Annotated in this window: 398 protein-coding genes, 13 tRNA genes, 6 rRNA genes, 2 other RNA genes and 1 riboswitch (2 of these 420 running past the window's edge); of the genes, 167 read left to right on the plus strand and 252 right to left on the minus strand. The window is 59.6% G+C overall.

What is annotated here, in order from left to right; translation table 11 throughout:
- Positions 1-100 carry the final stretch of a miniconductance mechanosensitive channel MscM gene (mscM, locus tag ACYF6X_RS18620; protein WP_130017346.1) on the plus strand. 3,248 nt of this gene lie to the left of the window's left edge, so the window shows 100 of its 3,348 coding nt (coding positions 3,249-3,348); the start codon falls outside the window, past its left edge; it ends in the stop codon at positions 98-100.
- Between the two features lie 67 nt (positions 101-167).
- Here the strand turns inward: mscM and epmA are convergent, their stop codons facing one another.
- Entirely contained in the window at positions 168-1,145 is a 978-nt protein-coding gene (gene epmA / locus ACYF6X_RS18625; protein WP_004929681.1) for an elongation factor P--(R)-beta-lysine ligase, read from the minus strand.
- A gap of 385 nt (positions 1,146-1,530) precedes the next feature.
- Here epmA and frdA point away from each other — a divergent pair, with 385 nt between their 5' ends.
- The 5 genes from frdA to blc all read left to right on the plus strand — a co-directional run bounded on the left by frdA (position 1,531) and on the right by blc (position 5,451).
- Positions 1,531-3,327 carry a fumarate reductase (quinol) flavoprotein subunit gene (gene frdA, locus ACYF6X_RS18630; RefSeq protein ID WP_063991637.1) on the plus strand — a complete coding sequence of 599 codons (1,797 nt, stop codon included), beginning with the start codon at positions 1,531-1,533 and terminating at the stop codon, positions 3,325-3,327.
- The gene (locus ACYF6X_RS18635) at positions 3,320-4,054 is read left to right on the plus strand and encodes a succinate dehydrogenase/fumarate reductase iron-sulfur subunit (protein ID WP_033648713.1); all 735 of its coding nucleotides are present in this window, start codon (positions 3,320-3,322) and stop codon (positions 4,052-4,054) included. Before frdA ends, ACYF6X_RS18635 begins: the two co-directional genes overlap by 8 nt.
- Before the next feature lie 14 nt (positions 4,055-4,068).
- On the plus strand, positions 4,069-4,461 hold the full coding sequence (frdC, locus tag ACYF6X_RS18640; protein WP_004929673.1) for a fumarate reductase subunit FrdC: 393 nt from the start codon (positions 4,069-4,071) through the stop codon (positions 4,459-4,461).
- Positions 4,462-4,473: 12 nt separating this feature from the next.
- The gene (gene frdD / locus ACYF6X_RS18645; RefSeq protein ID WP_004929672.1) at positions 4,474-4,833 is read left to right on the plus strand and encodes a fumarate reductase subunit FrdD; all 360 of its coding nucleotides are present in this window, start codon (positions 4,474-4,476) and stop codon (positions 4,831-4,833) included.
- Between the two features lie 84 nt (positions 4,834-4,917).
- A complete protein-coding gene (gene blc, locus ACYF6X_RS18650; protein ID WP_130017345.1) occupies positions 4,918-5,451 on the plus strand; it encodes an outer membrane lipoprotein Blc in 534 nt (177 codons plus the stop codon).
- Here blc and sugE read toward each other — a convergent pair.
- The 4 genes from sugE to efp all read right to left on the minus strand — a co-directional run bounded on the left by sugE (position 5,445) and on the right by efp (position 6,975).
- A complete protein-coding gene (sugE, locus tag ACYF6X_RS18655; protein WP_004929669.1) occupies positions 5,445-5,762 on the minus strand; it encodes a quaternary ammonium compound efflux SMR transporter SugE in 318 nt (105 codons plus the stop codon). The genes blc and sugE overlap by 7 nt on opposite strands.
- Before the next feature lie 191 nt (positions 5,763-5,953).
- Positions 5,954-6,085 carry an entericidin A/B family lipoprotein gene (locus ACYF6X_RS18660; protein ID WP_033636766.1) on the minus strand — a complete coding sequence of 44 codons (132 nt, stop codon included), beginning with the start codon at positions 6,083-6,085 and terminating at the stop codon, positions 5,954-5,956.
- Between the two features lie 121 nt (positions 6,086-6,206).
- Positions 6,207-6,338 carry an entericidin A/B family lipoprotein gene (locus ACYF6X_RS18665; RefSeq protein ID WP_019453400.1) on the minus strand — a complete coding sequence of 44 codons (132 nt, stop codon included), beginning with the start codon at positions 6,336-6,338 and terminating at the stop codon, positions 6,207-6,209.
- 70 nt (positions 6,339-6,408) lie between these two features.
- Positions 6,409-6,975, minus strand: a complete 567-nt coding sequence (gene efp / locus ACYF6X_RS18670) for an elongation factor P (RefSeq protein WP_004929666.1) — start codon at positions 6,973-6,975, stop codon at positions 6,409-6,411.
- A gap of 42 nt (positions 6,976-7,017) precedes the next feature.
- On the opposite strand from efp, the gene epmB reads away from it, so the two are divergent.
- A complete protein-coding gene (epmB, locus tag ACYF6X_RS18675; RefSeq protein ID WP_107226622.1) occupies positions 7,018-8,046 on the plus strand; it encodes an EF-P beta-lysylation protein EpmB in 1,029 nt (342 codons plus the stop codon).
- An 82-nt stretch (positions 8,047-8,128) separates the two neighbouring features.
- Here epmB and ACYF6X_RS18680 read toward each other — a convergent pair whose 3' ends face one another.
- The 4 genes from ACYF6X_RS18680 to ACYF6X_RS18695 form a co-directional block, all read right to left on the minus strand.
- The gene (locus ACYF6X_RS18680; protein WP_130017344.1) at positions 8,129-8,473 is read right to left on the minus strand and encodes a DUF4156 domain-containing protein; all 345 of its coding nucleotides are present in this window, start codon (positions 8,471-8,473) and stop codon (positions 8,129-8,131) included.
- A 243-nt stretch (positions 8,474-8,716) separates the two neighbouring features.
- Complete coding sequence (groL, locus tag ACYF6X_RS18685; protein WP_063991640.1) at positions 8,717-10,363, minus strand: chaperonin GroEL; 1,647 nt, start codon at positions 10,361-10,363, stop codon at positions 8,717-8,719.
- Between the two features lie 44 nt (positions 10,364-10,407).
- Complete coding sequence (locus tag ACYF6X_RS18690; RefSeq protein WP_004952634.1) at positions 10,408-10,701, minus strand: co-chaperone GroES; 294 nt, start codon at positions 10,699-10,701, stop codon at positions 10,408-10,410.
- Between the two features lie 189 nt (positions 10,702-10,890).
- Positions 10,891-11,379, minus strand: coding sequence for an FxsA family protein (locus ACYF6X_RS18695; RefSeq protein ID WP_063991641.1), 489 nt, complete (start codon positions 11,377-11,379; stop codon positions 10,891-10,893).
- A 369-nt stretch (positions 11,380-11,748) separates the two neighbouring features.
- Here ACYF6X_RS18695 and aspA point away from each other — a divergent pair, with 369 nt between their 5' ends.
- The 6 genes from aspA to ACYF6X_RS18725 all read left to right on the plus strand — a co-directional run bounded on the left by aspA (position 11,749) and on the right by ACYF6X_RS18725 (position 17,924).
- Entirely contained in the window at positions 11,749-13,185 is a 1,437-nt protein-coding gene (gene aspA, locus ACYF6X_RS18700) for an aspartate ammonia-lyase (protein WP_004929659.1), read from the plus strand.
- Between the two features lie 248 nt (positions 13,186-13,433).
- Complete coding sequence (locus tag ACYF6X_RS18705; protein ID WP_086580858.1) at positions 13,434-14,735, plus strand: anaerobic C4-dicarboxylate transporter; 1,302 nt, start codon at positions 13,434-13,436, stop codon at positions 14,733-14,735.
- Between the two features lie 109 nt (positions 14,736-14,844).
- Positions 14,845-15,168: a divalent cation tolerance protein CutA gene (gene cutA / locus ACYF6X_RS18710; protein ID WP_004929657.1), complete on the plus strand. Its 324-nt coding sequence runs from the start codon at positions 14,845-14,847 to the stop codon at positions 15,166-15,168.
- Positions 15,144-16,877 carry a protein-disulfide reductase DsbD gene (locus ACYF6X_RS18715; RefSeq protein WP_130017343.1) on the plus strand — a complete coding sequence of 578 codons (1,734 nt, stop codon included), beginning with the start codon at positions 15,144-15,146 and terminating at the stop codon, positions 16,875-16,877. The genes cutA and ACYF6X_RS18715 overlap by 25 nt, the downstream gene beginning before the upstream one ends.
- Before the next feature lie 235 nt (positions 16,878-17,112).
- A complete protein-coding gene (dicD, locus tag ACYF6X_RS18720) occupies positions 17,113-17,688 on the plus strand; it encodes a division control transcriptional repressor DicD (protein WP_063991643.1) in 576 nt (191 codons plus the stop codon).
- Between the two features lie 160 nt (positions 17,689-17,848).
- Positions 17,849-17,924 (plus strand) — tRNA-Phe (locus ACYF6X_RS18725).
- Positions 17,925-18,941: 1,017 nt separating this feature from the next.
- Here the strand turns inward: ACYF6X_RS18725 and ACYF6X_RS18730 are convergent.
- The 14 genes from ACYF6X_RS18730 to ACYF6X_RS18795 form a co-directional block, all read right to left on the minus strand.
- Complete coding sequence (locus ACYF6X_RS18730; RefSeq protein WP_130018848.1) at positions 18,942-19,229, minus strand: hypothetical protein; 288 nt, start codon at positions 19,227-19,229, stop codon at positions 18,942-18,944.
- A 128-nt stretch (positions 19,230-19,357) separates the two neighbouring features.
- Complete coding sequence (locus ACYF6X_RS18735; RefSeq protein ID WP_242512607.1) at positions 19,358-19,894, minus strand: helix-turn-helix transcriptional regulator; 537 nt, start codon at positions 19,892-19,894, stop codon at positions 19,358-19,360.
- A 128-nt stretch (positions 19,895-20,022) separates the two neighbouring features.
- Positions 20,023-20,145, minus strand: a complete 123-nt coding sequence (locus tag ACYF6X_RS18740; RefSeq protein ID WP_460924399.1) for a hypothetical protein — start codon at positions 20,143-20,145, stop codon at positions 20,023-20,025.
- 136 nt (positions 20,146-20,281) lie between these two features.
- Complete coding sequence (locus tag ACYF6X_RS18745) at positions 20,282-20,836, minus strand: hypothetical protein (protein WP_460924401.1); 555 nt, start codon at positions 20,834-20,836, stop codon at positions 20,282-20,284.
- 329 nt (positions 20,837-21,165) lie between these two features.
- The gene (locus tag ACYF6X_RS18750) at positions 21,166-21,510 is read right to left on the minus strand and encodes an MrpH family fimbial adhesin (protein WP_130018634.1); all 345 of its coding nucleotides are present in this window, start codon (positions 21,508-21,510) and stop codon (positions 21,166-21,168) included.
- Between the two features lie 599 nt (positions 21,511-22,109).
- The gene (locus tag ACYF6X_RS18755; RefSeq protein ID WP_130018635.1) at positions 22,110-22,634 is read right to left on the minus strand and encodes a fimbrial protein; all 525 of its coding nucleotides are present in this window, start codon (positions 22,632-22,634) and stop codon (positions 22,110-22,112) included.
- 10 nt (positions 22,635-22,644) lie between these two features.
- Positions 22,645-23,142: a fimbrial protein gene (locus tag ACYF6X_RS18760; RefSeq protein WP_130018636.1), complete on the minus strand. Its 498-nt coding sequence runs from the start codon at positions 23,140-23,142 to the stop codon at positions 22,645-22,647.
- A gap of 14 nt (positions 23,143-23,156) precedes the next feature.
- Complete coding sequence (locus tag ACYF6X_RS18765; RefSeq protein ID WP_242512583.1) at positions 23,157-23,567, minus strand: fimbrial protein; 411 nt, start codon at positions 23,565-23,567, stop codon at positions 23,157-23,159.
- Positions 23,568-23,684: 117 nt separating this feature from the next.
- Positions 23,685-24,341, minus strand: coding sequence for a fimbrial protein (locus tag ACYF6X_RS18770; protein WP_130018638.1), 657 nt, complete (start codon positions 24,339-24,341; stop codon positions 23,685-23,687).
- Positions 24,342-24,374: 33 nt separating this feature from the next.
- Positions 24,375-25,154, minus strand: a complete 780-nt coding sequence (locus ACYF6X_RS18775; protein ID WP_277986711.1) for a fimbria/pilus periplasmic chaperone — start codon at positions 25,152-25,154, stop codon at positions 24,375-24,377.
- 90 nt (positions 25,155-25,244) lie between these two features.
- Positions 25,245-26,123, minus strand: a complete 879-nt coding sequence (locus ACYF6X_RS18780; RefSeq protein ID WP_130018639.1) for a hypothetical protein — start codon at positions 26,121-26,123, stop codon at positions 25,245-25,247.
- Positions 26,124-26,135: 12 nt separating this feature from the next.
- Positions 26,136-28,670 (minus strand): outer membrane usher protein, encoded by a 2,535-nt coding sequence (locus tag ACYF6X_RS18785; RefSeq protein ID WP_130018640.1) that lies wholly within the window; start codon positions 28,668-28,670, stop codon positions 26,136-26,138.
- Between the two features lie 44 nt (positions 28,671-28,714).
- Positions 28,715-29,257 (minus strand): fimbrial protein, encoded by a 543-nt coding sequence (locus ACYF6X_RS18790; RefSeq protein WP_130018641.1) that lies wholly within the window; start codon positions 29,255-29,257, stop codon positions 28,715-28,717.
- A gap of 92 nt (positions 29,258-29,349) precedes the next feature.
- Positions 29,350-29,892 carry a fimbrial protein gene (locus ACYF6X_RS18795; RefSeq protein ID WP_130018642.1) on the minus strand — a complete coding sequence of 181 codons (543 nt, stop codon included), beginning with the start codon at positions 29,890-29,892 and terminating at the stop codon, positions 29,350-29,352.
- Between the two features lie 467 nt (positions 29,893-30,359).
- On the opposite strand from ACYF6X_RS18795, the gene ACYF6X_RS18800 reads away from it, so the two are divergent.
- Positions 30,360-31,064 (plus strand): winged helix-turn-helix domain-containing protein, encoded by a 705-nt coding sequence (locus tag ACYF6X_RS18800; protein ID WP_233221884.1) that lies wholly within the window; start codon positions 30,360-30,362, stop codon positions 31,062-31,064.
- Between the two features lie 70 nt (positions 31,065-31,134).
- Here ACYF6X_RS18800 and ACYF6X_RS18805 read toward each other — a convergent pair whose 3' ends face one another.
- The 11 genes from ACYF6X_RS18805 to fes form a co-directional block, all read right to left on the minus strand.
- Positions 31,135-31,626: a hypothetical protein gene (locus ACYF6X_RS18805; RefSeq protein WP_130018643.1), complete on the minus strand. Its 492-nt coding sequence runs from the start codon at positions 31,624-31,626 to the stop codon at positions 31,135-31,137.
- Positions 31,607-32,398, minus strand: coding sequence for a winged helix-turn-helix domain-containing protein (locus ACYF6X_RS18810; RefSeq protein WP_130018644.1), 792 nt, complete (start codon positions 32,396-32,398; stop codon positions 31,607-31,609). Before ACYF6X_RS18810 ends, ACYF6X_RS18805 begins: the two co-directional genes overlap by 20 nt.
- Positions 32,399-32,660: 262 nt before the next feature.
- Positions 32,661-33,278 carry a DUF2238 domain-containing protein gene (locus tag ACYF6X_RS18815; protein ID WP_130018645.1) on the minus strand — a complete coding sequence of 206 codons (618 nt, stop codon included), beginning with the start codon at positions 33,276-33,278 and terminating at the stop codon, positions 32,661-32,663.
- Between the two features lie 121 nt (positions 33,279-33,399).
- Positions 33,400-34,464: a 7-bladed beta-propeller protein YncE gene (gene yncE, locus ACYF6X_RS18820; protein WP_130018646.1), complete on the minus strand. Its 1,065-nt coding sequence runs from the start codon at positions 34,462-34,464 to the stop codon at positions 33,400-33,402.
- Positions 34,465-34,524: 60 nt separating this feature from the next.
- Positions 34,525-35,385, minus strand: a complete 861-nt coding sequence (locus ACYF6X_RS18825) for an isochorismatase (RefSeq protein ID WP_047569701.1) — start codon at positions 35,383-35,385, stop codon at positions 34,525-34,527.
- Positions 35,386-35,388: 3 nt separating this feature from the next.
- Complete coding sequence (locus ACYF6X_RS18830) at positions 35,389-37,017, minus strand: (2,3-dihydroxybenzoyl)adenylate synthase (RefSeq protein ID WP_063988416.1); 1,629 nt, start codon at positions 37,015-37,017, stop codon at positions 35,389-35,391.
- Positions 37,018-37,024: 7 nt separating this feature from the next.
- Positions 37,025-38,230: an isochorismate synthase gene (locus ACYF6X_RS18835; protein WP_130018647.1), complete on the minus strand. Its 1,206-nt coding sequence runs from the start codon at positions 38,228-38,230 to the stop codon at positions 37,025-37,027.
- A 212-nt stretch (positions 38,231-38,442) separates the two neighbouring features.
- Entirely contained in the window at positions 38,443-39,711 is a 1,269-nt protein-coding gene (entS, locus tag ACYF6X_RS18840; RefSeq protein WP_063988415.1) for an enterobactin transporter EntS, read from the minus strand.
- Between the two features lie 175 nt (positions 39,712-39,886).
- Positions 39,887-43,831, minus strand: a complete 3,945-nt coding sequence (locus tag ACYF6X_RS18845) for an enterobactin synthase subunit F (protein ID WP_130018648.1) — start codon at positions 43,829-43,831, stop codon at positions 39,887-39,889.
- A 32-nt stretch (positions 43,832-43,863) separates the two neighbouring features.
- Positions 43,864-44,070 (minus strand): MbtH family protein, encoded by a 207-nt coding sequence (locus ACYF6X_RS18850; RefSeq protein WP_063988413.1) that lies wholly within the window; start codon positions 44,068-44,070, stop codon positions 43,864-43,866.
- A complete protein-coding gene (fes, locus tag ACYF6X_RS18855; protein WP_072265060.1) occupies positions 44,045-45,418 on the minus strand; it encodes an enterochelin esterase in 1,374 nt (457 codons plus the stop codon). Before fes ends, ACYF6X_RS18850 begins: the two co-directional genes overlap by 26 nt.
- Positions 45,419-45,702: 284 nt before the next feature.
- Here fes and ACYF6X_RS18860 point away from each other — a divergent pair, with 284 nt between their 5' ends.
- On the plus strand, positions 45,703-47,985 hold the full coding sequence (locus ACYF6X_RS18860; protein ID WP_063988411.1) for a TonB-dependent siderophore receptor: 2,283 nt from the start codon (positions 45,703-45,705) through the stop codon (positions 47,983-47,985).
- A gap of 58 nt (positions 47,986-48,043) precedes the next feature.
- On the opposite strand, the gene ACYF6X_RS18865 is transcribed toward ACYF6X_RS18860, so the two are convergent.
- From ACYF6X_RS18865 to ACYF6X_RS18875, 3 genes are all read right to left on the minus strand, one after another.
- Positions 48,044-49,276, minus strand: coding sequence for a YncE family protein (locus ACYF6X_RS18865; RefSeq protein WP_130018649.1), 1,233 nt, complete (start codon positions 49,274-49,276; stop codon positions 48,044-48,046).
- 47 nt (positions 49,277-49,323) lie between these two features.
- A complete protein-coding gene (locus ACYF6X_RS18870; RefSeq protein WP_130018650.1) occupies positions 49,324-52,233 on the minus strand; it encodes a condensation domain-containing protein in 2,910 nt (969 codons plus the stop codon).
- A 78-nt stretch (positions 52,234-52,311) separates the two neighbouring features.
- On the minus strand, positions 52,312-54,405 hold the full coding sequence (locus ACYF6X_RS18875; RefSeq protein WP_063988408.1) for a TonB-dependent receptor: 2,094 nt from the start codon (positions 54,403-54,405) through the stop codon (positions 52,312-52,314).
- A 534-nt stretch (positions 54,406-54,939) separates the two neighbouring features.
- Here ACYF6X_RS18875 and ACYF6X_RS18880 point away from each other — a divergent pair.
- Both ACYF6X_RS18880 and ACYF6X_RS18885 read left to right on the plus strand, forming a co-directional pair.
- Positions 54,940-56,550 carry a condensation domain-containing protein gene (locus ACYF6X_RS18880; RefSeq protein ID WP_130018651.1) on the plus strand — a complete coding sequence of 537 codons (1,611 nt, stop codon included), beginning with the start codon at positions 54,940-54,942 and terminating at the stop codon, positions 56,548-56,550.
- Positions 56,551-56,614: 64 nt separating this feature from the next.
- Positions 56,615-59,710 (plus strand): amino acid adenylation domain-containing protein, encoded by a 3,096-nt coding sequence (locus ACYF6X_RS18885; protein ID WP_130018652.1) that lies wholly within the window; start codon positions 56,615-56,617, stop codon positions 59,708-59,710.
- Between the two features lie 42 nt (positions 59,711-59,752).
- On the opposite strand, the gene ACYF6X_RS18890 is transcribed toward ACYF6X_RS18885, so the two are convergent.
- Together ACYF6X_RS18890 and gltP are read right to left on the minus strand one after the other, a co-directional pair.
- The gene (locus ACYF6X_RS18890; RefSeq protein WP_130018653.1) at positions 59,753-61,096 is read right to left on the minus strand and encodes a condensation domain-containing protein; all 1,344 of its coding nucleotides are present in this window, start codon (positions 61,094-61,096) and stop codon (positions 59,753-59,755) included.
- Positions 61,097-61,369: 273 nt separating this feature from the next.
- The gene (gene gltP, locus ACYF6X_RS18895) at positions 61,370-62,686 is read right to left on the minus strand and encodes a glutamate/aspartate:proton symporter GltP (protein WP_063988404.1); all 1,317 of its coding nucleotides are present in this window, start codon (positions 62,684-62,686) and stop codon (positions 61,370-61,372) included.
- Positions 62,687-63,588: 902 nt separating this feature from the next.
- Between gltP and acs the strand changes: the two genes are divergently transcribed.
- The 3 genes from acs (at position 63,589) to actP (ending at position 67,599) form a co-directional block, all read left to right on the plus strand.
- Positions 63,589-65,547 (plus strand): acetate--CoA ligase, encoded by a 1,959-nt coding sequence (gene acs, locus ACYF6X_RS18900; protein ID WP_107226601.1) that lies wholly within the window; start codon positions 63,589-63,591, stop codon positions 65,545-65,547.
- Positions 65,548-65,638: 91 nt separating this feature from the next.
- On the plus strand, positions 65,639-65,950 hold the full coding sequence (locus ACYF6X_RS18905; RefSeq protein ID WP_004930047.1) for a DUF485 domain-containing protein: 312 nt from the start codon (positions 65,639-65,641) through the stop codon (positions 65,948-65,950).
- Positions 65,947-67,599: a cation/acetate symporter ActP gene (actP, locus tag ACYF6X_RS18910; RefSeq protein ID WP_063988402.1), complete on the plus strand. Its 1,653-nt coding sequence runs from the start codon at positions 65,947-65,949 to the stop codon at positions 67,597-67,599. Before ACYF6X_RS18905 ends, actP begins: the two co-directional genes overlap by 4 nt.
- Before the next feature lie 177 nt (positions 67,600-67,776).
- On the opposite strand, the gene rrf (ACYF6X_RS18915) is transcribed toward actP, so the two are convergent.
- The 5 genes from rrf (ACYF6X_RS18915) to ACYF6X_RS18935 form a co-directional block, all read right to left on the minus strand.
- Positions 67,777-67,892 (minus strand): 5S ribosomal RNA (rrf, locus tag ACYF6X_RS18915).
- Positions 67,893-67,991: 99 nt separating this feature from the next.
- Positions 67,992-70,899: ribosomal RNA gene (locus ACYF6X_RS18920) — 23S ribosomal RNA — on the minus strand.
- Between the two features lie 207 nt (positions 70,900-71,106).
- Positions 71,107-71,182, minus strand: a tRNA-Ala gene (locus ACYF6X_RS18925).
- 38 nt (positions 71,183-71,220) lie between these two features.
- Positions 71,221-71,297, minus strand: a tRNA-Ile gene (locus tag ACYF6X_RS18930).
- Between the two features lie 74 nt (positions 71,298-71,371).
- Positions 71,372-72,913 (minus strand): 16S ribosomal RNA (locus tag ACYF6X_RS18935).
- Together the 16S, 23S and 5S rRNA genes with 2 tRNA genes alongside form the textbook arrangement of a ribosomal RNA operon.
- Positions 72,914-73,548: 635 nt before the next feature.
- Here ACYF6X_RS18935 and purH point away from each other — a divergent pair.
- Together purH and purD are read left to right on the plus strand one after the other, a co-directional pair.
- Positions 73,549-75,138 carry a bifunctional phosphoribosylaminoimidazolecarboxamide formyltransferase/IMP cyclohydrolase gene (gene purH / locus ACYF6X_RS18940; RefSeq protein WP_107228105.1) on the plus strand — a complete coding sequence of 530 codons (1,590 nt, stop codon included), beginning with the start codon at positions 73,549-73,551 and terminating at the stop codon, positions 75,136-75,138.
- A 48-nt stretch (positions 75,139-75,186) separates the two neighbouring features.
- Positions 75,187-76,470, plus strand: a complete 1,284-nt coding sequence (purD, locus tag ACYF6X_RS18945) for a phosphoribosylamine--glycine ligase (RefSeq protein ID WP_130018802.1) — start codon at positions 75,187-75,189, stop codon at positions 76,468-76,470.
- Positions 76,471-76,519: 49 nt separating this feature from the next.
- Here the strand turns inward: purD and ACYF6X_RS18950 are convergent, their stop codons facing one another.
- The 6 genes from ACYF6X_RS18950 to nudC all read right to left on the minus strand — a co-directional run bounded on the left by ACYF6X_RS18950 (position 76,520) and on the right by nudC (position 80,895).
- Positions 76,520-77,191 (minus strand): DUF1481 domain-containing protein, encoded by a 672-nt coding sequence (locus tag ACYF6X_RS18950; RefSeq protein WP_080473446.1) that lies wholly within the window; start codon positions 77,189-77,191, stop codon positions 76,520-76,522.
- 36 nt (positions 77,192-77,227) lie between these two features.
- Positions 77,228-77,500, minus strand: a complete 273-nt coding sequence (hupA, locus tag ACYF6X_RS18955; RefSeq protein WP_004929874.1) for a nucleoid-associated protein HU-alpha — start codon at positions 77,498-77,500, stop codon at positions 77,228-77,230.
- 189 nt (positions 77,501-77,689) lie between these two features.
- A complete protein-coding gene (locus ACYF6X_RS18960) occupies positions 77,690-78,280 on the minus strand; it encodes a YjaG family protein (protein ID WP_025304951.1) in 591 nt (196 codons plus the stop codon).
- A gap of 48 nt (positions 78,281-78,328) precedes the next feature.
- Positions 78,329-79,015 (minus strand): deoxyribonuclease V, encoded by a 687-nt coding sequence (nfi, locus tag ACYF6X_RS18965; protein ID WP_107228108.1) that lies wholly within the window; start codon positions 79,013-79,015, stop codon positions 78,329-78,331.
- A gap of 9 nt (positions 79,016-79,024) precedes the next feature.
- Positions 79,025-80,089 carry a uroporphyrinogen decarboxylase gene (gene hemE / locus ACYF6X_RS18970; RefSeq protein WP_130018801.1) on the minus strand — a complete coding sequence of 355 codons (1,065 nt, stop codon included), beginning with the start codon at positions 80,087-80,089 and terminating at the stop codon, positions 79,025-79,027.
- Positions 80,090-80,127: 38 nt separating this feature from the next.
- Positions 80,128-80,895, minus strand: coding sequence for an NAD(+) diphosphatase (gene nudC / locus ACYF6X_RS18975; RefSeq protein ID WP_063991785.1), 768 nt, complete (start codon positions 80,893-80,895; stop codon positions 80,128-80,130).
- 101 nt (positions 80,896-80,996) lie between these two features.
- Between nudC and ACYF6X_RS18980 the strand changes: the two genes are divergently transcribed.
- The 8 genes from ACYF6X_RS18980 (at position 80,997) to ACYF6X_RS19015 (ending at position 88,738) form a co-directional block, all read left to right on the plus strand.
- Entirely contained in the window at positions 80,997-81,500 is a 504-nt protein-coding gene (locus ACYF6X_RS18980; protein ID WP_016929420.1) for an Rsd/AlgQ family anti-sigma factor, read from the plus strand.
- Between the two features lie 39 nt (positions 81,501-81,539).
- Positions 81,540-81,664, plus strand: a riboswitch (TPP riboswitch).
- A gap of 114 nt (positions 81,665-81,778) precedes the next feature.
- Entirely contained in the window at positions 81,779-83,722 is a 1,944-nt protein-coding gene (gene thiC / locus ACYF6X_RS18985; RefSeq protein ID WP_107228109.1) for a phosphomethylpyrimidine synthase ThiC, read from the plus strand.
- Complete coding sequence (gene thiE, locus ACYF6X_RS18990) at positions 83,715-84,365, plus strand: thiamine phosphate synthase (protein WP_063991777.1); 651 nt, start codon at positions 83,715-83,717, stop codon at positions 84,363-84,365. The genes thiC and thiE overlap by 8 nt, the downstream gene beginning before the upstream one ends.
- A complete protein-coding gene (locus ACYF6X_RS18995; RefSeq protein WP_063991778.1) occupies positions 84,358-85,107 on the plus strand; it encodes a HesA/MoeB/ThiF family protein in 750 nt (249 codons plus the stop codon). The genes thiE and ACYF6X_RS18995 overlap by 8 nt, the downstream gene beginning before the upstream one ends.
- On the plus strand, positions 85,104-85,304 hold the full coding sequence (thiS, locus tag ACYF6X_RS19000; protein ID WP_016929423.1) for a sulfur carrier protein ThiS: 201 nt from the start codon (positions 85,104-85,106) through the stop codon (positions 85,302-85,304). Before ACYF6X_RS18995 ends, thiS begins: the two co-directional genes overlap by 4 nt.
- A gap of 1 nt (position 85,305) precedes the next feature.
- Positions 85,306-86,085, plus strand: coding sequence for a thiazole synthase (locus tag ACYF6X_RS19005; RefSeq protein ID WP_130018800.1), 780 nt, complete (start codon positions 85,306-85,308; stop codon positions 86,083-86,085).
- Positions 86,085-87,218, plus strand: coding sequence for a 2-iminoacetate synthase ThiH (gene thiH, locus ACYF6X_RS19010; protein ID WP_060442886.1), 1,134 nt, complete (start codon positions 86,085-86,087; stop codon positions 87,216-87,218). Before ACYF6X_RS19005 ends, thiH begins: the two co-directional genes overlap by 1 nt.
- Positions 87,219-88,042: 824 nt before the next feature.
- Positions 88,043-88,738 carry a helix-turn-helix domain-containing protein gene (locus ACYF6X_RS19015; protein WP_233221947.1) on the plus strand — a complete coding sequence of 232 codons (696 nt, stop codon included), beginning with the start codon at positions 88,043-88,045 and terminating at the stop codon, positions 88,736-88,738.
- Here ACYF6X_RS19015 and ACYF6X_RS19020 read toward each other — a convergent pair.
- The 17 genes from ACYF6X_RS19020 to ACYF6X_RS19100 all read right to left on the minus strand — a co-directional run bounded on the left by ACYF6X_RS19020 (position 88,724) and on the right by ACYF6X_RS19100 (position 105,373).
- Complete coding sequence (locus ACYF6X_RS19020; protein WP_406880214.1) at positions 88,724-89,998, minus strand: sensor histidine kinase; 1,275 nt, start codon at positions 89,996-89,998, stop codon at positions 88,724-88,726. The genes ACYF6X_RS19015 and ACYF6X_RS19020 overlap by 15 nt on opposite strands.
- Before the next feature lies 1 nt (position 89,999).
- Complete coding sequence (locus ACYF6X_RS19025; protein ID WP_130018780.1) at positions 90,000-90,464, minus strand: putative pterin-binding protein; 465 nt, start codon at positions 90,462-90,464, stop codon at positions 90,000-90,002.
- A complete protein-coding gene (locus ACYF6X_RS19030; RefSeq protein WP_063991786.1) occupies positions 90,464-90,910 on the minus strand; it encodes a GNAT family N-acetyltransferase in 447 nt (148 codons plus the stop codon). The genes ACYF6X_RS19025 and ACYF6X_RS19030 overlap by 1 nt, the downstream gene beginning before the upstream one ends.
- Before the next feature lie 167 nt (positions 90,911-91,077).
- Positions 91,078-95,301: a DNA-directed RNA polymerase subunit beta' gene (gene rpoC, locus ACYF6X_RS19035; RefSeq protein ID WP_025304939.1), complete on the minus strand. Its 4,224-nt coding sequence runs from the start codon at positions 95,299-95,301 to the stop codon at positions 91,078-91,080.
- A gap of 118 nt (positions 95,302-95,419) precedes the next feature.
- Complete coding sequence (gene rpoB, locus ACYF6X_RS19040) at positions 95,420-99,448, minus strand: DNA-directed RNA polymerase subunit beta (protein WP_063991784.1); 4,029 nt, start codon at positions 99,446-99,448, stop codon at positions 95,420-95,422.
- A 332-nt stretch (positions 99,449-99,780) separates the two neighbouring features.
- A complete protein-coding gene (rplL, locus tag ACYF6X_RS19045) occupies positions 99,781-100,146 on the minus strand; it encodes a 50S ribosomal protein L7/L12 (protein ID WP_004929903.1) in 366 nt (121 codons plus the stop codon).
- A gap of 63 nt (positions 100,147-100,209) precedes the next feature.
- Positions 100,210-100,707: a 50S ribosomal protein L10 gene (gene rplJ / locus ACYF6X_RS19050; protein ID WP_047729348.1), complete on the minus strand. Its 498-nt coding sequence runs from the start codon at positions 100,705-100,707 to the stop codon at positions 100,210-100,212.
- 338 nt (positions 100,708-101,045) lie between these two features.
- Positions 101,046-101,750, minus strand: a complete 705-nt coding sequence (rplA, locus tag ACYF6X_RS19055; RefSeq protein ID WP_019456443.1) for a 50S ribosomal protein L1 — start codon at positions 101,748-101,750, stop codon at positions 101,046-101,048.
- A gap of 3 nt (positions 101,751-101,753) precedes the next feature.
- Positions 101,754-102,182, minus strand: a complete 429-nt coding sequence (gene rplK, locus ACYF6X_RS19060) for a 50S ribosomal protein L11 (RefSeq protein WP_015376316.1) — start codon at positions 102,180-102,182, stop codon at positions 101,754-101,756.
- Between the two features lie 165 nt (positions 102,183-102,347).
- On the minus strand, positions 102,348-102,893 hold the full coding sequence (gene nusG, locus ACYF6X_RS19065) for a transcription termination/antitermination protein NusG (RefSeq protein WP_004929914.1): 546 nt from the start codon (positions 102,891-102,893) through the stop codon (positions 102,348-102,350).
- Between the two features lies 1 nt (position 102,894).
- Positions 102,895-103,278: a preprotein translocase subunit SecE gene (secE, locus tag ACYF6X_RS19070; RefSeq protein WP_004929916.1), complete on the minus strand. Its 384-nt coding sequence runs from the start codon at positions 103,276-103,278 to the stop codon at positions 102,895-102,897.
- A 260-nt stretch (positions 103,279-103,538) separates the two neighbouring features.
- Positions 103,539-104,723, minus strand: a complete 1,185-nt coding sequence (gene tuf / locus ACYF6X_RS19075) for an elongation factor Tu (RefSeq protein ID WP_055314187.1) — start codon at positions 104,721-104,723, stop codon at positions 103,539-103,541.
- A 109-nt stretch (positions 104,724-104,832) separates the two neighbouring features.
- Positions 104,833-104,908: transfer RNA gene (locus ACYF6X_RS19080), tRNA-Thr, on the minus strand.
- Between the two features lie 6 nt (positions 104,909-104,914).
- Positions 104,915-104,989: transfer RNA gene (locus ACYF6X_RS19085), tRNA-Gly, on the minus strand.
- A 36-nt stretch (positions 104,990-105,025) separates the two neighbouring features.
- Positions 105,026-105,141, minus strand: a non-coding RNA gene (locus tag ACYF6X_RS19090) — RtT sRNA.
- A gap of 46 nt (positions 105,142-105,187) precedes the next feature.
- A tRNA-Tyr gene (locus ACYF6X_RS19095) sits at positions 105,188-105,272 on the minus strand.
- A 25-nt stretch (positions 105,273-105,297) separates the two neighbouring features.
- Positions 105,298-105,373 (minus strand) — tRNA-Thr (locus ACYF6X_RS19100).
- Positions 105,374-105,769: 396 nt separating this feature from the next.
- On the opposite strand from ACYF6X_RS19100, the gene ACYF6X_RS19105 reads away from it, so the two are divergent.
- Both ACYF6X_RS19105 and coaA read left to right on the plus strand, forming a co-directional pair.
- Positions 105,770-106,318 carry a GNAT family N-acetyltransferase gene (locus ACYF6X_RS19105; RefSeq protein WP_063988436.1) on the plus strand — a complete coding sequence of 183 codons (549 nt, stop codon included), beginning with the start codon at positions 105,770-105,772 and terminating at the stop codon, positions 106,316-106,318.
- A gap of 219 nt (positions 106,319-106,537) precedes the next feature.
- The gene (gene coaA, locus ACYF6X_RS19110; RefSeq protein WP_107228142.1) at positions 106,538-107,488 is read left to right on the plus strand and encodes a type I pantothenate kinase; all 951 of its coding nucleotides are present in this window, start codon (positions 106,538-106,540) and stop codon (positions 107,486-107,488) included.
- A gap of 45 nt (positions 107,489-107,533) precedes the next feature.
- Here the strand turns inward: coaA and birA are convergent, their stop codons facing one another.
- The 7 genes from birA to gmhB all read right to left on the minus strand — a co-directional run bounded on the left by birA (position 107,534) and on the right by gmhB (position 116,044).
- The gene (gene birA / locus ACYF6X_RS19115) at positions 107,534-108,496 is read right to left on the minus strand and encodes a bifunctional biotin--[acetyl-CoA-carboxylase] ligase/biotin operon repressor BirA (RefSeq protein WP_063988434.1); all 963 of its coding nucleotides are present in this window, start codon (positions 108,494-108,496) and stop codon (positions 107,534-107,536) included.
- Positions 108,493-109,530, minus strand: coding sequence for a UDP-N-acetylmuramate dehydrogenase (murB, locus tag ACYF6X_RS19120; protein ID WP_107228143.1), 1,038 nt, complete (start codon positions 109,528-109,530; stop codon positions 108,493-108,495). The genes birA and murB overlap by 4 nt, the downstream gene beginning before the upstream one ends.
- A gap of 377 nt (positions 109,531-109,907) precedes the next feature.
- Positions 109,908-110,023, minus strand: a 5S ribosomal RNA gene (rrf, locus tag ACYF6X_RS19125).
- A gap of 99 nt (positions 110,024-110,122) precedes the next feature.
- Positions 110,123-113,030, minus strand: a 23S ribosomal RNA gene (locus ACYF6X_RS19130).
- A 234-nt stretch (positions 113,031-113,264) separates the two neighbouring features.
- Positions 113,265-113,340 (minus strand) — tRNA-Glu (locus tag ACYF6X_RS19135).
- 206 nt (positions 113,341-113,546) lie between these two features.
- Positions 113,547-115,088: ribosomal RNA gene (locus tag ACYF6X_RS19140) — 16S ribosomal RNA — on the minus strand.
- Between the two features lie 392 nt (positions 115,089-115,480).
- On the minus strand, positions 115,481-116,044 hold the full coding sequence (gene gmhB / locus ACYF6X_RS19145) for a D-glycero-beta-D-manno-heptose 1,7-bisphosphate 7-phosphatase (RefSeq protein WP_015378880.1): 564 nt from the start codon (positions 116,042-116,044) through the stop codon (positions 115,481-115,483).
- A 188-nt stretch (positions 116,045-116,232) separates the two neighbouring features.
- Here gmhB and metN point away from each other — a divergent pair, with 188 nt between their 5' ends.
- The 6 genes from metN (at position 116,233) to proS (ending at position 121,827) form a co-directional block, all read left to right on the plus strand.
- Positions 116,233-117,264 carry a methionine ABC transporter ATP-binding protein MetN gene (gene metN / locus ACYF6X_RS19150; RefSeq protein WP_004932012.1) on the plus strand — a complete coding sequence of 344 codons (1,032 nt, stop codon included), beginning with the start codon at positions 116,233-116,235 and terminating at the stop codon, positions 117,262-117,264.
- Positions 117,257-117,910 carry a methionine ABC transporter permease MetI gene (locus tag ACYF6X_RS19155; protein WP_004932010.1) on the plus strand — a complete coding sequence of 218 codons (654 nt, stop codon included), beginning with the start codon at positions 117,257-117,259 and terminating at the stop codon, positions 117,908-117,910. Before metN ends, ACYF6X_RS19155 begins: the two co-directional genes overlap by 8 nt.
- Positions 117,911-117,949: 39 nt before the next feature.
- Complete coding sequence (locus tag ACYF6X_RS19160) at positions 117,950-118,765, plus strand: MetQ/NlpA family lipoprotein (protein ID WP_063990782.1); 816 nt, start codon at positions 117,950-117,952, stop codon at positions 118,763-118,765.
- A 114-nt stretch (positions 118,766-118,879) separates the two neighbouring features.
- Positions 118,880-119,284, plus strand: coding sequence for an Rcs stress response system protein RcsF (gene rcsF / locus ACYF6X_RS19165; RefSeq protein ID WP_025304011.1), 405 nt, complete (start codon positions 118,880-118,882; stop codon positions 119,282-119,284).
- Positions 119,281-119,988 carry a tRNA (N6-threonylcarbamoyladenosine(37)-N6)-methyltransferase TrmO gene (gene tsaA / locus ACYF6X_RS19170; protein WP_063990780.1) on the plus strand — a complete coding sequence of 236 codons (708 nt, stop codon included), beginning with the start codon at positions 119,281-119,283 and terminating at the stop codon, positions 119,986-119,988. Before rcsF ends, tsaA begins: the two co-directional genes overlap by 4 nt.
- 120 nt (positions 119,989-120,108) lie before the next feature.
- Positions 120,109-121,827, plus strand: a complete 1,719-nt coding sequence (gene proS / locus ACYF6X_RS19175) for a proline--tRNA ligase (protein ID WP_130017424.1) — start codon at positions 120,109-120,111, stop codon at positions 121,825-121,827.
- Positions 121,828-121,887: 60 nt separating this feature from the next.
- Here proS and nlpE read toward each other — a convergent pair whose 3' ends face one another.
- The 3 genes from nlpE to ACYF6X_RS19190 are packed head-to-tail and all read right to left on the minus strand — an operon-like array spanning position 121,888 to position 123,566.
- Positions 121,888-122,571 carry an envelope stress response activation lipoprotein NlpE gene (gene nlpE / locus ACYF6X_RS19180; protein ID WP_063990778.1) on the minus strand — a complete coding sequence of 228 codons (684 nt, stop codon included), beginning with the start codon at positions 122,569-122,571 and terminating at the stop codon, positions 121,888-121,890.
- A gap of 29 nt (positions 122,572-122,600) precedes the next feature.
- Complete coding sequence (gene arfB, locus ACYF6X_RS19185; RefSeq protein WP_063990777.1) at positions 122,601-123,014, minus strand: alternative ribosome rescue aminoacyl-tRNA hydrolase ArfB; 414 nt, start codon at positions 123,012-123,014, stop codon at positions 122,601-122,603.
- A 3-nt stretch (positions 123,015-123,017) separates the two neighbouring features.
- Positions 123,018-123,566, minus strand: a complete 549-nt coding sequence (locus ACYF6X_RS19190) for a YaeQ family protein (RefSeq protein WP_004931995.1) — start codon at positions 123,564-123,566, stop codon at positions 123,018-123,020.
- 213 nt (positions 123,567-123,779) lie between these two features.
- Between ACYF6X_RS19190 and ACYF6X_RS19195 the strand changes: the two genes are divergently transcribed.
- The gene (locus tag ACYF6X_RS19195; protein WP_004931993.1) at positions 123,780-123,980 is read left to right on the plus strand and encodes a YaeP family protein; all 201 of its coding nucleotides are present in this window, start codon (positions 123,780-123,782) and stop codon (positions 123,978-123,980) included.
- Entirely contained in the window at positions 123,967-124,230 is a 264-nt protein-coding gene (gene rof, locus ACYF6X_RS19200) for a Rho-binding antiterminator (protein WP_004931991.1), read from the plus strand. The genes ACYF6X_RS19195 and rof overlap by 14 nt, the downstream gene beginning before the upstream one ends.
- Positions 124,231-124,280: 50 nt before the next feature.
- On the opposite strand, the gene ACYF6X_RS19205 is transcribed toward rof, so the two are convergent.
- From ACYF6X_RS19205 to rpsB, 25 genes are all read right to left on the minus strand, one after another.
- Positions 124,281-124,595: a c-type cytochrome gene (locus ACYF6X_RS19205; RefSeq protein ID WP_063990775.1), complete on the minus strand. Its 315-nt coding sequence runs from the start codon at positions 124,593-124,595 to the stop codon at positions 124,281-124,283.
- Entirely contained in the window at positions 124,595-125,926 is a 1,332-nt protein-coding gene (tilS, locus tag ACYF6X_RS19210; RefSeq protein WP_130017425.1) for a tRNA lysidine(34) synthetase TilS, read from the minus strand. The genes ACYF6X_RS19205 and tilS overlap by 1 nt, the downstream gene beginning before the upstream one ends.
- Positions 125,927-125,982: 56 nt before the next feature.
- On the minus strand, positions 125,983-127,434 hold the full coding sequence (gene dtpD, locus ACYF6X_RS19215; RefSeq protein WP_130017426.1) for a dipeptide permease DtpD: 1,452 nt from the start codon (positions 127,432-127,434) through the stop codon (positions 125,983-125,985).
- A 68-nt stretch (positions 127,435-127,502) separates the two neighbouring features.
- The gene (gene cadA / locus ACYF6X_RS19220; RefSeq protein WP_038878804.1) at positions 127,503-129,641 is read right to left on the minus strand and encodes a lysine decarboxylase CadA; all 2,139 of its coding nucleotides are present in this window, start codon (positions 129,639-129,641) and stop codon (positions 127,503-127,505) included.
- A 95-nt stretch (positions 129,642-129,736) separates the two neighbouring features.
- Complete coding sequence (gene cadB, locus ACYF6X_RS19225; RefSeq protein WP_033635727.1) at positions 129,737-131,080, minus strand: cadaverine/lysine antiporter; 1,344 nt, start codon at positions 131,078-131,080, stop codon at positions 129,737-129,739.
- A 369-nt stretch (positions 131,081-131,449) separates the two neighbouring features.
- On the minus strand, positions 131,450-133,003 hold the full coding sequence (gene cadC, locus ACYF6X_RS19230) for a lysine decarboxylation/transport transcriptional activator CadC (protein WP_130017427.1): 1,554 nt from the start codon (positions 133,001-133,003) through the stop codon (positions 131,450-131,452).
- A gap of 89 nt (positions 133,004-133,092) precedes the next feature.
- Positions 133,093-133,482 (minus strand): VOC family protein, encoded by a 390-nt coding sequence (locus ACYF6X_RS19235; RefSeq protein WP_087763683.1) that lies wholly within the window; start codon positions 133,480-133,482, stop codon positions 133,093-133,095.
- A gap of 105 nt (positions 133,483-133,587) precedes the next feature.
- Positions 133,588-135,732, minus strand: a complete 2,145-nt coding sequence (locus ACYF6X_RS19240) for a lysine decarboxylase LdcC (RefSeq protein ID WP_063990770.1) — start codon at positions 135,730-135,732, stop codon at positions 133,588-133,590.
- Positions 135,733-135,843: 111 nt separating this feature from the next.
- Positions 135,844-136,803 (minus strand): acetyl-CoA carboxylase carboxyl transferase subunit alpha, encoded by a 960-nt coding sequence (gene accA / locus ACYF6X_RS19245; protein WP_019455765.1) that lies wholly within the window; start codon positions 136,801-136,803, stop codon positions 135,844-135,846.
- Between the two features lie 12 nt (positions 136,804-136,815).
- The gene (gene dnaE / locus ACYF6X_RS19250) at positions 136,816-140,304 is read right to left on the minus strand and encodes a DNA polymerase III subunit alpha (protein ID WP_063990769.1); all 3,489 of its coding nucleotides are present in this window, start codon (positions 140,302-140,304) and stop codon (positions 136,816-136,818) included.
- An 82-nt stretch (positions 140,305-140,386) separates the two neighbouring features.
- Complete coding sequence (gene rnhB / locus ACYF6X_RS19255) at positions 140,387-140,980, minus strand: ribonuclease HII (protein WP_033654126.1); 594 nt, start codon at positions 140,978-140,980, stop codon at positions 140,387-140,389.
- Entirely contained in the window at positions 140,977-142,125 is a 1,149-nt protein-coding gene (gene lpxB / locus ACYF6X_RS19260; RefSeq protein WP_130017428.1) for a lipid-A-disaccharide synthase, read from the minus strand. Before lpxB ends, rnhB begins: the two co-directional genes overlap by 4 nt.
- A 3-nt stretch (positions 142,126-142,128) precedes the next feature.
- On the minus strand, positions 142,129-142,917 hold the full coding sequence (lpxA, locus tag ACYF6X_RS19265; RefSeq protein ID WP_004931964.1) for an acyl-ACP--UDP-N-acetylglucosamine O-acyltransferase: 789 nt from the start codon (positions 142,915-142,917) through the stop codon (positions 142,129-142,131).
- A 3-nt stretch (positions 142,918-142,920) separates the two neighbouring features.
- Complete coding sequence (fabZ, locus tag ACYF6X_RS19270; RefSeq protein ID WP_004931962.1) at positions 142,921-143,376, minus strand: 3-hydroxyacyl-ACP dehydratase FabZ; 456 nt, start codon at positions 143,374-143,376, stop codon at positions 142,921-142,923.
- Positions 143,377-143,536: 160 nt separating this feature from the next.
- Positions 143,537-144,559 (minus strand): UDP-3-O-(3-hydroxymyristoyl)glucosamine N-acyltransferase, encoded by a 1,023-nt coding sequence (lpxD, locus tag ACYF6X_RS19275; RefSeq protein ID WP_025304030.1) that lies wholly within the window; start codon positions 144,557-144,559, stop codon positions 143,537-143,539.
- 3 nt (positions 144,560-144,562) lie between these two features.
- On the minus strand, positions 144,563-145,060 hold the full coding sequence (skp, locus tag ACYF6X_RS19280) for a molecular chaperone Skp (RefSeq protein WP_025304031.1): 498 nt from the start codon (positions 145,058-145,060) through the stop codon (positions 144,563-144,565).
- A 156-nt stretch (positions 145,061-145,216) separates the two neighbouring features.
- Positions 145,217-147,643, minus strand: coding sequence for an outer membrane protein assembly factor BamA (bamA, locus tag ACYF6X_RS19285; RefSeq protein WP_063990766.1), 2,427 nt, complete (start codon positions 147,641-147,643; stop codon positions 145,217-145,219).
- A gap of 35 nt (positions 147,644-147,678) precedes the next feature.
- Positions 147,679-149,034: a sigma E protease regulator RseP gene (gene rseP, locus ACYF6X_RS19290; protein ID WP_004931952.1), complete on the minus strand. Its 1,356-nt coding sequence runs from the start codon at positions 149,032-149,034 to the stop codon at positions 147,679-147,681.
- Between the two features lie 27 nt (positions 149,035-149,061).
- Positions 149,062-149,904, minus strand: a complete 843-nt coding sequence (gene cdsA / locus ACYF6X_RS19295) for a phosphatidate cytidylyltransferase (RefSeq protein ID WP_063990765.1) — start codon at positions 149,902-149,904, stop codon at positions 149,062-149,064.
- A gap of 9 nt (positions 149,905-149,913) precedes the next feature.
- Positions 149,914-150,672: a (2E,6E)-farnesyl-diphosphate-specific ditrans,polycis-undecaprenyl-diphosphate synthase gene (gene ispU, locus ACYF6X_RS19300; RefSeq protein WP_063990764.1), complete on the minus strand. Its 759-nt coding sequence runs from the start codon at positions 150,670-150,672 to the stop codon at positions 149,914-149,916.
- A 277-nt stretch (positions 150,673-150,949) separates the two neighbouring features.
- Complete coding sequence (gene ispC, locus ACYF6X_RS19305) at positions 150,950-152,146, minus strand: 1-deoxy-D-xylulose-5-phosphate reductoisomerase (protein ID WP_130017429.1); 1,197 nt, start codon at positions 152,144-152,146, stop codon at positions 150,950-150,952.
- Positions 152,147-152,303: 157 nt separating this feature from the next.
- A complete protein-coding gene (gene frr, locus ACYF6X_RS19310; RefSeq protein WP_004931943.1) occupies positions 152,304-152,861 on the minus strand; it encodes a ribosome recycling factor in 558 nt (185 codons plus the stop codon).
- Positions 152,862-152,980: 119 nt separating this feature from the next.
- Positions 152,981-153,706 carry a UMP kinase gene (gene pyrH / locus ACYF6X_RS19315; protein ID WP_004931940.1) on the minus strand — a complete coding sequence of 242 codons (726 nt, stop codon included), beginning with the start codon at positions 153,704-153,706 and terminating at the stop codon, positions 152,981-152,983.
- 148 nt (positions 153,707-153,854) lie between these two features.
- Positions 153,855-154,706, minus strand: coding sequence for a translation elongation factor Ts (tsf, locus tag ACYF6X_RS19320; protein ID WP_107227893.1), 852 nt, complete (start codon positions 154,704-154,706; stop codon positions 153,855-153,857).
- Between the two features lie 129 nt (positions 154,707-154,835).
- Complete coding sequence (gene rpsB / locus ACYF6X_RS19325; protein ID WP_016929891.1) at positions 154,836-155,561, minus strand: 30S ribosomal protein S2; 726 nt, start codon at positions 155,559-155,561, stop codon at positions 154,836-154,838.
- A 345-nt stretch (positions 155,562-155,906) separates the two neighbouring features.
- On the opposite strand from rpsB, the gene map reads away from it, so the two are divergent.
- The 4 genes from map to ACYF6X_RS19345 all read left to right on the plus strand — a co-directional run bounded on the left by map (position 155,907) and on the right by ACYF6X_RS19345 (position 160,824).
- Positions 155,907-156,701, plus strand: a complete 795-nt coding sequence (map, locus tag ACYF6X_RS19330; RefSeq protein ID WP_004931936.1) for a type I methionyl aminopeptidase — start codon at positions 155,907-155,909, stop codon at positions 156,699-156,701.
- 73 nt (positions 156,702-156,774) lie between these two features.
- Positions 156,775-159,438, plus strand: a complete 2,664-nt coding sequence (gene glnD / locus ACYF6X_RS19335) for a bifunctional uridylyltransferase/uridylyl-removing protein GlnD (protein ID WP_063990788.1) — start codon at positions 156,775-156,777, stop codon at positions 159,436-159,438.
- A gap of 42 nt (positions 159,439-159,480) precedes the next feature.
- Complete coding sequence (dapD, locus tag ACYF6X_RS19340) at positions 159,481-160,305, plus strand: 2,3,4,5-tetrahydropyridine-2,6-dicarboxylate N-succinyltransferase (RefSeq protein ID WP_004931932.1); 825 nt, start codon at positions 159,481-159,483, stop codon at positions 160,303-160,305.
- 129 nt (positions 160,306-160,434) lie between these two features.
- On the plus strand, positions 160,435-160,824 hold the full coding sequence (locus tag ACYF6X_RS19345) for a DUF3461 family protein (protein WP_004931929.1): 390 nt from the start codon (positions 160,435-160,437) through the stop codon (positions 160,822-160,824).
- A 57-nt stretch (positions 160,825-160,881) separates the two neighbouring features.
- Here the strand turns inward: ACYF6X_RS19345 and ACYF6X_RS19350 are convergent, their stop codons facing one another.
- The 5 genes from ACYF6X_RS19350 to ACYF6X_RS19370 form a co-directional block, all read right to left on the minus strand.
- Positions 160,882-161,334: a flavodoxin gene (locus tag ACYF6X_RS19350; RefSeq protein ID WP_033654121.1), complete on the minus strand. Its 453-nt coding sequence runs from the start codon at positions 161,332-161,334 to the stop codon at positions 160,882-160,884.
- Between the two features lie 33 nt (positions 161,335-161,367).
- Positions 161,368-162,138, minus strand: coding sequence for a tRNA pseudouridine(65) synthase TruC (truC, locus tag ACYF6X_RS19355; RefSeq protein WP_130017430.1), 771 nt, complete (start codon positions 162,136-162,138; stop codon positions 161,368-161,370).
- A 60-nt stretch (positions 162,139-162,198) separates the two neighbouring features.
- Positions 162,199-164,547 (minus strand): penicillin-binding protein 1C, encoded by a 2,349-nt coding sequence (pbpC, locus tag ACYF6X_RS19360; RefSeq protein ID WP_130017431.1) that lies wholly within the window; start codon positions 164,545-164,547, stop codon positions 162,199-162,201.
- Positions 164,548-164,596: 49 nt separating this feature from the next.
- Entirely contained in the window at positions 164,597-170,572 is a 5,976-nt protein-coding gene (locus ACYF6X_RS19365) for an alpha-2-macroglobulin family protein (RefSeq protein WP_130017432.1), read from the minus strand.
- Between the two features lie 145 nt (positions 170,573-170,717).
- Complete coding sequence (locus ACYF6X_RS19370) at positions 170,718-171,044, minus strand: YqcC family protein (protein WP_033638567.1); 327 nt, start codon at positions 171,042-171,044, stop codon at positions 170,718-170,720.
- Between the two features lie 178 nt (positions 171,045-171,222).
- Between ACYF6X_RS19370 and ACYF6X_RS19375 the strand changes: the two genes are divergently transcribed.
- Complete coding sequence (locus ACYF6X_RS19375; RefSeq protein ID WP_130017433.1) at positions 171,223-172,461, plus strand: MFS transporter; 1,239 nt, start codon at positions 171,223-171,225, stop codon at positions 172,459-172,461.
- A 611-nt stretch (positions 172,462-173,072) separates the two neighbouring features.
- On the opposite strand, the gene syd is transcribed toward ACYF6X_RS19375, so the two are convergent.
- Positions 173,073-173,621, minus strand: a complete 549-nt coding sequence (gene syd, locus ACYF6X_RS19380) for a SecY-interacting protein (RefSeq protein WP_107227898.1) — start codon at positions 173,619-173,621, stop codon at positions 173,073-173,075.
- Between the two features lie 63 nt (positions 173,622-173,684).
- Between syd and queF (ACYF6X_RS19385) the strand changes: the two genes are divergently transcribed.
- The 3 genes from queF (ACYF6X_RS19385) (at position 173,685) to xni (ending at position 176,900) form a co-directional block, all read left to right on the plus strand.
- Positions 173,685-174,530, plus strand: coding sequence for an NADPH-dependent 7-cyano-7-deazaguanine reductase QueF (gene queF / locus ACYF6X_RS19385; protein ID WP_130017434.1), 846 nt, complete (start codon positions 173,685-173,687; stop codon positions 174,528-174,530).
- A gap of 192 nt (positions 174,531-174,722) precedes the next feature.
- Positions 174,723-176,087 carry a nucleotide 5'-monophosphate nucleosidase PpnN gene (gene ppnN, locus ACYF6X_RS19390; protein ID WP_107227899.1) on the plus strand — a complete coding sequence of 455 codons (1,365 nt, stop codon included), beginning with the start codon at positions 174,723-174,725 and terminating at the stop codon, positions 176,085-176,087.
- Between the two features lie 54 nt (positions 176,088-176,141).
- Positions 176,142-176,900 carry a flap endonuclease Xni gene (gene xni / locus ACYF6X_RS19395; RefSeq protein WP_063990754.1) on the plus strand — a complete coding sequence of 253 codons (759 nt, stop codon included), beginning with the start codon at positions 176,142-176,144 and terminating at the stop codon, positions 176,898-176,900.
- Between the two features lie 39 nt (positions 176,901-176,939).
- On the opposite strand, the gene rlmM is transcribed toward xni, so the two are convergent.
- From rlmM to ACYF6X_RS19415, 4 genes are all read right to left on the minus strand, one after another.
- On the minus strand, positions 176,940-178,043 hold the full coding sequence (gene rlmM / locus ACYF6X_RS19400; protein ID WP_063990753.1) for a 23S rRNA (cytidine(2498)-2'-O)-methyltransferase RlmM: 1,104 nt from the start codon (positions 178,041-178,043) through the stop codon (positions 176,940-176,942).
- Positions 178,036-178,431: a DUF423 domain-containing protein gene (locus ACYF6X_RS19405; RefSeq protein ID WP_004931896.1), complete on the minus strand. Its 396-nt coding sequence runs from the start codon at positions 178,429-178,431 to the stop codon at positions 178,036-178,038. The genes rlmM and ACYF6X_RS19405 overlap by 8 nt, the downstream gene beginning before the upstream one ends.
- Before the next feature lie 51 nt (positions 178,432-178,482).
- Positions 178,483-179,400: a transcriptional regulator GcvA gene (locus ACYF6X_RS19410; protein ID WP_025304049.1), complete on the minus strand. Its 918-nt coding sequence runs from the start codon at positions 179,398-179,400 to the stop codon at positions 178,483-178,485.
- A 385-nt stretch (positions 179,401-179,785) separates the two neighbouring features.
- Positions 179,786-180,010 carry a YgdI/YgdR family lipoprotein gene (locus ACYF6X_RS19415; RefSeq protein WP_025304050.1) on the minus strand — a complete coding sequence of 75 codons (225 nt, stop codon included), beginning with the start codon at positions 180,008-180,010 and terminating at the stop codon, positions 179,786-179,788.
- Between the two features lie 196 nt (positions 180,011-180,206).
- Between ACYF6X_RS19415 and csdA the strand changes: the two genes are divergently transcribed.
- Positions 180,207-181,412 (plus strand): cysteine desulfurase CsdA, encoded by a 1,206-nt coding sequence (gene csdA, locus ACYF6X_RS19420; RefSeq protein ID WP_107227901.1) that lies wholly within the window; start codon positions 180,207-180,209, stop codon positions 181,410-181,412.
- A gap of 19 nt (positions 181,413-181,431) precedes the next feature.
- Complete coding sequence (gene csdE, locus ACYF6X_RS19425) at positions 181,432-181,866, plus strand: cysteine desulfurase sulfur acceptor subunit CsdE (protein WP_063990751.1); 435 nt, start codon at positions 181,432-181,434, stop codon at positions 181,864-181,866.
- On the opposite strand, the gene tcdA is transcribed toward csdE, so the two are convergent.
- Positions 181,857-182,663 carry a tRNA cyclic N6-threonylcarbamoyladenosine(37) synthase TcdA gene (gene tcdA / locus ACYF6X_RS19430; RefSeq protein ID WP_063990750.1) on the minus strand — a complete coding sequence of 269 codons (807 nt, stop codon included), beginning with the start codon at positions 182,661-182,663 and terminating at the stop codon, positions 181,857-181,859. The two genes, csdE and tcdA, sit on opposite strands and share 10 nt — an antisense overlap.
- A gap of 83 nt (positions 182,664-182,746) precedes the next feature.
- Positions 182,747-183,883, minus strand: coding sequence for a murein transglycosylase A (gene mltA, locus ACYF6X_RS19435; protein WP_130017435.1), 1,137 nt, complete (start codon positions 183,881-183,883; stop codon positions 182,747-182,749).
- Positions 183,884-184,099: 216 nt separating this feature from the next.
- Between mltA and ACYF6X_RS19440 the strand changes: the two genes are divergently transcribed.
- The 3 genes from ACYF6X_RS19440 (at position 184,100) to ACYF6X_RS19450 (ending at position 184,453) form a co-directional block, all read left to right on the plus strand.
- Positions 184,100-184,176: transfer RNA gene (locus ACYF6X_RS19440), tRNA-Met, on the plus strand.
- 57 nt (positions 184,177-184,233) lie between these two features.
- Positions 184,234-184,310: transfer RNA gene (locus ACYF6X_RS19445), tRNA-Met, on the plus strand.
- Between the two features lie 66 nt (positions 184,311-184,376).
- A tRNA-Met gene (locus ACYF6X_RS19450) sits at positions 184,377-184,453 on the plus strand.
- 90 nt (positions 184,454-184,543) lie between these two features.
- Here ACYF6X_RS19450 and amiC read toward each other — a convergent pair.
- Positions 184,544-185,797: an N-acetylmuramoyl-L-alanine amidase AmiC gene (amiC, locus tag ACYF6X_RS19455; protein WP_107227903.1), complete on the minus strand. Its 1,254-nt coding sequence runs from the start codon at positions 185,795-185,797 to the stop codon at positions 184,544-184,546.
- 221 nt (positions 185,798-186,018) lie between these two features.
- Between amiC and argA the strand changes: the two genes are divergently transcribed.
- The gene (argA, locus tag ACYF6X_RS19460) at positions 186,019-187,362 is read left to right on the plus strand and encodes an amino-acid N-acetyltransferase (RefSeq protein ID WP_175089959.1); all 1,344 of its coding nucleotides are present in this window, start codon (positions 186,019-186,021) and stop codon (positions 187,360-187,362) included.
- Positions 187,363-187,399: 37 nt separating this feature from the next.
- Here the strand turns inward: argA and recD are convergent, their stop codons facing one another.
- From recD to rppH, 12 genes are all read right to left on the minus strand, one after another.
- Complete coding sequence (gene recD, locus ACYF6X_RS19465; RefSeq protein ID WP_130017436.1) at positions 187,400-189,250, minus strand: exodeoxyribonuclease V subunit alpha; 1,851 nt, start codon at positions 189,248-189,250, stop codon at positions 187,400-187,402.
- Complete coding sequence (gene recB, locus ACYF6X_RS19470) at positions 189,247-192,798, minus strand: exodeoxyribonuclease V subunit beta (RefSeq protein WP_130017437.1); 3,552 nt, start codon at positions 192,796-192,798, stop codon at positions 189,247-189,249. Before recB ends, recD begins: the two co-directional genes overlap by 4 nt.
- On the minus strand, positions 192,795-195,683 hold the full coding sequence (gene ptrA / locus ACYF6X_RS19475) for a pitrilysin (protein WP_130017442.1): 2,889 nt from the start codon (positions 195,681-195,683) through the stop codon (positions 192,795-192,797). The genes recB and ptrA overlap by 4 nt, the downstream gene beginning before the upstream one ends.
- A 232-nt stretch (positions 195,684-195,915) precedes the next feature.
- Positions 195,916-199,287 (minus strand): exodeoxyribonuclease V subunit gamma, encoded by a 3,372-nt coding sequence (gene recC, locus ACYF6X_RS19480; RefSeq protein ID WP_406880166.1) that lies wholly within the window; start codon positions 199,285-199,287, stop codon positions 195,916-195,918.
- Positions 199,288-199,319: 32 nt separating this feature from the next.
- Entirely contained in the window at positions 199,320-199,676 is a 357-nt protein-coding gene (locus tag ACYF6X_RS19485; RefSeq protein WP_063990743.1) for a prepilin-type N-terminal cleavage/methylation domain-containing protein, read from the minus strand.
- Positions 199,666-200,112, minus strand: coding sequence for a YgdB family protein (locus ACYF6X_RS19490; RefSeq protein WP_130017439.1), 447 nt, complete (start codon positions 200,110-200,112; stop codon positions 199,666-199,668). Before ACYF6X_RS19490 ends, ACYF6X_RS19485 begins: the two co-directional genes overlap by 11 nt.
- Positions 200,109-200,687, minus strand: coding sequence for a prepilin peptidase-dependent protein (locus tag ACYF6X_RS19495; RefSeq protein ID WP_130017440.1), 579 nt, complete (start codon positions 200,685-200,687; stop codon positions 200,109-200,111). Before ACYF6X_RS19495 ends, ACYF6X_RS19490 begins: the two co-directional genes overlap by 4 nt.
- Positions 200,681-201,184 (minus strand): prepilin peptidase-dependent protein, encoded by a 504-nt coding sequence (locus tag ACYF6X_RS19500; protein ID WP_063990740.1) that lies wholly within the window; start codon positions 201,182-201,184, stop codon positions 200,681-200,683. Before ACYF6X_RS19500 ends, ACYF6X_RS19495 begins: the two co-directional genes overlap by 7 nt.
- 174 nt (positions 201,185-201,358) lie before the next feature.
- Positions 201,359-202,153: a thymidylate synthase gene (gene thyA / locus ACYF6X_RS19505; protein WP_016929918.1), complete on the minus strand. Its 795-nt coding sequence runs from the start codon at positions 202,151-202,153 to the stop codon at positions 201,359-201,361.
- A gap of 7 nt (positions 202,154-202,160) precedes the next feature.
- Positions 202,161-203,033: a prolipoprotein diacylglyceryl transferase gene (lgt, locus tag ACYF6X_RS19510; RefSeq protein ID WP_063990739.1), complete on the minus strand. Its 873-nt coding sequence runs from the start codon at positions 203,031-203,033 to the stop codon at positions 202,161-202,163.
- A 223-nt stretch (positions 203,034-203,256) separates the two neighbouring features.
- Positions 203,257-205,503 (minus strand): phosphoenolpyruvate--protein phosphotransferase, encoded by a 2,247-nt coding sequence (ptsP, locus tag ACYF6X_RS19515; RefSeq protein ID WP_063990738.1) that lies wholly within the window; start codon positions 205,501-205,503, stop codon positions 203,257-203,259.
- Positions 205,504-205,515: 12 nt separating this feature from the next.
- The gene (gene rppH / locus ACYF6X_RS19520) at positions 205,516-206,043 is read right to left on the minus strand and encodes an RNA pyrophosphohydrolase (protein WP_004931849.1); all 528 of its coding nucleotides are present in this window, start codon (positions 206,041-206,043) and stop codon (positions 205,516-205,518) included.
- Between the two features lie 696 nt (positions 206,044-206,739).
- Here rppH and mutH point away from each other — a divergent pair.
- The 4 genes from mutH to ACYF6X_RS19540 all read left to right on the plus strand — a co-directional run bounded on the left by mutH (position 206,740) and on the right by ACYF6X_RS19540 (position 209,866).
- Positions 206,740-207,426 carry a DNA mismatch repair endonuclease MutH gene (gene mutH / locus ACYF6X_RS19525; protein ID WP_063990737.1) on the plus strand — a complete coding sequence of 229 codons (687 nt, stop codon included), beginning with the start codon at positions 206,740-206,742 and terminating at the stop codon, positions 207,424-207,426.
- 102 nt (positions 207,427-207,528) lie between these two features.
- Positions 207,529-208,245 (plus strand): TerC family protein, encoded by a 717-nt coding sequence (locus ACYF6X_RS19530; RefSeq protein WP_063990736.1) that lies wholly within the window; start codon positions 207,529-207,531, stop codon positions 208,243-208,245.
- A 155-nt stretch (positions 208,246-208,400) separates the two neighbouring features.
- Positions 208,401-208,619: a YgdI/YgdR family lipoprotein gene (locus tag ACYF6X_RS19535; RefSeq protein WP_038878690.1), complete on the plus strand. Its 219-nt coding sequence runs from the start codon at positions 208,401-208,403 to the stop codon at positions 208,617-208,619.
- Positions 208,620-208,825: 206 nt separating this feature from the next.
- Entirely contained in the window at positions 208,826-209,866 is a 1,041-nt protein-coding gene (locus ACYF6X_RS19540; protein ID WP_130018245.1) for an NADP(H)-dependent aldo-keto reductase, read from the plus strand.
- Between the two features lie 36 nt (positions 209,867-209,902).
- Here the strand turns inward: ACYF6X_RS19540 and lplT are convergent, their stop codons facing one another.
- Positions 209,903-211,087, minus strand: a complete 1,185-nt coding sequence (gene lplT / locus ACYF6X_RS19545; protein ID WP_130018246.1) for a lysophospholipid transporter LplT — start codon at positions 211,085-211,087, stop codon at positions 209,903-209,905.
- Entirely contained in the window at positions 211,087-213,240 is a 2,154-nt protein-coding gene (gene aas / locus ACYF6X_RS19550) for a bifunctional acyl-ACP--phospholipid O-acyltransferase/long-chain-fatty-acid--ACP ligase (protein WP_197817107.1), read from the minus strand. The genes lplT and aas overlap by 1 nt, the downstream gene beginning before the upstream one ends.
- Positions 213,241-214,174: 934 nt before the next feature.
- Between aas and ACYF6X_RS19555 the strand changes: the two genes are divergently transcribed.
- The 5 genes from ACYF6X_RS19555 (at position 214,175) to ACYF6X_RS19575 (ending at position 218,683) form a co-directional block, all read left to right on the plus strand.
- Positions 214,175-214,864 carry a fimbrial protein gene (locus tag ACYF6X_RS19555; RefSeq protein ID WP_130018248.1) on the plus strand — a complete coding sequence of 230 codons (690 nt, stop codon included), beginning with the start codon at positions 214,175-214,177 and terminating at the stop codon, positions 214,862-214,864.
- Between the two features lie 112 nt (positions 214,865-214,976).
- Positions 214,977-215,687 carry a fimbria/pilus periplasmic chaperone gene (locus ACYF6X_RS19560; RefSeq protein ID WP_130018249.1) on the plus strand — a complete coding sequence of 237 codons (711 nt, stop codon included), beginning with the start codon at positions 214,977-214,979 and terminating at the stop codon, positions 215,685-215,687.
- 8 nt (positions 215,688-215,695) lie between these two features.
- Entirely contained in the window at positions 215,696-216,772 is a 1,077-nt protein-coding gene (locus tag ACYF6X_RS19565; protein WP_130018250.1) for a fimbria/pilus outer membrane usher protein, read from the plus strand.
- Complete coding sequence (locus tag ACYF6X_RS19570) at positions 216,745-218,112, plus strand: fimbria/pilus outer membrane usher protein (protein WP_130018251.1); 1,368 nt, start codon at positions 216,745-216,747, stop codon at positions 218,110-218,112. Before ACYF6X_RS19565 ends, ACYF6X_RS19570 begins: the two co-directional genes overlap by 28 nt.
- A 25-nt stretch (positions 218,113-218,137) precedes the next feature.
- On the plus strand, positions 218,138-218,683 hold the full coding sequence (locus ACYF6X_RS19575) for a hypothetical protein (protein WP_063990729.1): 546 nt from the start codon (positions 218,138-218,140) through the stop codon (positions 218,681-218,683).
- Here the strand turns inward: ACYF6X_RS19575 and ACYF6X_RS19580 are convergent.
- Positions 218,655-220,937 (minus strand): molybdopterin guanine dinucleotide-containing S/N-oxide reductase, encoded by a 2,283-nt coding sequence (locus ACYF6X_RS19580; RefSeq protein ID WP_130018252.1) that lies wholly within the window; start codon positions 220,935-220,937, stop codon positions 218,655-218,657. The two genes, ACYF6X_RS19575 and ACYF6X_RS19580, sit on opposite strands and share 29 nt — an antisense overlap.
- A 220-nt stretch (positions 220,938-221,157) precedes the next feature.
- Between ACYF6X_RS19580 and galR the strand changes: the two genes are divergently transcribed.
- A complete protein-coding gene (gene galR, locus ACYF6X_RS19585; protein ID WP_107227918.1) occupies positions 221,158-222,177 on the plus strand; it encodes an HTH-type transcriptional regulator GalR in 1,020 nt (339 codons plus the stop codon).
- Positions 222,178-222,229: 52 nt separating this feature from the next.
- On the opposite strand, the gene lysA is transcribed toward galR, so the two are convergent.
- Positions 222,230-223,492 (minus strand): diaminopimelate decarboxylase, encoded by a 1,263-nt coding sequence (lysA, locus tag ACYF6X_RS19590; RefSeq protein ID WP_130018253.1) that lies wholly within the window; start codon positions 223,490-223,492, stop codon positions 222,230-222,232.
- 133 nt (positions 223,493-223,625) lie between these two features.
- Between lysA and ACYF6X_RS19595 the strand changes: the two genes are divergently transcribed.
- Positions 223,626-224,549: a LysR family transcriptional regulator gene (locus ACYF6X_RS19595; RefSeq protein ID WP_107227920.1), complete on the plus strand. Its 924-nt coding sequence runs from the start codon at positions 223,626-223,628 to the stop codon at positions 224,547-224,549.
- A gap of 27 nt (positions 224,550-224,576) precedes the next feature.
- On the opposite strand, the gene ACYF6X_RS19600 is transcribed toward ACYF6X_RS19595, so the two are convergent.
- Positions 224,577-225,485: a LysR family transcriptional regulator gene (locus ACYF6X_RS19600; protein ID WP_063990725.1), complete on the minus strand. Its 909-nt coding sequence runs from the start codon at positions 225,483-225,485 to the stop codon at positions 224,577-224,579.
- A gap of 108 nt (positions 225,486-225,593) precedes the next feature.
- Here ACYF6X_RS19600 and ACYF6X_RS19605 point away from each other — a divergent pair, with 108 nt between their 5' ends.
- Together ACYF6X_RS19605 and ACYF6X_RS19610 are read left to right on the plus strand one after the other, a co-directional pair.
- Positions 225,594-226,478 carry an MBL fold metallo-hydrolase gene (locus ACYF6X_RS19605; protein ID WP_063990724.1) on the plus strand — a complete coding sequence of 295 codons (885 nt, stop codon included), beginning with the start codon at positions 225,594-225,596 and terminating at the stop codon, positions 226,476-226,478.
- A gap of 68 nt (positions 226,479-226,546) precedes the next feature.
- The gene (locus tag ACYF6X_RS19610; RefSeq protein ID WP_063990723.1) at positions 226,547-227,194 is read left to right on the plus strand and encodes a DsbA family protein; all 648 of its coding nucleotides are present in this window, start codon (positions 226,547-226,549) and stop codon (positions 227,192-227,194) included.
- A 32-nt stretch (positions 227,195-227,226) separates the two neighbouring features.
- Here the strand turns inward: ACYF6X_RS19610 and ACYF6X_RS19615 are convergent, their stop codons facing one another.
- A complete protein-coding gene (locus ACYF6X_RS19615) occupies positions 227,227-227,934 on the minus strand; it encodes a tetratricopeptide repeat protein (protein ID WP_130018254.1) in 708 nt (235 codons plus the stop codon).
- A 205-nt stretch (positions 227,935-228,139) separates the two neighbouring features.
- On the opposite strand from ACYF6X_RS19615, the gene ACYF6X_RS19620 reads away from it, so the two are divergent.
- Positions 228,140-229,867, plus strand: coding sequence for an ABC transporter ATP-binding protein/permease (locus tag ACYF6X_RS19620; protein ID WP_130018255.1), 1,728 nt, complete (start codon positions 228,140-228,142; stop codon positions 229,865-229,867).
- 36 nt (positions 229,868-229,903) lie between these two features.
- Here ACYF6X_RS19620 and agaF read toward each other — a convergent pair whose 3' ends face one another.
- Genes agaF through agaR form a run of 6 tightly spaced genes read right to left on the minus strand, consistent with a single transcriptional unit; the run spans position 229,904 to position 234,584 of the window.
- Entirely contained in the window at positions 229,904-230,338 is a 435-nt protein-coding gene (gene agaF, locus ACYF6X_RS19625) for a PTS galactosamine/N-acetylgalactosamine transporter subunit IIA (RefSeq protein ID WP_063990720.1), read from the minus strand.
- A 10-nt stretch (positions 230,339-230,348) separates the two neighbouring features.
- Positions 230,349-231,242, minus strand: coding sequence for a PTS system mannose/fructose/sorbose family transporter subunit IID (locus tag ACYF6X_RS19630; RefSeq protein WP_130018256.1), 894 nt, complete (start codon positions 231,240-231,242; stop codon positions 230,349-230,351).
- The gene (agaW, locus tag ACYF6X_RS19635; protein ID WP_004931810.1) at positions 231,232-232,011 is read right to left on the minus strand and encodes a PTS N-acetylgalactosamine transporter subunit IIC; all 780 of its coding nucleotides are present in this window, start codon (positions 232,009-232,011) and stop codon (positions 231,232-231,234) included. The genes ACYF6X_RS19630 and agaW overlap by 11 nt, the downstream gene beginning before the upstream one ends.
- Positions 232,012-232,025: 14 nt before the next feature.
- Positions 232,026-232,502 (minus strand): PTS N-acetylgalactosamine transporter subunit IIB, encoded by a 477-nt coding sequence (gene agaV / locus ACYF6X_RS19640; protein ID WP_019455696.1) that lies wholly within the window; start codon positions 232,500-232,502, stop codon positions 232,026-232,028.
- A gap of 1 nt (position 232,503) precedes the next feature.
- Positions 232,504-233,787, minus strand: a complete 1,284-nt coding sequence (locus tag ACYF6X_RS19645; protein WP_130018258.1) for a D-tagatose-bisphosphate aldolase, class II, non-catalytic subunit — start codon at positions 233,785-233,787, stop codon at positions 232,504-232,506.
- A 23-nt stretch (positions 233,788-233,810) separates the two neighbouring features.
- Positions 233,811-234,584, minus strand: coding sequence for a transcriptional repressor AgaR (agaR, locus tag ACYF6X_RS19650; RefSeq protein ID WP_004931804.1), 774 nt, complete (start codon positions 234,582-234,584; stop codon positions 233,811-233,813).
- Positions 234,585-235,087: 503 nt separating this feature from the next.
- Here agaR and ACYF6X_RS19655 point away from each other — a divergent pair.
- On the plus strand, positions 235,088-236,308 hold the full coding sequence (locus ACYF6X_RS19655; protein ID WP_063990718.1) for a CynX/NimT family MFS transporter: 1,221 nt from the start codon (positions 235,088-235,090) through the stop codon (positions 236,306-236,308).
- On the opposite strand, the gene ACYF6X_RS19660 is transcribed toward ACYF6X_RS19655, so the two are convergent.
- The 3 genes from ACYF6X_RS19660 to ACYF6X_RS19670 all read right to left on the minus strand — a co-directional run bounded on the left by ACYF6X_RS19660 (position 236,301) and on the right by ACYF6X_RS19670 (position 238,645).
- Positions 236,301-236,468, minus strand: a complete 168-nt coding sequence (locus tag ACYF6X_RS19660) for a hypothetical protein (RefSeq protein ID WP_165384388.1) — start codon at positions 236,466-236,468, stop codon at positions 236,301-236,303. The genes ACYF6X_RS19655 and ACYF6X_RS19660 overlap by 8 nt on opposite strands.
- A 23-nt stretch (positions 236,469-236,491) precedes the next feature.
- Entirely contained in the window at positions 236,492-236,605 is a 114-nt protein-coding gene (locus ACYF6X_RS19665; protein ID WP_048234622.1) for a YmiA family putative membrane protein, read from the minus strand.
- A gap of 387 nt (positions 236,606-236,992) precedes the next feature.
- Complete coding sequence (locus ACYF6X_RS19670; RefSeq protein ID WP_063990717.1) at positions 236,993-238,645, minus strand: multidrug ABC transporter permease/ATP-binding protein; 1,653 nt, start codon at positions 238,643-238,645, stop codon at positions 236,993-236,995.
- Positions 238,646-238,823: 178 nt separating this feature from the next.
- Between ACYF6X_RS19670 and ACYF6X_RS19675 the strand changes: the two genes are divergently transcribed.
- The 3 genes from ACYF6X_RS19675 (at position 238,824) to lldD (ending at position 242,833) form a co-directional block, all read left to right on the plus strand.
- The gene (locus ACYF6X_RS19675) at positions 238,824-239,744 is read left to right on the plus strand and encodes a LysR family transcriptional regulator (RefSeq protein ID WP_063990716.1); all 921 of its coding nucleotides are present in this window, start codon (positions 238,824-238,826) and stop codon (positions 239,742-239,744) included.
- 323 nt (positions 239,745-240,067) lie between these two features.
- A complete protein-coding gene (locus tag ACYF6X_RS19680) occupies positions 240,068-241,651 on the plus strand; it encodes an L-lactate permease (protein ID WP_130018259.1) in 1,584 nt (527 codons plus the stop codon).
- 42 nt (positions 241,652-241,693) lie between these two features.
- Entirely contained in the window at positions 241,694-242,833 is a 1,140-nt protein-coding gene (gene lldD, locus ACYF6X_RS19685) for an FMN-dependent L-lactate dehydrogenase LldD (RefSeq protein ID WP_107227923.1), read from the plus strand.
- Position 242,834: 1 nt separating this feature from the next.
- Here lldD and ACYF6X_RS19690 read toward each other — a convergent pair whose 3' ends face one another.
- Positions 242,835-243,644 (minus strand): MoaF C-terminal domain-containing protein, encoded by an 810-nt coding sequence (locus ACYF6X_RS19690; RefSeq protein WP_107227924.1) that lies wholly within the window; start codon positions 243,642-243,644, stop codon positions 242,835-242,837.
- A gap of 36 nt (positions 243,645-243,680) precedes the next feature.
- Positions 243,681-244,946, minus strand: a complete 1,266-nt coding sequence (locus tag ACYF6X_RS19695; RefSeq protein WP_063990712.1) for an MFS transporter — start codon at positions 244,944-244,946, stop codon at positions 243,681-243,683.
- 654 nt (positions 244,947-245,600) lie between these two features.
- Between ACYF6X_RS19695 and ACYF6X_RS19700 the strand changes: the two genes are divergently transcribed.
- Positions 245,601-246,032: a VOC family protein gene (locus tag ACYF6X_RS19700; RefSeq protein WP_049193888.1), complete on the plus strand. Its 432-nt coding sequence runs from the start codon at positions 245,601-245,603 to the stop codon at positions 246,030-246,032.
- Positions 246,033-246,038: 6 nt separating this feature from the next.
- On the opposite strand, the gene ACYF6X_RS19705 is transcribed toward ACYF6X_RS19700, so the two are convergent.
- Entirely contained in the window at positions 246,039-247,583 is a 1,545-nt protein-coding gene (locus ACYF6X_RS19705; RefSeq protein WP_130018260.1) for a BCCT family transporter, read from the minus strand.
- Positions 247,584-247,741: 158 nt separating this feature from the next.
- On the opposite strand from ACYF6X_RS19705, the gene betI reads away from it, so the two are divergent.
- Positions 247,742-248,338 (plus strand): transcriptional regulator BetI, encoded by a 597-nt coding sequence (betI, locus tag ACYF6X_RS19710; protein WP_130018261.1) that lies wholly within the window; start codon positions 247,742-247,744, stop codon positions 248,336-248,338.
- 9 nt (positions 248,339-248,347) lie between these two features.
- Here betI and ACYF6X_RS19715 read toward each other — a convergent pair whose 3' ends face one another.
- Positions 248,348-250,117, minus strand: coding sequence for an ABCB family ABC transporter ATP-binding protein/permease (locus tag ACYF6X_RS19715; protein ID WP_126178804.1), 1,770 nt, complete (start codon positions 250,115-250,117; stop codon positions 248,348-248,350).
- A gap of 181 nt (positions 250,118-250,298) precedes the next feature.
- Here ACYF6X_RS19715 and ACYF6X_RS19720 point away from each other — a divergent pair, with 181 nt between their 5' ends.
- Positions 250,299-251,156, plus strand: a complete 858-nt coding sequence (locus tag ACYF6X_RS19720) for an AraC family transcriptional regulator (protein ID WP_130018262.1) — start codon at positions 250,299-250,301, stop codon at positions 251,154-251,156.
- Between the two features lie 34 nt (positions 251,157-251,190).
- Here ACYF6X_RS19720 and actS read toward each other — a convergent pair whose 3' ends face one another.
- Positions 251,191-251,940, minus strand: coding sequence for an amidase activator ActS (gene actS, locus ACYF6X_RS19725; RefSeq protein WP_063990709.1), 750 nt, complete (start codon positions 251,938-251,940; stop codon positions 251,191-251,193).
- A 149-nt stretch (positions 251,941-252,089) separates the two neighbouring features.
- Between actS and ACYF6X_RS19730 the strand changes: the two genes are divergently transcribed.
- Both ACYF6X_RS19730 and ACYF6X_RS19735 read left to right on the plus strand, forming a co-directional pair.
- Positions 252,090-252,659 (plus strand): HdeD family acid-resistance protein, encoded by a 570-nt coding sequence (locus ACYF6X_RS19730; RefSeq protein WP_033644791.1) that lies wholly within the window; start codon positions 252,090-252,092, stop codon positions 252,657-252,659.
- Between the two features lie 136 nt (positions 252,660-252,795).
- A complete protein-coding gene (locus ACYF6X_RS19735) occupies positions 252,796-253,134 on the plus strand; it encodes a hypothetical protein (protein WP_063990707.1) in 339 nt (112 codons plus the stop codon).
- A 20-nt stretch (positions 253,135-253,154) separates the two neighbouring features.
- Here the strand turns inward: ACYF6X_RS19735 and ACYF6X_RS19740 are convergent, their stop codons facing one another.
- From ACYF6X_RS19740 to ACYF6X_RS19750, 3 genes are all read right to left on the minus strand, one after another.
- Positions 253,155-253,604, minus strand: a complete 450-nt coding sequence (locus ACYF6X_RS19740) for a GNAT family N-acetyltransferase (protein ID WP_063990706.1) — start codon at positions 253,602-253,604, stop codon at positions 253,155-253,157.
- Between the two features lie 76 nt (positions 253,605-253,680).
- Positions 253,681-254,289 carry an OmpA family protein gene (locus tag ACYF6X_RS19745; RefSeq protein WP_063990705.1) on the minus strand — a complete coding sequence of 203 codons (609 nt, stop codon included), beginning with the start codon at positions 254,287-254,289 and terminating at the stop codon, positions 253,681-253,683.
- A gap of 3 nt (positions 254,290-254,292) precedes the next feature.
- Entirely contained in the window at positions 254,293-254,769 is a 477-nt protein-coding gene (locus tag ACYF6X_RS19750) for a hypothetical protein (protein ID WP_063990704.1), read from the minus strand.
- 388 nt (positions 254,770-255,157) lie between these two features.
- On the opposite strand from ACYF6X_RS19750, the gene ACYF6X_RS19755 reads away from it, so the two are divergent.
- From ACYF6X_RS19755 to ACYF6X_RS19770, 4 genes are all read left to right on the plus strand, one after another.
- A complete protein-coding gene (locus tag ACYF6X_RS19755) occupies positions 255,158-255,772 on the plus strand; it encodes a 2OG-Fe dioxygenase family protein (RefSeq protein WP_233221938.1) in 615 nt (204 codons plus the stop codon).
- On the plus strand, positions 255,769-257,001 hold the full coding sequence (locus tag ACYF6X_RS19760) for a cysteine desulfurase-like protein (protein ID WP_130018263.1): 1,233 nt from the start codon (positions 255,769-255,771) through the stop codon (positions 256,999-257,001). The genes ACYF6X_RS19755 and ACYF6X_RS19760 overlap by 4 nt, the downstream gene beginning before the upstream one ends.
- Before the next feature lie 95 nt (positions 257,002-257,096).
- A complete protein-coding gene (locus ACYF6X_RS19765; protein WP_233221939.1) occupies positions 257,097-257,444 on the plus strand; it encodes a hypothetical protein in 348 nt (115 codons plus the stop codon).
- Between the two features lie 155 nt (positions 257,445-257,599).
- Positions 257,600-259,597, plus strand: coding sequence for a BCCT family transporter (locus ACYF6X_RS19770; protein WP_197817105.1), 1,998 nt, complete (start codon positions 257,600-257,602; stop codon positions 259,595-259,597).
- Positions 259,598-259,764: 167 nt separating this feature from the next.
- On the opposite strand, the gene ACYF6X_RS19775 is transcribed toward ACYF6X_RS19770, so the two are convergent.
- The 6 genes from ACYF6X_RS19775 to xerD all read right to left on the minus strand — a co-directional run bounded on the left by ACYF6X_RS19775 (position 259,765) and on the right by xerD (position 266,160).
- Positions 259,765-259,838: transfer RNA gene (locus ACYF6X_RS19775), tRNA-Gly, on the minus strand.
- 147 nt (positions 259,839-259,985) lie between these two features.
- Positions 259,986-261,503, minus strand: coding sequence for a lysine--tRNA ligase (gene lysS / locus ACYF6X_RS19780; protein WP_033649459.1), 1,518 nt, complete (start codon positions 261,501-261,503; stop codon positions 259,986-259,988).
- Positions 261,504-261,512: 9 nt separating this feature from the next.
- Positions 261,513-262,611 (minus strand): peptide chain release factor 2 gene (prfB, locus tag ACYF6X_RS19785; protein WP_107227931.1). Its coding sequence is split into 2 segments (ribosomal slippage): positions 261,513-262,535 and positions 262,537-262,611, totalling 1,098 coding nucleotides; the frame shifts between segments, so codons are not numbered across the junction.
- A 166-nt stretch (positions 262,612-262,777) separates the two neighbouring features.
- Positions 262,778-264,511 carry a single-stranded-DNA-specific exonuclease RecJ gene (gene recJ, locus ACYF6X_RS19790; RefSeq protein ID WP_063990700.1) on the minus strand — a complete coding sequence of 578 codons (1,734 nt, stop codon included), beginning with the start codon at positions 264,509-264,511 and terminating at the stop codon, positions 262,778-262,780.
- A gap of 6 nt (positions 264,512-264,517) precedes the next feature.
- Positions 264,518-265,234 carry a bifunctional protein-disulfide isomerase/oxidoreductase DsbC gene (dsbC, locus tag ACYF6X_RS19795; RefSeq protein ID WP_130018209.1) on the minus strand — a complete coding sequence of 239 codons (717 nt, stop codon included), beginning with the start codon at positions 265,232-265,234 and terminating at the stop codon, positions 264,518-264,520.
- Between the two features lie 26 nt (positions 265,235-265,260).
- A complete protein-coding gene (gene xerD, locus ACYF6X_RS19800) occupies positions 265,261-266,160 on the minus strand; it encodes a site-specific tyrosine recombinase XerD (protein ID WP_063990783.1) in 900 nt (299 codons plus the stop codon).
- A gap of 106 nt (positions 266,161-266,266) precedes the next feature.
- Between xerD and fldB the strand changes: the two genes are divergently transcribed.
- Entirely contained in the window at positions 266,267-266,785 is a 519-nt protein-coding gene (gene fldB / locus ACYF6X_RS19805) for a flavodoxin FldB (RefSeq protein ID WP_038871234.1), read from the plus strand.
- Between the two features lie 37 nt (positions 266,786-266,822).
- On the opposite strand, the gene creD is transcribed toward fldB, so the two are convergent.
- The 5 genes from creD to sdhE all read right to left on the minus strand — a co-directional run bounded on the left by creD (position 266,823) and on the right by sdhE (position 271,047).
- Positions 266,823-268,187 carry a cell envelope integrity protein CreD gene (gene creD, locus ACYF6X_RS19810; protein WP_130018208.1) on the minus strand — a complete coding sequence of 455 codons (1,365 nt, stop codon included), beginning with the start codon at positions 268,185-268,187 and terminating at the stop codon, positions 266,823-266,825.
- Between the two features lie 80 nt (positions 268,188-268,267).
- Positions 268,268-269,686, minus strand: a complete 1,419-nt coding sequence (gene creC / locus ACYF6X_RS19815; protein ID WP_130018207.1) for a two-component system sensor histidine kinase CreC — start codon at positions 269,684-269,686, stop codon at positions 268,268-268,270.
- A complete protein-coding gene (gene creB, locus ACYF6X_RS19820; RefSeq protein ID WP_130018206.1) occupies positions 269,683-270,378 on the minus strand; it encodes a two-component system response regulator CreB in 696 nt (231 codons plus the stop codon). The genes creC and creB overlap by 4 nt, the downstream gene beginning before the upstream one ends.
- Entirely contained in the window at positions 270,378-270,800 is a 423-nt protein-coding gene (locus tag ACYF6X_RS19825; RefSeq protein WP_063990696.1) for a protein YgfX, read from the minus strand. Before ACYF6X_RS19825 ends, creB begins: the two co-directional genes overlap by 1 nt.
- Complete coding sequence (sdhE, locus tag ACYF6X_RS19830; RefSeq protein ID WP_019455657.1) at positions 270,781-271,047, minus strand: FAD assembly factor SdhE; 267 nt, start codon at positions 271,045-271,047, stop codon at positions 270,781-270,783. Before sdhE ends, ACYF6X_RS19825 begins: the two co-directional genes overlap by 20 nt.
- A gap of 320 nt (positions 271,048-271,367) precedes the next feature.
- Here sdhE and ygfZ point away from each other — a divergent pair, with 320 nt between their 5' ends.
- Positions 271,368-272,360 carry a tRNA-modifying protein YgfZ gene (ygfZ, locus tag ACYF6X_RS19835; protein WP_130018205.1) on the plus strand — a complete coding sequence of 331 codons (993 nt, stop codon included), beginning with the start codon at positions 271,368-271,370 and terminating at the stop codon, positions 272,358-272,360.
- A gap of 38 nt (positions 272,361-272,398) precedes the next feature.
- Here ygfZ and ACYF6X_RS19840 read toward each other — a convergent pair whose 3' ends face one another.
- Both ACYF6X_RS19840 and trhA read right to left on the minus strand, forming a co-directional pair.
- Positions 272,399-272,896 (minus strand): DUF2165 family protein, encoded by a 498-nt coding sequence (locus ACYF6X_RS19840; protein WP_063990694.1) that lies wholly within the window; start codon positions 272,894-272,896, stop codon positions 272,399-272,401.
- 150 nt (positions 272,897-273,046) lie between these two features.
- Positions 273,047-273,721 carry a PAQR family membrane homeostasis protein TrhA gene (trhA, locus tag ACYF6X_RS19845; RefSeq protein ID WP_033639467.1) on the minus strand — a complete coding sequence of 225 codons (675 nt, stop codon included), beginning with the start codon at positions 273,719-273,721 and terminating at the stop codon, positions 273,047-273,049.
- A gap of 183 nt (positions 273,722-273,904) precedes the next feature.
- On the opposite strand from trhA, the gene ACYF6X_RS19850 reads away from it, so the two are divergent.
- Positions 273,905-274,513, plus strand: coding sequence for an HD domain-containing protein (locus ACYF6X_RS19850; protein ID WP_130018204.1), 609 nt, complete (start codon positions 273,905-273,907; stop codon positions 274,511-274,513).
- Positions 274,514-274,545: 32 nt separating this feature from the next.
- Here ACYF6X_RS19850 and rbsK read toward each other — a convergent pair whose 3' ends face one another.
- From rbsK to ACYF6X_RS19910, 12 genes are all read right to left on the minus strand, one after another.
- Positions 274,546-275,472, minus strand: a complete 927-nt coding sequence (gene rbsK, locus ACYF6X_RS19855; RefSeq protein WP_130018203.1) for a ribokinase — start codon at positions 275,470-275,472, stop codon at positions 274,546-274,548.
- Positions 275,469-276,377 (minus strand): allose kinase, encoded by a 909-nt coding sequence (alsK, locus tag ACYF6X_RS19860; protein WP_107227934.1) that lies wholly within the window; start codon positions 276,375-276,377, stop codon positions 275,469-275,471. Before alsK ends, rbsK begins: the two co-directional genes overlap by 4 nt.
- Positions 276,378-276,387: 10 nt before the next feature.
- On the minus strand, positions 276,388-277,059 hold the full coding sequence (gene alsE / locus ACYF6X_RS19865) for a D-allulose 6-phosphate 3-epimerase (RefSeq protein WP_033654065.1): 672 nt from the start codon (positions 277,057-277,059) through the stop codon (positions 276,388-276,390).
- Between the two features lie 31 nt (positions 277,060-277,090).
- Positions 277,091-278,125: an ABC transporter permease gene (locus ACYF6X_RS19870; protein ID WP_063990691.1), complete on the minus strand. Its 1,035-nt coding sequence runs from the start codon at positions 278,123-278,125 to the stop codon at positions 277,091-277,093.
- Positions 278,126-278,135: 10 nt separating this feature from the next.
- Complete coding sequence (locus ACYF6X_RS19875; RefSeq protein ID WP_107227935.1) at positions 278,136-279,122, minus strand: ABC transporter permease; 987 nt, start codon at positions 279,120-279,122, stop codon at positions 278,136-278,138.
- Positions 279,115-280,632, minus strand: coding sequence for a sugar ABC transporter ATP-binding protein (locus tag ACYF6X_RS19880; RefSeq protein ID WP_130018202.1), 1,518 nt, complete (start codon positions 280,630-280,632; stop codon positions 279,115-279,117). The genes ACYF6X_RS19875 and ACYF6X_RS19880 overlap by 8 nt, the downstream gene beginning before the upstream one ends.
- A 2-nt stretch (positions 280,633-280,634) precedes the next feature.
- Positions 280,635-281,618 (minus strand): substrate-binding domain-containing protein, encoded by a 984-nt coding sequence (locus ACYF6X_RS19885; protein WP_063990688.1) that lies wholly within the window; start codon positions 281,616-281,618, stop codon positions 280,635-280,637.
- Positions 281,619-281,665: 47 nt separating this feature from the next.
- Positions 281,666-282,484 carry a DeoR/GlpR family DNA-binding transcription regulator gene (locus tag ACYF6X_RS19890; protein ID WP_107227937.1) on the minus strand — a complete coding sequence of 273 codons (819 nt, stop codon included), beginning with the start codon at positions 282,482-282,484 and terminating at the stop codon, positions 281,666-281,668.
- Positions 282,485-282,862: 378 nt separating this feature from the next.
- Complete coding sequence (locus ACYF6X_RS19895) at positions 282,863-283,180, minus strand: BrnA antitoxin family protein (RefSeq protein WP_063990687.1); 318 nt, start codon at positions 283,178-283,180, stop codon at positions 282,863-282,865.
- On the minus strand, positions 283,177-283,464 hold the full coding sequence (locus ACYF6X_RS19900; protein WP_366556966.1) for a BrnT family toxin: 288 nt from the start codon (positions 283,462-283,464) through the stop codon (positions 283,177-283,179). The genes ACYF6X_RS19895 and ACYF6X_RS19900 overlap by 4 nt, the downstream gene beginning before the upstream one ends.
- 76 nt (positions 283,465-283,540) lie before the next feature.
- The gene (locus tag ACYF6X_RS19905; RefSeq protein WP_130018201.1) at positions 283,541-284,287 is read right to left on the minus strand and encodes an SDR family oxidoreductase; all 747 of its coding nucleotides are present in this window, start codon (positions 284,285-284,287) and stop codon (positions 283,541-283,543) included.
- Between the two features lie 96 nt (positions 284,288-284,383).
- Positions 284,384-284,617 (minus strand): hypothetical protein, encoded by a 234-nt coding sequence (locus tag ACYF6X_RS19910; protein WP_063990685.1) that lies wholly within the window; start codon positions 284,615-284,617, stop codon positions 284,384-284,386.
- Positions 284,618-284,806: 189 nt separating this feature from the next.
- Here ACYF6X_RS19910 and ACYF6X_RS19915 point away from each other — a divergent pair, with 189 nt between their 5' ends.
- From ACYF6X_RS19915 to ACYF6X_RS19925, 3 genes are read left to right on the plus strand one after another with little or no spacing between them, the layout of a single operon-like run.
- Complete coding sequence (locus tag ACYF6X_RS19915) at positions 284,807-285,466, plus strand: response regulator (protein WP_019455640.1); 660 nt, start codon at positions 284,807-284,809, stop codon at positions 285,464-285,466.
- Between the two features lie 4 nt (positions 285,467-285,470).
- A complete protein-coding gene (locus tag ACYF6X_RS19920; RefSeq protein ID WP_130018200.1) occupies positions 285,471-286,889 on the plus strand; it encodes an ATP-binding protein in 1,419 nt (472 codons plus the stop codon).
- Positions 286,886-287,416, plus strand: a complete 531-nt coding sequence (locus tag ACYF6X_RS19925) for a GNAT family N-acetyltransferase (RefSeq protein ID WP_063990683.1) — start codon at positions 286,886-286,888, stop codon at positions 287,414-287,416. Before ACYF6X_RS19920 ends, ACYF6X_RS19925 begins: the two co-directional genes overlap by 4 nt.
- Positions 287,417-287,426: 10 nt before the next feature.
- Here the strand turns inward: ACYF6X_RS19925 and ACYF6X_RS19930 are convergent, their stop codons facing one another.
- From ACYF6X_RS19930 to ACYF6X_RS19965, 8 genes are all read right to left on the minus strand, one after another.
- Entirely contained in the window at positions 287,427-288,392 is a 966-nt protein-coding gene (locus tag ACYF6X_RS19930; protein ID WP_130018199.1) for a quinone oxidoreductase family protein, read from the minus strand.
- 108 nt (positions 288,393-288,500) lie between these two features.
- Complete coding sequence (gene gcvP, locus ACYF6X_RS19935; RefSeq protein WP_063990681.1) at positions 288,501-291,380, minus strand: aminomethyl-transferring glycine dehydrogenase; 2,880 nt, start codon at positions 291,378-291,380, stop codon at positions 288,501-288,503.
- A gap of 92 nt (positions 291,381-291,472) precedes the next feature.
- Complete coding sequence (gcvH, locus tag ACYF6X_RS19940) at positions 291,473-291,859, minus strand: glycine cleavage system protein GcvH (protein WP_063990680.1); 387 nt, start codon at positions 291,857-291,859, stop codon at positions 291,473-291,475.
- 163 nt (positions 291,860-292,022) lie between these two features.
- Positions 292,023-293,120, minus strand: coding sequence for a glycine cleavage system aminomethyltransferase GcvT (gene gcvT / locus ACYF6X_RS19945; protein WP_004931631.1), 1,098 nt, complete (start codon positions 293,118-293,120; stop codon positions 292,023-292,025).
- Positions 293,121-293,626: 506 nt separating this feature from the next.
- Positions 293,627-294,829 carry an FAD-dependent 2-octaprenylphenol hydroxylase gene (gene ubiI / locus ACYF6X_RS19950; RefSeq protein WP_130018198.1) on the minus strand — a complete coding sequence of 401 codons (1,203 nt, stop codon included), beginning with the start codon at positions 294,827-294,829 and terminating at the stop codon, positions 293,627-293,629.
- 80 nt (positions 294,830-294,909) lie between these two features.
- A complete protein-coding gene (gene ubiH / locus ACYF6X_RS19955) occupies positions 294,910-296,088 on the minus strand; it encodes a 2-octaprenyl-6-methoxyphenyl hydroxylase (RefSeq protein ID WP_130018197.1) in 1,179 nt (392 codons plus the stop codon).
- A 1-nt stretch (position 296,089) separates the two neighbouring features.
- Positions 296,090-297,406, minus strand: coding sequence for a Xaa-Pro aminopeptidase (gene pepP / locus ACYF6X_RS19960; protein ID WP_063990676.1), 1,317 nt, complete (start codon positions 297,404-297,406; stop codon positions 296,090-296,092).
- Between the two features lie 55 nt (positions 297,407-297,461).
- The gene (locus ACYF6X_RS19965; RefSeq protein WP_063990675.1) at positions 297,462-298,040 is read right to left on the minus strand and encodes a YecA/YgfB family protein; all 579 of its coding nucleotides are present in this window, start codon (positions 298,038-298,040) and stop codon (positions 297,462-297,464) included.
- 319 nt (positions 298,041-298,359) lie between these two features.
- Between ACYF6X_RS19965 and zapA the strand changes: the two genes are divergently transcribed.
- The 3 genes from zapA (at position 298,360) to ACYF6X_RS19980 (ending at position 299,573) form a co-directional block, all read left to right on the plus strand.
- Entirely contained in the window at positions 298,360-298,689 is a 330-nt protein-coding gene (zapA, locus tag ACYF6X_RS19970) for a cell division protein ZapA (RefSeq protein ID WP_004931621.1), read from the plus strand.
- 40 nt (positions 298,690-298,729) lie between these two features.
- Positions 298,730-298,912, plus strand: a non-coding RNA gene (ssrS, locus tag ACYF6X_RS19975) — 6S RNA.
- A 52-nt stretch (positions 298,913-298,964) separates the two neighbouring features.
- Positions 298,965-299,573: a 5-formyltetrahydrofolate cyclo-ligase gene (locus tag ACYF6X_RS19980; RefSeq protein ID WP_063990674.1), complete on the plus strand. Its 609-nt coding sequence runs from the start codon at positions 298,965-298,967 to the stop codon at positions 299,571-299,573.
- A gap of 48 nt (positions 299,574-299,621) precedes the next feature.
- On the opposite strand, the gene serA is transcribed toward ACYF6X_RS19980, so the two are convergent.
- Positions 299,622-300,860, minus strand: coding sequence for a phosphoglycerate dehydrogenase (gene serA, locus ACYF6X_RS19985; RefSeq protein ID WP_025304156.1), 1,239 nt, complete (start codon positions 300,858-300,860; stop codon positions 299,622-299,624).
- A 292-nt stretch (positions 300,861-301,152) separates the two neighbouring features.
- Complete coding sequence (gene rpiA, locus ACYF6X_RS19990) at positions 301,153-301,809, minus strand: ribose-5-phosphate isomerase RpiA (protein WP_063990673.1); 657 nt, start codon at positions 301,807-301,809, stop codon at positions 301,153-301,155.
- Positions 301,810-302,013: 204 nt separating this feature from the next.
- Here rpiA and ACYF6X_RS19995 point away from each other — a divergent pair, with 204 nt between their 5' ends.
- Positions 302,014-302,907 (plus strand): LysR family transcriptional regulator ArgP, encoded by an 894-nt coding sequence (locus tag ACYF6X_RS19995; RefSeq protein WP_033649429.1) that lies wholly within the window; start codon positions 302,014-302,016, stop codon positions 302,905-302,907.
- A 48-nt stretch (positions 302,908-302,955) separates the two neighbouring features.
- Here the strand turns inward: ACYF6X_RS19995 and ACYF6X_RS20000 are convergent, their stop codons facing one another.
- The 3 genes from ACYF6X_RS20000 to ACYF6X_RS20010 all read right to left on the minus strand — a co-directional run bounded on the left by ACYF6X_RS20000 (position 302,956) and on the right by ACYF6X_RS20010 (position 305,369).
- Complete coding sequence (locus tag ACYF6X_RS20000; protein ID WP_025160209.1) at positions 302,956-303,687, minus strand: oxidative stress defense protein; 732 nt, start codon at positions 303,685-303,687, stop codon at positions 302,956-302,958.
- Positions 303,688-303,808: 121 nt separating this feature from the next.
- Positions 303,809-304,426 (minus strand): arginine exporter ArgO, encoded by a 618-nt coding sequence (gene argO, locus ACYF6X_RS20005; protein ID WP_033635865.1) that lies wholly within the window; start codon positions 304,424-304,426, stop codon positions 303,809-303,811.
- Positions 304,427-304,550: 124 nt separating this feature from the next.
- Positions 304,551-305,369, minus strand: a complete 819-nt coding sequence (locus ACYF6X_RS20010; protein WP_130018196.1) for an IclR family transcriptional regulator — start codon at positions 305,367-305,369, stop codon at positions 304,551-304,553.
- 374 nt (positions 305,370-305,743) lie between these two features.
- Here ACYF6X_RS20010 and ACYF6X_RS20015 point away from each other — a divergent pair, with 374 nt between their 5' ends.
- The 12 genes from ACYF6X_RS20015 to ACYF6X_RS20070 all read left to right on the plus strand — a co-directional run bounded on the left by ACYF6X_RS20015 (position 305,744) and on the right by ACYF6X_RS20070 (position 318,046).
- Positions 305,744-307,297 carry a sugar ABC transporter ATP-binding protein gene (locus tag ACYF6X_RS20015; RefSeq protein ID WP_063990672.1) on the plus strand — a complete coding sequence of 518 codons (1,554 nt, stop codon included), beginning with the start codon at positions 305,744-305,746 and terminating at the stop codon, positions 307,295-307,297.
- Entirely contained in the window at positions 307,290-308,372 is a 1,083-nt protein-coding gene (locus ACYF6X_RS20020) for an ABC transporter permease (RefSeq protein WP_063990671.1), read from the plus strand. The genes ACYF6X_RS20015 and ACYF6X_RS20020 overlap by 8 nt, the downstream gene beginning before the upstream one ends.
- Positions 308,373-308,386: 14 nt before the next feature.
- On the plus strand, positions 308,387-309,487 hold the full coding sequence (locus tag ACYF6X_RS20025) for an ABC transporter substrate-binding protein (protein WP_063990670.1): 1,101 nt from the start codon (positions 308,387-308,389) through the stop codon (positions 309,485-309,487).
- Positions 309,484-310,350, plus strand: a complete 867-nt coding sequence (locus tag ACYF6X_RS20030; RefSeq protein ID WP_130018195.1) for an SMP-30/gluconolactonase/LRE family protein — start codon at positions 309,484-309,486, stop codon at positions 310,348-310,350. Before ACYF6X_RS20025 ends, ACYF6X_RS20030 begins: the two co-directional genes overlap by 4 nt.
- A 256-nt stretch (positions 310,351-310,606) precedes the next feature.
- Positions 310,607-311,605 carry a 3-dehydro-L-gulonate 2-dehydrogenase gene (gene yiaK, locus ACYF6X_RS20035; protein WP_063990668.1) on the plus strand — a complete coding sequence of 333 codons (999 nt, stop codon included), beginning with the start codon at positions 310,607-310,609 and terminating at the stop codon, positions 311,603-311,605.
- Positions 311,606-311,618: 13 nt separating this feature from the next.
- Entirely contained in the window at positions 311,619-312,089 is a 471-nt protein-coding gene (locus ACYF6X_RS20040; RefSeq protein WP_130018194.1) for a NanQ anomerase/TabA/YiaL family protein, read from the plus strand.
- Between the two features lie 125 nt (positions 312,090-312,214).
- Positions 312,215-313,510, plus strand: coding sequence for an MFS transporter (locus ACYF6X_RS20045; RefSeq protein WP_130018193.1), 1,296 nt, complete (start codon positions 312,215-312,217; stop codon positions 313,508-313,510).
- Entirely contained in the window at positions 313,510-315,000 is a 1,491-nt protein-coding gene (locus ACYF6X_RS20050; RefSeq protein ID WP_130018211.1) for an FGGY-family carbohydrate kinase, read from the plus strand. The genes ACYF6X_RS20045 and ACYF6X_RS20050 overlap by 1 nt, the downstream gene beginning before the upstream one ends.
- On the plus strand, positions 314,997-315,653 hold the full coding sequence (gene ulaD / locus ACYF6X_RS20055) for a 3-keto-L-gulonate-6-phosphate decarboxylase UlaD (RefSeq protein WP_063990664.1): 657 nt from the start codon (positions 314,997-314,999) through the stop codon (positions 315,651-315,653). Before ACYF6X_RS20050 ends, ulaD begins: the two co-directional genes overlap by 4 nt.
- A gap of 1 nt (position 315,654) precedes the next feature.
- Positions 315,655-316,515, plus strand: a complete 861-nt coding sequence (locus tag ACYF6X_RS20060; protein WP_130018192.1) for an L-ribulose-5-phosphate 3-epimerase — start codon at positions 315,655-315,657, stop codon at positions 316,513-316,515.
- Positions 316,509-317,204 (plus strand): L-ribulose-5-phosphate 4-epimerase, encoded by a 696-nt coding sequence (gene araD, locus ACYF6X_RS20065; RefSeq protein WP_130018191.1) that lies wholly within the window; start codon positions 316,509-316,511, stop codon positions 317,202-317,204. Before ACYF6X_RS20060 ends, araD begins: the two co-directional genes overlap by 7 nt.
- Positions 317,205-317,347: 143 nt before the next feature.
- Positions 317,348-318,046, plus strand: coding sequence for an RluA family pseudouridine synthase (locus ACYF6X_RS20070; protein WP_406880173.1), 699 nt, complete (start codon positions 317,348-317,350; stop codon positions 318,044-318,046).
- A 7-nt stretch (positions 318,047-318,053) separates the two neighbouring features.
- Here ACYF6X_RS20070 and ACYF6X_RS20075 read toward each other — a convergent pair whose 3' ends face one another.
- Entirely contained in the window at positions 318,054-318,593 is a 540-nt protein-coding gene (locus tag ACYF6X_RS20075; protein WP_033635867.1) for a DUF2058 domain-containing protein, read from the minus strand.
- Between the two features lie 315 nt (positions 318,594-318,908).
- On the opposite strand from ACYF6X_RS20075, the gene ACYF6X_RS20080 reads away from it, so the two are divergent.
- From ACYF6X_RS20080 to ACYF6X_RS20090, 3 genes are all read left to right on the plus strand, one after another.
- Complete coding sequence (locus ACYF6X_RS20080; protein ID WP_130018189.1) at positions 318,909-319,886, plus strand: DUF1852 domain-containing protein; 978 nt, start codon at positions 318,909-318,911, stop codon at positions 319,884-319,886.
- Between the two features lie 25 nt (positions 319,887-319,911).
- Positions 319,912-320,943, plus strand: a complete 1,032-nt coding sequence (locus ACYF6X_RS20085) for a methionine synthase (RefSeq protein ID WP_130018210.1) — start codon at positions 319,912-319,914, stop codon at positions 320,941-320,943.
- Between the two features lie 173 nt (positions 320,944-321,116).
- A complete protein-coding gene (locus tag ACYF6X_RS20090; RefSeq protein ID WP_063990660.1) occupies positions 321,117-322,466 on the plus strand; it encodes an MFS transporter in 1,350 nt (449 codons plus the stop codon).
- A gap of 81 nt (positions 322,467-322,547) precedes the next feature.
- On the opposite strand, the gene mscS is transcribed toward ACYF6X_RS20090, so the two are convergent.
- The gene (gene mscS / locus ACYF6X_RS20095; RefSeq protein WP_025304177.1) at positions 322,548-323,414 is read right to left on the minus strand and encodes a small-conductance mechanosensitive channel MscS; all 867 of its coding nucleotides are present in this window, start codon (positions 323,412-323,414) and stop codon (positions 322,548-322,550) included.
- Between the two features lie 205 nt (positions 323,415-323,619).
- Here mscS and ACYF6X_RS20100 point away from each other — a divergent pair, with 205 nt between their 5' ends.
- Positions 323,620-324,288 carry a DUF1345 domain-containing protein gene (locus tag ACYF6X_RS20100; RefSeq protein WP_063990659.1) on the plus strand — a complete coding sequence of 223 codons (669 nt, stop codon included), beginning with the start codon at positions 323,620-323,622 and terminating at the stop codon, positions 324,286-324,288.
- A 218-nt stretch (positions 324,289-324,506) separates the two neighbouring features.
- Here the strand turns inward: ACYF6X_RS20100 and fbaA are convergent, their stop codons facing one another.
- The 4 genes from fbaA to ACYF6X_RS20120 form a co-directional block, all read right to left on the minus strand.
- Positions 324,507-325,586, minus strand: coding sequence for a class II fructose-bisphosphate aldolase (gene fbaA, locus ACYF6X_RS20105; protein WP_025304179.1), 1,080 nt, complete (start codon positions 325,584-325,586; stop codon positions 324,507-324,509).
- 116 nt (positions 325,587-325,702) lie between these two features.
- Entirely contained in the window at positions 325,703-326,866 is a 1,164-nt protein-coding gene (gene pgk, locus ACYF6X_RS20110; RefSeq protein ID WP_025160206.1) for a phosphoglycerate kinase, read from the minus strand.
- A gap of 70 nt (positions 326,867-326,936) precedes the next feature.
- Positions 326,937-327,953, minus strand: coding sequence for an erythrose-4-phosphate dehydrogenase (epd, locus tag ACYF6X_RS20115; RefSeq protein ID WP_004931582.1), 1,017 nt, complete (start codon positions 327,951-327,953; stop codon positions 326,937-326,939).
- Positions 327,954-328,266: 313 nt separating this feature from the next.
- Entirely contained in the window at positions 328,267-329,226 is a 960-nt protein-coding gene (locus ACYF6X_RS20120; protein ID WP_277986706.1) for a LysR family transcriptional regulator, read from the minus strand.
- A gap of 82 nt (positions 329,227-329,308) precedes the next feature.
- Between ACYF6X_RS20120 and ACYF6X_RS20125 the strand changes: the two genes are divergently transcribed.
- From ACYF6X_RS20125 to ACYF6X_RS20145, 5 genes are all read left to right on the plus strand, one after another.
- On the plus strand, positions 329,309-330,394 hold the full coding sequence (locus ACYF6X_RS20125) for a tartrate dehydrogenase (RefSeq protein WP_130018187.1): 1,086 nt from the start codon (positions 329,309-329,311) through the stop codon (positions 330,392-330,394).
- A 364-nt stretch (positions 330,395-330,758) separates the two neighbouring features.
- Entirely contained in the window at positions 330,759-332,369 is a 1,611-nt protein-coding gene (locus ACYF6X_RS20130) for a BCCT family transporter (protein WP_130018186.1), read from the plus strand.
- 26 nt (positions 332,370-332,395) lie between these two features.
- Positions 332,396-333,520, plus strand: a complete 1,125-nt coding sequence (locus ACYF6X_RS20135) for an aromatic ring-hydroxylating oxygenase subunit alpha (protein ID WP_019455611.1) — start codon at positions 332,396-332,398, stop codon at positions 333,518-333,520.
- A 47-nt stretch (positions 333,521-333,567) separates the two neighbouring features.
- Entirely contained in the window at positions 333,568-335,016 is a 1,449-nt protein-coding gene (locus ACYF6X_RS20140) for an NAD-dependent succinate-semialdehyde dehydrogenase (protein ID WP_130018185.1), read from the plus strand.
- A gap of 41 nt (positions 335,017-335,057) precedes the next feature.
- A complete protein-coding gene (locus ACYF6X_RS20145; protein WP_130018184.1) occupies positions 335,058-336,023 on the plus strand; it encodes a PDR/VanB family oxidoreductase in 966 nt (321 codons plus the stop codon).
- Between the two features lie 30 nt (positions 336,024-336,053).
- Here the strand turns inward: ACYF6X_RS20145 and ACYF6X_RS20150 are convergent, their stop codons facing one another.
- From ACYF6X_RS20150 to ACYF6X_RS20165, 4 genes are all read right to left on the minus strand, one after another.
- Positions 336,054-337,124, minus strand: coding sequence for an ABC transporter ATP-binding protein (locus ACYF6X_RS20150; RefSeq protein WP_063990658.1), 1,071 nt, complete (start codon positions 337,122-337,124; stop codon positions 336,054-336,056).
- A complete protein-coding gene (locus tag ACYF6X_RS20155) occupies positions 337,117-338,886 on the minus strand; it encodes an ABC transporter permease (protein WP_130018183.1) in 1,770 nt (589 codons plus the stop codon). The genes ACYF6X_RS20150 and ACYF6X_RS20155 overlap by 8 nt, the downstream gene beginning before the upstream one ends.
- 78 nt (positions 338,887-338,964) lie before the next feature.
- Positions 338,965-340,053, minus strand: coding sequence for an ABC transporter substrate-binding protein (locus tag ACYF6X_RS20160; RefSeq protein ID WP_060441366.1), 1,089 nt, complete (start codon positions 340,051-340,053; stop codon positions 338,965-338,967).
- 169 nt (positions 340,054-340,222) lie between these two features.
- Entirely contained in the window at positions 340,223-341,140 is a 918-nt protein-coding gene (locus ACYF6X_RS20165; protein WP_130018182.1) for a DMT family transporter, read from the minus strand.
- A gap of 293 nt (positions 341,141-341,433) precedes the next feature.
- Between ACYF6X_RS20165 and ACYF6X_RS20170 the strand changes: the two genes are divergently transcribed.
- From ACYF6X_RS20170 to brnQ, 3 genes are all read left to right on the plus strand, one after another.
- Positions 341,434-341,766 carry a tRNA-binding protein gene (locus tag ACYF6X_RS20170; protein WP_048234649.1) on the plus strand — a complete coding sequence of 111 codons (333 nt, stop codon included), beginning with the start codon at positions 341,434-341,436 and terminating at the stop codon, positions 341,764-341,766.
- A gap of 30 nt (positions 341,767-341,796) precedes the next feature.
- Positions 341,797-342,678 (plus strand): 2OG-Fe dioxygenase family protein, encoded by an 882-nt coding sequence (locus ACYF6X_RS20175; protein ID WP_038871106.1) that lies wholly within the window; start codon positions 341,797-341,799, stop codon positions 342,676-342,678.
- Between the two features lie 212 nt (positions 342,679-342,890).
- Positions 342,891-344,213, plus strand: a complete 1,323-nt coding sequence (brnQ, locus tag ACYF6X_RS20180; protein ID WP_063990657.1) for a branched-chain amino acid transport system II carrier protein — start codon at positions 342,891-342,893, stop codon at positions 344,211-344,213.
- Positions 344,214-344,282: 69 nt separating this feature from the next.
- On the opposite strand, the gene tkt is transcribed toward brnQ, so the two are convergent.
- Positions 344,283-346,277: a transketolase gene (gene tkt, locus ACYF6X_RS20185; protein ID WP_460924501.1), complete on the minus strand. Its 1,995-nt coding sequence runs from the start codon at positions 346,275-346,277 to the stop codon at positions 344,283-344,285.
- A 238-nt stretch (positions 346,278-346,515) separates the two neighbouring features.
- Between tkt and loiP the strand changes: the two genes are divergently transcribed.
- Entirely contained in the window at positions 346,516-347,268 is a 753-nt protein-coding gene (gene loiP / locus ACYF6X_RS20190) for a metalloprotease LoiP (protein WP_130017593.1), read from the plus strand.
- A 41-nt stretch (positions 347,269-347,309) separates the two neighbouring features.
- Here loiP and ACYF6X_RS20195 read toward each other — a convergent pair whose 3' ends face one another.
- The 14 genes from ACYF6X_RS20195 to ACYF6X_RS20260 form a co-directional block, all read right to left on the minus strand.
- Positions 347,310-348,950, minus strand: a complete 1,641-nt coding sequence (locus ACYF6X_RS20195) for a thiamine pyrophosphate-binding protein (protein ID WP_130017594.1) — start codon at positions 348,948-348,950, stop codon at positions 347,310-347,312.
- 52 nt (positions 348,951-349,002) lie between these two features.
- Complete coding sequence (locus tag ACYF6X_RS20200; protein WP_130017595.1) at positions 349,003-350,472, minus strand: aldehyde dehydrogenase; 1,470 nt, start codon at positions 350,470-350,472, stop codon at positions 349,003-349,005.
- A gap of 16 nt (positions 350,473-350,488) precedes the next feature.
- Entirely contained in the window at positions 350,489-351,283 is a 795-nt protein-coding gene (locus tag ACYF6X_RS20205) for an aspartate dehydrogenase (protein ID WP_107227009.1), read from the minus strand.
- Positions 351,284-351,298: 15 nt separating this feature from the next.
- Positions 351,299-352,093, minus strand: a complete 795-nt coding sequence (locus ACYF6X_RS20210) for an SDR family oxidoreductase (RefSeq protein WP_130017596.1) — start codon at positions 352,091-352,093, stop codon at positions 351,299-351,301.
- Positions 352,090-352,908: an alpha/beta fold hydrolase gene (locus ACYF6X_RS20215; protein ID WP_107227010.1), complete on the minus strand. Its 819-nt coding sequence runs from the start codon at positions 352,906-352,908 to the stop codon at positions 352,090-352,092. The genes ACYF6X_RS20210 and ACYF6X_RS20215 overlap by 4 nt, the downstream gene beginning before the upstream one ends.
- Positions 352,908-353,432 (minus strand): cupin domain-containing protein, encoded by a 525-nt coding sequence (locus ACYF6X_RS20220; protein ID WP_004937634.1) that lies wholly within the window; start codon positions 353,430-353,432, stop codon positions 352,908-352,910. Before ACYF6X_RS20220 ends, ACYF6X_RS20215 begins: the two co-directional genes overlap by 1 nt.
- A gap of 168 nt (positions 353,433-353,600) precedes the next feature.
- Positions 353,601-354,857, minus strand: coding sequence for an MFS transporter (locus tag ACYF6X_RS20225; protein ID WP_063988744.1), 1,257 nt, complete (start codon positions 354,855-354,857; stop codon positions 353,601-353,603).
- Positions 354,858-354,880: 23 nt separating this feature from the next.
- The gene (locus ACYF6X_RS20230) at positions 354,881-356,092 is read right to left on the minus strand and encodes an NAD(P)/FAD-dependent oxidoreductase (RefSeq protein ID WP_130017597.1); all 1,212 of its coding nucleotides are present in this window, start codon (positions 356,090-356,092) and stop codon (positions 354,881-354,883) included.
- Positions 356,089-357,030 (minus strand): VOC family protein, encoded by a 942-nt coding sequence (locus tag ACYF6X_RS20235; RefSeq protein WP_107227012.1) that lies wholly within the window; start codon positions 357,028-357,030, stop codon positions 356,089-356,091. Before ACYF6X_RS20235 ends, ACYF6X_RS20230 begins: the two co-directional genes overlap by 4 nt.
- 109 nt (positions 357,031-357,139) lie before the next feature.
- Positions 357,140-357,934 carry an IclR family transcriptional regulator gene (locus ACYF6X_RS20240; RefSeq protein WP_063988742.1) on the minus strand — a complete coding sequence of 265 codons (795 nt, stop codon included), beginning with the start codon at positions 357,932-357,934 and terminating at the stop codon, positions 357,140-357,142.
- Positions 357,935-357,971: 37 nt separating this feature from the next.
- On the minus strand, positions 357,972-358,727 hold the full coding sequence (locus ACYF6X_RS20245) for an SDR family oxidoreductase (RefSeq protein WP_063988741.1): 756 nt from the start codon (positions 358,725-358,727) through the stop codon (positions 357,972-357,974).
- The gene (locus ACYF6X_RS20250; RefSeq protein WP_063988740.1) at positions 358,724-359,770 is read right to left on the minus strand and encodes an aromatic ring-hydroxylating oxygenase subunit alpha; all 1,047 of its coding nucleotides are present in this window, start codon (positions 359,768-359,770) and stop codon (positions 358,724-358,726) included. The genes ACYF6X_RS20245 and ACYF6X_RS20250 overlap by 4 nt, the downstream gene beginning before the upstream one ends.
- Positions 359,771-359,790: 20 nt before the next feature.
- Positions 359,791-360,099 carry a recombinase-like helix-turn-helix domain-containing protein gene (locus ACYF6X_RS20255; RefSeq protein ID WP_063988739.1) on the minus strand — a complete coding sequence of 103 codons (309 nt, stop codon included), beginning with the start codon at positions 360,097-360,099 and terminating at the stop codon, positions 359,791-359,793.
- A 2-nt stretch (positions 360,100-360,101) separates the two neighbouring features.
- Positions 360,102-360,419: a non-heme iron oxygenase ferredoxin subunit gene (locus tag ACYF6X_RS20260; protein ID WP_063988738.1), complete on the minus strand. Its 318-nt coding sequence runs from the start codon at positions 360,417-360,419 to the stop codon at positions 360,102-360,104.
- Positions 360,420-360,817: 398 nt separating this feature from the next.
- Between ACYF6X_RS20260 and ACYF6X_RS20265 the strand changes: the two genes are divergently transcribed.
- Positions 360,818-362,059 carry an MFS transporter gene (locus ACYF6X_RS20265; protein WP_107227013.1) on the plus strand — a complete coding sequence of 414 codons (1,242 nt, stop codon included), beginning with the start codon at positions 360,818-360,820 and terminating at the stop codon, positions 362,057-362,059.
- A gap of 110 nt (positions 362,060-362,169) precedes the next feature.
- Here ACYF6X_RS20265 and ACYF6X_RS20270 read toward each other — a convergent pair whose 3' ends face one another.
- The 3 genes from ACYF6X_RS20270 to speA form a co-directional block, all read right to left on the minus strand.
- On the minus strand, positions 362,170-362,322 hold the full coding sequence (locus ACYF6X_RS20270; protein WP_033638576.1) for a Hok/Gef family protein: 153 nt from the start codon (positions 362,320-362,322) through the stop codon (positions 362,170-362,172).
- A 344-nt stretch (positions 362,323-362,666) separates the two neighbouring features.
- Complete coding sequence (gene speB, locus ACYF6X_RS20275) at positions 362,667-363,587, minus strand: agmatinase (protein WP_130017598.1); 921 nt, start codon at positions 363,585-363,587, stop codon at positions 362,667-362,669.
- Between the two features lie 318 nt (positions 363,588-363,905).
- Positions 363,906-365,882: a biosynthetic arginine decarboxylase gene (speA, locus tag ACYF6X_RS20280; RefSeq protein ID WP_130017599.1), complete on the minus strand. Its 1,977-nt coding sequence runs from the start codon at positions 365,880-365,882 to the stop codon at positions 363,906-363,908.
- Positions 365,883-366,790: 908 nt separating this feature from the next.
- Here speA and metK point away from each other — a divergent pair.
- Positions 366,791-367,945, plus strand: a complete 1,155-nt coding sequence (metK, locus tag ACYF6X_RS20285; protein ID WP_016926681.1) for a methionine adenosyltransferase — start codon at positions 366,791-366,793, stop codon at positions 367,943-367,945.
- A gap of 124 nt (positions 367,946-368,069) precedes the next feature.
- Here metK and ACYF6X_RS20290 read toward each other — a convergent pair whose 3' ends face one another.
- From ACYF6X_RS20290 to hrpB, 7 genes are all read right to left on the minus strand, one after another.
- Positions 368,070-368,222 carry a Hok/Gef family protein gene (locus tag ACYF6X_RS20290; protein ID WP_039567912.1) on the minus strand — a complete coding sequence of 51 codons (153 nt, stop codon included), beginning with the start codon at positions 368,220-368,222 and terminating at the stop codon, positions 368,070-368,072.
- A gap of 312 nt (positions 368,223-368,534) precedes the next feature.
- Complete coding sequence (gene fhuB, locus ACYF6X_RS20295) at positions 368,535-370,523, minus strand: Fe(3+)-hydroxamate ABC transporter permease FhuB (RefSeq protein ID WP_063988736.1); 1,989 nt, start codon at positions 370,521-370,523, stop codon at positions 368,535-368,537.
- Positions 370,520-371,428: a Fe(3+)-hydroxamate ABC transporter substrate-binding protein FhuD gene (fhuD, locus tag ACYF6X_RS20300; protein WP_063988735.1), complete on the minus strand. Its 909-nt coding sequence runs from the start codon at positions 371,426-371,428 to the stop codon at positions 370,520-370,522. The genes fhuB and fhuD overlap by 4 nt, the downstream gene beginning before the upstream one ends.
- Positions 371,428-372,225 (minus strand): Fe3+-hydroxamate ABC transporter ATP-binding protein FhuC, encoded by a 798-nt coding sequence (gene fhuC, locus ACYF6X_RS20305; RefSeq protein ID WP_107227016.1) that lies wholly within the window; start codon positions 372,223-372,225, stop codon positions 371,428-371,430. The genes fhuD and fhuC overlap by 1 nt, the downstream gene beginning before the upstream one ends.
- Before the next feature lie 47 nt (positions 372,226-372,272).
- A complete protein-coding gene (fhuA, locus tag ACYF6X_RS20310; RefSeq protein WP_130017600.1) occupies positions 372,273-374,453 on the minus strand; it encodes a ferrichrome porin FhuA in 2,181 nt (726 codons plus the stop codon).
- A 251-nt stretch (positions 374,454-374,704) separates the two neighbouring features.
- Entirely contained in the window at positions 374,705-377,197 is a 2,493-nt protein-coding gene (gene mrcB / locus ACYF6X_RS20315; RefSeq protein ID WP_063988732.1) for a bifunctional glycosyl transferase/transpeptidase, read from the minus strand.
- A gap of 118 nt (positions 377,198-377,315) precedes the next feature.
- Positions 377,316-379,754: an ATP-dependent helicase HrpB gene (hrpB, locus tag ACYF6X_RS20320; RefSeq protein WP_197816968.1), complete on the minus strand. Its 2,439-nt coding sequence runs from the start codon at positions 379,752-379,754 to the stop codon at positions 377,316-377,318.
- A gap of 182 nt (positions 379,755-379,936) precedes the next feature.
- On the opposite strand from hrpB, the gene thpR reads away from it, so the two are divergent.
- The 6 genes from thpR to folK all read left to right on the plus strand — a co-directional run bounded on the left by thpR (position 379,937) and on the right by folK (position 385,038).
- A complete protein-coding gene (thpR, locus tag ACYF6X_RS20325) occupies positions 379,937-380,479 on the plus strand; it encodes an RNA 2',3'-cyclic phosphodiesterase (RefSeq protein WP_060422688.1) in 543 nt (180 codons plus the stop codon).
- Positions 380,476-381,183, plus strand: coding sequence for a DNA/RNA nuclease SfsA (gene sfsA / locus ACYF6X_RS20330; RefSeq protein ID WP_004937572.1), 708 nt, complete (start codon positions 380,476-380,478; stop codon positions 381,181-381,183). Before thpR ends, sfsA begins: the two co-directional genes overlap by 4 nt.
- A 183-nt stretch (positions 381,184-381,366) precedes the next feature.
- Complete coding sequence (gene dksA, locus ACYF6X_RS20335) at positions 381,367-381,822, plus strand: RNA polymerase-binding protein DksA (RefSeq protein WP_004937569.1); 456 nt, start codon at positions 381,367-381,369, stop codon at positions 381,820-381,822.
- A 195-nt stretch (positions 381,823-382,017) separates the two neighbouring features.
- A complete protein-coding gene (gene gluQRS, locus ACYF6X_RS20340; RefSeq protein ID WP_107227019.1) occupies positions 382,018-382,929 on the plus strand; it encodes a tRNA glutamyl-Q(34) synthetase GluQRS in 912 nt (303 codons plus the stop codon).
- 61 nt (positions 382,930-382,990) lie between these two features.
- A complete protein-coding gene (gene pcnB, locus ACYF6X_RS20345) occupies positions 382,991-384,538 on the plus strand; it encodes a polynucleotide adenylyltransferase PcnB (protein WP_107227020.1) in 1,548 nt (515 codons plus the stop codon).
- The gene (gene folK / locus ACYF6X_RS20350; RefSeq protein WP_130017601.1) at positions 384,538-385,038 is read left to right on the plus strand and encodes a 2-amino-4-hydroxy-6-hydroxymethyldihydropteridine diphosphokinase; all 501 of its coding nucleotides are present in this window, start codon (positions 384,538-384,540) and stop codon (positions 385,036-385,038) included. Before pcnB ends, folK begins: the two co-directional genes overlap by 1 nt.
- A 5-nt stretch (positions 385,039-385,043) precedes the next feature.
- Here folK and qseC read toward each other — a convergent pair whose 3' ends face one another.
- Complete coding sequence (gene qseC, locus ACYF6X_RS20355; RefSeq protein WP_130017602.1) at positions 385,044-386,402, minus strand: quorum sensing histidine kinase QseC; 1,359 nt, start codon at positions 386,400-386,402, stop codon at positions 385,044-385,046.
- On the minus strand, positions 386,399-387,061 hold the full coding sequence (gene qseB / locus ACYF6X_RS20360; RefSeq protein WP_130017603.1) for a quorum sensing response regulator transcription factor QseB: 663 nt from the start codon (positions 387,059-387,061) through the stop codon (positions 386,399-386,401). The genes qseC and qseB overlap by 4 nt, the downstream gene beginning before the upstream one ends.
- Before the next feature lie 166 nt (positions 387,062-387,227).
- Between qseB and panB the strand changes: the two genes are divergently transcribed.
- The 3 genes from panB (at position 387,228) to panD (ending at position 389,426) form a co-directional block, all read left to right on the plus strand.
- The gene (gene panB, locus ACYF6X_RS20365; protein WP_085337143.1) at positions 387,228-388,022 is read left to right on the plus strand and encodes a 3-methyl-2-oxobutanoate hydroxymethyltransferase; all 795 of its coding nucleotides are present in this window, start codon (positions 387,228-387,230) and stop codon (positions 388,020-388,022) included.
- 23 nt (positions 388,023-388,045) lie between these two features.
- A complete protein-coding gene (gene panC, locus ACYF6X_RS20370; protein ID WP_107227023.1) occupies positions 388,046-388,900 on the plus strand; it encodes a pantoate--beta-alanine ligase in 855 nt (284 codons plus the stop codon).
- 145 nt (positions 388,901-389,045) lie between these two features.
- Positions 389,046-389,426, plus strand: coding sequence for an aspartate 1-decarboxylase (gene panD, locus ACYF6X_RS20375; RefSeq protein WP_004937544.1), 381 nt, complete (start codon positions 389,046-389,048; stop codon positions 389,424-389,426).
- Positions 389,427-389,460: 34 nt separating this feature from the next.
- On the opposite strand, the gene ACYF6X_RS20380 is transcribed toward panD, so the two are convergent.
- The 3 genes from ACYF6X_RS20380 to ACYF6X_RS20390 form a co-directional block, all read right to left on the minus strand.
- Entirely contained in the window at positions 389,461-390,741 is a 1,281-nt protein-coding gene (locus ACYF6X_RS20380; RefSeq protein WP_107227024.1) for a polysaccharide deacetylase family protein, read from the minus strand.
- Between the two features lie 177 nt (positions 390,742-390,918).
- Positions 390,919-391,689 carry an ABC transporter permease gene (locus ACYF6X_RS20385; RefSeq protein ID WP_063988726.1) on the minus strand — a complete coding sequence of 257 codons (771 nt, stop codon included), beginning with the start codon at positions 391,687-391,689 and terminating at the stop codon, positions 390,919-390,921.
- Positions 391,686-392,609 carry an ABC transporter ATP-binding protein gene (locus ACYF6X_RS20390; RefSeq protein WP_015379030.1) on the minus strand — a complete coding sequence of 308 codons (924 nt, stop codon included), beginning with the start codon at positions 392,607-392,609 and terminating at the stop codon, positions 391,686-391,688. The genes ACYF6X_RS20385 and ACYF6X_RS20390 overlap by 4 nt, the downstream gene beginning before the upstream one ends.
- A 210-nt stretch (positions 392,610-392,819) precedes the next feature.
- Here ACYF6X_RS20390 and can point away from each other — a divergent pair, with 210 nt between their 5' ends.
- Positions 392,820-393,476 carry a carbonate dehydratase gene (gene can, locus ACYF6X_RS20395; protein ID WP_063988725.1) on the plus strand — a complete coding sequence of 219 codons (657 nt, stop codon included), beginning with the start codon at positions 392,820-392,822 and terminating at the stop codon, positions 393,474-393,476.
- A gap of 37 nt (positions 393,477-393,513) precedes the next feature.
- Here the strand turns inward: can and hpt are convergent, their stop codons facing one another.
- The 4 genes from hpt to cueO all read right to left on the minus strand — a co-directional run bounded on the left by hpt (position 393,514) and on the right by cueO (position 396,409).
- Positions 393,514-394,050: a hypoxanthine phosphoribosyltransferase gene (gene hpt, locus ACYF6X_RS20400; RefSeq protein WP_048234659.1), complete on the minus strand. Its 537-nt coding sequence runs from the start codon at positions 394,048-394,050 to the stop codon at positions 393,514-393,516.
- Positions 394,051-394,140: 90 nt separating this feature from the next.
- The gene (locus ACYF6X_RS20405) at positions 394,141-394,236 is read right to left on the minus strand and encodes a hypothetical protein (RefSeq protein WP_373562141.1); all 96 of its coding nucleotides are present in this window, start codon (positions 394,234-394,236) and stop codon (positions 394,141-394,143) included.
- Positions 394,237-394,421: 185 nt separating this feature from the next.
- Positions 394,422-394,613, minus strand: coding sequence for a type II toxin-antitoxin system RelB family antitoxin (relB, locus tag ACYF6X_RS20410; protein WP_049200097.1), 192 nt, complete (start codon positions 394,611-394,613; stop codon positions 394,422-394,424).
- Positions 394,614-394,717: 104 nt separating this feature from the next.
- Positions 394,718-396,409 carry a multicopper oxidase CueO gene (gene cueO / locus ACYF6X_RS20415; protein WP_130017604.1) on the minus strand — a complete coding sequence of 564 codons (1,692 nt, stop codon included), beginning with the start codon at positions 396,407-396,409 and terminating at the stop codon, positions 394,718-394,720.
- Between the two features lie 218 nt (positions 396,410-396,627).
- On the opposite strand from cueO, the gene ACYF6X_RS20420 reads away from it, so the two are divergent.
- The 3 genes from ACYF6X_RS20420 (at position 396,628) to speD (ending at position 398,786) form a co-directional block, all read left to right on the plus strand.
- Positions 396,628-396,975 carry a YacC family pilotin-like protein gene (locus tag ACYF6X_RS20420; protein WP_063988763.1) on the plus strand — a complete coding sequence of 116 codons (348 nt, stop codon included), beginning with the start codon at positions 396,628-396,630 and terminating at the stop codon, positions 396,973-396,975.
- Between the two features lie 125 nt (positions 396,976-397,100).
- Positions 397,101-397,964, plus strand: coding sequence for a polyamine aminopropyltransferase (speE, locus tag ACYF6X_RS20425; RefSeq protein WP_130017605.1), 864 nt, complete (start codon positions 397,101-397,103; stop codon positions 397,962-397,964).
- Positions 397,965-397,991: 27 nt separating this feature from the next.
- Positions 397,992-398,786 carry an adenosylmethionine decarboxylase gene (gene speD / locus ACYF6X_RS20430; protein ID WP_063988722.1) on the plus strand — a complete coding sequence of 265 codons (795 nt, stop codon included), beginning with the start codon at positions 397,992-397,994 and terminating at the stop codon, positions 398,784-398,786.
- A gap of 32 nt (positions 398,787-398,818) precedes the next feature.
- Here the strand turns inward: speD and yacL are convergent, their stop codons facing one another.
- The 6 genes from yacL to pdhR all read right to left on the minus strand — a co-directional run bounded on the left by yacL (position 398,819) and on the right by pdhR (position 409,578).
- On the minus strand, positions 398,819-399,181 hold the full coding sequence (gene yacL / locus ACYF6X_RS20435; protein ID WP_004937507.1) for a protein YacL: 363 nt from the start codon (positions 399,179-399,181) through the stop codon (positions 398,819-398,821).
- Between the two features lie 139 nt (positions 399,182-399,320).
- Entirely contained in the window at positions 399,321-401,918 is a 2,598-nt protein-coding gene (gene acnB, locus ACYF6X_RS20440; RefSeq protein WP_130017606.1) for a bifunctional aconitate hydratase 2/2-methylisocitrate dehydratase, read from the minus strand.
- 514 nt (positions 401,919-402,432) lie between these two features.
- Positions 402,433-403,857, minus strand: coding sequence for a dihydrolipoyl dehydrogenase (gene lpdA, locus ACYF6X_RS20445; protein WP_004937500.1), 1,425 nt, complete (start codon positions 403,855-403,857; stop codon positions 402,433-402,435).
- A 233-nt stretch (positions 403,858-404,090) separates the two neighbouring features.
- On the minus strand, positions 404,091-405,971 hold the full coding sequence (aceF, locus tag ACYF6X_RS20450; RefSeq protein ID WP_063988720.1) for a pyruvate dehydrogenase complex dihydrolipoyllysine-residue acetyltransferase: 1,881 nt from the start codon (positions 405,969-405,971) through the stop codon (positions 404,091-404,093).
- A 13-nt stretch (positions 405,972-405,984) separates the two neighbouring features.
- Positions 405,985-408,648, minus strand: coding sequence for a pyruvate dehydrogenase (acetyl-transferring), homodimeric type (gene aceE, locus ACYF6X_RS20455; protein ID WP_063988719.1), 2,664 nt, complete (start codon positions 408,646-408,648; stop codon positions 405,985-405,987).
- A gap of 165 nt (positions 408,649-408,813) precedes the next feature.
- Positions 408,814-409,578, minus strand: coding sequence for a pyruvate dehydrogenase complex transcriptional repressor PdhR (pdhR, locus tag ACYF6X_RS20460; RefSeq protein ID WP_004937490.1), 765 nt, complete (start codon positions 409,576-409,578; stop codon positions 408,814-408,816).
- Between the two features lie 631 nt (positions 409,579-410,209).
- Here pdhR and ACYF6X_RS20465 point away from each other — a divergent pair.
- The gene (locus ACYF6X_RS20465; RefSeq protein ID WP_048234660.1) at positions 410,210-411,586 is read left to right on the plus strand and encodes an amino acid permease; all 1,377 of its coding nucleotides are present in this window, start codon (positions 410,210-410,212) and stop codon (positions 411,584-411,586) included.
- 63 nt (positions 411,587-411,649) lie between these two features.
- Here the strand turns inward: ACYF6X_RS20465 and ACYF6X_RS20470 are convergent, their stop codons facing one another.
- Genes ACYF6X_RS20470 through ACYF6X_RS20480 form a run of 3 tightly spaced genes read right to left on the minus strand, consistent with a single transcriptional unit; the run spans position 411,650 to position 416,222 of the window.
- Positions 411,650-412,885, minus strand: coding sequence for a cytochrome c (locus tag ACYF6X_RS20470; protein ID WP_107227028.1), 1,236 nt, complete (start codon positions 412,883-412,885; stop codon positions 411,650-411,652).
- Positions 412,882-413,436 (minus strand): (2Fe-2S)-binding protein, encoded by a 555-nt coding sequence (locus ACYF6X_RS20475; protein ID WP_130017607.1) that lies wholly within the window; start codon positions 413,434-413,436, stop codon positions 412,882-412,884. The genes ACYF6X_RS20470 and ACYF6X_RS20475 overlap by 4 nt, the downstream gene beginning before the upstream one ends.
- Positions 413,433-416,222, minus strand: coding sequence for a xanthine dehydrogenase family protein molybdopterin-binding subunit (locus tag ACYF6X_RS20480; RefSeq protein ID WP_130017608.1), 2,790 nt, complete (start codon positions 416,220-416,222; stop codon positions 413,433-413,435). Before ACYF6X_RS20480 ends, ACYF6X_RS20475 begins: the two co-directional genes overlap by 4 nt.
- A gap of 208 nt (positions 416,223-416,430) precedes the next feature.
- Here ACYF6X_RS20480 and ACYF6X_RS20485 point away from each other — a divergent pair, with 208 nt between their 5' ends.
- Both ACYF6X_RS20485 and ACYF6X_RS20490 read left to right on the plus strand, forming a co-directional pair.
- Positions 416,431-417,015, plus strand: coding sequence for a nucleotidyltransferase family protein (locus ACYF6X_RS20485; protein ID WP_130017609.1), 585 nt, complete (start codon positions 416,431-416,433; stop codon positions 417,013-417,015).
- Between the two features lie 8 nt (positions 417,016-417,023).
- Complete coding sequence (locus tag ACYF6X_RS20490; protein ID WP_063988714.1) at positions 417,024-418,076, plus strand: XdhC family protein; 1,053 nt, start codon at positions 417,024-417,026, stop codon at positions 418,074-418,076.
- Here the strand turns inward: ACYF6X_RS20490 and ACYF6X_RS20495 are convergent.
- Positions 418,000-418,866 carry a helix-turn-helix domain-containing protein gene (locus tag ACYF6X_RS20495; RefSeq protein ID WP_063988713.1) on the minus strand — a complete coding sequence of 289 codons (867 nt, stop codon included), beginning with the start codon at positions 418,864-418,866 and terminating at the stop codon, positions 418,000-418,002. The two genes, ACYF6X_RS20490 and ACYF6X_RS20495, sit on opposite strands and share 77 nt — an antisense overlap.
- Positions 418,867-419,016: 150 nt before the next feature.
- Complete coding sequence (gene fumA, locus ACYF6X_RS20500) at positions 419,017-420,663, minus strand: class I fumarate hydratase FumA (protein WP_033635936.1); 1,647 nt, start codon at positions 420,661-420,663, stop codon at positions 419,017-419,019.
- A gap of 372 nt (positions 420,664-421,035) precedes the next feature.
- On the opposite strand from fumA, the gene ACYF6X_RS20505 reads away from it, so the two are divergent.
- From ACYF6X_RS20505 to ruvX, 6 genes are all read left to right on the plus strand, one after another.
- On the plus strand, positions 421,036-421,548 hold the full coding sequence (locus ACYF6X_RS20505; RefSeq protein WP_107227031.1) for a SprT family zinc-dependent metalloprotease: 513 nt from the start codon (positions 421,036-421,038) through the stop codon (positions 421,546-421,548).
- A gap of 101 nt (positions 421,549-421,649) precedes the next feature.
- A complete protein-coding gene (gene endA / locus ACYF6X_RS20510) occupies positions 421,650-422,345 on the plus strand; it encodes a deoxyribonuclease I (RefSeq protein WP_063988712.1) in 696 nt (231 codons plus the stop codon).
- 69 nt (positions 422,346-422,414) lie between these two features.
- Entirely contained in the window at positions 422,415-423,146 is a 732-nt protein-coding gene (rsmE, locus tag ACYF6X_RS20515; protein WP_049194742.1) for a 16S rRNA (uracil(1498)-N(3))-methyltransferase, read from the plus strand.
- A 10-nt stretch (positions 423,147-423,156) separates the two neighbouring features.
- The gene (gene gshB, locus ACYF6X_RS20520) at positions 423,157-424,107 is read left to right on the plus strand and encodes a glutathione synthase (RefSeq protein ID WP_063988711.1); all 951 of its coding nucleotides are present in this window, start codon (positions 423,157-423,159) and stop codon (positions 424,105-424,107) included.
- Positions 424,108-424,251: 144 nt separating this feature from the next.
- Positions 424,252-424,815 carry a YqgE/AlgH family protein gene (locus ACYF6X_RS20525; protein WP_033635940.1) on the plus strand — a complete coding sequence of 188 codons (564 nt, stop codon included), beginning with the start codon at positions 424,252-424,254 and terminating at the stop codon, positions 424,813-424,815.
- A complete protein-coding gene (gene ruvX, locus ACYF6X_RS20530; protein WP_063988710.1) occupies positions 424,815-425,237 on the plus strand; it encodes a Holliday junction resolvase RuvX in 423 nt (140 codons plus the stop codon). Before ACYF6X_RS20525 ends, ruvX begins: the two co-directional genes overlap by 1 nt.
- Here ruvX and ACYF6X_RS20535 read toward each other — a convergent pair.
- Positions 425,234-426,256, minus strand: coding sequence for a type IV pilus twitching motility protein PilT (locus tag ACYF6X_RS20535; protein WP_197816964.1), 1,023 nt, complete (start codon positions 426,254-426,256; stop codon positions 425,234-425,236). The genes ruvX and ACYF6X_RS20535 overlap by 4 nt on opposite strands.
- A gap of 20 nt (positions 426,257-426,276) precedes the next feature.
- On the opposite strand from ACYF6X_RS20535, the gene ACYF6X_RS20540 reads away from it, so the two are divergent.
- From ACYF6X_RS20540 to hemW, 6 genes are read left to right on the plus strand one after another with little or no spacing between them, the layout of a single operon-like run.
- Positions 426,277-426,984 carry a YggS family pyridoxal phosphate-dependent enzyme gene (locus tag ACYF6X_RS20540; protein WP_149559971.1) on the plus strand — a complete coding sequence of 236 codons (708 nt, stop codon included), beginning with the start codon at positions 426,277-426,279 and terminating at the stop codon, positions 426,982-426,984.
- Between the two features lie 19 nt (positions 426,985-427,003).
- A complete protein-coding gene (gene proC / locus ACYF6X_RS20545; RefSeq protein WP_063988707.1) occupies positions 427,004-427,825 on the plus strand; it encodes a pyrroline-5-carboxylate reductase in 822 nt (273 codons plus the stop codon).
- A gap of 31 nt (positions 427,826-427,856) precedes the next feature.
- Positions 427,857-428,411 carry a YggT family protein gene (locus ACYF6X_RS20550; protein ID WP_063988706.1) on the plus strand — a complete coding sequence of 185 codons (555 nt, stop codon included), beginning with the start codon at positions 427,857-427,859 and terminating at the stop codon, positions 428,409-428,411.
- Entirely contained in the window at positions 428,408-428,698 is a 291-nt protein-coding gene (gene yggU, locus ACYF6X_RS20555; protein WP_033649585.1) for a DUF167 family protein YggU, read from the plus strand. Before ACYF6X_RS20550 ends, yggU begins: the two co-directional genes overlap by 4 nt.
- Positions 428,699-428,715: 17 nt before the next feature.
- Positions 428,716-429,309: an XTP/dITP diphosphatase gene (locus ACYF6X_RS20560; protein ID WP_130018806.1), complete on the plus strand. Its 594-nt coding sequence runs from the start codon at positions 428,716-428,718 to the stop codon at positions 429,307-429,309.
- Complete coding sequence (gene hemW, locus ACYF6X_RS20565) at positions 429,302-430,444, plus strand: radical SAM family heme chaperone HemW (protein WP_060434548.1); 1,143 nt, start codon at positions 429,302-429,304, stop codon at positions 430,442-430,444. The genes ACYF6X_RS20560 and hemW overlap by 8 nt, the downstream gene beginning before the upstream one ends.
- Positions 430,445-430,479: 35 nt before the next feature.
- On the opposite strand, the gene ACYF6X_RS20570 is transcribed toward hemW, so the two are convergent.
- The 6 genes from ACYF6X_RS20570 to trmB form a co-directional block, all read right to left on the minus strand.
- Positions 430,480-430,728 carry a DUF2442 domain-containing protein gene (locus ACYF6X_RS20570; RefSeq protein WP_130018805.1) on the minus strand — a complete coding sequence of 83 codons (249 nt, stop codon included), beginning with the start codon at positions 430,726-430,728 and terminating at the stop codon, positions 430,480-430,482.
- Positions 430,712-430,954: a DUF4160 domain-containing protein gene (locus ACYF6X_RS20575; protein WP_130018804.1), complete on the minus strand. Its 243-nt coding sequence runs from the start codon at positions 430,952-430,954 to the stop codon at positions 430,712-430,714. Before ACYF6X_RS20575 ends, ACYF6X_RS20570 begins: the two co-directional genes overlap by 17 nt.
- A gap of 95 nt (positions 430,955-431,049) precedes the next feature.
- Positions 431,050-431,772 carry a YggN family protein gene (locus ACYF6X_RS20580; RefSeq protein ID WP_063988704.1) on the minus strand — a complete coding sequence of 241 codons (723 nt, stop codon included), beginning with the start codon at positions 431,770-431,772 and terminating at the stop codon, positions 431,050-431,052.
- A gap of 30 nt (positions 431,773-431,802) precedes the next feature.
- Entirely contained in the window at positions 431,803-432,726 is a 924-nt protein-coding gene (glsB, locus tag ACYF6X_RS20585; RefSeq protein WP_047730848.1) for a glutaminase B, read from the minus strand.
- Between the two features lie 95 nt (positions 432,727-432,821).
- Positions 432,822-433,148 carry a YggL family protein gene (locus tag ACYF6X_RS20590; protein ID WP_019456098.1) on the minus strand — a complete coding sequence of 109 codons (327 nt, stop codon included), beginning with the start codon at positions 433,146-433,148 and terminating at the stop codon, positions 432,822-432,824.
- On the minus strand, positions 433,148-433,867 hold the full coding sequence (gene trmB, locus ACYF6X_RS20595) for a tRNA (guanosine(46)-N7)-methyltransferase TrmB (protein ID WP_063988703.1): 720 nt from the start codon (positions 433,865-433,867) through the stop codon (positions 433,148-433,150). The genes ACYF6X_RS20590 and trmB overlap by 1 nt, the downstream gene beginning before the upstream one ends.
- Positions 433,868-434,044: 177 nt before the next feature.
- On the opposite strand from trmB, the gene mutY reads away from it, so the two are divergent.
- From mutY to mltC, 3 genes are all read left to right on the plus strand, one after another.
- The gene (mutY, locus tag ACYF6X_RS20600) at positions 434,045-435,145 is read left to right on the plus strand and encodes an A/G-specific adenine glycosylase (RefSeq protein WP_233221899.1); all 1,101 of its coding nucleotides are present in this window, start codon (positions 434,045-434,047) and stop codon (positions 435,143-435,145) included.
- Positions 435,142-435,414, plus strand: coding sequence for an oxidative damage protection protein (locus ACYF6X_RS20605; RefSeq protein ID WP_004937404.1), 273 nt, complete (start codon positions 435,142-435,144; stop codon positions 435,412-435,414). The genes mutY and ACYF6X_RS20605 overlap by 4 nt, the downstream gene beginning before the upstream one ends.
- Before the next feature lie 63 nt (positions 435,415-435,477).
- Positions 435,478-436,554 carry a membrane-bound lytic murein transglycosylase MltC gene (gene mltC / locus ACYF6X_RS20610; protein WP_063988701.1) on the plus strand — a complete coding sequence of 359 codons (1,077 nt, stop codon included), beginning with the start codon at positions 435,478-435,480 and terminating at the stop codon, positions 436,552-436,554.
- Between the two features lie 50 nt (positions 436,555-436,604).
- Here mltC and speF read toward each other — a convergent pair whose 3' ends face one another.
- Entirely contained in the window at positions 436,605-438,770 is a 2,166-nt protein-coding gene (gene speF / locus ACYF6X_RS20615; protein WP_063988762.1) for an ornithine decarboxylase SpeF, read from the minus strand.
- Between the two features lie 704 nt (positions 438,771-439,474).
- Between speF and ACYF6X_RS20620 the strand changes: the two genes are divergently transcribed.
- The 16 genes from ACYF6X_RS20620 (at position 439,475) to ACYF6X_RS20695 (ending at position 458,285) form a co-directional block, all read left to right on the plus strand.
- A tRNA-Phe gene (locus ACYF6X_RS20620) sits at positions 439,475-439,550 on the plus strand.
- Positions 439,551-440,160: 610 nt separating this feature from the next.
- Complete coding sequence (locus ACYF6X_RS20625) at positions 440,161-440,643, plus strand: Hcp family type VI secretion system effector (RefSeq protein WP_025304260.1); 483 nt, start codon at positions 440,161-440,163, stop codon at positions 440,641-440,643.
- A 47-nt stretch (positions 440,644-440,690) separates the two neighbouring features.
- On the plus strand, positions 440,691-441,173 hold the full coding sequence (locus tag ACYF6X_RS20630; RefSeq protein WP_130017299.1) for an Hcp family type VI secretion system effector: 483 nt from the start codon (positions 440,691-440,693) through the stop codon (positions 441,171-441,173).
- Positions 441,174-441,209: 36 nt separating this feature from the next.
- Positions 441,210-442,070 (plus strand): hypothetical protein, encoded by an 861-nt coding sequence (locus ACYF6X_RS20635; RefSeq protein ID WP_242512512.1) that lies wholly within the window; start codon positions 441,210-441,212, stop codon positions 442,068-442,070.
- 919 nt (positions 442,071-442,989) lie between these two features.
- The gene (locus tag ACYF6X_RS20640) at positions 442,990-444,285 is read left to right on the plus strand and encodes a lysine N(6)-hydroxylase/L-ornithine N(5)-oxygenase family protein (protein WP_130017298.1); all 1,296 of its coding nucleotides are present in this window, start codon (positions 442,990-442,992) and stop codon (positions 444,283-444,285) included.
- 50 nt (positions 444,286-444,335) lie between these two features.
- Positions 444,336-445,220 (plus strand): ATP-grasp fold amidoligase family protein, encoded by an 885-nt coding sequence (locus ACYF6X_RS20645; RefSeq protein WP_063988697.1) that lies wholly within the window; start codon positions 444,336-444,338, stop codon positions 445,218-445,220.
- A gap of 628 nt (positions 445,221-445,848) precedes the next feature.
- Positions 445,849-446,769: an alpha/beta hydrolase gene (locus ACYF6X_RS20650; RefSeq protein WP_063988761.1), complete on the plus strand. Its 921-nt coding sequence runs from the start codon at positions 445,849-445,851 to the stop codon at positions 446,767-446,769.
- Between the two features lie 428 nt (positions 446,770-447,197).
- Positions 447,198-447,608, plus strand: coding sequence for a GNAT family N-acetyltransferase (locus ACYF6X_RS20655; protein WP_063988696.1), 411 nt, complete (start codon positions 447,198-447,200; stop codon positions 447,606-447,608).
- A 27-nt stretch (positions 447,609-447,635) separates the two neighbouring features.
- A complete protein-coding gene (locus ACYF6X_RS20660) occupies positions 447,636-448,325 on the plus strand; it encodes a helix-turn-helix transcriptional regulator (RefSeq protein WP_033636032.1) in 690 nt (229 codons plus the stop codon).
- 20 nt (positions 448,326-448,345) lie between these two features.
- Positions 448,346-449,647: a cytosine permease gene (locus tag ACYF6X_RS20665; RefSeq protein ID WP_130017297.1), complete on the plus strand. Its 1,302-nt coding sequence runs from the start codon at positions 448,346-448,348 to the stop codon at positions 449,645-449,647.
- A gap of 531 nt (positions 449,648-450,178) precedes the next feature.
- Positions 450,179-450,793, plus strand: coding sequence for a helix-turn-helix domain-containing protein (locus ACYF6X_RS20670; RefSeq protein WP_004937341.1), 615 nt, complete (start codon positions 450,179-450,181; stop codon positions 450,791-450,793).
- Positions 450,794-451,690, plus strand: coding sequence for a queuosine precursor transporter (locus ACYF6X_RS20675; RefSeq protein ID WP_130017296.1), 897 nt, complete (start codon positions 450,794-450,796; stop codon positions 451,688-451,690). It abuts the gene before it with no gap.
- The gene (gene queF, locus ACYF6X_RS20680) at positions 451,668-452,507 is read left to right on the plus strand and encodes an NADPH-dependent 7-cyano-7-deazaguanine reductase QueF (RefSeq protein ID WP_063988694.1); all 840 of its coding nucleotides are present in this window, start codon (positions 451,668-451,670) and stop codon (positions 452,505-452,507) included. The genes ACYF6X_RS20675 and queF (ACYF6X_RS20680) overlap by 23 nt, the downstream gene beginning before the upstream one ends.
- A gap of 123 nt (positions 452,508-452,630) precedes the next feature.
- Positions 452,631-454,778 carry a phosphocholine-specific phospholipase C gene (locus tag ACYF6X_RS20685; RefSeq protein ID WP_460924535.1) on the plus strand — a complete coding sequence of 716 codons (2,148 nt, stop codon included), beginning with the start codon at positions 452,631-452,633 and terminating at the stop codon, positions 454,776-454,778.
- 86 nt (positions 454,779-454,864) lie between these two features.
- Positions 454,865-456,001 carry an ABC transporter substrate-binding protein gene (locus ACYF6X_RS20690; RefSeq protein WP_130017294.1) on the plus strand — a complete coding sequence of 379 codons (1,137 nt, stop codon included), beginning with the start codon at positions 454,865-454,867 and terminating at the stop codon, positions 455,999-456,001.
- A 160-nt stretch (positions 456,002-456,161) separates the two neighbouring features.
- On the plus strand, positions 456,162-458,285 hold the full coding sequence (locus tag ACYF6X_RS20695) for a TonB-dependent receptor family protein (RefSeq protein ID WP_063988691.1): 2,124 nt from the start codon (positions 456,162-456,164) through the stop codon (positions 458,283-458,285).
- Positions 458,286-458,312: 27 nt separating this feature from the next.
- Here ACYF6X_RS20695 and ACYF6X_RS20700 read toward each other — a convergent pair whose 3' ends face one another.
- Entirely contained in the window at positions 458,313-459,209 is an 897-nt protein-coding gene (locus tag ACYF6X_RS20700; protein ID WP_063988690.1) for a LysR family transcriptional regulator, read from the minus strand.
- 272 nt (positions 459,210-459,481) lie between these two features.
- Between ACYF6X_RS20700 and ACYF6X_RS20705 the strand changes: the two genes are divergently transcribed.
- Both ACYF6X_RS20705 and ACYF6X_RS20710 read left to right on the plus strand, forming a co-directional pair.
- The gene (locus tag ACYF6X_RS20705; RefSeq protein WP_063988689.1) at positions 459,482-460,798 is read left to right on the plus strand and encodes a M20 family metallo-hydrolase; all 1,317 of its coding nucleotides are present in this window, start codon (positions 459,482-459,484) and stop codon (positions 460,796-460,798) included.
- Positions 460,795-461,373, plus strand: the 5' portion of a protein-coding gene (locus ACYF6X_RS20710; RefSeq protein WP_130017293.1) for a M20 family metallopeptidase. The gene runs 873 nt beyond the window's last position; the window shows 579 of its 1,452 coding nt (coding positions 1-579); it begins with the start codon at positions 460,795-460,797; the stop codon falls past the right edge of the window. Before ACYF6X_RS20705 ends, ACYF6X_RS20710 begins: the two co-directional genes overlap by 4 nt.

Below are 461,373 nucleotides of genomic sequence, written 5' to 3' on the forward strand. Positions count from 1 at the left end.
CCAGGTGCGCACCGAGACGCTGTCGCGGCTGACCAACAACGGCCGTACGCCGCCGTCTACACCGGCACCGAACACCAAGCGCGACGCCGGGGGCCTGTAAGCGCTTCTCGCGATAAAAAAAGGGCCGGCAAATGCCGACCCTTTTACTTTTCTCACCGCCTGAAACGTCAGGCGATCCCGACCGGGAAGGCCAACACGTCGCTCAGGCTCTCGGCGCCCAGCGCCAGCATCACCAGGCGATCCACGCCCAGCGCCACGCCGGAACATTCCGGCATGCCGTGCTGCAACGCCGCCAGCAGGTTGTAGTCGATCGGCTGCTGCGGCAGGCCGCGCTCCGCGCGTTTGCGATTGTCCTGCTCGAAGCGCTGCTGCTGTTCACGACCGTCGGTCAGCTCGCGGAAACCGTTCGCCAGCTCAATGCCCTTGAAGTACACCTCGAAACGCTCCGCCACGCGGTGATCCTCGGTGCTGATCTCCGCCAACGCCGCCTGGCTTGCCGGGAAGTGGTAAACGAACGCCGGCTTTTCACGGCCGATATGCGGCTCCACGCCCACGGTGAACAGCAGCTGCAGCAGCGTATCGCGATCTTCTTCGGTATCGGCGATGTTGCTCAAGTCGAGTTTGGCCGCCGCTTCGCGCAGCTGCGCCTTCTCCGCCGACAGCGGATCGATGTCCAGATGGCGCAGGAACGCCTGCTGATAAGACAGGGTCTCCGCGCTCTCGCAGTCCAGCACCTGTTGCAGCAGATCGTCCACTTCGTTCATCAGGCGGTACATGTCGTAGTGCGGACGGTACCACTCCAGCATGGTGAATTCCGGGTTGTGATGCCGCCCGGCTTCTTCATTGCGGAAGCTGCGCCCCATTTGGTAGATCGGGCCGCTGCCCGCCGCCAGCAGGCGCTTCATGTGATATTCCGGGCTGGTCATCATGTATAGCGTCAGGCCCTCTGCCGCCCCCGGCCCGACGAAACGCGTCTCGAACGGGAACAGGTGAACGTCGGTGACCGTCGCCTGGCTCATGGTGGGCGTCTCAACTTCCAGCACGCCACGATCGGCGAAGAAACGCCGGATCTCAGCCAGAATCGCTGCGCGTTTCAACAAATTGGCGATGGGTGCACTAGGCTGCCAGCTTGCCGTTTCGCTCATGGTAATTAACTCCGAAATCAAACAGGGGATGCAGTCTACTCGCATCCTTGCAGCCAAACAAATTCTTCACGATGTACAACCGGCCATAACGCCAATTTCCGATAAATGGGCGGCAAAAGCGCGTTAAAAAGGGTAAAGCAGGCCGAACGCGCAAAAAAACAGACAAGCCTGTTGGGCTAGCGTTAATCGACAAAACAATCGATCACATCAAATTTCGACTACTTAACTTTAGGTATAGTTAATTCCCCATTATTGGTGGGAGATATCTATCCTTAACCTTTAAGCAACATTAATCGGTTCAATTAGTTAGCACCCGAAGAGTTCGCTAAATTTTAAGCATAGATATTTAACTTGCCGTTCTTAACAAGAACATTGGAGGAATGCAGTGCAAACCTTTAACGCCGATCTTGCCATTATTGGGGCCGGGGGCGCTGGTTTACGTGCAGCAATAGCCGCAGCGGAAGCCAATCCCCAACTAAAAATCGCGCTGATCTCTAAGGTCTACCCGATGCGCAGCCACACGGTCGCCGCCGAGGGGGGCTCCGCCGCCGTCACCCAGGATCACGATACCTTCGACTACCACTTCAACGACACCGTCGCCGGCGGCGACTGGCTGTGCGAGCAGGACGTGGTCGATCACTTCGTGCATCAGTGCCCGCGCGAGATGACCCAGCTTGAGCAATGGGGCTGCCCGTGGAGCCGCAAACCGGATGGTTCAGTCAACGTTCGGCGCTTCGGCGGCATGAAGATCGAACGCACCTGGTTCGCCGCCGACAAGACCGGCTTCCACATGCTGCACACCCTGTTCCAGACCTCGCTGAAATACCCGCAGATCCAACGCTTCGACGAGCACTTCGTGCTGGATATCCTGGTGGATGACGGCCAGGCGCGCGGCCTGGTGGCGCTCAACATGATGGAAGGCACCCGCGTGCAGATCCGCGCCAACGCGGTGGTGATGGCCACCGGCGGCGCCGGGCGCGTCTACCGCTACAACACCAACGGCGGCATCGTTACCGGCGACGGCATGGGTATGGCGTTCCACCACGGCGTGCCGCTGCGCGACATGGAGTTCGTGCAGTATCACCCGACCGGCCTGCCCGGTTCCGGCATCCTGATGACCGAGGGCTGCCGCGGCGAAGGCGGCATCCTGGTAAACAAGGACGGCTACCGCTATCTGCAAGATTACGGCATGGGCCCGGAAACCCCGCTGGGCGAACCGAAGAACAAATACATGGAGCTGGGCCCGCGCGACAAAGTGTCCCAGGCCTTCTGGCACGAATGGCGCGCCGGCCGCACCATCGCCACCCCGCGCGGCGACGTGGTCTACCTCGATCTGCGCCACCTGGGCGAGAAAAAGCTGCTGGAGCGGCTGCCGTTCATCTGCGAATTGGCCAAGGCCTACGTCGGCGTCGATCCGGTGAAAGATCCGATCCCGGTGCGCCCTACCGCGCACTACACCATGGGCGGCATTGAAACCGACCAGAACTGCGAAACCCGCATCAAGGGGCTGTTCGCGGTCGGCGAATGCTCCTCCGTCGGCCTGCACGGCGCCAACCGTCTTGGCTCCAACTCGCTGGCAGAACTGGTGGTGTTCGGCCGCGTCGCCGGTGAGCAAGCGGCCCGCCGCGCGCTGGAAACCGCGCCGGCCAACGGCAGCGCGCTGGATGCGCAAACCCGCGACGTCGAAACCCGTCTGAGCAACCTGATGAAGCAGGAAGGCAATGAAAACTGGGCGAAGATCCGCGACGAAATGGGGCTGTCGATGGAAGAAGGCTGCGGCATCTACCGCACGCCGGAGCTGATGCAAAAAACCATCGATAAGTTGGCGGAGCTGAAAGAGCGCTTCAAGCGCGTCAACATCACCGACAACTCCAGCGTGTTCAACACCGATCTGCTGTACACCATCGAACTGGGCTACGGCCTGGACGTCGCCGAATGCATGGCGCACTCCGCGTTTAACCGCAAAGAGTCGCGCGGCGCTCACCAGCGCCTGGACGAAGGCTGCACCGAGCGTGACGACGTCAACTTCCTCAAACATACGCTGGCGTTCCATAACCCGCAGGGTGCGCCACGCCTCGAATACAGCGACGTGAAAATCACCAAGCTGCCGCCGGCCAAACGCGTCTACGGCGCAGAAGCCGAAGCGCAGGAGAAAAAGAATAAGGAGCAGGCAAATGGCTGAGATGCAAACCCTGAAGATCGAAGTCATGCGCTATAACCCGGAAAGCGACGCCGAGCCGCATTTCGTCACCTACGCCGTGCCTTACGACGAACAGACCTCGCTGCTCGACGCCCTGGGCTACATCAAGGACAACCTGGCGCCGGATCTCTCCTACCGCTGGTCCTGCCGCATGGCGATCTGCGGCTCCTGCGGCATGATGGTCAACCGCGTGCCGAAGCTGGCGTGCAAAACCTTCCTGCGCGATTACGTCGGCGGCATGAAGGTCGAAGCGCTGGGCAACTTCCCGATCGAGCGCGATCTGGTGGTGGACATGACCCACTTCATCGAAAGCCTGGAGGCGATCAAGCCGTACATCATCGGCAACGATCGCAAACCGGAGGACGGCCCGAACGTGCAGACCCCGGCGCAGATGGCCAAGTACCACCAGTTCTCCGGCTGCATCAACTGCGGCCTGTGCTACGCCGCCTGCCCGCAGTTCGGCCTCAACCCTGAGTTTATCGGCCCGGCGGCGATCACGCTGGCGCACCGCTACAACCTGGACAACCGCGACCACGGCAAGAAACAGCGCATGCCGCAGCTTAACGGCCAAAACGGTGTCTGGAGCTGCACCTTCGTCGGCTATTGCTCCGAAGTCTGTCCGAAACACGTCGATCCCGCCGCCGCCATCCAGCAGGGCAAGGTGGAGAGCGCCAAAGACTTCATGATCGCCATGCTGAAGCCGCAATAAGGGAGAAAATTGCCATGACAACTCAACGTAAGCCCTATGTGCGCACCATGACGCCCACCTGGTGGCAAAAACTCGGCTTCTACCGTTTCTACATGCTGCGCGAAGGCACCTCGGTGCTGGCGGTCTGGTTCAGCATCGTGCTGCTCTACGGCGTGTTCGCGCTGAAGGGCGGCGCCGAGAGCTGGGCCGGCTTCGTCGGCTTCTTGCAGAACCCGTTGGTGCTGTTGATCAACGTCGTCGCCCTGCTGGCGGCGGCGCTGCACACCAAAACCTGGTTCGATTTGGCGCCGAAGGCCGCCAATATCGTGGTCAACAGCGAGAAAATGGGACCGGGCCCCATCGTGAAAGGGCTGTGGGCCGTCACGATCGTCGTCAGCGTGGTCATCCTGGCCGTGGCCCTGATCTAATCCGGAGGAAACATGATAAATCAAGCACCTAAACGCTCCGACGAGCCGGTTTTCTGGGGATTGTTCGGCGCCGGCGGCATGTGGGGCGCGATCGTCGCGCCGGCCATCGTGCTGCTGGTCGGCATTCTGCTGCCATTGGGGCTGTTCCCCGGTGAAGCACTGGGTTACGAGCGCGTGCTGGCGTTCTGCCAGAGCCTGATCGGCCGCCTGTTCCTGCTGCTGATGATCATTCTGCCGCTGTGGTGCGGCCTGCACCGCATCCACCATGCGATGCACGATCTGAAGATCCACGTACCGGCCGGCAAATGGGTGTTCTACGGTCTGGCGGCGATCCTCAGCGTGGTCACCGTTATCGGCGTCGTCACCCTGTAAACCGCTCAGGCGGCCAACGCCCGTTGGCCGCCCTTTGCTCATCGGCTACACTGTCTACTCGCCCCCGGTAAACAGGAGTCACCGATGCGTTTATGGTCAAAGCTTAGCGTCATGCTTTCCGCCCTGCTCTCCGTCGCCTGCAGCGTCTCCCCGCCCAAAGACATCAAGGTCGTGAACAATTTCGACAGCCAGCGCTATCTCGGCACCTGGTACGAAATCGCGCGTCTGGATCATCGTTTTGAACGCGGTTTGCAGCAGGTGACCGCCCACTACAGCCCACGCGCCGACGGCGGGCTGAAAGTCATCAATCGCGGCTTCAATCCGCAGAAACAGCAATGGCAAGAAAGCGAAGGCAAAGCCTACTTTATCGGCTCACCGCAGGTCGCGGCGCTGAAAGTGTCGTTCTTCGGCCCCTTCTACGGCGGCTATAATGTGATTGCCCTGGACCCGGACTACCGCTACGCGCTGGTTTGCGGCCCTAACCGCGACTATCTATGGATCCTGTCGCGCACTCCGACGCTTGACGCCGGCGTACGCGACAGCTTATTGCAGACGGCCAAAGGCTACGGTTTCGCCACCGATGCGCTGATCTGGGTGCAGCAACCCGCCGATCAGTGACTGCTGAACTTCAGCCCGAGGATGCCGACCACGATCAGGCACAGGCTGATGATACGCGCGATATTGGTCGATTCCCCCAACAGCACCATGCCCATGATGGCCGCGCCCACCGCGCCGATGCCGGTCCACACCGCATAGGCGGTGCCGGCGGGCAGCGTTTTCATGGCGTTGGCCAACAGCAACATGCTGACCACCATCGCGGCGATGGTGATGATGCTCGGCGTCAGCCGGGTAAAACCGTGGGTGTATTTCAGACCGATAGCCCAAACCACTTCGAGCAAACCGGCGATAAGCAGAATAATCCAGGCCATGAGACGGCCTCCTACCACTGGGGTCGTCCCCGATATAATGACGCGTAAACGGGTCGTCCCGTTCAGCGGGGTGATAAACGGCGGGTAACCTCACCCGCACTGCGGCAGGATAGCAGCAGCGTTAACGCTCAGGCAAGAGGAGGAAATGCGGCGGCCCTCCGCGTGCGGAACGCCGCCGGGTGGAGAACGGATTATTCCGCGCTGCGCTGAATGGCCTTGCCGCCGGCCTGAATGTCCTCACCCACACCGCGGGTGGTGTTACAGGCAGTCAACGAGGTCAAAATCATCAAAGAGAAGATCGCGATAATACTTTTCTTCAGCATAAGAAAGTCCTTATTTGTCGTTGATGAAAAAGTACGGCTTTCTAAGCTTAGTCAAAATTGGCGCGGGGAGTGGGATCGCCACCGGCTTTGTGGCGCAAATACATCGGGTTAAAGGGCGGAATCAGCTGGCCGTGCGAGAGATGGCGCCGCCGAGATGCTGAACGTCTTCGCCGAAACCGCGAAACGTATTGCAACCGCTAAGGGAGAAAAGGAACAACAGGGAGAGCACGGCCAACAACGTTTTCTTGAACATGCGGATTTTCTGCCAACGAACGGGGATGGGATAAAACAGAGGAACCGCGGGGGTTCCTCTGCTTTGAAACTTACTTAACGCGAGAGACGTATTCGCCAGAGCGAGTGTCAACCTTGATCACTTCGCCGATCTGGACGAACAACGGCACTTTTACCACGGCGCCGGTGCTCAGGGTAGCCGGCTTGCCGCCAGTCCCTGCGGTATCGCCTTTCAGGCCAGGATCGGTATCGGTGATTTCCGCTTCGATGAAGTTCGGCGGCTGAACGGCGATTGGACGGCCATCCCACAGGGTGATGATGCACTCTGCGTTATCCTGCAGCCATTTGGCCGCGTCGCCGACGGTTTTACCGTCAACCTGATGCTGTTCGAAAGACTCAGGGTGCATGAAGTGGTAGAACTCACCGTCGCTGTACAGGTAGTTCATGTTGGTGTCCATCACGTCTGCGCCTTCGCAAGAATCGGTAGACTTGAAGGTTTTTTCCACGCGGGTGCCGGTCAGCAGACGACGCATTTTCACGCGTGCAAACGCCTGGCCTTTACCTGGTTTCACGAACTCGCTGGCTTCGACGGCGTAAGGTTCGCCCTCGAACATGATTTTAAGACCCGGACGGAAATCGTTGCTAGAATAAGTCGCCATGATGGCCCTCTGAATATTTGAACTGGTAGCTTAGCCAAAAAAATGGCACACATTATAACCCAAAGTACGGCACATAGAGAAGATTGGTTGCATCAACTCGCCGATGTTATTACCGATCCTGATGAATTACTGCAGCTTTTGTCACTGAATACGCACCCGGAACTGCCGCAGGGGCGCGATGCCCGCCGGCTGTTCGCCCTGCGCGTGCCGCGCGCCTTCGCCGCACGCATGCGCCCCGGGGATGCCAACGACCCGCTGCTGCGCCAGGTGCTGACCGCCAGAGAGGAGTTCATCAACGCCCCAGGGTTCACCACCGATCCGCTCGATGAGCAGCGCAGCGTGGTGCCGGGCTTGCTGCACAAATACCGCAATCGCGCACTGCTGCTGGTCAAGGGCGGCTGTGCGGTCAACTGCCGTTACTGCTTCCGCCGCCACTTCCCCTATCAGGATAATCAGGGCAATAAGAACAACTGGCGGCAGGCACTGGATTATATCCGCCAACACCCGGAACTGGACGAGATCATTTTTTCCGGCGGCGATCCGCTGATGGCCAAAGACAGCGAGCTAGAGTGGCTGGTCGATGAGCTGGAGGCCATCCCGCACCTGAAACGCCTGCGCATTCACACCCGTTTGCCGGTGGTGATCCCGGCGCGCATCACGCCGGCGCTGTGCCGCCTGCTGTCGGCCTCGCGCCTGCAGGTGCTGATGGTCACGCACATCAACCACGCCAACGAAATCGACCGCGATCTGCAGAGCGCCATGGCGCAGCTGCGTCTGGCCGGCGTCACACTGCTCAATCAGAGCGTACTGCTGCGCGACGTCAACGACGATGCCGACACGCTGGCGGCGCTCAGCAACGCGCTGTTCGACGCCGGTATCCTGCCCTACTACATCCACGTGCTGGACAAGGTGCAGGGCGCGGCGCACTTCATGGTCAGCGACGATGAAGCGCGCGCCATCATGCAGGCGCTGCTGAGCAAGGTGTCCGGTTATCTGGTGCCGCGCCTGACGCGCGAAGTGGGCGGCGAACCGAGCAAAACGCCGATCGACCTGCGCCTGATGCAGGAGTGACGCACGCCCAATGCCGTAACGAAAAGAGGAATGCCGGGGCATTCCTCTTTTTTTATCTCTTTGCGGCTGCGGCCTCAGCGCCTTAAGGGCACTTGTAAACCTGGCCGACCATTTTGCTGTCCAGCGGTGCGAAGCTGGAGAGCAGGTTCTGGCTCGGGCTGTTAGCACCGTAGATCACGTTGCCGCCCATGGCCGCCGCCCTATTGCGCAGATCGTTGGCCGCACCGCGCATGGAGCTGCCTTCACCGCCGTTGCCGGACAGCCAGTTGCTCTGGGTGCCGGTCACTTCCCCCAGCAGTTGGCATTCCGCCGCCGGCTTGCTGTCGGTGAACTTGATCTGCTGACCCGCAGCGGTCAGTTCATGAGTGGTGCTGCAACCCGCCAGCAGCATCGCTGCCGAGAGACCCAGTAAGGCTTTAATCCGCATCTTGTTCCCCATTCGATGTTGAGAATTACGCAAAAGCTTATCAGAAAGCGATGCCATCTCTTAAGCATCCGTTGCCACGCGAGCGGGCCAACGTTTTGAGCGACAGCTGATGACTTACCAGTTTACCAGCTAAATCGCCCCCGGCGGCAAAAATATCATCAAATACAGTGCGGCGGCGCGCAGGCATAAAAAAACCCCGGCCATTTGACCGGGGTTCTCAGCACACAAGCGTGTGGGGGATGATTACATCATGCCGCCCATGCCGCCCATGCCACCCATGCCGCCTGCTGCGCCCATATCCGGTGCGTCAGCTTTCGGCAGGTCGGTGACCATGCATTCGGTGGTGATCATCAGGCCAGCCACGGAAGCCGCGTACTGCAGAGCAGAACGGGTCACTTTGGTTGGATCCAGGATGCCCATCGCGATCATGTCGCCGTATTCTTCGGAGTAAGCGTTGTAGCCGTAGCTGCCTTCGCCCGCTTTCACCTGGTTGGCGATAACGGAAGCTTCTTCACCGGCGTTGACCACGATCTGACGCAGAGGGGCTTCCATTGCGCGCAGCGCAACTTTGATACCCACGTTCTGGTCTTCGTTGTCGCCTTTCAGCGCGGCGATTTTGCCTGCAACGCGGATCAGCGCTACGCCACCGCCGGCCACCACGCCTTCTTCCACTGCGGCGCGGGTCGCGTGCAGGGCGTCTTCAACGCGGGCTTTCTTCTCTTTCATTTCAACTTCAGTGGCTGCGCCAACCTTGATAACGGCAACGCCGCCGGCCAGTTTCGCTACGCGCTCCTGCAGTTTTTCACGATCGTAGTCAGAGGTCGCTTCTTCGATCTGCTGACGGATCTGAGCAACGCGGCCCTGGATGGTCGCTTCGTCGCCCACGCCATCGATGATGATGGTGGTGTCTTTGTTGATGACAACGCGTTTCGCCTGGCCCAGGTCTTCCAGGGTGGCTTTTTCCAGCTCCAGACCGATCTCTTCAGAGATAACGGTACCGGCAGTCAGGGTCGCGATGTCCTGCAGCATGGCTTTACGGCGGTCGCCGAAGCCAGGCGCCTTAACGGCAGCCACTTTCACGATGCCGCGCATGGTGTTGACCACCAGGGTCGCCAGCGCTTCGCCTTCTACGTCTTCAGCGATGATCAGCAGCGGTTTGCCTGCTTTGGCAACGGCTTCCAGCACCGGCAGCATTTCGCGGATGTTGGAGATCTTCTTGTCAGCCAGCAGGATGAACGGGCTTTCCAGCTCAACAGAACCGGTTTCCGGCTTGTTGATGAAGTATGGGGACAGGTAACCGCGGTCGAACTGCATACCTTCAACCACGTCCAGCTCGTCTTGCAGGCCGGTGCCTTCTTCAACGGTGATAACGCCTTCTTTGCCCACTTTCTCCATCGCTTCCGCGATCAGTTTACCCACGGTTTCGTCGGAGTTGGCGGAGATGGTGCCTACCTGAGCGATAGCTTTGGAATCGGAGCAAGGTACGGACAGTTTTTTCAGTTCTTCAACCGCAGCGATAACCGCTTTGTCGATGCCGCGCTTCAGATCCATCGGGTTCATGCCTGCAGCAACCGCTTTCAGGCCTTCGGTGATGATGGATTGCGCCAGTACGGTTGCCGTGGTGGTACCGTCGCCCGCCGCGTCATTCGCTTTGGAGGCCACTTCTTTCACCATCTGTGCGCCCATGTTCTCGAACTTGTCTTCCAGTTCGATTTCACGCGCAACGGAAACGCCGTCTTTGGTGATGGTCGGTGCGCCGAAAGATTTATCCAGCACTACGTTGCGGCCTTTCGGGCCCAGGGTCACTTTTACTGCATCAGCGAGAACATTCACGCCGCGGAGCATTTTCACGCGAGCGTCATTGCCGAATTTTACGTCTTTAGCTGCCATTGGTATTTCCCTTCAACTCGTTCAGTTCAGAAGATAAAGCGCAATTACGCTTCAACAATTGCCAGAATGTCGCTTTCGGACATGATCAACACTTCTTCATTGTCGATCTTCTCTGCTTTCACGCCGTAGCCGTCGTTGAAAATCACGATATCGCCAACTTTCACATCCAGCGGTTGGATGTTGCCGCTTTCCAGCACACGCCCTTTACCCACTGCAACCACTTCACCGCGAGTGGATTTACCCGCAGCGGAGCCAGTCAGGACGATGCCGCCAGCAGATTTTGATTCAACTTCTTTGCGCTTGACGATAACGCGGTCATGCAATGGACGAATACTCATTGAACGCTCTCCTGTAAGAAGGTCTCTATCAGATTTAGGGTTGTACACCGGAAGGTTGTTATTACCGGCCTCGTGGGATTTGAGATGGGGGCGTTCCAGCCCCCTTCAAGGGGGCTAGCGAAAAAAATTTCGCATTTTGGGTCGCGCGGGTGCGACAGAGATGAAAAACGCGGCCTGAGCCGCGTTTGCTTAACGATCGTGAGGCTTGCGCTCCTCGTCCGGGCGGTGTTCCAGCACCGGGCGCTCGTCCTCCTTGCGCTGGAATTCGCCGTCGAAGGTGTTGCCATTGGCGGCGTCGCCCCCCGTCCAACCGCCGGGGCGATAAACCGACAGATGCGGCATCAGCTTCAGCGTCAACGATTTTTGCACCGGCGGCAGCAGCAGCAACAGGCCGAGGAAGTCGGTGAAGAAGCCCGGGATCAGCAGCAGGAAGCCCGCCAGCACCAGCGAAACGCTTTTCACCATTTCCGCCGCCGGGCTTTCGCCGGCCGCCAGTTTTTGCTGCATCTGCACGAAGGTTTTCATGCCCTGATTGCGCACCAGCGAAATGCCGACGCAGGAGCTGAACACCACCAGCAGCAGGGTGACAGCCACGCCGAGCACGGCGGCGACTTTGATAAAGATGGATATTTCTATGTAAGCCAGCAGAAATATCAGCAGTAGCGGTAACCAGCGCACCTGGTTCTCCTATCGGTAGGTAAAGCGCGGCCGCCACGGGGCGACGGCGCGAAAAAAGAGGCCGTAAACGGCCGACACCATTACAATGAGGGCATCACCCCACCATTTCAACCGAGAGCCGGTTTTTATTGCTAAAGTTCACAAACGTGAAAGAAGTCACAGAACCGGAAAAGGGCATATCCTTAAACACCATAAGGTGATCTGGATTCAGTCATTTCTTACCAACCAGCATATGATCTGGGCAGCAACGGGCGATTTGGTTAATCGTTTCACGCCCCAAGCCTTCGGCAATATTAATTTAGGCTGTGCCCTTACTAGCCTTGACCTGACAAATTATTAATTCGGCAGCAACACATAGAGAAGGTTCTCATGTCAAACAACATTCGTATCGAAGAAGACCTGTTAGGAACACGTGAAGTCCCCGCAGACGCTTACTACGGAGTTCACACTCTGCGTGCGATTGAAAACTTCTACATCAGCAACAGCAAAATCAGCGATGTCCCCGAGTTCGTTCGCGGCATGGTGATGGTGAAAAAGGCCGCGGCGATGGCCAACAAAGAACTCAAAACCATCCCGCGCAAAATCGCCGATGTGATCATCCAGGCCTGCGACGAGGTGCTGGATAAAGGCAAATGCATGGATCAATTCCCGGTGGACGTGTTCCAGGGCGGCGCAGGCACCTCGCTGAACATGAACACCAACGAAGTGCTGGCGAACATCGGCCTGGAGCTGATGGGCCACCAAAAAGGCGAATACCAGTATCTGAACCCGAACGATCACCTCAATAAATGCCAGTCCACCAACGACGCCTACCCGACCGGGTTCCGCATCGCGGTGTACGCCTCCAACCAGAAACTGATCGACGCCATCAACCAGCTGCGCGAAGGCTTCGACCGCAAGGCGAAAGAGTTCGAAACCATCCTGAAAATGGGCCGCACCCAGCTGCAAGACGCAGTGCCGATGACCCTCGGCCAGGAGTTCCACGCCTTCAGCGTGCTGCTGAACGAAGAGACCCGCAACCTGCACCGCACCGCGGAGCTGCTGCTGGAAGTGAACCTGGGTGCCACCGCCATCGGCACCGCGCTCAACACCCCGGAAGGCTACCAGCCGCTGGCGGTGCAAAAACTGGCGGAAGTCAGCGGCCTGCCGGTGGTGCCGGCGGAAGACCTGATCGAGGCCACCTCCGACTGCGGCGCCTACGTGATGGTGCACAGCGCGCTCAAACGCCTGGCGGTGAAACTGTCCAAAATCTGTAACGACCTGCGGCTGCTCTCCTCCGGCCCGCGCGCCGGCCTGAACGAAATCAACCTGCCTGAGCTGCAGGCGGGCTCGTCCATCATGCCAGCCAAAGTGAACCCGGTAGTGCCGGAAGTGGTCAATCAGGTGTGTTTCAAGGTGATTGGCAACGACACTTGCGTTACCATGGCGGCCGAAGCGGGCCAGCTGCAGCTGAACGTGATGGAGCCGGTGATCGGCCAGGCGATGTTCGAGTCGATCCACATCCTGACCAACGCCTGCTACAACCTGCTGGAAAAATGCATTAACGGCATCACCGCGAATAAAGAAGTCTGCGAACACTACGTCTTCAACTCGATCGGTATCGTCACCTATCTGAACCCGTTCATTGGCCACCATAACGGTGACATCGTCGGGAAGATCTGCGCCGAAACCGGCAAGAGCGTGCGTGAAGTGGTGCTGGAACGCGGCCTGCTGACCGAAGCCGAGCTGGATGACATCTTCTCCGTGGAGAACCTGATGCACCCGGCCTATAAAGCCAAACGCTATACGGATGAAAATGAACAATAACAGACCTACCCGGTAGCCCTGAAAGGCACGCTAAATCCTCTGGATAGCGTGCCTTTTTACTTTCCGGCGCCCACAAAATTTTAACGTTTTATTTTCAATTTACACCCTAAATCATTGGGACTGCATCAAGGCGGCAAGCGCGCAAGCCCCGGGAGCTTACTCAAGTAAGTGACTGGGGTGAGCGCTCGCAGCCAACACCGATGCAGTTTCAAGGATGACGGGAAATCTCATTTTAAGGAGTAAACACTATGCTAGCCGTGGAATTGGTTATCGTTCTGCTGGCCATCTTTTTAGGGGCCAGGTTGGGCGGTATCGGTATCGGGTTCGCGGGGGGATTGGGCGTTCTGGTCCTGGCGCTGATCGGCGTCAAGCCGGGCAGCATTCCCTTCGACGTGATTTCCATCATCATGGCGGTGATCGCGGCGATCTCCGCGATGCAGGTCGCCGGGGGGATGGATTACCTGGTGCAGCAGACCGAAAAGCTGCTGCGCAAGAACCCCAAGCACATCACCATTCTCGCCCCTATCGTCACCTACTTCCTGACCATCTTCGCCGGCACCGGCAACATCTCGCTTTCGGCGCTACCGGTGATCGCCGAAGTGGCGAAAGAACAGGGCATCAAGCCTTGCCGCCCGCTGTCGACCGCCGTGGTGTCCGCCCAGATCGCCATCACCGCCTCGCCGATCTCCGCCGCGGTGGTGTACATGTCTTCGGTGATGGAAGGCCACGGCGTCAGCTACCTGCACCTGCTGATGGTGGTAATCCCGTCCACCTTCTGCGCCGTGCTGGTGATGTCGCTGCTGGTGACCTGGCTGTTCGACTCCAAGCTGTCTAACGATCCTGTGTACCTGAAACGCCTGGAAGAAGGCCTGATCACCCTGCGCGGCAACAACGCGCTGGCGATCAAACCGCGCGCCAAAGCCTCGGTGCTGCTGTTCCTGCTGGGCGTGCTGTGCGTGGTCGCCTACGCCATCATCAACAGCCCGGGCCTGGGTCTGGTGGCCAAGCCGCTGATGAACACCACCAACGCCATCCTGATCATCATGCTGAGCGTCGCCACGCTGACCACTCTGCTGTGCCGCGTCGACACCGACATGGTGCTGAACTCCAGCACCTTCAAGGCCGGCATGAGCGCCTGTATCTGTATCCTCGGCGTCGCCTGGCTGGGCGATACCTTCGTGCAGGCCAACATCGACTGGATCAAAGAAACGGCCGGCAGCGTCATTCAGGCGCACCCGTGGCTGCTGGCAGTGATCTTCTTCTTCTGCTCGGCGCTGCTGTACTCGCAGGCCGCCACCGCCAAGGCGCTGATGCCGATGGCGCTGGCGCTGAACGTATCGCCGCTGACCGCCGTCGCCTCCTTCGCCGCCGTTTCCGGCCTGTTCATCTTGCCGACCTACCCGACGCTGGTCGCCGCGGTGCAGATGGACGATACCGGCACCACGCGCATCGGCCGCTTCGTGTTCAACCATCCGTTCTTCATTCCCGGCACCATGGGCGTGATCTTCGCGGTGGTATTCGGCTTCCTGCTCGGCAGCATCATGCTGTAACGCTTCGACCGGGGCTGCGGCCCCGGTTTTCCTTCTGGCGATAAACTCGCCTTCTAGCCAATCCGCCTTCAGGGTATAGTGCCCATTCGAACCGATGAGAGGGCTGAAGATGTCTGATTGCGAAGCTGTCGTCATACTCTGTACCGCACCCGATGAAGCCAGCGCCCAGGAACTGGCGGCGCGGGTCCTGGGCGATAAGCTGGCGGCCTGCGCCACGCTGCTGCCCGGCGCCACCTCGCTGTATTACTGGGAAGGGAAACTGGAACAGGAATACGAAGTGCAGATGCTGTTCAAAAGCGATCGCCGCCGTCAGCAGGCTCTGCTCGACACCCTGAAACAACATCACCCTTACCAGACGCCCGAGCTGCTGGTGCTGCCGGTGATGGCCGGAGATAAAGACTACCTGTTATGGATCAACGCTTCCTTAAACTGATTTTGCTGCTGTGCTGCCTGTTCTTCCTGCCGCAGGCGGCGCAGGCTTCGCTGTTCGCGCCGAAGGGCGGCAGCCAGTTCGTGCCTGTCGATCAGGCCTTCGCCTTCGATTTCAAACAGCAAGGCAGCCAGGTAACGCTGAACTGGCAGATCCGCCCCGGCTACTACCTGTATCGCCAGCAGATCAAACTGGTGCCGCAGCAGGCGACACTCGGCGCCTTTACCCTACCCGAAGGGTTGAGCCACAAGGACGAGTTCTTCGGCGAAGTGGCGATTTTCAAACAGCAGCTGAATCTGCAGGTGCCGTTGCAACAGGCGGCGGCCAACGCCAGCCTCAGCGTCACCTATCAGGGCTGCGCCGAGGCCGGCTTCTGCTATCCGCCGGAAACCCGGATCATCCCGCTGGACGCTGTCAGCGCCGGCGCGGCCGCCCCGCTCCCGGCAGCTGCCTCTGCGCCAATCGAACAGCCCGCTACACCGGCCAGCCTGCCGTTCTCGCCGCTGTGGGCGCTGCTGATCGGCATCGGCATCGCTTTCACGCCGTGCGTGCTGCCGATGTACCCGCTGATCGCCGGCATCATCCTCGGCCGCGATCGGCCGCAAAGCAGCGGCCGCATTCTGGCGCTGGCGGTGGTTTACGTGCAGGGCATGGCGCTCACCTACACCCTGCTGGGCCTGGTGGTGGCCGCCGCCGGATTGCAGTTCCAGGCGGCGCTGCAGCACCCTTACGTGCTGATCGGCCTGTCGGTGCTGTTCATCGCGCTGGCGCTGTCGATGTTCGGCCTCTATTCCCTGCAGCTGCCCTCGGCGCTGCAAACCCGGCTGGCGAACTGGAGCAACACCCAGCGCGGCGGCTCGCTGACCGGCGTGTTTCTGATGGGCGCCCTGGCCGGGCTGATTTGTTCCCCCTGCACCACCGCGCCGCTCAGCGCCATCCTGCTGTATATCGCCCAGAGCGGTAACCTGTGGGCCGGCGGCGGCACACTGTACCTGTACGCACTGGGAATGGGCATTCCGCTGGTGATCGTCACCCTATTCGGCAACCGCCTGCTGCCGCGCAGCGGCCCGTGGATGCAGTACGTGAAAGAGGCCTTCGGCTTCGTCATTCTGGCGCTGCCGGTGTTCCTGCTGGAACGGGTGATCGGCGATTTGTGGGGCATGCGCCTGTGGAGCCTGCTCGGCCTGGCGTTCTTCGGTTGGGCCTTCGCCCTGAGCCTCAGAAGCGCGCGCGGCTGGGCGCGCGCGCTGCAACTACTGCTGCTGGCGGCGGCGGTGATCGCCGCGCGGCCGCTGCAGGACTGGGTTTTCGGCGCCGACCAGGCGCAGCAGGCGGCTCAACCGCATCTGGCCTTTACCCGTATCAACAACGTCGAGCAGTTAGATCTGGCGCTGCAAAAGGCGCGGGGCAAGCCGGTGATGCTGGACCTGTATGCCGACTGGTGCGTAGCCTGTAAAGAGTTCGAAAAATACACCTTCAGCGATGCGGCGGTGCAGGCGAGCCTGGCCAACGCGGTGCTGCTGCAGGCGGATGTGACCGCCAACGGTGCGGAACAGGCGGCGCTGCTGAAGCACCTGCAGGTGCTGGGGCTGCCGACGATCCTGTTCTTCGATCCGGCGGGCCAGGAGCTGACGGCCCAGCGGGTCACCGGTTTCATGAAGGCAGAAGCCTTCAACGCGCATTTGCAGAAAGTGATGCGACATACCCTATAGCTTCCGAGTTGCAGCTAGGCGGCAAGCACAGGAGTCCCCAGGAGCTTACTAAAGTAAGTGACTGGGGTGACAAATCTGTCGGGAGTAGATTTGAACACTGCCTACAGTGGCCCCGCAAGGGGTGAGGCCCATGGAGGGGCCGAATAACGGTGAGCAGCCAACAACGCTGCGGCTCGAAAGATGACGGGTATAATAAATAACACTGAGGTTCAGAACTGAAGAGGAGGAAGCACAAGTGCAACGTGAACACGTCCTTGATACCGCGCTGGGCCTGTTAGAACAACAGGGCCTGGCGACCGCCACATTAGAGATGCTGGCGGAAAAACTCGACGTTCAGCCCGGCGATCTCAAACGGTTTTGGCCGGATCGCGAAGCGCTGCTGTACGACTGCCTACGCTACCACGGCCAACAGATTGACACCTGGCGCCGCCAGCTGTTGCTGGACGAAAACCTGAGCCCGCAGCAAAAGCTGCTGGCGCGCTATGACGTGCTGGCGGAATATGTGCAGCAAGACCGCTATCCCGGCTGCCTGTTTATCGCCGCCTGCAGCTTTTTCCCGGAAACGGATCACCCGATCCACCAACTGGCGGAGCAGCAAAAGCTAACCTCGCTGGAGCTGACCCGCGAACTGCTGCGTGAAATGGACGCCGACGACGCCGACATGGTGGCGCATCAAATGGAATTGATTCAGGAAGGCTGCCTGAGCAAACTGCTGGTAAAACGCCAGCTCCAGGATGTATCGGTCGCCAAACGGCTGGCGGAAGACATCTTGCAGGTGGCACAGTGCCGCCGCAACGGGGCGCTGAGCTAAGCGAACCGCGCTTGCGGCGCCGCCAGCCCAAGGTGATAGCCGGAACAGGCGCATTTTTTGCGCCCTTTGCCTGAAAAGCCAGCAACCGGTGGCATTTTAACGTCTTTCACGCATAAAGCCGTTGACGGCCATCGGCCAATACGGTTTAATGCTGCGCGTTGCCCGGATAGCTCAGTCGGTAGAGCAGGGGATTGAAAATCCCCGTGTCCTTGGTTCGATTCCGAGTCCGGGCACCATATTTAGAGAACCCAGCCTATGGCTGGGTTTTTGCTTTTCAGGGACAGGACTCTCCATCGAACTGCGTTCGATTATTCGGCCAAAGGCCTCACCCTACGGGCCAGCGCTAAAGCGCTGTTCAATCCGGCGCATGCGCCGGTTGTCCGAGTCCGGTCGCCCTATTTAGAGAACCCAGCCTATGGCTGGGTTTTTGCTTTCTGGAGTACGGACTCTCCATCGAACTGCGTTCGATTATTCGGCCAAAGGCCTCACCCTACGGGCCAGCGCTAAAGCGCTGTTCAATCCGGCGCATGCACCGGTTGTCCGAGTCCGGTCGCCCTATTCAGAAGAACCCAGCCTATGGCTGGGTTTTTGCTTTCTGGGGTACGGACTCTCCATCGAACTGCGTTCGATTATTCGGCCAAAGGCCTCACCCTACGGGCCAGCGCTAAAGCGCTGCTCAACCCGGTGCCAGCGCCGGTTGTCCGAGCCCGGTCGCCCTATTTAGAGAACCCAGCCTATGGCTGGGTTTTTGCTTTCTGGAGTACGGACTCTCCATCGAACTGCGTTCGATTATTCGGCCAAAGGCCTCACCCTACGGGCCAGCGCTAAAGCGCTGTTCAATCCGGCGCATGAGCCGGTTGTCCGAGTCCGGTCGCCCTATTTAGAGAACCCAGCCTATGGCTGGGTTGCTACTTTTTAGCGTGGGGAACTCGTCTTGGTCATTGAAACTCGTCTCCCCACTACCGCAATCCCCCTGAAGCCTCTATTTTCCTGCTGCATTAATCGCCGTCTTTTTATATGTTTCGCATGCTGAAAAAATGAATAAAGGCTCAAAAAAAACAAGAATACCGCCAGAAATAACAAACTCATTTTACCTTCCTTGGGCAGCGTTTACTGGCCCTCTTTATTTCAAAAGAAACCTCACGAGATACCGGAACGATATTACTCCCCCGGCTTATCTGTAATGCCAAGCTGATAGCTTTTTAAGTGGGGTAGAAAAAATCAGGCCTACCCCTGCAGTTCAAGACGGATAATTACTGTCGGCAGATGGCGGCATATTTTTTCATGAAGGGTGAAGAACAAATGGATTTTAACGTCTCACTCTGCTCTTTTTCTTTGGGTTTGGCGATGCCGTTACTTTCCCCTACGCACTGCCCGGCATTTTGGCCATTGCTATTAATGCATACCCCGACATTGTTGTTGCCGGCACCGTTGTTTGCCCCCTCATTTCCAGTCATACCTTGGTTGCCATTGAAGCCGGCGTGCGCGTAAGTCGCCAACATTGTGCAAGCGAAAACCAATGAAATAACGTTTTTTTTCATAAACATCCCCTGGTATATTAATGATAAAAATGGAAATCATTCACACCATGAATCTAATTGTTGAAAATATAAGTGCGTGTGAAAATAAAATATAACAAAAATAGAAAATGAAATATCCCTCCTCTCGGTTAGGAATATTCCCCCTCATGGGAAAGCAGCCAATACATAAACTCATGATGTCGGTTCAACATTAATTTACTCATTACCGAACGTTTATGGCTATGCACCGTTTTGACGCTCACCCCCAATACCCGGGCGGTTTGCGCCTGCCCCAAACCAAGCCGCAGATACCCCATCACCTGGCGCTCACGGCGGGTTAAGGCCTGGCATTCAAACAGCCCTGCGATGCGTGTGTTGTTCAGCGTTTCGGCCAACAGCGTGAATAATTTTTCCGAGGTGTCCGTACGGTATAGCACCCGCGACGCTTCAAGCGCTCTGGACGGTTTTTCCTTAATCGTGACAATCGGCGCACCCTTACCACAATAATCCGTTCGTCGCCAGCGTTGATCGCGCCGCCGAGAGGAAGCAATCACGACATCGGGCCGCACCCCCGTATTCGGGGTCAAAAAAGAAACCTTTTTGTTATTTGCTTTTGCATATTCTGCAATGCTGCATTCTAAACCCGCAGCGAAATACCGGTTTTCGTCATCGATAATAATGTTCATAGATTTCATTCTGGCCTCATGCAGCTCATGAATTTAAACGTTTTCCCAGTTAACAAGCAGGGCAATGCATAGCCATGCCTATCCATCAACACGGATTAACCCTTACACACCAAAATAAAAAATCATTATCAGGCAGGTTCAATGACCATGATGGCAACACCAAAATACTCCCCAGCATTTTTCACACCAAAGAGCCTGCTCGTTAAATTAATCACATTAACACCTGCCACCATATTTAAGACGCTACCCATGGGGTAACCATTAACGCTTATATACGCAAGACCACCTGGAGTAAGATTAATGTATGATTCATCATTAACGAATCTCACTATTACTTTTGTTCCCACGCTACATTGGATCGAAACTCGCCCTTCCGCTATGGAGCTTTCAGTTTCTTTGATAGAAATGGTTCCATGATTTATTTCCACTTTCGGCGTTATCATATTGCACTATTGCTGGGGGGGCGGAACAACCAGGCACAACCCAGCAGGATACATTGCATCGCTCCAGGGGGTTGCGCCCCCCCCCCCCCGTCGCTGCAGCCACGTACCCCAAACATTCCGGAATATCCCCGCCCAAATAGCCAGAGTGATAAATGACATTACTTTTCTTTGCCCTATAGACCTCCATCGCCAGGTCACTGATGGTGCGTACGCCATTCCCCTTCACATGACCACCCAGCCCTTCAATCCTTGCAACAGGAATACTCGCCTTAAATTCATAGTGCTTATGGGCAATACCTACAGGCCATTGGTTAGGTACTACCATATCGCCCGCACTGCCGATATCAATCACCGACTCTGTGTACTCATATTGCATAGCATAAGAGCCACTGCCCGTACTGAAGATCGTGCTGGTCACTGAACTCACGATAGGATAAGGACTGGCGTAGCCATATGAGGCAATTAAGCCAGTAAAAAAAAACAAGATATGTTTTATCATTGACAACATCCCCTTTGCCTATCGCAAAAAAATAAATATTAAAGCAGAGAAAACCCGTCGATATTGATGCGTAGTAAAAAACCACTCAGCAAGAATCAAACAACCATTCCGATTAATTGAAATTAAAACCAATAGAAAACCAAGGTTGAATTCATCAAAAACGCCAAGCCATAACAATATATCCCCACTCTTCACACCACTATAATGGAGTAGAAAGCCTGCTGGTTTAGCCGTAAGCGCCTTAATAACTTAACGTGGATTCACTAACAAAGGGGCGGATAGGGCTAAGTCATAATTAAGGCAAAAATCCCCCCTTGGCCCGATAGGCACTACGGGCTCGCCAGCACGACCACCACGCTGCCGGAAAAGCGGCCGGTTCGGGGGGCCCCCTTCGTTCCCAGCGTCGAGGTCAAGGTTACGTTGGTGCCTCCCGGCCCCACGTTTACCACCACCCCTTCCGACAGGGGCCTCCCCCCGACGGTCAGGGTGGTGAACAGGCTGCCATCCGGCGCCAGCGGCAGCGTTGAATTCGGATTTGGCGAAATCAGTTTGGCCGAACTGTTGCCGTTGCAGCTCACCGTCAGGTTAACGCTGGCCCGATGGCCGTTGACGCGGTCTGCGCTGAGCGTGCCATGCTCGATCGAACGCTGGCTCTCCTCAATCGTGCAGTTCATTTGCATTACCAGCCCCCGGGTTGTGCAGCTGAGAGACTGCTTGGTCTGACCGTAGTTAATATTGAGACATATCTGAAAATAACGTATCTGGCCTGTAATATAGATTACGCCCCCCCATTCATACGACCCGAAGAAATTAACGCCGCGCTCTCTCGCATAGCGTAAATATTCTCCTACCGTGCGTATCCCGCGCTCGCGCAATTCTTCTACCGGTATGCTTCCCCGCGGAAAATAATAGTAGCTCTCACTACTGCCGCCCTGGCCCTCTGGAGTCGCTCTAAGATGAACGATACAAGTCCACTGCGTGTAAGGGATATCGCATTCGAGCGGACGAGGATCATCCCAATCCACCGCTTCCACGGTGGCATTGACGCTATACTTAGAAGGAACCCAGTCATTGAGCCGCTTCATGTAGCCATACATGCTATACCCTGGCATCTGGAGGCCCGCCGCCACGGCCGTAAATGAAACCGCCGCCAGAAAACACAGGCAGAGGATCTGTCGATAGGGTAGTCGATACTTTTTCATCTTATGCTCCCTGCACTTGTACTGTTATTCAATAACGCTCTGAATCCTCACCCTATCGTGTCGGGCTTGCATTATTCGTATTCCAGGCTAAAAGTCGCCACCGCGCTAAAAGCGCCGCGCACGAGGGCTTTCTGAGCGATAGCCTCCGGTTCAGCGCGCACATAGGCTTGCAGACGAATGCCATTGGCACCGCTCGCCAGGCTGAATTTGTCGGCCGGGCGGTTAATCGAGACCTTTTTCCCCTCCCGGGTTTCCAGACCGATAGCGATGCCGGCGGCCTGGCTGCCCGGTGCCGGCGCCAATAGCCCCGGCAACGCCGCGCTTTCATTGCCGCTGAGGGTCACGGTAACCGTTTTCCCCAGACTGAGATCGCAGTCGGCCAAAACGATTTCAAACGGCGCGCCTGGCGTGCGTTGGTTCAGATACAGGTACTTATCCACCACGCTGCCGAAGTTCAACTCGATCTCCTCCTGCCCCGGCGGGATCACACAGGGTTCCGCCACCAGCGCGCCGGTGAAACGCAGATTGTTGTCCTGCGCGCCGGCTAACGGCGACAGGCAGCAGAGCGCCAGCGCCAGCCCCAGACCTCGTTTCATGCTTATCTCCTTACTGGTAGCTCACCTGCAACGTCGCCGTGGCCACAAACGCCCCTTCCTTCAGCACCGCGCCCGGCCTGGCGACCGGTACCGCCTCCAGCTTCGGCCGGTTAGTCGGATCGATGTTGATGCTTTCATTCAGCGTAAAGGGCTGGCCATTCTGATAAAGGCGAATCCCAAGGTCGGGATTGCCGGTGGCCTGCACCGCAGCCCGATCGAAGGCGGTAGCGGCTCCCTTGATCTCCATCGCCATGCCCCAATCCAAATCCCCCGGCGATTCGCAGTTGATGCTATATGCCACCTCTTGCCGGTAGTTAACGCCATCAACCTTGTTGATGCCCACACGCTGGCCGAAGTCCACCTCCACCGTGCTGCCGTTATCGATGGAGCAGGGCGGCGGCGCACGCAACGTCCCGCGAAACTGCATCTTTACATCGTCGACCGCCGAAGCCTGCGAGGCCAGCATCGCCCCTCCGCACAGCAGCAGGGATTGCAACAGGTGCTTCATCCTTCTGTCCCCGTTCATTGATAGTCGACCCGCATGGTGGCACTGGCGGTGAACTCCCCGGTCGGCAGTTGAGCGCCCGGCTGTTTTACCGGTATCGCCCACAGTTCCGGCAACACCGGATAGGTGAAGTTTTGCCAGCTGTTCACCGCAATACGTTCGCTACTGCCACGCCGTAGTGCGATACCCAACCCGGTCACGCTGGTTTTCAGCAGTTGGCCGTCGAAAGCCGCCCTGTCGCCCGCAATCTGCAGCCGCAGGCTGTTTCTCGCCTGCCCCGAGCAGCTCAGCCCATAGTCCACCTGCCTGCTGTAGCGTGCGCCGTCGATGCGCGTGGTCATCACCTCATCGCCAAAATCCACGATTATCGGTTTACTGCCGTTGATGACGCAGGGCAACGGTGCCAACACGGTTACGCTCACGGTCACGGTTGTTGCCGACTGTGCCGACATCGCCAGCATGCTTAGCGCTGCCCCCGCCAAAACCCGCTGTAGTCTGTTTCCTTGTCTCACCCTGTCGCTCTCCTCAATACCGGCCGCACGGCCTCAGTCGTAATTCAGGCTAAAATCCACCACCGCCCGATACGAGCCGGCCCTGAGCGGCGCGGCGGTACGCTCCGGCACCACCGTATAATTCAGCGCATTGCTGCCCGGCGCCAGCCACAGCGGCTCGCCGCGGCTGCCCAGGCGCACATCGCGCCCATGGCCATCAAGCACCCGCAGTCCCAGCCCGGAGACGCCCTGCGCTTTCACCAGCTGCGGGCTGTCTGCATCGGCCGGTGCGCGGAAGCTCACCCGCACCGCCGGCTGATCCGGCGCCCAATACAGCGCGCCGGTGCGTTCGTCCCGGTTCCTCGCCGGGCTGCGCAGGCAGTCGCGCAGCCGCAGCTCAAACGCCACCGGCGTACCGCGAGCACCCGGCTGCGCCAATTGCCCGGTGCCGACATCCGCCAGGCGAATATCCTGGCGCACGCTGTCCATCTCCAACCGGCAGGCGCTCTCGGTCAGGGTGCCATCGACATACAACACGCCGTTGGCACCTTCCACATCCCAATTGTTCGCCGCTTCCGACGCCGGCAACATCCACAGCAACGCCGCCAGGCTGAGCGGCGCCATCAGCGCCAACCCGCTGAGGGTCGCGTAATAACGCAGCTCGCCGAGAACATACCGCCACTCGCCCGCCTTCCCGCTGGTCTTCGCCATTCCTTTGCTCCTTAAACCGCCCTGCGCGGCGCACTACGATGCGTTCTTCTCCGGCACCACGTTGCAACTGCCGCCATTGCAGCTGAAGCTCAGCTGCGGCCGGCCGCCGTAGTCGTTGATGTAGGTCAACACCGGGCTGCCGCCCAGACTGGCGGCGCTCACCGTCAGCGCCGTGTTGCCTTTTGGCGGCACCATAAATGGCTCAAATTCTTTCGCGCCATCAACGCCTTTACGGCTGGCGGCATCGACGATGGTGACGTAATACGGCGTCGGGTTGTTAACGATGTACTTGTCGCCTTGTTTGCTTAAGGTTAACTGCTCTTGCCACGGCGCCGCGTTGCGCTCCGGGGCGATCGCCGCCGGGCGGTAGAACAGCTTGATGCGCGTCTGCAGCGCGATCTGCAGCGAGTTCGGCTTGTTGCTCTTCGGCGGAATTTCGCGCAGGTTAAAGTAGTACAGCGTTTCCCGGTCCTGCGGCAGCAGCTTGGCCGCCGGCAATGCCTGGATTTTCACCTGGCTCGGCTTACCCGGCTCGATGCGCTGCACCGGCGGCAAGACCGCCAACGGGCTCTGGATCTTGTTGCCGTGTTCATCTTCCAGCCAGCCCTGCGCCAGGTACGGCAGCTGTTTGTTCTGATTGCTGACGCTCAGGCTCACCGACGGCACGCCGCCGTCGAAGATCACCCGGGTGCGATCCAGCGCGATAGCGGCATTCGCCTGCGGCGCCCAGGCGCCGATCATGGCGGCCAGTACCGCCGCCGCACGCAGTGCGCCGTTTCTTTTACTTTTACCGTCGGTTATATGCATGGTCATAAATAGCTTCCTCTTTCCGGGCCGATGAATTCACCGGCCAAAAATTTAAATACTTTTATCAATCTTGAATAACGCCTTTCGCCGCAGTGATTACAGCACGTCGAAAATCAATAATGCGCTTCCGGAGAAATAGCCGGGTTTATTCATTGTTTCACCGGCGTCCAAGCTAAAATAGATCGGCGTCTGCGCCTGGTATCCCGCCCGGACGTCAAACCGTTTTTCGTTGCTGCCGTTCTCTTCGCCGACCGATAGGCGCACTTTAATTTCCGCCCCGCTTTGGGCATTACGCAGCGTCGCCGTCGCGGCACCCGAGCGGGCCGTATCGGTAATTAACAAGCGCCCTTTGCCAACCGTATTCTTATCACCGCTGCAGGCCAGCGAGGCGGTGATGCTGCGGCTGGCGGCGTGCCCCTGCGCCAACTCGCCGAAGTCAACGGTATCGCTGCTCAGCCCGCTGACGCTGCAAAACACCGGTACCGAAGGTGGCGGCGGCGGTGGCGGCAGCGTGCCGTCGCAGGTCGAAGCCAACTGGGTCTCCTCCCACCCGGTCGACATATACAGTTTGATGCATCCTACGCTTGTCCCCAGGCCTGGCCCCGGGTCATAAGGAATGGTTCCTCTAAAAGGAAGGACCCTTTTTACTGCCTGGTTAAATTCATCAACGGTATATTTCTGATGATTGTTAGGATCAAGATTTACCGGCTGGCTATAATACGTTTCAACAGACATGCCCCATCTATCCCATACCTTGAGTCGAAAGTCGCATTTCCACTTGTAATTGCAAGTCACCACGCCGCCTTGGAATATCCTTTCCGAACCGTCGAAGTTCACGCCATAAAAATTATAATCCAGCGCCCCTTTTTGGTTGCCGCTTTGCCAATACCACTCGGAGAAAGCACCATCGACGATAGCGGCCTGGCTCGCCAGGCTATAAAGAAAAACCGGCAGCAACAGCCATTTCTTCAGCATAAAGCTCCACACTTATTCATTGATAGGTTCACCAGCAAGCCGATGGCATGGCAGCAATAAACTGTTCATCAGCATCTCCTGCGGCAGCAGCATCGGCATTTGCACTTCGCACTGCGCCACCCCCCCCCAATGCACCGTCATGCGCTCGCCGGCGTTGATGCCGCTCAGGTAGACGCTGCCGCCGTCGTTGACGATGCCGGTCTCCTGTTTGCGCGCGTTCAGCACCGTGGCGCCGAACGGCGGTTCGCTGCCGTCCGCCTGCTTGATCACCGCCATCGCCTTCTCCCCGGCGATCACTTCAAACTTACGGTAGCCGATCGCGCCCTCTGTCAGCGTGGCCTGCACCACCGACCTGGTGGCTTCGGTGCTGTCGCCCAACTTGTCCAGATCGATACTGGCCCGGTTGCGGTAATAGCTGTTGACGTCCACCACCACCGCCTTGCCCCAGCGGTTGGTCGCGATGGCGCTGCCGTAGCCGCGCACCGGCACCCCGGCCACCCCTTCGGTGTCCAGCAGCAGGCGGGTGCCCCCCGGCATATTGCTGCGGTGCAACGCGCCGCCTTCGGCAGTCAGCGTCATGCCCCCCTGCGCCGACAAACCGAACGCGCTGTACCGGTCCTGCTGATAGCTGGCGTTGGCGCTCATGCGCGCCACGTCGCCGTCGCGGTTGTAATAGCCGCTCAGGCTGGCGCCGCTGCGCGAGCCGCCGGCGTTGATTTGGTAATTGCTGCGATCGTCAATGCGATCGTAATATCCCACCCGATGGGTATTGTCGTTGCGATCCAGCGTGGCGTTGTAGCTCAGCGTCGCGCCTTTCCCCCAAGGCACCGACAGCGAGAGATAAGCACCGTCGTCGTTGCGCTCGTTGTAGCGGTTGCGATAGGCCGACAGCGACAAACTCAGGTTCTTGAAGCGGCCGAGGTCGAAATAGCGCGACAGCGTCAGGCTATAGCGATCGTTGGCCGGTTTGTCCCAGTAGGTCTGGTGGTTATAGTTGAGATAGGCGCTCAACCCCAGATCGCGCAGCTGCTGGTTATAGGTAACGGTATACATCTCCTTGCTGTTGCCGAAGCGCCGGCCATACTCGCGCGCATCCAGATACTCGCTCATGCTCATAAAGTTCTGCTCGGAGAAGCGGTAGCCGGCGAAGGTCACCTGGCTGTTTAACTCATCGAACGTTTTCGAGTAGCTGAGGCGATACGAAGCGCCGCTCAGCGTCTCGCCACTGTAGGGCAATTTGGCACGCGACTGGGTGACGTCGAACGACAGTGCCCCCAGCAGCAGCAGATCGCGCCCGATACCCAGAGCCGCCGCGTTGTAATCCCCACCGAATAGCGCACCGCCGTACAACGACCAACCGTTGCTGACCCCCCAGGAAAATTCGCCGGTGCCGAACACCGGCCCTCGGTAGCGGTGATCCATATCCGAGGGTTGGCCCGTCGCCAGCTTGTATCGCAGCGAACCGGGGCGCGTCAGGTACGGAATGTTGGCGGTGCTCATCTTGAACTCTTGCACGCTGCCGTCCTGCTCTTCCACCTTCACGTCCAGCTCGCCGGACACCGCGTCGTTCAGATCCTGAATGCGGAACGGCCCGGCCGCCACCGTGGTTTCGTACAGCACCCGCCCCTGTTGGCTAATTGTCACCTTGGCGTTACTTTTGGCCACCCCCGTCACTTCCGGCGCGTAGCCGCGCAGGTTGGGCGGCAGCATGTTGTCATCGGAGCGCAGGCTCACCCCGCCGAAGCGGAAGCTGTCGAACAGCCCAGAATCGAGGTAATCCTCACCAACGGTCAGTTGCGAACGCAACGCCGGCAGCGCCCGATAGGCATAGTAACGGCTCCAGTCCAGGCGTTGGTCCGTCCCTTGTCCGGAACCGGTTTGGTGATTCAGGTTCGCCTGCCAATCGGAGCGCAGCCGCCAAGCCCCCAGGTTAGCGCCCGCCGTGCCGTTGCCGCTGACGCTGTAACTGCGCGTGCCGTCGCGCAGCTGATGCTGAGTCTGCATATTGAGGCTGTAATCGAACAAGATGCCCGGGATCCCTTCGTCCCAGCGCGCCGGCGGATCCCAGTCGTCCGAGACGTAGTCCAGATAAGCCTGCGGAATGCTCAGATACAGCGCCGAGGTGGACAGATCGCCGCGCACTTCCATACCCGACAGACTGGCTTCGTCCAGACATTCGCCCTGATGCCACCACTTCAGCTTTGCGCGCATCTCGTCTTTAAGACCGAGTTGATCCACCAGACCCGGCACCAGACAGGCGCGACTGCCGTTCGGATCGTCGTCCGGCGCATAAAACGCTACCGGCTGCTCCGACAGATCACTCTTGTTCACGTGCACCGCCATGCTGTAGCTGCCGGGCATGATGTAACCGCCGCGCGAGAACTGGCTCAGGTCAATGTTTTTGCGGTCGTTTACGTCAAGCACATCGGTATTGAACTGGATCTCTTCCACGGCGCCGGCTTTGCTCGCCAGACTCCCCAGCACACAGGCCACGCACGCGCTCAAAATATGTAAACGAAACGGCTTCCCAGCAGGCAAAAACATCATTGTCCACAACCTTCTAATCTATTTCCCTAAAGGCATCGACCGTTTCAGTAATAATCCATTTTAAAACGTACCGATGAAAAGTAATGTCCTGCTCTTAACGGTTGGCGATTGCTGATTAACGCCAGGCTATAGTTGAGTCGATAATTCCCTGGCGTAATATCGCGCGCCGGCAAAGGTATCCCCGGGCTGGCGACATGGCCTTCTGAATCGATTATCTTTAATGCCAGGCCAGATATATCACCGCTCACCCCAAACATATTGCCGTCCGCCTGGCCGTCGAAGGTGATTTGAAACTGCTTCCAATTCGGTGACGATTTATCCGCTCGTTCCAATACGCAATTCACCAACTCGATGCTGAAAGGCACGGCTTTACCCTGCCCATCTCTCGCAATATCGGAAATCGGAAAGTTATCCATATGAATAATTTGCTCGCGACTTTCCGTTGCGATAGCGCAAGCGGTATCGATAATGGCCCCTTGCATATTGACGCGTCCTTGCCCTTGTACCCCGGCAATCACCGGCCCGGCAGAGAAAAATAGCAGCGGCAATAGGCAAAACGTCGTTATTCCTTTTATTCGACACGTCATCGCTATTTCCTTTCGAAATAACAATCCCTGGAGAATGGCATGCGGGTTGCCCCGCATGCCCGATAATCACACGCAGTTCGTCAGGTAACGAATTACTGGTAGGCCAGGGTAAAGTCGGCTACGGACTGGAACTCACCCGGGGTGATAACGGCGGTAGAAGCCGTTGCGCCCTGCAGATAAGCCGCGAAGCTCAGCGTGTTGGCGCCATTTTGCAGCTCGCGCGCTTTGGAAGGTTTGCCCAGTGCGATGTCGTTGCCCGCGCCATCGGTGATGGCGATGCCGGCACCTTTAGCGGTACCGGTAATGCCCAGCAGCTTGTCGTTCGCTGCAGATGCAGAACCGCTGAAAGTCAGTTCAACGGTATTGTTTTTACCAGGATCTGTAGTGATCAGATCACAGTTTTCCAGTTTGATCTGGAAGTTACGTGGCGTAGATTTACCGCCGCTTTTCAGCGCCACGTTGGAGATCGCACCCAGTTCAACGGTCTGATCCAGAGACTCAGGAGCGATAGAGCAAGGTGCATCAATAATAGAACCGGAGAAAGTCACTTTACCGTGACCCTGGTCCGCTGCGTGCGCCAGAGAAGAAACACCAAAAGCCATGACTGCAGCCAGCATAATTTTATTCAGTTTCATAGAGTTCCCTTACATTCCTTAGTAAGTAGAGAGAAAAATTAAATCCATAAGAGTCACATTCGCCACGCCTTGGTTTATTCCCTGCGTTACGTCTGTGGCTAATACGTTGCATCATTATCGCTCCGTATCAGTGGGAACAAATTTACCCTCCAAAAACAAAAAATAAAATGTTATGTCGTAAAAATACAAAAACACAGGATTTTTATAAAAAAAATACAAATAAAATAGGTTTTAACTCCAAAAAATATAAATTAATTATCAATATTTATTTTAAAAAACTTGTCACTTAATAAACTCTTCACACTATATATACCCATATAGAGAAAAATCTGATTTACACCTGTCAGCAAGGATTGAAAAAAGCCTGAATAGGTCTCAGAATCATCTCTCGACAGGAAGGTTGATGGGTAAATAAAATGATTTACTGTATAAATGACAGCATCCTCTATAACGAGGAGGAAGGGACATTGGCGCATATCGATAACGTCAATAATAAAATAGCTTTACTCAAACCTGCCAGTCGCCTGCTTTCCTTATTTATCAGGAATAATAATAAGCTGCTGCTTCGTGATAGATTACTTAATGAGGTTTGGGTTGAGCATGGATTGAAAGCGTCTAATAATAACCTGAACAACTACATTTCAGGATTGCGCAAGTCGCTGGCGCAGTTCGGTGCGGAGGAAATTGTTATCACCTACCCGCGACAAGGGTTTAAATTCAGCGCCAAAAATATTCATGAAATGAATATTCACCAAGAGGAGTCAAACAACCGAGATGAAAGTACAATTGAAAATATGACCCTGCCCGCTTCCCAAAGGAGCGACCCCAGCATGCGGCACGCTATACAGCGATTAATTATGATCGCCGCCGCGTGTTTAGTGCCGTTTGCCGCGGTCGTATTATACCAAAACAGCACGCGCATTAATGTTTATCCGCTGGGTAACTATCAGCACTGTCAAATCTATAGCATGACGCTAGGCAACGGAAATATAGAAAAAGTTAAACGTATGATTCAACAGGCGGGCCTCAGCTGCCAACAACGGGCGGATGTCTATTACTACGATAGTATTCTTAACGAGAGTTCACAACGCCATGAGGAGCAAATAACCTTCTGCCCGCGCGATGCCCGTAGCCCATGTATCAATAACTACAAAGATCATAACGAGCGCTAGTCTTTTTTACTTTATCCAACCAGGTGTGAACGTGTTTATGGGTTCCCTTCATTGCCAAGGGAACCCCCTATTACGAGGCCACGGTACAGACAAATAACGGTTCCGAATTACTGACGAACAGGAAATGTCGGCTGTCTATCTGCTCAATACGTAAATGATACTGCTGGCCCACCATAGGCAAGCGCCGATTCAGCTCCGGTAATGTTAAAGAATCATGGGGCCTTTTGTTGTTCGCTACCATCGTGAAAGTATAGTTGTTGCCCTGCCGCTGATAGTCCGCCACCACGACCCGGTCAATGCTGTATCGAGCATCCCCGACAAAAAAGCTGCCGTTGACGATCAGATTGGCGCGCCGCGCCCCGTTCGGCACTACGCTGATCAATAACGCACGCCGCAGCGTTTCGCCTTCCAGCCGATTCGTTGCCCATATTACCGCCCGACATTCTGGGATCTGAGGTTTGAACCACAACGAGTAACAGGCCACTGCACCACCGAGCAACGCCAAAAGCGCCAACAGCACATAGCGATAACGATGGAAAAATTTATAACCCACTGTTTTCATGAAAATTCTCGCATTGTACCTGGCCGGCCTTCATCTGCGCCTGTGGGCAGTAATAGAAGTAAGACACTCTCACCCGCCCCGTGGTATTTGGTGTTATCGAAAGGCTGTCATAATAAAACAGCGTGCCGGGCTCGCTGCAGTTGATGTGATTCCGCTGTTCAAGCAACGTTTTCAAATGTGCCAAATCGACCTCACCGGGCCCCGGTTTATGGTAGGAAGAGACGAAGCGGACTTCACAGCTGCCGATTTTCCCCACCGGGATTGCGCTGACAGGGGGATAGCCCGCCTCCAGCCACGCCCAAATGCCGCTGCCTAAGGCCAACAGAACCAGCGCCACGGCGGCGAGTTTCCACCACGGGCTTTGCACGGCGCTAGAAGAAAGCGCCGCCTTTTCTGGCGATGTCGGTACCACCTCCACCGTTTGCAAGCTTTCCGCCAGGCTATCGGCCGTATTCAGCTCACCGGCGGTAAACATAAATCCCTGCCGCGGCAGGGTGACGATGATCTCTTCCTCGCCGAGCGAAGAAAACGCTTTGCGCAGAATCGAAATGGTGTTGTTGAGGTTGTTGCCGGAGGCGACCTGGCCGTGCGCCTCCCACACCTGCATCAACAGCGTTTCGCGGGAAAGCACCAGGTTATTGTTGCGCACCAGCGCGGAAAGCAGGCGGTTCAGCGTGGCCGTCAGCACAATCGGCGGGGTATCGTCATGCAGCGAGACCAGCTCCGATCTATCTTCATGATATTTAATATTATTATTAATTATGTATCTCATAATTCCCTGCGCGATAAACTTATTAACGCCAATTATCCCCTACCAAACATGGCGATATTAGCATAGCGCAGAGGATAAGAAAATTCTTAACAAAATACACAAAACATATATAAAACAAATACATAAAAATAAATCATCCGTAGTATTAGAAAGAATATTTTGCCGTATAGCCATAATCCAGTGAGCCCCTAAAGGGGTTAACAACCTGAACATAAATAAAAAAACCCGCCATAAGGCGGGCCTGATCAACGTCGGAAAATACTCAGCGCAGGCGGCGAATTTGCCGGTCTTGCCAACCGGCGAACAGCAGCAAACCGCATAGCGCGCCGAGCAACGCGCAGAACATGTCGGACTGGGTATCCCACGGGTCGCCCTGGGTGCCGAGAAACTCGTCGGCACCCTGGCCCAGCGCCAGCGCCGCCCACCACTCGATCAGCTCATACACGGCGCTGATGGCCAGCGCGATGCAACACACCACAAAGCCCAGCATCTTGCGGCCCTGCACATAACCGCCGCGCTGCAGGATCTCGCGCGCCACCAGCGCCGGCACCAGCCCCTGGAAGAAGTGCCCCAGTTTGTCGTACGGGTTGCGGCCAAGATCCAGCCACTGCTGCACCTCAAACCCCAGCGGCACGCGGGCGTAGCTGTACATGCCACCGAAAATCAGGATCAACGCATGGAAGAAAATCAGCGTATAGAGCAGCGGCGTCAGCGGATAACGGCGATGGGTCAGCCACAGCAGCGGCAAGGCGATCAATACCGGCGCCACCTCCATCAGCCAGGTGGTGCGATCGTAAGGGCGGATGCCGCTGTGGATCAGCGCGGCCAGCAGCAGCAGGGTGATAATGGACAACAACAGCGGGGTGCGCGAGGCGAACATAACCAACGTTCCTTCGGGTTAACGGATCAATGCACTCTTTATACCGCAGATCCTGGGGCGAAAAAAAACAGGCGAAGCGTCGCCGCTTCGCCTGTTCGATGTACGCTTACCCTGCGTGGGATTATTTCAGCGCTACGCGGATCACATCGTCCGGCGCGGTGGCTTCTTTCTCGCGGCTGGAGGCCTGCTTGACGCTGACGTACAGCGTCTGGCCGTCCGGCGACAGCGCCAGGCTGTTCGGGTGGGTCGGCGTTTTAATGGTGTTCAGCACCTTGTAGCTTTTGGCGTCGATTACGCTCACTTCACCCGCCTGGCGATGGGTGACGTAAACTTCATTGCGCGCCGGGTTGAACAGCACCGCCAGCGATTCCGGCACGTCGATCTTGCTCAGGATGTTGCCGTTGCGGGTATCCACCACCAGCACCTGCGGCTGCTTGGAATCGGTGATGAACGCGCGATGGGTAGCGGTATCCAGGCTGATGTTCAGGAAGAAGTGCTCTTTGGACTCATCCAGCTTCTTGCGTGACAGCACCTTATTGGATTGGGTGTCGATGGTCACCAGCTCGCCGTCAGCGTTGGTGACGTACAGGCGTTTGGCGGCGGCGTCCAGCGCCAGGCCGGTGCCGTATTTGCCGGTGTCGGTCACGGTGGCGCGCAGGGTCAGATCCTTGCCGTCCACCACCCACACCACGCTGGATTCACCCAGCCCGGTGATGTACAGGGTATCGCTGTCGGCATCCGCCACCAGTTCGCGCGGTGCCAGCGGCTTGACGGTCTCGGAACGCTTGCGCGCGTCCAGCACCAGGCGGCCTTTCACGTCGCCGGTCTTGGCGTCGATAGCGGTCACCGAGTTATTGACGGTGTTGCCGAAGAACAGCGTGCCGGTCTTGGCGTTAACGGCGGCGCCGAACGGCTTGATGTCGTTATGGATAATTTGGGTCACGTCCAGCGTGGTCGGATCCAGACGGTAAACGATGCCGCCCTTGTCCAGCTTGCGGCTCTGCGACGTTGCCAGGTAGAGCGCATTCTCGCTCGGGCTGTAGGCCATTTCATAGGCGCCCTTGCCAACCGGCTTGCGCAGCACTTCCGGCGCGGTCTGCGCCAGCAGCGAGTTGGAGAACAGCAGCGTGGACAACAGCATCAGCGGAAATGCCGTACGTTTTCCCTTGGTGATCAACGTATTCATTAAAATCTCCTTATAGAGCCAACGGGGCGGCCGCTCGGCCGCCCTCTCTCGTTATTAAAATCAGGCTTTCTCTTCGGAAAGCAGCGCCCACCAGCTGTCGATGGTCGGGTTGCGCGCCAGCGCGATAAAGTCGATGTCGCCGCGGATCTTGCGCCAGCGGGTCGCCAGCTCCATGATGCGCACCGAATCCAGGCCGTAATCGATCAGGTTCTCATCGTTGCCCATGTCTTCGCTGTCTTCGTCCAACAGCGGCAGGATCTGCTGACGCAGCGCATCGATGCTGGCGATACCGGCAGCCGGCAACAGAGACGCGGTGGTCACTACCCGGCCGCAGCGGCCGGCGGTGTAACGCAGCGCCATCAGGTGTTCGTCGCGCGAGAAATCCGCCAGGCCGTCGGCCACCATGAACGGCTGGATGTTGCGCATGAAGGCGTCGATGGCGGTGGTCAGGCAGCCGATGTGCGCATACACGCCGCAGATGATCAGCTGATCGCGGCCGGACTCCTGCAGGATCTCCTGCAGCGGCGAGCGGTGGAAGGCGCTGTAGCGCCATTTCACCAACACCGTGTCGTCTTCGTCCGGCGCCAGCGCGGCGGTCACCGCCTGCTGCTCGGGGTGTTTGTTCAGGCCCGGCCCCCACATGTCGTTCAACAGCGCGCGATCTTCATCGCTCTGCTGGTTCGGCTGCGCGGTATAGAACACCGGAATGCCCTGCTGTTTGCAGTAGCGGCGCAGGCTGGCGATGTTCTCCACCACCTGTTTAATCAGCGCGCTGTCTTCGCCCCAGAAATTGAGGAAATACTGCTGCATGTCGTGGATCAGCAGCGCGGCGCGCTGCGGTTCTACCTGCCAGGTGACTTTATTTTGCGGCAGTTCGTCCGCCGTCGGCAGCGCGTAATCATTAAGTTTTGGAATGGCCATCGATTAATCTCCCTGAGCCTGAGTCTGTAGTTGCGCGTCGAGCTGCTGGCGCAGCCGTTTTTTGTCCACTTTGCCGACCGGGGTCAGCGGCAGGCTGTCCACCTGAATAAAACGATCCGGCAGTTTGAAGTCCGCCACGCCCTGCTCGCGCAGGTGGCGGCGTAGCACCACCGGTTTCAGCGGCGCGTTGGCGATAATATAGGCGCAGCTCTTCTCCCCCATCAGCGCGTCCGGCATCGACACCAGCGCGGCGTTGATCACGTCCGGATGACGCAGCAGCAGGTTCTCGATCTCCTCGGCGGCGATCTTTTCCCCGCCGCGGTTGATCTGGTCTTTCTGCCGCCCCTGCACGGTGATGTAGCCGTCTTCGCTGATGCTGATCAGATCGCCGGAGCAGTAGAAACCGTCGGCGTCGAAGGCATCGGCGTTGTGCGCCGGGCTCTGATAGTAACCGCGGAAGGTATAAGGCCCGCGCGTCATCAACCGGCCGACCTCGCCCGCCGGCAATGGATTGCCGTCGTCATCCGCCACCCACACCTCGTCGTCCGGCGACATCGGCCGCCCTTGCGTCGCCAGGATGTGGCGTTCGTCGTCGTCCAGCCGGGTGTAGTTCACCAGCCCTTCCGCCATGCCGAACACCTGCTGCAGTTGGCAGCCGATTTCGTTCTGAATGCGCGCTGCCAACGTCTCGCCCAATTTGGCGCCGCCCACCTGCAGCAGTTTCAGGCTGGCGAGCTGGGCATTGCCGCCCCACTCTTCGATCGCCTGCAGCCACAGCGTGACCGCCGGCGGCACCAGCGCCGTCACGTTGATTTGGTGCTGTTCGATCAGGCGGAAGCACTGCCCGGCGTCCGGATCGGCGGCGAACACCACCAGCCCGGCGCCATAAAACACGCCCAGCACGCCCGGCGAGCTCATCGGGTAGTTGTGCGCCACCGGCAGCGCGCACAGATAGCGGGTCTGCGCGTCGAAACGGCAGATCTCCACGCTGCGGCGAATGCTGTAGTAGTAGTCGTTGTGGGTGCGCGGGATCAGCTTCGGCGTACCGGTGCTGCCGCCGGAAAGCTGGAAGAACGCTACCTGATCGGCCGCGGAAGGCTGCGCGACGAAACCGTCGCTGGCTTCGTCCAGCCAGGCGGCCAGCGCCAGCTCGCCCTCGGGCTGGCTGCGCAGCGCCACAACCCGCAGCGAAGGATGCGCATCGCGAAAGGCGTTCAGGAATTGATCGTCGGCAAACAGCGCGTGCTGGCGATCGGCGATCAGCAGCGCCGGTTTGATCTGCTCGGCATAGGCGTTCAGCTCGCTGCGCTGGTGGCTGAACAGCGCGTTGACCGGCGCCACGCCAATTTTCAGCAGCGCGAAGAACACGATATAGAACTCCGCCACGTTGCCCAGCTGCACCAGCGCGGTGTCGCCGGATTTCACGCCGCGGCGCTGCAGAGCGGCCGCCAGGCGATCGGCGCGCTGCTGCAGCTCGCGGTAGGTCAGGCTGCCCTGGGCGTCGATAATCGCCGGGGCGTCGTTGTTGGCCTGGCGGTCGAGAATTTCGGTCAGCGGCTTGTCAATCCAGTAGCCGCGCTCGCGATAGCGGCTGGCGAACTCCGCCGGCCAGGGGGTAAAGGCAATGCTCATCTTGTCGTTATCCTTGATTCATACCAAAGGCACGCAGAATGGTGCTGAGTTTGGTGCCTGTTTCATGCCATTCAGATTCGGGTGAAGAGTCTTCCACGATGCCGGCGCCGGCGAACAGCCGCACCCGGTTGCCGTCAACGGTGCCGCAGCGGATAGTCACTACCCACTCGCCGTTGCCTTCGTCGTCGCACCAGCCGACGATGCCGCCGAACAGGCCGCGATCGAACGGCTCCAGCTTGCCGATCAGGGCGTGCGCCTCGGCCGTCGGCATGCCGCACAGCGCCGGCGTCGGGTGCAGCAGGCAGGCCAGCGACAGGGCATTTTCGTCTGGAGACGCCGCCTCGCCGTCGATCGGCGTGGAGAGGTGCCACAGCGTCGTGGTGGTCAACAATTCGGGGGTGTGCGGCACATTCAGGTAGCGGCAGCGGCCGGCCAGCACGTCACGCATGCTTTCGGTGACGATGCGATGCTCGTGGCGATCTTTCGCCGAGGCCATCAGCCGCTCTCCCACTTCGCGATCGCGTTGCGGGTCGGCCTCGCGCCGGGCGGAACCGGCCAGCGGGTTGGAATAGAAACGGCCGCCGTCCTGGCGCAACAGCAGCTCTGGGCTGGCGCCCAACAGCGCGCCCTGCTCCAGCGGCACATGGAAATGGAAACCGTGCGGGTTCTGGGCAATCACGCGCGCCATCAGCGCATGGCGATCCACCGGCTGACGCGTTTCGATCTCCAGCAGGCGCGACAGCACCACTTTATCCAGCTCACCGGCCTTCATCGCGTCAACGGCATCGCTGACCATGTTCATGAACGGCTGCTGCGGCGGCAGCTCCGTCACGCCGGCCAGTTCAGGGCCGTTCGCCGCCGGCCGAACGCCGGCCATAAAGGCGGCGCGATCGAACCAGCGGCTCTGCTGTGGAATAAACAGCGCCGAAGGCTGCCGGGTATCGAACGGGATGGCGCCGCACAGCAGCGGGTTTTTGATGCCGGCCTGACGGGCATCGGCAAACGCCTGCCGCACGCTGCGCTGGAACTCGCCGTTCAGATCGGCGCCGTCCGCGGCCGGCAGGCGAATGCGGCTGAAACAACCGGTGGTGGTCAAGCTGCGGAAAGGGGAGGTAAAGAAGAAGCCCGACGCCGGAGAAAAATCAGCGGCGAACCGGTGTTCTTCGCGCTCCTGCATTTCCTTTCGATTGATGTCGTTCACGGCAGTATCCATCGCTTCGCCCTCAAGGATTTGAAGTGATAACCAATATAATAATGATTATCATTTGAGTTAATTCCGCGCTAAATTACTCGCCGATATTTGCTATGTCAATAAACGTAAGCACTTCTTTCATTTCGAAATCATGACATAAACGCTGTGGGTTTTACGCATGCCGATGATAAGCATTGCTATTTGATCCCACAGCGTCGCATTAGCGCATGACGTTACTTTTCGCTGGCTGGTTGCGCCTCGTTCTGCGGCTCCGGTTTGTGCAGCGTCACCTGGCGCAAACCGGTCATGGCGAACAGCAACAGGATGCCGAGCAGCGCCGCGCCGAAGCCGAAACCGCTGGCGCTCATCGCCGGCAGCATGAAGGCGCCCATCGCCCCCAGCAGCAACGCGCCCAGCGCATCGCCCACCACGTTCTGCGCCGTCCACAGGCCGTTGATGCGGCCGAGGAAGTTGTCCGGCGTCAGGCTCTGGATCAGGCCGTATTGCAGCAGCGAGTTCAGTGCGCTCAGGTAGCCGAACGCCACCAGGCACAGCAACGCCAGGCTGTACCACGGCATCAGGCCGAACAGGCCAATGGCGGCGAACGCCGCGATCGCTGTCAGCAGCATCACCCAGCCGGGGCGCGCCACGTGCGCCACGCGCCCGCTGGTGAACGCACCGATGGCCGCGCCGAGCGGCACGGCGGCGTACATATAGCCGAGGTGGGCAGCGTCGATGTGCCAGCTTTCCGCCATCGCCGGGTACAGCACGCGCACCGCGCTGGCCATGGTCAGCAGCGCGCCGATCAGCGCCACCATGCCGATCACCTTGTTCTGGAACAGGAAGGCGAAACCGCCCGCCAGCGCGCGCAGCGGATGTTCACGCGGCTGCGGCGGCGGCATCAGCTGCGGCAGGCTCAGCAGCGGCAGCAGCGTCAACAGGGTGCCAAACGCCGCCAGGCCGTAGTTCCAGGCAATGCCCATATGGGCGATCACCAGACCGCCAATCGCCGGGGAAAGAATCGAGCCGAAGCGCACCGTCAGCATGCTGATGGCGCCCGCCTGCACGATGTTTTCGCGGCCCACCAGCGCCGGCGTGGCCGCCAGCAGCGCCGTCACCCCCACCGCGCCGAAGAAGCCGTCCCACACCGCCAGCAGATAAATGGCCGCCAGCGAAGGCGACGGCAACAGGGCGTTGAGGCACAGGCCGACGAAGCCGACGCCGCAGGTAGAACGCGCGAACAGGATCAGCCGGCGCCGCTCATAGCGATCGGCCAATACGCCCCCCATCAGCAGCCCGGCGAACATGCCGCCGCCGGCCAGCGTCACCGCCAGCCCCACCTGCAGGGTGGAACCGGTCAGCGCCTGGATCTGCACCGGGATGGCGATCGCCATCAGCCCCAGCGCCACAATGGAGATAAAGCGCGCGCAGAATACCGCGCGGAAAGCCCGGTTGGTTTTCAGCAGGCTAAAATCAAGCAGGATGGAGGGTTTGCTACTCATCGGTTGTTCACCACATCTTTAAACGGGGATTCTGCAGTTGCGGGGCGCTATGCTAGCACAGATGACGAAATCAATAATGATAATAAAACTCATTGATATTCAACTGTGAGCGACCGCAAGAAACGCCGCCACACGCGGGGTCATCCCCGTGCCTGGCGGCGAGATAACGGCGCGATTACAGCGTGCGCAAGATCCGGTTCAGCAGCGGCCCCAACACTTTGAACGACGCCGGCGAAACGATATCGACATGCGCGCAGTCCAGCTCGTGCACCTGCAGCGCATCGACGTACTGCGACCAGGTCTGATGCACGTCCATTCCTTCCTGCAATGTGCGTTTGGCGACGAACAGCGTCGCCTGGCCGTGGAAACGGGCGGTGCGCGTGTGCGACAGCAACCGCACCGAATCGGCGTAGTTGGCCTCGATGTTGTCGAACATCGCGGTGCGCGTCTCGCCCAGCGCCGGATCGAGCGTATCCTGCGACACCGCCAGGAACTGCTCGCGCTCGCGCTGCACTTCCTTCAACACGTTGTCGTCCAGCATCACGTCCCAGTTTTGGGTCTCCGGCGGATAGGTATCCAGCAGGCCGAGGAACGCCACCTGCTCGCCGCGCGCCTGCAGCCGGGCGGCGATGCCCTGCGCCAGCGTGCCGCCCAGCGAGTAGCCGATGAAGTGGTACGGCCCATGCGGCTGTACCTGCAACACCGTCTGCAGGTGGGCATCCACCACCTGATCCATATCTTCGCTCAGCGCCAACGGGCCGTCCGGCCGCGGTGACTGGATACCGACCAGCGACCAGTGCTGATCGAGATAGCGCGGCAATACGCTGAACTGCCAGGAGAAACCGGACGCCGGGTGCAGACAGAACAGCGTCGGCCCCTCGGTGACGCGCAGCGGCAATACGCTGTCGAAGCCGCTGCGATCGGCCTCTTCCTGCGTGCGATCTTCCGCCAGCAAGGCGGCCAGCTGCTCAACGCGCGACGCCACCATCACCTGGCCGACGGACACCGCCTTGCCCAGATCGCGGCGCAGCTCCGCCGCCAGCCGCATCGCCAGCAGCGAATGGCCGCCGAGCGCGAAGAAATCGTCGTCGGCGAACACCTGCTCGCGCTGCAGCAAACGGGCGAATACCGCCGCGATCTCGCTTTCCAGCCCGGCCTGCGGCGGCCGTCCTGCCTTGCGTTCACCGCCCTGCGGCTGCGGCAAGGCCTTGCGATCCAGCTTGCCGTTGGCGCTCAGCGGCAAATCGCTCATTTCCACCAGCGCCACCGGCACCATGTGCGGCGGCAGGCGGTCGGCCAGCGCCGCACGCAGGGCTTCCGCATCCCAGCTCGCGCCGGGCTGCATCACCAGGTAACCCACCAGTTGGCGCGCATCGCCGCCGGCGTCCACCGGCGTGCCCTGCAGCACCAGCGCGTGCGTCACCGCCTGGCGCACGCCCGGCAGCGACAGCAAGGCGTGGTCGATTTCGCTCAGCTCGATACGCTGCCCGCGGATCTTCAGCTGATCGTCGCTGCGGCCCAAATATTCCACCGCACCGTCCGGCAGCCAGCGCGCCACGTCGCCGGTGCGGTACATGCGCCCGCCCTCGCCGAACGGATCGGCGACAAAGCGGCTGGCGGTCAGATCCGGCCGGCCAAGGTAGCCGTGCGCCAGCTGCACGCCGGTCAGATACAGATCGCCCGCCACGCCCGGCGGTACCGGCCGCAGGCGCGCGTCAAGAATGCGCAGCCCGGTGTTCCACACCGGCAGGCCGATCGGCACGTTGGCGCCGGTCACCTTCGCCAGCGCGTCGCCGTAGGCCGGATGCCAGGTCACATCCACCGCCGCTTCGGTCGGGCCGTAGAGGTTGTGCAACGGCACCGCCGTGCGGCTTTGCCACAGGCGGCACAGCTCCGCCGGCAGCGCTTCGCCGCTGCAGAACACCTGGCGCAGCGCGGCGCAGCTCGCCACCGCCGCGTCGTCGTCCAGGGCGGCCACAAAAGCCGCCAGCATCGACGGCACGAAGTGCAGCGTGGTAATGCGGTGTTGCGCGATCAGCTGTTGCAGCTGCTGCGGGTCGCGATGCGCCTCCGGCGGCGCCATCACCAGCCGGGCGCCGACCATCAGCGGCCAGAAGAATTCCCACACCGAGACGTCGAAACTGCACGGCGTTTTCTGCAGCACCGCGTCGTCCGCTCCCAGCGGATACTGGTGCTGCATCCACAGCAGGCGGTTGACGATCGCCTGATGGCCGACCAACACGCCTTTCGGGCGCCCGGTGGAGCCGGAGGTAAAGATGATATAGGCCGCATGGTCCGGCGTCGGGCCCGCGATCGCCACCTCGGCGGCGTGATCGGCCGCCAGCGGCGCGTCATACAGCAAGATCTCGCCCTTGTCGGCGAAACGCGCCTGCTGCGCCGGGTTGGTGATGACCAGCCGCGGCGCGGCGTCTTCCAGCATCATCGCCAGCCGCTCGTCCGGATAACCGGTGTCCAGCGGCAGATAGGCGGCGCCCGCTTCCACGATCGCCATCAACGCCAGCGACAGGAACACCGAACGCGGCAGCGCCACCGCCACGATGTCGCCCGGCCGCACGCCCTGCGCAACCAGCTCGCGCGCCAGCGCCGTAACCTGCTCACGCGTTTCGCGGTAGGTAAAGCTGAAATGCGCATCCGCCAGCGCCGGCGCGTCCGGCGTGGTTTGCGCCTGCTGCGCCAGCAGCTGGCTCAGCGTGGTCGCCGGCACCGGGTGCGCCGTGTCGTTGACCCGCGCCAGCAGCGCGTGATCGTCGGCGGTCAGCATATCGGCTTCGCCGATCGGCAACGTTGCCTGCACGGCGAACTGCGCCAGCAGCAGCGGCAACCGCTGCAAATGCGCCTGCAGTTCCTGGCGGCTGTAACGCTCGGCGTTGGCCAGCAGCTCCACTTTCAGCTGATGGTGTTCGTCGATAAACAGCGCAATCTCCAGATCGCGCACCGGCCCGGAGGCCAGATCGTGGGTGATGCCTTCGATACCGGCGAAGTCCAACTGGTAATCGAACATTTTGAAGTTGAAGACCGTGCCATACAGCGGTTCACCGTCGCCGATGCACCCCAGATCGCGCTGCACCTGCTCGGCGTCGTAGCGCTGATGGCGGCGCACCGTTTTCAGCTCGCGGCTGATGCGAGTGGCTGCCTCATACAGCGTGGCCTGCGGCTCGAGATGCATCTCCATCGGCAGCACGTTGATCACCGGGCCGGCGGCGCACAGGGCGGCCGATCCGGTGCGCCGCATGAAGATAAAACCGGCACTGAAGCTCGGTTGGCCGCTCAGGCGCGATACCCACAGCGCCACCAGCGCCACCGCCATATCGGCGGCGTTCAGCTTCTGCTGCGCACCGCACTGCACCAGTTCGGCGAAGGCCTGCGGATCGCAGCGCTGTTCCAATCGATGGATGCGCGGCGTGGGGGTTTGCCCGGCCAGCGGCTGCGGGCAGAGCGTGGCCGGCGGCGGCAGCTGCCGCGCTTTTTCGAGCCAGAAATCGGCGTCGCGCTGCCAGGCCGGTGCCTCCCGGTAAGCCTGGTATTCCGCCACCACGTCGCTGAACGCCGTGAAAGGCGTCGGTTCCAGCGCGTCGCCGCGGCAAAGATGGGTGTAAATCGCCGCCACGCGGCGAGCGATGGCGGTGAAGCTGAAACCGTCCACCAGCAGATGGTGATAGCGCTGATACCAGAACCAGCGGTCATCCGCCAGACGCATCACCACATGGCGATACAGCGGCGCGCCGCTGCCGGCGCGCAGATCGCTCGCCAGATCGATGTCCATCAGCGCGCGCGCGGCGGCTTCGGGATCCGGCGACGTCGTCAGATCGACGAGTTCCGGCTCATGCACCGACAGCGCGTCGTCCAGCCATTGCACCGGCACGCCGTCGCGTTCCGCAAAACGCAGGCGCAGCATATCCACCTCGCCCAGGCCCTGTATGATGGCCTGCAGCAGAGGCTCTACGGCAATGGGGCCGTTGAGTTCGATGGCATGGGCCACCGCATAGGCATTGCGATGTGGAGAAATTTGATCGGCGACCCAAATGCCGGGTTGCGCCGCGACCAGCGGCCATTCGCCCGCAAGCGCCGGGCCGCTGAGAGAGTTAGGGGTGTGTGACACTGCTTATTGCTCCCGTGATTACCTGGCGCCGGTCACGCCTCGCGTGCTGCGACCGGCAGAATGTCTTGCCAATGCTGTTCCAGCCATTCGGCGCACGCGGTGTGCGCCGCCGGGCCGAAGACGATCGTCCAATCGGACGGAATGGCGCGGAAATCCGGCCACAAACTGTATTGTTGTTGTACGTTGCGCAGCACCAGGCTGCGCTGCTGTGGATCATCGAACGGATTCAGGCTTTCCATCATGTGTTCCTCGTGCCGTCGCCGATGCCGGGTAAGCGGTGGCGAAAGCGGAGGCCCAGACCGCCTGCAGCCCGTCGGTCAGGCCACTGCGCCAGCACAGCGCGTCGTGCCCGCCTTCCACCACCCGGTAGTGCACCCGATGGCCGGCGTCGCTCAGGCGCGCCGCCATTTCGCCGCTGACCCGGTGCACCAGCTTTTCCTGCGAACCGGCTTCCATAAATACCTTCAGCGCGCCGTGGTTGCCCAAGCCGTGCCGTTCTACCTGCTGCATCAGCCAGCAGGCGTCGTCGGGAATGCTCGGCAGCTGCAGCATGTCGCGCCGCGGCCACCAATAGGAACCGGACTGGGTGATCACCGCGCCGAAACGCTGCGGCCAGCGCAGCCCGGCATACAGGGAGGCCAGACCGCCAAAGCTTTGCCCCGCCACCACCGTATCGGCCGGTTTGTCGCTGTGCGGCGCCCAGTCGGCCAGCTGCGGCATCAGTTCTTCCTGCACCGCCAGCCAGAAATCGTCCTTGCAGGTTAATTCTCGCGCCCGGTGCGGCAGATCGATGATGTCGATCAGCACATACACCGCTTCCGGCAACGCCCCCTCGCGGGTCAGCTGCATCAGCGGCTCCCAGACCGGCATCTGCTTCGCCCAGAACTGGCCGTCGAGCAGGATAGCCAACGGACGCTCGGCCGGCTTGCTGTCGCCTGTCGTGTAGATCCAGACATCGCGGCTGTTGCCCAGGCGTTCGCTCTGCCAGGTATGGCGCTGCAAACGCGCCGGCAGCGGCGGCGTGCAGCGCCCGCTGGCGATTTCGTACTCGTCGAACGAGCGCCATACCGGCTGCGGCGGCGCATCCGGCATGTGCAGACCGGAGACGCTGTGGCCGCTGGCGCTTTGCCAGGAGCGATACGGGTTGAGCAAATCGGGGGTGGCGCTGGCGAACACCTGATGCCACCAGTGGCGCAGGTTGTGCATGTTGGCGTGCGCATCGTCGCCGCTGAACGCCGGCGGCCGCTCGTCAAAGCAGGGGATAAAGCAGTAGCTGCCGCGCCAGGCGCCGCTCAGCTCGGTCTGCCAGTACCACACGTCGGTGCCGGCCAAACGCTGCAGGCTTTGCGGCGGATTCGGCTGATGATGGTCGGTCAGGCAGTTAATGTTGATCCACACGCGACGGTAGGCGGAGGTCAATTCGCATCCCTGAGGATCGCGCCAGAAAAAGGTGGTTCGCCAGCGGCCGTTACCCGCCGGTTCTACCCATGGCGTACCGCGCCGTGCCACCGTCAACCACCACCCTGGACTGCCCGCATTGCTGCTGGCCAATAATCTGCTGCTTTCTGACTGTAGTTCTGTATTCACAACGCCTACCCATTTTGTAGTTGGCGGCACCGGGAACGTCGACTTTTCCCTATCGCCGGCCACCGCCCGAACGCACTGTACGCCAAATACTATTGATAATAATTTGCATTTGCAATAGTGTGTAAGGCTTGGAGATCGTGCTGGTATTGCGCGCAACGGACAGGGATCGGGGATATATCAATGGCATCCCTTGCCGCAGCCGATTTTCTATTTCCGACTACACAAAAACTACAACCGCCCTTCCCCCCGTTCGGCGAGGGATGGCAGCAAGGTAGGACACTCAAATGAAAAGCAAGCTATCACGTTATTCTTTAGCCACTCTTATCGGCTTGGGATTGGGCGCGTCCGCGTTCGCCAACGCCGCACAGCAGACCGACACCCCCACCACGGAAGAAAACAGCGGCGCAGTGGATAAAAAACCGCGCGGCGAAGACACCATCGTGGTGACCGCCGCCCGGCAGAACCTGCAGGCACCGGGGGTGTCCACCATCACCGCCGACGAGATCCAAAAACGCCCGCCGGCGCGCGACATCAGCGAACTGATCCGCACCATGCCCGGGGTTAACCTGACCGGCAACTCCACCAGCGGCCAGCGTGGCAACAACCGCCAGATCGATATCCGCGGCATGGGCCCGGAAAACACCCTGATTCTGATCGACGGCAAGCCGGCCTCCAGCCGCAACTCGGTGCGCCAGGGCTGGCGCGGCGAGCGCGACTCGCGCGGCGATACCGCCTGGGTGCCGCCGGAAATGATCGAACGCATCGAAGTGCTGCGCGGCCCTGCCGCAGCGCGCTACGGCAACGGCGCCGCGGGCGGCGTGGTCAACATCATCACCAAGAAGGCCGGCGATGCGCTGCACGGCTCGCTGAACGGCTACTTCAACGTGCCTCAGCACAAGCAGGAGGGTGCCACCAAGCGCACCGACTTCAGCCTGTCCGGCCCGCTGAGCGATTCCCTGAGCTTCCGCCTGTTCGGCGGCTACAGCAAAACGCAGGCCGATGCCTGGGACATTAACGAATCACACAAGTCCGAACGCGTCGGCGCCTACGCCAACAGCGTCCCGGCCGGGCGCGAAGGGGTAGTCGATAAAAACATCGACGCCTTGCTGCACTGGGACTTCGCCCATCTGCAGTCGCTGGAGTTCGAGTACGCTTACGGCCGCCAGGGCAACCTGTACGCCGGCGATACCCAGAACACCAACACCAACGCCCTGGTGCAGAGCAACTACGGCGAAGAGACCAACCGCATCTACCGTGAAACCTTCGGCCTGACCCACCGCGGCGCCTGGGACAACGGCGTGAGCACCAACAACTACGTTCAGTTTGAACGCACCCGCAACACCCGCCTGAACGAAGGGCTGGCCGGCGGCACCGAAGGCATCTTCGACACCAAAAACACCGGGTTCGGCACCACCAAACTGGACGACTTCCTGGCGCACAGCGAAGTCAGCGTGCCGTTTGAACTGGGCGTCGCCCAGACCGCCACGCTGGGTACCGAGTGGACCCAGCAGCGGATGAAAGACGGCACGTCCACCAGCCAAACGCTGATGGGCGGCACCATTCCCGGCATGACTACCGGTACGCGCAGCCCTTACGCTTCCGCGCATATCTTCTCGCTGTTCGCCGAAGACAATATCGAGCTGACCGACACCACCATGCTGACGCCGGGCCTGCGTTACGATCTGCATTCCGAATCCGGCAACAACTGGAGCCCGGCGCTGAACCTGTCGCAGGAACTGGGCGACTACTTCACGCTGAAGATGGGCATCGCGCGTTCCTATAAAGCCCCGACGCTGTTCCAGACCAACGGCAACTACCTGCTGTACAGCAAAGGCCAGGGATGTGCCGGCAGCGATACCAAAAACGGCTGCTACCTGCTGGGCAACGACGATCTGAAAGCGGAAACCAGCGTCAACAAAGAGATCGGGCTGGAATTCCATAACGAAGGCTGGCTGGCCGGCGTGACCTACTTCCGCAACGATTACCACAACAAGATTGAGGCGGGTAACTCTCGCATCGCCACCAGCAGTACCGGCACGGCGGTCTATCAGTGGGAAAACGTACCGAAAGCGGTGGTACAAGGGCTGGAAGGCTCGTTGAACGTGCCGGTCAGCGAGACCGTCACCTGGAGCAACAACGCCACCTACATGATCGAGAACAAGAACAAGACCACCGGCGATTACCTGTCGGTGATCCCGAAGTTCACCGTCAACTCGACCCTCAGCTGGCAGGCCACGCAGGATCTGTCGATGCAGTCCACCCTGACCTGGTACGGCCGTCAGAAACCGAAGAAGTACAACTACCAGGGTAAACCGGCCACCGGCGGCGAAACCCGCGAGGTCAGCCCTTATGCCGTCGTCGGCGCCAGCGCGACCTATGACCTGACCAAAAACGTCAGCCTCACCGCTGGCATCGACAACCTGTTCGACAAACGCCAGTTCCGCGCCGGCAACGCGCAGAACGTGGGCGATCCGAACACCGGCGCGATTAACATCGCCGGCGCGGGCGCGGCCACCTACAACGAACCGGGCCGTACCTACTACATGAGCATCAACACCCACTTCTGATGACATGGTCCAATAACAAAGGGGCGCCGCGGCGCCCCTTTTTATTTTCGCTTTTTCGTTACCTGGTATGCAGCTGAATACGCACCACGCTTTCCGGCTTACCGGCCTTGGTGGAAGCGCCGTCGTTTTTCACCGTCACGAACAGCGCGTCGCCTTTCGGATCCAACGCCAGGCTGTTAGGGTGCGGCGGCAGGTCTACGGTTTGCAGGCGCTTGAGCGTCTTGGCGTCGAACACCGTCAGCGTCCCGGCGCCATGATCCACACGCACGCCTTTGCGGTTGGCGACATACAGCCGCTGGCTGCGCTCGTCGAGCAGCAGGCCGATCGGCACCTCATCCGTCAGCTCGCTGGCCAGCACCTTGCCGCTGTCCGCATCCAGCGCAAACACCCGATGGCCGCTGCTGCGCTTCACGTAGTCGTGCCCCAGATGATGGTTGCGGTAGTCGTCGCGATCGATGCCCTGATCGACGCCCAACAGGCGATTGCTCGCCGGATCATACACCAGGTTCAGCAGCTGATCGGCCTGTACTTCGTGCGTGGCGGTGATCGCCAGCGTGTCGGCGTTCAGGGTGATCACCTGCCCCTGCATGTTGGAGACGAATACCCGACGGCCCTTCTCATCCAGCGTGATGCCCACCGCGTTGTAGCCGAAGCCCGGGATCACTTTCTCCAGCTTGCCGGCCTTGGTATCGACCACGTACAGCACGCTGTCGACGCCGAAGCCCAGGCCCGGCAGGAACAGACGGCCGCTTTGCGCGTCATACTTGAGCTCGCGGAGGCGGTACAGGTAGTCCTCGGTGATTTTGAATTTCTTCAGCTCCGCCAACAGGAAATCCAGGCGCTTGCCGCTGATGCCCGCCTGCTTGTAAGCCTGCTCCAGCACCGCTTTGTCCAGCAGCTTGATGCTGCCCAGCGCGTGGTTGGTGGTGGTGTCCACCACCCCGACTTCGCCGTTGAAGGCCTGCGTCAGGTATAGGCGATTGCCCGCATCGTTCAGCGCCACGCCGAAGCCTTTCACCTGCAGCGGGATCTCCGCTTTGATCGCCAGGGTGTTGGGATCCAGCCGCAGCACGCGGGAGCGCGCCTCTTCCTTCCAGTCTGGTGCGCTGACGAACAGCGCCTGTTGCGAGGTGCTGTAGGCCATCTCCACCACCGTCGACGACAGCGCCTCGCGCTTGATGTCCTGCGGTTTGATGCCGGCATCGTCGGCCTGCGCGGCGCCGGCGACCACCAGAGAGGCCGCCACCAGCAGCGACAGTATCGCGCGCGGGGTTGCTAGGGTTCCAGACATCCTTTTATCTCCTTGAAAATCATGCTTTCGGTTAGAGTGAAACAACGTCATGCCTGCGGCCCGGGCGGCAGCGCCGCCAGAGCGATATCGCCAGCGATGTGCTGCGCAAACTGGGTAAAGACGTGCTGAACGCCGTCGGCGATCAGATTGGCCTGCTCCCGGCTGTAGTGGTCCTGGCGGTAGGTCATCATCACCCGCAGGGATTTCTTCCCGGCCAGATCGTCTTCCATCACCTCAAACTGCAGGCCGAGCAACGATTCGGCTTTCTCCGGCTCCACCTGACGGTAGGCGATCGCGCTGCCGTCCTGCAGCCGGAACTCGCCGTTCAGCTTGATGCGGCTGTGGATTTGGATGAACACTTCGAACATGTGGTTCTTGCGGTCGGCGTCCACGCCGAACAGCCCTTCCTCCACCAGATCGATCGGAATGTCGGTGTACGGCAGCGAGCCGTTGATGGTGTTTTTCACCTGGCTGACCAACCCGGCCACTGTCAGCCCTTCGTCGAAGCGCACGCGGTGCACCACCACGGTGGTGAAGTAGCCGACGGTATCGAAGAACTCGGCGTCGTTACGGCCGGAGGTCGAGGTGCCCACCAGCAGATCCGCCGGGCCGCCGAGCAGGCGCAGCGCCGAGGTAATCCCGGCATACACCACGTTGAACAGCGAAGCGTTGTTGCGGCGGGCAAGCTGATACAGGCCTTCCGCCACGGCAGGATCGACCTCGAACTCCAGCCAGCCGCCGTTGACGTCCGCCGGTGCCGGCACCGCCGGGTGGGTGGATGCTTCTTGCCGGAAGATCGGCTGGCCGACCGGTGCGCCGCGCAGCGCATCGAGCCAGTAGTCCAGATGTTGCTGCTGCACCCCGGAGGCCCGCTGCTGCCGGGCGAAGGTGTGGAACTGCGGTGGTTGCCCACTCCACTGCGGCGCCTGGCCGACGACGCGATGGCGATAGGCGACGCCCAGCTCATCCATCATCAGGTTGAGCGACCATTCATCCAGCACCACATGGTGGAACAACAGCGACAGCAGCTGCTGGCCGTTGTCCGCATCGCGCAGCAGCGTGGCGCGCAGCGGCAGCTCGGCGGCCAGATCGAACCGGTGCTGGCCGGCGTCGGCCAACAGGGCGGCGGCGTTGCCCGCCGGCGTTTCGTGGGAGAAGCGGAACCACGAGTAATCCGAGAGTTCGGCGGCCGGCACCACCACCTGTACCACCTCTCCCTGCTGCTCGACGAAGCGTGAACGCAGCACGGTATGGCGAGTCATGACGTCGATAAACGCCTGACGCAGCGCCGTTTCGTCTACTGCATCGAAGAAGCGCAGAGAGAACGGCAGGTTGAAAATCTCGTCATGGCCGAAGGCTTCATACACCTTCCACAGCGATTCCTGCGCCAGCGACAGCGGCGCCTGCGCGCGATCATGATCGTCGGCGGTGGCCACCGCGGCATTCGGCTGCGCGACGTTCAGGCGTTTGGCGTAGCCCGCCAACCCGCGCGCCGTCGGATGGCTGAACAGATCGTTAATGTTGATTTCGATCTGATGCAGGCTCAGCAAGCGACCGATCACCCGGGTGGCGACCAGCGAATGGCCGCCGCGATCGAAGAAGTCTTCATCCAGGGTCATTTCCGGCGCCACCAGCGCCTCACGGAACTCCTGCAAAATCAGCGGTGCAACGCTTTCGTCCGCGTCGCCGTTCGCCGCCGGCGCGGCCATCGCCGGGGAAGCGGCCTCAGCCGCCGGCAGTGCGACGGCAATCCGCTGCCCGGCCAGGAAGGCGCTGAACTGCTCCAGCAAGAAAGGTGCCACATGGGGAGACAGGCGCGGGTCGGTGACCAGCTCGAGCGTCAGCGCTTCCGCTTCCGGCAAGCCCAGCAGCAGCGCCAGTTCGAACGGCGTATGCAGCGGCGGCAGCAACAGGCGTTCGGCGTGAACGCCTTCCAGCCGCCACTCTGCGGCCAGATCGTCGCGCCAGGCCACCAGCAGTTGCGCCCGTTGCGGGTCCGGCTGTTCAGCCACGGCCTGCGCCAGCAGCCGCTGCCCGACGTCGCTCTCGCCATGCTGCACGGTCAAACGCATCAGCGGCGGCGCCGTCAGGCCCAGCTCCAGGCCGACGCACTCCGCCGTCTCCGCCGCCGGCACGCACAGCTGCACCGCTTGGCCGCCGGCCTGCGCGGCGACGAATTCGGCAAACCGTGCCGCCACCGCCGCCAGCAAGGCCCGCGGCGTGTCGTTGGCGGGCAACAGCGAGCGATCAATGCGCGTGACCACGCGCGAGCCCACCGGCGGCAACGCATCAGCGCGCTGCGCCGGGCTGCGATAATCCTGCAGCGAGACCGCCTGGCGCACCCACGGCAGCTGCGGCTCCGAGGTTTCCGCCAGCTCGACCGGTTCCACCGCGAAAGGCAGAGGCATCACATCCCCGTTATAACGGGCGGACAGCATCGCCGGCAGGTGGCGCCACGGCAGCGTTTCCGCCAGGATGTCATGCAAGACCACGCCCAAAATCACCGCATCGCCCGGCGTGAGCAACAGCAGGCAGCGCAGCGGCGCTTCGTTTTCCAGCTCAAACGGCGTTGCCTGCGCTTGCAGCAGGCAACCCATGGCGTGTGGTTCGTCCACCACCTGACGAAGGCTCACCGGCAACGGCGCCGAGCCGGCGGGGCGTTTCTCAAGACCGTTTTCGTCATCAAAAACGTAATGCACGTCCACGCCCGGCGTTTCCCGCACCAACGCCTGCAGCGCCGCCGTCAGTTGGGCGATATCCACGTCCCCCGTCAGGCGCCAGGCCAGCGCCCGCTGCCCGCGAGCGTCACCCTGTTGCAGATGGGCGAACCACGCCCGCTCTTCGGCTTCGCTTACCGGCCGATCGCCGTTCACCGACGCCGCGCCCAGCGCCTGAAAGGCGCTCTCCAGCCGCTGGGCCTCTTCATCGCTCAGAATGCTGTCAAAATCACCGATCACTGCGTTATCTCCTTTGCCCGGCCGTGCCGGGATGACGCATGAAACGGGGGACATTCGTCCCCCGTCATCGCGATAGCGTTAGAAATTCAGCTCAACTGCTGCGCCGACCAGACGGCCTCGCTGGAGAGTCGCCGTGTAGATGTCGTTGCTTCTGACCATCTCGCGGCGGTCTGAATCAAACAGGTTTTTCGCATACAGCGTGGCGCGACCGTAGTCGAAGGTGTAAGCCAGCTGGGCGTTGGCCGTCCAATAGGAGCCGATGCGCCCGCGCGAATCGTTGTCGTATTGCGAATAGTAGGAGTCGGTAAACGCCACGTTGCTGCTCAGCTCCCACCCTTTCAAGAACTGATATTTAGCACCCATGTTGGCGGTGTAAGCCGGTGCGCGCGCCAGCTCATGCCCTTCCACGCCGCTGCCCGAAAACTTCTTGATGTCGGTTTTCAGCAGGCCGAGGTTGCCGAACAGTTCGAAGTCCCAACGCGGCTGCCAGGTGGCGCCGATTTCCGCGCCGTAGGTTTCCACCTTGTCGGCGTTACGGATCACGCTGGAGTTCTCACCCAACGAGTACGGCAGCTGCATATCTTTGTAATCGTTGTAGAAAACGTTAGCGGTCAGCACCACGTTGGCGTCTTTCAGATGGTGGCGGGTGTACAGCTCGTAGTTCCACACGTACTCGGAACCGTAGGTGTAGCTGACCACCGGCGTGCCGATCGTGATGCCGCCGCCGCCGGCGTTATAGCCGCGCGCGATCTTGGCACCGTAGGTTTGGGTATCCGTCGGTTTCCAGGCCACGTCCAGCTTCGGCAGAAACACGGTATAGGTTTCATCAAAGTCGATGCGCACCGCCTGGCTGCCGCCATCGCGGCGACGGTGTTCGCGTTCCAGACGGCTGGCGGCGGTCACGTCCACCTGCGGCGTCAGCGCATAGGTCAGCTCGGCGAACGCCGAATGGGTATCGGTTTTATCCTTGAAGGTCGATCCGCCGAAGATGTTGACGAACTCATCCTGCGTGCCGTGGAAGTAACGCAGCCCCGCCAGCCCGTGCAGGCGGCTGTCCGCGCCGCCGAAGCGCACCACCGGCTCTACGTGAACTTCCTGGCCGTCGATCTCGGCGTACTGGATATTGTAAGCCGTCGGACGGTTGATGTTGAAGTCGGTGTAGATAACGCGGTTTTCAAACGTCAGCGCATCGGAGGCCTCCCAGGCCAGATCCCAGATGGTGCTGTTCATGTTGCTTTTGAACACGGCGCGGCGCGGATCGTGGCGCGGATTGGTCGGGTGCGGCTGCGGGTTGAGGCTTTCGTTCTGTGGCGCGGTGCTGCCGAAATGGTTAAAGGTCAGCTTGGTGGTCAGGTCGCGCAGGCCGGCCGGGTTGAACAACAGCTTGGCGCGGGCGGTGGTGGCTTCCACTTCACGCGGATCGCCCACCGGCGCATAGGCCGGCAGGTCAGCCTCGCTGCGGCGGCGCTGGCGATCGACGCTGACGCGGAACGCCAGCTGATCTTCCACCAGCGGGCCGGACGCCATGGCCGCCAGCTGTGAAGAGTGCTGGTTGCCGGCCCCACCCTTGAAGGCGCTTTCCCATTCGAAGGTCGGATCTTTACTGGCCATGACGATGGCGCCGGCGATGGCGTTGCGCCCCTGAATATAGCTTTGCGGGCCGAGGAACACTTCGACGCGATCCAGATCCCACAGCGACTGTGGGCCGAACGCCTGTTCGTTATAGGTCAGCGAACGGCCGTCCAACGACAGATTGAGGCGCGGGCGGGTGCCGCTGAGGAAGGCGTTGGCGCCGACGTTCGGGCCGGAACCGTCGATGCCGCGCACGGTCGGGAGTTCGTTGCCGATGCCCAGATCCACCACGTTGGGGGTCATGCGCAGCAGATCGGGGATCTGTACCGCGTCGGGCATCGAGGCGATGCGGTTGCTGTCGAACACCTGCACGCTGGAGCCGGTGTCGAAAATGGAACGTTTGATCTTCTCACCGGTGACCAGCAGCGTTTCCGCGTCCTGGTAGGTTTCGTTGCTCTTGGTTTCCGCCGCGTTGACGTTACCGATCGCCAGTGAACAAACCCCTAAAAATACGGAGGAAAACGCCCCAATGGCTTTCAACCCCGCTTTTTCCCCGTTTCCTACGCTTTCATGCCGTTGAGCCGCAAAATGCTTGCCCATAGATGTCTTCTCCTTTCATCCCAGAGGTGCACAAAATTTGATTTTTTTTACACAACCTACATCGACACTCACACAGACCTTGACGCTCCGGCCTTCCCGACCTTTGTGTTGCTTATCCCTGCGGCAAACCCATGCCTTGCGCGGCCGAACGGGCGCGGCCCCGTCCACGGCCAAGCCGCCGGCGGAGCGGCCGGCGGCTTGTATAAAAACGTAAAATAATGTTAAGAATGATAATATTTTGCATTTTCTAATGCAAATCATTATCAACAAAGATGAGGGGCCGAGCACGCAAACAGCCAGAAGGCCTTATACTTTTGCAGGTAAAACACGCGCTGCAATAACAAGCAATCATTGCAATGCTAAGAATAATATAAATAAATTATTCACACTCAACACCATCTGCGCCATCCACCGCTAAAACCCCTTATAGATAGCACCTCCGCGTCAAATGGATCAAATAATAATAATTTTCATTCCTATTAACATTTGGATATATTCTTGCAGTCTCGTTGGCTGAATCAAAATGGATACCCGATGAAAGCTTTAACCACGATGCAGGCCGCCTATTGGGTAGGCCGACAGTCCGCTCCTCCTCTCGGCGGCATGGCCGCCCACCTGTACGCGGAATTCGACGGCGGCGAGCTGGACATCGCCCGGTTGCGCCAGGCCGTCGATGCGTTGTACCTGCATCATCCGCTGTTACGCCTGCGCATTACCGATGATGGCCGCCAGAGCATCGCGCCTCCCGGCCCCCGGCATACTTTGCATCTCGACGACTGGCGGCACGCCGATACAGCGACGCTGGCGGCCGCGCTCGCCGCCAAACGCCAGGCGAAAAGCACCCAGTTGCTACCGCTGGAACAGGGCGTGCCCTGCGATATCAGCCTGAGCCTGTTGCCGGAAGGGCGCAGCCGCCTGCATGTCGATCTCGATATGATCGCCGGCGATGCCATGAGCTTTCGCCTGTTGATGGAAGATCTGACGGCGTTTTATCACCAGTGCCCACCGTCCCCCTCCCATGACGCGCTACCGGCCTACTTCGACCACCTCGAACGGCGCGACGCCGACGAGGCGCTGCGCCAGCGGCGCGAACGCGGCCAGCGTTGGTGGCGTGAACGCCTGGCGCAGGTGCCCCCGGCGCCGCGCCTGCTGCGCACGCCGGACCGCTGCCGCAGCGATCGCCTGGCCGTACAGCTGAATGCGGAAGAAAGCCGCGCGCTGGAGAACGTCGCCAAACGGCACCACACCTCGCTCTCGACGCTGTTTTTAGCGCTGTTCGCCCTGGCCGTCGGCCAGGGTTGGAACATGACGCGCTTCCGGCTCAACGTGCCGCTGTTCCACCGCGAGAGTGAACGGGAGGACGCGCATCGCCTCATCGGCGATTTCTCCAACCTGGTGCTGCTCGGCGTGGAACTGAATCCGACGGAAAATCTGAGCGCCTTCTGCCGGCGCCTGATGACGCAGCTGGCGGAGTTGATCGAGCATGCGGATTACCCCGGTGTGAGCGTGATGCGCGATCTGTCGCGTCTGCACGGCAGCCTGCAGCCTTCGCCGGTGGTGTTTACCGCCGGTTTTGGCATCCGCGGCAAGACGCTGTTTTCCGAACGGGTCACCGACACCTTCGGCCGTCTCGGCTGGGTCATCTCTCAGGGGCCGCAGGTGGCGCTGGATGCGCAGGTCGCCCACGTCGACGACGGCATTCTGATCAACTGGGACGTGCGGCTGGATGCGTTCCCCGAGCAGGTGCTGCCTCGCCTGCTGGCCTGTTACCGGGCGCTGCTGCACCTGGCCGCGCGGCAAACGGCGGCGTTCGATCGCCCGCTGTCGCAGCTGCTGGCGCAATGCACGCCCGACGCGCTGGCGCAGCAAGCGCCGGTGCGCCTGGTGCTGCACCGGCTGCTGGCGCGAGTGGCCCCCGAGGCTAGCTTGCACGACCACGACGATATCCGCCGCTTGGCCTTGCCGGATGCCGGGGTGAACGCGCTGCTGACGGTGCTCAACAAGTATCTGGCGGCAGCGCTGACGGCGCAGGATCTGGCGGCGCACTCCTCCCCTGCGGCGCTGGCGGCGCTGATCTGCCAACGCTCGCCTGAGGCAGGAAGGCATGCGAAAACGCTGCTCGCCGCGCTGGCGCCGCAGCACTGAGATCGGTTTCCGGGCGCGCGACGCCCGGCTCGTTTTAATCGGTTAGCGACTATAGGGAAGTACCATGGAGACAGCATTAACCGCACTGCAGCAGGCCTATCTTCTGGGCCGCAGCGATCGATGGCCGCTCGGCGGCGTGGCGATGCACGACTTTCGCGAATACCGCGCCCGGCAGCTGGATGTACCGCGCCTTGAAGCGCGCCTGACCGAGCTGGTACAGCACTACCCGGCGTTGCGCACCTGCATCGATGTGCAGCGCGGCACGCAGCACGTACGACCGGAGGTGACGCTGCATTTGGATCGTCACGATCTGCGTGCCCTTGATGGCGAAGCGTCGCAGCGCCAGGTCGAACAGCTGCGCGAGCGATACTCCCACCAGCGCCACGATCCGAGCCAACCGCTGTGGCGCATCGCCGTGATCCAACGGGCCGAACAGCAGGATCCGACGGGATCGCCGTACGATACGCTGATCTTCACCAGCTTCGATGCGTTGATCCTCGACGGCCAGGGGATCTCCACCGTGATCGCTCGCCTGTTTGACGATCGCCCTCTGGCGCCGACCGCCGCTGCGCTGCCGCCCCCCGCCGCACCGGCGGCGCAGCGGCAGGCCGATGCCGCCTACTGGCGCGAAAAGCTTCAGGATGTCACCACCCCGTCGGCATTGCCGTGGCGCGCCCCGCTCGCCAATCTCACCTCGTCACACTATCGCCGCGCCAGCCTGACGCTGCCGCACGATACGATAAAACAACTCGGCCGTCTGGGATCGCCGCATGCGCTGCTGCGTAACAGCCTGCTGTCGGTGCTGATCCTCGATACGCTGGCCCACTGGACCACCGACGGCGAGCTGTGCGTCGGCGTGCCGGTGGCATTCCCCGCCGCCGACGGCGCCCTAGGCAACGCCTCCAGCTTCGTGGCGGTGCGCTATTCCCGTCACGGCGAAGATTTTATCCAGCGCGCGCAAGCCCTGCAGGACGACGTGCTCGGCGCGCTCGACCACCTGACGTTTTCCGGCGTCGATCTGGCGCGGCAGTTGCTCGGCCAAAGCCAGGGCGGCCCGGCGCTGCCGGTGATCCTGACCAATTGTCTGGGCTGGGAAACGCTGCCGGCCGAAGCGCCGGTACGCTTCCACGACGGCCTGACCCAAACGCCGCAGGTCGCCATCGACATTCGCCTGACGCTGGACAGCGAAAAAAACCTGCAGCTGTGCGTGGACTACGCCGAGCAGGCGCTGCATGGCGAGCAGGTAGAAGCCATGCTGGCGGCATTGCAGCGACGCATCCTGCACAGCTGCCAACGGGCCGACCTGGCGATCGCACCGCGGGACTTCATCGATCTGGCGCATTACCGTCACAACGACAGCGAAGCGAATTACGCACCTTATCCTTATCTGGCGCAGCTGGCCGAGCGGCTGTTTGGCGCACAAAACGGCGGCAACGCGCTGATCTGCGGTGAACAGACGCTGGCCTACCGCGAGCTGGGCCAGCGGATCGCCACGGCGATCGCCAACCTGCAGAGCCGCGGCGTGCAGACGGGCAACGTGGTGGCACTGTATCTGCCGCGCAGCCCGGAACAGATCATCCTCAGCCTCGCCTGCGCCCTGCAGGGCGTGATCTGGGTGCCTGTCGATATCAACTCGCCGCCGGAACGCACCGCCTACCTGCTGGAAAACTGCCGGCCGACGCTGGTGGTGCACGGCGGCGATCTGGAGACGCCGATCGGCGTGACGCCGGCGACCCTGCTGGCGCCGACGGATCGCGCGCCTGCGCTGCCGGATGAGCAGACGCTGGTTGAACGCAGCGCCAGCCTGGCCGCGAGCTACTACCTGTATACCTCCGGCACCACCGGTAAGCCCAAATGCGTGGTGCTCAACAACCGCGCCACCGCCAACGTCGTCCACCAGACCCAGCAGCGCTGGGCGGTCACCGCCGACGACGTCTTCATTTCCGTCACGCCGCCGCACCATGACATGTCGATGTTCGATCTGTTTGGTTCGCTGTGCGCCGGCGCCACGCTGGTGCTGCCGGCGCCGCATCAGGAAAAAGACGCCATCAGCTGGAACCAGTTGGTGGAAAAGCACCGGGTTAGCCTGTGGTGTTCGGTGCCCGCCATTCTGGAGATGCTGCTCACCTGCAAAACGGCCGACAGCCTGCGCTCGCTGCGCCTGGTGGCGCAAGGCGGCGACTATATCAAGCCGGCGACGGTGCAAACCCTGCGCACCTTGCGCCCGGATCTCGCGCTGTTCTCACTCGGCGGACCGACCGAAACCACCATCTGGAGCATCTGGCACCCGATCGCCCCGCAGGAGAGCGGCACCGTGCCTTACGGCCGCCCGCTGCCGGCCAACCGCTACTTCATCTGCCATGACGACGGCAGCCACTGCCCGGCCGGCGTGGTCGGCCGCATTCATACCGCCGGGGTGAACCTGGCGTTAGGCTATCTGGAACAGGGGGAGCTGAAGCAGCATGACTTCGTCACCCTCGAAGGGCCGGACGGGCAACCGCTGCGCGCTTTCCGCACCGGCGATCAGGGCTACTACCGAACGGACGGCAACATCATGTTCGCCACCCGGGTGAACGGCTATGTGAAGATCCGCGGCGTGCGCGTCTCGCTGCCGGAAATCGAAGACGTGCTGCGCCGCCATCCGGCGATCCTGGATATGGTGGTGGTGGATTACCCCAGCGGAGAGAACAACGAGGCGGCGCTCGGCGCCCTGTATCTGACCCGCGACGGCAAACCGCTGCCGCTGTCCGAGATCCGCGCCTTCGCCACCGGCTATCTGCCCTGTACCCATATTCCTACGCGCTTTATCCATGCCGAGGCGCTGCCGTTGTCCGCCAACGGTAAAACCGACCGCCATCGTATCCGCGCCGACCTGAGCCACCAGCAAACCGCACCGGCGTTGAACGCCTGCGCGGCCCCGCCGCCGAACGCACCGTTGGCCCGCAGCGCAGAGATCCTGACCATTTACTGGCAGGCGATCGGCGTGACGCCGCGCCCGGAATGGGGGGAAGAGACGGCGTTTATCGCCATGGGGCTGAAGCTACCGCATATCAAACAGGTAGCGGCACGCCTCAATGACGCTTTCGGCACCCGTCTGGTAAGCAGTTCGCTCCTGCCGTGCAAGAACGCGCGCGAAGTGGCGGCGTTGCTGGCCAGCTGAAACCACATCACTCGGGCGGGGTCATCCCCCGCCCGCATTTTATCAGGCGGGCAACGCCGTCAGGGCCGCCAGCGGTTGCTCCCAGGCCTCCCGCTGCAGCGCGCGCATCAGAAACTCTTGCAGCGCCTCGCCATAGTCCAGCGCATCCTCCGTCGGGAACTGCTCCAGATAGATATCGATATCCACCTGCAGATCGCGGGCGTCGGTGCGGCCGCGATAAGTCAGGTTAAAACCGTCGCCCGAGCCGCCGGCCAATACGCTGCGGGTGCCGCTACAGCCGGTAAAGCGGGGCGCATCGAAGGGTTGCACATTGATGAAGGGGGAAATAAAGAAGCGCGAACCTGGCTCCACGCCGCGATCGGCGGCCAGTTGACGCAGGCGGTAGCCGGCATGGCTGCGCAGCTCCCGCAGCAGCTGCGCCATCATCGTCAGAAAATCTCCCAGCGTCGCCGACGGGGGTGGCGACACCAGCAGCGGCAGAGTGTTGACCGCCAATGAAGGCACGTTGGTGGCGGCCTGCCCGCGGCGATTCATCGCCGGCATCCACATCGGCAGCGTATCGCCTTGCCGGGTGTCGCGCGGCATCACCTGAAACAGCCAGGCCGCCGACAGCGCCACCAGTAAGTCGGGCCAATTGATGCCGCTGCGCTCCGCCAGCTGCGCCAGTCGTTGCGATACCGCCGCCGGCAGCCGGTGGTGAGTGCTCAGACGCCGCACGCCATAGGCCTCACCACCCTTGCGCACCGTCGGCAGCGCCTGCGACAGCGGCAGGTAGGTTTGCCAAAAGCGCCGATCGCGCTCGCATCGCTCAGAATCAGCGTAGGCCAGCTCGGCCTGTTGAAAGGCGTCGAAGGTGCCCAGGGGCATACCCGCGCTGCCTTCACCCAGATAGTGCGCATATAACGCGGCGCAGCGGTGTTCAATCAAGGCCATGCCGAAGCCATCAACCAGAATATGGTGCGCACGCACGTACCAGAGGTAGCGCTCCGGCCCCAGCTTGAGCAGCCAGGCGGCGGCTAGCGGCTCGCTGTGCAGCGCCCGGCGCTGCGCGATATCTTCGCGCATCAGGTTTTGCGCCGCCTGCCAGGGATCGCCGTGCGTTTGCAGATCGATGCGTTGTAATGGCGGTATACGCTGTGGATCGTGCCGTAACGGCGGAGGAGCATCGCCACGCCGCTCACCAAAGCGCAGGGCAAACGCCTGCGTCTCGGCGAGGGTGGTGGCGATCGCCCGGCAGAGCGTCTCTTCCTCTACCGCACCGCACAGTTCGGTGCAGTGTGCGACGGTGGACAGGGTCTGCCCGGGGTGCAAGGTGTGTTCTTCCCAGAAATCAAGCTGCGCTGGCGCCAGCGGCAACCATTCAGAGGCCAAAGCGGTGTCCGACATGTTACCTACCTTTGATAAGCCCGAATAAAGACGCCGAACGGGCGTAACCCGCCGTTCAACGGCTTTTGCATGTCTCCATACATCATCAAATGAAAATGATAATAACATCTATTATCATTTCTATTAATTTGGTAACACTTTAGATTCTGTTAAGCGGGGATGCAAGTCACGCAGTAGGGACGGAGGAAAGAAAGTGACGGGTAGAAGGCTCATAAAAGCAAAACGCCCCGGCACAGCTGCCTGGGGCGTTTTAACGTCGGCGATGTTCGATGATTAGGCCTGATTGGCCGGCTTCACCTTCTGCGCCAGAAACTCCGTTTCGTAGGCCAGCGCCTTCTTGCGATCGAACTGGTGTTCCCACTTGGCGATCACCAGCACCGCCAGCGCGTTACCCACGACGTTCAGCGCGGTGCGCGCCATATCCAGGATACGGTCCACGCCGGCGATGAACGCCAGGCCTTCCAGCGGAATGCCGACGCTGCCCAGCGTAGCCAGCAGCACCACGAACGAGACGCCCGGCACGCCGGCAATCCCTTTCGAGGTGACCATCAGCGTCAGCACCAGCACGATCTCTTGCCCCAACGACAGCTCGATGCCGTACAGCTGGGCGATAAAGATAGCGGCGATGCTCTGGTACAGCGTCGAGCCATCCAGGTTAAAGGAGTAGCCGGTCGGCACCACGAAGCTGGTGATCGACTTGGGCGCGCCGTAAGCCTCCATCTTTTCGATGATGCGCGGCAGCACCGTTTCCGAGCTGGCGGTGGAATAAGCCAGGATCAGTTCGTCTTTCAGGATGCGGATCAGCGTCCAGATGCGCAGGTTGCACAGCCGGGCGACCGCCCCCAGCACCACCAGGGCGAAGAACGCGATGGCGAAGTATACCAGCACCACCAGCTTGGCCAGCGGCAGCAGCGAAGCGAAACCGAAGTTGGCTACCGTAACCGAAATCAGGCCAAACACCCCGATAGGCGCATAGCGCATGATCATGTGGGTGACTTTGAACATGCTTTCGGACACCGCCTTGAACACCTTCAGCAACGGCTCTTTGGTCTCTTTCGGCAACGACGACAGCCCCAGACCAAACAGCACCGAGAAGAAGATAATCGGCAGCATGTCGCCCTTGGCCATCGACGAGAAGACGTTCGACGGGATCAGCGACAGAATGGTCGCCACCAGACTGTGCGAACCGCTTTGCACCTGTTCGGTGGTTTTCTCATATTGCGAAATATCCACCGTGGTCAGCGTCGACATATCGATGCCGTGGCCAGGTTGGAATACGTTGGCCAACGTCAACCCCACCACGATGGCGATGGTGGTGATCACTTCGAAGTAAATAATGGTTTTCAATCCGATGCGGCCCAGCTTTTTCGCATCCCCCACGCCGGCAATACCGACGATCAGCGTGGAAATAACGATCGGCACCACAATCATCTTGATCAGGCGAATAAAGATATCACCCGCCGGGCTGAGAATATTGCTCACCAGCCACTCACGAGATTCGGTCTGGTTGTGCAACACTGCGCCAACAATAATACCCAGTACCAACGCGATCAGGATTTGCCAAGCCAGGCTAATTTTTACACTTTTCATACCCAAAAAGTCCTCAAAGACTCTTTTCACCGTACAAAGTCGCAACACGGCGAAAAGAATACTTAATCATTTATTACAGGCTTATGTTAATTCAGTGGAAGCGTTCACCGGCCCTGGGTGCAACGCAGTATAAATCTGTATCATCCGGGCGGCATGCTCTGCAAGCCTTGATTTGTCAGGGTTGAGCGCTGAATCGAATCACAAAAATTTCGCGTAACTATTTCAAACGGCATAATTGGTTGTTATTAAAAACATAATTTTTCATACAATGAAGTACATAACCGCGCCGACGACGTTTTTTTGAACACAATTGAAATGCGTTATTTTTCGCCCATTCTGCATATTTAGTCCGCATCAAATGTTTATATTTTGTTACTTAAAAGTCAAATAAATGAGAATTGGCCGAGTGACATGCTCCTCTATAAATGCAGAGCTACTTTATATTGCGATTAAAAAACGAACGATATTGCAGGCTGAATATCCTCGGGTATCTCCCGACCTTTCATCAGGAATTAAAGGTTAATAAAACGTTATTTCACGATATGCCGTCCATCGTTATATCGCGTTAATACCAACTTCGAATATTAATAGCGAAAAATAATCCAAAAAGATTTATAGCGCGAAATAACGCAGGCCTTTCCACCGACTTATTTGGCACGAGGAAAATAACTTTACCTTTGTTTATTCTTTTTTGTTCTTTAGATAAGGGTTTTTGGCTAAAAACACGGGTTTATGATGATTTAAACGCCAAAGAGATAGATACGTCCTGCAAATGCGACAGAACGATTACAAATCAATATCTTTGTTGCGTGATCTGCCGCGCAAAAAAGAAACAAAGAATCGTAGCAAACTATACTTAACCTTCAGTTGACATATTATTAACAACTTCAAGGAGAAAAGCTATGAGCCAACTGCATAAACACGCTATTCCTTCTGCAATTGCAGAACGCGCCCTGATTAATCCGGCACAATACCAACAGTATTATCAACAGTCGGTTCAAGACCCAGAGGCTTTCTGGGGTGAGCATGGCAAAATCCTGGACTGGATCAAACCCTATACCAAAGTCAAAAATACCTCGTTCGATCCCGGCCACGTCAGCATTCGTTGGTTTGAAGACGGCACGTTGAACCTGTCAGCCAACTGTTTGGACCGCCACCTGGCTGAGCGCGGCGACCAGACCGCCATTATCTGGGAAGGCGATGACCCGACCCAATCCAAGCACGTGACTTACAAACAGCTGCACCATGACGTCTGCCAGTTCGCCAACGTGCTGAAAAAGCTCGGCGTGAAAAAAGGCGACGTGGTGGCTATCTATATGCCGATGGTGCCGGAAGCGGCGGTCGCGATGCTGGCCTGCGCGCGCATCGGCGCCGTACATTCGGTGATCTTCGGCGGTTTCTCGCCGGAAGCGGTCGCCGGGCGCATTATCGACTCCAACGCCAAACTGGTCATCACCGCCGATGAAGGCCTGCGCGCCGGCCGCGCCGTACCGCTGAAAAAGAACGTCGACGATGCGCTGAAAAATCCCGGCGTGGTCAGCGTGGCCAACGTGGTGGTATTCCAGCGCACCGGGAAACCGGGTTACTGGCAGGAAGGGCGCGATCTGTGGTGGCATGAGCTGACTCAGGGCGTTTCCGCCGACTGCCCGCCGGAAGAAGTGAACGCCGAAGATCCGCTGTTTATCCTGTACACCTCCGGCTCGACCGGCAAGCCGAAAGGTGTGCTGCACACCACCGGCGGCTACCTGGTGTACGCCGCGATGACCTTTAAGTATGTGTTCGACTATCACGACGGCGACATTTACTGGTGTACCGCCGACGTGGGCTGGGTCACCGGCCACAGCTATCTGCTGTACGGCCCGCTGGCCTGCGGCGCCACCACGCTGATGTTCGAAGGCGTGCCTAACTATCCGGGCGTCAATCGCCTGTCGCAGGTGATCGACAAGCACCAGGTCAACATTCTGTATACCGCGCCGACCGCCATTCGCGCCCTGATGGCCGAAGGCGACAAGGCGATCGAGGGCACCCGACGCGATTCGCTGCGCATCATGGGCTCGGTCGGTGAACCGATCAACCCGGAAGCCTGGGAGTGGTATTACAACAAGATAGGCAACGCAAAGTGCCCGATCGTCGATACCTGGTGGCAAACCGAAACCGGCGGCTTCATGATTACCCCGCTGCCGGGCGCTACCGAGCTGAAGGCCGGTTCCGCCACGCGGCCTTTCTTCGGCGTGCAGCCGGCGCTGGTCGATAACGTCGGCACACCGCAGGAAGGCGCCTGCGAAGGCAACCTGGTGATCGTCGACTCCTGGCCGGGCCAGGCACGTACCCTGTTCGGCGATCATGACCGCTTCGAGCAAACCTACTTCTCGACCTTCAAAGGCATGTACTTCAGCGGTGACGGCGCTCGCCGCGACGAGGACGGTTACTACTGGATCACCGGACGCGTCGACGACGTGCTGAACGTCTCCGGCCACCGTCTGGGTACCGCCGAGATCGAGTCTGCGCTGGTATCGCACCCGAAAATCGCCGAAGCGGCAGTGGTCGGTATTCCTCACAACATCAAAGGCCAGGCGATCTACGCCTACATCACGCTGAACCACGGCGAAGAACCGACGCCGGAGCTCTATACCGAAGTGCGCAACTGGGTGCGCAAAGAGATAGGGCCGATCGCCACGCCGGACGTGCTGCACTGGACAGATTCGCTGCCCAAAACGCGCTCCGGCAAGATCATGCGGCGTATCCTGCGCAAAATTGCCGCCGGCGACACCAGCAACCTGGGGGACACCTCCACGCTGGCGGATCCGGCCGTAGTCGACAAGCTGTTGGAAGAAAAACAATCAATGAAAGTGCCGTCATAATTTACGCCGCTTCAGGCCGCTCATTCGGATAACGTGCCGTTGAGCGGCCCTGGCGCGGCGTACTCTCTCAATACCGACTGGAGACACTCTGATGAATGACACCATTTATCAAGGGATTGAAGAAAACCCGCGCTTTAAAGAGCTGGTGAGAAAACGCGGCCGGTTCGCCTGGCTGCTTTCACTGATTACGCTGGCGCTGTACGTCGGCTTTATTCTGTTGATCGCCTTCGATCCGCAATGGCTCGGCACGCCGATCGCTGCCGGATCGACCATCACCCGCGGGATCCCGGTCGGTGTCGGGCTGATCGTGATCTCTTTCGTCTTGACAGGGATCTACGTGTTTCGCGCCAACGGCGAGTTCGATCGCCTCACCGCAGAAATCCTGCGTGAGGTGAAACAATGAAGCGCTTATTGTCCACCGCCGCGCTGCTGTTGCTGCCCGGTCTGGCCTGCGCCGACGCCATCGGCGGCGAAGTGCATCGTCAACCGCTGAACATCCAGGCGATCGTGATGTTTATCCTGTTTGTCGGCGCCACCCTGTATATTACCTATTGGGCTTCCAAACGCACCCGTTCCCGCCAGGACTACTACACCGCGGGCGGGCGCATCACCGGCCTGCAAAACGGCCTGGCGATCGCCGGCGACTTCATGTCCGCCGCTTCGTTCCTCGGTATCTCCGCCCTGGTCTACACCTCCGGCTATGACGGCCTGATCTACTCCATCGGCTTCCTCATCGGCTGGCCGATCATTCTGTTCCTGATCGCGGAGCGCCTGCGCAACCTCGGCCGTTATACCTTTGCCGACGTCGCCTCTTACCGTCTGCAGCAGAAACCGATCCGCACCCTGTCGGCCTGCGGCTCGTTGGTGGTGGTGGCGCTGTATCTGATTGCGCAGATGGTCGGTGCCGGCAAGCTGATCCAGCTGCTGTTCGGGCTCAACTACCACGTGGCGGTGATCCTGGTCGGCATTTTGATGGTGCTGTATGTGCTGTTTGGCGGCATGTTGGCCACCACCTGGGTGCAAATCATCAAGGCGGTGCTGCTGCTGGCCGGCGCCAGCTTTATGGCGCTGATGGTGATGAAGTCGGTTAACTTCGACTTCAATACCCTGTTCGCCGAAGCGGTGAAGGTGCACCCGAAAGGCATCGCCATCATGAGCCCCGGCGGCCTGGTGTCCGATCCGATTTCCGCGCTGTCACTCGGCCTGGCGCTGATGTTCGGCACCGCCGGTTTGCCGCATATCCTGATGCGCTTCTTCACCGTGAGCGACGCCAAAGAAGCGCGCAAGAGCGTGTTCTACGCCACCGGTTTTATCGGTTACTTCTATATTCTGACCTTTATCATCGGCTTCGGCGCCATCTTGCTGGTCAGCGCTAATCCGGCGTTCAAAGACGCCACCGGCGCGCTGCTGGGCGGCACCAACATGGCGGCGGTGCACCTGGCCAATGCCGTTGGCGGCAACTTCTTCCTCGGCTTTATCTCGGCAGTGGCCTTTGCCACCATTCTGGCGGTCGTCGCGGGCCTGACGCTGGCCGGCGCCTCGGCCGTTTCCCATGACCTGTACGCCAGCGTGATGAAAAACGGCAAGGCAACCGAGCGCGACGAACTGAGAGTATCCAAGATCACCGTTGTGGTGCTAGGCATTGTCGCCATTGCCCTGGGGATTTTGTTCGAGAAGCAGAACATCGCCTTTATGGTCGGGTTGGCGTTCTCCATCGCCGCCAGCTGTAACTTCCCTATTATCATTCTGTCGATGTACTGGTCACGTTTGACTACCCGCGGCGCGATGATTGGCGGCTGGCTGGGCCTGTTGACGGCGGTGATTCTGATGATCCTCGGCCCGACGATCTGGGTGCAGATCCTAGGCCATGAAAAACCGATTTACCCGTATGAATACCCGGCGCTGTTCTCGATGATCGTGGCCTTTGTCGGTACCTGGCTATTCTCGATCACCGACAGTTCGCTGGCCGGGCAGCAGGAGCGGGAACGCTTCCGGGCTCAGTTTGTCCGTTCGCAGACCGGGCTGGGCATCTCTCAGGGCAGCTCGCATTGACCGAATAATAAGTGAAAAAAGCAAACACACCCTAATCAAAGGCCCTTCGGGGCCTTTTCTCTGGCTGTCTGTCGGAGAGACGCTGGGAAAAGCAGCGCAGCGTAGCTGCGCTTTTTTGCGTTTTACGCATAGCAAAAAGCCCTGAACGTCAGTTCAGGGCTTTCGGCTTGGTTTGATGCCTGGCAGTGTCCTACTCTCGCATGGGGAGACCCCACACTACCATCGGCGCTACGGCGTTTCACTTCTGAGTTCGGCATGGGGTCAGGTGGGACCACCGCGCTATTGCCGCCAGGCAAATTCTGTTTCATTCCAACCGCTTCACTCTCGTGTCGCCATCAGAACCAATCTCGGAACTTCGCTGAAAATCTCTCTAAAAACACCTTCGGTGTTGTAAGGTTAAGCCTCACGGATCATTAGTACTGGTTAGCTCAATGCATCGCTGCACTTACACACCCAGCCTATCAACGTCTTAGTCTTAAACGTTCCTTCAGGGGCCTTAAAGGCCCAGGGAAGACTCATCTTGAGGCAAGTTTCGCGCTTAGATGCTTTCAGCGCTTATCTTTTCCGCACTTAGCTACCGGGCAATGCCATTGGCATGACAACCCGAACACCAGTGGTGCGTTCACTCCGGTCCTCTCGTACTAGGAGCAACCCCTCTCAATCTTCCAACGCCCACGGCAGATAGGGACCGAACTGTCTCACGACGTTCTAAACCCAGCTCGCGTACCACTTTAAATGGCGAACAGCCATACCCTTGGGACCTACTTCAGCCCCAGGATGTGATGAGCCGACATCGAGGTGCCAAACACCGCCGTCGATATGAACTCTTGGGCGGTATCAGCCTGTTATCCCCGGAGTACCTTTTATCCGTTGAGCGATGGCCCTTCCATTCAGAACCACCGGATCACTAAGACCTACTTTCGTACCTGCTCGAGCCGTCACTCTCGCAGTCAAGCTAGCTTATGCCTTTGCACTAACCTCACGATGTCCGACCGTGATTAGCTAACCTTCGTGCTCCTCCGTTACTCTTTGGGAGGAGACCGCCCCAGTCAAACTACCCACCAGACACTGTCCTCACCCCGGATCACGGGGCCGAGTTAGAACATCAAACATTAAAGGGTGGTATTTCAAGGATGGCTCCACGCAGACTGGCGTCCACGCTTCAAAGCCTCCCACCTATCCTACACATCAAGGCTCAATGTTCAGTGTCAAGCTATAGTAAAGGTTCACGGGGTCTTTCCGTCTTGCCGCGGGTACACTGCATCTTCACAGCGAGTTCAATTTCACTGAGTCTCGGGTGGAGACAGCCTGGCCATCATTACGCCATTCGTGCAGGTCGGAACTTACCCGACAAGGAATTTCGCTACCTTAGGACCGTTATAGTTACGGCCGCCGTTTACTGGGGCTTCGATCAAGAGCTTCGCCTTGCGGCTGACCCCATCAATTAACCTTCCAGCACCGGGCAGGCGTCACACCGTATACGTCCACTTTCGTGTTTGCACAGTGCTGTGTTTTTATTAAACAGTTGCAGCCAGCTGGTATCTTCGACTGGCTTCAGCTCCATCCGCAAGGGACTTCACCTACATGCCAGCGTGCCTTCTCCCGAAGTTACGGCACCATTTTGCCTAGTTCCTTCACCCGAGTTCTCTCAAGCGCCTTGGTATTCTCTACCTGACCACCTGTGTCGGTTTGGGGTACGATTTAATGTTACCTGATGCTTAGAGGCTTTTCCTGGAAGCAGGGCATCAACTACTTCTGCACCGTAGTGCATCGTCATCACGCCTCAGGGTTAGTATGCAACCGGATTTACCAGGTCACACCCCCTACACGCTTAAACCGGGACAACCGTCGCCCGGCTAGCCTAGCCTTCTCCGTCCCCCCTTCGCAGTAACACCAAGTACAGGAATATTAACCTGTTTCCCATCGACTACGCTTTTCAGCCTCGCCTTAGGGGTCGACTCACCCTGCCCCGATTAACGTTGGACAGGAACCCTTGGTCTTCCGGCGAGCGGGCTTTTCACCCGCTTTATCGTTACTTATGTCAGCATTCGCACTTCTGATACCTCCAGCAACCCTCACAGGCCACCTTCAACGGCTTACAGAACGCTCCCCTACCCAACAACGCCTAAGCGTCGCTGCCGCAGCTTCGGTGCATGGTTTAGCCCCGTTACATCTTCCGCGCAGGCCGACTCGACCAGTGAGCTATTACGCTTTCTTTAAATGATGGCTGCTTCTAAGCCAACATCCTGGCTGTCTATGCCTTCCCACATCGTTTCCCACTTAACCATGACTTTGGGACCTTAGCTGGCGGTCTGGGTTGTTTCCCTCTTCACGACGGACGTTAGCACCCGCCGTGTGTCTCCCGTGATAACATTCTTCGGTATTCGGAGTTTGCATCGGTTTGGTAAGCCGGGATGGCCCCCTAGCCGAAACAGTGCTCTACCCCCGAAGATGAGTTCACGAGGCGCTACCTAAATAGCTTTCGGGGAGAACCAGCTATCTCCCGGTTTGATTGGCCTTTCACCCCCAGCCACAAGTCATCCGCTAATTTTTCAACATTAGTCGGTTCGGTCCTCCAGTTAGTGTTACCCAACCTTCAACCTGCCCATGGCTAGATCACCGGGTTTCGGGTCTATACCTTGCAACTATTCGCCCAGTTAAGACTCGGTTTCCCTACGGCTCCCCTATACGGTTAACCTTGCTACAAAATATAAGTCGCTGACCCATTATACAAAAGGTACGCAGTCACACCACGAAGGTGCTCCCACTGCTTGTACGTACACGGTTTCAGGTTCTATTTCACTCCCCTCGCCGGGGTTCTTTTCGCCTTTCCCTCACGGTACTGGTTCACTATCGGTCAGTCAGGAGTATTTAGCCTTGGAGGATGGTCCCCCCATATTCAGACAGGATGTCACGTGTCCCGCCCTACTCATCGAACTCACGACCTGTGCATTTTAGTGTACGGGGCTATCACCCTTTGCTGCGCGACTTTCCAGACGCTTCCACTAACACACAAGCCGATTCAGGTTCTGGGCTCCTCCCCGTTCGCTCGCCGCTACTGGGGGAATCTCGGTTGATTTCTTTTCCTCGGGGTACTTAGATGTTTCAGTTCCCCCGGTTCGCCTCATGCCACTATGTATTCATGACATGATAGTGTGTCGAAACACACTGGGTTTCCCCATTCGGGTATCGCCGGTTGTAACGGTTCATATCACCTTACCGACGCTTTTCGCAGATTAGCACGCCCTTCATCGCCTCTGACTGCCTAGGCATCCACCGTGTACGCTTAGTCACTTAACCTCACAACCCGAAGATGTTTCCATCGTTCGCGCTGCAAACATTTGAGAGACTCTATGACAGGTTACTCTTTATCCCAGTACTTCTACGGAGGGATAAATTTCAGCCGTCATGTTTCAATTTTCAGCTTGTTCCAGATTGTTAAAGAGCAAAATACTTCGCAGCATACTGTTTCCAATATACTCTGAAGTATTGAAATACCGGACTATATGGTGGAGCTAAGCGGGATCGAACCGCTGACCTCCTGCGTGCAAGGCAGGCGCTCTCCCAGCTGAGCTATAGCCCCATACAGTCACGTGCAGTACCTTTTCCACTTCGAAGAAGTGGTAGGCCTGAGTGGACTTGAACCACCGACCTCACCCTTATCAGGGGTGCGCTCTAACCACCTGAGCTACAAGCCTATAAAGGTATTTCTGCTCGTTACTTTCTATCAGACAATCTGTGTGAGCACGCCACTCGAACTAATATCTTTAGGTAAGGAGGTGATCCAACCGCAGGTTCCCCTACGGTTACCTTGTTACGACTTCACCCCAGTCATGAATCACAAAGTGGTAAGCGCCCTCCCGAAGGTTAAGCTACCTACTTCTTTTGCAACCCACTCCCATGGTGTGACGGGCGGTGTGTACAAGGCCCGGGAACGTATTCACCGTAGCATTCTGATCTACGATTACTAGCGATTCCGACTTCATGGAGTCGAGTTGCAGACTCCAATCCGGACTACGACATACTTTATGAGGTCCGCTTGCTCTCGCGAGGTCGCTTCTCTTTGTATATGCCATTGTAGCACGTGTGTAGCCCTACTCGTAAGGGCCATGATGACTTGACGTCATCCCCACCTTCCTCCAGTTTATCACTGGCAGTCTCCTTTGAGTTCCCGGCCGAACCGCTGGCAACAAAGGATAAGGGTTGCGCTCGTTGCGGGACTTAACCCAACATTTCACAACACGAGCTGACGACAGCCATGCAGCACCTGTCTCAGAGTTCCCGAAGGCACCAATCCATCTCTGGAAAGTTCTCTGGATGTCAAGAGTAGGTAAGGTTCTTCGCGTTGCATCGAATTAAACCACATGCTCCACCGCTTGTGCGGGCCCCCGTCAATTCATTTGAGTTTTAACCTTGCGGCCGTACTCCCCAGGCGGTCGATTTAACGCGTTAGCTCCGGAAGCCACGCCTCAAGGGCACAACCTCCAAATCGACATCGTTTACAGCGTGGACTACCAGGGTATCTAATCCTGTTTGCTCCCCACGCTTTCGCACCTGAGCGTCAGTCTTCGTCCAGGGGGCCGCCTTCGCCACCGGTATTCCTCCAGATCTCTACGCATTTCACCGCTACACCTGGAATTCTACCCCCCTCTACGAGACTCTAGCTTGCCAGTTTCAAATGCAGTTCCCAGGTTGAGCCCGGGGATTTCACATCTGACTTAACAAACCGCCTGCGTGCGCTTTACGCCCAGTAATTCCGATTAACGCTTGCACCCTCCGTATTACCGCGGCTGCTGGCACGGAGTTAGCCGGTGCTTCTTCTGCGAGTAACGTCAATTGATGAACGTATTAAGTTCACCACCTTCCTCCTCGCTGAAAGTGCTTTACAACCCGAAGGCCTTCTTCACACACGCGGCATGGCTGCATCAGGCTTGCGCCCATTGTGCAATATTCCCCACTGCTGCCTCCCGTAGGAGTCTGGACCGTGTCTCAGTTCCAGTGTGGCTGGTCATCCTCTCAGACCAGCTAGGGATCGTCGCCTAGGTGAGCCATTACCCCACCTACTAGCTAATCCCATCTGGGCACATCTGATGGCAAGAGGCCCGAAGGTCCCCCTCTTTGGTCTTGCGACGTTATGCGGTATTAGCTACCGTTTCCAGTAGTTATCCCCCTCCATCAGGCAGTTTCCCAGACATTACTCACCCGTCCGCCGCTCGTCACCCAGAGAGCAAGCTCTCCTGTGCTACCGCTCGACTTGCATGTGTTAAGCCTGCCGCCAGCGTTCAATCTGAGCCATGATCAAACTCTTCAATTAAAAGCTTGATTTGCTTCCACTCGAGAAGCGATGCTCAAAGATTTACTGCATGAATTTTACTTCAGTTAGTCACTCTTCAAGACTTGATATTTTTTTGCATCCGAAGATGCTGGATATCGTCTTGTGGAGTGCCCACACAGATTGTCTGATAAATTGTTAAAGAGCAGTGAGTTAGGCGCTTTCGCTTGCTAACTCGAGGTGGCGTATATTACGCTTTCCTCTTTCAGAGTCAACCCTAATTTTCAGGATTTTTTCTCTGCGACCCCCGGATACTCTGTGAAGTTGTTCACATGTTCCGTGTCGATGGAGGCGCATTATAGGGAGTTCCTCGCAGGCCGCAACAGGTATTTTCAGCAAAAACGATCGTTCGCTGCATTCCACAGCAAAACCCCGCCTTATACCCACTTGCACACAGTGTTATCCACAGATGCGATTTGTACGGAAAATTTACGAGCGCCACGCAAACGTTTTCGCTACAATTCCCCGCGACGAAACGATCCCCCTTTTATGGGGGCGTTACCTGAATATGTGCCTGACCCTCCCTTTATAAGGCAAAAACCCTTCCTTATAGAGAGAACGAGGTGGACATTCACGTAACGCTCTTTAATTGCGACTCAAAGCCAAGGGATAAAACCATGCAACAACCTCGTCCAATCCGCCGGGCCCTGCTCAGCGTGTCTGACAAAGCCGGTATCGTTGAATTCGCCGAAGCGCTTTCCCAGCGCGGCGTTGAACTGCTCTCCACCGGCGGCACCGCTCGCCTGCTGGCAGACGCCGGTCTGCCCGTTACCGAAGTTTCCGACTACACCGGCTTCCCGGAAATGATGGACGGACGAGTTAAGACCCTGCACCCGAAAGTTCACGGCGGTATCCTTGGCCGCCGCGGCCAGGACGACGCCGTCATGAATCAGCATGACATCAAGCCTATCGACATGGTGGTCGTCAATCTGTATCCGTTCGCCCAAACCGTGGCGCGCGCGGACTGCTCGCTGGAAGACGCGGTCGAGAATATCGATATCGGCGGCCCGACCATGGTGCGCTCCGCCGCCAAGAACCATAAAGACGTCGCCATCGTAGTGAAGAGCAGCGACTACGCCGCCATCATTACCGAGATGGACAACAACGACGGCTCGCTGCGCTATGCCACCCGCTTCGATCTCGCCATCAAGGCCTTCGAGCACACCGCCGCCTACGACAGCATGATCGCCAACTACTTCGGCGCGCTGGTGCCGGCGTACCACGGCGAGACCGAACAGCCGTCCGGCCGCTTCCCGCGTACCCTGAACCTCAACTACATCAAGAAGCAGGATATGCGCTACGGTGAGAACAGCCACCAGCAGGCCGCCTTCTATATAGAAGAAGAGGTAAAGGAAGCGTCCGTCGCGACCGCCGAGCAGCTGCAGGGCAAGGCGCTGTCTTATAACAACATCGCCGATACCGACGCCGCGCTGGAATGCGTGAAAGAGTTCGCCGAGCCGGCCTGCGTGATCGTCAAACACGCCAACCCTTGCGGCGTGGCGATCGGCGACGACATCCTGGCCGCTTACGAGCGCGCTTACCAAACCGACCCAACCTCCGCCTTCGGCGGCATCATCGCCTTTAACCGCGAGCTGGATGCCGCCACCGCGCAGGCGATCATCAGCCGCCAATTCGTGGAAGTGATCATCGCGCCAAACGTCACCCAGGAAGCACGCTCCCTGCTGGCCGCCAAGCAGAACGTGCGCGTGCTGGCCTGCGGTCAGTGGCAGCAACGCGTGGCGGGGCTGGACTTCAAGCGCGTCAACGGCGGCCTGCTGGTGCAGGATCGCGATCTGGGCATGGTGACCGCCGCCGATCTGCGTGTGGTATCCGAGCGCCAGCCGACCGAGCAGGAACTGCGCGACGCGCTGTTTTGCTGGAAAGTGGCCAAGTTCGTGAAATCCAACGCCATCGTTTATGCACGTGACAACATGACCATCGGCATAGGTGCCGGCCAGATGAGCCGCGTTTATTCCGCCAAGATCGCCGGCATCAAAGCAGGCGACGAAGGGCTGGAAGTGAAAGGGTCCGCCATGGCCTCCGACGCCTTCTTCCCGTTCCGCGACGGCATCGATGCCGCGGCGGCGGTCGGCATCACCTGCGTGATCCAGCCGGGCGGCTCGATCCGCGACGACGAAGTGATCGCGGCCGCCAACGAGCACGGCATCGCGATGCTCTTCACCGACATGCGTCACTTCCGCCATTAATTCCTTTTGCCGCGTGCGCTCCGGCGCACGCCATTCGTGGAGCCCCTGATGAACATTTTGATTATCGGCAACGGCGGGCGCGAACACGCGCTGGCCTGGAAAGCCGCCCAGTCTCCGCTGGCGGACAAAGTCTACGTTGCGCCGGGCAATGCCGGCACCGCGCTGGAAGCCAATCTGGAAAACGTGGCGATCGCCGCCACCGACATCCCTGCCCTGGTCGCTTTCGCCCAGAGCCATGACATCGGTCTGACCATCGTCGGGCCGGAAGCGCCGCTGGTGATCGGCGTGGTCGACGCCTTCCAGGCCGCCGGCCTGAAAATCTTCGGCCCGTCGCAGGCCGCCGCGCAGCTCGAAGGCTCCAAAGCCTTCACCAAGGATTTCCTGGCGCGCCACCGCATCCCGACCGCCGAATATGAAAACTTCACCGAGGTAGAGCCGGCACTGGCCTATGTGCGCCGCAAAGGCGCGCCGATCGTCATCAAGGCCGATGGCCTGGCGGCCGGTAAAGGCGTGATCGTCGCAATGACGCTGCAAGAAGCGGAAGAAGCCGTGTGTGACATGCTGGCCGGCAACGCCTTCGGCGACGCCGGTCATCGCATCGTCGTGGAAGAATTCCTCGACGGCGAAGAAGCCAGCTTCATCGTGATGGTCGACGGCGAGAACGTGGTGCCGATGGCCACCAGCCAGGACCACAAACGCGTCGGCGACGGCGATACCGGCCCGAACACCGGCGGCATGGGAGCCTACTCCCCGGCGCCGGTCGTGACCGACGAAATCCACCGGCGCGCCATGGACCAGGTGATCTGGCCGACGGTGCGCGGCATGGCGGCGGAAGGCAACACCTACGTCGGCTTCCTGTACGCCGGCCTGATGATCGCCGCCGATGGCCAACCGAAAGTGATCGAGTTCAACTGTCGTTTTGGCGATCCCGAAACCCAGCCCATCATGCTGCGCCTGCGTTCCGATCTGGTGGAGCTGTGCCTGGCGGGTGCCGAAGGCCGCCTGAACGAGAAGAGCTCTGACTGGGACGAACGCCCTGCGCTCGGCGTGGTGCTGGCGGCCGGCGGTTATCCGGGCGACTATCGCAACGGCGAGGTGATCCAGGGATTGCCGCAGCAGGAAAGCGCCGACGGCAAGGTCTTCCATGCCGGTACACGCCTGCAAGGCAATGACGTCGTCACCAGCGGCGGCCGCGTGCTGTGCGTAACCGCGCTGGGCGACACCGTGGCGCAGGCGCAGCAACGCGCCTACCAGCTGGCCGAAGGCATTGAGTGGCCGGGCAGCTTCTGTCGCAAAGACATCGGTTATCGCGCGATTGCGCGCGGCAAGTGATTTGACCGTATAAGGTCATGACGAGAGGCTCCGCAGCGCGGGGCCTTTTTTATAGCTGGTCTTCTTTCGGTTCCCAACTGCAGAAATCGTCGTTCGCCACCAGCAGCAGTTCGCTGCCTTCCGGCGCTTCCAGCCAGGCGACGCTCACCGGCCGGCTGCTGCTGCGGGCACGCTTCTCGATCCAGACGATGGAGGCGGCGTCCAGCCCCGGTTTCATGCGTTGGCCGTCGCAGGTTTGCACCTCGCCCTGCATCCAACGCCCCTGCAGCAATTTGACCTTGCCGGCGCGCAGTGCATTGCTCACTTCGAGGATCCGCCGCGCCTGATATTGGTACAGGGCGATTTCATCGCTGGTCAGCGGTTCGCGGCGTGTCGCCAGCTGGCGCTGCATAAAGCTCACCGTGCCGTCATCGGCAAAGCGCAGTTGAATAGAGTCCCGATCGCCGTCGGCGTCGTTACGTTTGATTTGGCGCAGCACGTCGCCCTGATAGGTGTACAGCGTGGTGATGGTACCCGGCCCCCGGTAGGGGCTATAGACGCTGACCAGCACCTGCGGGCGATGTTGCTCATCGTCTTTACGCCACAGGCGTATCACGCCCTGATCGGCCACAAAGCCGCTGGCGGTAAAGCTCGGAATATCGGAATGGAAACTGCAGGCGCTCAGACCGAGGGCGATGCCGGCGGCCATGAGCACCCGACGAGTAAACAAAAGGGGCGCCATCGCCCCTCTGTTTAATCTTTTCACCGAGGCGCGGTCTTATTTAACAGCGTCTTTCAGTGCTTTGCCAGAAACGAACGCAGGCACGTTGGCTGCTGCGATTTTGATTTCTTTGCCAGTCTGTGGGTTGCGGCCAGTGCGCTCGCTACGATGGTTTACTTTGAAAGTACCGAAGCCAACCAATTGTACTGCATCACCTTCTTTCAGAGACTCAGTAATAGCAGCCAGGGTGGATTCCAGAGCCAGTTTAGCTTGTGCTTTGGAAAGGTCAGCCTTGTCCGCGATTACATCAATCAGTTGAGTCTTGTTCATAAGTTATCCTTACAGTGTGTTTATCGTTTGCAAAGCATCGAGTGCGACGGATATGCCGATTGACAGCACTCTCCTGCATACACGCACCGATAGCCACTTTTTTTACGCCCCCCAAATGTAGACCAGACAGGGTGCGGATGTGAAGCCTTAAGGCATGACAAATCAGGCGTTAAATCACGTTTTGTTGCCTTATTGCGCTAAATTTATCCCGATGTTGCTGACACCCGCCTCTCGCAGGTCGGATCGCAGCCCCTTGATCAGGTCTATATCGCGCTCTTCACAGGCGTCCAACAGGCGGAAAATTTCCCATTGAATGTCCCATTCTTCCTCTACCGCAGGCAAACTTCCCAACTCTTCGTCGGTCATTTCCTTACCGGCTTGAGTCATTTCCAACATCGCCACGGTGCGAATCGATGTTTCGCTGATGGCGATGGCGTGCTCCAGCGTCTCCCCGCCGAGCCGCGAATGGATCAGTTCCCCTAATGCGATACAGGCATCAATTGCCGGGTAAACGCCGTAAAGATCGTAATCTTCCGCCGACGGAATCGCCTCTTCCAACTTCTCGAGCTGGCTGTCGAAGTTGACCTTGGCGTCCTTCACCACCAGCGTTTCCCACACCAAATCCAGAATGCGGCGATAAACCGCCGGATCGCCGAACTCGGTCTGTTTGCAGAACATCTGGTAATTCGGGTACATACGCTCGCACAAACTGGCCATAAAGGTCAAATGTTGCCAAGCCTCGTGCCGTTCCAGACGTAAATGAATCGGGTTACGTAGCATGCTTTACTCTCTTACGCGTTATCTGCGGCGCAGTGTACCCGAAATCGCTCATGGCGACACCTCCGGATGCTGCTGCAACCAACGCTGAAACGCCGGGCGCCGCGACGCGATGGCGTCGGCCCAGCGGGTCGGCTCCGGTAAACGGTAGCCCGCCATGCAGCGTTGCACCCACGCCAGCGCGCTGTCGGCGCTCACGCGATGGCCGGTAGAGATGAACAGCGGGTTGCAACGCGCCTTGCTGCGCCACACCCAGCCCAGCTGTTCACCCTTGTCTTCCAACGGCGTCAGCGCGCCGACGGCGGCGTCCAGCGGCGCAAATTTGCCGCACAGGCGCTTCTTGGCCACGCCGATGGTCGGCACATCGACCAGCAGGCCGAAATGGCTGGCGACGCCGAGACGCCGCGGATGCGAAATGCCGTGCCCATCGACGAAGATCAGCCCCGGTTTCTGCTGCAGCTGCGCCCAGGCGGCCAACAGCGCCGGGTATTCGCGAAACGACAGGAAGCCCGGGATATAGGGCATGACGGTGGCGATGCGCGCCACCTGATACTCCACCAGCTCCAGCGACGGATAGCGCAGGATGGCGATGGCGGCGCGCGTCACCGCCCCTTCTTGCTCGAAGCCCACGTCGGCGCCGGCGATGAAGGCCGGCGGTTCGGCCGGCAGATCGTCGTAGCGAATGACTTCAGCCGCGCGCCGCAGCTGTTCGGCGCGCAGGGCCGCCATATCGGTCACATCAGATCCTTAACGGTGGTATTTTGCCGAGTGCGCGTGTACCGCCTCGACGAAGGCGCCGGCGTGCTCCGGCGGCACATCCTGATGGATGCCGTGGCCCAGGTTGAACACATGGCCGTTGCCGTGGCCGAAACCGGCCAGAATGGTCTCCACTTCTTCCGCGATGCGCGCCGGGGAGGCATAAAGCATCGACGGATCCATATTGCCCTGCAGCGCCACTTTGTCGCCCACGCGCCGACGTGCGTCGGCGATGTCGGTGGTCCAATCCAGCCCCAGCGCATCGCAGCCGGTGGCGGCCATCGCCTCCAGCCACTGCCCGCCGCCTTTGGTGAACAGCGTCACCGGCACGCGGCGGCCGTCGTTTTCACGCAGCAGCCCGTCGACGATCTTGTGCATGTAGTGCAAAGAGAACTCGCGGTAATCGCGCCCGGTCAGCACGCCGCCCCAGGTGTCGAACACCATCACCGACTGCGCACCGGCTTTGATCTGGGCATTGAGGTACAGGATCACGCTGTCCGCCAGCTTGTCCAGCAACAGGTGCAGCGTGGCCGGTTCGGCATACATCATCTTCTTCAGCTTGGTGAAGGCCTTGCTGCTGCCGCCTTCGACCATATAAGTCGCCAGCGTCCACGGGCTGCCGGAGAAGCCGATCAGCGGCACTTCGCCCTTCAGCTCGCGGCGAATGGTGCGCACTGCGTTCATCACATAGCCCAGCTCCACTTCCGGATCGAACACCGGCAGCCTATCGACGTCGGCGCGGCAGGTAACGGGAGAGCTGAAACGCGGGCCTTCGCCGGCTTCAAAGTACAGGCCGAGCCCCATGGCGTCGGGAATGGTGAGAATGTCGGAGAACAGGATGGCGGCGTCCAGCGCATAGCGGCGCAGCGGCTGCAGCGTGACCTCGCAGGCCAGCTCCGCGTTCTTGCACAGCGACATGAAATCACCGGCCTGGGCGCGGGTCGCCTTGTACTCCGGTAAATAACGACCGGCCTGGCGCATCATCCATACGGGGGTCACATCCACCGGCTGGCGCAACAGCGCGCGCAGGTAGCGATCGTTCTTCAACTCAGTCATTTATGGGGCTCCCTTAATAATCTGCCGGCCATTGTACATTATTCTGCCCGGCACAGCGCCACGGTGTCCTCAATCAACCGGCGCGCCACGGTGCCGGGCGGCGGCAACAGCGGCAATTGGTCGTAGCGATACCAGCCGGCGTTGAGCAGCTCCTTGGGATCGTGACGAATGTCACCCTGATGGTAATCGGCCATAAAGGCCATCATCAGCGAGTGCGGGAACGGCCAGGGTTGTGAAGTGACGTAGCGCAGGTTCTTGATTTCGATATTGCTCTCTTCCATCACTTCACGCGCCACCGCCTGTTCCAGCGTTTCGCCCACTTCGACGAAGCCGGCCAGCACCGTGTGGATGCCACCGCGATGACGCACGTGTTGCGCCAGCAGGATCTGATCCTCGCGCCGAATGGCGACGATTACGCAGGGTGCAATCTGCGGATAGTACCGCTCTTTGCAGTGGCCGCACAGGCAGGCGCTTTCGGAGCGACTGAGGTGCATCTCATGGCCGCAGTAGCCGCAGTAGCGATGGGAACGGTAGAAATCCGCCAGCTGCACGCCGCGCCCGGCAAGCTGGAACAGACCGCGATCCTGATCCAACAGCTGACGCACCGAGCCCATCTCCCGCGGCATCGCCTGGCGCACCAGCCAGACCGGCGCGCCCTCCCATTCACCGATGGTGCGCGCCATGTGGCCCCGCAGCCCAAGAGCGGCGGCAGTCCCCGACGGCAATTCACCGTTCGGTAACCAAAGTTTGCTTTCATGGCTGACAATCCACCAGCCGTTTTCATTGCCCGTTAATGCAAGTTCCATATCGTTGTTGCACAACCTCAGCTTCACTGGCACTCTACGAATCGGCTTTGTTATATTTTAATAACTTACCGGTTACTTTTATTACTTACACGGAGTCAAACATGCTCAACCGTTTGGAAAGGCTGACTCAGCGCGTTGGCGGTAGTAATGAATTAGTTGATCAATGGCTTCAGGCCCGCAAACAGTTGCTGGTCGCCTACTGCACGCTGGTAGGCCTCAAACCGAATAAAGAAAAGCATACGCCGCTGAATGAAAAAGCGCTGGAGAACTTTTGCCACAACCTGGTGGATTACCTCTCCGCAGGGCATTTTCATATCTATGACAGAATTATCAAACAAGTGGAAGGCGCAGCCAGTCCGAAAATGTCGCTGGCGGTGAACATCTACCCCAAGCTGTGGGCCAATACCGAACAGATCATGGCGTTCCACGATCGCTATACCGAAGTGGATATCGATCAGGAGGTTTGTCTGGAATTCCACCAGGCCTTGTCGGATATCGGCGAAACGCTGGCGGCGCGCTTTGCGCTGGAAGATAAGCTGATCCAGTTGGAGGCGGAAGCCGCACAGCAACCGCTGCCGGACCAGACGCTGGATCCGGCGCGTTAAAATTTTATAGTTTTTTTTCTTATCCCTCCTATACTGGGGGGCATCTTGTCGGAGTGCCTAGCGCCTGATTTGTTCATCGAATCAGCCAGGCTGAGACCGTTAATTCGGGATCCGCGGAACCTGATCGGGTTAATACCCGCGAAGGGAACAAGAGTAATCTATCGCCACAGGCACGGCCTTCCCCTTGTGGGCGCCCTGCCTGATCGGCCACCATCATTACTCCCTCCGAGCTCCAGACAAGCAACTTTCCCAACCCAACACACTGGTAGGAACTTGCTATGTCTAACGTTAATCCACCGCGCGCCCGTAAAGCGCAACGCGAAGCCGCCCAGCAGTTTATCGACACCCTGCAAGGCATGGCTTTCCCGAACTCACGCCGCATCTATCTGCAAGGCTCGCGCAGCGATATCCAGGTGCCGATGCGCGAAATTCAGCTCAGCCCGACCCTGCTTGGCGGCAGCAAAGACCACCCGCAGTATGAACCCAACGAGGCGATCCCGGTGTATGACACCGCCGGCCCCTACGGCGATCCGCAGGCCGAGCTCGACGTACACGCCGGCCTGGCCAAGCTGCGCGCCGACTGGATCGACGCGCGCGGCGATACCGCCACCCTCAGCGGCGCCAGCTCCGGCTTCACCCAACAGCGGCTGGCGGACGAGGGGCTGGATCACCTGCGCTTCGAGCATCTGCCGCTGCCGCGCAGGGCGCTGCCGGGCAAGTGCGTGACCCAGCTGCACTATGCCCGCGCCGGTATCGTCACCCCGGAGATGGAGTTCATCGCCATCCGTGAAAACATGGGGCGCGAGCGCATTCGCGGCGAGGTATTGCGCCACCAGCATCCGGGCCAGAGCTGGGGCGCCAACCTGCCGGACAACATCACGCCGGAGTTCGTGCGTCAGGAAGTGGCCGCCGGCCGCGCCATCATTCCCGCCAACATCAACCATCCGGAGGCGGAGCCGATGATCATCGGCCGCAATTTCCTGGTGAAGGTGAACGCCAATATCGGCAACTCGGCGGTCACGTCGTCGATCGAAGAAGAGGTGGAGAAGCTGGTGTGGTCCACCCGCTGGGGCGCGGACACCGTGATGGATCTCTCCACCGGTCGCTATATTCACGAAACCCGCGAGTGGATCCTGCGCAACAGCCCGGTGCCCATCGGCACCGTGCCGATCTACCAGGCACTCGAGAAGGTCAACGGCGTGGCGGAAAACCTCACCTGGGCGATGTTCCGCGATACGCTGCTGGAACAGGCGGAGCAAGGGGTCGACTACTTCACCATCCACGCCGGCGTGCTGCTGCGCTACGTGCCGATGACCGCCAAACGCCTGACCGGCATCGTGTCGCGCGGTGGCTCGATCATGGCCAAATGGTGTCTGTCGCACCATCAGGAAAACTTCCTCTATCAGCATTTCCGTGAAATCTGTGAGATCTGCGCCGCCTACGACGTTTCGCTGTCGCTCGGCGACGGCCTGCGCCCCGGCTCGATTCAGGACGCCAACGACGAAGCCCAGTTCGCCGAGCTGCATACGCTGGGCGAGCTGACCAAAATCGCCTGGGAATACGACGTGCAGGTGATGATCGAAGGCCCGGGCCACGTGCCGATGCAGATGATCCGCCGCAACATGACCGAAGAGCTGGAACACTGCCACGAAGCGCCGTTCTACACCCTCGGCCCGCTGACCACCGATATCGCCCCGGGCTATGACCATTTCACCTCCGGCATCGGCGCGGCAATGATCGGCTGGTTCGGCTGCGCCATGCTGTGTTACGTCACGCCGAAAGAGCACCTCGGCCTGCCGAACAAAGAGGACGTCAAACAGGGCCTGATCACCTACAAGATCGCCGCTCACGCCGCCGATCTGGCCAAAGGCCATCCGGGCGCGCAGATCCGCGATAACGCCATGTCCAAGGCGCGTTTCGAATTCCGCTGGGAAGATCAGTTCAATCTGGCGCTCGATCCGGCCACCGCGCGCGCCTATCACGACGAAACCCTGCCGCAGGAATCCGGCAAGGTCGCCCACTTCTGCTCGATGTGCGGGCCGAAATTCTGCTCGATGAAAATTTCGCAGGAGGTGCGCGACTACGCCGCCGCCCAGGAAGCCGCCAAGCCGATCGAAGTACAGCTGACCGGCATGGAGAAAATGTCCGCCGAGTTCCGCGCCCGCGGCAGCGAGCTGTATCACAGCGCCGGCACCCTGCAAGAGGAGACAAGCAATGACTGATATCACGACCCCCTTCCCGGCTACGCCCCACAAGCTGGGGCTTTACCCGGTCGTCGACAGCGTGGCGTGGATCGCTCGCCTACTGGAGGCCGGCGTCACCACGATCCAGCTGCGCATCAAGGATCTGCCTGACGAGCAGGTCGAAGAGGATATCGCCGCCGCCATCGCGCTGGGCCAGCGTTATCAGGCGCGGCTGTTCATCAACGACTACTGGCGGCTGGCGATCAAACACGGCGCCTACGGCGTACATCTGGGCCAGGAAGATCTCGATACCACCGATCTGGCGGCCATCCACCGCGCCGGGCTGCGGCTGGGCGTATCCACCCATGACGACGCCGAGCTGGCGCGCGCGCTGGCGGTGAAACCGTCCTACATCGCGCTGGGGCACATCTTCCCTACCCAGACCAAAGACATGCCTTCGGCGCCACAGGGGCTGACGGAGTTGAAGCGCCATATCGCCGATTTGGCGGATTACCCGACGGTAGCGATCGGCGGGATCAGCATCGATCGCGTACCGGCGGTGCTGGCGTGCGGCGTCGGCAGCGTGGCGGTGGTCAGCGCCATCACCCAGGCGCCGGACTGGCGCGCGGCGACGGCCGAGCTGCTGCGGCTGATCGAAGGCGAGGATCCGAACGATGCTTAACGATCAGGAATTCCTGCGCTACAGCCGTCAGCTGCTGCTGGAGGACGTCGGCCCGGAAGGCCAGGAGAAACTCAAGCGCGCCACGGTGCTGATCGTCGGTTTAGGCGGGCTCGGTTCCCCGGCTTCGCTGTATCTGGCCGCCGCCGGCGTCGGCACGCTGCTGCTGGCCGACGACGACCAGCTGCACGTCACCAACCTGCAGCGGCAAATTCTCTACCGCAGCGCCGATACCGCCACCGGCAAGGCGGCGCTGGCGCAACGCCACCTGCAGGCATTGAACCCGTTGGTAGAATCCATCCCGCTGGCGCAGCGGCTGCAGGGGCAAGCGCTGCGCGACGCAGTCGCCCGCGCCGACCTGGTGCTGGATTGCTGCGACAATATGGCGACCCGCCATGAGGTCAATGCCGCCTGCATCGCCGCCGCCAAACCGCTGATCAGCGGCAGCGCGGTCGGCTTCAGCGGCCAGCTGCTGGTGCTCGAGCCGCCCTATGCGCATGGCTGCTACGCCTGCCTGTACCCGGAACAGGAAGAGCCGCAACGCAACTGCCGCACCGCCGGGGTGCTCGGCCCGGTGGTGGGCGTGATCGGCACTCTGCAAGCGCTGGAAGCCATCAAAATGCTGGCCGGCATGCCTTCCTCTCTCAGCGGTAAACTGCGGTTGTTCGACGGCAAGCAGCAGAGCTGGAGCACGCTGCAACTGAGCCAGGCCCGCACCTGCCCGGTATGCGGAGGCGCGGCATGAAGATCCGACTGAACGATCAACCGCTGGAGCTGGCGCAGCCGCTCAGCGTCGCCGCCCTGCTGACCCAGCTGGAACGCCACCAGCCGGGCACCGCGCTGGCGATCAACCAAACCATCATCCCACGCGCCGACTGGGCCGACCATCAGGTGCAGGACGGTGACGACATTTTGCTGTTTCAAGCGATCGCCGGAGGCTGACATGCTGAAAATCGCCGATACCACTTTTACCTCGCGCCTGTTCACCGGCACCGGCAAGTTCGCCACCCCGGCGCTGATGTTGGAGGCGCTGGCAGCCTCCGGCTCACAGCTGGTGACCATGGCCATGAAGCGCGTCGATCTGCGCGGCGGCAACGACGCCATTTTGGCGCCGCTGCAGCAGTTGGGCGTCAGGCTGTTGCCCAATACCTCCGGTGCCAAAACCGCCGCCGAAGCGGTGTTCGCCGCCCGACTGGCGCGCGAAGCGCTCGGCACCCACTGGGTGAAGCTGGAGATCCATCCCGATGTGAAATACCTGCTGCCGGATCCGATAGAAACGCTGAAGGCGGCGGAAACGCTGGTGAAAGACGGTTTTGTGGTGCTGCCCTACTGCGGCGCCGATCCGGTGCTGTGCAAACGGCTGGAAGAGGTGGGCTGTGCGGCGGTGATGCCGCTCGGCGCCCCTATCGGCTCCAACCGCGGTCTGCGCACCCGCGACTTCCTCGAGATCATCATCGAACAGGCCAAGGTGCCGGTGGTGGTCGATGCCGGCATCGGCGCGCCGAGCCACGCGCTGGAAGCGATGGAGCTGGGCGCCGACGCGGTGCTGGTGAATACCGCCATCGCCGTGGCACGCGATCCGGTAGGAATGGCACGGGCGTTTCGCCTGGCGCTGGAAGCCGGCGAGCTGGCGCGCAGCGCCGGATTAGGCTCAAGCCAGCGCAGTGCGGCCGCCTCCAGCCCGCTGACCGTCTTCCTCAGCCAGCCAGAGGAGGCACAGTGATGGCCGACGATTTCAGTAGCCGCTGGCAACAGCTGGATTGGGACGATATTACGCTGCGCATCAACGGCAAAACCGCACGCGACGTGGAACGCGCATTGAATGCCGACAAGCTGACGCGCGACGACTTTATGGCACTGATCTCCCCCGCCGCCGCGCCGTATCTGGAACCGCTGGCGCAGCGCGCGCAGCAGCTGACCCGTCAGCGCTTCGGCAACGTCGTCAGCTTCTATGTGCCGCTGTACCTCTCTAACCTGTGCGCCAACGACTGCACCTACTGCGGCTTTTCAATGAGCAACCGCATCAAGCGTAAAACGCTCGATGCGGCGGAGATCGCACGCGAGTGCGAAGCCATCAAGGCGCTGGGGTTCGAACACCTGTTGCTGGTCACCGGCGAGCATCAGACCAAGGTCGGCATGGACTATTTCCGTCAGCACATTCCGGCGATCCGCCGCCACTTCAGCTCGCTGATGATGGAAGTGCAGCCGCTGGCGCAGGACGAGTACGCCGAACTGAAAACGCTGGGCCTGGACGGCGTGCTGGTGTATCAGGAAACCTACCATCCGGCCACCTATCTGCAGCACCACCTGCGCGGCCAGAAGCAGGATTTCCATTGGCGCCTGGCCACGCCGGATCGCCTGGGGCGCGCCGGGATCGACAAGATCGGCCTCGGCGCGTTGATCGGCCTGTCCAACAGCTGGCGCACCGACTGTTACCTGCTGGCGGAACATCTGTTCTACCTGCAGCAAACCTACTGGCAGAGCCGCTACTCGATCTCGTTCCCGCGTCTGCGCCCCTGCGCCGGCGGTATTGAACCGGCGTCGATCATGAGCGAGCCCCAGCTGGTGCAGCTGATCTGCGCCTTCCGGCTGTTCGCGCCGGACGTTGAGCTGTCGCTGTCTACGCGTGAGTCGCCGTACTTCCGCGATCACATGATCCCGGTGGCGATCAACAGCGTCAGCGCCGGATCCAAGACGCAGCCCGGCGGCTATGCCGACGACGTACCGCCGGAATTGGAACAGTTCGAGCCGCACGACGGCCGCACGCCGCAGCAGGTCGCCGAGGCCATCAGCAATGCCGGGCTGCAGCCGGTGTGGAAAGACTGGGACGATTATCTGGGACGCAGCGCGCAATAAACGGCAACGTTTACCGCCGCGTGAAGAAAACGCTGGAACGGCCACGCAATGCCGAACGGTGGCGCTGGCGCCGGCAGGCCCGCCGGCTATAGTGACCTTGCCGGCCGCCAAACCCGGCGCCGGCCGGGGCCGTCTCCCTCTCGATGGCCCCGCCTTATCCCATCCCGGATCGCGCCGGAGATTCTCTTGCGCGACGCCGGGCCCTCGTCCGCGGCAACGCGCATGTCGCGTATCACGGCTTGTAAAAGCGTACGGGCAGGTTGTCTTGTCGGCTAATGGGCAGTCAGAAAGATGGTCTAGTTGCGTTCGGTATTCACGCAGGAGTGATATTCATAGGGCGCTGTTACGGCAGAAAAGTGAGGAACGGGGAAAAAGAAGATACAGCGACGAAGAGAGGTTCGAATGGTCATCCCCGGTACTGCCAATGGCCCTGGTGTTGGCCGCAGAGCTTTTTTGCCGCCTGCTCCCTGCTTACGGACAAGAGCAGGCGGTTTATTTTGTGAGACTGGCACCCCCCCAGGACGCGAATCACACAGTATGTGCGCTAATTAACCATACAAACGATTAAATGTGAATGTCTTTTGAGTGTTTTTTTATTTGTTATCGAGTGTGTTATGAGTTTGCCAAGGAAAATCAAACTGATATCGCCGCAACCGCCGGGGCATCATCTATAATCCAGCACGGGTCCTCGCGCAGGTTTTCAGCGCTCGCGGTCAACATCAAAAAAAGCCAAGGTTGTCATGAAGAAAACGCCAAATTACATCGATGCAATCAGCGCGTTGCTCACTCTGAAAGGAGTTGGCGACAGAAAACATGCCTCCACGATGGCCAACATACTGAACCTTCAGTACAACAGCGCCAAACAGAAACTGGATGGCAAAAGGGGCATCACCCTCGATGAAGTCAAAAAGGTTTTCCAGTACTTCAACGAGCCCTTCGCCGGCCAAAGGACGCATAACGGCGTCTTTATCATGAACAGCATTCACAAGCGCTGCAGCATTGAAGTCGACGAGTGCCCAGTCACGCAAGCGGACAACGACGAAACCTACGCCTACAAAAAAGACGATCTTTTCATCATCAACACCAATCGGGAACATGCCGCCGAGGCTCCGCTGTACAAAGTCAACAAGATAGACTTTCTGCCGGCGCCGCGTATCGCGATCCTGGACAATGACGGCGATATTCTCGAACTGTTAAAGAAGATCGCCAGCCGATACGGCATCGAGACTGAGACCTTTCAGACGGCGGACGCCATGCTGGCCGCGCTGGAACAGCAGTCCTTTGAGGCGTTTATTCTGGACTGGCTGTTGGACTTCGGCGAGACCTCCGAACGCGTCGTGAAGAAAATTAAAGACGCCCTCGATCCGCACGCCCGCATCATTATTCTGACCGGCCAGCTGAATCACTACGAGAAAAACATCGGCGATATGATCCTGCACTATGACGTACACCTGGTGGAAAAACCGACCAAGCCGCTGATTATCTCCTCGCTGCTGCTGTCGAACCTATTCTTTAATTAGTTTGACCGGGATGCGGATCAAAAACGATGAGCCCACCCCTTCGACGGATTTGGCTCTAATGGCACCTTTCATCGTCGTGACGTAATTTTTGATAATGGTCAGCCCCAGCCCCAACCCCTGCCGCGTTTCCCTTTCCACCCCCTGATTGAACGCCTTATATAACCGATCCAGGTTATCGACGTTAAACCCGATGCCGGTGTCTTTTACCCGCAAATACAGATTACCGTGACACACCTTCACATTGAGGGCGATCACGCCGTGGTGGGTAAATTTGTCCGCGTTGCTGAGCAGGTTGGCCAATATTCGGTAGAGCTTGTATTTATCAGAACCAATCAGGCCGGCATAAGACGAACGGTGAATCATGAGGCGATTGCCGCGCCCGGCGCCGATGCCGGTTACGGCATCGTCCACCACCTCATTCAGCCGGAAGGTGGAAATATTGATTTTGACTTCCCCCATCTCAAGCCGTGAATAATCCATCACCTCGCGCGTTTGTTCGGCGATCTTATTACCGTGATAGGAGATCAGGCGGGCTTCTTTTTTCAACTCTTCCTGCGCCAGCTCGTGCTCCATGATATCCGCGGCAATGACGATGGCCTGGGTCGAACCGGCGATCTCGTGGTAAATGGAAGAGATAAAGATGTTCTTGTTCTTGATAATCTCTTTCAACGAGAAGGCATTTCTCAGCACCAGGAACATCATCAGGAATACCAAAATCAGCGAAAAGAGGGCGAACATCTCGGCTTTACTCGAGTTGTCCTGGATGATGCCTTTCACTTCGGTAAAGTTTTTAATCTGTATCCGATAAATAATTTCCTGGATATCGACCAGCGTGCCCTCGATATCATCCATATAAGAGAGAATGTCCGCCTTATTTCTCTGCCCCACCAGCAAACCGGCGGAGAGCTCATCCAACGTGCGGTACTGCTGCTTCAGCAGCGCGACATTCTTGATGAACTCGTCGTCGTAATAAAAAGAGTCGCTGAAGGTCGAACGGCTCTCCAGGATCTGAATCTTCGAGTAGAAGATTTTCTTTTTGATCTGGAAGGCGTCGTAGTCGTTGTTTTTACTGAGCAGCAGCGCGGTTTTGGTCCTTTCAAACGCCAGAAAGAGGATCTCGGCCACCGAGTAGTTGTCCAGATTGGGCTCGATCTGCTTATAGCGTTCTTTTACGCCGCCGAAGTTAATAGCAATCAACAAAATCAATAAGGAAAAGATGGCAACCAACGCGATAAGAGTACCGATCAGTTTTTTGCTCATCTTATTTCAGATCCAACCGTTTAACTTGCCAGACGGTTTTCGCATTCACATCCAGGTTATTCAGCTCGGCGTAGCCATCGCGCGGATAAATAATGGCGAACGGCCCCAGTTCCCCAACGTCGATCGGCTTGCCGCCGCGCTGGTAGGCGACGATCACGCGGTATTTAATCATCTCATCGATCGGCATCGAATAGGAGTAATCATCCCAGGCGAAGGCGCGCACCGACTGGCCTTTCAGGTGATAGGCTTTCACCAGCTCCGCAAACTCAACGCCGGTGAACGTATCTTCCGGGGTGAAATTGGTCGAGGTTTTAATCGTATGCCGCGGCATCGCTTCCAGCATCTGCCGAGTTATCTTGATCTTCTCGCCGTCGAGCGGTTTGAGGTAAAAATAGTCAACGGCCGCATACAGCGGCGCGCTGAACAGCGAAAGCAGCAGGAACGTCATCAATCCTTTGGTTGTCATTATTCACCCTCTTTGCGTTTCACCAGTTCGGCCTGGCCAAACTCATCCTGCCCGACCACGACCCAGCCATGATGTTGATAAAAGCCTTCGGCTTTGGAGCCGGGATCGGTGGTTAAGTGGATCGCTTCGGCGCCGTGCTCAAACATCCAGGTAGTGACCCGTGCCAGCAAGGCGGAGCCGATCCCCTTCGACTGGTATTCCGGCTTCACGAACAGGCCGCCGATCAGCGGTTCAGGGATGAATAACCCGAAACCAACGCCGGCATAGTCGTCGCCATGCTTGCAGATCCAGCCGCCGCCCTGGTCGATATCCTCCAGCGCCTGTTTGCGCTGCAGATACTGGATCTGATGCGGGTGCAGCAGGTTTTCTTCAACGGAAAAGCGGATCTCATACAGGTAAGGCAGGTGTTGCGCCGTCAGTTTCTCGAAGGTAATGAGGCTGTCCATGTTCGCACTGTCCTTGGTTATCAGGTAAAAAGCGCCGGTCAATTTCTGCTGTAACCATAGTAGCAAAGTTTGCTCTTCCCCGGCATGAGGCGAAAAAAAACCGCCCCCGAGGGGGCGGTTTATCTGGCGATGGGCCCGGCATGCCGGGCCCGCGGCGCGGATGACGATTACTCGTCGTCGCTGCCGCCCAGGCCTGCGTTGAGCAGCTCGGCCAGGTTAGCCGTCGCTTCTTCCGCGCTGACTTGCGGAACAACCGGCGCTTCACCCTGAGCACGACGACGCATGCGATCCTGATGATAAGCGTAACCGGTACCGGCTGGGATCAGACGGCCCACGATGACGTTCTCTTTCAGGCCACGCAGTTCATCACGCTTGCCGGCTACGGCAGCTTCGGTCAGAACGCGCGTCGTTTCCTGGAACGATGCAGCGGAGATGAAGGACTCGGTCGCCAAGGAAGCCTTGGTGATACCCAGCAGATCGCGCGAGAAGGTTGCCGCGATTTTACCTTCAGCTTCCAGCTGACGGTTGGCAATCTTGACGCGAGACACTTCAGCCTGCTCGCCTTCCAGGAACTCGGAGCCACCAGCGCTAACGATGGTGCCTTTACGCAGCATCTGACGAACGATAACTTCGATGTGCTTATCGTTAATCTTAACGCCTTGCAGACGGTAAACTTCCTGCACTTCGTTGGTGATGTAGCGGGTAACCGCATGCACGCCACGCAGACGCAGAATGTCGTGCGGAGACTCTGGGCCGTCAGAAACGACGTCGCCACGCTCCACCACTTCGCCTTCGAACACGTTGAGCTGACGCCATTTCGGAATCATCTCTTCGTAAGCGTCGCTGCCGTCCAGCGGAGAGATCACCAGGCGACGTTTACCTTTGGTCTCTTTACCGAACGAGATAATCCCGCTGATTTCAGCCAGGATTGCCGGCTCTTTCGGACGACGTGCTTCGAACAGGTCGGCAACGCGCGGCAGACCACCGGTAATATCCTTGGTACCGCCGGATTCCTGAGGAATACGCGCCAGGGTATCACCCGCACCGATCTGAATGCCGTCTTCCAGCTGAACGATCGCTTTGCCCGGCAGGAAGTATTGAGCAGGCATATCAGTACCTGGGATCAATACGTCTTCGCCCTGAGCGTCAACGATTTTCAGTGCCGGACGCAGGTCTTTACCGCTACCGGTACGCTCTGCGCTGTCCAGTACGACCAGAGAAGACAAACCGGTCAGTTCGTCGGTCTGGCGAGTAATGGTCTGGCCGTCAACCATATCCGCGAAGCGAATGAAGCCGCTGACTTCACTGATGACCGGCATGGTGTGCGGATCCCAGTTAGCGACGGTTTCGCCGCCGTTAACTTCTTCACCGTCGCCTTTGCCCATCACGGCACCGTAAGGCACCTTGTAGCTTTCTTTGGTACGGCCGAATTCGTCGATCAGTTTCAGTTCGGTGTTACGCGAGGTGATCACCAGCTTGCCCGCTGCGTTCATAACGAACTTCACGTTGCTCAGCTTGAGGCTACCCTTGTTTTTCACCTGGATGCTGGATTCAGCAGCCGCACGAGATGCCGCACCACCGATGTGGAACGTACGCATCGTCAGCTGTGTACCCGGCTCACCGATGGACTGGGCCGCGATAACGCCGATGGCTTCACCTTTGTTGATGATGTGGCCACGTGCCAGGTCGCGACCGTAGCAGTTTGCACACACACCAAAGTCGGTTTCACAGCTCACCACGGAACGGACTTTAACGCTGTCGACAGAGTTCTCTTCCAACAGGTCACACGCCTTCTCGTTCAGCAGGGTGTTGCGTGGCACCAGAATGTCCGCCGTACCCGGCTTGAGGACATCTTCTGCCGTCACACGGCCCAGAACGCGTTCACGCAGCGGCTCTTTCACGTCGCCACCTTCGATAACCGGAGTCATCAGGATGCCGTCGTGAGTGCCACAGTCGTCTTCGGTCACCACCAGATCCTGCGCCACGTCAACCAGACGACGAGTCAGATAACCGGAGTTCGCGGTTTTCAGTGCGGTATCCGCCAGACCTTTACGAGCACCGTGGGTGGAGATGAAGTACTGGAGTACGTTCAGACCTTCACGGAAGTTCGCGGTGATTGGCGTTTCGATGATGGAGCCATCCGGCTTCGCCATCAGACCACGCATACCGGCCAGCTGACGAATCTGAGCGGCGGAACCACGCGCACCGGAGTCGGCCATCATAAAGATGCTGTTGAAGGAAACTTGCTGTTCCACTTCGCCGTCACGGTTAACCACGTCTTCTACCGACAGGTTTTCCATCATCGCTTTCGCAACGCGTTCGTTCGCTGCTGCCCAGATATCGATCACTTTGTTGTAGCGTTCGCCGGCGGTAACCAGACCAGACTGGAACTGCTCCTGGATCTCGGCAACTTCGGTTTCCGCTTCTTCGATGATCTCCGCTTTCTTGGCCGGGATAACCATGTCGTCGATACCTACGGAAGCGCCGGAACGGGCTGCGTAAGCAAAACCGGTGTACATGATCTGGTCAGCAAAGATAACGGTCGGCTTCAGGCCCAGGATGCGGTAACAGGTGTTCAGCATCTTGGAGATCGCTTTCTTGCCCAAAGGCTGGTTAACGATCGAGTACGGCAGACCTTTCGGTACGATCATCCACAGGATGGCGCGGCCGATGGTGGTGTCGATGATGCTGGTCTGAGAAGTCCATTCGCCTTCGGCGTTCTTGACGTCTTCGGTGATACGCACTTTAACGCGCGCATGCAGAGACGCCAGGCCGGCGCGGTAAACACGCTCAGCTTCTTTGGAACCGTTCAGCACCATGCCTTCGCCCTTGGCGTTAACACAGTCGCGGGTCATGTAGTACAGACCCAGTACAACGTCCTGAGAAGGAACGATGATTGGCTCGCCGTTCGCTGGGGACAGGATGTTGTTGGTGGACATCATCAGCGCACGCGCTTCCAGCTGGGCTTCCAGCGTCAGCGGTACGTGAACAGCCATCTGGTCACCGTCGAAGTCGGCGTTATAGGCCGCACAAACCAGCGGGTGCAGCTGGATCGCTTTACCTTCGATCAGAACCGGTTCAAACGCCTGGATACCCAAACGGTGCAGGGTTGGTGCACGGTTCAGCAGTACCGGGTGTTCGCGGATCACTTCGTCCAGGATATCCCAAACGACGGCTTCTTCACGCTCAACCATTTTCTTGGCGGCTTTGATGGTGGTGGCCAGGCCACGCAGCTCCAACTTGCCGTAGATGAACGGTTTGAACAGCTCCAGCGCCATCTTTTTAGGCAGACCGCACTGATGCAGACGCAGGTATGGACCTACGGTGATGACGGAACGGCCGGAGTAGTCAACGCGTTTACCGAGCAGGTTCTGACGGAAACGACCCTGCTTACCTTTGATCATGTCGGCCAAAGATTTCAGAGGACGTTTGTTGGAACCGGTGATGGCACGACCGCGACGACCGTTATCCAGCAGGGCGTCTACCGCTTCTTGCAGCATACGCTTTTCGTTGCGCACGATGATGTCAGGCGCAGCCAGATCCAGCAGGCGTTTCAGACGGTTGTTACGGTTGATCACGCGGCGATACAGATCGTTCAGATCCGACGTCGCGAAACGACCGCCATCCAGCGGAACCAGCGGGCGCAGATCCGGCGGCAGTACCGGCAGCACGGTCAGGATCATCCACTCCGGCTTGTTGCCGGACTGTACGAACGCTTCCAGCAGCTTGATACGCTTGGTCAGCTTCTTGCGCTTGGTTTCGGAGTTGGTTTCGTTCAGCTCTTCACGCAGCTGCTCGCACTCGGCTTCCAGATCCATGTTTTTCAACAGGGCCTGAATAGCTTCCGCACCCATCTTGGCGTCGAATTCGTCACCGAACTCTTCCAGCGCGTCCAGATACTGCTCTTCGGTCAGGATCTGACGACGCTCGAGGTTGGTCATACCGCCTTCGACCACCACATAGGATTCGAAGTACAGTACGCGTTCGATATCACGCAGCGGCATATCCAGCAGCAAACCGATGCGGGATGGCAGCGATTTCAGGAACCAGATGTGCGCGGTCGGCGAAGCCAGCTCGATGTGGCCCATGCGCTCACGACGCACTTTGGTCTGGGTCACTTCAACGCCGCACTTCTCACAGATCACGCCGCGGTGTTTCAAGCGCTTGTACTTACCGCACAGGCACTCGTAATCTTTTACCGGCCCGAAGATACGGGCGCAGAAAAGGCCGTCACGCTCAGGTTTGAACGTACGGTAGTTAATGGTTTCCGGCTTCTTAACTTCACCGAACGACCACGAACGGATCATGTCTGGCGAGGCCAGAGCAATCTTGATCGCATCAAACTCTTCGGTCTTAGTTTGCGCTTTCAGAAACTTCAATAAGTCTTTCACGGATTGGCTCCTGTCGGAGTTAAACCTGTTGGGTACCCACAACCGCAGTAGGTACCCGTGTGACCTGAACAACCACCCTCAGGCTCCCTTAGGCGGGGAGCCTGAGCCGGAATGACGATTACTCGTCTTCCAGTTCGATGTTGATGCCGAGCGAGCGGATTTCTTTCAACAGTACGTTGAAGGATTCCGGCATGCCTGGCTCCATCCGGTGGTCGCCATCCACGATGTTTTTGTACATCTTGGTACGGCCGTTAACGTCATCCGACTTAACGGTGAGCATTTCCTGCAGGGTATAAGCCGCGCCGTATGCTTCCAGTGCCCACACTTCCATCTCACCGAAGCGTTGACCACCGAACTGCGCTTTACCACCCAGAGGTTGCTGAGTCACCAAGCTGTAAGAACCGGTTGAACGGGCGTGCATTTTATCGTCAACCAAGTGGTTCAGTTTCAGCATGTACATATAGCCGACAGTAACCTGGCGCTCGAATTGCTCACCGGTACGGCCATCGAACAGCGTGATCTGACCGGAGGTCGGGATACCGCCCATTTCCAGCAGTTGCTTGATTTCAGTCTCTTTCGCACCGTCAAACACCGGCGTTGCGATCGGCATACCTTTTTTCAGGTTCTCTGCCAGACGCAGCACTTCGTCGTCGCTGAAGGTGTTCAGGTCAACTTTCTGGCAAACGTCGTCGCCCAGATCGTAGGCCTTCTGGATGAACTCACGCAGCTTGGCCACTTCCTGCTGCTGCTTCAGCATCTGGTTGATCTTCTCACCGATGCCTTTCGCAGCCATACCCAGGTGGGTTTCCAGGATCTGACCGATGTTCATACGTGATGGTACGCCCAGCGGGTTCAGTACGATGTCTACCGGCGTGCCGTTTTCATCGTAAGGCATATCTTCGATCGGGTTGATCTTGGAGATAACACCCTTGTTACCGTGGCGGCCCGCCATCTTGTCACCCGGTTGGATCTGACGTTTAACGGCCAGATAAACCTTGACGATTTTCAGCACGCCCGGCGCCAGATCGTCGCCCTGAGTGATCTTACGACGCTTGGCTTCCAGCTTCTTCTCGAAGTCGGATTTCAGTTCGTCGTACTGCTCAGCCAGCTGTTCCAGCTGGTTTTGCTTCTCTTCGTCGGTCAGGCCCAGTTCCAGCCAGCGATCGCGCGGCAGCTTGCTCAGCTTGTCGGCTTCGATGCCACCGGCAACCAGCACCGCGTGGATACGCGCAAACAGGCCAGCTTCCAGGATCTGCAGTTCTTCAGTCAGGTCTTTCTTCGCCTGCTTCAGCTGCATCTCTTCGATTTCCAACGCACGCTTGTCTTTTTCCACGCCATCGCGGGTGAAGACCTGCACGTCAATAACCGTACCGGAAACGCCGTTCGGCACACGCAGAGAAGAGTCTTTAACGTCAGACGCTTTCTCACCGAAGATCGCACGCAGCAGTTTCTCTTCCGGCGTCAGCTGGGTTTCGCCTTTAGGCGTTACCTTACCGACCAGGATGTCACCGCCGGTCACTTCCGCACCGATATACACGATACCGGATTCATCCAGCTTGGAGAGCGCAGCTTCACCCACGTTAGGGATGTCGGCGGTGATCTCTTCAGGCCCCAGCTTGGTGTCGCGAGACACGCACGCCAGTTCCTGGATGTGGATGGTGGTGAAGCGATCTTCCTGCACCACGCGCTCGGAGACCAAGATGGAGTCTTCGAAGTTGTAGCCGTTCCAAGGCATGAACGCTACGCGCATGTTCTGGCCCAGTGCCAGTTCGCCCAGGTCTGTCGATGGGCCATCCGCCAGCACGTCGCCGCGCTCGATTGGCTCACCCAGACTCACACACGGCATCTGGTTGATGCAGGTGTTCTGGTTAGAACGGGTGTACTTGGTCAGGTTGTAAATATCGATACCTGCTTCGCCCGGGTACATCTCGTCTTCGTTAACTTTGATAACGATACGGGAAGCATCCACGTACTGGATCACACCGCCGCGTTTGGCAACGGCGGTTACGCCGGAGTCAACCGCTACAGCGCGTTCCATACCGGTACCGACCAGCGGCTTGTCAGCGCGCAGGGTAGGTACGGCCTGACGTTGCATGTTCGCACCCATCAATGCACGGTTGGCGTCATCGTGTTCCAGGAATGGAATCAGTGAAGCACCAACGGAAACAACCTGTTGGGTGGATACGTCCATGTAGTCAACCTGGTCGCGGCTGAACAGGCTTGATTCGCCTTTGCTGCGACAGGTGACCAGGTCTTCTACGAAGCGGCCTTCTTCATCCAGGTTGGAGTTCGCCTGGGCGATAACGAAGTTGCCTTCTTCAATAGCAGACAGGTAGTTGATTTCATCGGTCACCACGCCGTCACGCACGCGGCGGTACGGGGTTTCCAGGAAGCCATACTCGTTAGTCTGTGCGTACACGGACAGGGAGTTGATCAGACCGATGTTTGGACCTTCCGGCGTTTCGATTGGGCACACGCGGCCGTAGTGGGTCGGGTGTACGTCTCGAACTTCAAAGCCGGCGCGCTCACGGGTCAGACCGCCCGGGCCCAGTGCGGAGATACGACGCTTGTGCGTGATCTCGGACAACGGGTTGTTCTGGTCCATGAACTGGGACAGCTGGCTGGAGCCGAAGAACTCTTTCACCGCCGCCGAAATCGGCTTGGCGTTGATCATGTCCTGAGGCATCAGGGTATCCAGATCGCCCAGAGACAGACGCTCTTTCACCGCACGCTCAACACGCACCAGACCTACGCGGAACTGGTTCTCGGCCATTTCGCCGACGGAGCGGATACGACGGTTGCCCAAGTGGTCGATATCGTCCACTTCGCCCTTGCCGTTACGGATATCGATGAGCTTCTTCATCACTTCGATGATGTCGTCTTTGCTCAGGATGCCCGAACCTTCAATCTCGTCGCGCAGCAGAGAACGGTTGAACTTCATACGGCCAACCGCGGACAGGTCGTAGCGGTCTTCGGAGAAGAACAGGTTCTCGAACAGGCTTTCGGCAGCTTCGCGCGTTGGCGGCTCACCAGGACGCATCATGCGGTAGATTTCTACCAGCGAGCTCAGACGATCGCTGGTCGGATCGACACGCAGCGTTTCAGAGATGTACGCGCCGTGGTCCAGATCGTTGGTGAACAGCGTTTCGATGCGCTTGTGGCCGGACTGGCTCAGCTTGGCCAGCAGATCCAGCGACAGCTCCATGTTGGCTGCGCAGATCAGTTCGCCGGTATTGGTATCGATATAGTCTTTCGCGACCACTTTGCCCGCGATGTACTCTACCGGTACTTCAATGCTCTGAATGTCGTCTTTTTCCAGCTGACGGATATGACGAGCGGTGATGCGACGGCCTTTCTCTACGTAGATCTTGCCGTTGGCTTCGATATCGAACGAAGCGGTCTCACCACGCAGGCGCTCTGGCACCAGCTCCATCTGCAGCTTGTTGTCGCGGATTTCGAAGACGATCTTGTCAAAGAACAGGTCGAGGATCTGTTCAGTGGTGTAGTTCAGCGCGCGCAGAATGATGGTCGCAGGCAGTTTGCGGCGACGGTCGATACGCACGAACAGGTTGTCTTTCGGATCGAACTCGAAGTCCAACCATGAACCGCGGTAAGGGATGATGCGTGCGTTGTACAGCACTTTACCCGAGGAGTGGGTTTTACCCTTATCGCTGTCGAAGAATACGCCAGGACTACGGTGCAACTGAGATACGATAACCCTCTCAGTACCGTTGATCACAAAGGTGCCGTTTTCGGTCATGAGCGGAATTTCGCCCATGTAGACTTCTTGTTCCTTGATGTCTTTGACCGTACCTTCAGGCGCTTCGCGCTCATAGATAACCAGGCGCAGTTTTACGCGCAGCGGTGCAGAGAACGTCACACCACGGATCTGGCACTCTTTGACGTCGAAGACCGGCTCACCAAGACGGTAGCTAACGTATTGCAGCTCCGAATTGCCACTGTAGCTCTGGATAGGGAAAACAGAACGGAATGCGGCTTCAAGGCCGTACTGCCCTTCTGGATCTTGCTCGATAAACTTCTGGAACGAGTCAAGCTGGATAGAAAGGAGATATGGTATGTCCAGCACTTGTGGACGTTTACCAAAATCCTTACGAATACGTTTTTTCTCGGTATAGGAGTAAACCATAGGGTTCCTCAGCTCGCTGATCAGTGACCCAATCTGTCCGTCCGATTAGGGACAGTTCATGCAACACCGTTTTGTCGACCGGAAAGCGGGAACACTTTCCGCAATGTCTCTTGCTATCACGCTTAAACCATTTCATCGCGTCTTCCCCCAGAACTCCTGGTAGTGCAAAGACCGCGGTATATTAAGTCGTCAACAGAAACAAACATTGGGAGGCGAAACCAGCAGCCAAACAGTGTGAAACGCTACTGGCGCCCTACAGCGCAAAAAGGCTGGTGACTAAAAAGTCACCAGCCATCAGCCTAAAAGACTAGGCTGCAACCGGAAAGGTTGGCTTATTTAACTTCAACTTCTGCGCCAGCTTCTTCCAGAGATTTTTTCAGAGCTTCTGCGTCATCTTTGCTCACGCCTTCTTTCAGAGCGGCTGGAGCAGATTCAACCAGGTCTTTAGCTTCTTTCAGACCCAGGCCGGTAGCGCCACGTACTGCTTTGATAACAGCAACTTTGTTAGCGCCTGCAGCTTTCAGGATAACGTCGAATTCAGTTTTCTCTTCAGCAGCTTCAGCTGGGCCAGCAGCAACAGCTACAGCAGCAGCAGCAGAAACGCCGAATTTTTCTTCCATAGCGGAAACCAGTTCAACAACGTCCATTACGGACATAGCGGCAACTGCTTCCAGGATTTGGTCTTTAGTGATAGACATAACAATTGTTCCTAAAATTCAGAAATAGTTTAAATACGTTAGCAAAGGCTAAGAAAGAGTGGCTTATGCCGCTTCTTTCTGATCGCGTACTGCAGCCAGAGTGCGAACCAGTTTGCCGGCAGCGGCTTCTTTCATGGTTGCCATCAGGCGTGCGATTGCTTCATCGTAAGTTGGCAGCGTCGCCAGGCGGTCGATTTGCGCCGCAGGGATCAGCTCACCTTCAAAGGCCGCAGCTTTAACCTCGAATTTTGCATTCGCTTTCGCGAACTCTTTGAACAGACGAGCAGCAGCGCCCGGGTGTTCGTGAGAGAATGCAATCAAGGTAGGACCGACAAACGTGTCTTTCAGGCATTCGAATGGAGTGCCTTCAACTACGCGACGCATCAGGGTGTTGCGAACAACACGCATGTAAACGCCAGCTTCACGACCTGCTTTACGCAGTTCAGTCATTTTATCTACGGTAACGCCGCGGGAATCCGCAACAACCGCAGACAGCGCGCCTTTGGCTACTTCGCTGACTTCAGCAACAATCGCTTGTTTGTCTTGAAGATTTAATGCCATTAGCTTTTTGCTCCTGGATTAGCCGGGGAAAATTCCCCGGAACTCACTTCACTCAGCGCTTTGTCACACGCCACGCTGAGCGGCTTAACACGGTGAGCAGAATCCAGCAAAGACATTCTTTTATAAAAAAGAAAAATTTTCTTAGGCTCTGTCACCGTCTACGCAGGAAGGATTAAGTATCTTGCGATACACCTGCGGTCTTGGACGGAGGCCTGGATAGGCCAGGCTCCAACCGAAAAATCTTTGTTTTGCCTACGGCATAGCCAATAGCAAAACCTTGGGGCATAAGATTCTAGACAAATCTTGGCCCCAAGTCAAAGCGATAATCGCAAATGCGATTAGTTCGCTGCGGCAGACAGACCGCTCTGATCGATAGCAACGCCAGCACCCATGGTGGTGGAGAGGCTAACTTTCTTGATGTACATGCCTTTCGCCTGAGAAGGTTTTGCTTTTTTCAGCGCAACCAGCAGGGCTTCCAGGTTTTCTTTCAGTTTGTCTGCGTCGAAATCAACCTTACCGATAGTGGTATGGATGATGCCGTTTTTGTCGTTACGGTAGCGAACCTGACCTGCTTTAGCGTTTTTCACTGCTTCAGCAACGTTCGGAGTAACGGTACCCACTTTCGGGTTTGGCATCAGGCCGCGTGGACCCAGGATCTGGCCCAGTTGACCTACAACGCGCATTGCATCCGGGGAAGCAATAACAACGTCGAAGTTCATTTCGCCTTTCTTGATCTGGTCAGCCAGATCGTCCATACCTACCAGCTCTGCGCCGGCAGCTTTCGCTGCTTCAGCGTTAGCGCCTTGGGCAAATACGGCAACGCGAACGGAACGACCGGTACCATGTGGCAGAACGGTAGCGCCACGAACGTTTTGGTCAGATTTACGAGCGTCGATGCCGAGGTTAACGGCAACGTCAACGCTTTCTACGAATTTAGCGGTGGCCAGCTCTTTCAGCAGAGCAACAGCTTCAGTGATGTCATACTGTTTAGTAGCATCAACTTTGTCACGGATCACGCGCATGCGCTTGGTCAGCTTAGCCATCTCTTAATCCTCCACTACCAGGCCCATGGAACGAGCGGTACCTTCGATGGAGCGAGTCATCGCTTCAACGTCAGAACCAGTCATGTCCGCAGCTTTGGTTTCTGCGATTTCACGTACCTGAGCACGGGTCACTTTACCTACTTTGTCTTTGTTCGGCTTACCGGAACCAGACTTGATACCAGCCGCTTTTTTCAGCAGAACTGCTGCTGGCGGGGTTTTGGTAACGAAAGTGAAGGAGCGATCAGAATAAACGGTGATAACAACCGGAATCGGCAGACCTTTTTCAACGCTGTCAGTCTTAGCGTTGAATGCCTTACAGAATTCCATGATGTTAACGCCCTGCTGACCCAGAGCTGGACCCACTGGTGGGCTCGGGTTCGCCATACCAGCTGCAACTTGCAGCTTGACGTAGGCTTGTACTTTCTTAGCCATTTAAATTTCCTCGGTTTGGGTAGTATCGCCTCGCAAGAGGCTCCCCGTGTTTCACCTCGCCCAACATGCGTCAGGCAAGGCATCTAAAAACAAAAGGCGCGAAATTGTAGTTCAATTTCGCGCCTTTGACAAGCGGCAACGGGCCACTCGTTGCTGATTATTCGGTCAGCCTTTCTCAACCTGGCTGAAGTCCAGTTCCACCGGCGTTGCACGGCCAAAGATGGAAACGGAAACTTTCAGGCGGCTCTTCTCGTAGTCGACTTCTTCGACCACGCCGTTGAAATCGGCAAACGGGCCGTCGTTGACGCGCACCAGTTCGCCCGGTTCGAACAGCGTTTTCGGACGCGGCTTATCACCGACCTGCTGCAGGCGGTTCATGATCGCATCAACTTCTTTATCGCTGATCGGCGCTGGACGGTCAGACGTACCACCGATGAACCCCATGACGCGCGGTACGCTGCGCACCAGGTGCCAGCTGGCGTCATTCATCACCATCTGCACCAGCACATAGCCAGGGAAGAACTTGCGTTCGCTCTTGCGACGCTGGCCGCCACGGATTTCAACCACTTCCTCCGTAGGCACCATCACTTCGCCGAACAGCTCTTCCATATCGTGCAGTTTGATGTGTTCACGCAGCGATTGTGCTACGCGACCTTCAAAACCGGAAAACGCCTGAACGACGTACCAACGTTTTTTTGGAGCTTCAGACATTTTAGAACCTCAGGCCAGTAATAAACGACACCAGACGGACCAGAATACCATCCAGCCCCCACAGAATCAGTGACATCACGGCGGTTACCGCGGCAACGATCAACGTGGTGTGTAGCGTTTCTTGACGAGTTGGCCAAATCACTTTACGTACTTCGGTACGCGCTTCGCGGGCAAACGCAACGGTGGCTTTGCCTTTGGTGGTCATCAGAGCCACTGCACCTGCAACGGCGATGATCAGCACAACTGCCAGCGCGCGCAATGGCAGGCTTAAATCACGGTAGTAATAGTTACCGACAATAGCCACAACCAACAGAACGGCGACGATCAGCCACTTTGCCGCTTCCAGGCCGCGTCCGCTCCCTTGAGCCTCGGTATTCGCACTCATAAACCAACCTGTCACAATGATGATTCAGAACAAACAACTTTGCCTCGCAATGCGAGGCAAACCAAACCGATCGGATACCGCGTTAGCGATATCCCGGTGTTTTACGCTATGACGTATTTCAGTCAATACGGTTTAAGAGCCCATCTCACCAATGATTATGACTGCAAAATCGCTGATGAGATAGGTTCTAGTTCACAGCGTAGAAAAAGGGCATCAAATGATGCCCTTTTACCGCGTGTCGCGTCAAACTTTATCAGCGATTAAGCGATAACTTTAGCAACAACGCCTGCGCCAACGGTACGGCCGCCTTCACGGATTGCGAAACGCAGACCGTCGTCCATCGCGATTGGGTGAATCAGGGTGACAATCATGTTCACGTTGTCGCCTGGCATTACCATCTCTACGCCTTCTGGCAGTTCGATGGTACCGGTCACGTCAGTGGTACGGAAGTAGAACTGTGGACGGTAGCCTTTGAAGAATGGCGTGTGACGACCACCTTCATCTTTGCTCAGGATGTACACTTCAGATTCGAACTGGGTGTGTGGCTTGATAGAGCCTGGCTTAGCCAGTACCTGACCACGTTCGATGTCTTCGCGCTTGATACCACGCAGCAGAACACCTACGTTCTCACCCGCACGGCCTTCGTCCAGCAGTTTGCGGAACATTTCAACGCCAGTACAGGTAGACTTAACGGTGTCTTTGATACCAACGATTTCAACTTCTTCGCCAACTTTGATGATACCGCGCTCAACACGACCGGTAACAACGGTACCACGACCGGAGATGGAGAATACGTCTTCGATTGGCAGCAGGAACGGCTTGTCGATAGCACGCTCTGGCTCTGGGATGTAGCTGTCCAGGGCTTCGGCCAGTTCGATGATTTTCGCTTCCCACTCAGCTTCGCCTTCCAGCGCTTTCAGCGCGGAACCGCGGATTACTGGCAGGTCGTCGCCTGGGAAATCGTAAGCGGACAGCAGTTCGCGAACTTCCATTTCTACCAGTTCCAGCAGCTCTTCATCATCAACCATGTCGCATTTGTTCATGAATACGATGATGAAAGGAACGCCAACCTGACGACCCAGCAGGATGTGCTCACGGGTCTGAGGCATTGGGCCGTCAGTCGCAGCTACTACCAGGATCGCGCCGTCCATCTGAGCAGCACCGGTGATCATGTTTTTCACGTAGTCGGCGTGCCCTGGGCAGTCAACGTGCGCGTAGTGACGAGTCGGGGTGTCATACTCAACGTGAGAGGTGTTGATGGTGATACCACGAGCTTTTTCTTCTGGCGCGTTATCGATCTGGTCGAAAGCACGTGCAGAACCGCCGTAGGTTTTAGCCAGTACGGTAGTGATCGCTGCAGTCAGGGTAGTTTTACCGTGGTCAACGTGGCCGATAGTACCGACGTTAACGTGCGGTTTTGTACGTTCAAACTTTTCTTTAGACATCGATTGTCCCTCTAAGACACGGATAAATCGGTGGTATCACCACATCAACCAAGCATTTGCTCGTTGAATCCAGAACAGAAAGAAAATCAGGGGGCGAGAAATTAAGAAGTGGTGCTGATAGGCAGATTCGAACTGCCGACCTCACCCTTACCAAGGGTGCGCTCTACCAACTGAGCTATATCAGCACATCTTGGAGCGGGCAGTGGGAATCGAACCCACATCATCAGCTTGGAAGGCTGAGGTAATAGCCATTATACGATGCCCGCATCCTGGAACTCGGCTACCTGATTTTTCTGTAGAATTTTGGGATGGAGCAGGATTGTTCATCACTCGGCTCGCATCCTTCGGGCCGCCTGCGCCTTGCGCTGCACAGCTCGAACCTTGCCGAAGGCTTCCGCCCTCTCCTCCCGCCATCAACCGTTGCGGCATTTATCGCATCTCAGTTAATCGCCGAAGGCAAGATTTGGTGGTGGGGGAAGGATTCGAACCTTCGAAGTCTGTGACGGCAGATTTACAGTCTGCTCCCTTTGGCCGCTCGGGAACCCCACCAGATTTTAATTACTTGTGACTTGAATGGTGCCGGCTACCGGAATCGAACTGGTGACCTACTGATTACAAGTCAGTTGCTCTACCTACTGAGCTAAGCCGGCATCAAGTGCAGCGCATTCTAGGTAGAGCGGGCGACCTATGCAACAAAAAAATTGCTTTACGCGCACTTTCGCTCATAAATCAGTCAATTTTGCATACTGTCATGCAATTCGCAGCCTGCGGCGTGCAAACATTCATCACTCGCGGCAATCATTCTCTACAATTTTATCCACTTTTTGCAAGCCTTGAGCGCCGCTTTCTCCGTGTCGGGCTTCTCAAAACACTTAACCCGCGACGGTAAACTGTGAGCGGGATCGATGCACCAAAAAGGGGATACCTGCCCCGGACTGCGGCGCGGGCTACACTGATCCCTTGCCCTTTTGCCGTCGCCATGCCTTTCACCGCTGTGGCTCAGTTATTGCTTCTCTTCATTACCCCGCTCCCAGGAGGAATGACCGATGAAAATAGTGCCTATCAACGCCGCTACGCTGCCGATTTACCGCGATGAATTGGCCCGCCTGTTGACCGATGCCGTCACGCACGGCGCTTCTGTCGGTTACGACACCTTAATTCCTCAGGAAGACGCCGAGAGCTACTTCCACAGTCTGCGACCGGCCTTGGCCAAAGGTGAACTGCTGCTGTGGATTGCCCGTGACGAGCGCGGCGTCGTTGGCACCGTGCAACTCGAGCTCTGCCAGAAGCCGAACGGCCGTAATCGTGCGGAGGTGGTGAAGCTGTTGGTGCATAGCCGCGCTCGTCGCAACGGCGTAGGTCAGGCTCTGATGAAAACACTGGAGCACGCGGCACTGCAACAGCAGCGCGGGCTATTGTACCTGGATACGCAGGCCGGTTCGGCGGCAGAAGCGCTTTATCGCAGCCTGGGTTATCGCTGTTTGGGCGAGCTACCGGATTATGCGGCGGGGCCCGATGGGCATTACCATCCGACCGTCATTTATTACAAACGTCTGTTCAGCGTGAACCAACCCTCGCGCGCCATCGCCAGCTAGCCTTCAGGCGGTATCCGGCCCTGATGATACCGCCTTGCAACCCCGCTTTATCAACTGCGTGCCGCTTCGCACAATTGACATAAACTGCTGCCTATCGACAACTTTTGCGAAAAAAGTCTACGCCAAAAACGAAGCTGTCTATAATATGCAGCTTGTTTATTCTCTGGAGTTGGCGTCCGCCGCCTTTCCCAACCTGCGTTAACAGGCAGAATTTGGCTTATGATAAAAAGAGATCAATCTTTAGCAACGCCTTACCTACAGTTCGATCGTACCCAATGGGCTGCGTTGCGAGATTCGGTGCCGCTGACGTTGTCGGAAGAAGAGATCGTTAAACTGAAAGGGATTAACGAAGATCTCTCGTTGGAAGAAGTTGCGCAGATTTATCTGCCTCTGTCACGTCTGTTGAACTTCTATATCAGTTCCAACCTGCGCCGACAGGCGGTGCTCGAGCAATTCCTCGGCACCGACGGGCAAAAGATTCCCTATGTCATCGGCATCGCCGGCAGCGTAGCCGTAGGCAAGAGCACGACCGCACGTCTGTTGCAAGCGTTGTTGAGCCGTTGGCCGGAACACCGCAGCGTTGAGTTGATCACGACCGACGGCTTCTTGCATCCTAATAAGGTGCTGAATGAACGCGGTCTGATGAAGAAAAAAGGCTTCCCGCAGTCTTATGATATGCATAGCCTGGTGAAATTCGTGTCGGAAGTGAAATCCGGTGCCAAACGCGTCACCGCTCCGGTTTATTCGCATTTGATCTATGACGTTGTGCCCGAAGGTAATAAAGTCATCGAGCAACCGGATATTCTGATCCTGGAAGGGCTTAACGTATTGCAAAGCGGCATGGATTATCCTCACGATCCGCATCGCGTATTCGTTTCCGATTTTGTTGACTTCTCTATATATGTCGATGCTCCGGAGACGCTATTGCAAAGCTGGTATATCAATCGCTTCTTGAAATTCCGTCAAGGCGCATTTTCCAATCCCGATTCTTATTTCCATCACTATTCAAAATTGCCGGAACCGGAAGCAGTTAATATCGCCACCCAATTATGGAATGAAATTAACGGGTTGAATTTGCAGCAGAATATATTACCTACACGCGAACGCGCCAGCCTAATTATGACCAAAAGCGCTAACCACGCCGTTGAAAGCGTGCGTTTAAGAAAGTAAGCCTACCGATCGATTCAGGGGACGTTACCGTCCCCCTTTCTCTAACTATTCCGCACTTCGCAGCGATATCTCTCCACCGATGAAGGGTTTGATCTCCCCGTCTTGTTCCAGCAGCAGTGCGCCCTGCGCATCGATTCCTCGGGCGATACCCACAATCTGCCGCTCGCCAATCAGCAACTTGACCGGCCTGTCGATAAAGTTATCCAGGGTACGCCAGCGACCGATAAAGGGTGCCAGTCCGTCTATCTCAAACTGTTTCAACGACTGACGCAGTTCATTAAGCAGGGTTGCAGCCAGCTCATTGCGATCGATCTGAATTCCCGCTTCCTGTAGATTAATCCATCCCTGGGTAATGGCACTCGCATTGGTATCACGCATCGCCAGGTTGATGCCGGCGCCGATGACCAGTTGAGCCGCATCGCCGGTTTTTCCCGTCAGTTCGACCAAGATCCCAGCCAATTTACGATCGTTCAGATAAAGATCGTTAGGCCACTTCACGCGCACATCAGCCGCACCGAGACGCTGCAGAACTTCCGCCATCACCATCCCGATCACCAGGCTAAGCCCCATGGCCGCAGCCGGACCCTGCTCCAGCCGCCAGAACATCGACAGGTACAAATTAGCGCCGAATGGTGAGATCCACTGCCGCCCGCGGCGTCCTCGCCCTGCCTGTTGGTATTCAGCGACGCAGGCGTCACCAGAGTGCAATTCGGCGATGCGGTCCAGCAAGTATTGGTTGGTGGAATCGACCACCGGCAACACGCTTACGCGCTTGTCTTCCAGCAGGCTGAGGATGCGCTCGGCTTCCAACAGCTGGATGGCGCCAGGCAGGCTGTAGCCTTTTCCGGGCACGGTAAAGACATCCAGTCCCCATTCGCGAATGGTCTGAATATGCTTATTGATCGCCGCACGGCTCATGCCCAGTGACTCACCGAGATGTTCCCCGGAATGGAATTCGCCGTCGGCCAGCAGTGCGATCAGTTTTAACGGAACCTTGGTATCTTTCATGACAGCACCGCTACGGCATTCAGCTCACCGGTCGCGCCAATAAAACGCACCTCAGGTTCCAGCCACACACCGAATTTATCGGCCACCGTCTTGCGTACGTGGCTCGCCAACGCCACCACATCCTGACTGTGAGCGTTGTCGATGTTCACCAGCACCAGCGCCTGCTTGCGGTGTACCGCAGCACCACCGATACGATATCCTTTCAGTTCGCATTGATCGATAAGCCATCCGGCCGCAAGCTTCACCTGGCCATCCTGCTGCGGATAATGCGGCATGCCGGGGCATTTGGCGATGAGTTCTGCGGCTTTCTCTGCGCTCACCAGCGGATTCTTGAAGAAGCTGCCGGCATTGCCTGTTTCACGCGGATCGGGCAGCTTGCTGCGGCGCATGGCGCATACGGATTCAAATACCTGAAGTGGCGTCACCGTGGCAGGATCCAGCTTGGCCAGATCGCCGTAGCTCAATTTGGGTTGCCATTGTTTATTGAGACGAAGACCCAGCCCAACAATGACATGCCCGGTTTGGAAACGGTGTTTAAAAATACTTTCCCGGTAGCCAAAACCACACTCGGCAGCCGGAATGCGATCGATAGCACCGGTAGAGAAGTCCAGCAGATCGACATATTCGCAGACGTCTTTCAATTCGACGCCGTAGGCGCCGATGTTCTGGATAGGGGCGGAGCCCGCTAATCCAGGAATCAACGCCAGGTTTTCCAGGCCACAGATCCCGGCCTGCAACGTATATTGCACCAGGTCATGCCAATTTTCACCGGAGCTGACGTGGAGATGCCAACCATCGCTATCTTCCCGAACGTCGATACCCTTCAACTGATTGACCATTACCGTGCCAGAAAAATCCTCCAGGAACAGCACGTTGCTACCTTCACCGAGAATCAGTAGCGGCTCCTGACGCTTGCGCGTTTGTTGCCACACCTTGAGCATCAGCTCAATTCTATCGGCTATGATCAGGTGCGCTGCGTTGACCGGGAGCGCAAACGTATTGTGGTTTTTTAAAGACGCGCTTTCAGTAGACATAACGTTCAGTACCCATACGGAAATAATCTTTCGCCTAGTCTACTCGATTCGAGGCGTCTGGCTAATATTTGTTTTAATTAACGTGAAATTCATCGACTAATACACTGAAGAATTAAGATTTATCTTTGATATATCCGGATAATTCTCATCAACATGTTCATAGATAGATATTTTTATTATTTAAATAATAATCTGGAGCTATCAATTATATATTGAGCTAGCCACTTTTCTGGCAAAAAACATTATGCTGCCTTATAAGACTAAGCTACATATGCCAAAAAAGCTATTTCCCAAAGTAATAGATACAGTCAGGATATTTATTTTATGCATAGCAAAAAGCCCTGAACGTCAGTTCAGGGCTTTCGGCTTGGTTTGATGCCTGGCAGTGTCCTACTCTCGCATGGGGAGACCCCACACTACCATCGGCGCTACGGCGTTTCACTTCTGAGTTCGGCATGGGGTCAGGTGGGACCACCGCGCTATTGCCGCCAGGCAAATTCTGTTTCATTCCAACCGCTTCACTCTCGTGTCGCCATCAGAACCAATCTCGGAACTTCGCTGAAAATCTCTCTAAAAACACCTTCGGTGTTGTAAGGTTAAGCCTCACGGATCATTAGTACTGGTTAGCTCAATGCATCGCTGCACTTACACACCCAGCCTATCAACGTCTTAGTCTTAAACGTTCCTTCAGGGGCCTTAAAGGCCCAGGGAAGACTCATCTTGAGGCAAGTTTCGCGCTTAGATGCTTTCAGCGCTTATCTTTTCCGCACTTAGCTACCGGGCAATGCCATTGGCATGACAACCCGAACACCAGTGGTGCGTTCACTCCGGTCCTCTCGTACTAGGAGCAACCCCTCTCAATCTTCCAACGCCCACGGCAGATAGGGACCGAACTGTCTCACGACGTTCTAAACCCAGCTCGCGTACCACTTTAAATGGCGAACAGCCATACCCTTGGGACCTACTTCAGCCCCAGGATGTGATGAGCCGACATCGAGGTGCCAAACACCGCCGTCGATATGAACTCTTGGGCGGTATCAGCCTGTTATCCCCGGAGTACCTTTTATCCGTTGAGCGATGGCCCTTCCATTCAGAACCACCGGATCACTAAGACCTACTTTCGTACCTGCTCGAGCCGTCACTCTCGCAGTCAAGCTAGCTTATGCCTTTGCACTAACCTCACGATGTCCGACCGTGATTAGCTAACCTTCGTGCTCCTCCGTTACTCTTTGGGAGGAGACCGCCCCAGTCAAACTACCCACCAGACACTGTCCTCACCCCGGATCACGGGGCCGAGTTAGAACATCAAACATTAAAGGGTGGTATTTCAAGGATGGCTCCACGCAGACTGGCGTCCACGCTTCAAAGCCTCCCACCTATCCTACACATCAAGGCTCAATGTTCAGTGTCAAGCTATAGTAAAGGTTCACGGGGTCTTTCCGTCTTGCCGCGGGTACACTGCATCTTCACAGCGAGTTCAATTTCACTGAGTCTCGGGTGGAGACAGCCTGGCCATCATTACGCCATTCGTGCAGGTCGGAACTTACCCGACAAGGAATTTCGCTACCTTAGGACCGTTATAGTTACGGCCGCCGTTTACTGGGGCTTCGATCAAGAGCTTCGCCTTGCGGCTGACCCCATCAATTAACCTTCCAGCACCGGGCAGGCGTCACACCGTATACGTCCACTTTCGTGTTTGCACAGTGCTGTGTTTTTATTAAACAGTTGCAGCCAGCTGGTATCTTCGACTGGCTTCAGCTCCATCCGCAAGGGACTTCACCTACATGCCAGCGTGCCTTCTCCCGAAGTTACGGCACCATTTTGCCTAGTTCCTTCACCCGAGTTCTCTCAAGCGCCTTGGTATTCTCTACCTGACCACCTGTGTCGGTTTGGGGTACGATTTAATGTTACCTGATGCTTAGAGGCTTTTCCTGGAAGCAGGGCATCAACTACTTCTGCACCGTAGTGCATCGTCATCACGCCTCAGGGTTAGTATGCAACCGGATTTACCAGGTCACACCCCCTACACGCTTAAACCGGGACAACCGTCGCCCGGCTAGCCTAGCCTTCTCCGTCCCCCCTTCGCAGTAACACCAAGTACAGGAATATTAACCTGTTTCCCATCGACTACGCTTTTCAGCCTCGCCTTAGGGGTCGACTCACCCTGCCCCGATTAACGTTGGACAGGAACCCTTGGTCTTCCGGCGAGCGGGCTTTTCACCCGCTTTATCGTTACTTATGTCAGCATTCGCACTTCTGATACCTCCAGCAACCCTCACAGGCCACCTTCAACGGCTTACAGAACGCTCCCCTACCCAACAACGCCTAAGCGTCGCTGCCGCAGCTTCGGTGCATGGTTTAGCCCCGTTACATCTTCCGCGCAGGCCGACTCGACCAGTGAGCTATTACGCTTTCTTTAAATGATGGCTGCTTCTAAGCCAACATCCTGGCTGTCTATGCCTTCCCACATCGTTTCCCACTTAACCATGACTTTGGGACCTTAGCTGGCGGTCTGGGTTGTTTCCCTCTTCACGACGGACGTTAGCACCCGCCGTGTGTCTCCCGTGATAACATTCTTCGGTATTCGGAGTTTGCATCGGTTTGGTAAGCCGGGATGGCCCCCTAGCCGAAACAGTGCTCTACCCCCGAAGATGAGTTCACGAGGCGCTACCTAAATAGCTTTCGGGGAGAACCAGCTATCTCCCGGTTTGATTGGCCTTTCACCCCCAGCCACAAGTCATCCGCTAATTTTTCAACATTAGTCGGTTCGGTCCTCCAGTTAGTGTTACCCAACCTTCAACCTGCCCATGGCTAGATCACCGGGTTTCGGGTCTATACCTTGCAACTATTCGCCCAGTTAAGACTCGGTTTCCCTACGGCTCCCCTATACGGTTAACCTTGCTACAAAATATAAGTCGCTGACCCATTATACAAAAGGTACGCAGTCACACCACGAAGGTGCTCCCACTGCTTGTACGTACACGGTTTCAGGTTCTATTTCACTCCCCTCGCCGGGGTTCTTTTCGCCTTTCCCTCACGGTACTGGTTCACTATCGGTCAGTCAGGAGTATTTAGCCTTGGAGGATGGTCCCCCCATATTCAGACAGGATGTCACGTGTCCCGCCCTACTCATCGAACTCACGACCTGTGCATTTTAGTGTACGGGGCTATCACCCTTTGCTGCGCGACTTTCCAGACGCTTCCACTAACACACAAGCCGATTCAGGTTCTGGGCTCCTCCCCGTTCGCTCGCCGCTACTGGGGGAATCTCGGTTGATTTCTTTTCCTCGGGGTACTTAGATGTTTCAGTTCCCCCGGTTCGCCTCATGCCACTATGTATTCATGACATGATAGTGTGTCGAAACACACTGGGTTTCCCCATTCGGGTATCGCCGGTTGTAACGGTTCATATCACCTTACCGACGCTTTTCGCAGATTAGCACGCCCTTCATCGCCTCTGACTGCCTAGGCATCCACCGTGTACGCTTAGTCACTTAACCTCACAACCCGAAGATGTTTCCATCGTTCGCGCTGCAAACATTTGAGAGACTCTATGACAGGTTACTCTTTATCCCAATACATCTACGGAGGGATAAATTTCAGCCGTCATGTTTCAATTTTCAGCTTGTTCCAGATTGTTAAAGAGCAATATCTTAAACATGACTCGCAAGTCATCTTTAAGATTTTTTCGGTTATCGCTAACCGGTGATAATGTCTTTCACTCATTATCGGAATGGCGTCCCCAAGGGGATTCGAACCCCTGTTACAGCCGTGAAAGGGCAGTGTCCTAGGCCTCTAGACGATGGGGACCCGAAATTGGCTTATCGAATCACCGATTCGATAATTTCGGGTAAAGGTGAGATTTTTCGTGAAAAATCGAGCGCCATTGTCGTTTGTCACTGCACTGGACAGTCACAAATCTCCTGGCACTTACCTATACCACAAGGTTTTGTTTGCTCATTACTTTTTCATCAGACAATCTGTGTGAGCACGCCACTCGAACTAATATCTTTAGGTAAGGAGGTGATCCAACCGCAGGTTCCCCTACGGTTACCTTGTTACGACTTCACCCCAGTCATGAATCACAAAGTGGTAAGCGCCCTCCCGAAGGTTAAGCTACCTACTTCTTTTGCAACCCACTCCCATGGTGTGACGGGCGGTGTGTACAAGGCCCGGGAACGTATTCACCGTAGCATTCTGATCTACGATTACTAGCGATTCCGACTTCATGGAGTCGAGTTGCAGACTCCAATCCGGACTACGACATACTTTATGAGGTCCGCTTGCTCTCGCGAGGTCGCTTCTCTTTGTATATGCCATTGTAGCACGTGTGTAGCCCTACTCGTAAGGGCCATGATGACTTGACGTCATCCCCACCTTCCTCCAGTTTATCACTGGCAGTCTCCTTTGAGTTCCCGGCCGAACCGCTGGCAACAAAGGATAAGGGTTGCGCTCGTTGCGGGACTTAACCCAACATTTCACAACACGAGCTGACGACAGCCATGCAGCACCTGTCTCAGAGTTCCCGAAGGCACCAATCCATCTCTGGAAAGTTCTCTGGATGTCAAGAGTAGGTAAGGTTCTTCGCGTTGCATCGAATTAAACCACATGCTCCACCGCTTGTGCGGGCCCCCGTCAATTCATTTGAGTTTTAACCTTGCGGCCGTACTCCCCAGGCGGTCGATTTAACGCGTTAGCTCCGGAAGCCACGCCTCAAGGGCACAACCTCCAAATCGACATCGTTTACAGCGTGGACTACCAGGGTATCTAATCCTGTTTGCTCCCCACGCTTTCGCACCTGAGCGTCAGTCTTCGTCCAGGGGGCCGCCTTCGCCACCGGTATTCCTCCAGATCTCTACGCATTTCACCGCTACACCTGGAATTCTACCCCCCTCTACGAGACTCTAGCTTGCCAGTTTCAAATGCAGTTCCCAGGTTGAGCCCGGGGATTTCACATCTGACTTAACAAACCGCCTGCGTGCGCTTTACGCCCAGTAATTCCGATTAACGCTTGCACCCTCCGTATTACCGCGGCTGCTGGCACGGAGTTAGCCGGTGCTTCTTCTGCGAGTAACGTCAATTGATGAGCGTATTAAGCTCACCACCTTCCTCCTCGCTGAAAGTGCTTTACAACCCGAAGGCCTTCTTCACACACGCGGCATGGCTGCATCAGGCTTGCGCCCATTGTGCAATATTCCCCACTGCTGCCTCCCGTAGGAGTCTGGACCGTGTCTCAGTTCCAGTGTGGCTGGTCATCCTCTCAGACCAGCTAGGGATCGTCGCCTAGGTGAGCCATTACCCCACCTACTAGCTAATCCCATCTGGGCACATCTGATGGCAAGAGGCCCGAAGGTCCCCCTCTTTGGTCTTGCGACGTTATGCGGTATTAGCTACCGTTTCCAGTAGTTATCCCCCTCCATCAGGCAGTTTCCCAGACATTACTCACCCGTCCGCCGCTCGTCACCCAGAGAGCAAGCTCTCCTGTGCTACCGCTCGACTTGCATGTGTTAAGCCTGCCGCCAGCGTTCAATCTGAGCCATGATCAAACTCTTCAATTAAAAGCTTGATTTGCTTCCACTCGAGAAGCGATGCTCAAAGATTTACTGCATGAATTTTACTTCAGTTAGTCACTCTTCAAGACTTGATATTTTTTTGCATCCGAAGATGCTGGATATCGTCTTGTGGAGTGCCCACACAGATTGTCTGATAAATTGTTAAAGAGCAGTGAGTTAGGCGCTTTCGCTTGCTAACTCGAGGTGGCGTATATTACGCTTTCCTCTTTCAGAGTCAACCCTAATTTTCAGGATTTTTTCTCTTTCTTCCCGGCCGCTGTGTGAAGTGAATCACTTGCGCCGTGTCGATGGAGGCGCATTATAGGGAGTCGGTTCAGAATGACAAGCGATAATATGCATTTTTTATCTGACCGCTCACTATTCATTCGTAACGCCTATTAAACCCGCTTTTTGATGGCTGCCGGCAGGTCCGCCAGGCTATTTAGCACCCAATCGGCCAGCTTTTCGCCCTGCTCGGTCACCGGTTTGCCGGTACGCACCAGCACCTTGGTGCCAACGCCGGCCGCGATCGCCGCCTGCATATCTTCCGGTTTATCGCCCACCATATAAGAAGCGGCCATATCGATGTTCAATTCCTGCTGCGCTTGCAGCAGCATGCCCGGCTGCGGTTTACGGCAGTCACACACCTGACGATACTCTTCTACTACTGCCTCCGGATGGTGCGGGCAGAAATAGATGCCGTCGAAGTCGACGTCGCGATCGGCCAGCGACCAGTCCATCCACTCGGTCAGGTACATAAATTGGTCTTCGCTGAACTTGCCGCGCGCAATGCCGGACTGGTTGGTCACCATCACCAGCGCGAAGCCCATCTTTTTGAGTTCGCGACAGGCGTCAATCACGCCGTCAATAAAGTGGAAATTGTCGATTTCATGGACATAGCCATGGTCAACGTTAATCGTACCGTCACGATCGAGAAAAATTGCTGGAACGCTTTGTGTCACCGCTTTGCTCCTGAGGGCCTGTATACGCTGACAGTATCGCATGTTTTACCCCGCACTGAGAACGCCGGAGAACGTCGTTGGCCGTTGACTTGGACGTCTAGACGCCTTAACATCTGATCCATACCTTGGTTCCACGCCGAGGTTTACTTTTATCTAGCCACGGGCAACCACGCTAAAATAAGAAGAATATGATTAAACTTTCTAACATTACTAAAGTGTTCCAGCAGGGTTCGCGCACCATTACCGCGCTCTCTGACGTGACCCTTCACGTCCCTGCCGGGCAAATCTATGGCGTTATCGGGTCTTCCGGCGCCGGCAAAAGCACGCTGATCCGCTGCGCCAACATGCTGGAGCGCCCAACGTCCGGCCAGGTCCTGGTCGATGGTCAGGATCTGACTTCGCTGTCGGAAAGCGAACTGACGCGCGCCCGTCGCCAAATCGGCATGATCTTCCAGCACTTCAACCTGCTCTCTTCCCGCACGGTATTCGGCAACGTGGCGCTGCCGCTGGAGCTGGACAATACGCCGCGTGCCGAGATCAAAAAGCGCGTGACCGAACTGCTGGAGCTGGTCGGCCTGGCGGACAAACACGACGCCTACCCGGCCAACCTGTCCGGCGGCCAGAAACAGCGCGTGGCGATCGCCCGCGCGCTGGCCAGCAACCCGAAAGTACTGCTGTGCGACGAAGCCACCAGCGCGTTGGATCCGGCCACCACCCGTTCCATCCTGGAACTGCTGAAAGACATCAACCGCCGCCTGGGCCTGACCATTCTGCTCATCACCCACGAAATGGACGTGGTGAAACGCATCTGCGACCAGGTCGCGGTCATTAGCCAGGGGCAGCTGATCGAAAAAGACAGCGTCAGCGAAGTGTTCTCGCACCCGAAAACCCCGCTGGCCCAGCAGTTCATTCAGTCCACGCTGCATCTCGATATCCCGGACGACTACGCCGCGCGCCTGTCGCCGGAACGTCAGGGCGACCGCCAGCCGCTTTTGCGCCTGGAATTCACCGGCCAGTCGGTCGATGCGCCGCTGCTGTCTGAAGCCGCTCGCCGCTTCAACGTGAACAACAACATTATCAGCGCCCAGATGGATTATGCCGGCGGCGTGAAATTCGGCGTGATGCTGGCGGAGCTGCACGGCAGCGACGAAGACGCGCTGGCGACGATTAAGTTCCTGCAAGAAAATCAGGTAAAAGTAGAGGTTCTGGGTTATGTCTGAGGCAATGATGTGGTTGATGGCGCGTGGCGTGTGGGAAACCGTCATGATGACCTTTGTCTCCGGCTTCTTCGGTTTCGTGCTCGGCCTGCCGGTAGGCGTGCTGCTGTATGTCACCCGCCCGGGGCAAATCATCGCCAACAACTCGCTGTATAAAATCCTGTCCGGGCTGGTGAACATCTTCCGTTCGATCCCGTTCATTATCCTGCTGGTTTGGATGATTCCGTTTACCCGCATGATCGTCGGCACCTCTATCGGTCTGCAGGCGGCCATCGTGCCGTTGACCGTGGGCGCCGCGCCGTTCATCGCGCGCATGGTGGAAAACGCCCTGCTGGAGATCCCGTCCGGCCTGGTGGAAGCGGCGCGCGCCATGGGCGCCACGCCGATGCAGATCATCAAGAAAGTGTTGCTGCCGGAAGCCTTGCCGGGTCTGGTCAACGCCGCAACCATCACGCTGATCACCCTGGTGGGCTACTCCGCCATGGGCGGCGCGGTCGGCGCCGGCGGCCTGGGCCAAATCGGTTACCAATACGGTTATATCGGTTATAACGCCACAGTGATGAATACCGTATTAGTATTACTGGTAGTTTTGGTTTATCTGATCCAGTTCTGCGGCGATCGCATCGTCAAAGCCGTTACCCATAAATAGTTTCACAGCATGTTAATGCGAGTCTAATGAGGAAGGGATATGTCGTTAAAATTTAAATCCATCGCGGCAATTGGCGCACTGATCGGCACTCTGGCTCTGGCGGGCTGTGGCCAGGATGAAAAGAATCCAAACCATATCAAGGTCGGCGTGATCGTCGGCGCTGAGCAGCAAGTGGCTGAAGTCGCTCAGAAAGTGGCGAAAGAGAAATACGGTCTGGACGTTGAGCTGGTAACCTTCAACGACTACGTGTTGCCTAACGAAGCGCTGAGCAAAGGCGATATCGATCTGAACGCCTTCCAGCACAAGCCGTACCTGGATCAGCAAATCAAAGATCGCGGCTACAAGCTGGTGCCGGTCGGCAGCACCTTTGTTTACCCGATTGCCGGTTACTCCAAGAAAATCAAATCGCTGGACGAGCTGAAAGAGGGTTCTCAGATCGCACTGCCTAACGATCCGACCAACCTGGGCCGTTCGCTGCTGCTGCTGCAGAAAGTCGGCTTGATCAAACTGAAGGACGGCGTTGGCCTGTTGCCGACCGTGCTGGACGTGACCGAGAACCCGAAAAACCTGAAGCTGGTTGAGCTGGAAGCGCCTCAGTTGCCACGTTCTCTGGACGATCAGCAGATCGCGCTGGCGGTGATCAACACCACCTACGCCAGCCAGATCGGCCTGACGCCGGCGAAAGACGGCCTGTTCGTGGAAGATAAAGACTCGCCTTACGTCAACCTGCTGGTTGCGCGCGAAGATAACAAAGATGCGGAAAACGTGAAGAAATTCGTGCAGGCCTATCAGTCTGACGAAGTGGACGCCGCCGCCAACAAAATCTTCAACGGCGGGGCGGTGAAAGGCTGGTAAGCGCTTATTCGCCAATTTTATTCCTATAATTGCAAGACGGGCCAAGGCCCGTCTTGTTATTTCCGCCATAGATTGCTTCAATAGCGCCACTTTCATTAAGGCAGAGGAATCTCAATGCGTGTTTTACCTCTCTGTTTGTTAGCGCTCGCGCTGGCCGGATGTTCATCGCAACGTATCGCGCCGTCCTCAACAAACAGCACCAGCAAGCCGACCACCACCGCCCCGGCCAAAACTACGCCGGCCGCCCGCCCCGCTCCGGTAAAACTGTACAAAAGTGCAGAAGAGCTCGTGGGCAAGCCGTTCCGCGATCTGGGTGAAGTGTCTGGCGAATCGTGCCAAACCACCGTACAAGACTCCCCACCGAATCTGGCCACCGCCCGTAAACGCATGCAAATCCGCGCGTCTTACATGAAGGCCAATGCCGTGCTGCTGCACGACTGCCAGATCGTCAGCGGCGTCGCCGGTTGTTACCAGCAGGCCGTCTGCCAGGGCTCGGCGCTTAACGTCTCGTCCAAATGACCGAATTCGTTTTCGAGCAGATCGGCGTGATCCGCTCGCCGTATAAAGAAAAATTCGCCGTTCCCCGCCAGCCGGGGCTGGTCGAAGACGGTGGCGGCGAACTGCTGCTGTTGCCGCCCTACAACCAGGCGGAGGCGGTACGCGGCCTCAGCGATTTCAGCCATCTGTGGGTGATGTTCATTTTCCATCAAACCCTGGAAGGCGGCTGGCGGCCGACGGTGCGTCCGCCGCGTTTAGGCGGCAATGCCCGCATGGGCGTGTTCGCCACCCGCTCCACCTTCCGGCCCAACCCGCTCGGCATGTCCCTGATCGAACTGAAAGGCGTGCGGGTAAAAAACGGCGAAGTGACGCTGGAGCTGGGCAGCCTCGATCTGGTCGACGGTACCCCGGTGGTAGACATCAAGCCGTATCTGCCGTTCGCCGAAAGCCAGCCGCAGGCCCGCGCCGGCTTTGCCCAGGCCGCGCCCGCCGGCGATATGCCGGTACGTTTCGCGCCACAGGCCGAGCAGCAGCTGCAGCAACATCAGGCGCGTTACCCGCAATTAAGGCGTTTTATCAGCCAGGTGCTGGCGCAAGACCCCCGTCCCGCCTATCGTAAAGGAGAGGGCGTCGAACGGGATTACGCCGTCTGGCTGCTGGATTTCAACGTGCGCTGGCGCGTCGTGGATGGTCATACCGAAGTGTTGGCGCTCGACCCGCGTTAAAATTCCGCCGCCTCTCTTTTGGCGACCCGCTCGCGCTGGTAAACTAAACCACTTTTGTCACTTTTGGCCGCCACTCTGGCAGCCCGATGCAATTTGCAGTTCTAACGGAACCAAAACACCATGCGTACTAGCCAATATCTGCTCTCCACACTGAAGGAGACACCTGCCGACGCCGAAGTGATCAGCCACCAGCTGATGCTGCGCGCCGGGATGATCCGCAAGCTGGCCTCCGGTCTTTACACCTGGCTGCCGACCGGCCTGCGCGTTCTGAAAAAGGTTGAAAACATCGTTCGCGAAGAAATGAACAATGCTAACGCGATCGAAGTGTCCATGCCGGTGGTTCAGCCTGCCGATTTGTGGCAGGAAAGCGGCCGTTGGGAGCAATACGGCCCCGAGCTGCTGCGCTTCGTCGATCGCGGCGACCGCCCGTTCGTGCTGGGCCCGACGCATGAAGAAGTGATCACCGATCTGATCCGCAACGAGATCAGCTCGTACAAACAGCTGCCGCTGAACTTCTTCCAGATCCAGACCAAGTTCCGTGATGAAGTGCGCCCGCGTTTCGGCGTGATGCGTTCCCGTGAGTTCCTGATGAAGGATGCCTACTCCTTCCATACCTCACAGGAGTCTCTGCAGGAGACTTACGACGCGATGTACGAAGCGTACAGCAAAATCTTCAGCCGCATGGGCCTGGATTTCCGCCCGGTGCAGGCCGATACCGGCTCGATCGGCGGCAGCGCCTCGCACGAATTCCAGGTGCTGGCAGACAGCGGTGAAGACGATATCGTGTTCTCCACCGGTTCCGACTTCGCCGCCAACATCGAGCTGGCGGAAGCGGTCGCGCCGGCGGCTCCACGCGCAGCGGCCGGCGAAGAATTGCGTCTGGTGGATACGCCGAACGCCAAAACCATCGTTGAGCTGGTCGAGCAGTTCCCGCTGCCGGTGGAAAAAACCGTGAAGACGCTGATGGTGCGCGCCACCGAAGAGAGCGGCCACAAGCTGGTTGCCCTGCTGGTGCGCGGCGATCACGAGCTGAACGAAGTCAAGGCCGAGAAGCTGGCGCAGGTTGCCGCGCCGCTGACCTTCGCCACCGAAGAAGAAATTCGCGCCATCGTCGGCGCCGGCCCGGGTTCACTCGGCCCGGTCAACCTGCCGATGCCGGTGGTTGCTGACCGCAGCGTGGCGGCGATGAGCGACTTTGGCGCCGGCGCCAACGTTGACGGCAAACACTACTTCGGCATCAACTGGGAGCGCGATCTGCCGCTGCCGCAGGTGGCCGATATCCGTAACGTGGTGGAAGGTGACGCCAGCCCGGACGGTCAGGGCACGCTGCTGATCAAACGCGGCATCGAAGTGGGCCATATCTTCCAGCTCGGCACCAAGTACTCGGAAGCGATGAAAGCGACCGTGCAGGGTGAAGACGGCCGCAACCAGGTGCTGACCATGGGCTGCTACGGCATCGGGGTCACGCGCGTCGTGGCCGCCGCCATCGAGCAGAATCATGACGAACGCGGCATCATCTGGCCGGACGCCATCGCGCCGTTCCAGGTCGCTATTCTGCCGATGAACATGCACAAGTCGTTCCGCGTGCAGGCGCTGGCCGAAGAGCTGTACAACACCCTGCGCTCCCACGGCATCGACGTGATCCTCGATGACCGCAAAGAACGCCCGGGCGTGATGTTCGCGGATATGGAGCTGATCGGCGTGCCGCACTCTATCGTTATCGGCGACCGTAACCTCGACAACGAAGAGATCGAGTACAAGAACCGCCGCGTCGGCGAGAAGCAAATGATCAAAACCGGCGAAATCGTTGATTTCCTGCTGGGCCAGATCAAACGCTAAACGACGAACGCCAGAAAATAAAAAACCCGCTCACGCGGGTTTTTTTATATCCGAAATCGCTTATTTGCTGCTGCAGTTCTTGCTGCGATCGAACGCGATTTTACCGTCCGGCACCAGCGCCTTCTCGGTCAGACCTTCCTCCATCGACGGCTGCACGCTGAAATGCGCGCTGAACGTCAGGAATACCGGCTCGCCGGCGGTCTTATATGCTTTGGCGTAACCTTGCTCCAGCGCGATGTTGTTATCCACCGGGAAGGTTTTGCCGGTAGCGCAGTCCTTGAAGACCGCCGCGTCCGCCATATAGGTGTAGCTGCCTTTCAACGTCATCGGCGTTTTAGGCAACGGCTTCTCGACCGGATCCAGGCGGTAATTCAGTTTGGACTCGATCGGCACGCCGCTGCGATCCAGCATTTCCAGACTCTTGCCCACCGGACGGAAATAGCGTTTTTCGCCGTTGCTGTCGGTCAGCACCAGTTTATCCGCAGTGCGCGCCCATTTACCGTAATCGGCAAAGGTCTGATCGCCGTCTTTGGTGCCGCGATAGGTTTCCTGCAGCACGAAGGTGCCGTCCTCATCCAGGAACAGCGCCGTATCCAGACCGCCGCAATCGGCGCAAGGCAACAGCCCTTGATAACTCTGCGGCATCGCCTGCAGCGGTTGTTCCTTCGGCTGATAATGATTGTTGCATCCCAACAACGAGAGTGCGCCTGCCGCGAGGAACAGGGCTACCGTAATTTTCTTCACAGTTATTCTCCTACTGTGTTCATGTATTCCTAAGTGCGAACCTTGCCACGCAGCGCCTTGGTGGCGCCTTTACGTGTCTTGCCTTCCAGGCGACGCAGTTTGGCCCCTTTCGTCGGCTTGGTCGCCTTGCGCGTTTTTTCCACCACCATCGCCTGCTGAATCAGCGCGGCCAGCCTGGCCAACGCCGCTTCACGATTCAATTCCTGACTGCGATACTCTTGCGCCTTGATAATCACCACGCCATCAGCGGTAATGAGATGATGATTCAGCGCCAGCAGCCTTTCCTTATAATACTCTGGCAGGCTGGATGCCCGGATGTCAAAGCGCAAATGGATTGCCGTTGAGGTTTTGTTCACGTGCTGGCCGCCCGCGCCCTGCGCGCGGATCGCCGTCAATTCCAGCTCATTATCCGGTATGGCTACGTTTCTTGACAGTTCCAGCACCGGTCACACCTGCGCCCGCTGCCACTCGGCAAACTGGATTTCCAGACTATTCTGAGCATCGGACAGCCAAATAGTTCCCTCCTGCAGCGTTGCCTGCAGCGTCATGGTGCGGCTGGCCAATGCCGTCAGGCGCGCCAACTGCTCGTCGTCGAGGAAACGCACGCTCAGGTTCTTGTAGCCGGCCACCTTGCCCTGCATTCCCTGCCACCACACGTGCGCGGCGCGCTCGCCGTAGGCGTACAACACCACGCGCGGCGACTGGTTGCAGGCCTTGCGGATGCGTTTTTCGTCGGGCAACCCCATCTCGATCCACATTTCCAACCCATTGTGGTCGTTGCGCTGCCAGATCTCCGGCTCGTCGTCGGCGCTCAGCCCTTTGGTGAACACCAGCCGCTCGTCGGCATGGCAGATCCAGGCCAACAGGCGCAGCATCATGCGCTGCTCGTTTTCGGACGGGTGTTGCGCCAGCGTCAGCGTGGCGTCGTGGTAGAAGTGACGATCCATATCAGCAATATTGACCGCGGCTTTATAAATGGTTGCTTTCAGCGCCATGGGTGACCTCGTTATTATCCGGCGACAGTGTACTTGATCAGGGCCGAACGCCGCCAGCGCGGCCAGGCCGCGGCAGTGCGAAAGGCGTGCCGGGGTGCTGATAACTCCATAACAGCTGTGCTATAGTCGTCTAGGATAGGATAAAACTCCGAGAGCCTGCGCCTCATCGCGATAGTAGTCTTGATGATGCAGAGGTTCTTAAGGGAGGAAACTGTGCAACAATACTGTGAGTTAGTACGCCGTACTTACGCCGAGATTGGCAGTGGAGATCTTGGCTACGTGCCTGATGCGCTGGCTTGTGCGTTAAAGGCATTGGACGATGTCGCAGCGAACGATGCGCTACCGTCCTCCGTTAGGGAACAGGCGGCCTTTGCCGCCGCTAACTTATTGGTGAGCGACTATGTTGATGAATGATGAGTACCAACCCATCAATTGCGATGACTACGACAACCTGGAACTCGCCTGTCAGCATAAACTTATTCTGAAGCTGGAGTTACGCGACGGAGAAGTGATCGAGGCCAAGGCGATCGACCTGCTGCAAAAGAAACGCGTTGAGTATCTGACCATCGAACAGAACGGCCAGCAGCGCGACCTGCGCCTGGACCATATCAGCAGTTTCAGTCATCCGGAAATCGGTACCGTGGTCGTCAGTCTGTCGGACTGAGCAGCGGTAACCCCATCCCAACAGGGCAGCCCAATGGCTGCCCTCGTCATTTAAGGCTTCAGGCTGGCGTAATAGGCCGCCAGATCGGCGATATCGTCATCCGACAGCCCCGACACGTAGGCCTTCATCACCTCGGCCTGGCCGCCGTTGCGCTCCCCTTTCTTATACGCCTGCAACGCGTGCTGCAGGTACATGGCATTCTGCCCGGCCAGGTTCGGATACATCGGCACCGTCACCTTGCCCTGCGCGCCGTGGCACGCCGCACAGGCGGCGGCTTTCGCCTGGCCGGCCGCCGCATCCCCCGCCGCCAACGCCGGCAGGCTGAACAGACCGGCGGCCAACAGCGTGATCCCCACAAACTTCATTATTGTTCCTCGCGATTATGATTTTTTTCCCAGCGCAGCCGCCACGGGCGTTCGCCTTCCGGCACCAGCCCCGCTTCACAGACGAATACGCCCAGCGCGGCGATCAGCTGCTCATCATAATAAATCAACGGGATGCGTTCACGCTGCCAGGGCGGAATACCCAGCTCCTGCCACAGTTTTTTTATCGGCCGCGAATGGGCGCGCCCCACGATGCGCACCGTACCCTGCGCGCCACCGAAGCGAATGCTGATCCGCTGCGACGGCTGCGGCGCACGCAGCGCCAGCTCGCCCTCACCGGCAATCAGCCGCCCCAACCCGTCCGGCAGCACCAGCGGCTCGTCAGGCTGCCAAGGCAGATGCACATCGCGCAGCGCCGCCAGCGGCGGCAACAGGTGCAACCGGCCGCGGAAACGGCGAATCTGATAGGCGCCGAGCTGCAGCTGCGGTTCGGCATCCTCTCGGCTGAGCGCCACCTCTTCCCACAGGCGCTGAAGCTGCTCACGCGCCGGCATGGTGACGTTAAACAACGCGATCCAGCGCCGCAGCAAGGCGAAGCGCCGCATCGGCGAACAGTCCGTCAGGCCGTCGATCGCCAATGATCGATCCGCCGCCAACAGACTTTGCAGCGGTTCCGCCAGCAGTTCGTCCAGCAGCTGCTCCTGCTCGGCGCACAGGCCGGCGCTGCGCGCCACCGCCGAGGCGAAGTGCGGCCAGCGTTGATTGAGTTGCGGCAGCACCTGCAACCGCAGGAAATTGCGATCGAAGCGCGTGTCCTGATTGCTGTCGTCATCTATCCAGGTTAAGGCGTGGCGTTGCGCGTAGCTTTCCAGCGTCTGACGCGAACAGCCCAACAGCGGCCGCAACAGCAGGTGCTCACCCAGCGCCGCGCGCGCCGCCATCGCCGACAGCCCCGCCGGCCCGCTGCCGCGCTTGAGCGCCAGCAGGAAGGTTTCGCTTTGATCGTCGAGGTGTTGGGCGGTGAGCAGCGCTTCCCCCTCCATTAGGGCGGCGCTGAAGGCGGCATAGCGCGCCGCACGCGCCGCCGCTTCGATGCCGCCCTGGCGGGCGTCCACCTGCACGTGCGTCACCGTCAGCGGGATCTGCCAGTCGGCGCAGCGGCTGCGGCAATGCTCAACCCAGCGGTCGGCGAAAGCGCTCAGGCCGTGATGCACGTGCAGCGCACGCAGCTGCAGCGCCGGACGCTGGCGGCGCAACGCCGCCAGCACATGCAGCAGTACGCTGGAATCCAGGCCGCCGCTGAACGCCACCAGCAGCCGCTGCTGCGCGCCCAACTGGTCTGCCACCCGCGTCGTTAATTGATCAGTATTCATCGGTAGGCTTTGTCACTTCTACATAGCTGCACGTTAACCCCGCCTACCGTCATCAATCAAGCATTAACCGTCCGGGCCTGGCGCCGCGTCAGCAACCACCAGCCACCCAGCACCGCGATCACCGCCAGCGCGCATCCGGCCGCTCCCCAGCCGATCTGAGCGAAAATGCGGCCATACGCCTGCATCGCCGCCCCCTCGATGTGATCCTCGGCGGTCTGATTGGCGATAATGCCCGCCAGGTAGTTGGCGATCGAGCCGGTCGCCAGCATATAGATACCGGTCAGCACGCCGGTGGCACCGGGAATATTCAGCCGGGTGATCTGCGCCATCGCCACCGGATCGATAAACAGTTCGGCGAAGCCCATCACTGCCAGGCCAGCGATCATCAGCCCCATCGATCCCGGCCCGTGCAACCGCGTATTGAGCGCCATCAGCGTAAAGCCGACGCCGATCAACAGCAGACCGAAGGCGAACTTGCACCAGATGCGCAGTGTCTGGTCGCCCGCGCCATCGCCGCTCGCCAGCCATGCCAGCGCCACGCCGCCCAGCATCACCGCACAGGCGTTAATCGACTGGAACAGCGCGGTCGGCACCGTCCAGCCGAACCAGCGCCGATCGACGAAGTGATCGATAAACAGGCTGATGGAGCTGCCGCCCTGCTGGGCGAAAGCCCAGAACAGCGTGCCCAACAGCATCAGCGCAACGATCTGCCACAGCCCCCGGCGCTGGCCGGCGTCCGCACGCAGCATAATGCGCGCCACCAGCACCACCGCCGCCACGCACACCAGCCCGAGCAAATAGCCGGCCCAGTCGTGCACAAACAGCAGCGTGAAGAACAACGGCGATGCCAGCAGCGCCGCCAGCAGCCAACCCCAGTGCGGCAAGCCCAGGCTTTTGGCGCGCATCAGCGGTGCATTCACGCCGCGGGTATGGCGGAAGTGGCGCCCGCCGAGCAGGAAGATCGCCAGGCCGGCGAACATGCCGATCCCGGCCAACGCAAAGCCGACGTGCCAGCCATAGCGCTCGGCCGCCAACCCGCAGGCGATCGGCGCCAAAATAGACCCGACGTTACCGGCGGCGTACAGCAGCGAGAACCCCCCTTCGCGGCGCGAGTCCTGCGCCGGATACAGCTCGCCCAGCAGGCAGCTGATATTGGATTTGAACAGGCCGTAGCCGCAGATGATGATGGCCAGCGCCAGATAGAGCGACTGGGCGGAGACCGCGCTCAGGCCGAGCACGATATGCCCCAGCGTCATCAGCGCCGCGCCGGCAATCACCGCGACGCGATTGCCCAGCAGGCGATCGGCGAGCCAGCCGCCCAAAATAGGAGTGACGTAAACTAACGAAGCATAAGCGCTGTAGAGATCGATGGCGTGGCTGTCGGTATAGCCGAGTTGGTGGGTCAGATAGAGAATCAGTAACGCACGCATGCCGTAAAAGCTGAAATATTCCCAAATTTGTATGGCTACGACATAGTAAATTGCGCGCGGCTGTGAGGGTGTTTTCATGGAGGTCTCCCATCAGTCGGTGAACGGCAAAGGGGAAGCGCGAGCGCCTCCCCTGTTATTGGCTGCGGTTATTTCGCCTTCAGCACTTTCACCCGATAACGTCCGTCCGCCTGACGATAGGCGCCGTGAATGTCGGTTTCAAAGCCCGGATAATGCGCGCCGATTTCGCACAGCATCTGCAGGAACTCCAGCACCGGCCGGCTCTCCTCGGTCAGCATTTCGCCCGGCATCACCAGCGGCACGCCCGGTGGGTATGGGAGGATCATATTGGCATTGACCTTGCCGACCATCTCTTCCAGATAGACTTCTTCCACTTCGCCGTGCAGCTCTTTCTGGAACGCCTGATACGGGTTCATCACCATGGTTGGCAGCACTTCGAACGCGCGGTACATCAGATCCGGCAGGTTGTGTTGCTCCACCAGGCGGTGAATGTTCTGCGCCAGATCCTGAATGCGCATGTTTTCATAGAAATCAGGCGCTTCCTGATACAGCGAAGGCAGCATGTTTTTCACCCGCAGGTTCAGATCGAACGAGCGTTTGAAGTCGGTCATCGCGCGCAGCAGGCTGAGCGCCTTGGTTTTGTCGATGCCGATGCTGAACAGGAACAGCAGATTGTACGGCCCGGTTTTCTCGACGATGATGCCGCGTTCGTCGAGGTATTTCGCCACGATGCTGGCCGGGATGCCGAACGGTTGCATCTCGCCTTCTTTGCTCATCCCCGGCGTCAGAATGGTGACCTTGATCGGATCGAGGTACATGTGTTCATTGTCGATGTTCTTGAAACCGTGCCAGGCGCTGTCGGAGCGCAGCGGCCAGCATTCCGGCTCATCGATATGCTCCGGCTGCCAGACGTCGAAGAACCAGCCGTCGGACTCGACTTTCAGGCGTTTGATCTCTTTGCGGAACTTGATCGCGCGCTCGATAGAGCCGTTGATCAGCCGCTTGCCGGCGTTGCCTTTCATCATCGCCGCAGCAGTTTCGGTCGATGCCACGATGCCGTAGTGCGGCGAGGTGGTGGTGTGCATCATGTAGGCTTCATTGAAGGTTTCTTCGTTGATGTCGCCCTTCACATGAATCATCGAAGCCTGCGAGAAGGCCGCCAGCAGTTTGTGGGTGGACTGGGTTTCATAGATTACCTTGCCCTCCACGCGGCCGCCGCTCATGCCGCACTTGCCTTTATAGATCGGATGGAAGTTGGTGTAAGGCACCCAGGCGGAATCGAAGTGGATAGACTTCACGTCCAGGGTGTTCTTGATAAAGTCGGTGTTGTACAGCAGGCCGTCATAGGTGGAGTTGGTGATCACCGCGTGCACCGGCCAGGTGGCGTTCGGGGTGTCCTTCACGCGTTTGGCGATGGTGGCACGCTGGAACTCGCTCTGCGGAATGCCGCCGAGGATGCCGTAGGCGTTGCGGGTCGGGCGGAAGTAGATCGGCGTGATGTCGCTCATCATCATCAGGTGAGTCAGCGACTTGTGGCAGTTACGGTCAATCAGCACCGTGCTGCCCGCCGGCGCCGAATACATGCCGACGATCTTGTTGGCGGTAGAGGTGCCGTTGGTGACCATGTAGCTGCGTTCGGCGTTGAACACGCGGGAAATGTACTCTTCCGCCTCTTTGTGCGGGCCGGAGTGATCGAGCAACGATCCCAGTTCGGACACCGAGATCGAGATATCCGACTTCATGGTGTTCGGGCCGAAGAAATCGTAGAACAGGCTGCCCACCGGGCTTTTCTGGAACGCGGTGCCGCCCATGTGGCCCGGCGTACAGAAGGTGTATTTGCCTTCACGCACGTATTTGAACAGCGCCTTGGTCAACGGCGGCAGGATGGTGTCGATATACTCGTCGGTATTCTGTTTGATCTTGGCGGCGATGTCGGTTGCCGCGCCGAGCGCATATTCGAAGAAGCGCACCTGCATGCGCAGATCGTTCAGGCTGACGTCCAGCGTCGAATAGGTGTTGGCGAACGCGTACAGCGGCATGTATTCGTTCAACTGGCTGATCTCTTCGCACAGCTCCAGGTTGTATTTGTCCCAGTCGAAGATCACCCCGCACAGACGGGCGTTGTTCTCGATCAGTTTCAACAGGTCTTCGCGATCGTTAGGGTAAACGATGCGGAAATCCAGACTTTCCAGCGCCTGATGCAGTTCACGGATAGGCTCTTCTTTGAAGTAGACACCCATGTGATTCATGATGGCGATAACGTTCATATGCATTTCTCCTGGCAAAGCAAGCCCCTTCCCGTCGCGGCTGACAGGTCGGAAAGAAAGGGGCTGGGTAAATTCAGTCGGTCAGCGGACGCGAATCAGTGCGCTTTGGCCGTGGTGTTTTCATCGACCGCCGCTGCGTTGGCAGCCTGGCGGGTATTCATTTTCCGGGCGTAGAACATCAGGATAATCAGGCTGATGATAAAGGTGCCGGACAGTTCGAATGAGTTGGCGCCCATCAGCGCGATGAAGCAGAAGCCGCAGCCGCACACCGAAGCGATCAGGCTCAGCAGGTTGCGCACGTTGACCCCTTCGAAGCGGATCAGGTCTACGCAGGAGTAGAAGTAAGGCAGCATGGTCAGCAGTACCGCGATACCGGTCAGTTCGCCGAACAGGTCGGACGCTTTGCCGCCGGCGGAGCTCATCAGGGTGATCAGCACCATCAGCGCGGTCATTTTGCAGCCGGCCAGCAGCAGACCTTTCTTCGGAATGCCGTTTTTATCCAGCTCGCCGTACACTTTCGGGAAGTTGCCGTCGTTGGCGGCGCGTACCCCGGCCTGGCCGACCAGCATCATCCACGAACCCAGCGACGTCAGGCAGGCGAAGGCGGTGAAGGCGGAAACCATCGGTGCAGCCCAGTTGCCCATAATCGCCGAGGCGCTGATAGCGAACGGCGCGCCGCTGGCGGCCATTTCAGACGCCGGGAACATACCACTGATCACCTGGGTGGCGGCGATGTAGATGATGCCCGCCAGGCCGGTGCCGAGCATGGTTGCCAGCGGCACGGTGCGTTTCGGATTTTTCACCATGCCGGTGCTGACCGCCGCGGATTCCACGCCGATGAATGCCCACAGGCACAGCAGGATACTTTTGATCACTGCATGGCTGTCGGTGGTGCCGGAGGTATTCCAGTTAGCCTGATAGGTGGCGGCGTCAAACCAGTGCCAGCCGAGGGTCGCGGTCACGATCACCGGGATCAGCACCAGCACCAGGCCCAGGGTGGTCAAACGGCTGACCCAGGTTCCGCCCAGCATGTTGACGAAGGTGAAGATCCACACGATGGCGATACAGGCGATGCCGGCAGGTACCGGGTTGTTCAGCGCCGGGAAGAAGGTGGAGAGATAAGAAACGGCGGTAATGCCGATGGCCAGGTTACCGATCCAGTTGGCATGGTAATAAAGCACGCCGGTCTGGAAACCGAAGGCCGGGGAAATTTCGCCCGCGTAGGCGATAGGGCCGCCCTGCTGCGGGTTTTTGGTGGCGAGGCGGGCATACACATAGGCCAGCGACATCGCCCCGATAATCGAGATCACCCATCCCCAGATGGCGATAGATCCGAGACTCGCCAGGTTGGCGGGCAATAAGGCAATCCCGCTCCCCATCATATTACCGGCGACGACGCCGGTGCAGGCAATAAGCCCTATTTTCTTGGGTGAAGCCATGGTCAGTTTCTCCTGATTTACGTTTCTTATAAGCCACACCCATAAATAAAAGATTTTAATGAGCCGGCTTGATAGTCAGGATGCTAACCATCGGGGGGAATAAAGTCCTAAAGATAAAGTGAGATTACGCTCATGATCATACAAATGATAACCTGAGGTTTTTCATTAACACGTCAAGATAAAAAGGTAAGCTAAAGAAAAGATAAACATCATTTTAAAACAACGAGATGGAAAAGTTAAAAACGAATAACAAACGGCAAAAAAGAAATAATATCGCGCAGCAAAATAATACATTCATGCAACATACCTTCACCATTAAATAACGCCGCCATGATCCCGGTAGAATAATGGCGGCATGGTCTCGGTTAATTATTGGCGCTGATAGTTATTTAAATAAGGCACCACGTTGGTCAATGACGTCTGGAATACGCCATTGGTGATCCAATGCAATGTGTCTTCGCCGGGGCGAAGATTAAATGCGGTAATATAAGAATCCGCCGCCAAATGGTTCTGCCCCTGCATTTCATACACCTTGCCCAGCAGCACATAATTCAGCCACGACATTTGCAATTCAATCCCCAGATCGATAGCCCGGTGCGCCTCGTCAATGCGCCCCTGCGTCAATGCATCCACCGCCAGAACTTGCTGCATGATTGGTGTGTTTTTCAATTCCGGGATCGTCGCCAGATGGCGGATATCGGCGCGCAATTGCGTCAAGGCCTGGCTGTCGAACGGTTGATAAGAATTACGCAGCAGGTCCACCAACGCTTTTTCCGCCAGTAAGTAGTGGAAGTTCGGCGCGCTTTTAATCAGCTCGCTCAGCTGGGCGCTGGCGCGGGTCAACGAATCGGCGTCGCCGTGGATCAGCAATTGATGCGCCTGGTAGAAACGCTGCAGCAACGGCCCGTTGTCGGGCAGCAGCTGCGCCAGACGCTGCTCCAGCTGTGGCGGCCAGGGCTGCTTCAGCGCAGCGGACAGGCTGGAGAGGAAGTCGGTCTGGATCTTCAGCTGGTTATCGGCGGTAATGAAATAACGCTTGTCGAGCATGACTGAGCTGTCGGCGTTATCCACCAGCCGCACGGACAGGAAACACTGCTGGGCACGGTAGTGGCGCTGATTGACGAACTCGATATACAGCGACTTGCCCGAGTTGCTGGGGCCGGAATAGTTGTAGTTGGTCTGATCGTGCACCAGGAAGGTCGAATAGGTGTTCAACGAATCGGTGATCAGCTCGCTGACGCCTACCACATAAGAGAGCTGCGGCATCCAGTTGCTGCAGCTCTCGCCGCCCTGGATGCGGATATCGATGTCGCGCGGGTTGAGCAGCACCGGCATGGTGGATACCGGCACGCGCTGCGACAGCGTGGCGATGCCGACAAACGCCACGCAGACGCTGAGCGCCGCCAGAAACGCCAGCCAAACCCAGAAGGTCGAGCGGCGATAAAAACGCGGCTTCTTTTCGTCAGGCGCGGCAACCGGCGCACTTGCCCGGCGCGGCGGCACGTACGGCGTCTCGTCGTCGTCACTGCCGTCTTCCGGTTCATGCATGATCACCGCGATCTGCGGCGCCTGTGCGGGAGCGGGTTGCGTCTCCCCCTCTTCACACCAGATCACCGACGTCGCCAGCTTATACCCACGCTTGGGCACGGTGATAATGTATTCCGGGCTGTCGCTGTCACCGTCTTTCAGGTATTTACGCAGCTCTGAAATACATTGGGTCACCACATGGTTGGTGACGATATTGCGCTTCCAGACGTTGTCGATCAGCTCGTCGCGGCTCAGCACCACGTCGGGATGGCGGGCGAAATAGCACAGCATGTCGATCAGGCGCGGTTCCAGCGTTTTTTGGCGTCCGTCGCGGCTGATGGTGTTGTCGGCAGGGGTAACCAGCCACTCCCCGACGCGAAAAGCAGGCTCTTGCATGGCGGAAATAACTCTGTAGGCATGTAGGGCAAGGGCGCGATCATAGCATAACCGCCCCCGGCTGTGGCCGCCGGGAGGCGATTAAGCCGTTAACTCTCGTATAATTCTAACGGTAAACCATCGGGATCGCTGAAAAAGGTAAAACGGGATTGGGTGTAAGGATCGACGCGTACCGGTTCGCAGGCGACGCCGGCCGCCTGCAGATGGGCGATGGCCTGTTCGATGTCGTCGACGCTGAACGCCAGATGGCGCAGGCCGCAGGCCTCCGGGCGGCTGACGCGGGCCGGCGGCGAAGGGAAAGAAAACAGCTCGATAGTGTATTGCCCGTTGAGCGCCAGATCCGCTTTCCAGGAGCCGCGCTCCTCGCGGTAGACTTCGCTCAGCAGGGTAAATCCGAGAATGTCGCAGTAAAAATGCTTACTGGCGGCGTAGTCCGCGCCAATGATCGCGATATGGTGTACCTGACGTAACGCCAGCATGACGGCCGCTCCTGTTCGGTCTGATGAGGCAAGGTATCCGGCGGCGGCGATGACGTCAATGAGAACGCCCGGCATATCTTTCCAAACCGCCGGGCGTGTTATGCATTACGGCTGCGGGGCTTTCAACACCTTCACCAGATAGCGCCCCTCTTCCGTCAACTTGGCGCCGTGGATGTCGGTTTCAAAACCGGGATAGCGCTCGCCGATCGAGCACAGCATCAGCAGAAAATCGAGCACCGCACGGCTCTCTTCGGTGATCATTTCCCCCGGCATCACCAGCGGCACGCCCGGCGGATACGGCAGGATCATATTGGCCGCCACCTTGCCCACCAGCTGATCCAGCTCGCAGGTTTCCACGTTGCCGCGCACCTGCTCCTGGAACATCTGGTGCGGCGTCAGCTTCATTTCCGGCAGCACATCAAACGCCCGCTGCATCAGGCGCGGCAGATCATGCTGGCAGATCAGGCGATGAATGCCGGCGGCCAGATCCTGAATGCGCATGTTGCGATAGAAATCCGGATCCTCGGCGTACAGATCCGGCAGCATGTTCTTCACCCGCAGGTTGAGATCGTAGGCGCGCTTGAAGTCGGTCAGGCCGCGCAGCAGGCTCATCGCCTTGGTTTTATCGATGCCGATGCTGAACAGGAACAACAGGTTGTACGGCCCGGTCTTCTCCACCACGATGCCGCGCTCGTCGAGGTACTTCGCCACTAGCGCCGCCGGGATCCCCTCCTCCTCCAGCGTGCCCAGCTCGTTCATGCCCGGCGTCAGGATCGTCACCTTGATCGGATCGAGGTACATGTGATCACGATCGGTCTGACCGAAGCCGTGCCAGTTGTCGTCAGGATCCAATGGCCAACATTGCGCCTCATCGATCTCTTCCGGCTGCCAAATGTCGAAGAACCAACTGTCGCTCTCCTCGCGCAGCCGCTGCACTTCACGGCGAAAATGCAGCGCGCGCTCCACCGAGCGGTTGATCAAGCGGCGCCCCGGGTTGCCGCGCAGCATGGCAGCGGCGGTCTCCATCGATGCCACGATGCCATAGTGCGGCGAGGTGGTGGTGTGCATCATGTAGGCTTCGTTGAAGGTGCTTTCGTCGTAGTCGCCCTTGATATGAATCATCGAAGCCTGCGAGAAGGCCGCCAACAGCTTGTGCGTCGACTGGGTTTCGTAGAAAACCTTACCGGGCACCCGCTCGCCGCTCATGCCGCTTTTGCCGTCGTAAATTGGATGGAAGTTGGTGTAAGGCACCCAGGCGGAGTCGAAGTGGATCGACGGCACCTCCAGCGTCTGCTTGATGTAGTCGGTGTTGTACAGCAGGCCGTCATAGGTGGAATTGGTGATCACCGCATGCACCGGCCAGGTGGCATTCTCGGTCTCCTGCACCCGGGCGGCGATGCTTTCGCGGGTGAACTCGCCCTGCGGAATGCCGCCGAGGATGCCATAGGCGTTGCGCAGTGGGCGCAGATAGATCGGCACGATATCGCTCATCATCAGCAGGTGGCACAGCGATTTGTGGCAGTTGCGGTCGATCAGCACCGTGCTGCCGGCCGGCGCCGAATACATGCCGACGATCTTGTTGGCGGTGGAGGTGCCGTTGGTGACCAGATAGCTCTGCTCGGCGTTGAAAGTACGCGCGATATACTCTTCGGCTTCCAGGTGCGGCCCGGTGTGATCCAGCAGCGAACCGAGCTCGGTGACCGAAATCGAGATGTCGGCCTTCAGGGTATTGGCGCCGAAGAAGTCATAGAACAGGCAGCCCACCGGGCTTTTTTGGAACGCGGTGCCGGCCATATGGCCCGGCGTGCAGAAGGTGTACTTCCCTTCGCGCACATAGTTGAACAGTGCCTTGGTCAGCGGCGGCGTAATGGTGTCGATGTATTCCGCAGTGTATTGCTGGATGCGCTGCGCGATATCGTCCGCCGCATTCAGGCCATACTCGAAGAAATAGAGCACCATGCGCATTTCATGCAGGCTGACGTCGAAAGTGGAGTGAGTATTGATAAAGGCGTACAGCGGCAGGTATTCGTTCAGGTCGTTGATCTCGCTGCACAGCTCCAGGCTGTAGTCGTCCCAGTCGAAGATCACCCCGCAAATGCGGGCATTGGCTTCGACCAGCTTCAGCAGGTCACCGCTGTTTTTGGGGTACACCAGCTGGAATCCCATGGCGGCCAGCGCAGCGTGGAGCTCGCGGATCGGCTCATCTTTGTAGTAGACGCCCGTCGGGCCCATGATGGCGATGATATTCATCGGCAGCTCCTGTCAGTTAACGGCCAAGTCTCTATAACACCACGAAAATCCGGCGGTGTGTAGCCAAAAAAAAACCGCCCGGAGGCGGTTTCTTGCAGCGAAGCACAGAACTCAGCAGTAGCCGTAGTTCATCAGACGCTGGTAGCGACGGTTGAGCAACTCTTCGTCGTTCAGACCGTCCAGATCTTTCAGATCGGCCAGCAGCTGCGCTTTCAGCGCGGCGGCCATCGCCGGCACGTCGCGGTGCGCGGAACCCAGCGGCTCCGGGATCACCGAATCGATCAGCTTCAGCTCTTTCAAACGCGGCGCGGTAATGCCCATCGCTTCGGCGGCCAGCGGCGCCTTGTCGGCGCTCTTCCACAGGATGGAGGCACAGCCTTCCGGCGAAATCACCGAGTAGGTGCTGTACTGCAGCATGTTCACCTTATCGCCCACGCCGATCGCCAGCGCGCCGCCGGAGCCGCCTTCGCCGATGACGGTGCAGATGACCGGGATGTTCAGACGCGACATCTCACGCAGGTTGCGCGCGATGGCTTCGGACTGGCCGCGCTCTTCCGCGCCCACGCCCGGATAAGCGCCCGGGGTATCGATAAAGGTGATAAGCGGCATCTTGAAGCGGGCGGCCATTTCCATCAGGCGCAGCGCCTTGCGGTAGCCTTCCGGCGCCGGCATGCCGAAGTTGCGGCGGATCTTCTCTTTGGTTTCACGGCCTTTCTGGTGCCCGATGATCATCACCGGGCGGCCATCCAGGCGCGCAATGCCGCCGACGATCGCTTTGTCGTCGGCGTAAGCGCGATCGCCCGCCAACTCTTCGAAGTCGGTAAAGATGTGTTTGATATAATCCAGGGTATAAGGACGGCGCGGGTGGCGTGCCAATTGGGCAATCTGCCAGGCCCCAAGATCGGCAAAAATCTTGCGCGTCAGCTCAACGCTCTTTTCACGCAGGCGCTGAACCTCTTCGTCCAGATTAATATCTAATTTTTCGTCTTGACGGCTGACTGCAGTCAGCGAGTCAATTTTCGCTTCCAGCTCTGCAATCGGCTGTTCAAAATCAAGAAAATTCAGACTCATAGCATTCCTATTTTAGTCAAATTCCAAGTCCACCTGCTCATTGCCTACCAACGTCCGCAAGTCGATCAACAAGCGGTCGGTGGGCGTCACGCGCCAGGTTGCGCCAAAACGCAGCTTGGCTCGCGCATCTTCCCGTTGATAGTAGAGATGCACTGGAATCGTCCCCGATCGATGGGGTTCCAACGACTGGCGGAGACGGTTCAAAAGCTGGTCATCAATTTGCCTGTCAGTCAGCGAGATAGCAAGCCCGCGAGCGTATTTTTCCCGGGCTTCACTGATGTCCATTACCTCGCGGGCCATCATTTTAAGCCCACCGCTAAAGTCATCAAAGCTGACCTGTCCACTGGCGATAAGGATACGGTCTTTTTCCAACAAATGCTGGTATTTTTCTAACGCTTCGGTGAATAACATCACTTCCAGACGACCCGAACGGTCATCCAATGTACAGATGCCGATGCGGTTGCCGCGCTTGGTCACCATCACCCGCGCGGCGACCACCAACCCGACGGCGGTGGTCATTTTGCCCCGGTCCGTCGGGTGCATGTCTTTCAAACGCTGGCCACCGGCGTAACGTTCGATCTCCTTCAGGTACTGGGTGATCGGGTGGCCGGTCAGATATAACCCCAGCGTCTCCCGCTCACCGTCCAGCACCACCTGCTCCTGCCACGGGGGGACGTTGGCGTAGGATTGCTCTACCTGCTCCGGCGCTTCCGCCAGCACGCCGAACATGTCCACCTGGCCGATCGCTTCGGCTTTGGCATGCTGATCCGCCGCTTTCAACGCGTCGCCGAGCGAATTCATCAACGCGGCGCGGTGCGGCCCGAGGCGATCGAACGCCCCGGACATGATCAGTTTTTCCAGAATGCGGCGGTTCAATTTCTTGATGTCAGAGCGTGCGCAGAGATCGAACAGGTCTTTGAAGTAACCCTGTTCGCCGCTGTTGCGCGCCTCGATGATGGCTTCGATCGGCCCTTCCCCCACGCCCTTGATGGCGCCGATGCCGTAAACGATCTCGCCGTCGTCGTTGACGTGGAAGTGATACAGGCCGCTGTTGATGTCCGGCGGCAGGATCTTCAGCCCCATGCGCCAGCATTCGTCCACCAGCCCCACCACTTTGTCGGTGTTGTCCATATCGGCGGTCATCACCGCCGCCATAAACTCGGCCGGGTAGTGCGCCTTCAGCCACAGCGTCTGGTAAGAGACCAGCGCATAGGCGGCAGAGTGCGATTTGTTGAAGCCGTAACCGGCGAATTTCTCCACCAGGTCGAAGATTTTCACCGACAGTTCGCCGTCGATGCCGCGCGATTTCGCGCCGTCTTCAAAGCCGCCGCGCTGCTTGGCCATTTCGACCGGGTTCTTTTTACCCATTGCACGACGCAGCATATCCGCGCCGCCCAGGGTGTAGCCGGCCAGCACCTGGGCAATCTGCATCACCTGTTCCTGATACAGAATGATGCCGTAGGTCGGTTCCAGCACCGGTTTGAGCGACTCGTGCTGCCACTGGATATCCGGGTAGGAGATCTCTTCGCGGCCGTGCTTGCGGTCGATGAAGTTATCCACCATGCCCGACTGCAGCGGCCCCGGACGGAACAGCGCCACCAGTGCGATCATGTCTTCGAAGCAGTCGGGCTTCAGACGTTTGATCAGGTCTTTCATGCCGCGCGATTCAAGCTGGAATACCGCCGTGGTTTCCGAGCGCTGCAGCATATCGAAGCTTTTCTTGTCGTCGAGCGGAATGGCGGCGATGTCGATCGGCTCCAGCCCGGTCTTCGCGCGCCGGGCGTTGATCATCTCCAGCGCCCAGTCGATGATGGTCAGGGTGCGCAGGCCGAGGAAGTCGAACTTCACCAGCCCGGCGTATTCCACGTCGTTCTTGTCGAACTGGGTCACCGGATGGTGCCCTTCGGCGTCGCAGTACAGCGGCGCGAAGTCGGTGATCTTGGTCGGCGCGATTACCACGCCCCCGGCGTGTTTACCGGCGTTGCGCGTCACCCCTTCCAGCTTGCGCGCCATGTCGATCAGCGCCTTGACCTCTTCGTCGGCCTCGTAAATTTCCGGCAGCTGCGGTTCGGCGGCGAAGGCTTTCTCCAGCGTCATGCCCGGATCAGGCGGCACCAGTTTTGAGATGCGATCGACAAAGCCATACGGGTGCCCCAACACCCGGCCTACGTCGCGGATAACCGCTTTCGCCGCCATGGTCCCGAAGGTGATGATCTGCGATACCGCTTCGCGGCCGTACATCTCCGCCACGTGCTCAATTACCTGGTCGCGCTTCTCCATGCAGAAATCGACGTCGAAGTCGGGCATCGAAACACGTTCCGGGTTCAGGAAGCGTTCGAACAGCAGGTCGAACTCCAGCGGATCGAGGTCGGTGATTTTCAACGCATAGGCCACCAGCGAACCGGCACCGGAGCCGCGCCCCGGGCCAACCGGCACGTTGTTGTCCTTCGACCACTGGATAAACTCCATCACGATCAGGAAGTAGCCAGGGAACCCCATCTGGTTGATCACCTTCAGCTCGACGTCCAGACGCTCGTCGTATTCCGGGCGGCGCTGCGCGCGCACTTCAGGATCGGGGAACAGGAACTCGAGACGCTCTTCCAGCCCCTCTTTCGATTTGAGTACCAGGAAGTCCTCGGTGCTCATATCGCCAGTCGGGAACTGCGGCAGGAAGTATTCGCCGAGGCGAATGGTGACGTTGCAGCGCTTGGCAATCTCGACGCTGTTCAGCAGCGCTTCCGGGATGTCGGCGAACAGCTCGCACATCTCGTCTTCGCTGCGCATGTATTGTTGCGGGCTGTAGTTGCGCGGCCGCTTGGGATCGTCCAGCGTAAAGCCGTCGTGAATAGCGACGCGAATTTCATGGGCGTCGAAGTCGTCTTCCACCAGGAAGCGCACGTCGTTGGTGGCCACCACCGGCAAACCGCGCTCAGTGGCCAGCGCCACCGCAGCATGCAGGTAGTTCTCTTCGTCCGGGCGGCCGGTGCGAATCAGTTCCAGGTAGTAACAGTCCGGGAAGTGCTGCTGGTAGAAGTCCAGGCACTGATCCACCTGCGCCTGGTTGCCGCGCAGCAGAAACTTGCCGACGTCGCCCTGACGCGCGCCGGAGAGCAGAATCAGCCCTTCACGATGTTCAATCAGCCAGTCGCGATCGATGGTCGGGCCGGCGGCCCCGTAGCCACGCTGATAGGCGCGGGAAATCAGCAGCGTTAGGTTCTGGTAACCTTCGTTGTTGCTGGCCAGCACCGTCAACTGGGCCAGCTCGTCGCCCAGTTCTTCGCTTTGCACATGGAAATCCGCGCCGATGATCGGTTTGATCCCGGCGCCGTGCGCGCTGCCGTAGAACTTCACCAACCCGCACAGGTTGGTGAAATCGGTGATTGCCAGAGCAGGCATGGCTAACGCGGCGGCTCTTTTCACCAACGGCGCCGTCTTGGCTAATCCATCAATCATGGAGTAGTCACTGTGGACGCGCAGGTGAATAAAACGAGGTTCGGCCATCTCCAGATACCTGATTGAAGGGGCTCAGCAAGCTGAACCCGGGTTAATGCTCTCGTCGGGCCTGGTCAACCAGGCCCGCAGACTACAGCGCCAGCGCCCTTTTCACCGGCGCGAAGCTGCGGCGGTGGTGCTCGGTGGCGCCCAGCGCGGCCAGCCGCTCCAGGTGGAGGGCGGTCGGGTAGCCTTTATGCTGCGCGAAACCGTAGTCCGGGAACTCGCTGTCCAGCTCGGCCATTTCGCGATCGCGCGTGACCTTCGCCAGAATGGACGCCGCGCTGATCTCCGCCACGCGGCTGTCGCCTTTCACCACCGCCTGCGAACGCATCGGCAGCTTCGGGCAACGATTACCGTCGATTAAAACCATGTCTGGCGCGATATGCAACCCGGCCACCGCGCGCTGCATCGCCAGCATGGTGGCGTGCAAAATGTTCAGTTGGTCGATTTCCGCCGGTTCGGCGCGCCCCAGGCTCCAGGAGAGCGCCTTGGCGACGATTTCGTCATACAGCGCCAGACGGCGTTTTTCACTGAGTTTCTTGGAATCCGCCAGCCCGACGATCGGCTGCGCCGGATCGAGGATCACGGCGGCGGTGACCACCGCGCCGACCAACGGGCCGCGGCCCACTTCGTCCACACCGGCAATCAGCGTGGCAGCGGGATAGATAAAGGGTTCAATCATGCTTTCGCCAGCTCCAACACAGCCTGAGCGGCCTGTTCGTCCGCACCGCAACGGATGCTTTGGTGCAAGGTAAGAAAAGTTTGTTTCAGCGCTTCGGTTTCCGGGCTCTCTTCCAGCAGCGGCATCACGGCGGCGGCCAGTTTGTCCGGCACGCAGTCATGCTGCAGCAGCTCGGTAACGATCTCACGCTCCGCCAGCAGGTTCGGCAGCGAAACGTAAGGCGTTTTCACCAGCTTCTGCGCCAGCCAGAAAGTGAACGGCTTCATGCGATAGCCCACCACCATCGGGCACTTGGCCAGCATGCACTCCAGCGCCGCCGTGCCGGACGCCAGCAGAGCCGCGTCGCTGGCGATCATCGCCTCGCGCCCCTGACCGTTCAGCAGGTGTACGGTCAGATCCGGCGCGACTTCCGCCTTGATGCGCTCAAACTGCTCGCGCCGTTTGGCGTTGACCAGCGGCACCACCACTTCCAGCTCAGGATAACGGGTGCGCAGCAACTGCGCGGTTTTGAGGAAGTCGGCGCTCAGCATCTCGACTTCGGCGCCGCGGCTGCCCGGCAGCAAGGCCAAACAGCGCGCCTGCGGAGCGATGCCAAGCTGAGCGCGCGCCGCCAGCCGATCGGGCTGCAGCGGCATGGCGTCCGCCATGGTGTGGCCGATAAACCGGCAAGGTACGTTGAAGCGATCGTAAAACGCTTTTTCGAAAGGGAGAAAGGCCAGCACCAGATCGGTGGCTTTGCCAATTTTGAAAACGCGCTTTTGCCGCCAGGCCCACACGGAAGGGCTGACGTAGTGGATGGTGCGGATGCCGCGCTGCTTGAGGCGGCCTTCCAGCGTGATGTTGAAGTCCGGCGCATCGATGCCGACAAACACGTCCGGCCGCAGCTCGCCGAAGCGGCGAGTGAGATCCTTGCGGATCTTCAACAGGCGTGGCAAGCGCTCGAGCACTTCCACCACGCCCATGACCGCCAGCTCTTCCATTTCGTACCAGGCTTCGCAGCCTTCGGCCTGCATCAGCGGGCCGGCGACGCCAACGAAACGCGCGTCGGGGATCTGCGCCTTGAGCGCGCGGATCAAACCGGCGCCGAGAATGTCACCGGAGGTTTCCCCGGCGACCAACCCGATAGTCAATGGACGATTCGACATAACTCAGCGAATGATGCCGCGGGTGGAACGGGTGAAGAAATCGAGGTACTGCTGCACCACCGGTTGCTCTTTGGCCAGGGCTTCGATTTCCGCCTTCGCTTCATCCAGCGTTTTTTCGCTGCGATACAGGATTTTGTAGGCATTGCGGATCGCCTGCATTTCATCCTTGTCAAAACCGCGGCGCTTCAGGCCGACCGCGTTGACGCCAAACGGCGTCGCGTGGTTGCCCTGAGCGATGACGAATGGAGGCACGTCCTGAGCGACACCGGAACAACCGCCTACCATCACATGCGCACCGATAATGCAGAACTGGTGGATCGCCGTCATGCCGCCGATGATGGCGTGATCGTCGATTTCCACATGCCCCGCCAGCGTGGCGTTGTTGGCCAGCACGCAAGCGTTGCCGACCACGCAGTCGTGGGCGACGTGCACGTTGACCATCAGCAGGTTGTCGTTGCCCACTTTGGTCAGGCCGGTGCCCTGCGCGGTACCGCGGTGGATGGTGACGCTTTCGCGGATGCGATTGCGATCGCCCACTTCAACGCGCGTCGGTTCGCCCGCGTATTTCAGATCCTGGTTCACTTCACCGATGGAGGCGAACTGATAAATCTGGTTATCGCAGCCAATCTTGGTAATGCCGTTCACCACCACGTGGGATTTCAGCACCGTGCCGGCGCCGATTTCCACCTGGGAGCCGACGTAGCAGAAAGGGCCGATATGCACGTTGGCGCCGATCACGGCGCCTTCTTCGACTATCGCGCTAGGATGGATAAAGGCGGTTTGGTCAATCACGGATTAAGCCTCCCGGCTGCGGGCACACATCATGGTTGCTTCGCAGACAATTTTACCGTCAACGGTCGCCACGCCTTTGAAGCGAGTCAGGCCGCGGCGAGTTTTCTCGAAGGTGACTTCCATGACCATCTGATCGCCTGGCACCACAGGGCGCTTGAAGCGTGCTTCGTCGATACCGGCGAAGTAATACAGCTCGCCCGGCTCCAGTTTGCCGACGCTTTTAAACGCCAGGATACCGGTGGCCTGCGCCATGGCTTCCAGGATCAATACGCCTGGGAAAATCGGTTTGCCAGGGAAGTGGCCCTGGAAAAACGGTTCGTTCACCGATACGTTCTTCACCGCACGCAGATATTTGTGCTCTTCAAACTCGAGGACGCGGTCGACCAGCAAGAACGGGTAACGGTGAGGAAGCAGATCCAAAATTTCTGCAATATCCAGAGTATGAGTGTCAGTAGTCAAAATACTCTTCCTGTCTCTAAAAACTGATGGCATCAACAACACGGCCTGCGCTGACCCCAAAAGGAGATCATCATGCAGGCCGCAAATTAACATCTCTTTGCGCTTTTGGTCTCACGACCAACGCGTTTCGTTTTGTACCCGCCAGGGCGGGCGGCAATGATTAGTCTTTTCCGACTTTACGTTCGACAGCTTTCAAGCGTTTGCTGATCTCATCGATATTCATCACCAACGCAGCGGTTTTACGCCAAACCTTGTTAGGCTGCAACGGAATGCCCGAAGAGTATACCCCAGGTTCGGTGATTGGTCGCATAACCATTCCCATTCCGGTAACAACAACCTTGTCGGCAATTTCCATGTGACCGTTGATCACGCTGGCACCGCCAATCTGGCAGTAGCGGCCGATTTTCAGGCTGCCGGCCATGATCACACCGCCGGCGACGGCGGTATTGTCGCCAATCACGACGTTATGTGCAATCTGGCATTGGTTGTCGATGATAACACCATTCCCGATTTGGGTGTTATCCAAAGCGCCGCGGTCGATGGTGGTGCAAGCGCCGATTTCGACGCGATCGCCGATAATCACCGTGCCCAATTGAGGGATTTTGATCCACTCGCCGCGCTCGTTCGCATAGCCGAAACCGTCCGCGCCGATCACGGTGCCGGACTGGATCAGGCAGCGCTGGCCGATTTCAACCGCATGATAAATCGTGACGTTCGCCCACAGACGCGTTCCCGCGCCGATGCGTGCGTGTTTGCCGATGAAGCAGCCCGGGCCGATAACCACGTTATCGCCCAGCACCGCACCCGACTCGATCACCGCGTTCGCCCCAATGGCGACGTTCTGCCCCAGCTGCGCTTCAGGCGAGATCACCGCGCTTGGCGCGATATCCTGGGCCGGCGACGGCGTGGTGTCCATCAGCTGCGCCATGCGCGCGTAGGTCAGGTAAGGGTTCTTAACCACCAGCGCCGCAGCACGGCAGTGTGGTAAATCCGCTTCGGTAAGCACCACGGCGCTTGCCTGGCAGGAAGACAGCTGCTCTTGATAGCGGCTGTTTGACAAAAACGTGATTTGGCCAGGCTGTGCCGAATGCATAGAAGCAATGCCGGTGATGACGAGATCGCCATCACCGTGCAATTGTGCATCCAACTGCTGCGCTAAATCAGCCAGTCGAATTGAAAGCATGTGTTATTTAACCTGTTTCAGCACATCAGCAGTGATATCTTTGGAAGAGTCTGCATAGGCAACGGCGTTGGCGTCGATCACCACGTCATAACCGCCTTTGCTGGCGACAGATTTCACCGCGTCCTGAATACGGCTCAGGATCTTGTTACGCTCTTCCATCTGGCGACGACGGTTGTCCTGCTCGAAAGCCTGGGCTTTCTGAGAGAACTGCTCGCGCTGCGCCATCACGTCTTTTTCCAACTTGCTGCGATCGCTGGCTTTCATGGTAGCGCCGTCACGCTGCAGACGTTGCATTTTGGTCTGCAGGCTACGTTCCATGTTCTGGAGTTCGCTTGCACGGCCTTTAAACTCGTTTTCCAGCTGTTTAGCGACCGTTTCGCGGGCCGGCAGCTGTTGGAAAATGCTGGAGACGTTAACGACAGCGATCTTATCTGCTGCCTGAACACCAGCTGAAGCAGCCATTGCTAAACCGAGGCCTGCGGCACACAACCACTTTTTCACTATAAACTCCTTACCATCACCCATTTGTGTCATATGACACTGAAGTACACAATTTGCCAGACTTATCCCACCAAACAATGAGAATCATCTCCCTCTGCCGGCGGTCGCCTGGCCATTGCGATTCTTAATAACTTTTATGCCCAGAGGCGAGACCCGTTACCAGGTCTTACCGATGTTAAACTGGAACTGTTCGGATTTGTCGCCTTCGTATTTCTTGATCGGGTTGGCGTAAGAGAACACCAACGGCCCCAGCGGCGACATCCACTGCAGCGCGATACCGGCGGAAGAACGAATATTACTGGCCTTGCTGTAGTCCGGCACACCGTACATCAGCGTTTCGTTGGTATTTTTCCACTTGGTATCCCACACGGTACCGGCATCGATGAACAGCGACGTCCGCACCGAGTTGGCGTATTTCTCGCTGATGAACGGCGTCGGGGTGATCAGCTCCAGGCTGGCGACCGCCATGGCGTTACCGCCCACCGCGTCATCCGAGCTACAGATGCTCTGACGATCGGTCGTGCTGCCGGCGTTGAACTGGCACTGGTACGAGTTGGAGTTGTAGTACACCGCCTTCGGACCAATGGTGTTGGACTGGAAGCCGCGCACGGTGCTCGAACCACCGGCGTAGAAGTTCTCGTAGAACGGCATTTCCTTGCCGCCCAATCCATCCGCGTAACCCAGACGGCCACGGCCCAACAGCACCCAGGTGCGATCGTCGTTGATCGGCACATATTGTACGCTGTCCAGCGTCACCTTGTAGTATTCGTTGTCCGAGCCCGGAATGGTGACCTTGCCGTTCAACGTGGTGCGGTTACCCGACGTCGGGAAGTAGCCGCGGTCCAGGTTGTTGTAGGTCCAACCCAGGTTCAGCGTAAAGTCGTCCGTCGAGTAGCTGGCGCGGTCGGTCTTGTTCGCATCCACGCCCATCGAGTCGAGGTAACGCCACATGGCGATCTGCGGCTGCATGTTCGACAGGCCGTTGTGGACGTAGCCCAGGCCGGTACGCAACGAGTTGTTCTCGTTGATCGGGAAGCCCAGCGTGCCGTCGATACCGTAACTCTTGTTGGTATAGTCCGACAGATCCGCGTCATCCGCCTTAAAGTCGTTGTAGAAGATGCGGCCGCCCAGGCTCACACCGTCAACGGTGAAGTACGGGTTGGTGACCGACAGTTCGGTATAGGTCTGGTAGTCGTTCTTGGTGCCGCTGATGCCGACCGAGTAGCCGGTACCCAACCAGTTATCCTGCTGCACGCCCGCCTGGAAGCTGACGCCGCTCTCGGTGCCGTAACCGACGCCGAAGTTGAAGGTACCGGTGTTGCGCTCTTTCACCTTGTAGGTCACGTCGACCTGATCGGCGGTGCCCGGCACGCGCTGGGTTTCCACGTCAACCGTTTCGAAGTAGCCCAGACGGTTCAGACGCTCTTTGCCCTGCTCGACCTGCTCGTTGCCGAGCCAGGCGCCTTCCATCTGGCGCATTTCACGACGCAGTACGGAATCTTTGCTGGTGTCGTTGCCTTCGAACTTGATGCGACGCACGTAGAAGCGGTTGCCCGCGTCAACGTTGACGTGCAGCTTGACGGTTTTATCCGCATCGTTGATCTCAGGCTGAGTGCCGACGCGCGGGTAGGCGTAACCATAACGGCCCAACATCGTTTTGATGTTGTCTTCCATTTTGGTCACCTTGCTGCCGTTGTACAGCTCGCCCGGTTCGATTTTGGTGATCTGAGCGACTTCCGCCGAGTGGCCGGCCAGGTTGCCGTTCACGACAACATCGGAAAGCTTGTACTGATCGCCTTCGGTGATATTGATGGTGATGTAGATGCCTTTTTTATCCGGCGTCAGGCTCACCTGAGTAGAATCGATATTGAAGCGGGCATAGCCGCGATCCAGATAGAAGCTGCGCAGGGTTTCGAGATCGCCCGCCAGTTTCTGCTTCTGGTATTTGCGATCGCCGACCAGGTTCCACCACGGCACTTCGTCACGCAGTTGGAAGCGCGAGATCAGTTCGTCGTTGGTGAAGGCATGGTTGCCGACGATGTTGATTTGTTGAATCTTGGCGGAGACCCCTTCCGTGAACACCAGTTTCAGGTCGACACGGTTGCGTGGCAACGGCGTGACTACGGCTTTCACCGAGGCGCTGTATTTACCGACGCTGTAGTAGAAGTCTTCCAGCCCTTTTTCAATGCTGGAGATCGTGGTGCGGTCGAGCGCCTCGCCCACCCGGACGCCGGAGGCTTCCAGGTTCTGCTTGAGCATGTCATCTTTCACCGACTTATTGCCGGAGAAAGTGATGCTGGCGATGGTAGGACGTTCCTTCACCTGCACGATCAAGGTATTACCATCGCGCAGTACGCGCACGTCCTCGAAGTTGCCGGTGGCAAACAAGGCACGAATGGTATTACTGATGTCATCGTCAGTGACGGTATCGCCGACGCGAACCGGCATGTTGAGTAACGCCGCACCGACGGCGACTCGCTGCAGGCCTTCGAAATGAATATCTTTCACTACGAACCCGTCTGCACCGTATACGGTGGCGCTGCCAAACAGCAGCGACGCTATGAGCAACTTTTTCATCGCCATCGTTGTTATGCGTTCTTCCTAACCTATCCCCGCCCCTAGAGGCGGGAAAAATCATTGAAAAGTGCAAGACCCATCAACAACACCAGCACGATAGAACCTATGCGGTAGCTGTAGTCCTGTACTCGCTCGGAAACCGGCCCACCCTTCAGCTTTTCTATCGCCAGGAAGAGGAGATGCCCACCATCTAACACCGGTAATGGGAACAGGTTGATGATACCCAGGTTGACGCTAATCAACGCCAGGAACATCAGATAATACACGAACCCGACTCCGGCTGACGCCCCAGCTCCCTGTGCAATCGAGATCGGGCCACTCAGGTTGTTCAGCTTTACATCACCGGTTATTAATTTGCCCAGCATGTTGACCGTCAGCCGCATCAGCTGCCAGGTCTTGTCGCCGGCCTGATACAGCGCCGGGAACGGTCCATACTGGCGAATCGTCTTATACTCGTCCGGCAGCGGCAGCACTTTTGGAATGATGCCTGCAAAACCCACCGATTTGTCTTTTCCCACCGGCTTTGTATCCGGTATCAGCGTCAAAGACAAGGGGGCGCCGTTTCTTTCAATCTCCAAAGCCAGCGGCTGCCCCGGGCCATCGTGGATACGCTTCACCAGCGTCTGCCAACGACCCAACGGCTGACCATCGACTTTAACGATCCTGTCCCCCGCTTGTAAACCCGCCTTTTGCGCCGCCGAGTTAGGCTGCACTTCCGCCAACACGGATTCTATCTGCGGGCCGCGCGGCATAATGCCCAGCGCGACAACGGGATCCTGCTTGTCCGGTTCAAAGTTCCACTGGCGCAAATCCAGGGTTTTTGTCACCACCTGCGAAGAACCGAACGGCGCGACGCCGACTTCGGTTTGCGCATCGCCAATCTTCGCCACCAGCGCCAGACGAACTGATTCCCAATCAGGCGTTTCGATGCCGTCAACCGACTTTAGTTCCATGCCAGACGAAATTTCAGCCTTGGCGGCGATGGATTGCGGCGCGATTTCGCCGATCACCGGGCGGAAACTCGGCACACCGATGATGAACACCAGCCAATAGGCAAGGATAGCAAACAGGAAATTGGCGATGGGGCCGGCGCTGATGATGGCCGCGCGCTGCCAGACGGTTTTGTTGTTGAAGGCCTGGTGACGCATTTCCGGCGCCACCGACTCCACGCGCTCGTCCAGCATCTTCACGTAGCCGCCGAGCGGAATCAAAGCGATGACGTACTCGGTGCCCTGGCGATCGGTACGGCGCCACAGCGCCCGGCCAAAGCCGATGGAGAAGCGTTCAACGCGCACGCCGCAACGACGGGCAACCCAAAAGTGTCCGAACTCGTGCACGGTAATCAAAATACCGAGCGCAATCAGAAACGCCACCAGGTTCCAAAGCACGCTGACCATCATCCCTCACTTTCCGTCATCGACGGATTAAAACACCAACAGCATCAGGCAGGCAAACACCGGCACCGCCGCGGTCAGGCTGTCGATACGATCCAATATGCCGCCGTGACCGGGGATCAAATGACCGCTGTCCTTGATGCCCGCTTCGCGTTTAAACATGCTTTCGGTCAAATCGCCCAGCACCGAAGCCAGCGCGGCGAGCACAGAACAGGCCAACAGCGTGGTCGGCACCACGTTCAGTGGCGCGTAGCGACCAAACAGCCAGGAAATGACCGCCGACGTCAGCAGCCCGCCAATCAGCCCTTCCCAGGTTTTACCCGGCGAGACCTTTGGCGCCAGCTTATGCTTGCCGAACAGCTTGCCGAACATGTAGGCGCCGGAATCCGCGCCCCACACCAGCAGCATCACGTACAGCAGCCACCAGGCGCCGGTAAACGGGTTTTGCTCGTAGCCGAACTGGCGCAGCGCCAGCATGCCCCAGAAGAACGGCACGATGGTCAGCAGACCGAACAGCAGGCGCAGCGGGCGCGAATTGCGCCAGATGGCGGCCGAGCCGGGATAGAACAACACCAGCAGCAGCGCCGCCAGCCACCAGGCCAGCGACAGCCACAGCGAGCCGCTTATCTGCGGCACGGATTGATGGTAAGCAGGGACGCTGAGCATCATCAGCGCCAGCAGAAAACCGCACAGTATCGCCAGCCAGATGCGCTGCGAACGGGAGGTAAAACCGGCCAGTTGGCCCCACTCCCAGGCTGCTAACATGCACACGACGAGCGTTACCAGAGCAAAGGCCAGCGGCGGCAACAGGAACAGCGCCGCGATAACGATCGGGATTAAAATCAGAGCAGTTATGAGGCGATACTTCAGCAAAAGTTCTCCCTAGGACGCATCGGCGCCGATAGGTGTTGTTCCCCCGAAGCGGCGCTCACGTTGTGCAAATGCATTCAGCGCACCTTCAAAGACAAGTTCATCGAAATCAGGCCAGAGCACATCAGTAAAGTAAAGTTCAGCATAGGCGATTTGCCACAGCAGGAAGTTACTGATGCGATGCTCGCCACCGGTGCGGATAACCAGATCCACCGGCGCCAGGTCGCTCATGCAAACCCGCTCGCTCAATAATTCCTCGCTGATCTGATCCGGGTGCAACTCCCCTACCCGTACCTGTTCGGCCAGTTCCTTTACTCCCTGAATGATATCCCAACGGCCACCGTAGTTGGCAGCGATATTGAGCGTCAGGCCATCGTTATTTTCCGTCAGTGCTTCAGAGCGGCGGATCCGCTCCTGCAAACGCGCGCTGAAGCGGCTGATATCGCCGATCACCCGCAGCCTGACGTTATGTTTATGCAGGCTTTTTACTTCACTATCCAGAGCACGGACAAAAAGCTCCATCAGGGCGGAGACTTCCTGCACCGGACGGTTCCAGTTTTCGCTGCTGAAGGCATAAAGCGTGAGCGCATCTAAATGGTGGCTGGCGGCAAAACTGACCGCGCGGCGAACCGATTTCACCCCTGCTTTATGACCGAAGACACGTAACTTGCCCTGACGTTTGGCCCAGCGTCCGTTACCGTCCATGATGATGGCGACATGGCGCGGCCCCGGGGAAGATGGATTAGCCTCTTGTTGGTTTGCGGACGACATAACTCGTACTTATTTCCTCAGTAGAAATATAACTGCCTTTCCGGAACATCAGGCCCTTACGCGCAAAAAAAGCCGTGTGCCCGACACGGCTTTCAGCCTGCCCTCGCGATACCCGGCGCAGCCGGGTCGCCATTGGCGCATACAGCGCCAATCGGGCCATAATTCAACGGTATAACCGCTGACAGGTGGCGCAGACTATACCACCTCAGCGGGGCATGAACAAACGGCCCCGCTGCGGCACGCGTGAATTACGAGCAAAATCGGATAATCGCCGTGCTCAACCGCGCAACGCGCGAACGCGCTCCTCGGCGGCGGCGCGCGCCTGGCGGTCAATGTCTAAGACCGCTTCGATGCAGGTCGGTTCCTGCAGCGCGAGACGTTCCACCACCTGGCGGTTGACCGCCGCGATGTCGGTGAAGCGAATCTGCTGCTGCAAAAATGCCGCCACGGCGATTTCGTTGGCCGCGTTCAGCGCGGTGGTCGCCGCCTGGCCGGCGTCGAACGCTTCGATCGCCAGATACAGGCAAGGATAACGCTCGCGCTCCGGTTCGGCGAAGGTCAGCGAACCGATGCGGCAGAAGTCCAGCGCTTCGACGCCGGAGTTCACGCGCTGCGGATACGCCATCGCGTGAGCGATCGGCGTGCGCATATCCGGCGTACCCAGCTGCGCCAGCACGCTGCCGTCGGCGTAACGCACCATCGAGTGAATCACCGACTGCGGATGCAGGATCACTTCCATTTGCTCGGCCGAGGCGTTAAACAGCCAGCGGGCCTCAATGTATTCCAGACCTTTGTTCATCATGGTGGCGGAGTCCACCGAGATCTTGCGGCCCATCGACCAGTTCGGGTGGGCGCAGGCTTGATCCGGGGTCATCGCGGCGAACTGCTCCAGCGGCGTGGTGCGGAACGGGCCGCCGGAGCCGGTAAGCACGATGCGCGAAACACCATGACTGTCCAGGGAAGAGTATCCCAACTGACGCTGAATACTCTCAGGCAAACTCTGAAAAATCGCGTTGTGCTCGCTGTCGAGCGGCAGCAACTGCGCCTGGCTATGCCGCACCGCATCCATAAACAGACGGCCGCAGGTGACCAGCGACTCTTTGTTGGCCAGCAGTACCTGCTTGCCTGCGCGGATCGCCGCCAGCGTTGGCAACAGCCCCGCAGCGCCAACGATCGCCGCCGTCACCTGATCGACGTCGTCCAAAGCGGCCAGCTCGCAGGCCGCTTGTTCTCCGGCCAAGACTTCGGTAGCGACGCCGCTTTCCGCCAGAACAGCGCGCAGCTCACGCGCGGCGCATTCATCCGCCATTGCGGCGAAGGCGGGCCGAAATTCCATGCATTGCTGCGCCATAACCGCGACGTTGCGGCCGGCCACCAGCGCTTTGATCGCAAAACGGTCGGGATTCGCCCTGACCACGGCCAGGGTGCTGGTCCCTACCGAGCCGGTCGAGCCAAGAATGGTCAGTTGCTTCATGAGTTCACTCTGAATAACTGTCTGATGAGATCGGAGGTGTTCCAGTGTGGAACCTTGGACACCGCTTGTCCATGATCTTTCAGTACGATGAAACGGGATCTGCGCCACAAAAAACAAAGCGCCGCCCAGGCGACGCTTTTTTTCTGCGCGATACTGATTAGAAATCCATCAGCTCTTTTTCTTTCTCCGCCAGCGCGGCGTCGACCAGCTTGATGTAAGCGTCGGTCATTTTCTGAATCTCGTCTTGTGAACGACGTTCTTCGTCTTCGCTGATCTCTTTGTCTTTCAGCAGCGCCTTGACCTTGTCGTTGGCGTCGCGACGCACGTTACGCACCGCTACGCGGCCCTGCTCGGCTTCGCCGCGCACGATCTTGATCAGATCCTTACGACGCTCTTCGGTCAGCGGAGGCAGCGGAACGCGAATGTCAGAACCGGCGGAAGACGGGTTGAGGCCCAGATCGGAGCTCATGATCGCTTTCTCAACGGCCTGGCTCAGGCTGCGGTCGAACACGTTGATTTTCAGCGTGCGGGAGTCTTCCACGGTCACGTTGGCCAGCTGACGCAGCGGCGTAGCGGCGCCGTAGTATTCCACCATGATGCCGTCCAAAATGCTTGGAGAAGCGCGGCCGGTGCGGATCTTGCTGATTTGGTTTTTGAATGCTTCTACGCTTTTTTCCATGCGTGAATCAGCATCTTTTCTGATTTCATTAGTCACGTTGCAAACCCTTGGAAGCTGGTTACTTGGCAGGCGATACTCAAGTATAGCCCGTAATCGTACTCGGAGAGCGCGCGGCGCCTGGCGTCACGCGCGCCGAAAAAGGGGTGTGAACAGCCTTATTTGCTGATCAGCGTACCTTCGTTCTCACCCATCACCACGCGGCGCAGTGCGCCTGGCTTGTTCATGTTGAATACGCGGATCGGCAGACCGTGATCGCGGGCCAGCGTAAACGCCGCCAGATCCATCACTTTCAGCTCGCGCTCCAGCACGTCCTGATAGGTTAATTGTTCATACAGCGTCGCATCCGGGTTTTTCACCGGATCGGCGGAGTATACGCCATCCACTTTGGTGGCTTTCAGCACCACGTCCGCTTCGATCTCGATACCGCGCAAGCAAGCGGCGGAATCGGTGGTGAAGAACGGGTTGCCGGTACCGGCGGAGAAGATCACCACGCGGTTGTTGCGCAGCAGGCTGATCGCCTCTGCCCAACTGTAATTGTCACATACGCCATTCAGCGGGATCGCCGACATCAGGCGGGCGTTCACATAGGCACGGTGCAGTGCATCACGCATAGCCAGGCCGTTCATCACGGTAGCCAGCATTCCCATGTGGTCGCCCACTACGCGGTTCATGCCGGCTTGCGCCAGGCCCGCGCCGCGGAACAGGTTCCCGCCGCCAATAACTACACCGACCTGAATTCCCAGTTCGACCAGCTCTTTCACTTCCTGAGCCATGCGATCCAAAACGCTGGCGTCGATACCAAAACCTTCTGCACCTTGCAGGGCTTCGCCACTCAGTTTAAGCAGAATACGCTGATATACGGGTTTTGCATTGGTTGCCATGGTGTTCTGTCCTAAGAAGCAGTATTAGTATTGGGGATTTCAGCCGATGAAACGCGCCTGAGGTGAGTATCACGCTGCAGGGCCTGCCACCGGTGTAATTCTGGCTGGATAGTATGGAACCGCCAGACGGCGGTTCCATCGACAGTCATTAAGACTGTTTGCTCATCGCGGCAACTTCAGCAGCGAAGTCGGTTTCGACTTTCTCGATGCCTTCGCCCACTTCGAAGCGAATGAAGTTGGTCACGTCAGCGTTGTGCTCTTTCAGCACCTGAGCAACAGATTTGCTCGGATCCATAACGAAAGGCTGACCGGTCAGAGACACTTCGCCGGTGAATTTCTTCATGCGGCCTTCAACCATTTTCTCTGCGATTTCTTTCGGCTTGCCGGACTGCATGGCGATGTCCAGCTGAACCTGGTACTCTTTTTCTACCACTTCAGCAGACACGTCTTCTGGCTTCACGAACTCTGGCTTGCTCGCCGCAATGTGCATTGCGATTTGCTTGACCAGCTCGTCGTCAGCGCCTTTAGCCGCAACCAGAACGCCGATACGCGCGCCGTGCAGGTAGCTGCCCAGCACTTCGCCTTCCAGGGAAGCAACGCGACGAATGTTGATGTTTTCGCCGATTTTTGCCACCAGCGCTACGCGCTCTTCTTCGAACTGTGCTTTCAGCACGTCAACGTCAGTGATTTTGCCGGTCATAGCGGCATCCAGCACTTTGTCGGCGAACGCCTGGAAACCGGCGTCTTTCGCTACGAAGTCAGTCTGGCAGTTAACTTCCAGAATGATGCCGTAGTTGCCTTCGATCTTGGTTTTGATCACGCCGTCAGCAGCTACGTTGCCTGCTTTTTTAGCGGCTTTGATCGCACCGGACTTACGCATGTTTTCGATTGCCAGTTCGATGTCGCCGTTGGATTCAACCAGCGCCTTCTTGCAATCCATCATGCCAGCGCCGGTACGCTCGCGCAGTTCTTTTACCAGGGCAGCGGTAATATCAGCCATTTATTTTTCCTCGGTTATCTCGCGTGGAGACAGTTCTCATTCAGATAAGCAAAGGGGGCCTTTACAGGCCCCCCTAACCAACATATGTCAATACCTGGTTAATAAGGGCTCAGTGACGAGCTTGCCTTATTATTCAGCTTCTACGAAGCCTTCTTCCGCCTGAACGGCCAGATCTTGAGAACGACCTTCACGCACAGCGGCAGCAACGGCAGTCAGGTACAGGTTTACTGCACGGATTGCGTCGTCGTTACCAGGGATGATGAAGTCAACGCCGTCTGGGTTGGAGTTGGTATCAACGATAGAGAATACCGGGATACCCAGGTTGTTGGCTTCTTTGATCGCGATGTGCTCGTGATCGGCATCGATAACGAACAGTGCGTCTGGCAGACCGCCCATATCTTTGATACCGCCCAGGGAGTTTTCCAGCTTGGCCAGTTCACGAGTGCGCATCAGCGCTTCTTTCTTGGTCAGCTTGTCCAGGGTGCCGTCTTGAGACTGGATTTCCAGATCTTTCAAACGCTTGATGGACTGACGAACGGTTTTCCAGTTAGTCAGCATGCCACCCAACCAGCGGTGGTTTACGAAGAACTGGTCACAGCTGTTCGCAGCGTCTTTTACCGCTTCGCTTGCTGCGCGTTTGGTACCAACGAACAGGATCTTGCCTTTACGGGAAGAGATCTTGCTCAGTTCAGCCAGAGCGGCGTTGAACATTGGTACGGTCTGCTCCAGGTTGATGATGTGAACCTTGTTACGAGCGCCGAAGATGAAAGGCTTCATTTTCGGGTTCCAGTAACGGGTCTGGTGACCGAAGTGAACACCAGCCTTGAGCATGTCGCGCATGGAAACAGTTGCCATGATTAAACCTCTATAGATTAATTGGGGTTATGCCTCCACGTATCCCATAACGCCGACCCTGGCGGCGACAAGTCACCTCAGGGCACCCCGGCGGATGTGCCGATACGTGTGTGTTATTTACACAAAATGAGTGCAGTTAAAGTATTTTCGGCCAATTCCTGCCAGGCCACAAGAACCAAGTCGCGGATCGCCGGCGCGCTTTATACCATAAACCCGCTGCCGACACCAACTTTTGTTGCTTTGCGCCGGGCATCGGGAAATGAAATTTGGCAGCCTCCGGCCGGGCTGATACCATAAGTCACTGCTTCTTATTGTCGACGATAACGACACCTGCGGACGAATTTCATGGCAATCTCAATTAAAACACCTGATGACATCCAAAAAATGCGCGTGGCCGGCCGCCTGGCCGCCGAAGTGCTGGAAATCATCGAGCCGCACGTCAAACCTGGCGTGACCACCGGCGAGCTGGACCGTATCTGTCACGAGTACATCACCAACGAGCAGCAGGCCATCTCCGCCTGCCTCGGCTACCACGGCTTCCCGAAATCCGTGTGCATTTCGGTGAACGAAGTGGTGTGCCACGGCATCCCGAGCGACGATAAAACGCTGAAAGACGGCGACATCGTCAATATCGACGTGACCGTGATTAAAGACGGCTTCCACGGCGACACCTCGAAGATGTTCATCGTCGGCAAACCGACCATTCTGGGCGAGCGCCTGTGCCGCGTCACTCAGGAAAGCCTGTATCTGGCGCTGAAGATGGTCAAGCCGGGCATCCGCCTGCGCACCCTGGGCAAGGCTATCCAGCAATTCGTCGAAGCCGAGAAGTTCTCCGTGGTACGCGAGTACTGCGGCCACGGCATCGGCGAAGTGTTCCACGAAGAGCCGCAGGTGCTGCACTATGACGCCGACGACGGCGGCGTGGTGCTGCAGGCGGGCATGGCTTTCACCATCGAACCGATGGTCAACGCCGGTGACTACCGCATCCGCACCATGAAAGACGGCTGGACGGTAAAAACCAAAGATCGCAGCTTGTCGGCGCAGTATGAGCATACTATTGTGGTCACTGATAACGGCTGCGAGATAATGACGTTGCGCAAGGATGACACCATCCCCAACATCATTACGCACGAGATGTAAGCACCGCGGCGAACGCCGCGTGCAGAATATCACCAGGCCGGCTTTTGCCGGCCTTTTTTATGGGCTGCGCACTATGTCTGACAATCTCCTTCAACAGGCGGCCCCGGCCGTGCCGATGCCACCCGTCTCTCCCAGCGCCTACGGCGACGACGAGCTCACCTGTCCGGAGCTGAAACAGCGGCTGGAGCAGTTCCAGCTGTGGCTGGCAGCGGCGTTCGACGCCGGATCCAGCGCCGAAAGCCTGGTGGCGGCGCGCAGCGACTTCATCGATCGCCTGTTGCGCCGGCTGTGGACCTTCTACGGCTTCGAAGATATCCCGGAAACTGCGCTGGTGGCGGTCGGCGGCTATGGCCGCGGCGAACTGCACCCGCTGTCGGACATCGACGTGCTGGTGCTCAGCCAGCGCCGGCTGACGGAGCAGCAGTCGCAGCGGGTAGGCGAATTCATCACCCTTCTGTGGGATCTCAAGCTGGAGGTGGGCCACAGCGTACGCACCCTGGAAGAATGCCTGTTGGAAGGGCTGGCGGATCTGACCGTGGCCACCAACCTGATCGAATCGCGCATGATCTGCGGCGACGTCGCGCTGTTTCTGCAGATGCAAAAACATATCTTCAGCGACGGCTTCTGGCCTTCACCGCAGTTTTTCCACGCCAAGATCAACGAGCAGCAGGAGCGCCACCAGCGCTACCACGGCACCAGCTATAACCTGGAGCCGGATATCAAAAGCAGCCCCGGCGGCCTGCGTGACATCCACACGCTGCTGTGGGTGGCGCGCCGCCACTTCGGCGCCACCTCGCTGGACGAAATGGTCGGCTTCGGTTTCCTCACCCAGGCCGAGCGCAACGAGCTGAACGAGTGCCAGAGCTTCCTGTGGCGCATCCGCTTCGCGCTGCACCTGGTGCTGCCGCGTTACGACAACCGCCTGCTGTTTGATCGGCAGCTCAGCGTCGCGCAGCTGCTGCGCTATGAAGGCGAAGGCAACGAGCCGGTCGAGCGCATGATGAAAGACTTCTACCGCATGACGCGGCGCGTCAGCGAGCTGAACCACATGCTGCTGCAGCTGTTCGACGAGGCCATCCTGGCGCTGGACGCCACCGAGAAGCCGCGCCCGCTGAACGACGATTTCCAGCTGCGTGGCGATCTAATCGATCTGCGCGACGAAACGCTGTTTATCCGCGAGCCGCAAGCCATCATGCGCATGTTCTACCTGATGGTGCGCAACCGCGAGATCAAGGGCATTTACTCCACCACCGTGCGCCAGCTGCGCCACGCGCGCCGCCATCTGAAACAGCCGCTGTGCACCATTCCGGAAGCGCGCGATCTGTTTATGGCCATCCTGCGCCACCCCGGCGCGGTGTCGCGCGCGCTGGTGCCGATGCACCGTCACAGCGTGCTGTGGGCCTATATGCCGCAGTGGGGCAAGATCGTCGGGCAGATGCAGTTCGACCTGTTCCACGCCTATACCGTCGATGAACACACCATCCGCGTGCTGCAGAAGCTGGAGAGCTTCGCCGATGCGCAAACCCGGCCGCGCCATCCGCTGTGCGTGGAGCTGTACCCGCGCCTGCCGCACCCGGAATTATTACTGTTGGCAGCACTGTTCCACGATATCGCCAAAGGGCGCGGCGGCGATCACTCGATCCTCGGCGCGGAAGACGTGGTGGAATTCGCCGAACTGCACGGCCTCAACTCGCGAGAAACCCAACTGGTAGCCTGGCTGGTGCGCTGCCACCTGCTGATGTCGGTCACCGCGCAGCGCCGCGATATCCAGGATCCGACGGTGATTCAGCAGTTCAGCAGCGAAGTGCAGAGCGAAACCCGCCTGCGCTATCTGGTGTGTCTGACGGTGGCGGATATCTGCGCCACCAACGAAACCCTGTGGAACAGCTGGAAGCAGAGCCTGTTGCGCGAGCTGTATTTCGCCACCGAGAAACAGCTGCGCCGCGGCATGCAGAACAGCCCCGATCTGCGCGAACGCGTGCGCCACCACCGCCTGCAGGCGCTGGCGCTGCTGCGCATGGACAACATCGACGAAGAGGCGCTGCACCGCATCTGGAGCCGCTGCCGCGCCGACTATTTCCTGCGCCACTCGCCAAATCAGCTGGCGTGGCACGCCCGCCACCTGCTGGCCCACGATTCCACCCAGCCGCTGGTGCTGGTCAGCCGCCAGGCGACGCGCGGCGGCACCGAGATCTTCATCTGGAGCCCGGACCGTCCTTATCTGTTCGCCGCCGTCGCCGGGGAAATGGATCGCCGCAATCTGAGCGTGCACGACGCCCAGATCTTCACCAACCGCGACGGTATGGCGATGGACACCTTTATCGTGCTGGAGCCGGACGGCAGCCCGCTGGCGCAGGATCGCCACGCGGCGATCCGCCAGGCGCTGCTGCAGGCCATCACCCAGCGGGAGTATCAGCCACCGCGCGTGCGCCGGCCCTCTTCCAAGCTGCGTCACTTCAGCGTGCCGACCGAGGTCACTTTCCTGCCGACCCATACCGACCGTCGCAGCTACCTGGAGCTGACCGCGCTCGACCAGCCCGGCCTGCTGGCGCGGGTGGGCGAAGTGTTCGCCGACCTGGGGCTGTCGCTGCACGGCGCGCGCATTTCCACCATCGGCGAGCGGGTCGAGGATTTGTTTATCCTGGCCGACGGCGAGCGGCGCGCACTCGACCAAGAAACGCGCAGAAAGTTGGAGCTACGGTTGACAGAGGCCCTCACCCCAAACGATAAAATGTGATACAAGTAACTTTTTACCGACAACATCAGGAAAGAGAACAGCATGCAGCAATTACAGAACGTTATTGAAAGCGCCTTCGAGCGCCGTGCGGACATCACCCCGGCGAACGTAGACACCGTAACGCGCGAAGCGGTAAACCAGGTGATCGGCCTGCTGGACAGCGGCGCCCTGCGCGTCGCCGAGAAGATCGACGGTCAATGGGTCACCCATCAGTGGCTGAAGAAAGCCGTGCTGCTCTCTTTCCGCATCAACGACAACAAGGTGATGGACGGCGCGGAAACCCGCTACTACGACAAGGTGCCGATGAAGTTCGCCGACTACGACGAAGCGCGCTTCCAGAAGGAAGGTTTCCGCGTCGTGCCGCCGGCCACCGTGCGCCAGGGCGCGTTCATCGCTCGCAACACCGTGCTGATGCCGTCTTACGTTAACATCGGCGCCTACGTCGACGAAGGCACCATGGTCGACACCTGGGCCACCGTCGGTTCTTGCGCTCAGATCGGCAAAAACGTTCACCTGTCCGGCGGCGTCGGCATCGGCGGCGTGCTGGAGCCGCTGCAGGCCAACCCGACCATCATCGAAGACAACTGCTTCATCGGCGCGCGCTCCGAAGTGGTGGAAGGCGTGATCGTGGAAGAAGGCTCGGTGATTTCGATGGGCGTATACCTCGGCCAGAGCACCCGCATCTATGACCGCGAGACCGGCGAAATCCATTACGGCCGCGTACCGGCGGGTTCGGTGGTGGTTTCCGGCAACCTGCCGTCGAAAGACGGTTCTTACAGCCTGTACTGCGCGGTGATCGTCAAGAAAGTCGACGCCAAAACGCGCGGTAAAGTCGGCATTAATGAGTTATTGCGTACTATCGACTAAATTGAAATAGCGGGTGATTCACCCGCTATTTTTTTGTCTGCGTTTCGCTGGCAGTCACAGTCGCAGATCTCGCTTTCCGCCATAATTGCAGTCGTGGAATATAACGATCACATCTAAAGAGGGCGCAGTATGTACGATAACTTGAAGAGTTTGGGCATCAATCAACCGGAAGACGTCGATCGCTATAGCCTGCGTCAAGAGGCCAACAACGACATCCTCAAGATCTATTTCCGCAAGGACAAGGGCGAGTTCTTCGCCAAGAGCGTGAAGTTCAAGTACCCACGCCAGCGTAAAACCGTGGTGGCGGACAACGCCGGCCAGGGCTACAAGGAAATTCACGAGATCAACCCGAACCTGCGTTACGTGATCGACGAACTGGATCAGCTGTGCCAGCGCGATCAGGTGGAAGTGGATCTGAAGCGTAAAATCCTCGACGACCTGCGCCATCTCGAAGGCGTGGTGTCGCACAAGATTGCCGAGATCGAAGCCGATCTGGAAAAACTCACCCGCGGCAAGTAATGCGGATCGGTTGATCCGCATCATCGCCAAGGCGCCCTTTCGCGGCGCCTTTTTACTTTACGATTGCAGCAGCGTGCCCCACTGCTCGACCCACGGACAGGCGGCCACTTCCGGCTCCGGCTGTTCCATCGCATCGATCTCCAGCACTTCGCTAACGCGGGTGGCGCCCTGCTCTTGCAACAGCGCGTCGAACGCGCGCCCGGCGCCGCAGAAGTTGTCATAGCTGCTGTCGCCGAGGGCGATCAGCCCATAACGCAGCTCCGGCTGGTAGCCGACCTGATCGCGAATGGCGTGGAACAGCGGCGCGATGCTGTCCGGCAGATCGCCCTGCCCGGTGGTGGAGGTGATCACCAGCGCGTAGTGCTGGCGATAAAACTGCCAGGCCTCCAGCGTGCCCTCTTCGAACAGTTTGACCTCATGGCCCTGCTCGCTGAGGATGTTTTGCGCTTCTTCCGCCACCAGCAGCGAATTGCCGTAGACCGTTCCCACGAAGATACCAACCTGAGCCATGGCTCCTACTCCCTTCATTACCTTTAAAAATTGTCAGCTATCCTGACCGTTAGCCGCGCTAAACTCAACCCCGGCAAGTTCAGGGAATAGCCCCGCCCAACCGAACTGCGTCATCACCCCTTGCCAGTCTTCGTCCCAGCGCGCCGTCACCCGCAGCGGCTCGCCGGTCACCGGGTGCGTCAGCTGCAGATGGCTGGCGTGCAGCATCAGGCGCGGGCAGCCGAAATGCTGCGCCATACCGCGGTTCTGCTGCAGATCGCCGTGCTTGCTGTCGCCGATGATCGGATGGCGAAGATGCGCCATGTGGCGTCGCAGCTGGTGCTTGCGGCCGGTTTCCGGCTGCAGCTCCACCAGGCTGTACCGCGCGCTGTCGTAGCGGCCGACGGCCACCGGCATCTCTACCTGCGCCAACGGACGGTAGTGCGTCACCGCCGGCTGCGGCCCCTTATCGGCATCGGCATGTTTATCGGCGATTTTGTCCAGCTCCGCCGCCAGCGGGTAGTCGAGGGTCGCCCCCTCCCGCACATAACCGCGCACCACCGCATGGTAGGTTTTCTGCACCTGATGCAGCTCGAACTGCAGCGACAGCAGGCGCGCCACCTCGCTGGAGAGCGCCATCAGCAGCACGCCGGACGTCGGGCGATCGAGACGGTGCACGGTAAAGACGTGCTGCCCGAGCTGATCGCGCACCGTTTGCATCATAAAGCGTGTTTCATGACGATCCAGCCAACTGCGGTGTACCAACCAGCCCGACGGTTTGTTCACCGCCACCAGGTGTTCATCCTGATACAAAATCTCAATCACATCGCTTTCCCAGGTAAATAGCCGTTTCGGGCGCGAGTATAACAGGCGTGCGGCTCAGCGCTAGTTCACCCATTCGATGGTTACCAGCCGCGTATCGGCGCGGCCGCGATCGTCCACCGCCCGAATGCGGTAGCGCCCGTTGTTTATCGGCCGCCAGTCGATCGGCTTTTTGCTGGCGCTGCTGCCGAGATAGATATCGTCGACGAACCAGTACACCGTTTTGCTGTCGGCGTCCGTCACCGCATTGAAGGCGATTTTGTCCCGTCCCTGCTGCGACTGGCGCAAGGTATAGGTGGTATTTTTCAGCGGCGAAGTGATGCGCGGCGCGTTGCCGCCGACGGCGATGCCGTTGTCCTTGCAGCGGTTGACCGGCGGCGTGCGCTTAGGCAACCCGGCCTGAGCGAAGACGTTGGCCAGATCGGAAGGCCAGAACTCAAAGATTTCGGTGCGGGTCTGCGCCGCGTCATACGGTGGGCAAACGACCTCGCCGCTGTGAATATCCAGCACCACCGGCCGATAGACGCTGTCGACCTTGATCGGCGACTTGCCGGGAATAAACCAGGTCTTGCCCTTCTGTTGGCACCACGGCGTTGGCAGATCGCCGCTGGCGAGGCAAATGTCCACCCGCCGCAGCCGTTGGGGGAACGGGTGCTTCGGTTCCCGCAGGCCGGGGTAACTGGCGTTGACGCTGTCGATGATGTTGAAGAACAGCGGTGCGGCGGCCTCGGCGCCGACCAACGCATTGTTGCCGCGCCCGTCGAAATTGCCCTCCCACACCACCAGCACGTAAGGGCCGAAAATCCCGACGCTCCAGGCGTCGCGAAAGCCCCAGGAGGTGCCAGTCTTCCAGTACACCGGCAGCGATGAAGAACGCTGTGCCAGCGTATCGCCCGGCCGCCGGTGCTGGCGCAGCATATCCAGCGTGATGAAACTGGCCTCCTCGCTCAGCAGCCGCACCGGCGTCGATTCGACCTCGTTCAGCTGCATGCGAAGCGGCCGCAGCTCGCCGCGGTTCGCCAGCAGCGCGTACAGCTTCGCCAATTCCTGCGCCGTCACCTCACCACCGCCCAGCACCAGCGACAGCCCGTAGTGGCTCTCGCTGGCCATATTGGCCACGCCGGTCAGACGCAAAAACTGATAAAAGGTCGGCTGGCGCAGCTGCGAGGCGACATACACCGCCGGAATGTTGCGGCTGAAATTCAGCGCATCGGTGGCGGTCACCGGGCCGAGAAAGCGCCGGTCGAAGTTTTCCGGCGCATAGGCGCCGAACGACGAAGGCACGTCTTTCAGGATGGTCATCGGATGCAGCACGCCCTGCTCCATACCCAGCGCGTAGATGAATGGCTTCAGTGTCGATCCCGGCGAACGCTTGGCGTTGGTGCCGTTCACCTGTCCCTGGATTGGACGGTTGTAATAGTCCGCCGATCCCACCAGCGCGCGCACCCCCATATCGCGGCTGTCTACCAACAGCACCGCGGCGTTTTGAATGCCGCGGCTGCGGTTGCGGGCGATAAACGCGTTGACCTGCCGTTCGACCAGCCGCTGCAACCCGGCGTCCAGCGTGGTGTCGACGCGCGTATCGCGCTGCACCAGTTGCTGCGTCTGCTGGCGTAGCTGTTCGATAAAGTGCGGCGCGATATAGGGTACTTGCTCAGGCTGCCGCAGCGCCAGCGGCAGGCGGAACAGCGTTTGCTGGCTGGCGTCGGTGGGGTAAACCTGCTGCCAGCGCTGGAACAGACGGTTACGCGCCTGCGTCAACGCAGCGCCTAGCACGCCGGTTTTCGGCTCCAGACGGTAGCTGGGCGACTGCGGCAGCACCGCCAGCGTCAGCGCCTCCGGCAGGGTCAAATCCTTCGGCGACTTGGCGAAATAGATCAGGCTGGCGGCGCCGATGCTTTCGATGTTGCGGCCATAGGGGGCGTAATTCAGATAGGCTTCCAGGATATCGCGCTTGGAGTAGCTGAGCTCCAGCTGCACCGCGCGCAGCACCTGCAGCACCTTGCCGCCCGGCGTACGGGTATTGAGATGCCAGCGCATGCGCGCCAGCTGCATGCTGATGGTCGACCCGCCCTGCATTTTGCCGCCGGCGACATAGCTGCGCCAGAAGCCGCGCATCAGGCTGACGGGGTTGAAGCCGGGGTTGTAGTAGAACCAGCGGTCTTCGTGCAGCAGCAGCCCGCGTACCGCCAGCGGTGACACCTGCTCCAGCGGGGTCCACAGCCGGTAGCGATCGTCGTTGGCCAGGGTGATGCGCAGCAGCGCGCCATGCCTGTCGTAATAGACGGAAGACTGCGGCAGCCCCTGCCACAGGGGCGGATGCGGCCACAGCCGAATCGCGGTCAACAGCAGCGCCAGTAAAAACGCCGCCATCAAGCCGTTTTGCAGCACGCGCCCGGTCAGGATCTTCATACGTTCTCACCACCCCGGTGCCAGACGCTGGCCTGGCGCCGGATCCGGCCTAGTCGTTGCCCGCCGGCACCACCACCAGCTTGCCGCCACCGGCCGACATGGCCTGCACTTCTCGGTCATACATGGCTTCGCCATAGGCCGGTGGAATAATAAAGCTGCCGGTATTGGTGGCCTTGATCTGATAGACGAACTCCTGCACCTCGGTGCCGGCGCTGCCGTAGATAATTACCCGATCTTCACGGATATCGCTGTAATCCGGCGCCCAGGTGGAGCCGGTAGCGGCCAGCGGCGACTGCCAACCGCCGCGATCGTCGCTCTCCTCGCCGGCATCGGCCGGCTCCGGCGGCGTCTGCTGCACCACTTCGAACCCGCCCGGCAGCAGATCGACGATCGCCAGGTTGCTCTGCCCCTCTTTCGAGTTGGCGCGCACCTTCAGATGGACGTTGATCTTCTGCCCCAGCGTCACCTGCGTCACTGGTTTGCCCTGCTCGTCGGTGTAATCGCGGACGATCTCAATCCCGCGCGACAGCGCTTTTTGCGGCGCATTCAGATCGTAACCGGCCTGCGTCACCACATACCAGGCCGGCGCATTGCCGCCGTTGGTGAAGCGCACCGCGGTTGCATCGGCGTTGAACTGCCCCTGCACGAACAACCCCTGCAGCTCACTGATGCGCTGCGGCTCACCGCCGGTTTTGCCTACCTGCACGATGCCCAAGGCGTCCGCGTTGGCGGATTGCGCCGCCACCTGGGTCGAATAGCTTTCCAGCGCCAGAATGCTCATCGCGGAAGAGTAGGTGGTGTAACGCTCTTCTTTCAGCGCCTTGACCATATTCTCCAGCACCTGCGGCGGGATCGACGCCACCTTCTCCGGGAAGTGACGGGTAATCAGATACAGCCGAGTCGCATCCTGCACCAGCGGATCGAAATAATTCTGCGTCCACCAGGCGCTGTCATACGCCTTGCTCAGTTGCTGCCAGCTCGGTTGCAGCAACGCGGCGGCTTCGTCGTCCATCTTCAACAGGCGATAGGAAGAGGCCAGATACAGCGCGCTCAGATCGGTTTTCCACCCTTCGCCATAGCGTTTTTGCAGCGTATCCTGCACCGCCGCCAGCGAGTTGGTGGTCACCTCGCCCTGCAGCGTCAGCAGGTAAACCGCCCAGCTGCGCAGGCGCAGCAGATACAGATCGTCGAATCCGCTGGCCGCCAGTTCGCGCAACGCGCCGTTGGCCTCGTCCAGCATACCTTCTGGCAGGGGGTAGCCCGCCGCTTTGGCTTCGAGCAGATACTGCACTACATAAGGCGTGACGAAAGGATCGGCATCCGGCGACGAACGCCAGGCGCCGATCGCTCCGCTGTCGTTCTGGCGGGCGCGCAGCACGCCAAGCAGGTTGCGCAGCTGCTTGCTGACTTCCGCCTGGCTTAGGCTGCTTTTCATCTCTGGGTGGCGGCTCTGCAGCATCAGCGGAATGGAGCGGCTGACAATCTGCTCGGAACAGTAATACGGATAATCCGCCAGGTATTGCGCCAGCCCGCTGGTCAGCACCAGCGGCGAATTCGACACCGCCGCCCTGCGCTGCGCGAAAGCGTCGAACATCTGGCGCAGGCCATCAACGTTCTGGCTGCCGCCGCCCATCCGCCCCATCACCGACTGGGTACGGTATGGCGCTGCCGGCCGCACCGAGGTGCTGACGGTGCGGCGGCTGGCCTGGTCGCCGTAACGGGCGTCGAACACCAGTGGCGCATCGCCCAGCACGGATTTGGCGCGCAGACGGAAAGCGATCACGCCTTCGCGTTTTTCCGCCAGCGTCAGGCTTTGCGTCGCGCTGCCCACCACCTCCAATTGCGGCGGCGGCGTCAGCAGAACGTTGATGGCCACCGACTGGCCGTTCAACCCTTCGAGGTTATTGCTGACGCCCACGCTGACGTCGAACTCGTCGCCCGGCGCCACCATCGCCGGCACGTTCGGCGTCATGATGAAGTTGTCGCGCACCGTGGCGGCGGTTTGCGCCTTGCCGATTTTCTCCGGCGTCACCGAAATCGCCATCACGCGGATCTTGCCGTTAAAGTAGTCCGGTACGGGGTAGACGAACTGCTTCTCGCCGCTGACCTCGGTAATGCCGGACCAATAGGCCACCGGCTTGTCGCGCTTGCGCTTGAACGGGTTGAGGTTGAGATCCAGCCCTTCGCCCGCATCGCCGCCCGGCGCCGCGGTCAGCGCCATCAGCTTGCTGAACTCCGGCAGGATCAGGTCGAGGATCTGGGCGCTGCTCACGTTCAGTTCGCGCTTGCTGAAGAAGAACTCCAGCGGATCCTTCAGGCGGTAACGCGCCACCTGCAGAATGCCCTCATCGACGGCAAACAGCGCCACCTGCTGCGGCGCGTCGGTCTTGACCGTCATCGTCAGGTTTTCACCCGGCTTGATGACCTCCGGCGCCGTCACCTCAAGGCTGTTTTGGCGCGCCTTGGTGCTGATCTTGAACGGCATCACGCCATAGCTCAGCGGGCTCATGAAGATTTCGCTGGAGTTGATATCGCGCACGAACTGCACGTTGATGTAGCCGTTGCCCTCCATGCCGGCCGGCACGCGGATCTTCTGCACCGAGCTGGTGGTGTCGGTGTGGAACCACTGCCAGGCGTAAACCTTGTCCTTCTCGATGGTGATCAAACCGCTACCGGTATAAGGCGCGTTGATCGCCACCTCGATCTCCTCGCCCGGCTGATATTCCGCCTGGTTCAGTTTCAGCTTCAGTTCGGCGTTGCGATCCAGCGAACGGCTCAGGTTGGCGTTGCCGGCCACGCTGTAGGCAACGCGGTTGAGCGTCTTGCCCTGCGCATCTTCAATCACCAGCACGAAATCGCCCGGCTTATCGGTCGCCAGCCGCAGATCCGCGCCCTGCTCGCTCAGCGCCAGCGGCTGTTCCGACAACTGCACTTCCTTCATCTTCGACTGGTATTTGTAAACGCCCGAATCCTGTTTGGTCAGCACCGAAATGTATTTCTGTTCGATCAACACCTGCTTCAGGTTCGGCATGGCGATCTGTTTCAGGTCCGGATCGATGGCGATCACGTTCAGATGCCGATCCGCGTCGCGGTTGATGTAGCCCAGATCGCCGTCCGCCTTCACCCCAATCAGGTAATCGTAAGGGGAAACCAACGTACGGGCGGTAGCCGCCACCGAGCGCCCGCCGCCGGCGACGAACGCCTCCGACAGCAGCTGCAGCTGATAAGTAGCGTCGGCGTAGGATTTCAGATCGAGCGGTATCTCAGCCACGCCGTGCTCATCGGTGGTGCGATCTTCCAGCTCGGTTTCGAACCCGTCGCTGTTTTGCCGGTTTTCATAGAACGCATAATCCGGGAAGCGATCGAAGCTCGGATACATCGGCCGCAGCGTCAGCCTGGTGGTCACGCGGCGATCCTGCGCCGGAGTACCGAACAGGTTCTGCACATCGATGCTGGCCTTCAGCTCGGACGGTTTGACCCAGCCTTGCTGGCGATTCGGCGTCAGCGCCAGCTTCACTTTCAGCTGATCCGGCTCGAACTCCTTCACATTGACCGCGGTATGGCCGAGCAGCGTGGAGGTATCGTTGTTTTTGCCGATCAGATACAGATAGACGTTCCACTCGCCGGTGGGCGAGTTTTCATCGGTGGTATAGCTCAGCTCGTTGAAACCGCTGGCGCCCAGCGTCAGCGGCACGGTGGTCATCAGCTTGTCGCGCGGATCGCGGACTTCGGCGCGCACCGGCACGCCGGCCAGGCCAACGCGCCAGTCGGCGGCGCGGGTGATCAGGCCAATATTGAAAGTATCCCCCGGTCGATAAACGCCGCGATCGGAGAACAGGTAGCTGCCGAGCGTACGCGGATCGGTCGGCGTTTGTTCACCGGCGACGTCGAAGCGCGAGAAGTCCAGCCCGCGATCGTTATAGCTGCCGGTCGGCAGGAAGGAGACATCCCCTTCCTTTTCCACCAGGAACATCACCGGCTGGCGCTCGTGGGTGTACACGTCGAGCGCCGGGAAACGCACGTGGCCGTCGGCCCCGGTGGTTTGGCTGAGCAGCGTCACGCCGTTTTTGGCCACTACCGACACGTTGGCGCCGCTGACCGGCGCGCCGCTTTGAATCGACTGCACGAAGACGTCGCGCGTCTTATCCTGCGAACTCTTGGCGACAATGCCCAGATCGGTCACCACCACAAAGCGCGAATCGCCGACGTCGGGCTGATCATCCCCGGTGCTCTCGTCCGGTTCCTGTTCTGGCTCGGCGCCCGCCTCTTCCGCCGCCGGTTTTCGGTTCGGCTGCCATTCAGACAGCGTCAGCAGGAACACTCCGCGATGGGAACTGGCGTTGGTGGAGAGATAACGGGAGAGATCGATGCCCTGATAGTTCACTTCGCCCGGCCGCTCGTTGTTGAGCGCCGTCTGGTATTTGAAATGCTCGGTGAAATATTCGTCGTTGAGCCGGTTGAATTCCGTGGACGAGTACTCCCGGCTTTTGAAGGAGACGATGTGCTGCAGCTGGCTCGGGATCACCCGCTTGATGTCCAGCCGCAGGCCCGCCACGTTGCGCGCCGCCACGCTGATCTGTTTGTCACCGTTGACCGACAGCAGCGAGCCTGCGGACATGAACTGCAGCGATTTCGGGAACTCCGGCACTTCGACCACCCGATAAACCTTCTTCGGCATTTTGTAACCGCCGACGGAAACCAGCTGGTTGTCTATCTCGATCAGCACGAAGCGATGCGCCGGGGCTTCAAAGCGGAAGCTGAACTGCGGCTGGTAGGCCTCTTCAGCCTCGTTAAGCGTCAATGGCAATGCCGTCGCCTGCGCCAGCACGTTTTTACCGACGCTGTCGACCGTCCATTGATAGAAATCTTCGGCATCGTTGGCGGCTTCGGCATCGCTCGGATCGTGCTGCGGCAGCAGCCAGGCTTTGGTGGCCCGCGCCAGCTCTTTATCTTTCACCGCATCGCTGAAGCCGACCACCAGCGCACGCTGCCCTTGGCCGCCGTCGGTGTCCACCACCTGAGCGCTGGCGTCGCTCAACGCCAGGCTGTACAGCGTCGGGACTTTGACCCAGTTGCTTTTCGCCTCTTCGACCGCATTGCCGGCCGCCGTCGATTTAACACCCTTGCCGACGGTCAGATGCACTGCGCCGCCCTGATCCAGCGCCTGCAACGGCTCGGAATGCACCCAAGCGTTCAGTTTTTTCTCGTCATAGACCAGAGAGAAGTTCAGCTTTTTCTCGGAGGAAGTGTTGCCTTCTTTCAATCCCAACGAAATCTGTTTTTCAAAGCTGGCGACGTCAACCGGTGCATTGAACTGCAAATTAAAAATCGCGCTACGTTTCTGCACATCTTGCGGATCGCGGTAATACTCGGCCTGCCCCAGACGGTAATCGAACGCGGGCACGGTGAAGGCATAACGGGTTTTGGCGAGCTTGACCTGCGGCGCCAGCAACGTGGCGGGCTCGAGGGTCACGTCATATTTCGCGCCCATCGGCAGCGGTTTTTTCGGCGTGAACACCAGCGTCGACTCATTGCTCCACGCCCATTGGCCTTCCGCCGTCGGCTTCAGAATGATGCCGGCGCTCACGGTTTTACCCACTTCGGCGATCGGCGCGACCGACCCGCTGAAGGTCAGGCTCACCGTTTGCGGCGCCAGCCGGGCGGCGGCGTAATCTATCGGCTCGGGGTTGGCCAGCGCGGCGCTGACCTCTTGGACTACCATCGGCGCAGGCTCGATAGGCTGAGGCCGGTTTTGCCACCAGTGCCAGCCGTAAAACGCGCCGCCTGCGGCACCAGCCAACAGCAGCAGGCCCAGACCAATCGCTTTCGGGTGTTTATCCACGCCGCTTTCGAGCCGCAAAAAACCGCGCGGCAGCGCAGCCCACCAGGCCGGCGCACGCCAGCTGAGGTTGCCGACCAGCGGTCTCAGCAACCGCCCCAACAGCGACAACGCCCCACCGAGCAGGCGACAAACACCCTTAACCAGGGTAAAAGGCAAACGCAGGATAAACCTTAATAAATCCATTATTGCAGCACCTCATCATCCTAATGCAGCCCCGGTCAACCGCCGCGGTTCAACCGAGCCGAAAGACGCCGTCGGCTCTCCTGCCCGGCATCCGCGCGAGTACTCTACACTGCCGGGCGGCAAAAATCTGCGCGCCGCCGGGGAATTACGGCTCTTTATTCAACATCAAATCCAGCTGTTGCAGCAGCACCAGCAGCGGCAGGCTGCTCGGCTCACGATCTTTCAGCGCCTCTTCGAAATAAGGCGTGATGGCGAAGCGCGTTGGCAACGGCGCTTCGGCGTCCAGCAACGCATACATGCGCGGCAAGAACACCCACTGCAGCCAGGCTTCGGCCGACATGCTGTCGATGCAGAACGGCTCGGTGCTGGAGAAAGCCTCATGATCAGGCGGCGCGGCCTGCCACAGCGCCAGATCGCGCATGGATTGTTCAATCGCCTGCAAACTGCGGCGCACCTGGTTATGTATACTCATCTGCATTCCCGATCTCTTTTCATCATGGTATTCAGCGCGCTGGCTGAAAGGCGGCAAAGCATAGCATTTTTATAGCCCAAATTCGGCGCACCTGAGACAGCTCGCCGTTTTTATCTGGTGGCGTTCGCCGCCGCGCGGCACAATAGGCCCACCGAGTTCACCACACAGATAAAGATTAATGTCCGTAATAACAGAGAAAAAAAACCACGCGACGCCCGGTAAGGCCATGCTGGCTTCGGTCACCGGTTATGCCATGGACGGGTTTGACCTGCTGATCCTCGGCTTTATGCTGCCGGCCATCAGCATCGAATTGGGATTAACCTCATCGGCCGCCGGTTCACTGGTCACCTGGACGCTGATCGGCGCGGTGCTGGGCGGTGTGATCTTCGGCCACCTCAGCGATCGCTTCGGCCGTATCCGGGTACTCACGATCACCATCCTGATGTTTTCACTGTTCACCGGCCTGTGCGCCGTGGCGCAAGGATATTGGGATCTGCTGGCCTATCGCACCCTGGCGGGCATCGGGCTGGGCGGCGAATTCGGCATCGGCATGGCGCTGATCGCCGAAGCCTGGCCGGCAGAGAAGCGCAACCGCGCTTCGGCTTACGTCGGCATGGGCTGGCAGTTGGGCGTACTGGCGGCCGCCTTCCTGACGCCGCTGCTGCTGGAACACATCGGCTGGCGCGGCATGTTTTTGGTCGGCCTGCTGCCGGCGCTGGCGTCATTCCTGATCCGCCGCACCCTGGGCGAGCCGGAGGAATTCGTACGGCAGAAAGACGCCGGGCAACCGCTCTCCTTCCTGCAGCGTTTGCGCCTGCTGTTTAAGGATCGCGCCACCAGCAGGGCCAGCGTCGGCATCTTCATTCTCTGTTCGGTGCAGAACTTCGGCTACTACGGCCTGATGATCTGGATGCCGACTTACCTGGCGAAAAACTTCGGCTTCTCGCTCACCAAGTCCGGCCTGTGGACGGCGGTGACGGTGGTCGGCATGACGTTAGGCATCTGGCTGTTTGGCGTGCTGGCCGATCGCTTCGCCCGCTGGAAGATCTTCGTGCTTTATCAGATCGGCGCCGTGGTGATGGTGATCGGCTACGCCCAGTTGAGCGATCCGATGCTGATGCTGTTCGCCGGCGCCGTGATGGGCATGTTCGTCAACGGCATGATCGGCGGCTACGGCGCATTGATTTCCGATACCTATCCGGTGCAGGCGCGCGCCACCGCGCAGAACATCCTGTTCAATCTCGGGCGCGGCGTCGGCGGCCTGGGGCCATTGGTGATCGGTGCGCTGGTGACGCAGGTGTCGTTTACCGCGGCCATCAGCCTGCTGGCGGCAATTTACCTGCTGGATATCTACGCCACGCTGTTCCTGCTGCCGAAAAAACAGAGCGCAGGCGATACGCTGGGCGCGATTGGTTAATGCTGAAGAGGGATTAAGGCAGGGCGCGCCCGCGCGGCGGGATAAAACAAAAAGTTGGGGGCACTGCGTTAACAGTGCCCCCGGTTCGTTTTATAGCTATCCCGCTACACAGTGTGCTCCCTGCTCAATCCTTGAAAACTTTTCCTGCGGCCATCCTGACCAAGTGATCCTTGCATCATCCTGCAGCATCGTCCTGACGCGGTTCCTCAGCCTTCCTGACCCGCCGACAGTCCCGTGCCGGCTCTCAATCTCCGTCCTGGAGGTGTCCCTGGTTTCTATCCTGAAACATCCTGGGCATCTCCTGACGCCATCCTTCGCTCTTGCCTGAGCGCATCCCTTTCTTCTTCCTGAAGCTGCATCATCCTGATGCTTTCCTGCTCCGCCGGTTCCGTTCCGGTAACGATAAGATCGCTTAAATTCCCCGGAATCACAAGGGTTTGGGAGGTGTCTCACACTAAATTAAGACTAAGAGTTATCCTAAAGAAATTCTAACCAATTGATCTGGATAACAATAATCTCATAGCCTGGGGAAAGGTGGGAAAAATTAAGAGCGATATCTCACAGCCCGTGTGAGAGATCTCTCACACGGGCGACGGCGAATCCGTCGCGATTCAGTCCAGCGCCGGGCGCAGCGCATCGAGGAAATTCCCCAGCGTCGCCGCCAGAAGGGTGCGCTTATCGCTGCCGAACTGTTCCAGCACCACGTTACCGCTGACGTTGCACAACGACACCATCGTCATTTCAGATTCAGTGGTCGCCAGGAAGAGGGTCGGCGACAGCTTGAGGCGTTTTTGCGTCACCAGATGACCGATCAGGTTTTCCTGCAGGCGGATAAAATCCTCTTCGCTCCAGACCTGCAGCAGGCTCAGGCGATGCTCGCCGAACTGCGCGCTCATGTCGCCGGCATATTGCTGCGTGTAGAAACGGTGCGCGTCCGGCTGCAAACGCAGCTCCAGCGCGGCCTCTACCTTCTCCAGCGTCGCCGCCGGTTCGAAAGGCTGCGGCAACCACAGCACTTCGTCCTCGCGGTTCTCCACGATGCAGGGCGACGGCACGCCGTACAGCGCTTGGCTGGCCGGCGCGTGGCCGCGCTCATGCTGCCACAACTCGACATAGCGTTGAGTGAATTCACGCAGAGCGTGCGATACATCATGGTCCATATTCTTTCTCGCATACGTTAAACTGACGGCCATTGTACCTATCTCTGACCGAGGTGACAGCAGATGTCCTCATATCAAGACCACCAGGCCCTGTCGGGGCTGACGCTGGGCAAACCCACCGCCTACCGCGACCGCTACGACGCCACGCTGCTGCAGGCTGTGCCGCGCAGCATGAACCGCGAGCCGCTGGGGCTGTACCCCGATAACCTGCCCTTCCACGGCGCGGACATCTGGACGCTGTACGAGCTCTCCTGGCTGAACGCCAACGGACTGCCGCAGGTGGCTGTCGGTGAAATCAGCCTCAACGCCGACAGCCTGAACCTGATCGAATCGAAAAGCTTCAAGCTGTATCTCAACAGCTTCAACCAAACCCCGTTCGCCGATTGGGAAACGGTGCGCAGCACGCTGGAGCGCGATCTGTCCGCCTGCGCGCAGGGCGAGGTGAGCGTCACCCTGTTCAGCGTCGAGCAGTTGGAAGGCACGCCGATCGCCCACCTGGCCGGCGACTGCATCGATCAGCAGGATATCCGCATCGACAATTATGAGTTCAACGCCGACTACCTGCTGAACGCCGCCGATGAAGAGGTGGTGGAAGAGCGCTTGGTCAGCCATCTGCTGAAGTCCAACTGCCTGATCACCCATCAACCTGACTGGGGCTCGGTGCAGATAAGCTACCGCGGCGGCAAGATCGATCGCGAAGCGCTGCTGCGCTACCTGGTCTCTTTCCGCCACCACAACGAATTCCACGAGCAGTGCGTCGAGCGCATCTTCAACGATCTGATGCGCTATTGCCGGCCGCAAAGCCTGACGGTTTACGCCCGCTACACCCGCCGTGGCGGGCTGGACATCAACCCGTGGCGCAGCAACGTCGAATTCGCCCCCGAGCACGGCCGCCTGGCGCGCCAATAAGTGCGAAACATTGCTCAACAACTGAGCTAACGAGCGGTTTGTGTTGGTAAAAGCACAGGGACGGCGGTAAGGTTAAAACGAGGCTGCGGCCGGGCAGAGCGCCCGCTGTGCCGCAGCACGCCAACCATAACGAGATGCTGTTTTGCTGCGTATGGATTACTACTGCCCCGCACCGGGTGCAAAGGAGTTACCTTGATTACACACATCAGCCCGCTTGGCTCTATGGATTTATTGTCGCAGCTGGAAGTAGACATGCTGAAGCGCACCGCCAGCAGCGACCTGTACCGCCTGTTCCGCAATTGTTCGCTGGCCGTGTTGAACTCCGGCAGCCAGACCGACAACAGCAAGCAGCTGCTGTCGCGCTATGAAACCTTCGACATCAACGTGCTGCGCCGCGAGCGCGGGGTGAAGCTGGAGCTGGTCAACCCGCCGGAAGAGGCGTTCGTCGACGGTCGCCTCATCCGCTCGCTGCAGGCCAACCTGTTCGCCGTGCTGCGCGACATCCTGTTCGTGCACGGCCAAATCGCCAGCGCCGGCCGTTTCCAGCACCTTAACCTGGAAAACTCGGCCCACATCACCAACCTGGTATTCTCGATCCTGCGCAATGCACGCACGCTGCATCTGGATGAAGATCCCAATATGGTGGTGTGCTGGGGCGGCCACTCGATCAACGAAAACGAATACCTGTACGCGCGCAAGGTCGGCAGCCAGCTGGGCCTGCGCGAGCTGAACATCTGCACCGGCTGCGGGCCGGGCGCCATGGAAGCGCCGATGAAAGGCGCAGCGGTCGGTCACGCGCAGCAGCGTTACCGTAACAGCCGCTTCATCGGCATGACCGAGCCGTCGATCATCGCCGCCGAGCCGCCTAACCCGCTGGTCAACGAGCTGGTGATCATGCCGGACATCGAAAAACGCCTGGAAGCCTTCGTGCGCATCGCGCACGGCATCATCATCTTCCCGGGCGGCGTCGGCACCGCCGAAGAGCTGCTGTACCTGCTGGGTATCCTGATGAACCCGGAGAACAGCGAACAGGTGCTGCCTCTGATCCTGACCGGGCCGAAAGAAAGCGCCGACTACTTCCGCGTGCTAGACGAGTTCATCATGAACACGCTGGGCGACGAAGCGCGCCGCCATTACACCATCATCATCGACGATCCGGCGGAAGTGGCGCGGCAGATGAAAAAAGCCATGCCTCTGGTGAAGGAAAACCGCCGCAATACCGGCGACGCCTACAGCTTCAACTGGTCGATCCGCATCGCGCCGGATCTGCAGCTGCCGTTCGAGCCGAGCCACGAGAACATGGCGAACCTCAACCTGTATCCGAACCAGCCGCCGGAGCAATTGGCCGCCGCGCTGCGCCGCGCGTTCTCCGGCATTGTGGCCGGCAACGTGAAGGAAAACGGCATCCACGCCATCGAGCAGTTCGGCCCGTACAAGCTGCACGGCGAACCGCAGATGATGAAGCAGATGGACAGCCTGCTGCAGGGCTTTGTCGCCCAACACCGCATGAAGCTACCGGGCAGCGCCTATGTGCCCTGCTACGAAATCGTAGCCTGACCCTCAATCCCGGGCGGCGTAACAGCCGCCCTGTTTTTTCTGACCTTGCCGCCCATGATGATACACCTACTGATTGTCGACGCCCTGAACCTCATCCGCCGCATTCACGCCGTGCAGGGTTCCCCTTGCGTCAACGCCTGCCGCCACGCGCTGCAGCAGCTGATCCAACACAGCCGCCCGACCCACGCGGTGGCGGTCTTCGACGAGGACGATCGCAGCGACAGCTGGCGCCACCAAATTCTGCCGGACTACAAGGCCGGGCGTTCGCCGATGCCGGAAAACCTGCAGCAGGAGATGCCGCAGCTGCGCGAGGCCTTCGCCGAATTGGGCGTCGCCAGCTGGCATTCTCCCGGCAACGAAGCGGACGATCTGGCGGCTACGCTGGCGGCCAAGGTCGCCGGCGGCGGCCACCAGGTGACCATCGTCTCCACCGACAAAGGCTACTGCCAGCTGTTGGCGCCGAACGTACAGATCCGCGATTACTTCCAGAAACGCTGGCTGGATATGCCTTTCGTGCAGCAGGAGTTCGGCGTACAGCCGCAGCAACTGCCGGACTATTGGGGGCTGGCGGGGATCGGCAGCAGCAAGATCCCCGGCGTGGCCGGTATCGGGCCGAAAACCGCCGTGCTGCTGTTGCAGCAGTCGGGCAGTCTGGACGGGCTCTATCAGCACCTGGAAAAGGTGCCGGAGAAATGGCGCGGCAAGCTGGAGCAGCACCGCGAGCTGGCCTACGTCAGCAAACACGTCGCCACGCTGCGCACCGATCTGTCGCTGGACGGCAACCTGCAGCAGTTGCGCCTGCCGATACAATAAGGGCGATGCAAGCAGCGCCCTTCATCAAGCTTAACGCGATTAATCGCGCTCGTCGCGCCGGCCCGGCACCGCCGACCACATGCGGCGCACGTGTACGGTGATCTCTTCGCGGTCGTGATACAGCTGCTTGGCATGCACTTCGACGCTGATGCCGGCAGCGCCCAGCGCTTCGCGGATACTCATCAGGTTTTGCGACACTTCCTCATAGCGCTTTTTCATCGGCAGCTTGAGGTTAAAGATCGCTTCGCGGCACCAGCCTTTCAGCAGCCACTGAATCATCAGGCTGGTCACCTTCGCCGGTTTCTCCACCATGTCGCACACCAGCCAGTAGATCTTGCTGCTGTTCGGCTCGAACTTGAAGCCGTCGGCGCGGTGGTGCGTCACCTGGCCGGTTTCCATCAGGCTCGGCGCCATCGGGCCGTTATCCACCGAATGCACCATCATGCTGCGTTTCACCAGCTGATAGGTCCAGCCGCCCGGGCAAGCGCCCAGATCGACCGCGTGCATGCCGCTGGCCAGGCGTTCGTCCCACTCATCGGCGGGGATGAACACGTGGAACGCTTCTTCCAGCTTCAGCGTCGAACGGCTCGGCGCATCGGCCGGGAAGCGCAGACGCGGAATGCCCATGTAGAACGGCGAGTTGTTGTTGCTGTAGGAGTAACCGACATAGCAGCAACCCGGCGCGATGAAGAACACGTGCACCACCGGGCGAGTCGGGTTCTCCCGCGCCATCAATACCTTTTGCTCGCGCATCGCGGCGCGCAGCGGCACCGTCAGCTTGCGGCAGAACTTCATCAGCTCTTTGCTTTCGTTGGTGTCCGGCACTTCCACCCGCAGCTCGCCGCCGCGATCAACCACGCCGATCAACATGCCGACGATCGGCGATACCCGATCTTCCGGCGGCAGATCGCGCAGCAGCTCGCCCACCACGATCATCTGGCGAGCAAAAATCAGTTCACGGAACGGAATTTCCCGCGCCAGGCGGTCAGCATCATCCGGCTGATAGCATTCGAACAGCACGTAACCGCTGTGTTCTTTTACCCGCGCAAAGCCGAAAATCTCCCGCTGGGCGGCTTTGTCGGTGATCTCCGCCGCACACTCTTTTTCGAAGCCGGGACGGCAGTACAACGCAATCTTATTCATGGCGCTCGGCCTTTTTCCTCAGACGCAAAGCGCCAATCAACATCAATATCCAGCCGATCAGGAAGCACACGCCGCCAACCGGCGTGATGTATACCCAGACCTTCAGGTGCGACAGCGCCAGGCAATAGAGGCTGCCGCTGAACAACACGGTGCCGAACGCCAACAGCGCTCCGCTCCAGTAAAACCACAGGCTCACGCGGCGCTGCATTGCGACCGCCAGCGCCAGAATGGCCAGGGTGTGGAACCCCTGATACTCAAGCCCGGTGCGGATCCAGGCCATTTCGTTGGCGCCGAGCGTACCGCTTAACACATGCGCGCCGAATGCGCCCAACGCGACAAACACAAAGCCGCTGATAGCGGCGAAAACCAGCATGGAACGGCTGCTCATCGTGATCTATCCCATTAAAAATCACCGGCCGCGGCAAGGCGGCGGCCGGCCTTATTGTTCGTAGCGGAAGCGGAACTTCTCTTGTTCGCTGGCGGCACGCGCCAGGATCCACTGCCGGAAGGCGGCTATTTTACCCAGTTCTGCCTGGCTGTCATGACATACCAGATAAAAAGCGTTTTTACTGACCAGCACATCGTTGAACGGGCACACCAGGCGACCGGCTTCAATCTCGGTTTGCGCCATCACGTTGTTCACCAGCGCCACGCCCTGGCCGTGCACCGCTGCCTGCACCACCATGGCGCTGTGGCTGAAAATCGGCCCCTGTTGCACGTTGATGTGCTGCAACCCCAATTGGCGCGTATAGGCCAGCCAGTCGCGGCGTGAAACGTCATGCAGCAGCGTATGATAAGCCAGATCCTCGGCGGTTTTCAGCGGATGATCGCCGGTCAGCAGGCTCGGCGAACACACCGGCAGCAGATATTCCGCATACAGGCGCTCGGCGCGCAGCCCCGGCCAGTTGCCGCGGCCGTAGAAAATCGCCACGTCGACGTCGTCCGCCAGCTTGTCCTCTTCGCGGTCCACCGCCTGGATGCGCACGTCGATCCCCGGATAAGCTGAGTTAAAGCCGGACAGGCGCGGCACCAGCCACTGAATGGCGAAGCTCGGCGGCAGGCTGACGGTCAATGCCCCCTTGGCGCTGCGCGCCTGCAGCTTGCGCGTCGCCTCGTTGATCGAAGAGAAGATCTCCTTGATATCGAGGTAATAACTTTGGCCTTCTTCGGTCAGCAGCAGCGAGCGATTGCGCCGGCGAAACAGCTTCAGCCCGAGGAAGTCCTCCAGCGACTTGATCTGGTGGCTCACCGCGGCCTGGGTCACGAACAGCTCTTCCGCCGCCTTGGTGAAACTCAGGTGGCGAGCGGCCGCATCGAACACGCGCAGCGCATTGAGGGGAGGTAAGCGTTTAGACATTAAATTAGCTACTTTTGTGTAACATTAATCCGAATGATTCGGCGCCGAAAATCGGGCGGCTTTGTGTGGCAAGCCATCGGTAAACGCTAACGGCATATTGCCATTAGTTTTTTTAATCCGAGCCATTATAATTTGTCCGTTGAGGATGCGCCAGCAAATACCTATAGTGGCGGCACTTCCCGGGCCGGAACGAAAAGGGAATGGGTGTCGAGGACGCCGATGAACTTTTGGCTTGTGGTTGTGATGTTGTGTTTGCAAATTGTCCGGCGATTCCGGACATGGTAGCTAGGCTACTGTTTTTTCACTTCCTGTACATTTACCCTGTCTGTCCATAGTGATTTTATGCAGCACCGCAAAACTTGCGGTGCTTTTTTTTGCCTGACGGTTACTGGTTGCTTTCAACCATCTCTTTCACATCGGCGCGGTTGATCTGCTGCTCGACGCCATTGGCGTCTTTATAGCTGATCATGCCGGTATCGTTGTCCACTTTAGGCTTGCCGTCAGCGACAATGGTGCGTCCGTCATTGGTATGCATCACGTAGTTGCTGGAACAGGCGGCCAGGGTGAACGTAAGCATCAGGGCAGAGAGAACTGCGGCTGTTTTCTTCATTGAGGACTCCTTTTTAGTTTTAAATGCTGATAAATACCTTTTATGTGTATAGATGCGATTAATAAGCGCACATTTAATAGCATAACAAACTTTCCCAATTTTGCCAGGCGATAAGTCCTAATAGGCGGGATCGCTTGTCTCCGGCGGCAAAATAGGACAGGATCACCCATCGACTCAAGCCAGTGACAATCAGGGTATGACGCCTTTTAACCCCAGCCTTTTTCGCCAACAGTTTCCCGCGCTCGCGCAGGACGGTATCTATCTGGACAGCGCCGCCACCGCGCTGAAACCGCAGGCGGTGATCGACGCCACGCAACAATTTTATCGCGATGACGCCGCCACTGTACACCGCAGCCAGCATCGGGCGGCGCAGGATCTGACCGCCCGTTTCGAACGGGCGCGCGGCCAGGTGGCGCAGTTAATCAATGCGCCGTCGGCCGACGACATCGTCTGGACGCGCGGCACCACCGAGGCGATCAACCTGGTAGCGCAGAGCTACCTGCGTCCGCGTCTGCAGCCGGGCGATGAAATTCTGGTGAGCGAAGCGGAACACCACGCCAACCTGATCCCCTGGCTGATGGTGGCGGAGCAAACCGGCGCGCGGGTGGTGAAACTGCCGATCGGCGCCAATCGGTTGCCGGATTTGACACAGCTGCCCGCCCTGCTCAACGACAAAACCCGCCTGTTGGCGCTGGGGCAAATGTCCAACGTCACCGGCGGCTGCCCGGATCTGGCGCCAGCGATCGCGATGGCCCATGCCGCCGGCGCACGCGTGATGATCGACGGCGCACAGGGCGTGGTTCACGGCCCGGCCGACGTCCAGCAGCTCGACATCGACTTCTACGCCTTCTCCGGCCACAAGCTGTATGGCCCGACCGGCATCGGCGCGCTGTACGGCAAAGCCGAGCTGCTGGCGCAGATGGCACCCTGGCAAGGCGGCGGCAAGATGCTGACCCAGGCGTCGTTCGACGGTTTTACCCCGCAAAAACCGCCGCACTGCTTCGAAGCCGGCACGCCGAACATCGCCGGCGTGCTGGGCTTGGCCGCGGCGCTCACCTGGCTCAGCGAGCAGGACATGGCGGCGGCAGAGCGCTACAGCCGCGAGCTGGCGGACCAGGCGGAGCAGCGGTTGGCGCAGCTGCCGGGCTTTCGCAGCTTCCGCAGCTCCGGCTCCAGCCTGCTGGCGTTCGATATCGCCGGCGTACACCACAGCGACATCGTCACGCTGCTGGCGGAGCAAGGCATTGCGCTACGCGCCGGCCAGCACTGCGCGCAGCCGCTGATGGCGGCGTTAGGCGTCAGCGGTACGCTGCGCGCGTCGTTCGCCCCCTACAATACGCAACAGGACGTCGATACGCTGGTCAGCGCGTTGACTCACGCCCTCGATCTGCTGGCCGATTGACTTGATTCCCGGAGACACTATGCTCGCCCCCCATCCTTTCGGCCGAGAGATCACCGCCGAAGCGTTGATCGCCACCTTCAGCGCGCTGAAACAGTGGGAAGACCGCTACCGCCAGCTGATCATGCTCGCGAAACGGCTGCCGCCGCTGCCGGAGGCTTTGCGCAGTGAAGAAATGGCGTTGAGCGGGTGTGAAAACCGCGTCTGGTTGGGGCACCAATTGCTGGAAGACGGCACGCTGCACTTCTATGGCGACAGCGAAGGCCGCATCGTACGCGGCCTGTTGGCAGTGCTGCTGACCGAAGTGGAAGGGAAAACGCCGCAGCAGATCGCCGCATTGGATCCGCTGGCGCTGTTCGACCGCCTGGCATTGCGCGCGCAGCTGAGCGCCACCCGCGCCAGCGGCCTGGCGGCGTTGGCCGCCGCCGTAAAGGCGATCGCCGCCCGTTACGCCTGACGCGCCGCCTTCGCCACCATCTTTTTCAGCGCGTGCGACACGGCGACGAAGCCGAAGGTCGCGGTGACCATGGTCGCCGCGCCGAACCCCGCGCTGCAATCCATTCTTTTCGGCCCTTCCGCCGTGCTGCGCGAAGCGCACACCGAACCGTCCGGCTGCGGGTAAACCAGCGGCTCGCTGGAGAAGACGCAGTCGATACCCAGCTTGCCCTTGCCGTTTTTCACCACGTTGAAATCGTGCTTCAGCCGCTCGCGCAGCTTGGCGGCCAGCGGATCCTGGATGGTTTTCGCCAGATCGGCCACTTCAATCTTGGTCGGGTCAATCTGCCCGCCGGCGCCGCCGGTGGTCACCACCGGGATCTTGAAGCGGCGGCAGTATGACAACAACGCCGCCTTCGGCCGCACGCTGTCGATCGCGTCGATGACGTAGCTGAAGTTCTGGTCCAGCAGCTCGGCGACGTTGTCCGGGGTGAGGAAATCGTCGATGCAGGTCACCCGGCATTCCGGGTTGATCGCCAGGATACGCTCCGCCATTACCTCGGTTTTCGATTGCCCGACATGCTGACGCAACGCGTGGATCTGGCGGTTGGTATTGGTGACGCAGACATCATCCATGTCGATCAGGGTGATGGCGCCGATGCCGGTGCGTGCCAGTGCCTCAGCCGCCCAGGAACCCACGCCGCCGATGCCGATCACGCAGACGTGCGCCTGCGCGAACACCGCCAGCGCCTGCTGGCCGTACAACCGCGCCGTGCCGCCGAAACGCTGCAGATAGGCTTCCGAATAAGCTGTGCTCATAACGCTTTAATTACCTTCGTAATGCAAATGATAAGGGCCGGAAAATCCGGCCCTTGCGGGTCACTCTTTCACGCCGTATGCGTTTAGCGGGTGGCCAGCAACGAACCGCCGCCGTTTGACTGATTGGCGCTGAACAACTGGCCACCGCCGTTGTTCTTCAGCACCCAGACGCGGCCATAGTGGTTGTAATACCCCGCCGAGTGGCCGGCTTCCGGCCCGATGCCCTGATACATGTCAAAATGCTGGCCCTTGATGGCGCCGCCCACGTCGAGCGCGACCATCAGGCGCATCTCGTATTTTCCCGTGAATTTACCCTTGTTGTCCAGCAGCGGCACTTCGGCCAGCAGCGTGGTGCCCGCCGGGATCAGCGAACGGTCGGAGGCCACTGAGGCTTTGGCGATCAGCGGCACCGCGCTGGCGCCCTTCACCGGCGCAAAAGCTTCAGGGCGGAAGAACACGAACGACGGATTCTGCTCCAGCAGCTCACGCACCTCTGCGGCACTGTGGGTATCCGCCCACTGACGGATCGCCTGCATCGACATGTCCGCCTTGGCCACTTCGCCGCGATCGATCAGCACCTTGCCGATGCTGCGATAGGCGTGACCGTTCTTGCCGCCGTAGCCGAAGAACACCAGCGGCTGGCCGTTGCCGTAGTCGACATAGCCACTGCCCTGGACTTCCATCATGAAGTTGTCCATCAGCGAGTTGGTGTAAGCGATAATATAGCGATCGTCGAGCGCGCCGGAATAGATGCCCGCGCGATCCGGCAAGCGGCCTCTGCCCTTCGGCGGCATGCGGTACAGCGGATAGCGGAACTCGCCCTGTTGGGTATAGCGCGCCTGCACCACCGGCGTGTAGTAGCCGGTAAACTGCACGTTGCCGAAATTGTCGACGCCTTCCATCTGGTAAGCGCTGAGGCCGTACTGACTCAGCATGCGCGTGTCGGCGCCGGACGCCATCCAGCTTTGCACCGCCTGATAGGTACCGTTGTTGCGGTTAAACAGCGAAGGCGACGCGTACTTGATCTCCATCAGCTGATCCGAGTAATCCTTGGCGTTGACCGGCGAACCTTTGGCGTTGGGCTGATTGACCAGCTCCAGCGATTGATCCAGACGGCCGTCTTTATATTGCTGACCCCGATCGGTCGGCTTGGACGAACAGCCCGCCAACACCGCCACCATCAACCCGCCCAGCAGGTATTTGCCCCAACATCCTTTCATCGCGCACACTCTCAAACTGATATGATCTACCGGCTGAACGATAACAAACGCTCATTGATAAAGGAATCGCTGCAAATAAAAAAAGCCGCACGGAGGATGGTGATGAAAAAGAAGGCAAATTGCGGGCAAATCCAGCAGAAAAACGGGTTTAGGCCAATAAAATGCAAAAAGGGTTTGCAACAAAACGCACGGAGAGTATAGTGCGCATCCATCGGACGCGGGGTGGAGCAGCCTGGTAGCTCGTCGGGCTCATAACCCGAAGGTCGTCGGTTCAAATCCGGCCCCCGCAACCAACCGATGCCGCATTGGCGGTATTTGCGTTTGGCTTCGATAACAAAGTATTATACGGACGCGGGGTGGAGCAGCCTGGTAGCTCGTCGGGCTCATAACCCGAAGGTCGTCGGTTCAAATCCGGCCCCCGCAACCAACCGAATGTCGTACCAGCGGCATAACATGAAACGGTGGTTTCGTAGTAATACAGCATCAAGACGGACGCGGGGTGGAGCAGCCTGGTAGCTCGTCGGGCTCATAACCCGAAGGTCGTCGGTTCAAATCCGGCCTCCGCAACCAACTCTTGATGAAAACAGACAAGCACCCTGACGGGTGTTTTTTTGTATCTGCAATCCGCAAAAATAGCCGGACTCGCGCCCGGCCCTGCTTCTATCGGCTCGCCAGCGCGCCGCCGTTGGCGAAATAAGCCTTGATGCCCGCCAGAATCGACTCCGCCACCTGCTGCTGGAAATGGCTGGTGCGCAGCTTGCGCTCCTCTTCGATATTGCTGATAAACGCCGTCTCCACCAGGATCGACGGGATATCCGGCGCCTTCAACACCGCAAAACCGGCCTGATCGACGCGATTCTTGTGCAACCGGTTGATTTTCCCCATCCGATTCAACACTTCCTTGCCGAACTTCAGGCTGTCGTTGATGGTCGCGGTCTGGATCAGATCGAACATGGTGTGGTCGAGATAACGGTCGCCGCTCTTGCTGACGCCGCCGATTTGGTCCGAGGCGTTCTGCGTCTGCGCCAGGAACTTGGCCGCCGAGCTGGTGGCGCCCTTGGTGGACAGCGCGAACACCGATGAACCGCGCGCTGCGCGGCTGGTAAAGGCGTCGGCGTGAATCGAAACGAACAAATCCGCGCGCTGCTTGCGCGCCTTGGCGACACGCACTTTGAGCGGGATAAACACGTCTTCGTTGCGCGTCATGAATACTTTCATGTTCGGCTCGCGCTTAATCATGGCGCTCAGCTTGCGGGCAATCTGCAATACGATGTCTTTCTCGCGCGTCTTGTACTTGCCGATAGCGCCGGGATCTTCACCACCGTGGCCAGGATCCAGCATGATGACGATCGGCCGATCGCGCCCCGCTTTGCCGGCCTGCGGCGCTTCCGGCGGCAGCGTGCGCTCCAGATCGCCCTTGTTGTAATCTTCCAGTAACGCCAGTAGTGGATCATACTCCTCGCCGCTGCCGCCGCCCTTGGTCGGGTAGAGATCCATCACCAGACGGTTGCGATACTCCGGCACCGGCGCCAACGTGAAAATATGCGGGCTGACGCTCTGCTTGAGCTCCAGCACCAGCCTCACGGTATTCTGATCGAACTGGCCGACGCGCGCCTGCTTGAGATACGGATCGTCGGCGCGCACCTGCCCGGCGATGCCTTTCAGCACGCTGTTGAGGTGGACGCCTTCGATATCCACCACCACGCGATCGGGATTAGTCAGGGCGAACTGTTTGTATTTCAGTTCGACGTTGGATTCCAGCGTGACGCGGGTATAGGTGGAGGACGGCCAGACGCGCACGGCGATCACGTGCGATGACGCAGCGAAGCCCGTGCGACTCACACTCAGCAACCAGCTGGCGGCAACCCCCTGTAATAAACGACGGCGGCCCAGATTGTGATTAGAGTTTGGCATGCGGCTCCGGCAGTAATAGCTGTTTACAACAGATGAAAAAAACACCAATGAAATGGGGATGCCGAAAACTTTAACCAATCATTCCAGCCCTGTCATCAGAAAATCTTTTTATGGTTTTTCAATTTATTAACGATTTAGCACCCTTAGCGCACTTCTCATGACGATTTCTTGCTTGCCATCGGCACAATAAAAGAATAAAAATACAAAAATACCGTATAAATATGCAAAAGAGGTTTGTCGTGAAGGAACGTAGTACAGAGCTGGTGCAAGGATTCCGTCACTCAGTCCCCTATATCAATGCCCACCGCGGCAAGACGTTTGTCATCATGCTCGGCGGGGAAGCCATCGAACACGAGAATTTCTCCAACATCGTCAACGATATCGGGCTGCTGCATAGTCTGGGCATTCGCCTGGTGGTGGTTTACGGCGCACGGCCGCAGATCGACGCCAATCTGGCGCAGCATAACTATGAGCCGATCTATCATAAGCACACCCGTGTGACCGACGCCCATACGCTCGAACTGGTCAAGCAGGCCGCCGGTTTGCTGCAGCTGGACATCACCGCCCGGCTGTCGATGAGTCTCAACAACACGCCGCTGCAGGGTGCGCACATTAACGTGGTCAGCGGCAACTTCATCATCGCGCAACCGCTGGGCATCGATGACGGCATCGACTATTGCCACAGCGGCCGCATTCGCCGCATCGATGAAGACGCGATCCATCGCCAGCTCGACAGCAACGCCATCGTGCTGATCGGCCCGGTCGCGGTTTCGGTCACCGGCGAGAGCTTCAACCTGACTTCGGAAGAAGTGGCTACCCAGTTGGCGATCAAGCTGAAAGCGGAAAAAATGATCGGTTTCTGCTCCTCGCAAGGCGTGACCGACTCGGAAGGCAACATCCTTTCCGAGCTGTTCCCCAACGACGCGCAAAAGCGCCTTGAAGAGCTCGAGGAAGGCGGCGACTACCATTCCGGCACCGTGCGCTTCCTGCGCGGCGCGGTGAAAGGCTGCCGCAGCGGCGTGCGCCGCAGCCACCTGATCAGCTACCAAGAGGACGGCGCGCTGGTGCAGGAGTTGTTCTCGCGCGACGGCATCGGCACCCAAATCGTGATGGAAAGCGCCGAGCAGGTGCGCCGGGCAACGATCAACGACATCGGCGGCATCCTGGAACTGATCCGGCCGCTCGAACAGCAGGGTATTCTGGTGCGCCGTTCGCGTGAACAGCTGGAGATGGAAATCGACAAGTTCACCATTATCGAACGCGACAACCTGACCATCGCCTGCGCGGCGCTGTACCCGTTCTTAGAGGAAAAAATCGGTGAGATGGCCTGTGTCGCAGTGCATCCCGATTACCGCAGCTCATCACGCGGCGAAATGCTGCTGCAGCGGGTAGAAAATCAGGCGCGGCAGATGGGGCTGAAGAAGCTGTTCGTGCTGACCACCCGCAGCATCCACTGGTTCCAGGAGCGCGGATTCACCCCGGCGGAAGTCGACGTGCTGCCGATGCAAAAGCAGGCGCTGTACAACTACCAGCGCCGTTCCAAAATCCTGCTGGCCGATCTGTAATCCCCGCGGCGCGGCCGTTGCCGCGCCCCTTCAACGCTTACTCCGTCGCCTGCAGCCGTTCAGCCAATCCGCTGCGACGCTGGGTCGGCATGCGAATGGCCCGCAGCAACACCGCCTCCGTGGTATACAGCGAGAGCTGCTTACGTGCGCGAGTGATCGCGGTATAGACCAGCTCACGCGTCAGCACCGGCAGGAAGTGATTCGGCAACACCAGGACCGTATGGTCAAACTCCGATCCCTGAGATTTGTGCACCGTCATGGCATAGGCGGTTTCATGTGCCGGCAAACGGCTCGGCTGCACCGACTTGATGCTGCCGTCCGGCAGTTGGAAATGCACGCGCAGATCGCCGTGCTCATCCGGCAGCGTGATGCCGATATCCCCATTGAACAGCCCCAGCGCGCTGTCGTTGCGGCCGATCATCACCGGCCGCCCCCGGTACCAGCGGCCGAGCACGCCCGGTTTGCGGTCGATCAGACCGGCACGCTGCAGCCCGAGCTCAATACGATCATTCAGGCCGGCGACGCCGAACGGCCCTTCACGCAGCGCGCACAGCACTTGAAAACGGCCAAAGGCCGCCAGCACCGCCGCCGCGTCCGCGCCTTCGGCGGTCAGCCGCAAATAGTCGCGATAGCCCGCTACGCAGGCATCCAGCAGCGCCTGATACTCTTCGCTCGTCGCCAGCGCATAGCCCGCGACATCGTCGAAACTGCCGTTTAATGCCGCCAGCGCGCGATCCCCCGCACCGGCGTTGACCGCCAACGCCAGCTGACCGATGCCGGAACGGGTATCGAAACGGTAGCTCTTGCGCAGCAGACACAGGCTGTCGCGCACCGCCGCTTCCGCGTCGGCCTGCCGCCCTGCGAGCGCACAGCCGGTCAGGCGGCTCAGTTCTGCTGCACGCGCGTCGCTGTATCCCTGCTCGGCAAAGCGGCAAATATCCCCCAGCACCGCGCCGGCCTCCACCGAGGCCAACTGATCGCGGTCGCCGAGGAAAATCACCCGCGCCCGATCGGGTAGCGCGGCAATCAGGCGCGCCATCATCGGCAGATCGACCATCGAGGCCTCATCCACCACCAGCACATCCAAATGCAGCCGGTTGCCACGGTGATAGCGCATGCGCTGACTGTTCGGTTGCGCCCCCAACAGACGGTGCAACGTCGCCGCCTCCGTCGGGAATAGCGCCTGCTGCGCCGGGGTCAGGGTCAACTGACGGCTGGCGCTGCCAAGCGACTCCGTCAGGCGCGCCGCCGCCTTGCCGGTTGGTGCAGCCAGCTGAATGCGCAAGCGCGCGCCTTCATCCAGCTGCACCAGCGCCGCCAACAGCTTGGCGACGGTGGTAGTTTTACCGGTGCCAGGCCCGCCGGAAATGACCGCGATACGCCGCGTAGCGGCCACTGCGGCGGCGATCTTCTGCCAATCGGGTTCGTCGCTCGCCGCGCCGAACAAGCGGTCGAGAATGGTGCGCAACTCAGCCTCCGGCACCGCCAGCGACTCGCCTTCGCCGCCGATAAACGCCGCCACTTCACCTTCGTTTTGCCACATGCGCTGCAGATACAAGCGCGGCCCGCGCAGCACCAGCGGCGTCGCGCCGCTGCCGTCCCCGACCGCCGCGCTGGCCGCCAAACGCTGCTGCCAACGCGCGCTATCCGGTCGCCCGGCCGCCTCCCACACCGCCAGCGCCAACGCCGGCTGGCGCCCTTCAAACAGCGTGTCCGCCTGCAGCTGTTCCAGCATCAGGCAGACGTGACCGGCCCCCGCCTCTGCGCTCAAGCAGGCGGCGGCCAGCAAAATATCGGGCTCGTCTTCGTTCGTCACCACGCGGGCGAACTGCACGTCCAGCGGGCGCAGCACGCCAAGCGCCACCGCCTGCTCCAGCAGTGCGATCATAATCCTTCCTCCGTCGCCGCAGCTTCGCCGCTGAACAAGCGATCCATCCCCTCCACCAGCTCAAACTCGGGGAGGCAGGTGAAAATGCCATTGCCCGGGTGCGCCGCATCCACACCACGCAGGAACAGATAAATCACCCCGCCAAAATGGCGCCGGTAATCGTAATCCGGCAACCGATGACGCAGATAACGATGCAGCGCCAGCGTATACAGCTGATATTGCAGATCGTAACGATGCTCCGCCATCGCCTGCTCCATCGCCGGCCGGGTATAGGCGCTGCTGTCTTCCCCCAGCCAATTGGACTTGTAGTCCAGCAGGTAGTATTTGCCCTGCCAGCAGAACACCAGGTCGATAAAGCCTTTCAGCATGCCCTGCACCTGATAGAAATCCAGCGCCGGGCAGCGTGCGGAAAGCGGATCGTAACGCTTCACCAGGGCATCGAGCTCCTTCGCCTGCAACAGCCGGTTGATCGGCAAATAAAACTGCAGCTCGGCCTGCTTGTGCTGCGGCCTCAGCGCCGCCAGCGTCACGCCGCTGTCGTCGAGCGGCGTATTGAGCAGCACCTGCATCCACGCCAGCAAAATCGGCTGCCAATGCTCGGCGAAGCCTTGCTGTTGCAGCTGTTCCATCAGCCACTGTTCGTCCAACGGCTGAGTGAAATCTAATGTTTCGAACAGGCTATGCAAGAAGGTGCCGGGCGTTGCGCCGCGCGGGAAGGTATGCGGTGTGAGCGCTGGCTCACTCTCCTCACCCCGCTCGCCCGCGGCGTCGACATCCAGGCGTGGCAGCAGATCCTGCATCAGACTCGCGCCGTGCTGTTGCAAACCGGTATAGCTGGTCACCCGCCAAAAATCCTGGATCCGCCGGGTAAAACGTTTCGCCTCCAGCGCTTCGGTCAGCGACGCCTGGGGTTGCCAGGGTGCTTCATCCGGCGGTTCCACCAGCGACAGCGCGATGCCGCCGCCCGCCAATTGCTGCAGGCGCTCCTGCAGATACACGGCGTCGCCGGCCTGCCCGCCCTGCACCAGATAGCCTAATGCGCTGCGGTGCAGATCGGTATCGCCCTGTTTCTTGCGCGTGCCCAGGAACAGCGGCGCGATGCCGATGCTGCAGTGGTACACCGAGCGGGTCAGCGCCACATACAGCAGACGCAGGTCTTCCGCCAACCGCTCTTCCTCCGCCCAGGCCTGGCTCTCTTCATTGGCGTCGAGATCCAGCAACGCCTGGAAACTGTGGCGATCGTGATATAGCGCCTGCTGCTGCTGGCGGAAGTTGCCGACGAACGGCAGCCACACCAGATCGAACTCCAGCCCCTTGGATTTGTGAATCGTGATCACCTGCACCAGATGCCGGTCGCTCTCCAGCCGCAGCTGCTGATTATCGGACTGGCGATTAGGCTGGGCGATCTGCTGTGCCAGCCAGCGCACCAGCGCATGCTCGCTGTCGAGCTGCGCCGCCGCCTCTTGCAACAGCTCGCCCAGATGCAGCACGTCGGTCAAGCGGCGCTCGCCACCGGCGCTGGCCAGCAGGTTCTCCGCCAGTTGGCGTGCTTTCATCACCTCGCTCAGCATCGGCAGCACGCCGCGGCGCAGCCAGAGCGTGCGGTAATCATCGAATTCGTTAACCAGCGCGTCCCAGGCACGCTCATCGCGACTCAGACCGTCCAGCGTCGGCGCGTCCAGCCCCATCAGCCCGGTGGCCATGGCGCTGCGCAGCGTGCGCTCCTGCTCCGGCGCCAACACCGCCTGCAATAGCCACAGCAGGTCTTTGGCCTCCGGGGTATCGAACACGCTGTCGCGGTTGGACAGGTAGACCGACGGAATGGACAGCGCGCTCAGCGCATCGCGTACCAACGCCGCCTCATTGCGGCTGCGCACCAGCACTGTAATATCGGAGGCTTGCACCGGCCGTGGCTCCTTGCCGCCCTGCAGCCACGCCTGGCCCTGCTGCCCGGCGCTGAGCCAGTCGCGAATTTGCGTAGCGCACAGGCGCGCCATCAGCTGTTGGTAATCACTTACACCGGCGCCTTCCCCCTGCTGCAGCCAGAACTGCATCGCCGGTTGCGGCTTGCTGTGTAGGTCAAACGCCAGCCCTTGGTTCTTTTCCGCCGCGCTGACCTCGATAAAGGGGATTTGGCCGAACAGGAAAGGCTTTTCTACCTGAGAAAACAGGTGATTGACGCTGGCGACCATCGACGGCGACGAACGCCAGTTAGTCTCCAGCGTATAGTGGGCGCTCACCTCTGAACGCGCCCGCATGTAGGTAAAAATGTCGGCGCCGCGAAAGGCGTAAATCGCCTGCTTGGGATCGCCGATCAGCAGCAGGCCGCAATCGGGCCGGCCGACGTAAAGCTTTTGGAAAATACGGTATTGCTGCGGATCGGTATCCTGGAATTCATCGATCATCGCCACCGGGTAACGCTGGCGGATCGCCTGCGCCAGCTGTTCGCCGCCGCCGCTTTGCAGGGCGCCGTCCAGCCGGCTGAGCAGGTCGTCAAACCCCAGCTCGGCGCGCTGGCGCTTTTCCTGCTGAATGGAAGTGCGAATCTCGCTGAGCGCGCGCGCCATGATCAGGTCACGCAGCGTCAACGGCTCATCGAACAGCTTGTCGATCGCCGTGAACAGCACATGCCGAGGCGGCTCGCCTTTCTTGGTCTTCTCCAGCAGCACCGACTGGCGAAATTTATCCAGTTCCTTCGGCAGTTGGTAGTCCTGAGTTTCCTGCCCGCTCCATTCGCCGACCTTGTTCAGCCAGTTCGGCAGGTGTTTGCTGCTGTAACTGCGCTTATCGACGCCAGACTGGGCGATCAGCGCCTCCAGATCGCCCGCCGCCGCGCGCCATTGCGCCTTGATGGCGTCGATGCGCGCGACGATCTGCTCGTGGCGCATCAGGACGGTTTCTTCCTCTTTCGGCGGCCGACGCAGCGCCGGCGCTTCACCGTGCAGATAGCCGGAGAGATCGGCCAGCAACGCTTCCGGGCCGCTCCACTCCTGGCTGACCGCACGCGCCACGCCCAGCGGCAACGGATAGCAGTGGCGACGCCAGAAATCCGCACAGGCCTGCCGCCGCAGCGGCAGTTCGTCCTGCACCAGTGTTTGTTCAAACAGCATGCCGGACTCAAAGGCGTTGTGCGTCAGCATTCGTTGGCAAAAGCCATGAATGGTGTAGATCGCCGCTTCGTCCATCTGCCGCTCCGCCGCCAGCAGCTGCGAGGCGGCGTCGGTCAAATCGTCAATTTCAGCCATCAGCGCCGAAAATAGCGGGTTGACGCTGACGCCCCGCACGCAGGCGATGCGCAACCCGTGGATATTGTCGCGGATACGCCCGCGCAGCTCCTCGGTGGCGGCCTCGGTAAAGGTCACCACCAGGATTTCTTCAACCGTCAGCGGGCGGGGAAACGCCGCTTCACCGCCCAACCCCAGCAGCAAGCGCAGGTACAGCGCGCCGATGGTAAAGGTTTTGCCGGTGCCCGCCGACGCCTCGATCAGGCGTTCGCCGAACAGCGGCAGCGTCAGCGGCTCCAGCCTCTGCGGGGCAGTTTCCGTCATGGCGTCGCCACTTTGCGCGGCAGAATCTGCTGCAATGCAGACGCGTTCGGATAAGTGACCCAGTCCTTAGGCGCCGCGTAATCCGCCTTGTCTTGCCCGCTGCCGCTCACCTGCGACAACACCGCCAGCCCCTGTGGCTGGATCACCGCCTGGTGGAAATAATCCGCCAGTTTGGCCGGCGTCAGCTGTTGCACCTGCGCGATCAGCTTCTGACGAGTATCGAAGGCGAAATTGCCGCGATCGAAATCGTTGGCGAACCGGCTGGCCTCTTCGCTCAGGGTTTGCGGCCGCTGCTTCAGCTCATTGATGAGCGCCTGCTTGTACTGTTCAAAGTCCGCTTCGCTCATGTCGCGCAAGCGTTTCTCGGTTTTCGGGTAGAAATCCTGATAGCGCTGGTACAGGTAGGCCGGCTGTTTGCTGTTGCTCTGCAACAGGAAGCCCACGCCCCACTGGCGCCCCACCGACATCGGGAAGGCAAAGACCGCATACCCCAATTGCTCCTGAGTGCGCAGCTGGCTATAGAACCACGGCTGAATAATCTGCCCCAGCAGCGAGCTGTAGGCCATGCCGGTCACTTCGTCGTAGCCGGTCGGCACATAGACCGCCGCCAGCGCCGAATCGGTGCTGCTGCCCACCTGTTGCAGGTTGGCCAGCTGATTCTTGTCCACCACCACGTCTTCGCCGTGCCACCATTCGATGCCGGTACAGCCCAGGCGATGTTTCAGCGTCGACGCCAGCGTGTCTACCTGCTGCTTGCTCATGTTGCCCACCACCAGCAGCTCCGGCGTGGCCTCGGCCAGCAGGCTGTCGCGATAGGCCAGCACGTCTTTCAGCGTCAACGTTTTCAGCACTTCGCGGCGCTCGCTGCGTTCGGAATACGGCACGCGAGAAACCATCTGCACCGGCTGAATGGCCAGCTCAAACGCCTTGCCCTTCTCGGCGGCGTCCAGCTGCTCCAGATACCAGGATTTGGCCTGCGCGAGCTGATCTTCCGTCGGCGTGAAGCTGGAATAGCCCTCGATCAGCGCCGTCAGCAACTGCGGCAAACGCTGGGTAAAACCGTTGGCGTTAAACATCAGGCCGTTGTTCGGCGAGGTCGAGAAGCTCAGCCCGCCGACCGATGCCTGATAGCTCAGTTGATCCAGCGCGAGGCCGGCCAGATAATCCGTCAGCGAGAACAGCACCTGGTTACGCGCGGAATCCATGGTCTTGGCATTGCGGAAAGCGACGGTGACGTCGGCCTTCGGCTCGTCGGCGAAGTAACGGCTCGGCATGTACAGCACACGCAAGCCGGGTTTATCCACCACCATTTCCGGCTTTTTGAACTCGTGAGACGGCTTGGTCAGGGTAAAGTCATCCGGGATGTACGGGTTGAGCGCCGGCAATGACAGGGAAATGCCGCTGCCCATCTGCTGCCACTGCGTAAAGCGCTGTGGCGTGATTTTGTCGACCTGGTAAGGCGCATTGACGAAATAGGCCGTCTTGTTATGCGGCTCATCGGGGCTGACGAACCAGATGCGCGCGTTTTGCGGCGTCATGGCATCCAGACGTTCGGCGATCGCCTTGGGATCATAACGGTCGGCCAGGTAAGGCGCGTCCAGCGCATGCTCAACCGGCACGCGCAGCATAGTGTCCACCAGCCATTCGATGTAGTCCATGTCGCGCGTGATCGACGGATAACGGAAATCCAGGTTCAGAACATGCGAGATTTCATCGAAGTAGCTCTGCTTGATGCCTTCGCTGCGCAGCATTTTCAGGTAGTTGAAAATGGCGGCGACGACCTCATCGCGCTGGGCCAGGCCTTTGTCGGTCAGGGAGACGCTGATGGCGAAGACGCCGCCGTTGCGATCGACCATCGGATCGGCGCCGGCATTGATGGCGTCCGCCAGCCCCTGCTTCTGCAGCCAGTCAGACAGGGTGTTCTTGCTGCGGTTGCCGATCAGGTAGCTGATGTAGGTATCGGTTTTGCTGCGAAACGCGGCGCTGTTGTTATCGATGCGGAACTCGACCTTCAGCTGCTTGCGCGGCTGTGCCGGCACATAGTGAATGATGATGCCCTGCTGTTCCGGCGTCACGGCCGGCACGGTGATAGGCGGCACGCTGGCGTCGTGATTCGGCACGCGGCCAAAGGTTTTCGCCGCAATGTCAGCCAGCTTCGGCAGCGGCTGATTGCCGTACAAAACGCCCATCATCAGGTTGGCGGAGTAGTAACGCTTATAGAAGCCGGTCAACTCATCGTGCAGCTTGCTGTCCGGCTTGTCTTTCAGCGTATCGAGATTGCCGCCGGAGAAGCGCGCGCTCGGGTGCGCCGGGTTAAGGGTTTCCGCGCCGACCTGCGCCATACGCATGCCGTCGCGTGAACGCGCCATCGTCAATTCGGCGTTCACCGCGTTGCGCTCACGATCGGCATTGCCCGGATCCAGCAGCGGCTCGGCAATGGCGTCGGCCATGCGATCGACCGCCGGCTCCAGCGCGTCATTTTCCACTTCCAGATAAAAGGCGGTGCGATAAGAGGCTGTGCTGGCGTTGTGGCTGCCGCCGTGCTTTTTCAGGAATTCGGACAAGTTTTCCGGCTCTGGATAGCGTTTGGAGCCCATCAGCACCATATGTTCCAGATAGTGCGCCAGCCCAAGTTGGCTGTTCGGATCTTCGAGCGACCCGACCGGCAATGCCAGCGCCGCCAGCGATTTCGGTGCCTGGGCATCGGACACCAGCAATACCGTCATGCCGTTAGCCAACTTGATCGCTTCATACTGACGCGGGTCGTGTTCGCTCTTGTTGATCTTCTCCGCCAGCGGTTGCCATCCTTGCGCGGCCCAACTCAACGGTGCCCAACACATAGCCAATAATACCAGCCCGGCGATACGGGCCAACTGTCTGCGCATATCCAAAATAAACCCCTATTCTGACGTCGCTACGCCCACTCCCTAACGTTGGCGACGTGCATCAAAACCACATAACCAAATCGGTACTCGCCGGGTTCTTCGCCAATGTGGCGGCCAGAAACACGGCGGGTATATGCCTGTACGTTATGTAAGACCGGGAATTACCCCAATGGTTGAATATAACCTTCGTTATTTTTACCACCTCCCGCCGCACAGCACCACCGGGGGATTGTTACCCCAGGTTATGCCGCGCCACCGGCAGCAGATAACGCTCTGTTTCGGCCAGTATTTGCGCTAAGTATTCATTATCCATTTGGCGGAACACTCGCTGCACGTAGGGATCTTCCCCTTCTCCGGGAATGCGCTGATCGCCCTGCCAGGCCTGCAGCAATTTGGCGCGAGCCTTAATTTGCGCGTCTTCCTCCCAGTCGATTTGCTGCGTTTCCGGCAGATAACACTGACTTAGCCACGCCCAGCCGCTCTTGTTCAGCAACAGCAGCGGCTGACTCAGACCACGCTGATAGCCCGCCAGCAGTTCCGCCAGCTGCGCCTGTGCCTCTTCTGGCGCCAGCGCGGCAAAGCGCCAGGCGGAGTTCTTACGGCCATACATGCGGCTCTCGCCGGTGCCGCCGGCGCAGCAGTACACCAGGTGCTCCAGCCACAGCAATATGCCGTCCACCGCCGACAGCGTAGCGGGCCGCCAGCGCAACAGGCCGTCATCCTGCACCTGATGCAGCCAGCCGCTGAGGCGCACGCCGGCGATATCGATATCCAGCTCCAGGCTATGGCTCTCTGCGCGCTCTGCACGCACCTGCTCGGCCAGTTCGCTCATCTCTTCCTGCTGCTTTTGCCAATAGATTTCGCCGAAGGCGCCATAGGGCAAGCCGCCGGCGGCGCGCACCCGCTGGAACAGCCGTTCGGGATCGTCGCCGTCGATCAGCGTATTCAGCAGTTGGCTGTTGAACTGGTAGCGGCTGAGGTTATCCAGCGTGAAGGGTTCTTCGTCCGGCAGCTCGGTCTCTTCCAGGATAAAACTGACGCCCAGCCGCAGTTGGAAAAACGCACGGATCGGATGGCGGTAAAACCGCAGCAGCTCATCCAACGATATTTGCTGCAGCGCTTCGGCAGGCAGCGGCTGGTTGAACGCCGGATGCGCCGCACCGCGCCCATCGGCGGCGGGCAGCCACTCGGCGGCATAGCTTTGCGCCTCCGAGCCCGGCAAGAAATTCTCGGCGGCGAACGGCATGCGCGCGTGCCACTTCAGCAAGTGCTCACCAACCCGTCGAGCGCTGTCGTCTGCACTGAGTTCCTCATTTCCCGGCAGACAATAGCTTTGCTCCAGGTACTCCAGCAGCTCGGTAACCAGCACCGAAGGGTAGCGCGGGCTGTTGTCCTGAATGGAACGGCCGATGAAGCTGATATACAGCCGCTGCTGAGCGGACAAAATCGCTTCCAGGAACAGATAGCGGTCGTCATCGCGACGGCTACGGTCGCCGCGTTTGACCTGCTGCGCCATCAGATCGAAACCCAGCGGCGGCAGCGTGCGCGGATACACGCCGTCGTTCATGCCCAGCAGGCACACTACCTTGAACGGAATGGAACGCATCGGCATCAGCGTACAGAAGTTGATTTGCCCGGCGAGGAAGCGCTGACTGATGCGCTCCTGATCGAGGCGCGCCGCCAGATCGTCACGCAGAATGGTCAACGGCACCTCATCAGGATAGCGCGCCGCCAGGCCAAAATTGATGGCCTGTTGCCACTGCTGTTCGATCAGCGCCAGCACGACTTCGGTGTCGCTGTCCGCAGCGAAGAAGGCGTCCAGCAGTTGCCGGCACAGCGGCAGCCACGCCTCGAGCGGGCGCGCTTCGCTCAAGATTTGCCGCCAGTGACTGAGCTGCGCCAGCAGATCCGCCAACTGCCCCGCCAACTCGGCGACCAATCCGCTCGATTCGTCATAAGGTAAAATGCCCTGCCAATCGCCGGCATTGCTGTCCATCGCGTAGCCGAGCAGCATGCGCGTAATGCCGAAGCGCCAGGTATGCTGGCCGGTGGCGGGCAGATCCAGTTCGCGCACGTTATCGTCGTCCAGGCCCCAGCGCACGCCGGATTCACCGACCCAATGACGCAGCAGGCGCAGCCCCTCTTCGCCAATGGCGAAACGGGCGGCCAGGGCCGGCACCTCCAGCAGCGCCAGCACCTGTTCCGAAGTAAAGCGGCTTTGCGGCAGATCGAGCAGTGAAATGAACGCCTGCAGCGCCGGATGCGCCTGGCGCGCTTTACGGTCTGAAATGGCGAACGGCAGGTAGCGCTCGGCGGGGGCATTGCCGAACACCGCCTGAATGTAAGGCGTGTAGCTGTCGATATCCGCCACCATCACGATGATGTCGCGCGGCGTCAACGACGGATCCTGCGCCAGCATGCTCAGCAGTTGATCGTGCAAAACCTCCACTTCCCGCTGCGGGCTGTGGCAGGCATGCAGGCTGAGGGAGCGGTCGTTCTCATCAAGCGGACGTTTGCTGAAGCTGGTTTCCAGCGTTTCCTCGGTAATACCGATTACCGCATGGTCTTCCAGCTCCAGCATATCGCGCTGAACGGCGTGCAGCATGGTATCAGCCGGGATATCGACAAAGGCGTCGACCTCTTGCGCCCCTTCCATCTGCGACAGCAGATAGAGGTGATCGCGCCCCAGCTTGCCCCAGGAGGCCAGCAGCGGGTTGCTGAGCTGCTGCTGCCCTTCGGCGTCAAACAGGCGCGCCGCTTCATCCGGCTCGCGGAACAGCACCTGCTCACGAGTCTGGTGGTAGTGACGGCGTTTGCGGCTCTGCAAGCGGGCCAGGAAAGCGTAATCCTGAATGTCGCCCCAGTAATAACGACAGGGGTTGGTGAACATCAGGTGGATATCGATATGCCGCCCCAACGCCTGCAGCGCCTCCAAATAGACCGGCGGCAACGCCGAGATGCCGCAGATAAACACCCGCGGCGGCAAACTGGGCGGGCACGTTTTTGCCTGCTCCAGCGCGTGGATAAAGCGGCTGTACAGATTGGCGCGGTGCCATTCCGGCTGCCCCAGTTCGCGCGTGTACTCCACCAATCGCGCCCAAAGCGGCGCCTGCCATTGCTGAGCCTCCGCCAGCCCGTCGATACGCTCACCGCGCTGCCAGCTCTCCAGCCACTGCGGGCGATAAACCAAATACTGGTCGAACAGGTCGGCGACCCGGCCGGCCAACTGGTGAATCTTGCGCTTGTCGCCGTCATCAGTCAGATAGTGCTGCAGCGGCGCAAACGCCGGCTGGGTCAGCATCTCCGGCAGCAACCACATCAGCTTCCAGGTCATGGCGTCCTTGCTGAAGGCGCTCTCTTTCGGGATATCCGGCAACACCCGGGTGAACATGTCCCAAATAAAGGTCGCCGGCAGCGGAAACGCGACATTGGCGGCAATGCCGAACTGCTCCGCCAGCTGCATCTGCAGCCATTGCGCCATGCCGGGGCTCTGCACCAGCACCACTTCCGGTTGAAAAGGATCGGCCAACGGATCTCTGGCTATCAGCGCGCTGGTCAGCGTTTTCAACAAATCCAGCTGATTGGAATGATAAACCGTGAACATCAAGGCTCCTTTAAAACAAAAGACATACCGGCTTAAAAGCGGGTGCAATACCAGCGGCTCAGCGTTGCCCACTGCCGCTGCGGCGTTTGGATCCTGACTGTCAATCGGCGGCAATCACTCTCCACATCGCCGAGCACGGTCTCGCGACGCCAGCCTTCCGGCGGTGGTTCGGCATCGAGCCGGCCGGTGACGGCGAACGCCTCCAACTGCTGATGCGCCAGTCCCCAAGCTTGCCGGTAGTGCCACTGGCGCTGGAACGACTGCAGCAGCACCTGATGATACTGTAACAAGCCAAGCAGCGACACCGAGAACAGCAAGGCCGCCACCAACACTTCCGGCAGGCTGAAGCCGTTGCGGGATATCCGCCCTGCCCGAGCGTTAGCCGTCACAGTCGGCCAGCCTTTTCTCTGGGCAAAAATCCAGCCGACCGCCCGGCTGTGCTTGCACCTTGCCAGCGGCCTCCGCGCCGTTAAAAGTGCCCCATTGATACAACCATAGGGGTTCACCGCCGCGCATCTCGCCAAGGCCGCGTACCGTCACAACGCCGGCTCTGGCAGACAGCCGAGCGCAGGCCGTCAGCTCCGCGCGCTGCCTGCATAACCAGGCCGCAGCGCTCAGCTCGGCACGTGGCCAGCGCTGGCTCATGCCCCAACTCAGCGCCGAAGCGGCCTGATTGTAAGCCTGAAGGTAACGCTGCTGATCGGCAGCCAGTAACAGCGCGTTATCCAACTGCCGATGCTGAGCGTTAAGCAACATCAGCCCCAGCGCCAACAGCAACATCACCGCCGCCAGAGCGCTACCGCCTCGCTGGGTTTGCCGGTTCATGGCAGCGCCGCCATTTCGACGCTCCCGTTCAGGCTGCGCATGATACGCGTATCGCTGGCGGAGCGCCCCACCAGCGTCAGGCGAGCCAAGGCCGCGCCGTGATCGCCCCGCGCTATCGCCACATGAAAACGCTCAATGCGCACTTCGCCATGGTCGAGTAGCCGCTCCCAGCCACCGCCATCGCATTGGCTCACGCCGCGCTGCCCTTCCACGCCGCCATTGCGCAGCCGATAACCGAAATAGCCCGCATCCTCGCCCGAAGTGAGCCATTGCCCGCTGCGAGCGATGTCGTAGGCGACGATAACGCAGCTGCTCGCCGCTTCTCCCGCAGCCTGGCCGATCAGCAGCGGCCGGCCGGCGCACTGCCCGGCGCAAAAACCGGCGCGGCGCAGATCTTTCTCAATGCCGAACGCCAACTGCCGCAGCGTTGACTCCAGCCGAAAGTGCTGGCCAACGGCCACGCTTTGCTGGCGCAACAGCGGGTAAGTTTTCGCCGCGCCGAGCGCGATTACGCTGCCGAAGACCAACGCCAACATCACCTCCGGCAAAGTAAAACCGCGTTCTAAAGTCAACATAGCGCCATGCCCCTGAGCCGCTGCCCTTCGCTGCACAAACGCAGTCGCCCACGGGCGGACAGCACCAACCGCAGGCTGCCTGCGTCGTTGCTGAGAAGGATGTGCCCCGCCTGTGCGGTATTGCGCAAACCGTGAAACCCAATCTCTTTGCCGGTGTAGCCGCTCAGCGCAACGTCGCGATAAGACGGCGAGAAGACAGAGCCTTCGGCGGAAGCGCAATCCGGCGGCGGCACGCCACCACCCAGGCACCAGGGTGTGCCGTTGTTGAACCACAGCAGCGTCGTGCGGTTACGCCAGTTGGCGTCCGCCTGCAAGCGCAGCAAAAACGCCAGCAGCTGTTGGGCCGTGTGTTCCAGCCGCAGCGCTTGCTGATGATAGCGCCATTGCCCGACGCCCCAGCCGGTCAGCATGGCGGCGATCAATATCGCCGCCAACAGCTCAATCAACGTCATGCCACGCTGGCGATCATCAATGTTCGAGAGAGTCTTGTCGTTCATGCCGCCAGTGTAAGGGCCGTAACAACGCGGTAAAGCCGCATGCGCAAACGCTGCGGCAAGCTGCGCAATGTTTTCCCTGTAGTGACAAGTGGCGACAATAAAATGCGGCGCAGTGCGCAATGCGGATAAAAAAAGGGGCGCAATCGCTGCGCCCCTGGTGTGATGCGGTTAAGGTCAGATCGCGACCGGCGCCTTGATGGCCGGATGCGGATCGTAACCTTCGATCTCGAAGTCTTCGAAACGGTAATCAAACAGCGAAGCCGGTTTGCGTTTGATCACCAGTTTCGGCAACGGACGCGGTTCACGCGTCAACTGCAACTGAGTCTGTTCCATGTGGTTGCTATACAGGTGGGTATCGCCCCCGGTCCAGACGAAATCGCCCACTTCCAGATCGCACTGCTGCGCCATCATGTGCACCAACAGCGCGTAGCTGGCGATGTTGAACGGCAGGCCGAGGAAGACGTCGCAGGAACGCTGGTACAGCTGGCAAGAGAGCTTGCCGTCCGCTACGTAGAACTGGAAGAACGCGTGGCACGGCGCCAGCGCCATCTGATCCAGCTCGCCGACGTTCCAGGCGGAAACGATGATGCGGCGCGAATCCGGATCTTGCTTCAGCTGTTGGAGCACGTTGCTCAACTGATCGATCTGACGGCCGTCCGCTGCGCCCCAGGCGCGCCACTGTTTGCCGTACACCGGGCCGAGATCGCCGTTTTCATCGGCCCACTCGTCCCAAATGGTGACCTTGTTGTCACGCAGGTAGGCGATGTTGGTATCGCCGTTCAGGAACCATAACAGCTCATGAATGATCGAACGCAGATGACATTTCTTGGTCGTCACCAACGGGAAACCTTCCTGCAAGTTGAAACGCATCTGGTGGCCGAAAATCGACAACGTGCCAGTGCCGGTACGGTCGGCTTTAGGGGTGCCCTCGGCGAGCACCTTATTCATCAAATCCAGATACTGTTTCATTTGTCCCTCACGACAGTTGTTGCTGCGGGCGACGACGGTACGCCCAAATCATCATAATAATACCGGCCACCACCATCGGGATGGACAGGATCTGCCCCATGCTGATCACGCCGTCGAACAGGCCGAGCTGGGCATCCGGCTGGCGGAACGCTTCAACGATGATACGGAATGCGCCATAACCGATCAGGAACAGGCCTGATACGGCGCCCATCGGCCGCGGCTTGCGGATAAACAGGTTCAGAATGACAAACAGCACCACGCCTTCCAGCAGCAGTTCATACAGCTGCGATGGGTGACGCGGCAGTACGCCGTACTGATTCAATAACGGCAGCAAAGAAGGATCGGCGGCGGCAAGGGCCACGTCCTCGCTGCGTGAACTTGGGAACAGCATCGCCCAAGGGGTATCGGTGGTCACGCGGCCCCACAGCTCGCCGTTGATGAAGTTGCCGAGGCGGCCGGCGCCCAGGCCGAATGGAATCAATGGCGCGATAAAATCGGAAACCTGGAAGAAGGTGCGTTTGGTGCGGCGAGCGAACCAGAACATCACCAGAATCACCCCCATCAAGCCGCCGTGGAACGACATGCCGCCATCCCAGACCTTGAACAGATAGAGCGGGTTATCCAGGAACAGCGGCAGGTTGTAGAACAGCACATAGCCTACGCGGCCGCCGACGAATACGCCCAGGAAGCCGGCGTAGAGCAAGTTTTCCACTTCGTCTTTGGTCCAGCCGCTGCCCGGCTTGTTGGCACGGCGCACCGCCAGCCACATGGCAAAAACGAAGCCGACCAGGTACATCAGGCCGTACCAATGCAGAGAAACCGGGCCAATGGAGAAAATGACCGGATCAAATTTAGGAAACGCCAGATAGCTATTGCTCATCTATCACCACAACATGTCTGTTATTTTTCCCCATGCGGGGGCGGCAGGTGCCAAGCGGCGACGGAGATTATCCCGCGCCTTGCAAACGGCAGCATTGGCCGCTGCGGGTCTACAAGGCGACGAGCATGCGCCGCGCTGAGGTTGCGCATCATAACATAGGCTTAGCGCGGTCCGGTCCGGCAGGGCGGGAAAAGTTCTGTAAAAAAATCACACCGCGCAGCGATTATCGGCCGCCGCGAATCAATCCGCCCATGCCGCGTCGCTCCATAAACGCCGCCACCAAATGGCGCACTTCCGTGGTCATCTGGGTGTTCAACACCCGCTGCGCCAACATTTCGGCGTCGGCAAGGTCGATATGCCGCAGCAGGTATTTGATACGCGCCACGCTGCGGCCGTTCATGCTCAAGTTGCGATAACCCATGCCCACCAGCAACAACGCGCCCATAGGATCGCCGGCCAGTTCACCGCACAGGCTAAGCTGCAGCCCGGCCGTTTTCCCCTGCTCGGCGATCAGTTTCAGCACCTGCAGCATCGCGGGATGCAAACTGTCATACAGCGAGGCGACCCGGGTGTTGTTGCGATCCACCGCCAGCAGGTACTGGGTCAAGTCGTTGGTACCGACCGAGATGAAATCAACGCGCCCGGCCAGATGCGGGATCAGGAAAATCATCGACGGCACTTCCAGCATCACGCCGATTTTCGGTTTCGGGATCGCGTAGCCGAGCACTTCTTCCACCTCGCGCCCGGCGCGGTCAATCAGGCGTTTGGCCTCGTCGACCTCTTCCAGACTGGTGATCATCGGCAGCAGAATGCCCAGGTTGCCGGTGCCAGCGTTGGCGCGCAGCATCGCACGCACCTGAATCAAAAAGATCTCCGGCTGATCCAGGGTAATGCGGATGCCGCGCCAGCCCAGGCAAGGGTTCTCTTCGCTGATCGGCATATAGGGCAGCTGCTTGTCGGCACCGATGTCCAGGGTGCGCAGCGTGACCGGCTTGCTCGGGTAAAGCTGCAGCATGCCCTGGTACTGCGCGACCTGCTCCTCTTCGGAAGGGAAGCCGCTTTGCAACATAAAGGGGATTTCGGTGCGGTATAGCCCCACGCCATCCACCCGGCCGCCCAACAGCTGTTCATGTTCCGGGCTGAGGCCGGCATTCAGCATCACCTGAATGCGTTCGCCGCTTTTCAACTGCGCCGGCTGTTCGACGTCGTCTTCCGCCAGCTTGCTCAGCTCCAGCTCTTCGCTGATCAGCCGTTGATATTCCTGCACCAGTACCGGCTCAGGATCGACCAGCAGTTCACCGCGATAACCGTCGACGATCAGCAGCCGCTGGCTGAGCAGAGCAGGCTGGATGTCGGCGCCCATTACCGTCGGCACCCCCATCGCCCGCACCAAAATCGCCGCATGCGAGTTGGCGGCGCCGTCGCGCACCACCACGCCGACCAGGCGATCCTGCGGCACTTCGGCCAGCAATGTCGCGGTCAGTTCATCCGCCACCAGCACAAAACGCGCCGGCCACTGGGTGGCGCCCTGGGTGGTGTCGTCGAGGTGGAACAGCAGACGCTGGCCCAGCGCGCGCAGATCGCTACCGCGCTCGCGCATGTAGGTGTCCTGCAGTTTGGCAAACTGCTCGGCAAAGGTTTCTATCACCTGTTTCACCGCCCACTCCGCCACCGAACCGTTGTCGATTTCGGCGAACAGTTCGCGCTTGAGACGGGCGTCGTTTAACAGGTGAGAATAAAGATCGAAGATCGCCGCGCTCTCTTTTTGCGAACTGGCGGCAAAACGCTTGCTGAAGCGACGAAATTCCGCGCCGGCCTCTTCCAGCGCCAGCGTCAGGCGCTCGCGCTCGCTGGCGGTGTCCAGCGTCGACGCGCGGTACACCTGATCGAGCGAAGGCTGGCTGCTGTCCTGCCACCCTTCCGCCACCGCCACGCCGGGCGAGGCCGCCAGCGCGCGCACGCGCGTTTGGCGATACTGGCCGAAAATGGCATTAAGCTGCGACTGTGACAGGATCCCGGCCATCTGCGTGGCCAGGGTGACCATGAAAGACTCTTCGCTTTCGTCAAACTGGCGCAGCTCGCGCTGCTGCACCACCAGCACGCCCAGCAGCTGGCGCCGATGAATGATTGGCACCCCGAGGAATGATCGGAAACGATCCTCTTTCACCTGCGGAACGTATTTGAAACTGGGGTGGCTTTGGGCATCGGCCAGGTTGATAGGCTCGGCCCGGCGGCCGACCAACCCGACGACGCCCTCGTCAAACGCCAATGCGATAGTGCGCCCGCGCGGCTTTTTCAGCCCGCGCGTGGCCATCAGGTAGTAACAGCGGCGGTCGTTGTCCGCCAGGTAGATGGAACACACTTCGGTGTCCATCGCCAGACAGGTTTCATTGACCAGCAGATCCAGCGCATCCGTCAGACTGGCCGCCGCGGCCACCTTCTCTACAATTTCTCGCAAGCGCGTGAGCATAGTCGGCTTAACTTAACCTCTCTTTCGGCGATAAGCGGGGGCCTGCCGCGGCGCCGCCTGCTCTTGCATCGGCATCACGGTCACGGCGAATTCTTTCATCACCCGGCGGTAGACGTCGCGTTTGAACGACACCACCTGGCGCACCGGATACCAGAAGCTCACCCAGCGCCAACCGTCGAACTCCGGCGTGCTGCTGCGCTGCATATTGATATCAGCGTCATTGCACAGTAGCTGCAACAAAAACCATTTTTGCTTTTGGCCGATACAAACCGGCTTTGTGTCCCAACGCACCAAACGTTTCGGCAATTTATAGCGCAACCAGTTGCGGGTCGAAGCCAGGATGCGCACATCCTTTTTACTCAGCCCCACTTCTTCGAACAGCTCACGGTACATCGCCTGCTCCGCAGTTTCGCCAGGGTTAATCCCACCTTGGGGAAACTGCCAGGAGTGCTGACCGTAACGGCGGGCCCATAAGACCTGCCCCTGACGATTACAGATTACGATACCAACATTCGGGCGGTAGCCATCATCATCGATCACCGGACTACCTCGATAAGCTTAAATTCGCATAGATGTCCTGATTGTTTCACACAAGCTACAGGCGGTAAACCACTGCTTTACGGCGCTGCGGGCCGGATAACATTGGGATAACTCACAGATATAGGCAAAGTTATAAACATACCCCAGCCTTTCAGACCGGTTTTATTCACTTTTTCTGTGGATAGGTGTGTGTAGAACTCGAGGGATAAGCCGGTAAAACTCTTAAACCCCAAAATCCCCTCCCAACCCTAAAAAAACAAAATAACATTAAAAACATATAATTAAATAATGTTGTATCGTTATGTACAGGGCAAAAATGTGATCTGTGCACGGTAAGGATCTTACCCTGGCGAAAGATCCATCAACGTCGTTTTTATCCACAGATTATCCGGGCAAGTTACGCACAAAACGGACAAATTCGTAAAAAACCGCCCGAGTCAAGGCTGTAAATTGAACCAGTGATCGGCAAAAATTTGGGTTATCCCATAAATCTGTGGATAAATAGGTGTAAGATCCTGTTTATTGTCGGTGGCTTCAGGTGAACAAGCCCCAGGAGTGCATTGTCGGCCACGCAAGGAAAGGAAAAAAGTCATGTAAAATCATGCTACTATTATTCTTTTCCCCAGACGATAGCGGTTATCGCTCGCCGCGTATAATTGCAGTACGTTTTTCAACCATATTCGACAGGCTTGATTTATGGCGTTTTTATCCTCTTTGCCGCCTCCGCCGGAAAATGAACGGCAGCTGTTCGAACGCGCTCAGGCGCTGGCAGGCGCCAGCTTTGGCGAGCTGGCCGCCCGCGCGCAGTTGCCGATCCCCAAAGATCTGAAGCGTGATAAAGGTTGGGTGGGCATGCTGCTGGAGCGGTATCTCGGCGCCATGGCCGGCAGCAAACCGGAGCAGGACTTTCCCGAACTGGGCATCGAGCTGAAAACCATTCCTGTCGACGCCGCCGGTAAACCGCTGGAAACCACTTTTGTCTGCGTTGCTCCTCTCACCGGCAACAGCGGCGTCACCTGGGCCAGCAGCCACGTTCGCCACAAGCTGGCGCGCGTCTTGTGGATACCGGTAGAAGGCGAACGGCAGATCCCGCTGGCCGAACGCCGCGTCGGCTCGCCGCTGCTGTGGAGCCCGAGCACTGCAGAAGAAGAGATGTTGCGCCGCGATTGGGAAGAGTTGATGGATCTGATCGTGCTCGGCCACGTAGAGCGCATCACCGCACGCCATGGCGAAGTACTGCAGCTGCGCCCCAAAGCGGCCAACAGCAAGGCACTCACCGAAGCCATCGGCGAACAGGGGCAACCTATCATGACGTTACCGCGCGGTTTCTATCTGAAAAAGAGTTTTACCGGTGCGCTGCTGGCAAGACATTTCTCAATCTAAGCGATTTCGTTTAACTCTGGTTTAGCTCCCACTGTCAGCGCCACGATAAACGCGTATAATTCACGTTTTGCATTTATTAAGTATTAAAAGGTGTACCGGGCAATGTTCGAATGGATTATGGATCCCAATGCCTGGTTAGCGTTAGGTACGCTAACCATTCTTGAGATCGTACTGGGTATTGATAACATCATTTTTCTGTCGCTGGTGGTGGCCAAGCTGCCCAAAGCGCAACAGAACAAAGCTCGCCGGCTCGGGCTGGCCGCTGCCATGATTATGCGCCTGGCGCTACTGGCCTCTATCGCCTGGGTGATTCGCTTGACGCACCCGCTGTTCACCGTGCTGGATCACGCTATTTCCGCCCGCGATCTGATCCTGTTGCTGGGGGGGCTGTTCCTGATTTGGAAAGCCAGCAAAGAGATCCACGAAACCATCGAAGGATCGGAAGAAGAGCACCACACCAAGGTGCATAGCTTCTTCGGCGCGATCGTGCAGATTATGCTGCTGGATATTATCTTCAGTCTGGACTCGGTGATTACCGCCGTGGGTCTTTCCGACCATCTGTTCATCATGATGGCGGCAGTGGTGATCGCCGTCGGCGTGATGATGTTCGCCGCCCGGCCGATCGGCGAATTCGTCAACCGCCATCCGTCGGTAAAAATGCTGGCGCTGGCGTTTCTGATCCTGGTGGGCTTCACGCTGATGCTGGAAAGTTTCCAGGTGCACGTGCCGAAAGGCTACATCTACTTCGCCATGTTCTTCTCCATGTCGGTAGAAGCGCTCAATCTGATGCGCAGCAAGAAAAATCGCGCGCCGGAATAACCCTACCCGGAAGCCGCCATCGGCGGCTTCCATCGCTTCGTTGCCCCCTCATTTCACTTTTTCTTATCAGATAAAGACTTATCTGAGACGCCCTCCGCCGAGAGTTTGCTAATCTTGAAAGAACATTGTTTTCTGCATAATCGAGGATCCGCAGGATGAAAAAGTGGGTAATGGCAGTATCTGCGCTGGTGATGGTGGCCGGCCTGGCGGGATGTTCCAGCGACTACGTAATGGCGACCAAAGACGGCAACATGATCCTGACGCAAGGCAAGCCGGAGATCGACAAAGACACTGGCCTCATCAGTTATAAAGACGAGAAAGGCAACCACCGCCAGATCAACGGCGATCAGGTTTCCCAGGTTATCGAACGCTAATCATCGCCCGCCGGCTATCGCCCGCTCGAGCGCGGTAGCCCTCATTCGCGTCCGCGCGGAATCCGCTTCCCCCATCTTCACCGCTTGGTTATAGTCAGGAAAGGCGACATCGCCGCCCGACGGACTTTGCGCCGTCTTCTGACATTGGGCTCCTGTTTCACCGGGCCGCGCGGCCCGTCAGCGCTAACAAGAAAGGAAGGCCGTTAATGCAATACCACCGTATTCCCCACAGTTCTTTAGAAGTGAGCGTGCTGGGACTGGGCACCATGACCTTTGGCGAACAGAACAGCGAAGCCGACGCCCATGCGCAACTGGACTATGCATTGGCCGCAGGCGTGAACCTGATAGACACCGCCGAACTGTACCCGGTGCCGCCCCGCCCGGAAACCCAGGGCCTGACCGAGAGCTATATCGGCAGCTGGATCAAGGCGCGCGGCAATCGCGGAAAAATCGTCCTGGCCAGCAAAGTCTCGGGCCCGGTGCGCGGCACCGACAGCAGCATCCGCCCGCAGCAGGCGCTGGATCGCAAAAACATCCGCGCCGCGCTGGACGCCAGCCTCAAGCGGCTGAACACCGATTATCTCGATCTTTACCAATTGCACTGGCCGCAGCGCGCCACCAACTGCTTTGGCAAACTCAACTATCAATACACCGATGACAAAGCTACGGTTACGCTGTTGGAAACGCTGGAGGCGCTGACCGAGCAGGTGCGCGCCGGCAAGATTCGCTATATCGGGGTTTCCAATGAAACGCCTTGGGGCGTGATGCGCTACCTGCAGCTGGCGGAGAAACACGAGCTGCCGCGCATCGTGTCGATTCAAAACCCGTACAGCCTGCTGAACCGCAGCTTTGAGATTGGCCTGGCCGAGATCAGCCAGCACGAAGGGGTGGAACTGCTGGCCTATTCCAGTCTGGCGTTCGGTACTCTGAGCGGCAAATACCTCAACGGCGCTAAACCGGCCGGTGCGCGCAATACGCTGTTCACCCGCTTCAACCGTTATTCAGGGCAGCAAACCCAGCTGGCGATCGCCGAATACGTGGCGCTGGCCAAAAAACACGGGCTGGATCCTTCGCAGATGGCGTTGGCCTTCGTGCGTCAGCAGCCGTTCGTTGCCAGTACCCTGCTGGGCGCCACCACGCTGGAGCAGTTGAAAATCAACATCGACAGCCTCGATGTGGTATTGGATGAGGACGTGCTGCAGGCGCTGGAAGAGATCCATACCCGGTTTACCATTCCGGCACCTTAATACAGCCGGGGCGCAGCCAGGCTGCGCCCCGTTTTTTTACCGCCGCTGCGACCACCACAGCACGCTAATCGCCAGCGCAAACACCACGCCAAACCCTACGCCGACGCCCACCACCGGCACGCCCAGCTTCACTACCAGCGAATACAGCGCCAGCATCAGCAACATGGCGGCGTTTTCACCCAGGTTTTGCACCGCGATCGCATTGCCGGCACCGACCGAATGCTTGCCCCGCTCCTGCAGCAACGCATTGAGCGGCACCACGAAGAAGCCCCCCAGCATGCCGATGATCGCCAACAAGACATAGGCATTGAGCATGGTGGTTTGCAGCGCGAACACCGCGACCGCGACGCCGATCAGGATCCCGGCCGGCATGCAGCGTTTTACCGTCTTCAGCGTGACGAAGCGCGCGGCGCCGCCGGCCCCCACCACGATACCGACGGCTACCATGGCGTTCAGCAGCGTCGGCGTGGCATTATCGGCGATGCCGAGCGCCACCGGCACCCACAGCACCAGCAGAAAACGCAGCGTCACGCCGGCCCCCCAGAACAGGCTGGTGCCGATCAAGGAGAAACGCGTTTGCCCATCGCGCCATAACGTGACGCAGGCGGTGAAGAAGCTGTTCGTCATGGCCCGCGGGCGCCAGGATGCCCCCGGACGCGCCGCCGCCAAACGCGGAATATACAGGTTGGCGACCACCGCCCCCGCGTAAACCAAGGCGCAGGCCGCCAGCGCCGCGACCACATGCCAGTCCGCCAGAATACCGCCGGCCACCGAACCGGTCAGAATGGCGGCGATGGTCGAGGCCTCCATCAGACCGTTAGCCTTGACCAGTTTTTCGCCGCTGGTGATCTCGCCCAGAATGCCGTATTTGGCCGGCGAATACGCGGCGGCCCCCACACCGACCAGGCTGTAACCGAGAAACGGGTTGAACCCAAAGCAGATCACCAACGCCCCCGCCAATTTTAGGGCGTTGGCGAACATCATCACCCGCCCTTTGGCGAAGCTGTCGGCTACCTGGCCGACGAACGGCGCCAGAATGATATAGGTGGCGACAAAGGCCATCTGCAGGATCGGCTGGCTCCAGTCCGGATACAGCTGCTGCTTGATCAACGCCAGCGTGGCGAACAGCAACGCATTGTCGCCGAACGCCGAGAGGAACTGCGCGCTGATGACGGCGATCATGCCGCGTGACAACAAAGGGGATTCGGTCGAAGGATTCATCAGGTACTCTCCGGCTGTTCGGCCATATGACGCAGGGTGACAAAATCGGGTTTGCCGCTGCCGAGCACCGGCAGCGTTTTCAACAGGCGAATATCGCGCGGCACCGCCAGCTCAGGGCTGCCCAGCTCACGCGCCACCCGCAGCAATGCTTCGCGGGTGATAGCAGGATCGGTGGTAAACAGCACCAGCGCTTCGCTTTTGCTGCTGTCGCTTTTGACGGTGGCGGCATGCAGTTTTTCCGGCGACAGCCGCTGCGCCAGCAATTCGACGCTCTCGAGCGACACCATCTCCCCCGCCAACTTGGCGAAGCGCTTCACGCGCCCGCGAATGGTGCAGTAACCTTGTTCATCCAGGCTGACGATATCGCCGGTGTCGTACCAGCCCGGCTGCAGCACGCCGTTCGCATCTTCCGCCGCCGGCGGTTCCAGCTCGCCGGGGCGCTCAACCCGCAGATAGCCTTTCATAATATTCGGCCCCTTCAGCTGCAGGCGGCCGCCGTTATCGATGCCCGGCACCGCGATCAGGCGCGCCTCCATCTGCGGCATAATGCGGCCGACGGTACCCACCTTGGTCGCCAGCGGCACGTTAATCGACACCACCGGCGCGCATTCGGTCACGCCATAACCTTCCAGAATGCGGATGCCGTATTTGTCCTGGTAGATCTGTTTGGTGCTGTCCGCCAGTTTCTCCGCGCCGGCCACCACGTAGCGCAGACGGGCGAAATCATACGGATGCGCGAAGCGCGCATAGTTGTTGAGGAAGGTCGCCGTGCCGAACAGCACCGTGCAGTTGCGGTCATACACCAGCTCCGGCACCACGCGATAGTGCAGCGGGCTGGGGTAGAGGAAAATGCGGCTGCCGGTGATCAGCGGCGTGAGCAGCCCTACCGTCAGGCCGAACGAGTGGAACAGCGGCAGCGACGACATGAAGCGGTCGCGCGGCGTGAAGTCGGCGATGGTACGAATTTGTTCGACGTTGGCCAGCAGGCTGGCGTGCGAATGCACCACGCCCTTGGGATGGCCTTCAGAACCGGAAGTAAACAGGATCAGCGCCGCGTCTTCCGGGCGTTGCGGCAACGCCGCGCGCTGCGGCTGCAGCAAATGCCGCAAAATCCACAGCTTGTCCGCCAGCGTGACCGTATCTTTCAAATCTTCCAGATACACCCAGTTGGCCAGCGGCACCTGTTCCGGCAGGTGGGTTAGCTTTCCCTTCTCCAGGAACTGGCGCGAGGTAACGATGGTCTTGATGCCGGCGGCAGTCATCGCGCTGTTCAGGCCGTTGGCACCGGCGGTGTAGTTGAGCATCGCCGGAATGCGGTTGCACAGCGAAGCGCCGAAGATCGCCGCCGCGGTGATGGTGGCATTCGGCAACAGCAGCCCGACGTGTTCCCCTTCGGCGGTAAAGCGCTGCAGAATGCGGCTGACGCCCAGCGATTTCTTGATCAGCGCCTGATAACTGTCTTCTTTGAAAGCGATGTCTTCGATACAGGGCTTGCGGCGCCCGTAGCGGTGCTGCGCCGCCAGCAAGGCATGGAACAGGGTCTGCGGTTCGCGCGTATCCATCCGCGCCCGCATCATGATCTGCATCAGCCGATCGCCCGCCAGCGCCCGGCGTTCGCGCGCGCGCGGCGCTTCCGGCATCGGCAACGTGGTCGGCGGCAAGATGCGAATGCTGATTTGCGGGAACCAGCGGATCTTGAATACCCCGGCCATGCGGCCGAACCGGCTGAATTCGGGGCCGTCGATCCGCACCGGCACTACAGTGGCGCCCGATTTGGCGGCGATAAACGCCGCGCCGTCGTAGATTTTCATCAGCGCGCCGGTCACGGTGATGCGCCCTTCAGGGAACACCACGATCGGCCGCCCCTGCTCGACCATCCGCACCAGCTGTTTGATGGCCATCGGCTTGGTGGGATCGAGCGAGACGAAATCGATGTAGGGCCGCAGCCAGCGCATAAACCAGCTCTCGCCGATGCTGGCGTAAACCGCAAACACCGGTTTAATCGGCAGGAACAGCGCCAGCAGCACGCCGTCGAGGAAAGAGACGTGGTTCGGCGTAATCAGCAGTTTTTGCCGATCGAAGTGCTGGACGTCCCCTTCGACCCGTACCCGAAACAGCAGGCGAAACAGCGCGCGCAGCAGTGAAAAGATCATGCCCTTCTCCCTTGGCCATGGAGGCGTAAATCGTTGTAGGGAAAAGAATACTATATGGCAGGCAAAAAAAAACCTACGCATCCGCGTAGGTTGGTGCAATTGAAAATGGCTTCAACATACAGAGTATGCTGATTTCTCACCAATCAATACCTCTGGGATCACCTACTCTAGAGAGATGGCGTGCAGGAAACTACCGACGAATCGCAAGAGTTTTGCTCCAAATGCAACCAGCTGTAAATTTCTCGCGATCTGCTGTAATAACTCAATGAAACTTAAATAATCCTCACAACAGAAAGATCAATAATGATGCCTCATCGGATGGAAGCGGGTCGGTGGTAAGAAAAAAACCCTGTGCATACGCAGATACGTACGGCACATTGGCGTTTAGCCAAATCGAAACTGAAACAGATCCTCTCATCCCTCTTGTCTCCTAAACGCTAAAGAAATCAATTAACGGAAACTATTCTCAAAAGCAAAAACCAAGTTAGACGAGATATCTAACGTGTAATTTTCGTCAACATATGCAACACGCTTTCTTGCTTTTCAAGCACAACAATAACAACAAAAAGACAAAGTTAAAAATGGTCAAACTAAAAACAGAGCCGCTTCCCGATCTTGCGGTTATCGTAACCTCACAGTAAAAGCACGCATCGAGGATAATTAATTATTAATAATTAAAAAACCGCAAGCAATAAAACCTATGCGTTAGCTACCAAACAGGACAAACAAGCAAGATGAGATAACATAAGACAACCGGTCGGAATATAAATCTATTTTTATATAAATTCACAGCGCAATATTTCATAGGTTGAGATTGAGAAATAAAATACCCCTGCATTGAATCGCGAGTAAAACGTTGCGACATCCTTGCATTATCTTTTCAAGCAATACGATTTTCATTTATTTAGTGGCATATTCTCAGAAGGAACTCCGAATGAAGAAATATTTATTTTTAGCTCTGCTACCTCTGTCGTGCACGAGCGTATTGGCTGCAAAAACAGCCAGTACGTCTGTAGATTTCTCCGGAGAAATTTACAATAACACCAGCTGCAGTATTGCTGCCAACACCAATAGCATTGATCTTGGCCGCCATTCCAGCGAAGCTTTTGATAAAGTAAATCCCGTCCAGTTGGAAGGCAACGGCATGGGTAGCATTCCGTTCACCGTAAACTGCACGGCACCGACCAACATGGGTATTGAAGTGACCAGCGCCAGCGGCGATGCCGATTTCAAGTATATGGACAGAAGCTTCACCGCATCGCTGGCAAAAGACGCCAGCAATAAAGATATCGCCGTGTTGGGCCTGGCACTGTCGGATATCGCTATGGACGGTGAAACCGTCCGTGCGGCGCTGATTCCCGAAGGCGATGATATCTTTGATTTGACCAATGTAACTGACGGTGCAGATCACGAACAGGCTATTTTCTCTTCTGCCTCAGGTAATCGCTTTGCGGTCACATCAGATGCTAATTACGACAATATGGCGATCGGCCAGAACCTGAACGGTACATTCAGCTACCGTTCCTTCCTTACCCCGCTCAGCTACATTGATGATAAAAGCATCCAAATGCAAGACAGCATTGCATTGCAAGCCTCTGTGAATCTTTCGGTTCACTACCTGTAATCACCAGGTGGGGACACTTCTCTGTCCCCACTTATTTCAGCCTGGTTGTTTGGCAAAATATCTTAACGTCCTTTGACTAGAGTTCGTTATTCTCCGCTATTCAGGAAATAAAATGAAAGGTCTCATCCATTATCTCACCACAATATTTATATTGCTGACTCCATTTTACGGCCAGGCAACCATTAAACTGGAAAAAATAAGCCTCTTGGTCAATCAAGAAAAAGGAGAGGCAACCGTAAGAGTCGATAATATCGGTAATTATCCTGTGTTGTTATTTTCGTCCGTTGTTAAGAATGCATTAAGCAAGCAAGGAGAAGATCCCTTGTTCATTCTCTCTCCGCCAGCCGCGCGCATTGATCCGGGTAAATCTCAGCTGGTACGCGTCATGCTTGCCGATCCCTCGGGACTTGATAAGGCTCGTCAGCAAATGCGCCATATCTATTTCCAGGAAATTCCCGATATGGGAGAAAAAAGCAACCAACTTAAGGTAAATACTCGGCATCGGGTCGTCGCTATCGCCACGCCCTCCGCGCTGGCAGAAAACAAATCTCCCTGGCAAACCCTGATCTGGCAACAAAACGGACATTCTATACAAGTCAAAAATCTCAGCCCTTACGTTGTCAGGTTAGCCCCGACTATCACCGTACAACCCAGCAACCAGCAGTTTGTTTTGGAACAACCTTATTTGCTGCCTGGGCAAACGATCGGTACACGTAAGGGCGATAGGCTTATCAGCCCCCCCTCCCGTTTGCACTTCACGCCAATCAGTAACATAGGGCGCGCCATACCCGATATCACGGTTAACCTTGCCCCAATCCAGTGAGACAGCCTTTGAAATTGCACATACCGTTACGTCTGCTGGCGTTTTGTCTGCCTATCGGCTGTGTCTCGACCAGCCTGGCCGACTACGATATTGAGATGATGCGCGCACTTGGATTGCCCAGTGAGATTGCTGATTACTTTTCCTCTGGAACGAAATTCCCCGCAGGAAAACAATCGCTCTTCATCAGCGTCAACGGCCAAAACCATGGACGGCATGAAGTCAATATCGACAAACAAGGCGAATGGCAATACGACGCTGAACTCGCAGAAAACCTGGGGTTACACCCCTGCAAACTCAACACTCAAGCAGATATGCTGATGAGCCAATGCTATCAAGGCAGCCGCATCGACAATGAAACCGGTAATAATCAATTGATTTTGCTGTTGCCCGAGCGCTATATCCGTCGACAACCGGCCGACTATGAATTTGGTGGCCATGCCCTGATGCTGAATTATACTGCGAGCCGATTCGACAGCCAAAACCACAGCAGTGATTACGCGGCGTTGGAAACCGGCTTTAACAGCAGCAACTGGCTGTTTCGCCATAATGGCACCTATAACAAGTCCGAACGGCATCAGGGGTACACGCCTTATAATAGTTATGTGCAGCGGACATTGACGGACCACGACGCCATGATGCGTTTGGGACGAGCAACGTTATCAGATTCGCTATACAGCGGCATTACCCTGGACGGCCTGCAATGGCTACCTGACTCGTCACTGTCATTTAGTCAACGCAGTGATGTGCCGGCAGTCGAAGGCATCGCCGAGAGCCAAGCCAAGGTTGAGATTTTTCAGAATGGTAGATTAGTTTACGCCACGCAGGTGCAACCGGGCGCTTTCCACCTGACGGATATCCCCGCGCAGTTCGACGCAGTCGATTTGTCCGTCACCGTCACGGAAAGCAACGGTAGTCGCAAACAATTCATCGTCCCTTATCTGACGACATCAGGACGCCCGGCTCCCCGCCAGGGCAGTTATTCCCTTGCTCTCGGGCGCACTCACAGCCTGGAAAAAAGCACAGAAATGTCTTTCATCACTGGACTGGCTCATTTTCTTTGCCATGGCTCAATCATCACCAAGTGAGAGGGGGAAGTTTCCTCAGTCGCGATTATCGCGGCCTCGCCGCCGGTTATAGCGTTACCGATAGCGATTATCGTTTTACGGCTTTGAGCCACGTGGCACAGTCACCAAGCGGTAAGGGCACCAAACTGCAGCTGAATAGTGCATTGCCTCTGATAAAAAACCTTAAGCTGAACGCCGGATACAGCATCCAGTCAGAGCGATACCGTTCACCCACACAGCTTCGTTCTCCGCGTAAAGATGACAGCGAAGGGGCTTATTGGCATCTACCGCATGGTGCATCATCTTCACACCAACGTCAAAGCTATAGCCTGGGCCTAGGTTGGCACCATCAGTACATTGGAAATCTATCTTTGGGCGTTACACGCACTGAAGGGGGAAATGAACAACAGAATCAGCGAGTCTACGCCTTCTGGAACCGTCAATTTGGCGCAGCCACCGTTGGCGTTAGCCTGGAAAAAGAGCGCAGCCGCGACGTTCGCGATAACGATACCCGACTGTTCGCCACCCTTTCATTACCGCTGGGAAAAAACCGACGTTATAGCGCCAATATGATAAGCAACGGAAGAAATCGTAGCATCAGCAATTCGCTTTCCGGCCAAGCGCTGAATGGCGATCTGGCGTATGGACTCAATGCAACGCAAGGCACCCAATCCAATAACGGCACCTATTCAGGCAATGTGAACTACTTGAGCCCGTTTACCACTCTTTCCGGCAGCTATAGCCATCTGTCAGAAAATCAGCAGGCATCTTACTACAGCGCCACAGGCTCCCTGGTGGCAGACAGCAGCGGGCTAACGCTCTCACCCCAGAAAATCGGCGATACCTTCGGCATATTGACGATACCGGGCCTCGCCGGAATCAGCGTGTCCACGCCAGGCGGAAAGGTGAAAACCTATGGCAAGCAAGGTAAGGCGGTCATCCCAAGGCTGCGTGAATATCAACCCAGCCTGATTAACGTGGACACCAGCACCTTGCCCCCCGGTGCCGATATCGACAACGGCGTGCGCAATATCAATCTGGCACGTGGCAGCGTTAAACATATCAATATCAATGCCATTAATACATTGCGGGCCATTGTTCAGATTAGCTATGCCGACGGCACAAAACCCGCTATCGGCAGCATGATTTTGGATGAACAACAACGAGTGGTCGCTTTTACCAATGATCAGGGCGCAGCCTTCATTGAACATCAGAAAGCGCACCGCGCGAAGAACGATGCGTCATCACAACGCTTCAGCATGAAAACCTCTGCGGGACAGGCATGTTATTTCGCAATTGCTGCAGACACCTCTCCCCGCAATCGTGCCGGCATCAGCCACTCCGAAGCCGTGTGTCGCTAAACGTTCATCGATATCAGGAGAAAATATGAAAGTGATTTATTACGGGTTAACAGCTATCGCCATCAGTTTTGGGGCTAACGCTAACTGCACGCTAACGGCCACACAAAACAGCGTTTATCTGGGAGAGCACAATATCGGGTCACTGTCTCAACAATCCACTCTGCTGCACAGCGCCCCATTGCAGTATCGGTTGGCTTGCGATGAGCCAGTGCAGTTGCAGGGATTCACTCTGCGGGAGAATAGAAACGGAGGCAGCGCAGCCGATGCTTCTAGCTATCTCAGCCTCACGGTTGATGAATTACGCAATGGTGATGGTGAGCCGATTGCCTTTTCACTTGGCCCCGGGCTGCTGAGCCAAAGACATCTGCCCAACTATCGTTTATCCGTCGATCGTGAAGCATTACACATTCTTGTACCGGATAACGAGGTTGGGCAACACTTCACCCTGTCATTAACAGTGTCCAGTTTCGCCACCTCCGCGACACAACTGCGTCAACAGCAACGCGATAACATCCCGCTGTCGACCCAATTGCTGGCCAGCGCTAACTATCTTGATCCCGACGTTCGGTGAATGCGCTAACCTCGACCAGGCAGCTCATGGCGTTCGGCCCCTGCGTCAGCGGCGAGGTGCCGATATCGAGCGTCAGCACGTTCGGGTTGCCCGCCTGCTCGACCGGCCGGCGCTGCGCGTCGAAACCCGGCTCGAACCAGGCACCGGTTGCCATCAATACCACACCGCGCGTCACGCCGTCAGTGAGGGACGCCCCCGCCAGGCAGCTCCCGCGCGCATTGCTGACCAGCACTTCGGCGCCGTCCGCCACGCCGCGCTGCGCCGCGTCCTCCGGATGCATATACAGGGTTTCGCGCCCGGCGGTCTTATTGCCCTGCGCCAGCGGCGCCGGATCCATCTGGCTGTGCAGACGATCGCTCGGTTGGATGGAGATCAGATGCAGCGGCCAGGTTTTGGCCTGCGGCGCGCCCAACCACTCCACCGGCGGCTGCCACTGCGGATGCGGAGCGAAATCCTCATAGCGATAGCCGGCGATCCGCTCGCTGAACAACTCGATCTTGCCGCTGGACGTTTGCAGCGGGTTAGCCTGCGGATCGGCGCGGAACGCGTCAAAAAAGACGAACTCCTTGGCCGGCGCGGGCAGTTCGACATAGCCCTGGCGCCAAAAATCCTCAAACTCGGGCCAGACGACACCGGCACGCCGCTGCGCTGCGCCGCATTGCCGGTAGATATCCTCGATCCAGGCCCGCTCGTCGCGGTTTTCGGTAAAACGTTCGCGATAGTCCAGGCGCTCCGCCAGATCGGCAAAGATATCGAAATCGTTGCGCGCCTGATGCTGCGGTGCAATCGCCTGATGCATCGCCAGCACGTAGCGATCGCGCGAGGAGCCGCCGATGTCGTTGCGCTCCAGCGAACTGGTGACCGGCAACACGATATCCGCCATTTTGGCCGCCGCCGTCCACCAGATATCTTGTACGATCACCGTATCCGGCTTCTGCCAGCCTTCCACCAGCCGGTTCAGCTGCTGATGGTGATGGAACGGGTTGCCGCCGGCCCAATGCACCAGGTGGATATCCGGGTACTGCCGCGTCTCGCCGCAAAATTGATAGGCTTCGCCGGGGTGCAGCAGCATGTCGCAAATGCGCGCCACCGGGATCGCCAGCCCGGCCGGGTTATCCCCTACCGGCATAGTCGGCGCAGGGGTGTCCACGCGCGGGTTACCGACGCCGTTCATCGAGCCGTGGCCGAACGAGAAACCGCCGCCCGGCAGCCCCACCTGGCCCAACATCGACGACAGCGCGATCATCATCCAATACGGTTGCTCGCCGCGGTGTGCGCGCTGCACGGAGTAGGAACAGGTGATGAAACTGCGCACGCCGATCAGCTGCCGCGCCAGCCGCGCGATGCGCGCCGCCGGAATGCCGGTAATGGCGCTGGCCCAGGCCGGCGTTTTCGCCATGCCGTCACCGACGCCGTTCAGGTAATCCGCCAGCTGTTGATAGCCCACGCAGTGGCTGTGCAGGAAGGCTTCATCCTGCGCGCCCAGCCGCTGGATTTCATAAGCCAGCGCCAGCATCAGCGCCACGTCGGTATTCGGCCGGATCGGGATCCATTCCGCGTTGACGAACCCGGGGCAATCGTCGCGCATCGGGCTAATGTTGATCACCGGCGTGCCCTTACGCGCCAGCTTTTGCAGCCAGGGCTTGAGCGCATGCTCCGCCGCGCCGCCGGAAGAGACCTGCGCGTTTTTCAGTGCCAGACCGCCAAACGCCACAAACAATTCGCAATGCTCCACCACGCTCGGCCAACTGGTGACACGCCCGGTCAACGGCGAGAAAGTGCCGATCACATACGGCAGGAAAAACTGCGCCGCGCCCCAGCTGTAGTTGCCCTGCTGATCGACCCCGCCGCCACCGCTGAAATAGAACCGCCGCACCAGCGAGCGTGCATGATGCAAACGCCCGGCCGACGACCAGCCATAAGAACCGGTGAACAGCCCGGAGGGACCGTAGCGATCGCGCACCCGGCGATTCTCTTGCGCCACCAAATCGAGCGCCAGCTCCCAGTCCACCTCGACGAAATCTTCCCTGCCGCGCAGCGTACGGTCGCTGCCCTCGCGCTTTTGCAGCCACGAGCGGCGCACCGCCGGCTTGCGGATACGTTTGTCGGAGTAGACCATCGGTACGATGGAATCGAGCAGCGGCGAAGGATCAGGATCGTCGACGAAGGGTTCACAACGGATAAGCCGGCCGTCTTCAACCACGGCGGTATAAGCGCCCCAATGGGCGAGCTGCGGATAGCGTTTAATGGACATGGCGTTCTCGGCGCAATTCGGAATGCACAGACGTTACCTCAGCCCGCCGCCAGAGCCAACGTACAAATTGCGCTATCGGTCGGCTGCCGATGGTTATGCGTACAGACTCGAAGAGATTCTGCAACGGCCACCACAAGTTGCGCACGAGACCGCTTGCAGCCCCGGTTTTTTTCCGCAAAACTGGGGGATGTAAGCGATTACCCAGGATGTGTTGACTGATATGGCTACGATAAAGGATGTTGCCAGGCTGGCGGGTGTTTCCGTGGCCACGGTGTCCCGCGTGATAAACAATTCCCCCAAGGCCAGCGAAGGGTCGCGCACTGCGGTGCTGGCCGCCATGGAACAACTGCAGTACCACCCTAACGCCAACGCTCGGGCGCTGGCGCAGCAATCCACCGAGACGCTGGGCCTGATCGTCTCCGACGTTTCCGATCCCTTCTTCGGCGCGATGGTCAAAGCAGTCGAGCAGGTGGCCTATGCCACCCACAATTTTCTGCTGATTGGTAACGGTTACCACGACGCCGAAAAAGAGAGACAGGCGATTGAACAGCTGGTGCGGCACCGCTGCGAAGCGCTGGTGGTACACGCCAAAAGGCTGAGCGATCAGGAACTTTGCGGCTGGATGCAACAGATCCCGGGCATGGTGCTCATCAACCGCACGCTGCCGGGTTTTGAAACGCGCTGCGTGGCGCTCGACGATCGCTACGGCGCCTGGCTGGCGACCCGTCATCTGATCCAGCAAGGGCACCAGCGTATCGCCATCATCTGCTCCACCCACCAGATTTCTGACGCCACCGACCGGCTACAGGGCTATCTCGACGCGCTGCAGGAACACGGCATTGCGGTGGATGAAAAGCTGATCGCCTACGGCGAACCGGACGAGATCGGCGGCGAACAGGCGATGACCGAGTTGCTCGGCCGCGGCCGTTCGTTCTCCGCCATTACCTGCTACAACGATCCGATGGCCGCCGGCGCGCTGTCGGTGCTGAGCGATAACAGCGTCGACGTGCCGGGGCAAATTTCGCTGATCGGTTTCGACGACGTGTTGATTTCGCGCTATCTACGCCCACGCCTGACCACCATTCGCTACCCTATCGTCGCGATGGCCACTCAGGCGGCGGAACTGGCCCTGGCCTTGGCCACTCGGCAACCGCTGCCGGAAATCACCAACATGTTCAGCCCGACGCTGGTGCGCCGCCACTCGGTCGCCCCCCTCAACAACGCGCACGAACAGCCGTAATTCGCACCGCCGCATGACGCTGTGAAGCGGGCGCAACACGCCCGCCCGCTGATCAGATAAGCTCCAGCGCGATCAGCTCTTCGATGGTCTGGCGGCGGCGGATCAGGCGCGGTTCGCCGTTTTCGAACAGCACTTCGGGCAACAGCGGGCGGCTGTTGTAGTTGGAGGACATCGACGCGCCGTACGCGCCGGTATCGTGGAACACCAGATAATCGCCGATCTGGACCGGCGGCAGCTCGCGGGTTTCCACGCCGCCGCCCGCCTGCTGGGTGAACACGTCGCCGGATTCGCACAGCGGCCCGGCGATCACCGTTTCGCGCAGCGGTTGCCCCGAAGTATCGCGCCCATCGGCCGGCAACAGCGAAATATGGTGATAGCTGCCATACATCGCCGGGCGCATCAGATCGTTAAAACCGGCGTCCACCAGCACGAAGTGGCGGCTGCCCATGTCTTTTACCGCCCGCACCTCGGCCACCAGGACGCCCGCTTCCGCCATCAGGAAACGCCCCGGTTCGATCTCCAGCTGCACCGGATGCCCCAGATGCGCGGCGATGCGTTCACGCGCCCGGTTCCACAAACCGAAATAGTGTTCGGTATCGATCGCCTCTTCGCCGTACTGGTACGGGATAGACAGGCCGCCACCGGCGGAAATGGCGCTGATGTCATGACCGAGATCGATCACCTGCTGCACCATCGCATCGCAGACCCGTTCCAGATGCTGGTAATCGACGCCGGAACCGATGTGCATATGCACACCGATCAGTTTCAGGCCGTAGCGGCGGATCTTCTCCACCGCCTGCGGCAGGTCGGCATACCAGATACCGTGCTTGCTGTTCTCGCCGCCAGTGTTGGTTTTCTGGCTATGGCCGTGGCCAAACCCCGGGTTAATGCGCAGCCACACCGGGTGCCCTGCGGAAACCTGGCCGAGCTGCTCCAGCATGTCGATGGAGCCGGCGTTGACCGGGATCTTCAATTCGCTGACGCGCGCCAGCGTGGCGTGATCCAACACGTCTGCAGTAAACACGATCTCACTCGGTTCGCCGCCCGGCTGAAAACCGGCCTGCAGCGCCCGTTCGATCTCGCCCAGCGACACCGAATCCACCTTCACGCCCTGCTCGCGCATCAAGCGCAAAATATGAATGTTCGAACAGGCCTTCTGTGCGAAACGGACAGTGTCGAAGTGGCGCAGCTGAGCGATGCGCTGGCTGATGATGTCCGCATCATAGGCCCAGACCGGGCAGCCGAAACGCTGCGGCAAGGCCAACAGGTTAGCGGCGTTCAACGCGGTGGAGGTGTCGTGCAACGGGCGTGGCATGGCGATATTCCCAATTCGAAAATGACGGCAGATAACGCCATAGTGCCGCACGCTGAATCGGGTGGAAAATATCTATTTAGCCGTAGTCTATTCATTTATGATATGGCTTTACCCACAGCCGAGCGGCCTCGCCATGCATAACATCTCTTTGCGGCAAATCGAAATCTTTCGAGCGGTGATGACCACCGGCAACCTGACCGAGGCGGCAGCCCTGCTGCAAACCTCGCAACCGACCGTCAGCCGTGAGCTGGCGCGCTTTGAGAAGCTGATCCGGCTGCAGCTGTTCGAGCGGGTGCGCGGGCGCCTGTCTCCCACCGTGCAGGGGTTACGGCTGTTCGAAGAGGTACAGCGCTCCTATTACGGCCTCGATCGCATCGTCAACGCCGCCGCCGGCATCCGCCAGTTTCAGCAAGCGCAGCTGTCGATCGTGTGCCTGCCGGTATTTTCCCAATCGCTGCTGCCGGCGGTGTGCCGGCCCTTTATCGAACGTTACCCCGAAGTCAGCTTCAGCGTCATTCCGCAAGAGTCGCCGCTGCTGGAAGAGTGGCTGTCTGCCCAGCGCCACGATCTTGGGCTGACGGAAACCACCCTGACGCCGGCGGGCACCGAGCGGGTGACGCTGATGACGTTGAACGAAGTGTGCGTGCTGCCGACGGGCCACCCGCTGCTGGTGAAAGATCGGCTGACGCCGCAGGACTTCGCCGGGCAGAACTTTATCAGCCTGTCGAGCACCGACAGCTATCGTCACCTGTTGGATGCGCTGTTCGGCGAACAGGGCGTCGAGCGCCGCATGGTGATGGAAACGCACAGCGCGGCGTCGGTGTGCGCCATGGTGAGGGCCGGTGTCGGGGTGTCGATCGTCAACCCGCTGACGGCGCTTGACTATGCCGGCAGCGGCGTGCACGTGCGGCCGTTCAGCATCGACGTGCCGTTCACCGTCAGCCTGATCCGGCCGCTGCACCGCCCTTCATCGGCGCTGGTCACCGCCTTTATCGACCACCTTCATCAACAGGCCGCCGCCTTTGCCGCCCGGCTGGCCGCCGCCGTCAGGCGCTGAAAGCGGCGTGGGAATATTGCCGAAGCATCAGCGCAGCGTCGCCTGCCACTGCGGATCGGTGGCGAACCACTCCACCAGAAAGTCCAGCATGGTGCGCAAGGTGGCGGGCATCTGGCGGCGTGAGGTATAGATGCCGTAGATACCCATCGACTGCGGCCGGTAATCCGGCAACAGTTCGACCAGTTCGCCACTGGCCAGCAGCGGTGCCGCCGAATAATAGGGCTGCATGGAAATGCCCGCCCCCTGCACCGTGCCGGCCATCAGCACCACCGACTCGTTGGCGCTCAGATTGCCGCTGACCGCCACCGCCGATTTCACCCCCTGAGCGTCGAAGTGCCACAGGCTTTTGCCGAAATAGGAGTAGGTCAGGCAGTTGTGCAACGCCAGATCCTGCGGTTGACGCGGGGTGCCGTGCGCCGCCAGATACGCCGGCGCGGCGCACACCACCGATGCGCAGGTGGACAGCGGGCGGGCAATCAGGTTGGGATCCAGCTCGTTGGTGATGCGCAGCGCCAGATCGATGCGCTCTTCCACCAGGTTCACCGCCCGGTTGTTCATCTGCAGATCGACCGCCACCTGCGGATGACGCTTCAAATACTGAGCGACGGCCCCCACCAGCGCCGTTTGCCCAAGCGACTGCGAACAGGTGATGCGCAGCAGGCCGCGCAGCTCATCGCTCTGCCCTTCCTCCACCAGGTCGATCTCCCCCGCCAGCGCCAGCATTTGCCGACAGCGTTCCAGAGTGCGCTCACCGGCGTCGGTCAGACTAAGCTTACGGGTAGTGCGGTGCAGTAAACGCGCCCCGGCCCATTGCTCCATCTGCGCCAGGTAGCGCGTCACCATCGCACGCGACATCTCCAGCGTGTCGGCGGCGGCGATCATGCTGCCGCGATCGACGATGGTGACAAAAACCTCAGCGGCGGTAATGCGATCCATGATTAGTCCGATTTATGCAACGAATAATTGCTTATTATCCGGTTTTTCTATCGCTTTATGCAACCTAACATCATTACAACATTAACCGATACCTAAGGACCTCTGCCCATGTTTAAGAAATCACTGTTAACTCTGGCCTTCACCGGCGTCGCCACCCTCAGCACCTACGCCACCGCTGCCGACACCCTGACCATGGAAGTGTATAACCCGGGCGAGAAAAGCGTGTTCCCGGTGTCTTCCGAAATCATCAGCGGCAAACACGAAGTGGCGCTGATCGACGCTCAGTTCCAACGCAACGACGCTGAAGCGCTGGTGAAAAAGATCAAGGCGACCGGCAAGAAACTGACCACCGTTTATATCAGCCACTCAGACCCGGATTTCTATTTCGGTCTGGACGTGATTAAGGCGGCCTTCCCGGAGGCGAAAATCATCGCTTCGCCAGGCACCATCAAGGACATCAACGCCACCAAAGACGGCAAAGTCGCCTACTGGGGCCCGATTCTGAAAGACAACGCGCCAAAAGCCGTGATCGTGCCGCAGCCGCTGCAGGGCGACAGCTTCACCATCGACGGCCAGAAAGTGGAAGTGAAAGGCCTGAACGGCCCAACCCCCGATCGCACCTTCGTGTGGATCCCGGCGCTGAAAGCGGTAGTAGGCGGTGTCGCGGTCGCCGGTGACAACATCCATCCGTGGATCGCCGACAACCAGAGCGTGGAATCGCGCCAGCACTGGCAGCAGACGCTGAAAAGCATCGAAGCGCTGAAGCCGCAGGTCGTCGTGCCGGGCCACTTCCTGCCGGGCGCAGCGCAAACGCTGGCATCGGTACAATTTACCCAGAAATACCTGACCACGCTGGAAGCTGAGCTGCCGAAGGCCAAGGATTCCGCCGCGCTGATTGAAGCGATGAAAACGCACTACCCGACGCTGAAAGACGAGTCGAGCCTGGAACTGAGCGCGAAAGTGCTGAAAGGCGAGATGAAGTGGCCACAATAAGCGCCCGTGCGTGATTGAACCAGCCCTGGCGCCGCGGTGAGCTGCCGCGCGCCAGGCGAGGAGTAAAGATGACCGAAACCACTCTGCATTACATTTTCGATCCGCTGTGCGGCTGGTGCTACGGCGCCGCGCCGCTGGTGAAAGCGGCTCAGAGCCTCCCCGGGCTGAAGGTCGTGCCGCACGCCGGCGGCATGATGACCGGCAACAACCGCCGTCAGATTACCGACGAATGGCGCAACTACGTCATTCCGCACGACAAACGCATCGCCGAGATGACGGGCCAGCCTTTTGGCGAAGCCTATTTCAACGGTCTGCTGCGCGACACCACGGCGGTGATGGATTCCGAGCCGCCGATCACCGCTATCCTGGCGGCGGAAAAGCTGGCGGGACGCGGGCTGGACATGCTGCACCGCATTCAGCAGGCACACTATCAGGAAGGCCGTCGCATCGCCGACACGCCGGTGCTGGAAGCGTTGGCGAAAGAGCTGGGGTTGCCTTCGGCGGCGTTTATCGCCGAAATGCGTTTCAACAGCGGCGCGCCGACCGCGCAACATATCGCGGAAAGCCGGGCGCTGCTGGCCAAAGTGCAAGGCCAGGGCTTCCCGACCTTTGCGCTGCAGGACAGCGAAGGCCGCCTGCATCTGCTGCCGGCCGGCAACTATCTGGGTAACGTGGAAGCCTGGAAAAACCTGCTGGGCGCCGCCGCGCTGGCGTAACCAACCTTTCTCGCCCCGGCTGCCGGGGCGGGTCATTCGACCCGCACGAACCGCCCTTCCGCCCGCACGTTGTGACCGAACCCGCAATCGCCCCGCGTGTGCATTTCCAGCGCTTGCTCACCAAACGCCATCGTCACGTCGCAGACCTGCGCGCTTTCCGAGTCATGCTGGTGGTAGACCGCCTTGCCGTGCTCGATCGGCAGCTCGGCGGTGAAGTCGCCCATGTTCGGGCCGTAATACAGCCCCATCTGCGGCATGGCGTAGCCGGAAAAATCAATCAGCCAGCGCTCGCCCTGCGGCTTCACCGTCACCTCGCTCCACACGCCGCGCCCGGCGTATTGCCAATACACGCCGCCCGGCCCCTGCGGCGGCGGCCGCTGCGCCAGCCGTTGGCGCAACAGGCTCATGTTGTGCTGCGATTTGTCATCGTGCGGCGCCAGTGCCAGATAGGCCTGCGCCTTAAGCAATTCGCCGGCGTGCATCAGCGACAACGCCACGTTGTTGTAGGCCGTGGCGACGGCCTGCTCGCTCAGGCCGCAAAACTCGCTCCAGGCCGCCTGATCGCGAAAGATGTCGGCAGCTTTGGCGTAATCCTGCCGCTGATAGGCCTTTTTTCCCAGCTCGGCGTAGCTCGCCACCTTTTGGCAGTCGGCGGCAATGTCCGGCTCGTCAATGTGCGCCCAGGCCCGGACGCTGGCGAAGACGCCGCAGGTCAGCAACAGGGGAAACCAAGCCTTCATCGTTTATCCTTTCTGCAAAAATTCGGCGCCAGTATAACCGCCCGGCGGCGGAGTGTATGCCGCAATTGCGCCCACCTGCACGCTGCCGCCGATTCAGCCGCCTTATTTCAAACGGTTAGCGGAGTTAAAACTGCTTACAGTCACGGTTTGTTTGTTACCGGCCCGCAGCCCATGCTGAGCGAAATACCGCAATTATCGAGCCGTTATGAACGCAACCCCCTTGCAGAAACACGCCGTGTGGCAGCTGATCAAACCCTTTTGGGTGTCGGAGGAGCGATGGCGCGCCTGGATGATGCTGATCGCCATCGTCGTCCTGTCGCTCGGTCTGGTCTATATCAGCGTGGAGATCAACCAATGGAACCAGGTGTTCTACGATGCGCTGCAGAACAAAAACTACCCGGTATTCAAGGCGCAGCTGTGGCGCTTTACCTATCTGGCGCTGATCTTCATCGTGCTGGCGGTCTACAAGATCTACCTGACCCAGGGGTTGCAGATGCGCTGGCGGCGCTGGATGACGGAAAAGTTCATGGCAAAGTGGCTGGCGCACCAGGCGTATTACCACACCGAGCAGCAGCAGATCGTCGATAACCCCGATCAGCGTATCGCCGAAGATCTCAACGTATTGACCCAGTATACCCTGTCGCTGTCGCTCGGGCTGCTCTCCAGCCTGGTGACGCTGTTTTCCTTTATCGACATCTTGTGGCACGTCAGCGGGCCGATGACCTTCGCGCTCGGCCAGCACGCCATCACGCTGCCCGGTTATATGGTGTGGTTCGCACTGCTGTATGCGGTGCTGGGATCGCTGCTGATCTGGTGGGTCGGCAAACCGCTGGTCATGCTGGGCTTCAACCAGGAACGGTACGAGGCGAACTTCCGTTTCGGCCTGATCCGCATCCGCGAAAACAACGACGCCATCGCGCTGTACCACGGCGAACCGCGCGAGGCGCAGCAGCTGGGCGATCGTTTCGACACCATTCGCAGCAACTGGTGGGCAATTATGCGCATCACCCGGCGGCTGAACATCGCCACCAACTTCTACGGCCAGTTCGCCATCGTGTTTCCCCTGCTGGTGGCGGCGCCGCGCTACTTCTCCGGCGCCATTCAGATGGGCGGCCTGATGCAGATCGCCTCGGCCTTCGGCCAGGTGCAGGGTGCGCTGTCATGGTTTATCGATGCGTTTAACGATTTGGCGACCTGGAAAGCCTGCGTCAACCGTTTGGCCGGCTTCAACGCCGCCGTCGATCAGGTGCATCATCAGCCGCGCGGCATTCAGCTGCGGGAAGAGACCGCCCATCCGTTAACGCTGGATAACCTCAGCCTGAACTTGCCCGACGGCCAACCGCTGCTGGCCGGCGCCGAGATGACGCTGCAACGCGGCGATCGCCTGCTGATCGTCGGCCCTTCCGGCTGCGGCAAGTCGACGCTGCTGCGGGCCATCGCCGGTATCTGGCCTTACGGCGCGGGCGCCATCGGGGTAGCGGCCAACGCCAACACGCTGTTCCTGCCGCAGCGCAGCTACATTCCGATCGGCACGCTGCGCGAAGCGTTGAGCTACCCGAGCCTGGCGTCGAAATACAGCGATTCGCAGCTGATGCGGGTGCTGGAGAACTGCCGCCTGAAGCACCTGCAGCGCTGGCTGGATACCTCCGCTAACTGGAGCCATCGCCTGTCGCCGGGCGAGCAACAGCGACTGGCGTTCGCCCGCGCCCTGTTGATTCGCCCGAGTATTCTGTTCCTCGACGAGGCCACCAGCGCGCTGGACGACGAAACCGAACAGTTGATGTACTGCCTGCTGGTGGATGAACTGCCGGACGTGACGCTGATCAGCGTGGCGCACCGCAACAGCGTGGCGAAGTACCACCAGACCTGCTGGCGCTTCAGCCGCTGCGAAGATCAACCGGCGCGCCTGGCGCTGAGCCCGCTGCCGGTATAACCCGCAGAGCCGGGCGCTACCGCGCCCGGCGTTCGTTCAGATGCCGTCGGTCTGCACGTCTTCGCATTTCATCCGGCGGCGCTCATGCCACAGGCTGGTCAGGCCGCGTTTGCCGCACGCCAGCGCCACCTCGCGAAACTCATCCAGGCTCAACCCGTCGCGCTCCAGCATCATTTCCGCCGCCAGCTGCATATTGACCCCGGTCAGCACTTCGCAATCGCCCTGCGCATCGGCCAGTTCGCAGGCGCTGCGAAACGGCGAGCCGCCGAGCATGTCGGTGAGAAACACCACGCCGTCCGGCTGCGCCACCGCCGCCAGCGCCGAGCGCAAGGCGTCGTTGAGCTGCGCGGTGCTCATCTGTTCGGGAAAATCGACCGCCGCACAGTGCGGCTGCGGCCCCACCACCTGTTCCACCGCCTGCAACAGCCCGGTGGCGAAGCCGCCGTGGCCGGTAATCACAATGCCTGGCATAGCTCGCTCCTCACAAAATGCCGATAAATTTGCCCGCTACGCCGATCGCTACGGTGACGCCAATCAGCTTCACCGGCGAGAAACCGCGCTTCATCAGGAAGAAAATGAGCAGCGTGAAGCACAGCGGCAGCAAGTTGGGCATCAACTTGTCCAGCACGTCGGTCTGCAGCGCCACGCTGGCCTTGCCGGCATGCATCACCAGCGGCGTGGACAGGTGCACATACGAGGCCACCAGCGCACCGATCACCGTCATGCCGACGATCGACGCGGCGTGAGAAATGCGCCGGGTGTGGGTCTTCAACAGCGCCAGCGCGCTGGTGCCGGCCTGATAACCGTAGTGCGCCAGCCCGAAGCGCAGGCCAAAGTGGAACAGGTTGAACAGCAGCAGGAAGACGATCGGCCCGAACAGGCAGCCCTCCAGCGCCAGCGAAGCGCCTATCCCGGCGCAAATCGGCAGCAGCGTCAGCCAAAACAGCGCGTCGCCGATGCCGCCGAGCGGCCCCATCAGTGCCACTTTCACCGCGCGAATAGTGGAGATTTTCTCCTTGTTCTGCTCCATCGCCAGCACCAGGCCGGATAGGAAGGTAACGTCGAACGGGTGCACGTTGATAAATTCCATGTGCATCTTCATCGAGTTGGCCAGATCCTGCGGGTTGCGGTGGATCTTGCGCAGCCCGGGGATCAGCTGATACAGCCAGCCGCCGGCCTGCATACGTTCATAGTTGAACGAGGCCTGCAGCAGTAGCGAACGCCAGGCCATGCGGTTGATGTCGCCGCGCGTCAGCGCTTCGGCGGGCTGGCTGTCCAGATAGTCGTCCTGCTCCACCTGGCTGGTGGCCAGCGCCTGCGCCATGCGTTGCTCGGCCTTTTGCGCCAGCAGATCGTCGGAATCGTTAAATGCCATCTTCGGCGTCCTCCTGCGGAGCGGGCCGGGCCGTCGCCTCTGCCGCGCCGCGTTGCGTGTTGAAGAAGTCGATCAGGGCGATCGCCAGGGCGCCCAGCGCCACCGCCAGAATCGGCAGCTTGAGGAACGTGACCGAGATGAAGCCGAGAATAAAATAGGCCACGTAGGTTTTTTTCATCATCACCTTCATCAGCAGCGAGAAGCCGATCGCCGGCATCATGCCGCCCGCCACCGCCAGCCCGTCCAGCAACCAGCCCGGCGCCTTCTGCACCATGGCGCTGGCCGCATCGGCGCCGAAGTAAATCGGCAGGAATGCCACCACGAAATAGAAGATGAACAGGATGCTGATACCGAGGTAGTTCACCCGTTCGATGCCGCGCCAGTTCAGCGCTTTCACCATGCGATCGCAGCGGTGCATCATCGGCGAGAACAGCGTAAACAGCAGCGTGATGCAGCCCTGCACCGCAATCGAGAACGGCACCGCCACGCCGATCGCCACTTTAGGGTCGGCCTTGGTCAGAATGGCGAACGCGGTGCCGATCACCCCGCCGATCACCACGTTAGGCGGTTGGGCGCCCGCCAGCGGCACCATCCCCATCCACACCAGCTCCAGCGTACCGCCCACCAGCAAGCCGGTGTAGACGTCGCCCAAAATCAGCCCCACCAGCGGCCCCATCACCACCGGCCGGTGGAAGTGGGTCAGGCCGTCGAACAGGTCAACCCCCGCCAGCCCGGCCAACAGCGCAATCAATAACGCATCCGTCAACATGCTTTCCCCCTGGCTCAAAAGAGCAGTTTGCCGATCGCCTCGCCCGCCTCATCCGGCACCCGGCGTACCTCGCACTCCACGCCCAGCGCCGCCAGCGCGCGAAACGCGGCCACGTCGCCGTCGTCCAGCGACACCGTTTTGTGCACCTGCCGCTTCCCCTCGGCGAAGTGCATGTTGCCGACGTTGACGAAACGGATCGGCACCCCGCCGCGCACCAGCGTCAACACGTCCTGCGGCGTTTTGCACACCAGAAAAATCTTCTGCCGATCCGCCGCCTTGTGGATCACGTCGATGGTTTTCTGCAGCGTGAAATAGCGGGTCTGCACCCCTTCCGCCACCACCATGTCCATCAGGTTCTGTTGCACCGGATCGGCGGCGGCCTCGTCGTTGGCCACCACCACCAGGTTGGCGCCGAGGGTGTTGGTCCAGGTCACGCCCACCTGGCCGTGCACCAGGCGATTGTCGATGCGGGTCATTAAAATATTCGGCATGTCAGCGGCCCTCCGGGTAGCAGGCGGCGTGATAATCGTCGAGCACCTGCGTCACTTTATGCAGCACCCACTCCTGCGGATCGGCGCTTAACTCGCCGGCGTTCAGCGCCCGCGCCTGATCCGGCAGGTACTGGCTGAGCAGCGCCAGCGGCGCCGGGCTGCGGCGCAGGTTGTCCAGCAAACCGTCGACCGCCTGCTGCACCTGCGGCTGCGGCCAGTAATAACGCACCCGATCGCTCAGGCTGTAGTGGCGATCGAGATACTGTTGGTGCGGTGTGCCGTGGTAGTAGCGGCTCCACTGCTGCGGCTGCTCGCGCATCACCTGCTCCAGCGTGGCGCACAGCTGCGCCGACTGGCGTTCCCCCAGCCATTCACGCTCAATGCGATCGAGGGCGAACAGCGCTTCGCGCAGCGCGAAGGTCAGCGCCGGCCCCACCTTCAGGATGGCGAAGTGATCGCGTACCAGCTGACGGTAGGCCTGCGGCGGTTGGTAGTCCGTGGAATGCGCTTCATAGATCATGCCCGGCTGCCGTTCGATGAAATGGCTCAATGCGTCGGCGCGCTGCGGTTGGTAATGCTCAACGCTGTGGTGATCGAACTCGACGCCCGGCTGCACCACCAGCGCGATAGTTCGCTGCCAGGCATCGTTCAGCTCGGCCTTTTGCCAGGCGATGCGGTGCGTTTCCAGCGTTTGCGCCACCGCCTGCGGCGTGGTGACCTGCAGACCCGCCAGCGCCTCCTGCGCGCCGCCCGGCACCGGCACTTCGGTGCCGATCACATAAACCGGCGCTTCGCCGCCGCTCTGCGCCCAGGCCCGCTCCGCCACCGCGCACAGGCGCGCCGCACGCTCGGCGACCGTGGCATCCCCCAGAGGAGCGGGATCGCCGGCGCACGACATAGAACAATCGAGGTGAATTTTGCGAAAGCCGGCGCGAACGTAATCGTCGATCAAGGTTTCCGCCAGCGCCATCGCCTCCTGAGCCGGGCGATCTTGCCAGGCGTTGGGCCCCAGATGATCGCCGCCCAGCCACACGCGATCGCGCGTCAGGCCAACCTCATCCGCCAGGCGCCACAGCGCATCGCGGAACTGGGCCGCCGTTTGGCCGGTATAGCCGCCGAACTGATTGACCTGGTTGGACGTCGCCTCTACCAATACCGGCGTGCCGCGCGCTTTGGCCTGCCGCAGCGCGGCCTTCAGAACCCAGGGATGGGCGGAACAGACGGAAAAGATCCCGACCGGCATACCGGCCTTGTGCTGCTCGACAAGCTGTAACAACTGCTGCATGAAGCCCCCATGCAGGCGCTCTGCTACCGATCGGCGATGATGACCTCCACGCCCAACTCGGTTAACGCCCGCTCGTAATCGTCCGGAAGACGGCTGTCGGTGATCAGCCGATGGATTTGTCCGGCTTCGCGAATCATGCAAAAGCTCTTGCGACCGAATTTGCTGGCATCCGCCACCGCGATAATCTCGCGCGCCACCTCGCACATCACGCGATTGAGGTGCGCCTCACCGGGGTGAGGCGTGGTGATGCCGGCGCTCAGATCGAACCCGTCGACGCCCAAAAACAGCTTGTCGAAGCGGTACTGACGCAATTGCTGCTCGGCAGCCGGACCATAGAGCGAGTAAGAGTTGCGGCGTACGCTGCCCCCCAGCACCATGACTTCCACCCCGTCGTTTCCCGAAAGCTCGTAGGCAATGTTCAGCGCATTGGTCATCACTACCAGATCGCGCCGCCCCTTCAGGAACGGCACGATCTGCGCGGTGGTGGATCCGGAATCGAGGATCAGCGCATCGCCGTCGCGCACATAGCCGGCCGCCGCGTTGGCGATCAGCGTTTTGACGTCGCGATTCAACCGCCCTTTGTCCCGCAGCGGCCGATCGAAAGCGAATTGCTGATTGAGCATCGCGCCGCCGTAAGCGCGCAGCGCACACCCTTTTCGTTCCAGAAAGCGCAGATCGTTGCGGATCGTCACCGTGGATACCGCAAACTGTTTGCTGAGCTGCTCCACGCGCACGCTGCCGTGCTCGCATAACAGATCGATGATGTGTTCACGTCGCTTTGCGGTATTCACTGGCATGAGCTGCGGTCCTCAGGTTTCCGGCATCGCCGGGGAGAAGATGGCTTTCGCTCTACTGCGCTGGCATTACAGCAAAGCGAAAGCAATGAAATTGTGATCGGGCTTACAGCCCCGTTTTAGCAAAAAAACCGCCAAAAAACCTTTCGAATCGAAACGGATCGAAAAGCCAAAAAGCGGAAAGGGGGAAAAGTGAAATGCCATGACGGGCGCAAGCGCCGGGGAGTCACGGCGCCGGCGGCAAGGAAAGCGAAAGCGGCGCGTGGCGCGGCCCGCGCCATGACTTTTAGTTCACTCAGTGACCAGGATCACATAATGGCAATTATCCTGCGGCTGGCGGAGGTTAACCGCCGCCATCCTACCGGGCCATACCCTTGTCAGCGCGAGCCATCTTCCCTACACTTGCGATCGGATACCGTCGATTTGTCGGTACGTAAGCGTTAACGTCAATCAACGCATCACGCCATGCAGCACGGATTGACTGCATGCCCTGGTGCGAGGAACCCATGCCGCAACCCGCTTCATCCCCAGCGTCCACCGCGACCCCGCGTCGCCGGTTACACCGCCCTGTCCTGCTGATCGTCGGCATTATGCTGATCGCCGCCAACCTGCGCGCCGCCCTGACCAGCGTCGGCCCACTGTTGGAGCAGATCCAGCAACAGCTGGCGTTGTCCGCCACCGCCGCCGGCCTGATCAACTCGCTGCCGCTGATCTTGTTCGCCGTTCTCTCGCCGTTGACCCCGGCGCTGGCGAAGCGCATCGGTATCGAGCGCACCCTGGGCCTCGCCCTCGCGCTGCTGGTCTGCGGCATCGCGCTGCGTTCCCTGCCGCAAGACGCCATGCTCTGGCCGGGCAGCATCCTGATCGGCGCCGCCATTGCCTTCGCCAACGTGGTGCTGCCAACGTTGGTGAAAAGAGATTTCCCGCATCGCGCCGCCGCGATGATCGCCGCCTATGCGGCGGTGATGTCACTGGTTGCCGCCATCGCCTCCGGTCTGGCGGTACCGCTGGCTGCCCTGGCCGACCTCGGCTGGCGGTTCTCTTTGCTGTGCTGGGGCTTGCCCGCGCTGTTGGCGCTGCTGGTGTGGTTGCCACAGCTGCGGCGCTCCGCCATACCCGCCACCAAAGAGCCGCAACCGACGGAGCCACAGCGCTATCGTTCTCCCTGGGGCAGCGCGCTGGGTTGGCAAGTGGCGATGTTCATGGGGCTGCAATCGATCGCCTTCTACACCATCATCGGCTGGTTCAGCGCCTTTGCCGCCAGCCACGGCACCTCAGCTCAGCAGGCGGGTTTCGAGCTGTTCGTTTACCAGGTGGTGGCGATCGTCGCCAACTTTGTCATGGTGGTGATTTTGCCGCGCGCGCACGATCAGCGGGCAATCGCGCTGGGCAGCTCGCTGCTGATCTTTATCGGCGTCGGGGGATTATTGGTGCAACCCGCCAGTTCACTGGTGTGGCTGACGTTTGCCGGGTTGGGTGCGGGGAGTTCGCTGGTGCTGGCGCTGTCGTTTTTTGGATTGCGCAGTCAGCATCATCATCAGGCGACGCTGCTGTCGGGTATGGCGCAATCCGTCGGTTATCTGTTGGCGGCGCTGGGGCCCACCCTATTCGGCCTACTGCACGACCTGACGGAAGGTTGGCGTTTGCCGTTAATCGCCCTGCTGTGCCTGACCGTCTTGCAAATGCTGTTCGGTGCGCTGGCCGGCCGCCGCCGCGTGATCAGCTAACGCCGCTGCGCGATGGGGGCCGCGCCGGCTCAGAGTCGGTATCCTGCCACAAGTCTTCAATAAAGGCGCGCTGCTCATCGCTCAGCACCCATGACGGCGGAATTTTGGACTGTGCGCGACGTTCAGCGCCCTCACGGTTTTTAGCCTGCTTTTTGTTCACGAATCGCCTTCCTGCTTAACCTGCTAATTCAGTAACCAGTAAATCACGGCGGCGGTGAACAGCCAGAACAGCCCGCTACCGATAAATACACACAGCCATGCTCTACGTTTGATATCTGATCCATCCTTGCTCACCACAGCGCCCTCAACCAATAGATTAAACCATTCAAATGGTGATTATCGATCTGTTTTAACGATCGATAAAGTCGTTTTTTCCTATGGAAATTAAAAAAACAGCTGCTAGCCATAGACCTGCATCACCGCCTCAGTAAGAACGGCACCGTGGATATCACTGTTATCGGCAGGCGATAACTTGTATTGATAGGCGAACGAACGTGCAGTGTGCCACACCTTGCAAGGTCAAAATTAAACCACTGGTAAATAATTCAACTATCAATTATTTGACTGGCCGTAAGCCAAATCGGCAACAGACAGCGCTGAAGGCGGGGGAGAAAATGAAGCGACGTACTGGGATCATACGAAGAGAAGCACCGGCCCGTTTGGTTTCGCTCGGGCCGGCGTGAATTAACCGATTCTGCTGACGGAATCCCGGCTGGCGTGTTCGCGCTCGCTGCCGATCAGCTCACGTAAGTGACCTGAGCGCATCTCCAGCAACCGATCGGCGTGTTCGAAATAGTGATCGTCATGGCTGATGGCAAACACCGTTTTGCCCATCGCACGCAGTTCTGGCAACAGCTCGCGATAGAAAATACGCCGGAATTGCGGATCCTGATCCGCGGCCCATTCATCCAACAGCAAGATATCGCGCTGTTCCGCCACCGCCAGCAGCAAAGCCAGACGCTTGCGCTGCCCCTGCGACAGTTGCGGGTTGGTCACCCTGGTGCCGTCAAACTGCAGTTTGCTTTTCATATTCAACCGCTCGAGCCAGACGGCGACCAGATCCGCATCGGGTTCGCCGCCTTCCGGCCCTTGCAAGCGATCGAACTGATGAAAATCGGTGAAAATCGCCGAAAACAGTCGACGGTAGTCCGGCATATCCGCCGCGGTCTGTGCGACACCATCCAGAACGATGTGACCACTCACCGGCCGGTACAACCCGGTCAACAGCATCGCCAGCGTTGACTTGCCGCTGCCGTTGCCGCCGATCAGAAAGACCAGCTCACCACGCCGCAGCGTCAGATTGAGCGGCCCGACGGCAAAACCGGGCTGCTGTTCGGTATCTGCATAATGAAAAACCACGTCACGCAGCTCCAGCGTCTGCCAGGAACGGCTGACGGCGGCAGGAAACGCCGGTTGATACTCGGCCAGGCGCAGCGTCTTCAGCTTGTTAAAGGCCACTTCGGCGCTGACCAGCGTCGGAAACGCCCCGACCGCCTGCAGTAATGGCGTGCGCAGGAACAGCAGCGTCAGTGAATAGGTGGCGGCCACCGTCGAGTCCGCCCATCCCAGGCTGTTGGCCATAAAGAACACCAGCCCGATCGCCCCCAACATCATGATATTTGACCAGTTGAGCGCACTCAAATGGAAGGTATCGGCGCGAATGATATGGTGGCGATAAGCTTGCGCATCGGGCTGGTAGGCCTGTTCGTACAGCGCCTGCGCACGCTTGCGGTTTAACGCCAGTTCCTTGCGACCGTCAATCACCGACTCATAACGATGATAGAGACGCTCTTCTGACTCGCGCAAGCTGGCCATATGACGATAAACCCGTGATACCAGGCAGCCGCTGCCCACGACGGTCACCGCCACCCAGACTGCCGTGACCGCCAGCATTTTCGGCGATAGCCATCCCAGATAGGCCGCCGCCCCCAGGGTTAAAATCACCCCTTGCACCAGTTCAGGCAAGCGCACGAAGGCGACGGTAATATTGCGGATATCGCTGGACAGGCTGGCCAACAACGAGGCGCTGCCCAACTGTTCAAGGCGTTCAATATCGGTATCTAAAATACGCTTCACCAGTTGCCCACGCAGGCGATAGACGAAGTAGTGGCCCAATGTCGTCAGCGCCAATTGCGAGCCCAGCGTGACCGCCATCAGCAATGCCAGCAGGGCGAGAAACATCGGCAGCACGGCCAATGCATCGCCGCCGGCCTCCATCAGGTATTGATTGATAAATGCAATGATACCGATACCTAAGCCGGCGCTGGCCAGGGTCAGCGCCATGACAGCCAGAAATGGCCAACGGTACTGGTGATAAACCACCCGTAGCAGTTCCATGAAAAAACCTCTGAAGTCGCGTTCTGGCAGGCATTGTAAGCGGCGGGAGAATGAGATCAAGACGAATTCTCATTGTTGACGAGGCCTCTGATTTCGCCGTCGAGGGCATTTTGATGATTGCTTATTGAAACAAGCGACTTACACTGACGCCTCTATCCGCTGAAGGGAACAGCCGATTATGCTCGCCACTCACGAATACGCCAACGACCTGATTCTGTTCGCCCTGATTGTCGACTGCGGCTCGTTCAGCAAGGCCGCGGAGAGCGCCGGCATCACCAGTTCGGTGGTCAGTAAACGCATCGGGCGGCTGGAAAAATCGCTGGGTGCCCGGCTGTTGTACCGCACCACCCGCAGCCTGACGCTGACCGAAAGCGGCCAGGCGCTCTACCAACAGGCCAAAGAGATCGGCACCAAAGTGCAGGAAGCGCTGTACGCCGTCAGCGAAAAGAGCGAAGAATTAACCGGTACCATCCGCATGTCGGTGCCGACCATTTCGGGCGAGCTGCTGCTGAGTGAAAGCGTGGCGGAATTTTGCGCTCTGCACCCCAACCTGAAAGTCGAGATGCGGCTGGAAAATCGCTTTGTCGATCTGGTAGAAGAAGGCATCGATCTGGCGATCCGCACCGGCACCATGCCGGATTCGAGCCTGATTGCCCGGCCGATCTTCGATTCCCGCTGGGTGATCGTCTGCTCGCCGGGGTACCTGGAAAGCCACCCGGAACCGCGCAGCGCCGAAGACCTGCTCGACCACAACTGCCTGACCTACACCTACCAGGAGAGCGGCACCGCCAACTGGCTGATGAAACGGCCGGGGCGCAACGAAATCTACGAGCTGCAGGTTAACGGCAACCTGTCGGCCAACAATGCGCGGGCGATCCGCAAAGCGGTGATCGGTGGCCATGGCATCGCCATGGTGCCGCGCTGCATGGTGTATGAAGATTTGCAAGACGGCAAACTGACGGAGATCCTGGCCGGCCACTGCGGCAAAGTCTTGGGCATTTATGCCGTCTATCCTTACACCCGCAATCTGCCGTTAAAAACCCGCCGGCTGATCGAACATATCATCGGTTCCTACCAAAATATCAGCCATTATTTTTGAGTTCCCTGCTCTGATTATTTCCCTGCGGCCGTAAAAAGCCGCGGGGATTACCGCATTTTTGGACATAATCTATTGAACATTACCGCTTAATTAATGTGAACCTGCGCATTCATCACACAAAAACACTTCTTATCAAACTGATTTTAAAGCAGTTAATCCACCCCCTTCGACCGGCGTTTTTTTCACCGCCGGCGCCGTTCGCCGATGTTAAAAAAATACCGCATGGCATCGTCGCCAACGTTGTGATTAGAATGAAAATGTTGCGCTAATTAACCTTTCAGCTACATGTCTCTGCCCATAAAAATAATAACCCTGAGGATCTTATGCCCCTGCTTTTCAGTATTGCGCCCATCATCCTGCTGATTTGGATGATGACCAAAAGGAATGGCGTGCCCTCTTACCTCGCCCTGCCGCTGACGGCCGCCGTGGTGTATGCCGTACAGCTCCTGTGGTTCGATGCCTCGCTGCGGCTGCTGCATGCCAATATCATCACCGCGCTGGTGTCGACGCTGACGCCGATCACTATCATCGCCGGCGCTATCCTGCTCAACAAACTGATGCAGGTAAGCGGCGCGGAAAACGTGGTGCGCCGCTGGCTGGAAACCATCAGCCCCAATCCCGTGGCCCAGCTGATGATTATCGGCTGGGCGTTCGCCTTTATGATTGAGGGCGCGAGCGGCTTCGGCACCCCCGCCGCCATCGCCGCGCCGATTCTGGTCGGGCTGGGCTTCAACCCGCTGCGCGTCGCCCTGCTGACGCTGGTGATGAACTCGGTGCCGGTCTCCTTCGGCGCCGTGGGCACCCCCACCTGGTTCGGCTTTGCCAATCTCGGCCTGTCGGACGCCAGCCTGCTGGAAATTGGCCGGCAGACCGCGCTGATCCACTTCGTCGCCGGCTTCGTCATTCCTCTGCTGGCGCTGCGCTTTCTCGTTTCCTGGCAGGATATTCGCCGCAATCTGCCGTTTATCCTGCTCAGCGTACTGAGCTGCACCGTGCCCTATCTGCTGCTGGCTCAGGTGAACTATGAATTCCCGGCACTGGTCGGCGGCGCGATCGGCCTGGCGCTGTCGGTGCTGCTGGCGCGCGGCGGCATCGGCCTTGCCCGCAGCGGCAAACCGATGAGCGCCGGACAGGCGGTGCCGTTCTTGCAGGTGGTCAAGGCCATGACCCCGACTCTGCTGCTGATTGCTATTCTGATAGTGACGCGCGTCCATCAGCTGGGCCTTAAAGCGCTGCTCAACAACACCGCACTGCTGTGGCAGGAAAACCTCGGTTGGCTCGGAGAGCTGCGCATCAGCCGGGCGCTGATCCTCGAACTGCAGCAGGTGCTGGGCACCGCCGCCGCCGCCGGCTACAAAACGCTGTATGTCCCGGCGCTGATCCCGTTCCTGTTGGTGGTGGTGCTGTGTATCCCGCTGTTCCGTCTGAATGGCGGCCAGGTGCGGCAAATGTTCAGCGAAACCGGCGGGCGCATCGCGCGGCCCTTTATCGCCCTGTTCGGCGCGCTGGTGATGGTCAACCTGATGATGCAGGGCGACGACAATGCGCCGGTGATCCTGATCGGTAAAGCGCTGGCGGCGCTGACCGGTGAGAGTTGGCTGCTGTTCTCGTCGTTCCTCGGCGCGCTGGGATCGTTCTTCTCCGGTTCCAATACCGTCTCGAACCTGACGTTCGGCGGCATTCAGCAGTCGATCGCCCAAAGCAGCGACCTTGACGTCAATCTGACGCTGGCCTTGCAGTCCGTCGGCGGCGCCATGGGCAACATGGTGTGCCTGAACAACATTATCGCCGTCTGTTCGATCCTCGGGATCGGTAACGCCGAAGGCAAAATCATCAGAAAGACCGTGCTGCCGATGCTGGCGTACGGCGGGATTGCGGCCGGTATGGCAGCGATCCTCACGCTCTGACTGAACACTCGTTATCGCAAGCAAGACAAGAAGGTAAACACTATGATCATCTCCGCGTCAACCGACTACCGGGCCGCCGCCCAGGCCAAACTGCCACCGTTTCTGTTTCACTACATCGACGGCGGGGCCTACGCGGAGCATACGCTGAAGCGCAATACCGCAGATCTGGCCGATATTGCCTTGCGCCAGCGCGTGCTGCGCAATATGTCCGAACTCAGTCTGGAGACCACGCTGTTCGGCGAGCAGTTGGCGATGCCGGTGGCGCTGGGGCCGGTGGGGTTGACCGGCATGTACGCCCGCCGCGGCGAAGTGCAGGCCGCGCGCGCCGCGGCCAAAAAAGGCATTCCGTTCACGCTGTCCACCGTGTCGGTCTGCCCGATCGAAGAGGTGGCGCCGGCAATCGATCGGCCGATGTGGTTCCAGCTCTACGTGCTGAAAGATCGCGGCTTTATGCGCAACGCACTGGAGCGCGCCAAGGCCGCCGGCGTGAAAACGCTGGTGTTTACCGTCGACATGCCGGTGCCGGGCGCCCGTTACCGTGACGCCCACTCGGGGATGAGCGGGCCTAACGCCGCCCTGCGCCGCGTGCTGCAGGCGTTTGCGCATCCGCAGTGGGCCTGGGATGTCGGCCTGCTCGGCAAGCCGCACGATCTGGGCAACGTCTCGGCCTACCGCGGCAAACCCACCAGCCTGGAAGACTACATCGGCTGGCTGGGCGCCAACTTCGATCCGTCGATTTCCTGGAAAGATCTGGAGTGGATCCGCGAATTCTGGGACGGCCCGATGATCATCAAAGGCATTCTGGATCCGGAAGACGCCAAAGACGCGGTGCGCTTCGGCGCCGACGGCATCATCGTCTCGAACCACGGTGGCCGCCAGCTGGACGGCGTGCTGTCGAGCGCGCGAGCCATGCCGGCGATCGCCGACGCGGTGAAAGGCGACATTACCCTGTTGGCCGACTCCGGCATCCGCAGCGGCCTGGACGTGGTGCGCATGATCGCGCTGGGCGCCGACACCGTGCTGCTGGGGCGCGCCTTCGTCTATGCGCTGGCGGCGGCCGGCGAAGCCGGGGTGGCTAACTTGCTGGATCTGATCGACAAGGAAATGCGCGTCGCCATGACGCTCACCGGCGCGAAAACCATCGCGGAGATCAACGCCGGATCGCTGGTCAGAAACGCCTGAATCAAAGCGGCTGCACGCCTTCCGGGTAGGCGTTGTAGCTCATCTTGCTGATGAAGGCCCCGGCCGGTGACACCAACACCCGGCCGGCGGCGTCCAGCCCGAGGAAAGTGCCGGTACAGCGCCCGGAAATAAAGTCGAAGAAGAACACCGAGCACACCGGGATAATCTTTTCCCGGAAGGTGAACAGGAACATCTCGTCCTCAAACTTGTAGTAGGTGGCATAGTCCATATCGCCGTGGCCGAATTGCTCGCCGCGCAGGTTTTGCCAGGCATAGCGCTCGGTGTTGACGTAGAAGTGTTCGTAATAGTGGTTGGGGCTGTAGACGTTCAGCGTACGATGGCCGATCAGCTCGCGGGTCAGATGCGGCGCGACGCCACTCGGCGTGACGCCGACAATCCGGCCGACGTGGAAGCTTTGCTTGAGGCGCGAGCCCTTTTCCACGGTCTGTTCCGGCAACAGCGTGCTGCGCACCAGCAACGCCCGGCCGCTGTCACGATTGAGTACCAGCGTCAGGCACTCGTTGCCCGGCGACTGCAGCGGAATATTGAAGAAATAACGCGCGGCGGAGGTTTGCACCTCTTCGTAAGCGTCCTCGCCGCTCTCCCCACCCCAGGCCCACAGTACCCGCTGCCGATCGGCACTGAAACGCAGCGTGACTTCCCCGTCGTTGTCAAAGGCGATCTGCAGCGTTTTACCCCGCCAGTCCTGGGTGCCCGGTAGGCGGTTAGTGTCGATACCGCGCGCGAAATCGTCGTAATTCTTCCAGTCCGGCTCGGCATTTTGATTCAGTACGGATTGTTCAGCTGACATCTTCGCTCTCCTTGATTGAATGGGATGAAAACCGCCTCAAACGTCGGCGACGCCCGCCGGTTTCACCGCTCTGCGGCTCACCACCGCGGGGGCGGTTTCATCGAGAAAACAACTCAATACGCCGGCACACACGGCGCCGGCCGCCGCCAGCCACATCACGCTGACCAGCCCGTAGCGATCGGCGATCAGCCCGGCGATAAACGGCGCCAGACAGCCGCCAATCACCTCGCCAATCCCCATCACCAGCCCCAGCGCGGTCGCGATGCGGGCCGGCGACACCGTTTCAGACGGGATGGTGGCCATAAACAGCGTGAAGCAACCAAGGCCGGTATAAGACAGGAACACCAGTACGCCCAGCAGCCACGGGTTAACGACGTAGCTCAGGAACAGCGGGCAGCATACCGCCAGCAGCGAAAAGAAGATCAGCGTCGGCTTGCGGCCGAGGCGATCGGAGATCGCCGGCACCGCCACGCCCCAGAACACCCAGGCAGCGCCGATGGCGCTCATGATGCCGCCCATCGTGCCTTCACCGAAGCCACGGTCGGTCACCAAAAAATTAGGGGTGAAGGTAATGATGATCATGAACCAGGTGACGAACACGCAGGAGATCAGAATGCACAGCGCCACGTTCTTGATTTTAAACAGCTCGCCGTAAGCGCCTTTGTTCGCCGCCTTGCCGGCCGCCGGCGCGGCGCTGAAAGCGGGGTCCTTCTTGCCGTTCACATAGCGATAGATCAGCCACGCCAGAATGATGCCCGGCACGGCGGTCAGATGAAACGCCATGCTCCAGCCCCATTTCTGTGCCAGATAGATGATCAGCGGCGGCGCGATAATGCCGCCCAGCAGCCCCGGCGCCGCCCCCTGGATCAGCCCCATGTTGAAGCCACGGCGCTGCGGCTGCGATTTTTCCACCATCAGCGATTGCGCGATCGGCAACACCGGCCCTTCGGCGATCCCCATCAGCGCGCGGAAGATCAATAACATGGCAAAACCGCTGACCAACCCCGACAGCGCGGAGAACAGCGAAAACACCAGGATCGACAGGATCAGCATCGGTTTACGGATATTAAAGCGATCGGCAATCGCCCCCAGCCCGGCGCCGGACAACGCCCAGGTCAATGCCAGCACCGCCGACAACGTACCAAGATGCACGTTGCTCAGCTTCAAATCGGCGGCAATCATCGGAAACAGAAAAGAGATGGTCAGACGATCGACGAATACGCAGCCGAAAACGAAAAACAAAATGATCAGCAATCGGTTCTCTTCGCTCAATCGCGAGCGCTGTCCTGGCGAATTATTCATAGCGTCATTAGTCCATAAGTTAACTTATGAATGGCGAGCGGCCATGGCATAAGTCGGTTAAGCGCTCGGCCAAGAGAGATAATGGCCATCGGTCACGACAACAACTCATTAACATATTAACGATATAAACTTATCTCAAGCTACGGGCATGTCAAACGGCCGTTGAAAACGGCGACGGAGAGGCGATTCAGGTATTTTTCACAGAACGCGAATGACATGAAAATAAATCAACATTATGTTTTTAATGATTTAAATAAAATTAACCGGCACTTTTTAATTTTATCTAAAAAGCCAAAGCACCGTGATTTATAAACAGGTTAATAAATAAAACTTAATTCCTTCTTATAAATGGACGACATTTCCCTTTTCATCGGCCGCATTGCCCCACCCGCTTTATTATTTGAATCCGTTTGCTTTATCACGGTTATGGCGCGAACGATTAACTCTATTGTGTTAATCAATAATCACGCCATGACATTATCAATGCTGAATAATAATAAAAGCGCAGGCCGTGACCGGAATCACAAACAGAACGCCCTTTAACGCCCTGTGAATGGGTTATTACCGGCGCGGCTAGCTTATGCCAACTCGATCCAACCCCGGATGAAAAAACGGCGGCATGATAAGCGGCAGGTAACCAGCAAGGAGATGAACATGACGACAGCACTGACAAAAGCCGGTTTCTGGCGCAAAACCGCCGACTCTTCATCGCTGCGTGAGCCACGAGTGCTGATTCGGGTCTACGTTGGCGAAGGCGAAATCGATCGCGCCATCGCGTTTTACGAGCAGCTGCACGGCGTAACGGCGGACATGCGCTTCGATTTTCCCGAGCATCGGTTGGTACTGGCGGCGGTGGGACCGTTTCTGATCCTGGAAGGGGCGGAAGAGCAGTTGCGCCCTTTCCGCAGCACTGTCGGCACGCTGCTGGTCGATGACATTTATCCCTACCACCAGCGGCTGCTGGCCGCCGGGGCCGAGATCTTCTTCGGCCCGGTGGAGGTGCCCACCGGCGCCTGTTTCAATGCGCGCCTGCCGGACGGCACGACTGTCGAGTACGTGCATCACCGGCCGCGCGCAGACGAATAAACCGCCTCAGGGCAGCACCGGCTTCATGGCGTAACGACACAGATCCTTGCGCAGGCTGACCATGTACAGCACGATCACCGCCGAGAACGGCAGGCCGCAGAGCACCACCGCGGTCTGCATCGCGCTGAAACTGCCGGCGTACAGCAACCCGGCACACACCAACGTGGTGACCGCCGCCCAGAACACCCGCAGCCAGGCCGGCGCGTCATCATGGGCGGAACCGCCCTGGCAGGAGAGGTTCGCTATCATCAGCGTGCCGGAATCGACCGGCGTCAGGAACAGCACGAAACTGATCACCACCACGAAACCGGCAGTCAGTTGGGTATAGGGCAGGTATTCGAACAGCTTGAACACCGCCATCGGCGGATCGCTTTGCGCCACCTGTCCCAGGATCGCCTGCCCGCCTTCCAGCACCAGACTGATGGCGGTATTGCCGAAGATCGACAGCCACGCCAGCGTGAAACCCAGTGGGATCAGCAGCACGCCGAAAATCAGTTCGCGAATGGTGCGCCCTTTGGAAATGCGCGCGATAAACAGCCCGACGAACGGCGCCCACGCCACCCACCAGGCCCAGTAGAACAGCGTCCAGGCGCCCTGCCACTGGCGCGCCTTGCCGTACAGATACATATCGAAGCTGCGGCTGACCAGCGAGGTCAGATAATCGCCGAGGTTTTGCAACATGCCGTTCAGCAGATTCAGCGTCGGCCCGGCCAGAAACACGAACAGCAGCAGCAGGCACAGGAAGCCGACGTTGATGTTCGACAACATGGCGATGCCCTTCTCGACGCCGGTGACCGCCGCCAGCGTGGCCACCACCATCATCACCACGATCAGCGCCAGCAGCACGCCGGTGCTTTGCGGAATATCGAACAGATAAAACAGCCCCGAGTTCACCAGCAGCGCGCCGATCCCCAGGTTGGTTACCATCGAGATCACCGTCACCAGAATGCCGAAACTGTCCACCAGATGACCAACCCCGCCGTGGATGCGTTCACCGAAGATCGGGTATAACGCAGAGCGCAGCGCCAACGGCAGGCCGCGGCAATAGGCGAAATAGGCCAGCGCGGTGGCGATCAGCGCATACAGCGCCCAGCCGTGCAGCCCCCAGTGCAAAAAGGTCAACGCCATCGCCTGTCGCGCCGCCTGCACGGTGCCGCCGCTGCCTTCCGGTGGCGACAGGAAGTGATCCAGCGGTTCATAAGCGCCGTAGTACACCAGCGCAATGCCGATACCCGACGAGAACAGCATCGCCACCCACGAGGGATAGCTGAACTGCGGCGGCTCGTCATCCTGGCTGAGGCGAATATGGCCGAAGCGCGACAGCGCCAGCCAGAAGACGAATGCCATACAGACGACCATCAACAGCATGTAGTACCAACCGAACACGTCGGCGACCCAGCTTTGTGCGGCGTTCAGCCACAGTTTGCTGGCGGAGGGAAACAGCACGACCAGCGATCCCAATAGCAGGATCACCGCCGCCGAGCCGAAAAATACCGGAGCATTCAATCTGACAGGTTCTTCGTCAAGCGATGGAGGAGTTTTTGTTGTCATTGGCAGGCTTCCATGGTGCGAAAGACAGACGATTTCAATGCAACTTTCAGTTAACATTTTATCGTCATTTATTTGACATTTTTGCAGCATATAGAGTATTGATTGACCGTTCAATCAATCAAATCCAAAGTGTGATTGGCCTATCAGTTGGGGAAAATATGTACCGCAGAGATATTCCGGAACAGCGTAAGGAGCAGCTGATTAACGCCGCCTTCGAGACCATTAACGTTGTCGGGCTGGCCGGCGTCACCCTGTCTCAGGTGGCGAAAGAAGCCGGGCTGTCGACCGGCATCGTCAGCCACTATTTTGGCGATAAAGAGGGGTTGCTGAGCGCCACCATGCGCAAAATTCTGCGCGATCTGCGCGACGCGGTGGCCGAATGCCGCGCGCAGGCGGCGAGCGACAGCCAGTCACAGCTGTTCGCCATTATCCAGGGCAACTTCCACTCCAGCCAAACCAACGCCGTGTCCATGCGCGCCTGGCTCGACTTCTGGGCCGCCAGCATGCACCAGCCGGTGCTGCGCCGCCTGCAGCGCGCCAACGATCGGCGGCTCTATTCCAATATTTGCTATCAGTTTCGCCGCGAGCTGCCGTTACGCCAGGCGCGTGATGCCGCACGTGGGCTGGCGGCAATGATCGATGGACTTTGGCTACGCGGTAGCCTGGCCGGTGATGAGACCGACCTGAAGCAGGACTGCCGCATCGCCTGCGACTACGTGGCACAGCGGCTCAATGCCGCGCAGCCGCTGGGGTGAACGCCCTCGTCAGCGCGATTCCTGCTCTTCGCTGTACTGGGTTTGCCACATCGCGGCGTAGCGGCCGTTCGCGGCCAGCAGCGCCTCGTGCCCCCCGCGCTCGACGATCTCCCCCGCCTCCAGCACGATGATCTCATCGGCGTCCACCACGGTGGAGAGCCGGTGGGCGATCACCAGCGTGGTGTGGTTGCGGCTCACCTCGCGCAGGTGCCCCTGGATTTCGCGTTCGGTCTGGGTATCCAGCGCGCTGGTCGCCTCGTCGAACACCAGGATGGCCGGATTTTTCAGAATGGTGCGCGCGATCGCCACCCGCTGCTTTTCACCGCCCGACAGCTTCAGACCGCGCTCGCCGACCCGGGTGTCGTAACCGTCTGGCAGACCGACGATAAAATCATGGATATGCGCCAGCCGCGCCGCCCGCTCGATTTCTTCATCGCTGGAGCCGGTCTTGCCGTAGCCGATGTTGTAGCGCAGCGTATCGTTGAACAGCACCGTATCCTGCGGCACGATGCCGATCGCCTGCCGCAGGCTGGCCTGGGTCAGTTGGCGAATGTCCTGGCCATCGAGGGTAATGGCGCCGCTCTGCACGTCGTAGAAGCGGAACAGCAGCCGCGACAGCGTGGACTTGCCCGCGCCGGAGGCGCCGACCACCGCCACCGTGTGGCCCGCCGGAATGGTAAAACTCACCTGCTTGAGGATCGGCCGGCGCGTGTCGTAACCGAAGCTGACCGCATCGAACCGCACTTCGCCGCGATCGAGGCGCAGCGGCTGCGCATCCGGGCTATCGACGATTTCACGCTTTTCCTGCAGCAGATCGAACATGTTCTCCATGTCGATCAGCGCCTGGCGCACCTCGGAATAAATAAAGCCGAAGAAGTTCAGCGGCTGATACAGCTGCAGCAGATAGGCGTTGACCAGCACGAAGTCGCCGACCGTCATCGTCCCCTGCGTAATACCCTGCGCCGCCATGGCCATCATCACGATCAGCCCGATCGAAATAATGGCAGTTTGCCCCAGGTTGATCGCCGTAAAACTGAATTGGTTCTTGATGGCGGCGTATTCGTACAGCCGGCGCGACAGGTCGAAACGCTCTGCCTCGAACTCTTCATTGCCGAAGTACTTCACGGTCTCATAGTTCAGCAGGCTGTCGATGGATTTGCTGTTGGCATCGGCGTTGGCCTTGTTGAGCTCGCGGCGAAAGCGGGTGCGCCAGCTGACCGCCAGCACGGTAAACAGGATGTAGCAGCCGACCGTCGTCAGGATCGCCAGCGCGAACCAGCCGTTCAGCATATGCCACATGATCGCCGTGACCAGCGAGAGTTCGAACAGGATCGGCACGATGGAGAACAGCAAGCGCGACAGCACCGTGGCCACCGCCTGGGTGCCGCGCTCGATGGACAACGACAGCCCGCCGGTCTGGCGCTCCAGATGGAAGCGCAGGCTCAGCGCATGCAGCTGGCGAAACACCCGCACGCCCAGCAGGCGCGTGGCATTCTGGCTGACGTGAATGAACATCACGTTGCGCAGCTCCTCAAACAGCGCGCCGCCCACCCGCGCCACGCCGTAGGCGACGATCAGCCCCAGCGGCACCGCCAGCATTTTCGCCGTCTCGCCGCTCAGCGCATCGACCATCGCTTTGTAGGCCAGCGGCACCAGCGTGGTGCTGACCTTGGCCGCCACCATGAATACGAAGGCCACCACCAGATACCCCCGCAGGCGCGGGTTGTCTTTCGGCCACAGGTAGGGCAGCAGGAATTTCAGCAAACGGGAACGATCCATCATGTAATATTCATCTTCTCGGTCGGGATCGCGGCGCACGGCCGCGCGGGGGTTATGAGTTTGGCCTGGCCGGCGGCGAACGCCGCCGCCATCCCGTTGTCCTGCGGCGGCAACTCAGCATCATCCGTCAGGAGAAGCGGCGGCGGCTCGGGCAAAGTTCAGGCATGGAGGAGACAATCACATGACCCAGACGTATGCAAAGCGCTTTGCGCAGGTCTTTGACTATATCGACCGCCACCTGGACGAGGCGCTCACCGTCGAAAAACTGAGCGAAGTGGCCCACTTTTCGCGCTTTCATTTTCAACGCCAGTTTAGCGCGTATTGCGGCATCTCGGTGTGGCGTTATATCCAATGGATGAGGCTCAAACGCGCCTCGTACCGCCTGGCGTATAACCCACTGGAGCCGGTGATTGACATCGCGCTGGACGCCGGTTTTCAAAACCCGGAGTCCTTCAGCCGCGCCTTCAAACAGGCGTTCAGCCAAACGCCAAGCCAGTTTCGCAAACGGCCGGCCTGGATCGATTGGCAGCAGCGCTTTCCCGAGCCGAAACACAAAAGGAAACAACCCATGAAGGTAGACATTGTCGACTTCCCGGCCACGCCGGTGGCGATGATCGAACATCGCGGCCCGTCCGCGCTGGTCAACGAAACCGCCGCGCGCTTTATCGAGTGGCGCAAAACCAGCGGCCTGTCGCCGGTCAGAAGCAGCCGCACTTTCGGCATCGCACCGCACGATCCGGCCACCACCGAAGCGCAGGACTTCCGCTTCTTCATTTGCGGCGAGGTCACGGCGCCGATCCCCGCGGACAACGCCTTTGGCGTGGTGAACAGCACGCTGCCGGCCGGGCGCTGCGCGCTGCTGCGCCATCACGGCTCGCTGGATGGGCTCTCGGAAAGTGCCCATTATCTGTACCGCGAGTGGTTGCCGGCCAGCGGCGAGGAGCTGCGCGATTTTCCGCTCTATTTCCACTACCACAACTTCGTGCACGAGGTGGCGGAATATGAACTGGTGACCGATCTTTACCTGCCGCTGAAGTAACTGACATCTGGCTCCGCAAGGAGCCAGATTGACGTTAACAGGACGGCGACGAACCTTGCGGCGGCAGATAACGCTGCGGATCGAGCGCGGTAGCGCGGTAGCGGATCTGGAAGTGCAGGAACACCGAATCGGTGCCGGTGCTGCCCATGGTGCCGATCTTCTGCCCCGCCTTCACATCCTGGCCGTTGCGCACCAGCGTGGTGTCGTTGTGCGCATAGGCGGTAATAAAGTCTTCGCCGTGCTTAATCATGATCAGGTTGCCGTAGCCGCGCAGCTGGTTGCCGACGTACACCACTTTGCCCTTGGCGGAAGCGTAGATCGGCTGGCCGCGTTTGCCGGCGATGTCGATGCCCTTGTTGCCGCCATCTGAATTGGAGTAGGCCTGCACGATCCGACCGCTGGTCGGCCAACGCCAACAGCGGGCTGCGCCCGGCGGCGGCGTTTGCTTGGCGATCGCGGCGGAAGACGCTTTACGGCGCGTGGCGGCGGTTTTGGTCGGCGCGCTGCCGCTCAGCCGCAGTTTCTGCCCCACTTCCAGGCTATAAGGCGGGCGTATCTTGTTGATTCTGGCCAGATCGCTGACTTCGCTGTCGGTGATCCAGGCGATGTAGTACAGCGTATCGCCCCGTTTGACGGTGTAGGACTTGCCGGTGTAGCTGCCCTTCGGCAGTTTATCGTAGTCGCGGTTGTAGGTGTTTTTACCCGAACACCCGGCCAACAACAGCCCCAATGTCAGACACACCGCGATGCGGCGCCACCCAGCCCATTTGCTTCCTGTGCTCAAATCCAGTCCTCAGTCGTCGTTTCGGTTCTGATACGCGTCAGCCGCACAGTGTAACATTTGCGCCGGGTCAGTCAAAAACCCCCAGACGGTCTATGCTAAACAGGTAAGGATGACTGATTAATTACCCAACGACGAAATGGAGTACTGTCATGTTGAACCTCGACCGCAATAATCTGCCCCTCCTGAGTGAAGAACTGCTCAAAAAGCAACGTACCACCCTGCTGATCATCGCCTTCCTGCTGCTGGCGGGCGGCATCCTGTGCCTGGTCAATCCTTTTGCCTCCGGCGCAGCGCTGAGCATCGTGGTCGGCATCCTGCTGCTGTTGAGCGGCGCCGGGCTGATTATCGCCATGATCGCTAACCGGGCGCAGAATACCTGGCCGATGATCGGCGGCATTTTGCTGGGCGTGGCCTACCTGATTATCGGCTATGTGTTCATCACCAGCCCGCTGGCGGGCATTCTGGCGCTGGCGGTGTACCTCGCCGTACTGTTCGCGCTCGGCGGCATCGCGCGCCTGGCAGCGGGCTACATGCGCCGCGGGCTGCCGGGCAACTGGCTGCAGTTCGTTATCGGCGTGCTCGACTTGATCATCGCCTGGATGCTGATCGGCTCAGGCCCGGCGGCGTCGGTCACGCTGGTGACGGCGATCGTCGGCATCGAGATGCTGGTCAGCTCCTTTGCGCTGTTCCAGGCGGCGAATCTGTTTAAACGCGCCTGACCCTACCCGCCCGCCGCCGCGGGCCCCATCGCTTTCGTTGTTTCCAGAAAAAACAAGGCGATACCCCCTCTGCTTGTCCGTGGTTATCTTCATCGGTAAGTGCCAATATAAGACGGAGACAAGGGAGCAAAAGCCGATGACCACCCATTCCAACCCGCTGAACTCACGGGAAGTTTGCCTGCAATTACGCCACTTCAATCAGGTAATCGGGCAACAATGTCGCAATATGGCGCGCCAAAAAGCCACCTGCCCGTGCTGCCTGGCGGACATTGCCACCGGCTGCGACGCCGGTATCAAACTGTGCGGGCAGCAGCTAGCCAAACCCAGCCCGCAAACCCCGTTATTCCAGCAGATCCGCAACTTGCTGCTCGATCTGCGCGCCGAAGCGAAAGGGGTTCGCAGAATCGAGACGCTTAATCGCACCAACAATGAAATATCCTGGCTGTTGCGCGAGCTGTATTTCGAGACGTTCTGACTCCGCCTTTGTCGGGGCCGCTAAAGCGCCAGGCTGTAGTAATGCTCTTCCTTTTCAATCTTGCCGGTGAAGCGAAAGCCGTAGGCGAGATACAGGCTTTTGGCGACGAGATTATGCTCATCAATCATTAACGTCACCTGCTCTACGCCGTGCAGCCTGAAATGCGCGAGTATCGCGGCGAAGCTCTCACGCCCCAACCCCTGCCCCATAAACTTATGGTCAAGCATATAGCGACACAGCTCAGCCTCATGCGGGTTATGCGGCCAGCGCTTGTACATGAAAAAACCGATGAGTTCGCCGTCGCGGTAGAGCGCGCGGGGCTGGCATTCCGGAAAAAACGCCGCCTCGGAAATGGAGATGGCGTTACAGCAAATAAACGCCTCAAACACGGTGCCAACACCGTCTTGATTCGACGTCAGTTCGCACACGTCAAACAGGTTGTCGCGGTTAATCTCGCGTATTTCAATCATAACGACATCTCGGTGGGGTAAGCGGGAGGAGTCTGCTTAAAAGCGACTGGCGGAAGGAATGGCAGCCGGCGCGATGTTAACCGGCAGCAGCGGTTTTCGGCAACACAAAATCAACCCGTCGATTCTTGGCCCGGCCCGTAGGCGTGTCGTTGGACGCCACCGGCTCAACCTCACCTTTTCCCTGCTCACTCAGGCGAGATTTCTCTACGCCATGTGCGATCAGCCAGGCAGCCACCGCACGCGCGCGTCGCAGCGACAGATCCTGATTATATTTATCGCTGCCCACCGCATCGGTATGCCCCTCGATCACCACCTTCCCTACCGGTTCGGCAGCGATAAATTGCGCTACCTGTTGCAGCGCAGGCTCCGCTTTAGCGGCAATCGCATCGCTGTCGAAGGCGAACAGCACATCGCTGCGCATCGATAACGTGACGGTATTTTTGCTGTTTCTGACGGAAATGTCGGCGGATTGTTTAGCCAGATCCGCGGCCTTACTTTGCAGATCAAGGACGCCGGCATTCAGCTCCGAGGGCAACCCCACCAAATCCAGCCGGGTAGCCTTGAGATCGAGTATCACCGGTTTCCCTACCGATACCGGCTCTCCGCCGTCAGCCCATGAACCGAATGACACCAGCCCAAGGGCTAGCACCCCGCCCACGCAGGCGGCTTTCCTGAGGCCGTTCATCGCTCAACGATCCGTAATGACTATCGGCCCGAGCGGCTCGACGTTGGCGATCGTCAGGTACACCTCCTTCACGTCAGGTGGAGGCGCGGGGAAGCTGCCAAACCAGGTGGCGACATAGGGAATGCCTGAGCTTGAGCTGAATGACACGCTGGGAGAAGTCAGTGGGACATTATTGCTATCGGTAAGCAGCAGGTATTTTTTATTACCCACCAGAAGATAGAAGGATTTCTCAAGACTGCTTTTATCCAAACTGCTATACAAGCCTTGTCCGTTAAGGTTGTCTTTCAACCCTTTGAAACGCACCTTGATGGTCAGGATTTCACCGTGGCGCACGGCCTCAGTCACTTGCGCTTCGGCCACGCCGCTGCTGACGATCCCGGTAGCCAACGGTGTCACGGGAGCATCCTCCGCGAACGCCATGCCGGGGAACATTATCGAAGCAAACAGACAGGAAATGACGAATTCTCTGACATGCTGCATGATCGGAGTCCTTATTCAGGGGGAATGGAAGATTGTTCTTTCAATAATCTGCCAATTCCGCTGCGGTCACTCTGTCCCGGAATTATAGTAAAGCCCCCCATATTCATGAGAGTTATCCCTGAAAGCGTAACCTTGGTCACGTTATGCTTCCGCATGAATTCTCATCCGTTAGCGCTTATTTTGCTGAATGACCTGCTTCATACCGGCATTCCCTTCTGCTCATCCTCTCTGCTGTTCACGCCACTTTACGACCGCCGTCACACCTCGCCACCGCCAAATTGCGTTGGTTATAGAGTCGTCTACAATTCAATCGAATTACCCCCTACAACATCAGAAATTATTATTATTAGAGGTGATTATGTTACAGAAACACGAAAACGTAATAAGTATGACTGTACTAAGCCCGCAAGCCACCCAACAACTGATGCCTTCGTTTTCCTCCTTGCCCCACACGCAACACGCCGACGGAAAATATCGCCTGCGCCGTTATTCGGTCGTCAAATACCTCAACCCCAACGTCGCCGAAGTGGGGCCGCGCACCTTCATGCAGTCCGATCAGATCAACCACTTCCAGGGCAACGTGGTGCGCCGCTTCGAGCCTATCGACAGCGCCGTACTGCAGAGCGCCGGCATGGCGGAGATGTGCAACCTGTTTGCAGAAAGCAACGAACTGCCGGAAGGCGCCGAGATAGAGATCCACCAGATGCGCGTGGTCGCCATCGAGAAAGACACCCAGGTGGCGCCGGAAGGTATTCACCAGGATGGCTTCGACCATATCGCCATGATCGCCATTCACCGGCACAACATCGTCGGCGGTGAAATCATGCTGTACGACGACAGCCACCACGATCCCTTCTTTAAAAAAGCGCTGGCGGACGGTGAAGCCGTGCTGCTGGCGGACAGCAAACTGTGGCACAACGCTACGCCGATCAACGCCGTAAGCCCAGCTGAAGAGGGCCATTTGGATCTCTTCGTCCTCACCGCACGGGGAGAGAAAGCATGACCTTTACGCCCGAGCTCGCCCGACGCCAGTTCAGCGCCCTGTCCCAGCACATCGACGGCAAACCGGCGATCTTTTTCGACGGCCCCGGCGGTGCACAGGTTTCACGGGGCGTGCTGGAAAAAATGACCGACTATCTGGGGAAATACAATGCCAACCTGGGCGGCCACTACTTCTCCAGCCGGGTCACCGGCGAGGTGATGGGCCAGGCGCGAGAATCGGTGCGCGCCTTGTTAAATGCGCCTTCGCCCGACAACATCGTCTTCGGCATGAATATGACCACGCTGACCTTTCATCTCAGCCGCATCATCAGCCGCGACTGGCGGGCCGGCGATGAGGTCATCGTCACCGCGCTCGATCACTACGCCAACGTCTCCAGCTGGCAGCAGGCCGCCGCCGACAAAGGGGCCGTGGTGCATCAGATACCGCTGGAGAGCGCCGACTGCGCATTGGACGCCGCGAAAGTGTGTGAGCGCATCAACGCCAACACCCGCCTGGTGGCGGTCAGCTACGCCTCCAACGTCACCGGCAGCATCGTCGATATCAAAACCATCGTCGAAGCCGCGCATCGGGTCGGCGCGCAGGTGTATGTCGACGCCGTGCACTATGCGCCGCACAACCTGATCGACGTACAGGCGTTAGGATGTGACTTCCTGGTGTGCTCCGCCTACAAGTTCTTTGGCCCGCACGTCGGCATGGCCTACCTCGCACCGCAGTGGCTGCAACGCCTGCGGCCTTACAAGGTCGAGCCGGCCACCGATGTCGGCCCCGGCCGTTTCGAGACCGGCACGCAGAGCTTCGAAGCGCTGGCCGGCGTCGCGGCCGCGATCGACTATCTGGCGCAGTGGGGAACACCCGATGCGCCGTTAAGGCAGCGTTTGCAGGAGAGCTTCGCCGCCTACCATCGGCATGAAGAGGCGCTGTGCCGCCACTTTTTGCAACGGCTGCAGCACCTCGACGGCGTGCGACTCTACGGCCATTCACAGGCAGACAGCGCGCGCCGCACGCCAACCTTCGCCCTGACCTTCAGCGGCCAGACGCCTGACGCGATCGCCCGCCGCCTGGGGCAGCACAACATCTGCGCCAGCAGCGGGCATTTCTATGCGCTGGGTCTGATTCAGCAGTTGGGGTTACAGGACGGCGGCGTGCTGCGCATCGGCATGATGCACTACAACACCCAGGGCGAAATAGACGCGCTGTTTAAGGTGATCGCCGAAGATATACTCAGTTAACTCGCCACATCGGCCCGCTCACCTTATTGAGCGGGCCATCGCGGCACGCTGGGGGTAGAATTAAGGGGATTTTATTTTAGAAATGGATTTTTACTTTGCGAAAATATGCAGTTATCGCCGCCGCGTTGATGATGTCTTCCTGCGCCACGCCGGAGAAATGGGAAGCGCAAACGGCAACCCCAACGCCCCTTGAAGCGGCCAGAACAAGCTGCCAGCAGGCAGCCGAACAGCGCTATCCCGTGAATCTGTCTTTACGCGCCAGCTCACCGACCTTCTCCTCCATGACGATCAACGGCACAGAGATCCCCAATACCGGTGGCGGCGCCTTTCCCTCGGACAGCAATGAAATGCGCAGAACAGAACACGTTAATGCCTGCATGAAATTGGAAGGATGGGAAAATAAAAATAAGGTGACGGGGTTATTGGCATTTTTATTTAACTAACGGCAACACGGAATAGCTCGGAATTACCGCGCTCAGGCAGCGGTAATTCCGCCCTATTGACCGGCACCGACAGCCTGACTATTTTGCTACGATATAACAGGTTACACCTCTCCTCCATTCAGGGCGATAATCAAACAAATGGAATAAATCAATTTATGAGTGAGAAAGACACCCCCCTAAAAAAGCCGCAGAGCCATATCAACAAAGCGGTATTCTTTACCTCTGCAGTCCTCATTTTTCTTCTGGTCGCGTTCGCCGCCTTTTTCCCCGACGTCGCTGACAAGAACTTCAAGCTTCTACAGCAACAAATTTTCACCAACGCCAGCTGGTTTTATATTTTGGCCGTGGCGCTGATTTTGCTCAGCGTGACGTTTCTGGGGCTTTCCCGCTACGGCGACATCAAACTTGGCCCCGATCATGCGCAACCCGATTTTCGCTACCACTCATGGTTTGCCATGCTGTTTTCAGCGGGAATGGGCATCGGCCTGATGTTCTTCGGCGTGGCTGAGCCGGTGATGCACTACCTCTCGCCGCCGGTCGGCACGCCCGAAAGCGTCGAGGCGGCCAAACAGGCCATGCGCCTGACCTTTTTCCACTGGGGGCTGCACGCCTGGGCGATCTACGCCATCGTGGCGTTGATTCTGGCCTTCTTCAGCTATCGGCATGGCCTGCCGTTGACTCTGCGCTCTGCGCTTTATCCGATCATCGGCGACCGCATTTATGGCCCTATCGGACATGCCGTCGATATCTTCGCCGTCATCGGCACCGTGTTCGGGGTCGCAACCTCGCTGGGTTATGGCGTGTTGCAGGTCAACGCCGGGCTTAACCACCTGTTTGGCGTGCCGATCAACGAAACCGTTCAGGTGATCTTGATCGTGGTGATTACCGGGCTGGCCACCATTTCCGTGGTTTCAGGGCTGGAGAAAGGCATACGCTTTCTGTCAGAGTTGAATCTTGGCCTGGCGCTGTTGCTCCTGGCTTTGGTCTTGCTGTTGGGGCCAACCGTCCTGCTGTTGAAATCCTTTGTGGAAAATACCGGCGGCTATCTGTCCGAGCTGGTCAGCAAAACGTTCAACCTGTATGCCTATGAGCCAAAATCCAGCAACTGGTTAGGCGGATGGACGCTGCTCTACTGGGGGTGGTGGCTCTCCTGGTCGCCTTTTGTCGGTATGTTCATCGCACGGGTTTCCCGCGGCCGAACCATCCGCGAATTTGTCACGGGCGTGCTGTTCGTCCCGGCCGGCTTCACCCTCATGTGGATGACGGTGTTCGGCAACAGCGCCATTTACCTGATCATGCAACAGGGCGCGACAGACCTCGCCACTACGGTACAGCAAGACGTGGCGTTGGCGTTGTTTAACTTCCTGGAGCATTTCCCGTTCTCCAGCGTGCTTTCGTTTATCGCCATGGCGATGGTGATCGTCTTTTTTGTCACGTCCGCCGATTCCGGCGCCATGGTCGTAGATACGCTGGCTTCGGGCGGCTCCAGCAACACGCCGGTTTGGCAACGCATTTTCTGGGCATCGCTGATGGGCATCGTCGCCATCGCCTTGCTGATCGCCGGGGGGCTCAGCGCGCTGCAAACCGTCACCATCGCCAGCGCATTGCCGTTCTCGGCCATCTTGCTGATATCCATTTACGGCTTGCTTAAAGCGCTGCGCCGCGACCTGACCAAGCGCGACAGCCAAAATATGGCCACCATCGCCCCCACCGCCGCCCGCAACCCCATTCCCTGGCAGCGCAGGCTGCGCAATATCGCCTATCTGCCAAAACGCTCGCTGGTTAAGCGCTTTATGGATGAGGTTATCCAACCGGCCATGACGCTGGTGCAGGAAGAGCTGAGTAAACAAAACACGCTCAGCAGCATCAACGCCACCGCGGAAGACCGCATTCGTTTCGAGGTCGATTTGGGCGATGAGCTTAACTTTATCTATGAAGTCAGACTGCGCGGCTACAGTTCGCCGACGTTCGCTCTGGCCGGGCTGGATAACGATGAACAGCAAGCCGAGCAGCACAAGTATTATCGCGCGGAGATCTACCTGAAAGAAGGCGGCCAGAACTACGATGTCATGGGCTGGAATCAGGAGCAGTTGATCAACGATATTCTCGACCAGTACGAAAAGCACCTGCATTTCTTGCATCTGGTGCGCTAAAGGCCGACATGCCGTCCCCAGGGGCGGCATTTTTTTGCCCTGCTTTCCTCACCACGGCGCTGATGATGCTGGTGGGTTGGCAGACAACCAGTGATAACGCTTACAGGGACAAAGGATTGGGTTGGGGTAATCTTTCTGAGAATCAGGATGTTTTCAGGAGGGAGCGCTGGAGCGGGTGAAGGGAATCGAACCCTCGTATGCAGCTTGGGAAGCTGCCGTTCTACCATTGAACTACACCCGCATCGGTGTGCGACAGGCATTATAACCGGTTATCGGCGGCGGGCAAGCGGAGATGGCGCGTAACTGTCGATGTTTTAAGCGGTTAAGTCCGGTGGGCGAAAAAAAACCGGCGCAGTTGCCTGCACCGGTGGTTTCACGCTAAGCGGAATTATTTCTGTGGGCGCATCGCCGGGAACAGAATCACGTCGCGGATGGTATGGCTGTTGGTGAACAGCATCACCATACGGTCGATACCGATGCCCAGACCGGCGGTCGGCGGCAGGCCGTGCTCCAGCGCGGTGACGTAGTCTTCGTCGTAGAACATCGCTTCGTCGTCGCCGGCGTCTTTGGCGTTCACCTGATCGGCAAAGCGCTGTGCCTGGTCTTCGGCGTCGTTCAGCTCGGAGAAGCCGTTGCCGATTTCACGGCCGCCGATGAAGAACTCGAAGCGGTCGGTGATTTCCGGGTTAACGTCGTTGCGGCGCGCCAGCGGCGACACTTCAGCCGGGTACTCGGTGATGAAGGTCGGCTGAATCAGATGGCTTTCCGCCACTTCTTCGAAGATCTCGGTCACGACGCGGCCCAGACCCCAGCTCTTCTCAACCTTGATGCCGATGGATTCGGCGATGGCCACCGCTTTGCCCATGTCGGCCAGGTCAGCCAGATCGGTTTCCGGACGGTATTTCTTGATCGCCTCGGTCATGGTCAGCTTCTCGAACGGCTTGCCGAAGTCGAACACTTCGTCGCCGTACTGTACCTGAGAGGTGCCCAGCACTTTCTCGGTCAGAGTGCGGAACAGGGTCTCGGTCAGCTCGATCAGGTCTTTGTAATCCGCGTAAGCCATGTAGAGTTCCATCATGGTGAACTCTGGGTTGTGACGCGGAGAAACGCCTTCGTTACGGAAGTTGCGGTTGATTTCGAACACGCGCTCAAAGCCGCCGACCACCAGACGCTTCAGATACAGTTCCGGCGCGATGCGCAGGTACATGTCGATATCCAGCGCATTGTGGTGCGTGATGAACGGACGCGCGGACGCACCGCCCGGGATCACCTGCATCATCGGGGTTTCGACTTCCATGAAGCCGCGTTCCACCATGAAGTTGCGAATAGCCGACATCACCTGAGAACGCACTTTGAAGGTGTTGCGCGATTCTTCGTTGGCGATCAGATCCAGGTAACGCTGGCGGTAACGGGTTTCCTGATCCGCCAGGCCGTGGAATTTGTCCGGCAGCGGGCGCAGCGCTTTGGTCAGCAGACGCAGCTCGGTGCAGTGGATCGACAGTTCGCCGGTCTTGGTTTTGAACAGCTTACCGCGCGCGCCGAGGATATCGCCCAGGTCCCACTTCTTGAACTGGTCGTTGTACACGCCTTCAGCCAGATCGTCGCGCGCGACGTACAGCTGAATGCGGCCGCCCACGTCCTGCAGCGTGACGAAGGATGCCTTGCCCATAATACGGCGGGTCATCATGCGGCCGGCGACGGTCACTTCTACGCCCAGCGCTTCCAGCTCTTCGTTGTCTTTATCGCCGTACGCGGCGTGCAGTTTGTCGGAGGTGGAGTCACGACGGAAGTCGTTCGGGAACGCAATGCCGTTCTCGCGCAGGCCGGCCAGTTTCTCGCGGCGGGACTGCAGTTCGTTATTGAGATCCAGCGCCTGATCGGCGCCCTGTACTTGTTGTTCAGACATTTCTATTCCTCATAACCCGGCTTTCAAACTTGCCTCAATGAATTTATCCAGGTCGCCATCCAGTACGGCCTGCGTATTACGCGTTTCGACGTTGGTGCGCAAATCCTTGATGCGGGAGTCATCCAGCACGTAAGAACGGATTTGGCTGCCCCAGCCGATGTCGGACTTGTTGTCTTCCATCGTCTGCTTATCAGCATTTTTCTTTTGCATCTCAAACTCGTACAGCTTGGCTCGCAGCTGTTTAAACGCTTGATCCTTGTTCTTATGCTGAGAACGATCGTTCTGGCACTGCACCACGATGTTGGTTGGCAGGTGAGTAATACGTACGGCGGATTCGGTTTTGTTGACGTGCTGACCGCCCGCACCGGAGGCGCGGTACACGTCGATACGCAGATCCGCCGGGTTGATTTCGATATCGATATCGTCGTCGACTTCCGGGTAGATGAACACCGAGCTGAACGAGGTGTGGCGACGGCCGCCGGAGTCGAACGGGCTCTTGCGCACCAGGCGGTGAACGCCGGTTTCAGTGCGCAACCAGCCGAACGCGTAGTCGCCGATGATCTTGATGGTGGCAGACTTCAGGCCCGCGACGTCGCCGTCGGACTCTTCGATCACTTCGGTCTTGAAGCCCTTGGCTTCGGCCCAGCGCAGATACATACGCAGCAGCATGCTGGCCCAGTCTTGCGCTTCGGTGCCGCCGGAGCCGGCTTGGATATCCAGGTAGCAGTCGGCGCTGTCGTATTCGCCGGAGAACATACGGCGGAATTCCAACTGATCCAGCTTGCTCATCAGTTGATCCAGCTCGGCGACCGCTTCGTTGAAGGTCTCTTCATCGTCGGCTTCCACCGCCAGTTCCAGCAGCCCGCCGACGTCTTCGCCGCCCTGCTCCAGCTGCTCGATGGTTTCAACGATGGCTTCCAGCGCGGCGCGCTCTTTGCCGAGCGCCTGTGCGCGCTCCGGCTCGTTCCACACGTCCGGCTGCTCCAGCTCGGCGTTGACTTCTTCTAGGCGTTCCTTCTTGGCATCATAGTCAAAGATACCCCCTAAGAACCGCAGTCCGCTCGGACAGGTCCTGAATTCGGTTTTTTACCGGGTTAATTTCAAACATGGTTTCGTTCTTTTACGTTGATGTCGTCGATGGCGGAATGCCATTGGAACCGCTAATTCTAACGGATCCGGGCGGCAGTTTATAGCGAGTTGGTCAGTTTTTGTGGCGATCGGGAAGGATGCGGGGGATTGGAGAGCCCAATCCCCGAATTGTGTTCAATTTCGCCTCAGCGCGGCCAAAGATGCTGGATCAGCAGCTGCACGTTGCGGTTACCGCGAAACTCGTTGACGTCGAGCTTGTAGGCCAGCTCGACCTCGCGCACGCTGCTGTCCGGCCACAGCGTGGTGTCCACGTTGAACGCGATACCGTCGAGCAGCGGGCCGCCGCCGAGCGGTTCCACCATCAGCTTCAGGTGTTTCTCGCCCACCAGCCGCTGCTGCAGAATGCGGAACTTGCCGTCGAAGGTCGGTTCCGGGAACGCCTGGCCCCACGGGCCGCCCTCGCGCAGCAGCTCCGCCGTCGTCAGCGACAGCTCCTGCATCGCCAGTTCGCCGTCGGACCAGATCACCCCTTCCAGCATCGCCGGATCGAGCCATTCCCCCACCAGCTCGCCGAAGCGCTGGCGGAACTCGTCGAACCTGGCCTCTTCCAGCGACAGCCCGGCCGCCATCGCGTGGCCGCCGAACTTCATCATCAGGCCGGGGTTCAGCATATCCAGCCGCTCCAGCGCGTCGCGCATGTGCAGACCGGGCACCGAACGGCCGGAGCCTTTCAGGATGCCGTCGCCCGCTGGCGCGAACGCGATCACCGGACGGTGGAAACGCTCTTTGATACGTGAAGCGAGGATGCCCACCACGCCCTGGTGCCATTCCGGGTGATACATCGCCAGCCCGTAAGGCAGCTCGGTGCTGGTACGCTCCAACTGGTCGCACAGCTGCAAGGCTTCCACCTGCATGCCCTGCTCTATCTCGCGCCGCGTCTGGTTCAGCGCGTCGAGATCGTTGGCCAGCATGCGCGCCTGCGCGATGTCGTCACTCAGCAGCAGCGCCACGCCGATCGACATATCGTCCAGCCTGCCGGCGGCGTTGAGACGCGGGCCGAGGGCAAAGCCGAGATCGTTGGCCGCCAGTTGGCGGGCATCGCGGTTGGCCACTTCAAGCAGCGCGCGGATGCCCGGTCGGCATTTGCCGGCGCGGATGCGGTTTAACCCCTGATACACCAGAATGCGGTTGTTGGCGTCCAACGGCACCACGTCGGCCACGGTGCCGAGCGCCACCAGATCCAGCAGTTCCGCCAGATTGGGCATCGCCAGCGCGCGCTGCTCGAACCAGCCGCTGTCCCGCAGCCGGGCGCGCAGCGCCAGCATCAGGTAGAACGCGACGCCCACCCCGGCCAGCGATTTGGACGGGAAACCGCAGCCGCGCAGATTAGGATTGACGATCGCTTCGGCCGCCGGCAGGGTCTCACCCGGCAGGTGGTGATCGGTCACCAACACCTGCATCCCCTTGGCGTGCGCCACATCGACGCCGGCATGGGAGGAGATGCCGTTATCGACGGTGACGATCAGCTCCGCGCCGCGCGCCGCCGCCTGCTCCACCACTTCGGGGCTCAGGCCGTAGCCGTCTTCAAAGCGGTTCGGCACCAGGTAGTCGACGGCTGCGCCGCCCATGCTGCGCAGCGCCAGCACCGTCAGCGCGGTGCTGGTAGCGCCGTCGGCGTCGAAATCGCCCACAACCATAATGCGGCGGCCGTCGGCCAGCGCCTGTTGCAGCAGGCTGACGGCGGCGTCGATGCCGTCCAATTGTTGCCAGGGCAGCATGCCCTTGACGCCGCGCTCCAGCTCCTGCTCACCCTGCACGCCGCGCAGGGCGTAAAGCCGACGCAGCAGCGGCGGCAAACTGGCGGGCAGATGCGTGTCGTCCGCCGCCGGCCGGCGGCGTAGTTGCGTTTTAATACTCACCGGCGATTAACCACCGGCTTTAGTGGCGGCCTGGTGCGCATCCAGCATGGCGGCCATCTCTTTCGGCCCCTGATAGCCCGGGATCATCATGCCGTTTTCCAGGATGATCGCCGGCGTGCCCTGAATGCCGAACTGCACGCCCAGCTCGTAATGCTTGCTGATGTCGGTTTTGCAGGTCGCCGGAGAAACGGCGTCGCCCTTCATGGCGGCGTCGAACGCCTTGGCCTTGTCGGCGGTGCACCAGATAGACTGCATGTCTTTTTCAGCCTGGGAAGCCAGCCCCTGGCGCGGGAATGCCAGGTAACGCACGGTAATGCCCAGATCGTTGTACTCTTTCATCTGCTGATGCAGTTTGTGGCAGTAACCGCAGGTGATGTCGGTGAACACGGTGATCACGTGTTTCTCTTTCGGCGCTTTGTAAACGATCATCTGATCTTTCAGCGCGTCCATCTTGCTGCCCAGCAGTTGGTTGGTCACGTTGACCGGCTCTTTGCCGCTGACGTCGAACAGCGGGCCCTGCAGGATGTGCCTGCCGTCTTCGGAGGCGTACAGTACGCCGCTGTCGGTCAGCACGGTTTTCAGGCCGTTGACCGGTGAAGGCTGCACGTCCGCCTGCTGGATGCCCAGGCTGGCGAGCGCTTTTTTGATCGCCGCGTCATCGGCATGGGCGGCGCCAGTCACCGAAGCCACCAGCAGAGAGAGCAGCATTAAACCTTTTTTCATTGTTCCAATCCTTTCGAACCCGCCGCTCAGGCGCGCGGGTGATGCTGTTGATGTAGCTGTTTCAGTCGTTCGGTCGCTACATGAGTATAAATTTGCGTGGTCGAGAGATCGCTGTGTCCTAACAACATCTGTACGACACGGAGATCGGCCCCATGGTTCAGCAAATGGGTGGCGAACGCGTGCCGCAACACGTGCGGCGACAGACGCTCGCTGTCGATGCCCGCAAGGATGGCATAGTGTTTGATGCGATGCCAGAACGTCTGTCGGGTCATTTGCTGGCAACGGGTGCTGGGGAACAGCACATCCAGCGTCTGGCCGTTGACCAGCCACGGGCGGCCGTGCTCCAGATAATTTTCGATCCAGTAGACCGCCTCTTCGCCCAGCGGCACCAGCCGCTCCTTGTTGCCCTTGCCGATCACCCGCACCACGCCCTGCCGCAGGCTGACGTCGCTGATACTCAGCCCCACCAGCTCGGAAACCCGCAGCCCGGTGGCGTACAACACTTCGAGCATCGCCTTGTCGCGCAGCTCCAGCGGCTGATCGACGCAGGGCGCCTGCAGCAGCGCATCGACCTGCGCCTCGCTCAGATCCTTCGGCAAACGCTGCGGCAGTTTGGGGGACGCCAGCTGCGCGGTGGGATCGTCGGCGCGCAGCTTTTCGCGGTACAGGTACTGAAACAGGCGGCGCATGGCGCTCAGCAAACGCGCGGAGCTGGTGGCCTTGTAGCCGCCCTCCACCCGCTCGGCGAGAAACGCCTGCAGATCCAACGCCTGCGCCTGCAGCAAGGCGGTGTTTTGCTGGCCAAGCCAGGTGCCCAGGGCCTGCAAATCCAGCCGGTAGGAGGCCAGCGTATTTTCCGCCAGATTGCGCTCAAGCCACAGCGCATCCAGGAATTGTTCAATCAGCGCATTGTCTTGCTGTTGCACGCGGTCCTCTCTTTGTTGCATTTCCACCCGCGCCATTATGCCTTAAGCCGATGCAAATCAGGTATACTCGCTGCAATTCTCTAAACAGCAACGTAACGGTTTACACATGAAGATTGGTCTGTTTTACGGCTCCAGCACCTGCTACACCGAGATGGCGGCAGAAAAAATCCGTGAGATTCTGGGTGAAGACCTGGTCGACCTGCACAACCTGAAAGACGTCTCTCCCAAGCTGATGGAGGACTATTCCATTCTGATCCTCGGCATCCCGACCTGGGATTTCGGCGAACTGCAGGAAGACTGGGAAGCGATCTGGCCGCAGCTGCCGGCGCTGGATCTGAAAGGCAAAATCGTCGCCATGTACGGCATGGGCGATCAGCTCGGTTACGGTGAGTGGTTCCTCGACGCGCTGGGCATGCTGCACGATCAGATCGCGCCGCTGGGCGTGCAGTTCGTCGGCTTCTGGCCGACCGACGGCTTCGAGTTCACCAGCCCCAAACCGCTGAGCGCCGACGGCAAACATTTCGTCGGCCTGGCGCTCGATGAGGTCAACCAATACGATCTGAGTGAAGAGCGCCTGCAGCAATGGTGCGAACAGATCCTGTTGGAGATGGAGCCGCTGCTGTAGCCGCTGTCGGGCGCTGAGCGCGCCCGATTCTCCTCACTTATTTCCACAGACGGAAGCGTGGCTCGTCTTCCCCAGCCGGCGTTTCCTTGGTCAACCGCGCCGGATCCGCCACCTGATACCAGTCCAACTTACGCGTCAACAGCATAATGCCCGCCAGAATGGCGAACAGCAGCCCCGCCCCCAACACCAACGCATTGTCCTCCGACTGCAACAGCAAATAGAGCACGCCGTACAACAGCAATAGGCTCGCGGCGAACAGCGCACCGCGCAGCTTGCCGCGCAGTACGGCGCTCAGATAGAAGCCGATCAGACCGCTGCAGGCGATACTGGCCGCCAGGTAAGCGAGAGCGAATCCCAGGTGTTCGGAGAAGGCCAGCAGAATCAGGTAGAACAACACCAGCGCCGCACCGACCAGCAGGTACTGAATCGGGTGCACCCGCAGCCCGGTCAGGGTTTCGAACAGGAAAAACGCCATAAACGTCAGCCCGATAAACAGCAGCGCGTATTTGACCGCGCGCTCGGTCAGTTGATAGTGATCGACCGGTTCGACCAGGCTGGCGCTGAAGGCCGGCAGCTTGTCCTCATCGATAATGCCATCGTCGTAATGGAACGCACTGTTGATGTTGTTGGCGAACCAGGTGCTGCGCCAGCGAGCACTGAACCCTTGCTCCGTCACCTTGCGTTCATCCGGCAGGAAGTTGCCGAGGAAGTTCGGGTGTGGCCAGTTGCTTTGCAGTTGCAGCTCGCTGCTGCGCCCCAGCGGCACCAGCGACAGGCTGCTGGTGCCCGCCAGCGTCAGGGTGAACTCGGCGTTCAGCCCCTCTTTTTGTTGCAGTGCCCCCAGCGTCAGCGGGGCGTGGATCCCCTGGCGCAACGATCCCACGCCGGTGCCCGGCTCAAACGCCACCGGCTGCGGCATTGCCAGCGGGGAAATGCTCTTGATGCCGCGAGAGTCGCTCAGCGCCACCAGCAGGAACGGCTGGCCGACGGTCACGTTGGCGCGTTGCAAATCCGTCAGCTCCGGCTGGCCGAAACGCATCTTGAAGTTCAGCGGCCCCTGGTAAACCTGCGTCTGATAAATGCCCAGCTTGCGCACCTCTACTTTCGGCGCCCCCTGCACCTGAAGCGACTCCGGCAGCAAATAGCGGTAATGCTGCACTCGCTGCACTACCGTTTGTCCTTTCTCGTCTTTCTTCTCTTCTCGTTCGACGTAGGGAATGACAATCAACGGACCGAGCACGCGCTGCGCCCCGCTGGTGCTTTCGCTCACCTGCCCGACCACGCTTTGCCGATAGCCGCTGCGTTCGTCGATCACGCTCATCAGTTGGGCGATGGGGATCAACATCACCACCATCAATCCCAGCAGTGTGGTTATTTTCCAGAACAGTACCGATTTCATCATGCTCTCTCCTCATAAGTAATGAGGCCACGATAAAACCCGCAGGTGAAATCAGAATGTGGTTATGTGAAGGGAAGGTGAAGTCACAGCGATAACATGAAAGTCGCTTCCACCCCGTGCGGCCGGCGGTTGCGCAGGTGAATGCCGCCATGATGCAGACGCGCGACCTCCTGCACGAAGTTCAGGCCCAGCCCGCTGCTTTTCGGCCGTTCGGCGCGCGGCAGCGAATAAAAGCGCTCGAACACCTTATCGAGCGCATAGTCCGGAATGCCGCTGCCGTCATCGCAGACGCTGATGCAGTAATGCTGTTCCCGCCGTTCGCCTCGCACGCTGACGCAACCGCCCGGCGGGGTAAAGTCGATCGCGTTGTCCAGCAGGTTGGTCAGCGCCTGGCTGATCAGCAACGCATCGCCGTTCAGCGTCACCTCCGCCAACGCCTCCAGCTGCAACCTGACGCCGCGCTGCGTCGCCTGCGCCTCTTTGCCCGCCACCGTCTGGTCGATCAACGCCGCGATCGCGAGGGGCGCGGTCTCCATTTCAGGCCGACTCTCCAGCCGCGCCTGCACCAGCAGTTTGTCCACCAGTTGCTGGATGCGTGCGCTTTGCTGCTCGATATTGGTGAGAAAACGCCGGGCGGTCTCCGGCGGTGGCAGCTCCTGCAACAGCTCCGCCGCGCCCCTGATCGCCGCCAGCGGGCTTTTCAGCTCATGCGTCAGGGTATGTGCATACTGTTCGATATAAGCTTTGCCTTCCAGCTTCAGACGCATGCTCTCCAACGCCTGCGCCAGCTGCGTCAATTCCCGGCCGCCCACTTTGGGCAGCGGCGCGGTTTCCCCTTGCGCCACCCCGTCGGCATAACGCACCAGCCGGCCTATCGAACGGGTGATCCACCAGACGAATACCGCCCCGATCAGCAGCGCGATCCCCAGCAGCAATGCGCCGGCCCACAGAATGCGCCGTTCGCTGCGTTTGATCACCGGCGCCATGGTGCTGTTGGGTTTACCCACGGTGAGCACGCCGATAATGCGCCCTTGTTCTATCACCGGCGCGGCCACATACATCACCGAACTGTTTTCATCCTGCGGGTCGCTAAGGGTGCTGCGGGCGCCGTACTGGCCGCGCAGCGTTCGATAAACGTCATTCCAGCGCGAATAATCCTGCCCCTGCGCGCGGCCGGCAGAATCGAAGATGACCTTGCCCCGAGCATCGGTAAGATAGACGTGGTATTCGCTGCGATCCTTGCGGATGCCGGAGATATTGGCGCCGATCGGCCGCTGGTTCAGCTGCGTAAATGCCTGCGCCAGTTGGCCATGCGCCGCATCGCCGCGCTGCATGTCCTGACGGGCGATCTGCGCCAGCAGGTTGGCGGTATCCACCAGCGTGCCTTCGGTGGCGCGCCGCACCCCGGGCTTCACTTCCTGGACGAAAATGCTCAGCACGAAGTACCCGGCCACCGCCACAATCAGGAAATATCCCAGCAGCAGGCGCAGGCCAATTTTCATGGCTGGCGGCTCACGCTATAGCCCAATCCGCGGTGGGTATGGATTGGCGGTTCACCGGGCTCCACCGCTCGCAGCTTGGCGCGCAGCGTTTTGATATGGGTATCGACGGTGCGATCCAGGCTTTCTTCCGCCTGCGCCCAAACGCTTTCCATCAGTTGCTGCCGCGAGAACACCCGTCCGGGCGCCAACAGCAGCGTCTTCAGCAGCAGGTATTCGTAACGGGTCAGCGGCAACGGCCGCTGATGGTAGGAGATGGTGGCCGCGTCTTCGTCGAGCGTGAAAGCGCCGAAACGGTAGAGCGCGCTCTGTTGCAAGCGCTGCTGCTTATGCAGGCGACGCAAAATGGTGCGCACCCGCGCGCTGACCTCGCGAGGGGAGAACGGCTTGGCGACATAGTCGTCGGCGCCGATTTCCAGCCCGATCAGGCGATCCACTTCATCACTGCGGGCGGTGAGAAACAGAATCGGCAGGTCGGCCACCTGAGCCAGCAGGCGGCGACACAATTCAAAGCCGTTGATATCCGGCAAACCGACATCGAGGATAGCGAGCGCGGGCGCGCCTTGCGCCAGCGCCTGCAACGCCGGTTCCGCGCGCTCGAACCAGCGCACCTCGAAGCCTTCGCTCTCCAGCGTGTAAACCAGCGTATCGGCAATGCTGGGTTCATCCTCCACCAACCAGAGTACGGGTTTCATCAGGGCTCTTCGCCGTCACCCGCCGGCGGATACAGCAACAGCTGCCGCAGGTGGCGCCACTCCTCTTTGCTCATGCAGTCGGAAGCCAGCCACAGCCGACGGCGTTTTTTGCCCTCCGTCGGCAGCAGCGTCAGCAGCATGCCATAACCCGGCATCCACGGTTTTTTCGCCAGCCGCCACTCGCGGCCGTGCCAGTTGAAACGCCGGTCCGCCAGCAGCCGCAGCTCGCCCTGCACCGCGGCGATGCGCTTCTGGCTGCGAATGCACTGAAACACCACCAGCGTCAGCAGCACCAGCCAGAGCGGGCCAAAGCCTTCCGGCCAGGGCGAAATCAGGATCAGCAAGATCAGAACGCCGTGGGTCAACAGGGAAAACAGCTGGGTGCGCCAGGAAATGCGGATATCACATCGCCACTGGGCCACGGTCTTTATTTCGCGTTTGGATCAGGGTCACCATTCTCTGCAGCTCGCTGTCCTGCGGCGCGCCATGATTCATCAGCCAGTTGAACAAATCGGGATCGTCGCACTCCAGCAGACGGATGAACAACGCCTTGTCCGCGTCATTCAGGCTGTCGTATTCGTATTCGAAGAACGGCATGATGGAGATGTCCAGCTCGCGCATGCCACGGCGGCAAGCCCAGTGAATACGTGCTTTATTGTTAATATCCATGTTGTTATGACTCACCTCTTTTCAGCGCGGCAGCGCCAGCGCAGAGTTCAAATGACACACTGTATGGCAACGCCGTCGCAATATAATTCCATCAGCCGGGGATCTGTCTGCAAGGGTGCCCTGGCCGCAAGCCTATAGAGTAACAATTTGACATACACGCCGGGAAGGCGCTTTGCTGCGGAAAACGTAATAAAGCGCAAAATGCCAAAAAAAGCGCACCCCGGCGCCGCGGCGCGAATAACAGTTTGCAAAGCCCGCCGCCTCTTTTACCATGGGTTCAATACCCTTCAGGTAAGCTAAACGTTGAGCAGGAACTTACTATGGCGCATAACATTCCATTCCCACCCCGTCAGCCCTCCGCTTCCACCCATCTGCCCCTGACGCTGATCTCGCTGGAAGATTGGGCGCTGGTGACGCTGAACGGGCCGGACACGGTGAAATATCTCCAGGGCCAGGTGACGGCGGACATCGACGCGCTGGCGGCCGATCAACACGTGCTGTGCGCCCACTGCGACGCCAAGGGCAAAATGTGGAGCAACCTGCGTCTGTTCCACCGTGGCGAAGGCTTCGCCTATCTGGAACGCCGCAGCGTGCTGGACAGCCAACTGGCAGAAATCAAAAAATACGCGGTGTTCTCCAAAGTCACCATCGCCGCCGATAACGATGCGGTGTTGCTGGGCGTCGCCGGTTTCCAGGCGCGTGCCGCGCTGGCGGGCCTGTTCGCCACGCTGCCGGACGCCGAACACCCGGTGGTGCAGGACGGCGAGACCACGATTCTGCACTTCAACGCGCCGGCGGAACGTTTTCTGCTGGTGACCCGCCCCGCCGTGGCCGAACCGCTGATCGCCAAGCTGCATGACCAGGCGGAACTGAATGACAGCGGCCAATGGCTGGCGTTTGACATCGAAGCCGGCTATCCGGTTATCGACGCCGCCAACAGCGCACAGCTGATCCCGCAGGCCACCAACCTGCAGGCGCTGGAAGGCATCAGCTTCAGCAAGGGCTGCTATACCGGTCAGGAGATGGTGGCGCGCGCCAAATTCCGCGGCGCCAACAAACGTGCGCTCTACTGGCTGGAAGGTAAGGCGGCCCGCGCCCCGCAGGCGGCGGAAGATCTGGAGCTGCAGCTGGGTGAAAACTGGCGCCGTACCGGCACCGTATTGGCGTCGAGCCAACTGGCCGACGGCACGCTGTGGGTGCAGGTCGTGATGAACAACGATTTGGACGCCGATAGCAAGCTGCGGGTGCGCGACGATGCCGCCAGCCAGTTGGCGATCAAACCGTTGCCCTACTCGCTGGCCGAAGAGAAATAATTCATCGGCCGCAGGCGCCCTGCCTGCGGCCGTCTTCGTTACTCGTCCAACTCCCCGTCGCGCTGCACCAGATAAATCAGCACCAGAATGATGGTGACGAAGAAGCGAAACGCATCGGGCACGCCGTTCCATTGTTTCGACATCCACATGCCAAACCACTCGCCCCCAATCGACATAAAGCCCACTTGCCAGGTGAGGAAGCCCAGCGTCAGCCCCACAACCGCCAGCTTTTTCCGGCCGTTGAAAGCTTTAGCGGGCAGTTTCAGGCCGCACAGCAGGCGCAGGCCGCCGATCCAGCACAGCAGCGCGGTCAGGCTCTCCAGCACGATGATGAAGATATAGCCGGCGTGATGCAGCCACGGTGTTTGTATCGAACGGTAGCCGATGGTGGCGTCGGGGAAAATGGTGTCCATCATAAAGACGTGGCGCACGAAGGCGAAGTTGGAGCCGTAATCGGTGATATTGCCGAAGGCCACCAGCGAAGCGAACAAAGCGATAGCGCAGACCAGCAGCGCTTTGGATAAGCGAACGATCATCGTGATGAGTCCTGAACTAAGTTAAGAGAAAGAGTATGCGGGCTCAGAAATGAAAGAACGGGCTTGCTGGATACCCGAAAGAAGCAAGCGCCTCTTTTTTAAAACAAAAGAGGCGCCTGTTCAATACGCATTCAGACGTAGCGATAACGTTTAGACGTAGAGATAGATCGCCATGAAATGGCAGGCGCTGCCGCCGAGCACGAAGGCGTGCCAGATAGCGTGGCCAAAGCGAATGCGCTTGGAGGCGTAGAAAATCACGCCGAGGGTATAGACCACCCCGCCTATCGCCAGCAGCGTGACGCCGCCGGCCTCCAGCCGCGTAACCAGCTGATAAATCACAATCAGCGACAGCCAGCCCATCGTCAGGTAGGTCACCAGCGACAGGGCTTCAAAACGGTGGGCGAAGGCCAGTTTGAACAGCACGCCGAGCAGCGCCAACCCCCAGATTACCGCCATCAGGCCCTTCGCCAGCGGCGAATCCAGCCCCACCAGCAAAAACGGGGTGTAAGTCCCGGCAATCAGGAGATAAATGGCGCAGTGGTCAAATTTTTTCAGCCAATGCTTGGCCTTCTGATGCGGAATCGCATGGTACAGCGTGGAAGCGAGAAACAGCAGGATCATGCTGCCGCCGTACAGGCTGTAACTGGTGATGGCCGTCGCATCGGCGCCGGTATTCACCGCCTGCACCAACAGCAACACCAGGCCAACGATACCGAACACCAGCCCGATGCCGTGGCTGATACTGTTGGCGATCTCTTCCGCCCACGGATAAGCCGCAGCGACAATCTTATTGCTCCCGGCTTTCACTACGTCCGTTTTCCCCATAACGCGCAACCCCTCAAAATGCCCTGCTTTGTGCGAAATTAACGCAAAGCAGCTTAACTGAGAATAATTCCAGTGTACACGTGTACGCTAAAATAAAAATGTGAACGCGTGTAACCATCGAAATCGCCCGCCCGGTGGTCTACAATCGTCAGGCTTCAACCCACCCACCTTGAGGTTTACACCATGTCATCCGCTGTACCCGCGTTAGATTTCGGCTCAATGACCCAGGTCATCCAATTCCTGATGGAAATCGATAAGTTGAAAGGCGTGCAACGCCGCACCAAAGTGCTGGGTACCCAGCGCCAGGAAAACTCCGCCGAACACAGTTGGCACTTCGCCATCGCCGCCATGAGCCTGGCGCCCTACGCCGGTGATGACGTAGACATTCAGCGCGTGATCCAGATGGCGCTGCTGCATGACATCGTGGAAATCGACGCCGGCGATGTGCTGGTCTACGATCTGGTGGCCCGCGCGGCGATCCACGATCAGGAAGTGGCGGCGGCGCGCCGTCTGTTCGGCATGTTGCCGGAGGCTCAGCGCGAGTATTTCACCGCTTTATGGCAGGAATATGAAGATGGCGAAAGCGCCGATGCACGCTTCGCCTTGCTGCTGGATCGCACCATGCCGATGCTGATGAACCTGCACAATGAAGGCCAGAGCTGGGTAGAGAACGGCATCAGCCTGGAGCAGGTGCTGGCGCGCAATGCATCAATCGCCGACGTGCACCCCGAGCTGTGGCACCACATGGAGCAACACCTGCGGGATGCGCAACGCAAAGGCTGGTTGAAGTAAGTGAACCGGGCTGCTGCCGCAGCCCTTCAACGTCAAGCGAACGCCCGTTGGCGTTCCAACGCCTCCTCATAGCTCGGCATCGACCCGGCCGCCCCGGCGCGCTCCACGCAGACCGCCGCGTAGGCGGCGGCGAAGCGCACCGCATCGGCTAACGGTACCTGATTCGCCAACTGCGCCGCCAGGGCGCCGTTAAACGCATCGCCCGCGCCGGTGGTGTCTTTCGGCTGCGCTGGAAACGCCGGGATCAGCTCGCTGTTTTCCCCGTCCGAGAACAACGCCCCCTGCGTGCCCAAGGTCACGATCAGCAAGCGAATGCCCTTGGCGTGCAGCACCTGCGCCGCCTGGCGCGCCGAAGCCACATCCCGCACCGGCACGCCGGTCAGCAACGTACACTCGGTGGCGTTGGGCGTCAGCATATCGACCTGTGCCAGCAGGCTGTCCGGCACCGGCTGAAACGGCGCCGGGTTGAGAATGATGAACGTCTGCGCCTCGCGGGCGATGGCGATCACCTGCTCAATCGCCGGCAGATTGTTCTCCAGCTGGGTTAACAGAATGTCCGCCGCGGCGATTGCCGGCCGGCACTGGCGCACCTCGTCTTCGCTGACCGTCAGGTTGGCGCCGGGATCGACGGCGATCATGTTCTCCGCCTCCTCGCCGGCAACGTAGATAAGCGCATTGCCGGTCGGGCAATCGCCGGTCGAGAACAGCGTCACCGCATCGAAACCGGCGGCGGCGAGGTGGCGCCGGGCGAAGGTACCGAAGTCGTCGCGCCCCACCTTGCCGATATAATGCACCCTTGCCCCGGCGCGCAGCGCAGCGGTGGCCTGGTTGGCCCCCTTACCGCCCGCGCCCATCATGCTGTTGCGGGCGATCAGCGATTCGCCGGGCTGCGGAAAGCGCACCATGCCGGCGACGATATCCAGGTTGAACGAACCGAACACGCAGACTTTGCCTTTCATTGCGGGTACTCCCTGCTCAATTGGAGGTGGCGCCGGGCGGCCAGGCAGGCGCCTTTGCTGCCGGTTTCATCGGTCAGGCGGCTGATGGAGATCGCCAGCCCCTGTGCCGGCTGCGGCCTGCGCAAATGGCGGCGGATCTCCTGCTCAAGGTGCGCCAACGGGAAACCATTCATGGCGATCACGCCGCCACCCAAGATCAGCCGCTGGGGATCGAGCACGTTCATTTCGATGGCGATGGTCTGCGCCAACCGTTCGACGAAACGCTGCAAATCCGGATGATCGCCGTGGCGTTCGAACAGCCGTTCGAACGGCGTTTGCGCCGCGTTAACCCGCGCCCAGCCGGTCAGCCAATGGCCAGAGGTCAGGCTCTCGACGCAGCCCCGTTTGCCGCACGGGCACTCGCCATGATGGCCCGGCCAGGGAATGTGCCCCAGCTCGCCGGCGGCGCCGTGCGCACCGTGGTAAAAATCGCCGTTCAGCCACAGGCTGTTGCCCATGCCGGTGCCCAGATACAGCCCCACCGCCACCTGCGGCAGCGCCGGCAGCTGCTGCAAGTCCCACCACAGCAGGTGATTGACGTCCTTATCCATCCGCACCGGCAGCGCCAGCACATCGGCCAACAGCGCCGCCACCGGCTGGGCGTCCAGCGCCGGAATGAACGGCAGTGACAGCACCCGTGAACGGTCGCGGCTGAGGATCCCCGGCAGCCCCAGCATCACCTGCGCTACCTGCCGATCCTCGCAATGCCCGGCGATCAGGCGGCCCAACGCCGCCAGCGGATCGGCCTGCTGCGCCCAGTCGGCGGTCGCTATCTTGCGGTATCCGCTAAACTCACCGTCATCATCCATCAACAGCAGGCGGGTATTGGTGCCGCCGACGTCTACGCCAAGAAAATGCCGCATCATGTCCCCCGCCTCAGGCCGCCTGCCGCATCTGATCCAGCATTTTTTCCCATGCCGTCTCCAGATCCGGATCGAGGTTGAACAGCCCGGAGCTGCCGACGATCAAGACTTCCGCACCGGCACCCATCAGATCGCGGTAGGTGCGCTGATTGCAGGATCCGTCGATCTCGATCAGATAGCTCAGGTTTTGCTGGCGTTTCAGATCGCGCAATTGGCGGATCTTCTCCAGCATTTCGGGGATAAACGGCTGCCCGGCATAGCCCGGATCGACGGTCATCACCGTAACCTTGTCCAGCAGATGAAGGTAGTGGCGGATAAACTCCACCGGCGTGGCCGGGTTCAGCACCACCCCCACTTTTTTGCCCAGCGCGCGGATCTGGTTGATCACCCGGAACGCGTCGCGGTTGATGGTTTCGGCATGCGGGCAGATAAAGTCCGCGCCGGCGCGGGCGATCGGGTCGATAAAATCGGTCGGGTTCTCCACCATCAGATGCACGTCCAGCAGCAACGAGGTGTGCGGGCGGATCTGTTCGATAAAGAACGGCGACAGCGTGATGTTTTTCACGTAGTGCCCGTCCATGATGTCGATATGCAGCATATCGGCGCGGCGGTTCAGCACCGCCAACTGCTGCCGGATATCCATCAGGTTCATGCACATCAGTGAAGGTGAAATCTGGTATTTCATTAGCGTTATCCTGCGCAAAAGGGAAAAAGGATCAGTGGCCCGCTGCGGCTCTGGCCTGGGCCGCACTGCGGCGCATCGCCCGCCGCTGCCGATAGCGATGGCGGAAAAACTTCAGCGCCAACACTGCGATCAGCACCGCGCCCCACATCGCCAGACTGAAATGCGGGCTGACGTTCATCAGGTTCAAACCGGTGGCGATCACCTGCAGCACCACCAGCGCCAGGACCACGCCGCTGACCCGGCCAAAACCGCCGAACGGATCGGTGCCGCCCAAAATGATCGCCAGCACCGTCAGCAGCAGATAAGAGTCGCCGTAGCCCATGCGCGCCGAGTTGAAGCGCGCCATCATCACCAGCCCGGCGATCACGCACAGCAGGCTGGAGAGGGTGTAAATGGCGATCAGCACCCGATGGGTATTCACGCCGCTGAAGTGGGTGGCGTTGATGTTGCTGCCGCTCATGTAGATGCATTTGCCGAGCCGGGTTTTCTGCAAGAACAGCGCCAGCAGCACGGCAACCGCCAGGAAGATCCACAGCGGTACCGGCACGCCCAGCACGCGCTCGGCGCCGATAAACCGCACGATCTCCGGCATGCCGCTCAGGGCCGCACCGCGCGTCAGGTAGATGCCGATGCCGTTAACCGTGGTCATGGTCGCCAGCGTCACCAGAATCGGATGCGCGCCGATGTAGGCCACCAGCGCGCCGGTCGCCGCGCCGATCATCACGGCCAGCAGCATCGCGGCCGCCAGCGCTAACGCCAGCCACAGCGCCTGCAGCCCCAGCCCGGCGTCCGGCGGCAGATAGCTGATGAACAGCCAGGCCATCAGCAGGCTGGTCAGGTTGGCGCTGGCGATAATGCACAGGTTCAGGCCGCCGCTGAGGATCGGGATGAACATCGCCAGGGTCAGCAGGCCCAGCTCCGGCAGCTGGAACGCCACGCTGGTGAAGGTGGCGCCGCTGAAGAAGCGCCCCGGCATCAGCAGGCTGAAGGCCAGCACCACCGCCAGCAGCAGCGCCAACAGACCGACGGCGGTGCCGTCCGGACGAAATTTCAGGTAGTTGCCCATCAGGCGCTCCTCAGGCGAAACCGACGTCGGTTTCTTTGCGTTTCTTGTAGTGGGTGACGGTGATCGCCGCGACGATCACCAGGCCGATCACCACGTTCATGAAGTAGCTGGACACGCCGATCAGGTTGAGACCGTTTTTCAGCACGCCGATCAGGAATACGCCCATCAGCGTGCCGATCACGCTGCCCTTGCCGCCGTTCAGGCTGGCGCCGCCCAGCACCGCCGCCGCCAGTACGTCGAGCTCACCGCCCACCAGCGCATTGGGCACCACCTCCCCCATGCGGTACACCTGCACCAGGCCGCCGATCGCCGCCATCACGCCCAGATAGCCATAGGCGAACAGGTGCAACAGGCCGACGCGGATGCCGATGCGCCGCGCCGACTCCGCATCGCCGCCGACGGCAAACAGCTGGCGTCCGAGGTGCGTCTTGTTCAGCAGCAGCCAGGTCAGCAGCGCCACCGCCAGCATCACCAGCGTCGGCAAACCGAGCTGATAGCTCTGTTCACCCAGCTGGAACGGCAGCACGCTGCGCGGCAGCGTCCACCAGTCCGGCAGCGCGTACAGGCTGCGGCCGTTGGTCAGCCACATCAGCATGCCGAACAAGAACGCCTGCATGCTGATGGTGACGATGATCGAGACGATGCGCAGGCAGTAGATCAACAGCGCGTTGACCATGCCCAGCGCGGCGCCGATCGCCAACGCCAGCAGAATGCTGCCCGCCGGGCTGGCCAGCCCGTAGTGGGTCGCCAGCGTGGCGATCAGGTACTGCACCACCGAGGCCACCGCCGCGAAGGAGATATCGATGCCGCCGGTCACCAGCACCACGAACAGGCCGAGGGCGAAAATGCCGCTCACCGCATAGCTTTCGCTAAGATCGAGCAGATTTTGCACCGTTAAAAACCGATCGCTGAGCAGCGAAAAAACGATGACCGTCAGCAGCAGTACCCAGGCCAGGTAGCCTTCGTTGCCGCGCGGTTTCAGGCTGAATCTACGCATTGACCGCCTCCGCCAGCTGTTGCTGGCTCACCTGCCCCGGCAGGTATTCGCCGATCACGCTGCCGCCGCTGAAGTGCAGCACCCGATCGCAGTTGTAATACACCTCCGGCACCTCGTCGGAGATCAGTAAAATGGCGATCCCCTCCTGCGCCAGCAGATGGATCAGTTGGTAGATGCTGGCCTTGGCGCCAACGTCGACGCCGACGGTCGGCGAGTCAAGGATCAGGATCCGCGGCTGGGTCAGCACCCACTTGGCCAATACGATCTTTTGCTGATTGCCGCCGGACAGCGTCGAAACCGCCTGCTCCGGATCCGCCACCCGCACGCCAAGTTTGGCGATCCATTCCGCGACGATGCGATTCTTGCGGTAGTCGTCAATCAGGCGAAAACGCCCGCGCAGCTTATCGAGAATGGTCAGCACTGCGTTGTCCGCCACCGACTGTTGCTGCACCAGGCCGAGCGTCAGGCGATCCTCCGAGACGTAGCCGATACCGGCCTTGATCGCGTCCTCATGGCCGCGAAAGCGCACCGGTTTGCTGTCGAGGTAGAGCTTACCGCTGTCCGGCCGGGTCATGCCGAACAGGCTCAGCGCCAGTTCGGTGCGCCCGGAGCCTAACAGCCCGCACAACCCGAGCACCTCGCCCTGATGCAGCCGGAAGCTCACGTCCTGATACTGCCCGGCGCGGCTGAGACGGTCTGCCTCCAGCATCACCCGCTCCTTATTCATGCTCGGTGACTTCAGGCGATAGTCCAGCGTCAGACCGGTCATCAGCTCGGTCAGACGATCGCCGGTGATCTCCGCCGCCGGCCAGGTGCCGATCTTGTTGCCGTCGCGGATCACCGTGACGCGATCCGAGATCTCCAGCACCTCGTCCAGCCGATGGCTGACGAACACCACACAGATGCCCTGCGCTTTCAGATAATCCACCGTGCGCAGCAGCTGGTTGACCTCGGTGCGCGTCAGCGAGGCGGTCGGTTCATCCATGATCACCAACCGTGCCTCCGCCACCAGCGCGCGGCAGATCGCCACCTGCTGCCGCTGGGCGATCGGCAGCTCCGCCACCCGTTTATCGAGATCCAGATGGAAACTCAGTTCCTGCAGCAGGCGCTCGGCGGTGCGCCGCAGCCGCGCAGGGCGGTACCAACCCAGCAGCCCGCGCAGGTTGTGCTCGAAGGCGATGTTTTCCGCCACCGTCAGGTTGGGAAACAGCGACAGATCCTGATAGATCACCTGGATGCCGAAGGCGCGCGCCTGATCCGGCGACAGCCGGCCGAAGGTTTGCCCGTCGAGGGTGATGCGGCTGCCGTCGTCCGGTTGATACACGCCGGCGATCGTCTTGATCAACGTACTTTTTCCGCAGCCGTTGGTGCCGGCCAGGCAGTGCACTTCCCCCGGCATCAGCGCCAGCGAGATAGCGTTTAGCGCACGCTGCCCGCCAAAGGTCATCGACAGCTGTTGCAGCGCGATCAGCGGCGTGCCCTGCGTTGCCGTATTGCCGGAAATCGCCATGATTACAGCCCCATCTTCACCAGCTTCGGCAGGTTTTGCTTATCCAGGCTTTCGGTGGCGTTGCCGAGAAGGGTGTGCTGCTGCGCATCCACCTGCACCTTGCCCATGCCTTCGATGATCATGCCATCGGTGATTTTTTCTCCCTGGTGCATCATGTCGGCGATGCGCACGAACACTTCGCCGGCCACCAGCGGATTCCAGATATAACCGCCCTTGATGGCGCCACGGTTGACCAGCGAAGCGCCCTGGCCCGGGCTGAATGGCCCGATGACGCAGATATCATTGCTTTTTCCGCGGTTGAGCACCGCGCGCCCGGCGCCAATCGGCCCCTGTGAACCAAAGGCCAGCACGCCTTTCAGATCGGGATATTTGGCCATCAGATCGTTGGTGGTGCGCACGCTGTCATCCAGCGATTCGCCCACGCCGAACTTGTCGCCCACCAGCTGCATGTTCGGATAGTGCTGCTTCTGGTAGTTGATGGCCGAGTCCGACCAGGTGATGTGCAGCGGCACCGTCAGGCTACCGACGTACACCGCATACTTGCCCTGCTCTTTCATGCAGGCGGCCAGCGCTTTCATGTGGTTGACCCCGTGCTGCGAGGCGTCCACCAGCTCAAAATCCCAGTCGGCGTACTTCTGGCCGGGGGATTCGTGCACGATCACCTTGATGCCCGCTTCCTGCGCGCGCTTGAGCACCGGCTCCAGCACCCGGGCGTCGTTCGGCACCACGCCGATGATGTCCACCTTCTGCGCGATCAGATCTTCGATGGCGCGCACCTGCAGCGCCGGGTCCGCCGCCGTCGGCCCGACCATCCAGGCGTCGATGCCACGTTTGGCACCTTCGCTTTTGATGCCGGCCTCCATGGCGTTGAACCAGGGAATGCCGCCGATCTTCACCACCACGCCCATTTTCAGCTTGTCCGCCGCCTGCGCGGAGACCGACAGCAGCAGCGAGGCAAACAGACCGACCAGTACGGATTTTTTCATTGTTCTCTCTCCACAAGTGTTGGCTGTAATAAGGGTTTTCGTTGTTGTTATCGCACCGCCCTTTTCGCGGCGGGTGAAACTTCAATCACGTCGACGTTGTTCCAGGCCAGTTCCTGACGAAATTCATCGTCGCTGAGCCTGTCGGTGATCAGGGTGTCTATCTCCCGGTAGTGGCAGATGCGCGCGAACGAGCGGCGGCCGAACTTGTTGCTGTCCACCAGCAGGAACTTGCGCTCCGACGCCAGCAGCATCTGCTGTTTCAACCGCGCATGGTGCTCGTTGCTCTCACGGACGCCGCCGTCCTGGCAGATGCCGTGGCAGGAGAAGAACAGCTTGTTGATCACGAACTCCTTCAGCATCTGCTCCGCCAGCACGCCGATAAAATCCTCGTACTTGGCGGAATACTCGCCCCCCAGGCCGATGGTGCGCACGTTGGCCTTGCAGGCCAGCGTCTGGATGATGTGCAGCGAGTTGGTCAGCACCACCAGCGAGATATCCGGCAGTTGGCGCGCCAAAAACCAGCTGGTGGAGCTGCTGTCCAGCAGCAGGCAATCCCCCGGCGCGATAAATTCCAGCGCGCGTTTGGCGATGCGCGTTTTCTGCTCCGGTGCCTCGTTGCTGCGCTGGCGGAAAGATTCCCCCTGGTCTATCTCGGCGGGCACATAGGTTTTTTCCACTGCCGGCGGTTCGACGAACACCGCGCCGCCGTGGCTGCGCAGCAGCAGGCCGCGCCGTTCCAGCAAGGCCAGATCACGCCGCGCCGTCTCGATAGAGATATGGCACAGCTGCGCCACCTCCTGCACCATCACGCGGCCGCGCTGGCTCAAGACTTCGGTGATAAAGCGATGACGTTCTACAGGCAGCATGTTTCTTTTCTCCTCCACGACGATGATTACGATATCGATTTGCCGCGCCGCGTTTTGCGCGCAGACGCAAAGCACATCGCCCCGCGATCGGGCAACGATCGCGCTGTGATAGTTGTCAAAAAAATCGGGAAGGAAATGAAATGAATAATTACGAAAGTGTGGAGTAACAGACAGTTATGATGCGTGTGCGTCTTAGACAGGCAGGAGAGAAACGGTAAACGGTCACAATTCCACGTTCCGCAACATGACCGTTAATGACCGTTTTTGTGGTTTTGACCGAACGCTGCCGAGCGGCGGCTAATGCTGGTAGGCTTTACCTGAAAAGCTGCAAAAAAATCCGGTGAGAACCTCACCGGACCGTTACCCGCCTGACACGACTTATTCCTCGTGCTCATGCTCTTTCAACATTGCCTCACGCAACACGGCGTTCAGGCGTTTCTGATAGCCTTTGCCTGGCCGCTGAAGCCAGGCCAACACATCCGCATCGATTCGGATGGTTTTCGATACTTTCATCGGTTTATAAAAACGCCCCTGCACCGCCGCCTGCCACTTTTCCTCACCCAGGGCCGGGGCATCGGCATAATCGATATCCTCATCCGGCAGCGCGCTCAACGAAGCAATTTGCGCTTTCTGCTCCTCCGTCAACGGAGGGAGTACGCTATGCGCCAGATTTTTGGCTGAATTTTTGCGCTTCATATCTTCCCCTCTCTTTGGCATCGGCCTTGCGTGCTGAAATGATACGCACGATCTCTACTGTATCGCCTTCGACATCCGTTTCGATCGTCGTATGCGCCACCAGCAGCAACAAACAGGAGCCGACCATACCGAGCGTTTGCCAGCGTTCTTCTCCGCCCTCGACTCTCCAACACGGCCAAATGGTTGGGATCCAGAAAAACCCGTTGCGCAATCTCAAAACTGACTCGGTGTTTGCGCTGGTTGCTGTGATTTTTATCCTGATTCCATTCAAAATAAACATACATTTTTGTAACTACATTTTGATTGTTATTTAATCAAAATACACTCCGCACGGCGGGATGTCAAAACCCCCTCATGCGTTCAACGCCCGCCGGCGGCCTCGATAAAGGTGCCGGTCACGTAAGACGCGGCGTCAGACAGCAGCCAGGCGATCGCCTCCGCCACTTCCTGCGGCTGCCCGCCGCGCTGCATCGGTAAACTGTCCTTCACGCGATCCACCCGGCCGGGCTCGCCGCCGCTGGCGTGCATCTCGGTATAGATGAATCCGGGCCGCACGCCGTTGACGCGGATGCCCTGCGCCGCCACCTCGCGCGATAACCCGATGGTCAGGGTATCGACGGCGCCTTTCGAGGCGGCGTAATCGACGTATTCCCCGGCAGCCCCCAACCGGGACGCCGCGGAGGAAACGTTGACGATAGCGCCGCCCTGCCCGCCATGGCGCAGCGCCATGCGCTTCACCGCCTCGCGGCAACACAGGAAGTAGCCGGTCACGTTAGTGCTCAGCACCTGATTGATGCGCTCGGCGGTCAACTGCTCAATGTTCGCCTGCTGGAACAAAATGCCGGCATTGTTGACCAACGCACTGAGCGTGCCCAGCCGGGCGTCCAGCGCGGCGAACATCGCCATCACCTGCGCTTCATCGGCCACGTCGGCCTGCAACGCCAGCGCCTTCCCGCCCTGCGCCTCAATCTCTGCCACCACCTGCCGTGCGGCGCTTTCGTCACGCAGGTAATTCACGCCCACGGCATAACCCTGCCGGGCCAGCAACAACGTGGCCGCACGGCCAATCCCCCGGCTCGCGCCGGTCACCAATGCCACTTTCGTCATACTGTTTTTTCTCTGGTTAGCGATGTCAACATAGCGGCCTGCGTGCAGACGCCCCGTTTGCCCGTCAGAGTATAGAGCGGCGCCCTAAAAAGCGCTTCAAAGCTGAGCCAGGCGGCGCAGCTGCTTTTTGATGCGCGCTTTGACGCAGCCGTAGGCGTCCGGCGTCGTCGCCTGATGAACCCGCTGCAAACCGGCAGCATGCAGGCCGCTGTGGCTATGGCTCTGCGCATCGCCGCGAAAAGACAACAGCAACAGAACGAGCAGCGTCGCCACGCCTGCGTACATCAACCGCCGCGAGGTGCCCGCGAGCGGGGAACCGTCAGTCTGCATGTTTCGCTCCCTCCGTTGTGATATCGAATGGCAGCAAAATAACTGAAATTCCCCCGCGTTCCCTTAACGCGAGATTAAAGCCAGATTAAGGTTTGCTTAAGAACACGCAGGCAAAGCGAGTTTCCCCGTTGTCTTCCCGGCAGGGTTATAGTTAGATAATCGCGATTCGAGGAACTCAGCGGAACAAACGTGAACATACTGTTGGTGGAAGACGACCTGCAATTAGGCAAGGCGCTGTGCCGCGCATTGGAGCTCACCGGCTTTAATTTGTGCTGGGTGCGCCTGCTCGCAGACGCGGAAAATAAACTTTCACCCGGCGGGTTCGACCTGATGCTGTTGGATCTCACGCTGCCGGACGGCGACGGTTTGCAAAAGCTGATCGCCTGGCGCGCCGCCGGGCAAAATATCCCCATCATCATCCTGACCGCCCGCGACCGCATCGAAAGCCTGGTGAACAGCCTGGATTCCGGCGCGGACGACTTTCTGGCCAAACCCTTTGCGCTGCCCGAACTCATCTCGCGCGTCAAGGCGGTCAACCGCCGCATGGCGGGCTTCGCGTCGCAAACCTGGAGCCTCGGCACGCTGTATCTCGATCCGGTCAACCATCAGGTGACGCTGGATAACGAACTGCTGATGCTGTCGAAAAAAGAGTATCACCTGCTGCACGAACTGATGCGCTGTGCCGGCACCGTGGTGCGCAAAGCGGTGCTGGAACAGCGGCTGTTCGGCCACGGCGACAGCGTGGAAAGCAACTCGCTGGAAGTGCATATGCATAATTTACGGCGCAAGATCGGTAAAGAAAGAATTATTACCGTACGCGGCATTGGCTATTTGCTGAAGAAAGAGTAGCGGAATGATCGGTTTCAAATCCTTCTTTATGCGCACCATTATTTTCCAGGTGCTGGCCATTTTATTATTGTGGGGGCTCCTCGTCACCTGGGTGAAATATTGGTATTACCCCGACATGGAGAAATATTTCGATAACCAGCAACGCATCGTCGCCGCAGGCATCGCCAATATTCTCGATGAAACCGGCACCGACAATATCGATTACCTCGGCATCATCAAGACCATTGAAGGCATGTACATTGATTCCATCAATAATGGCATGCAGGATCAAATCGACTATCACCCGCTGTTCGTGGTTTACGATCGGGACAACCGGGTGCTTTACAGTTCGCAAACGCAGGGAGAGCCGCTGCGTCTGCCGCCTTCGGTGCTGTCCGGCTCCGTCAATTACGCCGGCGCCAACTGGCATCTCGCCGGCAGTTGGAGCGAAAAGCGCCAGTACCGGGTAATCGTCGGCGAGTCGTTCAACGATCGCACCACGCTGTTCGGCAACCCGGCGGAGAGCACCGTCGTACCGCTGCTGGGCATTCTGGCAGCCATCATCGTCACCTTGCTGTTTACCGCCTATTTCAGCCTGCGGCCGCTGCGCCAGATCGCCCGCACCATCTCCGATCGCCAGCCAGGCAACCTGTCGCCGATCAATGTCAGCGAGCAGTATCAGGAAATCCGGCCGGTGGTGGTGGAGGTCAACAAACTGATGGCGCGCATCGACGCCGCCAATCAGCGCGAGAAACGCTTTATGGCCGATGCGGCGCACGAACTGCGCACGCCGATCGCCGCCGTGCTGGCGCAGCTGCACCTGCTGACCCAGGTCAGCGAGCAGCAGGAGCGCAGGGAGATCATCGGCGACATGCAGCAGGGGCTGGATCGCGCGGCGTCGCTGTCTCGCCAGTTGATCAACCTGGCCAAGCTGGAGGCGGAAGATTTTCCGCTGAAAATCGAGGCGGTGGACATCTACGCAGAGATCGGCAAATGCATCGCGCAGCACGTCCCTTATGCGCTGGAAAAGGATGTGGAACTCTCGCTCGACGGCAGCGAGGACGTGGTGATTACCACCGACCGTCCTGCGCTGATCGCCATCTTCACCAACCTGCTGGACAACGCACTCAAGTACGCGCCGCCCGGCAGCCGCATCGAAGCCAATATCCGCTCGCTGGCGCCGCTCGGCTGCTATATTACGTTGCGCGACAACGGCCCTGGAGTGAGCGAAGAGCACCGCGCCCGCCTGTTTGAACGCTTTTACCGCGTGCCTGGCACGCAGCAGACCGGCAGCGGTCTGGGGTTGGCCATCGCCCGGAACCTGGCCGACAAGATCGGCGCGCAGCTGCGCGTCACCGAAGGCCTCGACGATCGCGGCATCGGTTTTATTATCGATTTACCGGAAAGTTACCGGCCACAGACTGAGAGTGAACAACGATCATGAGCCCCCCTGTTCTGCTGCAACGGCAACAACTTGACCGGCTATGGGATATCGACCGCAGTGAAATCATCGACACCCTGTATCGCCTGCAGGACGGCAAGCTGCACGCCTACCCGGACTACTACGACGTGCGCGGTTGGGATCCGCACGACCGAGACACCTATACGCCAATCCACGAAGCCTGCTTCGATCGCGGCGGCACGTTCTTCGCGTTGTTCGAAGGCGAGGAGATCGTCGCGGCGGCGGCGCTGGACACCGAGCCGCGCGGCCCACAGCGGGATCTGCGCCAGCTGCTGTTCTTTTACGTCAGCGCACACCAACGCGGCCAGGGCTTAGGCAGGCAGCTGTTTCAACTCTGCCTGCGTCAGGCGGCGCAAGAAGGCGCCGCCGGGCTGTACGTTTCCTCCATCCCCAACAAAAGCACCGTAGACTTCTATCTGGCGCAGGGCTGTCGGCTCATCGAGCGCCCGGATGCCGAGCTGTTCGCCCGCGAGCCGGAGGATATTCACCTGGTCTGCCTTTGCCGCTAGCGGCAAGAGTCTAACGGGCGATGCGTATCACCGAACGCACGTCGCTTTTCTTGTTCAGATCCCACACCTCGGCGATCTCCGCCAACGCGTGCTCCTGCGTCTCGATAGCGAGCGCGCCCGTCGCCGCCAGCGCCAAAATCTCGGTCGCGTAGCGCTGCATCTCCGGGACCGGCGGGAAGTTGCCGGTGCCGCTGCCGAGGATCTGCAGCTGATTGCTGCGCAACACCGCCGCCGGCAGCCGGATGTCCGGCGCGGCCATCGAGCCGACGTTGACCAGGCGAATGCCGCGCCCGCCGGCGTAAGACAAGAGATCGTGATTATTGAGCGTTGCGAGCAGCGCTTCAGTCGCCGGGCCCCAGATATAATCGACGATCACCTGATAACCGCCCGGCCCCGCCGCCGCCGCGAAAGCCTGCGTCAGCGCCTCGCCCTGCAGGCTCAGATCCACCGTGGCGTCTACGCCCAACGCCTCCAGCACGCTCAGCCGACGGCCGGCAGCAACGATGCGCCCGGCCCCTGCCTGACGCGCCGCCGCGACCGCCAGTTTGCCCGAGGTGCCGGTAGCGCCGATGATCAGCACCGTTTCGCCGGGCTGCAGATCCGCCCGCCAGCGCAGCGGCAGCCAGGCGGCGAAGGCCGGGTTGATCAGCGCCGCCGCCGTCGCGTCGTCCACCGCCTCCGGCACCGGCACCGTCCATGACGCTACGCTGCGCTCAGCCATCGCGCCGTAAGGACGGCGGAAGGAGGCGAAATACACCCGTTGCCCGTCGGCCGTCCGGCCCACGCCGTCGGTGCCGGGCACGATCGGCAGCTGCTTGGGGCTGGAGTAATGGGTGCCGGCGACGGTGGCGCGATCCAGCTGTTTGATGCCGGCCGCCAGAACGTCGATCGGCACTTCATTCGCCTGCGCCTGGGGCTCCTCAAAGGTGCCGAATACCGGGGCTTGCCCCAGCGCTGTTACGATTGCCGCTTGCATGGTGACTCCTCAAATCGTGGGAACGTACAGGAAAGAATAGGCCGCAATAAAATAAAAAGGGACACCGCATGATGCGGTGTCCCCCGAACACAAACTTTGCCGAACGTGTTATTCGTAATCGCTCATCGGCACGCAAGAGCAGAACAGGTTACGGTCGCCGTACACGTCGTCCAAACGCTTAACGCTCGGCCAGTACTTGTTCTCGCGCACGCCGGCCACCGGGAACACTGCCAGCTCGCGGCTGTACGGGTGCTGCCAGTCGTTGACCAGCTCCGCCTGCACGTGCGGCGCATTCACCAGCGGGTTGTCTTCCAGCGGCCATTCGCCTTTGGCGACGCGGTCAATCTCACTGCGGATCGCCAGCATCGCATCGATAAAGCGATCCAGCTCCACTTTGCTTTCCGACTCGGTCGGCTCGACCATCAGCGTGCCCGCCACCGGGAACGACATGGTCGGCGCGTGGAAGCCGAAGTCGATCAGGCGCTTGGCGATGTCCATTTCGCTGATGCCGGTCTCTTCCTTCAGCGGACGAATATCGAGGATACATTCGTGCGCCACGCGGTGATCGCGGCCGGTATACAGGATCGGATAGGCATCTTTCAGACGGGTTGCGATGTAGTTGGCATTCAGGATCGCCATCTGGCTGGCCTGCTTCAGGCCTTCCGCGCCCATCATGCGGATGTACATCCAGCTGATAGGCAGGATGGAGGCGCTGCCGAACGGCGCCGCGGAAACCGCGCCCTGCTGGGTGGTTACGCCGTCGATCTGCACGACGCTGTGGCCCGGCACGAACGGTGCCAGGTGCGCTTTCACGCCGATCGGGCCCATGCCCGGGCCGCCGCCGCCGTGCGGGATGCAGAAGGTTTTATGCAGGTTGAGGTGCGAAACGTCCGCGCCGATGTAGCCTGGCGTGGTGATGCCCACCTGGGCGTTCATGTTGGCGCCGTCCAGATACACCTGGCCGCCGAACTGATGCACGATCTGGCATACTTCACGGATGGTTTCTTCATACACGCCGTGGGTCGACGGGTAGGTCACCATGATGCAAGAGAGTTCTTCGCCCGCCTGCTCCGCCTTGACGCGCAGATCGTGCAGATCGATGTTGCCGTTCTTGTCGCAGGCGACCACCACCACGCTCATGCCCGCCATTTGGGCGGAGGCCGGGTTGGTGCCGTGCGCGGAGCTCGGGATCAGGCAGACGTGGCGGCCCGCTTCGTTGCGGCTTTCATGGTAGCGACGGATCGCCAGCAGGCCGGCGTATTCGCCCTGCGCGCCGGAGTTCGGCTGCATGCACACCGCGTCATAGCCGGTCAGCTGCACCAGCCACTGAGACAGTTGGCCGATCATCTGCTGGTAGCCGGCAGCCTGCTCCGGCGGGCAGAACGGGTGCAGCTCGGAGAATTCAGGCCAGGTGATCGGGATCATCTCCGCCGCAGCATTCAATTTCATGGTGCAAGAGCCCAGCGGGATCATCGCCTGGTTCAGCGCCAGATCCTTACGCTCCAGGCGATGCATGTAGCGCATCATCTCGGTTTCGCTGTGATAGCGGTTGAATACCGGATGGGTCAGGATCGGATCCTGACGCAGCATGGCGGCCGGGATCGATTGACTGTTCTTGCTCACCACCGCGTCCAGCGCGTCGATGTCCAGGCCGTGTTCGTCGCCGGCCAGCAGTGCGAACAGCGTCTGCACGTCTTCACGCGAGGTGGCTTCGTCCAGCGTGATGCCCACGGCGCCGTGGATATCGGTACGCAGGTTGATGCCGAAGCTCAGCGCGCGTTCCAGTACGGCAGCCTTGTCTTTCACTTCAACGGTCAGGGTGTCGAACCAGGTGTTGTGGCGCAGCGTCAGGCCGGCCTTCTGCAGCCCGGCGGCCAGGATGTCGGTCAAGCGATGGATACGCCCGGCGATGCGCTGCAGCCCTTGCGGACCGTGATATACCGCATACAGGCTGGCGATGTTGGCCAACAGCACCTGCGAGGTACAGATATTCGAGTTGGCCTTCTCGCGGCGGATATGCTGCTCGCGGGTCTGCATCGCCATGCGCAGCGCGGTGTTGCCGGCGGCATCGCGGGAAACGCCGATGATGCGGCCCGGCATCGAACGCTTGAACTCGTCGCGGCAGGCGAAGAAGGCGGCGTGCGGGCCGCCGTAGCCCATCGGCACGCCGAAGCGCTGCGCGGAGCCGAACACCACGTCGGCGCCCTGCTTGCCCGGCGCGGTCAGCAGCACCAGGGCCATGATGTCGGCGGCCACGCTGGTGATGATTTTGCGCGATTTCAATTCGGCCAGCAGCGCGCTGTAGTCGTGCAGCTCGCCGGTGGTGCCCACCTGTTGCAGCAGCACGCCGAACACGCCGTCCAGCTCCAGCACTTTTTCCGCTTTATCGACGATGACGTCGAAGCCGAAGGTTTCGGCGCGGGTGCGCACCACGTCCAGCGTCTGCGGATGCACGTCGTCGGCCACGAAGAAGCGGTTGGCGTCTTTCAGCTTGCTGGCGCGTTTGGCCAAGGCCATCGATTCGGCAGCGGCGGTGGCTTCATCCAGCAGCGAAGCGGAAGCCAGATCCAGGCCGGTCAGATCGAGGGTCACGGTCTGGAAGTTCAGCAGCGCTTCCAGGCGGCCCTGCGACACTTCCGGCTGATAAGGGGTGTAAGCGGTGTACCAGCCCGGATTTTCCAGCATGTTGCGCAGGATCACCGGCGGTGTCAGCACGGCGCTGTAGCCCATGCCGATATAGGATTTGTAGCGCTGATTCTGCGAGGCGATCGCCTTCAGCTCAGCCAGCGCCTGATGTTCGGTCGCCGCGTCGCCGACCGGCGGCGGCCCCGGCAGCTGAATGTCCGCCGGCACGATCTGTTGGATCAGCGCGCTGAGCGAGCGAGCGCCCACCGCTGCCAGCAACTCCTGGCGTTGTTCCGCAGAAGAGCCGATGTGGCGTTCGATGAACGCTTCGCTGTGTTCGAGTTGGCTGAGTGTCTGAGTCATTGCTACAAATTCCTGAATGCTTGCGTGATACGGGATATAGCTTGAACGGTAACTAAAACGCCCCGGCCGAAAGGCCCGGGGCGTGGTCACGATTACTCGTCGATCGAGGCCTGATAAGCCGCGGCGTCCAGCAGGTTCGCCAGCTCGCCTTCGTCGGCGGCTTTAATCTGGAACAGGAAGCCGTCACCGTAGGGCTCGCTGTTCACCAGCTCCGGAGAACTTTCCAGCTCGCCGTTCACCGCCACGATTTCGCCGCTGATTGGCGCGTAAATGTCCGACGCCGCCTTGACGGACTCCGCCACGGCGCAATCTTCACCGGCGGCGACGTTGCGGCCCACTTCCGGCAGATCGACAAACACCATATCGCCCAGCAGTTCCTGCGCGTGTTCGGTGATGCCTACGGTGTAAACGCCGTTACCTTCTGAACGAACCCACTCGTGGGAGGATGCGTATTTCAATTCTGTTGGCACATTGCTCATAGCCGGTTACTCCTTCGAAGAAATAATTTCCCGTCGTCTTTCACACTGCAGCGTTGTTGGCTGCGTACGTTCACCTCGGTCACTTACCGCAGTAAGCTCCCGAGGACTCGCGCACTTGCCGCCTAGCCGCAGCGCGAAATCCCTAGGGAAGAATCAATAAAAATCAATTTGTCAGCGGCTTGCCGGCGCGAACAAAACCGGGCTTGGTCACTTTGACCGGCATTTCACGGTTGCGGATCTGCACGATGGCCTGCTCGCCGATACCTGCCGGCACGCGCGCCAGCGCGATGCTGAAGCCCAGCGTCGGAGAGAACGAGCCGCTGGTGATCACGCCTTCATGGGTTTGCCCCGCCGCGTCGGTGAAACGCACCGGCAGCTCATTACGTAATACGCCTTTTTCCGTCATGATCAAGCCGACCAGTTGCTCGGTGCCCTGCTCGCGCTGTTGTTCCAGCGCTTCGCGGCCGATGAAACGGCGATCTTCTGGCTGCCAGGCGATGGTCCAGCCCATGTTGGCGGCCAGCGGTGAAACGCCTTCGTCCATCTCTTGCCCGTAGAGGTTCATGCCCGCTTCCAGACGCAGCGTGTCGCGCGCGCCCAGACCGGCCGGCTTGACGCCCGCGGCCAGCAATTTTTGCCAGAAATCCGCCGCCTGCTCTTTCGGCAGCGCGATCTCATAGCCGGCCTCGCCGGTGTAACCGGTGGTGGCGATGAACAGCTCGCCGGCCTGCACGCCGAAGAACGGCTTCATGCCTTCGACCGCACTTTTTTGTTCCGGGGTGAACAGCGTGCCGGCACGCTCTTTGGCCTGCGGGCCCTGCACCGCGATCAGCGCCAGATCGTCGCGCACCGTCAGCGCAACGCCATACGGCGCGGCGTGCTCTTCAATCCAGGCCAGGTCTTTGTCGCGCGTGGCGGAGTTCACCACCAGGCGGAAATAGTCTTCAGTGAGGAAATAAACGATCAGGTCGTCGATCACGCCGCCGGAGGCATTCAGCATGCCGGTGTACAGCGCTTTGCCGGGTTGGGTCAGTTTGGCGACGTCGTTCGCCAGCAGGTAGCGCAGGAACTCGCGGGTGCGGGCGCCGTGCAGATCCACGATGGTCATGTGAGACACGTCGAACATGCCGGCATCCTGACGCACCGCGTGGTGCTCATCGAGCTGCGAACCGTAGTGCAGCGGCATCATCCAGCCGTGAAAGTCTACCATGCGCGCACCGCACGCCACGTGCTGGTCGTACAGTGGGGTTTGCTTTGCCATCTTTGCCCTCTTTCCACTCGTCGCTAGAAGTTAGGGTGCTGCCACGCAATGCGGCGGAGCCTGGCTCGCGGCCCGATCGCCATGGCGCACTGACTGCTCAACACAAATGCTGCGCCGGGACGGGCGGAAACTGCGTGCAACCGCCGTGACGCAAACGATACCTTTCCCCCGAACTTATCACCGAACGACCACATTAACCATAAGTTAAAATAGGCTCATCGCCGTTCCGGGGCGGTAAAATGCCGGGCTAGTGTGCAGAGTTTTTCACTGGAAAAATGCGCTTTAAGGCACAAAATTAACAATTAAAGCGGCAAAACTCCGAAGTTATATAACAAACCGGCGGCCGCGCATGAGATTCCGACTTTTGATAACCGAACATGGAATTAGAAAAAGTAATGATAAAAAGCAGCTGAAATTAGATTATTTCAAATGAAGGGTTATATAAGGAAAGACGATGGCATAAGGCGAGAAGCGCGAGCCCTCAGGGGGCTCGCAGAAGGCAGGTGTCAGGCAAGCCACTCGGGCAGATCGTTCAGGCCCATTGCCTGACGCACCAGCTTTGGCTTGACGCCCGGCAGGCTGTCCGCCAGCCTCAGCCCCACGTCGCGCAGCAGCTTTTTGGCCGGGTGGTTGCCGTCGAACAGTTCGCGGAAACCCTGCATGCTGGCCAGCATCACCGCCGCGCCATGTTTGCGGCGGCGCTCATAGCGGCGCAGATAGAGATGCTGGCCGATATCCTTGCCCTGCCGCTGCAGGCGGCGCAGCTCGGAAATCAGCTCGGCGGCGTCCATAAAGCCGAGGTTCACGCCCTGCCCGGCCAGCGGATGCACGGTATGCGCCGCATCGCCCACCAGCGCCAGGCGGTGTGCGGCGAAGCTGCGCGCATAGCGGCCGGTCAGCGGGAAGGCCAACCGTTCGCTTTCCAGGCTGCAGGCGCCCAGACGCATATCGAAGGCCATCGCCAGTTCGCGGTTGAATTGTTCCGGTTCCAACTGCTTGAGCCGCTCGGCGTCTTCCGGCGTCACCGACCAGACGATGGAGCTTAAATGCGGATCGCTGAACGGCAGGAACGCCAGAATGCCATCGCCGTGGAAAATTTGCCGCGCCGTCGCCTGATGCGGTTCTTCGGTGCGAATGGTGGCTACCAGCGCATGGTGGCGGTAATCCCAAAAGGTGAGCGGGATGTCGGCGTGCTGGCGCAGCCACGACTGGGCTCCGTCGGCGCCGATCACCAGCCGAGCAGTCAGCATGCGGCCATCCTCCAGCGTGACGAAGGCGTCGTTCTCGCCCCACGCCACCTGCTTGAGCGCGGCCGGGGTAATCAGCGTGATGTCCGAGAGGCTTTCGGCGCGTTTCCACAGCGCCTGCTGGATCACCGAGTTTTCGATGATGTGGCCGAGATGGCTGAAGCCGCACTCGTCGCCGCGGAAGGCGATTTTGCCGAAGCTGTCTCGCTCCCACACTTCCATCGCGTTGTAAGCGCTGGCGCGCAGCTGGAGAATGTCGTCCCACACGCCGATGTGCTGCAGCAAACGCTCGCTGGCGGCATTAATGGCGGAGACGCGCAGCGCAGGCTGCTCCGACGGCGGCGCCATGTCCGGCTGGCGCTGCTCCAGCACCGCCACGCGCAGCCCGCTGCCCTGCAGGCCGCAGGCCAACGCCAGCCCCACCATACCGCCACCGGCGATAATCACGTCAAATGATTGCATGCTGCTCGATTTCCTTAAATAACGCGCGACGCCTTGCCGCGCCGCGTTTTGGACGCGCCACAGGGCACCCGATTCTGTGTCTAACGTTCCACCCAGCCCAATGTACGTTTGGCGAAGGCGTCGCGCACCGCCGGCAAACGCTCCATCGCCATCAGCCCCAGATTACGGCCGACCACCAGCGGGGCATAACGGTTGGCGAACAAACGGATCAATCCGTCGGTCACGCCGATCGTCGCCTGCTGATCGTTTTGCCGCCGCTGCTGATAGCGGCTCAGCAGCGCATAACCACCGGCGTCTTCGCCGCTGTCTACCGCTTCCGCCAGCGTTTCCGCCAGCGACATCACGTCGCGCAGGCCGAGGTTGAACCCCTGCCCGGCGATCGGGTGCAGCGTCTGCGCCGCGTTGCCCACCAGCGCCAGACGATGGCTGACATGGCGATCGGCGGTCAGCAGGCTGAGCGGATAACTGTGCCGTTTACCGGCCTTGAGGATACGCCCCAGCCGCCAGCCGAAGGCCTGTTGCAGCTCGGCGATAAAACGCTCGTCGTCCCAGGCATCTACCCGGGCGCGATCTTCGCGCGCATGGCACCACACCAGCGAACTGCGCCCCTGCGACATCGGCAGCAGCGCCAGCGGCCCGTAGCGGGTAAAACGCTCGAAGGCGCGCCCCTGCGGATCTTCCGCCGTGGTGACGTTGGCGATGGTGGCGAACTGCGGATACTCCTCCTGCCGCCACTGCACGTTGCAGGCCTCCGCCAGCGCCGAACGCGAACCGTCGGCCGCCACCAGCAGTTGCCCGCACAGGCGCAGACCGGTATCCAGTTGTACTTCCGCCCGCTCTGCGGTGCGGATCACGTCCACCACCCGCGCGGGGCAGTGCAGCGTAACGCCCGGCGCCTTCGCCAGCAGCGCGAACAGCCGCTGCCCGGCGTCGTGCAGTTCGATCACCTGGCCAAGCGCATCGACCTGATAATCCTGCGCCTGCAGATTCACGAAACCGGCGTGGCCGCGATCGCTGACGTGCACCTGAGTGATCGGCGTGGCGCAGTCGCGCAGCGCCGGCCAAACGCCGATGCGCGCCAGCTGTTGGCAGGTGCCCTGCGCCAATGCGATGGCGCGGGCGTCAAAGCCCGGGTGGCTGCGGTCGCCCGGCCGAGTCGCCTCGACCAGATCCACCGCAATCCTTCCCTGAGTAAGCGACGAGATAGCCAGCGCCAACGTCGCGCCCGCCATACCGCCGCCAACGATAATTACGCTCATTTTATGACCTTGCCGCCGCCATCAACGCTTCGATGGCATCGGCGTCTTTCACCACGGTGGCGGTCAGGTTTTCGTTGCCGTCGGCGGTGATCACGATGTCGTCCTCGATGCGGATGCCGATGCCGCGGTATTCCGCCGGCACGTCCGCATCCGGCGCGATGTACAGCCCCGGTTCCACGGTCAGCACCATGCCCGGCTCCAGCAGCCGATCGCGGCTCGGCGTGCCGTAGTGGCCGACGTCGTGCACGTCGAGGCCCAGCCAGTGGCTCAGCCCATGCATGAAGAACTGCCGGTGCGCCTGCTCGGCGATCAGTTGGTCGACTTCACCTTTCAATACGCCCAGCTCCACCAGCCCGACCACCATGATGCGCACCACTTCGTCGTTGACTTCGCGGATGCTGGTGCCGGGTTTGAACAATGCCAAAGCGCGCAGCAGCGACGCCAGCACGATGTCGTACACCGCGCGCTGCGGCTTGCTGAACTTGCCGTTGACCGGGAAGGTGCGGGTAATGTCGCCGGCATACCCCTGATACTCGCAGCCGGCGTCGATCAGCACCAGATCGCCGTCGCGCATCTGGCTCTCGTTCTCGGTGTAGTGCAGGATGCAGCCGTTTTCGCCGCTGCCGACGATGGTGTTGTAAGACGGGTAGCGAGCGCCGAGGCGGGTGAATTCATGGTGAATCTCCGCTTCCAGCTGGTATTCGAACATGCCCGGGCGGCATTTTTCCATCGCGCGGGTATGCGCCAACGCGCTGATCTCACCGGCGCGGCGCATCACCGCCAGCTCTTCCGGGGACTTGAACAACCGCATGTCGTGCAGCCACGGCCGCCAGTCGGTCACGGTGGCCGGCGCCTGCAGGTTCTGGCGGAATCCCTTGCGCAGCTTGTCCAGCGCGCCGAACAGGATCTGATCGGCGTAGGCGTATTCACCCTGCGCGTGGTAAACCACATCCAGGCCGTTGAGCAGCAGGTGCAGCTGGTCATTGATTTCATCGAACGGCAGCGCGCGATCCACGCCCAGCTTCGCCGGCGCGGCGTCTTGCCCCAGGCGGCGGCCAAACCAGATTTCCGCTGTCAGATCGCGCACCCGGTTGAACAGCACGCTGTGGTTGTGCGTTTCGTCGCTTTTGATCAGCACCAGCACCGCTTCCGGCTCATTGAAGCCGGTCAGGTACCAAAAGTCGCTGTTCTGCCGATAGGGATAGTCTGAATCTGCACTGCGCGTCGTTTCCGGCGCAGAGAAAATAACCGCCGCGCTGGCCGGCGCCATTTTCGCCAACAGCGCCTGACGGCGGTTGTTGAATTCCTGCTGAATCATTACCTTCTCCTGAAATCATGCCATCCGCACCGCCGGCGGAGGGGCGATAGGACGTTTAGTGCAACGTCGGTTTGATGTTTTCCGGCGCCGTTGGCTTGTGACGGGTGAATTCGCCGTGGCACATGATGGCGGCGACCCGCACATACTCCGCCACTTCTTCCAGCGACTGTTCCAATTCTTCCTGATCTTCGTCTTCGTCGTAGCCCAGCTGCGCAATGTTGCGCAGATCGTCGATCGCTTCACCGACCTCGTCTTTCACCTGGGCCAGCTTCGGCTGCATCATCCCCAGCCCGAGCAGGAAGTGGTTGACCCAACCGCCCAGGGCGTCGGCGCGGTCAAACACACTGACGATCTCCCCTTCCGGCAGCATCAGTTGGAACAGGAATTCGTCGTCCTCCAGCGTTTCACGCGTCACTTCATACAGCTGTTGCAGCGGTTGGCTGAGCGCCTGCGGGAAGGCGACGCCTTCGTTGGTCAGATCGTGCACCAGCGCCTGCCAGCCGGCATCACGGCTGCCGCCGCACAACAGGCCGCTGATCAGGCCGTGCATTTCTGCCGCGGTCAGCGCCACCGACTGCTGGTTGAGGGCCACGGTCAAAGATTGGTAACTTGGAAATGTATTCTGTATAGACATGCGCATTCGTCATCGTTGGCAGGATAAGTTCGTGTTATGCTACCACCAAGGTCCGTCGCTATACCAGATAAGCGCGACACCTCAGTGGCTAGTTATAATCGCGATGTGGCAGGTTTCACACTGCGCCGGCGGGTGGCGAAAGTGCGGTAAATACGCATTTTGAAACCCTTTTTTGACTGGCAATGTGCGCCACAGTAGATTACAACCAGGTACTGAAAAAGGGGTTGTATCTTGGTACCGAGGTATATATAGTGGCGCCCGCTTTGACGGCCCGGCCAGGGCGGACAAGGCTGGCGCGAAATTTAGGCAGGAAGGTGGCATGTCTGCACAACCGGTAGATATTCAAATTTTTGGCCGCTCGTTAAGAGTCAATTGCCCGCCAGAACAACAAGATGCGTTGAATATGGCGGCGGACGATCTTAACCAACGGTTGCAAGATCTTAAAGTTCGCACTAGAGTCTCCAATACTGAGCAACTGGTTTTCATCGCGGCATTGAACGTCTGTCACGAACTTGCTCAAGAACGGTTGAAAACCCGTGACTATGCGTCCAATATGGAACAACGCATACGGATGCTGCAGCAGACCATTGAACAAGCGCTGCTTGAACAAGGTCGCATCTCTGAACGTCAGGATGCACAATTCGAATAACTTAAGTTGTTGAAATCACAGTTTCGGCAACGAGTACAAAATTTCTCTGAGATGTTCGCCAGCGGGCCAGTCCCCTGAGCCGATATTTAGTACAAACAGAATGTGTTGCTCCGCGATCGGTGAGCACGCTCGGTGCGCCGAGAAGCCTTAAGATTGCGACGGCACGTTCACCTTGAACCATGGGTTCAAGGGTTACAGCCTGCGACGGCATCTCGGAGATTCCCCTTCTCAGCGGTTTATGTGTGCTGAACGCCACACTGAGCAAGCCTGATACGATGCCTTTTCAACCCCAATTCGCGCAGCAGCGCCAAGCCATTCGTCAACTCATTCGCCAACGTCGGCGCGAGCTTACGCCGGGCCAACAACACTTTGCCGCAGACAAGATAGCCGAACGCCTCGTCGCGCACGCACGTATTCAGGCAGCGCACAGCATCGCGGTATTTTTGTCGTTTGACGGTGAACTCGACACCAGGCCGCTGATCGAGCAACTGTGGACCCTCAGCAAACGGGTTTACCTGCCGGTGCTGCACCCGTTCAGCCCGGGGCACCTGCTGTTCCTGCGCTATGCGCCGGAAACGCCGCTGGTGCGCAATCGCTTCAATATTCTCGAACCGCGCCTCGATGTGCGCCAGGTGTTGCCGCTGGGCAAGCTGGACGTCGTGCTGACGCCACTGGTGGCATTCGATCATACCGGGCAGCGTCTGGGCATGGGCGGCGGCTTTTACGATCGCACCCTGCAAAACTGGCAGAGCGACGGCCCCTATCCCATCGGCCTGGCCCATGATTGCCAGCAGGTGGAGCACCTGCCAACCGAACATTGGGATATCCCGCTGCCGGAAATCCTCACCCCGCTCTGCAGCTGGGCGTGGCACGAGCCCAAATAACAAAAGGCCGGATCGCTCCGGCCTTTTTCGTTGCGGCGAGCCGCCGAATCAGAACAGCAGACGGGCGCGAATGGTGCCGTCGATAGCCTTCATGCGCTGCAGCGCGGCGTCGGCGCGCGCGGTTTCCGCTTCAATGTCTATCACCACATAGCCGATTTCCGGCCCGGTTTGCAGATACTGTGCGGCGATGTTAACCCCCTCTTCGGCGAAGATCTGGTTAATCTGCGTCAACACGCCCGGACGGTTTTCGTGGATGTGCAGCAGGCGGCTGGCGTTCGGGCCATGCGCCGGCAGCGACACTTCCGGGAAGTTGACGGCAGACAGAGTCGATCCGTTGTCGGAGTATTTCGCCAGCTTGCCGGCCACTTCGTCGCCGATGTTCTCCTGCGCTTCCTGCGTGGAACCGCCGATGTGCGGCGTCAGCAGCACGTTATCGAACTCACACAGCGGCGAGTTGAACGGATCGCTGTTGGTCGCCGGCTCTTCCGGGAAGACATCGATCGCCGCGCCCGCCAGGTGATTGCTGGCCAGCGCGTCGCACAGCGCAGGGATATCCACCACGGTGCCACGCGAGGCGTTGATCAGAATGGCACCCGGTTTCATCAGCGCCAGCTCTTCCGCCCCCATCATGTTCTTGGTGGCCAGCGTTTCCGGCACGTGCAGCGTCACCACGTCGCTCATATTGAGCAGATCGGACAGATGGCGCACCTGCTGCGCGTTGCCCAACGGCAGCTTGTTCTCGATGTCGTAGAAGAACACCTTCATGCCCAGCCCTTCGGCCAGAATGCCCAGCTGGGTGCCGATGTGGCCGTAGCCGATGATGCCCAGCTTTTTACCGCGCGCCTCATAGGAGCCCACGGCCAGTTTGTGCCACACGCCGCGGTGCGCCTTGGCGTTGGCGGCCGGAATGCCGCGCAGCATCAACAGCAGCTCGCCCAGCACCATTTCGGCCACGGATCGGGTATTGGAGAAGGGGGCGTTGAAGACCGGAATACCGCGTTTGGTCGCCGCTTTCAGATCAACCTGGTTGGTACCGATGCAGAAGCAGCCCACCGCCACCAGTTTCTCTGCGGCGGCGAACACTTCTTCGGTCAGATGCGTACGCGATCGGATGCCGACGAAGTGCGCATCGCGGATGGATGCCTTCAACGATTCGGTGTCTAACGCACCCTTATGGTATTCGATGTTGGTATAACCGGCGGCACGTAAGTTATCGACCGTGCTCTGATGAACCCCTTCCACCAACAGGAATTTAATCCTGTCTTTCTCCAATGATACTTTTGCCATTTACCCGACCCTATGTTCAGACTTCAGAAGCGGCTGTGACGACACAGCTCCCATCCAACATAACAAAAATAACGCGGGCGGCAATACAAACGATTGCCTGCCCGGCAGGACAAGGCGCAGCGTTGATGGCGGTTTACGGCAGAAAATGCCATAGGGAAAGTTTTCGGCAGAAGCTTTGGGGAGTCAGTTTTCACAATGTGACATAAGTCACCAAATTTGCCGTTTTTCAGAAAAGATATTTTAACCGAAGAATTATGCGGCCCGGCACTGCCGGGCCACAGACGGCAGAGGCTTATTTGACCACTTTCACGCCTTCCGAGGTACCGACCAGCGCCACGTCCGCGCCGCGGTTGGCGAACAACCCCACGGTCACCACGCCGGCGATGCCGTTGATCTTGTTCTCCAGCGCGATGGCGTCGGTGATGCTCAGGTTATGCACATCGAGGATCACGTTGCCGTTGTCGGTCACCACGTTCTGGCGATATTCCGGCAGGCCGCCGAGTTTCACCAGCTCACGCGCCACGTAAGAGCGGGCCATCGGGATCACTTCCACCGGCAGCGGGAACTTGCCCAGCACGTCCACCTGCTTGCTGGCGTCGACGATGCAGATGAATTTCTTGGCGATGGCGGCGATGATTTTCTCGCGCGTCAGCGCCGCGCCGCCACCCTTGATCATCTGCATATGGCCGTTGATTTCGTCCGCGCCGTCCACGTAGATATCGAGCGAGTCCACTTCGTTGCTGTCGAACACAGGGATGCCGAGGCTTTTCAGCTTGGCGGTGGAGGCATCGGAGCTGGACACCGCGCCTTCGATCTGGTGCTTGATGGAGCCCAGCGCGTCAATAAAGTGGGCGGCGGTAGAACCGGTGCCGACCCCGACGATGGTGCCCGGCGTCACGTATTCCAGCGCCGCCCAGCCCACCGCTTTTTTCAGTTCATCCTGCGTCATAATATGTCCCTTGCCTCTGTACGAAAACGTGTGCGTATTATAGGGTAAAACGCTGTTTTTCACGCTGGCAGGATCACACTTATTTACCGCATCCCGCATTTTTGCCCGCTTGGCGGCGAGGTAGGGGCGTGATTTTTCCACCTGCGCCGTGCGCAAAATGTGGCATAGTGCCGGTATCATTCTAATTTAAGGGATATCTTTCCGATGAAACGCCCAGACTATCGTACGCTGCAAGCGCTGGACGCGGTGATCCGTGAGCGCGGCTTCGAGCGCGCCGCTCAAAAACTCTGTATCACGCAATCGGCGGTATCCCAACGCATCAAACAGCTGGAAAATCTGTTCGGCCAACCGCTGCTGGTCCGTACCGTGCCGCCGCGCCCCACCGAACAAGGGCAAAAGCTGCTCGCGCTGCTGCATCAGGTGGAATTGCTGGAAGAAGAGTGGCTGGGCAACGACACCGGCGTCGATACGCCGCTGCTGCTGTCGCTGGCGGTCAACGCCGACAGTCTGGCAACCTGGCTGCTGCCGGCGCTGAAGCCGGTGCTGGCGGACTCCCCCATTCGCCTGAATCTGCAGGTGGAAGATGAAACCCGCACCCAGGAGCGGCTCCGCCGCGGTGAGGTGGTGGGCGCGGTGAGTATTCAGCCGCAGCCGCTGCCGAGCTGCCTGGTGGATCGGCTGGGGGCGCTGGATTACCTGTTCGTGGCCTCCCGCGGCTTCGCCGAGCGCTACTTCCCGAGCGGCGTCACCCGTTCCGCGCTGCTGAAAGCACCGGCGGTGGCCTTCGACCATCTCGACGACATGCACCAGGCGTTCCTGCAGCAGAACTTCGATCTGTCGCCGGGCAGCGTGCCCTGCCACATCGTGAACTCGTCGGAAGCCTTCGTGCAGCTGGCACGCCAGGGCACCACCTGCTGTATGATCCCACACCTGCAGATCGAAAAGGAGCTGGCATCCGGTGAACTGATCGATCTGACGCCGGGGCTGTACCAGCGCCGCATGCTGTACTGGCACCGTTTCGCGCCGGAAAGCCGCATGATGCGTAAAGTGACCGACGCGCTGCTGGAGCACGGTCATCAGGTGCTGCGCCAGGATTAAAACGAAAAAAGGTTCGCCGCAGCGAACCTTTTCTTCAACACGATAGCCTTACTGCGCGGCGTTGCGCTGCAGCTCGAACACCACATCCACCTGATCGTCGAAGTGAATGCTTTGCTGCTCATAGGTTTGCGCCGCGTCGCTTTCCGCCGCCGCGCCGGCCGCCTTATACATCCGCGCCACCGGCATCGGCTGATAGTTGGCAACCCGGTAGCGAATGCTGTACACCGGCCCCAGCTTGGCGTGGAAGCCTTTGGCCAGGGATTCGGCCTGCTGAGTCGCGTTCTCGATCGCTTTTTGCCGCGCCTGCTCACGATACACGTCCGGCTTGGCGACGCCCAGCTCCACCGCGCGGATCTCGTTCAGGCCGGATTTCAGCGCGCCGTCCAGCAGCTCGTTCAGCTTGTCCAACTGACGCAGGGTCACCTGCACCTGACGCACCGCCCGGTAGCCCTTCAGCACCGACTCGCCGGTTTTCAGGTAATCGTATTCCGGCTGGGTGCGCAGGTTGGCGGCGCTGATGTCTTTCTTCTCAATGTTGTTTTTCTGCAGGAAATCAAAGTACTGCGCCACGCGCTCGTCCACCTGCTTCTTCGCCTGGGCGGCGTCTTTGGAGGAAACGCTCACTTCGATCGCCAGGGTGGCGATATCCGGCGTGGCGTCCACGCTGGCGGTGCCGGAGGTGACGACGTGCGGCCCTTCAGGCACTTCAGCCGCCTGCAGCGCCATCGGTAACGTCCCTAATCCGACCATTGCGGCCATAGCCAATGCTTTTAGCTTCACAGTGTCTCCTTAATGACAGGCTGTCTCTGATCGCCGGCTTTTCCCTGTGAGAACCGCCGGATTCCTGGCATCAAACGTAGCATATCGCGCGGCGTTTTGAATTCGGATTAGTGACAAATTCTTATAAATTTGCCCCCTGCCAGGCCAGCTGCAGCGCGATGCCCCACATCACCAGCCCGACCAGCGCGTTGATGATGCGCTGCGCCCGCTGCGTGTTCAGCCATGGCGCCAGCCAGGAGGCCAGCAGCGCCAGCCCGAAGAACCACACCGCCGACGCGCTGACCGCGCCGAGCGCGAACCAGGAGCGCACATCCGCCGTCAGCTGCCCGCCCAGGCTGCCGAGCACCACAAAGGTATCCAGATAAACGTGTGGGTTCAGCCAGGTGACCGCCAGCATGGTGACCACGAGGCGCCAACGGCTCTGCGCCAGCTCCTGCGCCGCGGCCTGCGCCGGTTGCGGGCTCAAGGCGGAACGGAACGCGCCCCACCCGTACCACAGCAGAAACGCCACCCCGCCCCAGGTGACCAGCGCCAACAGCAGCGGCGAGCGGGTCAGCAAAGCGCTGCCGCCGAAAATCCCGGCGCAAATCAGCACGATATCGCTCAACGCGCACAGCGAAGCGATCATCAAATGATACTGGCGGCGAATGCCCTGATTCATCACGAATACGTTCTGCGGGCCCAGCGGCAGGATCATGGCGGCGCTCAGGGCAAAACCCTGCAAGAAGACGGCTAACATGGGGATTCCTCGAATGATAAAAGGCGCCGGACGAGGGCGCGTGTCGGTCAACACGCGCATCATACGAGGAAGCGATCATTAGGTGAAATTGATGTTTCTAATCCCGCATCAGCGGAACTAATACTCAAATCGACGTGACGAACCCCAGCTCCTGCGAGATGCGTTGTGCGGTAGCCAGCACCGGTTTAATCAGGCTTTTGACGCCGATCTGCTGCAGCTTGGCGGTCGGCAACGAGACAGACACCGCATAGGGCACGCGCTGTTGAATATCGAACACCGGCGCCGCCACGCAGGAGACCCCCAGCTCGTTTTCTTCGCGATCCATCGCCATGCCGCGCTGGCGAATATCGGCCAGTTCCTCATACATCTTCGGCAGCTCGGTGATGGTATTGCGCGTCAGCGTCTGAATCTCCTGCTGATGGGTCTGCCAGTAGTGGGCTGGGTAATCGTCGTTGCCGTAGGCCATGAAGATTTTCCCCATCGCCGAACAGTACAGCGGCATATGCTGGCCAATATAGGCGCGGGTGCGCATCATGCCGGTGGTTGGCTCCAGCTTGTAGATCAGGATGACGTGGTCGTCTTCGCGGCTGGAGAAGTTGACCGTCTCGCCCACCTCCAGGTTCAGCTGTTCCAAATGCGGCGCGGCCACGTGAATGATATTGAGTGACGACAGCGCCTTCTGGCCGATGGAAATGAACTTGGTGGTCAGGCGGTAGCTGCCCGGCGACGGCGCCTGGGTCACATAGCCGCTGGTGTGCAACCCCTGCAGCAGGCGATGCACGGTGCTCTTGTTCATGCCGGCCAGCTCGGACAGATGCGCCAGTGGGCATCCGTTGGGGAAATTGCTCAGGATCTCAATCAACTGCAAACCGCGGAACAGGCTTTGGCTGCCCAGCGGTTTGTCTTTCTTGTCATCTTTCTCGTCGACGGCTTTCAGGCTCATAGCGAAAATCTCTCCAGTGTCGAACCGCCAACCGGCGCTGCGGCGAAGTCAGCAGGCTCTTTGCCGGGCATGTTACCCCAAGGCCCGCATCAGGTGAAGACGGAACGCCGTTTCATTGTCCGCAGCGAGCCAAAAATCCGCAATATTTCCCCCGCATTGAAGTGAGCCATCGGTCACACTTCCGCAAAGTAAAAAATAACCCATTGTTTAATAAAAACAATTAAAACTTCATCACCTTTGATTTAGCGCAACGAACGTCATATTATTTTTGAAATTGAATTTCGCATATTGAAATTTAAAGACCAGATACTCACCAGCGGTTTGGCTAATTTGCTCGGCATCTTCGCTCGGGCGCAACACCAGGGGCGCATCACATGACTATGGATAATGCGGCACAACCCATCCTTACCCTCAGCCACATCGTCAAACGATTTGGCGGCAACGTGGCGGTCAACGACGTCAGCCTGCAGGTAATGCCGGGCGAGGTTCTGGCACTGCTGGGCGAAAACGGCGCCGGCAAATCGACGCTGATCAAAGTGCTGGCGGGCGTCTACCCGCGTGACGGCGGCGATATTCGTTTTCAGGGCGCAAGCATCGCCTCCGCCGCCGCGATAAAAAGCGACAGCCGCCAGCCGATCGCCTTTATTCATCAGGATCTCGGCCTGATCGAATGGATGACGGTGGCGGAGAACATGGCGCTGGTGATGGGGTTTCCCCGCCGCTTTGGGTTGATCGACTGGCGCGCCATTCGCCGCCGGGCGGCGCAGGCGCTACAAGACGTCGGTATCGCGCTCGATCCCGATGCGCGCGTCTTCGAACTGTCGCGCACCGAAAAATCGCTGCTGGCGATCGCCCGTGCGGTGGCGGTCAACGCCGAGTTGCTGGTGCTGGATGAACCGACCGCCTCCCTGCCCGCCAACGACGTGCGTCATCTGTTCGCCGTCATCAACCGGCTGCGCGCCAAAAAGGTCGGCATGATTTACGTCACCCATCGCCTGGACGAAGTGATCGAAATCGCCGATCGGGTCTGCGTAATGCGCGACGGGCGCTATGTCGCTGGCGGCCGCACCGCCGACTACTCGCTGCGCGATCTGGTGCAAACCATCGTCGGCGAAGCGATGGCGGACGATCAGCGCGAACCGCTGCCGGAACATCGTCCGCCGGTGTTGCAGCTCGATAGCGTCACGGTGGGCGACATCGGCCCGGTGAGCTTCGATTTGCAGCCGGGCGAGATGCTGGCGCTGGCCGGCCTGCGCGGGGCCGGGCAAGAAGAGATCGGCCGGCTGCTGTTCGGGTTGCGTCAGGCCGACGGCGGCGCGATTCGGTTTCGCGATCGGTCCTATCAGGCGAGCTCCCCGCAGCAGGCGATGGCCTGCGGCGTTTCGCTGGTCGCGGGCGATCGCACCGGCGAAAGCCTGGTGATGTCGATGAGCGTGCGTGAAAACCTGTTTATCAACCCCTGCGCCAGTGGCCACCGGCTGCTCTCCCGCTACGGGCGACGAGCGGAGATCGGCGCCAGTTGGTGGAAAGTGCAGCTGTTCGACGTGCGCCCCAAGGACGTCAATATCGATATCAGCGCGCTGTCCGGCGGCAACCAGCAAAAGGTGGTGATGGCGCGCTGGATGCACCTGGGGGCGCCGCTGCTGATCCTGGAAGATCCCACCGCCGGCGTGGACGTCGGCGCGCGCGCGGAAATCTACCACCTGCTGAATAAATCCCTGGCGGAAGGCGTGGCGGTGCTGGTGATCTCCAACGATTTCGAGGAGATCGCCCATATTTGCAACCGCGCGCTGGTGTTCAACCGCGGGAAAATGGTCGGCGAACTGAAAAATCAACAGGTGTCATTCGCCAATTTATTGGAGCTGGCCTCTGCCAGCACCGGGGAAAGCGTCGCAATCACGTCAGAATCCGAGGTAGGCCATGTCTAAAACATCCGTTAAATCAACCGCGCTGGAGCAGCGCGTCAGCCTGGCGCAGGACGGCGCCGGCCCCTGGCTGATGCAGGTTCTCACCCGCTATGGCCTGCTGCTGCTGTGCGTCGCGCTGGTCGTGCTGTTCTCACTGATCACCCCCTCTTTCGCATCGATGCTGACGCTGCAGGCTATCTTGTCGAGCAAGGCCAAAATCGCCCTGTTGGCGCTGGCGGCGACCATCCCGATGATCGTGGGCAAGATCGATCTTAACGTCGGCTTCGGCATTGTGCTGTGGCACATCCTGGCGATCACGCTGCAGGTGGAATACGGCTTCTCCTGGCAGATGGCGGTGCTGACGGTGCTGGCGATCTCGGCGCTGTACGGGTTGCTGAACGGCATTCTGGTGGCGCTGGCCGATATCGACAGCTTCGTCGCCACCCTCGGCTCCGGCACCGTGCTGTACGCCATTGCCCTGTGGCATTCCGGCGGGCGGCAGATCGTCGGCGACTTGCCGGATGCCTTTATCGCGCTGCACCACACCGAGATCGCCGGCATTCCGATCGTGGCATTTTACGTGCTGATCGTCGCGGTGGTGCTGTGGCTCATCACCGAACACACCCCGCTCGGTCGCTGCATGTATGCGGTGGGCGGCAACCCGGCGGCGGCGCGCCTGAACGGCATTTCGGTCAACCGCTTCACCATCGGCGCTTTCATCGCCTCCAGCGTGCTCACCGGTTTCAGCGGCGTGTTGATCGCCGCCGAACAGGGCGTCGGCCAGGCCAGCGTCGGCATGGACTATCTGCTGCCGGCGCTGGTCGGCGCCTTCCTCGGCAGCACCACCATTCGCCCAGGGCGCGTCAATGTCTGGGGCACCGTGGTCGGCATCGCCATTCTGGCTATCGGCATCGCCGGCATTCAGCAGTTCGGCGGTGAATTCTGGGTCGAGCCGCTGTTCAACGGCGCGACGCTGTTGCTGTCGATCACCCTGGCCGGCTATGCCCAACGCCGCCGGCTACTCAATCAGAAAGCGGTACAACGCAGCCAGACGACGCCAACTGACAACAACAATCAGACAGCGACCCACCCTTAAACCAGGAGCACACCATGAAACGCATTTGGCTGTTACCGGGGTTCACCACATTATTGCTCGCCGCATCGCCGGCCTGGGCCGACGCCTATCTCGATCAGGCCACCGCCGCCGTCGCGAAGGCCACCGCCAGCGCCACCCAGTGGGATGGCCCCACCAGCGGCCCGCAGCTGCAGGCCAACAAGAAGATCATTTTTATCGCCTCCGACATGAAGAACGGCGGCGTCCAAGGGGTGCAACAGGGGTTGAGCGAAGCGGCAAAAGCCGCCGGCTGGAAGCTGGAAACGCTCGACGGCGGCGGCTCGGTGAAAGATCAGCTGGCATCGCTCAATCAGGCCATCGCCCAGAAACCGGACGGCATCGTGATCGGCGGCTGGAACCCTAACGTCGCCAAGATCCCGCTGAAAAAGGCCGTGCAGCAGGGCATCGTGCTGACCGCCTGGCATGCGGTGCCGGAACCGGGCCCCATCGCCAAATACAATGTGTTCTATAACGTCACGTCGGACTCCAACGAAGTGGCGCGCATCGCCGCGCAATACGCGGTGGTGCAGTCCGGCGGCAAGGCGAGCGTGCTGATCTTCACCGACTCGCTGTATCAAATCGCGCTGGACAAGGCCAACGTCATGAAAGACGAGATCGCCAAATGCAGCGGCTGCACGCTACTGGAATTCATCGATACGCCGCTGGCCGATACCGCCAACCGCATGCCGGCGATGACCTTCAGCCTGCTGCAGAAGTACGGCGACAAATTCCAATATGCGCTGGCGATCAACGATCTGTACTTCGACTTTATGGCACCGGCGCTGAAGACCGCCGGCAAAGGCGGCAAGAACGCGCCTTACAACGTGTCGGCCGGCGACGGTTCGATCTCCGCTTACCAGCGTATCCGGTCGGGCGACAGCCAGTCGGCGACGGTGCCGGAACCCTTGAAGCTGCACGGTTGGCAACTGCTGGACGAATTCAACCGCGCCTTTGCCAAGCAGCCGCCTTCCGGCTACGTCACCCCGGCGCATCTGGTGACCCGCGACAATATCGCCGCCGACGGGGGCGCCAATAACCTGTATGACCCGCAAAACGATTATCAGGGCCATTACAAAGCGATCTGGGGCGTGAAATGAACGGCGATTCATTGCGCACGCACGCCCGGCTCGAGCGCCTGTGTTCGCCGGCGATCTGGGCCGAGGGGCCGGTGTGGCTACCGCAGGAGGATGCGGTGGTGTTCAGCGATGTGAAAGGCAACCGCATGTTCCGCTGGTCGCGCCGGGGTGAGCTGACCCTATACCGTTCGCCGTCACACTACGCCAACGGCAATGCGCGCGACGGCGAAGGGCGCGTGGTCAGCTGCGAACACGGGCGGCGCGGCATTAGCCGCACCGAAAGCGATGGCGAGGTACGTCTGTTGATCGATCGCGTCGACGGCAAGCGCTTTAACTCGCCGAACGACGTGGCGGTGCGTTCCGACGGCACCCTATGGTTCACCGATCCGCCCTACGGCATCATCGGCGACGAAGAGGGTTACAAATCGGAAAGCCAGGTGATCGGCTGTTATCTCTACAGCTTCGATCCGCGCGACGGTTCGCTGACCATCGCCGCCTGCGACCTGCAGCGCCCGAACGGCCTGGCGTTTTCACCGGATGAAAAATGGCTGTACGTTGCGGACATGTCGATCGTGGATTTTCCGACGCTGGGCCGCCGCGAGCTGCGCGTCTATGCGGTCAACGGCCGCGGGCTGGAAGCCGGCCGCCGTTTTGCAACGGTGGGGCCCGGATTCCCGGACGGCTTCTGCGTCGATCGGGCCGGCAATCTGTTTTGCAGCTGTGCCGACGGCGTGCTGGTCTTGGATCCAGAGGGGCGGCAGATCGACAAAATCAGCGTGCCGGAACGCGTCTCCAATTGTACCTTCGGCGGCCCGAACGGCGATGAACTCTATATCACCGCCACCACCTCACTCTACCGCATGGTGCTGAACACCCGCGGTTAGCCGGGGCCTCGCAAGACGCAGGGTGGGTTTCGATCCGCCCTGCTTTGTCACGTCTGAAGCACGCCATCTCCACCAAAACGTGGCGGCGATCACAAAATCACCACTCAATTTTAACGTCATGTTTTTCATGAACAATTTTACTTCCCCTTGCTTTGACTTCCCTGAACCGCCGGGATAGCATTTATTTGAAATGCAATTTCGCATATTGAAATTTAGCGAACCAAAAACAAACGATTCGCACAGGCGGAGAACCGGCATGAGAGTGAGTTATAGCGAGTTAAAACACCAATTCAAACGCGTGCTACTGGCGCGCGGCGTGGCGGAACCTATCGCCGACGACTGCGCCGGCATGTTCGCCGACACCACCGCCAGCGGCGTTTACTCCCACGGCGTTAACCGCTTTCCACGCTTTATTCAGCAGCTGGACGCCGGCGATATCGTGCCGGACGCCGAACCCAGCAAACTGCTGTCTCTGGGGGCGATCGAGCAATGGGATGCGCATCAGGGCATCGGCAACCTTACCGCCCGCCGCATGATGGATCGCGCCATGCAGTTGGCCGACGATCATGGCATCGGCCTGGTGGCGCTGCGCAATGCCAACCACTGGATGCGCGGCGGCGGTTACGGCTGGCAGGCGGCGGAGAAAGGCTATATCGGCATTTGCTGGACCAACTCGATCGCCGTGATGCCGCCGTGGGGCGCCAAAACGTGCCGTATCGGCACCAACCCGTTGATCGTCGCCGTGCCCGGCAACCCGATCACCATGGTGGATATGTCGATGTCGATGTTTTCCTACGGCGCGCTGGAGCTGAACCGGCTGGCGGGCAAAACCCTGCCGGTGGACGGCGGCTTCGACAACGACGGCCACCTGACCCGCGATCCGGCCATCATCGAAGAGAATCGGCGCATTTTGCCGATGGGGTATTGGAAAGGATCGGCGCTGTCGATCGTGCTGGACATGATCGCCACCCTGCTGTCCGGCGGCGCCTCGGTGGCGGAAGTGACGGAAGATCACCGCGACGAATACGGCGTCTCGCAGGTGTTCATCGCGATTGAGATAGACCGGTTGATCGACGGCGACAGCCGCGATCAAAAACTGCAGCGCATCATGGATTACGTCACCAGCGCCGAGCGGGACAACCCCGACGTCGCCATTCGCCTGCCGGGCCACAAGTTCCCGCGCATTCTGGAAGAAAACCTGCGCGACGGCATTCCGGTCGACGAGCGGGTTTGGGCGCGCATTCAGGCGCTGTAACGGGAGGATCATCATGATATTCGGCCACATCGCCAACACCGCGCCCGAGCAGTACCCGGCGCCGGTCGCCAACGCCGTCGCCTATCTGCAGCGCGCCGATTTCAGCGTCTTGCCCGCAGGGCGTTATGAAGATCCCGCCACCGGCTACGTGGTGCAAGTGCTCGATCTGCATACCCAACCACCGGATGCGCTGCGCCCGGAAGTCCACCGGCAAAACGTCGACGTGCAGTTTCTGGTCAGCGGCACCGAGCTTATCGGCGTCGCGGCGGACAGCGGCGACAACGTCATTCATCAGGAGCTGCTGGCACAGCGCGACATCCTGTTTTATCAGGACGTGACCGACGAATCCTGGCTCACGATGCAACCCGGCAACTTCGCGGTATTTTTTCCACAGGACGTGCATCGCCCGGCCTGCATTAACCAGCGCCCCTGCGCGATACGCAAGGTGGTGGTGAAGATACCGCTGGCGTCGTTTAGCGCCTGATAGACGCAACACCCGTAACGATAACAACACCGGTCCATGGGGCCTGTGTGGGCGCCCTTGCGCCCAAATCAAACAAAACAATAACGCCCGACCCTACAAAAAAGCGAACATCGAAAGAGGTCCTTATGAATACAGCCTCCGTTTCCGTCAGCCAAAGCCAGGCTATCCCCAAGCTACGCTGGCTGAGGATCGTGCCGCCGATCCTCATCACCTGCATCATTTCTTACATGGATCGGGTCAACATCGCCTTCGCCATGCCCGGCGGCATGGATGACGAACTCGGCATCACTGCTTCAATGGCCGGGCTGGCCGGCGGCATCTTCTTCATCGGTTACCTGTTTCTGCAGGTGCCCGGCGGCAAGCTGGCGGTATACGGCAACGGCAAGAAATTCATCGGCTGGTCACTGTTGGCCTGGGCGGTGATCTCGGTGCTGACCGGGCTGGTCACCAACCAGTACCAGTTGCTGTTCTTGCGCTTCGCCCTCGGCGTTTCCGAAGGCGGCATGCTGCCGGTGGTGCTGACCATGATCAGCAACTGGTTCCCGGATAAGGAGCGCGGCCGCGCCAACGCCATCGTCATCATGTTCGTGCCGATCGCCGGCATCCTCACCGCCCCGCTGTCGGGTTGGATCATCACCGCCTGGGACTGGCGCATGCTGTTTCTGGTGGAAGGCGGTCTGTCGCTGGTGGTGATGGCGCTGTGGTACTTCACCATCAGCAACCGGCCGCAGGAAGCCAAATGGATCTCGCAGGCGGAAAAAGAGTATCTGGTGAAGACCCTGCACGACGAACAGCTGCTGATTAAAGGAAAAACGGTGCGCAACGCCTCGCTACGCCGGGTGCTGGGCGACCGGATCATGTGGCAGTTGATCCTGGTGAATTTCTTCTACCAGACCGGTATTTACGGCTACACCCTGTGGCTGCCGACCATTTTGAAAGAGCTGACCCACGGCGATATGGAGCAAGTGGGCCTGCTGGCTATTCTGCCCTATATCGGCGCCATCTTCGGCATGCTGGTCATCTCCACCCTCTCCGACCGCACCGGCAAGCGCAAAGTCTTCGTCGCCCTGCCGCTGGCCTGCTTTGCCGCCTGCATGGCGCTGTCGGTGCTGCTGAAGGATCACGTCTGGTGGTCTTACGCTGCGCTGGTCGGCTGCGGCGTGTTTATTCAGGCGGCGGCCGGGGTGTTCTGGACCATACCGCCCAAATTGTTCAACGCCGAAGTGGCCGGCGGCGCACGCGGCGTGATCAATGCGCTGGGCAACCTCGGCGGCTTTTGCGGCCCGTATATGGTCGGCGTCCTGATCAGCCTGTTCAACAAGGACGTCGGCGTCTACAGCCTGGCGGCTTCGCTGGCGATCGCCTCCGTGCTGGCGTTGATACTGCCCAATAAATGCGACCACAGCGCGAGGAACCCATGATGGAATATTGGCTGGGGCTCGACTGCGGCGGCACCTTCATCAAGGCGGGATTATACGACCACAAGGGCCATGAACACGGCGTTGCGCGGCGCAATCTGGCGATCGTCGCGCCGCAGCCCGGCTGGGCCGAGCGAGATATGGCATCGCTGTGGCACACCGCCGCCGACGTGATCCGCGAAGTGCTGTCCGCCAGCGGCGTCGCCGCCGGCGCCATTCAGGCCGTCGGCATCTCGGCGCAGGGCAAGGGGGCGTTTCTGTTGGATAAACAGGGGCAGCCGCTGGGCAACGCCATGCTCTCTTCCGACCAGCGCGCGCTGGCGTTGGTGCAGGAATGGCAACGGCAGGGCGTGCCGCAGGCGCTGTATCCGCAAACGCGCCAAACGTTGTGGACCGGGCACCCGGTCTCGCTGCTACGCTGGCTGAAGCGGCATCAGCCGGAGCGTTACGCCCGCATCGGCAGCGTGCTGATGGCGCACGACTACCTGCGCTATTGCCTGACCGGCGAGTTGGCCTGCGAAGAAACCAATATCTCCGAATCCAACCTGTATCAGATGCGCAGCGGACGCTATGACCCGGCGCTGGCGCAGCTGCTGGATATCGGCGACATCATGCCCGCCCTGCCGACGATTGTCGGTTCGGCCGATATCGCCGGGCGCGTCGCGGCAAACGCCGCGGCCATCACCGGCCTGCAAACCGGCACCCCGGTGGTCGGCGGGCTGTTCGACGTAGTGTCCACCGCGCTGTGCGCCGGCCTGCAGGACGAAACCCGGCTCAATGCGGTGATGGGGACCTGGTCGGTCACCAGCGGCATCACCGACGCCATCGTCGAGGGTTTCGATCATCCCTTTGTCTATGGCCGCCACGCCGAAAGCGGCCAATACATCGTGCACGAAGCCAGCCCCACCTCCGCCGCCAACCTGGAATGGTTCTGTCGCCAATGGGGGCTGCAGGACTACGGCCAGCTTAACCGCTGGGTCGCCGCCCTGCCGAAAGCCGCCGGCGATCTGCTGTTCGCCCCTTTCCTGTATGGCTCCAACGCCGGTCTGGGGCTGAGCGCCAGCTTCTACGGCCTGCAGGCCTTCCACCAGCGCGAGCACCTGGTGCAAGCGATCTACGAAGGCGTGGTGTTCTGCCACATGACGCACCTTAACCGCATGCGCCGGCGTTTCCCTGAAGCGCAGGCGCTGCGCGTGACCGGCGGCCCCGCCAAATCCCTCCCCTGGATGCAAATGTTCGCCGACGTCAGCGGCCTGCCGGTGGAGCTGCCGCAGGTGGAAGAAACCGGCTGTCTGGGCGCGGCGATGGCGGCCATGGTCGGCAGCGGCGTCTTCAACGATTTCACCGCCGCCCAGCACCGGCTGGCGCCGCGTATCGAGCGGCTGCTGCCTGATGCGGCCGCTGCCGAGGCTTACGACAACAAACACCAACGTTATCAGGCGCTGATTGCTGCATTGCAACATCTGCAGCCCGCCAACAAGGAGGCCCCATGAGCACGAAACCGCGCCTGCAGCTGGCGCTCGATCAAACCCGTTTGGATACGGCGCTGCGCACCGCCGAGACCCTCAGCCCCCATGTGGACATCATCGAGGCCGGTACCATTTTGTGCATCAGCGCCGGCATTCAGGCGGTTAGCGCGCTGCGCGAGCGCTGTCCGCAGCACACGCTGGTGGCCGATCTCAAGGTGGCCGACGCCGGCGCGACGCTGGCCGAGCAGGCCTTCGGCCAGGGCGCGGACTGGATGACGGTGATCTGCGCCGCGCCGTTGGCCACCATGGCCAGCGCACGGGAAGTCGCCGAGCGTCACGGCGGTGAAATCCAGATCGAACTGTTCGGCCGCTGGACATTAGAGGATGCGCGGCAATGGCGCGGCCTCGGCATTCGCCAGGCGATCTATCACCGCGGCCGCGACGCGCAGGCCAGCGGGCAAACCTGGGGCCGGCAGGATTTGGATCGGATGAAGGCACTGTCCGATCTGGGCATCGCGCTGTCGGTGACCGGCGGCATCACGCCCGCCGACCTGCCGCTGTTTAAAGAGATCGCCGTCACCGCTTTTATCGCCGGCCGCGCGCTGGCCGAGGCCGGCGATCCGCCGGCGGCCGCCAGGCAGTTCCGCACCGCCATCGAAGACATCTGGAGATCATGATATGCGTCAGCACCCGTTGGGAATTTACGAGAAAGCGCTGCCGAAACACCTGAGCTGGCCCGAACGCCTGGCGCTGGCCAAGGCCTGCGGCTTCGACTTCGTCGAAATGTCGGTGGACGAAAGCGATGAACGCCTGGCGCGCCTGAGCTGGAGCAAAGCGCAGCGCCTGGCGCTGGTGGATGCCATGCTGGAAACCGGCATCCGCATCCCGTCGATGTGCCTCTCCGGCCACCGGCGCTTTCCGTTTGGCAGCCACGATCCGGCGCTGCAACAGCGCGCCTTCGACGTGATGGAACAGGCCATTCAGCTGGCCCAAGACGTCGGTATCCGCACCATCCAACTGGCCGGCTACGACGTGTATTACGAAGAGCAGGACGAGGGGACGCTGGCGCGCTTTAGCGAAGGCATGCAGTGGGCGGTAGAACGTGCCGCCGCCGCCCAGGTGATGCTGGCGGTGGAAATTATGGATACCGCCTTTATGAACTCGATCGGTAAATGGAAAGCCTGGGACACCCTGTTGGCCTCGCCGTGGTTCACGGTGTATCCGGACGTCGGCAACCTCAGCGCCTGGGGCAACGACGTGCCGCGTGAATTGGAGCTGGGCATCGATCGCATCGCCGCCATTCACCTGAAAGACACCTACCCGGTCACCGCCGCTTCGCCGGGGCAATTCCGTGACGTGCCGTTTGGCGAAGGCTGCGTCGACTTCGTCGAGGTATTTCGCACGCTGCAGCGCCTCAATTACCGCGGCGCATTCCTGATTGAGATGTGGACAGAAAAAGCCGAGGAGCCGGTGGCCGAGATCGTTCAGGCCCGCCGCTGGATCGAACAGAAAATGCAACAAGGGGGCATGACATGCTGACTCAGTTAAAACAACAGGTGCTGGAGGCCAATCTCGATCTGCCGCACCATAAGCTGGTGACCTTTACCTGGGGCAACGTCAGCGCGGTGGATCGCGAACGCGGCCTGGTGGTGATCAAGCCTTCCGGCGTTGAATACGAGCATATGACGGCGGAGGATATGGTGGTGGTCGATCTGGCCAGCGGCCGCACCGTCGAAGGGGCAAAAAAACCGTCGTCGGACACCGCCACCCATCTGGCGCTGTACCGCGAATTTGCCGATATCGGCGGCATCGTCCACACCCATTCGCGCCACGCCACCATCTGGGCGCAGGCCGGGCTGGACATCCCCGCCTGGGGAACCACCCACGCCGATTATTTTTATGGCGCTATTCCCTGCACGCGCCTGATGACCCAGGATGAAATTGAGCACGATTACGAACTGGAAACCGGCAAGGTGATTATCGAAACCTTCCGCCGGCGCGATATCAATCCCAACGCTATCCCAGCGGTACTGGTCAACGCCCACGGCCCCTTCGCCTGGGGCAAAGACGCCCACAACGCGGTGCATAATGCGGTGGTGCTGGAAGAGATCGCCTACATGGGCATTTTCTCACGCCAGCTGACGCCGGGCATTCACAGTATGCAGCGCGAACTGTTGGACAAACACTACCTGCGCAAACACGGCCAAAACGCCTACTACGGGCAGTAGAGCGCCGGGGCCCCAACCGTTGCATCTGATGCTTTGCCGCATCGGGTGTCAACGGGCTTGAGGCGCAGTGATAACGATAACCGCATTCGCCCATCGGCGAAAAATTCGCTATCATCCGCACCCACCTTCCAGCCGGCCGCCCGATGTCTACGATCACCGATACCTTTATCGCCCCGCCATGCCATGACCAGATAGAGATCCTTTATCAGGACGACCATCTGGCGCTGATCAATAAGCCAGCTGGGCTGCTCAGCCTGTCGGGCAAGAATCCGCAGAATCTCGATTCGGTACACCATCGGCTGGTACAGATCTTCCCCGGCTGCGCCCTGGCGCACCGCCTGGATTTCGGCACGTCCGGCTTGATGGTGGTGGCCCGCAACAAGGCCGCCAACGCCGCGCTCTGCCGGCAGTTCAGCGAGCGCACCGTCGGCAAAGTGTACAGCGCGCTGCTGTGCGGCCACCTGGCGGATAACGAAGGGGTAATAGACGCGGCGATCGCCAAAGATCCGGCGCTGTTCCCGCTGATGTCGATTTGCGCCCTCCGCGGCAAGCCCGCCCGCTCCCGCTATCGGGTCGTCGAGCGTTTTTATCGTGAAGCGGAGGGCGGGATCTCGCTGCCGCTGACGCGGGTGCAGCTCACCCCAGAGACCGGGCGCACCCACCAGCTGCGTATTCACAGCCGGCAGTTGGGCCACCCTATTTTAGGCTGCGATCTGTATGGCGGGCGACTGCTGCCGGGTACCGAACAGACGCCACGGCTGATGTTGCATGCCAGCGAACTGGACTTTGTGCACCCCATCACTGGAGAGCGGATCGCCGCTCGTCACGCCGCGCCGTTCTGAACGCGGCTTACCACATCAAATCGTCGGGCACTTTAAAGTCGGCGTACGGATCGTCTTCATCCTGTTCTTCCTGACTCAGCGCGCTGTGCAACACAATGCTGGCCGCATCGCGCTGCGCGATTTTATCGGCGACGCTCGCGGGGATAATCGCGTATTCACACTCTTCCCGGTTCTCGACCACCAAGCGGGCAATGGCGAGGCGGCCATTGATCAGTTGGGTCTGCGTCGCCTTATCCACCAGAATTTTTTTGATCAGGTTACCGTCGGTGAAGTTGAAACCGATATCGCCTTTCGCCAGGACGATACGGTTCATCTCGATCAGTTGCTTCACCTGCGCCTTGTATTCTTTGGACAGCGCGGCCTGCTTTTGCTGCTCGTTCAACTGCTTATCGCGCTCAAGCTGCGCCTTTTTATTCTCTTCCACCGCCTCTCTGGCCTCGCGGGCCTGAACGCGTGATTTTTTAGCCGTTCTTTGGACTTTGGCCATTTTCTTGCTGGTTACCAAGCCCGCTTTGAGCATCTGCTCTTGTAAGGTGAGTTTTGTCATGTTCGTGTCTGAAGCCGTGGGTTATGGGGGGATTATACCCGTAATTTTTCAGGCTGCACCAGGTTGCCGGCCCAACCCACCGGCGGTTTGCGCTGCAGGGCAACGGCGGTAAACCGAGCCGAACGTCAGATCATGAATACCGCTCATGTGGTAATGAAATTAAGTCTCTTTCACTCCCTGCGGGACTCTGGCAAAAATAGACCTCATTAACGACAGACAATATGAAATCGGCTGAATGAAAAAAGAGAAAAACAACCCATTGAAATAAATGGATAAATCCAGCCTTCATATCATATAACAGGATGCTATAAGACGATGAATAGAGACTTTGCCTTTACGATTAAGAGCAGTTCTTTCGATGAAGATTATAACCCTTCTGAAAGTACGCGTATCACCACCAATTTCGCCAATTTGGCCAGAGGGGAAAACCGCCGGGAGAACCTGCGCAACACGCTGGTGATGATTAACAATCGCTTCAATTCGTTGGCGAATTGGGATAACCCCAAGGCCGACCGCTATTCGGTCGAACTTGACATCATTTCGGTTGAGATGCGCGTTGAAGATCAGGGGACCAGCTTCCCGGTGATCGAAATCCTGAAAACCAACATCATTGATAAAAAAACGCAAAAGCGTCTTGAGGGCATCGTCGGGAACAATTTCTCCTCTTACGTGCGCGATTACGACTTTAGCGTCTTGCTGCCGGCGCACAATAAAAACACGGCGGAGTTCAACATTCCGGATGATTTCGGCGATTTGCACGGCAATATCTTTAAGCATTTCGTCAATTCAAACGCATACCATGAGAATTTCAGCAAACCGCCGGTGATCTGCCTCAGCGTGTCCAGCAAAGACACCTATCATCGGACGGGCAATCAACATCCGGTGTTGGGCGACGAGTATCGGCAAGACGGCGCTTCGCTGACCGACCGGTATTTTAAAAAAATGGGCCTGCAGGTGCGCTATTTCATGCCGAAAAATAGCGTCGCGCCCCTGGCGTTTTATTTCCCCGGGGATTTGCTGAGCGATTACACCGATCTGGAACTGATCGGCACCATCAGCACGATGGAGACCTTCCAGAAAATTTATCGGCCTGAAATTTACAATGCCAACTCGGCGGCGGGGCAATGCTATCAGCCCAGCCTGAATAACCAGGATCATTCATTAACCAAGATTGTTTACGATCGCGAAGAGCGTAGCCAGTTAGCGATTGAGCAGGGGAAATTTACGGAAGAGCAATTTATCAAGCCCTACAAGCCCATTCTTGAGCAATGGTCTGCTCACTACGCGCTTTGATTCACTTAATTACAGGTCATCTATCATGAAAATATTGCTCCCTACCTCGACCGCCGGCAGCTTGCCCAAACCTTCCTGGCTGGCCCAACCGGAAACCCTGTGGTCGCCCTGGAAATTGCAGAATGAAGAATTAATCGAAGGGAAACAGGACGCTTTGCGTTTGTCGCTGGCAGAGCAACAACAGGCCGGCATCGATATCGTCAGCGATGGCGAGCAAACGCGCCAGCACTTCGTCACCACGTTTATCGAGCACCTCACCGGCGTCGATTTCGAGAAACGCGAAGTGGTTAAAATCCGCAATCGCTATGAGGCGAGCGTGCCGACCGTTGTGGGTGCAGTGGCGCGTCAAAAGCCCGTTTTCGTTGAAGACGCCAAATTTTTACGCCAGCTGACCAAGCAGCCGATTAAATGGGCCCTGCCGGGGCCGATGACCATGATCGACACGCTTTATGACAGCCACTATAAAAGCCGCGAAAAATTGGCCTGGGAATTCGCCAAGATCCTCAATCAGGAAGCCAAAGAGCTCGAGGCCGCCGGCGTCGACATTATTCAGTTTGATGAGCCCGCATTTAACGTGTTCTTTGACGAGGTGAATGACTGGGGCATCGCCGCCCTGGAAAGGGCCGTTGAGGGGCTTAAGTGTGAAACGGCGGTACATATCTGCTATGGATACGGCATTAAGGCCAATACCGACTGGAAAAAGACGCTGGGCTCTGAGTGGCGGCAATATGAAGAGGCGTTTCCTAAGCTGCAAACATCTACTATCGATATTATCTCGCTCGAGTGCCATAACTCGCACGTGCCGATGGATCTGCTTGAACTGATTCGCGGTAAGAAAGTGATGGTCGGCGCCATTGATGTAGCGAATCATACCGTTGAGACGCCGGAGGAAGTGGCCGCTACGCTGCGCAAAGCGCTGCAGTTTGTTGATGCCGACAAGCTCTATCCGTCGACCAACTGCGGCATGGCTCCCCTGCCTCGTCAGATTGCCAGCGGCAAGCTAAATGCCTTAAGTGCGGGCGCCGAGATCGTGCGCCGTGAACTGTTAGCCAAATAACCTTGCCAAGCGCCCGCCACAGGTACCTCCTGCGGCGGGCGATGATCATTCAACTCCCTCTCCCCGCAACGTTCCCCCTCTGGTGTATACTCGGGTTTCTACGCGATGCCAGCCACAGCGGCCTGAACGGCCCCTCAGCCAGCCCACAACAGCTTAATAACAGTGGAACCCTCATGAGCCCAGATACCGCTCGCATCAGCGAAATTATCGATCGCGCCAGGATCTCGCCCTATCAAATCCTCATCCTTACCCTGTGTTTCCTGATCGCCCTGCTGGACGGCTTCGATACCGCCATCATCGGCTATATCGCCCCGGCACTGCGCGAAGAGTGGGGCCTGCAGCCCTCGCAGCTCTCCCCCGCCTTCGGCGCAGGGTTGTTCGGCCTGCTGATCGGCAGCCTGCTGTTCGGGCCGATCGCCGACGCCATCGGCCGCAAACGCGTGCTGCTCGTCGCGGTGCTGGTGTTTGGCGGCTGTACCCTGGCTTCGGCCTATACGCATTCGATCGAATCCCTGACCCTGCTGCGCTTTATCACCGGCATTGGCCTCGGGGGCGCGATACCGACCTGCATCACCCTTAGCGCTGAGTACTCACCGGCACGCCGGCGCATGCTGATGGTCACCCTGAGCTGGAGCGGCTTTACCGCAGGGCTTGCCCTGGGTGGCCTGCTGGCCGGGCAGATCATTCCTGCATTCGGCTGGCGCGGCGTACTGCTGGTCGGCGGCATTGCGCCATTGGCGCTGCTGCCGCTGCTGGCCTGGCAGATGCCCGAGTCGGTACGCTTTATGGCCGCCAGCGCCAAACATGCCGATCGGCTGCGCCGGGTGGTCGAGCGTATCACCGGCCAGCGTTGGACGGGGGTCACCATCGTCGATGACGAACGCCCGGCACAGGCCACGTCGCCGATCTCGCACCTGTTTATCGAAGGGCGCGCCGTGCGCACCCTGTTGCTGTGGGCGGCGTTCTTCTGCTCGCTGTTCGTGTTCTACCTGCTCACCAGTTGGCTGCCGACGATCCTCAAAGACGCCGGTTACGATATCGCCCACGCCTCGCGCATCGGGGCGATGGTGCCGCTCGGCGGCACCCTGGGCGCCATCCTGATGGCGCTGCTGATGGACCGCGTCGGGCCCTACCGCGTGCTGGCCGTCTCCTACCTGGGCGCCGCGCTGGTGATTGGCGCAACCGGGTATCTGATGGGCGACGTCTATATGCTGGCCACCGTTGTGTTCCTGATAGGTTTCGGCGTAGCCGGCGCGCAAAACGGCCTGAACCTGGTCTCCGCCACCCTTTACCCGACCGCAGCCCGCGTCACCGGCGTCAGTTGGGCCATGGCCAATGGCCGCTTCGGATCGATCGTCGGCTCGATGCTCGGCGCCTGGATGATGACCGCCGCAGGCTCGGCGGAAGTGTTCTTCCTTTGGCTGGCGCTGCCGGCGCTGCTGGGCGCCGTCGCCATCTTCCTGCTCTATCGCCTCAGCCTGCGCCGCCGCGCACCGCTCGCGGAAACGGCCGCCGGCGCCTGAACTCGCGGAAAAGAAAAGGCCGAGACGCCATCGGTGACGTCTCGGCCTGTAATGAAAAAGGGGGCCAGGCCCCCTTCTCTGTTATTCCGCCTTGGCGGAAGCGTCTTCGGTGCGATACAGGTGCACGTCCATCTGCGGGAACGGAATGCCGATGTTGTGGGCATCCAGCGCGCGCTTGAAGTTTTCCATCAGATCGAAGTACACATTCCAGTATTCCGCGTTGGTGGTCCAGGAACGGGTGACGAAGTTCAGGGAAGACGGCGCCATCTCATTCAGACGCACGGTCACGCCTTTGGCGTGCATGATGCGCTTGTCTGCGGCGATCACGTCGCCCAGCACCTTCTTCACCACGTCGATATCGGCGTTGTAGGCCACGCCTACCACGATATCCACGCGGCGGTTCGGCTCGCGAGAATAGTTGATGATGTTGCCGGCGATGATTTTACCGTTCGGCACCACGATGGTTTTGTTGTCTGCGGTGCGCAGGGTGGTGGAGAAAATCTGCACCTGATCGACGGTACCGGCCACGCCGCCCAGATCGACATATTCACCCACGCGCAGCGGACGGAAGATCACCAGCAGCACGCCGGCGGCGAAGTTGGACAGCGAGCCTTGCAGCGCCAGGCCGACGGCCAAACCGGCGGCACCCAGCACGGCGATCACCGAGGTGGTCTGCACGCCGACGCGCCCCAGCACGGCAATGAAGGTGAACGCCAGCACGCCGTAGCGCACGATCGCCGACAGGAAGTCGGCCACCGTGGCGTCAATGCCGCGCAGTTTCATCACGCGGTTCAGCGCATTACCGACTACGCGGGCCACGATCGAACCGATGATCAGGATAACGATGGCGGCGACGATGTTCACCGCGTACTGGATCAACAGATCCTGGTTCTTCACCAACCAGTTGCCGGCACCGTTGATGCCGTCTACTACATTCAAATCTTTCATTCGTGTCGTCCTAACTCAGTCCCTAACGGGAGAAACTCGCAAAAATACACTGGCCTCGGCAGCCAGTAGGAAACCACCGCCTAAGGGTAACCAACATTAAAGGCTCATGCCAACCGTCAGCGTTAAAAATAGCCGAAACCGCCCGCCGCGTCTTCTATGCTGAGAACAGCGCGTTGGCCATTTCACGACAAGGGATCCGTTAATCATGCATGTTCGCTCTTCGCTCAAACATTATTGGCAAGTGCGGCCCAGGCTGCTGTTTTCCGTCGGTGCCGGGCTGTTGTGCTTTCTGCTGCTGCCCGCCCAGTTCTCGCTGCTACAGCGCCTAATGATTGGCTGGAATACGCTGGCCTGGCTCTATCTGCTGTTTCTCTGGCGGCTGATGTTGGTCAGTACGCCACAGCACATTCGCCAGATCGCTCGGCGGCAGGACGAAAGCGCCAGCACGGTGTTGGCGCTGGTTAGTTTCGGTTGTCTGGTGAGCATTCTGGCGATCCTGTTCGAGTTGAGCAGCGCCAAACAGGCCAGCGACTCGCTGAAAACCCTGCATCTGGCGTTAACCGGCGGAACGCTGGGGGTCTCCTGGCTGCTGCTGCCGACCGCCTTCACCATGCACTATGCCCACCAGTTTTATCGCCAGGGCGCGCAGCAGGATCCTTTGCCGCTGCTGTTCCCCGGTAACCTCACCGATCCGACCTATCTGGATTTCGCCTACTTCTCCTTCACCATCGCGGTCGCGTCGCAAACCGCCGACGTGGCGGTCGGCGCCGCGGAGGTGCGTAAAATTGCGCTCGTGCAGTCGGTTATTTCGTTCGTGTTCAACATGCTGATCCTGGGCCTGTCTATCAACGTCGGTGCCGGCCTGCTGGGCTGAAACGAAAAAGGCTCCCCGCAGGGAGCCTTTAAATCACAAACAAAGGAGGAAAAAACGTGGTTTTTCCTCCTTTGTGATCATCAGCCGAAAATCAATAAATTGATTTTCCTTATTTTTTATATTTTGCCAATGGCAAGCCAGGCAACGCCATCAGGCTTGTCATAAACAAAAAGGCTCCCCGCAGGGAGCCTTTTGCATCGTGCAACAGGTGCCGAAGATTACAGAACGTCTACCGCGTTCAGATCTTTGAAAGCCTGTTCCAGACGCGTCACCATGCTGGTCTGCGCTGCGCGCAGCCATACGCGTGGATCGTAGTATTTCTTGTTCGGCTGATCGGCACCTTTCGGGTTGCCCAGCTGGCCCTGCAGGTAAGCTTCGTTCGCTTTGTAGTACTGCAGGATGCCATCCCAGGTCGCCCATTGGGTGTCGGTGTCGATGTTCATCTTGATCACGCCGTAACCCACAGACTCTTTGATCTCTGCGTCGGTAGAACCGGAACCGCCGTGGAACACGAAGTTCAGGCTGTTGTGCGGCAGGTTGAATTTCTTGGACACGTAGTCCTGAGAATCACGCAGGATGGTCGGGGTCAGCTTGACGTTGCCTGGCTTGTACACGCCGTGCACGTTACCGAAGGAGGCAGCGATGGTGAAGCGCGGGCTGATGGCGTTCAGTTTTTCGTACGCGTAAGCCACGTCTTCCGGCTGGGTGTACAGAGCGGATGCGTCCATATGGCTGTTGTCCACGCCATCTTCTTCACCGCCGGTGCAGCCCAGTTCGATTTCCAGCGTCATGCCGATTTTGGCCATGCGCTTCAGGTAGGCGCTGCAGATCTCAATGTTTTCTTCCAGAGACTCTTCAGACAGATCGATCATGTGAGAAGAGAACAGCGGTTTGCCGGTAGCGGCGAAGTGCTTCTCGCCGGCGTCCAGCAGGCCGTCCAGCCATGGCAGCAGTTTCTTCGCGCAGTGGTCGGTGTGCAGGATCACTGGCACGCCGTAGTGTTCAGCCATCTGGTGAACGTGGTGTGCGCCAGAGATGGCGCCCAGAATCGCTGCGCCCTGAGGCACATCGGTCTTCACGCCTTTGCCGGCGATAAACGCGGCGCCGCCGTTGGAGAACTGAACGATGACCGGCGCGCGCACTTTAGCCGCGGCTTCCAGCACTGCGTTAATGGAGTCGGTACCCACGCAGTTTACCGCTGGCAGCGCAAAGTTGTTCTCTTTAGCAACTGCGAAGACTTTCTGAACGTCATCACCCGTGATGACACCCGGTTTTACGAAATCAAAAATTTTAGACATGTTACTTTGTCCTGTTTCGTCGGCCGTAGATGGATGTAAATCGATGTTTTCACGCCGCGCAGCGTGAGCCGCGCGGTATAAAACAAACGGGCGGCTTTCGCCTCCCGTTGTCTGAATTACTGCTTAGCGCGCTCTTCCAGCATCACGACTGCAGGCAGCGGTTTCCCTTCAACGAATTCCAGGAATGCGCCACCGCCGGTGGAGATGTAGGAAATTTTGTCAGCGATACCGAACAGATCGATGGCTGCCAGAGTGTCGCCGCCGCCAGCGATAGAGAAAGCGTCGCTATCGGCGATCGCGCGGGCGACAATTTCGGTGCCCTTACGGAAGTTAGGGAACTCGAATACGCCAACCGGGCCATTCCACAGAATGGTCTTGGCGTTCTTCAGGATAACGGCCAGACGCTCGGCAGAGACGTCGCCCATATCCAGAATTTGCTCGTTGTCCTGGATCTCGTTGGCCTGCTTCACGGTCGCGGTCGCGGTTTCGGAGAACTCGGTCGCGACGCGCACGTCGGTCGGAACCGGGATGTCGCAGGTTTCCAGCAGTTTCTGCGCGTTCGGGATCAGGTCAGGTTCGTACAGGGACTGGCCCACGTTGTTGCCCTGCGCCGCCACGAAGGTGTTGGCGATGCCGCCGCCGACGATCAGCTGATCGGCGATTTTGGACAGGGAATCCAGCACGGTCAGTTTGGTGGACACTTTAGAACCGCCCACGATGGCGACCATCGGACGGGCCGGGTTGCCCAGGGCCTTGCCCAGCGCTTCCAGCTCGGCGGACAGCAGCGGACCGGCACAGGCGACAGGCGCGAACTTGCCCACGCCGTGGGTGGAAGCCTGCGCGCGGTGCGCGGTACCGAACGCGTCCATCACGTACACGTCGCACAGCGCCGCGTATTTCTTGGACAGGGTTTCGTCGTCTTTCTTCTCGCCCTTGTTGAAACGGACGTTTTCCAGCACCACCAGTTCGCCTTCGGCAACGTCGACGCCATCCAGATAATCCTTCGCCAGACGCACTGGGGATTTCAGGTGATCTTTCAGGTAGTTGACAACAGGCAGCAGGGAGAATTCTTCGTTGTACTCGCCTTCGGTAGGACGACCCAGGTGGGAGGTTACCATCACGCGGGCGCCTTGCTTCAGCGCAGCTTCGATAGTCGGCAGGGAAGCGCGGATACGCGCGTCGGAAGTCACTTTACCGTCTTTTACCGGCACGTTCAGATCGGAGCGGATCAGTACGCGTTTACCCGCCAGATCCAGATCGGTCATCTTAATTACAGACATGGTGAACCCTCTTTATTGAATCTCTATAAAATTGCCTGAGCAGCGCGCCAACCACGCCGGCGCCGCCGTACTAGAAACCGCTGGCGGCCATTGCCCGTGTTGTATCCAACATCCGATTGGCAAAGCCCCATTCATTGTCGCACCAGACCAAGGTCTTTATCAGGTGCTGCCCGCTGACCCGGGTCTGCGTACCGTCGACGATAGCGCTGTGCGGGTCATGGTTAAAATCGATCGAGACCAATGGTAATTCCGTGTAGTCAACTATACCACGAAATGATTCCCGTGCGGCCTTTTGCAACAGCTGGTTGACCTCCGCCACCTTCACCGCGGCGCTCACGCTGACGCTGAGATCGATAGCCGTCACGTTGATGGTCGGCACGCGCACCGAGATAGCCTCAAAGCGATCGCAAAACTGCGGGAAGATACGGGTAATGCCCGCGGCCAGCTTGGTGTCGACCGGAATGATCGACTGGCTCGCCGCGCGGGTGCGCCGCAAATCCGCGTGATATGCGTCGATCACCGGCTGATCGTTCATCGCCGAGTGAATGGTGGTCACAGTGCCCGATTCGATGCTGTAGGCATCGTCCAGCAGCTTGATTACCGGAATAATGCAGTTGGTGGTGCACGAGGCGTTGGACACGATGCGATGTTCCGCCAGCAGCGTCTGATGGTTGACGCCGAACACGATGGTGGCGTCCAGATCGTTGCCGCCCGGATGGGCGAACAGCACTTTCTTCGCCCCCGCCGCCAGATGGGCTTCGCCATCCGCCCGGCTGCCGTACACGCCGCTGCAGTCCAGCACCACGTCGACGCCCAGCTCGCCCCAGGGCAACTGCTCTACCGCCGGCTGATGCAACAGGCGAATCGCGTCGTCTCCGACGCTCAGCGTGTCGCACTCTTGCCGCACATCCCACGCGAAACGGCCGTGGCTGGAATCGTACTTCAACAGATGGGCCATGCCCTCGGCATTCGCCAGCTCGTTGATCGCCACCACGGAGATTTCCGCCCGTCGTCCTGATTCGTACAGTGCGCGCAATACGCTGCGGCCGATGCGGCCAAAGCCGTTTATCGCTATGCGGATGGTCATGCTGCTCCTGAAAAAGGGCCGTCCCCGCCGGGCTGACTCACCGGCGCCGGACCGGTGCTGACTGGTTGTCTCACTAACCCGTATAGAGTAGTGGATCGCACCGCCCGCTGTGAATCGCCGCGTTTGCATTATTCCCGCGCTTCAGCGGCTTTTCGCCGCCGTCACATCGGCATTTCTGTCGAAGAGTGCTTCAACTGAAACGCTTCAGCTGAGCATAAACCAAAGTTTTGGCAAAAGGAACAGGTGCAACAGTTCCACAAGTAACGGAGGGGAGTTTTACGAGCATAAGATGATCTGGCGCACATTTTTGGCCTTAAGGCCGCGGCGGATTTTCGCTCGCCGGCCCCGTTTCGCCGTAGTGCTCGCGGAAATAGTCGCGCAAAAATTCGACCGTCACCCGCACTTTTGCCGACGTTGCCAACCGGGAAACGTACACCGCCCAGATGTTGGCCGGCTGATAATACTCCGGCAGGATGTGCACCAACCTGCCGCTGTCGATGTTCTCTTTCACGTCCCAGGCGGAACGCAGCGCGACGCCCTGTCCGTCCAGGCACCACTGGTGCACGATTTCGCCGTGGTTCGACGCCAACGCCCCTGTCACCTTCACCGTCTCTTCGCCGCCCGGCCCCTGCAGCCGCCACAGCCCGAACGGATGATCGCGCTCCTTGATCACCAGGCAGGCGCGGCCCGCCAGCTCCGCCAGGCTTTTCGGCACGCCGTAGCGCTGCAGATATGCCGGCGAAGCGCACAGGATGCGCTGGTTGTCCGCCAACTTGCGCGCGATCAGATTGGGGGCGATATCGTCGCCGATGCGGATATCCAGATCGAAGCCTTCGCTGACCAGATCCACCAACCTATCGGACACGTCGAGCCTCAGTTCCAGCTGCGGATACTCCCGCGCCAGCGCCGACAGCGCCGGCGCCACGAAGCGCCGGCCGAAGCCGAAGCTGCTGACCACGCGCAGCATGCCCTGCGGCGCCTGACGCACCTCGGACAGCTCGTCCATCATCTGATCGACGTCGTTGAGAATACGCTGCGCCCATTCGTAGATGCGCTCGCCGTCTTCGGTGATCGCCACCCGCCGCGTGGTGCGGTGCAGCAACGACACGTCCAGCGCCTTTTCCAGCAATGCAATGCGCTTGCTGATAAAGGCCGGCGACACGCCCAGCTCTTCGGCGGCGGCGGCAAACCCGGCGCGGCGCGCCACCAGCACGAACACCCGCAGGTCACTCAGGATCGGCACATTATTCATGATTCGTGTTTTATGTTTCACCGTTTTCAGGATTGATTAACAGTTAGTCAATTATAGGATAAGGGTGTTGTCAAACTCCCCTACCTACAAATGAGACCTCTGTATGAGCAAAACATATAAAATTGCCGCCATCCCCGGGGACGGTATCGGGCGGGAAGTGTTGCCGGAAGGCATACGAGTATTGCAGGCGGCGGCTGCGCGTTGGGATCTGTCGCTGGAATTCGACACCTTCGAGTGGGCCAGCTGCGACTACTACCAGCACCACAGCCAGATGATGCCCGACGATTGGTTTGAGCAGCTCAAGGGCTTCGACGCCATCTACTTCGGCGCCGTCGGCTGGCCGGATACGGTGCCCGATCACATTTCGCTGTGGGGTTCGCTGCTGAAATTCCGCCGCGACTTCGAGCAGTACGTCAACCTGCGCCCGGTGCGGCTGTTTCCCGGCGTGCCCTGCCCGCTGGCGAACAAGCAACCGGGCGACATCGATTTCTACGTGGTGCGCGAAAATACCGAAGGGGAGTACTCCTCACTCGGCGGGCGAATGTTCGAAGGCACCGAGCGCGAGATGGTGATCCAGGAATCGGTTTTCACCCGTCAGGGCGTGGATCGCATCCTGAAATACGCCTTTGAGCTGGCGCAACAGCGCCCGCGCAAGCGCCTGACCGCCGCCACCAAGTCCAACGGCATGGCCATCAGCATGCCGTACTGGGACGAGCGCGTGGCGGAGATGGCACGCCAGTACCCCGATATCGCCTGGGACAAACAGCACATCGATATTCTGTGCGCGCGCTTCGTGCTGAACCCCGAACGCTTCGACGTGGTGGTCGCCTCCAACCTGTTCGGCGATATTTTGTCAGATCTCGGCCCGGCCTGCACCGGCACCATCGGCATCGCGCCGTCGGCCAACCTGAACCCGGAGCGCAACTTCCCGTCGCTGTTCGAACCGGTGCACGGCTCGGCGCCGGACATTTTCGGCAAGAACATCGCCAACCCGATCGCCATGATCTGGAGCGGCGCGATGATGCTGGACTTTCTCGGCAACGGCGATGCCCGCTACCGCCAGGCGCACGACGGCATCCTGCAGGCGATCGAGCGCATCATCGCCGACGGACCGCGCACACCGGATATGCGCGGCGGCGCCTCCACCCAGCAAGTCGGCCAGGCGATCGCCGCCCTGCTGCAACGCTAAACGCCGCTGATTTTCCTGCGCAGGGTGCCTTTTCGCGCCCTGCTTTGCCACGTCCGTTTTTCCGCTTCGAGCGCCGCCGCAAATCCGCTGAAAATCACCGCAGAAAGCACGCCAATACCCCGGTCAAGATCACAACAAATTGTTTACATACTGTGTTTTATCCTTTTACAGATGCCCCAATTGTGGCTCTCCTGTAATTTGTGCACACTCAAAAATGTTAATGAAGAGTAAACATTTCCGGCGGCATTCTGCCGGGGCGTTTGCTCCTCGCGGTGTAACAAAACAAAGGGTTCAAACCAATAAGGCCCGGGCGCGCCCTACGCTTCGCGCACCGGCCCACCACCGATAACAGGAGTTCACTCCCATGCAGAGCACCCCTAAAAAGGATGTCACGCTCATCGCCATCAGCCTGTGCAGTATTGCGCTGATCGCCATTTGCCTGATGCTCTTTCCGGCTCAATCCGCGCTTATCGCCAACACCATTTTCAACGGCGTCACCCGGCTGTTCGGTTCAACCATTCAAATCCTGGTGCTGATCGCCCTGCTGGTGGTGCTGTATCTGGCGTTGAGCAAATACGGCAATATCCGCCTCGGCGAAGGCAAACCGCAATACTCCACGCTGGCCTGGCTGTTCATGTTCATCTGCGCCGGCCTGGGCTCATCCACCCTGTACTGGGGAGTGATGGAATGGGCGTATTACTACCAGACGCCGGGGCTGAACATCGCGCCACGCACCCCAAAGGCGCTGGAATACAGCATCAGCTACTCCTTCTTCCACTGGGGCCTGAGCGCCTGGGCGACCTACGCCCTCGCCTCGCTGATCATGGCCTACCACTTCCACGTGCGTAAGAACAAAGGGCTCAGCCTGTCGGGGATCATTTCCGCCATCACCGGCGTGCGCGCCAACGGCCCGATCGGGCGGTTGGTGGATCTGATTTTCCTGGTCGCCACCGTCGGCGCCCTCACCATTTCGCTGGTGCTGACGGCCTCCACCTTTACTCGCGGGCTGACGGCGCTGACCGGCATCCCCGACAATTTCGTGGTGCAGGCGACGGTGATCCTGCTGGCGGCGGTGATTTTCTGCCTCAGCTCCTACATCGGCATCGACGGCGGCATGCAGCGCCTGAGCAAAATGGTCGGCTGGGGCGCTTTCGTCTTCGCCGGGCTGGTGCTGCTGGTCGGCCCCACCGAGTTCACCATCAACAACACCATCAACGCCATCGGCCTGACGGCGCAAAATTTCCTGCAGATGAGTCTGTTTACCGATCCGATGGGCGACGGCAGCTTCAGCCGCAGTTGGACGGTGTTCTACTGGCTTTGGTGGATCTCTTACACCCCGGGCGTGGCGATGTTCGTCACCCGCGTCTCGCGCGGCCGCAAGATTAAAGAGGTGATCTGGGCGCTGCTGCTCGGCAGCACCCTCGGCTGCTGGTTCTTCTTCGGCTCGCTGGAAAGCTACGCCATGCATCAGTTCATCAGCGGGCAGCTCAACGTGCCGGAGATCCTCAACACCCAGGGCGGCGAAACCGCCGTGCAGATGCTGCTGACGGCGCTGCCGCTCGGCAAGCTGTTCCTGGCCGCCTATCTGTTCATCATGATTATTTTCCTGGCTTCGCACATGGACGCGGTGGCCTACACCATGGCCGCCACCAGCACCCGCAACCTGCAGGAGGGGCAAGATCCCAGCCCGATGCTGCGCCTGTTCTGGTGCGTGGTGATCACCCTGATCCCGCTGTCGATCCTTTTCACCGGCGCCTCGCTGGACACCATGAAAACCACGGTGATCCTGACCGCGCTGCCGTTCCTGCTGGTGCTGCTGGTGAAAACCTACGGCTTTGCCCGCTGGCTGAAGCAGGACTACGCGGCCATTCCGGCTCACCAGATCGAAAGCAGCGCGCCGGCTCTGCCCGAGGCGCCGCCGGCCGCCGAACTCTCCGCTCCATCGTCGTATCAACCGCGCCCTATGGCGAAATGACAATAAGAAAAGAGGAAGGTTAACTTATGAGCACTCTGATCCCTGAATTTACCTTACCGAAAGATTTCTGCGCCGACGCCCGCGAGGCTTACACCATTCCGGCCCGGTTCTATACCCACCAGGCAGCGTTCGAGCACGAAAAAGAGCAGGTGTTCGCCACCAGCTGGATTTGCGTGGCGCACCGCAGCGAGCTCGCCGAACCGAACGACTACATCACCCGCGAGATCATCGGTGAAAACATTCTGGTGGTGCGTGGCCGCGACAAAGTGCTGCGCGCCTTTTACAACGTCTGCCCGCACCGCGGCCACCAGCTGCTGGCGGGCGACGGCCGGGCGAAAAACGTCATCACCTGCCCTTATCACGCCTGGGCGTTCAAGCTGGACGGCGAACTGGCGCACGCGCGCAACTGCGAAAACGTGCAGAACTTCGATAAGGAAAACTCGCACCTGATGCCGGTGCGGGTCGAAGAGTACGCCGGGTTTATTTATGTCAATCTGGACTCGCAGGCCGGCACGGTGGAAGACCAGCTGCCGGGCCTCGGCGCCAAAGTGCGCGAAGCCTGCCCGCAGGTCGACGATCTCAAGCTGGCGGCGCGCTTCGTCACCCGTACCCCGGCCAACTGGAAGAACATCGTCGACAACTACCTCGAGTGCTACCACTGCGGCCCGGCACACCCCGGCTTCGCCGACTCGGTGCAGGTCGACCGCTACTGGCACACCCTGCACGGCAACTGGACGCTGCAGTTCGGCTACGCCCGCCCTTCCGAGCAGTCGTTCAAGTTTGAAGAGGGTAAAGAAGCCAGCTTCCACGGCATTTGGCTGTGGCCGTGCACCATGTTCAACATGCCGCCGCTGGAAGGCATGATGACGGTGATCTATGAGTTCCCGGTCGATGCAGAAACCACCCTGCAGCACTACGACATCTACTTCACCAACGCCGATTTGAGCGACGAGCAGCTCAAACTGATCGACTGGTACCGCGACGTGTTCCGCCCGGAAGATTTGCGGCTGGTGGAGAGCGTGCAAAAAGGCCTCAAATCGCGCGGCTATCGCGGCCAGGGGCGCATCATGGCCGACGGCGCCGGCAGCGGCGTCAGCGAACACGGCATCGCCCACTTCCACAACCTGCTGGCGCAGGTTTATCAACCCTGATGCGACGGGGCCCACGGGCCCCCTCCCCCTGACTTGTGAGGTTCTTTGTGAATATTTCCGATCGGGCGCTATTCCGCCAACAAGCCTACATCAACGGGCAATGGCGCGATGCCGACAACCAGGAAACCCTGCCGGTGAGCGATCCCGCCACCGGCCAACTCATCGGCAGCGTGCCCAACATGGCGACGGCCGAAACCCAACGGGCGATCGACGCCGCCCAGCAAGCGCTGGAAGGCTGGCGCGCGCTGCCGGCACAGCAACGCGCGCAGCTGCTGCGCCGCTGGTTCGAACTGATGCTGGAACACCAGCAGGATCTGGCCAGCCTGATGACGCTGGAGCAAGGCAAGCCGCTGGCGGAGTCGCTGGGCGAGATCCGCTACGCCGCCTCCTTTATCGAATGGTTCGCCGAACAGGCCAAGCGCACCAATGGCGACATCATTCCCTCGCCGAGCGGCGATAAGCGCCTGATGGTGCTGAAGCAGGGCATCGGCGTGTGCGCGGCGATCACGCCCTGGAACTTCCCGGCGGCGATGATCACCCGCAAGGCCGCGCCGGCGCTGGCGGCCGGCTGCACGCTGGTGGTCAAACCCGCCAACGAAACCCCTTACTCGGCGCTGGCGATGGCCGAGCTGGCCGAGCGCGCCGGCATTCCCGCCGGGGTGCTCAACGTGGTGACCGGCAACTCGCAGGCGATCGGCGCCGAGCTGACCGGCCACCCGCAGGTGCGCAAGCTGAGCTTTACCGGCTCCACGCCGGTGGGCAGGCTGCTGATGCGCCAGAGCTCGGACACCATCAAGAAAGTGTCGCTGGAGCTGGGCGGCAACGCGCCGTTCATCGTGTTTGACGATGCGGACATCGATGCCGCGGTGGAAGGCGCGCTGATCGCCAAATACCGCAACGCCGGGCAGACCTGCGTTTGCGTCAATCGGTTCTACGTGCAGCGCGGCGTTTACCCACAGTTCGCCGAGAAGTTTGTCGCCCGCGTGGCGGCGCTGCAGGTCGGCAACGGCTTCGAACCCGGCGTACAGATCGGCCCGCTGATCAACCGCAAGGCGCGCGACAAGGTGCTGGAGCTGCTCGATGACGCGCTGAGCAAAGGCGCTCAGGTGCTGACCGGTGCCACGCCGCACGCGCTGGGCGGCAATTTCTTCACGCCGACGGTGCTGGGCGACGTGCAGCCTGGCTCGCTGCTGCTGGAAGAAGAGATTTTTGGCCCGGTCGCGCCGCTGGTGGTGTTCGATGACGAAGCCGAGGCGATCCGCCAGGCCAACGACACCATCTACGGCTTGGCCGCCTACTTCTACACCCGCGATGCGGCGCGCATCTGGCGCGTTTCGGAGCGGCTGGAGTACGGCATGGTTGGCATCAATACCGGCCTTATCTCCAACGAGGTAGCCCCGTTCGGCGGGGTGAAGCAGTCGGGTCTGGGGCGTGAAGGCTCAGAATACGGCATCGAAGACTATCTGGAGCTCAAATACCTGTGCCAGGCGGTATAACTTTTTCATGCGCGGGGACGCCCGCGCTTTGGAGCCAATGAATGACCAGCTATCAGATGCTTGATGTTCGCGTCGTCGACATCGAACCCGTCACCACACAGGTCAAGCGCTTTACCCTGGCGGATCCGCAAGGCCGGCCACTGCCCGCCTTCAGCGGCGGCAGCCACATCATCGTGCAAATGCAGGACGGCGATCAGCGTTACAGCAACGCCTATTCGCTGCTGAGCTCACCGTTCGAGCTCGACCGTTACCAGATCGCCGTGCGCCGTGAGTCCCCTTCCAAAGGCGGTTCCGACTTCATGCACGATCGGCTGGCGATCGGTGATACGTTGACAATCAGCACCCCCAATAACCTGTTCGCGCTGGCGCCGGAGGCGCAGCATCACGTGCTGATCGCCGGCGGCATCGGCATCACGCCGTTTATGGCCCATCTGCACGAGCTGCAGCGCAGCGGGCAACGCTATCATCTGCACTACTGCTTCCACAGCGAGGAACACAACGCCTTCCAGCAGCAGCTGACGCAAGCGCCGTTCACCGACAACGTCAGTTGCCATGTCTCCAGCCTTAACGGCCGGTTGGATCTGGCGCGCACGCTGGCCGACGTGGAGCCCGGTGCCCATATCTACGTCTGCGGCCCGGCGGCGCTGAACGAAGCGGTTTACCGGACCGCCGCCGAACTGGGCATCTCCCCCGGTCGCTTGCACAGCGAAGCCTTCGCCGCCGAAGACACGGCGGGCGGTGCCTTTACGCTGGTGCTGGCCCGCTCAGGTATTGAGCTTGAAGTGGCGGAAGACATGACCATCCTGCAGGCGCTGGAAAACAGCAAGGCGGCTAAGGTCGAGTGCCTGTGCCGCGAAGGCATTTGCGGCACCTGCGAAACCCGCATCGTCGAAGGGGAAGCCGATCACCGCGATCAGTATCTCAGTGACGAAGAGCGCGCGGCGCAGCAAACCCTGTTGATCTGCTGCTCACGCGCCAAGGGCAACCGGCTGGTGCTGGATCTGTAAACGGAGCGCCCGCGCCTGCGGGCGTCCTGACTAGGCTTTCGGGAATATCCACAGATGCTCGGCCGGTAGGGAGAGCCGGCACAGCGTCCGATCGCGCGCTTCATGACCATAGGCGCGCACCACGAAATCCTCGGCCACGGTGCGGAACAGGTACTCCCAGCGATCGCCGAGATACATGCTGGTCAACAGCGGCAGCTCAAGCTGGTTGCCCTGCGGATCTTCGCCCAACCGCACGCGCTCCACGCGGATCACCGCCGAGCCCTCCTGGCCAACCTGCACGCCTTCGCCCGCTTTGCCCCACAGCGCCCAATCCTTGCCTTCGATGCGCGCCCGGTCGCCTTCCAGCGCCACGATCTTGCCCGGCAAGCGGTTGTTGCTGCCCATGAACTCGGCGGTGAACAGCGTGGTGGGCGAACCGTACATCTCCTGCGGCGTGCCCTGCTGCTCGATTTTGCCGTTATTGAGCAGCAGGATGCGATCGGAGATGGCCATCGCCTCGTTCTGATCGTGGGTCACCATCAGCGCCGACAGGCCGAGCTTGATGATCAACTCGCGCAGGAATACCCGCGCCTCTTCGCGCAGCTTGGCGTCAAGGTTGGACAGCGGCTCGTCCAGCAGGATCACCGGCGGGTTGTAGACCAGCGCACGCCCGATCGCCACGCGCTGCTGCTGGCCGCCGGAAAGCTGGTGCGGATGGCGCTTGGCCAGATGCCCCAACCCGAGCTGATCCAGCACCGCCTGCACCCGCTGGGTGATTTCCGCCGAGGCGGTCTTACGCAACTTCAGCGGGTAAGCGACGTTCTCAAACACCGTTTTATGCGGCCACAGCGCGTAGGACTGAAACACCAGCCCCAGGTTGCGCTCTTCGGCGGGAATTTCGCTGCGTGCGCTGCCGTTGTATACCGCATTATTGCCGATGACGATCCGGCCCTGGCTCGGTTTCTCCAGCCCGGCCACCGCCCGCAGCAGCGTGGTTTTGCCGCTGCCCGACGGGCCCAGCAGCGAGACCACTTCGCCCCGTTTCAGATCCATCGACACCCCTTTCAGCACCGGATTGTCGCCATAGGTCAAATGCAGATTCTCTACCGAAAGTTCAATCATGTAATTTCACTCCAAAGCGCAAGGCAATCCCCAACCCCAGCACCACCAGCAGGATATTGATGAACGACAGCGCGGCGACGATATCGATAGCGCCCGCGGCCCACAGGGAAACCAGCATCGAGCCGATGGTTTCCGTGCCCGGAGACAGCAGATACACCCCGGTGGAATATTCGCGTTCGAAAATCAGGAACATCAGCAACCAAGAGCCGATCAGGCCGTAGCGCGACAGCGGAATGGTAACGTGGCGGGTGATCTGCCCACGGCTGGCGCCGGCGCTGCGCGCCGCCTCCTCCAGCTCCGGCCCCACCTGCAACAGCGTCGAGGAGATCAGCCGCAGGCCGTAAGCCATCCACACCACGGTGTACGCCAGCCAGACGCTGAAGATGGTGCTGCGCAGCGAACGCAACCAGACAATCCAGTTAGCACGCAGCCACTCGGCCATCGGCAGCGCCGACAGCCAACCCTCCTTGAGCGATTTGTCCAGCCACATCGGCAGGAACAGAAACACCCACAGGAACGCCAGACCGGCCAGCAGCCCCGGCACCGCGCGCGGCACCAGCACGCTGTAGTCGAGGAAGCGCGTGGCGCCATCCGGCTTGCGGTGCATGGCGATGCCGATAAACAGGTAGCACGCCACCGCCAACGCCCCGCCGATTACCCCAATCGCCATTGAGTTGACGATGGCGCGCAGCAGGTTGGGCTGCGCCCAGATGGTGCGGAAGGTGTTGATCGACAGTTCGTCCCAGACTGACACGCCCACGCCCCAGTTGGAGATAAAGGCGCGCAGCACCACGCCGATCAGCGGCACGCCGATGGTCACGGTCAGCCAGAACACCACCACCGCGCCGGCCACCCAGCGCCATTTGCCCAGCGGCAGCGCGCGGGCCTGCGAGGCTTTGCCCTTGACGGTGACGAAACGGTTGGCGGTGCGCATCAGCCGGCGCTGCAGCATCACCAACGGAATGGTGATGCAGATCAGCACCACCGCCACCGCCGCCATCAGGTGGTAAGACGGCGTGCCCAGCTTGTTGGTCAACTGGTACAGGTAGGTCGCCAGCACCAGGTTGCCTTCCGGATCCCCCAGCACCAACATCAGGCCGAACACTTCCAGCCCGAGAAAGAACAGCAGCACCCCGGCATACAGGATAGACGGCCGCACCATCGGCAGGCTGACGGCGGTCATGACCTGCAGCGGCGTGGCGCCGGCGGTGCGCGCCGCTTCTTCAACGTCCGAACCCACGCTGCGCAGCGCCGAGGAGATGTACAGATACGCGTGGGGCACGTGCGTCAATCCGGCTATCACCACGATGCTGGCCATCGAATAGATGTTCCACGGCACAAAGCCCACCAGCGCCTCCGCCCACAGCGAGAAGAAGCCGACCGGCCCCGCCGCCACCACGTAGCCGAAGCCCAGCACCATCGGCGACACGAAGATCGGCACCAGAATCAGCGGCTCGATGATCCGCCGCCCCGGCAGATCGGTACGCACCATCAAGAAGGCCAAAACGCCGCCGAGCGGGATGGCGATGATTACCAGGCCGAATGCCAGAATAAAGCCGCTTCTCAGCGCTTTGTAGAAATCCGGATCGGTAAAGATGAACTCGAAGGCCTCCAGGCTGAAGACCTTGGAGGGAGAGAAGAACGGTGCCGAGAGGAAGCTTTGAATGATGATAAACGACAGGGGGACATAGATAACCAGCGCGGTTATCAACACCACCAGGCCACGCGGCAGGCTCTGCCACTTTCTGCGCCATGCTTGCATAAATGCTCCCTATGGTTGTAAACGACGACCAAAGGGCGCGCGCCTCTGCGACAGGCGCGCGTCCGAATGCAGTCCCTGTTATTTCGCCGCGGCGGCGCGCCATTGTTTGATGTAATCGAGGCGTTTGGCCGGCTGCAGATATTCCAGCAGGCTGTCGTCGACCGGAATCGGCTTGAGCGCGTTGCCCAACAGCTTGGTCATGCCGTCGATGTCGTTCTTGCCTTCGATATCGTTGCGGATCGAGGGGATATCCGCCTGATTGGCGAGAATATTTTGCCCTTTCTCCGACAGCACATAGTCGAACCACAGCTTGGCGGCGTTAGGGTTGCCGGCCTCTTTGCTGATGAAGCTCACGCGCGACAGCACCAGGGTATAGTCTTTCGGATAGACGATGCCGAGCGACGGGTCGCTCTTGGCGCGGGCCTCGGCGTAAGAACCGAGGATATTGAAGCCGATCAGGTTTTCACCGGAAGAAACGCGCTCCATCATGGTGCCGGTGGAGGATTGCACCGCCAGCCCGCCCTTGGCCACGTCGGCCAGCGTTTTGAAGTAGTTAGGATCGGCCTTGAAGTCCTGCACCGACAGCATGAAGCCGACGCCGGATTTTTCGATGTCGTACGTGGTGACTTTCTTCTTGAATTTGTCCGTCTGGCCGGCGATCAGCTTAGCCAGCGCCGCGTGCGAATCCGGCACATCGCCTTGCGGGATCAGGCGTTTGTTATAGATAAACACCACCGGCTCATAGGTGGTGCCATACACCTTATCTTGCCATACCGCCCATTTCGGTAGCTGAGCCTGCTCGGGGGAGGCGTATTCCTGTGCGTAATCGCCCGCCAGTTTCAAAATGGTGTCCATCGACGAGCTCCACACCACGTCGCCGCTGGTGCCGCCGGCCGCCTGCTCGCTGATAAAGCGGTTATACAGTTCGGTGCTGTTCATGTCGTTGTATTCGACCTTGATGCCCGGATACAACGCCTCGAACCCCTGGATCAGCGGCGCCGCCGCCTTGGTGTCGGTGGTCGAGTAAATCACCACCTTGCCTTCTTTCTTCGCGCCGTCGACCCGTTTCTGATAGTCGGCGGGGTAGCCCGCCGGGAAGGCCGCATAGGCGGAAACGGAGCCCAGCAAGGTGATTGCCGCTACGGTCGCGCTGATTTTTTTCATCATCATCATCCATCCCATGATCACATTTAATAAACCAAAAATTAACATATAGTTAATAAGTGTGGCGAGGCAACGGCGTTGCTTTGTTATCTTTCGGTTTTGTGAGGTTGGACGTTTTTCAGCCAATAAAAAAGCCCGGCAGCGCGGGCTTTACGGCACTTCCTGTTGCAGACTATTCGGCCAGGCGAGAGCGCCGCAGCAGGCGAATTCGCTGTACGATGGCGACCCCCAGCAGCGTCAGCACAAACCCTGCCAGCTGCAGCAACGACAGCGCCTCGCCAAACAGCGCGTAAGCCTGCAGCGCCGCCGCCGGCGGCACCAGCAGCATCAGCGCGGTAATGCGAGTCAAGTCGCCGTGGCGCACCATCCAGATAAACAGCGCGGTGCCGCCCAGCGACAACACGCCGGCCGACCACAGCAGCGAGAACCACAGCGTCGGCGAATTGTCCCAGGCGCCGGAGCCCATCACGGCCGCCAGCACGCCGGTCACGATCGCGGCGCCGAGGTGCTGAATGGCGCCTGCCGCCCGCAGATCGGCCGCCGCCAGCGAAGACTTCTGCACCATGATGCCGATCGTCAGCGCAACGATGCTGCCAAACCCCATCAGAATCGGCAACAGCGCCATATTGCCGACGTCGATACCGGTCAGCCGCGGGGAGAGCACCAGCGCAACGCCGATAAAACCGACCGCCAGCCCGGCCCATGAACGCAACCCTATAGGCTTACGCAGCACCAGCGCGAAAATCAGCGCGGTAAACAGCGGCTGCAATCCGCCGATCAGCGACATCACCCCGGCCGCCAGGCCGTTCGCCACCGCCCACCAGCTTGCGGCGAGGTAAACGCCGTTCATCAGCATGCCGGTCAGCAGGTGCATCACGAACTGTCGCCCCTTGGGCCAGGCGCAATGCAGCGCCAGCAGGGAGAATACTGCCGCGGCGATCAAAAAGCGAAAGGTCAGGAAAAGGTTGGGATCGGCATGATCCGCCACCGCCCGCGCGGCAATAAAACCGGTCGACCAAATTAATATCAGGAAAAACGGCGCGATAAATGCCTTTCGCCGATCGCGTTTTTCGCGCTGGGTTATTTCCATATCACTACCTGAAAAAATGCGGCTGATGAATTAATGCGGAACATACTAACCAATTTAACACCGGCTTAACAGCATCGACATCGCCCCCTCAAGCCTGCGCAATGAACACTATTGCGGGAAATAATGACGTTTCAATCTTATATAATTCACCAAGCTTATAATTAATCCCACCACGTTACGATAATGTAAATTAATTGCTACATCAGGTATAACTCCTCCCCTCTTGGCAACATTGTCGGAATAATTCCCCTTTGCTAGCCTTCCTGAAGCCACTTAATTAACTGGACTGACTTATGGCCGAAATCACTGATTTTATGAAACTGGATATGCGTATTGGCGAAATTATTTCCGTGGAATATAACGACAAGGCGTTAAAGCCCGCCTATAAACTGCGCATTGATTTCGGCGAAGAAATTGGCATTAAAAACAGCTCGGCGCAATTATGCGAAAACTATCAGGAAGATGATCTGCTCGGCAAAAAAGTCATCTCCGTCGTTAATTTCCCCGCCAGGCGGGTTGCTGGATTTAAATCCGAAGTGCTGGTACTTGCCGCGGTCACCCGGGATCAAGGCACCGTCTTGCTGAAAACCGATTTCGACGTGGAGATCGGCAGCAAGATTTTATAATCGCCACATCATTCGTGAGGCCACCGAGAAATGCGACAGTTATCCCTGCTTGATGAAGTTAAGAAGGCGTACCAGGAACACCGTTCAGCCTTTATCCCCGGCGCCACCATGCAAGCGATCTTGCTGGCGCTGGGCGCGCGGCCGGAAGATTTCGCCAAGCTGCAGCAGGTCAGCGGCAATCTGGCGGACGATCCCACTCTCCCCTTCCGCAAGTCCAGAAACGGCCGCTTCTGTTTCGACTTCGATCGCGCCCAGATTGAGCGGCTGGAGTTCCAGCCTTTTGTGCTCTCGGTCGAGGAAGACTTCATCCGCTACGATTCGGGAAAGGTGCGCCACTTCCGCGGCATCAACGACGATCTGCAGTTGAATACGGCATTCCAGGCGCTGATGAAATTCAAAGCCTACGTGATCGATGGCGTGAGCGTGACGCCGCGCGCCCGGCTTAATCAGGAGATCAACAAGTTCGTCTGCACGGTGTTCAACCTGCGCACCGTCACCACGCCGCAGATGCTGGGTGAACCGGCGCTGGAAGGCGTGCACAGCGACGGCGTCGACCACACCATGACGACCTTCCTCGGCTGCGACAACATGACCGACGACAGCGCCAAGACCTTTATTCACGATATGCGCGAAACCAGCGGGATCAAATTCGATCGGGCCCGGCCGGAATGGATTTTGGGCGAAATACAGCATCGGCATTTCCTCGATACCCTGCTGATTGTCGATCATGAACGCAAACACAGCCTCTCACCGGTGGAAGCGCAGGACAAACGCCGGCATTCGACCCGCGATATGCTGATCTTTTTCACCCGTAAACCGGTCGAAGACGGCCACGTCTCTTTCGCGTATGACTCTTTCAAACCGCATATCGAAATCCCGCTGTCGATAGACATGGTGGCGCGCGCGAGCTAACGCGCTACCGGGCCGGCCGCCAGGATTTATCTGTGCGGCCGGTTCACGCCAGGATAAACAGCGCTGTATTAATCAGGTTTTTGTCGCCGAATTATTATATCCTGCCGGACGAAAATTTTGCGGGCGCTCGCTGCCCCCTGAGCCTGCCCTCTGCAGTTATCCATTCCGCAGCAGGCCGTTTATTTCATGAATACAGGCAGTGCCATACCGTTATGACCAAGAGTTTATCCCCGAAAGACATTATCGCCCTGGGCTTTATGACCTTCGCCCTGTTTGTCGGTGCCGGCAACATCATTTTCCCACCGCTGGTGGGGCTGCAGTCCGGCGAACATCTGTGGCCGGCCGCCCTCGGGTTTATGGTGACCGCCGTCGCCTTGCCGGTGATCGCCGTGATCGCGCTGGCGCGCGTCGGCGGCAGCATTAGCCTGCTCACCGGCCCCATCGGCCGCACCGCCGGCCTGCTGTTGGCGACCGTCTGCTATCTGGCGCTCGGCCCGCTGTTCGCCACGCCGCGAACCGCCAATGTCTCTTTCGCCCTCGGCATCGCGCCCTTCACCGGCGACGGCGCCCTGCCGCAGTTCATCTACAGCCTGCTGTTCTTTACCCTGGCGATGATCGTCTCGCTGTATCCCGGCCGCTTGCTCGATAACGTCGGCCATATTCTGGCGCCGCTGAAAATTCTGGCGCTGGCCGCGCTCGGCATCGCCGCCCTGGTTTGGCCCGCCGGTGAACCGGTCTCCGCCGTCGGCAGCTATCAAGCATCGGCGTTTTCCACCGGCTTCGTGCAAGGTTATCAAACCATGGACACGCTGTCGGCGCTGATGTTCGGCTCGATTATCGTCACCGCCGCCCGCTCGCGCGGCGTCAGCGACAGCGGCCTGCTGCTGCGCTACACCCTGTGGGCCAGCCTGATCGCTGGCATCGGCCTGACGCTGGTCTATATCTGCATGTTCAAACTCGGCGCCGGCAGCGGCAGCCTGGTCGAGAGTGGCGCTCAGGATGGCGCGGCGATCCTGCACGCCTACGTACAACACACCTTCGGCGATCTGGGCAGCGTCTTTATGGCGGTGCTGATGTTCATCGCCTGCCTGGTGACGGCGGTCGGCATGACCTGCGCCTGCGCGGACTTCTTCTCCCGCTATCTGCCGCTCTCTTACCGCTCGCTGGTGGTTATCCTCGCCCTCTTCGCCATGCTGGTCTCCAACATGGGGCTGGCCAACCTGATCCGCGTCTCGCTGCCGGTGCTGACGGCGATCTATCCGCCTTGCATCGCGCTGGTGCTACTCAGCTTCAGCCAGAACCGCTGGCGCAGCGCCAAGCGCGTCTTCGCGCCGGTGATCGCCACCAGCCTGGTGTTTGGCCTCGCCGACGGCCTGAAGGCCTCCAGCTTCAGCGGCCTGCTGCCCGCCTGGTTCGATAAGCTGCCGCTGGCCGAACAGGGTCTGGTCTGGCTGCAGCCTACGTTGCTGGTGCTGTTGCTGGCGGCGGCTTACGACCGGTTGCGCAGCGTCGAAAGCGCCAACGCCGCGTCGTAAGCGCGGGTTCCGCCCATAAAAAAAGCCGGTCACGATGACCGGCTTTTTTATCGGCTGGCGCCGGGTTGCTTATTTCAGCAGCGCCTGCGCCTTGGCCACCACGTTGTCCACGGTGAAGCCGAACTCGGCGAACAGCTGCTCCGCCGGCGCCGACTCACCGAAGGTGGTCATGCCCACGATGGCGCCGTTCAGGCCCACGTACTTGTACCAGTAGTCCGCGATACCCGCTTCCACCGCCACGCGCGCCGTCACTGCCGCCGGCAGCACCGACTCGCGGTATGCCGCATCCTGCTTGTCGAATGCGTCGGTCGACGGCATCGACACCACGCGCACCTGGCGGCCCGCCGCGGTCAGCTTGTCCGCCGCTTCCACCGTGATGCCCACTTCGGAGCCGGTGGCAATCAGGATGACGTCCGGCGTGCCCGCGCAGTCTTTCAGCACGTAGCCGCCGCGGTACACGTTCGCCAGCTGCTCTGCGGTGCGCGGCTGCTGGGTCAGGTTCTGGCGCGAGAACACCAGCGTGGTCGGGCCGTCGTTGCGCTCGATGCCGTACTGCCACGCCACCGCCGATTCCACCTGGTCACACGGGCGCCAGGTGCTCATGTTCGGGGTCACGCGCAGGCTCGCCAACTGCTCCACCGGCTGGTGGGTCGGGCCGTCTTCGCCCAGACCGATGGAGTCGTGGGTGTAGACGAACACGTTGCGCAGCTTCATCAGCGCCGCCATGCGCACCGCGTTGCGGGCGTATTCCACGAACATCAGGAAGGTCGCCGAGTACGGCAGGAAGCCGCCGTGCAGCGCGATGCCGTTGGTGATGGCGGTCATGCCGAACTCGCGCACGCCGTAATGAATGTAGTTGCCCGCCGGGTCAACGTTCAGCGCTTTCGAGCCGGACCACATGGTCAGGTTGCTCGGCGCCAGGTCGGCGGAGCCGCCCAGGAACTCCGGCAGCACCTTGCCGAACGCTTCCAGCGCGTTCTGCGACGCCTTGCGGCTGGCGATGTTGGCCGGGTTGGCCTGCAGTTTTTCCACGAACGCCTTGGCGTCGGCTTTCCAGTCGGCCGGCAGCTCGCCGTTCATGCGGCGCTTGAACTCGGCAGCCTGCTCCGGGAAGGCCCTGGCGTAGGCGGCGAACTTGTCGTTCCAGGCCGCTTCTTTGGCCTGACCGGCTTCCTTGGCGTCCCACTGGGCGTAGATGTCCTGCGGGATTTCAAAGGCGGCGTATTTCCAGCCCAGCGCTTCGCGAGTGGCGGCCACTTCGGCTGCGCCCAGCGCGGCGCCGTGCACGTCATGGGTGCCGGCCTTGTTCGGCGAACCGAAGCCGATAACGGTCTTGCACATCAGCAGCGACGGCTTGTCGGTCACCTTGCGGGCTGCTTCAATCGCGGCCTTGATGGCGTCCGGGTTGTGGCCGTCGACGTTGCGCACCACGTGCCAGCCGTAGGCTTCGAAACGCAGGGCGGTGTCGTCGGTGAACCAGCCGTCGACGTGGCCGTCGATGGAGATGCCGTTGTCATCGTAGAAAGCGGTCAGCTTGCCGAGCTTGAGGGTACCGGCCAGGGAGCAGACTTCGTGTGAGATGCCTTCCATCATGCAGCCGTCGCCCATGAAGGCGTAGGTGTGGTGGTCAACGATGTCGTGGCCAGGGCGGTTGAACTGCGCCGCCAGGGTGCGTTCGGCGATGGCGAAGCCGACGGCGTTGGCGATACCCTGGCCCAGCGGGCCGGTGGTGGTTTCAACGCCCGGGGTGTAGCCGTACTCCGGGTGCCCTGGGGTTTTGGAGTGCAGCTGACGGAAGTTTTCCAGCTCGCGCATCGGCAGGTCGTAGCCGGTGAGGTGCAGGAGGCTGTAAATCAACATGGAGCCGTGGCCGTTGGAGAGCACGAAACGGTCGCGGTCAGCCCAGTGCGGGTTAGTCGGGTTGTGGTTGAGGTAGTCACGCCACAGGACTTCGGCGATGTCCGCCATGCCCATAGGGGCCCCCGGGTGGCCGGAATTTGCTTTTTGTACGGCGTCCATGCTGAGTGCGCGGATGGCGTTGGCAAGCTCTTTACGAGAGGACATGTTTTACTCCAGGTCGGATAAAAAAAGCAGTCAAGTTCCCTATTTTCTCAGACTCCACATCACAACGGCAATCCCTAATGCCAAATGAGAGCGAGTTCACCACTTATTAGCACGATTGGACGCTTTTTCGGAATAACACTATTCTCGCCTTGGCTGGCGTACACTAGGCTCTTGCGACAAGATTTCCTCAAAGCAAAATGACTCTTTTACCTTGTTACCTTCACAGGAAGATGGCGTTATGAAGATCCGTACCTCTTTGATTGCGTTGGGCATTGCCACCTTGGCAACCGGCTGTCAAAACCTGAATACCGAAACCTTGATGCAGTCCGGCGCGCAGGCGTTCCAGGCGGCGACCCTGAGCAACAACGACGTTAAGGCCCTGAGTGATAAATCCTGTGCCGAGATGGACAGCAAGGCACAAATCGCGCCGGCCGACAGCACCTACGCCAAGCGTCTCAACAAAATCGCCGCGGCGCTGGGCGACAACATCAACGGCACCCCGGCCAACTACAAGGTCTACGTGACCAAAGACGTCAACGCCTGGGCGATGGCCAACGGCTGCATTCGCGTCTACAGCGGCCTGATGGACATCATGAACGACAACGAAGTGGAAGGCGTGCTGGGCCACGAAATGGGCCACGTGGCGCTGGGCCACACCCGCAAGGCGATGCAGGTGGCTTACGGCACCGTGGCGCTGCGCACCGCGGCGTCCTCCGCCGGCGGCGTCATTGGCTCGCTGTCGCAGTCGCAGCTGGCGGACATCGGCGAGAAGCTGGTCAGCGCCCAGTTCTCACAGAAGCAGGAAAGCGAAGCGGATGATTACTCGTTCGATCTGCTGAAAAAGCGCGGCATCGATCCGAACGGCCTGGCCACCAGCTTCGAGAAGCTGGCCCAGATGGAAGCCGGCCGCCAGAGCAGCCTGTTCGACGACCACCCTTCTTCCCAAGCGCGTGCGCAGCACATTCGCGATCGCATCGCGGCAGAGAAATAACCACGAAAACGCCCGGCAATCGCCGGGCGTTTTTTATCGTATCAATACAGGGTTTTCTGCGGCGGTCCGGCGAAAGTCAGCGGCCCGACCTGCTTCATGTCCACCTCGACCACCGACGGCCCCGGGTAGTTGATCGCCTCGGCCAGCACGCCGTTGAACTGCGACGCCGCGTCCACTTTCCAGGCTTTCAACCCCATCGCTTCGGCGACCTGGGTAAAGGCTGGCGTATGCAGCTCGTTGTAATACTGGCGCCCGGCGAAATACTTGTCCTGAATGCCGCGCATCACGCCATAACCGCCGTCGTTCATGATCAGCAGGGTGATATTCACCTGTTCCTGCGCCATGGTCGCCAACTCGCCCAGGCCCAGCGCCAGACCACCGTCGCCCACCAGCCCCACCACCTTGCGCTGCGGGTTGGCGATCGCGCTGCCGATGGCCATCGGCAGCCCCATACCGATGGCGCCCGCCAGCGAGTGAATGTTGCACAGCGGCGAGATCGCCCGGAACAGCCGGCTGCCCCAGACGCTGCCGGAAACGGTGATATCGCGTACCAGCAACCCGTCCTGCGGCAGCGCGGCGTCGATGGCGTCGTTGAGTTTGGCGTATTCGCCGGACTGCTGGCGCAGCACGCGCTCCGCCTGCTGCACCGCCCCCGCGATCTCGGCATCCCACTCGGCGTTGACCTTCTCGCCGGGGCTCAGCCGCGCCGCCAGCGCCGCGAGCAGCGCCGCACAGTCGCCGTTGATCTGCTCATCGGCCAGATAGTTGCGGTTGGCCGCCGCCGGATCGATGTCAATCTGCACCAGCGGGCGCGGCAGCGGCAGCGTCCAGGTACGGGTTTCATTACTGCGCAGGCGCGAACCAGCCACCAGCGTCAGGTCGCACTGCGTCAGGATCGCTTCGATGCTCGGTGAATTATGGAACGCCCGCAGGCTGCGCGGATGGCTGTCCGGCAGAATGCCGCGCCCGTGGGTGCTGGAGATCACCGCCACGCCGGCGTCCGCCAGCTTGCGCACCGCGTCGCCGCAGGCCAAGGCTCCGCCGCCCAACCACAGCAGCGGACGCTTGGCCTGTTTCAGCCGCTGATGCAGCCGTTCCACCGCCGCATCGTCCGCCTTCGGCAACGGCGCCGGCGCCAACGGCTCGGTCAGCACCGAACGGGAAACCAGGCTGCTTTGAATATCGATCGGGATCTCGACCGCCACCGGGCCGCAGGGCACGGTTTGCGCATCCAGGATCGCCCGCTGGATCACCGCCACCGCCTGCTCCGGCGAATTGACCCGGTAAGCGCGCTTGGAGCAGGCGCGCAGGAAGCCGAGCTGATCGCGGGTTTCATGAATAAAACCGGCGTCGGCGTCCAGATAGGCTTTTTCCACCTGGCCGGTGATATGCAGCAGCGGCGTGTTGGCGTTGAGCGCCTCAATCATCGCCCCCACCGCGTTGCCGGCGCCGGCGCCGGTGCTGGTCAAGGCTACACCCAGGCCGGAGAAACGCCCGTGTGCGTCGGCCATGGTGACCGCCCCCGCTTCGCCGCGCGCCGGCACGAAGCGAATTTTATCGCGCTGCCCCACCGCATCGGCGATCGGCAGATTATGAATCGAAATGATGCCGTACATCGCCGACACCGCGTACTGTTCCAGAGTCCGGGCTATCGCCTCGCCAACCGTGATTTTATCGCTCATCATCTGCCTTCTTAAGGTATTCGTTATTAGGGTTATGCGTAGAGGTGTCGGCCTAGTCGCTCCAGCGGTTCACCTGATGGCTCAGCGCCAGATACACGCTTTTTTGCTGCATGTAGGCCTTGATGCCGTTCAGGCCCTTTTCGCGGCCCAGCCCGCTCTCCTTGAAACCGCCGAACGGCGTGGAAATCGAGAACGTTTTGTAGGTATTGACCCAGACGGTGCCGGTTTCCAGCCGCTCCGCCAGCGCCATCGCGCGAGGGAAGTCGCGGCTCCAGATGCCGGCCGCCAGGCCGTACACCGAGTCATTGGCCTGTTCGATCAGCTGTTGCTCGTCGTCAAACGGCAACGCCACCAGCACCGGGCCGAAGATCTCTTCCTGGCAAACGCGGGCGTCGTTGTTCAAGCCTTCAATAATGGTCGGCAGGTAATAGCTACCGCTCGCCAGTTGCGGATCGGCCGGCGCTTCGCCGCCGATGATCACTCGGCCGCCCTCCTGCCGCGCCAGCGCCACGTAGTCCGCCACGCTTTGCCGATGTTTGGCGCTGATCAGCGGGCCGAGATGCACGCCCGGCACCAGCGGGTTGCCGATGCGCAACCCCGCCGTCAGTTCGGCCAAGCGCGCCAACAGCGGCTGATACAGCGAACGATGCACGAACAGCCGCGAACCGGCGATGCACGCCTGGCCGGCGGAGCTGAAAATGCCGTAGCAGATGCCGCGCGCCGCCTGCTCCAGATCGGCGTCCTCCAGCACGATGGTCGGCGACTTACCGCCCAACTCCAGCGAAGTGGGGATCAGCTTGTCGGCGGCGATGTGCGCCAAATGGCGCCCGGTACTGGTCCCGCCGGTAAAGGAGATCTTTTTCACCAGCGGATGGCGCGCCAACGCCTCGCCGATCACCGAACCTTTGCCCGGCAACACGCTGAGCAGCCCGGCCGGCAGACCCGCCTGTTCGAACAGCTCGGCCAGCTTCAGCGCCATCAGCGGCGTGGCTTCGGCCGGTTTGAGCACCACCGCGTTGCCCGCCGCCAACGCCGGCGCCACCTTCTGCATTTCGCTGGCGATCGGCGAGTTCCACGGCGTAATGGCGGCGATCACACCCATCGGTTGATACTGGCTTAGCGTCATCACCTCGGCGCTGCGCGGGGTCGGCAGCTCGCCTTCCAACACCTCGCAGGCGGCCGCGAAGTAGCGCGCGGTCGCCGCCGCGCTGGCCACCAGCCCGCGGGTCTCCGCCAGCGGCTTACCGTTGTCGCGGGTCTGCAGCTCGGCCAGCTGTTCCTGCTGCGCCAGAATCAGGTTGCTGACGCGGTAAAGGATCGAGGCGCGTTGATGCGGCACCAACCCACGCCATTCCGGCGCGCGCCAGGCGCGCTCCGCCGCTTCCACCGCCTCGTTCACGTCCTCGACGTTAGCGGCACGCAGCCGCGCGTTGACGCTGCCGTCGGCCGGGAATACCGACGCCATCTCTTCGCCACGCCCTTCACGCCAGCGCCCGGCGACAAAAATATTCAATCGTTCCATGCTCCGCTCCTGCCGTTCAGGCAATAAAACCGCCGTCCACCAGACGGCGACAGGCTTGTACCGCGCTCAGCGCCGCCAGGGTTGATGTTTTGGGATTGCTCGCCAGCGGGGTGCCGCTCAGCTCGATGTGAAATTCGCCAAAGTCGCCGCACACCTGCAGACGATGGGTATTGCGCCGGGTGGCGGGATCGACCTGCAGACGTACCCGGGTGGCGTCCATCCCCAGGCCGTTGAGCGCAATGGTGGCCGCCACGTTGGCATTGGCCGGGAACAAACGCGCCGCTTCGCGCGCCGACCCTTCGAAAAATACCTGCGCTTCGCTCACCGCATCGAGGTCGATCAGCTGCTCCGCCGGGCTGCCGCGCCAGCTGGCCGGACTTTTGCTGGCCTGATAGGTCACGCTCTCCAGCCCGCCTTCGCGCGCCGACGCCAGCCCATCCATCCCCGCCACCGCACCGGACAACACGATCAGCTGCCCGTGATGGCGGCGGCAAACCTGCTGCAGCCGCTGTTGCAATGCGGCGTCCGCCAGCGCGCCGGTCGAGATCAGCGCCAGCGGCCAACCGCGCTGCAGCACCGCTTCGCCGAACTCCGCCACCGCCTGTTGGCTGGCGCACTCCAGCACCAGATCCGGCCGCTGCAAACACTGCTCGGGATGGGTCAGCGCCTGCACCCGCCCGCCAAAGGCCTCGGCGATCGCCGCATGATGAGCCACGCGCGCCAGGATCCAACCGACCTCCACGCCTTCCGGCAAACGGGCGATCACTTCCTTCGCCATCGCGCCGTAGCCAATCATCATGATCTTCTTCATCTTTATCGGCCCCTGCTACACATGGCGGTTAAAACCGCCGGATACGTCCAGCGCCGCGCCGGTGGTAAAGGAAGCCAGCGGCGAAGCGAGGAACAGCAGCGCCTGCGCCGGCTCCTGCGGCTTGCCGAGGCGCTTCATTGGGATGCCGCGCCGTTCGGCGATCGCCGCCGTCCACTGCTCCCAGCTTTGATCTTTATCGCTGCGCTCGTCGAAACGGCGGCGCCATTGGCCCGACTCCACCATCCCCAGCAAGATCGAGTTAACGCGAATGCCTTTGCCCACCAGCTCTTTCGACAGCGTCAGCGTCATGTTGAGCAGCGCGGCGCGCGCCGCCGAGGTGGCGATCATGTGTTCTTCCGGCTGCAGCGCCAGCAGCGAGTTCACGCAGGTGATCGACGCGATCGCCGATCGTTCCAGCGCCGGTAAAAACGCCTGCACCGGGTTGATCACGCCGAACAGCTTCAGCTCGGCCTCATGCAGCCAGGCTTCGCGCGGCGTTTGGTCAAAATGGGCGACGAAGCCCTGACCGGCGTTGTTAATCAGCAGATCCACGCCGCCGAAATGCGCCGTCACCTGGTCAGCGAACTGCGCCACCTGCTGCGCGTCCAGTACGTCGCAGCGCAGCGCCAGGATCTCCGCCTGCGGAAACTCCGCGCGCAGGCTGGCTGCTGCGCCGGCGAGTTTGTCCGGATCGCGGCCGCAGAACGCCACCTTCGCCCCTTCGGCCAGCAACAGCTTCAGGGTTTCGAAACCGATGCCCGACGAGCCGCCGGTCACCACCGCCACCCGATTCTCAAGCTGAAAATTCATCGTTGGATTGCTCCCGTAAAGTCCCGCAGATAGCGGTTGAAACACGCCGGCGCGTCGAGGTAGCTGGCATGGCCGGCGGCGGCGATCAAACGCAGCGTCGCGTCCTGCTCACGCGCCAGCTCGGCCGCCTTCTCCGGCGGCGTAATGCGATCCTGTTCACCGCACCACACTTCCAGCGGGCCGCGATAGCGCGCCAGATAGCGGCCGATATCGTCGTTGGCCAGCATCCAGGCGGCGCTCAGAAAACCGTCGGGATCGAGCTGCTGCATGCCGTTGCGCACCCAGGCGATATCCTGCGGATCCGCCCCTTCACGCAGCAAGGCCGCCGCCCGCTGCTCGCCGTAGCCCATCGGCCCCAGCGTCTCTATCATCTGTTGGCGCTGGCCATAGACCTGCCGACGTTTTTCCTCCGGCGCCGTGGCATAGCCCTGCGCCGGATCCGCCAACACCAATCCACATAACCCGTCCGGATAGCCGGCGGCATAGGCGCTGCCGATCAGCGCCCCCAGCGAATGGCCGACGATCAGCGGCTGCGCCAGCTGCAGCTCTTCAATCAGCGCCGCCAACGCCGCCGCATAACCGGCGGCATCGGCCTGAGGATCCGCCAACGGCAGGCTACCGCCGTAGCCCGGCGCGTCCCACGCCAACAGACGGTGGCCGTCCGTCAGGCCGCTATCGTTGAGCTGCTTGATCCACGAGGCCGATCCGGAGCTGATGCCGTGCAGCAACACCACCGGCCGCCCCTGCCCGGCCTCGCGCCAGCTCAGGGTGTACGCCCCGCAGCGCGCGCGCTGGCGTTGCGCCAGGCCGTTCATCAGTTGCGCTTCACTTTGGACAGCGGGTGATCCGCCGGGTAAGTCGGGATCTCCGGCTTGGCGGTGCCGAGCATCACGCACATCAGCGCCTCTTCCTCGCCGTGGTTGAACAGGCCGCGATACACCCCCGCCGGCACCGAGATCAGATCGCGCTCTTTCAGCCTGGTTTCGTAATACTCTTCGCCATCCTGGATCATCAGCGTGATGCTGCCTTTCAGCATGAAGAACACTTCTTCCACGTCGTCGTGCAGGTGCAACGGGCCCTCGCACTTCGACGGCAGCACCATGGTGGAGAAGGTGAAGTTGCCCGCCGGAATGGTGTTGGCGTCGCTGGCCACGCCGGTGGCGCCGGTACCGATGTAGCGCATCTGCGCGCGGCGGTATTTCGGGTCGAAATCGGCCTGAAATTTCAGCGCGTTCCAGTCGTATTTACGGCCTTCGAAACGCGCGATGCGCGACTCTACCCAATTTTCCATCGACAGATCCTGCGGCTTGACGCCGGCTTTGTTCTCAACCTGAGACATGTTGTCACTCCTCTGTTGAATCAAATGGTTATCCCCTTCGTCTTTCACGCTGTGGCGTTGTTGGCTGCATTCGTTCGCACCAGTCACTTACCGCAGTAAGCTCCTGGAGACTCCCGAACTTGCCGCCTAGCCACAGCATGAAATCCATTGGGCTTAGCAATTGTTAATTCAGTACTTTCTCAGTAACGGCAGCAGAATGAGGCAGCCGACGAAAGCCATCACCACCAGGAACAGCAGGCCGTTATCCATATTGCCGGTGGCGGCGATCAACGCCCCCATCAGCACCGGCGCCAGCGCGCCGGCAAAATTGCCCAACCCGTTGAAGATACCGCCGGCGGTAGCGCTGACCTTGCTGCTGGTCGCCTTCGCCAACAGCGCGAAAATATTCGGCGCACCGGCGCCCCACATAAAGGTGCTGAAGGCCATGGCAGCGATCACGCTGTAGGTGCCCTGCAGGTGCAGCACCACCGCCAGACCGAGGCCGGCACCGCATAGCGACAGGAAGCAGGCCAGCGCGCGCCGATCCAGCTTGTCCGACAGCCAGGCGCCCAGCACTTCGCCGAGCAGCATAGCGATGAACGGCAGCGAAGAGAGGTAACCGGCATGCTCCAGATGAATGCCTTTCCCCTTGATCAGGTAGCTCGGCAACCAGCCGTTCATGCCCCACAGGTAGGTCAGGAAGGCGATGTTGAACAGGCAGATCATCCAAAAGTGCGGGCTGCGCAATAGCTCTCGGCGATGCTGTTTGCGTTCGGACACCGCCGGCTTGGTCGCCGCCGCCGGACGCGCGACGTTCAGGTGGCGCATGCCGAACAGCACCAGCAACATCACCGGCAACGTCAGAAACGCCATAAAGAAGAAGGTGGCCTGCCAGTCGAAGGTATTGAGAATGTACAGGGTGACCGGGAAGCCAAGCGCGGCGCCCAGCGGCGTGCCGAGCAGCCACAGCATGGTGGCGCGCGCCTGCAGCTGCGGCGGGAAGGCCTGACGAATAATGGCGTAGGCCATCGGTAGCAGCGGCCCTTCGGCGATGCCGAGCAGAATGCGCAGCGTCATCATGGCGTGATAGGAACGCACCATCCCCATCAACACCATCAGCACGCCCCACACCACCATCATGCCAATCAGTACCTTGACCGGATTAAGCCGATCGCCGATGCCGCTGAGCAGCATCGAGGAAATGCCGTAGGAGAACAGAAACGCGCTCATCAGCAAGCCCAGCCGCGCCGGGTCAAAACCGATCCCTAACGCCTGCTGAAACTCACTATCGGAAAACAGCGCCGCGATGCTGATCTTGTCGAAAAACGCCAGCAACACGCAGGCAAACAGCGCGATCGGCACCGACCAGCGCACCCGCTGCTGCGGATTTTCGGCAACGGCTTCCCCCGCCCGTCCAGCGCGGGCGTCAATGTCTTGCGTAGTCATAAAACGCTCCCGAGGTTCGGGCGTTATTTCAACGCCATCAAAGAAAACTCCGCATCCGCCAGCTGCTGCGGATCCAGCACCCGGCCGCTCGCCAGCCAACGCTTGCCGAGCTTAATGGTGCGCGCGTCGTTGAACGCCACCATCTGCACCAGCTGCCGGTCGGCGTTCAGCGTGAAGAACACCTGCGACTGCGGCGTGCGGCGCACCACATGGTGCACGCCGCCGCTCGGCACACCGAGGATCTGGATATTGGCGTCGTATTGATCCGACCAAAGCCAGGCCACGTCGTCATACGGGGCGGCGAAGGCGTCGAGCATCGCGCAGGCGGTGCTGATGGCCTGATTTTGCGCGTAGGCCCAAGACTGCAGGCACAGGCCAAGCGTCGGGTGGCGCGCCACGTCGCCGGCGGCGAAGATCGCCGGATGGCTGGTGCGCCCCTGGCCGTCGACCACGATGCCGGACTCGATCGCCAGCCCGGCGCTGCGCGCCAGTTCGAGATTCAGCTCGACGCCGATCCCCACCACCACCAGATCGAAGGCCTGCGGATCGCTGACTTCGCTGCCGATCCAGGCGGCGCCGTCGCGATCTTCCAGCGAGATCTCGCCGCAGCCGCACAGCACCGTGACGCCCTGCCAGCGATGCAGTTCGAGCAACGCTTGTGAGACGTCGGCGCCGACGCTGCGCATGCACAGCGCAGGCTGGCGTTCAAACACCGTCACCTCGGCGCCGAGACGGCGCGCGGAAGCGGCGATCTCCAGCCCGATCCAACCGCCGCCGACGATCGCCAGGCGACGGCAGCCCTGCAGGCCCTGCCGCAACCGGGCCGCATCGTCCCAGGAACGCAGCGTCATCACGCGCGGGTGCTGCGCCCAGGCGGCGCTCGGCACACGCGGCCGCCCGCCGGTGGCGATCAGCAACTGCTCGAACTGCAGCCGTTGCCCGTCGCTGAGCGTGACGATTTGCTGTTCTGCATCGATGGACTCGGCGCGCAGCGGGCGACGCCAGTCGATATTCAGCTCCGCCACCGCCTGTTCGCTGAACAGCCGGCTGAGGGGAGCCGCGGCATCCAGCAGCGCCGCTTTCGACAGCGGCGGCCGCTCGTAAAAATCGTAAGGTTCGTCGCTGACAACCGTCAGCCGGCCGCTGTAACCGCGGTCGCGCAGCGTCTTGGCCGCCCAGCCGCCGGCCTGACCGCCGCCGACGATGACGATGCCCGCGTGTTCCGGCCGGTTCATAACGCCGCCGCCTTTTTATGCTGGCGGCGCGTGTCGTGATCGATGCCGCCCTCTACTGCCCATTCGGTGAAGGACACCAGCGAATGCTCCAGCTCGCGCGGCTGCCAGTTTTCCGTCAGATAATCGTCGTTGGTGTAGTACTCGAACGCACCGCCGGTCGGGCTGTTGACGTACCAGAAATAGGCCGAAGAGATCGGGTGGCGGCCGGGGCCGATAAAGGTGCTCCACTTCTCCTTGTTCATGGCGATGCCGCCGCCGATCACTTCGTGGATATCGCGCACGGTGAACGCCACGTGGTTCAGGCCCCGTGGGCGGTTCGGCAGCTTCAGCAGGAACAGGTTATGGTGGCCACCGCGCGCCTGGGTACGCAGGAAGACGGCGCGATCGATATAGCGATCGGAAACCTGGAAATCCAACAGCTCGCGATAGAAACGCTCGGTCGCCGCCAGATCCTCAACGAAGAACACCACGTGGCCGATGTTGATCGGCTGCGCCTGCGAATAGACTGGGCTGGGCTGATCGATGCGGCGCACGTCGCCCCATTGGTTGATCGGCGTGACCGGCACCTCGACCGCCTGCTGGCGGCTGACGACGAAGCGCAGCGTCATGCCGTTGGGATCGAGGCATTCCAGCTCTTCCCCCACCTGACGGAAGCCGGGCATCAACGCCAAACGCGGCTGCAGGCGTGCCAGATCGGCGGGCGAGGCCACCCCCCAGGTCATGCGGCGCAGGGTAGAACCGCCCTCAAACGCCGCAGGCAGCGCCGCGCTTTGCAACGGATGCAGGACGATCCGCGCCCCGCTCAGGGTAGTGAATTCGCGCTGCGGTTCGCCCCAATGTTGCGTGGCGGGTTGCAGGCCGAAGTCTTGCATGAATTTTTCACAGGTTGGCAGATCTTCGACGCCAAATTCCAGTTTTTCGATTCCGATTACGCTCATTGTTCAGCCTCACGTTCTCGCTGCATACGGTTTTCAGGCATGAGTGAACCCCGGCCCCTGTTTGCTACGGGCCTTATCCCTGCCTGAGTAAAAGAGTCGGTCCTGTCGGTTAGCCGACGTTGGCCTGCGGCGGCGCGCCGAGGAAGCCGGAAATTTTCTCCGCCGCGTCGCGCACTTCCATGCGCAGCCGCTCGCGATCCGCTTTCGGGATCTCATCGGACGGCACCATGATGCTGACGACCGCCTCGACCCGCTGCTCGCGGTTGAAGATCGGGTAGACGATCGAGGAGATGCCGTGGCGGAAGAACGATTCGCCGATCACATAGCCGCGCGCTTTGTCTTGCTGCACCATCTGCCACAGCGTTTCGCGATCCGCCGGGGTGCCCGGCGCATTGCCCGGCAGCTGCGCGTCCGGATAAAGTTGTTCGAACTCGCTGCGGGTGGCGCTGGTCAACAGCATGCGCCCAAGCGAGGTTTGGTGTACCGGCAAGCGGGTGCCGACGCTGACCTGATTGATCTGCGAACCGGCGGCGCTGACGCGGGCAATGTAGATCACGTCGCGCCCGTCGCGGATCGCCAGATGGCTGCTGCACTGGCTGCGATCTCGCAGCTGCTCGATCACCGGCTGACCGGCCTGCGCCACGTCCAGCGACGCGATGTATTCGAAGCCAAGGCGCAGCACCTTGATGCCAAGCGCAAAGGTGTTGGTGCGCGGATTGCGCTCCAGGAAGCCCAGGTGCTCGAGCGTCTGCACCACGCGGTAAGCAGTGGCCTTCGGCATGTTGACCAGACGATGCAACTCGGCGAAGGTCATTTCCTTATGCTGCTCGCCAAACGCCAGCAGCAACTGCAACCCGCGATCCAGTCCCGGGATCAGATATTTACATGCTTGCTCGTCCGCCATGTTTCGCTCCTGCGCTGTGCGCCTGCCCTACGGGCCGTCAATTGAATACGAAGCCGCCGTTGACCGGCAGCAGTTGGCCGGTGACGAAATCCGCCAGCGGCGACAGCAGATAAAGCACCGTACCGTTCACATCGTCCGGGTGCTGCGCCCCGGCCAGCGCGCGCCCCTGCTCGTACAGCTGATGACGCTCGGCGGGGACATACTCGGTAGCCTCCACCCGCGTCAGGCCCGGTGCAATGGCGTTGACGCAGATGCCCTGCGGGCCCAGCTCGCGCGCCATCGATCTCGTCATCGCGATCAGCGCGCCTTTGCTGGCGACATAGGCCATCAGGCGCGGCGCGCCCCACAGCGCGGTGTCCGACGCCACATTGACGATCTTGGCGTGCGGGTTGCGCGCCAGCAGCGGCACCGCCGCCTGGCTCACCAGCCAGGTGCCGCGCACGTTGACCTGCATCACCCGATCCCACAGATCGATATCGTATTCCATCATGGTTTTGCCGCCGACGCCGGTCGCCAGCGCCGCGTTGTTCACCAGGCCGTCGATCCCGCCACCTGCGGCGATCTTCTCGAACGCCGAACGGATCGAATCCGGTGACGCCAGATCGATCGTCTGCGTTTCCACCTGAGCGCCCTGCTCACGCAGCGCGGCGCCGCCCGCCATCAGCTCATCCGCCAGAATGTCGCACATCACCACCTGCGCGCCGGCGGCGGCGATGGCGGCGGCGAAGCTGTAGCCCAGGCCGCGCGCCGCGCCGGTGACAACAATGCGTTTACCGTTCAGCAGGCCGTTCACTGCGCCGCCTCGCGCTCGCGCAACGTCGCCAGCTGTTTCTGCGCTTCTTTCTGCATCATGCGGCGCAGGCGAGAAAGACCGACGTCGTGCTGATACAGATATTCGTGGCCGCGGGCGTTAGGCGCCATGTTCTCAAGCACGATGCGATCCTGCTCAAGCACGTCCCAATGCAGCGACTCCAGGCGGTTGCGGTACATGAAGCGCCACATGTCGCGCTGCCAGTCTTTGACCTTACGGATGCGCCAGAAGAATACCCGGCAGTGATCCTTGTCTTCCGGCACCACCATGCCGATGATCCAGAAGTGACCACCCGGCCCGAAGCGCTTCTTGTACGGGATCGACAGGCGCATCCAATAGGCGCCGCTGCTGCCGAACTCCACCCAGTCGAAGTTGACGCCGATCTGGCCGTTCTTCTTGAAGATAAACCCGCTGTCGGTCGGCTCCAGCCCCATATCCGCCTTGCGATCCCCTTCCGCCATCGAGTGCGAGGAAGAGTGCAGGTAGGTGCCGTGCATCGGATCCATCACGTTTTCCAACGCGTACTGGTAGTTGCAGTCCCAGCTGGCGGTACACAGGAAGTTGCTGTAAGCGGCTTCGTCCGCCAGCTCTTGCGGGAAAGTCAGCTCCGCCGGCGCTTCATCCGCCGTCACGCCGAAATAGAGGAACACCGCGCCATAGGCTTCTTTGGCCGGGTAAGAACGCAGGCATTTTTGGCCCACCAGCGGGCAGCGATCCACCGCCGGCACGTCTTTCACCGTCCCGTCGCCGCCAACCTCCACCCCGTGGTACCAGCAGGCGATGCGATCGCCGAGATTCCACCCCATGGAAAGCCGCGCGCCGCGGTGCGGGCAGCGGTCTTCCAGCGCGTGGATCTGGCCTTCACCGTCACGCCACACCACGATTTGCTGTTCCAGACGGGTGATACCGACCGGGTTGTTGCCTACTTCCCAGCTGGCCAGCACCGGATACCACATGCCGCGTAACCCCTGGTCAAGATAGTCCTGCAAGCTGTGTGCGGAGGATGATGTTGTGTTTACTGTCATTGTCTTCTCCCGGATGCGGCTCAAAAACCGTTAACGTGAAGGAACTCGCGGAACGTCGTCTCATTCCACGGCTGGCCGCTGCGATCGAACAGACGGCGCTCGTTCAACGCGCTGACGATCTGATCCAGCTCTTCCGCCCCCTGCTCGAAGATGGCTTCCAGCGCCGCCACCAGGGCGGTTTCGAAACCGTCCGGCACCCGAGCGCGGGTTTGCCAGATCACGTTGCGAAATTGGCCCGGCTGGTGGATTTGGCCGTTGCCGCCTTCACGGGCCGGCGTCACCTGTTGGGTGTCCGGCAGCCAGGGATTGAAATCGGTGATGTGCTGCATGATTACTCCTCCGGGATAAAGGTGATCTGGATTTGGTTGTCGACCACCCGGGTGGGATAGGTTTGCAGATCGCGGCCGCCCGGCTCGCGCAGGCACTGGCCGGTGCGCACGTCAAACAACGCTTCATGCAACGGGCACTCAACCTTGCCGTCGTCTACAAACCCCTGGCTGAGCAAGGCATAAGCATGCGGGCAAACGTCTTCCAACGCGTAGTAGTTACCGTCGAGCAGGTACACCCCGATCTCTTTTCCTTCCACTTTGCCGGAAAAAGGAAAATCTTCTTTCACCTGAGACACTTCGCACACATTCTTCCAGCTCATTGCTTTTGTCCTCTATCTGATTGTTTCATATATGAAACTCAGTTTCTTATTTAATACAGTCACTATAAGTATGGCGAAACTTTCGTCAAGCGAGCGGAACGGCAAATGTTAATGAAAAGTTGTTTAAAAATGACAAATGCGGGAAGGATCACGAAATCATGCACCGATATGAAAAACCTATGTCAGTTGTGCGCTCTATCACTAATTTATGGCAAAAAATGCGTTGATTCCGACGATGCATTGCGCGTAAAAGTGTTTTCTAACTGTCTTTCACACCCTATTTGATAACAATAAATTTACATCAATCGACCTTATCCCCCGCGTTTGTGCTAAATGGCATCCTCGGGTGAGTTTACTGCTGCCTGAATTCGTCAACCGCTCGCACTGAGGAATGCACCGTGCAACAACGTCAACGCTGGTTTGGGGTGATCGCCCTGCTGTTTCTGATCGTTATCGCCTATGCGGATCGGGTCAATATCGCCGTGATGTTGGTCAATCCCGACTTCCTGCAACACTTCCAACTCGGCGGCGACCGCGCTCACCAGGGCACGCTGATGACGGTGTTTTTGCTCGGCTACGGCCTGTCCGCCATGTTGCTGACGCCGTTTCTGGAAACGCTGATGGGTTACCGCCGCGCGCTGACGCTGAGCGTGGTGCTGTGGGCGCTGCTCACCGCCGCCTCGCCGCTGGCGGGATCGCTGATGCTACTGTGCGTGGTGCGCGCGCTGCTTGGCGTCAGCGAAGGGCCGCTGTTCTCGCTGAAGACCATGTACATCGGCGATCATTTCTCCGCCGACGAGCGCGGCAAGCCCAACGCGGTCAGCACGCTGGGCGTTTCGTTGGGGCTGGTGCTCGGCTTTCCGCTGGTGAGTTTTCTGATGGCGCACTTCGGCTGGGCGATGTCGTTTCACCTGCTGGCGCTGCTCAACCTGCTGCTGGGGTTGGCGCTGGTGCGGCTGTTCGTTCATCCCCTTGCTCTGTCTTCATCCTCGCGCCCAGCCGATCCGCAACCGGTGCTGAGCCGCGTTTGGCACACCTTTGCGCTGGCCTGGCGCACGCCGATGCTCGGCTGGATCCTGCTGATCGAGATCGCCACGCTCAGCTATCTGTGGGGCTCCAGCGCCTGGCTGCCGGCGTATCTGACCGATGAAAAGGGATTCTCCATCAAGCAGATGGGCTGGATGGCCGCGCTGCCTTTCATCGTCAGCATCGCCTCCAAATACCTCGGCGGCGTGTTGCTCGATCGTATCCGCCCTTATCAGGCGCCGCTCATCTTCGTCTGCGGCGGTTCAGCGACCGCGCTGTGCATCTATGGCGTGATGAACAGCCATCAGCTTGGCTGGATCGCCTTCTTCCTGCTGGCGGCCAATGCCTGTTGGGGCGCGCAGGGCGCAGCGATACCCACTCTGCTGCAACATTATGCGCGGCCGGAGGCGGTCGGCAGCGCCTATGGGCTGATCAACGGCATCGGCAATCTATTCTCGGCGTTTGTGCCAATGGCGATGGGCATGGTGATGGCCAGCCAGGGCAAGGTGTCTTCAGGCTTTGCGGTGCTGATCGCCTCGCAGTTGCTGACGCTGCTGGCGGGCGGCGCACTGTTTGGCCGCATGTTGCTGGCGCGGCAGGTGAAGCGGGCATAAACCCGTTTCCCTGTCCTGTGCGGCGGAAAACCGACAGCGTTGAGAGGGTGCTCATGGATCTGGACGCCAACAATCAGCAGACGGGGGACATCCCCCGTCGCCGGGTTGCCTTACCGTTCGGATTCGTAAGCCAAAATGGCCGCAACCTCCGTGTTGCCCGATCGGATCCGCAGCTCACACAGCGTGCTGCGGGTTATCCATGCCAGTGATATTACCGTGGCACAAATAACCACCAATTTTAACAGGCTCCGTTTGTTCGGCATCATGCCTTCTTCTCCTTGCCTCGCGGCGGGTAAGAGGCTAACTTAACGTTGTCTGGCGTTAGAGTTGGCCTCGGGTTGATGGATATCGACTCGGGGCTTTTCTCTTTGTACCTTTCACGCAGGCTCCAGATACAAAGATCCAGAGCACCCGCGCGCAGTATATTCATCCTCCCCGCACTCCCGGTTCCTTTTCTCTGACTCAGTTTCATTTCTGCGCGGGGTTGCGCAAAGGCGTTGCAACGGAATGAAAGGGACGACGAGAGGCGCCAAATGAGCGGTTCGGGGCAAAAAAAAACGACCCCCATACGATGGGAGCCGCTTTTTCAGCGAGGAGTGGCCTGGTGTCAGGCGTGTTTCTTCGCCGCCTGCAGGTACAGCATCTCCAGGCCCAGGGTCGCCGCGGCCAGCGCGGTGATCTCGGACTGGTCATAGGCCGGCGCCACTTCCACCACGTCCATGCCGACGATGTTCAGCGACTGCATGCCGCGCACCAGTTTCAGCGCGCGATCGGAGGTCAGGCCGCCGATCACCGGCGTGCCGGTGCCCGGTGCGAACGCCGGATCCAGGCAGTCGATGTCGAAGGTCAGATACACCGGCATATCGCCGACGATGCCTTTGATCTGGGTCAGCAGGTCATCCACGCTGCGATCGTTCACCTGCGCGGCGTCCAGCACGGTAAAGCCGTTGTCATGATCGAACTCGGTGCGAATACCGATCTGCACCGAGTGGTGCGGATCGATCAGGCCTTCGTTCGGGGCATGATAGAACATGGTGCCATGGTCGTACTTGCTGCCGTTGGCGTAGGTATCGGTATGGGCGTCGAAGTGCACCAGCGCCAGCTTGCCGAAATGCTTGGCGTGCGCGCGCAGCAGCGGCAGAGTCACGAAGTGGTCGCCGCCGAACGAGAGCATGCGCTTACCGGCCTTCAGCAGTTTCTCCGCGTGCGCCTGCAGCTTGTCGCTCATGTCCTGCGCATCGCCGAAATTGAACACGATGTCGCCGCAGTCAACCACGTTCAGGCGATCGCGCAGATCGAAGCTCCACGGCCAACGGTTGCCTTCCCAGGCCAGGTTGGTGGACACCTGACGGATGGCCGCCGGGCCATGACGGCCGCCGGCGCGACCGGAGGTCGCCATGTCAAACGGAATGCCGGTGATGACCCACTCTGCATCGCTGTCGTAAGGCATGAAGTTCAGCGGAAAGCGCAGGAAACCAAAGGCGTTGGACACTAATGAATTATCGGACTGATGGCCTAAGGTGCTCATAGTAAACCCTCGTAGTTCAACAAGTTGCCGGGCGCAGACGCCGGGCCGTTACAAAAAAAAATCCCTCCCGCGTCGTTAGCCCGACGAGAAAGGGATTGATACCCTGGATAATTGGAGTTGCATCAAGACGGCCAGGGCGGGAATCCCCAGGAGCTTACTCAAGTAAGTAACTGGGGTGAACGCACGCAGCCAACACAGAGGCTACTTCAAGTATGACGGGTAATTCGATGTTTGTTTCGGTGCTACCGATACGGCAGATTATGGCCGCATTTTGTTCATGCTTCAAGGGGGCCGACATTGCCCCCCTGAAGAGGGCGGTTACTCGTCTTCCAGATACGTATAACCGTACAGGCCGGCCTCAAACTCTTCCAGGAACTGCGCCTGCAGCTCGCTGTCCAGATCGGTTTCTTTGACCTGATCGCGGAACTTGGCCAGCAGCGCGCTCGGATCGAGCTGCACGTACTCCAGCATATCCGCCACGGTGTCGCCCTCGTCGGACAGCTCGGTCTCGACGCTGCCGTCCGGGAACACGTACACGTCAACCGAGGCGGTGTCGCCGAACAGGTTGTGCATGTTGCCGAGGATCTCTTGGTACGCACCGACCATGAAGAAGCCCAGCGCCGGCGGGTTCTCCGGATCGTACGGCGGCATCGGCATAGTGGTCGCCACGCCGTCGCCGTCGACATAGTGGTCGATAGTGCCATCGGAGTCACAGGTAATGTCCAGCAACACAGCACGGCCTTCCGGCGGTTTATCCAGCCCTTCCAGCGGCAGCACCGGGAACAGCTGATCGATACCCCAGGCATCCGGCATCGACTGGAACAGCGAGAAGTTGACGTAGAACTTGTCCGCCATGCGTTCTTGCAGTTCGTCGATGATTGGACGGTGCGCACGGTTGCTCGGATCGAGCTGCTGCTGGATCTTGTTGCAGATGTTCAGATACAGCTGCTCGGCCCAGGCGCGCTTGGTCAGATCCAGCATGCCGTGCGCGTATTGGGTATGCACGTCGTGCAAATCCATCTGGCTGTCGTGCAGCCATTCGCGCAGCGAGCGGCGGTTTTCCGGCTCGTTCATTTCCAGCCAGGTTTCCCACATGCTTTCCAGCGCGCGCGGCGCGTCGGCTTCCGGCGGCAGCGGTTCGCTGAACTCGTTGCGCTCGACGCCGATCACGTTGGAGACCAGCACCGTGTGGTGCGCGGTCACGGCACGGCCGGACTCGGTGATCACCGTCGGGTGCGGCAGGCCGTGTTCGTTACAGGCGTCGCCGATGCCCCAAATCACGTTGTTGGCATATTCGTTCAGGCCATAGTTCACCGAGCAGTCGGACTGCGAGCGGGTGCCTTCGTAGTCGACGCCCAATCCGCCGCCCACGTCGAAGCACTGAATGTTGACGCCCAGCTTGTGCAGTTCAACGTAGAAGCGCGCCGATTCGCGCACGCCGGTGGCGATATCGCGAATGTTGGCCAACTGCGAGCCCAGGTGGAAGTGCAGCAGCTGCAGGCTGTCGAGGCGGCCCGCTTCGCGCAGGGTTTCCACCAGCTTCAGCACCTGCACCGCCGCCAGGCCGAACTTGGATTTTTCGCCGCCGCTCGACTGCCATTTGCCGGAGCCTTGCGACGCCAGACGCGCACGCACGCCCAGACGCGGTATGACGTTCAGCCGTTCGGCTTCTTCCAGCACCAGGTTGATCTCGGACATCTTCTCGATCACCAGGTACACCTTGTGCCCCAGTTTTTCCCCGATCAGCGCCAGGCGAATGTATTCACGATCTTTATAGCCATTACAGACGATCACCGAGCGGGTCATGCCGGCATGCGCCAGCACCGCCATCAGCTCGGCCTTGGAGCCGGCTTCCAGCCCCAGCGGTTCGCCGGAGTTCACCAGCGACTCAATCACGCGGCGATGTTGGTTCACCTTGATCGGATACACCAGGAAATAGCCGCCCTGGTAGCCGAAGGACTCACGCGCGCGTTTGAACGCGGCGTTGATCGAGCGCAGGCGATGCTGAAGGATCTGCGGGAAGCAGAACAGCGCCGGCAGACGTTGGCCGTCTTTCTGGCGCGTTTTCACCAGTTCTGCCAGATCGACGCGCGCCTGCGGGACATCCGGATCCGGGCACACGCTGATATGGCCCAGCTCGTTGACGTCATAGTAATTGTTGCCCCAGTAGGCGACGTTATAAGTACGCAGCATCTTGCTGGCATTACGATCATTCATGGCAACCTCCTGCATGGAGCGCAAAGATAAAGACTCGCCCGCAACCGGCGGACGGTGAATCAACAGATCATCAGACATGGTTCGCCTCACATTCCGCACTGACGAAACCGTCAGCCACTATCGCAGCTACAACCCGCGAGAACAACCCAACAAGCCGCGCCGGCGGCAGCGAAGAGAACTGCCGTTCGCGGTCAGCGATCGGTTTATCACTCATATAATTGTAAGACACCCTGTTCAAACCTCGTGAATCGGGCCAAGAAACATCCCACAGGAAGGCTGCAGGCTACCCTTGTTCAGTTCTTCAGACGACCGTTAGCCGGCCCGAGAATCCTGAGTAGCGGCCAAGTGTTTATCGCACCTGGTAAGTGACAGAGAGACAAGACGGGAAATAGCAGAAGAATGTGCGCCAGAACGGCACTGCTGTTGGGAACCCACAACCGGTAGACAACGGATCATTAATCCAACCACCTCCACGCACGCCGTTCGGAGTGAACGACCCAGCCTCTAAAATAGTGTAAGAACGTGACCGTTCGATGAAGCGGCGGCGCCACGGCGAACGCCCGCGACGGATAATAGCGCAACGCCGGCGAATGCAAAGCGGAAGTTTATCGCACCTTCCCCCACGCCAGACCGCCGTACTGTGCAGCAAATGAACCGCGCGCGCAGTTTATACCGGTAAGCAGGTGAAAAAGCAAAATGAAAATTCGCCGAAAACTGTTTCAAGCGATGAAAATGGCGCCAACCCGTTTGCGCAAAAGAGCGAAAGCGCAAAAAATTACTGGCAATCTGGCTAAACCCTGACCTAAAATAGACGTCCAGATGTTAATCCATCTATACTGGTTAACTGATAAACTGCTTAACGGCTTTGCCTGAGGGGCGTTGCAGGATGCATCTCGCGCCATCAGCGGAAGACCCTTCGCTTCGATGCCGGATCTCCAGCGCTGTGCAGTAATTTCTAACCCGTCTTATGCAAGGTACAGAACACAATGGCTAAACACCTCTTCACGTCCGAATCCGTCTCCGAAGGACATCCCGATAAAATCGCCGATCAGATCTCCGATGCCGTCCTCGACGCCATCCTGGAACAGGATCCGAAAGCGCGCGTCGCCTGCGAAACCTACGTGAAAACCGGCATGGTGCTGGTCGGCGGTGAAATCACCACCAGCGCCTGGGTCGATATCGAAGAGATCACCCGCAAAACCGTACGCGAGATCGGCTACGTTCATTCGGACATGGGCTTTGACGCCAACTCCTGCGCAGTATTGAGCGCCATCGGCAAACAATCCCCGGACATCAATCAGGGCGTTGACCGTACCGATCCTCTCGAGCAGGGCGCCGGCGATCAGGGCTTGATGTTTGGCTACGCCACCAACGAAACCGACGTGCTGATGCCGGCCCCGGTGACCTACGCGCACCGTCTGGTGCAGCGCCAGTCCGAAGTGCGTAAAAACGGCACCCTGCCGTGGCTGCGTCCGGACGCGAAGAGCCAGGTGACCTTCCAGTACGACGACGGCAAAATCGTCGGCATCGACGCCGTGGTGCTGTCCACCCAGCATTCCGAAGATATCTCGCTGAAAGATCTGCAAGAAGCGGTGATGGAAGAGATCATCAAACCGGTCCTGCCGGCGGAATGGCTGACGGCAGGCACCAAATACCACATCAACCCGACCGGCCGTTTCGTCATCGGCGGCCCGATGGGCGACTGCGGCCTGACCGGCCGTAAGATCATCGTCGACACCTACGGCGGCATGGCGCGCCACGGCGGCGGCGCCTTCTCCGGTAAGGATCCGTCCAAGGTTGACCGTTCCGCGGCTTACGCGGCGCGCTACGTGGCGAAAAACATCGTCGCCGCCGGCCTGGCCGATCGCTGCGAGATCCAGGTGTCTTACGCTATCGGCGTAGCGGAACCGACTTCCATCATGGTGGAAACCTTCGGTACCGAGAAAGTGCCAACCGAACAGCTGACGCTGCTGGTGCGCGAATTCTTCGATCTGCGCCCATACGGCCTGATCCAGATGATGGATCTGCTGCAGCCGATCTACCGCGAAACCGCTGCCTACGGCCACTTCGGCCGCGAGCACTTCCCGTGGGAAGCGACCGACAAAGCCGCGCTGCTGCGCGATGCCGCCGGCCTGAAATAAGCCCCGACATCAACATGAAAACGGCGAGCCTGGGCTCGCCGTTTTTTTTTGAGCGGATGGGTGCTCCTGGATCAACGCATCGACTGCCGGCAAGCGGAGGCAAAGTCCCCGCCGCCGGGTTGCCTTACCGTTCGGATTCGTAAGCCAAAATGGCCGCAACCTCCGTAGTGCCCGCTCGGATCCGCAGCTCACACAGCGTGCTGCGGGTTATCCATGCCAGTGATATTACAGTGACACAAATAATCACCAGTTTTAACGGGCTGCGTTTGTTCGGCATCATGCCTTCTTCTCCTTGCCTCGCGGCGGGTAAGAGGCTAACTTAACGTTGTCGTGCGTTAGAGTAGGCCTCGGGTTGATGAATATCGACTCGGGGCTTTTCTCTTTGTATCTTTCGCAGAAGCTCCAGAGACAAAGATCCAGAGCACCCGCCCGCAGTATATTCATCTCACCGCCACGCCTCGTGTTCCTTTTCGCACGCAATATCGTTTTTGCTCACCCGTTCGCAGCCCCTTGCAACACCCTGAAAAATAAAAAAAGGCCCAGCGACGCTGAGCCTTTGATGACAGAAAAAGCACGGCCGAGACGCCGCTTACGACGTCTGCTTACGCAACAGATAAACGAAGTACGGCGCACCGATAAAGGTCGCCAATAACCCGGCGGGGATCTGATACGGGAACAGCAGCATCCGCCCGCACCAGTCGGCAAACACCATCAGCAAGCCGCCCAGCAGCGCGGCGATCACCATCTGCGGCAGCGCACGGCGGAAGCCCAACATGCGCGCCATGTGCGGCGCCATCAGCCCAACAAAGCTCAGCGGCCCTACGGTCAGGGTCGCCATCGCGGTCAGGGTGGCAGCCAGCAACAGAATGGCCAACCGCGCCGGCGTCAGCGCAATGCCCACCGAGCGGGCGGTGGCGCCGCCGAGCGGCAGGATGGTCAACCAACGGCGGCACAGCGGCGCCAATACCATCAATCCGGCGGCCACCAGCGCAGTGCGCAGCGCCTGCGCCGGCTCCACCGAATAGGTCGAACCGGAGAGCCAGGTCAGCAAGCCCCCCATACGCGGATCGCCGCTGGCCAACAGCAGGAAGATGACGGTGGTAAAGGCGGTGCTGAGCGCGATACCGGCCAGCAGCATACGTTCGGTCGAGAAACCGCCGCGGCCTGCGGCGATCATGATGATCAGCAACGTCGCGGCCGCCCCCAGGCTGCCGGCGGGCAGCAGCCATACGAAGGCGTCGCCCGGCACCATAAACAGCATCATCACGACGCCAAAAGCGGCACCGGAACTGATGCCCAACACTTCCGGGCTGGCCATTGGGTTGCCGGTCAATTTCTGGATCAGCGTGCCGGCGACCGCCAGCATCATGCCCGCCGCCAGCGCCGACAGCACGCGCGGCCAACGCCACGGCAGCAGAGCGTCCAGTTCTGTGCCCAGGCTCCAGTGCCAGCCGCCGGCATTTTTGCCCAGCATCAGCGCCAGCGTCAGGCCGATCAGCAGTACGAGGCCGCCCACCAGGATCCAGGTAGGCAGATTCCCACGTTCGGCAGGCACCTTGTCGCCGAGGTTCATCGGCGGCGGCGTAGCGGCGCTGCGCAGGCGCGGCAGTAGCCACAGCAGCAACGGCGCGCCGAACAGTGCGGTGGCCGCACCGGTCGGGATCTCGCGCCACACCTGCGTTACCCCGAGCATCACCTGATCGGTCAACCACAGCAACAGCGCCCCCAGCAACGGCGCCAGCATCATTCGGTGCGCCAGGCGGCGCGCGCCCAGCATCTTCGCCATCAGCGGCGCAAACAGGCCGATAAAGCCGATAACGCCCACCGCGCTCACCAGCATGGCGCTGAAGATAATGGCCACCCCCAAGGCGCAGAAGCGTGCCATCGACAGCCCCAGCCCCAGGTTGCGCGCTACGCCGTCGTCCAGCCCCAGCAGCGTCAGCGGGCGCAGCAACAGCGCCGCCAGCGCACCGGCCACCAGCAAGCGCGGCAGAATGAACTGCGCGGCGCTCCAGTCCTGTTGGTTCAACGCACCTGTGCCCCACAGGAACATGCCCTGCAGCTGATCGTAATGAAACAGCGCCAACAGGCTGTTGACCGCGCCGCAGTACAACCCCAGCACCAGCCCGGCCAGAATCAGCGTGACCGGCGACATCCGCTTGCCCCAGGCGACGCCGAACACCAGCCCGCCCACCACAATCGCACCCACCATAGCGGCCAGCTGGCGGGTGAATTCGCCCCCCGGCAGCACCCACAGCGTGGCGATGGTCAGGCCAAGCTGCGCGCCGGCGGCAACGCCGAGCGTCGACGGCTCCGCCAACGGATTGCGCAACACCTGCTGGAACAGGACGCCGACCAGCCCCAGACCGGCGCCGGCCAACAGCGACACCGTCAACCGCGGCAGCAGGCTGTAATGGAACAGCATTTGCCGCACGTCGTCGATGTCCGGCGCGCTGAGCGCCCGCGCCCAGTGCGCCGGCGGCAGCTGCTGCGCCAGGTTGTATATCGTCAGGCCACCTGCCGCCGCCAGCAACAGCAGGATCAGCGTCAGCGGTAATCTCCGGATGCCCGAATTCATGCCCCACTCTCCTGGGCCTGCGCCAACAGGCGGCAAAACCGCATCGTCGACAGCGTGGCGCCGTAGAACCACACCGCCGGCACCTGCCGCAGCTGGTTTTGCCGCACGAAGGGCAACGACTGCCATAACGGCGTCGCACTGACCTTATCCATCATCGCCTGATTGCCGTGATCGAGGTAGATGACCCGGGCGTTACGCACCGTGGCCAACCGTTCAATACCCACCACCGCCGTGCCCCAAAAGTCGGTTTGCTCCTGCCAGGCATTGCGAATGCCCAGTTGGTCCATCGCTTCCTGGAACAGGCTTTTCTGGCCGATGATCAACGCATGGCGCGTGTCGATCAGTGAAAACAACAGCAGCGGTTGCCGGGTGTAGCTTTGCAGGCGCTGACGCGCATCCTGCATAAAGCGGTCAAACTGCGCCAGGTGGTTTACCGCCCGGCTTTCGATGCCCAACCGCTGGCCCAGCGCCATCAGCGACTGGCGGGCGACGGTTAGCGGTTTGCCGCTGCCGTCGTTGAAGCCAAAGCTCATGGTTGGCGCGATGGGTTGGATTTTTCGCGGCGTCGGGCCATAGCCTTGCGACAGCAACACCAGCGAAGGCTGGAGCTGCTGCAGCAGTTCGAGGTTAGGTTCGGTGCGCTGACCAACGTCGACCACCGTCGCCGGCAGCTTCGGCTCCGCCACCCACAGGTTGTAGTTATGCACATCGGCCACCGCCAGCGGCGTCACGCCCAATGCCAACAGCAGCTCGATCGGCAGCCATTCCAGCGCCGCAACGCGCGCGATATCCGGCGGCGCATCCGCCGCTCGGCCGGGCAACGAGCCCAACAGCGGCGACAGCGCCAGCGCCATCAACAAACGGCGGCGCAGCGGATCGTGAGAAGAAGTGAATGCAGAAGACATCAGTAGACAAAACTCACCGGCGCGCCACCGCTCGGGTGTGGCAACGTGCCCATAGGAATACCGTAAATTTGCTCCAGCACCGGCCCCTGCATCAGTTCCAGCGGGCCGCCCTGGGCGATCATTTCCCCGCCGCGCAGCGCCACCAGATGGTCGCAGTAGCGTGCCGCCATGTTGATGTCGTGCAGCACGGCGATCACCGTGAGATCGCGTTCGCGGCTCAAACGCTGGATGAGCGCCAGCACCTCGACCTGGTGCGCGATGTCCAGCGCCGACGTCGGTTCGTCAAGCAGCAGGCAGCGGCTGTCCTGCGCCACCATCATCGCCAGCCAGGCGCGTTGGCGCTCGCCGCCGGACAGGCTGTCCACCAGGCGGTTGGCGAACGGCTTCAGCCCCACCAGTGAAATGGCCTCTTCGACCAATTGGCGATCGTTGGCACCAAAACGCCCCAGCGCGCCGTGCCACGGATAGCGGCCGACGGCCACCAGCTCGCGCACCGTCATGCCTTCCGCCGCCGGCAACTGCTGCGGCAGGTAAGCCACCTGGCGGGCGAAGGATTTGCTGTCCCACTGCGCCAACGGCTGCTGATTGAGCAAGACCTGACCGCTGCTGGGGGCATGGTGCCGCCCGAGCAGTTTCAACAGGGTGGATTTACCTGAACCGTTATGGCCGATCAGGCCGCAGACGTTGCCCTGGGGAAAACTGAGCGACAGCGGTTGCAACAGCACCCGGCCGGGGACGGCGAAGCTGGCGTTATCCAGCGCGAAGGTCGCGCCGGGATTAAGAAGTTTGTCCTGCATAGATCCTGCTTTGTCCGGGACGACGCAGCGCCGCCCCGGCTATCCGGTTAGAAACGGAAGGTTGCGGTGGCGACCACCTGGCGTTCTGCGCCCCAGTAGCAGGCGTAATCGCGGTAGCAGCTCGACACGTAGGTCTTGTCGAACAGGTTATTGATGTTGACGCCCACGGACGAGCCCGGCAGGCCAAAGCGCGCCAGATCGTATTTAATGGTCGCGTCCACCAGCGTGTAGTCCGGCACCTTGAAGGTGGTGTTATCGCTGTTGAAGCTCGAGCTGGAGCCAACGTAACGCACGCCGGAACCCAGCGTCAGGCCGCTCACCGCCGTTTCGTGGAAGGTGTAATCCGCCCACAGCGACGCCATGTGTTTCGGCACCTCGACGGTCGGTTTGCCCTGATAGGTATTGTCCTTGGTGTACTTCGCATCGGTATAGGTATAGGAGGCGATCAGGTTGACGTTGGCATTCAACGCCGCCTTGGCTTCCAGCTCCACGCCGCGCGAACGGATCTCGCCGCTCTGCACGCTGAACTGCGCGTTATCCGGATCCGGCGTCAGGTTGTTGTTCTTGGTCAACTGATACAGCGCGCCGGTCAGCACGATTGGGCGATCCTTCGGCACGTATTTCACGCCGGCCTCATACTGCTTGCCGATCGAGGGCTTAAAGGTCTGGCCATTGATTGACGTATCTAGGGTCGGTTCAAACGATTCGCTGTAGCTGAAATACGGCGTCACGCCGTTGTCGAACAGGTAATTCAGGCCGCCGCGCCAGGTGAATTGCCCATCGGAGCGTTCGTTGGTGTACCCGAGAACGCGGTTATTGGCCGACGTTTTCGCCCAGTCATAGCGCCCGCCCAGCGTCAACAGCCACTGGTTCCACTCCCCTTGTTCCTGCACATACAGGCCGGTTTGCTCCTGGCGATTCAAGTATTTGTATGGGAAGTTGATATTGACCACATCATTGCCATACTGCGGCTGGGTCATGCTCAGGCCATCTGCGGAACCATAGTCAGAATTGATATCGTTGCGCATACGCGAATAATCTACGCCAAACAACAGCGTATGGTCGATATCGCCGGTTTTCACCTTCGCCTGCGCCTGAGTATCAACCGCAAAATTGTTCAGATGCTCTTTCGACTGAACGTAAGCGCGATTGATCGTCGTCGGTGATGACACGCCGAATCCGTAGATGCTCTTCATATCGGTGTCCACCTGCATATAACGCAGGTTCTGGCGCACCGCCCAGGTATCGTTGAAGGCATGTTCGAAACTGTACCCGATCATCCGCTGCTTGCGCGCCATATAGTTGCTGGCTTCGCCTTCGTTGAAATCGGTCGGCAGTTTGCTACCGTCCGGCAACGGGATCAGCGTGCCCTGCTTCGGCAACCAGCCGTAATAACCGGTATAGGGATCGTTTTGAATGTTGGCCAACAGCGTGAAGTTGGTTTTGTCATCCGGACGCCAGCTAAAGGACGGCGCGATCGCATAGCGCTTCTCTTTGCTCATGGTCTGCTGCGTATCGCTGTCTTTCGCCAGGCCGGTCAGGCGGTAAGAATAGATACCCTGATCGTCCAGCGCGTCGCTGAAATCGAAACCGGTCTGGAACAGATTATCGGTGCCCATTTTGAACTGGATTTCGCGCAGCGGCTCGGTGGTTGGCCGCTTGCTGACCATCGAGACCAAACCGCCCGGATTGCTTTTGCCGTACAGCACCGAGACCGGGCCGCGCAGCAGCTCGGCGCGCTCGAGGAAATAAGGATCGATGGACGCTTCGCTATAGTTGTCGCCCAACAACCGCAGACCATCCAGATACTGGGTGGTGTTGGTGGCCGGGAAGCCGCGGATCGCCACCGCGTCATAGGTCGTGGAACTGCCGCGGCTGGCGAATACGCCCGGCGCATAGGCCAGCGCGCCTTTCACCGTATCCGGCTGCCGCATGTCCATCTCTTCACGCGTTACCACGGAAACGGACTGCGGGTTCTTTTCGATTGGCGTATCGGTCTTGGTACCGGTGGCGCTGCGCTTGGCGACATAGGTGCCGACCGGCCCCCAGGCGCTTTCCTGCTGGGCGGTATTGCTGCCGCCCACAACGGTAATCGTGTCTTCCTTGGCGTCGGCGGAGAAAGCCGGCATCGCCAACGTGCCCAGCGCCGCAGCGACGGTGAGCGCTAACGCGCTGGCAGGGGTACGGCTCAGCTTGGCCGCGGATGATGAAAGACGCTTGGTCGGCATAGTTGATTTCTCTGATGAATTATTAAATGACGAATGTAAACGATAATAATTATTATAAGCGTCGCATTTTATGCAGAAGCCAAATTAAACTGCAAGCCGAATTCATAGGGCAAATAGGTTAAGGATTAGGCGCTTAGCCTTGCACTTAGCAGGGAAATAAAACGAGCAGAAAAATAAAAAAGCCCGCAACCAAGGTTACGGGCTTAATAACAAAGAAAAAATTTTCACCGGGGCCGACGCCCCGGTAGCGATTACTGGCCGAACATATCCTTGATCCAGCCGGCGACGCCATCGCCATCTTTTTGCTCACCCGCCGCCGGTTGCTGCTGTTGCTGCACCGCCGCCTGGCTGGCCTGACACAATCCCTGCGGATTGTCGGTCCAGACCGGGATGGTGCGCCAGCTGCTGCCGCCGCAGATAAAGTTGCCGGCAGAGTCGATGCTCATCTGGTTAATGCCTTCCGGCGGCTGCAGCATCAGCGGCAGCGGCGTCTGGTTTTCCAGATAACGGCGATACAGGGTCAAGGCGCCGTTGGCGCCGGTCAGCTTGGCCGGGCCGTTGTTGTCGCGCCCTACCCAGGCGATCGCCACTTCCTTGCCGTCGATGCCGGCGAACCAGCTGTCGCGCAGATCGTTGGTGGTACCAGTTTTCGCCGCCAGGTTGTAGTTCGGGAACTTCACCGACAGCGAGCGAGAAGTCCCGCGCGCCACGCCCTGCTGCATCGCGTACAGCGTCAGGTAAGCGGCCTGCGCCGGCACCATGCGTTCCGCCTGCGGGAAGCTCTGGTACAGCACCGTGCCGTCTTCGGCGATCACCGAACGCACCGCCGACAGCGGCGCACGGTTGCCGCCACTGGCGATGGTCTGGTACTCCTGCGCGACTTCCATCGGCGTCAGGCCGATCGCCCCCAGCAGCATCGAAGGCACCGGATTGATCTCCGCTTTCGGGATGCCCAGGCGTTGCAGCGTGGCGCTGATCTGATCCAGCCCGACCGACAGGCCGAGGTTCACCGTCGGCACGTTCAGCGAGTTGGCCAACGCATCCACCAGCATCACCTGACCGCGGAATTTGCGATCATAGTTGTTCGGCTGCCAGACGGCGCCGTTCGGCTGTTTCAGCGACAGCGGCGCATCCGCCAGCCAGGTGTTGAGGCGGTATTTATCCGGTTCGGACAGCGCGGTCAGGTACGTCGGCGGTTTGGCCAGCGAGCCGACCAGGCGGCGCGCCTGCATCGCGCGGTTGAAGCCGGCGAACTGCGGGTTGGCGCCGCCGACCATGGCGCGCACTTCACCGCTGAAGCGATCGACGATCACCATCGCCGCCTCCAGATCCTGCAGGTGACGCGCAGCGCGCAGCGCCGGAATGCCGTCTTCGACCGCTTTTTCCGCCGCGTCTTGCGACACCGGATCCAGCGTGGTGAAGATCTTCACGCCGGACAGATCATTCACCTTATCGCCGAGCTTGCTCTGCAGTTCCTGACGCACCATCTGCATAAACGCCGGCTGTGGCGTAATGACGCCGCCTTTCGGCTGCACGCCCAGCGGGCGTGCGCTCAGCATGTCATACAGCTCGCCGTCGATCACGCCCTGGTTCTGCAGCAGTTTGAGCACCAGGTTGCGGCGTTCCAGTGCCAGCTTCGGGTTACGCCACGGGTTGTACAGCGACGCGCCCTTGACCATGCCGACCAGCAGCGCCTGCTGATCGAGGCTCAGCTCGTCCACCGGACGGCCGAAGTAATACAGGCTGGCCAATGGGAAACCGCGGATCTGGTCGCTGCCGCTCTGACCGAGGTACACCTCGTTCAGATACAGCTCCAGAATGCGGTCCTTGCTGTAACGGTAATCCACCAGCAGCGCCATATAGGCTTCGTTGGCCTTACGCCACAGCGAACGCTCGTTGGTCAGGAACAGGTTCTTCACCAGCTGCTGCGTCAGGGTACTGCCGCCTTGCACCGCACGACCGGCGGTCAGGTTGGCCAGCACCGCACGGCCGATGGAGTACGGGCTGATGCCGTCATGCTCATAGAAGTGGCGGTCTTCCGTGGCGATCAACGTATCCACCAACAGATCCGGGAAACCGGAGCGCGGCACGAACAGGCGTTGTTCACCGTTCGGCGACTGCAGCATGGTGATAAGACGCGGATCGAGGCGGAAGAAGCCGAAGCTGCGGCCGCTGTCCAGGTTTTCGATCTTCGCCAGACGGTTGTTCTGGAAATCGAGACGGGCGCGGATCTGCCCTTCTTTACCATCCGGAAAGTCGAACGGGCGGCGCAGCATCTCGATGCTGTTGGCCTGCACGGTGAATTCGCCCGGTCGCGTCATGCGGCTGACCTGGCGATACTGCATGCCTTCCAGCAGGTTGACCATCTCCTTCTTGCTGTACGGCATGCCCGGTTCCAGGTTGACCATGCGGCCGTACACCGCCGCCGGCAACTGCCAGACTTTGCCGTCGATGCGGCTGCGGATCTGCGAATCCAGATAGACGCCATAGATCGCCAACAGCACGGCGAGCACCAGGATCAGTTTGATTATCAGGCCAAGCCAGCGGCGTTTTTTACGCGGCGGAGTCGCTTTTACCTTACGCGGCATGCGTTCCTCCTCCTCTTCATACTCATCATCGTCATACTCGTCTTCTTCGTAATCGTCATAATCGTCGTCTCGGCGACGGCGCGGCGGCTTGCGCGACGCGGTGTTTTTTGGTTGTTTTCCTTTGCGCCCGATGGGCTCGCGGTCATCCCCAGCCATGGCTGTTGTTCTCCGAGCTTGCCGACACTGCCGGCCATGATTAGTCGCTTAATCTGTGCCTACGCCGCAGCGCTGACCAGAAGAAACATCTGAATTCCAAACCTTGAATGATCGCGACCTACTGATATTTCTTCGTTCGGCGCGTCGGTACCGCCGTGGCCGGATCGTCCGGCCAAACGTGTTTCGGATAGCGGCCCTTCATCTCTTTTTGCACCTCGCGGTAGGCGCCTTGCCAGAAGGCCGCCAGATCGCCGGTGATTTGCAACGGCCGGTGCGCTGGTGAGAGTAACTCAAGCACCACCGGGATGCGACCCTCCGCCAACATCGGGCTGCGCTGCTCGCCGAACACCTCCTGCAAACGCACCGCCAGCGCCGGCGGTTTGCCGGCCTCATAACGGATCGGCAGGCGGCTACCGGTCGGCACAGTGTAATGAGTGGGTAGCGCATTATCCAGCCGCTGCTTTTGCTGCCAGTCCAGCAGGCGGGACAGCGCCTCGGCGATGTTGACCTGCTTCAAGCCGCGCAGATCGCGAACGCCGTTCAGCGACGGCAACAGCCACTGCTCCAGCGCCGCCAGCAGCGGCTCTTCATCCATCGCCGGCCATTCCGCCTCCGGCAACCAGGCTTGCGCGCACTGCAGGCGCACCCGCAATTGTTCGGCGGCCCCCTCCCAGTTGAGCACTGCCAGCCCCTGCGCGCGCACCCAGTCGAGCAGCGCCTGCTGCAGCTCTTCGTCCGCCGGTTTGGCCAGCGGTTGGGCGCGCAGCGTCAGACGGCCGATCTGCTGGCGCTTCCAGGCGCGCAACGTGCCCTTCTCTTCATCCCACTCCACCGCAGTGCGCTGCGTGACGATCGCCGGCAGCTGCGCCGCCAGCGCTTCGATGTCCACCGGCAGCGCCAGCAGGATACGCGCATCGGGGCTGTTGTGGCCCTGCAACAGGCTGGGGACGATAAGCCAGGGTGCACGCGACAGCGCCTCGTCCTGGTTCATCGCCGCCCCCATGCCGTTAGCCAGCAGGTAGCGGCCATCCTGCCCACGCCGCTGGGCGATACGATCGGTAAATGCCTGCGCCAACAGGCGCGGCGCCAGATCGACGTCGACTTGCCCCGCTCGTTGCGGCAGGCGTTTGGCCAACTGCACGGCGCGCTGCCGCCAGTTTGGTTGCGGGCGGCTCAGCCAGTAGCCGATATCCATCTGCCCACCGCGCGGCGGTTCTTCCAGCAATGCCGCCAGCAACGCCGCCGTCGCCAGGCCGTCGGCACTCAGCGCCGCGCCGGTGACCAGCATCGCCGCCAACCGCGGCTCGCACCCCAGCGCGGCCATCTGGCGCCCCGGTGCGGTGAGTTTGTCACCGTCATCCGTGGCCCCCAGCCGGTGCAGCAACGCCCTGGCCGCCGCCAATGCGGCGGCAGGAGGCGCATCCAGCCAGGTCAGCTGCGCCGGATCGTGGCATCCCCACTGCAGCAACTCGAGCCAGAAGCCGGTGAGATCGCTCTGTAAAATGTCCGGTTCGGCGTGTTCCGCCGCGCGCTCTGCCTGTTCTTTGGCGAACAGATGCCAGCAAATGCCCGGCTCCAGGCGCCCGGCGCGCCCGGCACGCTGCACCATCGAGGCCTGACTGATGCGCTGCGTCACCAGCCGCGTCAAACCGTTGCGCACGTCGTAGCGCGCCACGCGCTCCAGACCGCTGTCCACCACCAGCCGAATGCCCTCGATCGTCAGGCTGGTTTCGGCGATGTTGGTCGCCAGCACCACCTTGCGGCGGCTAGGTGCCGCCGGCTGAATCGCTTTTTGCTGCTGCGCCAAAGGCAAAGCGCCATACAGCGGGCAAAGATCGGTATCGCTCGCCACCTCGCCGGTCAATCGCTCCAGCACCCGATGGATCTCCGCCACGCCCGGCAGGAACAGCAGCAAAGATCCCGGCTGTTCGGCCAACAGGCGCTTCACCGCCGCCGCTACGCCATCCTCCAGCCGCTGATGGCTGGCCAACGACTGATACAGACGCTCAACCGGGAAGCTGCGCCCCTCGGACACCACCACCGGCGCTTCCGGCAGCAGCTGCGACAGGCGAGCATTGTCCAGGGTGGCCGACATGATCAGCAGTTTCAGATCGTCGCGCAGCCCTTGCTGCACGTCGAGCAGCAGCGCCAGCGCCAGATCGGCCTGCAGGCTGCGTTCGTGGAACTCATCGAGGATCACCAACGACACGCCCTGCAGCTCGGCGTCCTGCTGCAGCATGCGGGTGAGAATGCCTTCCGTCACCACTTCCAGCCGGGTTTGCGGCCCGCTTTTACTTTCGGCGCGCATGCGGTAGCCCACGGTCTGGCCGGGCTCCTCCCCCAGTTGCTGCGCCAGGCGATAGGCGACGTTTTTCGCCGCCAGCCGCCGCGGCTCCAGCATGATAATACGCCCCGGCAACCCGGCCTTAGCCAGGATCTGCAGCGGCAGCCAGGTGGATTTACCGGCGCCGGTCGGGGCGTGCAACAGCACCTGAGGAGCGGACTGCAATGCAGCCAGCAACTCATCAAGCACCGCGCTGACGGGCAATGAAGACACTGAGCTCTCCGTGGTGGTTAACGTTAAACGGCGTACAGTGTAGCATTAGCTTTGTCCCCGTAGCCTTTCAAACTGCGGCGGCGTTAGCTATAGTACGGAGCTCGTCCATGCTTCGCGCGAGACCGCTGCAAGTCGCATTCAAATCTGTTCCTGACGGATTTGTCATTATTTACCGAGCCCCCATGTCCAATTCGCGCCGCCTGTTTTTCGCCCTGTCCTTGCCTGATGCCCTGCAACAGCAGGTGATCCGCTGGCGCGCCGAGGCGTTTGCGCCAGAGGCCGGTCGACCGGTGGCGGCGGCTAATTTGCACCTGACGCTGGCGTTTCTCGGCGAGGTCACCGCGCAGAAAGAACTGGCGCTACGCAAACTGGCTGGCCGCATCGTTCAACCCGGCTTCAGCATGCGGCTCGACGATCTCGGCCATTGGCCGCGCCCCGGCGTGGTCTGGCTTGGCACCCGCCGCGCGCCGCGCGGGCTGCTGCAGCTGGCCGAGCTGCTGCGTTCGCAGGCCGCCCGCAACGGCTGCCATCAAAGCGCGCTGCCGTTCCATCCGCACATCACGCTGCTGCGCGCCGCCACCCAGCCGGTGGCGATCCCGCCGGCGACGCCGGGCTGGGCGTTCAGCGCCGATGCCTTTTCCTTATATGAGTCGGTGTTCGAAAACGGCCGCACCCGCTATCAACACCTCGAACAGTGGCCGCTGGCCAAGCAGGCATCCGCATGATTTTCTCTCCACCGCTGCGTTCCGCCACGCTGATCAAACGTTACAAACGCTTTCTGGCGGACGTGATCACCCCGGAAGGGGAAACCTTTACGCTGCACTGCGCCAATACCGGCGCCATGACCGGCTGCGCCACGCCCGGCGACACCGTTTGGTACTCCACCTCGGACAATCCCAAGCGCAAATACGCCCACAGCTGGGAGTTGACCCATACCCAACAGGGGCACTGGATCTGCGTCAATACCCTGCGCGCCAACGCGCTGGTGCGTGAGGCCATTGAACACAATTTAATCAATGAATTATCCGGTTACAGTAAAATCAGCGGCGAAGTGAAATACGGCGGTGAAAACAGCCGTATCGATTTGTTATTACAGGCAGAAAATCGGGTTAACTGCTATATTGAAGTTAAGTCAGTCACATTACTGCAACAACAACGTGGTTACTTTCCTGATGCGGTAACGCTCAGAGGGCAAAAGCACCTGCGTGAGTTGCTCAGCGTGGTTGAAAGCGGGCAACGGGCGGTGTTGTTCTTTGCCGTGTTACACAGCGGTATTGAGCAGGTCGCACCGGCACATCATATAGATGAGCGCTATGCGGCGCTGTTGGCACAGGTCCGGCAGTTGGGAGTGGAAGTGGTTTGCTACGGGGCAAAATTATCACCTGACGGTATTTATCTCTGCGATAAGCTGCCGTTTTTTATCGATTAGCGCAGTCGGGTCCCTATAAATAGACAACCGGCCAGCACGATCGCCAAATACGCCCTCCTTCACACGATTGTCAAGCGGGCGACAGGAATAATTGCCAACCTACCTTCCTTCTGTTATTTATAGCGGCCTGTTTTTCCCCCGCATTGGGGATTCGATAGTGCGTGTGTATGTAGGAGAAGCAACATGCAAGAAGGGCAAAACCGTAAAACCTCGTCCTTGAGCATTCTCGCCATCGCTGGGGTGGAGCCGTACCAAGAGAAGCCGGGCGAAGAGTACATGAACGACGCCCAGTTGTCGCATTTCAAGCGCATTCTTGAAGCGTGGCGCAACCAGCTCAGGGACGAAGTGGACCGTACTGTATCGCATATGCAAGAAGAGGCAGCCAACTTCCCTGATCCGGCCGACCGTGCTACCCAGGAAGAAGAGTTCAGCCTTGAACTGCGTAACCGTGACCGTGAACGCAAACTGATCAAAAAGATCGAGAAAACGCTGAAGAAAGTGGAAGACGATGATTTCGGCTACTGCGAATCTTGTGGCGTGGAGATCGGCATTCGTCGCCTCGAAGCGCGTCCGACCGCCGATCTGTGCATCGATTGCAAGACGCTGGCTGAGATCCGCGAAAAGCAGATGGCCGGCTAATACCGCTACTCTAAATGATTGGAGCTGCATCAAGGCGGCAAGAATGCGCATCCCGATGAGCTTACTCAAGTAAGTGATTCGGGTAAGCAGGCGCAGCTAACACAGATGCAGTTTCAAGCATAACGAGTATGTTACCGCTGCGGCGTGCGCACCTGCGTGCGCCGCACAGAGAAAAGGGAACCTCTCCCCTCTGATATGCAAGAAAGTCATTATGTGGGGCGCTTTGCCCCATCGCCTTCCGGGGATCTGCATTTCGGTTCGCTGATTGCCGCTCTGGGAAGCTACCTTCAGGCTCGCGCCCAACGCGGGCAGTGGCTGGTTCGCATCGAAGATATCGACCCGCCGCGCGAAGTCCCCGGCGCCGCCGCTCGCATCCTGTCCGCGCTGGAACATTATGGTCTCCACTGGGACGGCCAGGTCATCTATCAATCCCAACGTCACGACGCCTATCGCGCCGCGCTGGATCTGTTGCAGCGCCAGGGGCTCAGCTATTACTGCACCTGCACCCGCAGCCGCATCCAGCACATCGGCGGATTGTACGACGGCCACTGCCGCGATTTGCAGCTCGGCCCGCAGGGCGCCGCCATCCGCTTGCGCCAGACCGCGCCCGTCTACAGGTTCCACGATCGCCTGCAGGGTGAATTGCACGCCGATCCGGCGCTGGCGGGGGAAGACTTTATCATTCGCCGCCGCGACGGGCTGTTCGCCTACAACCTGGCGGTGGTGATCGACGACCATTTTCAGGGCGTGACCGAGATTGTGCGCGGCGCCGACCTGATCGAACCGACGGTGCGCCAAATTGCCCTCTACCGCCAGCTGCAGGCGCCGGTGCCTACCTATGCGCATCTGCCGCTGGCGCTGGGCGCCAACGGCATTAAGCTGTCGAAGCAAAACCATGCGCCGGCGTTGCCCGCAGGCGATCCGCGCCCGGTGCTGATCGCCGCGCTGAAATTTCTGCGCCAACCGCTGCCGGAAAGCTGGCAAGATCTTGACCTGCCATTATTATTGAGCTGGGCGGTCGCACATTGGCGGTTGGAAAACGTGCCGCGTCAGGAGGCTATCCCTCTGGATGAAAACACGCCGGCATTCTCAAAGGAGCCATGGTGAGCTATGATTAGCCGCTATTTTTTGTTAGCTCCATTTTTATCAGTCACTATCGAGGTGTACCATTTTTACCCGAGTAGCCAACTTCTGTCGTAAGGTACTGACCCGCGATGACAAGCTGCCCCGCGACGACGCGGCGGCCGGCGATAAAAACGTAGTCCGCGAAGAGCGTGCCGCGGCGCCAAGCCGCCCTGCGCCGCAGCAGCGCGCCGCCGATAACGGCAGCAACGCCCCTGCCCGCCGCTCAACGCCGCGCAAGCGTCCGCCTTTTCCTCTCGCCGAGAGCAACGACTCGATGACCGTGATCCCGCGCGAACAGCACTCGATTTCCCGCAAAGACATCAGCGAAAATGCGCTGAAAGTGCTTTACCGCCTGAACAAGTCCGGCTACGAGGCCTATCTGGTCGGCGGCGGCGTGCGCGATCTGTTGCTCGGCAAAAAGCCGAAAGACTTCGACATCACCACCAACGCCACGCCGGAGCAAGTGCGCAAGCTGTTCCGCAACTGCCGCCTGGTCGGCCGCCGCTTCCGCTTGGCGCACGTGATGTTTGGGCCGGAGATCATCGAAGTGGCCACTTTCCGCGGCCACCACGAACAGAATCAGGAGTCCGACAAGAACTCGTCCCAGCAGGCGCAAAACGGCATGCTGCTGCGCGACAACATCTTCGGTTCGATCGAGGAAGACGCCCAGCGCCGTGATTTCACCATCAACAGCCTGTACTACGGCGTGGCGGATTTCACCCTGCGCGATTACGTCGGCGGCCTGAACGATCTGAAACAAGGCGTGATCCGCCTGATCGGCGATCCGGAGACCCGCTACCGCGAAGATCCGGTGCGCATGCTGCGCGCGGTGCGCTTCGCCGCCAAGCTGGATATGCGCATCAGTGAAGAGACCGCCGAGCCGATCCCGCGCCTGGCCTCGCTACTGCACGAGATCCCGCCGGCGCGCCTGTTCGAAGAATCCCTCAAGCTGCTGCAGGCGGGTTACGGTTTCCAGACCTACCTGAAGCTGTGCGAATACCAGCTGTTCCAACCGCTGTTCCCGCTGATCGCCCGTAACTTCACGCCGAACCACGATACGCCGATGGAGCGCATTCTGGCGCAGGTGCTGAAGAACACCGATCACCGCCTGCAGAACGACATGCGCGTCAACCCGGCCTTCCTGTTTGCCGCCATGCTGTGGTACCCGCTGCTGGAGCACGCGCAGAAGCTGGCGCAGGAAAGCGGCCTGGCGTACTACGACGCCTTCGCGCTGGCGATGAACGATGTGCTCGACGAGCAGTGCCGCTCGCTGGCCATCCCAAAACGCATCACCACGCTGGTGCGCGATATCTGGCAGTTGCAGCTGCGCCTGTCCCGCCGCCAAGGCAAACGCGCACACAAGCTGATGGAGCACCCGAAATTCCGCGCCGCTTATGATCTGCTGGCGCTGCGTGCGGAAGTGGAAGACAATCAGGAAATGCTGCGTCTGGCCGAGTGGTGGGGCGAGTTCCAGGACGCCACGCCGGCGCGGCAGAAAGCCATGCTGAGCACCCTGGGGGACGATCCGGCACCGCGCCGCGCGCGTCAACGCCGCCCCCGCCGCCGGGCACCGCGTAAAGAAGGGGCATAATGATCCGCGTTTATATCGCGCTGGGCAGTAACCTGGCGCAGCCGCTGCAACAGGTTAAAGCCGCACTGGAGGCGCTGGAGCATCTCCCGCGCACCCGGCTGGTCACCTGTTCTTCGTTTTACCGCACCAAGCCGCTGGGGCCGCAAAACCAGCCGGACTTCCTCAACGCGGTGGTGGCGCTGGATACCCTGCTGCCACCCGAACAGCTGCTCGACCATACCCAGGCGATAGAACGCAATCAGGGGCGCGTGCGCAAGGATGAACGCTGGGGGCCGCGCACGCTCGATCTGGACATCATGCTGTACGGCGACAAGGCGATCCATACCGAGCGCCTGACGGTGCCGCATTACGGCCTGAAAGAGCGCGAATTCATGCTCTACCCGCTGGCGGAAATCGCCCCCGACCTGATTTTCCCCGATGGCGAGCCGCTCGCCAGCTGCCTCAAGCGCGTGCCGAAAAACGGCATGGCGCTGTGGCATCAACCACAGCCCAAGTCCTGACCCGCCTACAGCGCCAGCCGCGCAACGAACCCGCCCGCCGGGCGATTGGCGAAGCCGATCTGTAAACCATGCAAGCCAGCGATACGCTGCACGATAGAGAGCCCCAGCCCGCTGCCGGTTTGCTCCTGCCCCGGCGGGCGATAGAAACGTTCTCCGAGCCGCGCCAGATGCTCCGTGGTGACCCCCGGACCGTCGTCCTCCACCGTCAGCGAGCGTTCGCTCAGCGTCACGGTGACGGCGCCGCCCTGCGGGGTGTAGCGCACCGCATTATCCAGCAGATTGCGCAATAGCAGCGACAGCAGCAAGGTTTCCCCCTGACGCGGCGGCGGCGTTCCCCGATGTTCATAGCGTAGCGTCACGCCCGCCGCATGGGCCTGCCGATCCTGCTCCGCCAGGGTCATCGTCACCAGATCGTTCCAGTCGATCGGCGCCAGTTCGGCCAGATCCGACAGCGAATCCAGCCGCGACAGCGTCAGCAGCTGATCCACCAGCCGGGTGGCGCGATCGATGCCGAGCGTCAGGTTGTCCAGCGCGTGCTCGCGCATCGGCGCATCGTCCCCCGCCAACTGCACCACTTCAGTCTGCACCCGCAGCGCCGCCAGCGGGCTGCGCAACTCGTGCGCGGCATCGGAGGTGAAACGCCGCTCCCGCACCAGCAGAGCGTTGATGCGGGCGAACAGCGCATTGAGCGCATCCACCAGCGGGCGCACCTCGGTCGGCACCTGGTGCGCGTCCAGCGGCGTCGCGTCATCGGGTGCGCGCCGGCGCAAACCGGCCGCCACCGCGCGCAGCGGCCTCAGCTCGCGCCCGACCATCAGCGCGATCAGTAACATCAGCACCGGCAGCGTCGCCAGCCAGGGCACCAGTTGGCCGGTCACCATGCCCAGCGCCATATCGCGCCGGTAATCCCACTCCTGGCCAACCACGATGCGGTAGCGCCCGTCCGGGCTGGTCAACCATACCAGGCGCCAGCTGTCGTCATCGCCTTTGCGCTCGCCGTCGGTAAAACCTTCACGCTCCCCGTCAAACAGGAAGTCGGCGCCGTTCTCGCCGTCGTTGAGCAGCATCTTGCCTTGGCGATCGAAGATAGCGAACGCTAGCGCGTCGTCGTCCTGCTCGCCGCGCTTGCCGTGATGCACCAGCTTCTTGGTTTTCGGTAGGCTGCGCGCGCTTTCATCGGCCAGCAGATCGCCGAGGTTGGCGGTCGCCAGCCGTTTGGCGAACAGCATCTGTTGGGTGTCGAACACTTCGTTGATGGTGTTGCGCGACATCACCCAGGCCACCACGCTGGCGGTGCTCCAGGTCAGCAGCGCCAACAGGCTGAAGATCAGGATCAGGCGCAGCCGCAAGCTGAGACGCTTCACGGCACATCCCCCAGCGTGTAACCCACGCCGTGAATGGTGCGGATGAAGCCGTTACCCAGCTTGCGCCGCAGGTGGTGAATATGTACTTCCACCGCGTTGCTGCTCACCTCGTCATCCCAGTTGTACAGCTTCTCCTGAATCAACGGCCGCGCCAGCACTCGCCCCTTGTTGTGCAGAAACAGCTCCAGCACCGCCAATTCACGCGGCGTCAGCGTCACCGGCTCGCCGTTGCAGCTCACGCTGCGGGTGGCACTGTCGAACACCACGTTGCCGTGCGTCAGCTGCGGCATCAGTTGACCGTGGCGACGGCGGATCAGCGCCTGCAGGCGCGCTGCCACTTCGGCCAGCGCGAACGGCTTGCACAGATAATCGTCGGCGCCGCTTTGCAGCCCACTGACCCGCTGCTCCAGCGCATCGCGGGCGGTGAGGATCAAGACCGGCACGTCCTGCCCGGCCTGGCGCCACTGGCGCAGCAGATCCAGGCCATCGAGGCCCGGCAGGCTGAGATCGAGGATCACCGCGTCGTACGGCGCGCTGTCCAGCGCATTTTTGCCGACGACACCGTCGGTGAACCAGTCCAGATTGAAGCCGAGTTTGGTCAGCCCGGCCTTGATGCCGTCCCCGATCAGTTTGTCATCTTCGATCAGCAAAATTCGCATGAGTATCCCTTTTGAGTCTTGGCGCCATTGCACCACAAGGTTCTTAAGAACCGCTTAAGCATGGCGATCCGCGCTACCCACCCCGATCGGGTTACAGTAGAATGACTGCACTTTTTTGCAGCCTGGGCCTGCGTACGCCGCACGGCCCGTTTCAGGAGACGTTGTGATGAAACCCACCACCGTGACCCACTTGCGCCAGTGGAAACAGGAGCAGCGCAAGTTTGCTACCCTTACCGCCTACGATGCCAGCTTTGCCAAACTGTTTGAAGAGCAAGGCATCAAAGTCCTGTTGGTGGGCGATTCGCTGGGCATGACGCTGCAGGGCCACGACTCCACGCTGCCGGTCACCGTCGCCGACGTGGCCTACCACACTCGCGCCGTGCGCCGCGGCGCGCCGGCCTGCCTGCTGCTGGCCGATCTGCCGTTCATGAGTTACGCCACCCCGGAACAGACCTTCGCCAACGCCGCCGAGCTGATGCGTGCCGGCGCCAACATGGTGAAACTGGAAGGCGGCAGCTGGCTGTGCGACACGGTGAAAATGCTCACCGAGCGCGCGGTGCCGGTGTGCGGCCACCTGGGCCTGACGCCGCAGTCGGTCAACGTGTTCGGCGGCTATAAGGTGCAAGGGCGCGACGAACTGGCCGCCAAACAGCTGCTGCAGGACGCGCAGAATCTGGAACTGGCCGGCATTCAGCTGCTGGTGCTGGAATGCGTGCCGACCGAACTGGCGCGCCAGATCACCGAAGCGCTGTCCATTCCGGTCATCGGCATCGGCGCCGGCAATGGCACCGACGGCCAGATCCTGGTGATGCACGACGCCTTCGGCATCACCGGCGGCCACACGCCGAAGTTCGCCAAGAACTTCCTGGCGCAGAGCGGCGATATCCGCACGGCGGTGCAGCACTACATTCAGGAAGTGGAGCAAGGCCTCTACCCGGCGGCTGAACACTCTTTTAACTAAGCGATGGTTCCAGGAGTCACCCAATGATTATTATCGAAACTCTGCCGATGCTGCGCCAGCAGATCCGCCGCTGGCGCCAGGAAGGCAAACGCATCGCGCTGGTGCCGACCATGGGCAATCTGCACGACGGCCATATGACGCTGGTCGATGAAGCACGTGCCCGCGCCGACGTGGTGGTGGTGAGCATCTTCGTCAACCCGATGCAGTTCGATCGGCCGGACGATCTGGCGCGCTACCCGCGCACGCTGCAGGAAGACAGCGAGAAGCTGACCCGCCGCGGCGTCGATCTGGTGTTCGCGCCGGCCCCGGCCGCGGTTTATCCGCAGGGGCTGGAGCAGCAGACCTACGTCGACGTGCCGGGCATCTCCAGCATCCTGGAAGGCGCAAGCCGGCCGGGCCACTTCCGCGGCGTTTCCACCATCGTCAGCAAGCTGTTCAACCTGGTGCAGCCTGATTTAGCCTGTTTCGGCGAGAAGGATTACCAACAGCTGGCGCTGATCCGCAAAATGGTGGCGGACATGGGTTACGACATCGACATCGTCGGCGTGCCGACCGTGCGCGCCAAAGACGGCCTGGCCCTCAGCTCGCGCAACGGTTACCTGACCGCCGAAGAGCGCAAGGTAGCGCCTCAGCTGAGCAAAATCATGAACACGCTGGCGCAGCAGTTGGCCAATGGCGAACGCCAGGTCGAAGCGCTGCTGGAGCAGACCGCCGAGCAGCTGCGCGCCGCCGGCTTTACGCCGGATGAACTGTTTATTCGCGACGCCGACAGCCTGCAGCCGCTGACGGTGGACAGCCAGCGGGCGGTGGTACTGATGGCCGCCTGGCTGGGCAAGGCGCGTCTTATCGACAACCAACAGGTCGACCTGACGCTCTAAGCCGTTTTTTATACTGTCGTCACCCTGAAGCCCTGACCATTGGTAGACAATAGTGGAGCAATCGGTGACGATAGAAATTGCAGGGATGCAGGAGAGATGTTCAACCCCAGCGCCTGTGAAGGCCGATATTCAGTTAGGTAAAGCTATGATACGTACTATGCTGCAAGGCAAGCTGCATCGCGTCAAAGTCACTCAGGCTGACTTGCACTATGAAGGCTCCTGCGCCATCGACCAGGATTTCCTGGAGGCCGCCGGCATTCTGGAATATGAAGCGATCGATATTTACAACGTGGATAACGGCCAGCGCTTCTCCACCTACGCCATCGCCGCCGAGCGCGGTTCGCGCATCATTTCGGTCAACGGCGCCGCCGCGCGCTGCGCCTGCGTGGGCGACAAACTGATCATCTGCTCCTATGTGCAAATGACCGACGCCGACGCCCGCCAACACCACCCGAAAGTCGCCTATTTCGAAGGTGACAACAACCTGCAACGCAAGGCGAAAGCCGTGCCGGTTCAGGTCGCCTGACAATAAAACGGGCGCCTTGCGCGCCCGTTCTTCCTTACTGTACCACCACCGTGCCCGGCTTGTTGGCTATCCGATCCGCCATGGTCTGAATCGAGTCGGTACGCAGAATATATAGCCGCTTCAGCGTATAGGGGTTATCCCCCGGTTTCACCTTGCCCTGCACCGTGGTCACCGCCAGATGGAAACCAGCGTCCTGCGCCGCCTGGATCGCCCGCTGGTTATAGCCGCCGAACGGGTAGGACACATACAGCACGTGCGGGTTGAACTGCGACAGCGCACGACGCGAGCGCTCAAAATCGAACTCGATATTGTGCAACGAACGGCTCAGCAAAATCGGCTGGCGGTTGCCGTCGGTGCGATGCAGGAAGTGGGTATGCGACTGCACGTCGAACACGTCCTGAATCTGCTTCAGCTCCGAGACGCTCATAAACTGCAGCGAGTCCGGGTTCCATTTCTGCGGGTGGCGTTTGATGCGCGAAGAGATGATGAACGCCGTGGCGCGGAAACCGTAATCCTTCAGCACCGGGTAAGCGTAGCGATAAACCGATTTCAGCCCGTCGTCGAAGGTCAAGACAATCGCCTTGCCCGGCAAATTGATCTGGTTCTTCAGATAGGCTTCCAGCTGATACAGCGAAATGGTGTCGTAGCCCGCCTGCTTCAGATAGGTCATCTGGTTGCTGAACGCCACGTCTGAAGTGGTGGTCGAGGTGTGGCGGAAACGCTTGTTCTCTTCGTTTTTCAGCAGGTGATGGTAAGTCAGCACCGGTATGCCGTTATCCATCTCGCAGTCCAGCTCATTGATGAACCCCAGCCGCTCGCCGATGTTGACCTCGTACCAGGTGTTGTTCAGGCGATCCTTCAGCTTGCCGATGATCGGATAACGCAGGTTGCCTTCCAGCGTGCCCAAGACGTCACTGTCCTTGTCCGCCGCGGTATAAACGTCGATCGTTTTTTGAGTGATCAGATTCTGGTTGGTCAGCGGTTTGTTCAGCTCGCCCAGATCGTCTTGCACCTTGCGCGACTTCTTCAGCTCACGCACGTCGTCTTTATCGATAAAACCGGTGCCGTGACCGAATTTGAATTCGTAGTATTCCGCATCGGCCGGGAACACCTGGATCAGCTGCCCGCGCTTCACTTCCCCTACCGGGATCACGTGTTCGCCCACCAACGCATAGACTTCGCTATCGCGCTGCGCTTCCATGTATTCAGATTTAACCGCGCCGTCTTCCGACAGCAGATTAGCCAGGCTCACAGGGGAAACCAACGACATCAGAATGCCGAGCAACCCAGCCGTTAACGTGTATTGAGACCGCATGATGATGTTCTGCTTACGAGTGCGTAATGACAAAAGTGAAGGAAATGTGGAGCGCCAGCATAGCACGATTTGAACAACGGGGAACTAGCGGTTATCTGAGCAATTCTATTGATTTACGCGCCGCCTGCGCCAAATCAAGGAAAGCGCCCCCGCCGGGAAAACGGGGGGGCGATACGATCAGCTGCGCAGGCCGCGGCCGCGCTCGATCAGGTACCAGGACAGCAGGTAAAACACCGCGATAAACGCCACCAGTACCGCCATGGTGAATGCCAGCGGCACGTCGTTGATGCCGAGGAAACCGTAGCGGAAGCCGCTGATCATATAGACGATCGGATTCAGCTTGGACACCGCCTGCCAGAATGGCGGCAGCAGCGACAGCGAGTAGAACACCCCGCCCAGATAGGTCAGCGGCGTCAGCACGAAGGTCGGGATCAGGCTGATGTCGTCGAAGGTGGTGGCGAACACCGCATTGATCAGCCCTGCCAGCGAGAACAGGATCGCCGTCAGCAGCAGCGTCAGCGCAATCACCCACCAGGCGTGCACCTGCAGCGGCACGAAGAACAGTGAGATGATGGTCACCAGCACGCCGACGCAGATGCCGCGCGCCACGCCGCCGCCGACATAGCCGGCGATCACCACGTGGGTCGGCACCGGCGCCACCAGCAGTTCCTCAATGTTGCGCTGAAACTTGGCGCTGAAGAACGACGAGGCGACGTTGGCGTAAGAGTTGGTGATGACCGACATCATGATAAGGCCGGGCACGATGAACTGCATGTAGCTGAAGCCGTGCATATCGCCAATGCGCGAGCCGATCAGGTTGCCGAAGATGATGAAGTACAGCGTCATGGTGATCACCGGCGGCACCAGGGTCTGGATCCAGATGCGCGCGAACCGGTTCACCTCTTTGGCCCAGATGCTCTGTAAGGCCACCCAATACAAACGCGTCATGCTTTCTCTCCATTGCCGTTAACCAGGGTGACAAACAGCTCTTCCAGGCGGTTCGCCTTATTGCGCATGCTCAGCACCTGCACCCCTTGCGCGCTCAGCTGGGCGAACAGACCGTTCAGCCCTTGCTCGCGCATCACCTCCACTTCCAGCGTCGAGGTATCCGTCAGGCGGCTGTGGTAACCGTCCAGCTTCGGCAGCGGGCTCTTCGCCGCCAGATCGAGGATAAAGGTTTCCGACTTCAGCTTGGCCAGCAGCCCCTTCATCGAGGTGTTTTCCACCAGTTCCCCGTTCTGGATAATGCCGATGTTGCGGCACAGCATCTCCGCCTCTTCCAGATAGTGGGTGGTGAGGATAATGGTGGTGCCCTGGGCATTCAGCTCTTTCAGGAAGCCCCACATCGAGCGACGCAGCTCGATATCCACCCCGGCGGTCGGCTCATCGAGGATCAGCAGCTTCGGCTGATGCATCAACGCGCGGGCGATCATCAGGCGGCGCTTCATGCCGCCGGACAGCATGCGGGCGCGCTCGTTGCGTTTGCCCCACAGATCCAGCTGATTGAGGTATTTTTCGGCGCGCGCCATCGCTTCACGCCGTGTGACGCCGTAGTAACCCGCCTGGTTCACCACGATCTGCAACACGGTCTCAAACGGGTTGAAGTTGAACTCTTGCGGCACCAGGCCGAGCTGGCGCTTGGCGTTGACGATGTCTTTATCGATGTCGTAACCGAACACCCGCACGCTGCCGGCCGTTTTGTTCACCAGCGAGCTGATGATGCCGATGGTGGTGGATTTTCCGGCGCCGTTTGGCCCCAGCAGGGCATAAAAATCCCCCGCTTCGACGCTCAGGTCGATGCCGCGCAGCGCCTTGACGCCACCGGCGTAAGTCTTGGTCAGCTGCGCTAATTCCAGTGCATAATTCATATGTAAAATAGTACCTTATGACGATGAGTATGCCGCCGCGCCCCTGTTTGCGAGGCTTGAAACACTAACGATAATCCTAGCATCGGCGACGTTTTCACTGAGTCGAATCCGTGCGGAAAATGAGGCTGCACCACTGTTCCGATTTCCAAATTGTGACGCTTACCCTATATTACCCCATCGCAATCTGTTCGTTACGGGTCAATCATCTCCATGAAAGAAATCGAAGCGCTTATCGCCAACAACCAGGCCTGGTCGGCCAATATCAGTCAGGAAGACCCGGAATTTTTTGAACGTTTAGCCCAGGCGCAAAAGCCCCGCTTCTTATGGATTGGTTGCTCTGACAGCCGCGTTCCCGCAGAACGCCTGACTGGCCTCGAGCCGGGTGAACTGTTCGTCCATCGCAACGTGGCAAACCTCGTTATCCATACCGATCTTAACTGCCTGTCGGTGGTGCAGTATGCGGTAGATGTGCTGGAAGTCGAACACATCATCATTTGCGGCCACCTGGGCTGCGGCGGCGTGCAGGCGGCGGTGGAAAACCCGGAGCTGGGGTTGATCGACAACTGGCTGCTGCACATTCGCGATCTGTGGTACAAGCACAGCTCGCTGCTGGGCGAGCTGCCGCCGGAGCAGCGTTTCGACATGCTGTGCGAGATCAACGTCATTGAGCAGGTGTACAACCTGGGCCACTCCACCATCATGCAGTCCGCCTGGAAGCGCGGCCAGAAGGTGATGATCCACGGTTGGGTGTACGGCATTCAGGACGGCCGCCTGCGCGATATGGAAGTGCTGGCGACCAGCCGCGAGAGCCTGGAGATGGGCTACCGCAAAGCGATAGCCAAACTGAAGCAGGATAAAGGCGTATAACCCTGCCGCAGGCGCGGCTGGCCGCGCCTCACATCGATTACTCGTCCAGCAGCACCACTTTGCCGACGTACGGCAGGTGACGATAGCGCTGAGCGTAGTCGATGCCATACCCCACCACGAACTCATCCGGGATCGAGAAGCCGACATATTCGACCGGCACCTGCACTTCACGGCGCTCAGGCTTGTCCAGCAAGGTGCAAATCGCCAGCGACTTCGGCCCGCGCAGCGCCAAAATCTCGCGCACTTTGTTCAGCGTGTTGCCGGAATCGATGATGTCTTCCACGATCAGCACGTCTTTGCCGCGAATGTCTTCGTCCAGATCCTTGAGGATCTTCACGTCGCGGGTGGTGGACATGCCGCTGCCGTAGCTGGAGGCGGTCATAAAATCGACTTCGTGCGGCACGTCGATCGCGCGGCAGAGATCGGCCATGAACATGAAGGAGCCGCGCAGCAGCCCGACCAGCACCATGTCGCTGCCGCTGTCGCGGTAATGTTCGGTGATCTGGCGGCCAAGTTCGGCGATACGGGTCTTAACTTCCTGCTCGGAAATCATTACGTCTACAGTGTGTTTCATAGTATTCAGGTCAGTTGCCGGAAGAAAGGCGCAGAGTTTAGCATAGGCCGTTACGACTTGCCTCTCTCCCGGACAGGGGAGTTTTCTTTATTAAGGGTATTCCTGACGAGCGTGCAGGACACTCACTATTTCAATATGTGCAGCCAGCACGCGGTAAACCACAATGTAATTAGGATGAACAACCATTTCTCGAGTCCCGTTCACCCTGCCTGGCCTGAATAGATAAGGATGTTCCGCTAACGGGATAACCGACTATTCAATGCGTTGCAACAAAGCCTCCGCGGCAAGTGGATTTCGCTCAGCGATAAAAGCCAGCAGCGTATATAAACCCGTTTTTGCTTCGTCAGTCCATTTGACGGTTAACATAAGGGTCAGGCCGATTTTCTTTTGGCTTTCGCCTGCTCGATAATGTGACGAGCGCCGGCCATGACTTCGTCATGGGGAATACGGGGGGAGTCGCTATTGATGGAAGATTCCACGGTGCTTCTGAACCAACGATCGTAGCTATCAGCCTGCTCTTGAGTCTCAAACTCAGAAACGATGGGATCCAATTTTGTCGGCATGACGCACTCCTCAACAGCTGATATTTTAATCAGTATAACGGCTTCTTTCATTGAACCAAGCGGTGGCGACGCGAGCGCGCCACCGCCTGAGCACCGGGCCGCGATCAATCGGCGACGGTGAAGCCCATCATCATGCCGGTATCTTCATGTTCCAACAGGTGGCAGTGGGCCATGTACGCATGTTCGCTGCTGGCCGGATGGTCAAAGCGCACCAGCACTTCGCTGCGCCACCCTTCGACGCGCACCGTGTCCTTCCAGCCGCTGCGATGCGCCGCCGGCGGCTTGCCGTTTTCCGACAAGATGCGGAACTGGGTGCCGTGAATGTGGAACGGGTGCAACATCATGTCGCCCTCGCCGGAAATGGTCCACTTTTCATACTGGCCCCGTTTGGCGGCGAACATCGGCTTGGTCATATCGAAGGCCTTGCCGTTGATCATGTTGCCGTGGCTGAAATCGAACGGTTTGGCTTTGCCCTGCGCGTTACCGTGATCCATCCCGGCCATATTGCCATGTTCCATGCCCTTCATGTTGCCATGATCCATGCCCTTCATGTTGCCATGATCCATGCCCTTCATGTTGCCATGGTCCATGCTCTGCATGCCGCCCTTCTCCATGCCTTTCATATCTGCGCCCCCCGTCGCGCCATGATTCATGCTCATGCCGGCCATCGCCTGGTGACCATAGCGGTCCATCAGCGCCTGCATGCCGAGCATATCCAGCTGCGGATCCATCATCAGCTGCAGCCAACGCTCCTGGATACCGGTGGTGGCAGGCAACGTCGGCAGCTTCACCAGGCTGTCCGGCATGGTTTTGATGCCCTGCGCCAGCGACGGCTGAATGCGCAACACCGGCAGCGCTTGATCGAACGGCACCAGCGTCATGCCCATCTGCTTCACCGGCAGCGTCACGATATCGAACGCTTTCCCGTCGGAGGCATCGACCAGCACTTCAAAGCGTTCCCCCATCAGCATCGGCAGCTCGGTCAGTTTCACCGGCTCCGCCAGAAAACCGCCGTCGCTGGCGATGACATACAGCGGGCGGTTGTCACTGGCCGCCAGATTCAGCGAGCGGGCGTTGCAGCCGTTGAGGAAACGCAGACGCAACCAACCGCGCGGCGCCAGATGTTGCGGATACTGCGCGCCGTTGGTGAACATGCGATCGCCAAACCAGCCCACCGCCGCACTCATCACGTCCAGGCGGTATTCGATCTGCGCGTCTTTGCCCAGCCGCTTATCCTGCAGGATCACCGGAATATCATCCTGCCCCCAGGTTTTCGGCAGCGGCAGTTTGGCACTCTCTTCGTCTTCCAGCAGTACCAGCCCCGCCAGCCCCATCATGACCTGGCTGCCGGTTTTACCGTGGGTATGCGGGTGAAACCAGCAGGTGGCCGCCGGTTGATCGACGGTAAAATTCACCGTGCGCGTCGCGCCGGGATGAATCAATGCCTGTGGGCCGCCATCGACGTCGCCGGGAATTTCCAGGCCGTGCCAGTGGACGGTGCTGGCCTCCGCCAGGCTGTTTTTGATATCGACCGTCACCGGCCGGCCGCGCTGCAGCTTCACCGCCGGCCCGAGCAGCGCGCCGTTAAATCCCCAGGTTTTGGTGGCCGCGCCGGGCAACCAGCGGGTTTCCCCCGCCTGCAGCGCCAGCGCAATCTTTCCCTGCGCGTCCGGCGTCAACAGCGGCGGTACCGGCAGTGCCGGCCGATCGGCCGCCCAGGCGGCCCGGCTCCATAATGGCAATGCGCTCGCCGCACCCAGCGCAGCGGTTAATTTAATAAAATCACGGCGTAACATCGCTGACTCCCTTTTCTCAGTGATATAACTCAATGCCGCCAGCCTAAACCTTCCCCCTGGCGGAAGGTCAAGCCTTTCCTGGCGGTATTTTAAGCTATGCATCACAATCAAGAGAGCGCCATTGACGAACGCGAGGCCGCGCCCAGCGGCAATAAAATTTGGTGCCTTTACAGGCAAGTGTGGTAACGTCAGCAGACGACAAACAGGCCTATTTCATGATGAAAAAAACAACGTTATCGATGCTGTTGCTGGCGACGCTGGGCTTCTCCAACGCCAGTCTGGCGCTGAATGAATCCGAGGCGGAAGATCTGGCCGACCTGACGGCGGTATTTATTTATTTGAAAAATGATTGCGGCTACAACGATTTGCCAAATGCGCAAATCAAACGCGCCATCGTCTATTTCGCGCAACAAAACCGCTGGGATTTGAGCAACTACAACAGCTTTAACATGAAGGCGCTGGGCGAAGACAGCTATCGCGATCTCAGCGGTATCGCCATTCCAACGCCTAAGAAGTGCAAATCGCTGGCGCGCGACTCTTTGAGCCTGCTGGCCTACGCCAACTAATTCCGCCCCTCTCCCCCACCCGCCTTTCGCTCTCTCTGTCTGAAATTCAACCGTGCATCGCCAGACAGAGTTAGCTATGATGTTGCGCCGATTTTTCATGGCTGTTATTACGGAGTTTCCCGCACATGACCCAGAAAGAAATTTGGTACGAAACGCTGCATACGGGCTTCGGCCAGTACTTCTCGGTAGAGAAGGTGCTGTACCGCGAGAAGACCGATCATCAGGATCTGGTGATCTTCGAGAACCCGGTGTTGGGGCGCGTGATGGCGCTCGACGGCGTGGTGCAAACCACCGAGCGTGACGAGTTTATCTATCACGAAATGCTGACCCACGTGCCGCTGCTGGCGCACGGCGCGGCGAAGAAAGTGCTGATTATCGGCGGCGGCGACGGCGGCATGCTGCGCGAAGTCAGCCGGCACCCTGGCGTGGAGCAGATCACCATGGTCGAAATCGACGCTGGTGTCGTCGAGTTCTGCCGCCAATACCTGCCCAACCACAGCGCCGGCGCCTATGACGATCCGCGCTTCAAGCTGGTGATCGACGATGGCGTCAACTTCGTGAACCAAACCGACGAAACCTTCGATGTGATCATCTCCGACTGCACCGATCCGATCGGCCCCGGCGAAAGCCTGTTCACCTCGGCGTTTTATGAAGGCTGCGCCCGCTGCCTGAATGAGGGCGGTATTTTCGTCGCGCAAAACGGCGTCTGTTTCCTGCAGCAGGACGAAGCGGTCAATAGCCACGCCAAACTGAGCGGCTATTTTAGCGACGTCAGCTTCTATCAGGCGGCGATCCCGACCTATTACGGCGGCATCATGACCTTTGCCTGGGCGAGCCAGAACCCGGCGCTGCGCCAGCGCGATCTGCCTACCCTGCAACAGCGCTTTAACCAAAGCGGCCTACACTGCCGTTATTACAACCCGGCAATTCACGTCGGCAGCTTTGCCCTGCCGCAATATTTGCTCAATGCCCTGAACGTAACACGTTAAGCGAGAAGATAAAGGAGGTGGCCCAAATTGCATAAGCTAAAACTGCACGGCTTCAACAACCTGACCAAGAGCCTGAGTTTTTGTATTTACGATATTTGTTACGCCAAGACCGCGGACGATCGCGACGGCTATATCGCCTACATAGACGAACAATATAACGCCAACCGGCTGACCGAGATCCTGAGCGAGACCTGCTCAATCATCGGCGCCAATATTCTGAACATCGCGCGTCAGGATTACGAGCCGCAGGGCGCCAGCGTCACCATCCTGGTCAGCGAAGAGCCGATCGATCCGAAAGACGTCGATACGTCGGAACACCCCGGCCCGCTGCCGAACACGGTCGTCGCGCACCTGGACAAGAGCCACATCTGCGTACACACCTACCCGGAAAGCCATCCTGAAGGCGGACTGTGTACCTTCCGCGCCGATATCGAGGTCTCGACCTGCGGCGTCATTTCACCCCTCAAGGCGCTGAACTACTTAATTCACCAGTTGGAATCCGACATCGTCACCATGGACTATCGCGTGCGCGGTTTTACCCGCGACGTGAACGGCGTGAAACATTACATCGATCATGAGATCAATTCGATCCAGAACTTTATGTCGGAAGACATCAAGGCGCTGTACCACATGATGGACGTGAACGTTTACCAGGAAAATATCTTCCATACCAAGATGTTGCTGAAGGATTTCGATCTGAAGCACTACCTGTTCAACGCGGAGCCGGAAGCGCTGAGCGCCGCCGAACGCAAACAGATCACCGATCTGCTATGGAAAGAGATGCAGGAAATCTATTACGGCCGCAATATCCCGCCTCTGTGATGGAAAGGGCGCGGTACGCCGCGCCCTGATGCTCAGTACTTCAGCATGAAAGAACGATAGGCCTTCAACACCAACAGGAAATCCTCAACGCCGCAGAATGAGAGGCTTTCTTCGTCGTAGTAGTTCATCCCCTCTTCCATTTCATCGCCCTCGAACTCCAGCTGATTGGCGCGGATCATCACTTCTTCACCATCCATCAACAGCGTATATTCATGGCCTTCCAGCTGCCATTGACGTTCGCTGCCTTTGACCTCGGCCGCACCGGCTTCGATGCGGTCCAGCAGGTTGAAATCGCCTTTGACTTCTTCGTTGATCCAGTGGCCAATCGCTTCATGCCCCATCGAAAATCTGACGATCACCTGACCGGTGACGTCACGCAGAAATTCGTAATCCATAGCATGCCCTCCTGAGCCCTTTTTCTTAGTGTAAACATAAATTGATTGCTAACTCAGTGAGCGCTCGCAAAGTTGGCAACTGAGCAAAATAAAACGGGAGGCCAAGGCCTCCCGTTAAACAGTTGCGCAATATAGCGGCTTACACGGCGGTCTGGAAGATCACGCCGTCAGCTTTTTCGGTGTACTGCCCCAACTGGTCAAAGTTCAGGTAGCGGTAGGTATCCGCCGCCGTCTTGTCGACCTGCGCCATATAGGTCTGGTACTCGTCCGGCGTCGGCAGGCGGCCCAACAGGGACGCAACCGCAGCCAGTTCGGCAGACGCCAGATAAACGTTGGCACCGGTGCCCAGACGGTTCGGGAAGTTACGGGTCGAGGTGGAGACCACCGTCGCACCGTCCGCCACGCGCGCCTGGTTGCCCATGCACAGCGAGCAGCCCGGGATCTCGATACGCGCGCCGCTCTTGCCGAAGACGCTGTAGTAGCCTTCTTCGGTCAGCTGAGCCGCGTCCATCTTGGTTGGCGGCGCCACCCACAGACGGGTCGGCAGTTGGCCCTTGTGCTGATCCAGCAGCTTGCCGGCCGCGCGGAAGTGGCCGATGTTGGTCATGCAAGAACCGATGAACACTTCATCGATTTTGCTGTTGGCCACGTCGGACAGCAGGCGCGCATCGTCAGGATCGTTCGGCGCGCACAGGATAGGCTCTTTGATCTCGTTCAGATCGATGTCGATCACCGCCGCGTATTCCGCATCCGCATCGCCTTCCAGCAGCTGCGGATCCGCCAGCCATTTTTCCATGCCCTGGATACGGCGCTCCAGCGTACGGCGATCGCCGTAACCTTCGGAGATCATCCACTTCAGCAGCACGATGTTGGAGTTCAAGTACTCTTCGATCGGCGCCTTGTCCAGCTTGATGGTACAACCGGCGGCGGAACGTTCGGCGGACGCATCGGTCAGCTCAAACGCCTGCTCGACCTTCAGGTCCGGCAGACCTTCGATCTCCAGAATGCGGCCGGAGAAAATGTTTTTCTTGCCCTTCTTCTCGACGGTCAGCAGCCTTTGCTGGATCGCGTAGTAAGGGATGGCGTGCACCAGATCGCGCAGGGTGATGCCCGGCTGCATTTTGCCTTTGAAGCGCACCAGCACCGACTCAGGCATATCCAGCGGCATCACGCCGGTCGCGGCGGCAAACGCCACCAGGCCGGAACCGGCCGGGAAGGAAATGCCGATTGGGAAGCGGGTATGGGAATCGCCGCCGGTGCCGACGGTGTCAGGCAGCAGCATGCGGTTCAGCCAGGAGTGGATCACGCCGTCGCCCGGACGCAGCGAGACGCCGCCACGGTTCATGATGAAGTCAGGCAGCGTGTGGTGCGTGGTCACGTCGACCGGTTTCGGGTACGCGGCGGTGTGGCAGAACGACTGCATGACCAGATCGGCGGAGAAGCCGAGGCAGGCCAGGTCTTTCAGCTCATCGCGGGTCATCGGGCCGGTAGTGTCCTGAGAACCGACGGAGGTCATCTTCGGTTCGCAGTACTCGCCAGGGCGAATGCCGGCGACGCCGCAGGCGCGGCCGACCATTTTCTGCGCCAGCGAGAAGCCTTTGCTGCTGGCGGCAACCGGCTTGGCGATACGGAACACCTCGCTGTGCGGCAGACCCAGCGCTTCGCGCGCCTTGGTGGTCAGGCCGCGGCCGATGATCAGCGGGATACGGCCGCCGGCGCGCACTTCATCCAGAAGCACGTCGGTTTTCAGCTCGAAGTTGGCGATCAGCGCGCCGGTTTCGTGGTTGCGCACTTCACCTTTGTACGGGTAAACGTCGATCACGTCGCCCATGTTCAGCTCGGACACGTCCACTTCGATCGGCAAGGCGCCGGCATCTTCCATGGTGTTGAAGAAGATAGGCGCAATCTTGCCGCCCAGCACCACGCCGCCGCCGCGCTTGTTCGGCACGTGCGGGATGTCGTCGCCCATAAACCACAGCACGGAGTTGGTGGCAGATTTACGGGAAGAACCGGTGCCGACCACGTCGCCGACGTAGGCCAGCGGGAAGCCTTTCTTGTTCAACAGCTCGATCTGTTTGATCGGGCCGACGCTGCCTGGCTGATCCGGCACGATGCCTTCACGTTCGTTTTTCAGCATCGCCAGCGCGTGCAGCGGGATGTCCGGACGCGACCAGGCGTCCGGCGCCGGAGAAAGGTCATCGGTGTTGGTTTCGCCGGTGACTTTGAACACGGTGACGGTGATCTTTTCCGCCAGCTCAGGGCGCGACAGATACCATTCGGCATCGGCCCAGGACTGCATGATCTGCTTGGCGTGCGGGTTACCGGCCTTGGCCTTCTCTTCCACGTCGTAGAAGTTGTCGAACATCAGCAGCGTGTGGGACAGCGCTTTGGCGGCGATGGGCGCCAGCGTTTCACTGTCCAGGGCGTCGATCAGCGGGTGAATGTTATAACCGCCCTGCATGGTGCCTAACAGTTCAATGGCTTTCTCGGGGGAAACCAGGGGGGATGTCGCTTCGCCTTTGGCGATGGCCGCCAGGAAACCTGCTTTGACATAGGCGGCTTCGTCGACGCCCGGTGGAACACGGTTAATCAGCAGGTCTAACAGGAATTCTTCTTCGCCTTTTGGCGGATTCTTCAGTAGTTCGACCAGCGCGGCCATTTGGGTGGCGTCTAGCGGCTTAGGGGCGATGCCCTCAGCGGCACGCTCGGCTACGTGCTTACGGTATTCTTCTAGCACGACGTTCTCCTCGCTCTCATTGTCATTTATTGTGCCTGGCGTATATGCAAACCGGGTTTATACCCTTGGGGTTTCACTCTGTGGCTAGGCGATCGGCCCGTAAAGGCCCCGAAACGGTGATTGGGGCAAACAAGCACGGTCAAACAGCGTTACAGCATGAAAGACTGATGGGTAGAGCGCACGGCGATATTGATGCCATCTATCCTGACGGGGCACTGCTGTCGATGTCCTGGACTGTAAGGTACAGTGCCCGGTTCCGCTCAGCCAGCATATCAGGATTTGAAACGGTTGTTAATTCGTTCACATAAAAGCAACATTAAATCTTTGCTGAATCGTTGAGCGCAGCGTAATCGGCTGCCGAACTAGCAGGGCATTATATCCATATAGTTGGAATGGATATAAGCAGAGGGATCGGAATTTGGCGCAGCGGCCACAAAAATACCGCTTTCTGGATTTGAGCAAAAAAAAACGGCCCCTTGTCAGGAGCCGCTTGTTAACCGGTCAACCAGCAGAATTACTTCTTCTTGGCTTTCGGGTTAGGCAGGTCGGTGATGCTGCCTTCGTAGATTTCCGCCGCCAGGCCCACGGATTCGTGCAGGGTCGGGTGAGCGTGGATGGTCAGCGCGATGTCTTCCGCGTCGCAGCCCATCTCGATAGCCAGACCGATTTCACCCAGCAGCTCGCCGCCGTTGGTGCCGACAATCGCGCCACCGATGATGCGGTGAGTTTCTTTGTCGAAGATCAGTTTGGTCATGCCGTCTGCACAGTCGGAAGCGATCGCACGGCCGGAAGCCGCCCACGGGAAGGTGGAGGTTTCGTAACTGATGCCTTTCTCTTTCGCTTCTTTCTCGGTCAGACCCACCCATGCCACTTCCGGCTCGGTGTAAGCGATGGATGGGATCACTTTCGGATCGAAGTAGTGCTTCATGCCGGCGATAACTTCTGCGGCAACGTGGCCTTCGTGCACGCCTTTGTGCGCCAGCATCGGCTGACCGACGATGTCGCCGATAGCGAAGATGTGCGGCACGTTGGTGCGCAGCTGTTTGTCGACATTGATGAAGCCACGCTCGTCAACTTCAACACCGGCTTTGCCGGCATCCAGCAGTTTGCCGTTCGGTACGCGGCCGATCGCCACCAGCACCGCGTCGTAACGCTGTGGCTCTGCCGGCGCTTTTTTACCTTCCATCGTGACGTAGATGCCGTCTTCTTTGGCTTCTACCGCGGTCACTTTGGTTTCCAGCATCAGGTTGAACTGCTTGCTGATACGCTTGGTGAAGACTTTCACCACGTCTTTATCTGCCGCCGGGATAACCTGATCGAACATCTCAACGACGTCGATCTGTGAACCCAGCGCATGGTATACGGTGCCCATTTCCAGGCCGATGATGCCGCCGCCCATAACCAGCAGACGCTCTGGGACGGTTTTCAGTTCCAGCGCATCGGTGGAATCCCACACGCGTGGATCTTCATGAGGAATGAATGGCAGTTGGATCGGACGAGAACCTGCAGCGATGATGGCGTTGTCGAAGTTGATGGTGGTTGGGCCGTTTTCGCCTTCCACAACCAGGGTGTTAGCGCCGGTGAACTTGCCCAGGCCGTTGACCACTTTCACTTTACGGCCTTTCGCCATGCCAGCCAGACCGCCGGTCAGCTGAGTGATGACTTTTTCTTTCCAGACGCGCACTTTGTCGATGTCGGTTTTCGGCTCGCCGAAAACGATGCCGTGTTCGGCCAGCGCTTTGGCTTCTTCGATCACTTTGGCAACGTGCAGCAGTGCTTTGGAAGGGATACATCCCACGTTCAGGCAAACCCCGCCCAGAGTGGAATATCGTTCAACCAGAACGGTTTCAAGACCTAAGTCAGCGCAACGAAAGGCTGCAGAGTAACCTGCCGGGCCCGCCCCAAGTACCACGACCTGAGTTTTAATTTCAGTACTCATCATGACCTCTTAATTGATTGTCCGGCGGGTCAGACGTCATTTTTATTGCTAATCGATCTCATAACGCCCTTCATCCACCGGGACGCTTACACCGCGAGCAGTTTACAGAATTGTTAATAATCTGCAAAGCGTGTTCGAGTGACCCGTGTCTCAACAATTTTGTCGAGTTGTGCAAAATCCGACAAAACTGCTACAGAATCGTCAGGGGCGCAGAATGCTGCGCCCCTTTTGCATTACATCACCAGACGGCGAATGTCGGACAACATGTTGTTGATGATGGTGATGAAGCGCGCACCATCGGCACCGTCGATAACGCGGTGGTCGAAGGACAGCGACATCGGCATCATCAGGCGCGGCATGAACTCTTTACCGTTCCAGACCGGCTCCATCGCAGACTTGGAGACGCCCAGGATAGCCACTTCCGGCGCGTTGACGATCGGCGCGAAGTGAGTCGTCCCGATGCCGCCCAGGCTGGAGATGGTGAAGCAACCGCCCTGCATCTCGCCCGCGGTCAGCTTGCCGTCGCGCGCTTTCTTAGAGATGGCCATCAGTTCGCGAGACAGCTCGGTGATGCTCTTCTTGTTCACGTCCTTGAACACCGGAACCACCAGGCCGTTCGGGGTATCAACCGCCACGCCGATGTTGATGTATTTCTTCAGCGTCAGCTTCTGACCGTCTTCGGACAGCGAGCTGTTGAAGCGCGGCATCTGCTCCAGAGCGGCAGCAACGGCTTTCATGATGAACACGACAGGCGTGAACTTCACGTCCAGCTTGCGCTTGGCCGCTTCTTCGTTCTGCTGTTTGCGGAACGCTTCCAGATCGGTGATGTCGGTTTTGTCGAAGTGAGTCACGTGCGGGATCATCACCCAGTTGCGGCTCAGGTTCGCGCCAGAGATCTTCTGGATGCGGCCCATTTCGACTTCTTCGATCTCGCCGAACTTGCTGAAGTCCACTTTCGGCCATGGCAGCATGCCTGGCAGACCGCCGCCGGCAGCAGCCGGAGCCGCTTCAGCGCGTTTCACCGCGTCTTTCACGTAAGCCTGAACGTCTTCGCGCAGGATGCGGCCTTTACGACCGGTGCCTTTCACTTTCGCCAGGTTAACGCCGAATTCACGCGCCAGACGACGAATGACCGGGGTCGCGTGCACGTATGCCGCGTTCTCGGCGAACTCGCCTTTGTCGTCAGCTTTCGCAGCCGGTGCGGCGGCTTTAGCGGCGGCCGGTGCCGGCGCAGCTTCCGCTTTAGCGGCTGGAGCGGCGGCAGCGGCAGGCGCAGCGCCTTCCACTTCGAACACCATGATCAGGGAGCCGGTTTTCACTTTGTCGCCGGTCGCGATCTTGATCTCTTTCACGGTACCCGCGAACGGTGCAGGCACTTCCATGGAGGCCTTGTCGCCTTCCACGGTGATCAGAGACTGCTCGGCGGCAACCTTGTCGCCCACCTTAACCATCACTTCGGTCACTTCGACTTCGTCGCCGCCGATATCTGGCACGGCGACGTCTTTGGCCGCAGAGGCCGCAGGCGCTGCAGCGGCGGCAGGTGCTTGCGCCGCAGCCGGGGCCGCAGCGGAAGCGGCGCCGGCCACTTCGAACACCATGATCAGGGAACCGGTTTTCACTTTGTCGCCGGTCGCGATCTTGATCTCTTTCACGGTGCCCGCGAACGGCGCAGGAACTTCCATGGAAGCCTTGTCGCCTTCTACGGTGATCAGGGACTGCTCGGCTTCCACCTTGTCGCCCACTTTCACCAGGATCTCGGTCACTTCGACTTCGTCAGCGCCGATGTCCGGCACGGCAACGTCTTTAGCCGCAGCGGCGGCCGGGGCCGCTGCTGCCGCCGGTTTTTCTTCCGCTTTCGCCGCCGGTGCAGCTTCCGCTGCGCCTGCCGCTTCGAAGATCATGATCAGTTTGCCGGTCTCGGTTTTATCGCCGACCGCCACTTTGATCTCTTTCACCACACCCGCCTGCGGGGAGGGCACTTCCATGGAGGCCTTGTCGCCTTCCACGGTGATCAGCGATTGTTCCGCTTCAACTTTATCGCCGACCTTCACCAGAATCTCGGTGATTTCGACTTCATCTGCACCGATGTCCGGTACGTTGATTTCGATAGACATTATTCAGTACCTCTTAGGCCAGACGCGGGTTAACTTTTTCCGGGTTGATGTCGAATTTCTTGATTGCATCGGCAACCACAGAAGCTTCGATCTCACCGCGTTTAGCCAGTTCACCCAGAGCAGCAACCACCACGTAGGATGCATCGACTTCGAAGTGGTGACGCAGGTTTTCGCGGCTGTCCGAACGACCGAAGCCGTCGGTGCCCAGTACGCGATAATCGCTGGCCGGCACATAAGTACGAACCTGTTCGGCGAACAGTTTCATGTAGTCGGTAGACGCTACCGCCGGCGCGTCGCTCATCACCTGAGCGATGTAAGGCACGCGTGGCGTTTCGGTTGGGTGCAGCATGTTCCAGCGCTCGCAATCCTGGCCGTCGCGCGCCAGTTCGGTGAACGAGGTCACGCTGTAGGTGTCGGAACCCACGCCGTAGTCCTTCGCCAGGATCTGCGCAGCTTCGCGCACGTGGCGCAGGATGGCACCGGAGCCCAGCAGCTGTACCTTGCCTTTGCTGCCTTCCAGCGTTTCCAGCTTGTAGATACCCTTGCGGATACCCTCTTCCGCACCCTGCGGCATCGCAGGCATGTGGTAGTTTTCGTTCAGCGTGGTCAGGTAGTAGTACACGTTTTCCGGGTTGTCGCCATACATGCGCACCAGACCGTCGTGCATGATCACCGCCACTTCGTACGCGTAAGCCGGATCGTAAGAGATGCAGTTAGGGATGGTCAGAGACTGAATGTGGCTGTGGCCATCTTCGTGCTGCAGACCTTCGCCGTTCAGGGTAGTACGGCCCGAGGTCCCGCCGATCAGGAAGCCGCGCGCCTGTTGGTCGCCCGCTGCCCAGCACAGGTCGCCGATACGTTGGAAACCGAACATCGAGTAGTAGATGTAGAACGGAATCATCGGCAGATCGTTGGTGCTGTAGGAAGTCGCTGCGGCCAGCCAGGAAGAGGCTGCGCCCAGTTCGTTGATGCCTTCCTGCAGGATTTGGCCTTTCTCGTCTTCTTTGTAGTAAGCCACCTGCTCACGGTCCTGCGGGGTGTACTGCTGGCCGTTCGGGCTGTAGATACCGATCTGACGGAACAGACCTTCCATACCGAAAGTACGCGCTTCGTCGGCGATGATTGGCACCAGGCGATCTTTGATCGACTTGTTCTTCAGCATCACGTTCAGGGCACGCACGAAGGCGATAGTGGTGGAGATCTCTTTGTTCTGCTCTTCCAGCAGCGAGCTGAAATCTTCCAGCGCCGGCATTTCCAGCTTCTGGGTGAACTCCGGCAGACGCGTCGGCACGTAGCCTTTCAGCGCCTGGCGACGTTCGTGCAGGTATTTGTACTCTTCGGACTCTTTCTCGAAGGTGATGTACGGCAGTTTTTCGATGTCAGCATCGGCAACCGGCACGTTGAAACGATCGCGGAAGTGGTGAACCCCTTCCATGTTCATTTTCTTCACCTGGTGAGCGATGTTTTTACCTTCCGCGGTTTCACCCATGCCGTAACCTTTGATGGTGTGGGCCAGGATAACGGTCGGTTTGCCTTTGGTGTCCTGCGCTTTTTTCAGTGCAGCGAAGATTTTCTTCGGATCGTGACCACCACGGTTCAGCGCCCAGATTTCGTCGTCGGTCATGTCTTTGACCAGTGCCGCGGTTTCCGGGTAACGGCCGAAGAAGTGCTCGCGCACGTAAGCGCCGTCTTTGGATTTGAAGGTCTGGTAGTCGCCGTCCAGGGTCTCGTTCATCAGCTGAACCAGTTTACCGCTGGTGTCTTTACGCAGCAGTTCGTCCCAACGGCCGCCCCAGATCACTTTCAGCACCTGCCAGCCTGCGCCGGAGAAGATGCCTTCCAGTTCGTTGATGATCTTGCCGTTGCCGGTGACCGGGCCGTCCAGGCGCTGCAGGTTGCAGTTGATGACGAACACCAGGTTGTCCAGCTTCTCGCGGGTCGCGATGGTGATGGCGCCTTTGGATTCCGGCTCATCCATCTCGCCGTCGCCCAGGAAGGCGTAAACGGTCTGCTCAGAGGTGTCTTTCAGGCCACGGTGTTCCAGATATTTCAAGAACTTCGCCTGATAGATGGCGCTGATTGGGCCCAGGCCCATGGATACGGTCGGGAACTGCCAGAATTCCGGCATCAGTTTAGGATGCGGGTAAGAGGACAGGCCGTTGCCGTGCACTTCCTGACGGAAGTTGTTCATTTGTTCTTCGGTCAGGCGGCCTTCAAGGAAGGCACGCGCGTAAACGCCCGGAGAGATGTGGCCCTGGAAGTACACCAGGTCGCCGCCGTCTTTCTCGTTGCGTGCGCGGAAGAAGTGGTTAAAGCAGACTTCATAGAAGGTCGCGGAAGACTGGAAGGAAGCCATGTGGCCGCCCAGCTCCAGGTCTTTTTTGGATGCGCGCAGAACGGTCATGACCGCGTTCCAACGGATCGCAGAGCGAATGCGGCGTTCCAGATCCAGGTTGCCTGGGTAGGCCGGTTCGTCTTCTACCGCGATGGTGTTGACGTAGTTGTGCGCTGCAGCACCGGCCGCAACGTTAACGCCGCCTTTGCGGGCTTCTCCCAATACCTGATCAATCAGAAACTGAGCTCGCTCAACACCCTCTTCACGGATGACCGATTCGATCGCCTGCAGCCAGTCGCGGGTTTCGATCGGATCCACGTCATTGTTTAAACGTTCTGACATGGTGGTATTCCTTATCTGTCTAATGGTTTGTTTGGAGCCTGTCTTCCTGTGTTCTGTGCAAAAACACACGAAGACAGGCCCATCAGTTTAGTTGCCGCTTAAGTACTTAACTAAGTACCTCGAACTTAACCCCCGCAGGCTGGTGTACCCTGAAGAGGACAGCTCTTAATCCTTGCGTTGCTGGAGACGCCGTAGCGATCTCTCGCGCCGAGTATGCTCCCGGCTGAGATCCAGCAAGATTTCCTCGATAAACGCCAAGTGGCGATGCGAGGCTTCACGGGCCTTTTCCGGCTCGCGTGCCACAATCGCCTCAAAAATCCCGGCGCGGTGGCTGCTCACTTTTGCCAACATCTCACGGCGCGAGTAGAGCAATTCAAAGTTCTGACGCACGTTCTGTTCCAGCATCGGCCCCATGCAGCGTAGCAGGTGAAGTAACACAACGTTGTGGGCAGCTTCGGTCACGGCGATTTGATACTGCATGACCGCATCGGCTTCGGCGTCGAGATCGCCGCTGTCTTGAGCCTGTTGAATCACGATATGGCAGTCGCGGATGCGCGCCAGATCTTCATCGGTGCCGCGCAGCGCCGCGTAATAGGCGGCAATGCCTTCCAGCGCGTGACGGGTTTCCAACAGATCGAACTGTGATTCGGGATGGTCGGCCAGCAGCTCGGCCAGCGGATCGCTGAAGCTCTGCCACAGATTAGTTTGCACGAAGGTGCCGCCGCCCTGACGGCGCAGGAGCAGCCCTTTCGCTTCCAGGCGCTGAATGGCCTCTCTCAGAGAAGGACGGGAGACATCAAATTGTTTCGCCAGCTCGCGCTCCGGAGGCAGTTTTTCGCCTGGGCGGAGTGTCCCCTCGAGGATCAGGTATTCGAGCTGTTGCTCGATAACATCTGACAACTTGGGTTGGCGGATTTTGCTGTAGGCCATGAGTGAATTCTTCTCTGCGAATGGCGCGGAGTCAATTGGTAATACCAATTTCAAAAACGTGACGGTAAAGTAACAAAGTATTCACCTCCTGTCCATACGGGCCTTGATCGAAATCAGGTTACCCGCACATTTTAACACCCCGCTGAAAACCCCGCTGCAAACCGGTAACGCCGTGATGGTATTACCATTTACGCGCCGGGTTGGGGATTTAACTTTTACCAAACCTTACGCAAGGCAGAGTGCAAACTTTTTGCCCGAGTTTTATTGCATGGTTATGACGCTTTGATGAATGACTATTTGGCGAGCAGCGCAACGGGAGTTCGTTCATTATTTGAACGCACGCCGCCGTTCAGATCTACGTTATTTTTGCGCATTATGTGATTTGTTGCTTATTTCATGCACTGAATCCCCCCTGCCGTCACACAACCCGCATTTTGTTTCCTAAACTGCTGCAATCTTAATCACTCACACGACAAAGCAGGTGCAAACCGACGCGCATAACATTATTCTCTGCCAAACGGTAGCGGCGCCGTGGAATTAATAGCTATAACGCCGTAAATAAAACAAAACACACATCGTAACCACTGCTTTACGGGCATGTGGGCATTCACAACGACAGAGGGTTAGATTGATGGATGGTCAACAGCATGGTGACCAGCTGAAACGCGGCCTGAAAAACCGCCATATTCAGCTCATCGCCTTAGGTGGCGCAATCGGCACCGGGTTATTTCTCGGTATCGCTCAAACAATAAAAATGGCCGGCCCATCGGTTATTCTCGGCTACGCCATCGGTGGCTTCATCGCGTTTCTGATCATGCGCCAGCTGGGTGAAATGGTGGTGGAAGAGCCGGTCGCCGGTTCCTTCAGCCACTTTGCCTACAAATACTGGGGCAATTTTGCCGGCTTCGCTTCCGGCTGGAACTACTGGGTGCTGTATGTCCTGGTGGCGATGGCGGAGCTGACCGCGGTCGGCATCTATGTGCAGTATTGGTGGCCGGAGATCCCCACCTGGGTCTCCGCCGCGGTGTTCTTCCTGGCGATCAACGCCATCAACCTGGCCAACGTTAAAGTTTACGGCGAGATGGAGTTCTGGTTCGCCATCATCAAAGTGGTGGCGATTATCGGCATGATCGTGTTCGGCGCCTACCTGCTGTTCAGCGGCATGGGCGGCCCGGAGGCCACCGTCACCAACCTGTGGGCGCAGGGCGGGTTCTTCCCCAATGGCGTCATGGGCCTGGTAATGGCGATGGCGGTGATCATGTTCTCCTTCGGCGGCCTCGAGCTGGTCGGCATCACCGCCGCCGAAGCCGACAACCCGCAAAAAAGCATTCCGAAAGCCACCAATCAGGTGATCTACCGCATCCTGATCTTCTATATCGGTTCACTGGCCATTCTGCTGTCGCTGTACCCGTGGGGCAAAGTGGTCGAAGGCGGCAGCCCGTTCGTGCTGATCTTCCACGCGTTGAACAGCAACCTGGTGGCGACCGTGCTGAACATCGTGGTGCTCACCGCCGCGCTGTCGGTGTACAACAGCTGCGTCTACTGCAACAGCCGTATGCTGTACGGCCTGGCGCAGCAGGGCAACGGCCCGAAAAGCCTGCTGAAGGTCGACGGCCGCGGCGTGCCGGTGGTGGCCATCGGTATCTCCGCCCTCGCCACCGCGCTGTGCGTGCTGATTAACTACCTGATCCCGGGGCGGGCCTTCGAATTGCTGATGGCATTGGTGGTATCGGCGCTGGTGATCAACTGGGCGATGATCAGCCTGGCGCATCTGAAGTTCCGCGCCGCCAAAAACCGCGAAGGCGTGGTGCCGAAGTTCAAAGCCTTCTGGTACCCGTTCAGCAACTACCTGTGCCTGCTGTTCATGGCCGGCATCCTGGTGATCATGTACCTGACGCCGGGCATTCAAATCTCGGTGCTGCTGATCCCGGTGTGGGTGGCGATCCTGGCCGTCGGTTACGCTATCAAACAGCGTAGCCAACGCGTCGATGGCGTCACCAGTCGTTGACCCCCGTGACCGCGCAATAAAATGGCCCGCAGATGCGGGCCATTTTTTTCGCCTGAACGCCGCTTACTTGCGCAGCGCTTTCACCTGCTCGGCGGTGATATCCGCCGGCAAGCCGCCCCAAGTCACGCGCAGGTAATTCACCAGCTCCGCTACTTCGGCATCGCTCAGCCGCTCGCCGAAGCCCGGCATGCTCTGCATGCTTTCATCGTTCGGGAACTGCTGGGCCGGCAGGCCATCCAGCACCGACACGATCAGGTTCTTGCCGTCCGCCTGGCGCAGCGTGGCATTATCGCGCATCGCCGGTGCCACGTGCGGTTTGCCCTCGCCTTCACGCGCGTGACAGCCAGCGCACTGATCCAGATAGGCCATGCGCCCGGCATCGCTGCCCTGGCCCATTTTCACCGGCACCGCCGCCGGCGGCTGCTCGCCCATCAGATACAGCGCCAGCGCCTGATGATCTTCTGGCGTCAAATGACGGGTGCTGAGATCCACCACCATGTGCATCTCGCTGAAGGCGGAACCCTGCGGCGCGAGGCCGGTGCTGAGGAAGCGGCTGACGTCCTGCGGCGTCCAACCGCGCTGCGCCAGACCGTGCGGCGTAATGTCCGGCGCCATGAAGCGGCCGAGATCGCCGCCCTGCATCGGCTTGGCGAGATCCATCTGCCCCAGCGCGCCGCGCGGCGTGTGGCATTCGCCACAGTGCCCCAGCACGTCGGCCAGATAGCGGCCGCGCTGCCATTGCGGCGAACTGCCCTGCGAACTGGCCGGCAGCGGATCCTGGCTGCGGAACAGCAGGTTCCAGCCGATCAGCGCCATGCGCTGGTTGAACGGGAACGGCATCTCGTTAGCCGGAATGGCGACGTCCACCGCCGGGCGCGTCATCAGGTAAGCGTAGATGTCGTCGGCGTCCTGACGCGACATGCCCTTGTACGAGGTGTAAGGCATCGCCGGGTACAGATGCCGCCCGCCCGGTGCCACGCCCTGCGTCAGCGCCAGGAAGAAGTCGTCCTTGGTCCAGCGCCCGATACCGTGGTCGGCCGACGGCGTCAGATTGCTGCCGTAAATCGTACCGAACGGCGTTTCCAGCGGATAGCCGCCGGCCAACGGCGCCCCGCCGCTGGCGGTATGACAGGCGGCGCAGTCGGCGGCCTGCGCCAGATAGCGGCCGCGGACGATCTGTTCGGCGTCGGCGGTCACCTGCTGCACCGGGCCGTCGTAACGGCGGTTTTCCCGCCACCACAGCAGCGCAATCACCACGATCGCCACCAGCAAAATCAACACTGCGAGACGTTTTTTCATTGCGCCGTCTCCTTCAGCAGGCCCGGCGTTTTCAGCACCACGTCGCGCACCGCTTCGTAGTAGCGCACGTAGCCGGTGCAGCGGCAGATGTGGCTGTCCAGCGCCTGCTCGATGGCGCTTTCCAGCTGCTCGCGAGCGATAGGCTCACGCTTGAGCTTTTCCACGAAAATGGTGGCGGCGTTGACGAAGCCCGGCGTGCAGTAGCCGCACTGGAAGCTGTAGTGTTCCAGAAACGCCTGCTGGATCGGCGACAGTTCAACCACCTCGCCCTGCTCGTCCACCTTGGCGTGGCCTTCGACGGTACGCACTTTCTTGCCGTTGAAGAAATGCGCGCCGGTGATGCAGGTGCGCACCTCTTCGCTGGTGCCGCTCGGGTGATCGACGATCGCCACGCAGGCGTGGCAAATGCCCTGCCCGCAGCCGAGGCGCGAACCGGTAAGATCGAGATACTCGTGCAGGAAATCGATCATCATCAAGCCTTCCGGCACCTCGATCGGGCCGTACGGTTTCTCGTTGATGGTCAGGGAAATCGGCTGGGTTTTAATGCTCATTGTAATACCTCACGAATATTTTCTGCACGAACGGGCAAATCACGGAAACGGTGGCCGGTGGCATCGGCGATGGCGTTGACCAGCGCGGCCACGATCGGGATCATCACCACCTCCGCCATGCCTTTCGGCGGATCGGTTTCCGACAGCGCCGGCAGGATGTCGCCGCTCTGCTTCCACACCGCCACGTCGCTGGCGCGCGGCAGATGGTAACGGTTGAAGTTCCAGGTGCCGTTGCCCGGGCCGTCTTCGTACAGCGGTAAATATTCGTGCAGCGCATGGCCGATACCCATCGCCAGCCCGCCCTGCAGCTGGCCGGAAACCAGTTCCGGCACGATCAGGTTGCCGCACTCCATGATCGAATGGTGATTCAGCAATTCCACCTGGCCGGTGGCGATATCCACCGCCACTTCCGCCAGCGTGCCGACGGCGCTGTAGTAGGTCACCGCCGCATTGTTGCGCTGGGTTGGCGGGTAGTAGACCTGCCCACGCGCCAGCGGTTTGAATTCGCCGCCGGCGTTGCGCAGCGCCATGCCGTCGATCGGCAGGCGTTCGCTTTTGCCGTTCATCGTGAAATCAGCCTCCGCCCATTGCCAGCGGTTGAAGACGTGTACCGCCGCGCCGGTGACGCCGCCCATCTGATAAGCCGTCTTGGCCAGCAGTTCGAGGCTCAGCACCGACATGCCCGCCGCCGTCAGGCCGCCTTCGACCCAACGCGCATCTTCACGCCGCACCACCAGCGGCGCCGCCTGGCCGCCGCCGATGCCGGCCTGCCACAACGCCATCGCCGCCGGCCACAGGCCGTGATCGAAGATCAGGCGCGCCGCTTCGCGGGTGCTGTGCGAGAAGTAATAGGCCGAGTTGCTGGCGCTGGACGGCGAACAGTAGCTCGGCGTCCAGTTAGGGTTGGTTTGCAGCTTGTCCTGCTCTTCTTGCGACATCAGGTAGGGATCGCCGCTGGTGACCATCGGCAGCACCGACCAGTCGGTGACCGAGAAATGCGCTTCGTCGGCCGGTTTGCCCAGCCACTGCGCGCACAGCACCGACTGCGAGGTCGACATGCCGGTGCCCATCTCCGCGCCGCTGTGATGCAGCGTGATGCGGCCGTCTTCGCTCAGCTCCACCCGGGCGAATGAGGTTTCCGCCCCGGTGCCGAAGTCTTTTTGCACGCAGCCGAAGCCAACGCCATAGCGCTTGCCGGGATGGCGGCTCTCAAACTCGGCCTTGCGTTCGGCGCGCTTGAGCCACATCTCATGCTTCGCCGCCTTCTCCAGCACTTCATCGGCGCGGATCGCACCGGCCGGGATCGCTCCCTGGGTGTTTTTCATGCCGGATTTCAGCACGTTGCGCAGACGGAATTCGATCGGGTCGATCTTCAGTTCGGCGGCCAGCTCGTCCACCATCATCTCGGTGGCGGCCATGCTCTGCAGCGTGCCGTAACCGCGCGCCGAGCCGGCATCGATGGCGCGCGAGGCCAGCCCGACCGACGACAGATCGCTTTTCGGGAAGTAGTAAATCGACTGGGCGGCGGTCGCGCCGACCATCACCACCGAAGGGGTAAAGTTGCTGCGGCCGCCGCCGTCCGCCGTCATGTCGCCGAGGAACGACTGCATAACGCCGGTCTGGCGATTCACCGCGATGCGGTAATTCATATCGAACGCATGGCGCTTCAGCGCCGTCTGGAACTGCTCGAAGCGGTCATTGGCCAGGCGCACCGGGTGGCCGTCGCCGTACATCGCCGCCACCGCGCCATAATACGGGAAGTTGTAGTGATCTTTCGAACCGTAGCCCACGGTGTAGCACGGGTGCAGGATCAGCTGTTTCACCGGCGGGTTGCGCTTGGCCAGCATGCGCGGCATCTCGTCGGCCACTTCCTGCGGCGACTGGGTCGGCACCACCAGATGCAGCGTTTGCGTCTCGGCATCGAACCAGCCGTTGGCGTTGTCGGGCTCCAGCGCCGAGGTGTCGATCGACTGCGTGGTGTAGCGGCGCGACATCACCAGCCAATCGGCCGGCGGATTGGCCATCTCGTCGGCGATCAGGCCCGCATAGCGCATGCCTTCCTGATCCAGCTTGCCGCCCTCGCGCCCTTCCGGCCACACCGGCAGGTGTTTTTTCATCGATACCGGGAAGATTGGCGTGTCCTTCAGGCTGGAGAAGCGATCGTCGTCGAACGGTTGATCGCCCCCTACCCGCACATAGCGGAAGCTGCCCCAGGGATCGCGCTCCAGCGGGCCGGTGACCGCGCCGTATTTGATGGTTTCTTCGCGGAATTTCAACTTGTCCTTGGCGAAGCGGAAACGGGCGAAGTCGTGATAGATCAGGATCGCCACCGCCTGGCCGAGGTAGGCCGGGGTTTTGCCACTCGGCAGCAGCATGTCGTCACCGTAGAACGCCGGGAAGGCCAGGCCGTCGCGCGCCAGATCTTCCGCCGTCACCAGGCGATCCGGCTGCAGGTCATCCCCCAACAGCGACAGATCGATCCCTTCGAACAGCCGGTCGGCTTTGGTGACGCGCAGAATGAAGGCGTGCGCCTGTTTCTGCGGCCAGTGCGGCATGTCCACCGCGCGGATATCGCGCGCGAACACTTTTTGCCCCATGACCTTGGCGCGGCCGTCGATGCGGAAACGGACGCGTTTGGTCTGCGGATCCCAGTTGGGTGACTGGAGGATTTTTTGCTCGAACAGCGCGGCGTAGGCGCGGCTGTACAGGGGCGCGAGATACACAGACACCCCCGCAATCACGGCGCTTTTGATAAAGCGGCGCCGCGACGGGTTGAAATTGCTCATAAATAAGTCCTTCACGTCTTTCTTGTAATTGGTTTTTGTTCGCGGTGTTGTTGCGCAAACGCTGACGACCTTGCCGTAGACGTCATAAGCATATGCTTATAACTAAAATTATGTGATGATTAACAGGCTGTTTTCAACAAAAAAACATTTGCAAAACACAGGTAGTTTGTAGGCTAATAAATAATTTGCGCAAACGCGGACTTCAACCATGACCACGGGCATTGTCATTACCGCCGCCGGACGCGGGGAGCGCTTTATTCAGGCCGGCGGCCAGGGCAACAAATTGAACACCGGATTTGCCGACGCGGCGGGTGAGCGGCGATCGCTGTTCGAACACACCCTGCGCCAGGCATTGGCCTCCGGCCTGCCGGTACAGGTGGTGACCCGGCCGGATAATCTGCCGGTGCTGGCAGCGTGCGCCGCCAATCAGGTGCCGGTCACCCTGCTCGCCAGTTCGGGCCTCGGCGACTCGATCGCCGCGGGCGTTGCGGCCACACCGCACTGGCAGGGCTGGCTGATCCACCTGGCCGATATGCCGTTCGTCGGCGCCGAGGTTTTCCGGCAGGTGGCGGATGCCTTACGGCAGCACGCGATCGTGCGCCCCTGCTATGCGCAACAGCCCGGCCACCCGGTCGGCTTTTCCGCCCTATTGCGCAAACCCCTTTGCCAACTGCGCGGCGATAATGGCGCACGTGAACTGCTGCAAGGCGCGGCAGTGCACCTGCTGCCGCTTGAGCACCCCGGCGTCGTGCAGGATATTGATCTTCCATCGCAACTCCCGGCCAGCGAGTAAATTCACCTATGCAACATCTTGATGTCACCGTGGTCAGCCAGGCGATAAGCTGGCTGCAGCAACAGCCGGTCTGGTTATGCACCGTGCTCAGTACCTACGGCTCTTCGCCGCGGTCGCCGGGCGCGTTGATGGCCGCAACCCGCGACGGCCGCTACAGCGGCTCGCTGTCGGGCGGCTGCGTGGAGGAGGATTTTTTGCGCCGCGTGGCCGCCGGGGAGTACCAGGCGGCCAGCCAGGTGATCCGTTACGGCGAAGGCGGCATGACGCCCAACGTGGCGCTGCCCTGCGGCGGCGTGCTGGACGTGCTGATCGAATACCTGCCGGCGGGTGAAGACAGCATCGCTTACCTGCAACGCATCGCCGGCGCGCTGGAAGGGCATCACGCGTTGATCAAACGCCTGACGCTGCCCAACGCCTGCCACTGCCTCGAGCAGAGCCACTTCACCAGTGCTACGCAGGTCGAACGCCGGCTCGAGCAGATCACCCTGCACATCGCGGCCGCGCCGCGCCTGCTGATCGCCGGGCTGTCCAGCGTGGCGCTGTACTGCGCCGATTTCGCCGTGGCGCTGGGGTTTGAGGTGCTGGTGTGCGAGAGCCGTCCGGAAGTACTGGATAACTTTGCCGCCGAGTTGAAACCGGGCGTGACGCTGCTGCGTCAGTTTCCGGCCAAATTTATTGAGGAAGGGGGATGCCACGCCAATACCGCCGTCGTGGCGCTGACCCACGATCCGCGCATGGACGACCTGACGCTGATGGAAGCGATCCACACCCCGGCGTTTTACATCGGCGCCATGGGATCGCTCAGAAACAGCGCGCGGCGGCGCCAGCGTTTGCAGCAGATTGCCGAATTCACGCCGCAGGAGCTGGAACGCATCCATGCGCCGATCGGCCTGCCGCTGGGCAGCAAAACCCCGGCGGAGATCGCCCTGGCGGTGATGGCGGCGATCGTGCAGCAAAAAAACCGCCTGCCGGCCGCCGACGGGATCAATGCAGCGGCACCACCGGCACCAGATGTTGAAGCTCCAAATACAGCTCCTCTTTCCCGCTCAGCGAATAGCTGAACACCGTCATGTCCGGCCCGTCACCGCGGGCCAGCCCCATTTCGGGCAACACCTGCGTGTAGATTTGAATGATGTGGTCGTTGAGCGCCACCGGCTTGCCGGAATAGCGAAAAAGGCAAAACTCGCCGTGGATCTCCGGCAGCGCCTCCAGCACCACGCCTTCGCGCAGCGGGTATTCCGTCGTCACGCCCAGGGTATAATCGACCCTGACCCGCTCGCCGTCCGGTACCAGTTGGGTAAACGAATAGGTTTGCGTCGGGCGCTCGCCCAACAAGGTGTAGAACTGCCCCCGCAGCGCGCTGCGCTGCGGCAGGTGCGACTTGTCCAGCTTCTCGATATCCAGGTGATAAGCGTACTGTTTGCCGTGAAAGGCGTATTGCCCGCGGGCGATGCTGACGCGTTCAACCTGAATATCGCCGGGCTGGCTGGCCGCCAGCGAACGCACCAGATTGCTGAAGTCCTGCTTGCGGGCATGGCGATACACGCTGGGCGATTCGGCGAAGTGTTTTTTGAAACAGCGCGAGAACGTCTGCTGGTTATCGAATTGGTATTCGACCGAGATATCGAGGATGCTCTTCTGCGTGAAACGCAAGGCGAAGGCGGCCAGGTAGAGACGGCGAGCGCGGATGTACGAGGCTAACGATAATCCGGTCTGCTTCTTGAACATGCGCTGCAGGTACCATTTCGTATAGCCTGACTTGGCGGAAACGATATCCAACGACAGCGGATTGGTCAGGTTATCTTCAATCCAGACCAGCAATTCCTTGATATGACTTTCCTGCGTACCCATGTGCTTGCCGAACCTTCTGTTGCCGATATTCCATTAGTCGAATTTTAGTGCTATCCGCGTAGGGTATACAGGTTAAAACTCGACGTCCAGCAAGCTACAGGACTTTACACACTCCCCTTCACCGCCCGCAGGCGGCGAAGGGGGCAGCGCTTATTTCAGGCAGCTGGAGCACTGGCCGGCCTGGATCTTCTGGAAGAAGTCATTGCCTTTGTCATCCACCAGGATAAACGCCGGGAAATCCTCCACTTCGATTTTCCAGATCGCTTCCATGCCCAGCTCAGGATACTCCACGCACTCCAGGCTCTTGATGCTCTGCTGCGCCAGCACTGCCGCCGGGCCGCCGATGCTGCCGAGATAGAAACCGCCGTGTTTGTGACAGGCATCCGTCACCTGCTGGCTGCGGTTGCCTTTCGCCAGCATGATCATGCTGCCGCCGTGGGACTGCAGCAGATCGACGTAAGAGTCCATACGCCCGGCGGTGGTTGGCCCCAGCGAACCGGACGCGTAGCCCTCCGGCGTTTTGGCCGGGCCGGCGTAGTAGATCGGGTGATCCTTGACGTACTGCGGCAGCCCTTCACCACGATCCAGACGCTCTTTCAGCTTGGCGTGCGCGATATCGCGGCCGACGATGATGGTGCCGCTCAGCGACAGACGGGTGGAAACCGGGTACTGCGACAGCTGTTTGAGGATCTCGGCCATCGGGCGGTTGAGATCGACTTTGATCGCTTCACCTTCCCCGGCCTGACGCAGCTCCTGAGGAATGAATTTACCCGGATTGTGCTCCAGTTTTTCCAGCCAGATGCCATCGCGGTTGATCTTGCCTTTGATGTTGCGGTCCGCCGAGCAGGAAACGCCCATGCCGACCGGGCAGGACGCGCCGTGGCGCGGCAGACGCACCACGCGGATATCGTGCGCGAAGTATTTGCCGCCGAACTGCGCGCCCAGACCCAGATTCTGCGCTTCTTGCAGCAGTTCCGCTTCGAGTTCCAGATCGCGGAACGCCTGGCCATGCTCGTTGCCCTCGGTTGGCAGGCCATCGTAATACTTGGTCGAGGCCAGCTTGACGGTTTTCAGCGTCGCTTCCGCCGAGGTGCCGCCGATGACGAACGCCACGTGGTACGGCGGGCAAGCCGCGGTGCCTAACGTGCGCATCTTGTCGACCAGGTAGTTTTTCAGTTTGCCCGGCGACAGCAGCGCCTTGGTTTCCTGATACAGATAGGTTTTGTTGGCGGAACCGCCGCCCTTGGCGATGCACAGGAACTTGTACTCTTCGCCGTCCACGCTGTAGAGATCGATCTGCGCCGGCAGGTTGCTGCCGGTATTGACCTCTTTATACATATCCAGCGCGGCGTTCTGCGAATAGCGCAGGTTCTCTTCGATGTAGGTGTTGTACACCCCGCGCGACAACGCCGCTTCATCGCCGCCGCCGGTCCAGACGCGCTGGCCCTTTTTGCCGACGATGATCGCCGTGCCGGTGTCCTGGCAGGTCGGTAAAATACCCTTGGCGGCGATTTCTGAGTTACGCAAAAATTGCAGCGCAACGTACTTGTCGTTTTCGCTGGCATCCGGATCGTCGAGGATATCGGCCACCTGCTGCTGGTGCGCCGGGCGCAGCATGAACGAGGCGTCGTGGAACGCATGCTGGGCAAGCAGGGTTAACGCTTCAGGGGCAACTTTCAGAATTTCCTGGCCTTCAAATTCGCTCACGGAAACGTGGTCGCGGCTCAGCAGGTAGTATTCGGTATCGTCTTTCTTCAGCGGGAACGGATCTTGATAGTGGAACGGTTTATTCGACATTGATCTCTCACTTGCAACATCAGCTGCGTTAAATTCACACTTGCGGCGCACGGCTCGGCGCCTTGTCAAAAAACTGCCTCCACCTTACGTATTTTTAATCAGTCAGTTATTGCGCCAAATCGCAAAATAACCGCTCTTTGCGTAAGGGGTTACCACAGGCGGCGTTTCAACCTTGCTCGGTGAGAACTGCGGGTACAGGCTCATCATGCACGCTTTATTATCCCGCAGTTAACACATTGATTACAATCCATCGGCGGCGATCGCCTTATCAATGTGGCGAAAAACCGGCGCGCGGCGCCAAGAAAGCGTCGGATGCGGATTTAGGCCGGGGCATATTGTCAGCCGCCGCGCCATTGCTTAAGCTAGGCCGCAATGAACAAACCAAGAATCCCCATCGCGCTGCAACAAGCGGTGATGCGCTGCCTGCGAGAAAAGCTGCAGTTGGCACGCCGGCATTTTGCCGTCGAGTTCCCCGAACCCAGCATCGTCTATCAGCAACGCGGCACCAGCGCGGGCACCGCCTGGCTGCAAAGCTGGGAAATCCGCCTGAATCCGGTACTGCTGCTGGAAAACCAACAGCCGTTTATCGATGAAGTGGTGCCGCACGAGTTGGCGCACCTGCTGGTATTTCGCCAATTCGGCCGGGTGGCGCCGCACGGCCGCGAATGGCGCTGGATGATGGAAAGCGTACTACTGACCCCCGCCAGCCGCACTCACCGCTTCGAAACCGCCTCGGTGCAAAGCAAAACCTTCCCCTACCGCTGCGGCTGCGGGCAGCACCAGCTCACCATTCGCCGCCATAACCGCGTGCTGCGCGGCGAAAGCGAGTACCGCTGCCGCCGGTGCGGCGAAAAACTGAAATTTCTCGCTATCGAGAACCTTTAGTTAAACGATTTATACGTTAAAACAAGCAAATATCGCCATTTGCCACTGCCGGCAAGTTCCGTTACCCTGCCTGCTTTTCCAATTTTGAGCTGTTTTGGAATATGCTTCGCAGAATTTTGTTTATGGCGGTTTTCGCCGCAGGCGCCGTACAGGCACACGGCATCAATAACTTTTCTCAGGCCAAGGCGGCGGCGGCCAAGATTAACCAGGATGCGCCGGGCAGTTTTTACTGCGGCTGCCGCATCGATTGGCAAGGCAAGAAGGGCATCCCGGATCTCGCCGGCTGCGGCTATCAGGTGCGTAAAAACGCCCAGCGCGCGCAGCGCATCGAGTGGGAACACGTGGTGCCGGCCTGGCAGTTCGGCCACCAGCTGCAGTGCTGGCAGGACGGTGGGCGCAAGAACTGCAACAAAGACGCCACCTATCGCCAGATAGAAATCGATCTGCACAACCTGCAGCCGGCGATCGGCGAAGTGAACGGCGACCGCAATAACTTCATGTACAGCCAATGGAACGGCGGCGCAGGCCAATACGGGCAATGCCCGATGAAGGTGGACTTCAAGCATAAACAGGCGGAGCCGCCCGCCCGCGCACGCGGCGCTATTGCCCGCACCTACTTCTACATGCGCGATCGCTACCAACTGCGGCTGTCACGCCAGCAAACCCAGCTGTTCGAGGTGTGGAACCGGCAATATCCGGTGAGCCAATGGGAATGTCAGCGTGAAGCACGTATCGCCAAGGTGCAGGGCAACCACAACCCCTATATTCAACAGGCTTGTCAGCAGCAGAAAAGCTAACCTACTATAGCCTTTATCTTTCATGGCGCCGCCAACCCGCGGCGCCGTTTCGTCAGGATCAGACTACCCATGCGCATACCCCGCATTTACCATCCGCAGCCGTTGACCGATCGGGCGGAGATCGCCCTGAGCGAAGACGCCGCCAACCACGTCGGGCGCGTGCTGCGCATGAGCGCCGGCCAGGCGCTGCAGCTGTTCGACGGCAGCAACCAGGTGTTCGACGCCGAGATAGTCCGGGTGGACAAAAAGAGCGTGCTGGTGCGCCTCGGCGACGGCCGCGTGGATGACATCGAATCGCCGCTCAACCTGCATCTGGGCCAGGTCATCTCGCGCGGCGAGAAGATGGAGTTCACCATTCAGAAGTCCATCGAGCTGGGCGTCAACGTCATTACCCCGCTGTTTTCCGAGCGCTGCGGCGTCAAACTGGACGGCGAGCGTCTGGCGAAGAAAATCCAGCAATGGCAAAAGATCGCCATCGCCGCCTGCGAACAGTGCGGCCGCAACCGCATTCCCGAAATCCGCGAGGCGATGTCGCTGGAAGCCTGGTGCGCCGAGCAGGACGGCAGCCTGAAGCTCAACCTGCATCCGCGCGCCAGTCACAGCATCAACACCCTGCCGCAGCCGGTAGACCGCGTCCGCCTGCTGATCGGCCCGGAAGGCGGTTTGTCCGCCGACGAAATCGCCATGACCACCGACCACGGATTTACTGATATTCTGTTGGGACCACGCGTTCTGCGTACCGAAACCACAGCGCTCACCGCCATTACCGCTCTGCAGGTCCGTTTCGGCGACCTGGGTTAAAGGAGAAAAGATGATTAAGCTCGGCATCGTGATGGACCCTATCGATTCCATCAACATCAAGAAAGACACCAGCTTCGCCATGCTGCTCGAAGCGCAGCGCCGCGGTTACGAATTGCACTACATGGAGATGAACGATCTCTATCTGCACGCCGGTGACGGGCGCGCCCGCACCCGCCTGCTGAGCGTGAAGGAAGACAAGGAGAACTGGTTCAACTTCGGCGCCGAGCAGGATCTGGCGCTGCACGATCTGGACGTGATCCTGATGCGCAAGGATCCGCCGTTCGATACCGAATACATTTACGCGACCTACATTCTGGAGCGCGCCGAGGTCAAAGGCACGCTGGTGGTCAACAAGCCGCAAAGCCTGCGCGACTGCAACGAGAAGCTGTTCACCGCCTGGTTCCCGGAACTGACGCCGGACACGCTGGTCAGCCGCAGCGCCGCGCACATCCGCAAATTCCACCAGCAGCACGGCGACGTCATCCTGAAGCCGCTGGACGGCATGGGCGGCGCGTCTATCTTCCGTGTGAAGCAGGACGATCCTAACCTGTCGGTGATCATCGAAACCCTGACCGAACACGGCAGCCGTTTCTGCATGGCGCAGAACTTCCTGCCGGCGATCAAGGACGGCGACAAACGCATCCTGGTGGTGGACGGCGAGCCGGTGCCTTACTGCCTGGCGCGCATTCCGGCGCAGGGCGAGACCCGTGGCAACCTGGCGGCCGGCGGCCGCGGCGAAGCGCGTCCGCTGAGCGAGAGCGACTGGAAAATCGCCCGCGCCGTCGCGCCGACGCTGAAAGAGAAAGGGCTGATCTTCGTCGGCCTGGACGTGATCGGCGATCGCCTGACCGAGATCAACGTGACCAGCCCAACCTGCGCGCGCGAAATTGAGGCGGCATTCCCCATCTCGATTACCGGCATGCTGATGGACGCGATTGAAAAGCGCCTGGCGGCGAAGTAATGCGCATGCGGGCGGCAAGCCGCCCGCTATCCAGCATCGCGCCCGCCAAAGCGCGCCTTTGCACGCGGCTTGAAAGGCAGCGGGTATAGCCGCATACTGTCGGCTGTTTATTTTCTCACCCATTGATTACCTTATACTAACGCCATGAATTTACAGCACCATTTTCTGATCGCCATGCCCACCCTGCAGGATCCTCGCTTCAAGCGCTCGGTGATTTACGTCTGCGAGCATAACGAAGAAGGCGCCATGGGTTTGGTGATCAATAAACCGGTGGAGCAGTTCACGGTAGCCACGGTACTGAGCAAGCTGAAGATCATGCCACCTGCGCGCGATCCGGCCATCAGCCTGGACAAGCCGGTGTTCGCCGGCGGCCCGCTGGCGGACGATCGCGGGTTTATCCTGCATACGCCGCGCCACGGCTTCGGCGCCAGCATTCAAATCTCCCCCAACACCATGATCACCACCTCGAAAGACGTGCTGGAAACGCTCGGCACCCCGGAACAACCGGACGACGTGCTGGTGGCGCTGGGTTATGCGGGCTGGGAAAAGGGCCAGCTGGAGCAGGAGGTGTTGGAGAACGCCTGGCTGACCATCGAAGCCAACACCGACATTCTGTTCCGCACGCCGATCGCCAGCCGTTGGCGCGAGGCGGGGAACCTCCTGGGTATCGACATTCGCAGCATCGCCAACCACGCAGGACACGCCTGATGAGCAACCGCACCATTATCGCCTTCGACTTCGGCACCAAAAGCATCGGCGCGGCCGTCGGCCAGGAGTTGACCGGCAGCGCCCGCGCCCTGCCGGCTTTCAAAGCGCAGGACGGCTCGCCGGACTGGCTGAAAATCGAAAAGCTGCTGAAGGAGTGGCAGCCGGATCTGGTGGTGGTCGGCCTGCCGCTGAACATGGACGGCACCGAACAACCGGTGACCGCCCAGGCGCGCAAGTTCGCCAACCGCCTGCACGGCCGCTTCGGCATCCAGATCGATCTGCATGACGAGCGCCTGAGCACCGTGGAAGCGCGCGCCAACCTGTTCGATCGCGGCGGCTTCCGCGCGCTCGACAAAGGCAGCGTGGACTCCGCCTCTGCGGTGGTGATCCTCGAAAGCTGGTTCGAACGGCAGTTGAGTTAACCCCCCGTTCCCTCCCCCGCACACTCCCCCAACACGCCGGCGTCGATCCGCTGCTGCAAACCTTGCTCAAAGGTTTGCATGCCGGACTGCGCGCCGGTTTGCAACACGCTCGCCAACTGATGGGTTTTTCCTTCGCGGATCAGGTTGCTGACCGCCGCCGTCGCCGTCAGCACCTCAAAGATTGCCACTCGCCCGCCGCCGGGCCGCCTCATCAGCTTTTGCGCGATCACCGCCTGCAGGCTGCCGGCCAGTTGGGCGCGCACATAGGGTTTCTCTTCCGCCGGAAACACGTCCACCAGCCGTTCCACCGCCTGCGGCGCGCTGCGGGTGTGCAGCGTCGCCAGCACCAGATGCCCGGTCTCCGCCGCGGTGAGCGCCAGCCGGATGGTGGCGATATCGCGCAGCTCACCCAGCAGGATCACATCCGGATCTTCACGCAGCGCGGCGCGCAACGCCGCATCGAAGCTGTGAGTGTCGCGGCCGATCTCCCGCTGCTGGATCAGCGAACGTCGGCTGCGGTGCAGGAATTCGATCGGATCCTCCAGCGTCAAAATGTGCCGCGACTGGTGCCGGTTGATCTCGTCGATCATCGCCGCCAGCGTGGTGGACTTGCCGCTGCCGGTGGCACCAGTGACCAGGAGAAGCCCATCGTCGCGCCGCAGCAGCGCCGATACGATGGCCGGCGCCGCCAGCTCGGCAAGCGAAGGCGCCTGCCCGGCGACACGCCGCAATGCGAGAGACATCCCCACGTTTTGCTGAAAAACGTTGGCCCGCAGCCGCTCCCCGCCCGGCCTGTGCAGCGCCAGATCGACCTGCCCCAGCCGCAGCAGGCTCTCGCGCTGCTGCGCATTCAGCAATCCGTCGCAGAGGGTCTGCACGCCTTGCGCCGTCAGCATTGGCACCGCTGCCAGCGGGTGCAGTTCGCCGTCGATGCGCAACATCGGCGGATGGCCGGCACAAAGGTGCAGATCGGAAGCGTTATGCTTTACACTAAGGGCCACGAATTCATCGATATCCATATCACTCTCCTGGGTCAATAATGAGCACTATCCAACAGAACCTGCAGGATGTCAGAAACCGCATCGCGGCCGCCGCGCAAAACTGCGCGCGGGCGCCAGAAGAAGTTGCCCTGCTTGCAGTCAGCAAAACCAAACCTGTGGCGGCGATCGAAGAAGCCATCGCCGCCGGCCAACGCGCCTTCGGCGAGAACTACGTGCAGGAAGGGGTAGACAAGATCCGGCATTTCGCCGAGTCTTCGCAGGGCGGCGAGTTGGTGTGGCACTTTATCGGCCCGCTGCAATCCAATAAGAGTCGGCTGGTGGCGGAACACTTCGCCTGGTGCCATACCGTAGATCGGCTGCGCATCGCCCAGCGCCTGAGCGATCAGCGCCCGGTCGACATGCCGCCGCTCAACGTGCTGATTCAAATCAACATCAGCGACGAGCAAAGCAAATCCGGCATCGCGCTGGCCGAGCTGCCGGCGCTGGCGGAAGCGATTGCCGGACTGCCGAACCTGACGCTGCGCGGCCTGATGGCCATTCCGGCGCCGGAAGCGGATTACCAGCGGCAGCTGGCGGTATTCAGCCGGATGCACGACGCCTTTCTCGCCCTGCGTCAGCGTTATCCGCAGGCCGATACGCTATCGATGGGCATGACGGACGATATGGCGGCGGCGATCGCCGCAGGCAGCACACTGGTGCGCATCGGCACCGCAATTTTTGGCGCCCGCGACTACTCGCAGGCCTGACAAACAGACGAGGGATTTGATGCAACATCGCAAGATTACCTTTATCGGCGCCGGCAACATGGCGCGTGCAATCATCGCCGGCCTGGTGGCGGGCGGCTATCCGGCCAAATCCATCAGCGTCTGCGCCCCTTCACCGAAAAACCGTGACGCGCTGGCGGCGGACTACGGCATCGTCAGCAGCGGCGATAACGTCGCCTGCGCGCGCGAGGCCGACGTAGTGGTGCTGGCGGTCAAACCGCAGCTGATGGCCGACGTTTGCCAACCGCTGCGCGAGCAGGTCGATTTCGGCGGCAAACTGGTGCTGTCGATCGCCGCCGGCATTCAGGTCAGCCGTTTCTATCAGCTGCTCGGCGACAAGCTGAACATCGTGCGTATCATGCCCAACACCCCGTCGCTGGTCGGCAAGGGCATGAGCGGATTGTACGCACCGGCGCAGGTCAGCCGGCAGGATCGCGATTACACCGGCGATTTAATGGCATCGGTCGGTAAAGTTTGCTGGGTCGATGACGAAAATGGCATCAACGGCGTGATCGCCGCCGCGGGCAGCGCCCCGGCCTATTTCTTCCTGTTTATGGAAGCGATGCAAAAAGAGGCCGAACGCATGGGCTTCGACAGCCAGACCGCGCGCGATCTGGTGCAGCAGGCTGCTTCCGGCGCCGCCGCCTTGGTAGAAGCCAACCCGGATACGCCGCTGGGCACGCTGCGCGAGCAGGTCACCTCCAAAGGCGGCACCACCGCCGAAGCGCTGCGGGTGTTCAACGAACGCCAGTTGCCGGAAACCGTGGCACAAGCGATGCAGGCCGCCGTTGCCCGCGCCCAAGAGATGGAAAAATTATTTTAAATAACCATGAGTTAAGGAGAAGGACCACTTCATGCTAACGCTGACTTTCCTGGTCAAGACCGTTATTGATCTGTACGTGATGGTGCTGTTGCTGCGCATTTGGATGCAATGGACGCGCACCGATTTTTACAACCCGTTCTCGCAGTTTGTGGTGAAGATCACTCAGCCGGTCGTCGGCCCGCTGCGCCGCATCATCCCGTCGCTGGGGCCTATCGACAGCGCTTCGCTGTTGCTGGCGTTCCTGCTGATGACCATCAAGTACCCGCTGCTGCTGCTGATCCAGGGCGGCGCGATATCGCTCAGCCCCTATAACCTGCTGTTCGGTCTGATCTCACTGGTGAAGTCTGCCGGCTACCTGATCTTCTGGGTGATGATCATTCGTGCGCTGATGAGCTGGATCAGTCAGGGCCGCAGCCCGATCGACTACGTGATGTACCAACTGACCGAACCCTTGATGGCGCCGATCCGTCGCATCATCCCGGCGATGGGCGGTATCGACTTTTCCGCCATGGTGGTAATCCTGATCCTCTATCTGATCAACTACCTGGGCATGGATCTGTTCGGCGAGATCTGGTTCCTGCTGTGAGTGCAGTCACTCCGGTGCTGGACGGGCTGGCGATCAGGCTATATATTCAGCCGAAAGCCAGCCGCGACCAAATTATCGGCTTGCATGGCGACGAACTGAAAGTCGCCATCACCGCCCCGCCGGTCGACGGCCAAGCCAACGCCCATTTGATCAAGTTTATCGCCAAGCAGTTCAAAGTGGCGAAAAGCAGCGTCACCATCGAGAAAGGCGAACTGGGGCGGCATAAACAGTTACGCATCGTGAATCCGCAACAGATCCCCGCCGTGGTCGCGGCGCTCATCGAATAATTTTCAAGGTAGTCATTATGCAAAAAGTCGTTCTTGCCACCGGTAACCCGGGCAAAGTGCGCGAACTTGCCGACCTGTTGGCCGATTTCGGCCTGGACGTGGTCGCGCAAACCGATCTGGGCGTGGAATCCGCCGAAGAAACCGGGCTGACGTTTATCGAAAACGCCATTCTGAAAGCGCGCCATGCGGCACAGGTCACCGGCCTGCCGGCGATCGCCGACGACTCCGGCCTGGCGGTCGACGCGCTGGGCGGCGCGCCGGGCATCTACTCCGCACGCTATGCCGGTAAAGACGCCGACGATCGGCAGAACCTCGATAAGCTGCTGGCAGCGCTGAAAGACGTGTCGCCGGGCCGGCGCGGCGCGCAATTCCACTGCGTGCTGGTCTATCTGCGCCATGCAGAAGATCCGACGCCGCTGGTGTTCCACGGCAGCTGGGCCGGCGAAATCACCGAGCAGGCCGCCGGTGAAGGCGGCTTCGGTTACGATCCTGTCTTCTACGTGCCGGAGCTGGGCCGCACCGCCGCCGAGCTGAGCCGCGACGAGAAGCGGGCGATGTCGCACCGCGGCAAGGCGCTGAAACTGATGTTGGAAGCCATGCGCAATGCTTAAGCTGCCCCCGCTGAGTCTCTACATCCACATCCCGTGGTGCGTGCAGAAATGCCCGTACTGCGACTTCAACTCCCATGCGCTGAAGGGTGACGTGCCGCATCAGGAGTATGTCGATCATCTGTTGGCGGATCTGGATGCCGATCTGCCGCTGGCCGGCGGCCGGGAGATAAGCACCATCTTCATCGGCGGCGGCACCCCCAGCCTGCTGAGCGCCGAGGCGATGCAAGCCTTGCTGGACGGCGTGCGGGCGCGCATTCGCGTCGCCGACGACGCCGAAATCACCATGGAGGCCAACCCCGGCACCGTGGAGGCCGATCGCTTCAGTGGCTACCAGCGCGCCGGCGTCAATCGCATCTCCATCGGAGTGCAAAGCTTCAGCGCCGAGAAGCTGACCCGCTTAGGACGCATCCACGGCCCGGAAGAGGCCAAGCGCGCGGCGACGCTGGCGACCGGCCTTGGCCTACGCAGCTTCAACCTCGATCTGATGCACGGCCTGCCGGATCAGTCGCTGGAAGAGGCGCTGGACGATCTGCGCCAGGCTATCGCCCTCAATCCGCCGCACCTGTCGTGGTATCAGCTGACCATCGAGCCGAACACCCTGTTCAGCTCGCGCCCGCCGGTTTTGCCGGACGACGACGCGCTGTGGGATATCTTCGAACGCGGCCACCAGCTGCTGAGCGCCGCCGGCTATCAACAGTATGAAACCTCGGCCTACGCCAAGCCGGGCTTCCAATGCCAGCACAACCTCAACTACTGGCGCTTCGGCGACTACCTGGGGATCGGCTGCGGCGCGCACGGCAAGGTGACCTTCAGCGACGGGCGCATCCTGCGCACCGCCAAGACCAAGCACCCGCGCGGCTTTATGCGCGGCGACTACATGGACAAGCAGCATGAGGTGGCGGCGGCGGATCGGCCGTTCGAATTCTTCATGAACCGCTTCCGCCTGTTGGAAGCCGCGCCGCGCGCCGACTTCGTCAACTACACCGGGCTGGCGGAAAGCGTCATTCGCCCACAGCTGGACGAAGCGCTGGCCAAAGGCTATCTGGAAGAAACCGCGGAGCACTGGCAGATCACCGAGAAGGGCAAACTGTTCCTCAACTCGCTGCTGGAACTGTTCCTGGCGGACGACGAGTAAAAAAAAGCGCTGAATAATCAGCGCTTTTTTCATGTTCAGGCGGCATTATGAGGGCGGTGCGTCACGTCGCCACGCCCCTTCAGCAGCCCGTCAACGGAAACATCCTCGTCCAACGCGTCCCAATGGATGCCGCGAGCGCTGAACTCATACCCCGCCCGCTGTTCTTCCGTCGCATTCAACAAACGGGGAAACCAGGCCAGCGGCACACCAATAATTCTGGCGTCACTCAGTTCGACCCACATCGTCGTATCGTCAAAGCTGACGCGTTTAGCCGAAATACTCATGCCAAGCCTCCAAAAACAATGCCTGATAGGTCTCAACCAGACCAGCCAACTCTTTTAGCGTTCTGGCGTTAAAGCCGTCATTACGCGCCAACTGCACGCCAGGAACCAACCAAAATTTCGCTTCAGCCTCAGCGTCTCTGATATGAACATGCGGCGGCTCAAGCGGGTCACCCTCATTCGAATAAAAAAAGAACCTATAGCCTTTATAACGGAATATCACTGGCATCAATGCAAAATCCTTTTGCCGATTGATTATAGTTTAGCCAGTTTCTCAGATAGCCGTCGTGAGGTCAAAGAACGCACGGCGGCTATGCCTACCCGTTACTTCAACGCCTTCAGCAGATCCTTGCGCTGGGTTTCCAGTGCGGTGACGCGGTTGCAAACGTCGCGGCCGAAGTTCTGGAAGTCCTGCTCCTGGTTGTTCCATTCGTTCTGGATCGCCTTCTGCAAGCCGCCCAGATTGCCCATGATCGCCTGCAGCGGGTTGCCGCCGCTGTTGGCGGCCTGTTTGACGCCCATCTCGTTCAGGCTGTCCTGCAGCACCCCGCCCATGCTCTGCTGCACGATGTTGCGGCCGTCCTGTTCCACCTGGTCGATCGCCTTGTGGTGGAAGGTCAGGCCGTCGCTGCGGTGTTCGATGATGCGGTTCATCTGCTGTTTCAACTGGCCGTTCAGAGTGGTCAGTCGGTTGCGCACGTTGCTGTTGCTGCCCAGCTCTTTGACGATCACTTTATCCAGCGACGAACGGGCTTTCTCCAGGTGCTGCTGCGCGCCGTCGTCGATCCACGGCAGTTGTTTGCGCAGCGCGCTCTGGTAGCTGAAGGCTTTCTGCCGCTGGCTGTCGTTCAGGCTCAGCGCCTGGCCATTGCGGATCACGTCGCCATCCGGCGAAATTTGCAGGTCGCCGCTGGCGCCTTTCACCTGCACGCTCTGCGGGCTGATGATCACATCATCCTGGGGTTTAACGCTGCATTGGTACTCGGCGTGGGCCTGCACGGCAGTCGCCGCCAGCAGCAGTAAGGCTAACCCGGTTTTCTTCAACATAGCTTCTCCTGACTCCCATCCAGATTGGGATTAAAAAATCGAACGACCGATACGTTGAGACAACAGTTCCAGCGCCGCAGTTCCCGCCAGCGAGTTGCCGGAAGCATCCAGCTCCGGCGACCAGACGACGATCGACAACTCGCCCGGCACGATGGCCACGATGCCGCCGCCCACGCCGGACTTGCCCGGCATTCCCACCCGATAGGCGAATTCGCCGGCGCCGTCGTACATCCCGCTGGTCATCATCAGAGCATTGATCTGCCGGGCCTGCAGCGGGCTGATCACCGCCTCGCCGTTGAGATCGCGGCCGTGATTGGCCAGATAGACGAAGCTGCGCGCCAGCTCCACACAACTCATGCGCAGCGCGCAGTAGTGGAAATAGGTTTGCAGCACGGTGATCACGTCGTTCTCGAAGTTGCCGAACGACTTCATCAGATAGGCGATGGCCGCATTGCGATCGGAGTGTTCAAACTCGGAGCGCGCCACCCGCAGATCATAGGCCAGGTCGTCTTCGCCGGCTAGCTGGCGCACCACCTCGAGCATGCGCTGTTTGGGGGCGCTGAGCCGGGTTTGCAGCATGTCGCACACCACCAGCGCGCCGGGGTTGATAAACGGATTGCGCGGTTTGCCCTGCTCCATCTCCAGCTGCAGCAGCGAGTTGAACGGCAGGCCGGAAGGCTCTTTGCCGACGCGCCGCCAAATCTCAGGCTCCTGATAGCGCGTCAACGCCAGCGTCAGGCTCAGCACTTTGGAGATCGACTGAATGGAGAAGCGCTCCGCGGCGTCGCCGGCCTGGAACAGTTCGCCGTCCACCGTGCAGACGGCGATCGCCAGCCGATCGGCGGGCACTTCCGCCAACGCCGGGATGTAGTCGGCCACTTTCCCCTGGCCAATCAGCGGGCGTACCTGTTGCAGGATCTCCTCCAGCAACGCGTTATCCAATGTTGTTACCACCGCGGTCACACTCCGGGCAAAACAAAGGCGCCGTTAAGGCACCTGAGATCAATAAAACGGCGCGGCGCGAAGCCGCGCTCATCGGGCAAGCGCGATCAATCCCACCAGATATCGAACAGATCGCTGACCTTAACGTCAGTCAGTTTGCGCGCTTCCAGCCAGTTTTTCACCAGCTCGCGCTGTTCGTCGGTGCAGTGGCCGATCTTCTGCAGGCAGATCAGACCTTCCCACTGCAGGTAGCCGCTGCCGTCAAACGCCAGGCCGTTCGGCTCGATCACTTCATCGATGAAGGTATCCAGCGTGCTGTCGATGTCTTCCACCGACGTGCCTTCGGCGAAGCGCCAGGCTACGGAGAAACCCAGCTCCTGAAATTCTTCAATGTGTAGCTTTTTACGTAAACGACGACTGCGGTTCTTAGCCATTATTCTTTCCTCTCAAACATCAAGTCCCAAACGCCATGTCCCAGGCGCTGGCCGCGTAATTCAAATTTCGTCAGTGGGCGCGAATCCGGACGCGGCACGTAATCATTATCGCTGGAAAGATTACGGTAGCCTGCGACCCCGTTCATAACCTCTAACATATGTTCCGCATAAGGTTGCCAATCGGTGGCCATGTGGAAGACGCCGCCGGTCTTCAGCTTGCGCAGCACCAGTTCGACAAACGGCGTTTGCACGATGCGGCGCTTGTTGTGACGCGCCTTGTGCCACGGATCGGGGAAGAACAGCTGCACCATGTCCAGCGAGCCGTCCGGGATCATGTTTTCCAGCACCTCAACCGCGTCGTGGCACATCACGCGCAGGTTGCTCAGCTTCGCCTCGTGGGCGTCGGCCAGGCAGGCGCCCACGCCCGGCGAGTGCACTTCGATCCCTAAAAAGTTCTGCTGCGGGTTGTTGCCCGCCATGGTCACCAGCGAGGCGCCCATGCCAAAACCGATCTCCAGCACCGTCGGCGCGTCGCGGCCGAACAGCGCGGCGAGATTGACAGCGTCAGCCTGATACTCCACGCCCATCACCGGCCAATAGTTCTCCAGCGCGTGCTGCTGGCCTTTGGTCAGCCGCCCCTGGCGGCGGACAAAACTGCGGATACGGCGCATCGCGCGGCCGTTCTCATCAAATTCCGGGGAGATGACGTCATTAATCATAGTGCTTTCTGTCTGTTTGGCTGCCAATTAGGGAAACGCGCATTATGCAAAGATACATTGGTTTAGCAAGTGTTCATCTTCTGTACCCGCCGTGCGGCGTCGGAAAGTTCCGGTTTACAGCACCATGACTCTATGCTGCAATCTCGCTTCATTTTCTGCCGGATAACGACGCTGCTCATGATGCAAGCACAACAATTCGCACAGGTGGTGCTTGACTGGTATCAGCGCTACGGCCGCAAGACCCTGCCGTGGCAGCTGGAAAAAACCGCCTATCAAGTATGGCTCTCCGAGGTGATGTTGCAACAGACCCAGGTTGCCACCGTCATTCCTTATTTTCAGCGTTTTATGGCCCGTTTTCCCAACGTGCGCGCGCTGGCGGAGGCCCCGCTCGACGAAGTGCTGCATCTGTGGACCGGGCTCGGCTATTACGCCCGCGCCCGCAACCTGCACAAGGCGGCGCAGACCATTGTCGCACAGCACGGCGGCGAGTTCCCGACAACCTTCGCAGAAATCGCCGATTTACCGGGCGTCGGCCGCTCCACCGCCGGCGCGGTGCTGTCGTTGGCGCTGGGCCAACACTATCCGATCCTCGACGGCAACGTGAAGCGCGTGCTGGCCCGCTGCTACGCGGTGGAAGGCTGGCCTGGCAAGAAAGAGGTCGAAAACCGGCTGTGGAAAATCAGCGAAGAGGTCACCCCGGCGCAGGGCGTCGGCCAGTTCAACCAGGCGATGATGGATCTGGGCGCCATGGTCTGCACCCGCTCCAAGCCCAAGTGTGAACTCTGCCCGCTCAACGTCGGCTGCCTGTCTTACGCCAACCACAGCTGGGCCAACTACCCCGGCAAAAAACCCAAGCAGACCCTGCCGGAAAAAACCGCCTACTTCTTATTGCTGCAGCACGGCGACCGCGTGTGGCTGGAACAGCGCCCGGCGGTGGGGCTGTGGGGCGGCCTGTTCTGCTTCCCGCAGTTCAGCGCGCGCGTGGATTTGGAACTCTGGCTGCAGCAGCGCGGTCTGAAAGGCAAGCGCCTGGAACAGCTGACCGCGTTTCGCCACACGTTCAGCCATTTCCATCTCGATATCGTGCCGATGTGGCTGTCGCTCGACTCGGCGGGCAGCGGCATGGATGAGGGCGCAGGTCTCTGGTATAACTTAGCGCAGCCGCCGTCGGTCGGGCTGGCAGCGCCGGTAGATCGCCTGTTGCAACAGCTGGCGAAACAGCCCCCGATCCAACAAAACTTATATGGCGATAGCGCCATCGATGAGGAATTAGCATGAGCCGCACCATTTTTTGTACTTTCCTGCAGCGCGACGCCGAAGGCCAGGACTTCCAGCTTTATCCCGGCGACGTCGGCAAGCGCATCTACAACGAGATCTCCAAGGAAGCCTGGGGCGAGTGGATGAAGAAGCAGACCATGCTGATCAACGAGAAGAAGCTGAACATGATGAACGTGGACGACCGCAAACTGCTGGAAGAGGAAATGATCAAGTTCCTGTTCGAAGGGCACGACGTGCACATCGAAGGCTATACGCCGCCGAGCGAATAACGCTGTTGGGGCCAGGCGCTGGCCCGCTTCAATCCTCCTATACTTCTTCCAAACGGCTTTAAGATGAAGAAAATTTTAGCTTTGCTCGTAATAGCGCCTTTGCTGATCTCCTGTTCCGGCAAAAAAAGTGAAGATATCAACGAAGCCTGGATCAAAGATACCAACGGCTTCGACATTCTGATGGGCCAATTCGCCCACAACATCGAGAACATCTGGGGTCTGAACGAAGTTCTGATCGCCGGGCCGAAAGACTACGTCAAATATACCGACCAATACCAAACCCGCAGCCACATCAACTTCGACACCGGCGCCATTACCATCGAGACCATCGCCACCACCGACCCGGCCGCGCACCTGCGCCAGGCGATCATCAGCACGCTGCTGATGGGTGACGATCCGGGGTCCATCGACCTCTATTCCGACGCCAACGATATCCAGATCAGCAAAGAGCCGTTCCTGTACGGCCAGGTGCTGGATAACAAGGGCGCGCCGATCCGCTGGGAATGGCGCGCGGCGCACTTCGCCGATTACCTGCTGCAGACCAAGCTGCAAAAGCGCACCTCCGGCCTGCACGTGATCTACTCGGTCACCATCCAACTGGTGCCGAACCACCTGGACAAACGTGCGCACAAATACCTGCCGATGGTGCGCAAGGCATCGGAAAAATACGGCGTGGACGAATCGCTGATCCTGGCTATCATGCAGACCGAATCGAGCTTCAACCCGTATGCGGTGAGCGGTTCGGACGCGCTGGGCCTGATGCAGGTGGTACAGCACACCGCCGGTAAGGATGTGTTCCAGATGCGCGGCAAATGGGGCACCCCGAGCCGCAGCTACCTGTTCGATCCGGAAAATAACATCGACACCGGCACCGCCTATCTGGCTATCCTGCAGAACAACTACCTGGGCGGCATTCAGAACCCGACCTCGCGCCGCTATGCGGTGATCACCGCCTACAACGGCGGTGCAGGCAGCGTGCTGCGGGTGTTCTCCAGCGACAGAACGCGCGCGGTGGGCATCATCAACGGCATGCAGCCGGGCGACGTGTACCAAACGCTGACCACCAAGCATCCGGCCGCCGAGTCACGCCGGTATCTGGTGAAAGTGAATACCGCGCAGAAGAGTTACCGCAGAAAGTAACGCGTTTCGCGTGGATAAATGATAAGGGCCGGTGCGAACCGGCCCTTTTTCTATGGCTTGATCATATAGCCGAAGATGCGCTTCCAGCCGTGATCTTTTTTCTCGATGTAGACCCCCTGCAGCTCCGGCGAGAAGCCCGGCAGGCGGTTGATGCCCTCTTCCAGCGCCAGGAAATAGCGCTGCACCGCGCCGCCCCACACTTCGCCCGGCACCACGCACAGCACGCCCGGCGGGTACGGCAAGGCCCCTTCCGCCGCGATGCGCCCTTCCGCCTGGCCGATCGGCACCAGCTCGACGTTATCGCGGATAAACTCCACGTTGGCGTCCTGCGGGTTCATCACTACCGGCGGAAAATGATCCTGGCGGAACATCTCCTTTTGCAGCTGTTTGACGTCGAAGCTGACGTATAGATCGTGCATCTCCTGGCACAGCCGGCGAATGCTGTAACCACGGTAGCGTTGCTCGTTCTTGCGGTACACCGTCGGCAGCACCACGCTCAGCGGCGCGTCCTCTGCAACATAGCGCTCGAACTGCGCCAGCATCGCCACCAGGTGCTCCATCTTGGCCGGGTTTTCTGCCGGGGTCAGCAGGAACAGGATCGAGTTGAGATCGCACTTCTCCGGCACGATGCCGTTCTCGCGCAGGAAGTTGGCCAGAATGGTGGCCGGCACGCCAAACTCGGTGTATTGGCCGGTCGCGGCGTCGATGCCCGGCGTGGTCAGCAACAGCTTGCACGGATCCACCAAATACTGATCCTGGGCATAGCCTTCGAAGCCGTGCCACGTTTCCCCCGGCACGAAGGTGAAGAAGCGCGCGTCGTTGGCAATAAGGTCAGTATCGTGATCCTGCCAGTCTTTGCCCGCCACCTGCAGCGGAATAAACGGCTTCAGCTGCGAACAGCGCGTGAGCAGCTGTTTGCGGGTCTCGATGCCCAGTTTGACGCAATCCATCCACATGCGGCGCCCGGCGGGGCCGGCGTGCATCTTGGCGTTGACGTCCAGCGCGGCGAACAGCGGATAGAACGGGCTGGTCGACGCATGCAGCATGAACGCGTTGTTCAGGTGCTTGTGGTTGCAGTGGCGCTTTTGCCCTTTGATATGATCGTCTTTCTTGTGGATCTGCGAGGTCTGCGAGAACCCCGCCTGCTGTTTATGCACCGACTGGGTGACGAAAATGCCTGGATCGTGCTCGTCCAGCTCCAGCAGCAGCGGCGAGCACTCTTTCAGCATCGGAATAAAGCCTTCGTAGCCCACCCAGGCGGAGTCGAACAGGATGTAGTCACACAGATGGCCGATGGTGTCGATCACCTGGCGAGCGTTGTAAATCGTGCCGTCGTAGGTGCCGAGCTGAATGATCGCCAGCCGGAACGGCCGCGCCGCCGCGGCCTTCTCCGGCGCCACTTCGCGGATCTGCTCACGCAGGTAACGTTCGTCGAAGCAGTGCGCATCGATGCCGCCGATAAAGCCGAACGGGTTGCGGGCGGTTTCCAGGTAGACCGGTGTGGCGCCGGCCTGGATCAGCGCCCCGTGGTGGTTGGATTTGTGGTTGTTGCGATCGAACAGCACCAGATCGCCACGGGTCAGCAGCGCATTGGTCACCACCTTATTGGCCGCCGAGGTGCCGTTGAGCACGAAGTAGGTTTTATCGGCGTTGAACACCCGCGCCGCGTGCTTTTGCGCATCCTTGGCCGAGCCTTCGTGGATCAGCAGATCGCCCAGCTTGACATCGGCGTTGCACATATCGGAACGGAACAGGGTTTCACCGTAGAAATCGAAGAACTGCCGGCCGGCCGGGTGTTTGCGGAAGAACTCGCCGCCCTGATGCCCTGGGCAGGCGAAGGTCGAGTTTTCCATCTCGACGTAGGTCTTCAGCGTTTTGAAGAACGGCGGCAGCAGCGCCTGCTCGTAGGCGTCGGCGGCGGCCTCCAGCTGCGCCATGTAGAACGGCTTGCTGGCGCCGGCCAGCAGCGCGAAAACCCCACTGACAAACGGCAGATAGTCCGGCGAGAGATGCTCGTCCCCTTCCACCGCCACGAAGGTCGGAATGTCGAACCCCGTCGCCTGCAAGCGCGCCAGAATGCCGGCGTTCACGTCGGCGACCGACACCACCGCCGCCGCCACGTCGGTGTAGTCCGTCTGCTCTACGCGCACGATCTGGCGCAGCGTCTCAATGGTGGCGACCAGGCTGGCGCTGGTCGCGATTTTCAATTCTTTCATCATGCTGACTCTCAAACGGTGAAGGATGAGGGTGTGCCACCGGCACGGTAATGAGATAACGCGGTTATCCCGGTAAAGCGATACCCCGGCACGGCAGCATAAGCGGCGTGCGTGACCGGCTCATGATCGGGGATCATCAGGCGGCTATCGGGGGAACTGGTCTTGGCAGCGTCCGACAGGCATCAGTAAAATCAGGGCCGCAGCGCTGGCTTTACGCATGCCTAACAGCGAGCATCAGGCGGCTTTACCGCATGGCCGGCAGGCGTATTCGGGCGGATGACGTGCGAAGGAAACAACGGCGGAACGGTGGCGGCGTAAGATGTCTGGTGCGCAGCAGCGCTTGAGCAACAAAACCAGTCATGCCAATAACCCTCTGGCTTATAAGAAGCGGGAACACCGTCAGGGAACGGAGAGTGCTAAAATTTGCGCAATGATTGCATGATTCGTTGCGGGGTTCAAGCAAGAATCGCCTTGATTTAATGCGCATCAACTGAACAGCAATGCATTGTTATTTAAACAAAAATATATAAAAACCCATCTAAATACCGGTATAAATACACGTTTTATATGCATATTTATTGAGTGACGATACCCTCCCATCCCCCACTCCGCCGGGTTCGCTGCCTGAAAATAGAGCAACCGATCGGCTTTGTGACAGAAAGCGATTGACGCCATCCGGCCAATACGGTTTAATGCGCCCCGTTGCCCGGATAGCTCAGTCGGTAGAGCAGGGGATTGAAAATCCCCGTGTCCTTGGTTCGATTCCGAGTCCGGGCACCATATTTAGAGAACCCAGCCTATGGCTGGGTTTTTGCTTTTCAGGGACAGGACTCTCCATCGAACTGCGTTCGATTATTCGGCCTGAGGCCTCACCCTACGGGCCAGCGCTAAAGCGCTGTTCAATCCGGCGCATGCGCCGGTTGTCCGAGTCCGGGCACCATATTTAGAGAACCCAGCCTATGGCTGGGTTTTTGCTTTTCAGGGACAGGACTCTCCATCGGACTGCGTTCGATTATTCGGCCTGAGGCCTCACCCTACGGGCCAGCGCTGAAGCGCCACCGCATCATCCGATAGGTGTGCAACTCCGCATTACAGCTGGACTCTCTCGAAAGCCCCCCAATTCCCGACTATCCGGACGTCAAACGAGCACGCTCACATTCCGTGTTTATTGTGTGTTTTTATTGTCGAGCGGTGATGGGATACAGTTACGAATCAATAGCCATATCACTTTGTTAAATAACAACATATTAGGAAAAAATTAGGAACATTCCGAATAAAAACGACATTGCTGTTAATTCATTCATATAAGGCTATGCTGAATTTTACCCATTGATAAGACATTTTTAACCTATTCCGCTGCCAACGCGAAATAATGGAGGATCCGACGACAATGGCAATTGATATGTATATGAAAGTTGAAGGAATGACAGGCGAGTCCCAAGACAGCAATCATAAGGGATGGACCGACGTACTTTCGTTTAACTGGGGCGCTTCACAGCCAGGAAATATGGCTGTCGGCGGTGGTGGCGGCTCCGGAAAAGTGAATTATCAAGACCTCCGTATTCAAGCGCTTATCGACAAATCTACGCCCGCCATTCTCAAATATTGTTCCAGTGGAAAACATGTCGCGAAAATAGAGCTTTCCGTATGCAAAGCGGGCGGCAACCAGGTGGAGTATTCCAAAATCGTTCTCGAAGACGTGCTGGTGACACAAACCGATTTTAATGGTGTAGGTCAAAATGATGCGATCGTGGTTGATTACGCCTTCCAGGCGTCAAAAGTCACCATGAGTTACTGGGAACAAGGCAGCAGCGGCACTAAAGGCGCGGAAAGCAAATCTGGTTGGGATATCAAGCAGAATAAAGAGAGCTGAGCGCATTCGGGCACCTAACAATACGTTAATGATCGGGTGATAAAATCATGGCAATGGATATGTTCTTAAAAGTTGAAGGCATTAATGGTGAATCGAAAAATGCGAATCACAAGCAATGGATCGATGTCTTCTCCTTTAACTGGGGCGCGCGGCAGCCTGGCAATATGGCCGTTGGCGGCGGCGGCGGTGCAGGTAAAGTGAACTTTCGCGATCTGACCGTACAGGCTCTGATAGATAAAGCGACACCTGCCTTATTGAAATACTGCTCGGCGGGTAAACATCTCGCCAAGGTACAGTTGTCTCTTTGCAAAGTCGGTGGGCAGGAAGTGGAGTATACCCGCATTACCTTGGAAGATGTATTGGTGACTCATACCGACTTCATCGGTGTCGAGCACGGTTCCACGCTAGGCATTGAATACTCTTTTCAGGCCGGTAAAGTGTCGATGGAATACTGGGAGCAAGCGAAGCAAGGCAGTAAAGGGGCTTCGGTGCAGATGGGCTGGGACATTAAGCAAAATAAAGAAAGCTAATCACATTACGGTGCATATCGTAATGACGGGGGCATTATGGCATTTCCTAAGTCACATGAAATTTTAGCTCTGACATCGCAACACGAATCGAATAATCGGGTGTCAGCCAACTTTTTGACCTGTGAGATTTTGAATGAGGCGCTGATCCTCGTCAGGTCTCTGTCACCAGAAGAAGTCTTTCGATTGACAAAAACAGAGACCGGCCAGATCGCGTTTACGCTGGGTGAACTCAAAGATGAAAACAACCGCCGGTTGACAGCCAATAATATTGAGTCAGGACAACGACCAGGCGGCAGAATTAATCACCTGGATAACCGAATTAATGTCTCTTTTCCCGGAACCTCATGGCAAATGGGAGCCCGTGTTCAGCATTTTGAGAATATCGCGTCGAGCACCGTAGGCGGGGCCGGACTGGTTTTGATCGCGGGATTATGGACGGGAGCAGGTTCTGGCGTTGGCAGCATTTTAGGCAGAAATGCCGCCCAGCTCGCTGTAGTGACAGGCACTTATTTAGGTAAACGCTTCGTGACCAATAAAACCATGGTCGTGAATCAGATGGCGGCGCATATCAAAAACCTTGCCGATATGTTTAACTCTACCCACAATGCCTTTAATGATTTCAAGTTTGAAAGCGCAGCCAAACGCGCACAATACAGCCCCGATCCTCAGGCAGAGCACCCTATTACTTTTGAACAAAAAGTCACGGATAACAATGCAGTTCCTGCCAACTATACCGATGCCATTCAGGCCATCGTGCGCCGTTTTATAACGGGAACCTACCAACGTGTCGATATCGTCGGCCAGGGCGATATGTTTATAAAAGTCTTTTTCAGCGATGGAGAACTGGACATTTCGCAAGCCCAGTATGATTACCTCAGCAATTTGAAGCTCCCGTGACTGATCAATCTGGCAGGTCTTCACGCTTGTGGCGCAACGGTTGTTCATTCTGCCCAAGGTGCAAAAATACCCCGGGCTGACCAAGCGATTTTTATTGTCGGTGAGAATGGCCAATGACGATGACAAGCCAGATTGCCGGATCGGATTCAATCGTTCGCCACCGCGGCCAGGTTTTTCACACTCGGCTCGAGCAAGCGCCCTCTCCGGCCAGCTTTTGTCCGGCATTAATTAAACGAACCCTAAACCTGATAGGTAACGCGAGCCATCCGCACCCACAGGGTGATGTAACTCGGGGTAAAATCTTACCGTTCGGGGCGGCAATAAGAGGAGATAAAGGCACAGAACTATGCGGAGCACCTTAGTGAACGAATGTGATACGTCGCAACGAATAACACATTGAATTAAATGATAAAAAACAATTCATAACGCGCAGATTTCATAATTTCACTTCCGATTTCATCTTTGCAAAAAGCGCCCTGCTTCTAATATCACGTTATTTCACCTTCCCAGAGCCTATTTTAGGGCTATTCTATGCGACGAATACCTGATCCTGGCAATGCAATGGCATATACACCAGAAAAGCAGATAAGAACTCACACGGTGGGCATCTTCCATGACGCCCGTTTTCATGGCGCGAGAAATCAGGCATGTCAGATTTTTACTTAGGACTACTCATTAAAAACACACGAAAAATTTTATAGGTATTTTTCATGGAAAGAAATACGCCCGTAGCCTTTACCTGATGTGCTATCGAATTCTAAACGGGCATTTAAAAATGCGGTATTTTAGGCCCGCACACCTTTAAATTACATTTAATTAACGAAGCCTACTTATAAGAAAAAGGCAGCCTGGTTGCTATAAGCCACCCTATCTGCAGCCGTATTTCTGGGTATTATTCTCATTATACTGGAGCTTATTAATGAATCAGCGTTTGGATATCATCGGTATTGGCCTTGGCCCGTCGAATCTTAGCCTGGCGGCCTTAGGAAGTGAAATAGAGGGGTTTACAGGGCAATTTCTTGAACGCAAACCCCATTTCTCCTGGCACCCAGGGATGATCCTGGCAGATTGCAGCATGCAGACCAACTTTTTAAAAGATCTGGTGAGCGCGGTTGCCCCAACCAATCGCTACAGCTTTCTCAACTATCTGGTAAAAAACAGAAAGTTCTACCGCTTCCTGACAACGGAACAGCGCACCGCATCGCGTGAAGAGTTCGCCGATTACCTCACCTGGGCCGCCGGCGGAATGGGATCGTTGACCTTCAATCAAGACGTTCAGCGGGTCGAATTTGACGATCGGCAGCGCCAGTTCGTGGTGACCACCTCGAATAAGGTCTTCCACGCCAAACACGTCAGCATAGGTATAGGCAAGAAAATAAAGTTGCCGGATTGTGTGACGGCACAAAGCGATCGCTGTTTCCACGCCAGCGAAATGATGCTGCGCAATCCCGATTTGACCGGCAAACGCGTGGCGATCGTCGGCGGCGGCCAGAGCGGCGCAGACCTGTTCCTGAATATTTTTAAAGGGGAATGGGGGCAGCCGGAGCAGCTCGACTGGATATCGCGCCGCAACAATTACAACGCGCTCGATGAAGCGGCCTTTGCCAACGAATACTTCACGCCCGATTACGTCGAGAGCTTTTACTCGCTGGATAGCGCGGCCAAGCGGCATATGCTGGCCGAACAGAAGATGACCTCAGACGGCATCACCAGTGAGTCGCTGTTGGCGATTTATCGCGCCATGTACCACCGCTTCGATGTCCTGCGCGAGAAATTATGGGTGCGCCTGCTGCCCAGCCGTTCGCTGACGGCCGTGAAACACACGCTGGATAACGCCTACCAACTCGAAACGCGTCATCATCTCGATCACGGCGAAGAAGCCTTCAAGGCGGACGTGGTGATCTTCGCCACCGGTTACCAATCGGCGACGCCAGAGTTCCTTGAGCCTTTGGCCCACCGTTTGCTGACCACTGCGGATGGCGAATACCGCATCGCCCCAGACTTTACCTTTGAGTGGGAAGGCCCGGCAGAGAACTGCTTATTCGCCATGAACGCCAGCATGCACAACCACGGCATTGCCGATCCGCAGTTGAGCCTGATGGCATGGCGATCGGCCCGCATTCTTAATCGGGCGTTAGACCACAAGCCATTTGATCTGGGAACCACGCCGACGGCCATTCAATGGCGCAGTGAAAACGTGCCATACGCGTTTTAAATACAAGAACGTCTTAATCATTGTCACTACGCTTTGATGGAATTACGTATATGAAAAGACAAGTCATTAAATTTATTGTAAAGCAGCTGGCCGTATTGGCTCCCGAATTCAAGGCCAGATTGCTCTACAAAAAAGCATTTGGCAAACCGTTAAACTTGCAGGCGCCATCCACCTGGAATGAAAAGATCAATCACCTGAAGTTGAATGGTTATAGTCAAAATGCGTTGGTGAAGCAGTGTGCAGATAAATATGCGGTAAGACAGTACATCAAAGAAAAAGGGTGCGAAGAGATCCTTAATGAATTGTACTTTGCCTGTGACTCAGTAAACGATATTCCGTGGGACGCATTACCGGACAAGTTTGTGATCAAAGGAAATCACGGTTCCGGGTATAACCTGATTTGCCAGAATAAAAAATTGCTGAATATCACGAGCGCCAAAAAATTGATCGATGGCTGGATGAAAGACGATTATTGGAAAACCTATGTAGAACTCAACTACAAAGGGATACAAAAAAAGATCATTGGGGAGAAATATATCGAATCGGCCAATGGTCACGGGCCTGAAGACTATAAAATCTATTGTTTCCGCGGTGTGCCTTACTGCACGTTGCTGTGTGTCGGCAGAGATACCGGGTCGCCGAAATATTACTTCTTCGACAAAGATTTCAAGTTTCTGTGCTACAGCGATGACTGCCTGGCTTTGAGCCAGGAAGAAATAGACGCCTTCGTGAAGCCAGAAGGCTACGATGAGCTGTTTGAGTACGCCTCACGCTTGTCCGCGCCCTTCGAGTTTGTTCGCGTTGATTTCTACATCTCCAAAGGCCAGATCATTTTCGGCGAGCTGACCTTTACCCCTTCCGCCGGGCTGGATACGGATATCCTGGCGCCGACCGATGTTTTGCTTGGCGAGATGTTGACGTTGCAACAGCACTGATTTTCACCTGGCCCCACGATGAAGATCGGCCGCGCCTGAGGAGAAATACCGGCCGGTACGTTTGCCGCCCGCCAGTCGGTATTGCCTTGAAGGTTATCGGGCCGAGGCTCTCGCCTGTTCTGCTGCCGTGACGGCAACATCCCTAGCCTCCCGCCCTTGGCTGCCCGCAACCGACCCAGGGGCAATACCTCAACCAGGTTGCATAACCATTTGAAAAACAATGATATTGAGAGATTAATAAGAATCACTTACATATTTATAATAAAATGTTCTATATGTATAGGAAGCTATAATATAAGATACAGGAAAGTTTCCCTGGTGTTGTTGTGTGTCTTTGCCCTATTTTATAGGGCTTTTTTTGCCAAATATCGTTGATAACCGTGATTTTTTACCTGCCTTCGCTATTCCCCGCCCTATAGAAATCATAACCATTTCTAATTAATTGTAATCTCTCTTATTCCTGACTTATCAATAATAACAAGGGGTTGCTATTAACCCGGCAAAGTAACTGGTAGCCCTCTTCCGGGTTTTGGCCGCCTTTCGCGGCCGGAATGTCCGCCCTAAAGGTAGGTTTTTACCGGCCCCGCACGGATGCTACTATCAGCCTTTTTCGAGGATGTTGATCCGCATGTTCTTGTCCAACCGGCATTTTATCTCCGCGCTTCTGGCACTCGCCATCGGCCTTTGGCTGCCGGGCTCCGCGCTGGCCAGGCCCGATTTGGAACGCAAGATCGGCACTACCGTAGCCGATAGCGATTCTGCGGATTACCGTTTCAGCGATCTGCGCTTCACCTCCGCCGATGGCCAACGGCATTACCGCGTTCGCATCGCCCAGCCGCGTCGGGCGCCTGCGCCTGGCGGCTATCCAACGGTTTATTTCCTCGACGGCAATGCGGTACTGATGGAGTTAAACGCCGCCTTACTGGCCAAATTGGCCGCGGCGAAGCGGCCGCCGGTGCTGATAATGATCGGCTATGACAACGATCTGCGCATCGATGCCGCCGGCCGCGCCTACGACTATACGCTCCCTCTGCCGGCAGGCATGAAGAAACCGCCGCGGGCCAGCGGAGGCGCGGATGCGTTCCTGCAATTGATTGAAACTCGGATCAAACCGGCGATTGCCGCCAAACTGGCGGTCGATCCGCAGCGGCAAACGCTGTGGGGCCACTCCTATGGCGGGCTCTTCGTTCTGCACACGTTGTTCACCCATCCCACCACCTTCCAGCGCTACATCGCCGTAGAACCCTCGCTGTGGTGGGGCAACGGCATGATCTTGCAAGAAGCGCAGCAGATGACGGAACGACGTGCGGTGCCGGAGACGGAGACAAGGTTACAACTGTGGGTTGGCCTGGCGGAACGCGATCGCGCGACCCCGCCCGGCGTGAAGAGCCCCATTCTGCCGGCAGACGCGGTGCATTTGCTGGCCGAACAGCTGACGCAGCTCGGCGGTCTCACCGTCGGCTATCGGGAATGGCCCGCCTTGGGGCACGGCGCTATGCTGGGTGCGGCCATCGAGCCGGCGCTAAGCAGCGTCATCGCAGAGGACTGAGTCCGCGGATCAGAAGGTGTCGGCCACATTTTCATCTGCGGCGCATATCTTCTGCCAAGAAGAGTGTTTACTATCTGAGACAGGGAATGACGGCCGTGGGTGGGCGTGTCAAAAAACAAAGTGGCTCCCCCGTCGGCAAGTGAGCTTGCTCTATCCGGTGGAGCCATACAGTACTGCAGTTTTCCCGGTGGGGCCCTGGTGAGGCGCAAGTTAGGAAAAGATGGTGTAAGCAGGGCATTTCAGCGTTTTAATACCGCCTGTTTCACTATTTTCTTCTCCCTGTGACGCCTACTATAAGCGCCCGCTCACCGGGTGGAAAAGGGTGAAAACCACCCTTGAAATACATTAATGAAAGTGATATTAGAAGCGGTTGGGGCAAAAGCGCCTAGTTCAGTTTTGAATAATTAAATCAGGGAATTATATTAAAAATGAATATTAATATCACCGACAAACCCAACCCGCAGGATGAAGAGTTCGTTATCGACAGCCTTTGGGCGCACAATCACAAAACCCAGCCCGTAGACATTCACCCGCTGTTCCTGACCGTCACCGACGACAATCAGCAGATCGTCGGCGGCCTGGTCGCACGCACCTGGTGGGGCGGTCTGGAAGTGCAGTATCTGTGGGTTGGCGATCAATGCCGCAAATGCGGATACGGCCGCCAATTGATGGAGTTGGCCGAAGAAGAAGCCCGCAAGCGCGGTTGCCATATGGCCTATGTCGACACCTTCGATTTCCAGGCCAGAGGCTTCTACGAAAAACTGGGCTACCGGGTCTACGGCGAGCTGGGCGACTATGCACATCGCCACACCCGCCATTACCTGGCTAAAAGCCTGTAACGCGGCCTGAGCGGCACAGAGGTGGGTATGGGGTCATCGCATAAAAATAATGAATCTTATTTTAAGGGCCTCATCACCATGATGGAGCACCTGAGCGAACCCTGGGGCATCAAAGACCAACTGTCCCGCCACCTCTATATGAACCGCGCCGCTTATCTCTATACCAATACGCCGCTGAATTTCGACGTCGCCGGCAAATATGACCACGAGTTCCCCGCCGACTGGGCCGACTCCGCCGCCGACTTTATCGAACATGACAAGATGACCGAAGCGGCGCGCGATCGGGTCACTGTCATAGAAACGCACTACTGGTACGGCAAAGACAGCCTGACGCCGTTTATCAGCGAAAAGCTGCCGGTGTACAACGATGACAAACAGGTGATTGGCGTGATCTGGAACGCCAAGCCGATGAACAGCCTGTCGCCGCTGAAATACATCAATCAGCAAAAACCCAGCGTGTTGACCACCGAAGTCAATAACGAGCTGTTCACCCGAGCCGAACTCGATGTCATTTTTCTTATGCTGCAACGATTTACAGTGAAAGAGATCGCCAAAATCTATAACGTCAGCAATAAGACCATCGAAAACCGCATTTATAACATTTACCAGAAGGCCAACGTGCATACTCAGCAGCAATTTGAAGAGTACTGCAAATACGCCAACCTGGATAACTACATTCCCGATCGCCTGATAACCAAAGGCATTCAGTTTATTTGAACCGCAAGGAAGATCTCACCGTGATAAAGATCGAAGATTATCCGCTCACCCGGGTGCCGCAGGATAAACGAGTTTCGTTTTTAAGCGTGGCCATCGTGCATATGGGCATGCTGACCGCGCTGGACCAGTTCATGCTCGGCGCCGTGCTCGGCAACTCCATGACGCTGATTGACGCCTTCACCGCCATTTTCGTCGGCAGCCTGATCTTCGGCGTGGTGACCTACGGCCTGGGGCTGGCGGGCATGCGCGAAGGCATTTCCGGCAGCCTGCTGGCGCGCTGGTGCGGCTTCGGCCGTCTGGGTTCGGTGCTGATCGGCGTAGTGGTGGCCGTCAGCCTGCTGGGTTGGTTCGGCATTCAGAACGCCATTTTCGCCAAGTCGCTCGACTTCGCGCTCGGCAACAAGCTGGGCTTCGGCCTGGCCGCCGGGCTCTCGGGCACGCTGTTGACCATCCTGGTGGCATTCGGCTTCAAGGCACTGCGCATCGCCGCCCGTATCGCGGTACCGATGTTTATCATGCTGGTGGCCTTTATTTCGGTGACCGCGCTTTCCGGCCATAACCTGCAGGAGATCATCCAGCTGGCGCCGCCGGGTGAACCGCTGACCATCAGCGCCGGCATCACCATCGTCGTTGGCGGCGCCATCGTGGCCAGCCTGATGACCCCCGATCTGACCCGTTACTCCAAAAACGGCAAGCATGTGCTCGGCGTCACGCTCTTCACCATCATCGCCGGCGAGTTCGTGGTGAACGGCCTGGCGATCCTGGTAGCCAAAACCCTGGGCACTGCGGATGTGGTCACCATCATGTCGCAAGCGGCCGGCGGCGCCGGTTTGCTGGTGGTGGTGTTCTCCACCCTGCGCGTCAACGATCTCAACCTTTACTCTTCTTCGCTGGGCATCGTCAACGCGGTAGAAGGCATCACCGGCAAAAAGCTGAAGTACACCTACACCACGTTGGTGATCGGTATTCTGGGCACCACGCTGTCGGTACTGGGCATTCTTGACCGCTTTGTCGACTTCCTGACGGTGCTTGGCGTGGTCTTCCCGCCGATTATCGGCATCATGCTGGTGGACTATTATCTGCTGCGCAGCCACCGCAAGATCCTGGACGAGAGCCGCCGTACCGGCCAGTTGCCGAGCGAAACGCCAACCATCGGCTGGGCGGCGATCGTCGCCAGCATCGCCGGCGGCGTCGTTGGCCTGGCGACCGAATGGGGCGTGCCGACCATCAATTCCCTGGTAGCCGCCAGCCTGCTGTATTGGGTGCTTAAACTGGCCTTCCGCCGGGCGCAACAACCGCTGGCCTCGCAGAAGTCGCTCTGATTTTCGCGCACGCGTTAATGCACTCCTCCGGTGACGGGGGAGTGTTTGACGCTAGAGAAGGGGAGATTCAGTGCAAAAGGAGGGGCCGATCGCGCAGACAAACGGCCGTGGTAGTTAGGGTCCCTGGTGTCGGTAGCAAGCTATCCATTATGCTCAGAGCGTGGCAACGCCCCCCTCTGGGCTTTTTATTATAAAAATTGTTGGCTTCCGTGTTTTTATCATAAAGAAAAACTTCAGCTTGCATGAACAGTAGCCCATGAAATCGGCTTTGGTCAACATAAAAGTAAACATAAAACCGGCTTTTGTGTTCACTTTTCCATAAGCAAAACCTAATCAATTGATTTACACGGCTTTATCTTTCGTGCAGAGAAGGCAAGCCTACCCGCTGATATCACTGCGCTAAACGGCTGACGAGAAACAATAATTACCGCCAATAATCAGCCTGTTACCTACTCCTCAGCGCCTTTTTATCTGGACAACGCCAATGCGTAGGATATAGTGAAGCCTGCGTAATGTTTGTAAGGACAGCCAATGAAAACCACCAACGCACAGCGCAAAATCAACATCATTAAAAATATTGAATATCTGATGCGTACACGCGGTGAAACCAAGGCTTCCTTTTCCAATCGCAGCGGCCTGACGCGCACGACTCTCTACAAAATTCTTGACGGAAGAGTGAACAACGTTCAGCAATCCACCGTGAATCGGATCTCCGATTTCTTCGGTGTCTCCTGTGAAGAGATCGAAGATTACGATCTGGAAAAGCTGGAGCTGCTCAACGAAACGCTGTCCACCGAAGGCAACAAGAACCCTTCCGCCATTCCGGTGATCCCGCAGTCGCGCTATCTGGCCGTCTCGCAGCGCAAGATCGGGCAACTGGTCACCGAGTTTCCTCTGACTTATTTCTTCGGCGATGAGTCGAACATGTTGGCAATGAAAATAGAGACCGAAATTAAAGGGTCATTTATTCCCGGCGAAGTCATCATCATCAAACGACCGCCGGTACTGATTTGCGATTCGCCTTTGCTGTATCACTCGGGAAAAAGTGGCTTCTTTGTGGTTGACGACAAAGACAGCGAAAGCATGGACAAACGCCCTCAGGACACCGTGCAATTCCTGGGTTACATCGTTGGAGAAAGGTTATAAATGGAATCGAATCAGAAGTTCAAGCTGTTGGGCTTCACCCGGCATGGCACCATCGCGGCCAATGTCATGGTCTTGGCCACCGGCAAAACCATTACCATGGGGCTAAATGAGCTGGCCGATAGCGAAATATCAGAAGATCTGAGCCGGCACGAGCTGCAGGCGCTGTACCGCAAACTCTATGGCGACAACCAACAAAAAACCGCCTACGAGCTCAGCGATCGCCACGAACGCTCCTGGTACGCCTACCTGATTATTACCGTGGCGCTCAGCGTGATTTATATTTTCTCAACGCTGTGCGGCGTCAAACCGATCCAAATCCCGGTGCTGAATCTCATCACGCCGCCGGCGATCTTCATTTACCCGCTCACGTTCATTCTGGTGGATATCCTCAACGAATTCTATGGCTTACGGCTGGCAAGGCGCACCATCATCATCTCGTTTATCGCCAACCTGACCTTCGTCCTGGGAGTTTGGGTAACGACGCTGGTGCCAAGCATTCCGCAGTGGGAGTACAGCGAGACCTACAACGGCATCGTGCACAGCATCATGGCGGTGCTGGTGGCCTCGTCGGCGGCCTATCTGATCTCCGAGAACGTCAACTCCTACCTGCTCTGCAAAATCAAAGAGTTGACCAACTCCCGCTACCTGTTTGTGCGCGTGATCACCAGCACCGTAGTGGCGTCGGCCATCGACAGCGTGGTGTTCTGTACGCTGGCGTTCTACAACGTGCTGAGCTGGGACATCATCAAAACCATGATCCTGTCGCAGTTCCTGATCAAGGTGGTTTACGCCCTGCTGGGCGTCGGGCCGATCTACGCCACCCGCAGTCTGTTTAACCGCTACATCAATACCGAACAAGCAAAAGGCAATGAATATGCATATCCAAAAGCAAGATAAAATCACCCATCTTGGCGCCAATTCCGATTATCCGGATCAATATGCTCCCGCATTGCTCGAAGCCTTGCCGCGTGCGCGCGGCCGCGATCTGATCGGCGTGGACGAGCGGCAGCTGCCGTTCAGCGGCTTTGATCTGTGGACCGCCTTCGAGCTGTCCTGGCTCAACGCCAAGGGCAAGCCGGTGGTGGGCATCGGCGAATTTACCTTCCCGCACTCGTCGTCGAACCTGATCGAATCCAAGTCGTTCAAGCTGTATCTCAACAGCTTCAACCAAACGCGCTTCGACAGCGTGGAACAGGTGAGCGCCGCCATGCAGCAAGATCTGTCGCAGGCGGCCAACGGCCAGGTCACCGTCAAGCTCTATCCGGGGCTGGAAGGTTACTTGGCGCAGATCGATAGCCTGCCGGGCATCAATATCGACGATCTGGATATCGCGATCGACGACTTCGCCTTCAAACCGGAATACCTGAGCGGCGCGGCCGAGAGAGGGGAACCGGTGTCGGAGACGCTGTCTTCCAATCTGCTGAAATCCAACTGCCTGGTCACCAACCAGCCGGACTGGGGCAGCGTGGTGATCCGCTATGAAGGCCGCAAAATCGATCGTGAAAGCCTGCTGCGCTACCTGATCTCCTTCCGCCAGCACAACGAATTCCACGAGCAGTGCGTCGAGCGCATTTTCAACGACATCAAGCAGAGCTGCCGCCCGGAAAAACTCAGCGTGTTCGCGCGCTACACCCGCCGCGGCGGCCTGGACATCAACCCCTTCCGCAGCGATTTCGAAACGGCGCCGGCGCTCGGCCGCCTGATCAGACAGTAAGCGTTATCCCCCAATGCTCCCGCCGGGGAGCATTGTTTCCCTCGCTTTCATCTCCCTGTTATTTTTCGCCATTATCGTCGTCAGCGGCTATCTTCAAAGCACACTGACGGAGATTAACGACGCATGCCTGACCTTTCACGCAGAGACATCCTGCGGGCTGCCGCCATCGGATCGGCTTTCTCGCTGTTGCCCGCCTCGATTCGCAAAGCGCTGGCCATTCCCGCCAATAACCGCACCGGCACCCTGCGCGGCGTCGAACACGTGGTGATCCTGATGCAGGAGAACCGCTCTTTCGACCACTACTTCGGCACCCTGCCGGGCGTGCGCGGCTTCAGCGATCGCTTTACCATCCCATTGCCCGGCGGCCGCCACGTCTGGCAGCAGCAGGGGGCCGAGCGGCTGGTGTTGCCCTACCACCTTGACAGCAAACGCGGCAACGCCCAGCGCGTCACCGGCACGCCGCACTCGTGGGTAGATGAGCAAGCCGCCTGGGATCACGGCCGCATGAGCGCCTGGCCCACCTACAAAACGCCGGCCTCAATGGGCTACTACCGTCAGCAGGAGCTGCCGTTCCAGTTCGCGCTGGCCAACGCCTTTACCCTGTGCGACGCCTATCACTGCGCTATTCACGCCGGCACCAACACCAACCGACTGTTCCACTGGACCGGCACCAACGGCCCGTCCGCCGCCGACGTGGCGGTGGTGGTCAACGAATGGGACAGCCCCGGCCCGGCGGAGATCGGCTACCAGTGGACAACCTATCCGGAACGGCTGGAGGCGAGCGGCGTCAGTTGGAAGGTGTACCAATTCCTGCCGGACAACTTTACCGACAACCCGCTGGCGGGTTTTCGTCAATACCGCGCCGCCAGCATTCAGGTGGGCAACCCGGCGCGGCCGCCGAAAGACTTCAACGCTTTCGTGCCCTATCGCGAGGCGCTCAACGAGGCCGCGCCGCTGTACAAAGGCAACGGCAACACCCTGCCGGCCGCCGACGGCAACGATCTGGATGCCATGCTGGCCGGATTCCGCTCCGACGTACAGCAGGGCAAACTGCCGCAGGTCAGCTGGATCATCGCGCCGGCGGCCTATTCGGAACACCCCGATCCCTCCAGCCCGGTGCAGGGCGGCTGGTTCACCCAAGAGATCCTCAACGCGCTGACCGACAACCCGGAGGTGTGGAGTAAAACCGTCCTGCTGGTCAACTACGACGAAAACGACGGCTTTTTTGACCATATGCCTTCGCCTTCCGCACCCTCGCTTCGCGAAGACGGCAGCTTCGCCGGTAAATCGACGGTGCCGTTCGACACCGAGATCTTCCAGCACGTGGCGCCGCCCGGTTCGCAGGATCAGCCGCCGCCGGACGGCCGCATCTACGGCCCCGGCCCACGGGTGCCGATGCTGGTGCTGTCGCCCTGGAGCCGCGGCGGCTGGGTCAATTCGCAGGTTTTCGATCACACCTCGGTGCTGCAATTCCTGGAAAAGCGCTTTCAGGTGCATGAACCCAACATCAGCGCCTGGCGCCGCGCGGTATGTGGCGATCTCACCTCGGCGTTCAACTTTGTCGATCCTAACGGCGAAGCGCTGCCGAGCCTGCCCGCCACCAATCGCCACGCCGCCGATGGCCTGCGCCAGCGCCAGGAACAGCTGCCGCAAGTGCCCCTGCCGCCCCCTACCCACCAGCGTTTGCCGCACCAACGCCGCCTGGCGCGCCCTTCCCGCGCGTTGCCCTACCAGCTGCACGTCGAGGCCGCCGTCGCAGCCGAGCAGCGTCGCGTGACGCTCAACCTGTTCAATACCGGCGAGCAGGGAGCGGTGTTTCACGTCTACGATCGCCGGGACCTCACGCAGATCCCGCGCCGCTATACCGTCGAGGCCGGCAAGGCGGTCAGCGATGACTGGCAGATGGAGGATGAGTACCATCTGTGGTTGCTCGGCCCCAACGGCTTTCATCGCGAGCTGCGCGGCGTCCTGAGCCGGCCGCAGCCGGAGGTGCGTCTGCGCCCGACGGGCCGCAGCCTGCTGCTGCTGCTGAATAATCCGGGCACCGAAGCGATAGCGGTCACCCTCGAACGCTGCCCTTACACGCAGCAAGGCCCGTGGCCTATCACGCTGCCTGCGGGCGGCAGCCACCAGCAAGCGTTTGACGCTCGCGCCAGCGGCGGTTGGTACGATTTTACGCTGCAAAGCCCGGGAGGTTGGCTGCGCCGCCTGGCGGGGCGGCTGGAGGATGGCGAACACAGCGTCAGCGACCCGCTGATGGGCCAGGGGTAACCGATCGGCATCAAGGGAGTTCAAAAAGCGAAAGGATATCGCTTATCATTGCGCTCTCGTTCTTCGCCGATTACCCAAGGATCTTCATGCCCGCTGTTCTTATCGCCAAAGCCGGCCGCTGGTTGGCCACCTGTGTATTGCTGTTGGCCGGCGCCGCTCAAGCTGCACCGATCGTCGTCACCGATGTCGCCGGCCGCCAGGTCACCCTGCCGCAACCGGCCAAACGCGTTATTCTGGCCGACGCTCGCGCGCTGCTGGCGCTGAATATTCTGCACCCGCAGCAGCCGCTGAAAAACATCATCGCCTGGGACAACTCGCTGAAGGTCAAAGCGCCGGATCTGGTTGAAGCCTACGCGAAAAAATTTCCGCAGGTCATGCAAATCCCTACCTTCGACAATCCCTACACCAGTGATTTCAGCGTGGAAAGCGCGGTGGTGCGCCAACCGGATCTGATCATTTTCGACATCGGCCTGCTGAGCAAATTGAAAGACAGCGGCGTACTGACCCAGCTGGAAAAAGTCGGCATCCCGGTGCTGATCATCGATTTTCGCCAGCAGCCGCTGACCAATACCGTCGCCAGCATGACGCTATTGGGTAAAGTGTTTGACGAGCAGCCCAACGCCGACGCCTTTATCCGTCTCTATCAGCAGCGCCTCGAACTGGTGCGGCAGCGGGTCGCCACGCTGAAGCCGGAGCAACGCCCCAGCGTCTTTATCGAGCGCAGCGCCGGCATCAAAGGCGAACAGTGCTGCAACACCTTCGGCAAGGGCAGCTTCGGGCAGTTCATCGATACCGCCGGCGGCAACAATATCGGCAGTAAGCTGTTTTCAGATATGGGCGGTGAAGTGAATGTCGAGCAGGTGATTAGCAGCAACCCGGATTTCTATCTGCTGACCGGCGCCGACTGGAGTCGCGGGCATCGCGGCACGCTGGCGGTGCCGCTGGGTTACACCACCGATATGGCCACCAGCCAAAAGAAACTGGCGCATCTGCTGGATCGCACCGGCATTAACGTGCTGAAAGCGGTGAAAGAAAAACGCGTGATGGCGATTTACCATCAATTTTACGACACGCCGCTCAACTTTATCGCCGTTGAGGCGATCGCCAAATTCCTGCACCCGGCGCTGTTTAAAGATATTGATCCGCAAGCGGATATCGAAATGGTGCACCAGAAATTCACCGCGCTGGATTACAGCGGCGTCTTCTGGCTTACACCGCAATAACCCCCGCCAGGGCCCGCCAGCCGGGCCCTGTTTCCCGCATTCATTATTTAGTTACCCGCTTAACTATCCCGTAACAATTCTATTTACTTGCCAATAATTATCATTAAGATTGTCTTTTCTAAAAAAACACATCCGGGTCTGAAACTCTTAAGGCATTATTATGTCATCTCTTTTTCGGCTTTCCCTGCTGACGGCTTCCATCGCCGTCGCGTTCCCTGTCCTTGCTACTGATAACTCATCTCAAAACGATACCGACACCGTGACCGTCGTCGGCAACTGGCTGGACAACCCTGATACCAGTTCGGTGCTGCTCAACCATCCGGGCGCGCGTTCCATCGTCACCCAGCAGCAGATGCACGAGCAAGGCGACCAGACCATCGCCGATAGCCTGCGCGGCGTGCCCGGCGTGCAGGTGCGCGACAGCAACGGCACCGGCGGCAGCGACATCTCGCTCAACGTCGGCGTGCGCGGCCTGACTTCGCGTCTTTCTCCACGCTCCACCATTCTGATGGACGGCGTCCCGCTGGCGGTCGCGCCTTACGGCCAGCCGCAGCTGTCGATGGCTCCGCTGTCTATCGGTAATCTGCAATCGGTGGACGTGGTGCGCGGCGGCGGCGCGGTGCGCTACGGGCCGCAGAACGTCGGCGGCGTGATCAATTTCGTTACCCGAGACATTCCCAAAACGTTTGGCGGCACCGCCGGCGTACAAACCCAGGGCGCCAGCCACGGCGGCCTGAAGACCCTGACCAGCGCCTCCGTGGGTGGCACCGCAGACAACGGCTTCGGCGCCGAGCTGCTCTACTCCGGCCTGCACGGCCAGGGCTACCGCGACAACAACGACAACACCGACATCGACGATTTCATGCTGAAAACGCGTTATGCGTTTACCGATCGCGACGAACTGTTGGCCAATTTCCACTACTACGACGCCAAAGCCGGCATGCCGGGCGGGCTGAGCACCGCGCAGTACGCGCAGAACCCGTTCCAGTCCACGCGGCCGTGGGACCAGTTCGAAGGCCGCCGCAAGGATATGTCGTTCAAGTACAAACATCAGGAAGACGACAAGCAGTTCGAAGTGTTGACCTACTTCACCGACAGCTACCGCGGCAGCAACATCGAATCGGAAGGCACCGGCAAAAACACGGGCCAGCGGCGCATGGTCTCCTATCCGCGTCACTATTCAACCTGGGCTATCGAACCTAGCTATTCGCAGGTCTTCCGCTTCTGGGATATGGCGCACGAGATCACCCTCGGTTACCGTTACCTGAATGAAACCATGGACGAAAAGGCGTCGCGTTCGGCCTGGTATAACCCGGCGAATATCGGCTCGACGCCGGATACTCCGGACTATTACCAGCACACCTCCGGCGGCACCGCGGCCAACGCGTTCTATATCGACGACACCATCAACGTCGGCAACTGGACGATCACGCCGGGCTTGCGTTATGAAAGCATCCGCACCCACGTGGACGATTCGTTCAACAACATCAGCCGCGAGAAAAGCTACAGCGAACCGCTGCCGTCCTTGAACGTGATGTACCACCTGTCCGATGCCTGGAAGCTGTTCGCCAACGCCAACACGTCGTTCGGCAGCATGCAGTATTTCCAACTGACCAAAGGCGGCAACGGCAACCAACCTGCGCCGGGGCTGACGGCGGAAAAAGCGCACACCTATGAATTCGGCACCCGCTACGATGATACCGTGGTCAAAGCCGAAGCCACGCTGTTCTACATCGACTTCGATAACCAGCTGCAGTACATCAGCAACGACGTGGGCTGGACCAATATGGGCGCCACCAAGCATAAAGGCATCGAGCTGGCGCTCAGCTACGATCTCAGCGAGCTGAACCGGGCACTCGACGGTGCCAGCGTCTACACCAGCTATACCTACACCAAAGCCAGCACCGACAAGGGCGACTTCGCCGGTAAAGATCTGCCGTTCTACTCGCGCCAGGTGTATACCGTCGGCACTCGCTACGCCACCGGCAGCTGGGTATGGAATCTGGACGGTTACGCGCAGTCCAAACAGCATTCGCCAGGCACCGGGCCGGAGTACGTCACGCAGGAAAGCGCCGATGGTCAGTTCGGCGATATCGCCGGTTACATGGTGTGGAATATGCGCGGGGAATATAATTTCGGGCCGCAGCTATCGAACCTGACGCTGGGCGCCGGGGTGAAAAACCTGTTCGATCAGCGCTACTTCACCCGCTCCAACGACAATAACTTCGGCAAGTACGTCGGCGAACCGCGCACCTTCTTCGTGCAGGGGTCGATCGCTTTCTGATACCGAGGCCCCGCCGGGGCCTCGGTATCACCGACAGTAAAGGCGAAACAGGCGCGCCAGGTGCGCGCCCATCGGCGTCAGGGTGGTGTCCTTGCGTTGGATAAGATAAAACGTCGCTTTCGGCAGACTTTCTTCCAGCTCGAGCGGCACCAAATGCTTGCCCAGAATCGGATCCGAAATCACGTCCACCGACAGAATGCTAACAAAATCGCTCTGCGCCACCAGGCTGGTACAAGCCATAAAGGTCTCGCAGGTCACGCTGATAGACGGCGCCATGCCCAAGTCCCCGAACAGATCGTGCAATAGCCGGTAATAGCTGCCTTTCGGTGTCGGCATGGTCCAGTCGCAGTGCTGCAGCTGTTTCAGCGAGGTCGCCCGCTCCATCGGATGCCCTTTGCGTACCACCACCCGATACTCTTTTTCCATCAGCCGTTCGTACTGCAGCTCGTTGTCGAGGCTGCTGGGGTAGTAGGTATTGACGGTAAAGTCCAGCTCGCCCTGGCGCAGTTCAGGGATCATCGACACCAGCTGCCCCTCGACGATGCGTACCTTCACGTTGGGATACTCACGATGAAACTGCGTGACCACCTGCGGCATCACGGTACGCGCAATGCTGCCACCAACGCCGATATTCACCGTGCCGCCCGCCAACCCCAACCGCTGTTGGATATCTTCCTGCGCCACCCGCAGCTCTTCAAGGATCAGGCTGGCATGCTGGAAAAAGTTATCGCCGCAGTCAGTCAATACCACACCCTGGCTACGGCGAATAAACAGCTTGGCGCCAAGCACCTCTTCCAGCTCCTGAATGGCCTTGGTCAGTGCAGGCTGGGAAAGGCGTGAGGTGCGGCTAGCGGCGCGGATGCTGCCTTGGCGGCTAACGTCCACAAATGCACGTAATTGGTGCAATTTTATCGAGGCTGGCATAGGCGAAAGGCGATAACCGTTATTTATCAATAGCAAGATATTGGCATCTTATTTAGCCAGATTCCATTGTGTACATTCGGAAAAAACATAATAAATAACCAAATTCTTATTTCGCTTAATTAAGCGCATTTTCTGCGCCAATAAGCGCCATTCACGGCAGTTAGTAACCAAATATACCTTTTTCTTTGCAATAGCTTCACCGTCTGATTTCAGTTCAGAGCATAACTGCTGCCTGGAGCGATCCAGCGCGCGATAACTTATGAGATATCACTATGACTAATTCGCTTACGATGTTGGTGGCCGATTTGTACCCGCAATTGCAGGCCTGGCGCCGCGACTTCCATCGCTATGCCGAATCCGGCTGGTTTGAGTTCCGCACCGCCACCCTGGTGGCGGAAGAACTCGATCGGCTGGGTTATCGCCTGCAGCTGGGCCGCGAGGTAATCAAGGCCGAGGCGCGCATGGGACTCCCCTCGTCCGATGAGCTGGAAGCGCAGGAACAGCGCGCCCGCAATCAGGGGGCGTTGGAAAAATGGTTGCCGCACTTTTCCGGCGGCTTCGCCGGCATCGTCGCAACGCTCGATACCGGCCGCCCCGGCCCAACTATCGCCTACCGCGTGGATATGGACGCCCTCGATCTCAACGAATTGCTGGAACCCGAACACCTGCCGTTCCGTGAAGGCTTCGCCTCTTGCAACAGCGGCATGATGCATGCATGCGGTCATGACGGCCATACCACCATCGGCCTGGGGCTGGCGCACGTCTTCAAAAGCCTGGAGTCCCAGCTTCGCGGCACCGTCAAACTGATCTTCCAGCCGGCGGAAGAAGGCACACGCGGCGCAAAATCGATGGTGGAGGCCGGCGTGGTGGACGACGTCGATTTCTTCACCGCGGTGCATATCGGCACCGGCGTGCCGGCCGGTGAGCTGGTATGCGGCAGCGACAGCTTTATGGCCACCAGCAAGCTGGACGTCACCTTCCGCGGCGTCGCCTCCCACGCCGGCGCCAAGCCGGAAGACGGTCGCAACGCTCTGCTCGCAGCGGCGCAGGCTGCGCTGGGGCTTTACGCCATCCCGCGCCACAGCGAAGGCAGCTCGCGCATCAATGTCGGCGTGCTGCAGGCCGGCACCGGCCGAAACGTGATCGCCGATCGGGCGTTTATGAAGGTGGAGACGCGCGGCGCCACCAATGAGATCAACGCGTTCGTCTATCAACAGGCGCTGAACGCCATCGAAGGCGCAGCCAAGATGCACGGCGTCGCCTGCGACATCGCGCTGATGGGCGCTGCGCAGAGCAGCAAACCGACCCAACCGTGGGTGGATTACATCCGTCGCCAGGCACAGCAGATAACCGAGCTGACCTCGGTGGTCGATCGCCGCGAACAGGCTGCGGGTTCAGAGGACGCCACCTACATGATGGAACGGGTGAAATCCCGCGGCGGCCAGGCCTCATACGTCATTTTCGGCACCGAGCTGAGCGCCGGACACCATAACGAGAAATTTGACTTCAACGAGCAGGTGATGGCAGTGGCGGTGAAAACGCTGGCGTCGCTGGCGCTGAACCTGCCGACATTCGGGAGCGGATCATGAGCAACTCAGAACTACAGGCATTTATCGACGACTACATTGACCAACGTCAGCCTCGCTTCAGCGCGCTGAGCGACGCGATTTGGGACCACCCGGAAACGCGCTTCAACGAGACCTATTCCGCCACGTTGCTGGCCGATGCGCTGGAGCAGGAAGGCTTCTCGGTCGAGCGCGGCGTGGGCGACATCGAGACGGCGTTTATCGCCAGCTACGGCAGCGGCCACCCGGTCATCGCGTTGCTGGGCGAGTACGACGCGCTGGCCGGGCTGAGCCAGCAGGCGGGCCGCGCTACGCCGCAGCCGCTGGTGGAAAACGGCAACGGCCATGGCTGTGGCCACAACCTGCTGGGCACTGCGGCGCTGGCGGGCGCCTTCGCCGCCAAGGCGTGGATGCAGCAGAACCGGCTGACCGGTACCTTACGCTTCTACGGCTGCCCGGGCGAAGAAGGCGGCTCCGGCAAAACCTTTATGGTGCGCGAAGGCCTGTTCGACGACGTCGACGCCGCCCTCACCTGGCACCCGGAAGGCTTCAGCGGCATGTTCAATACCAGTACGCTGGCCAACATTCAGGCGGCGTTT

The organism is Serratia sp. ID 25-353 (genome assembly GCF_054792795.1).

Coding starts and splice junctions, on each gene's coding strand:
- epmA (WP_004929681.1), bottom strand. CDS start 1,145: ATGAGCGAAACGGCAAGCTGGCAGCCTAGTGCACCCATCGCCAATTTG.
- ACYF6X_RS18635 (WP_033648713.1), top strand. CDS start 3,320: ATGGCTGAGATGCAAACCCTGAAGATCGAAGTCATGCGCTATAACCCG.
- frdC (WP_004929673.1), top strand. CDS start 4,069: ATGACAACTCAACGTAAGCCCTATGTGCGCACCATGACGCCCACCTGG.
- frdD (WP_004929672.1), top strand. CDS start 4,474: ATGATAAATCAAGCACCTAAACGCTCCGACGAGCCGGTTTTCTGGGGA.
- blc (WP_130017345.1), top strand. CDS start 4,918: ATGCGTTTATGGTCAAAGCTTAGCGTCATGCTTTCCGCCCTGCTCTCC.
- sugE (WP_004929669.1), bottom strand. CDS start 5,762: ATGGCCTGGATTATTCTGCTTATCGCCGGTTTGCTCGAAGTGGTTTGG.
- ACYF6X_RS18660 (WP_033636766.1), bottom strand. CDS start 6,085: ATGCTGAAGAAAAGTATTATCGCGATCTTCTCTTTGATGATTTTGACC.
- ACYF6X_RS18665 (WP_019453400.1), bottom strand. CDS start 6,338: ATGTTCAAGAAAACGTTGTTGGCCGTGCTCTCCCTGTTGTTCCTTTTC.
- efp (WP_004929666.1), bottom strand. CDS start 6,975: ATGGCGACTTATTCTAGCAACGATTTCCGTCCGGGTCTTAAAATCATG.
- epmB (WP_107226622.1), top strand. CDS start 7,018: ATGGCACACATTATAACCCAAAGTACGGCACATAGAGAAGATTGGTTG.
- ACYF6X_RS18680 (WP_130017344.1), bottom strand. CDS start 8,473: ATGCGGATTAAAGCCTTACTGGGTCTCTCGGCAGCGATGCTGCTGGCG.
- groL (WP_063991640.1), bottom strand. CDS start 10,363: ATGGCAGCTAAAGACGTAAAATTCGGCAATGACGCTCGCGTGAAAATG.
- ACYF6X_RS18690 (WP_004952634.1), bottom strand. CDS start 10,701: ATGAGTATTCGTCCATTGCATGACCGCGTTATCGTCAAGCGCAAAGAA.
- aspA (WP_004929659.1), top strand. CDS start 11,749: ATGTCAAACAACATTCGTATCGAAGAAGACCTGTTAGGAACACGTGAA.
- ACYF6X_RS18705 (WP_086580858.1), top strand. CDS start 13,434: ATGCTAGCCGTGGAATTGGTTATCGTTCTGCTGGCCATCTTTTTAGGG.
- cutA (WP_004929657.1), top strand. CDS start 14,845: ATGTCTGATTGCGAAGCTGTCGTCATACTCTGTACCGCACCCGATGAA.
- ACYF6X_RS18715 (WP_130017343.1), top strand. CDS start 15,144: ATGGATCAACGCTTCCTTAAACTGATTTTGCTGCTGTGCTGCCTGTTC.
- ACYF6X_RS18730 (WP_130018848.1), bottom strand. CDS start 19,229: ATGAAAAAAAACGTTATTTCATTGGTTTTCGCTTGCACAATGTTGGCG.
- ACYF6X_RS18735 (WP_242512607.1), bottom strand. CDS start 19,894: ATGAACATTATTATCGATGACGAAAACCGGTATTTCGCTGCGGGTTTA.
- ACYF6X_RS18740 (WP_460924399.1), bottom strand. CDS start 20,145: ATGGGTAGCGTCTTAAATATGGTGGCAGGTGTTAATGTGATTAATTTA.
- ACYF6X_RS18745 (WP_460924401.1), bottom strand. CDS start 20,836: ATGATAAAACATATCTTGTTTTTTTTTACTGGCTTAATTGCCTCATAT.
- ACYF6X_RS18750 (WP_130018634.1), bottom strand. CDS start 21,510: ATGAACTGCACGATTGAGGAGAGCCAGCGTTCGATCGAGCATGGCACG.
- ACYF6X_RS18755 (WP_130018635.1), bottom strand. CDS start 22,634: ATGAAACGAGGTCTGGGGCTGGCGCTGGCGCTCTGCTGCCTGTCGCCG.
- ACYF6X_RS18760 (WP_130018636.1), bottom strand. CDS start 23,142: ATGAAGCACCTGTTGCAATCCCTGCTGCTGTGCGGAGGGGCGATGCTG.
- ACYF6X_RS18770 (WP_130018638.1), bottom strand. CDS start 24,341: ATGGCGAAGACCAGCGGGAAGGCGGGCGAGTGGCGGTATGTTCTCGGC.
- ACYF6X_RS18775 (WP_277986711.1), bottom strand. CDS start 25,154: ATGACCATGCATATAACCGACGGTAAAAGTAAAAGAAACGGCGCACTG.
- ACYF6X_RS18780 (WP_130018639.1), bottom strand. CDS start 26,123: ATGCTGAAGAAATGGCTGTTGCTGCCGGTTTTTCTTTATAGCCTGGCG.
- ACYF6X_RS18785 (WP_130018640.1), bottom strand. CDS start 28,670: ATGATGTTTTTGCCTGCTGGGAAGCCGTTTCGTTTACATATTTTGAGC.
- ACYF6X_RS18790 (WP_130018641.1), bottom strand. CDS start 29,257: ATGACGTGTCGAATAAAAGGAATAACGACGTTTTGCCTATTGCCGCTG.
- ACYF6X_RS18795 (WP_130018642.1), bottom strand. CDS start 29,892: ATGAAACTGAATAAAATTATGCTGGCTGCAGTCATGGCTTTTGGTGTT.
- ACYF6X_RS18805 (WP_130018643.1), bottom strand. CDS start 31,626: ATGAAAACAGTGGGTTATAAATTTTTCCATCGTTATCGCTATGTGCTG.
- ACYF6X_RS18810 (WP_130018644.1), bottom strand. CDS start 32,398: ATGAGATACATAATTAATAATAATATTAAATATCATGAAGATAGATCG.
- ACYF6X_RS18815 (WP_130018645.1), bottom strand. CDS start 33,278: ATGTTCGCCTCGCGCACCCCGCTGTTGTTGTCCATTATCACCCTGCTG.
- yncE (WP_130018646.1), bottom strand. CDS start 34,464: ATGAATACGTTGATCACCAAGGGAAAACGTACGGCATTTCCGCTGATG.
- ACYF6X_RS18825 (WP_047569701.1), bottom strand. CDS start 35,385: ATGGCCATTCCAAAACTTAATGATTACGCGCTGCCGACGGCGGACGAA.
- ACYF6X_RS18830 (WP_063988416.1), bottom strand. CDS start 37,017: ATGAGCATTGCCTTTACCCCCTGGCCGGCGGAGTTCGCCAGCCGCTAT.
- ACYF6X_RS18835 (WP_130018647.1), bottom strand. CDS start 38,230: ATGGATACTGCCGTGAACGACATCAATCGAAAGGAAATGCAGGAGCGC.
- entS (WP_063988415.1), bottom strand. CDS start 39,711: ATGAGTAGCAAACCCTCCATCCTGCTTGATTTTAGCCTGCTGAAAACC.
- ACYF6X_RS18850 (WP_063988413.1), bottom strand. CDS start 44,070: ATGGAAAGCCTGAATCCGTTCGATGATCCACAGCAGCGCAGCCTGGTG.
- ACYF6X_RS18860 (WP_063988411.1), top strand. CDS start 45,703: ATGAAAAGCAAGCTATCACGTTATTCTTTAGCCACTCTTATCGGCTTG.
- ACYF6X_RS18865 (WP_130018649.1), bottom strand. CDS start 49,276: ATGTCTGGAACCCTAGCAACCCCGCGCGCGATACTGTCGCTGCTGGTG.
- ACYF6X_RS18875 (WP_063988408.1), bottom strand. CDS start 54,405: ATGGGCAAGCATTTTGCGGCTCAACGGCATGAAAGCGTAGGAAACGGG.
- ACYF6X_RS18880 (WP_130018651.1), top strand. CDS start 54,940: ATGAAAGCTTTAACCACGATGCAGGCCGCCTATTGGGTAGGCCGACAG.
- ACYF6X_RS18885 (WP_130018652.1), top strand. CDS start 56,615: ATGGAGACAGCATTAACCGCACTGCAGCAGGCCTATCTTCTGGGCCGC.
- ACYF6X_RS18890 (WP_130018653.1), bottom strand. CDS start 61,096: ATGTCGGACACCGCTTTGGCCTCTGAATGGTTGCCGCTGGCGCCAGCG.
- gltP (WP_063988404.1), bottom strand. CDS start 62,686: ATGAAAAGTGTAAAAATTAGCCTGGCTTGGCAAATCCTGATCGCGTTG.
- acs (WP_107226601.1), top strand. CDS start 63,589: ATGAGCCAACTGCATAAACACGCTATTCCTTCTGCAATTGCAGAACGC.
- ACYF6X_RS18905 (WP_004930047.1), top strand. CDS start 65,639: ATGAATGACACCATTTATCAAGGGATTGAAGAAAACCCGCGCTTTAAA.
- actP (WP_063988402.1), top strand. CDS start 65,947: ATGAAGCGCTTATTGTCCACCGCCGCGCTGCTGTTGCTGCCCGGTCTG.
- purH (WP_107228105.1), top strand. CDS start 73,549: ATGCAACAACCTCGTCCAATCCGCCGGGCCCTGCTCAGCGTGTCTGAC.
- purD (WP_130018802.1), top strand. CDS start 75,187: ATGAACATTTTGATTATCGGCAACGGCGGGCGCGAACACGCGCTGGCC.
- ACYF6X_RS18950 (WP_080473446.1), bottom strand. CDS start 77,191: ATGGCGCCCCTTTTGTTTACTCGTCGGGTGCTCATGGCCGCCGGCATC.
- hupA (WP_004929874.1), bottom strand. CDS start 77,500: ATGAACAAGACTCAACTGATTGATGTAATCGCGGACAAGGCTGACCTT.
- ACYF6X_RS18960 (WP_025304951.1), bottom strand. CDS start 78,280: ATGCTACGTAACCCGATTCATTTACGTCTGGAACGGCACGAGGCTTGG.
- hemE (WP_130018801.1), bottom strand. CDS start 80,089: ATGACTGAGTTGAAGAACGATCGCTACCTGCGCGCGCTGTTGCGCCAG.
- nudC (WP_063991785.1), bottom strand. CDS start 80,895: ATGGAACTTGCATTAACGGGCAATGAAAACGGCTGGTGGATTGTCAGC.
- ACYF6X_RS18980 (WP_016929420.1), top strand. CDS start 80,997: ATGCTCAACCGTTTGGAAAGGCTGACTCAGCGCGTTGGCGGTAGTAAT.
- thiC (WP_107228109.1), top strand. CDS start 81,779: ATGTCTAACGTTAATCCACCGCGCGCCCGTAAAGCGCAACGCGAAGCC.
- thiE (WP_063991777.1), top strand. CDS start 83,715: ATGACTGATATCACGACCCCCTTCCCGGCTACGCCCCACAAGCTGGGG.
- ACYF6X_RS18995 (WP_063991778.1), top strand. CDS start 84,358: ATGCTTAACGATCAGGAATTCCTGCGCTACAGCCGTCAGCTGCTGCTG.
- thiS (WP_016929423.1), top strand. CDS start 85,104: ATGAAGATCCGACTGAACGATCAACCGCTGGAGCTGGCGCAGCCGCTC.
- ACYF6X_RS19005 (WP_130018800.1), top strand. CDS start 85,306: ATGCTGAAAATCGCCGATACCACTTTTACCTCGCGCCTGTTCACCGGC.
- thiH (WP_060442886.1), top strand. CDS start 86,085: ATGGCCGACGATTTCAGTAGCCGCTGGCAACAGCTGGATTGGGACGAT.
- ACYF6X_RS19015 (WP_233221947.1), top strand. CDS start 88,043: ATGGCCAACATACTGAACCTTCAGTACAACAGCGCCAAACAGAAACTG.
- ACYF6X_RS19020 (WP_406880214.1), bottom strand. CDS start 89,998: ATGAGCAAAAAACTGATCGGTACTCTTATCGCGTTGGTTGCCATCTTT.
- ACYF6X_RS19025 (WP_130018780.1), bottom strand. CDS start 90,464: ATGACAACCAAAGGATTGATGACGTTCCTGCTGCTTTCGCTGTTCAGC.
- ACYF6X_RS19030 (WP_063991786.1), bottom strand. CDS start 90,910: ATGGACAGCCTCATTACCTTCGAGAAACTGACGGCGCAACACCTGCCT.
- rpoB (WP_063991784.1), bottom strand. CDS start 99,448: ATGGTTTACTCCTATACCGAGAAAAAACGTATTCGTAAGGATTTTGGT.
- rplL (WP_004929903.1), bottom strand. CDS start 100,146: ATGTCTATCACTAAAGACCAAATCCTGGAAGCAGTTGCCGCTATGTCC.
- rplJ (WP_047729348.1), bottom strand. CDS start 100,707: ATGGCATTAAATCTTCAAGACAAACAAGCGATTGTTGCTGAAGTCAGC.
- rplA (WP_019456443.1), bottom strand. CDS start 101,750: ATGGCTAAGCTGACCAAGCGCATGCGCGTGATCCGTGACAAAGTTGAT.
- rplK (WP_015376316.1), bottom strand. CDS start 102,182: ATGGCTAAGAAAGTACAAGCCTACGTCAAGCTGCAAGTTGCAGCTGGT.
- nusG (WP_004929914.1), bottom strand. CDS start 102,893: ATGTCTGAAGCTCCAAAAAAACGTTGGTACGTCGTTCAGGCGTTTTCC.
- secE (WP_004929916.1), bottom strand. CDS start 103,278: ATGAGTGCGAATACCGAGGCTCAAGGGAGCGGACGCGGCCTGGAAGCG.
- tuf (WP_055314187.1), bottom strand. CDS start 104,723: ATGTCTAAAGAAAAGTTTGAACGTACAAAACCGCACGTTAACGTCGGT.
- ACYF6X_RS19105 (WP_063988436.1), top strand. CDS start 105,770: ATGAAAATAGTGCCTATCAACGCCGCTACGCTGCCGATTTACCGCGAT.
- coaA (WP_107228142.1), top strand. CDS start 106,538: ATGATAAAAAGAGATCAATCTTTAGCAACGCCTTACCTACAGTTCGAT.
- birA (WP_063988434.1), bottom strand. CDS start 108,496: ATGAAAGATACCAAGGTTCCGTTAAAACTGATCGCACTGCTGGCCGAC.
- murB (WP_107228143.1), bottom strand. CDS start 109,530: ATGTCTACTGAAAGCGCGTCTTTAAAAAACCACAATACGTTTGCGCTC.
- metN (WP_004932012.1), top strand. CDS start 116,233: ATGATTAAACTTTCTAACATTACTAAAGTGTTCCAGCAGGGTTCGCGC.
- ACYF6X_RS19155 (WP_004932010.1), top strand. CDS start 117,257: ATGTCTGAGGCAATGATGTGGTTGATGGCGCGTGGCGTGTGGGAAACC.
- ACYF6X_RS19160 (WP_063990782.1), top strand. CDS start 117,950: ATGTCGTTAAAATTTAAATCCATCGCGGCAATTGGCGCACTGATCGGC.
- rcsF (WP_025304011.1), top strand. CDS start 118,880: ATGCGTGTTTTACCTCTCTGTTTGTTAGCGCTCGCGCTGGCCGGATGT.
- tsaA (WP_063990780.1), top strand. CDS start 119,281: ATGACCGAATTCGTTTTCGAGCAGATCGGCGTGATCCGCTCGCCGTAT.
- proS (WP_130017424.1), top strand. CDS start 120,109: ATGCGTACTAGCCAATATCTGCTCTCCACACTGAAGGAGACACCTGCC.
- ACYF6X_RS19190 (WP_004931995.1), bottom strand. CDS start 123,566: ATGGCGCTGAAAGCAACCATTTATAAAGCCGCGGTCAATATTGCTGAT.
- rof (WP_004931991.1), top strand. CDS start 123,967: ATGTTGATGAATGATGAGTACCAACCCATCAATTGCGATGACTACGAC.
- ACYF6X_RS19205 (WP_063990775.1), bottom strand. CDS start 124,595: ATGAAGTTTGTGGGGATCACGCTGTTGGCCGCCGGTCTGTTCAGCCTG.
- tilS (WP_130017425.1), bottom strand. CDS start 125,926: ATGAATACTGATCAATTAACGACGCGGGTGGCAGACCAGTTGGGCGCG.
- dtpD (WP_130017426.1), bottom strand. CDS start 127,434: ATGAAAACACCCTCACAGCCGCGCGCAATTTACTATGTCGTAGCCATA.
- cadA (WP_038878804.1), bottom strand. CDS start 129,641: ATGAACGTTATCGCCATCATGAATCACATGGGTGTCTACTTCAAAGAA.
- cadB (WP_033635727.1), bottom strand. CDS start 131,080: ATGGCTTCACCCAAGAAAATAGGGCTTATTGCCTGCACCGGCGTCGTC.
- cadC (WP_130017427.1), bottom strand. CDS start 133,003: ATGCAAGAGCCTGCTTTTCGCGTCGGGGAGTGGCTGGTTACCCCTGCC.
- ACYF6X_RS19235 (WP_087763683.1), bottom strand. CDS start 133,482: ATGCTGGCGTTACGTCAGGTACACCATATCGCGATCATTGGCGCGGAC.
- ACYF6X_RS19240 (WP_063990770.1), bottom strand. CDS start 135,732: ATGAATATCATCGCCATCATGGGCCCGACGGGCGTCTACTACAAAGAT.
- accA (WP_019455765.1), bottom strand. CDS start 136,803: ATGAGTCTGAATTTTCTTGATTTTGAACAGCCGATTGCAGAGCTGGAA.
- dnaE (WP_063990769.1), bottom strand. CDS start 140,304: ATGGCCGAACCTCGTTTTATTCACCTGCGCGTCCACAGTGACTACTCC.
- rnhB (WP_033654126.1), bottom strand. CDS start 140,980: ATGATTGAACCCTTTATCTATCCCGCTGCCACGCTGATTGCCGGTGTG.
- lpxB (WP_130017428.1), bottom strand. CDS start 142,125: ATGTCGAATCGTCCATTGACTATCGGGTTGGTCGCCGGGGAAACCTCC.
- lpxD (WP_025304030.1), bottom strand. CDS start 144,559: ATGCTTTCAATTCGACTGGCTGATTTAGCGCAGCAGTTGGATGCACAA.
- bamA (WP_063990766.1), bottom strand. CDS start 147,643: ATGGCGATGAAAAAGTTGCTCATAGCGTCGCTGCTGTTTGGCAGCGCC.
- rseP (WP_004931952.1), bottom strand. CDS start 149,034: ATGGTCAGCGTGCTTTGGAACCTGGTGGCGTTTCTGATTGCGCTCGGT.
- ispU (WP_063990764.1), bottom strand. CDS start 150,672: ATGTCGTCCGCAAACCAACAAGAGGCTAATCCATCTTCCCCGGGGCCG.
- ispC (WP_130017429.1), bottom strand. CDS start 152,146: ATGAAGCAACTGACCATTCTTGGCTCGACCGGCTCGGTAGGGACCAGC.
- pyrH (WP_004931940.1), bottom strand. CDS start 153,706: ATGGCAACCAATGCAAAACCCGTATATCAGCGTATTCTGCTTAAACTG.
- tsf (WP_107227893.1), bottom strand. CDS start 154,706: ATGGCTGATATTACCGCTGCCCTGGTAAAAGAACTGCGCGAGCGTACC.
- rpsB (WP_016929891.1), bottom strand. CDS start 155,561: ATGGCAACTGTTTCCATGCGCGACATGCTCAAGGCTGGTGTTCACTTC.
- map (WP_004931936.1), top strand. CDS start 155,907: ATGGCAATCTCAATTAAAACACCTGATGACATCCAAAAAATGCGCGTG.
- glnD (WP_063990788.1), top strand. CDS start 156,775: ATGTCTGACAATCTCCTTCAACAGGCGGCCCCGGCCGTGCCGATGCCA.
- dapD (WP_004931932.1), top strand. CDS start 159,481: ATGCAGCAATTACAGAACGTTATTGAAAGCGCCTTCGAGCGCCGTGCG.
- ACYF6X_RS19345 (WP_004931929.1), top strand. CDS start 160,435: ATGTACGATAACTTGAAGAGTTTGGGCATCAATCAACCGGAAGACGTC.
- ACYF6X_RS19350 (WP_033654121.1), bottom strand. CDS start 161,334: ATGGCTCAGGTTGGTATCTTCGTGGGAACGGTCTACGGCAATTCGCTG.
- pbpC (WP_130017431.1), bottom strand. CDS start 164,547: ATGAAGATCCTGACCGGGCGCGTGCTGCAAAACGGCTTGATGGCGGCG.
- ACYF6X_RS19365 (WP_130017432.1), bottom strand. CDS start 170,572: ATGGATTTATTAAGGTTTATCCTGCGTTTGCCTTTTACCCTGGTTAAG.
- ACYF6X_RS19370 (WP_033638567.1), bottom strand. CDS start 171,044: ATGAGTATACATAACCAGGTGCGCCGCAGTTTGCAGGCGATTGAACAA.
- ACYF6X_RS19375 (WP_130017433.1), top strand. CDS start 171,223: ATGTCCGTAATAACAGAGAAAAAAAACCACGCGACGCCCGGTAAGGCC.
- syd (WP_107227898.1), bottom strand. CDS start 173,621: ATGGACCATGATGTATCGCACGCTCTGCGTGAATTCACTCAACGCTAT.
- queF (WP_130017434.1), top strand. CDS start 173,685: ATGTCCTCATATCAAGACCACCAGGCCCTGTCGGGGCTGACGCTGGGC.
- xni (WP_063990754.1), top strand. CDS start 176,142: ATGATGATACACCTACTGATTGTCGACGCCCTGAACCTCATCCGCCGC.
- rlmM (WP_063990753.1), bottom strand. CDS start 178,043: ATGAATAAGATTGCGTTGTACTGCCGTCCCGGCTTCGAAAAAGAGTGT.
- ACYF6X_RS19405 (WP_004931896.1), bottom strand. CDS start 178,431: ATGAGCAGCCGTTCCATGCTGGTTTTCGCCGCTATCAGCGGCTTTGTG.
- ACYF6X_RS19410 (WP_025304049.1), bottom strand. CDS start 179,400: ATGTCTAAACGCTTACCTCCCCTCAATGCGCTGCGCGTGTTCGATGCG.
- ACYF6X_RS19415 (WP_025304050.1), bottom strand. CDS start 180,010: ATGAAGAAAACAGCCGCAGTTCTCTCTGCCCTGATGCTTACGTTCACC.
- csdA (WP_107227901.1), top strand. CDS start 180,207: ATGACGCCTTTTAACCCCAGCCTTTTTCGCCAACAGTTTCCCGCGCTC.
- csdE (WP_063990751.1), top strand. CDS start 181,432: ATGCTCGCCCCCCATCCTTTCGGCCGAGAGATCACCGCCGAAGCGTTG.
- tcdA (WP_063990750.1), bottom strand. CDS start 182,663: ATGAGCACAGCTTATTCGGAAGCCTATCTGCAGCGTTTCGGCGGCACG.
- mltA (WP_130017435.1), bottom strand. CDS start 183,883: ATGAAAGGATGTTGGGGCAAATACCTGCTGGGCGGGTTGATGGTGGCG.
- amiC (WP_107227903.1), bottom strand. CDS start 185,797: ATGCCAAACTCTAATCACAATCTGGGCCGCCGTCGTTTATTACAGGGG.
- argA (WP_175089959.1), top strand. CDS start 186,019: ATGCAAAAGAGGTTTGTCGTGAAGGAACGTAGTACAGAGCTGGTGCAA.
- recD (WP_130017436.1), bottom strand. CDS start 189,250: ATGATCGCACTGCTGGAGCAGGCGGTGGCGCTTGGCGTGCTGCGCCCG.
- recB (WP_130017437.1), bottom strand. CDS start 192,798: ATGACGGAAACTGCCCCGCAGAGGCTGGAGCCGCTGACGCTGCCGCTG.
- ptrA (WP_130017442.1), bottom strand. CDS start 195,683: ATGCGCAGACAGTTGGCCCGTATCGCCGGGCTGGTATTATTGGCTATG.
- recC (WP_406880166.1), bottom strand. CDS start 199,287: ATGTTCACGGTTTATCATTCCAATCAGCTGGATTTGTTGAAAACGCTG.
- ACYF6X_RS19490 (WP_130017439.1), bottom strand. CDS start 200,112: ATGAACCGGCAAACCCAGCGAGGCGGTAGCGCTCTGGCGGCGGTGATG.
- ACYF6X_RS19495 (WP_130017440.1), bottom strand. CDS start 200,687: ATGTTGACTTTAGAACGCGGTTTTACTTTGCCGGAGGTGATGTTGGCG.
- ACYF6X_RS19500 (WP_063990740.1), bottom strand. CDS start 201,184: ATGAACGACAAGACTCTCTCGAACATTGATGATCGCCAGCGTGGCATG.
- thyA (WP_016929918.1), bottom strand. CDS start 202,153: ATGAAACAGTATCTGGATTTGATGAATAAGGTGCTCGCCGAGGGCACC.
- lgt (WP_063990739.1), bottom strand. CDS start 203,033: ATGAGCAATAGCTATCTGGCGTTTCCTAAATTTGATCCGGTCATTTTC.
- ptsP (WP_063990738.1), bottom strand. CDS start 205,503: ATGCTCACGCGCTTGCGAGAAATTGTAGAGAAGGTGGCCGCGGCGGCC.
- mutH (WP_063990737.1), top strand. CDS start 206,740: ATGGCGTTTTTATCCTCTTTGCCGCCTCCGCCGGAAAATGAACGGCAG.
- ACYF6X_RS19530 (WP_063990736.1), top strand. CDS start 207,529: ATGTTCGAATGGATTATGGATCCCAATGCCTGGTTAGCGTTAGGTACG.
- ACYF6X_RS19535 (WP_038878690.1), top strand. CDS start 208,401: ATGAAAAAGTGGGTAATGGCAGTATCTGCGCTGGTGATGGTGGCCGGC.
- ACYF6X_RS19540 (WP_130018245.1), top strand. CDS start 208,826: ATGCAATACCACCGTATTCCCCACAGTTCTTTAGAAGTGAGCGTGCTG.
- lplT (WP_130018246.1), bottom strand. CDS start 211,087: ATGAATCCTTCGACCGAATCCCCTTTGTTGTCACGCGGCATGATCGCC.
- aas (WP_197817107.1), bottom strand. CDS start 213,240: ATGATCTTTTCACTGCTGCGCGCGCTGTTTCGCCTGCTGTTTCGGGTA.
- ACYF6X_RS19555 (WP_130018248.1), top strand. CDS start 214,175: ATGAAGAAATATTTATTTTTAGCTCTGCTACCTCTGTCGTGCACGAGC.
- ACYF6X_RS19560 (WP_130018249.1), top strand. CDS start 214,977: ATGAAAGGTCTCATCCATTATCTCACCACAATATTTATATTGCTGACT.
- ACYF6X_RS19575 (WP_063990729.1), top strand. CDS start 218,138: ATGAAAGTGATTTATTACGGGTTAACAGCTATCGCCATCAGTTTTGGG.
- ACYF6X_RS19580 (WP_130018252.1), bottom strand. CDS start 220,937: ATGTCCATTAAACGCTATCCGCAGCTCGCCCATTGGGGCGCTTATACC.
- galR (WP_107227918.1), top strand. CDS start 221,158: ATGGCTACGATAAAGGATGTTGCCAGGCTGGCGGGTGTTTCCGTGGCC.
- lysA (WP_130018253.1), bottom strand. CDS start 223,492: ATGCCACGCCCGTTGCACGACACCTCCACCGCGTTGAACGCCGCTAAC.
- ACYF6X_RS19595 (WP_107227920.1), top strand. CDS start 223,626: ATGCATAACATCTCTTTGCGGCAAATCGAAATCTTTCGAGCGGTGATG.
- ACYF6X_RS19600 (WP_063990725.1), bottom strand. CDS start 225,485: ATGGATCGCATTACCGCCGCTGAGGTTTTTGTCACCATCGTCGATCGC.
- ACYF6X_RS19605 (WP_063990724.1), top strand. CDS start 225,594: ATGTTTAAGAAATCACTGTTAACTCTGGCCTTCACCGGCGTCGCCACC.
- ACYF6X_RS19610 (WP_063990723.1), top strand. CDS start 226,547: ATGACCGAAACCACTCTGCATTACATTTTCGATCCGCTGTGCGGCTGG.
- ACYF6X_RS19615 (WP_130018254.1), bottom strand. CDS start 227,934: ATGAAGGCTTGGTTTCCCCTGTTGCTGACCTGCGGCGTCTTCGCCAGC.
- ACYF6X_RS19620 (WP_130018255.1), top strand. CDS start 228,140: ATGAACGCAACCCCCTTGCAGAAACACGCCGTGTGGCAGCTGATCAAA.
- agaF (WP_063990720.1), bottom strand. CDS start 230,338: ATGCCAGGCATTGTGATTACCGGCCACGGCGGCTTCGCCACCGGGCTG.
- ACYF6X_RS19630 (WP_130018256.1), bottom strand. CDS start 231,242: ATGGCATTTAACGATTCCGACGATCTGCTGGCGCAAAAGGCCGAGCAA.
- agaW (WP_004931810.1), bottom strand. CDS start 232,011: ATGTTGACGGATGCGTTATTGATTGCGCTGTTGGCCGGGCTGGCGGGG.
- agaV (WP_019455696.1), bottom strand. CDS start 232,502: ATGCCGAATATTTTAATGACCCGCATCGACAATCGCCTGGTGCACGGC.
- ACYF6X_RS19645 (WP_130018258.1), bottom strand. CDS start 233,787: ATGCAGCAGTTGTTACAGCTTGTCGAGCAGCACAAGGCCGGTATGCCG.
- agaR (WP_004931804.1), bottom strand. CDS start 234,584: ATGCCAGTGAATACCGCAAAGCGACGTGAACACATCATCGATCTGTTA.
- ACYF6X_RS19655 (WP_063990718.1), top strand. CDS start 235,088: ATGCCGCAACCCGCTTCATCCCCAGCGTCCACCGCGACCCCGCGTCGC.
- ACYF6X_RS19670 (WP_063990717.1), bottom strand. CDS start 238,645: ATGGAACTGCTACGGGTGGTTTATCACCAGTACCGTTGGCCATTTCTG.
- ACYF6X_RS19675 (WP_063990716.1), top strand. CDS start 238,824: ATGCTCGCCACTCACGAATACGCCAACGACCTGATTCTGTTCGCCCTG.
- ACYF6X_RS19680 (WP_130018259.1), top strand. CDS start 240,068: ATGCCCCTGCTTTTCAGTATTGCGCCCATCATCCTGCTGATTTGGATG.
- lldD (WP_107227923.1), top strand. CDS start 241,694: ATGATCATCTCCGCGTCAACCGACTACCGGGCCGCCGCCCAGGCCAAA.
- ACYF6X_RS19690 (WP_107227924.1), bottom strand. CDS start 243,644: ATGTCAGCTGAACAATCCGTACTGAATCAAAATGCCGAGCCGGACTGG.
- ACYF6X_RS19695 (WP_063990712.1), bottom strand. CDS start 244,946: ATGAATAATTCGCCAGGACAGCGCTCGCGATTGAGCGAAGAGAACCGA.
- ACYF6X_RS19700 (WP_049193888.1), top strand. CDS start 245,601: ATGACGACAGCACTGACAAAAGCCGGTTTCTGGCGCAAAACCGCCGAC.
- ACYF6X_RS19705 (WP_130018260.1), bottom strand. CDS start 247,583: ATGACAACAAAAACTCCTCCATCGCTTGACGAAGAACCTGTCAGATTG.
- betI (WP_130018261.1), top strand. CDS start 247,742: ATGTACCGCAGAGATATTCCGGAACAGCGTAAGGAGCAGCTGATTAAC.
- ACYF6X_RS19715 (WP_126178804.1), bottom strand. CDS start 250,117: ATGGATCGTTCCCGTTTGCTGAAATTCCTGCTGCCCTACCTGTGGCCG.
- ACYF6X_RS19720 (WP_130018262.1), top strand. CDS start 250,299: ATGACCCAGACGTATGCAAAGCGCTTTGCGCAGGTCTTTGACTATATC.
- ACYF6X_RS19730 (WP_033644791.1), top strand. CDS start 252,090: ATGTTGAACCTCGACCGCAATAATCTGCCCCTCCTGAGTGAAGAACTG.
- ACYF6X_RS19735 (WP_063990707.1), top strand. CDS start 252,796: ATGACCACCCATTCCAACCCGCTGAACTCACGGGAAGTTTGCCTGCAA.
- ACYF6X_RS19740 (WP_063990706.1), bottom strand. CDS start 253,604: ATGATTGAAATACGCGAGATTAACCGCGACAACCTGTTTGACGTGTGC.
- ACYF6X_RS19745 (WP_063990705.1), bottom strand. CDS start 254,289: ATGAACGGCCTCAGGAAAGCCGCCTGCGTGGGCGGGGTGCTAGCCCTT.
- ACYF6X_RS19750 (WP_063990704.1), bottom strand. CDS start 254,769: ATGCAGCATGTCAGAGAATTCGTCATTTCCTGTCTGTTTGCTTCGATA.
- ACYF6X_RS19755 (WP_233221938.1), top strand. CDS start 255,158: ATGACTGTACTAAGCCCGCAAGCCACCCAACAACTGATGCCTTCGTTT.
- ACYF6X_RS19760 (WP_130018263.1), top strand. CDS start 255,769: ATGACCTTTACGCCCGAGCTCGCCCGACGCCAGTTCAGCGCCCTGTCC.
- ACYF6X_RS19770 (WP_197817105.1), top strand. CDS start 257,600: ATGAGTGAGAAAGACACCCCCCTAAAAAAGCCGCAGAGCCATATCAAC.
- lysS (WP_033649459.1), bottom strand. CDS start 261,503: ATGTCTGAACAACAAGTACAGGGCGCCGATCAGGCGCTGGATCTCAAT.
- dsbC (WP_130018209.1), bottom strand. CDS start 265,234: ATGAAAAAAGGTTTAATGCTGCTCTCTCTGCTGGTGGCTTCGGTGACT.
- fldB (WP_038871234.1), top strand. CDS start 266,267: ATGAAGATTGGTCTGTTTTACGGCTCCAGCACCTGCTACACCGAGATG.
- creD (WP_130018208.1), bottom strand. CDS start 268,187: ATGATGAAATCGGTACTGTTCTGGAAAATAACCACACTGCTGGGATTG.
- creC (WP_130018207.1), bottom strand. CDS start 269,686: ATGAAAATTGGCCTGCGCCTGCTGCTGGGATATTTCCTGATTGTGGCG.
- creB (WP_130018206.1), bottom strand. CDS start 270,378: ATGAAACCCGTACTCTGGTTGGTGGAGGATGAACCCAGCATTGCCGAT.
- sdhE (WP_019455657.1), bottom strand. CDS start 271,047: ATGGATATTAACAATAAAGCACGTATTCACTGGGCTTGCCGCCGTGGC.
- ygfZ (WP_130018205.1), top strand. CDS start 271,368: ATGGCGCATAACATTCCATTCCCACCCCGTCAGCCCTCCGCTTCCACC.
- ACYF6X_RS19840 (WP_063990694.1), bottom strand. CDS start 272,896: ATGATCGTTCGCTTATCCAAAGCGCTGCTGGTCTGCGCTATCGCTTTG.
- trhA (WP_033639467.1), bottom strand. CDS start 273,721: ATGGGGAAAACGGACGTAGTGAAAGCCGGGAGCAATAAGATTGTCGCT.
- ACYF6X_RS19850 (WP_130018204.1), top strand. CDS start 273,905: ATGTCATCCGCTGTACCCGCGTTAGATTTCGGCTCAATGACCCAGGTC.
- rbsK (WP_130018203.1), bottom strand. CDS start 275,472: ATGAAAGGCAAAGTCTGCGTGTTCGGTTCGTTCAACCTGGATATCGTC.
- alsK (WP_107227934.1), bottom strand. CDS start 276,377: ATGATGCGGCATTTTCTTGGCGTAGACGTCGGCGGCACCAATACCCGC.
- alsE (WP_033654065.1), bottom strand. CDS start 277,059: ATGAAATACCAGATTTCACCTTCACTGATGTGCATGAACCTGATGGAT.
- ACYF6X_RS19870 (WP_063990691.1), bottom strand. CDS start 278,125: ATGGGCAACTACCTGAAATTTCGTCCGGACGGCACCGCCGTCGGTCTG.
- ACYF6X_RS19875 (WP_107227935.1), bottom strand. CDS start 279,122: ATGCGTAGATTCAGCCTGAAACCGCGCGGCAACGAAGGCTACCTGGCC.
- ACYF6X_RS19880 (WP_130018202.1), bottom strand. CDS start 280,632: ATGGCGATTTCCGGCAATACGGCAACGCAGGGCACGCCGCTGATCGCG.
- ACYF6X_RS19885 (WP_063990688.1), bottom strand. CDS start 281,618: ATGAAAAAATCCGTACTGGTCGGTCTGTTTGCCTCGCTGCTGCTGTCG.
- ACYF6X_RS19890 (WP_107227937.1), bottom strand. CDS start 282,484: ATGCTGCCTGTAGAACGTCATCGCTTTATCACCGAAGTCTTGAGCCAG.
- ACYF6X_RS19895 (WP_063990687.1), bottom strand. CDS start 283,180: ATGAAGCGCAAAAATTCAGCCAAAAATCTGGCGCATAGCGTACTCCCT.
- ACYF6X_RS19900 (WP_366556966.1), bottom strand. CDS start 283,464: ATGTATGTTTATTTTGAATGGAATCAGGATAAAAATCACAGCAACCAG.
- ACYF6X_RS19905 (WP_130018201.1), bottom strand. CDS start 284,287: ATGACGAAAGTGGCATTGGTGACCGGCGCGAGCCGGGGGATTGGCCGT.
- ACYF6X_RS19910 (WP_063990685.1), bottom strand. CDS start 284,617: ATGCAGACTGACGGTTCCCCGCTCGCGGGCACCTCGCGGCGGTTGATG.
- ACYF6X_RS19920 (WP_130018200.1), top strand. CDS start 285,471: ATGATCGGTTTCAAATCCTTCTTTATGCGCACCATTATTTTCCAGGTG.
- ACYF6X_RS19925 (WP_063990683.1), top strand. CDS start 286,886: ATGAGCCCCCCTGTTCTGCTGCAACGGCAACAACTTGACCGGCTATGG.
- ACYF6X_RS19930 (WP_130018199.1), bottom strand. CDS start 288,392: ATGCAAGCGGCAATCGTAACAGCGCTGGGGCAAGCCCCGGTATTCGGC.
- gcvP (WP_063990681.1), bottom strand. CDS start 291,380: ATGACTCAGACACTCAGCCAACTCGAACACAGCGAAGCGTTCATCGAA.
- gcvH (WP_063990680.1), bottom strand. CDS start 291,859: ATGAGCAATGTGCCAACAGAATTGAAATACGCATCCTCCCACGAGTGG.
- gcvT (WP_004931631.1), bottom strand. CDS start 293,120: ATGGCAAAGCAAACCCCACTGTACGACCAGCACGTGGCGTGCGGTGCG.
- ubiI (WP_130018198.1), bottom strand. CDS start 294,829: ATGCAATCATTTGACGTGATTATCGCCGGTGGCGGTATGGTGGGGCTG.
- ubiH (WP_130018197.1), bottom strand. CDS start 296,088: ATGAGCGTAATTATCGTTGGCGGCGGTATGGCGGGCGCGACGTTGGCG.
- pepP (WP_063990676.1), bottom strand. CDS start 297,406: ATGATTCAGCAGGAATTCAACAACCGCCGTCAGGCGCTGTTGGCGAAA.
- ACYF6X_RS19965 (WP_063990675.1), bottom strand. CDS start 298,040: ATGTCTATACAGAATACATTTCCAAGTTACCAATCTTTGACCGTGGCC.
- zapA (WP_004931621.1), top strand. CDS start 298,360: ATGTCTGCACAACCGGTAGATATTCAAATTTTTGGCCGCTCGTTAAGA.
- ACYF6X_RS19980 (WP_063990674.1), top strand. CDS start 298,965: ATGCCTTTTCAACCCCAATTCGCGCAGCAGCGCCAAGCCATTCGTCAA.
- serA (WP_025304156.1), bottom strand. CDS start 300,860: ATGGCAAAAGTATCATTGGAGAAAGACAGGATTAAATTCCTGTTGGTG.
- rpiA (WP_063990673.1), bottom strand. CDS start 301,809: ATGACGCAGGATGAACTGAAAAAAGCGGTGGGCTGGGCGGCGCTGGAA.
- ACYF6X_RS19995 (WP_033649429.1), top strand. CDS start 302,014: ATGAAACGCCCAGACTATCGTACGCTGCAAGCGCTGGACGCGGTGATC.
- argO (WP_033635865.1), bottom strand. CDS start 304,426: ATGTTAGCCGTCTTCTTGCAGGGTTTTGCCCTGAGCGCCGCCATGATC.
- ACYF6X_RS20010 (WP_130018196.1), bottom strand. CDS start 305,369: ATGAGCCTGAAAGCCGTCGACGAGAAAGATGACAAGAAAGACAAACCG.
- ACYF6X_RS20015 (WP_063990672.1), top strand. CDS start 305,744: ATGACTATGGATAATGCGGCACAACCCATCCTTACCCTCAGCCACATC.
- ACYF6X_RS20020 (WP_063990671.1), top strand. CDS start 307,290: ATGTCTAAAACATCCGTTAAATCAACCGCGCTGGAGCAGCGCGTCAGC.
- ACYF6X_RS20025 (WP_063990670.1), top strand. CDS start 308,387: ATGAAACGCATTTGGCTGTTACCGGGGTTCACCACATTATTGCTCGCC.
- ACYF6X_RS20030 (WP_130018195.1), top strand. CDS start 309,484: ATGAACGGCGATTCATTGCGCACGCACGCCCGGCTCGAGCGCCTGTGT.
- yiaK (WP_063990668.1), top strand. CDS start 310,607: ATGAGAGTGAGTTATAGCGAGTTAAAACACCAATTCAAACGCGTGCTA.
- ACYF6X_RS20040 (WP_130018194.1), top strand. CDS start 311,619: ATGATATTCGGCCACATCGCCAACACCGCGCCCGAGCAGTACCCGGCG.
- ACYF6X_RS20045 (WP_130018193.1), top strand. CDS start 312,215: ATGAATACAGCCTCCGTTTCCGTCAGCCAAAGCCAGGCTATCCCCAAG.
- ACYF6X_RS20050 (WP_130018211.1), top strand. CDS start 313,510: ATGGAATATTGGCTGGGGCTCGACTGCGGCGGCACCTTCATCAAGGCG.
- ulaD (WP_063990664.1), top strand. CDS start 314,997: ATGAGCACGAAACCGCGCCTGCAGCTGGCGCTCGATCAAACCCGTTTG.
- ACYF6X_RS20060 (WP_130018192.1), top strand. CDS start 315,655: ATGCGTCAGCACCCGTTGGGAATTTACGAGAAAGCGCTGCCGAAACAC.
- araD (WP_130018191.1), top strand. CDS start 316,509: ATGCTGACTCAGTTAAAACAACAGGTGCTGGAGGCCAATCTCGATCTG.
- ACYF6X_RS20070 (WP_406880173.1), top strand. CDS start 317,348: ATGTCTACGATCACCGATACCTTTATCGCCCCGCCATGCCATGACCAG.
- ACYF6X_RS20075 (WP_033635867.1), bottom strand. CDS start 318,593: ATGACAAAACTCACCTTACAAGAGCAGATGCTCAAAGCGGGCTTGGTA.
- ACYF6X_RS20080 (WP_130018189.1), top strand. CDS start 318,909: ATGAATAGAGACTTTGCCTTTACGATTAAGAGCAGTTCTTTCGATGAA.
- ACYF6X_RS20085 (WP_130018210.1), top strand. CDS start 319,912: ATGAAAATATTGCTCCCTACCTCGACCGCCGGCAGCTTGCCCAAACCT.
- ACYF6X_RS20090 (WP_063990660.1), top strand. CDS start 321,117: ATGAGCCCAGATACCGCTCGCATCAGCGAAATTATCGATCGCGCCAGG.
- mscS (WP_025304177.1), bottom strand. CDS start 323,414: ATGAAAGATTTGAATGTAGTAGACGGCATCAACGGTGCCGGCAACTGG.
- ACYF6X_RS20100 (WP_063990659.1), top strand. CDS start 323,620: ATGCATGTTCGCTCTTCGCTCAAACATTATTGGCAAGTGCGGCCCAGG.
- fbaA (WP_025304179.1), bottom strand. CDS start 325,586: ATGTCTAAAATTTTTGATTTCGTAAAACCGGGTGTCATCACGGGTGAT.
- pgk (WP_025160206.1), bottom strand. CDS start 326,866: ATGTCTGTAATTAAGATGACCGATCTGGATCTGGCGGGTAAACGCGTA.
- epd (WP_004931582.1), bottom strand. CDS start 327,953: ATGACCATCCGCATAGCGATAAACGGCTTTGGCCGCATCGGCCGCAGC.
- ACYF6X_RS20125 (WP_130018187.1), top strand. CDS start 329,309: ATGAGCAAAACATATAAAATTGCCGCCATCCCCGGGGACGGTATCGGG.
- ACYF6X_RS20130 (WP_130018186.1), top strand. CDS start 330,759: ATGCAGAGCACCCCTAAAAAGGATGTCACGCTCATCGCCATCAGCCTG.
- ACYF6X_RS20135 (WP_019455611.1), top strand. CDS start 332,396: ATGAGCACTCTGATCCCTGAATTTACCTTACCGAAAGATTTCTGCGCC.
- ACYF6X_RS20145 (WP_130018184.1), top strand. CDS start 335,058: ATGACCAGCTATCAGATGCTTGATGTTCGCGTCGTCGACATCGAACCC.
- ACYF6X_RS20150 (WP_063990658.1), bottom strand. CDS start 337,124: ATGATTGAACTTTCGGTAGAGAATCTGCATTTGACCTATGGCGACAAT.
- ACYF6X_RS20155 (WP_130018183.1), bottom strand. CDS start 338,886: ATGCAAGCATGGCGCAGAAAGTGGCAGAGCCTGCCGCGTGGCCTGGTG.
- ACYF6X_RS20160 (WP_060441366.1), bottom strand. CDS start 340,053: ATGATGAAAAAAATCAGCGCGACCGTAGCGGCAATCACCTTGCTGGGC.
- ACYF6X_RS20165 (WP_130018182.1), bottom strand. CDS start 341,140: ATGGAAATAACCCAGCGCGAAAAACGCGATCGGCGAAAGGCATTTATC.
- ACYF6X_RS20170 (WP_048234649.1), top strand. CDS start 341,434: ATGGCCGAAATCACTGATTTTATGAAACTGGATATGCGTATTGGCGAA.
- ACYF6X_RS20175 (WP_038871106.1), top strand. CDS start 341,797: ATGCGACAGTTATCCCTGCTTGATGAAGTTAAGAAGGCGTACCAGGAA.
- brnQ (WP_063990657.1), top strand. CDS start 342,891: ATGACCAAGAGTTTATCCCCGAAAGACATTATCGCCCTGGGCTTTATG.
- tkt (WP_460924501.1), bottom strand. CDS start 346,277: ATGTCCTCTCGTAAAGAGCTTGCCAACGCCATCCGCGCACTCAGCATG.
- loiP (WP_130017593.1), top strand. CDS start 346,516: ATGAAGATCCGTACCTCTTTGATTGCGTTGGGCATTGCCACCTTGGCA.
- ACYF6X_RS20195 (WP_130017594.1), bottom strand. CDS start 348,950: ATGAGCGATAAAATCACGGTTGGCGAGGCGATAGCCCGGACTCTGGAA.
- ACYF6X_RS20200 (WP_130017595.1), bottom strand. CDS start 350,472: ATGGAACGATTGAATATTTTTGTCGCCGGGCGCTGGCGTGAAGGGCGT.
- ACYF6X_RS20205 (WP_107227009.1), bottom strand. CDS start 351,283: ATGAAGAAGATCATGATGATTGGCTACGGCGCGATGGCGAAGGAAGTG.
- ACYF6X_RS20210 (WP_130017596.1), bottom strand. CDS start 352,093: ATGAATTTTCAGCTTGAGAATCGGGTGGCGGTGGTGACCGGCGGCTCG.
- ACYF6X_RS20215 (WP_107227010.1), bottom strand. CDS start 352,908: ATGAACGGCCTGGCGCAACGCCAGCGCGCGCGCTGCGGGGCGTACACC.
- ACYF6X_RS20220 (WP_004937634.1), bottom strand. CDS start 353,432: ATGTCTCAGGTTGAGAACAAAGCCGGCGTCAAGCCGCAGGATCTGTCG.
- ACYF6X_RS20225 (WP_063988744.1), bottom strand. CDS start 354,857: ATGACTACGCAAGACATTGACGCCCGCGCTGGACGGGCGGGGGAAGCC.
- ACYF6X_RS20230 (WP_130017597.1), bottom strand. CDS start 356,092: ATGAACCGGCCGGAACACGCGGGCATCGTCATCGTCGGCGGCGGTCAG.
- ACYF6X_RS20235 (WP_107227012.1), bottom strand. CDS start 357,030: ATGAGCGTAATCGGAATCGAAAAACTGGAATTTGGCGTCGAAGATCTG.
- ACYF6X_RS20240 (WP_063988742.1), bottom strand. CDS start 357,934: ATGGCGGACGAGCAAGCATGTAAATATCTGATCCCGGGACTGGATCGC.
- ACYF6X_RS20250 (WP_063988740.1), bottom strand. CDS start 359,770: ATGACAGTAAACACAACATCATCCTCCGCACACAGCTTGCAGGACTAT.
- ACYF6X_RS20255 (WP_063988739.1), bottom strand. CDS start 360,099: ATGCAGCACATCACCGATTTCAATCCCTGGCTGCCGGACACCCAACAG.
- ACYF6X_RS20260 (WP_063988738.1), bottom strand. CDS start 360,419: ATGAGCTGGAAGAATGTGTGCGAAGTGTCTCAGGTGAAAGAAGATTTT.
- ACYF6X_RS20270 (WP_033638576.1), bottom strand. CDS start 362,322: ATGCCGAACAAACGGAGCCTGTTAAAATTGGTGGTTATTTGTGCCACG.
- speB (WP_130017598.1), bottom strand. CDS start 363,587: ATGAGCACCTTAGGCCATCAGTCCGATAATTCATTAGTGTCCAACGCC.
- speA (WP_130017599.1), bottom strand. CDS start 365,882: ATGTCTGATGATCTGTTGATTCACCGTCCGCCGGTTGCGGGCGAGTCT.
- metK (WP_016926681.1), top strand. CDS start 366,791: ATGGCTAAACACCTCTTCACGTCCGAATCCGTCTCCGAAGGACATCCC.
- ACYF6X_RS20290 (WP_039567912.1), bottom strand. CDS start 368,222: ATGCCGAACAAACGCAGCCCGTTAAAACTGGTGATTATTTGTGTCACT.
- fhuB (WP_063988736.1), bottom strand. CDS start 370,523: ATGAATTCGGGCATCCGGAGATTACCGCTGACGCTGATCCTGCTGTTG.
- fhuD (WP_063988735.1), bottom strand. CDS start 371,428: ATGTCTTCTGCATTCACTTCTTCTCACGATCCGCTGCGCCGCCGTTTG.
- fhuC (WP_107227016.1), bottom strand. CDS start 372,225: ATGCAGGACAAACTTCTTAATCCCGGCGCGACCTTCGCGCTGGATAAC.
- fhuA (WP_130017600.1), bottom strand. CDS start 374,453: ATGCCGACCAAGCGTCTTTCATCATCCGCGGCCAAGCTGAGCCGTACC.
- mrcB (WP_063988732.1), bottom strand. CDS start 377,197: ATGGCTGGGGATGACCGCGAGCCCATCGGGCGCAAAGGAAAACAACCA.
- thpR (WP_060422688.1), top strand. CDS start 379,937: ATGTCCAATTCGCGCCGCCTGTTTTTCGCCCTGTCCTTGCCTGATGCC.
- sfsA (WP_004937572.1), top strand. CDS start 380,476: ATGATTTTCTCTCCACCGCTGCGTTCCGCCACGCTGATCAAACGTTAC.
- dksA (WP_004937569.1), top strand. CDS start 381,367: ATGCAAGAAGGGCAAAACCGTAAAACCTCGTCCTTGAGCATTCTCGCC.
- gluQRS (WP_107227019.1), top strand. CDS start 382,018: ATGCAAGAAAGTCATTATGTGGGGCGCTTTGCCCCATCGCCTTCCGGG.
- folK (WP_130017601.1), top strand. CDS start 384,538: ATGATCCGCGTTTATATCGCGCTGGGCAGTAACCTGGCGCAGCCGCTG.
- qseB (WP_130017603.1), bottom strand. CDS start 387,061: ATGCGAATTTTGCTGATCGAAGATGACAAACTGATCGGGGACGGCATC.
- panB (WP_085337143.1), top strand. CDS start 387,228: ATGAAACCCACCACCGTGACCCACTTGCGCCAGTGGAAACAGGAGCAG.
- panC (WP_107227023.1), top strand. CDS start 388,046: ATGATTATTATCGAAACTCTGCCGATGCTGCGCCAGCAGATCCGCCGC.
- panD (WP_004937544.1), top strand. CDS start 389,046: ATGATACGTACTATGCTGCAAGGCAAGCTGCATCGCGTCAAAGTCACT.
- ACYF6X_RS20380 (WP_107227024.1), bottom strand. CDS start 390,741: ATGCGGTCTCAATACACGTTAACGGCTGGGTTGCTCGGCATTCTGATG.
- ACYF6X_RS20385 (WP_063988726.1), bottom strand. CDS start 391,689: ATGACGCGTTTGTATTGGGTGGCCTTACAGAGCATCTGGGCCAAAGAG.
- ACYF6X_RS20390 (WP_015379030.1), bottom strand. CDS start 392,609: ATGAATTATGCACTGGAATTAGCGCAGCTGACCAAGACTTACGCCGGT.
- can (WP_063988725.1), top strand. CDS start 392,820: ATGAAAGAAATCGAAGCGCTTATCGCCAACAACCAGGCCTGGTCGGCC.
- hpt (WP_048234659.1), bottom strand. CDS start 394,050: ATGAAACACACTGTAGACGTAATGATTTCCGAGCAGGAAGTTAAGACC.
- ACYF6X_RS20405 (WP_373562141.1), bottom strand. CDS start 394,236: ATGGTTGTTCATCCTAATTACATTGTGGTTTACCGCGTGCTGGCTGCA.
- relB (WP_049200097.1), bottom strand. CDS start 394,613: ATGCCGACAAAATTGGATCCCATCGTTTCTGAGTTTGAGACTCAAGAG.
- cueO (WP_130017604.1), bottom strand. CDS start 396,409: ATGTTACGCCGTGATTTTATTAAATTAACCGCTGCGCTGGGTGCGGCG.
- ACYF6X_RS20420 (WP_063988763.1), top strand. CDS start 396,628: ATGAAAAAAACAACGTTATCGATGCTGTTGCTGGCGACGCTGGGCTTC.
- speE (WP_130017605.1), top strand. CDS start 397,101: ATGACCCAGAAAGAAATTTGGTACGAAACGCTGCATACGGGCTTCGGC.
- yacL (WP_004937507.1), bottom strand. CDS start 399,181: ATGGATTACGAATTTCTGCGTGACGTCACCGGTCAGGTGATCGTCAGA.
- lpdA (WP_004937500.1), bottom strand. CDS start 403,857: ATGAGTACTGAAATTAAAACTCAGGTCGTGGTACTTGGGGCGGGCCCG.
- aceF (WP_063988720.1), bottom strand. CDS start 405,971: ATGTCTATCGAAATCAACGTACCGGACATCGGTGCAGATGAAGTCGAA.
- aceE (WP_063988719.1), bottom strand. CDS start 408,648: ATGTCAGAACGTTTAAACAATGACGTGGATCCGATCGAAACCCGCGAC.
- pdhR (WP_004937490.1), bottom strand. CDS start 409,578: ATGGCCTACAGCAAAATCCGCCAACCCAAGTTGTCAGATGTTATCGAG.
- ACYF6X_RS20465 (WP_048234660.1), top strand. CDS start 410,210: ATGGATGGTCAACAGCATGGTGACCAGCTGAAACGCGGCCTGAAAAAC.
- ACYF6X_RS20470 (WP_107227028.1), bottom strand. CDS start 412,885: ATGAAAAAACGTCTCGCAGTGTTGATTTTGCTGGTGGCGATCGTGGTG.
- ACYF6X_RS20475 (WP_130017607.1), bottom strand. CDS start 413,436: ATGAGCATTAAAACCCAGCCGATTTCCCTGACCATCAACGAGAAACCG.
- ACYF6X_RS20480 (WP_130017608.1), bottom strand. CDS start 416,222: ATGAGCAATTTCAACCCGTCGCGGCGCCGCTTTATCAAAAGCGCCGTG.
- ACYF6X_RS20485 (WP_130017609.1), top strand. CDS start 416,431: ATGACCACGGGCATTGTCATTACCGCCGCCGGACGCGGGGAGCGCTTT.
- ACYF6X_RS20490 (WP_063988714.1), top strand. CDS start 417,024: ATGCAACATCTTGATGTCACCGTGGTCAGCCAGGCGATAAGCTGGCTG.
- ACYF6X_RS20495 (WP_063988713.1), bottom strand. CDS start 418,866: ATGGGTACGCAGGAAAGTCATATCAAGGAATTGCTGGTCTGGATTGAA.
- fumA (WP_033635936.1), bottom strand. CDS start 420,663: ATGTCGAATAAACCGTTCCACTATCAAGATCCGTTCCCGCTGAAGAAA.
- ACYF6X_RS20505 (WP_107227031.1), top strand. CDS start 421,036: ATGAACAAACCAAGAATCCCCATCGCGCTGCAACAAGCGGTGATGCGC.
- endA (WP_063988712.1), top strand. CDS start 421,650: ATGCTTCGCAGAATTTTGTTTATGGCGGTTTTCGCCGCAGGCGCCGTA.
- rsmE (WP_049194742.1), top strand. CDS start 422,415: ATGCGCATACCCCGCATTTACCATCCGCAGCCGTTGACCGATCGGGCG.
- gshB (WP_063988711.1), top strand. CDS start 423,157: ATGATTAAGCTCGGCATCGTGATGGACCCTATCGATTCCATCAACATC.
- ACYF6X_RS20525 (WP_033635940.1), top strand. CDS start 424,252: ATGAATTTACAGCACCATTTTCTGATCGCCATGCCCACCCTGCAGGAT.
- ruvX (WP_063988710.1), top strand. CDS start 424,815: ATGAGCAACCGCACCATTATCGCCTTCGACTTCGGCACCAAAAGCATC.
- ACYF6X_RS20535 (WP_197816964.1), bottom strand. CDS start 426,256: ATGGATATCGATGAATTCGTGGCCCTTAGTGTAAAGCATAACGCTTCC.
- ACYF6X_RS20540 (WP_149559971.1), top strand. CDS start 426,277: ATGAGCACTATCCAACAGAACCTGCAGGATGTCAGAAACCGCATCGCG.
- proC (WP_063988707.1), top strand. CDS start 427,004: ATGCAACATCGCAAGATTACCTTTATCGGCGCCGGCAACATGGCGCGT.
- ACYF6X_RS20550 (WP_063988706.1), top strand. CDS start 427,857: ATGCTAACGCTGACTTTCCTGGTCAAGACCGTTATTGATCTGTACGTG.
- ACYF6X_RS20560 (WP_130018806.1), top strand. CDS start 428,716: ATGCAAAAAGTCGTTCTTGCCACCGGTAACCCGGGCAAAGTGCGCGAA.
- hemW (WP_060434548.1), top strand. CDS start 429,302: ATGCTTAAGCTGCCCCCGCTGAGTCTCTACATCCACATCCCGTGGTGC.
- ACYF6X_RS20570 (WP_130018805.1), bottom strand. CDS start 430,728: ATGAGTATTTCGGCTAAACGCGTCAGCTTTGACGATACGACGATGTGG.
- ACYF6X_RS20575 (WP_130018804.1), bottom strand. CDS start 430,954: ATGCCAGTGATATTCCGTTATAAAGGCTATAGGTTCTTTTTTTATTCG.
- ACYF6X_RS20580 (WP_063988704.1), bottom strand. CDS start 431,772: ATGTTGAAGAAAACCGGGTTAGCCTTACTGCTGCTGGCGGCGACTGCC.
- ACYF6X_RS20590 (WP_019456098.1), bottom strand. CDS start 433,148: ATGGCTAAGAACCGCAGTCGTCGTTTACGTAAAAAGCTACACATTGAA.
- trmB (WP_063988703.1), bottom strand. CDS start 433,867: ATGATTAATGACGTCATCTCCCCGGAATTTGATGAGAACGGCCGCGCG.
- mutY (WP_233221899.1), top strand. CDS start 434,045: ATGATGCAAGCACAACAATTCGCACAGGTGGTGCTTGACTGGTATCAG.
- ACYF6X_RS20605 (WP_004937404.1), top strand. CDS start 435,142: ATGAGCCGCACCATTTTTTGTACTTTCCTGCAGCGCGACGCCGAAGGC.
- mltC (WP_063988701.1), top strand. CDS start 435,478: ATGAAGAAAATTTTAGCTTTGCTCGTAATAGCGCCTTTGCTGATCTCC.
- speF (WP_063988762.1), bottom strand. CDS start 438,770: ATGAAAGAATTGAAAATCGCGACCAGCGCCAGCCTGGTCGCCACCATT.
- ACYF6X_RS20625 (WP_025304260.1), top strand. CDS start 440,161: ATGGCAATTGATATGTATATGAAAGTTGAAGGAATGACAGGCGAGTCC.
- ACYF6X_RS20630 (WP_130017299.1), top strand. CDS start 440,691: ATGGCAATGGATATGTTCTTAAAAGTTGAAGGCATTAATGGTGAATCG.
- ACYF6X_RS20635 (WP_242512512.1), top strand. CDS start 441,210: ATGGCATTTCCTAAGTCACATGAAATTTTAGCTCTGACATCGCAACAC.
- ACYF6X_RS20640 (WP_130017298.1), top strand. CDS start 442,990: ATGAATCAGCGTTTGGATATCATCGGTATTGGCCTTGGCCCGTCGAAT.
- ACYF6X_RS20645 (WP_063988697.1), top strand. CDS start 444,336: ATGAAAAGACAAGTCATTAAATTTATTGTAAAGCAGCTGGCCGTATTG.
- ACYF6X_RS20650 (WP_063988761.1), top strand. CDS start 445,849: ATGTTCTTGTCCAACCGGCATTTTATCTCCGCGCTTCTGGCACTCGCC.
- ACYF6X_RS20655 (WP_063988696.1), top strand. CDS start 447,198: ATGAATATTAATATCACCGACAAACCCAACCCGCAGGATGAAGAGTTC.
- ACYF6X_RS20660 (WP_033636032.1), top strand. CDS start 447,636: ATGGGGTCATCGCATAAAAATAATGAATCTTATTTTAAGGGCCTCATC.
- ACYF6X_RS20670 (WP_004937341.1), top strand. CDS start 450,179: ATGAAAACCACCAACGCACAGCGCAAAATCAACATCATTAAAAATATT.
- ACYF6X_RS20675 (WP_130017296.1), top strand. CDS start 450,794: ATGGAATCGAATCAGAAGTTCAAGCTGTTGGGCTTCACCCGGCATGGC.
- queF (WP_063988694.1), top strand. CDS start 451,668: ATGCATATCCAAAAGCAAGATAAAATCACCCATCTTGGCGCCAATTCC.
- ACYF6X_RS20685 (WP_460924535.1), top strand. CDS start 452,631: ATGCCTGACCTTTCACGCAGAGACATCCTGCGGGCTGCCGCCATCGGA.
- ACYF6X_RS20690 (WP_130017294.1), top strand. CDS start 454,865: ATGCCCGCTGTTCTTATCGCCAAAGCCGGCCGCTGGTTGGCCACCTGT.
- ACYF6X_RS20695 (WP_063988691.1), top strand. CDS start 456,162: ATGTCATCTCTTTTTCGGCTTTCCCTGCTGACGGCTTCCATCGCCGTC.
- ACYF6X_RS20700 (WP_063988690.1), bottom strand. CDS start 459,209: ATGCCAGCCTCGATAAAATTGCACCAATTACGTGCATTTGTGGACGTT.
- ACYF6X_RS20705 (WP_063988689.1), top strand. CDS start 459,482: ATGACTAATTCGCTTACGATGTTGGTGGCCGATTTGTACCCGCAATTG.